Annotated in this window: 416 protein-coding genes, 5 tRNA genes, 1 pseudogene and 1 riboswitch (2 of these 423 cut by a window edge); of the genes and pseudogenes, 259 read left to right on the top strand and 163 right to left on the bottom strand. The window is 69.1% G+C overall.

Going from position 1 to position 452843, the window contains the following annotated elements; genetic code table 11:
- The 10 genes from MRBLMX7_RS06855 to rhaI all read right to left on the bottom strand — a co-directional run.
- Positions 1–1068, bottom strand: the 5' portion of a protein-coding gene (locus tag MRBLMX7_RS06855; RefSeq protein WP_363366947.1) for a Gfo/Idh/MocA family protein. The gene continues 27 nt to the left of window position 1, outside the view; only the first 1068 of its 1095 coding nucleotides appear in the window; the start codon lies at positions 1066–1068; its stop codon lies beyond the left edge, outside the window.
- A gap of 49 nt (positions 1069–1117) precedes the next feature.
- Positions 1118–2515 (bottom strand): rhamnulokinase, encoded by a 1398-nt coding sequence (locus MRBLMX7_RS06850; RefSeq protein WP_363366945.1) that lies wholly within the window; start codon positions 2513–2515, stop codon positions 1118–1120.
- Between the two features lie 103 nt (positions 2516–2618).
- Positions 2619–4655 carry a bifunctional aldolase/short-chain dehydrogenase gene (locus MRBLMX7_RS06845; protein WP_363366943.1) on the bottom strand — a complete coding sequence of 679 codons (2037 nt, stop codon included), beginning with the start codon at positions 4653–4655 and terminating at the stop codon, positions 2619–2621.
- Entirely contained in the window at positions 4652–5035 is a 384-nt protein-coding gene (locus MRBLMX7_RS06840) for an L-rhamnose mutarotase (protein ID WP_363366941.1), read from the bottom strand. The genes MRBLMX7_RS06845 and MRBLMX7_RS06840 overlap by 4 nt, the downstream gene beginning before the upstream one ends.
- Positions 5035–6480, bottom strand: coding sequence for an L-fucose/L-arabinose isomerase family protein (locus tag MRBLMX7_RS06835; RefSeq protein ID WP_363366939.1), 1446 nt, complete (start codon positions 6478–6480; stop codon positions 5035–5037). Before MRBLMX7_RS06835 ends, MRBLMX7_RS06840 begins: the two co-directional genes overlap by 1 nt.
- A 96-nt stretch (positions 6481–6576) precedes the next feature.
- Positions 6577–7632 (bottom strand): rhamnose ABC transporter substrate-binding protein, encoded by a 1056-nt coding sequence (rhaS, locus tag MRBLMX7_RS06830; RefSeq protein ID WP_363366937.1) that lies wholly within the window; start codon positions 7630–7632, stop codon positions 6577–6579.
- A 25-nt stretch (positions 7633–7657) separates the two neighbouring features.
- Positions 7658–8740: an ABC transporter permease gene (locus tag MRBLMX7_RS06825; protein ID WP_363366935.1), complete on the bottom strand. Its 1083-nt coding sequence runs from the start codon at positions 8738–8740 to the stop codon at positions 7658–7660.
- Positions 8733–9764 (bottom strand): ABC transporter permease, encoded by a 1032-nt coding sequence (locus MRBLMX7_RS06820; protein ID WP_363366933.1) that lies wholly within the window; start codon positions 9762–9764, stop codon positions 8733–8735. Before MRBLMX7_RS06820 ends, MRBLMX7_RS06825 begins: the two co-directional genes overlap by 8 nt.
- A complete protein-coding gene (locus MRBLMX7_RS06815) occupies positions 9761–11287 on the bottom strand; it encodes a sugar ABC transporter ATP-binding protein (RefSeq protein WP_363366932.1) in 1527 nt (508 codons plus the stop codon). The genes MRBLMX7_RS06820 and MRBLMX7_RS06815 overlap by 4 nt, the downstream gene beginning before the upstream one ends.
- A complete protein-coding gene (gene rhaI / locus MRBLMX7_RS06810) occupies positions 11284–12450 on the bottom strand; it encodes an L-rhamnose isomerase (protein ID WP_363366930.1) in 1167 nt (388 codons plus the stop codon). Before rhaI ends, MRBLMX7_RS06815 begins: the two co-directional genes overlap by 4 nt.
- Before the next feature lie 150 nt (positions 12451–12600).
- On the opposite strand from rhaI, the gene MRBLMX7_RS06805 reads away from it, so the two are divergent.
- From MRBLMX7_RS06805 to MRBLMX7_RS06765, 9 genes are all read left to right on the top strand, one after another.
- Positions 12601–13605: a LacI family DNA-binding transcriptional regulator gene (locus MRBLMX7_RS06805; protein WP_363366928.1), complete on the top strand. Its 1005-nt coding sequence runs from the start codon at positions 12601–12603 to the stop codon at positions 13603–13605.
- Between the two features lie 71 nt (positions 13606–13676).
- Positions 13677–13765 (top strand) — tRNA-Ser (locus MRBLMX7_RS06800).
- Between the two features lie 476 nt (positions 13766–14241).
- Positions 14242–15687, top strand: coding sequence for an APC family permease (locus tag MRBLMX7_RS06795; RefSeq protein ID WP_363366926.1), 1446 nt, complete (start codon positions 14242–14244; stop codon positions 15685–15687).
- A 39-nt stretch (positions 15688–15726) separates the two neighbouring features.
- Complete coding sequence (locus MRBLMX7_RS06790) at positions 15727–16485, top strand: DeoR/GlpR family DNA-binding transcription regulator (RefSeq protein WP_363366924.1); 759 nt, start codon at positions 15727–15729, stop codon at positions 16483–16485.
- A gap of 15 nt (positions 16486–16500) precedes the next feature.
- The gene (locus MRBLMX7_RS06785) at positions 16501–18012 is read left to right on the top strand and encodes a GMC family oxidoreductase (RefSeq protein WP_363366922.1); all 1512 of its coding nucleotides are present in this window, start codon (positions 16501–16503) and stop codon (positions 18010–18012) included.
- Positions 18009–19031 (top strand): SIS domain-containing protein, encoded by a 1023-nt coding sequence (locus MRBLMX7_RS06780; RefSeq protein ID WP_363366920.1) that lies wholly within the window; start codon positions 18009–18011, stop codon positions 19029–19031. The genes MRBLMX7_RS06785 and MRBLMX7_RS06780 overlap by 4 nt, the downstream gene beginning before the upstream one ends.
- Positions 19032–19038: 7 nt before the next feature.
- On the top strand, positions 19039–19965 hold the full coding sequence (locus MRBLMX7_RS06775; RefSeq protein WP_363366918.1) for an ROK family protein: 927 nt from the start codon (positions 19039–19041) through the stop codon (positions 19963–19965).
- A 73-nt stretch (positions 19966–20038) separates the two neighbouring features.
- Positions 20039–20383 (top strand): hypothetical protein, encoded by a 345-nt coding sequence (locus MRBLMX7_RS06770; RefSeq protein ID WP_363366916.1) that lies wholly within the window; start codon positions 20039–20041, stop codon positions 20381–20383.
- A 39-nt stretch (positions 20384–20422) separates the two neighbouring features.
- Positions 20423–21397, top strand: a complete 975-nt coding sequence (locus MRBLMX7_RS06765; protein WP_363366915.1) for an NAD-dependent epimerase/dehydratase family protein — start codon at positions 20423–20425, stop codon at positions 21395–21397.
- Between the two features lie 13 nt (positions 21398–21410).
- On the opposite strand, the gene MRBLMX7_RS06760 is transcribed toward MRBLMX7_RS06765, so the two are convergent.
- Positions 21411–21806, bottom strand: a complete 396-nt coding sequence (locus tag MRBLMX7_RS06760) for a VOC family protein (protein WP_050721899.1) — start codon at positions 21804–21806, stop codon at positions 21411–21413.
- A 170-nt stretch (positions 21807–21976) separates the two neighbouring features.
- Between MRBLMX7_RS06760 and MRBLMX7_RS06755 the strand changes: the two genes are divergently transcribed.
- Positions 21977–22801: a sugar phosphate isomerase/epimerase family protein gene (locus tag MRBLMX7_RS06755; RefSeq protein ID WP_363366912.1), complete on the top strand. Its 825-nt coding sequence runs from the start codon at positions 21977–21979 to the stop codon at positions 22799–22801.
- The gene (locus tag MRBLMX7_RS06750) at positions 22798–23922 is read left to right on the top strand and encodes a Gfo/Idh/MocA family protein (protein ID WP_363366910.1); all 1125 of its coding nucleotides are present in this window, start codon (positions 22798–22800) and stop codon (positions 23920–23922) included. Before MRBLMX7_RS06755 ends, MRBLMX7_RS06750 begins: the two co-directional genes overlap by 4 nt.
- A gap of 110 nt (positions 23923–24032) precedes the next feature.
- On the opposite strand, the gene MRBLMX7_RS06745 is transcribed toward MRBLMX7_RS06750, so the two are convergent.
- The 3 genes from MRBLMX7_RS06745 to MRBLMX7_RS06735 form a co-directional block, all read right to left on the bottom strand.
- On the bottom strand, positions 24033–24650 hold the full coding sequence (locus MRBLMX7_RS06745; RefSeq protein ID WP_050721896.1) for a TetR/AcrR family transcriptional regulator: 618 nt from the start codon (positions 24648–24650) through the stop codon (positions 24033–24035).
- A gap of 72 nt (positions 24651–24722) precedes the next feature.
- On the bottom strand, positions 24723–25658 hold the full coding sequence (locus MRBLMX7_RS06740) for an NAD(P)-dependent oxidoreductase (protein ID WP_363366908.1): 936 nt from the start codon (positions 25656–25658) through the stop codon (positions 24723–24725).
- Between the two features lie 160 nt (positions 25659–25818).
- Positions 25819–26790: a LacI family DNA-binding transcriptional regulator gene (locus tag MRBLMX7_RS06735; protein WP_363366906.1), complete on the bottom strand. Its 972-nt coding sequence runs from the start codon at positions 26788–26790 to the stop codon at positions 25819–25821.
- A 111-nt stretch (positions 26791–26901) separates the two neighbouring features.
- On the opposite strand from MRBLMX7_RS06735, the gene MRBLMX7_RS06730 reads away from it, so the two are divergent.
- From MRBLMX7_RS06730 to MRBLMX7_RS06720, 3 genes are read left to right on the top strand one after another with little or no spacing between them, the layout of a single operon-like run.
- Positions 26902–28032 carry a Gfo/Idh/MocA family protein gene (locus tag MRBLMX7_RS06730; RefSeq protein WP_363366904.1) on the top strand — a complete coding sequence of 377 codons (1131 nt, stop codon included), beginning with the start codon at positions 26902–26904 and terminating at the stop codon, positions 28030–28032.
- Entirely contained in the window at positions 28029–28769 is a 741-nt protein-coding gene (locus MRBLMX7_RS06725) for a cupin domain-containing protein (protein WP_363366902.1), read from the top strand. Before MRBLMX7_RS06730 ends, MRBLMX7_RS06725 begins: the two co-directional genes overlap by 4 nt.
- Positions 28766–29827, top strand: a complete 1062-nt coding sequence (locus MRBLMX7_RS06720) for a Gfo/Idh/MocA family protein (protein ID WP_363366900.1) — start codon at positions 28766–28768, stop codon at positions 29825–29827. Before MRBLMX7_RS06725 ends, MRBLMX7_RS06720 begins: the two co-directional genes overlap by 4 nt.
- A 124-nt stretch (positions 29828–29951) precedes the next feature.
- Here the strand turns inward: MRBLMX7_RS06720 and xylB are convergent, their stop codons facing one another.
- A complete protein-coding gene (gene xylB / locus MRBLMX7_RS06715) occupies positions 29952–31238 on the bottom strand; it encodes a xylulokinase (protein WP_363366898.1) in 1287 nt (428 codons plus the stop codon).
- A 5-nt stretch (positions 31239–31243) separates the two neighbouring features.
- Positions 31244–32431 (bottom strand): xylose isomerase, encoded by a 1188-nt coding sequence (xylA, locus tag MRBLMX7_RS06710; protein ID WP_363366896.1) that lies wholly within the window; start codon positions 32429–32431, stop codon positions 31244–31246.
- 86 nt (positions 32432–32517) lie between these two features.
- On the opposite strand from xylA, the gene MRBLMX7_RS06705 reads away from it, so the two are divergent.
- The 6 genes from MRBLMX7_RS06705 (at position 32518) to MRBLMX7_RS06680 (ending at position 37514) form a co-directional block, all read left to right on the top strand.
- A complete protein-coding gene (locus MRBLMX7_RS06705; RefSeq protein WP_363366894.1) occupies positions 32518–33687 on the top strand; it encodes an ROK family transcriptional regulator in 1170 nt (389 codons plus the stop codon).
- 80 nt (positions 33688–33767) lie between these two features.
- Positions 33768–34382: a VanZ family protein gene (locus tag MRBLMX7_RS06700; RefSeq protein WP_363366893.1), complete on the top strand. Its 615-nt coding sequence runs from the start codon at positions 33768–33770 to the stop codon at positions 34380–34382.
- Between the two features lie 71 nt (positions 34383–34453).
- Entirely contained in the window at positions 34454–35317 is an 864-nt protein-coding gene (locus MRBLMX7_RS06695; protein WP_363366891.1) for an AraC family transcriptional regulator, read from the top strand.
- Positions 35318–35364: 47 nt separating this feature from the next.
- On the top strand, positions 35365–35778 hold the full coding sequence (locus MRBLMX7_RS06690; RefSeq protein ID WP_363366889.1) for a hypothetical protein: 414 nt from the start codon (positions 35365–35367) through the stop codon (positions 35776–35778).
- 196 nt (positions 35779–35974) lie between these two features.
- A complete protein-coding gene (locus tag MRBLMX7_RS06685) occupies positions 35975–36607 on the top strand; it encodes a GyrI-like domain-containing protein (protein WP_363366886.1) in 633 nt (210 codons plus the stop codon).
- Between the two features lie 109 nt (positions 36608–36716).
- Positions 36717–37514 (top strand): DUF1206 domain-containing protein, encoded by a 798-nt coding sequence (locus tag MRBLMX7_RS06680; RefSeq protein WP_363366884.1) that lies wholly within the window; start codon positions 36717–36719, stop codon positions 37512–37514.
- 2 nt (positions 37515–37516) lie between these two features.
- On the opposite strand, the gene MRBLMX7_RS06675 is transcribed toward MRBLMX7_RS06680, so the two are convergent.
- Positions 37517–38164 (bottom strand): LysE family translocator, encoded by a 648-nt coding sequence (locus tag MRBLMX7_RS06675; RefSeq protein WP_363366882.1) that lies wholly within the window; start codon positions 38162–38164, stop codon positions 37517–37519.
- A gap of 55 nt (positions 38165–38219) precedes the next feature.
- Between MRBLMX7_RS06675 and MRBLMX7_RS06670 the strand changes: the two genes are divergently transcribed.
- The 9 genes from MRBLMX7_RS06670 to MRBLMX7_RS06630 all read left to right on the top strand — a co-directional run bounded on the left by MRBLMX7_RS06670 (position 38220) and on the right by MRBLMX7_RS06630 (position 46096).
- Positions 38220–39542 carry an aminotransferase class V-fold PLP-dependent enzyme gene (locus MRBLMX7_RS06670; RefSeq protein WP_363366880.1) on the top strand — a complete coding sequence of 441 codons (1323 nt, stop codon included), beginning with the start codon at positions 38220–38222 and terminating at the stop codon, positions 39540–39542.
- On the top strand, positions 39539–39973 hold the full coding sequence (sufU, locus tag MRBLMX7_RS06665; RefSeq protein WP_363366878.1) for a Fe-S cluster assembly sulfur transfer protein SufU: 435 nt from the start codon (positions 39539–39541) through the stop codon (positions 39971–39973). The genes MRBLMX7_RS06670 and sufU overlap by 4 nt, the downstream gene beginning before the upstream one ends.
- A gap of 25 nt (positions 39974–39998) precedes the next feature.
- Positions 39999–40937 carry a GNAT family N-acetyltransferase gene (locus tag MRBLMX7_RS06660; RefSeq protein ID WP_363366876.1) on the top strand — a complete coding sequence of 313 codons (939 nt, stop codon included), beginning with the start codon at positions 39999–40001 and terminating at the stop codon, positions 40935–40937.
- Between the two features lie 63 nt (positions 40938–41000).
- On the top strand, positions 41001–41642 hold the full coding sequence (locus tag MRBLMX7_RS06655; protein WP_363366874.1) for an NADPH-dependent F420 reductase: 642 nt from the start codon (positions 41001–41003) through the stop codon (positions 41640–41642).
- A gap of 109 nt (positions 41643–41751) precedes the next feature.
- Positions 41752–42369, top strand: a complete 618-nt coding sequence (locus MRBLMX7_RS06650) for a GntR family transcriptional regulator (protein ID WP_363366872.1) — start codon at positions 41752–41754, stop codon at positions 42367–42369.
- A gap of 63 nt (positions 42370–42432) precedes the next feature.
- Positions 42433–42642 carry a heavy-metal-associated domain-containing protein gene (locus MRBLMX7_RS06645; protein WP_363366870.1) on the top strand — a complete coding sequence of 70 codons (210 nt, stop codon included), beginning with the start codon at positions 42433–42435 and terminating at the stop codon, positions 42640–42642.
- A gap of 46 nt (positions 42643–42688) precedes the next feature.
- The gene (locus MRBLMX7_RS06640) at positions 42689–44875 is read left to right on the top strand and encodes a heavy metal translocating P-type ATPase (RefSeq protein ID WP_363370849.1); all 2187 of its coding nucleotides are present in this window, start codon (positions 42689–42691) and stop codon (positions 44873–44875) included.
- 101 nt (positions 44876–44976) lie between these two features.
- Complete coding sequence (locus MRBLMX7_RS06635; protein ID WP_363366868.1) at positions 44977–45222, top strand: hypothetical protein; 246 nt, start codon at positions 44977–44979, stop codon at positions 45220–45222.
- 7 nt (positions 45223–45229) lie between these two features.
- On the top strand, positions 45230–46096 hold the full coding sequence (locus MRBLMX7_RS06630) for a hypothetical protein (RefSeq protein WP_363366866.1): 867 nt from the start codon (positions 45230–45232) through the stop codon (positions 46094–46096).
- 27 nt (positions 46097–46123) lie between these two features.
- On the opposite strand, the gene MRBLMX7_RS06625 is transcribed toward MRBLMX7_RS06630, so the two are convergent.
- Complete coding sequence (locus MRBLMX7_RS06625; RefSeq protein WP_363366864.1) at positions 46124–46978, bottom strand: SDR family NAD(P)-dependent oxidoreductase; 855 nt, start codon at positions 46976–46978, stop codon at positions 46124–46126.
- 129 nt (positions 46979–47107) lie between these two features.
- On the opposite strand from MRBLMX7_RS06625, the gene MRBLMX7_RS06620 reads away from it, so the two are divergent.
- Together MRBLMX7_RS06620 and MRBLMX7_RS06615 are read left to right on the top strand one after the other, a co-directional pair.
- Positions 47108–47692 (top strand): asparagine synthase, encoded by a 585-nt coding sequence (locus MRBLMX7_RS06620; RefSeq protein ID WP_363366863.1) that lies wholly within the window; start codon positions 47108–47110, stop codon positions 47690–47692.
- A gap of 66 nt (positions 47693–47758) precedes the next feature.
- Positions 47759–47831: transfer RNA gene (locus MRBLMX7_RS06615), tRNA-Arg, on the top strand.
- 90 nt (positions 47832–47921) lie between these two features.
- Here the strand turns inward: MRBLMX7_RS06615 and MRBLMX7_RS06610 are convergent.
- On the bottom strand, positions 47922–48662 hold the full coding sequence (locus tag MRBLMX7_RS06610) for a response regulator (protein ID WP_363366862.1): 741 nt from the start codon (positions 48660–48662) through the stop codon (positions 47922–47924).
- Positions 48659–49927, bottom strand: a complete 1269-nt coding sequence (locus tag MRBLMX7_RS06605; RefSeq protein WP_363366860.1) for a sensor histidine kinase — start codon at positions 49925–49927, stop codon at positions 48659–48661. The genes MRBLMX7_RS06610 and MRBLMX7_RS06605 overlap by 4 nt, the downstream gene beginning before the upstream one ends.
- Positions 49928–50078: 151 nt before the next feature.
- Between MRBLMX7_RS06605 and MRBLMX7_RS06600 the strand changes: the two genes are divergently transcribed.
- From MRBLMX7_RS06600 to MRBLMX7_RS06590, 3 genes are read left to right on the top strand one after another with little or no spacing between them, the layout of a single operon-like run.
- Positions 50079–51074, top strand: coding sequence for a tripartite tricarboxylate transporter substrate binding protein (locus tag MRBLMX7_RS06600; protein WP_363366858.1), 996 nt, complete (start codon positions 50079–50081; stop codon positions 51072–51074).
- On the top strand, positions 51074–51685 hold the full coding sequence (locus MRBLMX7_RS06595) for a tripartite tricarboxylate transporter TctB family protein (RefSeq protein WP_363366856.1): 612 nt from the start codon (positions 51074–51076) through the stop codon (positions 51683–51685). Before MRBLMX7_RS06600 ends, MRBLMX7_RS06595 begins: the two co-directional genes overlap by 1 nt.
- A gap of 1 nt (position 51686) precedes the next feature.
- Positions 51687–53219, top strand: a complete 1533-nt coding sequence (locus tag MRBLMX7_RS06590) for a tripartite tricarboxylate transporter permease (protein WP_363366854.1) — start codon at positions 51687–51689, stop codon at positions 53217–53219.
- Between the two features lie 118 nt (positions 53220–53337).
- Here the strand turns inward: MRBLMX7_RS06590 and MRBLMX7_RS06585 are convergent, their stop codons facing one another.
- Positions 53338–54279, bottom strand: a complete 942-nt coding sequence (locus MRBLMX7_RS06585) for a LysR family transcriptional regulator (RefSeq protein WP_363366851.1) — start codon at positions 54277–54279, stop codon at positions 53338–53340.
- 99 nt (positions 54280–54378) lie between these two features.
- Here MRBLMX7_RS06585 and MRBLMX7_RS06580 point away from each other — a divergent pair, with 99 nt between their 5' ends.
- Together MRBLMX7_RS06580 and MRBLMX7_RS06575 are read left to right on the top strand one after the other, a co-directional pair.
- The gene (locus MRBLMX7_RS06580) at positions 54379–55398 is read left to right on the top strand and encodes a putative oxygenase MesX (RefSeq protein WP_363366849.1); all 1020 of its coding nucleotides are present in this window, start codon (positions 54379–54381) and stop codon (positions 55396–55398) included.
- A gap of 20 nt (positions 55399–55418) precedes the next feature.
- Positions 55419–56450, top strand: a complete 1032-nt coding sequence (locus tag MRBLMX7_RS06575) for a methionine synthase (protein WP_363366847.1) — start codon at positions 55419–55421, stop codon at positions 56448–56450.
- A gap of 52 nt (positions 56451–56502) precedes the next feature.
- Here MRBLMX7_RS06575 and MRBLMX7_RS06570 read toward each other — a convergent pair whose 3' ends face one another.
- Entirely contained in the window at positions 56503–57435 is a 933-nt protein-coding gene (locus MRBLMX7_RS06570) for a LysR family transcriptional regulator (protein WP_050721841.1), read from the bottom strand.
- A 72-nt stretch (positions 57436–57507) separates the two neighbouring features.
- On the opposite strand from MRBLMX7_RS06570, the gene MRBLMX7_RS06565 reads away from it, so the two are divergent.
- Entirely contained in the window at positions 57508–59238 is a 1731-nt protein-coding gene (locus MRBLMX7_RS06565) for an L-aspartate oxidase (protein ID WP_363366845.1), read from the top strand.
- Between the two features lie 102 nt (positions 59239–59340).
- Here MRBLMX7_RS06565 and MRBLMX7_RS06560 read toward each other — a convergent pair whose 3' ends face one another.
- A complete protein-coding gene (locus MRBLMX7_RS06560; RefSeq protein ID WP_363366843.1) occupies positions 59341–59691 on the bottom strand; it encodes a hypothetical protein in 351 nt (116 codons plus the stop codon).
- A 101-nt stretch (positions 59692–59792) separates the two neighbouring features.
- On the opposite strand from MRBLMX7_RS06560, the gene MRBLMX7_RS06555 reads away from it, so the two are divergent.
- The 4 genes from MRBLMX7_RS06555 to MRBLMX7_RS06540 are packed head-to-tail and all read left to right on the top strand — an operon-like array spanning position 59793 to position 63646.
- Entirely contained in the window at positions 59793–61289 is a 1497-nt protein-coding gene (locus MRBLMX7_RS06555) for an L-serine ammonia-lyase, iron-sulfur-dependent, subunit alpha (RefSeq protein WP_363366841.1), read from the top strand.
- A 45-nt stretch (positions 61290–61334) separates the two neighbouring features.
- Positions 61335–62090 carry an AAA family ATPase gene (locus tag MRBLMX7_RS06550; protein WP_050721837.1) on the top strand — a complete coding sequence of 252 codons (756 nt, stop codon included), beginning with the start codon at positions 61335–61337 and terminating at the stop codon, positions 62088–62090.
- 48 nt (positions 62091–62138) lie between these two features.
- A complete protein-coding gene (locus MRBLMX7_RS06545) occupies positions 62139–62915 on the top strand; it encodes an ABC transporter ATP-binding protein (RefSeq protein ID WP_363366838.1) in 777 nt (258 codons plus the stop codon).
- Positions 62912–63646: an ABC transporter permease gene (locus tag MRBLMX7_RS06540; RefSeq protein ID WP_363366836.1), complete on the top strand. Its 735-nt coding sequence runs from the start codon at positions 62912–62914 to the stop codon at positions 63644–63646. Before MRBLMX7_RS06545 ends, MRBLMX7_RS06540 begins: the two co-directional genes overlap by 4 nt.
- A 193-nt stretch (positions 63647–63839) precedes the next feature.
- Here the strand turns inward: MRBLMX7_RS06540 and hrpB are convergent, their stop codons facing one another.
- The 3 genes from hrpB to MRBLMX7_RS06525 form a co-directional block, all read right to left on the bottom strand.
- Positions 63840–66389 carry an ATP-dependent helicase HrpB gene (gene hrpB / locus MRBLMX7_RS06535; RefSeq protein ID WP_363366834.1) on the bottom strand — a complete coding sequence of 850 codons (2550 nt, stop codon included), beginning with the start codon at positions 66387–66389 and terminating at the stop codon, positions 63840–63842.
- A 201-nt stretch (positions 66390–66590) separates the two neighbouring features.
- The gene (locus MRBLMX7_RS06530; protein ID WP_050721833.1) at positions 66591–68189 is read right to left on the bottom strand and encodes an SPFH domain-containing protein; all 1599 of its coding nucleotides are present in this window, start codon (positions 68187–68189) and stop codon (positions 66591–66593) included.
- A gap of 285 nt (positions 68190–68474) precedes the next feature.
- Positions 68475–68903, bottom strand: coding sequence for a MarR family winged helix-turn-helix transcriptional regulator (locus tag MRBLMX7_RS06525; RefSeq protein WP_363366832.1), 429 nt, complete (start codon positions 68901–68903; stop codon positions 68475–68477).
- 448 nt (positions 68904–69351) lie between these two features.
- Between MRBLMX7_RS06525 and MRBLMX7_RS06520 the strand changes: the two genes are divergently transcribed.
- The 5 genes from MRBLMX7_RS06520 (at position 69352) to MRBLMX7_RS06500 (ending at position 74015) form a co-directional block, all read left to right on the top strand.
- The gene (locus MRBLMX7_RS06520; RefSeq protein ID WP_363366830.1) at positions 69352–70089 is read left to right on the top strand and encodes a TnsA-like heteromeric transposase endonuclease subunit; all 738 of its coding nucleotides are present in this window, start codon (positions 69352–69354) and stop codon (positions 70087–70089) included.
- Positions 70089–70571 (top strand): hypothetical protein, encoded by a 483-nt coding sequence (locus tag MRBLMX7_RS06515; protein WP_363366828.1) that lies wholly within the window; start codon positions 70089–70091, stop codon positions 70569–70571. Before MRBLMX7_RS06520 ends, MRBLMX7_RS06515 begins: the two co-directional genes overlap by 1 nt.
- Positions 70568–72094 carry a Mu transposase C-terminal domain-containing protein gene (locus tag MRBLMX7_RS06510; protein ID WP_363366826.1) on the top strand — a complete coding sequence of 509 codons (1527 nt, stop codon included), beginning with the start codon at positions 70568–70570 and terminating at the stop codon, positions 72092–72094. Before MRBLMX7_RS06515 ends, MRBLMX7_RS06510 begins: the two co-directional genes overlap by 4 nt.
- The gene (locus tag MRBLMX7_RS06505; protein ID WP_363366824.1) at positions 72091–73116 is read left to right on the top strand and encodes an ATP-binding protein; all 1026 of its coding nucleotides are present in this window, start codon (positions 72091–72093) and stop codon (positions 73114–73116) included. The genes MRBLMX7_RS06510 and MRBLMX7_RS06505 overlap by 4 nt, the downstream gene beginning before the upstream one ends.
- Positions 73117–73457: 341 nt before the next feature.
- Positions 73458–74015, top strand: a complete 558-nt coding sequence (locus MRBLMX7_RS06500; protein ID WP_363366822.1) for a hypothetical protein — start codon at positions 73458–73460, stop codon at positions 74013–74015.
- A gap of 1045 nt (positions 74016–75060) precedes the next feature.
- Here MRBLMX7_RS06500 and MRBLMX7_RS06495 read toward each other — a convergent pair.
- Positions 75061–75345, bottom strand: a complete 285-nt coding sequence (locus MRBLMX7_RS06495; protein WP_363366820.1) for a helix-turn-helix domain-containing protein — start codon at positions 75343–75345, stop codon at positions 75061–75063.
- 684 nt (positions 75346–76029) lie between these two features.
- On the opposite strand from MRBLMX7_RS06495, the gene MRBLMX7_RS06490 reads away from it, so the two are divergent.
- The 3 genes from MRBLMX7_RS06490 to MRBLMX7_RS06480 all read left to right on the top strand — a co-directional run bounded on the left by MRBLMX7_RS06490 (position 76030) and on the right by MRBLMX7_RS06480 (position 80124).
- Positions 76030–76413: a hypothetical protein gene (locus MRBLMX7_RS06490; RefSeq protein WP_363366818.1), complete on the top strand. Its 384-nt coding sequence runs from the start codon at positions 76030–76032 to the stop codon at positions 76411–76413.
- Between the two features lie 274 nt (positions 76414–76687).
- The gene (locus MRBLMX7_RS06485) at positions 76688–78139 is read left to right on the top strand and encodes an ATP-binding protein (RefSeq protein WP_363366816.1); all 1452 of its coding nucleotides are present in this window, start codon (positions 76688–76690) and stop codon (positions 78137–78139) included.
- On the top strand, positions 78136–80124 hold the full coding sequence (locus MRBLMX7_RS06480; RefSeq protein WP_363366814.1) for a Druantia anti-phage system protein DruA: 1989 nt from the start codon (positions 78136–78138) through the stop codon (positions 80122–80124). The genes MRBLMX7_RS06485 and MRBLMX7_RS06480 overlap by 4 nt, the downstream gene beginning before the upstream one ends.
- Here MRBLMX7_RS06480 and MRBLMX7_RS06475 read toward each other — a convergent pair.
- Genes MRBLMX7_RS06475 through MRBLMX7_RS06460 form a run of 4 tightly spaced genes read right to left on the bottom strand, consistent with a single transcriptional unit; the run spans position 80121 to position 90863 of the window.
- Positions 80121–81350: a RecB family exonuclease gene (locus MRBLMX7_RS06475; RefSeq protein WP_363366812.1), complete on the bottom strand. Its 1230-nt coding sequence runs from the start codon at positions 81348–81350 to the stop codon at positions 80121–80123. The two genes, MRBLMX7_RS06480 and MRBLMX7_RS06475, sit on opposite strands and share 4 nt — an antisense overlap.
- Positions 81347–86920 carry a DEAD/DEAH box helicase gene (locus MRBLMX7_RS06470; protein WP_363366810.1) on the bottom strand — a complete coding sequence of 1858 codons (5574 nt, stop codon included), beginning with the start codon at positions 86918–86920 and terminating at the stop codon, positions 81347–81349. The genes MRBLMX7_RS06475 and MRBLMX7_RS06470 overlap by 4 nt, the downstream gene beginning before the upstream one ends.
- Positions 86917–88005, bottom strand: coding sequence for a hypothetical protein (locus MRBLMX7_RS06465; RefSeq protein ID WP_363366808.1), 1089 nt, complete (start codon positions 88003–88005; stop codon positions 86917–86919). The genes MRBLMX7_RS06470 and MRBLMX7_RS06465 overlap by 4 nt, the downstream gene beginning before the upstream one ends.
- Positions 88005–90863, bottom strand: coding sequence for a hypothetical protein (locus MRBLMX7_RS06460; RefSeq protein ID WP_363366806.1), 2859 nt, complete (start codon positions 90861–90863; stop codon positions 88005–88007). Before MRBLMX7_RS06460 ends, MRBLMX7_RS06465 begins: the two co-directional genes overlap by 1 nt.
- Before the next feature lie 479 nt (positions 90864–91342).
- Here MRBLMX7_RS06460 and MRBLMX7_RS06455 point away from each other — a divergent pair, with 479 nt between their 5' ends.
- The 3 genes from MRBLMX7_RS06455 (at position 91343) to MRBLMX7_RS06445 (ending at position 94601) form a co-directional block, all read left to right on the top strand.
- A complete protein-coding gene (locus MRBLMX7_RS06455) occupies positions 91343–93247 on the top strand; it encodes a hypothetical protein (protein WP_363366805.1) in 1905 nt (634 codons plus the stop codon).
- 239 nt (positions 93248–93486) lie between these two features.
- The gene (locus tag MRBLMX7_RS06450) at positions 93487–93819 is read left to right on the top strand and encodes a hypothetical protein (RefSeq protein ID WP_363366803.1); all 333 of its coding nucleotides are present in this window, start codon (positions 93487–93489) and stop codon (positions 93817–93819) included.
- A 527-nt stretch (positions 93820–94346) separates the two neighbouring features.
- Positions 94347–94601, top strand: coding sequence for an ACT domain-containing protein (locus MRBLMX7_RS06445; protein ID WP_363366800.1), 255 nt, complete (start codon positions 94347–94349; stop codon positions 94599–94601).
- 61 nt (positions 94602–94662) lie between these two features.
- Here MRBLMX7_RS06445 and MRBLMX7_RS06440 read toward each other — a convergent pair whose 3' ends face one another.
- Both MRBLMX7_RS06440 and MRBLMX7_RS06435 read right to left on the bottom strand, forming a co-directional pair.
- Complete coding sequence (locus tag MRBLMX7_RS06440; protein ID WP_363366798.1) at positions 94663–95067, bottom strand: hypothetical protein; 405 nt, start codon at positions 95065–95067, stop codon at positions 94663–94665.
- Entirely contained in the window at positions 95064–95591 is a 528-nt protein-coding gene (locus MRBLMX7_RS06435; protein WP_363366796.1) for a hypothetical protein, read from the bottom strand. The genes MRBLMX7_RS06440 and MRBLMX7_RS06435 overlap by 4 nt, the downstream gene beginning before the upstream one ends.
- A gap of 71 nt (positions 95592–95662) precedes the next feature.
- Here MRBLMX7_RS06435 and MRBLMX7_RS06430 point away from each other — a divergent pair, with 71 nt between their 5' ends.
- A complete protein-coding gene (locus MRBLMX7_RS06430) occupies positions 95663–96355 on the top strand; it encodes a TetR/AcrR family transcriptional regulator (RefSeq protein WP_363366793.1) in 693 nt (230 codons plus the stop codon).
- Complete coding sequence (locus MRBLMX7_RS06425) at positions 96352–97146, top strand: CPBP family intramembrane glutamic endopeptidase (protein ID WP_363366791.1); 795 nt, start codon at positions 96352–96354, stop codon at positions 97144–97146. Before MRBLMX7_RS06430 ends, MRBLMX7_RS06425 begins: the two co-directional genes overlap by 4 nt.
- Here MRBLMX7_RS06425 and MRBLMX7_RS06420 read toward each other — a convergent pair.
- Genes MRBLMX7_RS06420 through MRBLMX7_RS06405 form a run of 4 tightly spaced genes read right to left on the bottom strand, consistent with a single transcriptional unit; the run spans position 97140 to position 102381 of the window.
- On the bottom strand, positions 97140–98876 hold the full coding sequence (locus tag MRBLMX7_RS06420; protein ID WP_363366789.1) for an ABC transporter ATP-binding protein: 1737 nt from the start codon (positions 98874–98876) through the stop codon (positions 97140–97142). The two genes, MRBLMX7_RS06425 and MRBLMX7_RS06420, sit on opposite strands and share 7 nt — an antisense overlap.
- Position 98877: 1 nt before the next feature.
- A complete protein-coding gene (locus tag MRBLMX7_RS06415) occupies positions 98878–99741 on the bottom strand; it encodes an ABC transporter permease (protein ID WP_363366786.1) in 864 nt (287 codons plus the stop codon).
- The gene (locus MRBLMX7_RS06410; protein WP_363366784.1) at positions 99738–100757 is read right to left on the bottom strand and encodes an ABC transporter permease; all 1020 of its coding nucleotides are present in this window, start codon (positions 100755–100757) and stop codon (positions 99738–99740) included. Before MRBLMX7_RS06410 ends, MRBLMX7_RS06415 begins: the two co-directional genes overlap by 4 nt.
- Positions 100735–102381, bottom strand: coding sequence for an ABC transporter substrate-binding protein (locus MRBLMX7_RS06405; RefSeq protein WP_363366782.1), 1647 nt, complete (start codon positions 102379–102381; stop codon positions 100735–100737). Before MRBLMX7_RS06405 ends, MRBLMX7_RS06410 begins: the two co-directional genes overlap by 23 nt.
- A gap of 199 nt (positions 102382–102580) precedes the next feature.
- Here MRBLMX7_RS06405 and MRBLMX7_RS06400 point away from each other — a divergent pair, with 199 nt between their 5' ends.
- On the top strand, positions 102581–103990 hold the full coding sequence (locus MRBLMX7_RS06400) for an LLM class flavin-dependent oxidoreductase (RefSeq protein ID WP_363366779.1): 1410 nt from the start codon (positions 102581–102583) through the stop codon (positions 103988–103990).
- Positions 103991–103997: 7 nt separating this feature from the next.
- Here the strand turns inward: MRBLMX7_RS06400 and MRBLMX7_RS06395 are convergent, their stop codons facing one another.
- The 4 genes from MRBLMX7_RS06395 to MRBLMX7_RS06380 all read right to left on the bottom strand — a co-directional run bounded on the left by MRBLMX7_RS06395 (position 103998) and on the right by MRBLMX7_RS06380 (position 108570).
- A complete protein-coding gene (locus MRBLMX7_RS06395; RefSeq protein ID WP_363366777.1) occupies positions 103998–104579 on the bottom strand; it encodes a hypothetical protein in 582 nt (193 codons plus the stop codon).
- Between the two features lie 63 nt (positions 104580–104642).
- A complete protein-coding gene (locus MRBLMX7_RS06390) occupies positions 104643–105866 on the bottom strand; it encodes an acyl-CoA dehydrogenase family protein (RefSeq protein ID WP_363366775.1) in 1224 nt (407 codons plus the stop codon).
- 11 nt (positions 105867–105877) lie between these two features.
- Positions 105878–107104, bottom strand: coding sequence for an acyl-CoA dehydrogenase family protein (locus MRBLMX7_RS06385; RefSeq protein WP_363366772.1), 1227 nt, complete (start codon positions 107102–107104; stop codon positions 105878–105880).
- On the bottom strand, positions 107101–108570 hold the full coding sequence (locus MRBLMX7_RS06380; protein ID WP_363366770.1) for an LLM class flavin-dependent oxidoreductase: 1470 nt from the start codon (positions 108568–108570) through the stop codon (positions 107101–107103). The genes MRBLMX7_RS06385 and MRBLMX7_RS06380 overlap by 4 nt, the downstream gene beginning before the upstream one ends.
- Positions 108571–108749: 179 nt before the next feature.
- Between MRBLMX7_RS06380 and MRBLMX7_RS06375 the strand changes: the two genes are divergently transcribed.
- From MRBLMX7_RS06375 to MRBLMX7_RS06365, 3 genes are read left to right on the top strand one after another with little or no spacing between them, the layout of a single operon-like run.
- On the top strand, positions 108750–110090 hold the full coding sequence (locus MRBLMX7_RS06375) for an ABC transporter substrate-binding protein (RefSeq protein WP_363366767.1): 1341 nt from the start codon (positions 108750–108752) through the stop codon (positions 110088–110090).
- On the top strand, positions 110083–111012 hold the full coding sequence (locus MRBLMX7_RS06370; protein ID WP_363366765.1) for a carbohydrate ABC transporter permease: 930 nt from the start codon (positions 110083–110085) through the stop codon (positions 111010–111012). Before MRBLMX7_RS06375 ends, MRBLMX7_RS06370 begins: the two co-directional genes overlap by 8 nt.
- Positions 111005–111823: a carbohydrate ABC transporter permease gene (locus tag MRBLMX7_RS06365; RefSeq protein WP_363366763.1), complete on the top strand. Its 819-nt coding sequence runs from the start codon at positions 111005–111007 to the stop codon at positions 111821–111823. Before MRBLMX7_RS06370 ends, MRBLMX7_RS06365 begins: the two co-directional genes overlap by 8 nt.
- A gap of 13 nt (positions 111824–111836) precedes the next feature.
- On the opposite strand, the gene MRBLMX7_RS06360 is transcribed toward MRBLMX7_RS06365, so the two are convergent.
- Together MRBLMX7_RS06360 and MRBLMX7_RS06355 are read right to left on the bottom strand one after the other, a co-directional pair.
- Positions 111837–112811: an acetylxylan esterase gene (locus tag MRBLMX7_RS06360; RefSeq protein WP_363366761.1), complete on the bottom strand. Its 975-nt coding sequence runs from the start codon at positions 112809–112811 to the stop codon at positions 111837–111839.
- A 34-nt stretch (positions 112812–112845) separates the two neighbouring features.
- Positions 112846–113859 carry a LacI family DNA-binding transcriptional regulator gene (locus tag MRBLMX7_RS06355; RefSeq protein WP_363366759.1) on the bottom strand — a complete coding sequence of 338 codons (1014 nt, stop codon included), beginning with the start codon at positions 113857–113859 and terminating at the stop codon, positions 112846–112848.
- A gap of 128 nt (positions 113860–113987) precedes the next feature.
- On the opposite strand from MRBLMX7_RS06355, the gene MRBLMX7_RS06350 reads away from it, so the two are divergent.
- The 6 genes from MRBLMX7_RS06350 (at position 113988) to MRBLMX7_RS06325 (ending at position 123027) form a co-directional block, all read left to right on the top strand.
- Positions 113988–115223 carry an amino acid ABC transporter substrate-binding protein gene (locus tag MRBLMX7_RS06350; RefSeq protein ID WP_363366757.1) on the top strand — a complete coding sequence of 412 codons (1236 nt, stop codon included), beginning with the start codon at positions 113988–113990 and terminating at the stop codon, positions 115221–115223.
- 10 nt (positions 115224–115233) lie between these two features.
- Positions 115234–116118 (top strand): branched-chain amino acid ABC transporter permease, encoded by an 885-nt coding sequence (locus MRBLMX7_RS06345; protein ID WP_050721801.1) that lies wholly within the window; start codon positions 115234–115236, stop codon positions 116116–116118.
- Positions 116102–117220, top strand: a complete 1119-nt coding sequence (locus MRBLMX7_RS06340) for a branched-chain amino acid ABC transporter permease (RefSeq protein ID WP_363366754.1) — start codon at positions 116102–116104, stop codon at positions 117218–117220. The genes MRBLMX7_RS06345 and MRBLMX7_RS06340 overlap by 17 nt, the downstream gene beginning before the upstream one ends.
- Positions 117217–117969, top strand: coding sequence for an ABC transporter ATP-binding protein (locus tag MRBLMX7_RS06335; RefSeq protein WP_363366752.1), 753 nt, complete (start codon positions 117217–117219; stop codon positions 117967–117969). Before MRBLMX7_RS06340 ends, MRBLMX7_RS06335 begins: the two co-directional genes overlap by 4 nt.
- The gene (locus MRBLMX7_RS06330; RefSeq protein ID WP_144876827.1) at positions 117959–118705 is read left to right on the top strand and encodes an ABC transporter ATP-binding protein; all 747 of its coding nucleotides are present in this window, start codon (positions 117959–117961) and stop codon (positions 118703–118705) included. The genes MRBLMX7_RS06335 and MRBLMX7_RS06330 overlap by 11 nt, the downstream gene beginning before the upstream one ends.
- Positions 118706–118914: 209 nt before the next feature.
- On the top strand, positions 118915–123027 hold the full coding sequence (locus MRBLMX7_RS06325; RefSeq protein WP_363366749.1) for a PQQ-dependent sugar dehydrogenase: 4113 nt from the start codon (positions 118915–118917) through the stop codon (positions 123025–123027).
- Between the two features lie 28 nt (positions 123028–123055).
- Here MRBLMX7_RS06325 and MRBLMX7_RS06320 read toward each other — a convergent pair whose 3' ends face one another.
- Complete coding sequence (locus MRBLMX7_RS06320; protein WP_363366747.1) at positions 123056–123943, bottom strand: CPBP family intramembrane glutamic endopeptidase; 888 nt, start codon at positions 123941–123943, stop codon at positions 123056–123058.
- A gap of 86 nt (positions 123944–124029) precedes the next feature.
- The gene (locus MRBLMX7_RS06315) at positions 124030–124974 is read right to left on the bottom strand and encodes an SDR family oxidoreductase (RefSeq protein WP_363366745.1); all 945 of its coding nucleotides are present in this window, start codon (positions 124972–124974) and stop codon (positions 124030–124032) included.
- Between the two features lie 122 nt (positions 124975–125096).
- Here MRBLMX7_RS06315 and MRBLMX7_RS06310 point away from each other — a divergent pair, with 122 nt between their 5' ends.
- Positions 125097–125939, top strand: a complete 843-nt coding sequence (locus MRBLMX7_RS06310) for a helix-turn-helix transcriptional regulator (RefSeq protein ID WP_363366743.1) — start codon at positions 125097–125099, stop codon at positions 125937–125939.
- 72 nt (positions 125940–126011) lie between these two features.
- Here the strand turns inward: MRBLMX7_RS06310 and MRBLMX7_RS06305 are convergent, their stop codons facing one another.
- Positions 126012–126545 (bottom strand): small multidrug efflux protein, encoded by a 534-nt coding sequence (locus MRBLMX7_RS06305; protein ID WP_363366741.1) that lies wholly within the window; start codon positions 126543–126545, stop codon positions 126012–126014.
- A 156-nt stretch (positions 126546–126701) separates the two neighbouring features.
- Between MRBLMX7_RS06305 and MRBLMX7_RS06300 the strand changes: the two genes are divergently transcribed.
- A complete protein-coding gene (locus MRBLMX7_RS06300; RefSeq protein WP_363366739.1) occupies positions 126702–127922 on the top strand; it encodes a sensor histidine kinase in 1221 nt (406 codons plus the stop codon).
- The gene (locus MRBLMX7_RS06295) at positions 127919–128521 is read left to right on the top strand and encodes a response regulator transcription factor (RefSeq protein WP_363366737.1); all 603 of its coding nucleotides are present in this window, start codon (positions 127919–127921) and stop codon (positions 128519–128521) included. The genes MRBLMX7_RS06300 and MRBLMX7_RS06295 overlap by 4 nt, the downstream gene beginning before the upstream one ends.
- Here MRBLMX7_RS06295 and MRBLMX7_RS06290 read toward each other — a convergent pair.
- The 3 genes from MRBLMX7_RS06290 to MRBLMX7_RS06280 are packed head-to-tail and all read right to left on the bottom strand — an operon-like array spanning position 128518 to position 129882.
- Positions 128518–129165 (bottom strand): cation diffusion facilitator family transporter, encoded by a 648-nt coding sequence (locus MRBLMX7_RS06290; RefSeq protein ID WP_363366735.1) that lies wholly within the window; start codon positions 129163–129165, stop codon positions 128518–128520. The genes MRBLMX7_RS06295 and MRBLMX7_RS06290 overlap by 4 nt on opposite strands.
- Entirely contained in the window at positions 129165–129506 is a 342-nt protein-coding gene (locus tag MRBLMX7_RS06285) for an ArsR/SmtB family transcription factor (RefSeq protein ID WP_363370845.1), read from the bottom strand. The genes MRBLMX7_RS06290 and MRBLMX7_RS06285 overlap by 1 nt, the downstream gene beginning before the upstream one ends.
- A gap of 55 nt (positions 129507–129561) precedes the next feature.
- Positions 129562–129882 carry a hypothetical protein gene (locus MRBLMX7_RS06280; RefSeq protein ID WP_363366733.1) on the bottom strand — a complete coding sequence of 107 codons (321 nt, stop codon included), beginning with the start codon at positions 129880–129882 and terminating at the stop codon, positions 129562–129564.
- 441 nt (positions 129883–130323) lie between these two features.
- Here MRBLMX7_RS06280 and MRBLMX7_RS06275 point away from each other — a divergent pair, with 441 nt between their 5' ends.
- Positions 130324–130800 (top strand): GNAT family N-acetyltransferase, encoded by a 477-nt coding sequence (locus MRBLMX7_RS06275; RefSeq protein ID WP_363366731.1) that lies wholly within the window; start codon positions 130324–130326, stop codon positions 130798–130800.
- A 6-nt stretch (positions 130801–130806) separates the two neighbouring features.
- Here MRBLMX7_RS06275 and treZ read toward each other — a convergent pair whose 3' ends face one another.
- From treZ to MRBLMX7_RS06255, 4 genes are read right to left on the bottom strand one after another with little or no spacing between them, the layout of a single operon-like run.
- Complete coding sequence (gene treZ, locus MRBLMX7_RS06270; protein WP_363366729.1) at positions 130807–132564, bottom strand: malto-oligosyltrehalose trehalohydrolase; 1758 nt, start codon at positions 132562–132564, stop codon at positions 130807–130809.
- The gene (gene treY / locus MRBLMX7_RS06265) at positions 132561–134909 is read right to left on the bottom strand and encodes a malto-oligosyltrehalose synthase (protein ID WP_363366727.1); all 2349 of its coding nucleotides are present in this window, start codon (positions 134907–134909) and stop codon (positions 132561–132563) included. The genes treZ and treY overlap by 4 nt, the downstream gene beginning before the upstream one ends.
- Positions 134906–137113, bottom strand: coding sequence for a glycogen debranching protein GlgX (glgX, locus tag MRBLMX7_RS06260; protein ID WP_363366725.1), 2208 nt, complete (start codon positions 137111–137113; stop codon positions 134906–134908). The genes treY and glgX overlap by 4 nt, the downstream gene beginning before the upstream one ends.
- Entirely contained in the window at positions 137110–137409 is a 300-nt protein-coding gene (locus MRBLMX7_RS06255; protein ID WP_363366723.1) for a hypothetical protein, read from the bottom strand. Before MRBLMX7_RS06255 ends, glgX begins: the two co-directional genes overlap by 4 nt.
- A 326-nt stretch (positions 137410–137735) precedes the next feature.
- Here MRBLMX7_RS06255 and erm point away from each other — a divergent pair, with 326 nt between their 5' ends.
- Both erm and thrC read left to right on the top strand, forming a co-directional pair.
- Entirely contained in the window at positions 137736–138509 is a 774-nt protein-coding gene (gene erm / locus MRBLMX7_RS06250) for a 23S ribosomal RNA methyltransferase Erm (protein ID WP_363366721.1), read from the top strand.
- Between the two features lie 61 nt (positions 138510–138570).
- On the top strand, positions 138571–139974 hold the full coding sequence (gene thrC, locus MRBLMX7_RS06245; protein ID WP_363366719.1) for a threonine synthase: 1404 nt from the start codon (positions 138571–138573) through the stop codon (positions 139972–139974).
- A gap of 22 nt (positions 139975–139996) precedes the next feature.
- On the opposite strand, the gene MRBLMX7_RS06240 is transcribed toward thrC, so the two are convergent.
- The 3 genes from MRBLMX7_RS06240 to MRBLMX7_RS06230 form a co-directional block, all read right to left on the bottom strand.
- Positions 139997–140407, bottom strand: a complete 411-nt coding sequence (locus MRBLMX7_RS06240) for a VOC family protein (protein WP_363366717.1) — start codon at positions 140405–140407, stop codon at positions 139997–139999.
- A gap of 95 nt (positions 140408–140502) precedes the next feature.
- Entirely contained in the window at positions 140503–140769 is a 267-nt protein-coding gene (locus tag MRBLMX7_RS06235; RefSeq protein ID WP_363366715.1) for a thioredoxin family protein, read from the bottom strand.
- Between the two features lie 53 nt (positions 140770–140822).
- Positions 140823–141836: an FUSC family protein gene (locus tag MRBLMX7_RS06230; protein ID WP_363366713.1), complete on the bottom strand. Its 1014-nt coding sequence runs from the start codon at positions 141834–141836 to the stop codon at positions 140823–140825.
- A gap of 51 nt (positions 141837–141887) precedes the next feature.
- Between MRBLMX7_RS06230 and MRBLMX7_RS06225 the strand changes: the two genes are divergently transcribed.
- Both MRBLMX7_RS06225 and MRBLMX7_RS06220 read left to right on the top strand, forming a co-directional pair.
- On the top strand, positions 141888–143219 hold the full coding sequence (locus tag MRBLMX7_RS06225) for a M20/M25/M40 family metallo-hydrolase (RefSeq protein ID WP_363366711.1): 1332 nt from the start codon (positions 141888–141890) through the stop codon (positions 143217–143219).
- Between the two features lie 57 nt (positions 143220–143276).
- Positions 143277–144731: an MFS transporter gene (locus MRBLMX7_RS06220; RefSeq protein WP_363366709.1), complete on the top strand. Its 1455-nt coding sequence runs from the start codon at positions 143277–143279 to the stop codon at positions 144729–144731.
- Between the two features lie 16 nt (positions 144732–144747).
- On the opposite strand, the gene MRBLMX7_RS06215 is transcribed toward MRBLMX7_RS06220, so the two are convergent.
- The 5 genes from MRBLMX7_RS06215 to MRBLMX7_RS06195 form a co-directional block, all read right to left on the bottom strand.
- A complete protein-coding gene (locus MRBLMX7_RS06215; RefSeq protein WP_363366707.1) occupies positions 144748–145068 on the bottom strand; it encodes a hypothetical protein in 321 nt (106 codons plus the stop codon).
- 151 nt (positions 145069–145219) lie between these two features.
- Positions 145220–146389 (bottom strand): RtcB family protein, encoded by a 1170-nt coding sequence (locus tag MRBLMX7_RS06210; RefSeq protein WP_363366704.1) that lies wholly within the window; start codon positions 146387–146389, stop codon positions 145220–145222.
- 295 nt (positions 146390–146684) lie between these two features.
- Positions 146685–146972, bottom strand: coding sequence for a hypothetical protein (locus tag MRBLMX7_RS06205; protein WP_363366702.1), 288 nt, complete (start codon positions 146970–146972; stop codon positions 146685–146687).
- A 127-nt stretch (positions 146973–147099) separates the two neighbouring features.
- Positions 147100–147501 (bottom strand): VOC family protein, encoded by a 402-nt coding sequence (locus MRBLMX7_RS06200; RefSeq protein WP_363366700.1) that lies wholly within the window; start codon positions 147499–147501, stop codon positions 147100–147102.
- A gap of 32 nt (positions 147502–147533) precedes the next feature.
- Positions 147534–148301 (bottom strand): siderophore-interacting protein, encoded by a 768-nt coding sequence (locus tag MRBLMX7_RS06195; protein WP_363366698.1) that lies wholly within the window; start codon positions 148299–148301, stop codon positions 147534–147536.
- 102 nt (positions 148302–148403) lie between these two features.
- Here MRBLMX7_RS06195 and MRBLMX7_RS06190 point away from each other — a divergent pair, with 102 nt between their 5' ends.
- From MRBLMX7_RS06190 to MRBLMX7_RS06175, 4 genes are all read left to right on the top strand, one after another.
- On the top strand, positions 148404–149402 hold the full coding sequence (locus tag MRBLMX7_RS06190; protein WP_363366697.1) for an ABC transporter substrate-binding protein: 999 nt from the start codon (positions 148404–148406) through the stop codon (positions 149400–149402).
- An 80-nt stretch (positions 149403–149482) separates the two neighbouring features.
- On the top strand, positions 149483–150529 hold the full coding sequence (locus tag MRBLMX7_RS06185; protein WP_414685088.1) for an ABC transporter permease: 1047 nt from the start codon (positions 149483–149485) through the stop codon (positions 150527–150529).
- Entirely contained in the window at positions 150519–151550 is a 1032-nt protein-coding gene (locus tag MRBLMX7_RS06180; RefSeq protein WP_363366694.1) for an iron chelate uptake ABC transporter family permease subunit, read from the top strand. The genes MRBLMX7_RS06185 and MRBLMX7_RS06180 overlap by 11 nt, the downstream gene beginning before the upstream one ends.
- Positions 151547–152302: an ABC transporter ATP-binding protein gene (locus tag MRBLMX7_RS06175; protein ID WP_363366692.1), complete on the top strand. Its 756-nt coding sequence runs from the start codon at positions 151547–151549 to the stop codon at positions 152300–152302. Before MRBLMX7_RS06180 ends, MRBLMX7_RS06175 begins: the two co-directional genes overlap by 4 nt.
- 31 nt (positions 152303–152333) lie before the next feature.
- On the opposite strand, the gene MRBLMX7_RS06170 is transcribed toward MRBLMX7_RS06175, so the two are convergent.
- Genes MRBLMX7_RS06170 through MRBLMX7_RS06160 form a run of 3 tightly spaced genes read right to left on the bottom strand, consistent with a single transcriptional unit; the run spans position 152334 to position 154275 of the window.
- Positions 152334–152531, bottom strand: coding sequence for a hypothetical protein (locus MRBLMX7_RS06170; RefSeq protein WP_050721772.1), 198 nt, complete (start codon positions 152529–152531; stop codon positions 152334–152336).
- 32 nt (positions 152532–152563) lie between these two features.
- Positions 152564–153520, bottom strand: coding sequence for a DNA-3-methyladenine glycosylase family protein (locus MRBLMX7_RS06165; protein WP_363366690.1), 957 nt, complete (start codon positions 153518–153520; stop codon positions 152564–152566).
- Positions 153521–153570: 50 nt separating this feature from the next.
- On the bottom strand, positions 153571–154275 hold the full coding sequence (locus MRBLMX7_RS06160) for a winged helix-turn-helix domain-containing protein (protein WP_363366688.1): 705 nt from the start codon (positions 154273–154275) through the stop codon (positions 153571–153573).
- A gap of 396 nt (positions 154276–154671) precedes the next feature.
- Between MRBLMX7_RS06160 and MRBLMX7_RS06155 the strand changes: the two genes are divergently transcribed.
- The 4 genes from MRBLMX7_RS06155 to MRBLMX7_RS06140 all read left to right on the top strand — a co-directional run bounded on the left by MRBLMX7_RS06155 (position 154672) and on the right by MRBLMX7_RS06140 (position 159850).
- Complete coding sequence (locus MRBLMX7_RS06155; protein ID WP_363370840.1) at positions 154672–154911, top strand: GNAT family N-acetyltransferase; 240 nt, start codon at positions 154672–154674, stop codon at positions 154909–154911.
- Between the two features lie 51 nt (positions 154912–154962).
- Entirely contained in the window at positions 154963–155424 is a 462-nt protein-coding gene (locus tag MRBLMX7_RS06150; protein ID WP_363366687.1) for a DIP1984 family protein, read from the top strand.
- 284 nt (positions 155425–155708) lie between these two features.
- Complete coding sequence (locus MRBLMX7_RS06145) at positions 155709–156863, top strand: exonuclease SbcCD subunit D (RefSeq protein WP_363366685.1); 1155 nt, start codon at positions 155709–155711, stop codon at positions 156861–156863.
- On the top strand, positions 156863–159850 hold the full coding sequence (locus MRBLMX7_RS06140) for an SMC family ATPase (protein ID WP_363366683.1): 2988 nt from the start codon (positions 156863–156865) through the stop codon (positions 159848–159850). Before MRBLMX7_RS06145 ends, MRBLMX7_RS06140 begins: the two co-directional genes overlap by 1 nt.
- A gap of 33 nt (positions 159851–159883) precedes the next feature.
- Here the strand turns inward: MRBLMX7_RS06140 and MRBLMX7_RS06135 are convergent, their stop codons facing one another.
- Positions 159884–160441 carry a nucleoside phosphorylase gene (locus tag MRBLMX7_RS06135; protein ID WP_363366681.1) on the bottom strand — a complete coding sequence of 186 codons (558 nt, stop codon included), beginning with the start codon at positions 160439–160441 and terminating at the stop codon, positions 159884–159886.
- Positions 160442–160522: 81 nt separating this feature from the next.
- Between MRBLMX7_RS06135 and nadE the strand changes: the two genes are divergently transcribed.
- The 3 genes from nadE (at position 160523) to MRBLMX7_RS06120 (ending at position 165710) form a co-directional block, all read left to right on the top strand.
- A complete protein-coding gene (gene nadE / locus MRBLMX7_RS06130; RefSeq protein WP_363366679.1) occupies positions 160523–161365 on the top strand; it encodes an ammonia-dependent NAD(+) synthetase in 843 nt (280 codons plus the stop codon).
- A 74-nt stretch (positions 161366–161439) separates the two neighbouring features.
- Positions 161440–164913 carry a TM0106 family RecB-like putative nuclease gene (locus tag MRBLMX7_RS06125; RefSeq protein WP_363366677.1) on the top strand — a complete coding sequence of 1158 codons (3474 nt, stop codon included), beginning with the start codon at positions 161440–161442 and terminating at the stop codon, positions 164911–164913.
- 23 nt (positions 164914–164936) lie between these two features.
- Positions 164937–165710, top strand: coding sequence for a hypothetical protein (locus MRBLMX7_RS06120; protein ID WP_363366675.1), 774 nt, complete (start codon positions 164937–164939; stop codon positions 165708–165710).
- A 45-nt stretch (positions 165711–165755) separates the two neighbouring features.
- Here MRBLMX7_RS06120 and upp read toward each other — a convergent pair whose 3' ends face one another.
- A complete protein-coding gene (gene upp, locus MRBLMX7_RS06115; protein ID WP_050721763.1) occupies positions 165756–166388 on the bottom strand; it encodes a uracil phosphoribosyltransferase in 633 nt (210 codons plus the stop codon).
- 74 nt (positions 166389–166462) lie between these two features.
- On the opposite strand from upp, the gene tadA reads away from it, so the two are divergent.
- Complete coding sequence (tadA, locus tag MRBLMX7_RS06110) at positions 166463–166918, top strand: tRNA adenosine(34) deaminase TadA (protein ID WP_050721762.1); 456 nt, start codon at positions 166463–166465, stop codon at positions 166916–166918.
- 30 nt (positions 166919–166948) lie between these two features.
- On the opposite strand, the gene MRBLMX7_RS06105 is transcribed toward tadA, so the two are convergent.
- Positions 166949–167920 carry a cation diffusion facilitator family transporter gene (locus MRBLMX7_RS06105; RefSeq protein WP_363366672.1) on the bottom strand — a complete coding sequence of 324 codons (972 nt, stop codon included), beginning with the start codon at positions 167918–167920 and terminating at the stop codon, positions 166949–166951.
- A 60-nt stretch (positions 167921–167980) separates the two neighbouring features.
- Here MRBLMX7_RS06105 and proC point away from each other — a divergent pair, with 60 nt between their 5' ends.
- Together proC and MRBLMX7_RS06095 are read left to right on the top strand one after the other, a co-directional pair.
- Complete coding sequence (gene proC / locus MRBLMX7_RS06100) at positions 167981–168817, top strand: pyrroline-5-carboxylate reductase (RefSeq protein ID WP_363366670.1); 837 nt, start codon at positions 167981–167983, stop codon at positions 168815–168817.
- A gap of 3 nt (positions 168818–168820) precedes the next feature.
- Positions 168821–169108, top strand: a complete 288-nt coding sequence (locus tag MRBLMX7_RS06095) for a DUF1905 domain-containing protein (RefSeq protein WP_363366668.1) — start codon at positions 168821–168823, stop codon at positions 169106–169108.
- Positions 169109–169133: 25 nt separating this feature from the next.
- Here the strand turns inward: MRBLMX7_RS06095 and MRBLMX7_RS06090 are convergent, their stop codons facing one another.
- A complete protein-coding gene (locus MRBLMX7_RS06090) occupies positions 169134–169805 on the bottom strand; it encodes a potassium channel family protein (RefSeq protein ID WP_050721759.1) in 672 nt (223 codons plus the stop codon).
- Complete coding sequence (locus MRBLMX7_RS06085) at positions 169798–171228, bottom strand: TrkH family potassium uptake protein (protein WP_050721758.1); 1431 nt, start codon at positions 171226–171228, stop codon at positions 169798–169800. Before MRBLMX7_RS06085 ends, MRBLMX7_RS06090 begins: the two co-directional genes overlap by 8 nt.
- 100 nt (positions 171229–171328) lie before the next feature.
- Here MRBLMX7_RS06085 and MRBLMX7_RS06080 point away from each other — a divergent pair, with 100 nt between their 5' ends.
- On the top strand, positions 171329–171745 hold the full coding sequence (locus tag MRBLMX7_RS06080) for an ArsR/SmtB family transcription factor (RefSeq protein WP_050722083.1): 417 nt from the start codon (positions 171329–171331) through the stop codon (positions 171743–171745).
- A gap of 192 nt (positions 171746–171937) precedes the next feature.
- Here MRBLMX7_RS06080 and MRBLMX7_RS06075 read toward each other — a convergent pair whose 3' ends face one another.
- Together MRBLMX7_RS06075 and MRBLMX7_RS06070 are read right to left on the bottom strand one after the other, a co-directional pair.
- Positions 171938–172750: an ABC transporter permease gene (locus MRBLMX7_RS06075; RefSeq protein WP_363366665.1), complete on the bottom strand. Its 813-nt coding sequence runs from the start codon at positions 172748–172750 to the stop codon at positions 171938–171940.
- Positions 172747–173643 carry an ATP-binding cassette domain-containing protein gene (locus MRBLMX7_RS06070; RefSeq protein ID WP_363366663.1) on the bottom strand — a complete coding sequence of 299 codons (897 nt, stop codon included), beginning with the start codon at positions 173641–173643 and terminating at the stop codon, positions 172747–172749. The genes MRBLMX7_RS06075 and MRBLMX7_RS06070 overlap by 4 nt, the downstream gene beginning before the upstream one ends.
- A gap of 116 nt (positions 173644–173759) precedes the next feature.
- Here MRBLMX7_RS06070 and MRBLMX7_RS06065 point away from each other — a divergent pair, with 116 nt between their 5' ends.
- The 9 genes from MRBLMX7_RS06065 (at position 173760) to MRBLMX7_RS06025 (ending at position 178690) form a co-directional block, all read left to right on the top strand.
- Positions 173760–174692, top strand: coding sequence for a TetR/AcrR family transcriptional regulator (locus tag MRBLMX7_RS06065; RefSeq protein WP_363366661.1), 933 nt, complete (start codon positions 173760–173762; stop codon positions 174690–174692).
- A gap of 95 nt (positions 174693–174787) precedes the next feature.
- A complete protein-coding gene (locus MRBLMX7_RS06060) occupies positions 174788–174979 on the top strand; it encodes a helix-turn-helix domain-containing protein (RefSeq protein ID WP_050721754.1) in 192 nt (63 codons plus the stop codon).
- Between the two features lie 137 nt (positions 174980–175116).
- Complete coding sequence (locus MRBLMX7_RS06055) at positions 175117–175215, top strand: 30S ribosomal protein bS22 (protein ID WP_003792170.1); 99 nt, start codon at positions 175117–175119, stop codon at positions 175213–175215.
- Between the two features lie 81 nt (positions 175216–175296).
- On the top strand, positions 175297–175599 hold the full coding sequence (locus MRBLMX7_RS06050; RefSeq protein WP_050721753.1) for a rhodanese-like domain-containing protein: 303 nt from the start codon (positions 175297–175299) through the stop codon (positions 175597–175599).
- On the top strand, positions 175596–175859 hold the full coding sequence (locus MRBLMX7_RS06045) for a glutaredoxin family protein (RefSeq protein ID WP_363366658.1): 264 nt from the start codon (positions 175596–175598) through the stop codon (positions 175857–175859). The genes MRBLMX7_RS06050 and MRBLMX7_RS06045 overlap by 4 nt, the downstream gene beginning before the upstream one ends.
- Complete coding sequence (locus MRBLMX7_RS06040) at positions 175856–176158, top strand: Dabb family protein (RefSeq protein ID WP_363366656.1); 303 nt, start codon at positions 175856–175858, stop codon at positions 176156–176158. The genes MRBLMX7_RS06045 and MRBLMX7_RS06040 overlap by 4 nt, the downstream gene beginning before the upstream one ends.
- 136 nt (positions 176159–176294) lie before the next feature.
- Positions 176295–177104 carry a basic amino acid ABC transporter substrate-binding protein gene (locus tag MRBLMX7_RS06035; RefSeq protein ID WP_363366654.1) on the top strand — a complete coding sequence of 270 codons (810 nt, stop codon included), beginning with the start codon at positions 176295–176297 and terminating at the stop codon, positions 177102–177104.
- Between the two features lie 36 nt (positions 177105–177140).
- On the top strand, positions 177141–177938 hold the full coding sequence (locus MRBLMX7_RS06030; protein WP_363366652.1) for an amino acid ABC transporter permease: 798 nt from the start codon (positions 177141–177143) through the stop codon (positions 177936–177938).
- Entirely contained in the window at positions 177935–178690 is a 756-nt protein-coding gene (locus tag MRBLMX7_RS06025; protein ID WP_363366650.1) for an amino acid ABC transporter ATP-binding protein, read from the top strand. The genes MRBLMX7_RS06030 and MRBLMX7_RS06025 overlap by 4 nt, the downstream gene beginning before the upstream one ends.
- Positions 178691–178796: 106 nt before the next feature.
- Here the strand turns inward: MRBLMX7_RS06025 and MRBLMX7_RS06020 are convergent, their stop codons facing one another.
- From MRBLMX7_RS06020 to MRBLMX7_RS05990, 7 genes and pseudogenes are all read right to left on the bottom strand, one after another.
- Positions 178797–178973, bottom strand: coding sequence for a YegP family protein (locus tag MRBLMX7_RS06020; protein WP_363366648.1), 177 nt, complete (start codon positions 178971–178973; stop codon positions 178797–178799).
- Between the two features lie 85 nt (positions 178974–179058).
- Positions 179059–179835: an STAS-like domain-containing protein gene (locus MRBLMX7_RS06015; protein ID WP_363370837.1), complete on the bottom strand. Its 777-nt coding sequence runs from the start codon at positions 179833–179835 to the stop codon at positions 179059–179061.
- Between the two features lie 96 nt (positions 179836–179931).
- Positions 179932–180090 (bottom strand): annotated as a pseudogene (locus MRBLMX7_RS06010) (MerR family DNA-binding transcriptional regulator); the annotation flags it as partial.
- Between the two features lie 127 nt (positions 180091–180217).
- Positions 180218–181297 (bottom strand): ABC transporter ATP-binding protein, encoded by a 1080-nt coding sequence (locus MRBLMX7_RS06005; RefSeq protein ID WP_363366646.1) that lies wholly within the window; start codon positions 181295–181297, stop codon positions 180218–180220.
- Positions 181294–182088 carry an ABC transporter permease gene (locus tag MRBLMX7_RS06000; RefSeq protein WP_363366644.1) on the bottom strand — a complete coding sequence of 265 codons (795 nt, stop codon included), beginning with the start codon at positions 182086–182088 and terminating at the stop codon, positions 181294–181296. The genes MRBLMX7_RS06005 and MRBLMX7_RS06000 overlap by 4 nt, the downstream gene beginning before the upstream one ends.
- Positions 182085–183035: an ABC transporter permease gene (locus tag MRBLMX7_RS05995; RefSeq protein WP_414685087.1), complete on the bottom strand. Its 951-nt coding sequence runs from the start codon at positions 183033–183035 to the stop codon at positions 182085–182087. Before MRBLMX7_RS05995 ends, MRBLMX7_RS06000 begins: the two co-directional genes overlap by 4 nt.
- Complete coding sequence (locus MRBLMX7_RS05990) at positions 183032–184174, bottom strand: ABC transporter substrate-binding protein (protein WP_363366642.1); 1143 nt, start codon at positions 184172–184174, stop codon at positions 183032–183034. Before MRBLMX7_RS05990 ends, MRBLMX7_RS05995 begins: the two co-directional genes overlap by 4 nt.
- A 217-nt stretch (positions 184175–184391) precedes the next feature.
- Between MRBLMX7_RS05990 and MRBLMX7_RS05985 the strand changes: the two genes are divergently transcribed.
- Positions 184392–185219, top strand: a complete 828-nt coding sequence (locus tag MRBLMX7_RS05985) for a sulfite exporter TauE/SafE family protein (RefSeq protein ID WP_363366640.1) — start codon at positions 184392–184394, stop codon at positions 185217–185219.
- Between the two features lie 47 nt (positions 185220–185266).
- On the opposite strand, the gene aspS is transcribed toward MRBLMX7_RS05985, so the two are convergent.
- Positions 185267–187048 (bottom strand): aspartate--tRNA ligase, encoded by a 1782-nt coding sequence (aspS, locus tag MRBLMX7_RS05980; RefSeq protein ID WP_363366638.1) that lies wholly within the window; start codon positions 187046–187048, stop codon positions 185267–185269.
- Between the two features lie 118 nt (positions 187049–187166).
- Here aspS and MRBLMX7_RS05975 point away from each other — a divergent pair, with 118 nt between their 5' ends.
- Positions 187167–187541, top strand: coding sequence for a DUF5684 domain-containing protein (locus tag MRBLMX7_RS05975; protein ID WP_363366636.1), 375 nt, complete (start codon positions 187167–187169; stop codon positions 187539–187541).
- A 1-nt stretch (position 187542) separates the two neighbouring features.
- On the top strand, positions 187543–188172 hold the full coding sequence (locus MRBLMX7_RS05970; RefSeq protein ID WP_363366634.1) for a histidine phosphatase family protein: 630 nt from the start codon (positions 187543–187545) through the stop codon (positions 188170–188172).
- 82 nt (positions 188173–188254) lie between these two features.
- Here MRBLMX7_RS05970 and MRBLMX7_RS05965 read toward each other — a convergent pair whose 3' ends face one another.
- Complete coding sequence (locus MRBLMX7_RS05965) at positions 188255–189160, bottom strand: NAD(P)/FAD-dependent oxidoreductase (protein WP_363366633.1); 906 nt, start codon at positions 189158–189160, stop codon at positions 188255–188257.
- Between the two features lie 54 nt (positions 189161–189214).
- Here MRBLMX7_RS05965 and MRBLMX7_RS05960 point away from each other — a divergent pair, with 54 nt between their 5' ends.
- The 5 genes from MRBLMX7_RS05960 to ccsB all read left to right on the top strand — a co-directional run bounded on the left by MRBLMX7_RS05960 (position 189215) and on the right by ccsB (position 193976).
- A complete protein-coding gene (locus MRBLMX7_RS05960) occupies positions 189215–189619 on the top strand; it encodes a MerR family transcriptional regulator (RefSeq protein ID WP_363366632.1) in 405 nt (134 codons plus the stop codon).
- Between the two features lie 61 nt (positions 189620–189680).
- Entirely contained in the window at positions 189681–190331 is a 651-nt protein-coding gene (locus MRBLMX7_RS05955; protein ID WP_363366631.1) for a TlpA family protein disulfide reductase, read from the top strand.
- Between the two features lie 16 nt (positions 190332–190347).
- Entirely contained in the window at positions 190348–191118 is a 771-nt protein-coding gene (locus MRBLMX7_RS05950; protein WP_363366630.1) for a cytochrome c biogenesis CcdA family protein, read from the top strand.
- Positions 191119–191146: 28 nt separating this feature from the next.
- Entirely contained in the window at positions 191147–192979 is a 1833-nt protein-coding gene (gene resB / locus MRBLMX7_RS05945; RefSeq protein ID WP_363366629.1) for a cytochrome c biogenesis protein ResB, read from the top strand.
- Between the two features lie 4 nt (positions 192980–192983).
- Positions 192984–193976 carry a c-type cytochrome biogenesis protein CcsB gene (gene ccsB, locus MRBLMX7_RS05940; protein ID WP_363366628.1) on the top strand — a complete coding sequence of 331 codons (993 nt, stop codon included), beginning with the start codon at positions 192984–192986 and terminating at the stop codon, positions 193974–193976.
- Between the two features lie 24 nt (positions 193977–194000).
- Here the strand turns inward: ccsB and MRBLMX7_RS05935 are convergent, their stop codons facing one another.
- The 3 genes from MRBLMX7_RS05935 to MRBLMX7_RS05925 form a co-directional block, all read right to left on the bottom strand.
- Positions 194001–194585, bottom strand: coding sequence for a 2'-5' RNA ligase family protein (locus MRBLMX7_RS05935; protein WP_363366627.1), 585 nt, complete (start codon positions 194583–194585; stop codon positions 194001–194003).
- A 168-nt stretch (positions 194586–194753) separates the two neighbouring features.
- Positions 194754–196637, bottom strand: a complete 1884-nt coding sequence (locus MRBLMX7_RS05930) for a YhgE/Pip family protein (RefSeq protein ID WP_363366626.1) — start codon at positions 196635–196637, stop codon at positions 194754–194756.
- Positions 196634–199474: an MMPL family transporter gene (locus MRBLMX7_RS05925; protein WP_363366625.1), complete on the bottom strand. Its 2841-nt coding sequence runs from the start codon at positions 199472–199474 to the stop codon at positions 196634–196636. The genes MRBLMX7_RS05930 and MRBLMX7_RS05925 overlap by 4 nt, the downstream gene beginning before the upstream one ends.
- Positions 199475–199599: 125 nt before the next feature.
- Between MRBLMX7_RS05925 and MRBLMX7_RS05920 the strand changes: the two genes are divergently transcribed.
- Positions 199600–200220: a TetR/AcrR family transcriptional regulator gene (locus MRBLMX7_RS05920; RefSeq protein ID WP_363366624.1), complete on the top strand. Its 621-nt coding sequence runs from the start codon at positions 199600–199602 to the stop codon at positions 200218–200220.
- A 36-nt stretch (positions 200221–200256) separates the two neighbouring features.
- Here the strand turns inward: MRBLMX7_RS05920 and MRBLMX7_RS05915 are convergent, their stop codons facing one another.
- Positions 200257–201234, bottom strand: a complete 978-nt coding sequence (locus tag MRBLMX7_RS05915) for an o-succinylbenzoate synthase (protein ID WP_363366623.1) — start codon at positions 201232–201234, stop codon at positions 200257–200259.
- A gap of 57 nt (positions 201235–201291) precedes the next feature.
- Positions 201292–202311, bottom strand: a complete 1020-nt coding sequence (locus MRBLMX7_RS05910; RefSeq protein ID WP_363366622.1) for a GNAT family N-acetyltransferase — start codon at positions 202309–202311, stop codon at positions 201292–201294.
- Between the two features lie 95 nt (positions 202312–202406).
- Here MRBLMX7_RS05910 and MRBLMX7_RS05905 point away from each other — a divergent pair, with 95 nt between their 5' ends.
- From MRBLMX7_RS05905 to MRBLMX7_RS05845, 13 genes are all read left to right on the top strand, one after another.
- Positions 202407–202739, top strand: coding sequence for a PadR family transcriptional regulator (locus MRBLMX7_RS05905; protein ID WP_363366621.1), 333 nt, complete (start codon positions 202407–202409; stop codon positions 202737–202739).
- A 1-nt stretch (position 202740) separates the two neighbouring features.
- Positions 202741–203733, top strand: coding sequence for a permease prefix domain 1-containing protein (locus MRBLMX7_RS05900; RefSeq protein ID WP_363366620.1), 993 nt, complete (start codon positions 202741–202743; stop codon positions 203731–203733).
- A gap of 45 nt (positions 203734–203778) precedes the next feature.
- Complete coding sequence (locus MRBLMX7_RS05895; protein WP_363366619.1) at positions 203779–204711, top strand: 1,4-dihydroxy-2-naphthoyl-CoA synthase; 933 nt, start codon at positions 203779–203781, stop codon at positions 204709–204711.
- Positions 204712–204745: 34 nt separating this feature from the next.
- Positions 204746–205900, top strand: coding sequence for an AMP-binding protein (locus MRBLMX7_RS05890; protein WP_363366618.1), 1155 nt, complete (start codon positions 204746–204748; stop codon positions 205898–205900).
- 47 nt (positions 205901–205947) lie between these two features.
- Positions 205948–207036 (top strand): AAA family ATPase, encoded by a 1089-nt coding sequence (locus MRBLMX7_RS05885; protein ID WP_363366617.1) that lies wholly within the window; start codon positions 205948–205950, stop codon positions 207034–207036.
- Between the two features lie 11 nt (positions 207037–207047).
- Positions 207048–207839, top strand: coding sequence for a class I SAM-dependent methyltransferase (locus tag MRBLMX7_RS05880; RefSeq protein WP_363366616.1), 792 nt, complete (start codon positions 207048–207050; stop codon positions 207837–207839).
- Between the two features lie 67 nt (positions 207840–207906).
- Positions 207907–209085, top strand: coding sequence for a histidine kinase (locus MRBLMX7_RS05875; protein WP_363366615.1), 1179 nt, complete (start codon positions 207907–207909; stop codon positions 209083–209085).
- Positions 209082–209717 (top strand): response regulator, encoded by a 636-nt coding sequence (locus MRBLMX7_RS05870; RefSeq protein WP_050721720.1) that lies wholly within the window; start codon positions 209082–209084, stop codon positions 209715–209717. The genes MRBLMX7_RS05875 and MRBLMX7_RS05870 overlap by 4 nt, the downstream gene beginning before the upstream one ends.
- 463 nt (positions 209718–210180) lie before the next feature.
- Complete coding sequence (locus MRBLMX7_RS05865) at positions 210181–211101, top strand: hypothetical protein (protein ID WP_363366614.1); 921 nt, start codon at positions 210181–210183, stop codon at positions 211099–211101.
- 171 nt (positions 211102–211272) lie between these two features.
- Entirely contained in the window at positions 211273–212034 is a 762-nt protein-coding gene (locus MRBLMX7_RS05860) for an ABC transporter ATP-binding protein (protein ID WP_363366613.1), read from the top strand.
- Entirely contained in the window at positions 212031–213503 is a 1473-nt protein-coding gene (locus MRBLMX7_RS05855) for an ABC transporter permease (protein ID WP_363366612.1), read from the top strand. The genes MRBLMX7_RS05860 and MRBLMX7_RS05855 overlap by 4 nt, the downstream gene beginning before the upstream one ends.
- Before the next feature lie 67 nt (positions 213504–213570).
- The gene (locus MRBLMX7_RS05850; RefSeq protein ID WP_363366611.1) at positions 213571–214227 is read left to right on the top strand and encodes a 2-phosphosulfolactate phosphatase; all 657 of its coding nucleotides are present in this window, start codon (positions 213571–213573) and stop codon (positions 214225–214227) included.
- A 63-nt stretch (positions 214228–214290) separates the two neighbouring features.
- Positions 214291–214794: a DUF3054 domain-containing protein gene (locus tag MRBLMX7_RS05845; RefSeq protein ID WP_363366610.1), complete on the top strand. Its 504-nt coding sequence runs from the start codon at positions 214291–214293 to the stop codon at positions 214792–214794.
- A gap of 11 nt (positions 214795–214805) precedes the next feature.
- On the opposite strand, the gene MRBLMX7_RS05840 is transcribed toward MRBLMX7_RS05845, so the two are convergent.
- The 4 genes from MRBLMX7_RS05840 to MRBLMX7_RS05825 form a co-directional block, all read right to left on the bottom strand.
- Positions 214806–215294 carry a SprT-like domain-containing protein gene (locus tag MRBLMX7_RS05840; RefSeq protein WP_050721716.1) on the bottom strand — a complete coding sequence of 163 codons (489 nt, stop codon included), beginning with the start codon at positions 215292–215294 and terminating at the stop codon, positions 214806–214808.
- Between the two features lie 56 nt (positions 215295–215350).
- The gene (locus tag MRBLMX7_RS05835; protein WP_363366609.1) at positions 215351–215878 is read right to left on the bottom strand and encodes a hypothetical protein; all 528 of its coding nucleotides are present in this window, start codon (positions 215876–215878) and stop codon (positions 215351–215353) included.
- A gap of 101 nt (positions 215879–215979) precedes the next feature.
- Positions 215980–216840, bottom strand: coding sequence for a spermidine synthase (locus MRBLMX7_RS05830; RefSeq protein WP_363366608.1), 861 nt, complete (start codon positions 216838–216840; stop codon positions 215980–215982).
- A 31-nt stretch (positions 216841–216871) separates the two neighbouring features.
- Positions 216872–218140, bottom strand: a complete 1269-nt coding sequence (locus MRBLMX7_RS05825; protein WP_363366607.1) for an LCP family protein — start codon at positions 218138–218140, stop codon at positions 216872–216874.
- Positions 218141–218295: 155 nt separating this feature from the next.
- Between MRBLMX7_RS05825 and MRBLMX7_RS05820 the strand changes: the two genes are divergently transcribed.
- The 6 genes from MRBLMX7_RS05820 to MRBLMX7_RS05795 all read left to right on the top strand — a co-directional run bounded on the left by MRBLMX7_RS05820 (position 218296) and on the right by MRBLMX7_RS05795 (position 224820).
- Complete coding sequence (locus MRBLMX7_RS05820; RefSeq protein WP_363366606.1) at positions 218296–219594, top strand: sugar ABC transporter substrate-binding protein; 1299 nt, start codon at positions 218296–218298, stop codon at positions 219592–219594.
- 22 nt (positions 219595–219616) lie between these two features.
- Positions 219617–220594 (top strand): carbohydrate ABC transporter permease, encoded by a 978-nt coding sequence (locus MRBLMX7_RS05815; RefSeq protein WP_050721711.1) that lies wholly within the window; start codon positions 219617–219619, stop codon positions 220592–220594.
- Positions 220591–221424, top strand: a complete 834-nt coding sequence (locus tag MRBLMX7_RS05810) for a carbohydrate ABC transporter permease (RefSeq protein ID WP_050721710.1) — start codon at positions 220591–220593, stop codon at positions 221422–221424. Before MRBLMX7_RS05815 ends, MRBLMX7_RS05810 begins: the two co-directional genes overlap by 4 nt.
- Positions 221421–222923, top strand: coding sequence for a glycoside hydrolase family 3 protein (locus tag MRBLMX7_RS05805; RefSeq protein ID WP_363366605.1), 1503 nt, complete (start codon positions 221421–221423; stop codon positions 222921–222923). The genes MRBLMX7_RS05810 and MRBLMX7_RS05805 overlap by 4 nt, the downstream gene beginning before the upstream one ends.
- 14 nt (positions 222924–222937) lie before the next feature.
- Positions 222938–223813: a MurR/RpiR family transcriptional regulator gene (locus MRBLMX7_RS05800; protein WP_363366604.1), complete on the top strand. Its 876-nt coding sequence runs from the start codon at positions 222938–222940 to the stop codon at positions 223811–223813.
- Positions 223814–223938: 125 nt separating this feature from the next.
- Complete coding sequence (locus tag MRBLMX7_RS05795) at positions 223939–224820, top strand: hypothetical protein (protein WP_363366603.1); 882 nt, start codon at positions 223939–223941, stop codon at positions 224818–224820.
- A 38-nt stretch (positions 224821–224858) separates the two neighbouring features.
- Here MRBLMX7_RS05795 and MRBLMX7_RS05790 read toward each other — a convergent pair whose 3' ends face one another.
- Positions 224859–225779, bottom strand: coding sequence for a sugar kinase (locus MRBLMX7_RS05790; protein ID WP_363366602.1), 921 nt, complete (start codon positions 225777–225779; stop codon positions 224859–224861).
- A 169-nt stretch (positions 225780–225948) separates the two neighbouring features.
- Here MRBLMX7_RS05790 and MRBLMX7_RS05785 point away from each other — a divergent pair, with 169 nt between their 5' ends.
- From MRBLMX7_RS05785 to rpoC, 6 genes are all read left to right on the top strand, one after another.
- The gene (locus tag MRBLMX7_RS05785; protein ID WP_363366601.1) at positions 225949–227622 is read left to right on the top strand and encodes an ABC transporter substrate-binding protein; all 1674 of its coding nucleotides are present in this window, start codon (positions 225949–225951) and stop codon (positions 227620–227622) included.
- Positions 227623–227745: 123 nt separating this feature from the next.
- Positions 227746–228750 (top strand): ABC transporter permease, encoded by a 1005-nt coding sequence (locus MRBLMX7_RS05780; protein ID WP_363366600.1) that lies wholly within the window; start codon positions 227746–227748, stop codon positions 228748–228750.
- A gap of 34 nt (positions 228751–228784) precedes the next feature.
- Positions 228785–229750, top strand: a complete 966-nt coding sequence (locus MRBLMX7_RS05775) for an ABC transporter permease (RefSeq protein ID WP_363366599.1) — start codon at positions 228785–228787, stop codon at positions 229748–229750.
- Positions 229751–229794: 44 nt separating this feature from the next.
- Positions 229795–231474 (top strand): ABC transporter ATP-binding protein, encoded by a 1680-nt coding sequence (locus MRBLMX7_RS05770; RefSeq protein WP_363366598.1) that lies wholly within the window; start codon positions 229795–229797, stop codon positions 231472–231474.
- 290 nt (positions 231475–231764) lie between these two features.
- On the top strand, positions 231765–235265 hold the full coding sequence (locus tag MRBLMX7_RS05765; protein ID WP_363366597.1) for a DNA-directed RNA polymerase subunit beta: 3501 nt from the start codon (positions 231765–231767) through the stop codon (positions 235263–235265).
- Between the two features lie 85 nt (positions 235266–235350).
- On the top strand, positions 235351–239226 hold the full coding sequence (gene rpoC, locus MRBLMX7_RS05760; protein WP_050721702.1) for a DNA-directed RNA polymerase subunit beta': 3876 nt from the start codon (positions 235351–235353) through the stop codon (positions 239224–239226).
- Positions 239227–239289: 63 nt separating this feature from the next.
- Here the strand turns inward: rpoC and MRBLMX7_RS05755 are convergent, their stop codons facing one another.
- Positions 239290–239874: a hypothetical protein gene (locus tag MRBLMX7_RS05755; RefSeq protein WP_363366596.1), complete on the bottom strand. Its 585-nt coding sequence runs from the start codon at positions 239872–239874 to the stop codon at positions 239290–239292.
- An 80-nt stretch (positions 239875–239954) separates the two neighbouring features.
- On the opposite strand from MRBLMX7_RS05755, the gene MRBLMX7_RS05750 reads away from it, so the two are divergent.
- The 5 genes from MRBLMX7_RS05750 to MRBLMX7_RS05730 all read left to right on the top strand — a co-directional run bounded on the left by MRBLMX7_RS05750 (position 239955) and on the right by MRBLMX7_RS05730 (position 243457).
- Positions 239955–240875, top strand: coding sequence for a carbohydrate kinase family protein (locus tag MRBLMX7_RS05750; protein WP_363366595.1), 921 nt, complete (start codon positions 239955–239957; stop codon positions 240873–240875).
- Positions 240876–240961: 86 nt separating this feature from the next.
- A tRNA-Tyr gene (locus MRBLMX7_RS05745) sits at positions 240962–241046 on the top strand.
- 856 nt (positions 241047–241902) lie between these two features.
- The gene (locus MRBLMX7_RS05740; RefSeq protein WP_363366594.1) at positions 241903–242277 is read left to right on the top strand and encodes a helix-turn-helix domain-containing protein; all 375 of its coding nucleotides are present in this window, start codon (positions 241903–241905) and stop codon (positions 242275–242277) included.
- A 176-nt stretch (positions 242278–242453) separates the two neighbouring features.
- Complete coding sequence (locus MRBLMX7_RS05735; RefSeq protein ID WP_363366593.1) at positions 242454–242966, top strand: RNA polymerase sigma factor; 513 nt, start codon at positions 242454–242456, stop codon at positions 242964–242966.
- Positions 242963–243457, top strand: a complete 495-nt coding sequence (locus tag MRBLMX7_RS05730; protein ID WP_363366592.1) for a hypothetical protein — start codon at positions 242963–242965, stop codon at positions 243455–243457. Before MRBLMX7_RS05735 ends, MRBLMX7_RS05730 begins: the two co-directional genes overlap by 4 nt.
- An 11-nt stretch (positions 243458–243468) precedes the next feature.
- On the opposite strand, the gene MRBLMX7_RS05725 is transcribed toward MRBLMX7_RS05730, so the two are convergent.
- Positions 243469–244038: a hypothetical protein gene (locus MRBLMX7_RS05725; protein WP_363366591.1), complete on the bottom strand. Its 570-nt coding sequence runs from the start codon at positions 244036–244038 to the stop codon at positions 243469–243471.
- Between the two features lie 616 nt (positions 244039–244654).
- On the opposite strand from MRBLMX7_RS05725, the gene MRBLMX7_RS05720 reads away from it, so the two are divergent.
- From MRBLMX7_RS05720 to MRBLMX7_RS05655, 14 genes are all read left to right on the top strand, one after another.
- Positions 244655–245047 (top strand): hypothetical protein, encoded by a 393-nt coding sequence (locus tag MRBLMX7_RS05720; RefSeq protein WP_363366590.1) that lies wholly within the window; start codon positions 244655–244657, stop codon positions 245045–245047.
- Positions 245048–245121: 74 nt separating this feature from the next.
- The gene (locus MRBLMX7_RS05715; RefSeq protein WP_363366589.1) at positions 245122–246099 is read left to right on the top strand and encodes a hypothetical protein; all 978 of its coding nucleotides are present in this window, start codon (positions 245122–245124) and stop codon (positions 246097–246099) included.
- Between the two features lie 6 nt (positions 246100–246105).
- On the top strand, positions 246106–247188 hold the full coding sequence (locus MRBLMX7_RS05710) for a hypothetical protein (RefSeq protein ID WP_363366588.1): 1083 nt from the start codon (positions 246106–246108) through the stop codon (positions 247186–247188).
- Positions 247185–247859 carry an ABC transporter ATP-binding protein gene (locus MRBLMX7_RS05705; protein WP_363366587.1) on the top strand — a complete coding sequence of 225 codons (675 nt, stop codon included), beginning with the start codon at positions 247185–247187 and terminating at the stop codon, positions 247857–247859. Before MRBLMX7_RS05710 ends, MRBLMX7_RS05705 begins: the two co-directional genes overlap by 4 nt.
- 74 nt (positions 247860–247933) lie before the next feature.
- Positions 247934–249040: an ABC transporter permease gene (locus MRBLMX7_RS05700; RefSeq protein WP_363366586.1), complete on the top strand. Its 1107-nt coding sequence runs from the start codon at positions 247934–247936 to the stop codon at positions 249038–249040.
- 268 nt (positions 249041–249308) lie between these two features.
- A complete protein-coding gene (locus MRBLMX7_RS05695; RefSeq protein ID WP_363366585.1) occupies positions 249309–249872 on the top strand; it encodes a hypothetical protein in 564 nt (187 codons plus the stop codon).
- Positions 249872–250144 carry a hypothetical protein gene (locus MRBLMX7_RS05690; RefSeq protein ID WP_363366584.1) on the top strand — a complete coding sequence of 91 codons (273 nt, stop codon included), beginning with the start codon at positions 249872–249874 and terminating at the stop codon, positions 250142–250144. The genes MRBLMX7_RS05695 and MRBLMX7_RS05690 overlap by 1 nt, the downstream gene beginning before the upstream one ends.
- 12 nt (positions 250145–250156) lie before the next feature.
- Positions 250157–250750: a hypothetical protein gene (locus MRBLMX7_RS05685; protein WP_363366583.1), complete on the top strand. Its 594-nt coding sequence runs from the start codon at positions 250157–250159 to the stop codon at positions 250748–250750.
- Between the two features lie 171 nt (positions 250751–250921).
- Positions 250922–251437 carry an Asp23/Gls24 family envelope stress response protein gene (locus tag MRBLMX7_RS05680; protein ID WP_363366582.1) on the top strand — a complete coding sequence of 172 codons (516 nt, stop codon included), beginning with the start codon at positions 250922–250924 and terminating at the stop codon, positions 251435–251437.
- Positions 251434–251622: a DUF2273 domain-containing protein gene (locus tag MRBLMX7_RS05675; protein WP_050721693.1), complete on the top strand. Its 189-nt coding sequence runs from the start codon at positions 251434–251436 to the stop codon at positions 251620–251622. Before MRBLMX7_RS05680 ends, MRBLMX7_RS05675 begins: the two co-directional genes overlap by 4 nt.
- Positions 251622–252017, top strand: a complete 396-nt coding sequence (locus MRBLMX7_RS05670; protein ID WP_363366581.1) for a hypothetical protein — start codon at positions 251622–251624, stop codon at positions 252015–252017. The genes MRBLMX7_RS05675 and MRBLMX7_RS05670 overlap by 1 nt, the downstream gene beginning before the upstream one ends.
- On the top strand, positions 252014–252598 hold the full coding sequence (locus MRBLMX7_RS05665; protein WP_363366580.1) for a DUF6286 domain-containing protein: 585 nt from the start codon (positions 252014–252016) through the stop codon (positions 252596–252598). Before MRBLMX7_RS05670 ends, MRBLMX7_RS05665 begins: the two co-directional genes overlap by 4 nt.
- Positions 252595–253209, top strand: a complete 615-nt coding sequence (locus MRBLMX7_RS05660) for a hypothetical protein (protein ID WP_363366579.1) — start codon at positions 252595–252597, stop codon at positions 253207–253209. The genes MRBLMX7_RS05665 and MRBLMX7_RS05660 overlap by 4 nt, the downstream gene beginning before the upstream one ends.
- A 113-nt stretch (positions 253210–253322) precedes the next feature.
- A complete protein-coding gene (locus tag MRBLMX7_RS05655) occupies positions 253323–253496 on the top strand; it encodes a CsbD family protein (RefSeq protein ID WP_082297419.1) in 174 nt (57 codons plus the stop codon).
- Between the two features lie 79 nt (positions 253497–253575).
- On the opposite strand, the gene MRBLMX7_RS05650 is transcribed toward MRBLMX7_RS05655, so the two are convergent.
- Positions 253576–254094, bottom strand: a complete 519-nt coding sequence (locus MRBLMX7_RS05650; protein WP_414685138.1) for a gluconokinase — start codon at positions 254092–254094, stop codon at positions 253576–253578.
- Positions 254095–254096: 2 nt separating this feature from the next.
- Positions 254097–255506, bottom strand: coding sequence for a GntP family permease (locus MRBLMX7_RS05645; RefSeq protein WP_363366578.1), 1410 nt, complete (start codon positions 255504–255506; stop codon positions 254097–254099).
- A gap of 136 nt (positions 255507–255642) precedes the next feature.
- On the opposite strand from MRBLMX7_RS05645, the gene MRBLMX7_RS05640 reads away from it, so the two are divergent.
- The 12 genes from MRBLMX7_RS05640 (at position 255643) to dinB (ending at position 266483) form a co-directional block, all read left to right on the top strand.
- On the top strand, positions 255643–256350 hold the full coding sequence (locus MRBLMX7_RS05640; RefSeq protein ID WP_363366577.1) for a FadR/GntR family transcriptional regulator: 708 nt from the start codon (positions 255643–255645) through the stop codon (positions 256348–256350).
- 81 nt (positions 256351–256431) lie between these two features.
- A complete protein-coding gene (locus MRBLMX7_RS05635; RefSeq protein ID WP_363366576.1) occupies positions 256432–257283 on the top strand; it encodes a bile acid:sodium symporter family protein in 852 nt (283 codons plus the stop codon).
- A gap of 52 nt (positions 257284–257335) precedes the next feature.
- Positions 257336–257770, top strand: coding sequence for a hypothetical protein (locus MRBLMX7_RS05630; protein WP_363366575.1), 435 nt, complete (start codon positions 257336–257338; stop codon positions 257768–257770).
- 40 nt (positions 257771–257810) lie between these two features.
- Complete coding sequence (locus MRBLMX7_RS05625; RefSeq protein ID WP_363366574.1) at positions 257811–258302, top strand: FBP domain-containing protein; 492 nt, start codon at positions 257811–257813, stop codon at positions 258300–258302.
- 46 nt (positions 258303–258348) lie between these two features.
- A complete protein-coding gene (locus tag MRBLMX7_RS05620) occupies positions 258349–259143 on the top strand; it encodes an enoyl-CoA hydratase/isomerase family protein (protein ID WP_363366573.1) in 795 nt (264 codons plus the stop codon).
- Between the two features lie 127 nt (positions 259144–259270).
- Positions 259271–260254, top strand: a complete 984-nt coding sequence (locus MRBLMX7_RS05615; RefSeq protein ID WP_363366572.1) for a hypothetical protein — start codon at positions 259271–259273, stop codon at positions 260252–260254.
- Positions 260251–261045 carry an inositol monophosphatase family protein gene (locus MRBLMX7_RS05610; protein ID WP_363366571.1) on the top strand — a complete coding sequence of 265 codons (795 nt, stop codon included), beginning with the start codon at positions 260251–260253 and terminating at the stop codon, positions 261043–261045. Before MRBLMX7_RS05615 ends, MRBLMX7_RS05610 begins: the two co-directional genes overlap by 4 nt.
- A gap of 93 nt (positions 261046–261138) precedes the next feature.
- Complete coding sequence (locus MRBLMX7_RS05605) at positions 261139–262539, top strand: M23 family metallopeptidase (RefSeq protein ID WP_363366570.1); 1401 nt, start codon at positions 261139–261141, stop codon at positions 262537–262539.
- A gap of 68 nt (positions 262540–262607) precedes the next feature.
- A tRNA-Thr gene (locus MRBLMX7_RS05600) sits at positions 262608–262679 on the top strand.
- A 34-nt stretch (positions 262680–262713) separates the two neighbouring features.
- Positions 262714–262787: transfer RNA gene (locus MRBLMX7_RS05595), tRNA-Met, on the top strand.
- Between the two features lie 262 nt (positions 262788–263049).
- Positions 263050–265170 carry an endonuclease/exonuclease/phosphatase family protein gene (locus tag MRBLMX7_RS05590; protein WP_363366569.1) on the top strand — a complete coding sequence of 707 codons (2121 nt, stop codon included), beginning with the start codon at positions 263050–263052 and terminating at the stop codon, positions 265168–265170.
- A gap of 113 nt (positions 265171–265283) precedes the next feature.
- Entirely contained in the window at positions 265284–266483 is a 1200-nt protein-coding gene (gene dinB, locus MRBLMX7_RS05585; protein WP_363366568.1) for a DNA polymerase IV, read from the top strand.
- A 32-nt stretch (positions 266484–266515) separates the two neighbouring features.
- Here the strand turns inward: dinB and MRBLMX7_RS05580 are convergent, their stop codons facing one another.
- Complete coding sequence (locus tag MRBLMX7_RS05580) at positions 266516–267001, bottom strand: MarR family winged helix-turn-helix transcriptional regulator (protein ID WP_363366567.1); 486 nt, start codon at positions 266999–267001, stop codon at positions 266516–266518.
- A 101-nt stretch (positions 267002–267102) separates the two neighbouring features.
- On the opposite strand from MRBLMX7_RS05580, the gene MRBLMX7_RS05575 reads away from it, so the two are divergent.
- Both MRBLMX7_RS05575 and MRBLMX7_RS05570 read left to right on the top strand, forming a co-directional pair.
- Positions 267103–267894, top strand: coding sequence for an SDR family NAD(P)-dependent oxidoreductase (locus tag MRBLMX7_RS05575; RefSeq protein WP_363366566.1), 792 nt, complete (start codon positions 267103–267105; stop codon positions 267892–267894).
- A 78-nt stretch (positions 267895–267972) separates the two neighbouring features.
- The gene (locus tag MRBLMX7_RS05570; RefSeq protein WP_363366565.1) at positions 267973–268146 is read left to right on the top strand and encodes a hypothetical protein; all 174 of its coding nucleotides are present in this window, start codon (positions 267973–267975) and stop codon (positions 268144–268146) included.
- A gap of 54 nt (positions 268147–268200) precedes the next feature.
- Here MRBLMX7_RS05570 and MRBLMX7_RS05565 read toward each other — a convergent pair whose 3' ends face one another.
- A complete protein-coding gene (locus MRBLMX7_RS05565) occupies positions 268201–269877 on the bottom strand; it encodes an MDR family MFS transporter (protein WP_363366564.1) in 1677 nt (558 codons plus the stop codon).
- A complete protein-coding gene (locus MRBLMX7_RS05560; protein WP_363366563.1) occupies positions 269878–270489 on the bottom strand; it encodes a TetR/AcrR family transcriptional regulator in 612 nt (203 codons plus the stop codon).
- 152 nt (positions 270490–270641) lie between these two features.
- On the opposite strand from MRBLMX7_RS05560, the gene MRBLMX7_RS05555 reads away from it, so the two are divergent.
- The 4 genes from MRBLMX7_RS05555 to MRBLMX7_RS05540 all read left to right on the top strand — a co-directional run bounded on the left by MRBLMX7_RS05555 (position 270642) and on the right by MRBLMX7_RS05540 (position 272743).
- Complete coding sequence (locus MRBLMX7_RS05555) at positions 270642–271088, top strand: Asp23/Gls24 family envelope stress response protein (RefSeq protein WP_363366562.1); 447 nt, start codon at positions 270642–270644, stop codon at positions 271086–271088.
- Positions 271089–271209: 121 nt separating this feature from the next.
- Entirely contained in the window at positions 271210–271776 is a 567-nt protein-coding gene (locus tag MRBLMX7_RS05550) for an RNA polymerase sigma factor (RefSeq protein WP_363366561.1), read from the top strand.
- A complete protein-coding gene (locus MRBLMX7_RS05545; RefSeq protein ID WP_363370830.1) occupies positions 271773–272393 on the top strand; it encodes an Asp23/Gls24 family envelope stress response protein in 621 nt (206 codons plus the stop codon). The genes MRBLMX7_RS05550 and MRBLMX7_RS05545 overlap by 4 nt, the downstream gene beginning before the upstream one ends.
- On the top strand, positions 272390–272743 hold the full coding sequence (locus MRBLMX7_RS05540) for a hypothetical protein (RefSeq protein WP_363366560.1): 354 nt from the start codon (positions 272390–272392) through the stop codon (positions 272741–272743). Before MRBLMX7_RS05545 ends, MRBLMX7_RS05540 begins: the two co-directional genes overlap by 4 nt.
- A gap of 84 nt (positions 272744–272827) precedes the next feature.
- Here MRBLMX7_RS05540 and MRBLMX7_RS05535 read toward each other — a convergent pair whose 3' ends face one another.
- The gene (locus tag MRBLMX7_RS05535) at positions 272828–273673 is read right to left on the bottom strand and encodes an SDR family oxidoreductase (protein ID WP_363366559.1); all 846 of its coding nucleotides are present in this window, start codon (positions 273671–273673) and stop codon (positions 272828–272830) included.
- A gap of 94 nt (positions 273674–273767) precedes the next feature.
- Between MRBLMX7_RS05535 and MRBLMX7_RS05530 the strand changes: the two genes are divergently transcribed.
- From MRBLMX7_RS05530 to glmM, 8 genes are all read left to right on the top strand, one after another.
- Positions 273768–274133 (top strand): winged helix-turn-helix transcriptional regulator, encoded by a 366-nt coding sequence (locus MRBLMX7_RS05530; RefSeq protein ID WP_363366558.1) that lies wholly within the window; start codon positions 273768–273770, stop codon positions 274131–274133.
- A gap of 99 nt (positions 274134–274232) precedes the next feature.
- Positions 274233–275774 (top strand): APC family permease, encoded by a 1542-nt coding sequence (locus tag MRBLMX7_RS05525; RefSeq protein WP_363366557.1) that lies wholly within the window; start codon positions 274233–274235, stop codon positions 275772–275774.
- Positions 275775–275795: 21 nt separating this feature from the next.
- Positions 275796–276644 carry a tRNA pseudouridine(38-40) synthase TruA gene (gene truA, locus MRBLMX7_RS05520; RefSeq protein ID WP_363366556.1) on the top strand — a complete coding sequence of 283 codons (849 nt, stop codon included), beginning with the start codon at positions 275796–275798 and terminating at the stop codon, positions 276642–276644.
- A 184-nt stretch (positions 276645–276828) separates the two neighbouring features.
- The gene (locus MRBLMX7_RS05515) at positions 276829–277719 is read left to right on the top strand and encodes a hypothetical protein (protein WP_363366555.1); all 891 of its coding nucleotides are present in this window, start codon (positions 276829–276831) and stop codon (positions 277717–277719) included.
- Positions 277720–277762: 43 nt separating this feature from the next.
- Positions 277763–278431, top strand: coding sequence for an endonuclease/exonuclease/phosphatase family protein (locus tag MRBLMX7_RS05510; RefSeq protein ID WP_363366554.1), 669 nt, complete (start codon positions 277763–277765; stop codon positions 278429–278431).
- A 205-nt stretch (positions 278432–278636) separates the two neighbouring features.
- On the top strand, positions 278637–279083 hold the full coding sequence (gene rplM, locus MRBLMX7_RS05505) for a 50S ribosomal protein L13 (RefSeq protein ID WP_050721665.1): 447 nt from the start codon (positions 278637–278639) through the stop codon (positions 279081–279083).
- 26 nt (positions 279084–279109) lie between these two features.
- Positions 279110–279595 carry a 30S ribosomal protein S9 gene (gene rpsI / locus MRBLMX7_RS05500; RefSeq protein ID WP_363366553.1) on the top strand — a complete coding sequence of 162 codons (486 nt, stop codon included), beginning with the start codon at positions 279110–279112 and terminating at the stop codon, positions 279593–279595.
- A gap of 14 nt (positions 279596–279609) precedes the next feature.
- Positions 279610–280968: a phosphoglucosamine mutase gene (gene glmM, locus MRBLMX7_RS05495; protein WP_363366552.1), complete on the top strand. Its 1359-nt coding sequence runs from the start codon at positions 279610–279612 to the stop codon at positions 280966–280968.
- Between the two features lie 48 nt (positions 280969–281016).
- Here glmM and MRBLMX7_RS05490 read toward each other — a convergent pair whose 3' ends face one another.
- A complete protein-coding gene (locus MRBLMX7_RS05490; RefSeq protein ID WP_050721662.1) occupies positions 281017–281952 on the bottom strand; it encodes a Ppx/GppA phosphatase family protein in 936 nt (311 codons plus the stop codon).
- Between MRBLMX7_RS05490 and coaA the strand changes: the two genes are divergently transcribed.
- From coaA to MRBLMX7_RS05435, 11 genes are all read left to right on the top strand, one after another.
- A complete protein-coding gene (gene coaA / locus MRBLMX7_RS05485; protein ID WP_363366551.1) occupies positions 281930–282934 on the top strand; it encodes a type I pantothenate kinase in 1005 nt (334 codons plus the stop codon). The genes MRBLMX7_RS05490 and coaA overlap by 23 nt on opposite strands.
- Before the next feature lie 77 nt (positions 282935–283011).
- Positions 283012–284859, top strand: a complete 1848-nt coding sequence (gene glmS, locus MRBLMX7_RS05480; protein WP_363366550.1) for a glutamine--fructose-6-phosphate transaminase (isomerizing) — start codon at positions 283012–283014, stop codon at positions 284857–284859.
- A 58-nt stretch (positions 284860–284917) separates the two neighbouring features.
- Positions 284918–285277 carry a holo-ACP synthase gene (locus MRBLMX7_RS05475; RefSeq protein WP_363366549.1) on the top strand — a complete coding sequence of 120 codons (360 nt, stop codon included), beginning with the start codon at positions 284918–284920 and terminating at the stop codon, positions 285275–285277.
- Positions 285274–286380 (top strand): alanine racemase, encoded by a 1107-nt coding sequence (gene alr / locus MRBLMX7_RS05470; protein WP_363366548.1) that lies wholly within the window; start codon positions 285274–285276, stop codon positions 286378–286380. The genes MRBLMX7_RS05475 and alr overlap by 4 nt, the downstream gene beginning before the upstream one ends.
- Positions 286377–286898: a tRNA (adenosine(37)-N6)-threonylcarbamoyltransferase complex ATPase subunit type 1 TsaE gene (tsaE, locus tag MRBLMX7_RS05465; protein ID WP_363366547.1), complete on the top strand. Its 522-nt coding sequence runs from the start codon at positions 286377–286379 to the stop codon at positions 286896–286898. The genes alr and tsaE overlap by 4 nt, the downstream gene beginning before the upstream one ends.
- A complete protein-coding gene (gene tsaB, locus MRBLMX7_RS05460; RefSeq protein WP_363366546.1) occupies positions 286895–287518 on the top strand; it encodes a tRNA (adenosine(37)-N6)-threonylcarbamoyltransferase complex dimerization subunit type 1 TsaB in 624 nt (207 codons plus the stop codon). The genes tsaE and tsaB overlap by 4 nt, the downstream gene beginning before the upstream one ends.
- The gene (gene rimI / locus MRBLMX7_RS05455; protein WP_363366545.1) at positions 287515–288006 is read left to right on the top strand and encodes a ribosomal protein S18-alanine N-acetyltransferase; all 492 of its coding nucleotides are present in this window, start codon (positions 287515–287517) and stop codon (positions 288004–288006) included. Before tsaB ends, rimI begins: the two co-directional genes overlap by 4 nt.
- Positions 288003–289073 (top strand): tRNA (adenosine(37)-N6)-threonylcarbamoyltransferase complex transferase subunit TsaD, encoded by a 1071-nt coding sequence (gene tsaD, locus MRBLMX7_RS05450; RefSeq protein WP_363366544.1) that lies wholly within the window; start codon positions 288003–288005, stop codon positions 289071–289073. The genes rimI and tsaD overlap by 4 nt, the downstream gene beginning before the upstream one ends.
- 176 nt (positions 289074–289249) lie before the next feature.
- Positions 289250–289585, top strand: coding sequence for a hypothetical protein (locus tag MRBLMX7_RS05445; RefSeq protein WP_363366543.1), 336 nt, complete (start codon positions 289250–289252; stop codon positions 289583–289585).
- A 3-nt stretch (positions 289586–289588) separates the two neighbouring features.
- Positions 289589–290626 (top strand): hypothetical protein, encoded by a 1038-nt coding sequence (locus tag MRBLMX7_RS05440; protein WP_363366542.1) that lies wholly within the window; start codon positions 289589–289591, stop codon positions 290624–290626.
- The gene (locus MRBLMX7_RS05435; RefSeq protein ID WP_363366541.1) at positions 290623–291834 is read left to right on the top strand and encodes a hypothetical protein; all 1212 of its coding nucleotides are present in this window, start codon (positions 290623–290625) and stop codon (positions 291832–291834) included. Before MRBLMX7_RS05440 ends, MRBLMX7_RS05435 begins: the two co-directional genes overlap by 4 nt.
- Positions 291835–291836: 2 nt before the next feature.
- Here the strand turns inward: MRBLMX7_RS05435 and MRBLMX7_RS05430 are convergent, their stop codons facing one another.
- A complete protein-coding gene (locus MRBLMX7_RS05430) occupies positions 291837–293042 on the bottom strand; it encodes a class I SAM-dependent methyltransferase (protein WP_363366540.1) in 1206 nt (401 codons plus the stop codon).
- Between the two features lie 157 nt (positions 293043–293199).
- Here MRBLMX7_RS05430 and groES point away from each other — a divergent pair, with 157 nt between their 5' ends.
- The 5 genes from groES to MRBLMX7_RS05405 all read left to right on the top strand — a co-directional run bounded on the left by groES (position 293200) and on the right by MRBLMX7_RS05405 (position 298742).
- The gene (groES, locus tag MRBLMX7_RS05425; protein WP_017203655.1) at positions 293200–293496 is read left to right on the top strand and encodes a co-chaperone GroES; all 297 of its coding nucleotides are present in this window, start codon (positions 293200–293202) and stop codon (positions 293494–293496) included.
- Between the two features lie 217 nt (positions 293497–293713).
- Positions 293714–294808, top strand: coding sequence for a hypothetical protein (locus MRBLMX7_RS05420; protein WP_363366539.1), 1095 nt, complete (start codon positions 293714–293716; stop codon positions 294806–294808).
- A gap of 81 nt (positions 294809–294889) precedes the next feature.
- Positions 294890–295129: a hypothetical protein gene (locus MRBLMX7_RS05415; RefSeq protein WP_363366538.1), complete on the top strand. Its 240-nt coding sequence runs from the start codon at positions 294890–294892 to the stop codon at positions 295127–295129.
- A 71-nt stretch (positions 295130–295200) separates the two neighbouring features.
- Positions 295201–297108, top strand: coding sequence for a dynamin family protein (locus MRBLMX7_RS05410; RefSeq protein WP_363366537.1), 1908 nt, complete (start codon positions 295201–295203; stop codon positions 297106–297108).
- Positions 297105–298742, top strand: a complete 1638-nt coding sequence (locus MRBLMX7_RS05405; protein ID WP_363366536.1) for a dynamin family protein — start codon at positions 297105–297107, stop codon at positions 298740–298742. Before MRBLMX7_RS05410 ends, MRBLMX7_RS05405 begins: the two co-directional genes overlap by 4 nt.
- A gap of 421 nt (positions 298743–299163) precedes the next feature.
- On the opposite strand, the gene MRBLMX7_RS05400 is transcribed toward MRBLMX7_RS05405, so the two are convergent.
- From MRBLMX7_RS05400 to MRBLMX7_RS05390, 3 genes are all read right to left on the bottom strand, one after another.
- The gene (locus MRBLMX7_RS05400; RefSeq protein ID WP_363366535.1) at positions 299164–299886 is read right to left on the bottom strand and encodes an IniB N-terminal domain-containing protein; all 723 of its coding nucleotides are present in this window, start codon (positions 299884–299886) and stop codon (positions 299164–299166) included.
- A gap of 119 nt (positions 299887–300005) precedes the next feature.
- Positions 300006–302597, bottom strand: a complete 2592-nt coding sequence (locus MRBLMX7_RS05395; RefSeq protein WP_363366534.1) for a LuxR C-terminal-related transcriptional regulator — start codon at positions 302595–302597, stop codon at positions 300006–300008.
- Between the two features lie 12 nt (positions 302598–302609).
- Positions 302610–304373 carry an Hsp70 family protein gene (locus MRBLMX7_RS05390; RefSeq protein WP_363366533.1) on the bottom strand — a complete coding sequence of 588 codons (1764 nt, stop codon included), beginning with the start codon at positions 304371–304373 and terminating at the stop codon, positions 302610–302612.
- A 199-nt stretch (positions 304374–304572) separates the two neighbouring features.
- Here MRBLMX7_RS05390 and rarD point away from each other — a divergent pair, with 199 nt between their 5' ends.
- Both rarD and MRBLMX7_RS05380 read left to right on the top strand, forming a co-directional pair.
- On the top strand, positions 304573–305502 hold the full coding sequence (gene rarD, locus MRBLMX7_RS05385) for an EamA family transporter RarD (protein WP_363370828.1): 930 nt from the start codon (positions 304573–304575) through the stop codon (positions 305500–305502).
- A 143-nt stretch (positions 305503–305645) separates the two neighbouring features.
- On the top strand, positions 305646–306905 hold the full coding sequence (locus MRBLMX7_RS05380) for an ABC transporter substrate-binding protein (RefSeq protein WP_363366532.1): 1260 nt from the start codon (positions 305646–305648) through the stop codon (positions 306903–306905).
- 146 nt (positions 306906–307051) lie between these two features.
- Here the strand turns inward: MRBLMX7_RS05380 and MRBLMX7_RS05375 are convergent, their stop codons facing one another.
- Genes MRBLMX7_RS05375 through MRBLMX7_RS05360 form a run of 4 tightly spaced genes read right to left on the bottom strand, consistent with a single transcriptional unit; the run spans position 307052 to position 311148 of the window.
- The gene (locus MRBLMX7_RS05375; RefSeq protein ID WP_363366531.1) at positions 307052–307822 is read right to left on the bottom strand and encodes an ABC transporter ATP-binding protein; all 771 of its coding nucleotides are present in this window, start codon (positions 307820–307822) and stop codon (positions 307052–307054) included.
- A complete protein-coding gene (locus MRBLMX7_RS05370; RefSeq protein ID WP_050722069.1) occupies positions 307819–308772 on the bottom strand; it encodes an ABC transporter ATP-binding protein in 954 nt (317 codons plus the stop codon). The genes MRBLMX7_RS05375 and MRBLMX7_RS05370 overlap by 4 nt, the downstream gene beginning before the upstream one ends.
- Before the next feature lie 46 nt (positions 308773–308818).
- Complete coding sequence (locus MRBLMX7_RS05365; protein WP_050721649.1) at positions 308819–309796, bottom strand: branched-chain amino acid ABC transporter permease; 978 nt, start codon at positions 309794–309796, stop codon at positions 308819–308821.
- Between the two features lie 2 nt (positions 309797–309798).
- A complete protein-coding gene (locus MRBLMX7_RS05360) occupies positions 309799–311148 on the bottom strand; it encodes a branched-chain amino acid ABC transporter permease (RefSeq protein ID WP_363366530.1) in 1350 nt (449 codons plus the stop codon).
- Positions 311149–311413: 265 nt separating this feature from the next.
- On the opposite strand from MRBLMX7_RS05360, the gene guaB reads away from it, so the two are divergent.
- From guaB to MRBLMX7_RS05295, 13 genes are all read left to right on the top strand, one after another.
- Positions 311414–312916 carry an IMP dehydrogenase gene (gene guaB, locus MRBLMX7_RS05355; protein WP_050721648.1) on the top strand — a complete coding sequence of 501 codons (1503 nt, stop codon included), beginning with the start codon at positions 311414–311416 and terminating at the stop codon, positions 312914–312916.
- A gap of 76 nt (positions 312917–312992) precedes the next feature.
- Positions 312993–313307 carry a DUF2277 domain-containing protein gene (locus tag MRBLMX7_RS05350; protein WP_363366529.1) on the top strand — a complete coding sequence of 105 codons (315 nt, stop codon included), beginning with the start codon at positions 312993–312995 and terminating at the stop codon, positions 313305–313307.
- A gap of 163 nt (positions 313308–313470) precedes the next feature.
- Positions 313471–314514 (top strand): response regulator, encoded by a 1044-nt coding sequence (locus MRBLMX7_RS05345; RefSeq protein ID WP_363366528.1) that lies wholly within the window; start codon positions 313471–313473, stop codon positions 314512–314514.
- On the top strand, positions 314514–315503 hold the full coding sequence (locus MRBLMX7_RS05340) for an ATP-grasp domain-containing protein (protein WP_363366527.1): 990 nt from the start codon (positions 314514–314516) through the stop codon (positions 315501–315503). The genes MRBLMX7_RS05345 and MRBLMX7_RS05340 overlap by 1 nt, the downstream gene beginning before the upstream one ends.
- Positions 315500–316207, top strand: coding sequence for a PHP domain-containing protein (locus tag MRBLMX7_RS05335; protein WP_363366526.1), 708 nt, complete (start codon positions 315500–315502; stop codon positions 316205–316207). Before MRBLMX7_RS05340 ends, MRBLMX7_RS05335 begins: the two co-directional genes overlap by 4 nt.
- A complete protein-coding gene (locus MRBLMX7_RS05330; protein WP_363366525.1) occupies positions 316207–317694 on the top strand; it encodes a glycosyltransferase family 2 protein in 1488 nt (495 codons plus the stop codon). Before MRBLMX7_RS05335 ends, MRBLMX7_RS05330 begins: the two co-directional genes overlap by 1 nt.
- Positions 317691–317834 (top strand): hypothetical protein, encoded by a 144-nt coding sequence (locus tag MRBLMX7_RS05325; protein WP_363366524.1) that lies wholly within the window; start codon positions 317691–317693, stop codon positions 317832–317834. The genes MRBLMX7_RS05330 and MRBLMX7_RS05325 overlap by 4 nt, the downstream gene beginning before the upstream one ends.
- The gene (locus MRBLMX7_RS05320; RefSeq protein WP_363366523.1) at positions 317831–318178 is read left to right on the top strand and encodes a response regulator transcription factor; all 348 of its coding nucleotides are present in this window, start codon (positions 317831–317833) and stop codon (positions 318176–318178) included. The genes MRBLMX7_RS05325 and MRBLMX7_RS05320 overlap by 4 nt, the downstream gene beginning before the upstream one ends.
- A complete protein-coding gene (locus MRBLMX7_RS05315) occupies positions 318175–319956 on the top strand; it encodes a sensor histidine kinase (protein WP_363366522.1) in 1782 nt (593 codons plus the stop codon). The genes MRBLMX7_RS05320 and MRBLMX7_RS05315 overlap by 4 nt, the downstream gene beginning before the upstream one ends.
- 66 nt (positions 319957–320022) lie before the next feature.
- On the top strand, positions 320023–321711 hold the full coding sequence (locus MRBLMX7_RS05310; protein ID WP_363366521.1) for an ABC-F family ATP-binding cassette domain-containing protein: 1689 nt from the start codon (positions 320023–320025) through the stop codon (positions 321709–321711).
- 66 nt (positions 321712–321777) lie between these two features.
- Positions 321778–322893: a GuaB3 family IMP dehydrogenase-related protein gene (locus tag MRBLMX7_RS05305; RefSeq protein ID WP_363370825.1), complete on the top strand. Its 1116-nt coding sequence runs from the start codon at positions 321778–321780 to the stop codon at positions 322891–322893.
- Positions 322894–322948: 55 nt separating this feature from the next.
- Entirely contained in the window at positions 322949–323707 is a 759-nt protein-coding gene (locus MRBLMX7_RS05300; RefSeq protein WP_363370822.1) for an SURF1 family protein, read from the top strand.
- Positions 323708–323943: 236 nt separating this feature from the next.
- Positions 323944–328587, top strand: a complete 4644-nt coding sequence (locus MRBLMX7_RS05295; protein WP_363366520.1) for an ExeM/NucH family extracellular endonuclease — start codon at positions 323944–323946, stop codon at positions 328585–328587.
- 109 nt (positions 328588–328696) lie between these two features.
- Here MRBLMX7_RS05295 and MRBLMX7_RS05290 read toward each other — a convergent pair whose 3' ends face one another.
- Positions 328697–329503 carry a DeoR/GlpR family DNA-binding transcription regulator gene (locus tag MRBLMX7_RS05290; protein WP_363366519.1) on the bottom strand — a complete coding sequence of 269 codons (807 nt, stop codon included), beginning with the start codon at positions 329501–329503 and terminating at the stop codon, positions 328697–328699.
- 226 nt (positions 329504–329729) lie between these two features.
- Between MRBLMX7_RS05290 and MRBLMX7_RS05285 the strand changes: the two genes are divergently transcribed.
- The 6 genes from MRBLMX7_RS05285 (at position 329730) to MRBLMX7_RS05260 (ending at position 336063) form a co-directional block, all read left to right on the top strand.
- Positions 329730–331025 (top strand): ABC transporter substrate-binding protein, encoded by a 1296-nt coding sequence (locus tag MRBLMX7_RS05285; protein ID WP_363366518.1) that lies wholly within the window; start codon positions 329730–329732, stop codon positions 331023–331025.
- 88 nt (positions 331026–331113) lie between these two features.
- Entirely contained in the window at positions 331114–332037 is a 924-nt protein-coding gene (locus MRBLMX7_RS05280) for a carbohydrate ABC transporter permease (RefSeq protein ID WP_050721634.1), read from the top strand.
- Between the two features lie 2 nt (positions 332038–332039).
- On the top strand, positions 332040–332903 hold the full coding sequence (locus tag MRBLMX7_RS05275; protein ID WP_050721633.1) for a carbohydrate ABC transporter permease: 864 nt from the start codon (positions 332040–332042) through the stop codon (positions 332901–332903).
- 46 nt (positions 332904–332949) lie between these two features.
- Complete coding sequence (locus tag MRBLMX7_RS05270; RefSeq protein WP_363366517.1) at positions 332950–333813, top strand: ketose-bisphosphate aldolase; 864 nt, start codon at positions 332950–332952, stop codon at positions 333811–333813.
- Between the two features lie 28 nt (positions 333814–333841).
- A complete protein-coding gene (locus MRBLMX7_RS05265; protein ID WP_363366516.1) occupies positions 333842–335089 on the top strand; it encodes an ADP-dependent glucokinase/phosphofructokinase in 1248 nt (415 codons plus the stop codon).
- Positions 335086–336063, top strand: a complete 978-nt coding sequence (locus MRBLMX7_RS05260; protein ID WP_363366515.1) for a carbohydrate kinase — start codon at positions 335086–335088, stop codon at positions 336061–336063. Before MRBLMX7_RS05265 ends, MRBLMX7_RS05260 begins: the two co-directional genes overlap by 4 nt.
- A gap of 9 nt (positions 336064–336072) precedes the next feature.
- On the opposite strand, the gene MRBLMX7_RS05255 is transcribed toward MRBLMX7_RS05260, so the two are convergent.
- On the bottom strand, positions 336073–336468 hold the full coding sequence (locus MRBLMX7_RS05255; protein ID WP_363366514.1) for a type II toxin-antitoxin system VapC family toxin: 396 nt from the start codon (positions 336466–336468) through the stop codon (positions 336073–336075).
- Complete coding sequence (locus MRBLMX7_RS05250) at positions 336465–336737, bottom strand: type II toxin-antitoxin system Phd/YefM family antitoxin (RefSeq protein ID WP_363366513.1); 273 nt, start codon at positions 336735–336737, stop codon at positions 336465–336467. The genes MRBLMX7_RS05255 and MRBLMX7_RS05250 overlap by 4 nt, the downstream gene beginning before the upstream one ends.
- A 90-nt stretch (positions 336738–336827) precedes the next feature.
- On the opposite strand from MRBLMX7_RS05250, the gene MRBLMX7_RS05245 reads away from it, so the two are divergent.
- The 5 genes from MRBLMX7_RS05245 to MRBLMX7_RS05225 all read left to right on the top strand — a co-directional run bounded on the left by MRBLMX7_RS05245 (position 336828) and on the right by MRBLMX7_RS05225 (position 341835).
- Entirely contained in the window at positions 336828–337340 is a 513-nt protein-coding gene (locus MRBLMX7_RS05245; RefSeq protein ID WP_050721628.1) for a DUF3817 domain-containing protein, read from the top strand.
- Positions 337337–338923, top strand: a complete 1587-nt coding sequence (gene guaA / locus MRBLMX7_RS05240) for a glutamine-hydrolyzing GMP synthase (protein WP_363366512.1) — start codon at positions 337337–337339, stop codon at positions 338921–338923. Before MRBLMX7_RS05245 ends, guaA begins: the two co-directional genes overlap by 4 nt.
- 140 nt (positions 338924–339063) lie before the next feature.
- Positions 339064–340002 carry an L-lactate dehydrogenase gene (locus tag MRBLMX7_RS05235; protein WP_363366511.1) on the top strand — a complete coding sequence of 313 codons (939 nt, stop codon included), beginning with the start codon at positions 339064–339066 and terminating at the stop codon, positions 340000–340002.
- Positions 340003–340115: 113 nt separating this feature from the next.
- Positions 340116–340541 (top strand): YciI family protein, encoded by a 426-nt coding sequence (locus MRBLMX7_RS05230; RefSeq protein ID WP_363366510.1) that lies wholly within the window; start codon positions 340116–340118, stop codon positions 340539–340541.
- A 1-nt stretch (position 340542) separates the two neighbouring features.
- A complete protein-coding gene (locus MRBLMX7_RS05225; protein ID WP_363366509.1) occupies positions 340543–341835 on the top strand; it encodes an RNA polymerase sigma factor in 1293 nt (430 codons plus the stop codon).
- Between the two features lie 60 nt (positions 341836–341895).
- Here the strand turns inward: MRBLMX7_RS05225 and MRBLMX7_RS05220 are convergent, their stop codons facing one another.
- Positions 341896–342168 carry a GlsB/YeaQ/YmgE family stress response membrane protein gene (locus tag MRBLMX7_RS05220; protein WP_050721623.1) on the bottom strand — a complete coding sequence of 91 codons (273 nt, stop codon included), beginning with the start codon at positions 342166–342168 and terminating at the stop codon, positions 341896–341898.
- A gap of 158 nt (positions 342169–342326) precedes the next feature.
- A complete protein-coding gene (locus tag MRBLMX7_RS05215; RefSeq protein WP_363366508.1) occupies positions 342327–343253 on the bottom strand; it encodes a Bax inhibitor-1/YccA family protein in 927 nt (308 codons plus the stop codon).
- Between the two features lie 87 nt (positions 343254–343340).
- Between MRBLMX7_RS05215 and MRBLMX7_RS05210 the strand changes: the two genes are divergently transcribed.
- The 5 genes from MRBLMX7_RS05210 (at position 343341) to ligD (ending at position 352437) form a co-directional block, all read left to right on the top strand.
- Complete coding sequence (locus MRBLMX7_RS05210) at positions 343341–344327, top strand: glycerophosphodiester phosphodiesterase family protein (RefSeq protein WP_363366507.1); 987 nt, start codon at positions 343341–343343, stop codon at positions 344325–344327.
- A gap of 131 nt (positions 344328–344458) precedes the next feature.
- Positions 344459–347554 (top strand): lamin tail domain-containing protein, encoded by a 3096-nt coding sequence (locus MRBLMX7_RS05205; RefSeq protein ID WP_363366506.1) that lies wholly within the window; start codon positions 344459–344461, stop codon positions 347552–347554.
- A gap of 98 nt (positions 347555–347652) precedes the next feature.
- Entirely contained in the window at positions 347653–350106 is a 2454-nt protein-coding gene (locus MRBLMX7_RS05200; RefSeq protein WP_363366505.1) for an ATP-dependent helicase, read from the top strand.
- A 26-nt stretch (positions 350107–350132) separates the two neighbouring features.
- On the top strand, positions 350133–351305 hold the full coding sequence (locus tag MRBLMX7_RS05195; RefSeq protein ID WP_363366504.1) for an SseB family protein: 1173 nt from the start codon (positions 350133–350135) through the stop codon (positions 351303–351305).
- Between the two features lie 64 nt (positions 351306–351369).
- On the top strand, positions 351370–352437 hold the full coding sequence (gene ligD, locus MRBLMX7_RS05190; protein ID WP_363366503.1) for a non-homologous end-joining DNA ligase: 1068 nt from the start codon (positions 351370–351372) through the stop codon (positions 352435–352437).
- A 105-nt stretch (positions 352438–352542) separates the two neighbouring features.
- Here the strand turns inward: ligD and MRBLMX7_RS05185 are convergent, their stop codons facing one another.
- Both MRBLMX7_RS05185 and MRBLMX7_RS05180 read right to left on the bottom strand, forming a co-directional pair.
- Complete coding sequence (locus MRBLMX7_RS05185) at positions 352543–353586, bottom strand: ATP-dependent DNA ligase (protein WP_363366502.1); 1044 nt, start codon at positions 353584–353586, stop codon at positions 352543–352545.
- A 16-nt stretch (positions 353587–353602) separates the two neighbouring features.
- The gene (locus tag MRBLMX7_RS05180; protein ID WP_363366501.1) at positions 353603–355075 is read right to left on the bottom strand and encodes a phytoene desaturase family protein; all 1473 of its coding nucleotides are present in this window, start codon (positions 355073–355075) and stop codon (positions 353603–353605) included.
- Positions 355076–355116: 41 nt separating this feature from the next.
- Between MRBLMX7_RS05180 and MRBLMX7_RS05175 the strand changes: the two genes are divergently transcribed.
- The gene (locus MRBLMX7_RS05175) at positions 355117–355602 is read left to right on the top strand and encodes a hypothetical protein (protein WP_363366500.1); all 486 of its coding nucleotides are present in this window, start codon (positions 355117–355119) and stop codon (positions 355600–355602) included.
- A gap of 33 nt (positions 355603–355635) precedes the next feature.
- Here MRBLMX7_RS05175 and MRBLMX7_RS05170 read toward each other — a convergent pair whose 3' ends face one another.
- Positions 355636–356871, bottom strand: a complete 1236-nt coding sequence (locus MRBLMX7_RS05170) for an acyl-CoA dehydrogenase family protein (protein WP_363366499.1) — start codon at positions 356869–356871, stop codon at positions 355636–355638.
- A gap of 95 nt (positions 356872–356966) precedes the next feature.
- Positions 356967–357629, bottom strand: a complete 663-nt coding sequence (locus MRBLMX7_RS05165; RefSeq protein WP_363366498.1) for a TetR/AcrR family transcriptional regulator — start codon at positions 357627–357629, stop codon at positions 356967–356969.
- Positions 357630–357771: 142 nt separating this feature from the next.
- Between MRBLMX7_RS05165 and sucC the strand changes: the two genes are divergently transcribed.
- Positions 357772–358938, top strand: coding sequence for an ADP-forming succinate--CoA ligase subunit beta (gene sucC / locus MRBLMX7_RS05160; protein ID WP_050721612.1), 1167 nt, complete (start codon positions 357772–357774; stop codon positions 358936–358938).
- Between the two features lie 18 nt (positions 358939–358956).
- Positions 358957–359859: a succinate--CoA ligase subunit alpha gene (gene sucD / locus MRBLMX7_RS05155; protein WP_363366497.1), complete on the top strand. Its 903-nt coding sequence runs from the start codon at positions 358957–358959 to the stop codon at positions 359857–359859.
- A gap of 170 nt (positions 359860–360029) precedes the next feature.
- Here sucD and MRBLMX7_RS05150 read toward each other — a convergent pair whose 3' ends face one another.
- Positions 360030–360431 (bottom strand): VOC family protein, encoded by a 402-nt coding sequence (locus tag MRBLMX7_RS05150; protein ID WP_363366496.1) that lies wholly within the window; start codon positions 360429–360431, stop codon positions 360030–360032.
- Positions 360432–360507: 76 nt separating this feature from the next.
- Here MRBLMX7_RS05150 and MRBLMX7_RS05145 point away from each other — a divergent pair, with 76 nt between their 5' ends.
- Positions 360508–361083: a TetR/AcrR family transcriptional regulator gene (locus MRBLMX7_RS05145; protein WP_363366495.1), complete on the top strand. Its 576-nt coding sequence runs from the start codon at positions 360508–360510 to the stop codon at positions 361081–361083.
- A gap of 83 nt (positions 361084–361166) precedes the next feature.
- Here MRBLMX7_RS05145 and MRBLMX7_RS05140 read toward each other — a convergent pair whose 3' ends face one another.
- Complete coding sequence (locus MRBLMX7_RS05140) at positions 361167–362624, bottom strand: NCS2 family permease (protein WP_363366494.1); 1458 nt, start codon at positions 362622–362624, stop codon at positions 361167–361169.
- Positions 362625–362716: 92 nt separating this feature from the next.
- Between MRBLMX7_RS05140 and MRBLMX7_RS05135 the strand changes: the two genes are divergently transcribed.
- From MRBLMX7_RS05135 to purH, 3 genes are read left to right on the top strand one after another with little or no spacing between them, the layout of a single operon-like run.
- Positions 362717–364090, top strand: coding sequence for a DUF6350 family protein (locus tag MRBLMX7_RS05135; protein ID WP_363366493.1), 1374 nt, complete (start codon positions 362717–362719; stop codon positions 364088–364090).
- A gap of 43 nt (positions 364091–364133) precedes the next feature.
- Entirely contained in the window at positions 364134–364712 is a 579-nt protein-coding gene (gene purN, locus MRBLMX7_RS05130; RefSeq protein WP_363366492.1) for a phosphoribosylglycinamide formyltransferase, read from the top strand.
- A 50-nt stretch (positions 364713–364762) separates the two neighbouring features.
- Entirely contained in the window at positions 364763–366370 is a 1608-nt protein-coding gene (gene purH / locus MRBLMX7_RS05125; protein WP_363366491.1) for a bifunctional phosphoribosylaminoimidazolecarboxamide formyltransferase/IMP cyclohydrolase, read from the top strand.
- A 57-nt stretch (positions 366371–366427) separates the two neighbouring features.
- Here purH and MRBLMX7_RS05120 read toward each other — a convergent pair whose 3' ends face one another.
- From MRBLMX7_RS05120 to MRBLMX7_RS05100, 5 genes are read right to left on the bottom strand one after another with little or no spacing between them, the layout of a single operon-like run.
- Positions 366428–367195 (bottom strand): SDR family oxidoreductase, encoded by a 768-nt coding sequence (locus MRBLMX7_RS05120; protein ID WP_363366490.1) that lies wholly within the window; start codon positions 367193–367195, stop codon positions 366428–366430.
- Between the two features lie 48 nt (positions 367196–367243).
- Entirely contained in the window at positions 367244–367942 is a 699-nt protein-coding gene (locus MRBLMX7_RS05115; RefSeq protein WP_363366489.1) for a triose-phosphate isomerase, read from the bottom strand.
- Complete coding sequence (locus tag MRBLMX7_RS05110) at positions 367939–368745, bottom strand: sugar phosphate isomerase/epimerase family protein (protein WP_363366488.1); 807 nt, start codon at positions 368743–368745, stop codon at positions 367939–367941. The genes MRBLMX7_RS05115 and MRBLMX7_RS05110 overlap by 4 nt, the downstream gene beginning before the upstream one ends.
- Positions 368746–368756: 11 nt before the next feature.
- The gene (locus MRBLMX7_RS05105) at positions 368757–370217 is read right to left on the bottom strand and encodes an FGGY-family carbohydrate kinase (RefSeq protein WP_363366487.1); all 1461 of its coding nucleotides are present in this window, start codon (positions 370215–370217) and stop codon (positions 368757–368759) included.
- A gap of 1 nt (position 370218) precedes the next feature.
- Positions 370219–370716 carry a YjbQ family protein gene (locus MRBLMX7_RS05100; RefSeq protein ID WP_050721601.1) on the bottom strand — a complete coding sequence of 166 codons (498 nt, stop codon included), beginning with the start codon at positions 370714–370716 and terminating at the stop codon, positions 370219–370221.
- 118 nt (positions 370717–370834) lie between these two features.
- Between MRBLMX7_RS05100 and MRBLMX7_RS05095 the strand changes: the two genes are divergently transcribed.
- From MRBLMX7_RS05095 to MRBLMX7_RS05065, 7 genes are all read left to right on the top strand, one after another.
- Positions 370835–371743 carry a LysR family transcriptional regulator gene (locus MRBLMX7_RS05095; protein ID WP_363366486.1) on the top strand — a complete coding sequence of 303 codons (909 nt, stop codon included), beginning with the start codon at positions 370835–370837 and terminating at the stop codon, positions 371741–371743.
- Between the two features lie 116 nt (positions 371744–371859).
- The gene (locus tag MRBLMX7_RS05090; protein WP_363366485.1) at positions 371860–373410 is read left to right on the top strand and encodes an APC family permease; all 1551 of its coding nucleotides are present in this window, start codon (positions 371860–371862) and stop codon (positions 373408–373410) included.
- A gap of 110 nt (positions 373411–373520) precedes the next feature.
- Positions 373521–375011 carry a DNA-3-methyladenine glycosylase 2 family protein gene (locus MRBLMX7_RS05085; RefSeq protein ID WP_363366484.1) on the top strand — a complete coding sequence of 497 codons (1491 nt, stop codon included), beginning with the start codon at positions 373521–373523 and terminating at the stop codon, positions 375009–375011.
- Complete coding sequence (locus MRBLMX7_RS05080) at positions 375008–375508, top strand: methylated-DNA--[protein]-cysteine S-methyltransferase (protein ID WP_363366483.1); 501 nt, start codon at positions 375008–375010, stop codon at positions 375506–375508. Before MRBLMX7_RS05085 ends, MRBLMX7_RS05080 begins: the two co-directional genes overlap by 4 nt.
- Positions 375509–375876: 368 nt before the next feature.
- Positions 375877–377808, top strand: a complete 1932-nt coding sequence (locus MRBLMX7_RS05075; protein ID WP_363366482.1) for an ABC transporter ATP-binding protein — start codon at positions 375877–375879, stop codon at positions 377806–377808.
- On the top strand, positions 377805–379619 hold the full coding sequence (locus tag MRBLMX7_RS05070; protein WP_363366481.1) for an ABC transporter ATP-binding protein: 1815 nt from the start codon (positions 377805–377807) through the stop codon (positions 379617–379619). Before MRBLMX7_RS05075 ends, MRBLMX7_RS05070 begins: the two co-directional genes overlap by 4 nt.
- Before the next feature lie 68 nt (positions 379620–379687).
- Entirely contained in the window at positions 379688–380488 is an 801-nt protein-coding gene (locus MRBLMX7_RS05065; protein ID WP_363366480.1) for a hypothetical protein, read from the top strand.
- A 74-nt stretch (positions 380489–380562) separates the two neighbouring features.
- Here the strand turns inward: MRBLMX7_RS05065 and yicI are convergent, their stop codons facing one another.
- The 6 genes from yicI to MRBLMX7_RS05035 all read right to left on the bottom strand — a co-directional run bounded on the left by yicI (position 380563) and on the right by MRBLMX7_RS05035 (position 387833).
- The gene (gene yicI / locus MRBLMX7_RS05060; RefSeq protein ID WP_363366479.1) at positions 380563–382794 is read right to left on the bottom strand and encodes an alpha-xylosidase; all 2232 of its coding nucleotides are present in this window, start codon (positions 382792–382794) and stop codon (positions 380563–380565) included.
- Complete coding sequence (locus tag MRBLMX7_RS05055) at positions 382794–383681, bottom strand: carbohydrate ABC transporter permease (RefSeq protein WP_082297475.1); 888 nt, start codon at positions 383679–383681, stop codon at positions 382794–382796. Before MRBLMX7_RS05055 ends, yicI begins: the two co-directional genes overlap by 1 nt.
- Complete coding sequence (locus MRBLMX7_RS05050; protein WP_363366478.1) at positions 383681–384658, bottom strand: carbohydrate ABC transporter permease; 978 nt, start codon at positions 384656–384658, stop codon at positions 383681–383683. The genes MRBLMX7_RS05055 and MRBLMX7_RS05050 overlap by 1 nt, the downstream gene beginning before the upstream one ends.
- Positions 384659–384711: 53 nt before the next feature.
- Positions 384712–386019 carry an ABC transporter substrate-binding protein gene (locus MRBLMX7_RS05045; RefSeq protein WP_363366477.1) on the bottom strand — a complete coding sequence of 436 codons (1308 nt, stop codon included), beginning with the start codon at positions 386017–386019 and terminating at the stop codon, positions 384712–384714.
- A gap of 127 nt (positions 386020–386146) precedes the next feature.
- Complete coding sequence (locus MRBLMX7_RS05040; RefSeq protein WP_363366476.1) at positions 386147–387160, bottom strand: LacI family DNA-binding transcriptional regulator; 1014 nt, start codon at positions 387158–387160, stop codon at positions 386147–386149.
- A gap of 214 nt (positions 387161–387374) precedes the next feature.
- The gene (locus tag MRBLMX7_RS05035; protein ID WP_050722065.1) at positions 387375–387833 is read right to left on the bottom strand and encodes a GNAT family N-acetyltransferase; all 459 of its coding nucleotides are present in this window, start codon (positions 387831–387833) and stop codon (positions 387375–387377) included.
- 122 nt (positions 387834–387955) lie between these two features.
- Here MRBLMX7_RS05035 and MRBLMX7_RS05030 point away from each other — a divergent pair, with 122 nt between their 5' ends.
- Positions 387956–390175 carry an NADP-dependent isocitrate dehydrogenase gene (locus MRBLMX7_RS05030; RefSeq protein ID WP_363366475.1) on the top strand — a complete coding sequence of 740 codons (2220 nt, stop codon included), beginning with the start codon at positions 387956–387958 and terminating at the stop codon, positions 390173–390175.
- Between the two features lie 87 nt (positions 390176–390262).
- Here MRBLMX7_RS05030 and MRBLMX7_RS05025 read toward each other — a convergent pair whose 3' ends face one another.
- A complete protein-coding gene (locus MRBLMX7_RS05025) occupies positions 390263–391735 on the bottom strand; it encodes a L,D-transpeptidase family protein (RefSeq protein WP_363366474.1) in 1473 nt (490 codons plus the stop codon).
- Positions 391736–391839: 104 nt separating this feature from the next.
- Positions 391840–392244 carry a RidA family protein gene (locus tag MRBLMX7_RS05020; RefSeq protein ID WP_363366473.1) on the bottom strand — a complete coding sequence of 135 codons (405 nt, stop codon included), beginning with the start codon at positions 392242–392244 and terminating at the stop codon, positions 391840–391842.
- 25 nt (positions 392245–392269) lie between these two features.
- Between MRBLMX7_RS05020 and MRBLMX7_RS05015 the strand changes: the two genes are divergently transcribed.
- From MRBLMX7_RS05015 to nagB, 5 genes are all read left to right on the top strand, one after another.
- A complete protein-coding gene (locus MRBLMX7_RS05015; protein ID WP_363366472.1) occupies positions 392270–393487 on the top strand; it encodes an alanine racemase in 1218 nt (405 codons plus the stop codon).
- Positions 393478–396711, top strand: a complete 3234-nt coding sequence (locus MRBLMX7_RS05010) for a family 20 glycosylhydrolase (RefSeq protein ID WP_363366471.1) — start codon at positions 393478–393480, stop codon at positions 396709–396711. Before MRBLMX7_RS05015 ends, MRBLMX7_RS05010 begins: the two co-directional genes overlap by 10 nt.
- 94 nt (positions 396712–396805) lie before the next feature.
- On the top strand, positions 396806–397993 hold the full coding sequence (locus tag MRBLMX7_RS05005) for an ROK family transcriptional regulator (RefSeq protein ID WP_363366470.1): 1188 nt from the start codon (positions 396806–396808) through the stop codon (positions 397991–397993).
- A gap of 40 nt (positions 397994–398033) precedes the next feature.
- A complete protein-coding gene (locus MRBLMX7_RS05000; RefSeq protein ID WP_363366469.1) occupies positions 398034–398999 on the top strand; it encodes an ROK family protein in 966 nt (321 codons plus the stop codon).
- Positions 398992–399771, top strand: coding sequence for a glucosamine-6-phosphate deaminase (gene nagB, locus MRBLMX7_RS04995; RefSeq protein WP_363366468.1), 780 nt, complete (start codon positions 398992–398994; stop codon positions 399769–399771). Before MRBLMX7_RS05000 ends, nagB begins: the two co-directional genes overlap by 8 nt.
- Positions 399772–399802: 31 nt before the next feature.
- Here the strand turns inward: nagB and MRBLMX7_RS04990 are convergent, their stop codons facing one another.
- The 6 genes from MRBLMX7_RS04990 to MRBLMX7_RS04965 all read right to left on the bottom strand — a co-directional run bounded on the left by MRBLMX7_RS04990 (position 399803) and on the right by MRBLMX7_RS04965 (position 407113).
- Entirely contained in the window at positions 399803–400207 is a 405-nt protein-coding gene (locus tag MRBLMX7_RS04990; protein ID WP_363366467.1) for an NUDIX hydrolase, read from the bottom strand.
- On the bottom strand, positions 400200–401564 hold the full coding sequence (locus MRBLMX7_RS04985) for an FAD-binding oxidoreductase (RefSeq protein WP_363366466.1): 1365 nt from the start codon (positions 401562–401564) through the stop codon (positions 400200–400202). The genes MRBLMX7_RS04990 and MRBLMX7_RS04985 overlap by 8 nt, the downstream gene beginning before the upstream one ends.
- The gene (locus MRBLMX7_RS04980) at positions 401561–401932 is read right to left on the bottom strand and encodes a YrdB family protein (RefSeq protein ID WP_363366465.1); all 372 of its coding nucleotides are present in this window, start codon (positions 401930–401932) and stop codon (positions 401561–401563) included. Before MRBLMX7_RS04980 ends, MRBLMX7_RS04985 begins: the two co-directional genes overlap by 4 nt.
- 31 nt (positions 401933–401963) lie before the next feature.
- Positions 401964–403958 carry a sigma-70 family RNA polymerase sigma factor gene (locus MRBLMX7_RS04975; RefSeq protein ID WP_363366464.1) on the bottom strand — a complete coding sequence of 665 codons (1995 nt, stop codon included), beginning with the start codon at positions 403956–403958 and terminating at the stop codon, positions 401964–401966.
- 477 nt (positions 403959–404435) lie between these two features.
- The gene (gene nagA, locus MRBLMX7_RS04970; RefSeq protein ID WP_363366463.1) at positions 404436–405602 is read right to left on the bottom strand and encodes an N-acetylglucosamine-6-phosphate deacetylase; all 1167 of its coding nucleotides are present in this window, start codon (positions 405600–405602) and stop codon (positions 404436–404438) included.
- Complete coding sequence (locus MRBLMX7_RS04965) at positions 405599–407113, bottom strand: beta-N-acetylhexosaminidase (protein WP_363366462.1); 1515 nt, start codon at positions 407111–407113, stop codon at positions 405599–405601. The genes nagA and MRBLMX7_RS04965 overlap by 4 nt, the downstream gene beginning before the upstream one ends.
- Positions 407114–407166: 53 nt before the next feature.
- Positions 407167–407251: riboswitch (ZMP/ZTP riboswitch) on the top strand.
- 38 nt (positions 407252–407289) lie between these two features.
- Here MRBLMX7_RS04965 and glyA point away from each other — a divergent pair.
- Positions 407290–408564: a serine hydroxymethyltransferase gene (gene glyA, locus MRBLMX7_RS04960; RefSeq protein WP_050721576.1), complete on the top strand. Its 1275-nt coding sequence runs from the start codon at positions 407290–407292 to the stop codon at positions 408562–408564.
- On the top strand, positions 408561–409439 hold the full coding sequence (locus MRBLMX7_RS04955) for a bifunctional methylenetetrahydrofolate dehydrogenase/methenyltetrahydrofolate cyclohydrolase (protein ID WP_363366461.1): 879 nt from the start codon (positions 408561–408563) through the stop codon (positions 409437–409439). The genes glyA and MRBLMX7_RS04955 overlap by 4 nt, the downstream gene beginning before the upstream one ends.
- A 60-nt stretch (positions 409440–409499) precedes the next feature.
- Here MRBLMX7_RS04955 and MRBLMX7_RS04950 read toward each other — a convergent pair whose 3' ends face one another.
- A complete protein-coding gene (locus tag MRBLMX7_RS04950; RefSeq protein WP_363366460.1) occupies positions 409500–410048 on the bottom strand; it encodes a phage holin family protein in 549 nt (182 codons plus the stop codon).
- 53 nt (positions 410049–410101) lie between these two features.
- Between MRBLMX7_RS04950 and MRBLMX7_RS04945 the strand changes: the two genes are divergently transcribed.
- The gene (locus tag MRBLMX7_RS04945) at positions 410102–410650 is read left to right on the top strand and encodes a hypothetical protein (RefSeq protein ID WP_363366459.1); all 549 of its coding nucleotides are present in this window, start codon (positions 410102–410104) and stop codon (positions 410648–410650) included.
- 22 nt (positions 410651–410672) lie between these two features.
- Here the strand turns inward: MRBLMX7_RS04945 and MRBLMX7_RS04940 are convergent, their stop codons facing one another.
- The 8 genes from MRBLMX7_RS04940 to MRBLMX7_RS04905 form a co-directional block, all read right to left on the bottom strand.
- The gene (locus tag MRBLMX7_RS04940; RefSeq protein ID WP_363366458.1) at positions 410673–411395 is read right to left on the bottom strand and encodes a DUF6882 domain-containing protein; all 723 of its coding nucleotides are present in this window, start codon (positions 411393–411395) and stop codon (positions 410673–410675) included.
- Positions 411396–411417: 22 nt separating this feature from the next.
- Entirely contained in the window at positions 411418–412668 is a 1251-nt protein-coding gene (locus MRBLMX7_RS04935; protein ID WP_363366457.1) for an MFS transporter, read from the bottom strand.
- 58 nt (positions 412669–412726) lie between these two features.
- Complete coding sequence (locus MRBLMX7_RS04930) at positions 412727–413530, bottom strand: HpcH/HpaI aldolase family protein (protein WP_363366456.1); 804 nt, start codon at positions 413528–413530, stop codon at positions 412727–412729.
- Positions 413515–414300, bottom strand: a complete 786-nt coding sequence (locus MRBLMX7_RS04925; protein WP_363366455.1) for a 2-keto-4-pentenoate hydratase — start codon at positions 414298–414300, stop codon at positions 413515–413517. The genes MRBLMX7_RS04930 and MRBLMX7_RS04925 overlap by 16 nt, the downstream gene beginning before the upstream one ends.
- Before the next feature lie 88 nt (positions 414301–414388).
- Entirely contained in the window at positions 414389–415525 is a 1137-nt protein-coding gene (gene hpaD / locus MRBLMX7_RS04920; protein ID WP_363366454.1) for a 3,4-dihydroxyphenylacetate 2,3-dioxygenase, read from the bottom strand.
- A gap of 27 nt (positions 415526–415552) precedes the next feature.
- A complete protein-coding gene (gene hpaE / locus MRBLMX7_RS04915) occupies positions 415553–417049 on the bottom strand; it encodes a 5-carboxymethyl-2-hydroxymuconate semialdehyde dehydrogenase (RefSeq protein ID WP_363366453.1) in 1497 nt (498 codons plus the stop codon).
- Complete coding sequence (locus tag MRBLMX7_RS04910; RefSeq protein ID WP_363366452.1) at positions 417046–417726, bottom strand: GntR family transcriptional regulator; 681 nt, start codon at positions 417724–417726, stop codon at positions 417046–417048. The genes hpaE and MRBLMX7_RS04910 overlap by 4 nt, the downstream gene beginning before the upstream one ends.
- Positions 417723–419156 carry a fumarylacetoacetate hydrolase family protein gene (locus tag MRBLMX7_RS04905; RefSeq protein ID WP_363370820.1) on the bottom strand — a complete coding sequence of 478 codons (1434 nt, stop codon included), beginning with the start codon at positions 419154–419156 and terminating at the stop codon, positions 417723–417725. The genes MRBLMX7_RS04910 and MRBLMX7_RS04905 overlap by 4 nt, the downstream gene beginning before the upstream one ends.
- Before the next feature lie 163 nt (positions 419157–419319).
- On the opposite strand from MRBLMX7_RS04905, the gene MRBLMX7_RS04900 reads away from it, so the two are divergent.
- From MRBLMX7_RS04900 to MRBLMX7_RS04890, 3 genes are all read left to right on the top strand, one after another.
- Positions 419320–420699 carry an MFS transporter gene (locus tag MRBLMX7_RS04900; protein WP_363366451.1) on the top strand — a complete coding sequence of 460 codons (1380 nt, stop codon included), beginning with the start codon at positions 419320–419322 and terminating at the stop codon, positions 420697–420699.
- A 5-nt stretch (positions 420700–420704) separates the two neighbouring features.
- Positions 420705–422570, top strand: coding sequence for an FAD-dependent monooxygenase (locus MRBLMX7_RS04895; protein ID WP_363370817.1), 1866 nt, complete (start codon positions 420705–420707; stop codon positions 422568–422570).
- Positions 422571–422811: 241 nt separating this feature from the next.
- A complete protein-coding gene (locus MRBLMX7_RS04890; RefSeq protein WP_050722061.1) occupies positions 422812–423192 on the top strand; it encodes a VOC family protein in 381 nt (126 codons plus the stop codon).
- A gap of 19 nt (positions 423193–423211) precedes the next feature.
- On the opposite strand, the gene MRBLMX7_RS04885 is transcribed toward MRBLMX7_RS04890, so the two are convergent.
- From MRBLMX7_RS04885 to MRBLMX7_RS04875, 3 genes are all read right to left on the bottom strand, one after another.
- Positions 423212–423646: an NUDIX domain-containing protein gene (locus MRBLMX7_RS04885; RefSeq protein ID WP_363366450.1), complete on the bottom strand. Its 435-nt coding sequence runs from the start codon at positions 423644–423646 to the stop codon at positions 423212–423214.
- 27 nt (positions 423647–423673) lie between these two features.
- On the bottom strand, positions 423674–424531 hold the full coding sequence (locus MRBLMX7_RS04880; protein WP_363366449.1) for a PhzF family phenazine biosynthesis protein: 858 nt from the start codon (positions 424529–424531) through the stop codon (positions 423674–423676).
- A 70-nt stretch (positions 424532–424601) separates the two neighbouring features.
- Positions 424602–426254 (bottom strand): thiamine pyrophosphate-binding protein, encoded by a 1653-nt coding sequence (locus tag MRBLMX7_RS04875; RefSeq protein WP_363366448.1) that lies wholly within the window; start codon positions 426252–426254, stop codon positions 424602–424604.
- Between the two features lie 194 nt (positions 426255–426448).
- On the opposite strand from MRBLMX7_RS04875, the gene MRBLMX7_RS04870 reads away from it, so the two are divergent.
- The 4 genes from MRBLMX7_RS04870 to MRBLMX7_RS04855 are packed head-to-tail and all read left to right on the top strand — an operon-like array spanning position 426449 to position 430451.
- A complete protein-coding gene (locus tag MRBLMX7_RS04870) occupies positions 426449–428140 on the top strand; it encodes a circularly permuted type 2 ATP-grasp protein (protein WP_363366447.1) in 1692 nt (563 codons plus the stop codon).
- Entirely contained in the window at positions 428134–429060 is a 927-nt protein-coding gene (locus MRBLMX7_RS04865; protein ID WP_363366446.1) for an alpha-E domain-containing protein, read from the top strand. The genes MRBLMX7_RS04870 and MRBLMX7_RS04865 overlap by 7 nt, the downstream gene beginning before the upstream one ends.
- Positions 429057–429902: a transglutaminase family protein gene (locus tag MRBLMX7_RS04860; RefSeq protein ID WP_363366445.1), complete on the top strand. Its 846-nt coding sequence runs from the start codon at positions 429057–429059 to the stop codon at positions 429900–429902. Before MRBLMX7_RS04865 ends, MRBLMX7_RS04860 begins: the two co-directional genes overlap by 4 nt.
- Before the next feature lie 39 nt (positions 429903–429941).
- A complete protein-coding gene (locus tag MRBLMX7_RS04855) occupies positions 429942–430451 on the top strand; it encodes a phosphoribosyltransferase (RefSeq protein WP_363366444.1) in 510 nt (169 codons plus the stop codon).
- A 99-nt stretch (positions 430452–430550) separates the two neighbouring features.
- On the opposite strand, the gene MRBLMX7_RS04850 is transcribed toward MRBLMX7_RS04855, so the two are convergent.
- The 8 genes from MRBLMX7_RS04850 to MRBLMX7_RS04815 all read right to left on the bottom strand — a co-directional run bounded on the left by MRBLMX7_RS04850 (position 430551) and on the right by MRBLMX7_RS04815 (position 437141).
- Positions 430551–432074, bottom strand: coding sequence for an ATP-dependent DNA ligase (locus tag MRBLMX7_RS04850; RefSeq protein WP_363366443.1), 1524 nt, complete (start codon positions 432072–432074; stop codon positions 430551–430553).
- 76 nt (positions 432075–432150) lie between these two features.
- The gene (locus MRBLMX7_RS04845) at positions 432151–432921 is read right to left on the bottom strand and encodes an enoyl-CoA hydratase/isomerase family protein (RefSeq protein WP_363366442.1); all 771 of its coding nucleotides are present in this window, start codon (positions 432919–432921) and stop codon (positions 432151–432153) included.
- 10 nt (positions 432922–432931) lie between these two features.
- Complete coding sequence (gene paaE / locus MRBLMX7_RS04840; RefSeq protein WP_363366441.1) at positions 432932–434029, bottom strand: 1,2-phenylacetyl-CoA epoxidase subunit PaaE; 1098 nt, start codon at positions 434027–434029, stop codon at positions 432932–432934.
- Positions 434029–434520: a 1,2-phenylacetyl-CoA epoxidase subunit PaaD gene (gene paaD / locus MRBLMX7_RS04835; protein WP_363366440.1), complete on the bottom strand. Its 492-nt coding sequence runs from the start codon at positions 434518–434520 to the stop codon at positions 434029–434031. The genes paaE and paaD overlap by 1 nt, the downstream gene beginning before the upstream one ends.
- Positions 434517–435344: a 1,2-phenylacetyl-CoA epoxidase subunit PaaC gene (paaC, locus tag MRBLMX7_RS04830; protein WP_363366439.1), complete on the bottom strand. Its 828-nt coding sequence runs from the start codon at positions 435342–435344 to the stop codon at positions 434517–434519. Before paaC ends, paaD begins: the two co-directional genes overlap by 4 nt.
- Positions 435341–435646, bottom strand: a complete 306-nt coding sequence (gene paaB / locus MRBLMX7_RS04825) for a 1,2-phenylacetyl-CoA epoxidase subunit PaaB (RefSeq protein WP_050721552.1) — start codon at positions 435644–435646, stop codon at positions 435341–435343. The genes paaC and paaB overlap by 4 nt, the downstream gene beginning before the upstream one ends.
- The gene (gene paaA, locus MRBLMX7_RS04820) at positions 435646–436623 is read right to left on the bottom strand and encodes a 1,2-phenylacetyl-CoA epoxidase subunit PaaA (RefSeq protein ID WP_363366438.1); all 978 of its coding nucleotides are present in this window, start codon (positions 436621–436623) and stop codon (positions 435646–435648) included. Before paaA ends, paaB begins: the two co-directional genes overlap by 1 nt.
- A gap of 98 nt (positions 436624–436721) precedes the next feature.
- A complete protein-coding gene (locus MRBLMX7_RS04815; RefSeq protein ID WP_363366437.1) occupies positions 436722–437141 on the bottom strand; it encodes a pilus assembly protein CpaE in 420 nt (139 codons plus the stop codon).
- Between the two features lie 63 nt (positions 437142–437204).
- Here MRBLMX7_RS04815 and MRBLMX7_RS04810 point away from each other — a divergent pair, with 63 nt between their 5' ends.
- Positions 437205–439301, top strand: a complete 2097-nt coding sequence (locus MRBLMX7_RS04810; RefSeq protein ID WP_363366436.1) for a RecQ family ATP-dependent DNA helicase — start codon at positions 437205–437207, stop codon at positions 439299–439301.
- 55 nt (positions 439302–439356) lie between these two features.
- Here the strand turns inward: MRBLMX7_RS04810 and MRBLMX7_RS04805 are convergent, their stop codons facing one another.
- Positions 439357–440124, bottom strand: a complete 768-nt coding sequence (locus MRBLMX7_RS04805) for an IclR family transcriptional regulator (protein ID WP_363366435.1) — start codon at positions 440122–440124, stop codon at positions 439357–439359.
- A 123-nt stretch (positions 440125–440247) separates the two neighbouring features.
- Between MRBLMX7_RS04805 and dhaK the strand changes: the two genes are divergently transcribed.
- From dhaK to MRBLMX7_RS04775, 6 genes are all read left to right on the top strand, one after another.
- Complete coding sequence (dhaK, locus tag MRBLMX7_RS04800) at positions 440248–441240, top strand: dihydroxyacetone kinase subunit DhaK (protein WP_363366434.1); 993 nt, start codon at positions 440248–440250, stop codon at positions 441238–441240.
- A 4-nt stretch (positions 441241–441244) separates the two neighbouring features.
- A complete protein-coding gene (gene dhaL, locus MRBLMX7_RS04795; protein WP_363366433.1) occupies positions 441245–441889 on the top strand; it encodes a dihydroxyacetone kinase subunit DhaL in 645 nt (214 codons plus the stop codon).
- Positions 441889–444360 (top strand): phosphoenolpyruvate--protein phosphotransferase, encoded by a 2472-nt coding sequence (ptsP, locus tag MRBLMX7_RS04790; RefSeq protein ID WP_363366432.1) that lies wholly within the window; start codon positions 441889–441891, stop codon positions 444358–444360. Before dhaL ends, ptsP begins: the two co-directional genes overlap by 1 nt.
- Before the next feature lie 84 nt (positions 444361–444444).
- On the top strand, positions 444445–444888 hold the full coding sequence (gene paaI / locus MRBLMX7_RS04785; protein ID WP_363366431.1) for a hydroxyphenylacetyl-CoA thioesterase PaaI: 444 nt from the start codon (positions 444445–444447) through the stop codon (positions 444886–444888).
- A 27-nt stretch (positions 444889–444915) separates the two neighbouring features.
- On the top strand, positions 444916–446241 hold the full coding sequence (paaK, locus tag MRBLMX7_RS04780; protein WP_363366430.1) for a phenylacetate--CoA ligase PaaK: 1326 nt from the start codon (positions 444916–444918) through the stop codon (positions 446239–446241).
- A 188-nt stretch (positions 446242–446429) separates the two neighbouring features.
- A complete protein-coding gene (locus MRBLMX7_RS04775; RefSeq protein WP_363366429.1) occupies positions 446430–447044 on the top strand; it encodes a TetR/AcrR family transcriptional regulator in 615 nt (204 codons plus the stop codon).
- A gap of 17 nt (positions 447045–447061) precedes the next feature.
- Here MRBLMX7_RS04775 and paaZ read toward each other — a convergent pair whose 3' ends face one another.
- The 5 genes from paaZ to MRBLMX7_RS04750 all read right to left on the bottom strand — a co-directional run.
- Entirely contained in the window at positions 447062–449146 is a 2085-nt protein-coding gene (gene paaZ / locus MRBLMX7_RS04770; RefSeq protein WP_363366428.1) for a phenylacetic acid degradation bifunctional protein PaaZ, read from the bottom strand.
- Positions 449143–450006: a 3-hydroxyacyl-CoA dehydrogenase family protein gene (locus MRBLMX7_RS04765; protein ID WP_363366427.1), complete on the bottom strand. Its 864-nt coding sequence runs from the start codon at positions 450004–450006 to the stop codon at positions 449143–449145. The genes paaZ and MRBLMX7_RS04765 overlap by 4 nt, the downstream gene beginning before the upstream one ends.
- The gene (locus MRBLMX7_RS04760; protein ID WP_363366426.1) at positions 450003–450788 is read right to left on the bottom strand and encodes an enoyl-CoA hydratase/isomerase family protein; all 786 of its coding nucleotides are present in this window, start codon (positions 450786–450788) and stop codon (positions 450003–450005) included. The genes MRBLMX7_RS04765 and MRBLMX7_RS04760 overlap by 4 nt, the downstream gene beginning before the upstream one ends.
- Positions 450788–451978, bottom strand: coding sequence for a thiolase family protein (locus MRBLMX7_RS04755; RefSeq protein ID WP_363366425.1), 1191 nt, complete (start codon positions 451976–451978; stop codon positions 450788–450790). Before MRBLMX7_RS04755 ends, MRBLMX7_RS04760 begins: the two co-directional genes overlap by 1 nt.
- A 99-nt stretch (positions 451979–452077) precedes the next feature.
- Positions 452078–452843: the 3' portion of an MFS transporter gene (locus MRBLMX7_RS04750; protein ID WP_363366424.1), read on the bottom strand. The gene runs 554 nt beyond the window's last position; only the last 766 of its 1320 coding nucleotides appear in the window; its start codon lies off the right edge, out of view; its stop codon occupies positions 452078–452080.

Here is a 452843-nt window from a genome sequence, read left to right as displayed (position 1 = left end):
GTCGAGCTCGCTGAAGAGTGCTCCCGTGCGCGCGGTGCGCTCGACCGTGTCCGCGATGCCGGTGACCGACACCGCGGCGTGCTCGCCGTCGACGCGCAGAAGGCGGGATGCCGGGATCAGCGTCGGCGGGGGAGCGGTGCGCACCGCTTCGAGCACCGTCATGAAAGCGCCGGAGTCGGCCAGCGGGGACGAGAGGGGGATTCGGCCTTCGCGGTGATCGAGCAGCTCCTCGAACAGGTCGATGCGCCCCGTCGAGACGGTCGTGCCGTCCGGACGCTCCAGTTCGTCGCGGGTGTACGAGAGCACGGCGGCACCGGCATCCGTGCGCACCTCGATCAGCGGATCGTGGTCGCGGTCCGCGGCGAGCGTGAAGGCCGCGGTGACACGGCGTCCGTCCCGGAGCGTGATCCGCACGGCTGAGGTGTCATCGGCCTCGATGTCGTTCGCCCGGTGCAGCTCGAGTTCGATGCGTGCCACATCGTCCGTGCGCCGTGCGCCCGCGATGCGCAGCGCCGTCGCGACCGCGTGCGACAGGGCGTTGGTGAGCACGCCGTCCACCACCGGGACGCCGTCGAGCGTGCGACGGCCGGCCCAGGGCGATCGGCGCCAGTAGGCGGCATCCCTGCGCCAGGCGCCCCAGGCGGCGACGGACTCCACCGTGCCCAGCGCGGCGATGTCGGCAAGTGCGTGCGAGCCGAGGCTCTGGAAGCCGACCTGGATCGCACGGCCGGTGCTCGCCTGCGCGTCGAGCAGTGTCGTGAACTGCGCCATGGACGCGACCGGCGGCTTCTCGAGGTAGACGTCGGCCCCGGCCTCCAGCGCGCGCAACGCGAGATCCAGATGGGTCCCTGTGGGAGTGGCGATCACCACGACGTCGGGGCGGAGGCCGGAGGAGAGCGCGTCGACGAGATCTCGGAATACATGGACGTCCGCACCGTAACCGTCGAGTGGGCCGCCGGAGGGGTCGACCAGGCCGACGAGGCGGACGCGAGCATTGAGCCGCTCGAGGTTTCGCAGATGCACCGCGCCGTACCCGCGGGCTCCGACGAGCAGCACGTCGGGGATCATGGACCCAGCATATCGGGTAAGCGTTTACCAGTTTGAGTGGCCGAGAGAGTCAGCGTGGGTCGAAGCGCACCGGCGCGTGAGTCTCTGCGACGAGCGCCCGCGCCTGCTCGAGGGTGGCCGGCACCGCACCGAGCGCACGCGCCTGCACGAGGATGTTGCCCAGCGCCGTCGCCTCGACGGGACCGGCAAGCACTGGCAGGCCCGTGCGATCCGCCGTGGCCTGGCACAGCAGCCGGTTCAGAGAGCCTCCGCCCACCAGGTGGACGGTGTCGATCTCGCGGCCGGTCAGCGTCGAGGCTGTGCGCACCGCCTCGGCGAACGCGGCGGCGATGGACTCGACGATCGATCGCACGAACGCCGCCCGCGATGCCGGAGCGGAGGTGCCGAGAAGGGCGGCGATCCGACCGGGCATGTCGCCCGGCGCCGCCAGCGAGGGGTCGTTCGCGTCGAACAGGGGCACCGCGTCCGTGACGGTTGCCGCGGCCGCCAGCAGGTCGGGGAGGATGATCGCCTCCGCATCCTCGATCTCCCAGGCGCGGACGGTCTCGCTGAGCAGCCACAGGCCGGTCACGTTGTGCAGGAAGCGGTAGCGTCCGTCGACGCCGAGCTCGTGCGTGAAGTTGGCGACGCGCGCGGCATCCGTCAGCACCGGCTCGGTCAACTCGACCCCGACCAGGCCCCAGGTGCCGCACGAGACGTACGCCGACGCCGGGGTCGACAGCGGCACGGCCACGACGGCCGAGGCCGTGTCGTGCGAACCCACGGCGACCACGGGCAGCGAGGCGCCGATGCGCGCGGCGAGCTCTGGCCGTAGCGTGCCGATCACGGTGCCGGGGTCGACGAGAGGCGGCAGCACGGACGTCGGAATGCCGAGGCGTTCGGCGAGCTCGGCATCCCAGTCACCGGAATCGACACCGAGCAGCCCCGTCGTCGAGGCGTTCGTCCGCTCCGCGGTCGTCACTCCCGTGAGCTGATATGCGATGAGGTCGGGAATCAGGAGCGCGGTATCGGCGTCAGCCAGTCGGCCGTCGACGCGGTACTGGTACAGGGTGTTGAACGGCAGGAACTGCAGACCGTTGCGCCGATACAGCTCCGCGAACGGAACGACGGCGTGCACCTCCTCGACGCCGCGCTCGGTACGTGCATCACGGTAGTGGAAGGGCTCGGCGAGCAGCGCGCCGTCACGCACGAGCCCGTAGTCCACGGCCCAGGAGTCGATGCCGATGCTCTCTATCCCCGGTTCGCGGTGCACGGCCTCGGCGAGTCCGGCGACGACGTGCTCGTAGAGCGCGTCGAAGTCCCAGTGCAGGCCGTCCTCGCGTTCGACCGGTCCGTTCGGGAACCGCGAGACGAGCTCCAGGTCCAGTCGCCCGTCACCGACGCGGCCGATCATGACCCGGCCGCTCGTCGCGCCGAGGTCGACGGCCGCGACCGCCCGGACGGTCACGCGGCGCCCTCGGCGCGTTTCGTCTCGTCGCTGCGCTCCTCGCTCAACGACCGGCTCCGGTCGTTGAGCGAGCGCAGCGAGACGAAACGCATGGCGCGGCCGGTCATCGGAGGAACGCCGCCGCGACGCCGGAGTCGACCGGGATGTGCAGGCCCGTGGTGCGGCTGAGCTCCGGTCCCGTGAGCACGAACACCGCGTCGGCGACGTTCTCGGGCACGACCTCGCGCTTGAGGATCGTCCGGTTTGCGTAGTACTGGCCCAGGTCCTCCTCCGCGACCCCGTACGTCGCGGCGCGGTTGGCGCCCCAGCCCGAGGCGAAGATGCCGGAGCCGCGCACGACGCCGTCGGGGTTGATGCCGTTGACGCGGATGCCGTACTCGCCGAGCTCGACCGCGAGCAGCCGCACCTGGTGGGCCTGATCGGCCTTGGTCGCGGAGTAGGCGATGTTGTTCGGTCCGGCGAAGACGGAGTTCTTCGACGAGATGTAGATGATGTCGCCGCCGAGCTTCTGATCGATCAGCACGCGTGCCGCGGCCTTCGACACGAGGAACGATCCCTTCGCCATGACGTCGTGCTGCAGGTCCCAGTCCTTCTCGGTGGTCTCCAGCAGCGGCTTGGACAGCGAGAGGCCGGCGTTGTTGACGACCAGGTCGACGCCGCCGAACGCGAGCACAGCCTCGTTCAGGGCGGCGTGCACGGCATCCGCGTCCGCCACGTTCGCAGCGACGCCGATCGCGACGTCGGAGCTGCCGAGCTCGGCGGCTGCCGACTGCGCCTTCTCGAGGTCGAGGTCGGCGACGACCACGCACGCACCCTCGGCCGCGAGACGCGTGGCGATGGCCTTGCCGATGCCGCTGGCGGCACCCGTGACGAACGCGATGCGCCCCTGATGGGACTTCGGCTTCGGCATCCGCTGCAGCTTGGCCTCCTCCAGCGCCCAGTACTCGATGCGGAACTTCTCGGCGTCGGAGATCGGGGAGTAGGTCGACAGCGCCTCCGCACCGCGCATGACGTTGATCGCGTTGACGTAGAACTCGCCCGCCACACGGGCGGTCTGCTTGTTCGCGCCGTAGGAGAACATCCCCACGCCCGGGACCAGCACGATCAGAGGGTCGGCACCGCGGATCGCCGGGGACTCGGTCGTCGCGTGCGCGTCATAGTACGCCTGGTACTCGGCTCGGTACTGGGCGTGCAGCTCGTGCAGGCGCGCGATCTGCTCTTCGACGGACGCCGTGGCCGGCAGGTCGAGGATGAGCGGCTTGACCTTGGTGCGCAGGAAGTGGTCGGGGCAGCTCGTGCCGAGCGCCGCGAGCTCGGGCGCGCGCTCGGAGGCGAGGAAGTCGAGCACGACGTCGGAGTCGGTGAAGTGGCCGACCATGGGCCTATCGGTCGAGGCGATTCCGCGGATCGTGCCGGCGAGGACGGCTGCACGCTCACCGCGGTCGGCCTCCGGGAGGGCTTCGAACCCGGCTCGAGCGCCACCGAACGGGTCGGCCTTCCCGTGCGCCGCGATGTACTCCGCCGCCGTGTCGATGATCCAGAGGGAGTTCGCCTCGGCTTCCTCGGAGGTGTCGCCCCACGCGGTGATGCCGTGACCGCCGAGGATGCAGCCGATCGCTGCGGGGTTCTGCGCCTTGATCTCGGCGATGTCCAGACCCAGCTGGAAGCCGGGGCGGCGCCACGGCACCCACAGCACCTTGTCGCCGAAGATCGCCGAGGTCAGCGCCTCGCCGTCGGCGGCGGTCGCGATAGCGATGCCGGAGTCGGGGTGCAGGTGGTCGACGTGCGCGGCATCCACGAGTCCGTGCATCGCAGTGTCGATCGACGGTGCGGACCCGCCCTTGCCGTGCAGGCAGTAGTCGAAGGCCGCGACCATCTCGTCCTCGCGGTCGAGGCCCGGGTACATGTCGACGAGTGCGCGCATGCGGTCGAGGCGCAGCACCGCAAGGCCCTTCTCGGTGAGGGTGCCCAGATCTCCGCCCGATCCCTTGACCCACAGCAGCTCGACCGGCTGTCCCGTGACGGGGTCGATCTCGGTGCCCTTCGCGGAGGTGTTCCCTCCCGCGTAGTTCGTGTTTTTCGGGTCGGCGCCCAGGCGGTTCGACCGCTCGATCAGTGCGGCGGCGGTGGGGTTCGTCATGAGGTCTCCCGGACGGAATCGGACGGCTGAGGCCGTGCAGCGTCTTCGGACGGCAGGGCCGCGAGCTGATCCTCCAGCCGGAACACCGACGTCAGGAACGACGGACCGGCTTCCGACCCGTCGTCCACGAAGAACGGCGCCATGTCAGCCTGCCAGCGGGTGTTGACGTCGGTCTCGTCCATCGCTGCGCGAGCACGGTCGGCGTCGTCCGCCTCGAAATAGCCGATCAGCAGACCGTCGGGGGCCAGGAACAGCGAGTAGTTCCGCCAGCCGGAGCTTTCGAGTGCGCGCAGCATCTCGGGCCACACGGCCGCGTGCCGCTCACGATACTCGGCGATGCGTTCGGGTCTGACCCGCAGCGTGAAGCAGACGCGGTCCATCACACCTCCCGGAAGTCGATGCCGAGCAGAGACGCCGCGGCACGGTAGTCCTCGACGCGCGCGCCGATCGAGAGCGACCAGTGGTGGCCGATGCCGGTGGCCGACCAGGCGTCCACCCACTCGCCGGGGTCGCGTCCGAAGTCCACGCGGCTCGTCGTGTTGCCGATCTCGAGCAGCGGACCGAGCACGACCGTGCCTGTGGACGCGACGAAGGACAGCGACCCGTCGCGGTCCTGCCCGAGCCCCAGCAGAGTCACCGGGCCGGGCTGGACGTCGAACTCGACCGACACGCCCCAGCCGCGCTTGCCGTGGTATACGCCCAGGCCTCGCAGCAGGGGATCCCGACTCGACACCGCGAGGTGGGCCGGACCGTCGTGACCCATCTCCACCACGCCGTCCTCGAAGTTGAGCGCTTGGATCTCGCAGAACGACCCGCCCGCACCGACGACCTGCGTGGCGAGCTGGGCCACGGTCGTGCGCAGCTCGTACTCGCCGGTGGCCGGGATGCCGCGAGCAGTGAGCAGCGATGCGCCGAGGATCATGCCGGCGCCGAGGCGCTCGTGCAGCTCGCCGCCCCAGCCGCGGTGGTAGTACGCGAGGGAATCGAGGTCGAAGTCCTCGACCAACCGGTCCAGACCGACCGACACCCGTGCGCCCCAGGCGAAGTCCTCGTCCTTGACGGAGTCGTCGAGGGTGAAGATCTCGCGGGCGAGGTCCATGCGCGCGTCGACCTCGGCATCGGTCACATCCTCCACGCGCACGCGGAGGTCGTCGAACTCGAGCACCTCGACGTGCGAGCCGAAGGTCGTCGGCAGCAGGGTGAGGTCGGTCGACACGTCCAGCATCCCCGGGTAGAGGTGACCCATCAGGCCGTGCCGGGCGTGCCGCAGCGCCGCCCGGATGTGCGCCGCGTTGACCCACCGCTCGATCCTGGTCCATGCGGATTCCTGACGCAGCCATCCCGAGACCGACCGGAACTCGATCCCCGCCCGCCGGAACACGTTGCCGACCTCGGGCACCGGGCACTGCCCGCAGTAGGCCAGCCACGCGCCGGTGTCGAACGAGGAGTGGTCCATCTTCTCGGTCGGCTGCAGGTCGATGACCAGGACGGGGGATCCCGCCCGCTGGGCGATCGGGAGCACCATCGAGGAGGTCAGATACGTCGTGAGGAAGAGGACGATGAGATCGCAGTCCGCGGTGCGCAGCGTCTCGCCCGCGGCGGCTCCCTCCTGCGCATCCGAGATGAATCCGACGTCCACGACATCCGCGTCCATCGCCTGGAACCTCTCGGACACGTACCGCGACGATTCCTGCAGCTGCGGCAGGAGTCCGGGGAACTGCGGCCAGTAGGTGCCCAGGCCACCGGCCACGAGGCCGATGCGGGGCTTGCGGCGCTGCTTCGCGGGCAGGAGGTCGGCGAGCGCCGAAGACGGGGACTGCGACATGGGTTCTTCTTTCATTCGAGCGCAGCGCGGAAGCGCCTGACGGATGCGCGGACAGGGCTGCTGCGGCCCTCGGCGGAGGGCCGCAGCAACAGTCGACTAGAAGTCGTAGTCGTCGATGTTGTCGGCGTTGAAGACCGTCGGCGGACCGACGATCACGACGCCGTCGGCGCCGACCTCGCGCTCGCCGAGATCTCCGGCCTCGAAGGTGTCACCCTCCGCGCCGGTGATGTCGCCGTCGGCGAGAGCCTTGCCGGCGAAGGCGGCGACGTATCCCAGCTGGGCCGGGTCCCACAGTGCGAACTCGGACACGGTCCCGTCCTTCACGAACGGACGCATCTCGTTCGGCAGGCCGAGCCCGGTCAGTGCGACCTTGCCCTTGTACTCCGAGGTCGAGAGGTACCGGGCAGTCGCCGCGATGCCGACGGTGGTCGGCGAGATGATGCCCTTGAGGTTCGGGTGCGCCTGCATCAGTCCCTGCGCCTCCTGGAACGACTTGGTGTCGTCGTCGTCTCCGTAGACCTTCGCGACGAGGGTGATGTCCGCGTAGTCCGGGTTCGACTCGAGCTCCTCCTCGATGTACTTGATCCACTCGTTCTGGTTCGTGGCGTTCGCGGTGGCCGAGAGGATCGCGATCTCGCCCGATCCGCCGATCTGCTCTGCGATGAGTTCCACCTGGATCAGCGCGACGTCCTTCGCGACGACCTGGCTGATGAAGAGGTCGCGGCAGTCGGGGTTCGTGTCCGAGTCGAACGCGACGATCTTCGCGCCACCGGTGCGCGCCTCCTCCAGTGCCGGGCACACGGCGTCGGGGTCGTTCGCGGCGATCACGATCACGTTCGTGCCCGCCTGCGTCTCGGCGTTGATGAAGGAGACCTGGCTCGACGCGCTCGCGTCGAGGGGGCCCACGACCTGGCTCTCGGCGAAGCCTGCGGCCTTCGCGCCATCCTCGCCGCCGCCGAGCACGACATCGGTGTACGGGTTGTTGAGCTGCTTCGGTATGAACGTGATCGTCTGCGCGCCGTCGGCGCCGGAGCCCCCGTCACCGCCGCCCGATGCGCCGGCGGCGCACCCGGTCGCGATGAGGGCGATGCCGGTGAGAGCTGCGATGCCCGAGAGACGACGTCGTCCGGAGCGGGTGCGGATCCACTGCATGTTTCTTCCTTTCCTGGGGCGCCCGCTACGAGGCGCGCACATGCCCCGTGCCGGCGGCGCGGGGAAGTTCTCGGCGCACGCGCCGGTCGTGACGCCAGGCGCTGAGGGCCTGGCCGATGCTCGGGGCGATCACGGAGGCGATCAGCAGCGAGCCGGTGACGATGATGAGGACGACCTCGGAGACGCGGCCGAGCCGTAGGGCGTAGTTGATGACTCCGATGAGCAGGACGCCGGCCACCACGCCGGGGATGGTGCCCCGGCCGCCGAAGATCGACACCCCGCCCAGCAGGACGGCGGCGATCACCGCGAGCTCGAGTCCGCTGGCGTTGTCGGAACGGGCGCTGGAGTACCGCAGCGTCCAGTAGATGCCCGCGAGCGCCGACACGGAACCCGTTCCGACGAAGAGCCAGAACTTCGCCTGGGAGACTTTGATGCCGACGAAACGCGCCGCCTCCTTGCTGAAGCCGATCGCGGGCAGCGCGCGACCGAACGGCGTGAGGTGCAAAAGGACCCCGAAGAACGCCACGACGAGGACCACGCCGATCATGACGGTGGGGATGCCGGTCGCGCCCAGCTTGGAGGTGAAGAACGCCGTCAGCTCGGCCGGGAAGTCCGCGACCGCGTTGTCGCCGATGACGACGAGAGCGAGCCCACGGAACAGCGCGAGGGTGCCGATCGTGACGGCGAGGGACGGCAGACCTGCGAACGCGACGAGTGCGCCGTTCACCGCGCCGGCGACCGCCCCGACCACGAGTCCGATCACGAGCACGAGCGCGATGTCGAAGCCCGCCTGCCAGAGCACGCCGATGACGGCGCTCGTGAGACCGGCGGTGCTCGCGACCGACAGGTCGATCTCGCCGGTGAGGATCACCAGGGTCATCGGCATGGCGATGAGCAGCACGGGGATGACGTCGAGCAGGAGGAACCCGGTCGTGACAGGGGAGGCGAAGCGGGGGATCGTGATCATCGCGACGATGATCACGGCAAGCAGCGCGTAGATCATCACGGCCGGACGCCCGAGCAGCAGGCGCTTCCATCCCGTGCGGCCGTGCGGCTCGGTCTCGAGCACGCCGGCGGCGATGACGGCGGTGGTGGTGGACTCAGACATCTCGGGCCTCACTCAGTCGGAGCTTGCGTGCGGTGCGGACGGCAGCGATGCGATCGACCAGGATCGCCGCGAGGATCAGGATGCCGACCACGGCCTGCTGCCAGAACTTGTCGACGCGCAGGGCGGTCAGGGCGCTCGTGATGGTCGTGAGCAGCACGGCGCCGATCGCGGCTCCGGCGACCGAGCCGCTGCCTCCGAAGATCGCCACCCCGCCGACCACCGCCGCGGCCACGACGTCGAGCTCCATGCCGGTGCCGGTCGTGGCGCCGACGGAGTTGAACCGGGCCGCGTAGAGCACTCCGGCGAGGCCGGCGAGAAGTCCGTTCACGACGAACGCCGTCATGACGCGTCGGGAGACCGGGATGCCGAAGACGCGCGCGGCCTCGGGGTCGGAGCCGATCGCGTAGAGGTCGCGACCGGAGCGGGCTCCCGAGAGGTAGATGCCCACGACGACCACGACGAGGAGTGCGAGCAGCGTGATGATCGGGAAGCCGAGCACCGTGTCGACGGCCAGGGCTCCGAACGCGTCGGGGCGGTCACCCGCGAAGTACTGCGTGCCTCCGGCCCAGGCGTTGTTGAGACCGCGATACACGTACAGGGTGCCGAGGGTGATGACCAGGGCCGGGACTCCCGCGACCGTGACGAGCAGGCCGTTGATCGCGCCGAGGACGGCTCCGAGCGCGAGTCCGGCGAGGAACACCACCGGGATCGGGATGCCGTCGACCTGAGCGAACAGGGTGCCGGTGAGGAAGGCCACGAGTCCCAGGATCGACCCGACCGACAGGTCGACGTTGCGGGTGAAGATCACCATGGCCTGACCGACCGCGAGGATGATCATGATGGTCGCGTTCAGCAGCAGGTCCTTCACACCCTGCGGGCTGAGGAACAGCGGGTTCGCCGCGTAGGTGACGAGGACGAGCACGACGAGCGCGGCGGCGACGGGTGTCTCACGGCGACGCAGGACGGCGCCGATCGGGGAGCGGCGCGCCGGGCGCATGTCGTCGCTGACGAGAGCGGTGGTCATTCGGCCATCTCCAGACCGTCTGCGGTCGCGGCATGCATGACCCGCTCGGGATTCGCGTCGGCCCGGGCGATCTCCGCCGTGATGCGTCCCTCGCGCATGACGACGACACGATCGGCCATGCCGAGTACTTCGGGGAGCTCCGACGAGATCATCAGGATCGCGATGCCGCGTCCCGCGAGCTCCGAGATGAGGCGGTGCACTTCGGCCTTGGTGCCGACATCGATGCCTCGGGTGGGTTCGTCGACGATGAGCAGCCGGGGGTCTGTCGCCAGCCATTTGGCGATCACGACCTTCTGCTGGTTGCCGCCCGACAACGTCGAGACCGCGAACTCCGGCGAGCCGGTCTTCACCTGCAGGCGCGACGACCACTCGTCGACGGCTCGGCGCTCCGCGCCCTGGTCGATGATGCCTGCACGGCTGAGCGCATGGCGGAGGGTGAGCGTGAGGTTGCGTCCGACCGAGAGATCCATCACGAGGCCCTGCTTGCGCCGATCCTCCGGGACGAATCCGATGCCGACGTCGATGGCGGCCTGCGGGTCGCCGGCGCGGAGCGGCTCGCCGTCCACGCGCACGGATCCGGAGTCGTAGGGGTCGATGCCGAACACGGCGCGCGCGACCTCCGTGCGTCCGGCTCCGACGAGCCCCGCGAGGGCGACGATCTCGCCCGCCCGCACCTGCAGGTCGATGCCGTGGAACACTCCGGCACGCGACAGGCCGGAGACGTCGAGGACGACGTCTCCGATCTGCGCCTCCTCCTTGGGGAAGAGCTGGTCGATGTCGCGTCCGACCATCTCGCGGACGATCTGCGCCACCGTGGCGTCGGCCGTCTCGTGGGTGCGGATGTAGCGGCCGTCGCGCATCACGGTGATGCGATCGGTGAGTGCGAAGATCTCGTCGAAGCGATGCGAGATGAAGAGGATGCCGGCTCCGTCGTCGCGCAGGGCTCGGGCCACGCCGAACAGGCGATCCACCTCCACGCCGGACAGTGCCGCAGTCGGCTCGTCCATGATGAGCACTCGGGCGTCGATCGAGATGGCCTTCGCGATCTCGATGAGCTGCTGATCGGCGATCGACAGTCCCTCGGCGGGGCGGTCCGGGTCGATCGAGACTCCGAGGCGGTCGAAGAGCTTGGTGGCCTCGAGGCGCATCGCCGAGCGGCTGATGAGTCCGAGGCGACCGCGCGGCTGGCGTCCGATGAAGATGTTCTCGGCGACGCTGAGGTCGGGGAACAAGGTCGGCTCCTGGTAGATCACCGAGATGCCCGCCGCCTTGCTGTCGGCGACGCTGCGGAACGAGACAGGCTCGCCGTCCACGAGGAACTCGCCTGCGTCGGGGTGGTGGAGCCCGGCGAGGATCTTCACGAGGGTCGACTTGCCGGCGCCGTTCTCGCCGACGAGGGCGTGGATCTCGCCCGGGAGCAGCTCGATGGTGCCGTCTGCCAGCGCCACGACGGGTCCGAACGTCTTGGCGGCGCCGCGCAGCGAGAGCAGTGCCCGGGGGTCGGGAGCGGATGCGGTGGTCATGCGCCCCACCCCGCCTGGACGCCGCCGACGCGCTCGGTGGCGATGCGTTGCTGATACCCCGAATCGGCGTATGCCTTCATGGGGTCGGCGGGGAGCCCGCGGCTCTCGCGCCATTCGGCGAGCGCGGGGCGAACGTCGCTGTAGAACGCGTCCATGAAGACGGCGTTGGCGGCGAGCACGTCCCCGGACTTCTGGGCGGCGGCCAGGGCGTCGCGGTCGACGAGCAGCGCACGCGCCGTCATCTCCTGCACGTTGAGCACCGAGCGGATCTGGCCGGGGATCTTGTCCTCGATGTTGTGGCACTGGTCGAGCATGAACGCCACGTCGGGGTTGTTCAGACCGCCGCCGCGCACGACCTCGAAGAGGATGCGGAACAGCTGGAAGGGGTCGGCGGCGCCCACGATCAGGTCGTCGTCGGCGTAGAAGCGCGAGTTGAAATCGAACGACCCGAGCTTTCCGAGGCGCAGCAGCTGCATCACGATGAATTCGATGTTCGTGCCGGGGGCGTGGTGGCCGGTGTCGAGGCACACCGATGCCTTGTCGCCGAGCGCCACCACCTGAGCGTAGGAGGTGCCCCAGTCGGGGACGTCGGTGTGGTAGAAAGCCGGCTCGAAGAACTTGTACTCCAGCACGAGGCGCTGGTCGTCGCCGAGGCGCGCGTAGATCTCCTGCAGAGACTCGTGGAGTCGATCCTGCCGACCGCGGAGGTCGGCCTGACCGGGGTAGTTCGATCCCTCCGCGAGCCAGATCTTGAGGTCGCGGCTGCCGGTCGCGTCCATGACGTCGATGCATGCGAGGTGATGGTCGATCGCCTTGCGACGGATCGCGGCATCCTCATGCGTGAGCGCGCCGAACTTGTAGTCGTCGTCCTGGAACGTGTTGGAGTTGATGGTGCCCAGAGCGACACCGAGGTCCTCGGCGTGCTTGCGCAGGTCGGCGAACGACTCGACGACGTCCCAGGGGATGTGCAGCGCGACCGTGGGCGCGAGGGCCGTGTACTTCTGAACCTGAGCGGCATCCGCGATCTTCTCCCACGGGTCGCGCGGGGTGCCGGGTGTGCCGAACACCTTGAAGCGCGTGCCGGAGTTGCCGAACGCCCAACTGGGGAGCTCGATGCCCTGTGCCTCGAGGGTGGCGAGGTGCGCGGAGGAGAGGGTTCTCATGAGGACGACCTTGTCTTCGTGGTGCCGCGTATGAATCGATTCAATACGCTCTGGAAACGAAAGTATGGGATGCATTGCGTGCTGTCAAGCGTTCGTTACACTCTGAGTTGAAGACGTGATGATTCGTTTCATCGGAGAGCGGGAGAGGTCATGGCGGTCAGCATCCGCGAGGTGGCCGAGAAGGCGGGAGTCTCGGTCGGCACGGTTTCGAACGTCCTCAATCGTCCCGAGAAGGTCGCGTCAGAGACCGTGGAGCGCGTGCAGGCGGTGATCGACCGTCTCGGCTTCGTACGCAATGACGCGGCGAGGCAGCTTCGGGCGGGTCGCAGCCGCACCATCGGCCTCGTCGTGCTCGACATCCGCAACCCGTTCTTCGCGGAGATCGCACGAGGGGCGGAGGAGCGTGCCGACGAACACGGGCTCGCCGTGCTCGTGGCGAACAGTGACGAGAAGGCGGAGCGAGAGGCGCGGCACCTCGATCTCTTCGAGGAGCAGCGTGTCGCCGGGGTGCTCGTGACACCGGTGGGCGATTCGGCGCCGCGGCTCGCGCGCATGCAGGAGCGGGGCACGCCCATCGTTCTCGTCGACCGGGAGTCCCAGGACGAGCGCTTCGCCTCGGTGGCCGTGGATGACATCGAGGGCGGGCGCATCGCCATGCAGCATCTCCTCGAGATCGGCCGCCGCCGGGTCGCATTCGTCGGGGGTCCGGTGGCGCTGCGGCAGGTATCGGATCGATTGCGCGGCGCGCAAACCGTCGCGGCGGATGCCGGGCTCGGCCTCGAGTTCATCGCGACCGGCGCGCTCACCGTCGACGAGGGGCGGCGCGCTGGTCGACAGATCCTGGAGCGCGACCCCGACCGGCGTCCCGATGCCGTCTTCGCGGCCAACGACCTGCTCGCGCTCGGCGTGCTGCAGAGCCTGGTCATGACGGGAGACGCGCGCGTTCCGCAGGACATCGCTCTGATCGGATACGACGACATCGACTTCGCAGCGGCTGCGGTCATCCCGCTGAGCTCCGTACGCCAGCCGGCTGCGCTCATCGGGTCGACCGCGGTGGACCTGCTGCTCGGCGGTACGTTCCGGACCGCGTCTGCGCCCGAGCGTGCGATCTTCCGGCCAGAACTGGTCGCCCGCGCCTCCACGCAGGGGGCATGACCCCGGTTCGTGCGTCCGCGTGGAATCCGTTACGATGGCTAGGTGCATCCGATCCTCGAGGTCAGATGCCTGGAGACGTCGCATAGTCCGGCCGAGTGCACCACCCTGCTAAGGTGGAGTCCCCTCACGGGGACCAGGGGTTCAAATCCCCTCGTCTCCGCAGAGAAAACCCCCGCCCAGGCGGGGGTTTCTTCGTTAACGGCCCTGGAAACAGCGATCCCCCTCACGGTTCGGGCCATGAGGGGGATGCGATATCTCGCTTCACTGTATGGGGGCGAGCGGACGCTGTCCTGATGCCGGATCCCCATCCCGCATCGCCGATCCCCAGAGCGGCCGGAAGCATTCGCTCCGTCGTTGGAGACGTCTCACCTTCGCATGCGTTCGCGTGCGGTTGCCAAGACTTTGTATCCGATCGCCAAGTTCGGAGCGTATCGAGGTTAAGACTTGTGTCCAAGTCCACTAACCAAAGGTCTATGCGCTGACTGCACCTTCGTTCAATCCGTCATGAAGGTGCGCGAGCGCGTTGTCCACCGCATGTTCGTAGGTAACATTTTGCTTGTCCGTATGAACAGATTGTGTGTACGTTAACGAGCATCACCTGTTCGCCCCCATCCAGGCAGTTCGAAGGAGAACCCGATGTCCGACCTCCACGCCGACGCGACCGCACGAGCCGCATCGCCGATGACGTCCACGCTGCGGACCGGATCGATCGGTCTCGGCGGGACTCTGATGCAGTCGATCGCTCAGATCTCGCCCACCCTCGGCATCTTCTACACGATCGCCTTCACGACCTCGCAGGCCGGTGGCAGCGCTCCGCTCACCTACCTCGCCGCATTCGCGCTGTGCCTGATGCTCGCGATCCCTCTCCGCGGACTCGCGCGTCATCTGCCCTCCGCCGGTGGGTTCTACACCTACGTCTCCAACGGCATCGGTCCGCGGGCCGGCTTCATGACGGGATGGCTCTACGCGGTCATGGTCACGATCGTCCCTGCGGCGCTCGCCTCCTTCACCGGGGCCATCCTGCAGGATGCTCTCAGCGCGAAGTACGGCATCGGTGTCCCCTGGTGGGTCTACGCGGTCGTCATCCTGGCTGTCTGCTTCGCCTGCGCCTACCGCGGCATCGTGATCTCCATCAAGTTCCTCGTCGTCATGACGATCTTCGAGATGCTCGTAGGACTCGCGCTCGCCGCGTGGGGCGTCGTGAACCCGGGGCCGGGCGGGGTGAGCTTCGAGGGCTTCAACCCGGCAGGCATCGAGAACGGCTCCGGCTTCTTCCTCGCCGTCGTGCTGTCGATCTTCGCCTTCACGGGATTCGAGAGCGCCGCGGCGGTGGGGGAGGAGTCCCGCGACCCTAAGAGGATCATCCCCAAGGCGATCATCGGCTCGCTCATCCTCATCGGCGTCTTCTACGTCGTGACGGCGTGGGGGCTGCAGATCGGCTGGGGAGTGGACGACCTCGAGGCCCTCGCCGGGTCGCCGACGGCTCCGGCCTTCGTGCTCGCCGACCGCGTCTTCGAGGGTGGGTCCCTGATCGTGCTCATCGCGCTCGTGAACTCCGGCCTGGGGGTGTGCATCGCGTGCACCACCAGCGCGACCCGCACCGTGTACGGGATGGCCAGGACCGGCGCGCTCCCGACCGTGCTCGCCACGGTGCAGCCGAAGCACCGCACACCGGTCGTCGCGGTCTATGTGCAGTCGGCGCTCGCCCTCCTCGTCTGCCTCGCGATCGGCATCCCGATCGGTCCGTACAACCTCTTCAACGTGTTCGGCACCACGGGGACGTTCGTGTACATCCCGATCTTCGTCCTCATGAACATCGCGGCGTACCGCTACTTCCGTCGCACGCGGCCCGAGGAGTTCAGCCCCTGGGCCTATATCGTCGCCCCCATCGTGTCCACGGCAGCGCTCGGGCTGATCGCCTTCTACAGCCTGGTGCCGCTGCCCGCCTTCCCGATCGTGCTCGCCCCATTCATCGCGCTCCTGTACGTCGGGATCGGGCTCGCCGTGCTCTTCGGACGCAATCTCCGACCAGGAAAGCGGGCGTGGATGGCGCAGGCGGGCGAGCTGCCTGATGTTGACTGATCTCGAGAAGTGTCACCGACCATCGAGAGGACCATCGACATGAACGCCGAGCAGAGACAACAGGAGATCCTGGCCCAACTCGCGGACCAGGGCGAAGTGAACGTCGCAGACCTCAGTGCGCGCTTCGGCGTCTCGGAGATGACGGCGCGCCGCGACATCATCCAGCTCGCCGCCGCGGGTCTGCTGATCCGAACGCACGGCGGAGCGGTCTCGGCGGCGAGCCGCAGCTTCGAGCCGCTGTTCGCACTGCGCAGCCGGACCAATGCGGAGGCGAAGCGGCTGATCGGGCAGGCCGTCGCCCGCGAGGTCATCGACGGCCAGACCATCGTGCTCGACGGCGGGTCGACGGGAGTCGCCATCGCGGAGGCCCTCGTCGGACGAAACCTCACGGTCTGCGCGCTGAACATCCGCGTGGCGGACATCCTGTCGGTCGACCACGCCACGCGGCTGATGATCCCCGGCGGCATGGTGCGCACCGGCGAGTCGAGTGTGATCGGCTCGGACGCGGAGGCGTCGCTGCGGCGCTATCGCTTCGACACGTACGTCATGACGGCGTCCGCGGTCGATGTCGGTGCGGGACTGACCGAATGGAACGTCGAGGATGCCGCAGTCAAACGCGCAGCGAAGGAGGTCTCGCGCCGCACCCTCGTGGCAGTGGACTCCTCCAAGTTCGGCCGCGAGGCGTTCGCCCTGATCTGCGGTCTCGACGAGATCGACCTCGTCGTCACGGACTCCTCCATCGCCACCACTCACAAGAACGAGCTCTCGGCCGCGGGGGCCGAGCTGCTCATCGCCTAGCCCCGCAGGAACGACATGGACACTTCTCACGCTTCTTCCGTTCTTCCCACATCCGTCGGCACCCTCGTGATCGGGGCCGGACCCGGCGGGTCAGCCTTCACCGCTGCGCTCGCCGCCGCCACGGACGAAACGATCCTCCTCATCGACGCAGGGCCGGATTACGGTCCGTTCGACGAGGGCAGGTGGCCGGCCGACATGCTCGATGCGCGCACCATCCCTCTGTCGCACGATTACGACCTGCGCACCCCCCGAACGTCCGGCGCCGGCACTCTCGACCTCCCCCGCGCGGCGATCGTCGGCGGCTGCTCCGCGCACAACGGGTGCACAGCATCCGTGAGCGCCCGTTACGACTACGACGAGTGGGCGGCTCAGGGAAACCCGGGGTGGGCGGCCCGCGAGGTCGAGCCACTGCTCGATGAGGTCCGGGATGCTTTCCGGGTGCGTCGCTACACGATGGACGAGCTGACTCCGCCGCAGCGTGCCTTCGTCGAGGCGGGACTCGCCGCAGGCATGCCGTTCGCCGACGACCTCGATGACATCGAGGCGGGGGAGGGTATCGGTCCGATGCCGGTGAACGTCGTCGACGGGGTGCGGTGGAACAGCGCGTTCGCCTTCCTCGACGAGGTGCGCGGTCGCCAGAACCTGACCATCCGCGGAGGTGCGCGCGCTCGTCGGCTCGTGTTCGACGGAAGCCGGGTGCAGGGAGCCGAGATCGAGATCGACGGACAGGTCGTGACCGTCCACGCGGCACGCGTCGTCGTCGCCGCCGGGGCGTACCACTCGCCGGCGATCCTGCTGCGGTCGGGCGTCGGACCTGCCGACGAGCTCACCGCCCTCGGCATCGACGTGGTCGCCGACGTGCCCGGCGTCGGCAAGCACCTCCTCGACCACGAATGCGTGCAGCTGGACTTCGCCGGCCGCCCTGGTCTCGTCGATGAACTCGCCGCTCGCGGGTGGAGCCCCGACGAGCAGACCATCGGCCGTGCCCGATCCAGTGTGTGCGACGGCGGACCCTACGACATCCACGTGTTCATGGTCGCCGGAGCGAACAGCGGACACCCGGGCCTGCCGCCGATCTCCCTCTACGGAGGCGCCATGCGCGCCCGGTCGGAAGGCACGGTCACTCTGGCGCCGGATCTCGATGTCGTGAACCCCGTGATCGATCACCGCTACGGCAGCGATCCCGACGGACACGATCGCACGGTTCTCGGTGAGGCGCTCGCTCTGCTCGAGCGCATGGTCCAGCAGCCTGTGCTCGCCGAGGTGCTCGGCCCGCGCGTCGGCGATTCCGATCCGCTCGACGACATCGTGAACTACTGCCACCCGGCGGGCACCTGCAAGATGGGCCCGCACTCCGACCCGCTCGCCGTCGTCGACAGCACCGGGAAGGTGCGCGACATCGACGGGCTCTACGTCGCCGACGCCTCGATCATGCCGTCGATCACGCGCGGGAACATCAATCTGCCGACCGCGATGATCGGCGCGAACGTCGCCCGACTCCTGCTTCGAGAGGACACGAACCGATGACCAGCACCTCACCGTTCGAGAGGAACATCAGCGAGCAGCCCGACGCTCTGCGCCGCCTCGCGGACGACAGGTCCGACGAGCGTCTCGCCGAGCTCGGCGAACGCTCGTGGGAGCGGATCGTCTTCACCGGCATGGGCAGCTCGCACACGGTCGGGCTTCCCGCGTGGCGGGCGCTCGCGCGACACGGGCGGGCCACCTGGAACGTCGACGCCGGACAGCTCCTCGACACACCGGAGCTCGTCACTCCGGACACGCTCGTGATCGCGACATCGCAGTCCGGGGCGAGCGCGGAGATCGTCGAGCTGCTCGATCGCGGAATCCGTGCCGGTGCGCTCATCGGCGTCGCCGCGAACGACGAGAGTCCGCTCGCCCGGTCCGCCGACCTCTACCTGCCGCTGCGCAGCGGTGACGAGGCCACGGTGAGCACCAAGAGCTACCTCAATTCGTTGGTCGTGCACCACCGGATCGCCGCCGCGTTCGGCGCGATCGACAGTGCCGCCGTCGAAGAGCAGATTCCGACCTCCGCCGACCGGATCGAGGCACTGATCGATCTCGACCTGATGCGGATCGCGCAGAATGCGCTGGCCGTCGATCGTCCGCGTCTCGCGACGATCGGGTGGGGGGATGCCGCGGCGACGGCGCTCTTCGCCGCGCTGATCGGCAAGGAGTCGTCGAAGGTCGCGATCGAGGGCTTCGTCGGCGGCGAGTTCCGGCACGGACCCTACGAATTGGCCGGCCCCGGGTTCACCGGCGTGTTCTTCGGAGCGTCCCGCGACGACGCCGACGGCCCGCTCGGCCGCATCGCCAGCGACCTCCTCGATTCGGGTGCCTCCGTCGTGCTGGTCGGCGACCTGCGCCTCGACGGGGCGACGACGGTCGACGTGCGCGCAGACGGATCCCTGGGCGCTCTCCTGGAGCAGTCCGTGGTGGCTCAGAGGATCGCGGTGGCGATCGCGCGCGAGAACGGCGTCGTGCCGGGGGCATTCGCCTACGGCAGCAAAGTCACGGCGACGCTGTGAGGCGATCATGAGCGACGATCTCCGGATCGGGATCGATCTCGGCGGAACCGGCACCAGGGTCGCGCTCGTGGCACCGGACGGGACCGTGGTCGACAGGGTGTCCTACGCGACGGCTACGGGGCGGGCGTTCGCCGTTCGGGGCCTGATCGACGCCGTTCGCGGCGTGATCGGCACGAGGCGCGTGGTGTCGATCGGCATCGGCGCGAGCGGACCGGTCGACCGCGCCGGCATCATCCGCAATCCGGCGACGCTCCCGGCGTTCACCGGTGTCGACCTGCGCGCGGTGCTGCGGGCGGAGTTCGACGTGCCGGTGGCGATCGACAACGATGCGGTCGCAGCCGCGGTCTACGAGTCGATCGTGGGGGCGGGGGCCGGAGCGGAGTCGCTGCTGGTGGTGACGCTCGGCACCGGTGTAGGTGTCGCCGCGCTCTCCGGAGGGCGGCCTGTCCGGGGCGCCGACGGAGAGCATCCCGAGGCCGGTCATCGCCTCGTCGATGCGGCGACCGCAACGTGCTACTGCGGACGGTCGTCGTGCTGGGAGCAGGCGGTGTCGCGCACGGCGCTGCAGAGCGCGGCCCAGGCGATGCAGCCCGAGGCCTCCGATCCGTCGACGGCGCTCGCGGATCTCGCGGCGAGAGCACGAGGGGGAGAGGGGCGAGCACTGTCGGTCTTCGAGGAGTTCGGGCGGCTGCTCGGCGCGGGGCTCGCCGATCTCCAGACCGTGTTCCGCGTCGATGCGATCGCGGTGGGCGGCAGCGCATCCCAGTTCGCCGATCTCATCGGGGAACCCGCGCGCCGCGAGTTCCGTCGTCTCGACTCGTACCGCTCACAGCCCGAGATCGCCTACTCCGACGCCGGGGAGCTCGGCGGTGCGGTGGGGGCCGCGCTGCTCGATCCGCGCTGGTGCGACGGCACCTCGGACGTGCGGCCCTGAGGGTGCTCACACACAGACCCGCATCGGCGCAAGGCCGTCCCGGCACAACCTGAGGCGATGCAATGCTGGCCTCATGAAGCTCGTGTCGTACGCAGGTCAGCAGCTGGTCACCACCGACGAAGTCGCCGACGCCCTCGTGGTGCTCGCTGCGGCGATCGCCAACGAGGGGGAGTCGGAGGCGCTGCAGATCCCGATCGTCGTCGACGGCAGGGCGGACACGGCGGAGCTCGTGGTGGGCCTCGGCAACGACGTGCTTGTCGGGCCGAGCGCCTCGGAGAATGCCGATCCCGACTTCAGCGAGCAGGCTGCGAAGATGCGCTCGCACCCGCGTTTCCCCCGCGGCGAGTCCACGGGGATCACCCCGTCGGACATCGACTGGGATGTCGAGGGGCTCGACGACTTCGACATCCGTCCCTGACGCGCCTCCCGCGTCTGAGCACGTCGATAGGGTCGCAGTATGTCTGCGACCAGTGTGCTGTTCATCGGAGGGACGGGGATCATCTCCTCGGCGGCGAGCGAGTTCGCCGCGCGACGCGGTATGGAGGTGACGATGCTCAACCGGGGGCGCTCACGTCGTGAGCCCGCGGACGGCATCGAAGTGCTCACGGCGGATGCGTCGGATGCGGATGCGGTCGACGCGGCGCTGGCCGGTCGCGAGTTCGACGTCGTGGTCGACATGATCGCCTTCACTCCCGCGCAGGTGCAGCGCGACATCGACCGGTTCGAGGGGCGCACGGGGCAGTACGTGTTCATCAGTTCGGCCTCGGCCTATCAGAAGCCCGTCGCGCACCTGCCGATCACGGAGTCCACGCCGCTGCGCAACCCGTTCTGGCAGTACTCGCGCGACAAGATCGCGTGCGAGGACCTCCTCACCGCCGCATACCGTGACCGCGGATTCCCGATGACCGTGGTGAGGCCGTCGCACACCTACGACAAGTGGACCATCCCGGCTTTCGGCGGGTGGACGGCGATCGACCGCATCCGCCGCGGCGAGGAGATCGTGGTCCACGGCGACGGCACCTCGCTGTGGACGCTGACGCACTCGAGCGACTTCGCCGTCGGGTTCGTCGGGCTCCTCGGCAATCCGCTGGCCTTCGGCGACACGTTTCAGATCACGAGCGACTTCGTCTACACCTGGAACGAGATCTACGGGATGCTGGGGCGCGCCGCCGGCGCCGAGCCGCGGATCCGATACGCCACGAGCGCGGCGATCGAGGAAGCGGTGCCCGAGCGTGCGGGGCAGCTGACAGGCGACATGGCGCACTCGGTGGTCTTCGACAACTCCAAGATCCGCCGACTCGTCCCCGACTTCGCGCCGACGGTCGGGCTGCACACCGCCGCGCGCGAGATCATCGACTGGCACGACACGCACCCCGAACTGCAGCGCGTCGATCCCGCGATGAACGCGCTGTTCGACGGGCTGACCGCGTAGCGGGGCTCGCCGCCTATACGGCGGCGAGCACCGCGAGGACGTTGCCCGCAGGGTCCCTGAACCAGGCGATGTCCGGCCCCCGACCCGGCTCGCCGTGTGAGATGCCTTTGGCGTCGGTGCCGAGCTGAGGGTCGTCGTAGATCTTCGTGACGACGCCGCGTGCGTTGAGCTCGTCGACCGCGGCCTCGACGTCGTCGACGGGGAAGTTGAGGATCGTGAAGCTCGCGGGCGTGTGATTCGGCTTGGCGTAGACGAGGATGGACCCGCCGTCGTTCAGCCGGATGTCGAGGAAGCCCATGGCGTTGGTGGTGACGTCCATGCCGAGGACGTCGCCGTAGAAGGCCCGGGCCGCATCGATGTCGTCGACGCTGAATCCACTGAATGCGTGTGTGCTCTGGAATGCCGTCATGGGTTCAGCATGCGCCTGTGGCCTTCGGCTGTCCACCCGTTCTCAGGGCGCGGGGGAATGCACCGGGAAAGTCCAGGGAAGTCATTACTTCCGCGTGGAGGTTTCTGCTAGTCTGACCGCGGGCAGAATGCACTGCCCGTCCCCTCGAAGGAAGACGAAGGAAGGTCACCGTGGCCCTGCCAGAAGCATCGGTCCAGCTGTACACGCTCGCGGCGGAGTTCTCCGCCGACATGGGAGGCTCGCTCGACAAGCTCGCCGCCATCGGCCTGCGCAACGTGGAGGCGTTCGACTTCGTCCGCCGTCCCGACGAGATCCGCGCGGCGCTCGACGCCTCGGGTCTCGCCTCGCCCACGGGCCACGCGCCCCTGCTGTCGGACGAGCTGTGGACCCCGGACGGCTCCATCCCCACCCCGGCCCCCGAGGTCGTGTTCGAGGCCGCCGCGAAGGTCGGCATGAAGACCGTCATCGACCCGTTCGTCGCACCCGAGCGCTGGTTCACGCTCGAGGGCGTCACCGACATCGCCGACCGCCTCAACGCGCTCGTCGAGACCGCAGCGGGCTTCGGCCTGGAGGTCGGTTACCACAACCACGCGCAGGAGTTCGTCGAGAGCTTCGACGGCGAGACCGCGTTCGAGCGCTTCGTGGCGCTGACCGACGAGCGCGTCGTCGTCGAGCTCGACCTGTACTGGGCTCTGGTCGGCGGCCAGGACGTGACGGCGCTCGTCTCGCGCCTCGGTGACCGCCTCGTGGCCGCGCACGTCAAGGACGGCGTCGCCCCCGCGAGCAACCCGTTCGCGCCCGGCGCGCCGGAGTTCGGCTCGGACAGCCTCGACCAGCGTCACGCCGGCACGGGCGACGTGCCCCTCGCGGACGCGCTGCGCGCGGCATCCGCTCTGAAGTACGCCATCATCGAGTACGACAACGCTCCCGGCGACGTCTTCGCGGACATCGCCGCGAGCTACTCGTTCCTCGTCGAGGGCGGTTTCGCCCGATGAGCGCGGTCGGCATCGGAATCATCGGCGTCGGCGTCATCAGTGACACCTATCTGCAGAACCTCTCGTCGTTCCCCGACACCGAGGTCCTCATCGTGGGCGACCTGCTGCTCGACCGCGCCCAGGCTCAGGCCGAGAAGTACGGTGTTCCCGCGTTCGGCTCGGCAGAGGACGTCCTCGCCCACCCGGGCGTCGACCTGATCGTGAACCTCACGATCCCGGCCGTGCACATCGAGGTCTCCCGTGCCGCGATCGCCGCAGGCAAGCACGTGTGGACCGAGAAGCCCCTCGGACTCGACCGCGCCGGCGCGGCGGAACTCCTCCGCGAGGCGGAGGCCGCTGGTCTGCGCGTCGGATCCGCTCCGGACACGCTGCTCGGCCCGGGCTTCCAGGCTGCACGTCGCGCGATCGAGAGCGGCGTCATCGGCCGCCCGCTGTTCGCGCAGACCATGTTCCAGACGCAGGGCCCCGACCTGTGGCACCCGAGCCCGGCGTTCCTCTTCGCCGAGGGCGCGGGTCCGCTGCTCGACATGGGCCCGTACTACTTCTCGGCTCTCGTGAGTCTGCTCGGACCCGTCGACCACGTCGCGGCCGTCGGCTCGAAGGCGCGTGAGGAACGGGAGATCCACACGGGTCCGAACGCGGGGACGACGTTCCCGGTCGAGGTCCCCTCGACGATCCAGATCGTCACGGCGTTCGAGGCCGGCGCGCAGGCGCAGAGCCTGCTGAGCTTCGACTCCGCGCTCGAGCGCCATGGCATCGTCGAGATCCACGGCACCGAAGGCACGATCGTCCTGCCCGACCCGAACGCGTTCGCCGGCCGGATCGCGTACGTCAAGCCGCTCGGGGTCATCCGCGACGGCATGTCGTTCGAGCAGGAGTGGATCGAGATCGAGCACGCCGATCTCGAGGTGGGCCGTGGTCTCGGCGCCCTCGACATGGTGCGCGCGATCGCCGAAGGACGCCCGCACGTGGCCTCCGGCGAGCTCGGCTTCCACGTGCTCGACATTCTGCTCTCGGCGCAGGAGTCGGCCGCGACCGGCGCCGCGGTGACCGTGGAGAGCACGGTCGCTCCGGTGCCGCTGCTGCCCGAGGGGTTCGACCCCTTCGCCGCGACGCTCTGACGAGCGCATCTCTCCGGTCCGCGGGCCCGTCGACGTCGAGTCGGCGGGCCCGCGGTCTGCGTGCGCCACGTCTGGGCGGGCGCACGCCCCGGATGCCGTCGGTGGGGCGCTCAGGCGGAGTCGCGACCGCCCGCGAGCAGATCGTCGAGGAGCTCGAGCGCGGCGCCGTGGTCGACGGAGGGGTCGAGGAGCCACTGGGTCTGGAGGCCGTCGGAGGCCGCGATGACGAGCGCCGACACGAGGTCGGCGTCGAGGTCGGCGCGCAGATCGCCCGTGGCCTGGAGTTCGCGCACCCGGTCGGCCATCTGCACACGGAGGCGCGAGAAGCGCTGCGTCGCGAACTCGTGGGCTGCCGAATGCCCTTCCTCGAGCGCTGAGGCGACGAGCGTCGAGTAGAGCTGCACGAGGCCGGGGATGTTCCGGTTCTCCTCGGCGGACACCCGCATCATCCGAGCCGGGCTCAATCCCGATGGCTCCGGGTGCTCGGTGTCGTTGCGACGCTCGGACTCGCGGTACACCGCGACGAGCAGCTCTTCGAGAGAGCCGAAGTAGTGCGTGAGGGCCGCGTGGGTGACACCGACCTCCTGCGCGATGGACCGCAGACTGGTGCGCTTCGACCCGCGCGTCGCGAAGACCTCGATCGCCTTGTCGAGGATCTCCTGACGACGGGCGATGCCCTTCGCGTAGCGCCCCGGACTGCGGGGTTCGTCGGCGGAGGGAGTGGTCATGCTCCGATGATAGCGAGGATCGGGAGCAAAAACCTCCGTTCGGAGGTTCTGTGGTGCGACCGCGACGTGGGCTCAGGGGCGCACCTGGTTGACGAGCTCATCGCCCGCGAGGAACCGTGCGACGTTGTCGTCGATCAGCGCGCTCGCGCCGACCGGACGGTTGCCCGCGACATGCGGCGTGATGAGGAGATTCGGAGCATCCCACAGCGGATCATCCGAGGGGAGCGGCTCGGCCTTCGCGACGTCGATCGCCGCAGAGCGCAGGCGCCCCGATCGGAGAGCGGCGATCAGCGCCGACTCGTCGACGGTAGCCCCGCGACCCACGTTGACGAACGCGGCACCGGGCTTCAGGGACTCGAACACGCCGGAGTCGAAGAGGTCGGTCGTCTCAGGAGTCGCGGGAAGCAGCGACACGAGCACGTCGGTCTCGGCGAGCACGGCCGTCGCGTCGGCATCCGCGTGCACGGGGAAGCCCGCTCGAGTGCCGGCGCTCCGGGCGATGCCGTGCACCTCGGCGCCGAGCAGCTGCAGTACGGGTGCGAGCGTCGCCGCAATCGACCCGAACCCCCAGATCGTGACTCGGGCGCCGGCGAGCGTGTAGTCGGAGCGCGTCGCCGAGGCGCTCTGCGCGACATTGAACTCCTCGTCCCAGCGGTGCTCGCCCTGGGCGTCGCGCAGCGCGTCGAGGCGGCGAACGGCCGCGAGGATCAGCGCGAGCGCGTGCTCGGCGACCGGGCCGTCGTGCAGCGAGCGTCCCGAGCAGATCCGCACGTCGTCGGGGAAGCCCGAGCGCAGCACGACATCGGCACCCGAGGCGAGAGCCTGCACGAGACGGAGGTCGGGCAGGTCGCGTGCCGCCTGCTCGAGCTGGGCGCCTGAGTTGTGCCAGACGACGAGCACCTCGGCGTCTCGGTGCTCGGCGGGGATCTCGGCGCGGACGTCGTAGACGACCACGTCCGCATCGCTCGTGAGCGCCAGATCGATGGTGTCGGGGATCAGGATCTTCATTTCGCCTCCGGACTCCACCGTATCGAGTGTGCGGCGCGGGCGTCTCGTCTCGCTGCGCTCGCTCAACGACCGAGGGAGTGCGCGGCAGCGCGGCGTTCGTCACTGTGACCGGTCGTTGAACGAGGAGCGGAGCGACGAGACGAAACGTGCCGATCGCCGATCAGGCCGTCGACTCGCGCCAGCGGATCGTGAACAGGTCGGTCGGCCGCGGGGGAGCATCGGTGCCGCGCACCGCTGCGATGAGACGATGCATCGCGTACGCGCCGAGACGCTCGCGATCCTGCGAGACGCTCGTGAGCGATGGCACCAGGAAGGCGCTCTGGTGCAGGTCGTCCCAACCGGTCACGGCGAGGTCCTCGGGCATGCGCCATCCGCGCAGCGTCGCGGCGCGGATGACCCCGGTGGCGATCACGTCGTTGCCGGCGATCACGGCGAGCGGAAGCGCATCGTCGGGCAGGGCCGCGACGGCATCCTCTCCGGCCTCCCCGCTCCACTCGCCGCCGATCACGCCCAGCGATTCGAGTCCCAGACGCTCCACGGTCTGCTGATAGGCCGCCTGACGGGCGCGTGCCGAGGGGAAGTCCTGCGGCCCTGCGACGTGCAGGAAGCGCCGACGCCCACGGGAGGCGAGATGCTCGATCAGGTCGACGAGGGGCCTGGCATCGGCGAACTCGCCGCTCATGTGCATCTCGTCGTCCATCTCGCCCGCGGCGAGCACGACGGTCGCACTGTCGTCGGAGACCAGCGGGAGGGGGCTGAACGACAGGATGCCCTCATATGCCCCGGCCTCGATGAGTTCGGCCAATCGCCCGTCGCGTTCGGCGGGGTCCTCGGGGAGGCTGACGACCTCGACCGCGTACCCCTCGTCGCGGGCGGCGGCGATCGCGCCCGACAGCAGGGTGAGTGGATGCATGGTCGCGATCGGCACGACCACGGCGAGACGTCCACTGCGCTGCGTGCGCATGGAGCGGGCCGCGAGGTTGGGGCGGTAGTTCAGCTCGGCCGCGGCCTGCAGCACCCTGTCCCGGGTGGCCTCCGAGATGCCGGGGCGCCCGGTGAGCACGAAGGACACGGTCGACTGCGACACCCCGGCGAGGTGCGCGACGTCGTGGCTCGTGGGGCGCTTGTCCATGGCATCCTCTCGATGGCCGGTGGTCGGGGTTGACGCACGAGGCGTTCTCCCCGATAGTAGCTACTACGTCTTAGTAATACGTAGTAATTCCCTCATCGAGGAGGCAGCGAGATGCTCAGGATCGGAATCATCGGCACGGGCGGCATCGCCGACGCGCACATCCGGGGGTACCTCGCGTTCCCCGAGGACTGCGAGATCGTCGCCCTCGCGGACGTGATCCCCGGCAAAGCAGCGCAGAAGGCGGAGGCCTTCGCGCTCGACGCCGTGCAGGCGTTCGACGACCCGCTCACCATGATCGCCGCCGGCGGCCTGGACATCGTCAGCATCGCGACTCCGCCCTCGACGCACGCCCCGCTGGCGATCGCGGCACTGGATGTCGGCATCCACGTGCTCGTCGAGAAGCCCATGGCGCCCTCGCTCGAGGAGTGCGACGCGATGCTCGCGGCGCAGCAGCGGTCCGGCCGGATGCTCTCGGTCGTGGCGCAGAACCGCTTCCGCGACGATCTCGCAACCCTGAAGGGCATCGTCGACTCCGGGCTCCTCGGCTCGATCTCGCACGTGCGCGTCGACTCCGCCTGGTGGCGCGGCCTGCCGTACTACGACCTGTGGTGGCGCGGGACGTGGGAGAAGGAGGGCGGTGGCTGCACGCTCAACCACGCCATCCATCACATCGACCTGCTGCTGTGGCTGCTCGGCAGCCCGAGCGAGATCACCGCGATGCTCGCGAACGCGCAGCACGACAACGCCGAGGTCGAGGATCTCTCGGTCGCGATCCTCCGCTACGAGCGCGGTCTCGCGCAGCTGACCAGCTCGGTCGTGCACCACGGCGAGGAACAGGCGATCGTGATCCAGGGGGCGAACGCGCGGGTGTCTCAGCCGTTCAGCGTCTCCGCCGAGCGATCCGCGCCCAGCGGCTTCCCTGCGGAGGGCGGTGACCCTGAGCTCGTCGCGCGGATCACGGCGCTCGTCGAGGACCGCGTTCCGCTTGCGCACCGGGGTCATGAGGGCCAGATCGGCGACCTGCTCACCGCGGTCCGCGACGGCCGCGAGCCCTCATCCACCGGACGGGACGGACGCAACGCGGTCGAGGTCGTCACGGCGATCTACAAGGCCGGATTCGAACGCGAGTTCGTGGCGTTGCCGATCCCGGCGTCCGATCCTTACTACCGGGCGGGCCAGCTCGTCGCGAACGCCCCGCACTTCTTCGAGAAGACGGCGACCGTGATGGAGGCGGCGTCGTGAGCGCATCGTCGTTCCCGGGCGGCACCTCGCTCTCGCATCTCGACATCTACACGGATGCGGCGCCCGACGGCATCTGCGGAGGAAGCCCCCACATGCATCTGGTGTCGACCGAGGCCTACGTCGTGGTGTCCGGTGAGGGTGCGCTCCAGACGATCGACGCCGCCGGCTTCCGCGAGACTGCTCTGTCGGCGGGATCGGTCGTGTGGTTCACCCCCGGAACGATCCACCGTGCCGTGAACCGCGGCGACCTCCAGGTCGTCGTGCTCATGAGCAATGCCGGACTGCCGGAGGCGGGGGATGCGGTCCTGACCTTCCCTGCCGATGTGGTCGCCGAACCCGAGAAGTACGCGGAGGTGGCCTCTCTAGGCCCGGAGGACGGCCGTGCGGCGCGCGCGACGCGGCGTCGCGACCTCGCCGTCGCGGGGTTCGAGAAGCTGCGGGATGCCGTGCAGCGCGGCGACCGCGCCCCGCTCGATGCGTTCCACGCGGCGGCGGGTGTGCTCGTGCGTGAGCGTGCGCGGGCCTGGGGCGACCTCGTGCGCGAGCGCCCGCTGGCCCAGGCGGAGCACTCGCTCGCGCTCGCCGACGCCGTGATGCGGGGATCGATCGCGCACCTCGCCGAGGCGCGGGTGCACGAGGCCGTGCCGTCGTCGGGGGAGCGGGCATTCGGGATGTGCGGACGGCTGCGCGCCTACGACGTCGCGGATCGCGACGCGACCGAGGGGAATGCACGATGAGCGCCGGCTTCGCCTTCGACCCGCTGCCCGAGCCCGTGGTCGGCCCCGGCGAGTTCGTGTTCGCCGCCGTCGGGCTCGACCACGGCCACATCCACGGGATGGTCGATCAGCTCATCGCCGCCGGCGCGACGCTGTCCCTCGTATGGGACGAGGATCCGCAGCGGCTCGCGGACTTCGTCGCGACGCATCCCGGCGCGGGGGCGGCATCGAGCGAGCGCGAGGTGCTCGAGGATCCTGAGGTGCGTCTGGTCGCGAGCGCGTCGATCGCCAGCCTCCGCGCTCCTCTCGGGGTACGGGTGCTGGAGGCCGGCAAGGACTTCTTCGCCGACAAACCCGCCATCACCTCCCTCGACGACCTCGCCGCGGCACGCGATGCCGTGGCGCGCACCGGGCGGAAGTTCGCGGTCTACTACGGGGAGCGCGTGCACTCCGAGGCCGCGATCCTCGCGGGGCAACTCGTGGCACAGGGCGCGATCGGCGAGGTGCTGCAGGTCGTGTCGTTCGGCCCGCACCGCATCGGGGAGAACCGTCCGGACTGGTTCTGGGATCCCGCGCAGTACGGCGGCATCCTGTGCGACATCGGCAGCCACAACTTCGAGCAGATGCTGTTCTACACCGGCGCGCGCTCCGGCGAGATCGTGAGCGCGACCGTGGCGAACTACGCCCACCCCGAGACGCCCGGGCTGCAGGACTTCGGCGACGCCCACGTCGTGCTCGACAACGGGAAGACCGGCTACGTGCGCGTCGACTGGTTCACGCCGGCCGGCATCGACGTCTTCGGCGACGGGCGCACCGTGCTGCTCGGGACCGACGGCTACATCGAGCTGCGCAAGTACATCGACATCACCACCGACAACGGCGGCGGACAGGTGCTGCTCGTGAACCAGGAAGGGCAGTATCGGTTCGACGCCAGGGGCAAGACGGGGTTCCCGTTCTTCGGTCAGCTGATCCGCGACTGCCTCGACCGTACCGAGAACGCCATGACCCAGGAGCACGCCTTCATGGCGGCGGAGCTCAGCATCCTCGCGCAGCGCGACGCGCGGGTGCTCGCCGGCTGACGGCATCCGCGTCGCGGCGCGTTTCGACTCGCTCCGCTCGCTCAACGACCAGGGGGATATACCCTCTCGGTCGTTGAGCGAGGAGCGCAGCGACGAGACGAAACGCGTCCGCGTCCCCAGAACGTCAGTCGAGGATCGCGGATGCCTGGCGCGCAGCGCCGAGCGCGACGTACTCACCGGGCTCGGGCACCTCGACGGGGAGGCCCAGCACCTCGGGGGCGATGCGTCGGACCGCCTCGGACTGCGCGCCGCCGCCGATGAGCAGGGCGCGGTCCAACGGGATGCCGAGCTCGCGGAAGGCGTCGAGTCCGGCGCCGAGCCCCCGCAGCATCCCCTCGACGGCCGCCCTCGCCAGGTTCTCGCGAGTCGTGGACGCCAGGGTCATGCCCGAGAGCGTCGCGGTCGCGTCGGGGAGGTTCGGGGTGCGCTCGCCCTCGAAGTAGGGCAGCAGCGTGAGTCCTGCGGCCCCCGACTCTGCGGTGAGCGCGAGTGCGCTGAACTCCTGGTGGGTGACGCCGAGCAGAGCTGCCGTGACGTCGACGACGCGCGCGGCGTTGAGTGTCGCGATGAGCGGCAGGAAGTGCCCGGAGGCGTCGGCGAAGCCCGCGACCGTGCCGGAGGCGTCGTGCACGGCATCCCGGCTCACGGCGAACACCGTGCCGGAGGTCCCGATCGACACGACGACGTCCCCCGGTTCGGCACCGAGCCCGAGCGCCGCGCCCGCGTTGTCACCGGCGCCCGCACCGACACGACGGCCCGCGGCATCCGTCACCCATTCGTCGGGCCCGAGCACGCGCGGCAGGACCGCGTCACGGCCGAGCGCCGCGACGAGGAGCTCCCGGTCGTACTCGCCGGTCCCTGGATTCCAGTAGCCGGTGCCCGAGGCATCCGACCGGTCGGTCACGAGCTCGTCGAGGACGGGGTTCTCGGGGCCGAAGCCTCGCAGACGCCAGGTCAGCCAATCGTGCGGCAGGGCGACGGCGGCGACGCGGGCGGCGTGCTCGGGCTCGTGGTCGCGCAGCCAGCGCAGCTTCGTGATCGTGAACGAGGCCACGGGGACGACGCCGGTGCGCGCCGACAGCTCCTCGGCGCCGAACTCTGCGATCAGGTCGGAGGCTGCGCCCGCCGATCGCGTGTCGTTCCACAGGAGCGCGTCGCGGATCACCCGGCCGGCGGAGTCGAGCGCGACCATGCCGTGCTGCTGGCCGCCGATCGCCCACGAGGCGATGTCGTCGAGCGACCCGGTCTCGGCGATCGCCGTCTCGAGGGCACGCCACCAGGACTCGGGGTCGACCGAGGTGCCGTCAGGGTGCATGCCACGACCGGAGCGCACGACCGCGCCGGTCGCGGTGTCGACGACGACCGCCTTGCAGGACTGGGTCGACGAGTCGACCCCGAGAACCAGGGGCATGTCGCTCAGCGTGCCCCGAGGAGGTGCTCGGTCGCAAGCTGCTGCAGGCGCACGAAGCCCGAGCCCTTGCCGCCGAAGTAGGCGCTCGGGTCGAAGTCCTCGTAGGCCGAGCGGTCGGCGAGGAAATCGTCGTACGTCTCGCCCGGCCCGAACGTCGGCGTCGAGAGCTCGTCGACACGCGCGGCGGCCAGCGCCTCCTGCACCTCGGGGTCGGCGCGGAACGCCGCCGCCCGCTCTTTGAGCAGCAGGTAGGTGCGCATGTTGGCCGCGGCCGACTCCCACACGCCGGTCTCGTCCTCGGTGCGGCTGGGCTTGTAGTCGAAGTGGCGGGGGCCGTCGTAGGCGGGGACACCGCCGGGGCCGCCGTTCTCCAGCAGGTCGACGAGCGAGAACGCGTTGTGCAGGTCGCCGTGACCGAACACGAGGTCCTGGTCGTACTTGATGCCGCGCTGGCCGTTGAGGTCGATGTGGAAGAGCTTGCCGTGGAACAGCGCCTGCGCGATGCCGGCGGTGAAGTTGAGCCCGGCCATCTGCTCGTGCCCGACCTCGGGGTTGACGCCCACCAGTTCGGGCCGCTCCAGCGAGTCGATGAACGCGATCGCGTGACCGAGGGTCGGGAGCAGGATGTCGCCGCGCGGCTCGTTGGGCTTGGGCTCGATCGCGAAGCGGATGTCGTAGCCCTTGTCGGTGACGTAGTCGCCGAGCAGGTTGACGCCCTCGCGGTAGCGCTCGAGCGCGGCGCGGACGTCCTTGGCGGAGTCGTACTCGGCACCCTCGCGACCTCCCCACATGACGAAGGTCTTCGCTCCCAGCTCGGCGCCGAGGTCGAGCTGACGGAAGACCTTGCGCAGCGCGTAGCGCCGCACGGCGCGGTCGTTGGAGGTGAAGCCGCCGTCCTTGAAGACCGGGGCGCTGAAGAGGTTCGTGGTGACCATGGGCACGACGATGCCGGTGTCGGCGAGCGCGCCCTTGAGCCGATCGATCTGCGTCTGGCGCTCGGCCTCGGTCGAACCGAACGCGAACAGGTCGTCGTCGTGGAAGGTCAGGCCGTAGGCGCCGAGCTCGGCGAGCTTCTCGACCGCGTGCACGACGTCGAGCGCGGGTCGGGTCGGTCCGCCGAACGGGTCGGTGCCGTTGTAGCCGATGGTCCAGAGACCGAAGGAGAACTTGTCGTCACGGGTGGGGGTGGTCATGGCCGCTCCTGCGCAGGTCATCGAATAAGTTGCGTGTCACAACATATCTCATGACAACGGCATCGTCCACCCCTTACAGTGAAGGGATGCCGTCACCGACGAGTCCCGCCACGGGCACCCGCCCGCACAACCTCGCGCGCCTCCTGAGACTCGTCCACGAACTCGGAGCGCAGTCACGGGCAGAGCTCACCGAGACGACCGGGCTGAACCGCTCCACCATCGCGGACCTCGTCGCCGAACTCGTGCGTCGCGGGCTCGTGGAGGAGAGCGTCCCCGACGTCGCCGGTCGCGTCGGCCGGCCCTCTCCCGTCGTGAGGCCCTCGGCCGGGGTCGTCGCGATCGCGGTCAACCCCGAGATCGACGCGACCGAGATCGCTGCGGTCGGCTTGGATCGCAGCATCCTCGTGCGGGAGCGCATCGCGCACGAGACGGTGCCGACGCCCGAGGACGTCGTGGCCGTCGTCGTCGATCGCATCTCCACCTGGAGCGCCGACGTGCTCGCGGGTGCCCGCATCGAGTCCGTGGGGATCGCCGTGCCGGGTCTGGTCCGCTCTGACGACGGGGTCGTCCGCAACGCCCCGCATCTGCACTGGAGCGACGTGCCGTTCGCCGAGCTCGTGCGCGAGGCGACCGGACTCCCTGTCTCCGTCGACAACGACGCGACCCTCGGCGCGATCGCCGAGCACCGCTACGGCGCAGGGCACGGCTTCGACGACGTCGTGTACCTCAACGGCGGCGCGTCCGGCATCGGCGGCGGGCTCATCATCCACGGCATCCCCGTCACCGGGGCGGGCGGCTACGCGGGGGAGTTCGGACAGAACCGTCCGCGCATCTCCGACGACGCGGACCGTCGCACGGGCGACGGCACGCTGGAGGCCGAGGTGAGCCGTCGGATGCTGCTGGACGTCGCCGACCTCGATCAGGCCGACGACGAGACGCTCGACGCCGCGCTCACGGCATCCGAGTCCGTCGCGGTGGAAGCCGAGGTGGCCCGCCAGGCTCGCGTCCTCGCGAGCGCGCTGGCCAACGCGGTGAACGTGCTGAATCCGTCGGTGGTCGTGTTGGGAGGGTTCCTCGCGACGCTCGCCGCCCTGCAGAGCGAGAGACTCGTGGATGACGTCGCCGCGCTGGCGATGTCGGAGAGCGCGGAAGGGTTCGAGATCCGTCCCGCGGCCCTCGGCCAGGATCGCCTGCTGATCGGCGCCGCCGAACTCGCTTTCGCCGATCTGCTCGCCGATCCAGGCTCGCGCGGCTGATCCGATCACGACAGCGACGTCCCGCGCAGGGGCGGCCGCCTATCGTCATGCCGGTGGTGAGCGAATGAAAGGATTGCGTGGTGAGCCCCGTCGACCTCGTCATCATCGCCGCGCTCGTATCCGGCGGCATCGCGCTCACCGCATGGCGACTCCGCATCGGTGGGAGATTCACCCCGTTGCGGCTGTTCAGCGGCGTCACCGCGACCGTCTACTTCGCAGCGCTGGTCTCCCTCACCTTCCTTCCCCTCAGCCTCGGTCCGTCCGAGTATGAGAAGCCGTGGTGGATCTGGATCAGCATCGTGCCGTTCCAGGACCTCGTCGACGACCCGATCGGGCTGACGCTCAACGTGGCGCTCTTCGTGCCACTCGGCGTTTTTGCGCCACTTCTCCTGCGCACATCGAGCTGGCTGCGGACAGCACTCGTCGGGCTTGTGGTGAGCGGCACGATCGAGGTCGTCCAGTTCATCGGCGACATCACCATCAGCCCCGGCCGCGTCGCGGACATCGATGACCTCATCACGAACGTTCTCGGAACGGTGGTGGGTTATATCCTCCTGCGAGTGGCGATGCTCGTCCCATCGCTCCGTCGGCTGGCAGATCTGGTCGCCTGGCCCTCACCGGGTGGAGCCGACCGGCTCGATGCGGAGTCACCGTCGATCCCGACATCGGGCTCGCGGTCGTCTTCGTCGACCTGATCGAATCGGGCACGGATGATCGGGCGCGGGGATACGCTCGAGCCGCACGATGGTGAGGAAAGGAGGACCTCATGATCGGAACGCTCAACGCCCTGGTCGACCAGGTCGAGGCGGCGGGCGGCGAGGAATCAGACCTCGCCGACTTCGCTCGATCGCACGGTACGAGCGAGTACCACCTGCGCCGGATGTTCTCGGCACTCGCGGGCATGCCGCTGTCGGAATACATCCGTAGGCGGCGTATGACGCTCGCGGGAGCCGAGCTGGCGGCCGGAACGACGAATCTGATCGACGTCGCCGTGCGACACGGCTACGGGTCCGTCGAGGCGTTCGGTCGCGCTTTCCGTGCCGTGCACGGAATCGCACCGGCGGACGCGCGCCGAGACGGGGGTCCTCTCCGCACACAACCCACGCTCCGGTTCCGCCTGAGCGTCGAAGGGAGAAGTCCGATGGACGTCACCATCACCACCGCACCCGAGCTCGTCCTCGTCGGTCACGCCGTCGAGGTGCCGCTCATCCACGAGGGCGTCAACCCGCACATCCAGCAGCACATCGCGGGCATCCCCGCCGAGGAGCATGCGCGCCTCAAGGCGCTCAGCGGCACCGAGCCGGGAGGCATCCTCGCCGTCACGGGTGACACACCGTCGGACGCGCCGGAAGGAACGATGCTCACCTATCTGCACGGAGTCTCCGTGCCGGCGGATGCCGAAGTGCCGGCCGACCTGGACGCGATGCGCGTCGATGCGGGCGCATGGGCGGTCTTCACCGCGAGCGGCCCGTTCCCCGAGACGCTGCAGACCCTCTGGGCGGCGACGGCGACCGAGTGGTTCCCGTCGAACCCGTGGCGCCTGCGGCCGGGGCCGTCGATCGTCCGCTACCTCGAGTTCACGGGCACGAGCGCCACCTGTGAGCTGTGGCTGGCGGTCGAACCGACGTGATCTCGGATGTCGGGCGGGAGCGAGCATGCGGCACGTAGGATCGCGGGATGAGAAGACGGGCAGCACTGATCGCGTCACTGCTGGCGGCATCTGTCCTGATGGCGGGATGCCGATCGATGCCGCCTTTGAGCGAGCCGGATCGCTCGGAGGTCGTGTCGGTACCCGGTGGCACGTGTGAGATCAGCTGGTGGCTCAGCCCCGCCGTCGACGACCCGCCGGCGGAGGCTGGCCGCATCGCAGCCGAGGCGCTCGACGAGGCCACGGTCAGCGATGCGCAGCGGGCGAGCTGGTTCCGGTTGTTGGGCGACGACCCCGACCTCGAGGCCGTGCCTGTCATTCGACTTCACGGGTCCGCCTACCTCGAGGCCGTCCGTGAAGACGTGCGATCGGCTCTCGACGACGCCGGCTATCCCGACACCGAACGAGTGATCGAGGTGTACTCGACTCTGTCCTGCGTGTAGAGAGCGCATGGTCCGTGATGAGAAGGGCGTCCGCCGGTAACGATCTTTTCGGTCGGCCTGATCGTCATCGATCTGCGGACACGCGACACTCGGAGAAACGATCCGCCGAGACCCCCTGCCGAAACCCGGATCCGGCCGGCACCCGTGCTGCGTGGCACCATGAGGAAACGATCCCAGCGAGCAGTGAGGTCCAGCCATGCCGATCGACCCGAAGAAGACGCTCGACGCGTATCAGGCGAAGCGCGGCGAGTTCCGCATCGTCGAAGTGCCGCCGCTGCAGTACCTCATGGTCGACGGCGCGGGCGATCCGAACACCGCGCCCGAGTACGCGGAGGCCGTGTCGGGGCTGTTCCCGCTCGCGTACACGCTGAAGTTCGCGGCGCGCGCGCAGCTCGGCATCGACACGGTCGTGATGCCTCTGGAAGGCTTGTGGCATGCGCCGGACATGGCGTCGTTCACCTCGCGGCGCGACAAGTCGGCGTGGCTGTGGACCATGATGATCCACGTTCCGGATCACATCACGCCGCGGATGTTCGCGGATGCCGTGGATGCGGTCGAGACGAAGTCCGCGAAGAAGAAGGAGCAGCCTCCCGCGGCTCTCCGCTCGGTGCGGCTCGAGACCCTCGACGAGGGGCTGTGCGTGCAGACGCTGCACATCGGTTCGTACGACGACGAGGCGCCGGTGCTCGCGGAGATGCATGAGAAGTTCATCCCCGACAACGGTCTGCGGATGACGGGGCGGCACCACGAGATCTACCTCGGCGACCCGCGTCGCTCAGCGCCCGAGAAGCTGCGCACGATCCTGCGCCAGCCCGTGGAGCGCGTCTGACCCGATCCGCTGATCCGGGCCCGATCCGCCGACGGGTACCCACGGTTCGTCAGCAGATCGGGACACGGTCGGCTGATCGGACCCGGACCGCCCGAGATATCCTGCTCGGATGACGACAGCGAAGTCCGCCGCGCACGAGGCTCGCGGATCCGATGCCTTCCGCCGGGTCGCCCGCGCAGGATTCGTGGTGGTCGGCCTGGTGCACATCATCATCGGCGCGATCGCGGTGTCGATCGCATCGGGCGCGGGTGGCGATGCAGACCAGGACGGCGCGATGGAGCAGATCCGCTCCACGCCCGTCGGCGGTCTCGTGCTGGCGGTCATCGCGGCCGCGCTCATCGCGCTCGCGGTGTGGAACATCGTCAGCGCCTTCGTCGCGTCCGGCGGCGAGGTGAAGAAGTGGGGGCAGCGCATCAAGCTGTTCGGCATCGCGATCGCCTACCTCGTGATCGCAGGGCTCGCGCTGATCTACGCGTTCGGCGGCCACGCCGAGTCCGAGACATCGTCGAAGACGCTGAGCGCCGTGCTGCTCTCCACCCCGGGCGGTGTGTTCCTGCTGATCGTGATCGGTCTCACGGTCGTCGGCGTGGGCATCGGCTTCCTCGTCAGCGGGGTGACGACCGGGTTCCGCAAGATGCTCGACCTTCCTTCGGGCGCGGGGCGTCCGCCGATCGTCGTCCTCGGTGTGGTCGGATACGTCGCGAAGGGCATCGCGGTGGCGGTCACCGGCATCCTGTTCGTGATCGCGGCGTGGACGGACGACCCTGACAAGTCCGGCGGTCTGGACGCTGCGTTGCGCAGCCTCGCCGATCTGCCGTTCGGCCGGGTGATCCTCTGGCTCGTCGGAGCGGGGCTCGCGGTCTACGGGGTCTTCTCGATCGTGCGCGCCCGCTACGCCCGCATGTGAGTTCAGGCCGTCGCGGGCTTCTCGCTCCACACGAGCAGGAATGCGCCGAGGGCGATCATGAGTCCGCCGCCGGTCGCCCCCATGGCCTCGATCCGGCGCGGTGAGCGGCCGAACCACTGGCGCGCCGCACTCGCGAGCAGCACCCAGATCGCGTCGCACGAGACGCCGATCGCCACCACGATCCCGCCCAGCACGAGCAGCTGCATGGGCACCGACCCGGCGTGCAGGTCGACGAACTGCGGCAGGATCGCGAGGAAGAACGCGATCGACTTCGGGTTCGTCACGCCGACGACGACACCCTCTCCGAGCAGGCGGGCACCCGAGCGCCGCGGCTGCGGCCCGGTCGCGACCGCCGCGGCATCCTTCCGATGACGGATCGCCTGGATGCCCAGGAACACGAGGTAGCCGGCACCGAGAACCTTCACGATCGTGAACAGCACGACGGACTGGGCGATCACCGTGCCGACGCCGAGAGCGACGCCGACCACGAGCACCAGCGAGCCGAGCGCGGTGCCGAGGATGCTGAGAAAGCCGCCGAGCCGGCCGAGGGCCATCGCGCGCCCGATCGTGAACAGCACCGTCGGGCCGGGGATCACGACCATGATGAACGCCGCGACGATGAAAGTCGCGAGAGTGTCGCCGCTGATCATGGTGCGAGCCTAGACCCGCGACCCGTCCTGCGACGCCAGATGAGAAGCTAGAAGGATGAGTCTTCTCCGCCCTGCCGACGCGATAGACCCGCTGACGGACGCCCCGCTGACGGATGCCGAGGTGCGGCGTCTCCGCGAGGACTTCCCGATCCTCCAGACCGAGGTGAACGGGCATCCGCTGTCGTACCTCGACTCCGGCGCCACCTCGCAGCGTCCGCTCGCGGTGCTCGACGCCGAACGCGAGTTCGCGAGCACCCTCAACGCCGCTGTGCACCGCGGTGCCCACACCCTCGCCGCCGAGGCCACCGAGGTGTTCGAGGAGGCACGGGCGACGGTCGCACGTTTCGTCGGCGCCGATGAGGATGAGATCGTCTGGACGTCGAACGCGACCGAGGCGATCAACCTCGTGGCCTATTCGATCTCGAACGCGTCGCTCGGGCGCGGGGGAGACGCCGCGGCGGGGCTGCGGATCGGGCCGGGCGACGAGATCGTCACGACCGAGATGGAGCACCACGCCAACCTCATCCCGTGGCAGGAGCTCGCCGCGCGCACCGGGGCGACGCTGCGCGTGATCCCGCTCGACGACCACGGCGCGCTGCGCCTCGACGTCGCCACCGAGATGATCGGCGAGCGCACCCGACTCGTCGCGTTCACCCACGTGTCGAACGTGCTGGGCGTCGTCAACCCGGTGGAGCAGCTTCTCGCGCTGGCGAGATCGGCAGGGGCGCTCGTGCTGCTCGACGCGTGCCAGTCGGCACCGCACCTGCCGCTCGACGTGCGCGCGCTCGATGTCGACTTCGCGGTGCTGTCCGGGCACAAGATGCTCGGTCCCTCGGGCATCGGCGCGCTGTACGGTCGGCGCGCGCTGCTCGAGGCGATGCCGCCTTTCCTCACCGGCGGCTCCATGATCACGACGGTCACGACGACCGAGGCCGAGTACCTTCCGCCGCCGCAGCGCTTCGAGGCGGGCACGCAGCGCGTGTCGCAGGCCGTCGCGCTCGCCGCAGCCATCGACTACCTCACCGCCGTGGGCATGCCGCGCATCGCGGCGCACGAGGCCGCCTTCGGGCGACGTCTGGTCGAGGGGCTGAGCGCGATCGACGGCGTGCAGGTGCTCGGATCCGGCATCGACCTGCCGCGCGTCGGGCTCGCGAGCTTCGACGTCGCCGGCATCCACTCGCATGATGTGGGGCAGTATCTCGACGATCTCGGCATCGCCGTGCGCGTGGGACACCACTGCGCGCAGCCGCTGCACCGTCGGCTGGGGATCACCTCGTCGACGAGGGCGAGCACGTACCTGTACACGACCGAGGCCGAGGTGGAGGCCGTGATCGACGGCGTCGCCGGAGCCATACGATTCTTCGGGAGGGGCGCATGAGCGACCTGCAGAACCTGTACCAGGAGCTCATCCTCGACCATTCGCGCACCCCGCACGGCTTCGGGCTCCGCGAGGAGATCGCCGCGCAGTCGCACCAGGTGAACCCGACGTGCGGCGACGAGGTCACCCTGCAGGTGCATCGCGCCGACGACGGCAGCGTCGAGGCGATCGCGTGGGAAGGACACGGCTGCGCGATCTCGCAGGCCTCCGCCTCGCTGCTCGCCGAGCTCGCCGAGGGGCTCACGGTCGAGGAGCTCGAGGTGCGGATCGCGGCCTTCCGCGAGGCGATGCGCTCGCGCGGCAAGATCGAGCCCGACGAGGAGCTGCTGGGAGACGCGGCGGCCCTGGGTGGCGTCTCGCGCTACGTCGCGCGCGTGAAGTGCGCGATGCTCGCGTGGGTCGCGGCGGAGGACGCGCTGCACAAGTCCTGAGCTGCACGGGGTGCAGGATGGAGACATGTCTGTGCAGCTGATCCCCCTGGACGAGAACCGCTTCGACACCTGGCTGATCGCGACGCGGGAGCGCCTCATCCGACTGCGGCAGGAGTCGCGGATGCTGCTCGGAGACGATGCGGTCGCGCACGCCGAGGCCTTCCTCACCGAGCTGCTGCCGTCGGGGTGGGACACCGAGACCTCGCTGATCCTCACGATCGTCGACGACGGTGTGGAGATCGGCACGGTCTGGCTCGCGGCGAACGACGGCATCCTGTTCGTCGTCGACCTCCTGTTCACGACCACTCCCGACGAGACCCAGCGCGACGGTCTGTTCGAGGCGCTGACGGCACTGGTGACCCGGCAGGGCGTGAAGCGTCTGTCCGTGGCGCTCTATGCGACGGATGCCGATGGGCACGCGTTCCTACAGGGGAGGGGGTTCGAGCTCGCCTCGATGCAGATGCTGCTCGAGCCGCTGCCCGTCCGTGACGCGGCCCCTCGCATCGAGCTGCGCCGCATGACGCCCGAACGGTTCGTCGCCTTCGCGGCGCACTCGGAGTCGGCGTTCGCGGACGACCTCGTGGCCTCGGGGCGCTATTCGGCGGAGGCGGCCGCGACCGAGTCGCACCGGCAGATGATGCTGGAGTTGCCAGAGGGCGTCGACTCGGCCGGTCAGCTTCTGTTCACGGCGCACGCGGACGACGAGGAGGTCGGCATCCTGTGGCTCGGCGAGCGCACGCGCGTCGGGCGACCGCACGCCTTCGTCCTCGACATCGAGGTGGCGGAGGCGCACCGTCGTCGGGGCCACGGTCGGGAGATCATGCTCGCCGCCGAGCAGGAGGCGCGGCGGATCGGCGCCGAGTCGATCGGTCTGCACGTGTTCGGGTTCAACGCCGGCGCGATCGCGATGTACGAGGGGCTGGGATACCGACGCGTGGAGCAGAGGTTCCTGCGCTCGGTGTGACTCTGCGTGACCGAGGACGCACGCCGAGGGGAATAGCCACGCGAGTCGGGTGTTGGCACCGTCATGAGCACTCTCGGAATCATCGGAGCAGGACACATCGGCAGCCAGGTCGCGCGCGTCGCGATAGCGAACGGGTACGACGTGGTGATCGCGAACTCACGCGGCCCGGAGACGCTCGCCGGCCTCGTGGCCGATCTCGGGCCGAACGCGCGTGCCGCGAGCGCGGCGGATGCGGCCGCAGCCGCCGACGTCGCCGTCGTGACGATCCCGCTCGGGCGCATCGACGACCTGCCTGTGGACGAGCTCGCCGGCAAGATCGTGCTCGACACGAACAACTACTACTTCGAGCGAGACGGGCGCATCCCCGAGCTCGACCGGGGCGAGACGACGACCTCGGAGCTGCTGCAGCGCACGCTGCCGACCTCGCGCGTCGTGAAGGCCTTCAACCACATCGGAGCCGCGGACATCACGACCACCGGGACTCCCGCGGGCACTCCGGATCGTCGTGCGCTCGCGACCGCGGGTGATGACGCCGAGGCGGTCGACTTCGTCACCCGCTTCTACGATGCCGCGGGGTTCGACACCGTGAACGTCGGGCCGCTCAGCGAGTCGTGGCGCGTCGAGCGGGATCGTCCTGCGTACGTCGTGCGTCAGAACGCGGACGAGTTGCGCGCCAACCTCGCGATCGCGAACCGCCTGCCCTGACCTCGTATCCTGGAGCACTGGGATACCAAACTTGTCGCTCGCCATATCGGGATGAGACAATCCCGTTATGGCGGAGGCGGGGGCTGCCGGCGAACTCGAGTCGGTGAGGGTGACGCGTATTCTGCGCGATGACATCGTGCTGGGGCGGCGCATGCCCGGCTCCCGGCTCGTCGAGCGCGACATCGCGGCCGAGCTCGACGTCTCGCGTCTTCCCGTGCGCGAGGCCATTCGCACGCTCGTCGCGGAGGGCGTCGTCGTCGCACGGCCGCGCACCTGGGCCGTGGTGCGCGAGTTCACCCGGCAGGAGCTGCAGGACTTCGGCGAGGTGCGCGAGGCCGTCGAGACGATGATCTTCGTGTTCGCCGCGCAGCGCCGCACAGCCGAGGGCGTCGCCCGGCTGCGCGCCGTCTACGAGCAGGAGTTCGCGGCGGCCGAAGCGGGCGACGTGGAGGCGGCGCGGATCGCCGCGACCCGGTTCCACGAGGTCGCGGCGCACCTCGCCGCGAACGACACGATCTTCGAGATGGTCAGCGTGTTCACGACGCGGCTGCGATGGCTGTTCGGCCAGCACGACGATCTCGTCGAGACGGCCGAGGAGCACCGCGTGATCCTCGAGGCGGTCGAGGCGCAGGATGCTGCCGCGCTGCGCGAGCTGATCCCTCAGCACACGATGAACTCCGTCGCGTCCGCCGCGCGTCGTCTCGGTGTGGATCCGGCCTCTCCCTGAGTCCGACCCTCTACATACCCCTAGGGGGTATGCTTGAGGGGTCCGCCGAAGAGAGGAACCGCCATGACCACCACCGCCTACACCGTGACCGGGATGACCTGCGGGCACTGCGAGGGCTCGGTGCGCAGCGAGGTCGCGAAGATCGACGGCGTCACCGCGATCGACGTGAGCGCCGCCTCCGGCGCGCTCGTCGTCACCTCCGACGTCGCCCTCGACGATACGGCCGTGCTGGCTGCGGTCGACGAGGCCGGCTACAGCGCGACGCGCGCCTGAGTCGACCGTGGCGAGCGGAGCGGTCTACGACCTCGAGATCGGTGGGATGACCTGCGCGTCCTGCGCAGCGCGCATCGAGAAGCGCCTCAACCGCATGGACGGCGTCTCGGCCTCGGTGAACTACGCGACCGAGAAGGCGCACATCGAGGTCTCTCCGGGCATCGCCGCCGACGACCTCATCTCCGAGGTCGTGCGCAGCGGCTACACCGCAGCCCTTCCGCGAGCCGTGGAATCAGACGCCCAGGATCCCGCCTACCGGATGCTGCGCCGACGCCTCTTCGTGGCGGTCGCGCTCGCCGTGCCGGTCATCCTCCTCGCCATGATCGAGCCCCTGCAGTTCCCCGGGTGGCAGTGGGCGTCGCTCGCACTCGCCACCCCGGTCGTCCTGTGGGCAGCCTGGCCGTTCCACCGTGCGGCCGTGATCAATGCGCGGCATCGCACCGTGACCATGGATACGCTGATCTCGGTCGGTGTCACAGCGGCCTACCTGTGGTCGCTGTACGCGCTGTTCTTCGGAACCGCGGGCATGTGGGGCATGACGCATCCGTTCCGCTTCACGATCGAACGCGGCGACGGCCTCGGCAGCATCTACCTGGAGGTCGCGGCGGGCGTCACCATGTTCCTGCTGCTCGGGCGATTCCTGGAGCAGCGCTCCAAGCGTCGAGCCGGCGCGGCGCTGCGCGCCCTCGGGGAGCTCGGAGCCAAGGACGTGTCGGTCGTACGCGAAGGCGTGGAGGAGCGGATGCCGCTCGCCCGCCTCGGGGTCGGTGACGTGTTCGCGGTGCGACCGGGGGAGAAGGTCGCGACCGACGGCATCGTGGTCGACGGTGTGTCCGCCGTGGACGCCTCGATGCTCACCGGGGAGTCAGTGCCCGTCGAGGTGCGAACCGGCGACGCGGTGACCGGTGCGACCGTCAACGTCGGGGGTCGACTGCTCGTCCGCGCCACTCGCGTCGGAGCGGACACGCAGCTCGCACGGATGGCGCAGCTCGTGGAGGAGGCGCAGTCCGGCAAAGCCGACGCGCAGCGACTCGCCGATCGGCTCTCCGCCGTGTTCGTCCCCATCGTCTTCGGCATCTCGGCGCTCACGCTCACGATCTGGCTGCTGAGCGGCGGAGGAGCTGCGGGGGCCTTCACGGCCGCGGTGGCCGTTCTCATCATCGCCTGCCCCTGTGCCCTCGGATTGGCGACTCCCATGGCGCTCCTGGTCGGCACCGGGCGCGGCGCACAGCTCGGCGTGCTCATCAAGGGACCCGAGGTGCTCGAGTCCACACGACGGGTCGACACGATCGTGCTCGACAAGACGGGCACCGTCACGACGGGGCGGATGACTCTCGCCGACGTGATCCCGGCGGACGGCGAGGACGAGGATGCCGTGCTGCGGTACGCCGCGGCGCTCGAGGACGCCTCCGAGCATCCGATCGCGCAGGCCGTGGTGCGCGGCGCGACCGAGCGGTTCGGCGCGATCCCGACCGTCACCGACTTCCGCAGCGAGCAGGGGCAGGGCGTGGCGGGCGTCGTCGACGGGCACACGGTCATCGTCGGCCGTCCGGCGTTCCTCGCCGACTGGGGGCTCGTGCTCGACGACCGGCTCGCCGCGGCGTTCACGGCGGCGGAGGCGCAGGCCCGTACCGCGGTGGCAGCCGCATGGGACGGCCGAGTCCGCGGCATCCTCGTGGTGGCCGATCGCGTCAAGCCGAGCAGTCCGGCGGCGATCGCCGCGCTGCGCGACCTGGGACTGTCCCCGGTGCTGCTCACGGGAGACAACGAGCGGGCGGCCATCGCGGTCGCCGCGGAGGTCGGCGTCGACCGCGTGCGGGCCGGAGTCCTTCCCGAGCAGAAGGCAGCCGAGATCGCCGCCCTGCAGAGTGACGGCGCGGTCGTCGCGATGGTCGGCGACGGAGTCAACGACGCTGCCGCGCTGGCGCAGTCCGACCTCGGCATCGCCATGGGGTCGGGGGCGGATGCCGCGATCGAGGCGTCCGAGCTCACCCTCGTGCGCGGCGACCTGTGGGGAGCGGTCGACGCGATCCGCCTCGCCCGTCACACGCTCGCGACCATCCGCGGCAACCTGTTCTGGGCTCTCGCGTACAACGTCGCCGCGATCCCGCTCGCGGCCCTCGGGCTTCTCAACCCGATGCTCGCCGGCGCGGCGATGGCGTTCTCCAGCGTGTTCGTCGTCCTGAACAGTCTCCGTCTGCGGCGGTTCCGGACGGCGGCGCCCTCGGCGTGACCCGGCGCCTCCGCCGGTATGAACTGGTAGCGACCCCGGCGCGTGGATATATTGGCCCTACGGAATCGTTCCGGACGCACGTTCATGTTCTGGGGAGCGATATGCGGGTCATCGCGGTGATCGCCGGAGGGCTTCTCGTGGTCGGCGGAGCCGTCCTCGTCGTGGTCGCCGACCAGCAGCGCGTCGACGCCGTCGCCGAGGCGAAGGCCGCCGTCATCCGTGCCCAGGAACGCCTCGACGAGGCGCAGGACCGCACCGAGCTCCTGGCCGCGCAGCTCACCGCCCTCCGCTCCACGATCGCCGAGCAAGACGCGCAGATCGCCGACGCGACCGGATTCCTGCCGTGAGAGCCGCATGGTGATCCGGCGGGTGCTCTCGGTCCTCGTCGTGGGCGCCGTGATGATGAGCGGCGGTCTGATCGCGCGCGCGGTCGCGCTCGACGAGGAGCGCGCCGACGTCATCGCCGAGCTTCAGGCCGTGACCCAGTCGACCGACCGCACGCAGATGCGCGCCGACCACCTCGCGGGGATGATCGAGATCGCCGAACGCGACACCGCCGACCGCGCGGCCGTGCTCGAGGTGCGTCCGGCCTTCCTCGACGAGATCGCCGCATTCGGCGCCGTGATCAACGGCGCGGGCGCCGCCGTGGACACCTCGACCCACAGGGCCGCGGCTGTCTCCGCCCAGCAGACCGTGCTCGCCGAGCACGACGACCCCGCCGTCGTGGTCGCCGCGACCGCGACTGTGCACGCCCTCACCGAGAAGGTCGGGGAGGAGGTCGCCACCTGGCAGGCGGCGCAGTCGGCGGGCCCGGGTGGGCCGCGGTGGTCGTCCAGCGGGCCGGAGGGCTACGCCCGCGTGCGCGCCGCGCTCGACACCGTCGGCGGGGCGGGGGTCGGACTCTACGAATCGGCCTCGTGCGCGGGCGGCACGGCTCCGGCCTGCGCCAACAGCAACGGCTACATCAAGTACCGCGCCGACATCGCAGGGTGGAGCACCGAGAGGCTGAACTGGGCGATGGCGCATGAGCTCGCCCACATCTACCAGTTCCAGGTGTGGGGCTCGCTGAACTCGGCGGACGCCTACCGGTCGCTGTTCGGCGGCGACCCGGAGTTCCTCGCGAACTGCATGGCTGTCGTCCGCGGCTACCCCGGGTCGGTGGGATGCGACACCGCGCAGCAGGCCTGGGCCTCCGGCATCTGGGTCGGCGCGGTGCGCTGAGGCGTCTCGACCTCGCTCCGTCGAGCGTCAGCCCGGTGGCGTCGTCGTGTCTATCGGTGTCGTCGTATCGATCGCCTCACGCAGGGGGCGGCGCATCACCCGCCAGTACGAAGAGGGGTCCAGCCTCACGAGCACGTCGATCAGGCGGGCCTCGCGGCCGACCATGGTCCGCGGGCGGCGACGCTCGGTGGCGCGGACGATCTGCGCCGCGGCATCCGTCGGGTCCGTGTGGTACATCCGCGCCTGCGCCGCTGCGGCCCGTGCCGCCACTGCGGGATCGATCGCCGCGGCGTAGCGTCCGTGCAGGATGATGCCGGTGCGCACGCCGGCGGGGTACACAGCGCCCACCGTCACAGAGGTGCCCTCGAGCTCGTGCCGGAGCGCCTCGGAGAAGCCGCGCACCGCGAACTTGCTGAGCGCATAGGGAATGCGTCCAGCCGGCGCGGCCAGCGCGTACACGCTCGCGAGATGGGTGATGTGCGCGGCAGGGGCGGTTCGCAGGGCGGGCAGCAGCGCCTTGGTGATCGACACCGTGCCCCAGAGGTTCACGTCGGTCAGCCAGCGCATCTCCTCCATCGTGAGCTGGTCGAGCGTGCCGAGCATCGAGGATCCCGCGCACGTGATGAGGGCGTTGATGCGCGGATGCGAACCCTCGACGTCGCGCGCCGTGGTCGACACCGCCTCGTCGTCGCGCAGATCCACGACGTGCGTGGTCACCGTCCCGCCGAGTCCGGCCGCGAGGTCTGCCAGCGCCTCCGCATTGTGGTCGAGCAGCGCGAGGTGCACGCCCCGCGGGGCGAGGAGCCGGGCGATCTCTGCGCCCATCCCGCTCGCCGCACCCGTGATCACGGTCGTGCTCCCGGTCAGCGCGAGACGCCTCATGCCTGCTCCTCCCGCCGCTGATCGGGAGCGGCGCCGATCCCCGGGCGGGTCCTCGCGACCCGCATCCGCTCCATTCTGTCCGACCGCTCGCGGGGGCGAAACCGGTACGCTCGAAGGGAGGAGGTTGCGGTGGGACGAACGGCTGAGGCCATCGCGGAAGGCGTCGCGATCGCGACCGCTGCCGCGCGCCTGGCGGTCAAGAACCACATCCTCATCGGAACGATCGCCGAGGGCGGGGTCTTCGACACGCAGAAGTACATGGACGATGCGCGCGAGGCGCTGCGAGCCATGGCGGAGGAGTCCGAGGAGGCGGAGGAGAACCTCACCGCGCTGCGCAAGCGAGCCAGGGGACGCCACTCCGATCCTTCGGGCACTCACGACTACCGCGACAGAGACGTGCGCAACCTCCGACGTCGGGCCAAGCAGTCGCACGGCGTCGCGACGCGCCTGCGCGAGATGATGCAGGACGACGCGGCGTTGACGACGATCGTCGAGGAGGCCCGCGAGGCAGCGTGGTCCGACGTGCGCCACAACCTCGACCGCCGTCTGCGCGTGGAGGGCATGCGTCCCGACCAGGATCCCGACTACGACCGGATGCGCGACGCGAGGATGCAGGCCCTCCGCCTCGTCGACCTGCAGGCGCTGTCCTCGCTGCAGCGCGCCAAGGCGAAGCGCACGAAGAAGCAGCAGAAAGTCGAGGAGCGGGCGTCCTGACCCGTCGATTCGCAATCGCCTGAGGACTGTTATAAGCTGTTCCACGGCCCGCTGAGCGGTCCAGGAGCGCCCGTAGCTCAATGGATAGAGCATCTGACTACGGATCAGAAGGTTAGGGGTTCGAGTCCCTTCGGGCGCACATCACCGGAAATCCCCGTCGCATCTGCGGCGGGGATTTCTGCATCCCCGTCGGTTCCCGCAACCGATCGTGCACTGGTGGGCGGTCGCGCTACGCGTCGGGTGCCGGGGCGAGGCGGTACAGGACCTGCGGCCGTCCGCGTTTGCCGTAGCGGTGCGCCAGGTCGATCACGCCCGTGGCCACGAGATGGTCGAGGTACCGGCGGGCGGTCGCGCGCGAGAGCGCACAGGTCGCCGCCACCTCGGAGGCCGACATCGAGGCGACCGGATCGAGGACGGCGACGACGCGGGCCATCGTGACCTCGGCGAGCCCCTTCGGCAGCCCCTCCGGCCGCTCCGCCGCCGTCGCAGAGGATCCCTTCGCGGCACGGTCGGTGAGGCGGATGCTGCCGGTGGCCAGCAGTCGATCGACCTCGCCCTGCGCGAGCGGACGTTCCTGCTCGTCGAGGTCGCGGATGCGGCGTCGTGCCTGATAGTCCTCCAGTCGCTGCTGCAGGACCTCCTGGGTGAAGGGCTTGATCAAGTACCCGACAACGTGCGCGGCGAGCGCCTGCCGCACCGTGACCTGGTCGCGGGAGGAGCTGATGACGAGGACGTCTAGTCCTTCCGCCGACCGGGCGCGGAGCCGGTGCAGCACCTCCACTCCGCTGATGTCCGGCAGCCGCATGTCGAGCAGGAGCAGATCGACGTCGTCCGTCACCTGCGCGAGCGCTGCGGCCCCCGTGCCCGCGGTGCCGACCAGGACGAAGCCGGGCGTCTCGGCGATGAACCGGCCGTGCAGAGCACGGGCGCCGGGATCGTCGTCGGCCACGAGAACGCGGATGCCGCTCACCGGGTCGCCTCCATCTCGAAGTCGAAGCGCGCCCCGCCGAGACCGGAACGCCCCACCTCGATCACGCCGCCGCGCGCCATCACCGTGCGACGGACGAGGTCGAGCCCGATCCCGCGTCCACCTCCCGCGTGATCCGACTTCGAGGAGTACCCGCGCGCGAACACCCGCTCGACGTCGGCGGGGTCGATGCCGGGGCCGTCGTCCTCCACCGAGCCGACCAGCGTCCGCCCGTGCTCCGCCAGTGAGCAGCGCACGCGATGGGCGCCCGCCTCTCCTGCATTGCGGCAGAGGTTCGCGAACACGAGCAGCACGCCTTCGTCGATCTCGATGTCGCGATCCATCTCGAGTTCGAGCCGTGCGCCGAGCACGGTGAGCTCCGTCTGCACCGCCTCGATCGCGGCGCTCGTCACGGGCGACCCTGCCGCTGCCGGGCGTGCGGAGGTGAGCACCGGCACGATGCCGTCGATGTACGCCAGCGCGTCGTCCGCGTCGCCGTGCGACACCATCCCGTGGATCACGTGCAGGCGTGTGCTGAACTCATGGGACTGCTCGCGCAGCGCAGAGGTGATGCGCCGCAGGTGCTCGTGCTCGGCCGCTTCCTCGTCGAGCCGGCGGAACCGCCGTTCGATCGCCGCGCCGACGGCGGAGCTCGCGAGCGTGCCGACGACGAGTGCGCCGATGATCCAGGGCAGGATGTCGCCGAGAGCCTCGTCGCGACGTGCCGCGAGGCTCGACTCCAGCACGCCGACGGCCACCATGCCGATGATTCGATCGCCATCGCCGTACACCGGGACCTTCGCGCGCAGCGAGCGGCCCGAGGGGCCCGTCTCGGTGCCGAGGAACTCCTCGCCAGCCAGCACCGTCGCGTTCGTGGTCGACACGCGAACTCCGCGTTCGGAGGCGTCCGGATGCGTGATCCGCACTCCCTCGTCGTCGGTGATCACGACGTAGTACACCCCCGCGGCCTGCCCGACGATGTCGGCGAGCGGCTGCAGCTCCTCGGTCGCGGCGGCGAGGTCGTCCGCGTCCGCCAGATCGTCCTCGTCACCGCTGTCCACCGAGGACTCCAGGGTGCGTCGCACCTCGGGGAGCACCGCGAGACTCGTGGCCACCTCGTGCACGCGATCGGCGGTGGATGCGCGGATGCTGCGCTCCTGCGCCGCGATCGCGACCCACGCCGTCGCTCCGACCGCCGCGAGCACGATGAGACTGGGCAGCACGAGCATCCCGAGGCGCGCGGCGCGGGCGCCACTGCTGCGTCTCATCTCGGCTGCCTCTCCGTCGCTGGATCGCCGCGCTCCGCTCTCCCATGAGCATCTATGAGCACAAAGCCGAGCGCACGCGACGTGCGCTCGGTCCCTTGCCATCCTAATAACCGTCTTGCGGCGACAACGGTGTCCGCATGAGGAGGCAATGATGACGACGGGTTCATCGGGTACGCGGGTTCTTCCGCGCGTCATAGGCGGCACAATCGCCGCCGCGGCGATAGGCATCGCCGCGTTCGGGTCCATCACGTCGGCTGCGGCGGGTCAGGACATCCACGCGTCGATGACGATCATCGCTCCGGCCGCGGCCGGCGGCGGATGGGACGGCGTGGCGCGCGAGCTCCAGCAGGCGCAGAAGGCGAACGGGCTCGTCAACAACGTCCAGGTCGTGAACATGCCCGGCGCCGGCGGCACGATCGCTCTCGGCAACGTCTCCGTTCTCGAGGGGCAGCCGAACAACCTCCTCGTCGGAGGCACGGGCCTCATGGCCGCGACGATCCAGTTCGGCTCCGCCGCCACGCTCGACGATGTGACGCCGCTCGCCGTGGTCGTCGAGGAGTACGACGTCATCGTCGTGCCCGCGGATTCGCCCTACGAGACGCTCGACGACCTCGTCGAGGCGTGGAAGGCCGACCCGAAGGGCGTCCCGTGGACCGGCGGCGGCTCGTTCGATCAGCTCGTCGTCACCGACCTCGCCCTCAGCGCGGGCATCGCCCCGCTCGACACGACGTACATCTCGTCCGACGGCGGAGGTGAGGCGATCCAGGCGCTCCTCAACGGCACGGCCCAGGCGGCGGCCGGCGGGTACCCCGACAACATCGATCAGATCGAGTCCGGCCGGCTGCGCGCGCTCGCCCTCGTCGCCGAGGAGTCGGTCGACGGCATCGACATCCCGACGGCGGCCGAGCAGGGGTACGATATATCGCTCACGAACTGGCGCATGCTCGCCGCCCCGGCAGGGCTCGAGGACGAGCAGGTCGACGGTCTGCGCGAGCTCATCGCCGACTCGATCGCGACCCCGGAGTGGAAGGACGCGATCGAGCGCTACCGCTGGACCGAGCGGGTCATCATGGGCGAGGAGCTCGACGCGTTCCTCGCGGACGAGCACACCCGCATCGAGCAGCTGTACGAAGAGATGGGGCTGTGATGTCATCGAACAATCCGACGGCGGTGTCGGCGGTCGTCGGGCAGCGCCTGGCGTTCGGCGCCGGTCCGGGCCGGGCTGCGGCCCTGCTCAAGAGCCTGACGATGCCCACGGTCCTGGTCGCGTTCGCGACCTACCTGCTGGTGGGGATCATCACCATGAAGGTGCCGGAGGGATCAGCGTTCCCCGGGCCGCAGTTCTTCCCGATGCTGATCACCGCGGGGCTCTACCTGTTCGCGACACTGCTCGTCGTGGGGGCGGTGCGCGAGCACCGCACAGAGCCCGACAGCGCGGCATCCGGCCCGGCGACGCCGACCGCTCCGGCATCCGCATCCGCTCCCGAGAAGCCGGCCGTGCCGCGCACGGTCCGCGTCGATGCGAGGTCGCTCGCCTGGGTCGTCGGCTCGTTCCTCGTCTTCGCGCTCGTGCTGAACATCCTCGGCTGGATCATCGCCGCAGGACTCCTGTTCTGGTGCATCGCCCGCGGCTTCGGCTCGACCCGCTGGCTGTTCAGCCTCGTGGTGGGACTCACCGTGAGCTCGCTCTCGTACATCGCGTTCGACATGGCGCTCGGCATGTCGCTGCCCTCGGGCATTCTCGGCTGGGGGTTCTGACATGGATGTGCTTCAGCTTCTCGCAGAGGGCTTCGCCGGCGCGCTGACCTGGCAGAACCTCGTCTGGGTTCTGATCGGATGCCTGCTCGGCACCGCAGTCGGCGTCATGCCGGGCCTCGGCTCCTCGATGGCGGTCGCCCTGCTGCTGCCCGTGACCTTCTCGCTCGAACCCACGGCCGCGTTCATCATGTTCGCGGGCGTCTACTTCGGTGGCCTGTTCGGCGACTCGACCATGGGCATCCTGATGAACACCCCTGGACAGGCGTCGGCCATCGCCTCGACCATCGAGGGTCACAAGATGGCCCGGAACGGACGAGCGGCGCAAGCCCTGGCCACCGCCGCGATCGGCGCCTTCATCGGCGGTTTCATCGGCTCGATCGTCGTGGTCTTCCTCGCCCCCGCTCTCGCCGACTTCTCGAGCAGGTTCGGACCGGCGGAGTTCTTCGCGCTCGCCGTGTTCGCCTTCGTGGCGACGTCGTCGGTCGTCACCGACAACGTCATCAAGGGCCTGACCTCACTGTTCCTGGGTCTCGGCATCGCTGTGATCGGCGTCGACGGCGTCTCGGGAGCCCCGCGCTTCACCATGGGCTCCCCGAACCTCTTCGACGGCGTCTCGCTGGTCACCGTGACCGTGGCGATTCTCGCGCTCGGCGAGGTCATCTACGTCGCGTGCCTGGAGCGGCACATGAAGGACAAGGCGCTCATCAAGCCGTCGGGACGGCCCTGGCTCACCCGCGGCGAATTCAAGGAAGCGGCTCCCGCCTGGTTCCGTGGAACGGCGATCGGCCTGCCGTTCGGCGTGGTGCCGGCGGGCGGCTCCGAGATCCCGACCTTCCTCGCGTACGGACTCGAGAAGCGTCTCGACGCGCGCCGGGCGCGCCCGAAGTTCGGCACCGGCGCGATCCGCGGTCTGGCCGCACCGGAGGCGGCCGGCAACTCGACCACGAGCATGGCGATGGGCGCGCTGCTCGCCCTGGGGCTGCCGATCTCCGCGACCGCGGCCATCATGCTCGCCGCTTTCCGTCAGTACGGGCTGCAGCCCGGTCCGCTGCTGTTCGAGCGGGCGCCCGAGCTCGTGTGGGCGCTGCTCGCGAGCTTCTTCATCGCGATTATCGTGCTGCTCATCCTGAACCTCCCGTTCGCGATGCTGTGGGCCAAGCTGCTGCTCATCCCTCGTCCCTACCTGTACGCGGGGATCACGATCTTCTGCGCGCTGGGCATCTATGCGACGAGCGGCTCGACGTTCGATCTGCTCATGCTGCTCGGCATCGGTCTGCTCGGATTCCTGATGCGGGCGCTCGACTACCCGCTCGCCCCGCTGATCATCGGCATGGTGCTCGGTCCGCTCGCCGAGACGAGCCTGCGCGATGCCGCGATGAGCGCGAACGGCGACTTCTCGGTGCTGGTGCAGGGGCCGATCTCGATCACGCTGTACGCGCTGCTCGCCGTCGTGCTGCTGCTCGCGGTCCGCGGACGCATCGTCGCCCGCGCCCAGGCCAAGGCCGAGGCGAAGAAGGAGACCGTCGACGCCTGACGCCTGGCGGGGGATTACCGCGGACGAAAGATGGGAAACGCATCGGAAGCCCCCGCTTCCGATGCGTTTCCCATCTTTCAGTGGCCGCGGACCGGGCGGGGCGGGCGGGTGGGGTGGGTCAGCCGAGGAGGGTGACGCCGAAGTCGGACACGACGGTGCGCAGCTCGACGAGGTAGCGCTGCGCCTGGTCGGTCAGGGGGATGGCGGAGTGGCCGATCCATCCGATCTCGATGCGCTCGTCGACGTCGAGCGGGATCGCGACGATCTCGGGGTCGAGATCGTCGCTGATGATGCCGGTGGAGATCGTGTAGCCGTCGAGGCCGATCATGAGGTTGAAGATGGTCGCGCGATCCGAGACGCGGATCTCCTGCGCGCTGGACAGGGTGGAGAGGATCTCCTCCGCGAAGTAGAACGAGTTGTTCGCGCCCTGGTCGAAGGTGAGGCGGGGGAGGCCGGCGAGGTCGTCGAGCGTGACGCGGTCGCGCGCGGCGAGCGGATTCTTGCGCGAGATGAAGATGTGCGGGTCCGCGAGGAACAGCGGGCGGAACGCGAGTCCCGAGTCGCGCAGCAGCTTGTCGATCACGCTGCGGTTGAAGTCGTTGCGGTACAGGATGCCGAGCTCGCTGCGCAGCGTCCGCACGTCCTCGATGATGTCCCACGTACGGGTCTCCCGCAGCGAGAACTCGTACTCCGCGGCGCCGCTGGACCTGACCATCCGCACGAACGCGTCGATCACGAACGAGTAGTGCTGCGCCGAGACGCCGAGCAGCCGCCGCGACGGCGGTCGGCCGAGATAGCGCTGTTCGAGCAGCTCGACCTGTTCGGTGACCTGGCGCGCGTACCCGAGGAACTCCGCGCCGTCTGCGGTGAGCGTGACGCCTCGGGCGGAGCGGAGGAGGAGCGTGCGTCCGGCGCGCGCTTCAAGATCCTTCATCGCGGCGGACATAGTCGGCTGCGACACGTAGAGCAGGTCGGCGGCCGCGCTGATCGATCCCTCCGCCGCGACCTCGACGAAGTAGTGGAGCTGCTGCAGCGTGATGCCGCTCGATGCGCGAGCCATAGGTAAAGACTATATCCGCGCATAGTCGAGGGTAGTTACCTGATATGACCCTAAGGCGCGCACGATGGAGACACCGACTTCCAGCAGATGGGCCCGCTCATGGCGAACGACTTCACGTTCCACATCACCACCACGCGCTTCGACGAGGACTACACGCCGTCCGAGGACTCGCGGATCACCACGAACTTCGCCAACCTCGCCCGCGGCGAGCATCGCCAGGACAACCTCCGCAACGCCCTGACCATGATCGACCGGCGATTCAACGACCTCGCACACTGGGACAACCCGACCCGAGATCGGTACACGCTCGAGCTCGAGATCATCTCGGCCGCCCTCGAGTTCGCCGACGGCAGCGACGACGAGCACTTCCCGCTGCTCGAGGTCCTCGACATCGGGATCGTCGACCAAGCGACCGGGCGTCGCCATCACGGCATCGTGGGGAACAACTTCTCGTCCTACGTGCGCGACTTCGACTTCAGCATCCTGCTGCCCGCAGCGACCGAGGCGGCGGGACGATTCACCGTCCCCGACGACTTCGGATCGCTGCACGGCAAGCTGTTTCGTCACTTCCTCGACTCGGCGGCGTACCGCGAGCGCTTCACGACCTCGCCCGTCATCTGCATCAGCGTCTCGACGAGCAAGGAGTACCGCCGCACCGAGAACCACCACCCGGTCCTCGGCGTCGAATACGTCCAGGACGACGACGGCTCCCTGACCGACGCCTACTTCGGGAAGATGGGGCTCACGGTGAGGTACTTCATGCCTCCGGGGAGCGTCGCACCGCTCGCCTTCTACTTCGAGGGCGACCTGCTGAACGACTACACGAACCTGCAGCTGGCCGGCACGATCGCGACGATGGAGACGTTCCAGAAGATCTACCGTCCGGAGATCTACAACGCCAACTCCGCGGCGGCGAGCGTGTACCGCCCTACACTCGACCAGCACGACTACTCGACGACCCGCATCGGCTACGACCGCGAAGAGCGCAGCCGCCTCGCCCTCGCGCAGGGCAGGCACACGGAGGAGCACTTCATCAAGCCGCACGGGGACCTGCTGGCTCGATGGGTCGCAGGCGACCCGGTCCGCCTCACGGCGTCGGCCCCGGTCGCGGCCGCGTGAGCGTCCGGACGGCGCAGGCCGTGAACACGCTCCTCCCCACGTCGATCGTCGGCAGCCTTCCCAAGCCCTCGTGGCTCGCGCAGCCCGAGACGCTCTGGTCGCCGTGGAAGCTCGAGGGCGAAGCGCTGACCGAGGGGCGGCAGGATGCTCTGCGCAGCGCCGTGCTGGAGCAGACGCGTCGCGGCATCGACGTCATCAGCGACGGCGAGCAGACCCGCCAGCACTTCGTGACGACGTTCATCGAGCACCTCAGCGGCGTCGACTTCGATCAGCGCGAGACCGTGCGGATCCGCGATCGGTACGACGCGAGCGTGCCGACCGTGGTCGGAGCGGTCAGCCGGGAGAAGCCGGTGTTCGTCGACGACGCGAAGTTCCTCCGCCAGCAGACCGATCGGCCGATCAAGTGGGCGCTGCCCGGGCCGATGACCATGATCGACACGCTGTCCGACCGGCATTACCGCAGCCGTGAGAAGCTCGCCTGGGAGTTCGCGACGATCCTCAACCAGGAGGCACGGGAGCTCGAGGCGGCGGGCGTCGACGTCATCCAGTTCGACGAACCCGCCTTCAACGTGTTCTTCGACGAGCTGAAGGACTGGGGTGTCGCGACGCTCGAGCGGGCGGCCGAGGGGCTCCGCGCCGAGACCGTCGTGCACATCTGCTACGGCTACGGCATCAAGGCGAACACCGACTGGAAGGCGACCCTGGGGCCGGAATGGCGTCAGTACGAGGAGTCGTTCCCGCTGCTGCAGAAGTCGATCATCGACACGGTGTCGCTGGAGCGCGCGCACTCGCACGTGCCGCTCGATCTCATCGAGCTCATCCGGGGCAAGAAGGTCATGCTCGGGGCCATCGACGTCGCGAGCGAGAAGATCGAGACGCCCGAGGAGGTGGCCGACGTCCTGCGCGACGCGCTGGAGTTCGTGGATGCCGACAAGCTCGTGCCGAGCACCAACTGCGGCATGGCGCCGCTGCCCCGCAGTGCAGCCCTTGCCAAGCTGAGCGCGCTCAGCGCGGGGGCGGCACTGCTGCGCGAGGAGCTCGCCGGGGCCTGAGGCGTCGGCCGTGCTCGCGCCCGGGCCGTTCCGCACCCGGCGCGAGATGCCGTCAGCCGAGCAGGCTCGTGATCGCGGGGTCGCGGCGGGCGACCTCCGCGGCCGTGGCGACGATGACGTCGCGCATCGCGGCGACCGCCGTGGCGGGGCTGACGTCTGCGCGGTGGGCGAGGCTCACGACGCGGGTCATGGTCGGGTGGGTCAGCCGCACCGACCGCAGCGCCGGCTGGTCGAGCAGCACCATCGCCGGCACCACCGCGACGCCCACGCCGCGTTCGACGAAGCGCAGGAGCGCGTCCATCTCGGCCCCCTCCAGCACGTGGTTCGGCGTGAGTCCTGCGGCGCGGAACGCGGCATCCGTGGCGGCGCGCAGCTCGTAGGTCTCGTCGAGCGCGATGAGCGGCAGGGTGGCGAGGTGCGCGAGGCCGATCGACGGTGTCACGGCGATCGGCGGGCGCGAGGCGGCCGAGACCACCACGAGCTCCTCTGTGAGCAGCGGCATGCGCGTGAGGCTGAAGCCTGAGGGCGGCGGGCCGTCGGACTCGGTGATGAGCGCGATGTCGACCGCTCCCACGCCGAGTTGGTCGACGAGGAGCCGCGATCCGCTCTCGATGAGGTGGAGGTCGACGCCCGGATGCGCGGCGTGGAACGTGCTCAGTGCTTCCGCGACGAGGCTCGTGCACAGCGTGGGCGGGGCGCCGAGGCGCACGCGTCCGCGACGGAGCCCCGCGAGCTCTCCCATCTCCTCGCGGATCGCCTCGGCCTCGGCGAGCATCCGCTGCGCGCGGGGGAGCATCGCCTCACCTGCGGCGGTGAGCGCGATGTGGCCGCGCGCACGATGGAACAGCTCGACGCCCACTTCGCGCTCGAGCGTGGAGATCTGCCGGCTCAGCGAGGGCTGCGCCAGGTGGAGGTGCTCGGACGCCCTCGTGAAGTGACCCAGTCGGGCGACCTCGACGAAGCTGCGGAGCTGCTCCAGGTTCATGCCCGCAGTCTATCGAAACCAGTGAAACTATGCATTGGACGCTATTAGGATGACCTAACTAGCGTGGATCCCATGAGTACACGCGAACGTCAGATCTCCACCACGGTCCTCGTCATCGGGACCGGCGGATCCGGCCTCCGGGCCGCGATCGAGGTCGCCGAGCACGGCATCGACGTCCTCGCCGTCGGCAAACGCCCCCGACAGGATGCCCACACCTCGCTCGCCGCCGGCGGCATCAACGCCGCACTCGGCACGATGGACGCCGAGGACAGCTGGCAGCAGCACGCCGCCGACACCATCAAGGAGAGCTACCTGCTCGCCAACCCGCACACGGTCGAGATCGTGACGCAGGGGGCCGAGCGCGGCATCCGCGATCTGGAGCGCTGGGGCATGGACTTCGCCCGCGAGGACGACGGCCGCATCTCGCAACGGTTCTTCGGCGCGCACACGTTCCGCCGCACGGCCTTCGCCGGCGACTACACGGGTCTGGAGATCCAGCGCACGCTCGTCGCGAAAGCCGATCAGCTCGAGGTCCCGATCCTCGACAACGTCTACATCACGCGCCTGCTGGTGCGCGACAACGTCGTGTTCGGCGCCTACGGCTTCGACCAGGCAGACGGCACGCGCTACCTGATCCACGCGGATGCCGTGATCCTCGCCGCGGGCGGACACAACCGCATCTGGCGACGCACCTCCTCGCGACGCGACGAGAACACCGGCGATTCCTTCCGGCTCGCGGTCGAGGCGGGCGCGCGGCTGCGCGATCCCGAGCTCGTACAGTTCCACCCCTCCGGGATCATCGAGCCCGAGAACGCGGCGGGCACCCTCATCTCCGAGGCGGCGCGCGGCGAGGGCGGCATCCTCCGCAACGCCCTCGGCGAGCGGTTCATGGACAAGTACGACCCCGAGCGCATGGAGCTCTCCACCCGCGATCGGGTCGCGCTCGCCGCATACACCGAGATCGCCGAGGGGCGCGGCACCGAGAACGGGGGCGTCTGGCTGGACGTGTCGCACCTGCCGCGCGAGACGATCATGACCCGGCTGCCGCGCGTCTACCAGACGATGATGGAGCTGCAGATGCTCGACATCACGACCGATCCGATCGAGATCGCGCCCACCGCGCACTACTCGATGGGCGGCGTGTGGGTGCGTCCCGACGACCACCAGACCGACGTCGACGGGCTCTACGCGATCGGCGAGGCATCGAGCGGGCTCCACGGAGCGAACCGGCTGGGCGGCAACTCGCTCATCGAGCTCCTCGTCTACGGACGCATCGTCGGCCAGGCGGCCATGGCCCATGCAGCGGGGCTCGACGCGCAGCGCCGGTCGGCGGATGCCGTGGCGCAGGCCCGCGCCGAGATCGACGACCTGCTCGCGGCCGACGGGCACGAGAACGTCCGCGCCCTGCAGCGCGCGATCCGCAACACCATGACGGAGCACGCGGGTGTCGTGCGCTCGGAGGACGGACTGCGGGCGGGACTCGCGGACCTCGACATGATCGAGGGGCGGCTGGAGGACATCGGCATCCACCCCGACATCGCCGGGTTCCAGGACCTCGCCCACGCGTTCGATCTCAAGGCCTCGGTCATCGCGGCGCGAGCGACCCTCGAGGCCGCGCTGGAGCGGCGCGAGACCCGCGGATGCCACAACCGCAGCGACTACCCCGACACCGACCCGACGCTGCGCGTGAATCTCGTGTGGAGCCCGAGCACCGGCGTGACCCGTGAGGAGATCCCACCCGTTCCGGAGGAGATCGCCGAACTCATGCGTGAGGTCGACACGACCGGCAAGCTCGTCGAGTAGTCACCCGAACCCGTTCCGGTCGCACTCCGTGCCGTCGCCGCGCCCTCGGAGCGGCACGACCTGCGACCGGAACGTGGGCGGCGAGGTGGGGTAGGAGCCGCCTCAGTCGCCCTGGTCCGTCTGCGGACCGTCGATGACCCCGATCCCGACCGCCTGATGGTCGGGCTCGGGGTCGTCGCGCTTCGGGGCCTTCGGCTCCTCTCCGGGCGCCTTCTCGGTGCTGGGCTCCTCGAGCTCCTCGGTGTCCGGCACCTCGGCGGGATCGGCGTCTTCGGGGGACTCCGCCTGCTCGGGGGTGTCGGCAGTGGATTCGGAGGCGTCGGCGTCGTCGGCGTCGTCGGTCTGGGGGGAGCTCGCGGTGACCTCGCCGGCGTCGCCGGAGGAGGGTGTCGGCGTGGGCGTCTGCGCTTCAGCCTCGGGGGCGGGCTGCTGGTCGGATGCGTCGTTCGACATGATGGTCCTCTCTCGTCGTCGAGCCCCCAGAATGCGCCCGGGGCGCGCCGCGGGGGAAGGGGCTTGACGACCGCATCCCGCCGACGACGTACGCTTGATGCGTGACAGCGTACGTCTCGGCCTTCGACCTCTTCTCCATCGGAGTGGGGCCGTCGAGCTCCCACACGGTCGGACCCATGCGGGCGGCCCTCGAGTTCGCGCGACGCCTCACCGTCACGGATGTGCTCGACCGCGTGGCCCGCGTGACCTGCACGCTGTACGGATCGCTCGGCGCGACCGGCATCGGCCACGGGACACCGGATGCCGTGGTCGCGGGGCTCCGCGGACTCGAGCCCGAGACCTGCGATCCTGCCGAGGTGCGCGCGGCCTGGACCGACTACCCCGCGGGCGCGCCGCTGCGGATCGACGGCAGCCACGACGTGCCGTTCGCGAAGGACGACATCGTGTTCGCGCCGCGCACCCGACTGCCCGGGCACCCCAACGCCATGACGATCACCGCGACGGATGCCGCGGGCGCGATCGTGGCTGAGGAGACCTACTACTCGGTCGGCGGGGGCTTCATCCGACGCGACGGCGAGGAGACGACGCTCGCGACTGCGGCGCTCCCGTACTCCTACGCCGATGCCGCCTCGCTGCTCGCGCTGTGCGACGAGCACGGCCTCTCGATCGCGGAGCTCGCGCGCCTCAACGAGACGGCGATGCGCTCGGAGGAGGACGTCGCCGCGGGACTCGACGCCATCTGGGACGCGATGTCCGGCTGCGTCGACGCGGGCCTGCACTCGGACGGCGTGCTGCCGGGCATCCTCAAGGTCAAGCGGCGCGCGAGCGTGATCCGCGGACAGCTCGAAGACGTCGAGGCCGACGGGCACCGCGAGCTCCCCGGCGAATGGCTCGGGGCCTTCGCGCTCGCCGTGAACGAGGAGAACGCCGCGGGCGGACGCGTCGTGACCGCTCCGACGAACGGTGCCGCCGGCATCCTCCCCGCCGTGGCGATGTACTGGTGGCGCTTCCTCGCAGACTCGGGCCTCGGAGCGGGCAACGCGGTCACGCCGTACGGAGAGCTGGTCGGCAGCGCGCTGCTCGGCTTCGGAGCGGAGGCCTCGCTCGTCGCGGTCGGCGCGATCGACGACCCCGATGCCGTCGCGGAGGCGAACCGCCGCCGCGGGATCCGGCGCTTCCTCCTCACGGCCACCGCGCTGGGTTCGCTGTTCAAGGCGAACGCGTCGATCTCGGGGGCGGAGGGCGGATGCCAGGCCGAGGTGGGCTCGGCGTGCGCCATGGCCGCGGGAGGACTGACCGCCGTGATGGGCGGCACCAACCGGCAGATCGAGAACGCCGCCGAGATCGCGATGGAGCACCACCTGGGACTCACCTGCGATCCGATCGGCGGTCTCGTGCAGATCCCGTGCATCGAGCGCAATGCCATCGCCGCGTCGACCGCGGTGGCAGCCGCACGGCTCGCGCTGCGCGGCGACGGCAGCCACTACGTCTCCCTGGATGCCGTCGTCGAGACCATGCGTCAGACCGGCCTGGACATGTCGACCAAGTACAAGGAGACCAGCGAGGGCGGTCTGGCGGTCAACGTCATCGAGTGCTGAGCGGTGACGTCGGCGGTTCGGGATAGCCTCCTCGGAGGAGGTGACATGGAGTCGATCTGGACGCCGGGGAGCAGGCGGAAGCGCGAGCAGCCCATCGTCTCGGTGCGCGCGGGCGCGGACGCACCGGAGCCCGGGCGACTCTGGCCCACGAGCATCCCGGCCGTCGCCCAGGTGCTGCGCGACGGAATCGATCTCGCGCCGGGCGTCACGTTCCTGGTGGGCGAGAACGGCAGCGGCAAGTCGACGATCGTCGAGGGGGTCGCGGGCGCGTACGGGCTGTCTCCCGAGGGCGGCTCGCGTCAGGCCATGCACAGCACACGGCCGACCGAATCCCCACTGGCGGGATGGCTGCGGTTGCAGCGGGGCATCGGCGCTAATCGGTGGGGGTTCTTCCTCCGCGCCGAGACCATGCACTCGTTCTACACGTATCTCGAGGACAACCCCTCGATGAGCGGGCCCGACGTACCGTTCCACGAGATGAGCCATGGCGAGTCGTTCCTCGCGCTGTTGGAGAGCCGCTTCGACGAGCCCGGCTTCTACTGCCTCGACGAGCCCGAGGCCGCGCTGTCGTTCCAGTCGACGCTCGCGCTGATCGCCGTGCTGCAGCGCATCGTCGACGAGGGTGGACAGGTGCTGTGCGCGACGCACTCGCCGGTGCTGGCTGCTCTGCCGGGCGCGAGGATCCTCGAGGTCGGCGACTGGGGCATCCGTCCGGCGGAATGGCAGGACCTCGAGCTCGTGAACCACTGGCGCTCCTTCCTGCAGGACCCGCCGCGGTATCTGCGGCACCTCCTGGACTGACCGCGCGTCCTGTTGACCGGACGGCGGCGGCGGGAGGATAGTCATCGCATGACGAGTGCGTCGGCGGTGGAGATCGCGGGCCTTCGAGTGCGGCGAGGCAGGACGACGGTGTTCGACGGCGTCGATCTCACGATCCCGCGCGGGCAGATCACGGGACTGCTCGGCCCCTCGGGGTGCGGCAAGACAACGCTCATGAGATCAATCGTCGGGGTGCAGCGCATCGCGGGCGGCACCGTGACCGTGCTGGGCGAGGCGGGCGGATCGCCGCGCCTGAGACATCGCGTGGCCTACGGCACGCAGGGCGCCGCGGTGTACGGAGACCTCACCGTGCGGCAGAATCTCGCCTACTTCGCCTCGGTGCTGGGCGCGCCGAAGGGCGACGTCGACCGGGTCGTCGACGAGGTCGGCCTCCGAGGCCAAGCAGGGCAGCTCGTCGACTCGCTGAGCGGCGGGCAGAAGACCCGCATCTCGCTCGCGGCGGCGCTGGTCGGATCCCCGGAGCTCATCGTCCTCGACGAGCCGACCGTGGGCCTCGACCCGGTGCTGCGGGTCGAACTGTGGGAGCTGTTCCGCGGGCTCGCCGAGCGCGGCGTGACCATGATCGTCTCGAGCCACGTCATGGACGAAGCGCTGCGCTGCGACCGCCTGCTGCTGATGCGTGCGGGAAGGATCATCGCCGACACCACCCCCACCGATCTCCTGCGCGACACGGGCACGACCGAGCCGGACGCCGCGTTCCTGGCGCTCATCGACCGCGACACGCGCGACCACGATGAGGCGGCACGATCCGAGACGCGGCGCACACGACGTGAGGCGGGACGATGAACGGTCGGCGGATGTTCGCGACGGCCGGCCGCGTGCTCGGTCAGCTGCGGCACGACCCGCGGTCGATCGCGCTGATGCTCGTGGCGCCCAGCCTGCTCGTCGGCCTGTTCGCGTGGCTGTTCAGCGACCAGGACGGGGTGTTCGACCGGTTCGGCGGCGCGATCCTCGCCCTGTTCCCGTTCATCGTGATGTTCCTCATCACATCGATCACGACACTGCGCGAGCGACGCTCGGGAACGCTCGAACGGCTCATGACGACTCCGCTCGGCAAGGCCGACTTCATCCTCGGGTATGCGCTCGCGTTCGGACTCATGGCTCTGCTGCAGGCGGTGATCACCGTGTCCTTCGCGGTCGGCGTCTGCGGCCTGACCGTCGACGGCGAGCTGTGGCAGCTCGGTCTCGTCGCGGTGGTCGACGCGCTCCTGGGCACGGCGCTCGGGCTGCTGGCGAGCGCGTTCGCGCAGACGGAGTTCCAGGCGGTGCAGTTCATGCCGCTGCTGGTGTTCCCGCAGATCATCCTCGGTGGGCTGTTCATGCCGCGCGACCAGATGCCCGATGTGCTGCACGCGATCTCGGACTGGCTGCCGCTCAGCTACGCGATCGACACCATCAACGCCGTGACCGCGGGAGACGACGGGTGGGACGTGTACCGCCCGCTGCTCGTGGTCGTCGCGTTCGGGGTGGGAGCGCTCGTGCTCGCCTCCCTCACACTGCGGCGACGCACGTCCTGACCGACCGGTCGACGGGCGCGCCCCTCCGGTCGTTGAGCGAGCGCAGCCCTCCGGTCGTTGAGCGAGCGCACCCCTCCGGTCGTTGAGCGTGCGCGCCCCTCCGGTCGTTGGGCGAGCGCGCCCCTCCGGTCGTTGGGCGAGCGCGCCCCTCCGGTCGTTGAGCGAGCGCAGCGAGACGAAACGACGTCTCTCCTCAGCGCCTGGCCCGGTTCTTGGTGTGCCGGGTCGGCGCGGCGGTCCACGGGTCCTCCGGCCAGGGATGCTTGGGGTAGCGGCCCCGCATCTCGGCGCGCACCTGCGCGTACGGCCCCGACCAGAACGAGGCGAGGTCGTCGGTGACCGCGAGCGGTCGTCCGGCGGGCGACAGCAGGTGGAACAGCACCGGGACCCGACCGTCGACCAGCCGCGGGGTCTTGGCCCATCCGAAGCACTCCTGCAGCTTGACCGCCACGACCGGACGGGCGGGGTCGTCGACGGCGGGGTAGTCGATGCGCACCCGCGATCCGCTCGGCACCTCGAGGCGCTCTGGTGCGAGTTCGTCGAGACGCGCGGCCTCGGGCCACGGCAGCAGACGCCGCAGCGCCGTCGTCAGATCGAGCTTCGCCGCCGGAGTGCCGGAGGCGAGGGCGTCGAGCTCCGGGGCGAGCCACGCGTCGAGAGACACCAGCAGGCCGGCATCCGACACATCCGGCCAGGGATCGCCGATCTCCCGCCGCAGCAGTTCGAGGCGGCGTCGCAGAGCCTCCGCGGAGTCCGACCACCGGAACACGTCGAGCCCTTCACGCCGCAGCGCCCGGCGCACGGCATCCCGTCCGTCCTCGGCTGAGGCGCGCACCGGCGCCGACGACCGCAGGATCGCGCCGATGCGGCGCTCGCGTCGGGCCTGCACGCGACCTCCGACGAACTCCGCCTCGACGCGATCCGTCATCAGATGGCTCGCGGCGCGCTCGATCAGCGCCTCGGTGACGACGGCGGCCGCGCGGACCACAGCGCCCGAGCCTGCGGCGACGCGACCGGATGCGCGGGCCACGTCGGCGACGGCGATCCACTCCGCCGCCGCGAGCGGACCACGCATTCCGGCGCGTGTCCCGGATGCAAGCAGGAACGTCGCGCCGTCAGGGGTGCGCTCCACTCGCCGCGCGATCCGCTCCGGGAAGGCCAGCGCGATCACGAGGCCCGTGCCGTCGAGGTCGGAGCGGATGCCGGGGGTCGCGTCGACCAGGCGCTCGAGTCTGTCCGCATCGGCACGCCAATGCCGTGCCTCGGGCGTGCGCCCGCCGCGGAGCGCGACCAGCGCCTGCGCTACGTCACCCTCCGCGATGCGCACGTCACCGCCCACGAGAGCGACGACCTCGGCCGCGAGACGAGCGCCGACGACCGGGCCGCCTTCACGGAGCGCGCGGGCGAGTCGCGGGTCGGCCGGGATGCGGGCGAGCGCGCGTCCCTCGGCGGTGGCTCTTCCGTCCTCGTCGATAGCCCCGAGGCCGCGCAGCGCGGTGAGCGCCTCGGCGAGGCTGTCGGACGGAAGGGGGTCGATCAAGCGCAGCCCGCCGCCGCCGGGCGCGCCCCAGCATGCGAGCAGGAGCGCCGCATCCGTGAGGTCGGTCACCGCGATCTCCGGGGCGGGTCGCGCGGGTGCCGCCGCATAGGTGCGCTCGTCGACGCAGCGGATCACGGTGCCCGGCCCTTGGCGCGTCGCACGACCCGCCCGCTGCACGCAGGAGGATCTCGGCGCGGCCGTCGTCACGAGTCCCGTCATCCCGCGTGCCGCGTCACGCTGCGGATGCCGCGATAGGCAGGAGTCCACGACCAGACGCACTCCCGGCACCGTCAGCGACGACTCGGCGAGCGCCGTCGTCACGATGATGCGCGGCGACTCGGTGGGGCGACGCCCGCGGATCACCGCGTCCTGTTCGGAGGCGGGAAGCTGGCCGTGCAGCTCGCGTACGTCGAACGATCCGTCGAGGTCGCGGATCCGTCGGGCGATCGCGTTCACCTCGTAGGCGCCCGGCGCGAAGACCAGCACATCGCCGCCGGCATCCTCGCGCACGAGGTCGCGGGCGGCGGCAGCCGCGGTGCGCGCGACATGGTCGAGGAACTCCCGCGTCACGCCGCGCTCGTCGAGACGGGGTCCGGGGCTCGGAGCCCAGCGCTCGGTGAGCGGGAACGCGGGGACGTCGTGGTCGACGATCGGAGCGGGGTCGGCGTCGGTGCCGATCACGACGGAGAGGCGCGAGGCATCGAGCGTCGCGGACATCGCCACGAGCACGAGGTCCTCTCGCATCTCCCGCACCTCCGACAGCAGCCCGATCAGGAGGTCGGTCTCGAGCGCGCGCTCATGCACCTCGTCGATGATGACGGCATCCACGCCGTCGAGGCCCGGGTCGTCGAGCATCCGCCGCAGCAGCACACCCGCCGTCACGAACTCGATCCGTGTCGCGGGGCCGGCGGCGCGCTCGCCGCGGACCGTGAACCCGACGCGGTCGCCGAGTGCGGTCCCGTCGAGCTGTGCGAGGCGTCGAGCGGCGGCACGTGCGGCCACGCGACGCGGTTGGGTGACGATCACGCGGCCGGTGGAGCGCGACGCGAGCAGCGGCGGCACGAGGGTCGTCTTTCCGGTGCCGGGAGGAGCGCTGACCACGAGCGAGGTGCTCGAGTCGAGTGCCGCCTCGACGTCGGGGAGGGACGCCGCGAACGACAGCCCGGCGCCGATCGCGGCGAGGTCGAAGGCGGCGGACATCATCTCTCCAGTGTGCCCGGTGAGCGCGCTGTGCTTTCACAACTCCGGAGAATCGGGGCCGGCCGAGCGCCTCGGCCCGGTACGGGGCGCCGATGCGGACGGATCTCCGGAGTTATGGCGGGGCAGGGCGGGGGAGAGACGGGAACGCGGAACAGCGGATGCCGCGACCCTCGAGGGGCCGCGGCATCCGCTGTTCCGTCGTGCTTACTCCGCCGCGGCTGCCGGCGGGGCGGGCGGCGGAGGCGTGGTCGGCTTCGGCTCGCGCTTCGCGGCGGGCGCGGACGCTGCGGCGACGCCCTCGCCGATCCCGCGGCCGACGGCCTGACCCTGGATGATCGACGCCAGGTCGAGTCCGGTCGCGGAGCTCACGCTGTCGAACACCGACTTGAGCGCCTTCGCGCTGTCGGCGCCGACGACGTTCGAGGCGCCGTCCTCGCCGGACCCGCCGATGATCGACACGCTGCCGATCGCGGCGTAGCCCTTGGCGAACTCGGCCATGATCGCCGGGAGCGTCTCGAGCACGCGCTGCGACAGGAACGCGTCCTGGTTGGACGCGATGGCCTTCGCCTCGGCCTCGACGGCGGCGGCTCGCGCCTCACCCTCGGCGCGGATCGCATCGGCCTCGGCGCTGGCACGCAGACGACGCGCCTCGGACTCGGCCTCGGCCTGGGCGCGCAGCGCGTCGGCCTCACCGGTCGCGCGGGCGATCGCGGCTGCGGCCTCACCGTCGGCCTTGGCCTTGTCTGCCTGGGCCTGCTGCTCGGCGATGCGGGTGCGGGCCTCGGCCTGCTTGACCTGCTCGATCGCGGCGGCCTCGGCGGCGCGCTCACGCGTGTAGAGCTCGGCCTGCGCGCGGGTCTCGGCTTCGTACCGCTGCGCGTCGGCGACGCGCTTGACGTCGGCGTCGAGCTGGGCCTGCTTGTTCTCGGCCTGCTGCTGCAGAACGGCCTGTTCGGCCTGGGCGCGGGCGAGCTGCTCGGCCTGCTCCGCCTCGGCGCGAGCCCGACCGATGCCGGCGTTCGCGTTGGCCGTGTTGGTGTCGAGGGCGGTCTGCTCGACCAGGTTCGCTTCCTGGTTGGCGATGTTCTTCTGGTTGATCGCACGGTCCGCGTTGGTCTGCGAGATCTCCGCGGACTGACGCTTCGCCTGGATCTCGGGGGCGCCGAGCGAGCCGATGTAGCCGACCTTGTCGGTGATGCCCTTGATCTGGAACGAGTCGAGGATGAGGCCCTGCTCGGCGAGCTCCTGCGAGACGTCGGCGGCGATCTGGTCGGAGAACTTCTTGCGCTCGCGCATGAGCTCCACGACCGACAGCGTCGCGACGATACCGCGCAGGGCGCCTTCGAGCTGCTCGGTGGTGAACTGCTCGATGGCCTTGTCCTGCGAGGCGAATCGCTCGGCGGCGCGGCGCACGAGGATCGGGTCGGAGCCGATCTTGACGATCGCGACGCCGTCGACGTTGAGCGTGACGCTGTCGAGCGACTGGGCCTCGGCGTTGAGCGACACCTGCCGCGAACGCAGCGAGATGATCTCGTGGCGCTGTGTGATCGGGTTGACGAGCGACTTCCCGTTCACGATGACCGTGACGGGCGATTCCGACATCTCGTCGCGGGTCGTGCCGTCGGCGCCGATGACGGCGCGCGCCACCTTCTGCTTGCGGCCCGAGATGACGAGCGCCTCGTCGGCGCGCGCGACCTTGATCCAGCTGCGTGCGAACAGCAGCAGGATGAGCAGGATGACGACGGCGGCGACGACCGCGATCCCGACGATGACGAGGATGCCGACGATTCCGGCGATCTCCATGGATTGACCTCCCTGGTTCCCCCCGAGGGGGTGGTCTGCGTTCCCGACGCGAGATGCCGGGACTCGGTTCCACCCTGCCAGAAACCGAGGGATGCCGTCGCGGGGAGAAATCCCCGGGGCGGGGCTCGGGCTCGGGGAGTGAGCATCCGCGCGTTCGGGCGCCGCACGTTTCGCAGGAGAACTCGCGATCCGCAGGATCGGATCGGAGGGATGCTCCTGCGGAACGTGCGAACTCCTTCGCAGCCGTTCGGCGTGGAAGGGCCGTGCGCCCCGCAGTGCTCTGCGTCAGCGGTTGCGGAGCTTCTGTGCCAGGTCGCGGAGGGTGCGCAGCTCGTCGTCGTCGAGGCGCGACATGCGCGAGGCGATCGACCGGCCGTGCACCGTGGCGACGCTGCGGAACGCCCGTGCCCCGGCATCCGTGGCGGTGATCAGCGCACCGCGACCGTCGTCGGGATCGGGGCACTTCGATACGAGGCCGCGCGTGACCATGCGGTCGACGAGGCGCGAGACGCTCGGCTGGCTGATGAGCATGTTCGAGGTGACGTCACGAAGACGCGCCGACATGTCGGGGGAGCGGGTCACGGTGAGGAGCACGTCGTACTCGGCCTGCCCGAGGTCGGAGTGGTCGAAGTCGGCGTTCATCTCGGTGAACAGCTCGTGCTGCGCGCGGAAGAGGCTCTCCCAGGCCTCGAGGGCGAGCTTGCGATCTGTCATGGGAAAAGAGTACGGCAACAGTAAGGGCCGGTCGGAGAGGCTCCCGACCGGCCCTTGTCCCTTGCACCAAGAGTTGTCCTGCAATCACATGAGGTGGATGCCACAGCAAACATTCACCGTGCGATCACTCTATAACGGCGAGGTAACGAATGCAACGGTTTGGTCACGGAAATTGTGCGGGGGTCGGCATTCATGTCCGATCTCACGAAAAGTGTCGGAGTCTCACGAGAACTGTCGGAGCGTCTCACGAAGGTACCGGAATCTCACGCGACGTGTCGGAAGCCGCGGCGTGTCGAGGAAGCGCGCTGGGCACCAGACGTACTCTGCTCGTGAGTAGATCCCCAGTCGGGTGATCTTTGTCAAGGCTCAGGACATAGGCCAGAACCGCTCCCCAGGAGAGAGGCTGACTGCCGAATAGGCCGTATCCGTCGATGTCGATTGGATCCCTATGGACCTGACCCTGCAGTGGCCGACCCCTCTCGCTCCCGGAGTAGGCGTGACGCGAGCGCGCGTCGAGTACCGTCTCGATGGCGTGCAACTGGAGCTCGACGCCGTCGATTGCGATCACGTCCCCTTCGAACGCGGCGATCCTGTTCGGGCTTTCCCTAGTTGGCGACTTAAACGGCATTACGACGGCTACCACTGGATGGGTGCGCTCGGCTTGTCGATCGGTTTTGAGTCTTTGACCGAGCGAGGCTGCCTCATCGAGTTGGACCGCACGCCGGGTGTTGTAGCAGTCGCGAGTCAGCCGATGTGGATTCGACGGGTCACTCCGGACGGCCTGCGCGAGCATTGCCCGGACTTTTTCGTGCGTCTGGACGACGGGACGGCCGTGCTGATGGACGTCAAACCTGCGGCTCGGATCGACGACGACGTCAGGGCGCAGTTCGACATGACTGGGCAGTTCGCCGCTGAGCGCGGATGGCGGTACGTCGTCTATGACGCCGAATCACAGATCCGAGAAGCGAACCTGCGATTCCTCGCGCCGTTCCGAGGCAGCGCGAGCACTGAGGAACTGCCGGGGCTGCCGGAGGACGGGTTGCCTTTGGCTGAGGCTGCTGCGTTGCTCGGCGTCGGATCCGAGGGATATGCGCGTTGCTACGCACACCTCTGGTCGGGGCTGCTCGAGACGGATCTCGAAGAGCCACTCAGCACCAAATCGATCGTGTGGGAAAGGAAAGCGTGATGCGTATTGCAGTCGGCGGGTCGCTCATGTGGCGTCAGCGTCAGTACACGGTTCTCTTCATCGAGAGGGACTCCGCGACGCTCCGAGACGATGACGGCGGCGAGGTCGAAGTCGCCGTAGACGAGCTCGGACGCGATGCAACGCCGATGCTCTCCGATACCTCAGCCCTTCGACGTCGACCGCTGCAAGTCGAGGACATCGAGCCAGGCATGGATCCCTGGCTTCAGGTATGCATCCGCATCGAGGGTTCACGCGACAAGGTCGGGGTCGGGAAGGCGGTCGAAACCGAGCGTCAATGGTTGGAGATGCGCCTAGGTAAGCCCGTCTCCACGCGCGCCGTAGAGCGCCGACTCAAGGAGTTCCGAGCCCGGGGGGGGCGACCAACGCAGGCAATCGTGCACCTCGCAAGAGCAAATGGGATCCGCGCCTCATCGAGGCCATCAACTTCGTCCTGGAAGGGAAGAGTCGCTCCTCGACCGTGAGCCAAACGACCGCGATCGAGCAGATCACGCGGCGCGTCCAACGTCTGCATGGCGATTCGGTGAAGCTGCCGAGTCGTGCGACGTTCTTCCGGCTTCTTGAAGCAGACGATCGTGGGCAATTCACTTTCGGATCGGCCAAGACTCGCGAGTCGCTGGCGCTGCAGCCCGACGGGAAGTTCAGCACCCGCACCGCACTACGCCCCGGTGAGCTTGTCGAGATGGACTCCACTCGGATAGATGTCATGTTGCGGATCGATGAAGAAACGGTCGGCCGACCCGAGCTGACGATTCTCATTGACGTGGCGACGCGGTCGATCCTCGCCGCGATGCTGCGCCCGGAGGGCACGAAGAGCGTCGATCTGGTGGCGGTTCTTGCACGTGCCCTGGTGCCATACGGCCGCCGCATGGAGGGCGCTCGCGAGACTAGGCAGTTGATCTCGACGGCATGGGCTGAAGACCAGCTGATCGGTCAGGAACGTTTCGAGCGACTGCGTCTCGCTCAGCCATACGTGTTCCCGGACACGATCACGACGGATCGTGGACGCAACTACTTGTCGCGTCATTTTCGGGCGGCATGCGAAGCGTTGAAGATCTCGCTGATCACCTCGGCGCCGCATACGCCGACGGACAAGCCGCACGTAGAGCGAGCCTTTGGGGCCATCAACTCAATGCTGCTGCAGCACGTGAAGGGATACGTCGGTCGTAGCGTCGAACATCGCGGCCGTGACGCGGACACGGCGTCTGCCGAACTACTGACCATCGCTCAGGCCCAGGAACTCATCGAGGACTGGATTGCGGTGGAGTGGCAGAACCGTCCGCATGACGGACTGCGCGACCCGCTGCATCCGCGCATCAAGTTGTCGCCGAACGAGATGTGTCGGGCGTTCCGTGCGTACGTGCCCGAGCTCCATGTACCGCTGACTCGAGATGACTACATCGCGCTGCTACCTGTCGCTCACCGAGTACTCAACCGATATGGCGTGCGCATCGACAATCGGATCTACAACTCCGAGCGGCTCAAAGGCCTGTGGAGGCGCAAGTCTCCTAACAAGGCGAAAAACGGTCGATGGCCGATCCGCGTGGACCCTTACAACCTGCACGTCGTCTGGCTCGAACGAGACGGCGAGTTCATTCCGCTGCGATGGACGGACAAGGTCCATGAACTCCCGCTGCTCGGTGATGTATGGCGGTATGCCCGCACTGAGTTCTCCACTGGTGTCGCCGATCTCGACGAGGAACGTCGGGAGCTTGCCATGGCGATCAAGGCTTTCGCCGGGCGAGGGAATCCAGCACCACGGAACACCAATCAGAAGGGAAGTGCGCGACAGCGTGCGCGGATGGCGGCGATCGCTGACGACCCGATGAACCTCACGAGCGTGAAGAGTCGCGAGGCCGAGGACGTGTCTACCGAGGCCGTCGAGTCAACCGTCAAAGGCGCGTCCGCCGACGAGTGGCCGAACACCGGCGGTTTCCCGTTCATTGGCGAGATGCTGGATGAGGTGCGGGGGAGACTCGACGAATGATCGAGATCACCACCAAGGAAGGTTGGCGCGAGCACGTTGACACCGTGTACGAACGGCCGGCGCCAATCACGTTGAAGGATCTTCGGGCCCTGAGCTTTGGAGACCGAGCGTTGTACAACCAGGCCCGCGCCCGGTACTCCCAAGCCGGCGCGTTTGTGCGGACGCCGCAGTTCCAGGTGTTTCAGAATGCCGTGCGTGATCGCGTCATGCTCAACACTTACCGGCGAGTTGGCAAGTTGGGCCTGATCCTTTCGGGGGAGCCAGGCCAGGGCAAGACCACCTCGCTCGTCGAAGTCGGTCGCGCGCACGAGCGCCGGCGGCGAGATACTGGCCATCCAGCAGCGGGGCCGGGCAAGATTCCGGTCGTCTACGTCGCGGTGCCGGCTCAGTGCTCCGCCAAAGCGCTGATGCACGAGTTCGCCCGATTCTTGGGCATTCCCGTTCTTGGCCGCATGACCTACGGCAATCTGCTGGACGCTGTGGCAAACGCGCTCCGCCGGTGCGCGACTGAACTCGTTCTGATCGACGACGTGCATCACCTTGACCTCAAGTACCGGCAGAACATCGAGGCATCGGACATGCTCAAGCAACTGTCGGAGCGATGCGGAGGCACCTTCGTCTATGCCGGAATCGCCGTCGAAGGTACCGGGCTTCTCGATGGTGAGCGGGGCGGTCAGATCGGGAAGAGATTCGAAGTGCACGTAGCTGTGCCGTTTCCACTGAACACAGCCGATGAGAAGGCTCGCTGGGGCGACCTACTTCTCGCGATGGAGAACTCGCTGTGTCTCGTCGAGCAACGCCCGGGGTCAATCCTTCCCGCGGCATTGTCGCTCCACTCGTTGACCGGCGGTGAGATCGGTCTGCTCAAGGATCTGCTGCAGTTTGCTGCTCTCAGGGCGATGGAGGACGAAACGGAGACGCTTGATCTGTCGGGGTTCGAGCGTGAACTTCGTCGTCGTCAGGCGGCCGCGACGATGTACGCCAAGCCGCGCCGATCGCGAACACCCGTGGGTTCGGCATGACCTTGCTGCGCGGGCTTCCGATCGCTGTTTGCATATACCCGGGTGAGACGCCAGTGAGCTACTGGACGCGGCTCTGCGCTGCCAACGCGATCGGCCAGAAGGACCTCTGGTTGGCGTTGCGCCACGACGACCCCGCACTTCCTATCCGGGTGACGCCGAGAAGCGCCCTCTGGCAGATTGAGGCCTTGGGTCGTCTCCCAGAAGGCACACTGCTCCGAGACTCAGGCGGTCGCGGTTGTGAACATGGAGGCGCAACGCGCCAAGTGGAATGTCCGAGTTGTCGCATGATCCCGGCCGCAGTAACGCTCTGCAGGCGGTGCTCAGCTGGCGAGCAGATCACCGTGGCGCGCATGCACGGTCCGGTCTGCGTGCGCCATCGCAGGTGGCACGGTGACGATCGCGACATCGGCCTATCGGGAAGGCCCAAACTGGTGGTTGCGCAACGTAGGCTGAACGGCTCTCTCAGCCTTCGCGGCGTGCCGTACAGATCGCCTGAAGTAGAGGCAGCCACGGAGTTGTTACAGCTGGGCAACGTTGAGGTTGAGCGCCCAGCGGACCCTCTGGATGACGAGATCGAGCTGTTTCCGCAACGGATCTCGCTGACGGCGGTGCTCACCGACGCACGTCTCGCAAACGTCCTGATGCCGCATGGCCTCGGCGGGTACGCGCTCGCAATGCTGTTCGATCGCCTTGTCGCCTCGCACGCTGTCGGGCGGCGGGCTGTCGAGGGCGTCCTCGACGGATTGAGGATTCAAGGACGCGAGCTCTGGAGCGGAACGTCCGCAGTTCCTGTGCAGGGTGGTTGCGTGCTGACGCCCTCCGCCAAGCGCATGCTCCCGAGGGTCAAGACGATTCGGGCGCGGGTGCTGCATCATAGGGTCGAATCGGGTCCAAGATAGTCGAGCTGGGTCCAAGGCAATTGTGCGAGCTCTTCCGTGCCGGGTGATCCCGCTACCCGGCGAGACACCAACAGGTTTTCTCGCCAGACTTGCGGCTGCCAACGCCATCGATGCGATGGCTCTCGCGAACTACATCCTGCGCGAGGCTGGCACGAGATCCATAGGCCCAACGAACCACCTTCTGATGTCGGCCGCGGAAAGTGCTGGTGCACTGCCCCCTGGACATTTCGCACACGACCGTGCTCGTTTCCGGATGTACAGGCGCTGCCACCACGTGGGGTGGAAGCTGCGGCGCTGTGCGAGATGCGACGTCGTTGACGAAGCCCGCTCCGCATGCTCGGTATGCAGCGAGGGAAACGCCACCGAGGTGTTCGGCAGAGGAGGCGGGTACTGCGTTCGGCATCGTCGATGGCACTTCCGTGGCGAAGACAAACTCATCGGCTCTCCAGAGGGATATCGCCGCGCTGAGCAGACGCTGTCGGGTCTCCTGTGGAGTCGTGGGGTGTCGATGCATACGGGCGAACTTGATCTCGCGACCCGCCTGATTCTGGACAGCTGGCAGGAGCCGCCGGAAGCAGAGCGACGCACTGCCGCATGCGTGTACGGGCCGGCTGTCGACTTGTTGGTGACTCTCACTGACGCGGACGTTGTTCTGGGGCTGACCGCCCTAGCTGAGAGGGATACTCGACAGATCGAAGGACTGATCGGACTCGTCGTCGGCGCTGGCGGAGGAAGCTGGACACCAGAGTTGGAAACGACGGCAGTTGCTGTGGTGAGGGTGCATCGCGCCGCAATGTGCACCGCGATCCAGATGCCGAGATCGAGTGGGGCGACGACATCGAAGGCGCCCTTCGAGAAGGGGATAGCGGAAGCGGCGTACCGGGAGAGGGCGGTACTCCTTCGCCATGTCACTCGCTCAGGCCCACGAGTGGACGTCGTGGAGCGAGTCGTGCGAGCGGCCCCCGCATCCCGCGTCGTATCCCAACGCATCATTCCTGGTTGGGCGGACAACGTCCCGTGGATGAAACACCTGGCGGGTAAGCGCTCAGCGATTTCGGAGATCGGGGGCGTCGTCGGGGACCAGGTCGACCAAAGCGACACCAAGCACCTGCGTGAGAGCGAGCAGGGTCCGCAACGTCGGGTTGGCGGGATGGCCCGGGCGTGACTCACCCTTCTCGTACTTCTGGTAGGTGTATCGGGTCAGCCCAGCGCGGTAGGCCACGTCTTCCTGGCTCAGATTCGCGTTGTCGCGAGCGGTGCGAAGGGAAGTCGCGAAACGCTGGGCGAACGAAGCCCATTCTGCTTCGATGTCATCGTTCCGCTGCCGCACCTATCAAGAGTCGAGACAGTCGCACCCGCACATGGCCTAATCCGTATGGCATAATTCGGGAGGCCATACGAAACAATCATCGACTCCGTCGGATCGCTCCGCTCTCCTCTGCACGTGTGCTGCCGATCCCGACATCGAGCGGTCGCGTCGCGGGAACGGCTCGCGTGTACGACCGTGAAGGCGATGGCTGAATGTCCGAGGCGTACCCGATCTGGTGGCGTGGAATCGCGACGCCTCCCCCTGCCGCGTGGGCCTACGTGTTTGAAGCGTTCACCGGAGAGGACACCGCCGGAGAATGGGCATTGGCGGCAGCGATCTTCATCGCGCAGACACGGCGGAGGACCGGAACCGGTCCGACGTTCGCGGAGTTGTTCAAGCACCTCCTGCCAGACACTGATGGGCTCCCTGCCCGGTTCCCCGAGGGGCTTGAACACATTGAGCGACGCCGCGCAATCGCCGGCTTCCGAGGGCACGTAACCGTCGAGTGGAGGCGACGCGGGATGCTGAGCTTCGACAAAGGTATGACTCGGAGTCTGCGCGTCGGAAGGGAGTTCCGGAGGCGCTCCCGTCAGCGCCAGCAAGACCTGGCGCGACAGAACACGCAAGTGACGGCGAGTAGGTGCGAGATGCCCGGGGCTGTTGGCTGGGATGTGGATGTCACGCGACCGGAGGCCGAGCTTAGCCATGACTGAGGTGTTCCCACCCGAGCTTCAGCGCATCATCGACCGGTTTGCGCCCGGCTGGCCGCCGGTCTTGGAAGTGGCTGCCGGGTGGCATCCGTTGCTTGTCGAACTCGATCAAACCCTCGCGCTGATCGCGCCCGCCTACATCGTGCAGCAGGTCAAGTCGAAGTTCGGATCGTTGAGTTTCCACGCTTCACCCTCCGAGGATCCGTACGAGTACGACGAGGAGTTTCACGAGGCGATACGGGCCGCCGAGTGGCGAAGCATCGAGACGTGCGAGGTATGCGGGGCGCCCGCGAAGCAGTATGTGATCCGGCTGTGGGTGAATACCCTCTGCGACAGGCACCTCTGGGGAGCCATTGACGCGGATCCCGGCCTCTCTTGACTTCGAGGCCGAGGGGGCCCGCAGATGTCGCGCGAACGCTTCGGCTGGCGGTCTCATGAACGAGTCTGCTGAACGGATGGGGATCCCGGCGAGATGGCGCTGAATGGCGGCTAAATCTGTGCGATACAGATCGAGCACGTTGCACACGTCGCAACCGCTGACGCGACTCTGGGATCGAGCCATGGTGTTGCGATTCTCGTGGGAATGCGCTCGCCCGAGGTGTGTGCGGCGAGCTACCCTAGACCTAGGACTTTCGCCAGCTTAGGGAGCCGAAATGGGCCGCAAACAGGGCAGCACAGTCGACTTGCTGGTGCCAGCCAACTTCATCCGCGCAATCCGCGAGTCGGGCTACGTCAGCCTTTCCACGGCGCTCGCGGAACTCGTTGACAACTCAATCCAAGCGAACGCCGCTGTCATCGACATCGCAATCGGTCGATCTGGACCAGATGCGCTGCCGTGGATCAGTGTTGAGGACGACGGTCGTGGCATGTCGGAAGAGGAACTAATCACCTGCCTGCGATTTGGTGGGTCATCTCGTTTCGACTCGCGTTCTTCGTTCGGGCGGTTCGGCATGGGGCTGCCCGCTGCGTCGCTAAGCCAGGCTCGACATATCGAGGTGGCAACCTGGCGACCGGGCACCCCGGCGCGCGCGGTTCACCTGGACGTTGATGCGGTGGCGCAGGGCGAAGGGGCATTCTTGTCGGCGGTTGACGGGCACGGAGGCGTCGCGCCATCTGGGTGCCGCGTCACGTGGAATGAGTGCGACCGGATCGAGTACCGACGTCTGGCGTGGCTAGAACGTGCGCTCCACCGAGACCTCGGCCGAATGTTTCGCAAGTTCCTTGATCGTGGCACGACCATGCGGATCAACGGACATGAGGTCGACCCGGTTGACCCGATGCTACTCAACACGACGGTTAGCGGTCACTCCGCTCGCCTCGCGTTTGACCCGCTGCGATACGAGATCCCCACCGCCACCGGTGAGACGAGTTGCGTCACTGTTACGTTCGCAATGCTCCCAGTTGCTCGTTGGCATCACCTCGACAACGCTACGAAGCGGCGGGTAGGAGTCGTCGGTCACGGCGGGGTTTCGATCCTGCGAGCGGGGCGAGAGATCGCCAGTGGGTGGTACCTCATGGGCGGCAAGCGGAAAGAGAACTACGACGACTGGTGGCGATGCGAGATTGAGTTCGATCCTGCACTTGATGAGGACTTCGGGATCACGATCAACAAGCAGGGTGTTCGCCCCTCAGCCGCCTTGCGAGAGGCACTAGAACCCGAGCTTGAATCGATCGCCCGCATCCTCAACGCTCGTGTTCGTCAGGCATTCGAGGAGGTAAAATTCGAGGCGGCCGTCCAAGGATCCTGCCGCATTGCGGGCGCGGCTGACGCCGAATTGCCGGTGATCCGCACCGCAGGGCGCGCGACCGGTGCTCTGAGCTACCGCCTGGGAGCTGACCAACTAACGGGAGAGTCGATGTTTGAATTGACGCTGAAGCAGCGCCGCATCGACGTCACCTTGAACACCGACCATCCCGCATTCAGCGCGCTCTACCGACCGCTCCAAGAACTGGGAGAGTCTGGTACCCCCGTGCGAATTGCCCTGGAACTCATGTTGCTTTCCTTCGCCCGATCAATTGCATCCATGGATGTCACTACGCGGGAGCGCCAGGAACTACTCCAGACCTGGGGTGCGACGTATGGGCGAATGCTGGCCAAGTCATGACCGCAGCAGATGATTCGGCGTTCCTCAACATCTCGCTCCCAACCGGCACGCCGAAAGCAGAGCGTGTTGCCTTCCTCCGGCTCTGTACAGCGCTGGCGACCGCCAGTCTCGATCCTGCTGACGCCATTGACCGCAACTTGTGGTTCGCCGAGGCTGGTTTGGGAGACCTGTACAACAAGCCGACCTTGGCGGCAGCCGCCAACACCCTCATCGACCTTGTAGAGCAAGGCTGGACTCTCTCAACCGCGTACAAGCATGGCCCACTCCTCGCTCCGCCGCCCTCGAACGCGGATCCGGTGGTTGAGAAGGCTCGAGTTCGTCGCCAGGAACACCTTCGCCGCGATCCTCAGCTCAGAAAGCCCAGCGTCCGTCGCTTCGTTGAGGGCATGGAGAAGCCCCGCGAGTTCAAGGGCAAACTGGTCACTGTCTTCAACTTGATGCGTGACGGTCGTGAACTCGCGGACTCATTAACGACGGCACCGGACCCCGGTTCGGTGATCCGCCCCTACATCCAGATCGTCGATGGAAGTAGGTGTGAGCGCACCGGCTATCTTCTGCACGATATCTGGCGGTACTTCCGGCACACGTGGTCGAATGCCTACTCCACGGTGCCCGGGCGCTCTATGCCAATCTTGATACGCGATGCGGCCACGCCACACCATGCGGTCATCGGGTTGGCAGCGATCTCCAGCCCGGTCGTTCAAATCGCTGAGCGCGACGAATGGATCGGCTGGGGCACCGACACGTTCCTTGAAGAGGTTCGTGAGGCTCCTTCTGATGAGATCGCGGCGTGGCTCGCTGGCAGAATCGACGCGCAGCTTGGGGAGATCTACCTTGAGGATCTTCTAGCCGACAACGTTCTTCAGCCGACCGACCTGCAGCACCCGACCAACGAGGCGATCGCCATGCTCCGGGCTGATGCCGAGCGTCACCGCCAGAAACACCATCGGACTCCACTCAGTGAAGTGCGGCAGATAGAACAGGATCCCTGGGTCCAGCGGGCCACCTCCCACCTGTTCCGCAGTAAGCGTGCAGCAATGCTGGCTGACACGCTAGAGGCCTCTCGTACCCTCCGGCCATTCTTCTCGCCCAAGCCGACAGCAGATGGTCTCCGCCAAGCGCTGAGTGACACCAAAGCGAAAGTGCAACTCCGCCGCTTGATTCGCCGAGCACGTGGCGAACGAGTCGGCACTGTGATTGCCGACCTAACCGTCTGCGGCGCTGTCGCTCCGTATAACGCTCTGGCCGCAGGCAAGTTGGTCGGCGCCCTGGCCGTATCCCCCAAGGTCATCGCTGCCTATCGCGCCAAATACTCCCGGCCGAGTGACATCGCTTCTTCGATGGCCGGTCGACCGATCGAACGCGAGTCGCGACTCTCCTTCATCAGCACCACCTCGCTATATGGCAGCGGCTCCAGCCAGTACAACCGGCTCCGTTGGCCGGCCGCCGTAATGGGGGGACCGAACGATAAGTGGATCAGCTTCACCGAACTCGGCCGATCCCGCTCCTTCGGAACGTCGCACTTCACCGACGAGACGGTCGATGCGTTGGTTCGGTTGTCCCGAGTCAAGGGCGCGATCGTCCGGGTCAACAGCGTGTTCGGCGAAGGTGTCAGCCCGCGTCTACGAAAGGTACGTCTCGGCTTGGCTGCCCTTGGGTGGCCGAGTAGCGAGTTGCTGAAGCATGGCCGGGAACGGATCGTCTACGGCATCAAGCTGGTTGAGAACCTCCGTGATTACTCGCTCGGGATTGATCCTGCTCCTGAGTACCTTTTGGATCCGGAGCAAGCGGATGAGACATCCGTTGGCGTTTGGTGGTTCGAACGGTGGGGGCAGCGACGGGCAGTCCAGCCCGCTGTGCTTGAGAGCATGCGTCGCCACCGGCTAGTTCGTCCGATCAGTCACGGAGCTCGCGTCCCCTTGCCGACCGATGAGGCCGATGCCACTCCCACGGAATCGATGCTCTTCGCCGCCGACAGTTCCTAAGCCGACTCGACCCGAAACGCCTCAGTCGCCACGGTCAGAGACCCGATTGGCCAGGGCACCTGCGGGTCGATATCACGACGCAGCCCCAGGAAACGGAAACGTTCTCCCGACGCGAACGGTGGCGTAGATGTGGTGGTACGCAGTAGTAGGTCAGGGTGGCCAGCGTCGTTTAGGAGCCACCAGCTGCGCTGGCCGTTCTGCTCGCCAATCACACCCTCGTAGTCGAAAAATTCCCCTTGCCCGACGTCGGAAAGTTTCGGAGCGACAGTGATCCAGTAACTGATGCAAAGGTGACGTACCGCGCAGTGCCGGCAGTTCTTCTGACTAGGCTTTGCGAGGGGGGCGCCTGAGGCAATCTCCCTGTCTGCATCGGCGATCTTGGTAGCGAGCTCATGGGACAGCGCGATCAGCTGCTCCGGACCCGGAACGTCGACAGTCACATCGTGGTCGCGGTAGGCCGCAGTGAGACTGGTGACGTCCCGTCTTCGCGGATTGACTTTGTCGTCTGCTCCCCAAAGCCAGGCGTAGAGCCGCAATTGGTCCACGTGGCCGTCAGACTCGCCGCCAGTCTTGTAGTCGATGATGTTGATCTGATCGCGTGAGAGCGTCAGCAAATCAACCCGCCCATACAGCCGCTGGCGCTCTGCGACCAGCTCAACCTCTGCGTGTGATCCCTCTCCGAGTTCGCGGCGCACAAACGCTCGCGGTTGGGCGTTGCCGGAGCCGGAGGTAGCACGCCGTGGACCGGGCACGAACCTCGTGCGACTGAGGTAGGTCTGTACCTGTGCCCGAGCATCGGCGACCTGGGCTTCTAAGTCGATTGCAATCCGGCGCTGGCGATCTTTGGACAGGCGCATATTGTGCTTCAGCGGAGCGAGCTGCCTAGCGAGCTCCCTCTCAACTACCGACGTGAATCCACCGAGATCGCGGATCACGTTGGCTGCTGATTCGGACTGCGGCGACTCCACGCCAGCTTCAGCCATCGCCTTGACTACAGTTTCCAAGACCCCGTGCACGATGTTGCCGAACAGCGCCGAAACCGATGGCAACGACGGGTAGCCCTTGTGGTCACCCAGATCCGGGTAGGTTGCTCGCTGCAGGCAGTACCGCAGCGGACAAGCCGTTGCTTCTTTCAGCGTCGAGTAACTCCAGCGGGCGGGCGGGGCTGCCAACATCGCTCGGCTGGAAGCGATGCCGGTGGCGAAGGTGCGCGGCGATTCCGTCAAAGCAGAATCTTCTCAACGGCAAGGCTGGCGTTCGGCAAGCTCCGCGAGATCTCGATGTCATCGACCAGTCGGACCGGAATAACCGCCTGGTTCTCCTTAGCATCGTTTAGCAAGTTATCGGAAGCTAAATGCGGCGTCAGCGGGCTGTGCACTCCGAAAATGAACCTCCGGTCGCCCTTCGTCGCCAGAATCGGCGCGGTCACTGTGCCAATGCCGGGGATACTGACCTCGACGTCCCGCTCGAACTCGACCCCTGAAATGCCGCGTCCCTTGAGGTCGCCGTAGAGCCGTCCGATTGACAACTCCAGTCGCGATTCGTCGAGCGTCGGGGCGGTGCCATACAGGAGGTACCGCAGCAAACCTGCCCCAACCTTGCGGTCTAGGAGTCCATGCTCGAAGCGGTTGCGGAAACTGCGGATGCATCGATAACACGACTGGTCGCAAGCGGCAGGGCAGTTCTCCAACCGCTTGAGGGTCTCCTCCAGAACCTGAATGCCTAGTTCCTCGACGCGACGGGTGAATCCCGCGCCACCAGCCAAGGTGTCGTAGAGGTAGATCTCAGCCTCCAGCCCAGCAGCTCCGCCTGGCGTGAGAGCCGGACGGAACTCCGCCTGGAGTTCGGTCGCCTCGATGTCGAGCAGTTGAGTCGCGGCGATGGTCATAGCCTCGGCGATAGTGCGAAGCGCCACCTGTGTCGACAAGAACTGCGGAGCCAAACGAACTGGCGAAGCCACCTCTAGCCGGACCAGTAGAACATCAGTAATGAAGTCCGTCCCGAGTGCCAGACCCCGCCACGCCGAGTTCCCAGAACAGTCCTGCTCGTTCGGGTCTGGGAATGGCTTCTTGTGCTGCCCCACTACCGTTCCTGTGGGGAGAGCGGTCGGCTCGATCTTGCCGCACTTGAAGCAGTAGGTGTAGCCCTCGTTGCCGGGACCGGTGTTGGTGACGATCAATGTCTCGCGGTGATAGGTCTGTCGGATTCGGTCGGTCACCTCATCCCAAGCCGACTCGTCATCTGGTCCTGGAGCGACCAGCTTGGCGCGAGTGGCGTAGCTACGGGCCGGGGCGTCATCAGGGCTAGTTCCCTCGGTCTCGTCGGCCGGGTGCGCGAATCCTGGCGGACGCATCCAGGCCATCGCCTCTCCAAACGAACCTTCGGTGCCGCAGGCTTCGCACTCGCGGATCTCACCAGGGTGCGCTTCCTCCTGGTCGTAATACTTGGCGTAGTGGCAGACTCGGCATTCGAAGTAGAGCTTGTGCTCTTGCCATGCCTTGTACCGCTCCGCTTTGACCGGCGAGTAGATCGCCCCGGAGTGCCACTCCTTGTTGTCAATCCACACGTCCTTGCCGGGGGCGTACTGGCTGAGGGCGACGGGAAGTCCCTGGCTAGGCGCGTAGCGGTAGGCAACTCGGAAGGGTTCGGAGCGGTCAACGTCGAAAACGTGAAAGCTTGCGACATCGGTCGGGAAGGCGTATCTCGGCAGCACGCCCTTGTAAAGCAGTCGGTCTAGCAGATTGGTCTGGCTTCGCATCGGACTGGGCTCCTCGGCTCCGTCCTCTGCCGGGCCTTCGGCTTCCGCTTCCTCAGCTTCGGGCATCGAGTCGCCGGCCTCTGGAGGGGGCAGCGTCCCTGCATCTGTCAGATCAAGAGCGCTGTCGATCGCAACCAACGTGTTCGAGACGATGCCATTCAGAACCTGCTGACGGCTTGCGGACGCAAGCTCTGAGGGCAACCAATCGTCGATATCCGCCCGGAGCGACGCCTCGTTCTGGTTGAGCCACTTTTCTAGGTCGGTTCGGTTGAGCAGCGAGGCGGTGCCCACAAACTCCGGCACTGTGCCAAGCACTTCGAAGAGCTGCGACTTCTGAGTATCGGGGTCGAAGGTGGGCAGCTTGTCCTGGTGGTATCGCTGCAATAGGTATGCGATGACATGCCGTTTGGCGATTTCGTCGTTGTCCATCGTTAGGACCGGGTCGACGACCTTGCCCCGGATCATCTCGGCCGGCTCGCGGAAGTAGTGGTCGTCATGTGTATCGGAGCTTCCGAACGCCACGACGGTTGCGACGGCATTGCCGCGGCGTCCGGCCCGACCAGCTCGCTGTTGGTAGTTCGCTCGGGACGGTGGCATGTTGCGAAGGGCAACCCCGGACAACGCACCGATGTCGATGCCGACCTCCATCGTCGTAGTGCAGGACAGTACGTCGATGGCTGCCCGCTCCTGGGCGCCAGCATTCGGCAATTCAATGTCAACGTCCTGGAACAGCAGCTCGTGCTCCTCCGCTTTGGAGAACACGGCCTCGGACTGGGCCGCGTTCAGCTGTGCGGTGTGCTCGGCCGCGATGATGCTCATTGGCGTTTCGGGGTTATCCCGCAGCGCGCGCACCGTGCTGGCTCGGTAATAGCCTTTACGGGCGCTAAACACCGGATCGCTGTCCGGGTCAATGACTTGCACCTGGTCATCACCACAGCTGACGCACTTGGACGATTCTGGGAACGGCCGCTGGGTGAAACGGCAGCGTTCGCAGTAGCCCCACTCGCCTTCGAGCTCCAGCGCGACTTTGCCGGCCAACAAGTAGTGCTTGTTGCCACCGGCCACCTCGCAGAACTGCTGCTGAAGAACGGGCAGCCACTCCTTGTTGAACTGCCTGACGAGGATCGACGAGTCAAGCCAACGCTCGAACGGCCGGAACTTGCCTGCGTGAGGTCGGACGCCTTCTTTCCTCCCCCGCCAGTCCATCGTCATGTTCGGAAACCAGATGCCGTAGCTGGGCGTGGCCCACTGAGCCAGCCAGACTCGGACTAGAGCGAGCTTTTTCTCATCGGTGTCGGCAATGCCTGGCAGATTCGTAAGATCCGCCAAGAGCCCCGCCCTGTCGGTCTCCCGCTCGCGAAGCGACGCCAAACCCAGCGCTGCTATGCCGTAGTAGCGGTCGATCAGCGTGGAGTAGATCGCCTTCATTAACGACTCGGGCGGGTATACCGCCAGCGACACCAGTTCCATCTGTGCCGCGATGTCGCCTGACAGCGCTCCGGCATCGATCAATCGACCGACGTCCCGTAGGACGGCCATCGACTCACCCTGGCGAAGCTCCGGCCTAAGCCGGACTTTGAGCTTCTTGGCACCGACCAGAGTCGCCAGCACCAACTGGTGCAGGCCGATCTGCTTGTCCATGCCGGGCAACCTGGCGATTTCGCCCCAACCGCGGATGACCAGTGGTCGGATAACGTCCCGCAAAGCGTAACTCTGCAAATTCGGAGCAAGTCGAGCCGCCACCTGGCGAGAGTCCGAAAATGCCAGCACTTTGCGTCCGCGAAGTGGTGCGAAGTCGCTGTAGGGGCTGGAAGGAGGTTGGACCTCAATCTGCCGAGCGATCAGGGCCTGGAAGGGCTGGTCGCCCTTTGTCTGGTGATCCTGGACCGAGGAACGCCCGAATCCAGCCAGCTTGCGACAAACTCCGCATGGCTTGAATTCGCCGCTGCCAGTGGTCTTGCTATCTCCGTCGTCCTCGTCGTCATCGTCGGTATCGACCACCTCGCCGTTCCGCTTGCCCGGCAGATAGACGCTTCGAGTGCGTGACCCGAGCTTGACCGGGTTGAGTCGCCCAGTGATGAGATCCAGATCGGCGATCTCTGCAGCTTGATCGGGGTCGGGTTCTTCGACCAAAAGATCGAGCGGTTGCAACTGCGGTACCGGACCTGTGGCGGTCTGGAAGCTATTGCCTGGTTCATGCCAAAGCGACTTCGGGCTGGCCGGGTCGTCTGTGTAGGCACGCAGGTAGGCCGACCCACAGTGCCTGCAGGTGTAGAGCTCGAACACCCGCGCCCCGCACTCACACGTCTCCCGCGGCTGTCCGTAGAGTCTCCCGACCGGTCCCGCGGTGTCGCGGTCGACAGCAGTGCAGTCGGCATCAGCGCAAGCCCACAGGCCGGGCAATCCTCGATAAAAGGCGTGAACGCGACAGGGCAGCAGACCAGCATCATCGGCGCTAAGTCTGGCTACACTGCCGAGTGCTACCAGCGCCGTGACGGCTCGATCTGCGGTCTCGCGATCGGCATCCGGGAAGATCTTGCCGCCGAGTTCACCGACGGGCTGGGCTTCCTGCATAGTCTCGTTGACCAGCAGACCCATCGGCTCGTAGTCCGACAACGCCCGGTGCAGCAGAACACCGACCCCGTCGTCCGGGCTGGCCGAGATGCAGCGGGCGTCTAGCAACTCCTGCACGGCCGCGACCCTTTCGGGTTCAGTATTGCCGTCGTAGAAGTCGTCGAGCGGTAGTCCTGCCAGGAGGCTCGCGTCTCTCATCGTCCCCGGTGCCGCCGTCGATCGCAGGTTCAGTTCTCCGGTGACGGTCCGGAACTCGGCGGGATCTTTGCCAGAAAGCTGCGCGGCGAAGGCACTGGCGTAGGCCTGATCGTTGAAGCTCGCGCTGGTGGCGATGACCTGGAGTCTGTCGGCCGGAACGCCCAGCCGGGCTCGAAATCGACGCAGGAGTAGAGCAACCTCGGCGCCAGCGGCACCGCGGTAGAGGTGTGCTTCGTCGACGATCAGCAGGAACTTCTCGTTCGGGTTGTCCGCCAACCACGCGCGGGTGGCGTCAAACACCGGTCGTTCCAGCGGACGCATCAGCATGTATTCGAGCATCGAATAGTTGGTGATCAGGACGTCCGGCGGGGCCGCGAGAACCTCATGCCGCGTGAGCAGCTCCGAATCTTCGGGCTGCACGATCGCTCGGACGAATTCACCAGAGCTGTTCTTCCACCGGCTTCCTTTGGTCCCGTACCAAGTGCGGAGATCTGGCTTGGCAGGCCACTTGCCGCGCTGTCTCAATTGACCAACCAGCTTGGACGCAGCTTCATGGTGACGAGCATTTGGATCGTCCTGACGGTTCAGCAGGTCGATGTAGAAGTCCTCGACTGACTTGAGGCGTGTCTGGTCGCGCTCCGTCTTGCGGACCCCCGGGTAGAGCGTGCGGCTGGTGTAGCGGGCGAAGCGAGCCGGACGTCCTGCCCAAGACTGGAACTGGTTGGTGACTCGATTGTCGCCCAGCAGCAGCCTGAGACGACCCAGTTGGTCGTTGACCAGCGCATTCATCGGATAGAGGACCAATGCCCTGACTGCTGGACGTGCAAAGGATTGCGGGCTGTTGGCCGCCTCCCGAGCCAGCTTCGCCAGCATTGGCAAAAGGAAGGACTCGGTCTTGCCCGAACCAGTGCCAGTGGTCACCGCCAGGCTCAAGCCATCTCGCATAGTCCATTCGAGTGCTTTGGCCTGATGTGTGTAGGGCGGGTCGTAGAGCAGTCGCGATCCGCCTACGTTGCTGGCTATCGACGCGAAGAGTTTCTGGGCGGACGGATCGAGCTCCAAGTCTGAGAAGCGCCGGCCGGTCTGGTAGCGAGGTGTGCTCTCGATAAACGGCGCTTGAGAGATGACGCCTTCCTGGTCGAGAATCTCGCGGCGCTGCTCGATGAGCGTCGGATGGCCGATGTGATAGGTCGCTTCGATGTATTCGCGAAGAGCGGACTGAATCTTGGTGATCGTCTCGGCGATGGTTGGTGCTTCTGCAGTCACTGGTTGTCCCCCTGGGTAGTCGTCATCCACAGAGTTCCGGTCACCACTGACTGGAGTTCTGCGAGTGCAGATGCCGGAATCCGGTACGAGAACAAGGCGCCGCGGGACCTATCCACGGAGATTCCGGCCAGTTCAAGGTACCGCTCTACCCAACTGGGCAGCGGCGAGAAGAAGTCGACGATGTACGCGGTAATCGGCGTCGTGCCTGGAATCGGCTGGACCCGATAGCCAAGCGGCGTGTGGCGGGCCGCGTCGATGGCCGCCTGCAAGCGCCAGGCGTCATCACGCGCAGGTGACGCAGCGTTGTCCAGTGGTAGGTCGAGCAACTTCTCCGGTGCCCCGTCGACCAGCCGAACAACGCACCAACGGTCGGCACCGTACGCCTGCGGGCGCCGCCCGACGTAGTCGCCGTTGTCTCCTGATGCCGGCGCGCGCCAGCGTCCCTTGTAGTAGGTCGGCCGAGATCCGGGGTTGATGATGGTCAGCCCGTCGACGAACCCCGCTGCCGGTGAGTTGGCGAGGCGCTGCCGGAACTGGTCGATGAAGTCTTGGGCCGCCACGATTGCGGGCTGGCCGATCCAGTGTTGAACACTGATCTTGTGCAGCCCGGCCGCCCGAAGTCTGTCTTCCGCGTCATCGCCGTCGAGCAAAACCGCCCGAATGTGAGCCTCCGCCTCGACGGCAACATCGGCCGGAACCAGCGCTGCTCCGTGCGGGCGAATGCCTGTCAGGAGAAAGCGGTTAGTTGACTTCGGCACAAAGCTTGGTGGCCCAAGGTACAGCAGGCGAATCTTGCGATCTGAAGTGGCATCGGCCATCTCCAGTAGGTCGCCTCCCGAGACCAATTGATCGATCAAGGCCATAAGGTCATCGCGGGTTGGCGGCTCAGGCAGCACCGGAGTCAACGCCTCGAGCACGGCATCCGTCAAGGCTCGCGGCGTCGTCGGGCATAGGAAGGATGCGGCACGTCGCACCGAAGCGGCAACCGCCTCCGGGTAGTCCAGGCCGAAGCACTCCTCGTCCAGGCCCAAGGCTCGGACCGAGATCATGGCGACCTCGTCTACGGTGCGTGTGGCGATACTCATCAGAACCCCCTAGCCGCTAGCTCGGCTTCACCCATTAGCCGGGTGCCGACGACGGCGAATCTGGCGGCACGCAGCAGCGCTGGTGAAGCGATGACTTGCTGCATCAGATAGCCTCGCTCGACTTCCTCCCAGGACAGCACTTGGCTGGGGCGCCCCGCAAGCGACAGAAGAAATCGCGGAGCCGAGTCATGCCCTATTACCCCATTGGCTCGCAATGACCCCTGGATGACCTCGTCAAATCCCGTCAAGAGCGAGGCCGGGTCTTGCCATGCGTAAAGGCTGCGTCCGATCTTCTTCGCCAGACGCGTATGATCATCGCTGTCTCCAACGAGAGCCTGCACCTCGTCGATCAGACCGAGGGGATCGTTCGAGTTGGCGAGTCTATTCTCAACGGCTGCCCACCGGTTTCCACACGCTAGAGAAACCAGCGCACGGGTGATGGCTTCGAGTACGGCGTCCCGATGGTGCTGGGCGAAAATGTCACCGGGCAGGTCGGCCTCTGCCCACCGCCGGTAGTGAAACACCAGTCGAAGGAGTTCCCCCGGAGTCCGCGGCCCGGTCGGGACGTTCGGCTTAACACGAATCCCCAGCAGGTCGTTCGGTCGTGTCGGGAGCAGGATGGTGGCGGAAGCGTCGATCCCCTCTCCACCTTTCGCGGTCAGGAGACCGCCAGTCGCCGGAGCAACTACGTCGGAGTTCGGGTCGAGTTCTTCGAGGGCCACCGGTGTTTCGAACCGGTACAAGAGCACCCGTGTGCCGGGGCTGTCGGTCCTATCGATGAGGTGGGCACGGGTCTGCTCTCGTTCCCGAAGTAGCTGCCACCGCAGGGGCTGGAAGCCGCGATCTGCCCGAAGTGTGGCTTGGCCGACCCCTGCGCGAGACACCGTCAGCTCCAGCGACTCGGCCTGATCGAAGTTCCCGGTGAAGCGGCTGTCGTTGCGGACTTTCTTGGCGACGCCGATCCAATCGGAGTCGACAAGCGGCAAGGTGATGGGATGCGAGATCTTGGATAGCTCCCGGCCGGCCTCACCTCGGAGCGATATGGCTAGGTCGACTCGCAGGCCATCAGGCCCCGCGATCGTGACCGCTCCAGGTGCCCAAATCTCGCTCATGTTCGGGCGGGCCGGCGATGCCAGCAACCGGATTCCCTCGCCGACCTCGGCAGCATCGCGGCGCACCTGGGGGTCGCGAATCGTCACCAGCAGCGATCCCTCGGCCAAGGTTTGCTGGGCGCCGCCGGTCAACGTGACGCGCAACTCGTGGTCGCCCACCGAGAGATCGTCCAGGGTTAAGTAGAGTTCGCTGCTGCCCTCGGGCCACTCAAGGTTGTATCGCTCGCCGTCCAGACTCAGAGCGCCGCCCGCCGGAACCTGCTCGGCGTGGATGCCGATCAGACCCGGCTCACCAGCAATCCACTCGACGGCTCCTTCACCGTCCCACGAACTTGCTACGATTCCGACTGGACGAATCGTCACGTTGGTGACCACACTCAGCCCTGCAGCTAGGAGGGCATCGGACTCTGCGGCAGTGAGTTGCTCGGGCACGACTAGTCGACTTGCCGCTGCCCCGGCTACGTCAAGCTTGATCGGATCCAGGCCAGGAGCGCCCTCACCTACCCAGCCCTCAGCGTGGACGAGGTAGTAGGTGTTGTCGGGGCGGACCACTTTGCTCTTGACCTCGACAGCCAGGCCAGGTGCCCGCCGCTTAAACAACCAGACCGGACCACGAGAGATTTCCACCTGGTCGCGAAGCAAGGCGTTGACATCGCTACTGCCGTCCTCAAGCTCGATGAACGATGTCTCGGGGTCGGGCCAATGAGTTAGCCGGACCTGCTGGCCTGGCGTCACGAGACGGCCACGAGCCAAGACGATGTCTTCGGCGCCTGCTACGCGCGCGCGTCGGGTACGCAGTTCGTCGTAGACGTGGGTCAGTCGGCGGCTCAAACTGCGGAGATCTGGCAACTGGGCGTATGCCCGCCAGCCCGTATCGCTACCCCGCAGGACGAGGCGCGGGTCTGTCGGGTTCGGTAGTCGGTCCCGCTGAGTGCCTGCTCCGGTGCGGGAGGCTCCAGGTTGAAATCCTTGGGCGCGGACTCGACTCGCAGCGTTTCGGGCTCCCTGCAACCAGAACTTGGACTGGCGCTCCTGCTCCAGCCCCTCAACCAGCCGCAGCAGCGTCGAGTGCAGCAGGTAAGGCGATTCTTCGTCCTCACCGGAGAGCAGCGCCGCCGCGACATGCCCGAGTAGTGACGTATTTGAGCAGAAGATGCGGAACCGCTCGGTGTAGCCCCAGGCGCGAGCTGACAACTGCTTGCCAAGGTCTTCCGGCTGCCGGAGCAGTTCGGTGGTCAAGCCCATGCGGAACTCGTAAAGCAGCTGAGCGAGGTGACGCTGCAGATACACCGGTAGAACGGCGTGCGTAATCGGCCAAGCGATGATCGGGAAGTTCTGTGCGAAGCCGCCGGTGGGGATAGCCCCACCGTAATCGGTGCCGAACCTCCGGAACATCGTCCGGATACGGTCCCGATCGCCGTGAACCGCCCAGCCCGGTGTGGCTTGCTCGAAGCTCGGCCAGAATTCGTTGCCCTCGTAGTCGTAGCCGGACTCTGCCGCGTAGACAACGAATGGCAGCCAGTTTTGCCGCCAGTACAGGGCGCTGAATCCGTGGGTGACCGCGAACCTCACGCTTGCGTTCAGCGCATCGATATCGGTCAGGGAAAGCCCGTGTTCGAGAGCGAACACAGGGGCTTCGGTGGAGAACACCTGCCTCCGCTGTTTCAACTCGCTGAAGTGAGCGTCGAGACGCGAGTGAAGAACCTCGAGCGCATCTAGAGAGTTCTGTGGCCTCAACTCGGTCATCGCGTCCCCCTCCGCCGTTGATCGGAACCATATCGTGGCGGTGCCGTTGGCACACAGTCTGGCGAAGGCCTCCGACAGTTACTCGTGCTCGACCCCGACAGAGCTATCAAGGTGTGACGCGGGTTGAGTCGGGCGTGCCAAATGATCAGGCGCCACCTCGTCATCCAACAGACCTGGCCCACGTCAATGAACTCGCCCATTTCCGCGTCGATCAGTTCCTGGTAGAGCGTGTCGGTCGCGACCCGGATCCGTCGGTGACATCGGTGAGTTTCAGTTTCCCGAGGAGCTCGAGGAGGGCAGACTGGTCTTGAGCCCATCGAGCTTTGTGTCCTTCTTGTGAGTGACTTTGATCGGTACTCACTGGCCATCGCACGATGGCTCCCTCACGTGCACGACACGAACAACCCTGCCGAGAACGACACCACCTCAGGGGGACGTCACCCTGAGGTTCAGCTACGCCCGAGAAGGAGGATCGCCGGATGATGATCGACTATCACGTGAGGGACGACTGGCCCGAGGGGGAAGCGGACTGGCTCAAATCGCTTGTTTCGTCACTCAGCCGTCAGGGCTACGTTCCGTTCACACTCCCGCTGACCGTCGCGACGCAGGAGATCCGAGATTGGGTGCAACTCGCGAGTGGTGAAGAAGCCTGGGTTCGGAAGGACAACCAGAACTCGCTGAAAGCGGACCTGGCGCAGTCGGTAGCCTCGCTCGGTCCGTCGCTGCGCACCGCACTTGCACGAGAGGTCGCTGCGTTGCAGACCCGCTTTGGAGTGCTCGCGGCGAGTGGAAAGGCCGTGCTGTCGCAGGGTCCAGGACTGCGCACGGACCAGCGCTGGGCCGACGTGGAAGGTGCCGCCGACAGCCTTCTCGCAGCCCTCGCGACGGACAGGGCAGTCGGCGCGTGTTGGGATGATTTGGTCGCCATCGCGAAGGACCGTGCTCTAGAGACTCTTGACTATCGGCTCGTCGCCGACCTGCTCTTCGATATGCTCGGACGGCGAGGTCAGTCAGCGGAGCGCGTCCTGCGTCACGCCGTCGACATGCTCGCGTACGGGCGGGAGCCGGAAGATCTCCCGTTCGAGGAGCGAGAGCTTGCGGTCGGATCTCGCGTATCGAAGGCTCGCGACCTCGTCGTCGCTCCCGAGACAATCGAGTCAGTTGCTGTCTGGCTTGGCTTCAAGGGCGGATTCGTTCCCGAGATCGGCGCGGGCAATGTTCAGTTCTACAACGCACCCTGGCATATCCCGAACTCCGCGCCCGGGCGCCCTGACTTCCCCCACAAGGCAGAACTGGCGAAGATCACGAAGCATGGCGGCATCTTCAAATGGCAAGAGCGGATAGGCGAAGACTATGACGTCGACTTCCTCGTCCGCGTCGACCTCGGACTCACCACGGCTGCGAACGCGTTCGAGCGAGCCGTCGAAGTAATCGACACGATCTTCGCTGTTGCGGTTCACGATTCCAACGGCATCCGTCCACACCTGGCCCAGTACGTGGTCGTGCAGTCTGGAGAGCCCACAACGCAAAGCTTCATGGTTTCACGGGCCGAACCCGGTTTCCCGGATGACCGCCATGGAGCGCAGCTCACCGTCGAAGGACTGGAGCGTCACGCGGCCAAGATCGCCGACGCGCTCGCGACGGACGACCTGCCACGGTTCCTCTCAGCAGCGATCGAGGCTCAGACCGCCGCCGACCTCCCGTTCAGCCGCGCCTTTGCCCTGCGTAAGCCTTCAGAGGCGGATCGCCGCGCGGTGGTTCCACTGGCGGATCGTGTTGTGCAACACGTCGCGGCCTATGCGGCGATGAAGCCTGGCGTACTCTTCGACCTGCTCGTCGAGAGGTGGGCCTATGCTCGCTGGGCCACCGCCGTCCAGAACGCCGTGCTGCGCTGCCTGCTCGGTGGCGGCCCGAATAGTAGACGCACCAGCGAGCTACTTGGCGAGTTCTACGCAAGCACGAGCCGGCGTCCCTGGATGCTCTTTGCCGCCGACCACGAACAGGAACTTCTCGACCTGTGCCGGGTCGAGCATGAGCGGGGCTGGATCACCCGTATGCTGCAGAGTCTCCGCGACATGAAGACCTATGAGGAAATCATCGCCGAGTTCCAGGAAGAGGGAGAGAACTTGGGGCAACGACGCACCCGTGTACGCAATTCGCTCGTGCATGGAAACCCAACGCAGTTTGCGGTCGTTGACTCTGTTCGAGAGTTCGCCGAGTTCCTCGGCAACACCGCACTCGGCACCGCGCTCGAGGCCTTCACCTCACAGGGAGACTTTCATGCCGTACTCGCCCAGACCAACGGCCTTCAGCAGGCTCTCGCAAACGGTCAGACGGCCGCCGACTACTGGCGCGGCCACGTAGCGGCTGGCACCGATGAGTGACCTAATCATCGATGCCGCCGACAAGCGCGACGCGGCAGGCCGTGCGTGACCGCTCGCGCTGCCCCGCGCTTGCGGCAAGTCGGCAGGGCATCCCGACCAGCCCAAGCAGTATCTCGCCACGGTCATTGAACCGTGCTCACGCAAGTTGCCGGTTGGATCGATCTCGATCTGGTTGAGGCGCCCCAACCGGAACTGGTGGGTCGGAATCTGCGTGCACGTTTTCTCGTTAGGCTCGCGAGATGTTGCCTTCCGTAGACCCAACGCCGATCCCGGTCCTCATCGTCAACGATCCTCCGGGCTGGTGGATCGAGGTCGGGCTGCCGACGTTCACGGCGATTTCGTCAACAATCGTTGCTCTCGTCGCCGTCGGCCTCACTTGGTATCTCGCCAACCGCGAGCGGAAACGGCAGAAGCAGGAGAAAGAGGAGAGCGACCATCGCAAAGCGCACGAGGCTCGCGCGACTGTGGGCGGCGCGGCCTTCGACTATCTCGAAGCGACGCGTCACAACTTCCGCGACTTCACGGCCTTCCAGTCGCTCGCGCGCGTCTTCGCCGCGACGGGTGTTGAGTAGGAGCCTCTGCTTCGTTGGCTGGCTGAAACATCCAAGACTCAACGTGAGGCGTACCAGGCCGCGCAGTCATGGTCGGATGAGCATGTTCCACCAGACCCGCGGGACTACGACAGCGAATGGGAACACGAGCAGGCCGCCGCGCCACTTCAGGCGTACGAGGTCGCCTATTACGCCGTAGTCGCGGAGATACACCAACGACTGCGCGATTGGATGCTGACCGGGGACATTGACTCCACGCCGGTCAAGTCGTTTGGCGACCACTTCGAGGATGGGTGAATCGAGTCGTCGCGCTTCGCGCTCATGCTTGAAACTGAGGATGTTGCGCCAGGTCTGATCGCAGCGCATCAATCCGTTACCGACAGGCTTCGTGAGACAAAGTGCGACCAATCCTGGTCATGAGATGCGCGGGATTACGGGGGTGCGCGCCTCACCTACCGCCAACTTCCGCGAGATCGGACAATTCACACCGCTATAGCGTGAGGGCCTCATCGAGTGGCGATGCAGGCGAGGGGCGTTCGATCGTCAGCGTGGTGGTCGACGGCGACAGCACGGTCGTCGACGCCGATTCCGACGGGGACTGGGTCGCCCTGTACACCGGCGGTACCGCACACGATCTCGAGACGACGGGCATGACTGTCGCCCTGATCGCTCCGCTGTCGGCTGCGGGCATCCCGATCTTCGTGACGTCGACTCTGTCGGCCGACCTCGTCCTGGTTCCCACGGAGTCCGTCGAGCGCGCGGAGACGGCGCTACGCACTGCGGGTCACATCGTCGAGCTCTGAGCACTCGACCCCTGCCCTCCCCTGTGCGGCGTGCCCGCTGACGTCCTCGGGTCGGGACCGCTCAGAAGAACAGCATCGCCTTGTAGGCGATGACCGATGAGATCACGCAGCCCACGAGGGTGAGCACGATCCCCGCGACGGGCACGATCCAGACCCGATCCCGGCGCTGGAAGACGACGGTCAGCACGAGACTGACCAGTTGGATGCCGGCGGCGGAGATCATGAACCCCTGGAAGTTCAGTCCGAGCAGGTCCCACTCGCAATCGGGTGAGCAGTGGGGCGTCGAGATGCCGAGGAAGCCCACCCAGAACACGGCCCCCATCGAGACCAGCAGCTGAAACCCCCATGTCGCGAGGCTGCCCCAGTACCTCTCGACAGGCTTCGGTCGAGATCGGAGCCCGACGGTGACGGCGACGCCGAGCGCGATCGCGGCGGCCAGCATCGTCCAGGCGAAGAGCTCGTTCATCTCCTGTCATCCGCCATCCGGTCGGCAGGATGCCGCCGCCGTCGCCGCGGCGGGAGCAGGTGCATCGTCGCAAGTGCCACGAGTCCGTACGAGGGAACGAAGATCCTGCCGTCCGGGAGATAGCCGTTCACCTCCGGGAACAGATCGTCGGCCGGGACATGGAGCGGGCGGGCGTCGCCCACGAAGTACGAGAGCACCAGCCCCGCCACGCCCACGAAGAGGGCGACGACAGGCCAGCCCCCGTGCCGCACCCACCACCGGCGGAGTGGAGGCGCGACGCGCAGGGGCAGCCCGAGCAGGAACGCGGTGATCGTGATCACGGCCGAGCCGAGCCCGAGGCTGACCGCCTGCATGCCCTCCGAGTACTGGTCGGAGGTCGAGATCCACTCCGCGGCCACGACGAACGTGATGAGGCCTGTGACGAATACCTGGAGCGGAAGCCAGCTCCACGCTCGGCGAGCGTCCGGCGAGGGGACCGGAAACGCCTCGTCCGCCGACGCCGGGGCGAGATGCGGGGATGCCATGGCCGAAGCGTATCGTCCGAGACGGGTCGCAGGGCGGGGATCCGAGGGCTCCGTTGTGGTACTGTCACTTTATGCCAGTAGCACAGCGGAGCCCGACAGACGATGAGCTGCGCCCCGACGTCGCCCCGGACCTCCGGCGTGATTCCGAGTCCGTGCTGCAGGTGTCGCGCGTCGCCGCCGAGCTGTTCTGGAGGGATGGTGTGGTTGCGACGCGAGGGGAGGACATCGCTGCGGTGGCCGGAATATCCGTGCGGACGCTGTGGCGCTACTTCCGGTCCAAGGAAGCGTGCATCGAACCGATCCTGACGAGTCTCGCGCGTCCGCTGGTCGACCTGGTCGCGGCGTGGCCCCTCGATCGCACTCTGGAGGAGCATCTCGCCGGAAGGCCGTCATCGGGACGCGTGACCTACACCGATGATCAGGAACGCGGGATGCGCATGGTCGTCCTCGGTCACTCGGAACCCGCGCTCCGCGTCTCCTGGCTGATGATCTGCGACCACTTCGAACGCAGCATGATCCCCGTGTTCGCGAGAAGGCTGCAGCTGCCGGATGACCATGTCGATGTGGCGCGGATCACGGCGGCCGTGGTGGGCGCCAACCGGGCGTTCAACGACTCGCTGGCGTCCGAGTACGCCCGCACCGGCATCCCGCCGCACGCACGCACGGTGGCGGAGACGCTGCGACTCTGCATCACCGAACCCTCAGGAAACCGACTGGGGCCGGCTGTGACACCGCCCGCCCCCGCAACGAAGGACGCACGATGACCGTCGACTCTCCCGGCACTCGGACCCGGCTCCCGAAGATCGGGCAGTTCCTCCTCGTCGTCGTCGGCTACCTCGTGATCGTGCAGGGGCTCACACTGCTGCTCGCGGATCCGGACTCGACAGGGGGGTCCATCGAATCGGTCGATGCGCTCCTCCGGGGTGTCATCGTTCCGGTCGCACTGGGGGCGGCGTTCGTCGTCGCGATCGTCGCGTGGGTCGGGGGCTGGACGCAGATCTTCGTCAGCGCGCGGCGTCTGCGCCGGTGGACGCTCGTGATCCCCGTGCTGCTGCTGCTCGGGATCATCGCGGTGACGAACTACGGGGGTCTCATGCAGGCGGGGCTGCTCCACGCTCTCGTGCTGCTCACCGCTGTGCTGCTGGTCGGGTTCGCGGAGGAACTCCTGTTCCGAGGTCTCGGTGTCGCGGCGTTCCAGTCGACAGGTCGCTCGGAGTTCGCGGTGGCCGGGTGGACCTCTCTCATCTTCGGCATCGCTCACGGGTCCAACGGCTTCATCACGGGCGACTTCGGCGCCGCGCTCCTGCAGGTCGTTCTGACGACCTTGACCGGAGCCGTCTTCTACCTCGTCCTGCGCACCACGGGCTCGCTCGTCGTCGGCATGGCAGCGCACGGGTTGTGGGACTTCGGCATCCTCTCCACTCAGATCGATCTGTCGAACACGTACGACATCGTGAACTTCGCCCCGGTGCTGATCATCGTCCTCCTGCTGATCGTGTTGACCTGGCGCAAGCGCCTGGCCCGCGCAGTGCAGGACGGACAGCGCGGCTACTGAGGTCGGAGCGCTCCGGGTTCCTCTCCATCCGCTCCCTCCAACCTCGGCAGCGACCGCAGCAGCTCCTGCGTGTACGGATGCTCGGGCGCGCGGAAGATCCGCTCGGCGTCGCCCTCCTCGACGACCACGCCGTCCTTCATGACGAGCACGCGGTCGCTGAGGTGGTGGATCACGCCGAGGTCGTGCGAGATGAAGAGGTAGCTGAGGCCGTATTCGTCCTGCAGGTCGACGAGCAGGTCGAGCACCTGCGCCTGCACCGACACATCGAGCGCCGACACGGCCTCGTCGAGCACGAGGATCTCGGGTGAGGTGGCGAGGGCACGCGCGATCGCGATGCGCTGCCGCTGACCTCCCGAGAGGCGCAGCGGGAAGCGCTCGCGCACGGATGCCGGCAGCGCGACCTGCGCGAGGAGATCGATGACCCGCTGCTCCCGCTCGCGCCGGGTCAGACCGGCATCCGCGGGGATCGCGTCGAGCAGGATCCGCTCGGTGTTCCATCGCGGGTCGAAGGAGCTCAGCGGGTCCTGGTAGACGACGCCGATGCGGCGACGCAGCGGACGTCGCTTCGCCTCGGAGACGCCCGACCAGGGCTGGTCCAGCAGCCGCACCTCGCCCTCGTCGGCGGTCTCGAGGGCAAGGGCGATGCGGGCGGTCGTGCTCTTGCCCGACCCCGATTCGCCGACGATCCCCACTGTCTCACCCCGGTGCAGCGTGAACGACACATGGTCGACCGCGGTGCTGTGGCGGCCGTCCGGTGCGACGAAGCGCTTCACGAGAACGCGGGCGTCGAGCACCGCTTCACCGCGCTGGCCCGCCGAGGTGCGTGCCACGTGCAGGTTCGGTACGGTGCGCTCCTGCGGAGCGAGGCGCTCGCCGCGGGTGTGACCGCTCGGCACGGCGTCGACCAGGCTCTGCGTGTACGGATGCTGAGGCGCGCGGAGCACCTGCGCTGCCGACCCCTGCTCGACGACCTCGCCGCCGCGCATCACGAGGATGTCGTCGGCGAGCTGCGCCACCACCGACAGGTCGTGGCTGATGAGGATGATCGACGAGCCGCGGACCTTCGCGTCCTCCAGCAGCGACAGCACCTGCGCCTGCACCGTGACGTCGAGCGCGGTCGTGGGCTCGTCGGCGATGATCACCTCGGGGTCGAGGGCGATCGCCGAGGCGATGAGAGCGCGCTGGCGCAGGCCGCCCGACAGTTCGCCCGGACGCTGCCGCGCGCGGAGCTCGGGCTGGGGCACGTCGACGCTCGCGAGCAGTTCGACCGCCTTGCGTCGTCGCGCGGTGCGGTCGCGCCACCCGTGCAGGCGCAGCGCCTCCTCGATCTCCTTCCCGACCGGTCGCAGCGGGTCGAGCGACACGAGCGCATCCTGCTGGATGAAGCCGATGCGCCGTCCGCGGATCCGGCGCCAGGAGCGGTCGGTCTGCGCCGTGAGGTCGACGCGGTCACCGAGATCCACACCACCGAGCGAGATCTCCTCGGCGTCCACGACCGCGCCCTGACCGGTCAGGCCCGCCAGCGTGCGCGCCGTGACGCTCTTGCCCGAACCGGATTCCCCCACGATCGCGACGCAGCGCCCGGCCGTCAGCTTGAACGACACATCGCGCACGACGCTGCGGGTCTCGCCGTCGCGCGCGAACCCGACGTTCAGGTTCCGCACGGTCAGGCGGCGCTCGCCGGTTGTGGCCGCCTGCGCAGACGGGATGGTGAGTTCTGCGATGCTCATGTCAACGGCCCTTCTCGAGACTGCTCTGGATGCTCTTGCCGATCGTGGTCGCGGTCAGCGCGAGCACGAGGATGACGAGGCCGGGGATGAAGGTCAGCCACGGCGCCTGCAGGATGTTGGTGCGGCCGGCATCCAGCAGCGCTCCCCACTCGGAGGAGGGCGGCGCGACGCCGAGGCCGAGGAACGAGAGCCCGGAGGCCCAGACGATCGACTGACCGATCGCCATCGTGAACACTGCGACGAGCGGACGGATCGCGTTCGGCAGCACATGGCGACCCAGGATGCGCCACCACCCGTGACCCAGCGCCCGCGCGGCCTCGACATAGCCGGCGTTCTTGGCCGACAGGATCTGTCCGCGCACCATCCGGGCATACCCCGGCGCGGTGCTGACACCGACGGCGACGACCTGCGTCCAGGGCGACGGCCCGAGGATCGAGACGAGCAGCAGCGCCAGCAGCAGATTCGGGAACGCGAACGCGACCTCGATCGCGCGGTTGACGATCGCCGCCGTGACGCGGTCTCCGAGAGCGGCGAGCGCGCCGAGCACGAGCGCCGCGACGAGGGCGATCCCGGCCGCGCCGATGCCGATCAGGAGCGATTCGCGGGTACCGTGCACGACCCGGCTGTAGAGATCGCGTCCCGCTTCGTCGGTGCCGAACCAGTGTGCGAAGGACGGCGCCCGCAGAGCGTCGGCGAAGCTCTGCGCCGTGGGACTGTGGGTGGCCAGCACACCCGGCGCGAACGCGGCGACCGCGAAGAGCACAGCCAGCACGATCGAGACGAGCAGCGACCAGCTCACCCGCAGACGACGACGAGGACGCGCTGAGCCGGAGGGGAGAGTCGGGGTGACGGGGGCGATGGTCATGACATCCTCAACCTCGGATCGATGAGCGTGTAGACGACGTCGACCAGGAGGTTGGCGACGACGTAGAGCACCGCGACGAGCACCACGATGCCGGTCACGACGGGGAGGTCCTGCGCGCCGACCGCGGCGACCAGTGTCTTGCCGATGCCGGGGCGCGAGTAGATCTGCTCGACGATCACGGCGCCCGAGACCGTCGCGCCCAGCGCCCACCCCGTGAGGGTGACGGCCGGGATCGACGCGTGACGCAGCACGTGACGCAGACGGATGCCGAGATCGCCCATGCCCCGCATCCGCGCGCTGAGCACGAAGGGCTGGTCGAGTGCGCGCTCGTACTCCGCTCGCACCGACTGACCCATGAATCCCGCGAGCGGGATCGCGAGCGTGAGAGCGGGCAGGATGATGCCGTTCACACCGCTGCCGCCCATCACGGGGAACCAACGCAGTGTGAGCGCGAAGACGAGGAGCAGCAGGATGCCGAGCCAGTACGGGGGCAGTGCGGCGGTCACCGTGTCGACGGCCGAGCCGATCGCTCGCACCTGGGGACCTCGGCCCGCGGTGAGCGTCACCCAGACGACCATCAGCACCCACGCGAGCAGGATGCCGGTCAGGGTGAGCACGAGGGTCGACCCGAGCTGCTCGCCGATCAGATCCCACACCGGTCGGAACTGCTGGTACGAGGTACCGAGGTCGCCACGCAGCAGCCCGCCGACGTACTGCAGGTACTGCACGAGGAGCGGATCGTCGAGCCCGTAGGCGTCGACGATCGGGGCGAGCTCGGCGGGGGTGCGCTCCTGAGCCTGCCCTGTGCGGATGTTGAGGATCGCGGTGGCGCGGTCCCCGGGCAGAGCGGTCTGGGCGAGGAAGGCGGCCGTGGCCGCGCCCCACAGCACCACGAGGGCCCCCACGATGCTCGACCCCACGCGGCGGAGGCGGCGGAGCGTGCGGCGCGGCGCCGCCGGCCGGCCGGAGTCGATCCGGTCGGCCGGCCGCGTCTCACTCGACGAAGTACGCGTCATAGAACGTCGGTCCTCCCTGTGCGTGCTCCTGCCAGACGTCGCGCAGTCGTGGGTTCACTCCCAGCGTGCTGAGCCGGTCATACAGCCCGAACGCGAGTGCGTGGTCGGCGATGTACTCCTGGGCCTGCCCGTACAGCGCGTTCTGCTTCTCGACATCCGACTCGGAGTTCGCAGCGAGGATGATGGCCTCGAGCTCCGGGTCGTCGTAGAACGCGCTGTTCGAGAAGTTCGGGTCGTCCTCGGTGCTGGGTCGCCAGTTGATGTAGAGGATGCCCGCGTTCACCGAGGTCCAGTACCCGGCCGAGATGTCGTACGCGTCGCGCCCGGCGTACTTGCCCGCCCAGGTCTCGGACGGCGGCACGGGGATGAGCTCCACCTTGAACCCCGTGGCCTTGGCCTGCTCCTGCACCGCCTGGAAGATCGATGCGCCGTCGGCGTTGATGATCGTGCCGGCGTTGTACGGGAACACCACGTCGAGCGTCTTGCCGTCCTTGACGCGGTAGCCGTCGTCGTCGCGCTCGGTCCATCCGGCCTCGTCGAGCAGGCGGTTGGCCTCGTCGGCGTCGTAGGCGTACCAGTCGGCGGCCTTCTCGCTGTACCCCGGCGTCGCCCTGCTCACGCCGCCGTTGCCCTCGAACGGGATCACGCCGTGGCCGATCGTGTCGACGATGCTCTCGCGGTCGAGGCTGTAGACGAACGCCTTCCTCAGATTCTCGTCGGAGAACGGCTCGCGGGTCGTGTTGAACGACACCTGCTGCGGGCGACCGGGCGTCACGTACTTGTGGAGCTCGTACTGCTCGCCCTCGAGCCCGTCCCACTCGATCGCGGGGATGTCGTAGATCGCGTCCGCCTCGCCGGAGCGGAGCGCCGAGACGCGGGTCACGCCATCGGCGACGAAGCGCCAATCGACCTTCTCGACGTACGCGGGGCCGGTGTGCTTCGCGTTCTCGGGCCACGACGTGTAGTCGTCGTTGCGCGTGAGGATCACGTTCTCGCCGCGGTTCCACTTCTCGACGACGAACGCGCCGGAGCCGATCGGCTGCTCGCAGTTCTCCTCCTCGGTGCGGGTCTCCAGCGCGTGCTGCGACTGGATGCCGAAGTACCCCTGCGTGAGGTTCTCGACGAAGCGCGCGTAGGGGCGTGAGAGGTGCACCGCGACGGTCACATCGTCGACCGCCTCGGCGGATTCGTAGTAGCCGCCGAGCCAGACTGCGGCGGTGCTGTTGCCGCCGGCGACCCAGTAGTCGAAGTTGTAGGCCACGGCCTCGGCATCCACCGGGGTCCCGTCCGTGAACTCGACGCCGTCCTTGAGGGTGAGGGTGTAGGTGAGGCCGTCGTCGCTCACGGCCCAGTCATCGGCGAGCCAGGGCACGACCTCGCCGTCCTCGGTCAGGGAGAACAGGCTGTCGAGGAACTGGTACGAGATGTAGGCCTGCTCGATCCACCCGCCGAAGAGGCACTGCGGCTCCTGCTGGTGGGCGTACACGATCGTGCCGCCGTCGACGCGCTCGGCATCGGCGGCGGGCTGGGCGACGGCGCCGCCGCTGCAGGCGGACAGCGCGAGGGCCGCGAGGGCCGCGACGGCGGTCGTCGTCAGCGCGCGACGGGTCCTGGATGCGTTCATGGGGCTCGGGTGCCTTTCGTCGGGAGGGATGATGCGATCATTCCGAGGCCCGCGGTCTGCCACACCCTGCGTGTCACGGGGAGCCGTGCGACGTCACACGACGTCATCCGGCCACATCGGACGTCATCGGATGCGGTCGCGCGGCGAACCCGCGGAAGGATCGGCGAGGGCGCACGTGCGCCGCGGAAGGAGCCCGACCATGACCGATCCGAAGCGCCTCATCCTCAACCTCTTCGAGATGAACTGCGTGAGCCACATCACGCACGGACTCTGGCGACTCCCCGGCAACCGCCGCACCGCGTTCACCGACATCGAGTACTGGACCGAGCTCGCGCGGCAGTTGGAGGCGGGCGGCTTCGACGCCGTGTTCCTGGCCGATGTGATCGGGGCCTACGACGTGTTCCGCGGGGGTCCCGAGACGGCGATCCGCGAGGGGCTGCAGATCCCCAGCAACGATCCGATGCTCGTCGTGCCGGCGATGGCGGCCGTGACGCAGCACCTCGGCTTCGGCATCACGTTCTCCACGACCTATGAGCCGCCGTTCTCGTTCGCGCGCCGCATGTCGACGCTCGACCACCTCACCAAGGGTCGTGTGGGTTGGAACATCGTCACCTCGTACCTGCCCAACGCCGCCCGCAACTTCGGTCTCGACGGCGAGGTCGACCACGACACCCGCTACGAGATCGCCGACGAGTACCTCGATGTCCTCTACAAGCTGTGGGAGGGATCGTGGGACGAGGACGCGATCGTCGAGGACCAGGAGGGCGGCGTGTACGCGGACCCCTCGAAGATCCGCTACATCGACCACCACGGGCCGCGGTACTCCGTCGCGGGCCCGCACCTGTCGTCGCCGTCGCGGCAGCGCACGCCCTTCCTGATCCAGGCCACGCAGTCGTCGCGCGGTATCGAGTTCGCCGGCCGTCACGCCGAGCTCATCTTCACCGGAGGGCGCTCGTTCGAGCAGGTGAGCGGCACGATCGCGAAGATCCGCGATGAGCTCGAGCGACAGGGACGCGCCCGAGACGACATCAAGTTCGTGGTCGGCGCGACGGTCATCGTCGCAGCGACCAGGGAGGAGGCCGAGGCCAAGCTCGCCGAGTACGACCGGTACGCGAGCATCGACGGAGTCCTCGCGCACGCGAGCCTGCCGTTCGACCCCACCGCTCACCCCGGGGACATCACGGTCGGTGACGCCCTGCGCCGGGAGGGGCGCGGCGACGACCTCGCGGCGGCGTTCCTTCCGCAGGAGCAGACGATCGCCGAGTTCCTCGCGACCTTCTCCGGGTTCCACCGCAAGCCGTTCATGGCCGTCGGATCGCCGACCGAGGTCGCCGACGAGATCGAGTCCTGGCTGGACGAGCACGACATCGACGGCATCAACCTCGTGCAGTACCACTCGCCGGACACGGCTCGCGACTTCATCGAGTACGCGGTGCCCGAGCTGCGCCGCCGCGGCCGCCTGCGCGAGGCCTACACGCCGGGGGAGACGCTGCGCGAGCGCGTGCACGGCGTCGGACCGCGCGTGGCCGACACGCACCCGGCCGCGCGCTTCCGCGGGGGGCAGGGACTCGACGAGGCGGCGATCCTCGAGGGGCGCGTGTCCGTGTGACGCGTGCTCAGCCCTCTGGGTAGGGGCTGACCCAGTCCGTGACGAGGTCGGCGTTCAGGGTGATCACGTCACCGGGCTGAAAGGCGTCGCCGCCCTTGTAGCCGTTGAGCATCCCCAGCATGCCGGCGTTGTAGATGCAGAAGCGCTCGCCGATTGCCATCTCCACGTCGCCGGGAGCGACCGTGTACGTCGCGATGCGGCCCTGCTCGTCGAACCCGACCGAGCCCTCGGCGTAATCACGCGGCCCGAGGTCGACGAGGTCGGCCCCGAGGTGCTCGGCATGCGGGGGCTCGTCGCCGTCGCTGCCGAGGAAGATGTAACCGGATTCGGGGCACCCCGGGAGAGCGTTCTTCGGGATGCTCGTACCGTGGCCCAGGTACTGGTAGCCGTCGCCGAGCTCCGCCATCATCGCGGCCTCCTCGTCCAGGGGCGGGCTCGCGCTGGGCGTCGGAGTCGGTGTCGCTCCCGTCTCCGCGGACGAGGTCGCATCCGACGCGACGGACGACGAGATCATCACGGCTGCGACGCCGATCGCCGCGATGACGGCGACGACGCCCACGCTCCACGCCGCAGTGGTCCCAGTCCTCATGCTCGACAGCATGACAGAGTCCGATCGCGTGTAGCGAGAGCGCGAACGCGCGTCGTCGCGCCGTCAGACCGGGGCCGGGGCACCCTCCTGCGCGTTCGCCGCACCGACCGCCCAGACGAAGTCCGGCGTTCTGCCGTTGACCGCGTGGTCGCCGAGCTGGCGCGCCTTGAAGATCCACGGGTTGTGCGAGGACACGGTGCGGGCGTTGCGCCAATGCCGGTCGAGGGCCGTTCCGGAGCGCACGGCGGACGCGCCGAGCGTGTCGAACAGGCGGGAGGCGGCGCGCGGCACGAGATCCGTCAGCACGATCTGGGCATGGGCTGAACGCAGCTCGGCGGCGACCACGGCATCCTGTGCCGACGGCGTGCCGAGGCTGTCGGCTGCATGCTGCACCTCGCGGGCGACATCGAGCACGAGGGCGCGAGCGGTCGCGGCGGTTGCGGTGAGCTCGCCGACGATCTGCAGCACCTGCGGGTCGTCGGCGACGCGGTCGGCGCTGCCGTGGCTGTACACCCGGGTGCGGGCGCGCACCTGGGCCGCGGTGTCGCGCTCGATCGCCGCGGCGATGCCGGCGAGCACCGACAGGAGCGTGAGCTGGTACACCGCGGTCTGGAAGGGGAACCGCGCCGTGAAGGGCTCGACGTCGTCCTCGTCGACCGAGGCATCGTCGAACACGGCCGTGCCGGTGCCGGTGAGTGGTTGGCCGAAGCCGTCCCAGTCGTCCGACACCGCCACGGCGTCCTGATCCCGGCGGATGAGCGCCGTCACGGTGGTGCCGTCGAGGTCGACCGTCGCGTCGATCCAGTCGGCGAAGATGCTGCCGGTCGTGTAGAACTTGCGACCGTCCACGCGCCAGGTGCCGTCGGGCCGGCGAGAGACGCGGGTGGAGTTCGTCCCGACGGCGGCGGCGCCGTTCTCCGACCACGCGTTGCCCACGAGCTCGCCGTCCGCGAGCCTCTGGAGCCAGAGTTCCCTTCGCGGTCCCGGAGGCGACGCGAGCACGTGCTCGACGTAGGCGATGTGCCCGCGGAAGATCTGCGGCAGGTTCGAGTCCGCGGCCGCGAGTTCGATCAGCAGCTCGGCGAACGAGGGCCAATCGAGCCCGTCGCCGCCGTGCTCCACCGGTAGCCGCAGCCGCCCGAACCCGGCGGTTCGCAGCGCCTCGACCTCGGCGAAGGGCAGCGTCCGGCTCTGCTCGCGCGCGACAGTGCCCTCGCCGATCTCGGCGAACAGCGGGCGCAGGCGCTCGCGCGCTACGGCCAGTCGGTCCTTCTGCGTGTCCGTCATGTCGCCGCCCCTCACGTGTACAGCGAGATCGGCTGCAGCTCGCCGTTCAGGGTCCAGGCGCCGACCTCGAGCTTCTTGTAGTCGACCGGGTCGTGCAGCGAGTGCGTGCGGACGTTGCGCCAGAACAGGTCCAGGCCGACGTCGGCCTTCGCCGAGCTCGATCCGGTGACCTCGAAGATCCGGTCGGCGACCTCGATGCCCACCTCGGTCGACACGACCTTGAGCTTCGCGATCTCGATCGCCAGTTCGCCGCGGCGCTCCGCGGTCAGTTGTCCGCCCTCGTCCACGACCTCGTCGAAGAGGCGCCCGGCGCGGTCGGCCAGGGCTTCGACGGCCGCGATGCGCGAGGCGAACTCGCCCACGACGCGCTGCACGAACGGGTCGTTGCGGTACGAGTCGGCCTGGCTGAGGAACCAGGCGCGCGGTCGGGCCCGCACGATGTCGAGACCGCGCGCGAGAGCGCCTTCCGCGATGCCGAGGTAGAGGTTGCCGAACGCGAGCTGGATCCCGGGGGTGATGAGCGTGGAGAACGGCTCGTCGCCGAGCTCGCCGAGCACGTCGCCGCGCTCGACCCGTACGTTCTCGAACCGGACGGATCCGCTCGCCGAGAGGCGCTGACCCAGAGCATCCCAGTCGCCGAGGTAGCGGATGCCGTCGCGGTCGTGGTCGAGCACGACGAGCTGCGCGGTGCCGTCGAGGTCGCCCCCGCGCACCGCGGCAGCGGCGAGCACGACGTCGCCCGCCGATGCCCCGGTCGAGAAGCGCTTGAGCCCGGTGAGCCGGTAGCCGTCGCCGTCGGCCGTGAGCTCGAGGTCGGGATCGGTCGGGTTCACGGAGTCGCCCCACACCCAACGGCCGTCGATCGTGCGCCGGTGCCAGTCGTCCTGCACCGCGGGGTCGGCCGCGAAGCCGATGTTGCCCGAGTTGATGTAGTGATACGCGAGCACCTGCGCGATCGAGGCGTCGGCGCGCGACAGGATGCGGATGACGAGGAACGCCGTCTCCCAGTGCGCGCCGCCCCCGCCGAACTCGGCCGGCTGCAGCAGGTTCACGAGACCCGCGTCGCGCAGCAGGTCGAGCTCGACCGTCGGGTCCTGGTTCGCGCGGTCGCGCTGCAGGGCGTCGCGGCCGAGCTCTTCGGCGACGCGTTCCGCGACGGCGCGCCAGTGCGCGCGCTCCGCCGCATCGGCGGTGCCGGTCCAGCGGCTGCGGGTCGTGGTGTCTGCGGCGACGCTCATCGGGCGCCCTCCTTCTCGGTGATGTCGTTCGTGATGTCGGTCGAGTCGTCGGTCAGCGGCCCGCCGAGGGTGCCGTCGAGGGCGCTGGGTCCGTCGGCGAAGGCTCCGCGATACCGGTGCGCGGGGTGCCAGTCGGCGATGACGGGGGATCCGTCGCCCGTCAGGCGTCCCCGCAGGGTTCCCTCGGGATACTCGTCCCACACGCGCCCGCGGCGTCGCAGCTCCGGGATCAGGTGCTCGACGACGTCCTCGAAGGATCCAGGGGTCACGACGTACGCGATGTTGAATCCGTCGACGCCTCCGACCTCCACCCAGCGCTCCAGTTCGTCGGCGACGGTCTGCGGGCTCCCGACGATCACGGGTCCGATGCCGCCGATGCCGACGTAGTGGGCGATGTCGCGCGGGGTCCACGCGCGCTCCGGGTCGGCCTTCGTGAAGATCGACAGCGCGGAGCGCGCGGCATCCGTGTCCACGTACTCGAGCGGCACGTCCGGGTCGAACTGCGACAGGTCGAGCCCCGACCAGCCGCCGTACAGCGCCAGAGCGCCCTCGAGCGATACGTAGCGGCGGTAGTCGTCGAGCTTCGACTGCGCCTCCTCGTCGGTCGCGGCGACCACGATCGTGACGAGCGTGAGGACCCGGACCGAGTCCCGCGGGCGGCCGAGCGCCTCGGCACGATCCCGGATGTCGTCGGTCAGCGGGCGCGTGAGCTCGGGACGCAGCCCGTTGATGAAGATCGCCTCCCCATGGGTCGCGGCGAACTGGCGTCCGCGGGGAGACGCCCCCGCCTGGAACATGACGGGGGTGCGCTGAGGACTCGGTTCGGCGAGGTGGATGCCCGGCACCCGGTAGTGCCGCCCCTCGTGGCCGATCGGGTGCACGCGCGACGGATCGGTGAAGATCCCGGATTCACGATCGCGCTGCACGGCGTCGTCATCCCACGACCCCTCCCACAGCTTGTACGTCACATCGAGGAACTCCTCGGCGATCTCGTACCGCTCGTCGTGCCCGATCTGAGTATCGAGGCCGAGGTTGCGGGCGGCGGAGTCCAGGTAGCTCGTGACGACGTTCCAGCCGACGCGGCCGCGCGTGAAGTGGTCGAGCGTCGAGAAGCGGCGGGCGAGTGCGTAGGGCTGCTCGTAGGTGGTCGCGACGGTCACCCCGAAGCCGAGGTGCTCGGTCGCGTGCGCCATCGCCGAGATCTGCACGACCGGGTCACCCAGGGGCACCTGCGCGGCGTCACCCAGCGCGGCGGCCGCCGAGTCGCGGTACACGTCGTAGGTGCCGAGCACATCGGCGATGAAGACCGCGTCGAAACGACCGCGCTCGAGCGTCGTCGCCAGATCGACCCAGTAGTCCAGGTCGTGGTACCGATCGGCCTGGTTGTCGGGGTGACGCCAGAGGCCGGGAGCCTGGTGCGTGACGCAGGTCATGTCGAAGGCGTTCAGGATGATGCGGCTGGGCACGGTGCTCCTCTGGCGGGTGGGGTAGAGGCGACCCTAGCGATTCGAGACCCGCGTCCGTCGGGTCGATGACGCACTCTGTCGCGGTGAGACGAACTGTTACGCGCGGCGCGCGCTCGACCGCATCCGACTCCTAGCGTGAGCGCCGATCCGCTTCCCGACCCGACTCCTGAGGAGCCCTCATGTCCCTTCTTCCGAGCCGCCGCGCACGCCGCCTCCTGCTCGGCGCCGCCGGCGTGACGGCCGCGACGATCGCCATCGCCGGCTGCGCGACGCAGGCCCCGCAGTCCGGAGCAACCGGCGACGACGGCGACTTCTCGGGGCAGACCCTCAACGCGCTGCTCATCACCTCGCACGAGGGAGCCGGCAACTGGCTCAAGGAGCACTTCGAGGAGGAGACCGGCGCCGAGGTGAACCTCACGATCGTCCCCTACGACGAGATCGGCTCCACGCTCGCGCTCGACCAGCAGTCCGGGGCGAACACCTTCGACGTCGCCGCACCCTGGTACGTCTCGATCGGCGACCTCGCGGAGGGCGGCTCGATCCAGGACCTCACCGACTGGATCGACGAGACGCCCTCGCTCGAGACCGACGACTTCATCCCGTCGATCAACGACCCCTACACGCTCGTGGGCGACCGACGTTACGGCCTGCCCTTCGACGGCGACACGCACGTGCTGTTCTACAACACCGAGATCCTCGAGCGGAACGGCATCACCGAGCCGCCTGCCACCTGGGACGAGTACCTCGAGGACGTGAAGACGATCACCGAGAACGAGGGCGACCAGGGCGTCTACGGCTCGGCCATCTTCGGCCAGAAGTCCCCGCTGATCCTCGGCGCCGCCTTCGCGAACCGCCTCGCCGGCTTCGGCGGGGAGTTCGTCGACGAGGACGGCCAGCCCACCATCAACTCGCCCGAAGCCGTCGCTGCGGCCCAGGCGCTCGTGGATGCCGTGCCCTACGCCTTCCCGACCCCGGCCGAGACGGACTTCGGCGTCGGCAACGGCGCCTGGTACGACGGCAAGGTCGGCTTCATCGAGAACTGGACCGACCTCGGCGTCGGCTCCGAGACGAACCCCGACTCCAAGGTCGCGGGCAAGTGGGGCGTGACCACCCTCCCGGTCGGCGGCGACAACACCGAGCCCAAGGCCTCGCTCGTGGCCGGCTTCACGTGGGTCATCGCCGCGAATACGCAGAAGACCGATCTGGCGAAGGCGTTCATCGAGTACGCCGCGTCGAGCGAGGTGAACTCCGAGCTCATCGTCGCCGACCCGCAGACCGGCATCGACCCGAACCGCGAGTCCTCGCTCGAGAGCGCGGCCTACGGCGAGACCTACCCCGACCTGCAGCGCGTCAACCGCACGACGCTGAGCGGCTCGCTCGCCTGGCCGACCGGCGAGAACGCCTCGCAGGCCGCGCAGATCCTCACCGACGAGCTTGCCAAGCTCATCGCGGGCGACGGCGGCACGGCTCAGGAGACGCTCGACCGCGTGCAGGCCGAGTGGGAAGACATCCTTGGCTGACACCCTCGCAGCGCGCGCGCTCACGCGTCCCGCCCGCCCGTCCGGCTCCGTGCCGCGACGGGCGGGTCGGCGCGCGTCCGCCACTGTGCGCGGATTCACGGTGCCGACGATCCTGTCGATCGTCGTTCTCGGCGCGTATCCGCTGCTGTTCATCATCGCGGCAGCCTTCACCGATTCGACGCTCGGCCGCCCCTTCCAGGAGTGGGTCGGCACGGCGAACCTCGAGACCGTGCTGGCCGACGGCGACGTCGTCGCGTCGTTCACCCGTACGGTGCTCTACGCCCTCGCCGTCGCCGTCGCCAGCACGGTGCTCGGCGTGGCCATCGCGGTGGCCCTCGAACGGGCGACGCGCTCCGGTGCGGTGGTCCGCACTCTGCTGCTCCTCCCGCTGATCACCCCGCCCGTCGTGGTCGGCACGCTGTGGAAGCTCGTTTTCAACCCGGGCGGCGGGCTGCTCGCGACGCTGATCCCCGGCATCTCCCTCGCGCCGCTGTCGACCACGGCGTGGGCGCTCCCTGCCATCGGACTCGCCGACGTGTGGCAGTGGACGCCGCTCATCGTGATCCTCGTCTACGCGGCGCTCCTGACGCAGGATCCGGCCGTGCGCGAGGCCGCGGCTCTCGACGGTGCGCACGGTGGTCGGCTGTTCCGTCACATCACCTGGCCCGCCATCGCGGGGACGGTCCTCGCCGCTTTCTTCATCCGCCTCGTGATCGCGCTCAAGGTGTTCGACCTCGTGGTCGTGATGACCTCGGGCGGGCCGGGCCAGGCCTCGACGACCACCACCTACCTCATCCAGCAGGTGGCGTTGAAGGAGTTCGACATCGGACGAGCATCCGCCATCACGCTGGTCTTCGCCGTCATCGTCACGGCGGTCACCCTGGTGGTCGCCGCCCTCGCCCGGAAGGCCCGTCATGAGTGAGCATCGAGTACGGCCGCGGCCGGTCGCGGGCACGGTGCTGCTCGTAGCACTCGCCGTCACCCTGGTCCCGCTCGCCTACCTGTTCTCGGTGTCGCTCATGGGGCGCGACGAGACGGTGGCCGGAGTGCTCTGGAGCGCGGATCCGCACTGGTCCAACTGGGCCGACGTCCTGGCGACCGACATCCCCCGGGCGATCCTCAACTCGGTCGCGGCCGCGATCGGCGGGTCCGTGCTCTCGCTCGCGCTCGCGGTGCCGGGCGCCTGGGCGATCGTGCGCCATCACGCGGGCGGACGCACCCTGGCCGCCACGCTCATGAGTCCCTGGCTGCTGCCGCCGATCGTCGCGGTGGTGCCCCTGCTCATCCTGCTGCGGGTGCTCGGCCTCAACAACACGCTGCTCGGGCTGACCCTCGTGTACGCGCTCGTCAACGTGCCCGTGGCGGTGTGGCTGCTGGAAGGGTTCGTGCGCCGACTCCCGGTCGAGATCGAGGAGGCGGCGCGCCTCGACGGCGCGGGATCCGTGCGGATGCTGTGGTCGGTCGTCGTGCCGCTGCTGCTGCCGAGCCTCGTGGCGATCGGGATCATCGTCGCGATCCTCAACTACAACGAGTTCCTGCTCGCGACCTTCCTCACGCAGAGCGTGGACTCGCAGACCTTCCCGGTCGCCCTGTCGCTGTTCTACGGCGACCGCACGCCGCACTTCGGCAAGATCGCCGCCGCGTCGTTCCTCGGCGTGGTGCCCGTGTTCGCTGCCGCGGTGTTCTTCCAGCGCTGGCTGGTCGGCGGGCTGACTGCCGGCGCGGTGCGCTGAGGGGCGACCGGCGTCAGGGGGTCCCGTCGACGTCCGCGAGGAATCGCGCCTGCCGCAGCCACTGCTCTCCCAGGCCGCCTTCGTGCTCGTTGAACGGGTAGTCGACGATCTCGGCCGTCCCGTTCCAGCTGTTCCTCGCGGCGTACACCGTCGAGGGCGGGCACGTCTGGTCGAGCAGCGCGACCGAGAACAGCGCGGGAGCGCTCGCGCGCTTCGCGAAGGTGACGCCGTCGAAGTAGGAGAGCGTCGTGAAGACCCGTTCGACCTGGTCGCGGTGAACCGAGAGGTACCGGACGATCTCCTGGTATGGGTCGCGTCCGGTCATGCCGACGGCCCGCTCGAAGTGGCACAGGAACGGCACGTCCGGCATCACCGCGACGAGACCTTCGGCGAGCCCCGCGACCGCGATGGCGATGCCGCCGCCCTGGCTCGTGCCCGTCACGGCGACGCGGTTCGCGTCGAGTCCGTCCATGCCGCGCACGGCGTCGACCGCGAGCACGCCGTCGGTGAAGACGCGGCGGTAGTAGTACTCCGCGGGATCGAGGATGCCTCGGGTCATGTAGCCGGCCGCCGACGGGCCGGTGCCGTGCGGGTCGGGGGTGCCGCCGCCGGTTCCCCAGCCCGATCCCTGACCCCGCGTGTCCATGACGAGATGCGCGTACCCGGATGAGGCCCACGCGATGTGCTCGTGGGGGAGGCCACGGCCGCCCCCGTAGCCGAGGTACTCGACGACGACAGGGAGCGGCTCCTCAGCCCCGGCCGGCCGTGTCAGCCAGGCGGAGATCGGGTCGCCGTCGTACCCCGAGAATGTGACGTCGAAGACCTCCACCGTGCGCAGCGGCGAGTCGACGCGACGCAGGCGCGACGGGGTGGCCTTCGCGCGGGCGGACGCGAGCGTCGTGGTCCAGAACTCGTCGAAGTCTGCGGGCTCGGCGACGTCGGGGCGGTAGACGCGCAGCTGTTCCGGGGCGAGGTCGAAGCGGGGCATGACAGCATCCTCCCAGAATTGGGGGAGCGCGCCGTCAGGTGAGGGGAGGCCCCGAGGAGTCGCGCACGATCAGCTCGTGCGTCGTCGTGATCGTCCGCGCCTCGTCGCTCGACGGACGGAGGATCAGGCTCACCGCATGCTGGCCCATCTCGAACATCGGGATGCGCGCGGTCGTGAGCGAGGGAGCCACGTCGCCCGCGACGGCGATGTCGTCGAATCCCACCACCGACAGGTCCTCCGGCACGCGGATGGCGTGCTGACGCAGCTCGCTGAGGATGCCGATGGCCATCGCGTCGTTGAGGCCGACGATCGCGGTGAGGCCTCGACCGAGCAGCTCCCGCGCCCCCGCCATCCCTCCCTCGCGTGTGAACGACTGCGAGACGATCGTCAGCTCCGCTCCCACGTCGGCGGTGCCCGCGCGGAGTCCGGCGATGCGGTCGGCGACGGTGTTGAGGTCGAGCGGCCCTGCGACGACGCCGATGCGTCGGTGGCCGAGTCCGGCGAGGTGCCGTCCGATCGAGGCTCCCGCGCCGTGGTTGTCGGGCAGCACGGCATCGACGGGCAGATGGTGCCGTCCGATCACCGCCGCCCGCCCGCCCGCGAGGGAGAAGTCGCTGAGCGCATCCGCCATCCGCTGCTCGTGCACGGGGTCGGAGTAGCCGGACCCGGCGATGATGATCGATCCGACCCGTTGTCGCCGGAGCGCCTGCACCTGGGCCAGCTCGCTCTCGGGCGTGCGGTCGGCCTGTGCGATCTGCACCGAGCGGTTCTCGAGCGAGGCGTTGCGGATGACCCCGCTGGCGATCTCGGAGAAGTAGGGGTCTCCGATCTCGTGCACGAGCAGTCCGATCGTGGGGACGAGCCCGCCGGCGAGTCCGCGCGCGTGGAGGTTGGGCTCGTATCCGAGCTCCTGCGCGATCCGGCGCACGTGCTCGGCGACGCTGGAGGAGATGCCCGAGCCCCCCGTCATCGCCCGGGACGCGCTCGCGAGCGAGACCCCTGCGGCCTGTGCGACGTCGACCAGGCGTGGCGTCCCTGTGTTCTTCACGAATACCTCCCCGCGGGAGAATAACCGACGCGGTGCGCGTTGAGGGTTGCCCTCGCCCGTGCATCCCAGTATATTGACGGAAGCGCTTACGAAAGCGCTTTCGCTACGATGACGTAGGAGACAATCGCATGACTGCACCCCGCCAAGGTCGACGGATCGCCGCAGCCGTCGGCACGGTCGCAATCGCATCGCTCGTCGTTTCGGGCTGTTCCGGAGCCGGAGGCCAGTCGGGCGGTGACGGCGCCGACGATCCCATCGTGATCGGGATCTCCCTCCCGCTCACCGGCGACTTCTCCGAACCGGGCAAGGGCGTCGAGCGCGGCTACGAGGCCTGGCGCGACATCGTCAACGAGAACGGCGGTCTGCTCGGCCGTCAGGTCGAGCTGAAGATCCTCGACGACCAGTCGAACGCCGACCGCGTCGTCTCCGACTACGAGTCCCTCATCGCGCAGGACGGCGTCGACCTCGTGTTCGGGCCGTTCTCCACGCGCCTCGTCGTCCCCTCGGCGCGAGTCGCGCAGGAGTACGGGATGCTCTTCGTCGAGCCGGCCGGCGCGGCAGAGGAGGTCTTCGAGCAGGGCTTCGACAACCTCTTCTACGCGGCCCCCGCGATCGCGAACGACCACTACAACAACCTCGCCGAGTATCTGCTGGCGCTCCCCGAGGACCAGCGGCCCGAGACGGCAGCTGTGGCCTCGATGGACGACCCCTTCGCGCAGGGCACCGCCTATGGTCTTCGCGACAAGCTGGAAGAGGCCGGCGTCGAGATCCTCGTCGACGAGGTGTACCCGCCGAACACGACCGACTTCTCGACCATCGCCGCCAAGATCGCGCAGTCGGATGCCGACATCGTGATCGGCGGCACGCAGTACCAGGATGCCGTGAACCTGATCATCGCGCTGCAGCAGCTGAACTATCAGCCCGAGCTCGCGGCGTTCTCCACCGCCCCCACCAACCCCGAGTTCGCCGCGGCGATCGGCGGGGCGACGGAGGGCATCCTCGCCCCGACCGGATACTCGCCCAAGTCGCAGTTCCCCAGCAACGTCGAGTTCGTCGAGAAGTACACCGAGATGCACGGCAACCCGCCGTCGGAGGACGAGGCGAACGCCTACACGACCGGCCAGGTCGTCGCCGCCGCGGTCGAGGCCGTCGGATGCGCCGAACAGGGCGAGTGCCAGCAGGAGCTGATCGACTGGCTGCGCGACAACGAGGTCGAGACCGTGGTCGGGCCTCTCAGCTGGGACGAGACCGGCAAGCCCACCGGCGCCCACCTGATCCAGCAGTGGGTCGGCGGCGAGATCCTCATCGTCCTCCCCGAGGACGTCAAGGAGACCGAGTTCGTCTTCCCGAAGCCGACGTGGTGATCCGTAGATCGTGAGCGGATCCCTCCTCCTCCAAAGCCTCATCCTCGGCATCCTGCTGGGCGGGCTCTACGCCCTTCTGGCCGCCGGGCTCACTCTCTACTTCGGCATCATGCGGGTGGTGATGATCGCGCACTCCGCGTTCCTCATCCTCGCGGCCTACCTCGCATGGTGGTTCAACCGGGAGACCGGCATCGACCCGCTCGTGTCGCTCGTCGTGACGGTGCCGCTGTTCTTCCTCACCGGCGTCGTGATGCAGCGGCTGCTCGTCTCGAGGCTCAAGCCGCTGACCCTGACCATGATGTCGGTGCTGCTCACCTTCGCGGTGGCGCTCATCATCGAAGGGGCGCTCGGCTTCTTCTTCACCGGAACCCAGCGGCGCATCCCGTTGCCGTACGCGAGTGCGAGCCTCGAGGTGTTCGGCGCGCAGGTGCCGGTGGTCAAGCTGATCGCCTTCGGTTTGGCGGCGGTCGCTCTCGCCGGTCTGTTCGTGCTGTTGAAGTACACGAAGTTCGGGCAGGCGCTGCGAGCCACGATCCAGCATCCGGAGGCGGCGCGCCTGGTCGGCATCAACACCGACCGCGTCGCGGGCTACGGATTCGGCCTCGGGCTCGCCACGGCAGCGATCGGCGGCACGGCGTTGTCGCTCGACGCCACGATCTACCCGTCGCTGCACTGGCACTGGATCGGCCCGCTCATGGCCATCATCGTCGTCGGCGGCCTGGGCAGCATCCCCGGTGCGGCCATCGCGGCCCTCGTGCTCGGCATCGCGCAGAGCCTGCTGCAGCTGCCGCTCGGGCCGACGTGGGCGCAGACCGTGTTCTACGTCGCGCTGTTCGCCACGCTCATGTTCCGCCCGCAGGGATTCTTCGGAGGTCGTCTTGCCCAGCGTTTCTAGCCGCGAACCGATCGCGACCGAGACGGTCGTCATCGCTCCGCCTGCGCCCGTCCGCCGCCCCGCGGCGAAGTGGGTGCGCATCGTCCTCCTCGTCGTCGGCGCAGCCCTCGTGCTGTCGTTCCCGACGATCGCCCCGAACCCCTACATCCTGTCGGCGGGCGTCGTCATCCTGAACTACGCCGTGCTGTCCACGGGGTGGAACTTCATGGGCGGATTCACCGGATACATCTCGCTCGGGCACGCGGCCTACTTCGGCCTCGGCGCGTACGGCACCGGGCTCCTCATCAAGTACCTCGCCCTGCCCGGCTTCGTGGCGTGGATTGTCGCGACGGTGCTCGTCGCGATCGTCGCCATCCCGATCGGCATCGCCGCGCTGCGGGTGCGAGGTGCGTCGTTCGTGATCGTCTCGATCGCGTTCGTGCTCATCATGCTGCTGGTGTTCCAGAGCTGGCGCGAGGTCACCGGCGGGTCCGAGGGACTCAACGTCCCCCGGCCCTTCCCCGGCATGCTCCGCCCGGAGCATCACCGCGTGTTCTTCTACCTGTTCGTCGCGGTGCTCGCCTTCGCCCTGCTCACGTGGTGGGTCATCGACCGGTCGAAGTTCGGCACGGCGCTGAAGTCGATCCGCGAGGACGAGGACAAGGCGCAGGCGCTCGGCGTCCCCACCACCCGCTACAAGCTGATCGCCTATATCCTTTCGGCGTTCTTCGTGGCGCTCGGCGGCGGCCTGTACGCACTGTGGTTCGGCGACCTCGACCCGATCTTCCAGTTCTCGATCCTGATCGGCTCGTACATGGTGCTCATGGCGCTGCTCGGCGGGGTGCGCAACCTGTTCGGCCCGCTGCTGGGTGCCGTGGTCGTCGGCATCGCGCTCGAGTACTTCAAGCTCGAGTTCGGCGACACGCAGTTCCACCTCATCGCCACCGGCATCCTGCTCGGCGTGGTCGTGCTCTTCATGCCGGACGGCGTGATCCCGGCGGTCGGCTCGCTCTTCCGGAGAAAGTCCGACGGGGCGTCGATCCGCGAGGTCACCGCGGCGCAGCTGCTGGAGCAGAACGAGAAGCGGACAGCGGATGCCGCGGGAAAGGAGACGTCAGCATGAACGCCGCCACCACCACGCTCGAGAGCCTGAGCACGGCCTCGATGACCAAGAGGTTCGGCGGCGTGACAGCCGTCGACGAGGCCTCCGTCAGCTTCCGCGAGGGCATGGTCAACGGCCTGATCGGACCGAACGGATCGGGCAAGACGACCTTCTTCAACTGCGTCACAGGCATGATCAAGCCCGATTCCGGCGAGGTCCGCTACCGGGGCGAGGCGATCACCCGCAAGTCGCCCGATCGCATCGCCCGGGCGGGGATCGGACGCAGCTTCCAGCTGTGCCGTGTCTTCCCTCGGATGACCGTGATGGAGAACCTGCTGGTCGCGGTGCGAAGCACCAGCATCCGCCAGCAGCTGCGGTCGGCGCACGATCCGGACGAGCTGGAACGGGCACGCGGATGGCTGCGCCGCGTCGGCATCGACCACCTCGAGCACGCCGAGGCCCGCAACCTCAGCTACGGCCAGCAGAAGCTCCTCGAGCTTGCGGGCGTGCTGATGGGCGAGCCCGACACGATCATGCTCGACGAGCCGGCCGGTGGCGTGAACCCGGCGCTCATCGGCCGCATCGCCACACTCGTCCGCGAGCTCAACGACGAGGGCAAGACCTTCATCATCGTCGAGCACAACATGGAGATGGTCATGAGCCTGTGCGATCACGTCGTGGTGTTCGACCGCGGTCGTCCGATCGCCGAGGGCACGCCCGAGATCATCCAGCAAGACCCGCGCGTCCTGGAGGCCTACCTTGGAGTCTGAAGCGAAGAACCTGCTCGAACTGCGCGACATCGAGGCGGGATACGGCCGCGCCGCGCTCGTGCTGCGCGGGCTCACCGTCGAAGTCCCTCCGGGATCGGTCGTCTGCCTGGTCGGCCCCAACGGCGCCGGCAAGTCGACCGTGCTGAAGGTCGCGAGCGGCATGCTCAAGCCGCGATCGGGACGCATCTCGGTCGACGGCCGCGACATCACCGGCGACGGACCCCAGTCGATGCTGCGCAACGGGTTGGCGCATGTGCTGCAGGGGCACAGTGTGTTCCGTGAGATGACGGTCGGCGAGAACGTCATGCTCGGCGCGTTCACCCTCAAGGATCAGGCAGTCATCCAGGAGCGTGTCGAGTTCGTGCAGAACCTCTTCCCGATCGTGGGGGAGCGGTGGAAGCAGCTCGCCGGCCTCCTCTCCGGCGGGCAGCAGAAGCAGGTCGAGTTCGCGCGCTCGCTCATGGTCAGTCCGAAGGTCGTGCTGCTGGACGAGCCGTCGATGGGACTCGATCCGAAGACCACGGAGAAGGTGTTCGAGCAGGTCGTCAGGATGCGGGATGCCGGCACCGCCGTGCTGCTCGTCGAGCAGAACGCCCGCCGCGCTCTGGAGACCGCCGACATCGGCTGCGTGCTCGACCTCGGTCGCGTGCACATCTCGGGACCGGCCTCCGAACTCCTGGCCGACCCCACGCTCGCCGCGCTCTACCTCGGGGGCAAGCCCGCCGCCAATCACTAGGCCGTCACCCAGACCGGGCGGTCCCCCCGCTCGCCACCGATCGTCCGCTCCGCTGCAGTGCCGCCCCGGAGCGAGGCAGCAGTCACCCCGGCACGACACCACACGACGACGACGTTGAGAGGTCTCTGATGCAGGAACGAAGCATGCGGTCGACGAGCACGAGCGGGCGGATGGATGGTACTCCGCCGTCTCACCGCGGGCGCAGACGGATGGCGGCCGGAGCGGTTGCGGCGGTCATGGCCGGTGGGCTGCTCGCGGCATCCCCAGCCGCCGCTGCCGAGCCGTTCACCGAGCTGATCGACTTCGAGGACTACCAGCGCACGGCGCTCAACGGGCAGGACGGGTGGGTCGCCTCCGCGGCCCCGCAGGTCGTCGCCGACCCGCTGAACGGCAACAACCAGGTCGTCGAGTCGGTCGGCGGAGGACAGCAGGCCTACCGTGAGATCCCGGCGATCGCCGAGGGCGACACGGGCACGCTGTTCTTCCGGTTCCTGCGCACGGGCAGCGTCGACACCTCGTTCGGTCTCACCGACGTCGACGCGCCGAACGACTACACCCACAGCCGTGCCTACGTGAACAACCAGAACGACGACGTGCTGCGAGTGCGCGACGGCGGGGCGTTCCAGCCTGCCGGCGTGTGGTCGCGCGACGCCTGGCAGTGCGTGTGGATCGTCGCCGACAATGCGAACGACCAGGTCGCCGTATACAGCCAGGGCGGGCCCTACGAGGAGATCACCCGGTTGCCCGAGGGAACGCAGGAGCAGTTCGGGTTCCGTCAGGCGGTCGACGGATCGCTCGACCGCTTCTTCTGGAAGAACGGCTCATCGAGCGCCGGCCGCCTGCTGCTCGACGACGTCGCCGTCGACACGAGCCGTGAGAACCTCGCGATCGCCACCGGCAACGAGGGCGACTGCGCGCCGGGGGAGACGCCGGCCCAGCCGTTGCTGAACCCGCTGCCCGACCCCGAGCTCGCCGCGCTCGGCATCGAGGTCACCGAACTGGCACAGCTGCCGGAGTCGCAGACGACACCCGCCACGCAGGACCCGCGCCTCGTGCGGCACAACCGCATCACACACCTCGACGAGGTGCCGGACGAGTCGGGCCGCCTGATGGTGCCCGACAACAACGCGATCCTGTACCTCGTCGACAAGGGATCCGGCGAGTACGTGCCCTACCTGAACGTGCGGGATCAGTTCCTCGACAACTTCCACAACAGCGCGGGGCTCGGCACCGGACTCGGGGCAGCGGAGTTCCACCCGGACTTCGCCGAGAACGGCCTGTTCTACACCGTGCACACCGAGGGCGGCACGGCGCTGACCGAGGACGCCCCCGACTTCCCGGCCTACGGCAACACGCAGTTCCACAGCGTCATCACGGAGTGGAAGGCCTCCGATCCGTCTGCGGCGACCTTCGAGGGCACGCACCGCGAGGTCATGCGCATCCCCTTCGGCGGCCGCGTGCACACCGTGCAGCAGATCGCGTTCAACCCGACCGCCGAGCCCGACAGTGTCGAGCACGGCATCCTGTACATCCTCGTCGGAGACGGCGGCAACGGCGTCGGCAACGGCAACCCGCAGGACCTCGCGACGCCGCAGGGCAAGGTCCTGCGCATCGACCCGACCGGATCCGACAGCGCGAACGGCGAGTACGGTGTTCCCGCCGACAACCCCTTCGTCGGCCAGGCCGGCGCCCTGCCCGAGATCTACGCGCTGGGCCTCCGCGACCCGCATCGGATCAGCTGGGACCCCGAGGGCGATCACACCATGTACCTCGCTCACATCGGCGAGTGGCAGGTCGAGTCGATCTACGCGGTCGAGCCCGGTGACAACTTCGGCTGGTCGGTGCGGGAGGGATCGTTCCTCGCCGAGAACCGGCAGATCTTCCCGCTCCCGGCCGACGACGCGCAGTACGGCTTCACCTACCCGGTGGCGGCCTACGACCACAACCGCGACCCCGGTCAGACCGGGGACGCGGGCGTGGCCGTGAACGGCGGATTCGTCTATCGCGGCGACATCGCCGAGCTGCAGGGGCGCTACCTCTTCACCGATCTCGTGCGCGGCTGGGTGCTGTCGACCGAGGCCGACGAGATGGTGCGCAACGACGGCGACATCGACGATCTGGCGACGATCGAGCAGCTGCGGGTCTTCGCCGACGGCGTCGAGACGACGTTCCAGGATCTCGTCGGCGACACACGCGTCGACCTGCGGTTCGGTTCGGATGCCGACGGCGAGCTGTACCTCGTGTCGAAGGCCAACGGCAAGATCTGGAAGGTCACCGGTGCGCGCGACGTGAGTGCCCCGGCATCCCCGTTCGTCCTCTCCGAGCTCGCTCCGCACCTCGTGACCCACCACGACTTCGATCACCCGGACGTCGCGAACGCGACGGTCGAGGTCGATCAGGGACGTTCGGGCACCGACATCTCACTCATCAACGGCGGTGTCGAGATGCGTGTCGCCGACAGCGCCTACCCCGGTGCGGGCAAGGCGCTGCAGACGCAGCAGATGAATCCGCGCACCGCGTCGAACGACGACTGGAAGGCCGGGGTCTACGACTCCTCGGGCGTCGACTCGCTGTCGGCCTTCGCCGGGGCCGAGCAGGCCTCGGTCATGGGGTGGTTCAAGCCGACCGGCGACCACCCGGCGCCGAACTCGGGCACGGCGAACCCGGATGACGTCTACAACGCGATCGGACTCGCCGGCGTGCTCACGGGCACGTCCGACGGGCACGCCGTGCGAGCGCTGCTCGAGGTCATCACGGTCGACGGCGAACTCAAGCTCGTCGCCCTCGGTCGCCGCGTCGACGGGGGAGGGTCGTGGACCTTCGCGGCCGACCTGCCGTGGGACGAGATCCTGAAGAAGGGGCAGTGGGTGCACCTCGCCGCGACCTTCGACTTCGCCGCGGGCGAGATGAAGCTCTTCATGAACGGCGAGGAGCTCGCCGGACGCTACACGGCGGCGAACCCGTGGGGCGAGGGCGCGACGTCCGACACCGCGCCCGCCGGCATCAAGATCGGCGGCAGCTTCCCGCAGAACACGAGGGAGGCGAACCCGTTCCACGGACGCATGGACGACGTGATGCTGCTCGACACCGTGCCCACGGCCGAGCAGATCGCCGCGCAGTACGCGCTGTACGGTGCGGCCCCGAGCGAGCCGCCCGCGCCTGCCCCGTGCACGCCGGACGGCGAGGTCGTCACCGACGTCATGGATGCCGCGAACTGGGCGCCGCGGACTCCCGCGAAGTGGGAGTTCCCGGGCGACGAGATCGTGCTGACCGAACCGGGGACCGACCCCGGTGACGGCATCCGCCGTCCCTTCGAGTACGCCGTGTTGACCGAGGGGGAGGAGCTCGGGACGTTCGACCTCTCGGCCCAGGTGCGGCTCGACGAGAAGGCCTCGGTCAACAACCGCGACGTGATCCTCGTCTTCGGCTGGCAGTCCGACACGGAGTACTACTACGCGCACCTGTCGAAGGACAACACGATCTACCCCCACAACGGCATCTTCAAGGTCGACGGGGCTGACCGTGTGCGCATCGACGATCAGTGGGACGGCACGATCGGCGCCCCGCCCGCCGTCACGGACGAGGAGTGGCACGACGTGCGGCTGATCCGCTGCGCCGACACCGGCCAGGTGGCCGTGTACCTCGACGGTCTGTCCGCGCCTCTGATGACCGCGACCGACACGACGTTCCCCTCCGGACGAGTCGGCTTCGGCTCCTTCGACAATTTCGGACGCCTGCGGGATCTGACGGTCACGGCAGCCGCCGTCGACGAGGTCGCTCCCCGGGTCACGGTCAAGAGCGAGACCGGGGCGACCGTCGGACGCGACGGCGTGTACAGCAGGGTCTCCTTCAAGCTGTACGACGAAGGCAAGGTCGACCGGCTCACGCTGAACGGAGTGGAGAAGGATCTCTCGGATGCCGCCTGGTCCGACCTCAACGGGGTCGTGCCCGGTGCGTTCGGGGCGGTGGAGGGGGCGAACACCCTCGTGGTGTCTGACCTCGCCGGCAACACCACGACCGTGGCCTTCACGCTCGACGTCACCCCGCCGACCGTCACTGTCAAGGGCGGATCAGCACAGACCGTGGGTGGCGGCGGTGTCTACAGCAAGGTGTCCTTCAAGCTCCACGATCCGGGCAAGGTGGACCTCGTCGTGCTGAACGGCGTCGTGAAGAACCTCACGGATGCCGTCTGGTCAGATCTCAACGACGTCGTCATCGGGTCGATGGGCGCGGTGGCGGGGGACAACACCCTGGTGGTGAGGGACGTCGCGGGGAACGCGACGACCGTGCGCTTCGCGCTGGTGGACCAGCCGACGGGCTGAGACGCCTCCCGGGGGAGGGCCCGGCGTCTCAGCGAGGCGTCGGCCCCTCCGCTACTGTCCGTCCCGCGCGGCGAGCTCGCCGGGACTCGCGCACGAGCAGCACGATGGTCGCGGGCACAGAGAGGAGCATGAGGATCTGACCGGCGAGCGCGAGCGCGTTCACGAGCTCGAACCAGTCGGATTCGACGCTGGCCTGCGCCCCGACCTGGAGGAGGTTGTTCCCGAAGTGGACGGCAATCGCCAGCCAGATCCCGCCTGCGCGGCGCGCGAGGTAGCACGCGGTGCCGAGGAAGAACGTGTAGAGAACCTGGAACAGGGTGGATCCCACCTCGGCTCCGGAGAAGATGTTCAGCAGGTGCATGAGCGCGAAGCCCGACGTCGTCAGAAGCCACACCGACCACTCCGGGAAGCGCGAACCGCGCAGACCCACGACCGCCACGCCTCGCCAGCCGAACTCCTCCACCGTGGCGACGGCGAGCATGGCGACGGTCTGCATCGCCATCAGCGCCAGGCTCGGGTCGGGGTTCGCGAGGAACCCGACCCCCGCACCACCGAGGAGGACGAACGCGGTGAGCGCCGGGATCACCGCGAGGGCGATCGGGCGGAGAGGGCTCGGCTCGACCTGGATCAGCCGCCACCAACCGAGCACGGTGAACAGCGCGGCGAAAGCGATGAGCTGGAAGGCGGACTGCCCGAACAGGAAGTCCGCGCCGCCGCCCACCGACTGGAAGAGGGCGCCGATGTCGACGCTCTCCGGCGCCGAGCCTCCGAACAGCGGGGCGAGGCGATCGACGCCGGGGGCGAGGAGCCAGACCACGAGGATCACGCCGGCGATCCAGGCGACGGGCTCGAGGCGGGGTGCGAGGGGCGCGGCGGGAGCGGTGCTGATCGGACGGAGGGCGGGAAGATGCGTCATGGGGTTCCTCGGGGTGGAGGCGACGGGGGACGATCCGTCAGCGTAGTGAGTGGGTGTTCACTCGAACCGGGCCCTGATGGTGAACATCACGCGCGTGGATACTCCACGCCCGTGAGCCGCTCCGAGAGCGTCCAGATGCGTCGAGCATCGTCCTCGCTCCGCAGCCGCGAGTACAGCGTCTGCTCGGCGGGAGCGCCGCCGAGGTGGGCCGGTCCGCTCGGTCCGTAGAACGCTCCGCCTCGCGCGTCGGGAGACACGGCGGCGTAGAGCGCAGGCAGCGCGGCGGACTCCGGAGTCCCCAGCAGGATGCCGCGCGCCGACAGCCAGCGGATCAGACGCACGTCGACACCGTCCTTCGCGCGGCCGAGCTCGGGGCGGGCGGCGAGCAGACTGGTCGGAGCGACGCCGGGGTGCGCGAGATTGCTGGTGATGCCCCAGTGCCCCAGCCGACTGCGTCGATCCAGTTCGAGGCCGTACAGGCCGAACGCGATCTTCGAGTGGCTGTACGCGCGTCCGCCGCGATACGAGCGCTCCCAGTTCGGGTCGTCCCAGTTGATCGCCCCCTGGTTCGCGGAGACGCTCACCTGCGACGTCACCCGCCCCCGGCCCTCGCGCAGCAGTGGCAGCAGGTGCCCGACGAGAGCGAAGTGGCCCAGGTGGTTGGTGCCGAACTGCAGCTCGAAGTCGTCGGCCGTGGTCTGTCGCTCCGGAGGCGTCATGACGCCGGCATTGCCCACCAGCACGTGGATCGGTGCCCCGTCGGCGCGCATCGCCGCGCCGAAGGAAGCGACCGACTCCAGCGACGACAGGTCCATGGGCAGCGTGCGGACGACGGCGTCGGGTGCCTCCGCGCGGATCGCTCGCACCGCGGCATCCCCCTTCGCCGGGTTGCGCACGGGCAGGACCACCTCGGCTCCCGCTCGTGCCAGTCGGGTCGCGATGCGCAGGCCGATCCCGTCGCTGCCGCCGGTCACGACGGCGCGTCGTCCGGTCTGAGTCGGGATGGTGATGTCGATGGTCCGTCGTGCCATGGTGTGCTCCTCGGTGTCGACCTCCACTCTCGCGAACGTCCGAATCCGTATCCAGGACATGACGATCAGTGGATGCCGGCACCGCACCGTGTGAGGATCGATCAGACGAACGAGGGGGACACATGCCGATCGACAGGGACGCACTCGCCGAGTTCCTGCGTCACCGCCGTGAGGTGCTGCAGCCCGAGGACGTGGGGATGCCGCGCGGTGCACGCCGCCGCACGGCCGGACTGCGCCGGGAGGAGGTCGCGGCGCTCAGCCACATGTCGCCGGACTATCTGGCGCGGCTGGAGCGCGGAAGCGGGCCTCAGCCGTCCGAGCAGATGCTCTCCTCGATCGCCCAGGGCCTGCACCTGACGATCGACGAGCGCGATCATCTGTTCCGTCTCGCGGGTCACCGGCCGCCGCAGACCGGAGCGGGGACCGAGCACATCAGCCCCGGCATGCTGCGCATCCTCGACCGACTCGAGGACACACCGGCGGAGATCGTGACGGAGCTGGGGGAGACTCTGCGCCAGACCCCGCTCGGCGTCGCACTGACCGGTGACACGGCCGGGCTCACCGGCCCGGAGCGCAGTCTCGGGTTCCGCTGGTTCACGGATCCGCGCACGCGAGCGCTGTACCACCCCGACGACCACGACTTCCTCGTGCGGCTCTGGGCCTCGGGACTCCGCGAGCTCGTCTCGCTGCGCGGTCCGCAGTCGCGGGCGGCCGAGTACAGCCGGCTGCTCATCGAGCGCAGCGCGGAGTTCCATGCCGCCTGGGAGCGCCAGGAGGTCGGCATCCGTCCTCGGGAGAGCAAACGGTTCGTGCACCCGGATCTCGGCGGGATGGACCTCGCCTGTCAGACTCTCGTCGACCCGGTGTCGTCGCAACTGCTGCTCGTGTACACGGCCGTGCCGGGGACCGAGAGCCACGAGAAGCTCCAGCTGCTGTCGACGCTCGCACCGCGTACGGCAGGCTGACGACGGTCGCCGTCCGTGCCGCCGAGACCATGTCCCGACGGCACGAACGGCGAGGGACGCGCAGGGCGCGTGTCAGCGGATGACCGATACCGCGCCGGTGATGATCAGCGTGATCGCCGTCGTCCACAGGACGATCGCGGCGGCCTGCCAGATCAGCACGCGGCCCTTGCCGATGCCGGAGGCGGCGAGCATGGTCGCGGTGAAGTGCGTCGGCAGGAGCAGCGGGCCGAGCAGGCTCACGCCGGGCACGCCGTAGCGCTCGAACGCGCGCTGGAACTTCGCGCGGCGGGCGGTGCCGCGATCCGACTCGGCGGGGGCCTCGTCGATCGTCGCGCCGCCGGCGGCCACGGATTCGCGCGACCGCGACCGGGTCACGATGGCCTTGCGGGCTCCCGCGCCGGCGATCACGAGGATCGCGACGCACAGGAAGTTGCCCGCCATGGCGGCGATCGCTGCGACCACCGGGTGGATGCCGCCGATGATGCCGATCGCGGCCGCGCCCTCGCCCTCGATGAAGGGGATGGCGCCGGCCAGTGCGACGATGAGCGGCTGCACGAGCTCGGGGACCTGCGCGACGAGGTTCTGGAACGTCTCGACGAGGTTCATGGTGATGTCTCCTGACGGGTGGGGGAGCGGACTCTCCGCCCCGATGTCCTCAGTCCATCGCGGATGCCGTGCTCGCGGCAGTGTCGGGGCGTCATCGGTTCCCGGGTGCTTCGCCCGTCGCACCCGTGACAAGTGTCACGCCCCTATCGTGGGGGAATGAGCAGTCCCTCCCTGGCCGTCGACCGGTTCGGCGATCCTCCGCCCGGTGCCCGTCAGCTCGCGCGGGGCATCACCGCGACCTGGTGGTACACGCTCACGGCGATCGTGTTCCTCGAGCTGTTCCTCGTGCTGATCTGGGCGCTGCGGGTGTTCGTCGTCCCGGGCGACGTCGTCGCTCCGCTCGTGGTCGGCGCCGGTGGCCTCGTGTGGTGGCTGTCGACGATCCTGCTCCTCGCCGCCTACCGCCGAGAGGTCGACGGCGAACCCGTCGCGGCGTGGATGCGGATCGTGCCGTTCGTGCTCGCCGTCGCGTTCGGCGTCTCCTCCGGTGTCGTGGCGGACAGCTGGCTGCTGGGCGTCATGCCGGTCGCGCAGTCCCTCGTGCTGCTGCACTGGCCGCGGGGCGTGCGGCGGCGGATCGTCCTCTTCGTGACCTTCCTGCTCCTGGTGCTCGCCTTCGTCGACGGCATGCGCGGCACGGTCGACGGCGGCGTGCCGGAGTGGCTGCCGTCTCTCTACGCCGTGACGATCCCGGCGATGTCGGTCAGCTCGCTGTGGTGGTGGGACGTGCTCGTGACGCTCGACCGTGCGCGGGCCTCGGAATCACGGCTCGCGGTGACGCAGGAGCGACTGCGGCTCGCCACCGACGTGCACGACTTGCAGGGGCATCACCTTCAGGTCATCGCGCTGCAGCTCGAGCTCGCCGAGCGGCTCATGGAGCGGGACCCGGATGCCGGTCTCGTGCAGCTGCGGGCAGCGCGCGCGAGCGTCGACGAGGCGCGCCAGGGTACCCGCGACCTGGCTACGCGGTTCCGGTCCGTGCCGCTCGGCGACGAGGTCGCGAACGCCCGCGACCTGCTGAGCGCGGCGGGCATCCGCGTCGAGGCGGACATCGCGCAGGATGCCGGTGAGGCACCCGCATCCGCATTGGGTCCCGTGATCCGCGAGACCACGACGAACGTGCTGCGCCATGGCGGAGGCGCCCGTGCACGGCTGTCTCTGCGGCGGGATGCCGGCGGGTGGCGCTACGAGGTGTCGAACGACGTCGACCCGAGAACCGAGCGCGTGGCCGTGGGGTCGGGGCTCGACGGCGTCCGGCGCCGCATCGCGGAGGCCGGCGGCACGATCGTTGTGCGGGACGAGGGGGAGGACTTCACGGTGATCGTGAGGGTGCCGGAGGGGGACACCGCCGCAGAGCGAGGGGAGGTCGGTCGATGATCCGAGTGCTGCTCGCCGACGACGAGGGGATGATCCGCTCCGCGCTGGCCGCGCTGCTGCGCCTCGAGGGCGACATCGAGGTCGTCGCGGAGTGCGAGGACGGCGAGCAGGCGGTGGCCGAGGCGCTGCGCATCGCGCCGGACGTGTGCCTGCTCGACCTGGAGATGCCGGGCCTCGACGGCGTCGAGGTGGCGGAGCGTCTGAGCAGGGCGATCGTGACCCGCTGCGTGGTCGTGACGCGTCACGCGCGGCCCGGCGTGCTGCGGCGCGCGCTCGCCTCCGGTGTCTCGGGCTTCCTTCCCAAGTCGAGGGGCGCCGACGAGGTGGCCGATGTGATCCGCCGTGTCGCGGCCGGGGGCCGCTACGTGGATCCCGAGATCGCGGCCGACGCGCTGAGTGATGAGCGCTCACCCCTCACCGATCGCGAGCTCGACGTGCTGCGGGCCGGGCGCCGCGGCGAGACGACGGGGCAGATCGCCCGCACGCTTTCTCTCGCGCCTGGCACGGTGCGCAACCACATCTCGGCGGTGCTGGCGAAGCTGTCGGTCACGACGCGGCAGCAGGCTGTGCTGCTCGCCGAGGAGCGCGGCTGGATCTAGTGGTCGTGCTCGTCCTCGAGGATCATGCCGACCGACGTGGCGCAGGCATCTCCCTTCCATGCCTCGAGGCCCTCGCGCACCGCGAACACGGCGATGACCAGGCCGGCGACCGCGTCGGCCCACCACCACCCGAACACGCTGTTCAGCAGCAGCCCGATCAGCACGGCGGCTGACAGGTACGTGCAGATCAGGGTCTGCTTCGAGTCCGCGACGGCGGTGGCCGATCCGATCTCGGTCCCGGCGCGCCTCTCGGCGAAGGACAGGAACGGCATCACGACCACGCTGATCGCGGTGAGCACGATGCCGACCGTGCTGTGCTCCGGGTGCTCGCCGCCGAGCAGCGAGAGCACGGACGACGCCGTGACGTATGCCGCGAGCGAGAAGAACGCGACCGCGATGACCCGCAGCGTGGGCTTCTCCCAGCGCTCGGGGTCGCGCCGGGTGAACTGCCAGGCGACGGCGGCCGCTGACAGCACCTCGATGGTCGAGTCCAGGCCGAAGCCGATCAGAGCGGCGGACGAGGCGACGGATCCGGCCGCGAGCGCGATCACGGCCTCGATGACGTTGTAGCCGATCGTGATCGCGACGATGAGGCGGATGCGCCGGTGCAGTGTCGCACGGCGGGTGTCGGTGAGTGCGGTCATCAGCAGGTGCATCCCTCGCCGTCGCAGCAGTCCGGCTCGACCACGAGCACGACCCGCAGGAGCTCGTCGAGCGCGGGGGCGAGGTGAGGGTCGGCCAGTTCGTAGCGGCTGCGGCGACCATCGGCGACGCTCGTCACGAGGCCGCATCCGCGCAGGCACGCGAGGTGGTTCGACAGCGCCTGTCGACTGACGTCGAGTTCATCGGCGAGGTCGGAGGGGTAGGCGGGGGCGGTGCGCAGGGCGAGCAAGATCGCGGCGCGCGTCGCGTCGGAGAGTGCGTGCCCGAGGCGTGCGACCGCGGCGGTATGCGAGAGGGATGCCGAGAGAGTCACGCTCTCGATAGTACATCGAACAGTGAATTCAAGTAGTCCTGAATCGACGACGACAGGGCGAGCCTCAGGACTCCCCGCTCGTCGACGACTCCTCCGGATGGGCGATGAAGACGGGGAAGTGCGGAAGGATGCGACCGAAGTGGTCCGTGGCGACCGAGCTCCCCGGCGCCTCGAGCTGTCGCCGCTCGTCCCACGCGTGCGCCCCGTCGACGAAGATCGTCGCGTCGCCGAGCGTCGTGATCACGCGGAACGGCGGGTGGGGCTGCGGGGCGGGCTCGGCGGGCTCCCGGGCGCGCACCGCCTCGGCCTTCGCGTCTTCGCCGAGCGCTTCGAGGAACTGGGCTTCGAGGTCGAGGCTCGCTCGTACGAGTTCGTCCGGAGTCACTTCTTCCCACCTCCACGGGTGCTCCTCGATCGCGGCCGATTGTACGCCGCGAGGGTGTGAGCGGCCAGGGCTTGGTCTTCGCGGCTCAACCACTCCGATCCGGCCAGCGATCGGAGTAGAGCCAGACCGAACTCCACGCGTCGATCGAGACCTGTGTCGATCGAGTCGAGAGCCTCGCGGAAGCGGGCCAGAGCGTGGTCTCGCGCAGACGTCCTTTCGGCTGCAGCCGTGACGGCACCATCGAACGGCCACCACGTCAATCCGAAGACGTAGAGCTGTTCCGTTCCCCAGTGCCCCACGATGGTCAGGATAGTCGCGTCTTCTGCGGACGAGAGCGGTTTCCCGTGCTGTATATCGGGTCTGCGGAGTGCAAGGGACTCGCGCATGCAACACCCTCGAAACGCGGTGTCGATACCGTGCGAGTGAAGAAGAGGAGGACCGATGGTCGTGACGATCCACAGGGTCGACTGGGGACACCCGGATGCCGAGCGGCTGCGTGCCGCGCAGCGGGCCGAACTCGACGCCCGTTACGGCAGCGACGATCACGAGCCCGGCATCATCCCCTCCGGCGACGACGTGCCCGTGTTCCTCATCGCGCGCGGCGCTGACGGCGACGCGATCGTGTGCGGCGGGCTCCGGCCGCTCGACGAACCCGTACTCGGAGACGCCGTCGCGGAGATCAAGCGCATGTACGCCGCTCCCGAGGCACGGGGCACGGGCGCGGCGACTGCGCTGTTGCGAGGGCTGGAAGACGAGGCGCGTGCGCTCGGCATCCGTCGTCTCGTGCTCGAGACCGGCACGGCTCAACCCGATGCGGTGCGTTTCTACACGCGAGAGGGGTACGCGCCGATCCCGCTCTACGGGCACTATGTCGGCAGCGACCTGTCTCTGTGCTTCGCGAAAGACCTCACGGGCTGACGGGTCTCACAGTGGCGGGCCGACGATCGCCGCCGACTCGGGCGCGAGCGTGATCCGGTGGTCTTGCATCCGCGCCCCGGAGGTCTCCAGCAGGACGGCGTCACCGGGGCGCACCTCGAAGTCGATGTCGCCCGCCGTGAGGTTCACGAGCACCGCCACCGCGCCTCTGTCGATGCGGAACGCGCGCGTGTTCGGCGCGGCATCCGAGTGCTCGACGGTCGCAAGGGTGTGAGTCATATCGGGGTCGGTGAGCTCCGCCCGTTCGCGGCGCAGTGCCGTCAGGCGCCGGTACAGCGACAGGAGGTCGGCATGCTCCGGTCGATCGATCTCCTCCCACCGCAGGTGCGAGCGTTCGTACGTCGCCGGATCCTGCGGGTCGGGAACCTGCGAGGGATCCCAGCCCATCCTCGCGAACTCGGCGATGCGGCCCTCCGCGGTCGCGCGGCCGAGCTCCGGCTCCAGATGCGAGGTGAAGAACTGCCACGGTGTCGACGCGCCCCACTCCTCGCCCATGAAGAGCATCGGCGTGCCCGGCGCGGTGAGGGTCAGGACCGCCGCCACCGCCAGCCGACCGGGCGAGAGGGTCGCCGAGAGGCGGTCGCCCGCGGCGCGGTTGCCGATCTGGTCGTGGTCCTGCGCGAAGGTGACGAGCCGCCAGGCCGGGACCGCCGCAGGGATCGGCGAACCGTGTTCGCGCTCACGGAACGACGAGTATGTGCCGTCGTGGAAGAACCCGCTCTGCGACACCTTCACGAGCGCGTCGGGATCGGCGAAGTCCTCGTAGTAGCCCGCGGTCTCGCCCGTCAGAGCGACGTGCACGGCGTGATGCCAGTCGTCCGACCACTGCGCGGTGAGCCCGTAGCCGCCGGCCTCGCGCGGGAGGATCAGCGTCGGATCGTTCAGGTCCGACTCGGCGATCAGGGTCAGCGGGCGGCCGAGGTGCGCCGACAGCGCATCGACGCGCTCCGACAGCTCGCGCAGCAGGTGCGTCGGGCTCGCATCGTGCAGGGCGTGCACGGCATCCAGTCGCAGCCCGTCGACGTGGTAGTCGTGCAACCACATCAGGGCGTTGTCGATGATGTACTCACGGACCTCGTGCTCGTCGAGGTTCACCGACGCGCCCCACGTGTTGCTCCGACCGTCGCGCAGGTACGGTCCGAACTCGGGCAGGTAGTTGCCGCTCGGGCCGAGGTGGTTGTAGACCACATCCTGGATCACGGCCAGGCCCCGATCGTGGGCGGCCTCGACGAACCGCTGATAAGCGGCCGGGCCCCCGTACCCCTCGTGCACGGCATACCAGAGCACCCCGTCGTAGCCCCAGTTCCACTTGCCGTTGTAGCCGTTGACCGGCAGCAGCTCGACGTGCGTGACCCCGAGGTCTGCGAGATGGTCGAGCCGACCGATCAGCGCATCCAGGGTGCCCTCGGGAGTGAAGGTGCCGACGTGCAGCTCGTAGATCACCGCCCCCGCGAGCTGACGGCCGGTCCACGACCGGTCGTCCCACTCGAAGAGTCCCGTGTCGAACACGGCCGAGGGACCGTGCACCCCGGCCGGCTGACGCAGCGAGCGGGGATCCGGGCGCAGTTCGTCGCTCTCGCCCAGGAGGAAGCCGTAGCGCTCGCCCTCCGGCAGATCCAGCGCCGCGACCCACCAGCCGGGCCGGCGGTCGTCGCGATCGAGGTCGTGCTCGCCGATCACCGCACCGCCCGGTGTCAGTCGACGCAGGCGGACCCGTTCGGCTCGCGGAGCCCAGACGCCGATCATCGCTCGTCCACCAGCAGCGCCACCGGGTAGGTGTCCAGCAGCTCGTCCAGCCGTACCGGCCCCGGCGCGATCCGACGACCGGTGAGGACGTCGGTCGCGGGCAGGTCGTGGCGCAGCAGCACCGTGTCTCCCCATCCGCCGCGCTTCTCGAGAGCGACCGGCAGACGCGTCGCGACCGCGAGCGCGCCACCGCGGTCCATCGCGACCACATGATCGGATGCCGCGCCGGCGGCGACCCCCGCCCGGTACCGCTCGAACAGCTCCGGGTGGTCGCGGCGCAGGCGCAGCGTGCGGGACGTCACGAGCATCTTCGCCAGGCCGGAGTCGTCGATCGGCGGCAGCGCGCCACGCGCCACGTCGGCGTCGAGACGGCGCAGCATCCGCACCCTCTCTCCGAAGTCCACGGGTCTGCGATTGTCGGGGTCCACGAGCGAGTGGTCCCACAGCTCGGTGCCCTGGTAGACGTCCGGCACGCCCGGCGCCGCGAGCTGCAGCAGTTTCGCGGCGAGCGAGTTGCTGCGCCCGTAGCCGACGATCTCCTCGACGAAGCCGTCGAGGATTCGGCTGGCCGCGCCGTTCGCCGCCTCGGCGATCGCGACGACCCCCTTCTCGAACTCCTCGTCGGGATGCTGCCAGGTGGTGCCCTCGGCCGCCTCTCTGGCCGCCTTCAGACCGTATTGCTGCAGCCGTTCGGTCGAGATCGGCCACGCGCCGACCGCGGCCTGCCACAGCAGGGCGTCGAGCGGACCGTGCCCGGTCGACGCGATCGTCCGCAGCTCGGTCAGCACCTCTCCCCAGCGTTCGGGCACCTCGGCGAGCACGGAGAGACGTGCCCGGACGTCCTCGGAGCGCTTGGTGTCGTGCGTCGACAGGGTCGTCATCGAGTGCGGCCATGACGCGAGTCGAGCCCGCTGCGCCTCGTGGAAGTCGGCGACCGACAGCGAGGCGATCGATGGATCCGCGCCGACCTCGGTGAGCGTGCCCAAGCGGGTGAAGCGGTAGAACGCGGTGTCCTCGACGCCCTTGGCCATCACGGCGCCGCTGACCTGCGGGAAGCGCTCCGCGACCTCGAGCGTCGTGTCGAGAAGCAGTGGGGTCAGTTCGCCGATCGCCTCCGCGAGGTCGGGCCGGCGGAGAGCGGCGGCGTCGATGGCCCCCTGCAGGTGCTCGCGCCCCGCCGGCAGGTAGGAGCGGTAGACGGGGAAGGCGGCGATGATCTCCGCGAGTGCGTACTTCGCAGCGACCACACCGCGCGGCAGCGAGCGGACGAGGCGATGGATCTCCGACTGCAGGATGCTCTCGGCGACCATCCGCTTCGTCGAGACCGTCAGATCGTGCCACGCCTCCAGAGCAGGCAGATCGGACTCGCGCCGCAGACGTGCGTCGAGGTCGTCGAGTCGCGCGACGCCCGCGCCGTCGACCAGCACGCGGTCGATCTCCGCGAGGGCGTCGTACCCGGTCGTGCCGTCGGTGCGCCACCACGACGGCAGCTCCTCGCCGGGTTCCAGGATCTTCTCGACCAGCGTGTACGCAGCGCCCGTCGCATCCGCGAGGTCCTCGAGGTAGCCGGCCGGGTCGACGAGACCGTCGGGGTGGTCGACGCGCAGGCCGTCGGTGAGACCCTCGGTGATCCACCGGACGATCTCCCGATGCGACTCCTCGAACACGTCGGGGAGTTCCACCCGGATGCCGGCGAGCTCCGGCACCGCGAAGAACCGGCGGTAGTTGAGCTCGGCGTTCTGGTCCTCCCAGAACCGCAGCTCGTAGTGCTGTGCGTCGAGCAGCGCGGGCAGGTCGTCGGCGAGGGCGCCGGAGCCGGGCGCGAGGGGGAGCACGTGCTCGAAGTACCGCAGGACACCGTCGGGCGCGTCCTCGGCCGGGGCGGTGTCGACGACGATGTCGCCGGCCGACAGCACCTCCGGCAGGGTCGAGCCGAGGATCGGGAGTCGGACGCGCCCATCTCCCAGCCGACGATCCACATCGAACGCGACCGCGTGCCGTGATGCGCGACCGAGACGCAGCATGTCCCACCACCACGGATTGTCGCGAGGGCTCCCGACGCCGACATGGTTGGGCACGATGTCGACGAGGATGCCGAGACCGGCCGTGCGAGCCGCGGCGGCGAACCGGTCGAGTCCTTCCCTCCCACCCCGCGACTCGTCGATCCTCGAGTGGTCGACGACGTCGTACCCGTGGTCGGAGCCGGGTGTCGCAGCCAGCAGCGGCGAGAGATACGCCCACGACGCCCCGAGCGCAGCCAGGTACGGCGTGGTCGCCGCCGCGTCGTCGAGCGTGAAGCCGGATCGGATCTGAAGGCGGTAGGTCGAGAGCGGCCGACGGGTCACCGACGGACCTCCGGAGAGGGCGCGGGAGCGGGCTCCGAGCGCTCTGTCTGCATCCGCAGGGAGGCATCGACCGACACGTCGGTCGGCTCCTCCGTCTCGGCCGCCTCGCGCAGGACGAGGAGCGACGTCGGTTCGAGCGTGATCGCGGCTCCGGCGGCGAGGGCGTGCTCGCCCGCGCGTTCGCCGTAGGTGTCCACCACGATGTCCCACGCCGCGCCGTGCCGCGCGTCCGGGAGCACCCCGTCGACGGCATCCGTCCCGCTGTGGAAGTAGACCAGGAAGTTCTGGTCCGTCACGGCCTGGCCGCGGCGATCCTTCTCGCGGATGCCCTGCCCGTTGAGGAAGACGCCGACCGCGAGTCCGAAGCCGTTGTCCCAGTCCTCGGGTTCCATGCGGCGGCCGTCGGGCCGCAGCCACACCACGTCGGGCACGCGCTCGCCGTCCTCGGAGCGCACGGGGCGACCGTCGAAGAAGCGACTGCGACGGAACGTGGGGTGGTTGCGGCGCAGCTTGGCGACCGCCGCGGTGAACTCGACGAGCGGCAGGTCGGCCGACTCCCAGTCCACCCACGTGATCTCGTTGTCCTGCGCGTAGCCGTTGTTGTTGCCGTGCTGCGTGCGGCCCAGCTCGTCGCCGTGGGCGATCATCGGCACGCCCTGCGAGAGCAGCAGCGTGGCGAGGAAGTTGCGCTGCTGGCGAGCGCGCAATCGATTGATGCCCTCGTCGTCGGTGGGGCCTTCGACGCCGTTGTTCGCGGAGCGGTTGTGCGATTCGCCGTCGTTGTTGTCCTCTCCGTTGGCCTCGTTGTGCTTCTCGTCATAGGAGACGAGGTCGCGCAGAGTGAAGCCGTCGTGAGCGGTGACGAAGTTGATCGACGCCACGGGGCGACGCCCGGAATGCTCGTACAGGTCTGCGGAGCCCGTCAACCGCGAGGCGAACTCGCCGAGGGCCTGGGGCTCCCCGCGCCAGAAGTCGCGCACGGTGTCGCGGTACTTGCCGTTCCACTCCGTCCACTGCGGCGGGAAGTTGCCGACCTGGTAGCCGCCGGGGCCCACGTCCCACGGCTCCGCGATGAGCTTGACCTGCGAGACCACCGGGTCCTGCTGCACGAGCTCGAAGAACGCGGCGAGCCGGTCGACGTCGTAGAACTCCCGCGCCAGAGTCGATGCCAGGTCGAAGCGGAAGCCGTCGACGTGCATCTCCGTCACCCAGTAGCGCAGCGAGTCCATGATGAGCTGCAAGGAGTGCGGGTTGCCGGCGTTGAGGCTGTTGCCTGTACCTGTGTAGTCGGTGTAGAAGCGGCGGTCCTCCTCGAGTCGGTAGTAGGCCTCGTTGTCGATGCCGCGCATCGAGAGCGTCGGCCCGAGGTGGTTCCCCTCCGCGGTGTGGTTGTAGACGACGTCGAGGATGACCTCGATGCCCGCCGCGTGCAGCGCCCGCACCATGGCCTTGAACTCCTGCACCTGCTCGCCGTGCTGGCCGCTCGAGGAGTACTCGTTGTGCGGAGCGAGGAACGCCAGGGTGTTGTATCCCCAGTAGTTCGACAGCCCCTTCTCCTCGAGCGTCGAGTCGTGCACGAACTGGTGCACGGGCATGAGCTCGATCGCTGTGACGCCGAGATGCACGAGGTGGTCGATGACCGCCGGGTGCGCGATCCCCGCGTAGGTTCCGCGCAGCTCCTCGGGGATGTCCGGATGCTGCTGCGTCAGACCCTTGACGTGCGCCTCGTAGATGATGCTCTGCGCGTAGGGGATCTTGGGCAGCCGGTCTCCCGCCCACTCGAAGAACGGGTTGATGACCACGCCCTTCACCATGGCAGCGGCCGAATCCTCGTCGTTGCGCGAGTCCGGCTCGCCGAAGTCGTACCCGAACAGCGACTGCCCCCAGTCGAGCCGACCCGCGACCGCCTTCGCGTAGGGGTCGAGCACGAGCTTGTTGGGGTTGAAGCGTCGTCCCTGAGCGGGGTCGTGAGGCCCGTGGACACGGTAGCCGTAGAGCTGACCGGGCTGGACGGTGGGCAGGTAGCCGTGCCACACGAAGGCGTCGACCTCGTCGAGCGGGATCCGTTCCTCCGTGCCGTCGTCGTCGAACAGACACAGCTCCACGCGCTCGGCGCCCTCACTGAACAGCGCGAAGTTCGTCCCCTGCCCGTCGAACGTCGCACCGAGAGGGTAGGGCGACCCGGGCCAGATCTCGCGGCTCACAGAGCGCGCCGAGTCGACGCGGCGCGGTGCAGGACGATCCGCACCGCGTCGTGGAAGTCGTGCACCTGCGCGACCTCTTCCGCCATCGAGTAGGCCATGCCGACGTAGCAGACGAACACCGGGGCGATGTGCTCGACGTACCCGACGGGCCCGTCGTGCAGGACGACGTACCGGTCGATGTCCACGCGCTCGAAGAGAGCCTCGGGAGCCGGCGCCGGGGCAGCGGCATCCTGGAGGATGTCTTCATGAGCGCCGGTGCTCTGTTCGTCATGTGCGGTGGGGATGTGCGCAGTCATGATGTCTCCCGATTCTTCTGTTGTGGGCTTCACCCTAGATGCGGATCCGCCGCTATGGAATCCCCATTGCCTCGGACGCGTTCAGGCGCTAGGGAGTGTGATCGACACCGGTAGGCGGGTAGGCTGGGTGCATGATAGACAGCGCGCCCGCCGTGATGGGGCGCACCCTCGTGTTCCGCGACCGCCGCGCCTGACGGCGCGCTCGCTCTTCCGCACGCTTCCGCGCGCCGTCCTCCGAGATGTCATCGCACCTCGGGACGGGCCTCTTCGACGCGTCTCCGCGTCCCCCGTCGGGGTGCTCCGAATCCTCACTCCGGAGCGCACTCATGCCTCGCTCGCACCATGGCGGCCGCCACGAACTCGGCCAGAACTTCCTCATCCACCGACCGACGATCGACCGGATCGTCTCCCTCGTCGACCGCACCTCGGGGTCGATCCTCGAACTCGGCGCCGGCGACGGCGCACTCACCCGGGCACTCGCCCGCCTGGACCGTCGGCTCACGGCGCTCGAGATCGACGAACATCGCGCCCGACGCCTGGGCGCGGCGCTTCCTCGCGTCGACGTGCGCGCTGCCGATGCGCTCCGACATCCACTCGACGCCGACGTGATCGTCGGCAACATCCCCTTCCACGTCACGACGCCGCTCCTCCGGCATCTGCTGTCGGCCCACGGGTGGACGCACGCCGTGCTGCTGACGCAGTGGGAGGTCGCGCGCAAGCGCGCCGGCGTCGGCGGCAGCACGATGATGACCGCGCAGGTCGCACCGTGGTTCGCGGTCGAGCTGAGCGGGCGCGTTCCGGCGTGGGCCTTCAGCCCGCAGCCGAGCGTCGACGGCGGTCTGCTGTCGATCACGCGACGACCTGCCCCACTCGTGCCGGCCACGGACCGGCGCGCCTACGAATCGTTCGTCCGGGCGGTGTTCGGCGCCCGGGGCGGGAACCTGCCGTCGATGCTCGCGTCCGCCACCCGCACGGGCACCTCGCGCGCACGGGCGGCCCTCGGTGAGGCGGGCGCATCGGCGCGGCGTCTGCCGCGGGATCTCCGCCCGGAGGAGTGGGCCGGTCTGTGGCGGCGGCTCGGACGGGGAGCACGCTCGTGAAACCACACTGCGCACACCTGCGAGAATGGAGACCCCGCCGATTCCGATCCGAGGAGCCCCCGTGCAGTACATCTCCACCCGAGGCGGCATGCAGCCGCTGCCGTACTGCGAGACGCTGCTCGAGGGCCTCGCTCCCGACGGCGGTCTGGCGGTGCCCGAGGTCATGCCGACCGTCGACGGCGAGACGCTCGAGCGGTGGCGCGCGCTCACCTACCCGCAGCTCGCGACCGAGGTGCTGGGGCTGTTCGCGACCGACATCCCGCGCGAGGACCTCGCCCGGATGACCGCGGCCGCCTACGAGCCGTTCCCCGGTGCGGTCGTGCCGCTTCGCGAGCTCGACGGCGGTCTCACGCTGGTCGGCCTGTCCGAAGGGCCGACGCTCGCGTTCAAGGACATGGCGATGCAGTTCCTCGGCCAGGTGGTCGAGTACGCGCTGGAGCGCAAGGGATCGGTGCTCAACATCCTGGGAGCGACGTCCGGCGACACCGGATCGGCGGCCGAGCACGCGCTGCGCGGCAAGGACCGCATCTCGGTCTTCATGCTCTCGCCGCAGGGACGCATGAGCACCTTCCAGCGGGCCCAGATGTTCTCGCTCGACGACGAGAACATCCACAACATCGCGGTCGACGGGGTGTTCGACGACTGCCAGAACCTCGTCAAGAAGCTCGCGGGCGACCTCGACTTCAAGCGCACGCAGCACCTCGGTGCGGTCAACTCGATCAATCTGGCGCGCATCACGGCGCAGGTCGTGTACTACTTCTGGGCCTGGCTCCGGGCGACGGATGCGGGTGGCTGGACCGAGGTGTCGTTCACGGTGCCCTCGGGCAACTTCGGGAACATCCTGTCCGGCTTCTTCGCCAAGGAGATGGGGCTGCCGATCCGCCGGCTCGTGCTCGCCGCGAACGAGAACAACGTCCTCGACGAGTTCTTCCGCACCGGCGTTTACCGGCCGCGCAGTGCCGCACAGACGCTCGCCACCTCGAGCCCGTCCATGGACATCTCCAAGGCCTCCAACCTCGAGCGCTTCATCTTCGAGCTGGTGGGCCGCGACGCCGCACGGGTCGTGCAGGTGTGGAGCGATCTCGACACCCAGGGTTACTTCGACTTCACCGCGGACCTCGCCCGCTTCGTCGACGAGTTCGGCATCGTGAGCGGCACGTCCACGCACGCCGACCGCCTCGCGACGATCCGCTCGGTATACGAGACCTCGGGTGAGGTGATCGACCCGCACACCGCCGACGGCGTCAAGGTCGCCCGCGAATACCTCGAGCCGGGCGTGCCGATGCTGGTGCTCGAGACCGCCAAGCCCGAGAAGTTCGCCGAGACGATCCACGAGGCGATCGGCGTCGAGCTCGACTACGCCGCCGACCTGCGCGAGATGCTCGATGCTCCGCAGCACGTCACGGAGATGGCCGACGACGAGGCGGCGCTGCGCGCGTTCATCGAGGAGCACGCCCTGCGCTGAGCGCGGTGACGCGTGCGTCCGATCACTCGGGGTCGCCGTGCAGCATCCAGGCGATGCCGAAGCGGTCGACCAGCATGCCGAAGGTGCCGCCCCACGGCGGGGTGTCCAGTGGCATCGTGACGGTCGCGCCGTCGGCGAGCGCATCCCAGACCTCCTGCGTGCGCGCCTGCGTGTTGCCGCTCAGCGACACCGAGACCCCGGCCGGCGCTTCGTACGGCATCCCGTCCGGTGTGTCAGAGGCCATGAGGACGAGGCCGTCCGGTGTGGTCAGTTGCGCGTGCATGACCAGGTCGGCCTGATCGGGACTCTGCACCATGTCGGGGAACTCGCCGAAGACGTTGATCTCGAGATCGCCGCCCAGGACCCCCTGGTAGAACTCCATCGCCTGCCGCGCGTCCGTGCGGAAGGAGAGATAAGGATTGAGGTTCGCCATGTCATGCCCCCGAGAGATGTGATGCTGAGCGCCGCCCGCCCCGTCGCGATCATTGTGCGCCGGGGCTCCGACATCCCACAAGAGGTTCCGCGAGGTCAGGCGGGCAGAGCGCGCACGGCCGCTGTGAGCACCTGCGGCACTGTCGGCACGCCCTCCGCACGGAACACCTCGGCACCCGCGATATCGCGGACGATCACGGTGGGGGTGAAGCGGATGCCGAGGGCCTCGGCGGCATCCGGATCCGCCGCGACGTCGATCTCGGTGATCCGCGCATCCGGGAGGTAGCGCGCCGCGTCGCGCAGCACCGACCGCGTCCGCGCGCACGCTCCGCAGAACGACGACGAGATCAGCGTCAGCTCCATGCGATCCTCCTGCTGAGCACAACCGGCCGTGCGGTCGCCGTGTTCCCGCTACCTCAGCGTGCTGCAGGCCCGCGCGGGTGGAGGAGGCCGGATGCCGCGCCGAGCGCCGCGCCGACCACGGTGTCCACGATCCTCTCGAACGCGACGTTGAGGGCGCCGATCTCGCCGGTCGCCGCCCCCGTGAGCAGGAGCACGAGCGGGGTGATGAACACGAGCGCGAGAGCGTAATGCCGCACGACGACGAGCTCGATCGTGAACTGCAGCGCTCCGAGGAGCAGCGCCAGCCACAGCCCGGCCGGATGCAGGAGCGCGAGCAGCGCATACGCTCCGGCGCCGACGATAGTGCCGAGCATGCGGTGCAGTCCGCGCTCGAAGGCCGCACGCCGCGCGGCGGCGACGCCGATCACCGCCACGGCCGAGCCCACGATCCAGTACGTGCGCGTCGGGTCGATCACGAGGCCGAGCAGCACTCCGAGCACCGCGACGATCGCGACGCGCAGGAGCAGCATCCGTGCGTCGGGGTCCAGCGTCGGACCGGGGAAGAGCTCGGCGAACGGCCGCGCACGACGGGCGCGCACCCGGGGCAGCACCAGCGGAGCGGCGGCGACCACGAGCGAGAAGCCGCATCCGGCCGCGAGCGCTGCGAGATAGACGGCAGGGACGATCGGCGAGCTAGCGACGACATGTGCGGAGAGGCCGAACACGAGCACGAAGAACAGCGGTCCCGGAGGCCCGAGGCGGAAGCCGAAGCACAGCGCGGCGCTGACGACCGCCACGAGCACGACACCGATCCCTACGGTCCACGGCCACGGTGTCGCGGCAGCGGCCACGCCGAGGGCCGCGGCCGCGATCAGGCCCGCGGCGACGAACGGGAGGATGCGGATGCGGTCGACGGCCGGCGCCGATCCCGCGAACAGCACCGTGAACGCTCCGGAGGCGGCGATGTAGCCGAGAGGTGCCTGCCCGAGCAGCGTCATCACCGCGATCGGCACCGCGATGCCGAGGGCCGCCTGCGTCGCCACGGGCCACCGCGGACCGCGAGATGGGGACAGCGCGAACAGGCTCACCCCTCGATTCTCTCGCGTCGCAGCCGACGCGCCCGACGATACGATGGCCGCGTGACCGAACCCCGCCCCGGCATCGCCGACCGACTCTCGAGGATGATCCGGCTGCCGACGGTGTCCGCCGAGCTGGCGGAGTGGGGCACCGGCCCCTTCGAGGACTTCGTCGCGCTGATCGCCGAACTCTATCCTCGCGTGCACGCCGAACTCGAACTCGAGAGGCACACGGACTTCGGGCTGCTGTTCCGCTGGCGGGGACGAGCCGGCGCCGACGCACCCCTCGTGCTCATGGCGCACTACGACGTCGTACCGGTCGACGAGAGCGACGACTGGACGCATCCGCCGTTCGCGGGCGTCATCGCCGACGGCATCGTCTACGGACGAGGCGCTCTCGACGACAAGGGACCGCTCATCGTGGTGCTCGAGGCCGTCGAGAACCTCCTCGCCGACGGATTCGTGCCGGCGCGCGACGTGTACCTGTCGTTCGGCGGCAACGAGGAGACCTACGGCCGTGCGGCCCAGGAGATCGCCCGGGTGCTGCGTGAACGCGGCATCGTGCCGTGGCTCGTCGTCGACGAGGGCGGAGCCGTGGTCGACGCGCCACTGCCGTTCGTGCCCGGCCGCGCGGCCATGATCGGCGTGGGGGAGAAGGGCGTCATGACGCTCACTCTGACCGCACGCGGCGACGGCGGCCACGCCTCGGCGCCCCCGGCCCTGACGGCGGTCCGCCGCGTGGCCCGTGCGGTCGATCGCCTGGGACCGACCACGTTCTCCCCGCGGCCATCGAAGGCGATCGCCCGGATGCTGACCACGCTCGCGGCCCGTACGCCCGGCCCCGCCCGTCACCTGCTGCGCGTGCTCGGCGCGGCACCGTGGCTCACGGGACAGGTGTTCGCACTGCTCGGCGGCGAACCCGCGGCGCTCGTGCGCACGACGGTCGCGCCGACCATGCAATCGGGCGGAACCGCCGCTAACGTGCTGCCCTCGCAGGCGTCGGCCACCGTCAATCTGCGCATCGCGCTGGGGGAGACCACGCAGCAGACCGTTCTGCGCGTGCGTCGTCGCATCCGCGATCCGCTCGTGACGGTCTCCGTGGTCGAGGCCAGCGCGCCGTCTCCCGAGTCGGCGGTCGACAACGAGCAGTTCGCCCTCCTCACCGACGCGCTCGCCGTATCGCATCCCGATGTCCCTGCGGTTCCCTACGTGATGATGGCCGCGACCGACTCGCGGCATTTCCACCGGTTCTCGCCCGCCGTGTACCGCTTCGCGCCGCTCGACATGTCCAACGCGCAGCGGGCGTCGATCCACGGCGTCGACGAGAACGTGGAGATCGCCGCACTCGAGCGTGGAGAGCGGTTCCATCGCGCGCTCCTCGAACGGCTAAGGTGATCTCACCCCGTCCGGGTGCCGTCGCCTCCGGATCCGTCCTTCCATAGAGGAGCCGCGATGACGCGCACCCGAACACTGGGCACTCTGGCTGCGGTCGTCGGCTTCCTCGCCTTCGTCGAGTTCACGAGTGGTGTGCTGCAGGGGTACTACACGCCGATGCTCAGCGACATCGCGCGGCATCTCGGCATCCACGACGCCGACGTCAACTGGCTCGAAGGCACGCAGCTCATGCTGTCGGCGCTCGTGGTCCCCGCGTTCGCGAAACTCGGCGACATGGTCGGACACAAGCGGATGCTGCTGATCTCGACCGCTCTCACCGCGGCGGCCGCCCTCGTGCTGCCGTTCACCGACTCGTTCGGCGTGTTCCTGGCGGCGTGGACGCTCATGGGGTTCTACGTCGTCTGGCTTCCGCTGGAGATCGCCCTCATCTGGTCGCGGTCACGTCGCATGGAGGGTCGAGCCACGATCACCGCAAAGGCCGCCGGGCTGCTCGTCGCGGCGCTCGAGGCAGGGGCGATCATCGGTGCGCTGGCCGGTGGAGCGCTCATCGACGCATTACCCCTCACGAGCGTGCTGCTCATCCCTGCTGTGCTGATCGTCGTCTGCTTCTTCGTGATCCTGTTCGGCGTGAAGGAATCGCCCGAGCCGACCGGCGGGGTCTTCGATACGGTCGGCGTGGTCCTGATCTCGCTGGCCCTCATCTGCTTCACGGGTGGACTCAGCCTGCTGCGTCTCGAGGGCGGCCTGGTGAACCCCTGGTCATGGGCGGTCGTCGTGCTCGGCATCCTGCTCGTGATCCCGTTCGTGCTGTGGGAGCTCCGCTGCGACGACCCGCTGATCGACGTGCGCATGTTCCGCTCGCCCGCGCTCGGACCGGTGTTCCTCACCGCGGGTCTGTTCGGCGTCAGCGTGCTGGGCGCGCAGGCGCCGCTGTCCACCTTCGCCCGCACCGATCCCGGTGTCTACGGCTACGGTCTCGGCACCACCGGCTTCGCGACGTCGCTCATCATCGGCATCTACCTCATCGCGATGATCGCGGGAGCTCTGCTGTTCCCCGTGATCGCCCGCACTCTCACCCCGCGTCTGACGCTCATGGGTGCGTCGCTGCTCGTCGGGGTCGGATTCCTGCTGTTCCTGCCGTTCCATGCGACGTATCTGCAGGTGATCCTGAACATGGTGGTGGTGGGTCTCGGGTCCGGAGCGCTGGTCGCGGCCCTTCCCGCTGCCGCGGCGTCGGCGGCGCCTGCCACTCAGACCGGCGTCGCCACGGGCCTCACGAACTCGGTCAAGACCGTGGGCGGCGCGATCGCGTCGTGCGTGTTCGGGATCGCGCTGCTGAATGGAGCGGCCGGAGCTGTGGAAGGGACGGCGGGCTCCTTCGCAGGGTATGTCACGGTGTGGGTGGTCTGCGGCGTCACCGCCCTGATCGCGGCCGTCCTTCTCGTCTTCGTCCCGAAGACGGCGTTCACCGACCGGACGGATGCCGAGGCGGCTGTAGAGCCGGTGCTCTGACCTCGCGGGCCGCGCGTCACTCGCGGTCGAGGCCGAAGGTGCGCTTCACGAGCGCCTGCACATCGCGGTCGAGGCCGTCGATGCGCGCGCTCATCGCGTCGATGCGGCTGTTCACGACGTCGAACTTGCTGTCCACGGCGTCGAAACGACTGTTCACGGCATCGAATCGGGCGGTGGTCTCGGCGCGCAGGCCGCTGATCTCCGCCACCATCTCGCCGCGGAGTCCACCGATCTCGGTGCGCAGGATCCGCACGAACAGCGTCGAGACGGCGCCGAGCATGCTGAACAGAAGCGTGCTCACGACGCCGATCACCGTCCAGGTCTGCGCATCGTTCATGAACCCCATCCTCCGATCGTCGCACCGATGCAGGGAGTCTGCCACGGTCGCGCGACAACGGATTCCGGGATTCCACGAAGAGTGCAGAACCCGCGACGGGATCGAGATGTGCAGGAGGGGTGGGCGACCGTCGTCATCCACCCCCCCCCGCTCAGTCGCCCTTCACGTTGACGAGCTGCCGCAGCGTGTGCCGCACCCTGACGAGGCTCGCGGCATCCGCCATCACCTGGTCGATCGGCTTGTACGCCTGCGGGATCTCGTCGATGAAGGCGTCCGTGTCACGGAACTCGATGCCCGACATCGCCGCCCGCAGCTGCTCGTGCGAGAAGGTGCGCCGCGCCGCCGACCGGGAGTACTCCCGCCCCGCGCCGTGCGGCGAGGAGTTCAGCGACTGCGGATCGCCGAGTCCCTCCACCACGTACGACGCAGTGCCCATCGACCCGGGGATGAGGCCCGGCCGACCGGCATCCGCCTGGATCGCTCCCTTGCGGGACACCCACACCTGCTTTCCGTAGTGCTTCTCGGACTCGGTGAAGTTGTGGTGGCAGTTGATCCGCTCCTGCTCGTCGACCGGAACCCCGAGGAACTCCGACACCTGCCGGATGACGCGGTCCATCATCTCCTCGCGGTTCAGCAGCGCGAAGCGCTGAGCCCACCGCAGTTCCCGGATGTACCGGGTGAACTCCGGCGTGCCCTCGACGAGGTAAGCCAGGTCGGGGTCAGGCAGCTCGATCCACCACTGCTTCGCGAGCCGCTGCGCGACCGTGATGTGGTGCCCTGCGATCCGGTTTCCCACGCCACGCGATCCCGAGTGCAGGAACAGCCACACCCGGTCGAGCTCGTCCACCGACACCTCGATGAAGTGGTTGCCCGAGCCGAGCGTGCCGAGCTGCAGTCGCCAGTTCCCGGCGTAGGTCGCGGGGTCGAAGCCGTTCTTCTCAGCGAGCTGCTCGAGCTCGGCGATCCTCGGCTCGGCCGTCGCGACGATCTTGCGGTTGTAGCGGCCCGCGGACAGCGGGATGGCGCGCTCGATCTGCTCACGGAGCTCGGCGAGGTCGCGGCCGTCGAGGTCGCCCCTCGTGAACGCGGTGCGGACGGCGATCATGCCGCAGCCGATGTCGACGCCCACGGCGGCCGGGATGATCGCGCCGAGCGTCGGGTTGACCGATCCGACCGTCGCCCCCTTTCCGAGGTGCGCGTCCGGCATCAGCGCCAGGTGCGGGTGGATGAACGGCATGCGGGCCGTGGTGTGCGCCTGATCGAGCGTCTTCTCGTCGATCAGCGATGCCCACGACAGCAGCCGTGCGGAGAGCCTCTCCATGATTCCTTTCCTTGTGATGGTGTCCAGTCACAGGTCAGGGGTCTCCCACACGGAAAACGCCCCGGACCTGACGGTGCGGGGCGTTGCGAGAGCGGATGCTGTCACACGACGCGCGCCGGAGGGTACGACTCGTAGCGGTCATCGTGCTTCTGCTGAAACATCGACACCGCTGCGATGGGAAGATTCCGCAGGGCGGTCATCCGTCGTCTCCTCGGCTGGCGTGCTGCGCCGATCGGCACAGCTTTGCCACAGTAGGGCACGACACGCCCGGGCGTCAAGGAAGTGCCCGGAGTCTTCACTCGCGGTCGAGGCCGAAGGTGCGCTTCACGAGCGCCTGCACGTCGCGGTCGAGGCCGTCGATGCGCGCGCTCATCGCGTCGATGCGGCTGTGCACGACGTCGAACTTGCTGTTGACGGCGTCGAACTTGCTGTCGACGGCGTCGAAGCGCGCATTCATCTCGCCACGGAGTCCACCGATCTCGGTGCGCAGGATGCGGACGAACAGCGTCGAGACGACGCCGAGCATGCTGAACAGAAGCGTCGAGACGACGCCGATCACCGTCCAGGTCTGCGCATCGTTCATGAACCCCATCCTCCGATCGTCGCACCGATGCAGGGAGTCTGCCACGGTCGCGCGACAACGGATTCCGGGATTCCACGAAGAGTGCAGAACCCGGGACGGAGACGAGATGTGCAGGACGAGTCGCAGGTCAGCTCTCGCGCGGCGGGTTGTACATGAACTCGACACGGATGCCGTCGGCGTCCTCCACGAACGAGGCGTAGTACCGGTCGGAGTAGCGCGGGTACTCCTTCGGTTCCCGGACGACGTTCCACCCGGCATCCGTCGCGACCGTGTGCAGGCGGTCGACGTCGGCGCGCGAGTCCATCGCGAAGGCGATGTGCTGCCAGCCGATGCGGCCGTGCCGGTGCGGTGCGGACTCCTCATCCCAGGTGTAGAGGATGATCTCGGTCTCCTCGCCGTTGTTCCACGAGATCGAGTGGTCGTCCTCTCCGCCGCTCACGTAGCCGAGCGCGGTGAGGACCGGATGGAACTGGTTCCTGCCGCGCTCGAGGTCGTCGACGGTGATGCCCAGGTGATCGAGAAGCGCCATGCGCCCAGTCTGTCAGCAGAGTCCGTGGGGCGTCAGTGCGGTGCGTGATACTCGGCTTCGCCGCGCTTCCAGTAGCCCTTCACGACGGCCTTCGCAGAAGCCACGCCCCAGCGCTCGAGCAGAGCGCGCCCGGGCTTCACCACGGACTGCTCGGCGGCGATGAAGACGAAGGGATCGGCGCCCACGACCTCGTCGTCGCGGAGGTCGTCGAGGAACGCGATGAGGGCGGAGCCGGAGGGGGCATCCCCGCGATGCAGCCACTCGACGTCGACCGGGACATCGATGTCGATCTCCCGCCTCGGCGATACGGTCTCGATCACGATGCGGGCCGGTGTTCCCGAGGGGATGAGGGCGGCGAAGCGCCGGATCGCGGGAATCGCGGTCTCGTCGCCGACGAGGAGCCAGGATCCGGGCTCTCCGGTGATGACGGCCGAGCCGCGCGGTCCGCCCACACCGATCGACGAGCCGAGCGGGGCGGTCGCCGCCCAGCGCGCCGCGATCCCGGCGTCGCCGTGCACGGCGAACTCGACGTCGAGCCAGTCCTCGCCCCATGCGAGCGGCGTGTACTCGCGGCTCGGAGCCTCGCGCATCTCCTCGACGGAGCCGACGGGGCCCGCGGGGAAGAACAGCCGCATGTGATCGTCGGCCCCCGGAGAGGTGAAGCCGGCGAGGTCGGAGCCGACCAGTCGCACGCGCACATAGTCGGGTGCGAGCCATTCGCGAGCCGAGAGGGCCACCGTGCGGAACCGAAGATCGAGCCCTCGACGCTCGATCGTGAACCCGTCCTGAATATTGCTCATTTAAGTAAGGCTAACCTATGTTGGAGGGGACTTAGCCATACCTAAGTCCGTTTCTCTCGCGCCGATCGAGCGCGATCCATACCGCAGAACAGGAGTCCCTCCATGTCCGTGCCCAGAATCCTCGTCGCCACCAGCATCGGTCTCGTCGGCATCCTCGCCCTCGGCGGGTGCGCCGCCACCTCGGAGTCCGCGGAAGCGGAGAAGCCCGCAGCTTCGGAGGACTATTACCCCGTGACGGTGACCGACATGGCCGGCAACGAGGTGACGATCGAGAGCGCCGACAGCGTCGCCGTCACAGACAACCGCTTCTTCCAGCTCGCCGCGGACTGGGACCTCCCCGTCACCGTCGCTCCGCTCGACCTGTTCAGCCCCGAGAACCCGCTCAAGGACTCGTCCGACATCCTCAACATCGGCCTGCACACCGAGCCGGACTTCGAGCAGATCGTCGCCGCCGACCCCGATCTCGTGATCAACGGCTACCGGTTCAGCAGCGAGGAGAACGCGCAGGGCGTGAAGGATGCCGCGCCCGACGCGGCCTTCCTCGACATGACCGGCCCGGAGGACCAGAGCGCTGACGAGTTCGTCGTCGAGAGCATCACCCTGATGGGCGAGGTGTTCAACCGCAAGGACGAGGCCGAGGCGCTGGTGGACGAGTTCCACGCGGCCCTCGACGACGCGAAGAACGCCTACGACTCCGAGAAGACCGTGATGGGCCTGGTCACCTCGGGCGGAGAGATCAACTACTCCAACCCCACCGACGGCCGCGGCGCGAGCATCTTCTTCGATCTGGTGGGCATGACCCCGGCGCTCAACGCCGCGGGATCGTCCGATCACACCGGCGACAACGTCTCGCTGGAGGCCCTCGCGCAGGCGAACGCCGACTACCTCCTGGTGCTCGACCGCGACGCGGCCGTATCCGAGGAGGGGCAGACCGTGGTCCCCGCCCTCGAGCTCATCACCGGCTCGGCCGCTCTCGCGAACGTCCCCGCGGTGCAGAACGAGGCCATCGCGGTGATGCCCGCCGACTACTACCTGACCGAGGACGTGTTCGCGTACATCGCGGTCCTGAACGGCCTCACCGAGCTGTTCGAGTCCGCGTGACCCGCTGACGCCCACCGCGCCGCTGCCCGTCCTCCTCGGACTCGGCAGCGGCGCCCGTCCATGTCCGTCCGGAGAGAGCTGTGACCTCGACGATCCCCGCCGAACCGCCCCCACGGCGCATCACGAACACCGACGCCCTCGCAGGTGCGCCGACGCGTCGCCCTCGGTCCCGATGGTCGCGCACCTGGCCTTTGCTGATCGCCGTCGTGCTGACGCTCGGGCTGATCACCGTGTCGCTCCTCACGGGCGTCGCCGACATCACCGCCCCCGACGGGGAGGGACGCGAGTTCCTCTGGATCACCCGGGTACCGCGCACAGCGTCGCTCGTGCTGGCGGGCGCGAGCATGGCCATGGCCGGGCTCGTGATGCAGCTCATGACCCAGAATCGCTTCGTCGAGCCGACCACCGTCGGCACGACGGAGTGGGCCGGGCTGGGGTTGCTCGTCACCTACATCCTGCTGCCGGCATCCGGGGTCGTGGAGAAGATGGCGATCGCGATCGTCTTCGCGTTCGCCGGGACCCTCGTGTTCTTCGCGTTCCTGCGGAGGGTCACGCTGAAGTCCTCACTGATCGTCCCGATCGTCGGCATCATGTTCGGTGCCGTCGTCAGCGCCGTCTCGACCTTCCTCGCCCTGCGCTTCAACCTCCTGCAGGTGATCGGCGGATGGTTCATGGGGCGCTTCACGGGCATCGAGATCGGGCGCTATGAACCGCTCTGGATCGTGCTCGGCGTCTCGATCGTGGTGGTGATCGCCGCGGATCGCTTCACGGTCGCCGGTCTGGGCAGGGACATCGCGACGAACGTCGGGCTCCACTACGAGCGGGTCGTGCTGCTCGGCGTCGGGCTCGTGGCGATGACCACCGGCGTCGTCACGGTGATCATCGGCGCGCTGCCGTTCCTGGGGCTCATCGTCCCGAACCTCGTCGCGATGGTGCGCGGAGACGACCTGCGCTCGAACCTCCCATGGGTCTTCCTCACCGGCATCTGGATCGTGACGATCTGCGACCTCATCGGGCGGACGATCATCATGCCGTTCGAGGTGCCCATCTCCCTGGTGCTGGGTGTCGTCGGCTCGGCCGTGTTCATCGTGATGCTCCTGCGAACGAGGAGGACACGTGTCCGCTGACCTCGGCATCCCGTCTCCGGTGAGGAGCGCCGGCTCCTTCGCGGACCCCGCGCACCGCCGCCGGTACCGACTTGTGCTGGTCGGGCTGATCGTCGGAGCCCTCGTCATCACCGCACTTCTGCTGTGCTGGGACAACCCCTACGTCCCGTTCAGCGAGCGATGGATGCGGATCTCCCGCATGCGCGTCTCGGGCGTGCTCGTGATCGCGGTCGTCACGTTCTGCCAGGCCTTCGCGACGGTCGCGTTCCAGACCGCGACGAACAATCGCATCATCACGCCCTCGATCATGGGCTTCGAATCGCTGTACGTGCTCATCCAGACGTCGATCGTGTTCTTCTTCGGGGTCGCCGGGCTCTCGGGGTTCGATCCGTTCACGCGTTTCCTGCTGCAGTCGGCACTCATGGTGATCTTCGCCGTGCTGCTCTACTCCTGGCTGCTCTCCGGGCGCTTCGGCAACCTGCATGTCATGCTGCTGATCGGCATCATCCTCGGCACCGGCATGGGCGCCCTGTCGACGTTCCTGCAGCAGATACTCGACCCGAACGAGTTCGACGTGCTCGCCGCGCGCCTGTTCGGCAGCATCACGAACGCGAACACCGACTTCCTGTGGTTCGTGATCCCCGTGTGCGCCGCCGCCGGGGGAGCGATCTGGATGCTGTCGAGACGCCTCGACCTCATCGCGCTCGGCAGGGACGTCAGCACGAACCTCGGCCTGAATCACAAGCGCCAGGTGATGCTCATGCTGACGCTGGTCGCGATCCTCTCGGCGATGAGCACGTCGCTGTTCGGTCCGATGACGTTCCTCGGCTTCCTCGTCGCCACGCTCGCCTATTCGATCGTCGACACCTACGACCACCGACTGCTGCTGCCCGTGGCCTGGTTGCTCGGGTATGTCGCGCTCGGCCTCGCCTACGTGCTCCTCAAGCACGTGTTCACCCTCGCGAGCGCCGTCACGATCATCGTCGAACTGATCGGCGGGCTCGTCTTCCTCTTCGTCATCCTCCGAAAGGGGCGACTGTGATCCGCATCCGCGATCTCGTCCACCGGTACAGCAGCGACACCGCGATCGGCCCCATCTCGCTCGACCTTCCGGCGGGAGGCGTCGTGGCGCTCATCGGACCGAACGGAGCCGGCAAATCGACCCTGCTGACGATGGTCGGGCGACTCCTCGCCCCCGATGAGGGAACCGTCGAGATCGCGGGTCTCGATGTGCATCGAGCCCCGTCGAAGCAGGTTGCCAGGATCGTCTCGATCCTGCGACAGGAGAACCACTTCGTGACGCGGCTCACGGTGCGCCAGCTCGTCGGCTTCGGCCGCTATCCGCACTCCGGCGGGCGGCTCACACAGGTCGACGAGGACAGGATCTCCGAGGCGATCGATTTCCTCGGGCTCACCGACCTCGAACAGCGCTTCATCGACGAGCTGTCCGGCGGGCAGCGGCAACGTGCGTACGTCGCGATGGTGCTCGCGCAGGACACCGAGTTCGTGCTGCTCGACGAGCCGCTGAACAACCTCGACATGAAGCATGCCGTGCAGATGATGAAGCACCTCCGCCGGGCTGCCGAGGAGCTCGGTCGGACGATCGTGATCGTGCTGCACGACATCAACTTCGCGGGGCACTACGCCGACCGCATCTGCGCCATGAAGGACGGCGAGGTCGTCGAGTTCGGAACGCCGGCCGAGATCATGACCGACGACGTTCTCACCCGGGTGTTCGACACCCCGGTGCGAGTGGTCGACGGCCCGTCAGGACCTCTGGCCGTGTACTACTGACGACGTCGCCTCCCGCACGCTCCGCGCCGGCTCAGAGTTCGATGCCGTGGTCCTCGTCGTTGACGCCGGCGTTGCGGCCGCGGCGCGACTCGTATCCGAGGAACCAGCCGAGCCACACGATCGCCGCGAGGAGGAGGCCCAGCCACACGTTCTGGAAGACGAGGCCGATGACGATCCCGGCGACGAGCAGACCGAGCGTGACAGACAGGCGGAGTGCGGTGCGGGACATGCGTACAGCCTAGAGGTCGGCCGGTCCCGGGGTCAGTGGCGACGGTGGTCGGCCGGCGTGAGACGGGGACCGCGACGCGGCTCGCTGACACCGCTCGCATAGATGAGTCGGATGACCCGCTGCCGGTGCCCGGCCCAGGGAGCGAGGAGCTGCAGCATCCCCTCGTCGTCCGTGCGATGTCCGGTGAGTGCATGACCGACCTCGTGCGCCAGGTGGTAGTCGCCCACGCTCACCGCATCGGGGTCGCCGAGGGCACGGATCCTGGTCTCGGCCGAAGTCCAGGGGCCGATGCCGGGGAGGCTCGTGAGGACGCGGTCGCGGTCGTCGCCGGACGTGGCCGCGAGCAGGGCGCGAGAGACGCGCGCGCCTCGCTCGGCCACCCGCACGATCGTCTTCGACTGGGGTGGCTGGACACCCGCGCGATGCCACTCCCAGGAGGGGATGAGGCGCCACTCGTCCGCCGTCGGCGCCGTGTACAGGGGCCGCGGTGTCGGCCCGGGAGCCCGCCGGCCGTGCTTCGTGACGAGGAGCCGCCACGCTCGGAAGGCCTCGAGTCCCGTGACCTTCTGCTCGAGGATCGCGCACGCGAGGGCGTCGAAGACCTCGCCCGTGCGCGCGAGGCGCAGACCGGGTGTGCGGCGGGCGACCTCGGCGATCAGAGGGTGCGAGGACGGGTCGAATCCGGTGGCGTCGTCTTCGGCGCCGCAGAGCGCGGGGACCAGGTCGAGGGCTTCGGCGGCGCCATCTCCCCACGCACTCACGAGGACCTCGGAACCGACGGAGCGCAGAGCGACCGTCGCGGGACCGAGCCCGGTGCGCACGGTGCGCCAGATGACGGGACCGTCGAACATCATGGTCGGATCGCCGGGGCCTCGGCGCAGCATCCCGACCGTGCGGCGCAGATCGAGGGGATGCGGCGGACGGTACACGGACTCGACGCGCGCGTGCGCGGACGCCTGCGTGGCGGCGGCATCCTGCGCGAGAGTCATGCGCCCACCCTACGCGGCGCTTCTGACACTCCGGTCGGAGCGCCCGAGGATCAGAAGCGGTCGGGGGAGGGCGTGCCGTGGCCGTAGCGGATCACGACGTCTGCGTGACGGTCGAAGCGGTAGCCGATGCCGCGGACGGTGCGGACGATGTCCTCATAACGGCCGAGCTTGGCGCGGAGTCGACGCACGTGGACGTCGATCGTGCGCTCGCCCGGCGTCTCGTCGTCCTGAGCCTGCCACAGCGCCGACACGAGCTCGCTGCGCTCGATCGTGCGGCCCTCGCGGAGCACGAGGTACTGCAGCAGCTCGAACTCCTTGTAGGTGAATGCGGCGGACTCGCCGTCGATGAGGACGCGCTTGCGGGAGATGTCGACGACGACGCCGCCGTCCTCGTCGACGGTCTCCTCCTGGGCTGCGGCCTTGGTGCGGGCGATCGCGCCGGGCTCCTGCAGGGCGAGGCGGACCACGTCGAGGTCGCGGCCGCCGGAGCCGTGAGGGGCGAGCGCGACGGTCGCGTGCGTCTCAGCGCCGGGTGCGAGTTCGGCGAGCGTGCGACGCAGAGCGTCGACGAGCAGCGGCAGGCTGACCCCGGCCTCGGCGGCCTTGATCTCGTCGAGGCCGACGTAGAGGGCGAAGCCGCGCGGAGAGCGGACGGCGGGAAGATCGGCGGCGAGCGGGGCGGCGGCGGTCGGCGCGGGAGCGGTGCGGACGGCGGCGGTGGTGGAGGGACGCTCGAGAAGGGCGGTGTTCGACATGATGATGAAGTCCTCAGGACGTGAGCCGAAGAGGCTCGGATGCGTTGCATGAATGACCGGGCGAGCCGGAGAAGCGAGCAAGGGTGGATGCTCGGTGACCCGGACCTCGCAGATCGCGAAAGATCAGGTCAGGCGGAGTGGCTGTTCGTTCAGCGACACATTCGGCAACACATGCCAACGCGACCGGGCATCATCATCCCGGCAGTCCCGTTCGCCTCCTGGGCGGACAAAGGGCTTGCGTTGGTAGTCATGGGGGGAATTATTACCGAAGAAGTCCGGGCGTGTCAAAACCGCGACCTCCCGCGAGCGCGGGCGTAACGTGGAGGAGTGACTTCCTCGACCCTCGCATCCGGATTCCTCCTGACCGACGAGAAGGACGCGTCGCGGTACACGCTGATGCGCGACGGGCAGCTCGTGAGCGTGCTCGACTACCGCGACGACGGTCGCACCATCGCCCTCACCCGCGCCTTCACGATCCCGACTTTCCGGGGCCACGGCTATGCGGGCATCGTCGTGGAAGGGGCGGTCGCCGACATCGAGTCACGCGGTGACCGCAAGGTCGACGCGGTGTGCTGGTACGTCGCCGACTGGTTCTCCGCGCACCCCGATCACGCCGCGCTGCTGCGCTCCCGGTGACCGGGCGGCATGTGACGCCGTGTTACGTCGTGACCCTGCGAGGATGAGCGCATGAGACTCGCAGAGGCGCTCACCGCCAGAGCCGACCTGCAGCGCCGCATCGAGCAGTTGCGTGCCCGCATCACCGCCAACGCGCGGTACCAGGAGGGCGAGGAGCCCGCGGAGGACGCCTCCGCGCTGCTGGTCGAGGCCGAGGAGGCTCTTGAGGCTCTGCGCGTCCTGATAGGACGGATCAACGCCACCAACGCGCGCCTCGACCTCGGCGTCGACGGCACCATGACGGATGCCCTCGCCGCACGCGACGTGCTGCGGTGGAAGCATTCCGTGCTCGCGGATGCCGCGGCCGCGGCATCCGGCACCGCGGGGTTCCGGCAGATGCGCAGCGAGCTGCGTCAACTGTCTGCGCTGCCGGTGGCGCCGCTGCGGGTCAGAGCCGACGAGACCGCGCGCGAGCTGCGAGAGCTCGACAACAGGATCCAACAGGCCAACTGGACGCACGATCTGGAGGAGTAGAGCGGAAGTCGGTAGTCAGGACGGGGCGGGCACACCCCCAGCCGGAGGGGCAAGTCCGGCACCTGTGGGGCGGAGGGCAGCCCGCGAATCGCATCGCGCAGCCCCGCACGCCGCACACGTGATCGCGCACAGCGCACCACGCATCACCGCGTGTCGACCGTTCTGACGAGGGCGGGTCAGGGGATCTTCCGCTCCGGGGCCGGGCTGTCCGTCGACGGCCGTTCTCTCACGCCTCGACGGCACGCCTCGGACCGAATGTCGGTGGTCGTTCGTACCGTGTGGGTATGAGGATCCTGCACACCTCCGACTGGCACATCGGTCGCACGTTCCATGGCAGCTCGACCATGGACGCGCTGGCCGCGGTGCTCGACGCGCTCACGGCGCAGGTGCGGGAGCACGCGGTCGACGTCGTCATCGTCGCGGGAGACGTGTTCGACTCCGCGACCCCTGCGGGAGCCGCGTACACGCTGCTGAGCGATGCGCTCGTCTCGCTGCACGACGCCGGGGCGCGCGTCGTCGTGACGAGCGGCAATCACGACTCGGCTGCACGACTCGGGTTCCAGGCGCGGCTGCTGCGCGACGGCATACACGTGCTGACCGATCCGCTCGCGATCGGCGATCCGGTGACGATCGACGACGAGCACGGGCCCGTGCGGTTCTACGGTGTTCCCTACCTCGAGCCGGCGATCGTGCGCCAGCACTGGAACGATGTCGAGATGCGCACGCAAGCGCAGACACTCGCCCACGCGATGGACCTGGTGCGCGCGGGGATGACCGAGAACCCGGGGCGCTCGATCGCGATCGCACACTGCTTCGCCGCGGGCGTCGACGCCACGGTGGGCCTCGAGCGCGAGGTCCGTCAGGGCGGACTCGATGTCGTGCCGCTCGCCGTCTTCGACGGCCCCGACTACGTCGCGCTCGGTCACATCCACGGTCGTCAGCGGGTGAGCGAGCGCGTGCGATACTCGGGTGCGCCCCTGCACTACAGCTTCGGGGAGCAGGACAAGCCCCGCGGGTCCTGGCTCGTCGACCTCGACGCCGACGGACTCGCGGATGTGCGCTGGCTGGAGCTCCCGGTGCCGCGCCGCCTCGTCACCCTCACCGGCACGCTCGACGAGATCCTCTCCGCCGAGAACGTCGCCGCGCATGCGGACGACTGGGTGTGCGCGGTGTACACCGACGCGCTCGCGCAGACCGAGCCGATGCGCCGACTGCGTGAGAGCTATCCGTACTGCGCGATGGTGCAGCACCGGCCCGACGTCGCGGAGGAGACCGTCGAACGCTCCTACGCCGACCGTCTGCGCGGCACGGTCACCGACACCGAGCGCATCGAGGCGTTCCTCGAGCACGTGCGCTCGGGTCACGGGCCGACGGAGCGCGAGAGGGAGCTGATCCGCGAGGTGCTCGACGACCGCGTGCGCGCGGATGCGCTGATCTGATGCAACTCCATCGCCTCGAGGTCGAAGGCTTCGGCCCTTTCCGTGCCCGTCAGAGCGTCGATTTCGACGCCTTCGCGGATGACGGCATCTTCCTGATCGCGGGTCGGACGGGGGCCGGCAAGTCCAGCATCCTCGACGCTGTCTGCTTCGGTCTGTACGGCGGTGTGCCACGCTACGACGGTGGGGACAAGCGTCTGCGCAGCGATCACTGCGAGCCGGACGACATCACCGAGGTCGTGGTCGAGTTCAGCACCCCGGCCGGCCGCTACCGCGTGCGGCGCTCACCCGAGTACGAGCGCCCCAAACGCCGCGGTGGCGGCATGACGACCCAGGCCTCCGCCGTGCAGCTGGACACCATGGTCGCAGGCGAATGGGTGGGACTCGCCGCCAAGGAGCGCGAGGCCGCGTATGAGCTCGATGAGATCCTGCAGCTCAGCCGCGAGCAGTTCCTGCAGGTGATCCTCCTGGCGCAGAACCGGTTCTCCGAGTTCCTGCTGGCAGGGAGCCGCGATCGTCAGGCGCTCTTACGCCGGCTCTTCGGCACCGAGCGCTTCGAAGACGTGCAGGCACGCTTCGAGGAGCGACGCCGTGCGGCTGAGGAGGAACTCCGTGCAGGCCTCGCCGCTGTCTCAGCGCGACTCGACGAGGCGGAGCGTCTCGTCGTCGCGCTCGCCGCGCCCGTGCCGGAGCAGGAGGCTGCTCTGAGCATCGAGCCGCAGGACGCCCCTCGCACGACGGAAGAACGCCTCAAGGATCTCGACCGTGCCCGTGCGCGCGCGGACTATCGAGCCGAACGTCTCGCCGCCGAGAAGGTCGAGGCCGAGGAGCGATCGTCGCAGGCCGACGCCGCGCTCGCCGCAGCGAAGGAGGAGCAGCGGGACCAGCAGGAGCGTGACCGTGCACGGCTGGCGCTCGCGACGCTCGACGCGGAGGAGCCCGCGATCGCGGCAGCGAGGGAGGAACTCGCGCAGGCGCGGCTGGCGGAGAGCCTGCGGGCGACCATCGCGTCCGCCTCCCGTGCGTCTGCGGCGACGGTCGCGGCGCGTGATGCGGAGGCCGAGGCGCGGCGCAGCTGGGAATCGCTCGACGTCGACACGGACGATCTCGACGAATGGATCGCCGAGCGCACCCGCGAGTCGGGCGTGTGGCGGCGCGCTGAAGAGCTCGAGCGCGCGCTTCCGGCTGTGGAGGCCGAGCTCGCGGGGGCAGGTGACGCCGTGTCGGCGGCGACGACGCGACTCGCGACGATCGACGCGGAGCGCGACGGCCTGCCCGCCCGCCAGGATCAGCTGAGCCGCGAAGTCGACGACGAGCGTCTCACCGCCGGTCGAGTGGAGGCGCGGGCGACGGAGGCCGCCGCAGCGACGGCGAGACTCGCGGCCGCCGTCGAGGTCGCCGGCCTCGAGAGCGCCGAGCGGTCAGCCGAGCGCGCTCTCGTCGAGATGAGCGCGACACTGACGTCACGCCAGAGCGAACTCACCGCACTGCGGAAGCGCCGTCTCGAGGGATTCGCGGGCGAGCTCGCGTCGGAGCTGCAGGACGGTGCTGCCTGTCCCGTCTGCGGCGCGCACGAGCACCCGGCGCCCGCCGTGCATGCGGATCCCGTGTCCGCCGAAGACGTCGCCGAGGCCGAGGCTCGCCGCGACGCCGCCGCAGCGGAGGAACGAGATGCGAGCGAGCGGCTCGGCGCAGTGCGGTCCGATCTGATCGCCGCGCGCACCCGTGCCGACGGACGCGACGTCGACGCGGCCACGAGCGAACAGGAACGGAGCGCACGGGAGTACGAGCTGGCGGCCGCCGCCGTCGAACGCGTCCGCGTGCTCGAGTCGAGCCTCGACGACCTGCAGGCCCGGGCGAACGTTCTGCAGACCGAGCGCGATTCGGCGACCGCCGCGCTCGCGGAGGTCAGAGAAGCACAGGGCCTCCTCGCCCAGCGCGCGACCGAGGCGAGAGCCGTGGTCGCCGAGGCGCGCGGGACGCACTCCTCGGTCGCCGAGCGACTCGCACGTTCCGACGGCGAGGTCGCCGCGGCCAGGACGCTCCTCGACGCGAGCGCCGAGCTCGTGCGCCGGCTCGACGCGGCCACCGCGGCCGACGCGGAGCTGGCGGCCGCTCTCGACGACTCGCCCTTCCCGGATGCTGCGGCCGCCGACCATGCTCTGCGATCTCCTGCAGCACAGGAGGCGCTTGACGGGCGCATCGCCCAGCACGCGGTGCAGCGCGAGAAGGAACGCGCGATCCTGCTGCCCCTCGAGCTGCGGACGCTGCCGGAGGAGCCGATCGACCTCGGTCCCGCCGAAACGCGATCCGCCGAGGCCCGCGCTCGCTGGACCGAAGCCGTCACCGCGGCCGAACGTGCCGCGGGCGCGGCCGAGAGACTGAGCGGTCTCCTCGCGGACGCGCGAAGCGCATACGAGCGATCGGCCGAAGGTGCGGCGGACTTCGACGTACTGCGCGGACTCGCGGATGCCATCGCGGGGCGCGGAGCGAACACGCGCAAGATGACGCTCGAGACCTTCGTGCTCGCGGCCGAGCTCGAAGAGATCGTCGACGCTGCGAACCGACGCCTCAGCGACATGTCCACCGGACGCTACCAGTTGCGCCACTCCGACGCGCTCGCCGCCCGCGGCGCCGCCTCGGGGCTCGGCATCGTGGTGTTCGACGCCTACACGGGGCAGACGCGACCGGCGCAGTCGTTGTCGGGAGGAGAGACGTTCCTCAGCTCGCTCGCCCTGGCGCTCGGACTCGCCGAGGTCGTCACGGCGAGAGCCGGCGGCATCCGACTGGACACGCTGTTCATCGACGAGGGATTCGGATCACTGGATGGCGACACGCTCGACGTCGCCATGCGCACTCTCGACGAACTCCGTCAGGGCGGACGCACGGTCGGCGTGATCAGCCACGTCGAGGCGATGCAGGAGCAGATCCCCGCGCAGCTGGCGGTACGGGCGACCCCTCAGGGGCCGAGCGTGATCGAGACGCGCTGACTCGGCCGGCTCCCGGCCGGCGGGTGCCGGTCCTCAGACGCCGTACTCCTGGCGGATGGTCTCGCGCAACATCTCGCTGCAGCGGGCGATGGCCGCCCGGAAGTCGACCAGAGCGCCGTCCTCCGCTCGATCCGAGATCGCGCGGAAAGCGCGGATCGGCACGCCGAACTGCTGGGCGACCCAGATGTAGGAATACGTCTCCATGTCGACGAGGCCCGCGCCGGACGGGCGGATGACCGCGGTGATGCCGGCGTCGCCGACGAAGCTGTCGCCGGTCGCGATCAGCACGCCCTCGCGCCCGGTCGACACGCGCGCGGGCAGCGACACGTGCTGTCCGGGCACGCCGTCGAGGTCGAACACGTCGTGCTGCAGTGCGCTTCCGATCTCGTGCACGACCGCGTCGAGCTCGGGGTCGATGCCGCCGGCCGTGCCGACCACCACGACCTCCTCGTAGTCCTTCGCAGCGAGCGCTCGCGTGAGCGCGTAGGTGGCCTGCATCTTGCCCTCGCCGGTGACGAGGCGATCGAACCCGTCGAGGTCGTCGGGGAAGGCCTGGAGTTCGGATGCCATGGCGGCGACGAGAAGTCTCACCCGTCCATCCTCCCACCCCGCGCAGGGATGGCGTGGCGCGCGCTCGACGTCACGCCGATGTAACACTGGGGGAGGATACTGATGGCGAGTAGACCGGAGGATCACGTGTCCCTGCAGAATCAGATCTCTGAAGCGCTCGGTGTGAAGCCCGAGATCGACGCCGCCGCCGAGGTGGAGCGCCGTGTGCAGTTCCTCGTCGACTACCTGCGAACGACCGGCGCGAGGGGCTTCGTGCTGGGCATCTCGGGCGGCCAGGACTCCACGCTCGCCGGGCGCCTCGCCCAGCTGGCTGTCGAGCAGGTCCGCGCAGAGGGCGGGGAGGCCACGTTCCTCGCGGTACGTCTGCCCTACCGGGTGCAGCACGACGCCGCGGATGCCGAGCAGGCGCTCGCGTTCATCGCCCCGGATTCCTCCGTCGAGGTGAACATCCAGAACGGTGTCGACGGCGTCGAGGAGGACATCGAGTTCGCGGTCACGAGCGACATCAGCGACTTCAACCGCGGCAACATCAAGGCACGCGTGCGCATGGTCACGCAGTATGCGCTCGCGGGGCACGATGGCAAGCTCGTGATCGGCACCGATCATGCGGCCGAGGCTGTGACCGGCTTCTACACGAAGTTCGGCGACGGCGCAGCCGACATCCTGCCGCTTTCGGGACTCAGCAAGCGGCAGGGACGCGCACTGCTCCTCCACCTCGAGGCGCCGGAGCGGCTCGCGTTCAAGGTGCCCACGGCCGACCTGCTCGACGGACAGCCGGGACGTGCGGACGAGGACGAGCTCGGCCTCACCTACGAGCAGATCGACGACTTCCTGGAGGGGCGCCCGGTCGACCCCGACGTGGCGGGTCGCATCGAGTCGCGGTACCTCGCGACCCAGCACAAGCGCAACCTCCCCGTGACCCCCGACGACACCTGGTGGCGCTGACACACCACGCCTGATCCGACGCCCGTGTCGGATGCCGCGGCTAGGGTCGAAGCATCCGAGGGAACGGGAGAATCGTGCGGATCGACACCCAGGCGCAGCGCGTCATCTGGAGCGCCAGCGACCTCAAGGCGGCCGCCGAGTGCGAGTTCGCCTGGTGCCGGGCGATCGATGCCAAGCTCGGTCGGGTGCCCGCGGTCGAGGAGCCGGAGGACGCGACTCTCGCCCGCGCCGCACGCCTCGGCGACGTGCACGAGCAGAACGTGCTCGATCGCTACATCGAGGAGTTCGGCGACGCCGCCGTGCACCGCGTCGAGAAGGTGTCGTCGGTGGATGCCGAGGCGCTCGCCGCCGCGGTCGACGAGACCGTCCGCGCCCTCGCCTCCGACGCCAGGATCCTGTTCCAGGCCGCATTCTCGACCGAGGAGTTTGTCGGATTCGCCGACTTCCTCGCACGCGAGGACGACGGCCGCTGGCGGGTGCAGGACTCGAAGCTCGCCCGCACGGCACGCGTCACCGCGCTCATGCAGCTCGCGGCATACGTCGACCAGCTCGACCGGCTCGGCGTCCCGCGATCCGACGAGGTCGACCTGATCCTCGGCGACGGCAGCCTCAGCACGCACCGCGTCGACGACCTGCTCCCGCTGTTCCGCGTGCGTCGCGCACGGCTTCGGGCGCTGATCGCCGATCGTCGCATCGACGACCCGAGCTCCGACGCGGCACTCGCCTGGGGGGACGACCGCGGTGACCTCGAGGTCGTCGCCTGCGGGCGCTGTGCCACGTGCGAGGAGCAGGTCGTCGCCCACCGGGACCTCCTCATGGTCGCGCGGATGCGACCGGTGCAGCGCGCGCGTCTCCGCGGTGCCGGCATCCAGACGATCGACGCCCTCGCCGAAGCTGTGAGCCCGCCCGAGGGCATGAACGCCGACACCTTCGAGACTCTGCGTTCCCAGGCGCGGCTGCAGCTGCGCGCAGAGGAGGACTACACTCCCACGTACGACGTGCACTACGCCGCCGCCATCCACACGCTGCCTGTGCCGAGCCGCGGCGACATCTTCTTCGACTTCGAAGGCGACCCGCTGTACACCGAACCGGCGCCCGCGGGGCAGGCGCAGTGGGGCCTCGACTACCTGTTCGGCTGGGTCGACAACGACGATCAGTACTCGGCCCTGTGGGCGCACGACTTCTCGGCCGAGCGAGCGGCGTTCGAACGCTTCCTCGATTTCGTCGCGGTGCGCCGGTCCGCGCATCCCGGCCTGCACATCTACCACTACGCGCCCTATGAGACCTCTCATCTCGTGGCGATGGCTGCGCGGTACGGGGTGCGCGAGGGCGAGGTGGATCGGTTGCTCCGCGAGGGGGTCTTCGTCGACCTGTATCCGCTCGTGCTGCGGACGGTGCGTGTGGGATCGCGGTCGTACTCCATCAAGAAGCTCGAGCCGCTGTACATGGGTGAGGAGGTGCGCACGAGCGATGTGCAGAAGGGCGACGACTCGATCGTGCAGTACGTCGCCGCACGCGAACTCGCTGCGGCCGGAGAACAGGACGAGGCGGATGCGGTGCTCGCCGACCTCGCGGACTACAACCGCTACGACTGCGTGTCGACGCGGCGGCTGCGCGACTGGCTCATCGAGATCGCCCGCCGCGAGGGCGTGTACCCAGCGCCTCCGGACGAGCCGGACGAGGTCATCTACGAGCCGTCCCCGCGTTCGGTGGCCCTCCTGGCCGACGCCGAGCGGGAGGTGGCCGAGGGCGGTGACGGCGAGCTGTTCCGCATCGCCGCCGCCGCGATCGACTACTTCCCGCGCGAGGCGAAGAGCTTCTGGGTCTCGCACTTCCAGCGGCTGCGCGAACCTGTGACGATGTGGGACACCACCCGCGACGTCGTGCGCGTGGAGCGTGCCACCTCCACCGTCGTGCGCGACTGGAGCATGCCCGAGGGGCGTCGGGTGCTGTCGCGCGACGTCGAGATCCGCGGAGAGGTCTCGCCCGGGACGACGCTGGGCGAGGGCGTGCAGCCTTTCGCCCTGTACGAGGTTCCTGCGCCGTTCGACACCGAGGTGCCGTCGCGGGCCGTGCACGTGCCGCACACCGTGACCGTCGCCGGCGTGCTCGACGACGGCTACCTGATCACCGAGACCGCCGTGCAGGGCCAGACATGGGAGGAGTTGCCACTTGCGCTCACTCCTGCAGCGCCACCGCGGGTCGTGTCGCTGCAGGGAGCGATCGACGAGTGGGCCGACACGGTGCACGACGCGGCCCCCGGCCATCCGCGGGATGCGGCGACCGATATCCTCCGTCGGATCCCGCCTCGCACGCTGTCGGGTGATCCGCTGCCCGGGGAGGGCGGTGACACGATCTCGGCGATCGTGCGCGCCGTCCGCGACCTCGACCGCAGCTATCTCGCGGTACAGGGGCCTCCGGGCACGGGCAAGACCTACACCGGGTCACGGGTCATCGCGCGGCTCGTCAACGAGCACGGCTTCCGGGTGGGCGTCGTGGCGCAGTCCCACGCGATCATCGAGCACCTTCTCGAGCGCGTGGTCGCCGACGGGGTGCCCGCCGCGCAGGTCGCGAAGGCTCCGAAAAACCCGTCGTCGGAGCCGTCCTACACGGTGATCCCGAAGAACGGGATGGCGCCCTTCCTCCGCGAGAACGAGGGTCGGGGCGTCGTCGTCGGCGGCACCGCGTGGGATTTCAGCAACACGGCGCGCGTGGACCGGGCGGGGCTCGATCTCCTCGTCGTCGACGAGGCGGGGCAGTTCTCCCTCGCCTCCACCATCGCGGTGGCCGCAGGGGCGCAGCGTCTGCTGCTGCTCGGAGATCCGCAGCAGCTTCCGCAGGTGAGTCAGGGCGCGCATCCAGAACCCGTCGACACCTCCGCGCTGGGTTGGGTGATGGACGGAGACGCCGTGGTGCGTCCCGAGTACGGGTACTTCCTCGAGAAGTCCTGGCGGATGCATCCGGCCGTCGCCTCCTCGGTGTCGGCGCTGTCGTACGCGGGCCGTCTCACGTCGGCGCCCGGGGCCGAGAAGCGCTCTCTGGAGGGCATCGATCCCGGTCTCCACGTCGTCCCGCTCCGGCATCGGGGCAATGCGACGCAATCGGCAGAGGAGGCTCAGGAGGTCGTCGCCCTCGTGCGCGATCTCCTCGGCCGCCGGTTCACGGACAACGACCCCGACGCGACGACGCGTCCGCTGGGACAGGCCGACATCATCGTCGTGACGCCGTACAACGCGCAGCGTCAGCTCGTGCTCGACGCCCTCGCGCGCGCCGGGTTCCCCGACGTCCCCGTGGGGACGGTGGACAACTTCCAGGGCAAGGAGGCTGTGGTCTCGATCACCTCCCTCGCCGCGTCCAGCGGGCGCGACGCTCCCCGCGGCCCCGAGTTCCTGCTCATGCAGAACCGTCTCAACGTGGCGATCTCCCGGGCCCAGGTCGCCGCCTACCTGATCCACTCGCCGGCGCTGCTCGACGACCTGCCGCGCACACCCGAGGGCGTCGCGCGACTGAGCGCCTTCGCCCGACTCGTGGGGGCGGCCGCGGAGTGATCGACGGAGGACGCATGTCGGGGATGGCGCATACGCGGGACGAGATCCTCCGCGCGGCGGCGGACTGGGCGTGGACGCCGCGGGATGCCGAACGGGAGCAGAGCCACCTGCGGCTCGTGCACTACCCCGAGCGTCTGGGTGGCGGAGTGAGAGGCTCGCAGGTCGCGTCGTCGCTCGCCGCCGCCGACGTGCTCGACCACGCACTGCGGCAGACCCGCACGTGGGGCGCCGCGACGCTCACGTTCTGGACGAATCCCGCTGACTCGCCCGACCTCGAGGACGAGCTCCGGCGGCGCGGTGCCGAACACGTCGACACGGTCACGATCTTCGCGCGCGCGGTCGCGGAGCCGCCCATCGCAGTGCCGGACGGCATCACCGCCGAGATCGTGCGCACGGTGCCGCAGGTGCGTGAGATGGATGCCGTCAACGTGCCGGTCTGGGAGCAGCAGCCGCTCGACGCGGACGGCCTGCGCATCGAGCACGAGGAGATCGAATCAGCGCTCGCCGTGGGGGAGGGGGTGCGAGTGCTCGCCCGCATCGACGGTCGCGCCGTGAGTACCGGAGGCTGCACGATTGTCGACGGATTCACGCGCTTGTGGGGTGCCGCGACTCTCGCCTCAGCCCGGGGACGCGGCGCCTATCGCGCAGTGCTGGCGGAGAGGCTGCGGGCGAGTGCGGAGCTCGGAGCGCGAACCGCGCTCGTCAAGGGCCGTGTCTCCACGTCGGCGCCGATACTGCGGCGGCGGGCGGGATTCACGCAGTACGGCGAAGAACGCGCCTACCGGATCTCGGTCTGACCGACCGCAGAGCGTTGCTCACGCGGACCGGCGCGCCCAGAACGGTCAGACCGTGCCGTACAGGCGGTCTCCGGCGTCGCCGAGACCGGGCACGATGTACCCCTTCTCGTTGAGGCGCTCGTCCAGGGCTCCCAGCACGAGCGTGACGTCGCGGTCTCCGACCATCGCCTCGATCGCGGCGACACCCTCGGGCGTGCCGAGCAGGCAGATCGCCGTGACGTCCTTCGCCCCACGGTCGAAGAGGAACTGGATCGCGGCGGCGAGGGAGCCACCGGTCGCGAGCATCGGGTCGATCGCGAAGCACTGGCGATCGCTGAGGTCCTCGGGAAGGCGCTCGGCGTACGTCGTGGGCTCGAAGGTCTCCTCGTCGCGGACCATGCCGAGGAATCCGACCTCCGCGGTCGGAAGCAGCTTCACGAGGCCCTCGAGCATGCCGAGGCCGGCCCGCAGGATGGGGACGACGATGGGCCGCGGCTCCGAGATCTTCACGCCCATGGTCGTGGTCACCGGGGTCGTGATCTCGATCGGGCTGACCTTGACGTTGCGCGTCGCCTCGTACGCGAGCAGCGTCACGAGCTCCTCGGTCAGCTGCCGGAAGACAGGCGACGGTGTGCGGTGGTCGCGCAGCACGGAGAGCTTGTGGGTGACGAGGGGGTGGTCGGCGACGTGAACACGCATGGATACAGGCTAATGCGCCGCACGCCCACGCACGACATCGGAAGCGCGGACACGGGCTGTCGTAGGCTCGACGCATGACCGCCGCCGACCGCTCCGCCATGCGTCGCGCGCTCGAACTCGCGGCCGAGGCTGCGGGGGCGGACGAGATCCCGGTCGGCGCCGTCGTCCTCGACGCGCAGGGGAGCATCGTCGCGGAGGGCCGTAACACCCGCGAGGAGACGCACGATCCGACGGGTCACGCCGAGGTCGAGGCGCTGCGCCGAGCCGCGGCATCCCTCGGCTCCTGGAACCTCGACGGACACACCCTCGTCGTGACCCTCGAGCCCTGCGTCATGTGCGCGGGCGCGATCCTGCAGGCGCGCATCCGGCGCGTGGTGTTCGGGGCGTGGGACGACAAGGCGGGCGCTGCCGGCTCGATGTACGACGTCCTCCGGGACCGCCGCCTGCCGTATCGGGCCGAGGTCGTCGGCGGGGTCGAGGCCGAGGCCGCGACGGCGCTGCTCCGGGCGTTCTTCGAGCAGCGCCGCTGACCGGCATCCGCTCGACAGACGGCGTCGGGCTCAGTCCGAGGACTTGAGCACGAAGACGTCGGTCGACGGCTCGGGGTCGATCGCGGGGCGGTACACGTCCGGCTCGATGTAGATCACGCGCGCGATCGGCAGCGCCTCGCGGATGCGGGCCTCGATCGCGTTGATGTCGTCGGCCGCCTCCCGCAGGGGCTTGTCGGCGTTGAGCGCGATCTTCGCCGCGACCATGAGCTCGTCGGGTCCCAGGTAGAGGGTCTTCATGTGGATGATCTTCTCGATCTCGTCCCCCGCGGTGATCGCGTCGACGATGCGGTCGTGGTCGGCGGCGGTCGCCCCCTCGCCTACGAGCAGGCTCTTGGTCTCGACGCCGAGCGTGATCGCGATGATCACGAGCAGGATGCCGATCATGAGCGTGCCGAGCGCGTCGAACACCGGGTTCCCGGTGATGATCGTCAGGCCGACGCCGAGCAGGGCGAAGGTCAGGCCGGTGAGAGCTCCGACGTCCTCGAGCAGCACGACCGGAAGCTCGGGAGCCTTGGCTCGCCGCACGAACGACACCCAAGACTGGCCCTTGTCCCGCACGAGGTTGCTCTCCTTGACGGCGGTGCGGAGCGAGAAGGACTCGAGCCCGATCGCGATCACCAGCACGACGACCGGCAGCCACCACCAGGTCTTGTCGAGCTCGTGCGGGTCGGTCAGCTTCTCGATGCCCTCGTAGATCGCGAACAGACCACCGAGGGAGAACAGGATGATCGACACGACGAACGCGTACACGTAGCGCTCGCGACCGTAGCCGAAGGGGTGCGCCCGGTCGGCCTCGCGGCGTGACTTGCGGCCGCCGAGCATGAGGAGCAGCTGGTTGCCGGAGTCGGCGACCGAATGGATCGCCTCGGCGAGCATCGACGCGGATCCCGACAGCGCCCACGCGAGGAACTTCGCCAGGGCGATCCCGAGATTGGCCAGGAACGCCGCGATGATCGCCTTGCTGCCGCCTGATGCACTCATGGGTCGAGTCTAGGACGGGCTCTGCGGGGAACCGGGGTGCGCCCGCCGTAGGATGACGACATGGCTGACTCTCTCCCCGCCCTCGCGTTCCTCGGTGCCGGTTCGATGGGAGGCGCGATCCTCCGCGGAGTCGTGGCATCCGGCATCCCCGCCGACGCGATCACCGCGACGAACCGCACGTCCGAGAAGGCCGAGGCGCTCGCGGAACTCGACGGTGTGACGACCATCGCGCTGTCCGAGCGGCCGGACGGCAACCTCGACGCCGCTCGCGACGCGCGCATCGTGCTCGTCGGCGTCAAGCCCGCCATGGTCCCCGACCTGCTTCGCGAGATCGCGCCGGTCCTCGCGAAGGACGCGATCGTCGTGAGCCTCGCCGCCGGAGTCACTCTCGCGACCTTCGCGGAGGCACTCGGGGACGACGCCCGTGTCGTGCGTTCCATGCCGAACACCCCCTCGACGATCCGCAAGGGCGTCACCGGGCTCGCCGCGGGTGCAGCGGCGACTGCGGAGGACCTCGCCCTCGTCCGCAGCCTGTTCGAGACCGTCGGCGTCGTGATCGAGGTTCCGGAGTCGCAGATCGACGCCCTGTCGACGATCTCGGGGTCCGGCCCCGCCTACGTCTTCCTGCTGATAGAGGAGTGGACGAAGGTCGGTGTCTCGCTCGGCTTCAGCGAGGCGGATGCACGCGTCATGGCGGAGCAGACCTTCATCGGATCGACGGCGCTGCTGGAGGCCTCGGGGGAGACGCCCGCGGAGATGCGGCGCCGCGTGACCAGCCCCAAGGGCACGACGGAGCGGGCGATCGCCGTGCTGCAGGACGCGCACCTGGCCGACACGTTCGCGGAGGCCTCGGCCGCCGCCCTCGCTCGCAACAGGGAACTCGCGGCGGGGAAGTGACGCATGCGGCTGAGCTTCTCCGGTGAGATCTGGTACTGGCGCGGCCCCGCGCCGTTCCACTTCGTCACCGTGCCGTCCGTCGAGAGCGAGACGATCGGCGAGGTCGCGAGCGTCGTCACCTACGGGTGGGGCATGATTCCGGCATCAGTGACGATCGGCGCCACGACCGTGACGACAGCGCTCTGGCCCAAGGACGGCGGGTACATCGTCCCGATCAAGAAGGTGCTGCAGGATCGAGAGGGCATCGGCATCGACGACGTGGTCGAGATCGTGCTCGACATCGACGCCTGAGTCCAGCGCCGCCGTCGCGGCATGCTCAGCGGTCGAGTGAGGCGAACCGCTCGATGTCGCTGTTCGTGCCCGAGACGATGATGAGGTCGTGGTTCGTCACGATCGTGTTGGCCTCGGCGTACCGGAACGGCTTGCCCGGGCTCTTCACGCCGACGACCGTCACCTTGTACTTGCTCCGCACACCGGATTCGTTGAGTCCCACGCCGCGGATGAACTTCGGCGGATACATCTTCGCCAGTACGAAGTCGTCGTCGAAGCGGATGAAGTCGAGCATCCGGCCGGACACCAGGTGCGCGACGCGCTCCCCAGCTTCGCGTTCCGGGTAGATCACGTGGTTGGCGCCGACGCGGGCGAGGATCTTGCCGTGCGACTGGGAGACCGCCTTGGCCCAGATCTGCGGCACCTTGAGGTCGACGAGGTTGGCGGTGATCAGCACGGAGGCCTCGATCGAGGATCCGACCGCGACGACCGCGACCTGGAAGTCCTGCGCGCCGATCTGGCGCAGCGCGTCGATGTTCTTCGCGTCGGCCTGCACCGTGTGCGTGACGCGGTCGGACCACTTCTGCACGAGCTCGAGGTTGTCGTCGATCGCGAGGACCTCGCGGTCGAGGCGGTCGAGCTCGCCGGCGCACGCGGCACCGAACCGGCCGAGACCGATGACGAGGACGGGAGCGTCGCCCCGGAGGACTTCAACCAACGATCGGCCTTTCCACGGGCAGTGAGTAGTACTGCGTTCGCGATGTCGCCGCGACTGCCGCGGCGAGAGTCACTGTACCAACGCGCCCCATGAAGATGGTGGCCGCGAGCACGTACGCCCCGGCATCCGGGAGCTCAGCGGTCAACCCCGACGACAGACCCACGGTGGCGAAGGCGGAGATCACGTCGAACAGGACGTGGCTGATGTCGTCCTTCGTGATCTGCGCGATGATGATCGTCGACAGCGCCACGATCGTGGCGCCCCACGCGACGACGCTGAGGGCGACGCGCTGCACGTCGCTGGGGATGCGGCGGCCGAACGCCTCGACCGACTGACGTCCCTTTGCCTCGGACCACACGGCGATCGCGAGCACCGCCAGGGTCGTGACCTTGATGCCGCCTGCGGTCGACGCCGAGCCGCCGCCCACGAACATGAGCATGCTCGCCGCGAGCAAGGAGGAGCCGTTCATGTCGTCGATCTCGATGACGCTGAAGCCGCCGGACCGTGTCATGGCCGAGAGGAAGAACGCCTGGAAGGTCGTGTCGGCGGCGTCCATCGACCCGAAGGTCTTCGGATTGTCGTACTCGAGGATCAGGAACACCGCGGCGCCGATCACGAACAACAGCACGGTCGTGACGAGCGTGAGCTTGGTGTGCAGCGACCACTTCTTCACATGCCACACGTGCTTCGCGAGCGTGTAGATCACGGGGAAGCCGATGCTGCCGAGGAAGACGCCCACCATGAGCAGTCCGAGCACGAGATAGTCGTCGGCGAAGACCGCGACCCCGCCCGCGTTGGGGGCGAAGCCCGTATTGGTGAAGGCCATGGCCGCGAAGTACGGCGCCTCCCACAGGGCGGCGATCGGGTTGACTCCGGCCATGACGAGCGCGGGGTAGAGGAGCACGGCCAGGGCGCCTTCGATGATGAGCGCCGACACCGCGACCGTCGTCAGCAGCTGGCCGACCTCGCCCAGGCGCACGGTCTGGCTCTCGTTGACGACGCCGCCGTGCGCGCGCAGCGGGTTGGTGTCGCCCGCGGCCATCAGCTTCGCCCGCAGGCCCAGGCGCTTGGAGATCAGCATGCCCATGAGGGAGGCCAGTGTGAGCACGCCCAGTGCGCCGATGTTGACGCCGATGAAGATCAGCACGTGCCCGAAGGGCGACCAGTACGTCGCCATGTCGACGGTCGAGAGCCCCGTCACGCAGATCGTCGACACGGCCGTGAACAGCGCGTCGGCGAGCGGGGTGACCGTGTGGCTCGCCGAGGAGATCGGGAGCGACAGCAGCACGGTGAAGACGAGGATGAGGAGCGCGAAGATCACGATCGCGAACCGCGAGGGCGAGGAGGTGATGATGTGCTTGCCCCAGGAGGCCGCGCCCTCGAGGCGCTGACGGGGAGACGACGCCGAAACGATGCCCGACATCACGTCCCCCTTCGATCCTCGACCCGCTCCGGGGCCGTTCGGCGCCGTTCGCCGAGCCTTCGTCATGGTACTCCGTGCGGGGGACGACTACCCTGAACTCATGACCGACATCTTCGACGTGATCGCGGACGGCACGAGGCGCGACATCCTCCAGCTCCTCCTGCGTCGCACCGCGGACGGCGAAGCCGGCACGAGCGTGAGCCAGATCGTGGCCGACCTGGGCATCAGCCAGCCGACCGTGTCGAAGCATCTCAAGGTGCTGCGCGAGGCCGAGCTGGTGAGCGTGCGCGAAGACGGTCAGCGGCGCTTCTACAGCCTGGCGGTCGCGCCGCTCGAGGTCGTGGACGATTGGCTGGTTCCGTTCCTCGTCGACGCCTACGGCGATGCGGCGCCCGACATCGACTACCCGGGTCAGCCGCTGCCGGATGGAGCGGCGCACGCCGCGGAGGTCGTCGGCCGGGCCGCGGCATCCGCCGGTCATTTCGTGACCACAGCCCTCAAGCGCTTCGGCGGCTGACCTCTGCACGCACATCGCCCCCGACGACGTGGGGGCGTTGTCGTCGGGGGCGATCGCGCGGGCCCCAGACCCGCGGCGACTCGAACGGTGCCGTGTCGAGTCGTCCTTCGACCGTGGCAGACGAGCCTGAGCGGATCCGGCGCGGACGCTATGTCCCGGCTGAATCCGAGGGCGCGCTCCGCTCCTGACGCGTCAGCGGCGCGCGGCCTTGCGTCGGAACAGCCAGGACCCCCAGGCCACCGCGATCACGAGGATCACGAGGCACCAGCCGACTGCCCACCACGGCTGCGCCTCCAGGGGCGTGCCGGTCAGCAGACCGCGGATCGTGTCGACGATCGGTGTGATCGGCTGATGCGCAGCGACCGGCTGCAGCCAGCCGGGCATGCTCGCGACCGGCACGAAGGCGCTCGACAGGTAGGGGAGGAAGAGCAGGATGAATCCGTACCCGTTCGCACCCTCGGGGCTGCCGGCCGCGAGTCCGATCGCGGCGAAGAGGTAGGTGATCGCGAGGATGTACAGCGCGATCAGGCCGGCGAGGGCGATCCATCCGCCGAGCGTCGCCTCGGGGCGGAACCCGACGAGCACTCCCACTCCGATGACGATCGCGGTCGCGACGAGGTTGCGCACGAGGCTCGCGACGACATGACCCGTGAGCACGGCGCTGGCACGGATCGGCATGGTCCGGAAGCGGTCGATGATGCCGTTCTGCATGTCGCTCGCGACGTACAGCGCTGTGGACGACGCCCCGAAGCCCGCGCAGGTGAGGATGATCCCGGGCACGACGTAGTCGACGTAGCCGCCGGACGGGTCGATCGCCCCGCCGAAGACCCACGTGAACACGAGCATCAGCATGACGGGCAGCAGGATCGCCATGAGCAGCGATTCGCCGTCGCGCAGCGAGCGGCGCAGGCTGCGACCGACGAAGACGGATTCGGCGGTGAATCCGCGCAGGCGCGGGCGGGCGGCGACGGCGGACGACGCGGATGCCGTGAGCGTGACGTTCATGCGTTCTCCTTGAGGGGTGTCGTGTCGGTGACGGCGAGGAAGACGTCGTCGAGGGTGGGACGCCGCAGGGTCACGATCGAGCCCTCGCGCTCGTGCTCGTGCTCGTGCTCGACGAGTCGGTCGAGCGCTCGCCGCAGGCCCGCGATGCTGCCGTCCGTGGGGATCTCGCGCAGGAGCTCGCCGCGGGCGTCGTGCAGCTCGACGGTGTCCCCGCCGATCCGCGACTTCAATGCGGCGGGGGTGCCGATCGCGGCGATGCGTCCGTCGTGCAGCACGGCGATGCGGTCGGCGAGCTGGTCGGCCTCTTCGAGGTACTGCGTCGTGAGGAACACGGTCGTCCCGGAAGCGGCGAGCGAGCGGATGATGTCCCACAGGTCGCGACGGCTGCGGGTGTCGAGGCCCGTGGTGGGCTCGTCGAGGAAGAGCACCTCGGGGTCGACGACGAAGCTCAGTGCCAGGTCGAGGCGTCGACGCATACCGCCCGAATAGGTCCGGACCGGCCGATCCGCGGCATCCGCCAGGTCGAAGCGGGCGAGGAGATCGGTGGTCCGCCGTCTCGCGGCTGAGCGATGGAGCCCGGCGAGACGCGCGAACATCACGACGTTCTCGATCGCGGTGAGGGCGTCGTCGACGGCGGCCGATTGTCCGGTCAGGCTGATGCGTCGCTGCACCTCGACGCGCTGCGTGCGGGTGTCGAACCCGGCGACCGCTGCGGTGCCGGAGTCGGCGTCGAGCAGGGTGGTGAGGATGTTGATCGTGGTCGTCTTGCCGGCGCCGTTCGGACCGAGCAGCGCGAACACCTCGCCGCGCTCGACCGTGATGTCGAGCCCCGACACGACCGCCTTCCGTCCGAAGCTCTTGTGCAGGCCGCGTACCTCGACTGCTGGGGTCATCGGCTCGTTCCTTTCCCTACGTCGATCGTGTATGCGACGTAAACTGTGTATGAGCAACGCAAGTGTGTATGACCATAACACACTGTTTACGCGATATACAGACGTAGGATGAGGAGATGGTCGAGAACGAGCCGCCGGAGCTGCCGCGAGGGATCGCGCTCGCATGGGGTGTCGCCGCGAATCCGCAACGCGGGCCCAAGCGCGAGATGAGCGTGGAGAGGATCGTCGAGGCGGCGGTCGATCTCGCGGATGCCGACGGCATCGGCGCGGTCTCGATGGCCGCCGTCGCCTCCGCACTCGGATTCACGCCGATGTCGCTGTATCGCTACGTGAGCGCGAAGGACGACCTCCTTCTGCTCATGCAGGAGCATGCGACGGGTGTTCCTCCGGAGGCCACGCGCGCTCTCGAAGGGTGGCGGGAGACGCTCCTCGCGCTGTACGCGGAGCAGGTGCTGCTGTATCAGCGGCATCCCTGGATGCTGTCGCTGCCGATCACCGGGTCGCCGATCACTCCGAACAGCTCGGCATGGCTGGATGCCTCCCTGTCCGCACTGGAGGGCACTCCCCTCACGGTGGACGAGCGCATGGCCGTGGCGCTCGCGGTCACGGGATCGGCGCGCTGGTGCGGCATCGTGCAGGCCGGATACACCGAGCAGTCGCGGGGGAGCGGGCTGTCGCCCGATCAGGTCGCCGTGCGCGAGGCCGAGCTGTACGACCGCGTGATCACCGCCGAGGAGTTCCCCGCACTCCGCCTGGCGATCGACGACGGCGTCTTCACGTCGCCCGCTGACCCGTTCCGGTTCGCGATGGAGCGCGTGCTCGACGGCGTCTCCGCGTACATGGACGCGCTCGATCGTGGCGCGCCGCACGAACGGGCGACGGACTGGATCGCGGTCGATCCGGCGGAGTTCGCGGGGGATCGGCGGGTCAAGGACGCGCAGAAGGCGGTCCGGGAGGCGGAGAAGGCGCTCCGAGATGCGCGCAAAGCCGAGCGCCAGGCGCTGCGAGACGCTGGCGAGCGACGCGCGCGCGCTCAGCGGTCCTCCTGATCGCGCAGTCGTTCCCCGATCACACGAGTCACACGGGTTTACACGCGTCCCAGCCAGCACATAGAGTGTGCACATCGTAGAAAGGGGTACGTGGGATGCCCGAGGTTCCTGATGTCCGGTTCCTGACGGTGGCCGAGGTCGCCGAGTTGATGCGCGTGTCCAAGATGACCGTGTATCGGATGGTGCACGCTGGGGAGCTGCCAGCCATCCGCTTCGGACGGAGTTTCCGTGTGCCGGAGTCCGCTGTCACGGACGCGCTGCAGCGACCGATCTCCGACGTGGGGTGACACCGTTCCGCGCGGTCCGCGTCGAGGTGACAGGACGGGCCGTTCGGTTTGCTAGACTGATCCGAGGCATTTTTCCGTGCCCGTACCCGGGTGTCCGTCACCGTGCGACGCCCAGCCCCTGACTTAGTGAGGTTTCCGTGGGTTCTGTCATCAAGAAGCGCCGCAAGCGCATGGCGAAGAAGAAGCACCGCAAGCTGCTTCGTAAGACTCGCCACCAGCGCCGCAACAAGAAGTAAGCGGCCAGACACTGAGCGCCTGTCTCCGGACGGGCGCTTCGTGTCTCTGCCCCGGTCGTCCCCGTCGTCGAGGAGCTTTCCATGAAGTCGATCACCGTCACCGAACTCGCAGAGCGGTCGAGCACGCCGCTCATCGACGTCCGTGAGGCGCACGAGTTCGCCGCGGGGCACGTCCCCGGCGCTGTGAACATCCCGATGTCCGAGATCGGCAATCGCCTGGAGGAGCTCCCGGCGGAGTCGTTCGACGTCATCTGCCAGGCCGGGGGACGCTCGGCACGCGTCGTCGAGGCCCTCGAAGCCCGCGGCTACGACGCCACGAACGTCGAGGGCGGCACGGGCGAGTGGATCGCGCAGGGACGCGACGTCGAGGTGCCGTCGGCGTGACCACGCTGACGCTGATCGGCAAGCCCGACTGCCATCTGTGCGACGTCGCCTCCGAGATCGTCGACGCCGTCGTCGCCGAACTTCCGGATGCTGCGGCCGAACGCATCGAGATCGTCGAGGCATCGATCGCCGAAGACCCGGCGCTCTACGAGCTGTGGTGGGAGAAGATCCCCGTCATCTTGATCGACGGCGAGTTGCACGCGCACTGGCGCGTCTCGCCCGATCGGCTGCGTCAGGCCCTCGAGGAGGCTGTGCGATGAGCATCCGTCATGTCGTGTCTTGGAAGATCGCCGCGGAGGATCCGGCCGTCCGCGCCGAGCAGGCTGCCGAGGTCGCGCGCCGACTGAACGCGCTCGACGGCGTCGTGCCGCAGATCCAGTCGATCTGGGCCGGCGCGAATGACGCGTACCCCGACGCGAACTGGGATGTGACGCTGGTCGCAGACTTCGCGTCGATCGACGAGTTGGAGCAGTACCAGGTGCACCCGGCCCACGAGGAGGTCGTCGCGTACGTGCGATCCGTCGTGTCCGGCCGTGTGGCCGTCGACGTCGAGATCTGACCAGGGCACGTCACTCTTCGCAACACAAATGTAACCGGCCGAGGCCCGTCCTCGTTCTGTGCGGCCGGGTCGCGCGTGTTTAGATGTTCTCCTACCCGTCCGTGGGCGCCAGGCCCTCGTCCCCTCAGGAGCTGACATGCAGCGTCGCAACATCATCGCCGGGATCGCCCTCGCGGCGACCGCCACCCTCGCCCTCGCGGGCTGCGCGGGCGGCAGCGGCGGCTCTGGCGGCGGCGACGGCGCGGCGGACGACCCCTACGGCCTCGTCGAGGCAGGTAAGCTGACGGTCTGCTCCGACATCCCCTACCCGCCGTTCGAGTTCGAAGGCGACGACGGGGAGTACACAGGGTTCGACATCGACTTGCTCGACGCCATCGCGAAGAAGCTCGACCTCGAGCTTTCCGTGCAGGACGTGGGCTTCGACGCGCTGCAGTCGGGCACGACTCTCGCGGCGGGCCAGTGCGACATCGGCGCGTCGGCGATGACGATCACGGACGAGCGCAAAGCCAACATCGACTTCTCCGACCCGTACTACGACTCGCTGCAGTCGCTGCTCGTCCGCACCGACTCGGGCATCGAGTCGATCGACGACCTGAGCGGCAAGAACGTCGGCGTGCAGCAGGGCACGACGGGCGAAGCCTACGCGAACGCCAACGCGACCGGCGCCCAGATCGTGCAGTACCCCTCCGACGGTGAACTGTGGCCCGCCATGCAGGCCGGCCAGATCGATGCGATCCTGCAGGACCAGCCGGTGAACCTCGAGCACGAGAAGGCCGACAGCGCTTACAAGATCGTCGAGGAGTACAACACCGACGAGTCCTACGGCTTCGCCTTCGCGAAGGGCGAGAAGGCCGAGCTGCTGGATGCGGTCAACGGTGCTCTCACCGAGCTGCGCGACAGCGGCGACTACCAGAAGATCTACGACACCTACTTCACCGCGAACTGATCCGAGAGTAGGCAAGGGATCGGGAGGACCTTGACAATGGCGTTGAGGCGCACCACCAAGAGCAAGATCTATCGGTACACCGTCTACGTCTTGCTGATCGCGATCGCCGTCTGGGCCGCGGTCAGCACGGACTGGGCGCGGATCGGTCAGCTCTTCTTCAACCCCGAGGTCGCGGTGAAGATGCTTCCGGGCATCTTCACCACGGCCCTCGTGAACACGCTGTGGTTCACGGCCGTCGCGTTCCTCGGAGGGCTGCTGCTCGGAGTGCTCCTCGCGCTGATGAAGCTGTCGGAGATCGGGCCGTTCCGCTGGATCGCGACCGCATGGATCGAGCTGTTCCGCGGGCTTCCCGCGATCCTCACGATCTTCGCGATCGCGTTCATCCTGCCGATCGCGCTCGGTGTGCCGGGTACGCGGCTCGGCGGACCGGTCGTCCTCGGACTCATCGGTCTCATCCTCGTCGCCTCGGCGTACATGGCGGAGACGATCCGCGCCGGCATCCAGGCCGTCCCGAAGGGGCAGACCGAGGCCGCCCGCTCGCTCGGCATGTCGCCCATGAAGACGACGTTCTGGATCGTGGTGCCGCAGGGCTTCCGCATCATCATCCCGCCGCTGACCAACGAGTTCGTGCTGCTGCTGAAGGACACCTCGCTGCTCTTCGTCGCCGGCACGTTCATCTGGTCGAAGGAGCTCACGAACTTCGCCCGTGACGCGGCGACCCAGAACGCGAACGGAACGCCGCTCATCATGGCGGCGATCCTCTACCTGGTCGTGACGATCCCGCTCACGCGCTTCAGCGCGTGGCTGGAGCGTCGGATGGGACGGGCACGATGACCACCGATCTGATCGACGTCCACGCCCCCGCGATCGACGTGCAGGGGCTCGTCAAGTCCTTCGGCGACAACGAGGTGCTCAAAGGCATCGACCTGACCGTCACCGGCGGCGAGGTCGTCTGCGTGATCGGGCCCTCGGGCTCCGGCAAGTCGACTCTCCTGCGCTCGGTGAACCTGCTCGAGGAGCCCACTGACGGCAAGATCTTCATCGAGGGCATCGACATCACCGATCCCGACGTCGATATCGACCGCGTGCGCACCCGCATCGGCATGGTGTTCCAGAGTTTCAACCTCTTCCCGCACCTGAGCGTGCTCGACAACCTCACGATCGCCCAGCGACGCGTGAAGAAGCGCAACAAGGCCGAGTCCGAGCGCATCGCGCACGAGATGCTCGGACGGGTCGGGCTGGCGGAGAAGGCCGGTGCATTCCCCGGTCACCTGTCGGGCGGGCAGCAGCAGCGCGTGGCGATCGCGCGGGCGCTGTGCATGAACCCGGACATGATGCTGTTCGACGAGCCGACCTCGGCCCTCGACCCCGAGCTCGTCGGCGAGGTCCTTCAGGTCATGCGATCGCTCGCGGACGAGGGCATGACGATGCTCGTCGTCACGCACGAGATGGGCTTCGCCCGGGAGGTCGGCTCGCGTCTGATCTTCATGGACGGCGGGCACATCGTTGAAGAGGGCGACCCGCGTGAGGTGCTCGCGAATCCGCAGCATCCGCGTACCCAGGACTTCCTCGCGCGCGTGCTCTGAGCCTCGACGTGGCGTCGCATCCGCCGACGCCCCTGAGCAGTGACGACGCCCCTGCCTGCTGACGTCAGCAGGCAGGGGCGTCGGCGCTCAGGCGGGGCGTCGGGTGTCAGACCTCGACGACCTCCGCGTCGGGCGCGTTGCGACGTACGGAGTCGATGCCGCTCAAGGCTCCGGACTTCGAGGTGTAGCTCTCGCTCGTCGCGATGACCTCGCCGTTGCCCGCCTTGAGACGGAACCGGTGCCCGCCGGAGCGGTCGGTGTACAACTCGAATTTGCCTGCCATTGCGCGTCCTCTCTCTCGGGTCGAGGGATCGGCGCCCCTCGCGATCACGGTATCCCGGAGTATCGGCCTCGCGGAAGAGTTGCCTTCACGATCCCGCGCGCAGACCCCGCCTGACCATGAACGAGACGGCCTCGTTCATGTTCATCGGGTGCAGGGTGATCCCCGGATGCTGTGAGGGCCAGACCCGGAGGAGTTCGTCGACGAACCCCTGCCCCACGTCTTGCACGCCGGCGAAGTCGATGTCGATGTCGGTGAATCCCGTCATGTCCGTGAGCAGGCGCCGAGCTTCCGAACGGGAGACGAACGTGAGCCCGGTCCCGAACAGCTCGACGCGCGGTCGACTCCGGGAGAACGTCAAGTCCTCGTCTGTGAACTCCTCGAACACTTCGCGCAGTGAACGTGCGAGGGGCACGTCGATCTCGGCCTCCACGAGTGTGCCGCTCTGCACTTCTCCCACCCCGAGCGCGTAGTCGTCGCGGCGGTTGTCCACGGTCAGTCGAATGCCGTTCGCCGACAGTCGGAACACGGAGACCGCTTTGGATGTGAAGAAGATGCCTTCGCCGGTATGGCGCTCGGGCCAGGTCGTTCGTTTGCCCTTCGTGAGCTCCGCCGCCGCCTGGAGCTCGTTCTCGAGTCCGATCCCCGTGCGCAGGCGAGCGAACACCCCGATCCCGTCGTCGCTGATCGAGAAGGCCAACAGCGTCGACCGCACCCACACGCGGATGTCGATCCGCGAGCCCTCACTGTGGTCGATCGCGTTGTTCAGCATCTCGGTGAACGCGTAGTTCATGAGTCTGGTCGTGTCAGAGGCTTCGAGCCCGAGGACGGCGTCGAGCTGGGACCAGACGACGGACTCGTCCAACCCCTCCCGCTCGAACGACCCGCTCCAATCCACCGGGTCGTCGATAAGGGAGCGGGCGATCGATGGGGTGTCTCGCGGACCTGCGACGAGATCAGACGTGGCGAATCGGCGGTGACCGCCGGGCGTCCGTGTCGACGGAAACGCCCCGCTGTCCGCAAGGCGCCGGAGCGTTTTCTCGGGGATGCCGAGGCGCGCGGCTGCTTCACCGATCCCGACGGTTTCAGGATAGGAATCTCTGGCGGAATCTGCCCGCATGGGAAGATTTTACGACAAAACTACTTGTCAAATCTACCCGCATGGGCAGATTCGGGAGATTCAGGCGTGTCGAACCTTCCCGGAAGGGGAGATTCAGCCGTGGTCGAACCTCCCCTTCCGGGTAGGTTCAGCCGCGGGGATGCACCGCCACAGGCTCCGGCGACACGGCGATGCGCACACGGTCGCCGAAGGCGGGGTGGATGCCGGGAGAGTGCTGCAGGCGCACGAGCTCTCCCGACTCGGTGCGCACGAGCGTGCGGCGCATGCTGCCGAGGAACGTGCTCTCCTGCACGAGCGCGTCGGTCGCGGCATCCGCCTCCGAGGCGAAGTGCACGTTCTCGGGGCGCAGGAACACGTCGACCGGGCCGTCGGCCGGAGCCTGCAGGGGCAGACGCTGACCCCACAGGACGACGTGGTCGCCCTCGGCGACGCCGGAGACGACGCTGGACAGGCCGACGAACGCCGCGACCCCGGCGGTCGACGGCGTCGTGTACAGCTCCTCGGGCGTGCCGATCTGCTCGATGGTCCCGGCGTTCATGACGGCGATCCGGTCGGACACCGCGAGCGCCTCCTCCTGGTCGTGTGTCACGAACACCGTGGTGATGCCGAGACGCAGCTGGATGCGGCGGATCTCGTCGCGCAGCTGCACGCGCACCTTCGCGTCGAGCGCAGACAGCGGCTCGTCGAGAAGCAGCACCTTGGGCTCGGTGACCAGAGCGCGGGCGAGCGCCACGCGCTGCTGCTGACCTCCCGAGAGCTGATGGGGGAAGCGGTCGGCGAAGTCACCCAGCCCGACCAGGGCGAGGGCGTCGAGCGCCCGCTTGGTCGCCTCCGCCTTGCCGACACCGCGGCGACGCAGACCGAACGCGGTGTTGTCCACCACGCGCAGGTGCGGGAACAGCGAGTACGACTGGAAGACCATGCCGATGTCGCGCCTGTTCGTGGGGACGCGCGACACGTCGCCGCCGTCGAGGAGCACGGCACCGCTGTCGAGCCCCTCGAGCCCCGCCAGCACGCGGAGCAGAGTCGTCTTGCCGCAGCCGGAGGGACCGAGCAGCGACACGAACTCGCCCGGGGCGATGTCGAGGTCGACGCCGTGCAGCACCGTGTTGCTGCCGTAGCTCTTCACGATGCTCTGCAGCTGGACGCGGGTGCCCTCGCCGGCCTCGGCGAGCAGGATGTTGTCGGCGGTCTGGGGGAGGGTCATGAGCGGGCCTTTCCGGTGCCGCGCGCGACGCGGCCGATGAGGAGGAGCAGGACGAAGACGAACGCCAGCGCCAGCAGCGTGAAGATCGCCGGGGCGTAGGGGTCCTGCTTCTGCACGACGACCATGGCCGTCTGGAACACCTGGCGGTTGAGGAGCGAGGCGATCGTGTACTCGCCCAGCACCACCGCGATCGAGATGAGGGATGCCGCGAGCAGCCCCTGACGGAGGTTCGGGGCCAGCACCTTGAGCACGACAGTCGGCCAGCCGGCACCGAGCGAGCGGGCGGCCTCAGCCAGCGTGCGCAGGTCGGCGGCGTCGATCGACGCCTGGATCGACCGGTACGCGAACGGCAGCACGGTGATGCCGTACGCGAACGCGAGCGTCCACGTGCCGGTGCCGAGCGAACGACCGATCTGCAGATAGATCGGCGCGAGCCCGACCACGAGCACGATCGCGGGGATCGAGATCGGCAGAAGTACCGCGAACTCGAACGCGGGCTTGAGCCTGCCGAAACGGAGGTTGACCAGGATCATGGTCGGCGCGAGCAGGAGCAGCACGATCGCGACGGTCACGACCGCGAGGATCAGCGAGTTCCCGAGGCCCATCCAGATCGGACGGATCGCCGCGGACCTCTCGGGATCGAACAGAGCCGCCCAGCGCTCGAAGCCGAGCGTGCCGTCGGTCTGACGCAGCGTATACAGGAAAGTCGAGATCAGCGGGATCGCGAAGAAGGCTCCGACGAGGATGCCGATGATCCAGCGCGTCGCGGCGGAGGGAGCGAGACGGTTCACGACTGCCACCTCGCAGCCCGGCGCTGAATGAGGGAGTAGAGGGCCATGACGACTCCGACGATGACGATCATGCCGAGCGCGAGCGCTCCGGCGAGGTTCTCGCGACCGAGCACCGTCTCGCTGGTCAGCGAAGTGCGGATCTGCAGCGGTACGATCTGCGATCCCTGGCTCGCGAGCGCGGCGGCGGTCGCATAGGACGAGAAGGCGTTCGCGAACAGCAGCAGCAGGCTCGCGAGGAACGACGGCGCCAGCACCGGGATGCCGATGCGCAGCCAGAAGCTGGACCGTGTGCCGCCCAGGGTGAGGTTCGCCTCGGCCCACTGCGGCTTCAGCGCGGCGAGCGCCGGCATGAACGTGATGACCATGAGCGGGATCTGGAAGTAGATGTACGGGAGGATCAGGCCGGGCAGCTCGTAGAGCCACGTGCCGTTCTCGTAGATGTTGATCCCGAACGTGTCCTGCAGGAAGAGCTTCAGGATCCCCTGGATGCCGATCGTCGCGATGAACGCGAAGGCGAGCATGACGCCGCCGAACTGCGCGAGCACGCCGGCCGCGGCATCCACCGTCGAGCGCACGGCGCCCTCGGGGTTCATGCCGAGCAGGGCGTAGCAGACGAGGGCGCCGACGATCGCGCCGACCACGGCCGTCAGGAGCGACAGCCATGCCGAGTTGGCGAACGTCGTGAGCACCACGGGGTCGCCGAGGGCCGACACGTTCGTCCAGGTGAAGTCGCCGTCCTTCGTGAAGAACCCGGAGCCGATGGCGAGGACGGTCGGCACGGCGAGGAACAGCAGCACGTAGGCGGCGAAGGGGACGAGTCCCAGCCAGGCCGCGGACGGCGCCGAGCGCGGGGCCCGCGACGACGTCGCAGGCCCCGCGCTGTGCGGAGCGGAGGGGACGGGGGCGGATGCCGAAGCATCCGCCCCCGCTGCGATGGCAGTGGTCACTGGACCGCCGCTGCCCACTTCTCACCGAGCAGCGTGCCGGCGTTCGTGGACTGCTCCTCGGTCGGGACGACCGTCTCGGCCGGGACCTCGGGCAGGGCTGCGGCCAGGTCGGCGTCGATCGTGCCGGCCTCGGTCATGGCGTCCATGCGCGCCGGGCGGGCTCCGCCGGCGAGCCAGAGGTTCTGCACCCCGTCGCTGTAGAGGAACTCCTGCCACAGACGGGCAGCGGCCGGGTGCGGCGCGTCGACGTTCACGGCCTGGTTGTAGTAGCCGGCGTAACCGGTGCCGTCGAACACGACGACCTTCCAGTCCTTGTTGTCGGCGACGTGCGTGGCGTTCAGGTAGTCCCAGTCGAACACGACCGGCGTCTCGCCGCTCGCGATGGTCGCGGTGGTCACGTCGACCTTGAGGAGGTTGCCGGCCTTCTGGAGCTCGGAGAAGAAGTCGACGCCCGGCTGGTAGTCGTCGAGCGTGCCGTCGGACTGGACCGTCGCGAGGCCCACGGCCGCGAAAGCCGCACCTGCCTGCGTCGGGTCGCCGTTGATCGCGACGGCGCCCTTGTAGTCGGCGCCCAGGAGATCCTGCAGCGACTCGGGGGCCGGGAACTTCGAGGAGTCGTAGCCGATCGACATGTACCCGCCGTAGTCGCCGACGAAGAGTCCGGTGGACTCCTTGAGCGCGTCGGGGATGTCGTCCCACGTCTGGACCTTGTAGGGCGCGAAGTGGTCGGTGTTCTGCAGCGCGACCGTCAGGCCGAGGTCGAACACGTCGGGAGCGGTGTCGAGGCCCTTGTTGGTCTCGGCGGCCTGGATCTCCTCGGCGCTCGAGACGTCGGGCGACGCCTCGTTGACCGTGATCTCCGGGTACTTCTCCATGAACAGGTCGATGATCTGTCCGTAGTTCGCCCAGTCGCGGGGCAGGGCGATGACGTTGAGCTGGCCCTCGGCCTTGGCGGCGGCCTCGAGGTCGGCGAACGTGCCGAAGTCCTCGACGGAGGTCGCGGTCGCGGCGTCGACGGAGCCCTCGCCGGAGCCGGACGATGCGTCGGCCGCACCGGAGCAGGCGGTCAGGGCGAGGGCGGCCGTGGTGACCAGGGCGATGCCGGCGCCGATGCGCGCGCGGCGGATGATGCGAGACATGGGTGTCCTCTCGGTGTCCGGCACAGCATGCCGGTATTCGGGTTGCGAGAGGAAACTACGGCTCCGAAGTTGCCGATCGTGCGGGGGTGGGTGAACGGTCGGTGTCCGGATCGTGGCCGGATCGGATCGCAGGGGCGCGTCACCAGGACAGCTGTGCGCAGGGATGCAGGATGCGCGGCGTCGCGGTCGGAGCCCTGCAGTCTGACATCCTGGAGGGATGGACATCGGCAGTGTGCTCGGGCTCGAGCAACTCACCTGGGGCACGCTGATCCTCGTGGTCGTCGCGGCCTTCGCCGCAGGCTGGATCGACGCTGTCGTCGGCGGGGGAGGGCTCCTGCAGCTGCCCGCGTTGCTGCTGATCCCCGGGATCTCGCCGATCCAGGCCCTGGCGACGAACAAGCTCGCCTCGGTGTTCGGCACGGCCACGAGCAGTGTGACGTATTACCGACGGGCGAAACCCGACATCCGCACGGCGTTGCCCATGGCGGCGATCGCGCTCGTAGGATCCTTCGGCGGCGCGGCCGTCGCGACGGTGCTGCCCGCCGCCGCCTTCAAGCCCATCATCGTCGTGGCGCTGCTCGCGGTCGCGCTGTTCACGGCGTTCCGCCCGCAGATGGGCGCCGCGACGAAGCTGCGGTTCTCCGGCCACAAGCACTACATCACCGCCGGGATCGCCGGCCTCGTGATCGGCTTCTACGACGGCCTGATCGGGCCGGGGACGGGCACGTTCCTCGTGATCTGGCTCGTCGCGCTGCTGGGCTACGACTTCCTGCAGGCGAGCGCCAAGGCCAAGATCGTCAACCTCGCCACGAACGCCGGGGCGCTGCTGCTGTTCATCCCGCACGGCGCCGTGCTGTGGCTGCTCGGCGGCATCCTCGCGGTCGCGAACGTCGCAGGCAGCTACCTCGGGTCGCGCATGGCGATCTCGCGCGGGGCGACGTTCATCCGCGTGGTGTTCTTGCTCGTGGTGGTCGCGCTCATCGCGAAGCTCGGCGTCGACGTGTGGAACGAGAACATCGTCCCCGGACTCGCCGCGCTCCGCTGACACGAGAAGAGGCCCCCACCGCGGGTGAGGGCCTCTTCGTCTTGAGGTCAGGCCTCGTCGTCCTCGGGTTCGAAGTCCACGCCGGCCTCGGCGCGCTGCGCGGCCGTGATGGGCGCGGGAGCCGCGGTCAGCGGGTCGAAGCCGTTGCCGGACTTCGGGAACGCGATGACCTCGCGGATCGACTCGGTCTTCGACAGGTGCTGCAGCACGCGGTCCATGCCGAGCGCGATCCCGCCGTGCGGCGGGGCGCCGAACTTGAACGCCTCGAGCAGGAAGCCGAACTGCTCCTCGGCCACCTCGTCGCTGATGCCCATGACCTCGAAGACGCGCTTCTGGATGTCTTCGCGGTGGATGCGGATCGAGCCGCCACCGAGCTCCGAGCCGTTGCACACGATGTCGTACGCGTAGGCGAGGGCGGAGCCGGGGTCGGTGTCGAACGTCGCCTCGAACTCGGGCTTCGGTCCGGTGAACGCGTGGTGCACGGCCGTCCACGCGCCCGCGCCGACCGCGACGTCGCCCGAGGCGACAGCATCCGCCGCCGGCTCGAACATCGGGGCGTCGACGACCCAGGTGAACGCGAACTCGTCCGGGTTCAGGTAGCCGAGGCGACGGCCGATCTCGACGCGCGCGGCGCCGAGCAGCGCGCGGCTCTCCTTGGCCGAACCTGCGGCGAAGAACACGCAGTCTCCGGCCTCCGCGCCGACGAGCTCGGCGAGACCGGCCTGCTCGGCCTCGGACAGGTTCTTGGCCGCGGGGCCGCCGAGCGTGCCGTCCTCGTTGAACAGGACGTAGGCGAGACCGCGTGCGCCGCGCTGCTTGGCCCAGTCCTGCCAGGCGTCGAGCTGCTTGCGGGGCTGGCTCGCGCCGCCGGGCATGCGCACCGCACCGACGTACTCGGCCTGGAAGACCCGGAAGGGCGTCTCCGCGAAGTACTCGGTCGCCTCGACGAGCTCGAGGCCGAAGCGCAGGTCGGGCTTGTCGGAGCCGTACTTGGCCATCGCCTCGGCGTAGGTCATGCGCGGCAGCGGGGTCTGCACCTCGACGCCGATCGTCTTCCACATCGCGACGACGAGGCGCTCCATGAGCGCGATGACGTCCTCCTGGTCGACGAAGCTCATCTCGATGTCGAGCTGCGTGAACTCCGGCTGACGGTCGGCGCGGAAGTCCTCGTCGCGGTAGCAGCGGGCGATCTGGAAGTACTTCTCCACGCCGCCGACCATGAGCAGCTGCTTGAACAGCTGCGGCGACTGGGGGAGCGCGTACCAGCTGCCCGGGTGCAGGCGCGCGGGCACGACGAAGTCGCGGGCGCCCTCGGGGGTCGACCGCGTGAGAGTCGGCGTCTCGACCTCGGTGAAGTCCTCGGTGTGCAGCACGTCACGGATCGACTTGTACACGTCGGAGCGCAGTCGGAGAGCGGATGCCGCCTGCGGGCGACGCAGGTCGAGGTAGCGGTACTTGAGGCGCGCCTCCTCGCCGACGGTCTCGGTCTCGGCGAGCGCGGTCGACACCTGAAACGGCAGGGGAGCGGACTCGTTGAGCACGACGACCTCGGACGCGATGAGCTCGATCTCGCCCGTGGGCAGGTTCGGGTTCGCGTTGCCCTCGGGGCGACGCGAGACCTCGCCCGTGACCTGCAGCACGAACTCGTTGCGCAGCGGGTGGGCGATCTCCTCGTCGCGGATCACGACCTGGGCGATGCCCGATGCGTCCCGCAGATCGATGAACGCGACTCCTCCATGATCACGGCGGCGATCCACCCACCCCGTGAGGGTGACGGTCTGGCCGATGTGCTCGGCTCGCAGGGAGCCGGCGGAGTGAGTGCGAAGCACGGAGGATTCCTCCTGATCTGGGAAATGGTGAACCCGCCCATTCTACGGGGGCGCGCGGCGGGAGCCCGGCCGGTGGCATATCGGTCAGTATGATCGGCATCGACGAAAGGGCGCTCCCATGGACTCCAACGGCATCTCCGACCTCTACGCCTCGATCTTCTCGGGCACCACCGGGCTCATCGCCCTCGTCTTCTACGTTCTCGTCGTGATCGGGCTCTGGAAGGTCTTCACGAAGGCCGGGTACCCCGGCATCCTCGCGATCATCCCGATCGTGAACGTCGTCTTCCTCGTGAAGATCGCCGGGATGTCGGGCTGGTGGGCGCTGCTCTACCTGATCCCGGTCGTCGGCTGGATCCTCGGGATCGTGGTGGCGATCAAACTCGGCGAACGGTTCGGCAAGGGCGGCGTCTTCTCGTTCTTCCTGCTGTTCCTCTTCCCGTACATCGGCTACCTGATCCTCGGCTTCGGCGAGTCGCGGTACAGCAAGGTCTGAGATGCCGGCGTCGCGACTGCACCTCGTCCGCCACGGAGAGGTGCACAACCCGGCGCGGGTGCTGTACGGGCGGCTGCCGGACTACCACCTGAGCCGTGCCGGTCGCGCGATGGCCGCGGCCGCCGCGGATCACGTCGCGGAGCTCGATCGCCCGGTGGCCGCGCTGTACGCCTCACCGCTCGAACGCACGCAGGAATCGGCGGGGCCCTTCACCGAGCGCTTCGGTCTCGTGCCGGAGCTGGATCTGCGGCTGATCGAGCCGACGAACGTGTTCGAGGGCACGCAGATGAAGCGGTCGCTGATGAACCCCCTCAACTGGTGGCACCTGCGGCAGCCCTCGCTGCCGAGTTGGGGCGAGCCGTACACGTCGATCGCGGAGCGGATGCTCGGGATCATGGGTGAGGCGTGGGATGCCGTGGACGGCGGTGACGTCGTCATGGTGTCGCACCAGGCGCCGATCTGGATCACGCACCTGCGGGTGGCCGGTCTGCCGCTGCGGCACGACCCCCGTACCCGTCGTTGCGCGCTGTCGAGCGTGACGTCGTTCGAGCGCGTCGGCGACGTGTGGCGCGAGGTCGCCTACGCCGAACCGGCCGCGACCGGGGGCGCAGTCGACGTCGGCGCGGTCTGACTCCCACTCTCACCCGACCGTCTATTTCTGCCGAACGGCACAGATAGACCCTCCATTCGTGTCGTTCGGCAGAAATAGACGGTCAGTGGTCGGCGGCGATCAGGGACTGGATGACGCCGACGGCGGCGAGCTGCCCGGTTGTCGCGGCCATCATCACCGCGGCCATCGGTCCGGGCAGAGACGCCCGGTGCGCGAGGTCGCCCGCCGCGTAGACGCCGGGGACGCTCGTGCGACCGAAGTCGTCGATCTCGATCGCGCCGGACTCGAGCATCGCGAGGCCGAGCTGCTCGGCGAACGGCGCACGCTGACGCATCGTGCCGGAGGCGACGAAGATCCCGGCGACCTCGTGCTCGGCATCCGCGGTGCGCACGATCACGTCGTCACCGACGCGACCGACCGAGTCCACGGCGGTACCGCTGACTCGTGCGCCACGGGTCTCGAGCGCGGCGACCTCCTCGTCCGTGTAGGACTCGCCCACGGGCACGACCGTGATCTCGCCGACGATGCGTCCGAGCAGGGAGATCAGGTGCCCCGCTCTGGCGGCTCCTCCGAGGATCGCGATCGGCTTTCCGGCATGTTCGTGGCCGTCGCAGAACGGACACGAGAAGGCCTTGAGGCCCCAGAGCTCTGCAAGTCCCTCGACCGGCGGGAGGTCGTCGGCGATGCCCGTCGCGAGGATCACGGTGCGGGCGGATGCCGAGGCGCCACCCGGGAGCGACACGACGAAGTCGCCCTCGACCCCGCCGAGCGCCTGCACCGCGACGTCACGGATCTCGACGTCGGCGTACGCGGCGAGCTGCCCTCGGGCCGTGGCCCGGAACTCGGCGGGCGGCGTGCCGTCGTTCGCGATGACGTTGTGCATGTGCTGCACGGTGCCGTTGCGGTACTGGCCGGAGTCGAGCAGCAGGGTCGACCGGTGCATCCGGCCCAGCGTCAGGGCCGCCTGGAGTCCGGCGGGTCCGCCGCCGATCACGATCGCGTCATACATGGGATGTCCTCTCGGGGAGTTGCGTTCCCGACCAGTGTGTGACTTCATGTTGACATGAAGTCAAACGCCGAGCATCCGTGGTCCGTCGGCGAGGTCGCCGAGCGCTTCGATCTCCCCACCAACGTGCTGCGCCACTGGGAGTCCGTGGGGCTGCTCGATCCGCCGCGCGACAGCGCGGGACGGCGTCGCTACGGCGAGGACGAGGTCGTGCGCATCGCCGTGATCCAGCGCAGCAAGGCCGCGGGTATGACCCTCGATCAGATCGCCGTGCTGCTCGATGACAGCGCCCGGGGTCGGCATGAGGTGCTGCAGCAGCACCTCGACGACATCGATCGGCGCATGGAGGAGATGCGGCGCTCGCGCGAGATGACCGAGCACGCGATGGGATGCCGTGCGCACGACATCGCGACCTGCCCGCGGTTCCGTGCGGGTGTGGACGATGTGCTCGCGCGGTTCTGAGGAGCGCCCACCCGGCCCCTGTCCGGCCTACGCATAGGATCCCGCGCGTAAACTGGGAATCGTGCCACTCGCCTCGACGGACAGTCCGATCCGCAGCGGCCGCCCCTCCCGCATCCGGCGCTCTCGCCGTGCGGTCGGTGCCGCGCTCGCCGCGGTGCTCGCCATCGGCTTGAGCGCCTGCGCGCCCGATGCGGTCAGCGACTCCTTCCTCAGCGGCGACAACACCGGCTACGTGGCGGCCGACGGAGCCATCGTCGAGATCCCGGTCGCCGAGCGCGGCGAGCCCGTCGTGTTCGGCGGTGTCACCGAGGACGGCGAGGACTTCGACAGCGCCGACATCGCCGGCAAGGTCACGGTCGTGAACTTCTGGTACGCCGGCTGCGCCCCCTGCCGTCTCGAGGCGAAGGACCTCGAGACCGTGTGGCAGGAGCAGGGCGGAGACGACGTCGCTTTCGTCGGCATCAACACGCGCGACCAGCCCGACACCGCCAAGGCGTTCTCCGCCGAGTTCGGCATCACGTATCCGAGCCTGATCGACGTCGACACCGCGGAGGCGAAGCTCGCATTCGCGTCGGCCGTGCCGATCCAGGCGACGCCCACCACGCTCGTGCTCGACAAGCAGGGCCGCGTCGCCGCGAAGATCATCGGCCCGATCGACGGCACCTCCATCCTCTCGACGCTCGTCAAGGACGCGCTGGCGGAGGACTCGTGAGTCCGGCGGGGACGCCGTGAACCCCGAAGCCATCATCTGGTCCGGCGCGCTGTGGCTCGCGGTACCCGTCGCGATGCTCGCGGGTCTCGTCTCGTTCCTGTCGCCCTGCGTGCTCCCGCTCGTGCCCGGCTACCTCGGATTCCTCGGGGGCGCGGTGACCCCGCGCGGTGGGTCCGGGACGGCGGATGCTGCCGGGCCGACGACCCCCGGTCGGGGGCGCCTCGTGCTGGGAGTCCTGCTCTTCATCCTCGGCTTCAGCATTGTGTTCGTCGCGATCACCGCGCTCGGCGGCGTCGCGAACGTGTTCCTGATCCAGTGGGGTGAGCTGATCACCCGGATCCTCGGCGCCGTGATCATCCTCATGGGACTCGTGTTCCTCGGTCTCTTCGGCTTCGCGCAGCGCGAGCTCCGCTTCCACGTCGACTCGAAGTACGGCGTCATCGGCGCTCCGCTCCTCGGCATCGCCCTCGGCATCGGGTGGGCGCCGTGCCTCGGCCCCACGCTGACCGCGATCTTCGCCCTGTCGTTCAACGCCGGCGACCCTGTACGTGCCGGATTCCTCGGCCTCGCGTACTCGCTGGGCCTCGGCATCCCGTTCCTGCTTGTCGCGCTCGGCTTCGGGTGGGCGACGAAAGCGATCGGGTTCCTCCGCCGTCACATCCGCATCGTCAACATCATCGGCGGCGTGCTGCTGATCCTGCTGGGCGTGCTGATGGTGACCGGCCTGTGGACCGACATCATGTCTCGACTGACGGCGGTGATGGGCAGTGTCTTCCTCCCGCTCTGATCAGAAGCCGACGCACCGGAAGGACTCCGTGAGCACCAAAGACGACCGGTCCAGCGACCCGCTCCGCCCGTCCGACCACGTCGACGGCAGCGATGACTCGATCACCCAGCCGCGCCTCGGGTTCGTGGGCTGGTTGCGCTGGGGCTGGCGTCAGCTGACCTCGATGCGCACCGCGCTGATCCTGCTGCTGGTGCTGGCGATCGCGGCGATCCCCGGCTCGATCTTCCCGCAGCGCATGGCCGATCCGAACGGCGTCACGCAGTGGCAGCGCGACAACCCCGACCTCTTCCCGGTGCTCGACGGCCTGAAGATGTTCGACGTGTACCTGTCGCCGTGGTTCTCGGCGATCTACCTGCTGCTGTTCACGTCGCTCGTGGGCTGCGTGATCCCGCGCATCAAGCACCACGCGAAGGCGCTCCGTGCTCGGCCGCCCCGCACCCCGGCCCGGCTGAAGCGCCTCGCGGACTTCCGCGCGGTCCAGCGCACCTCGACGGATGCCGCGGCAGACGCCGCCGCGACGATCGATGTCGCCCAGAAGCAGCTCAAGGCCCTGGGCTATCGCGTCGAGCGCTACGACGACAAGCGGTCGTCGTCGGTCTCCGCAGAGCGCGGCTACTGGCGCGAGACGGGCAACCTGCTGTTCCACCTCGCCCTCGTGGGTGTGCTCATCACGATCGGCGTCGGCGGCGGGTTCGCGTACACCGGGCAGCGCGTGCTCGTCGAAGGGGAGACCTTCGCGAACACGCTGCTCGACTACGACTCCATGAACCGCGGACGGTTCGTCGGCGACGGCGCCCTCGCCCCGTACTCGATGCGCCTCGACAGCTTCGACGTGAGCTATCAGCCGTTCGGAGAGCCGGGCTCCGGCCAGGCCGGGAACTTCTCGGCGAACGTCACCGTGCAGGAGAACGGCGAGGAGCGCACGGGCGCCGTCAAGGTCAACGAACCGCTCGCGGTCGCCGACGACAACGTCTTCCTGCTCGGCAACGGTTACGCCCCGACGATCACCGTGCGGGATGCCGACGGCGACGTCGTCTTCACGAACAGCACCCCGTTCCTGCCGCAGGACAACAACATGACCTCGCTGGGCGTCATCAAGATCCCGGACGGGCTCGCGGAGCAGATCGGCCTCGTCGGCTTCTTCTACCCGACCACCGGTGTGCTCGACACCGGCGCGTTCTTCTCGGCGTACCCGGATCTCACCAACCCGACCCTCACGCTCGACGTGTACTCGGGCGACCTCGGCATCGACGACGGCGTGCCGCGCTCCGTGTACGTGCTCGACACCGACGGGATGACCAAGGTCACCGGCCGCGGCACCGATCTGGAGTCGATCGAACTCGCGCCGGGCGAGACCGCCGACCTCCCGAACGGCCTCGGCACCGTCACGTTCGAGGATGAGTCGCCGGACGGCGCGACCGACGCCTCGCAGTCGGTCAAGCGCTTCGCCTCGCTGCAGATCCACCGTGACGCCTCGGGCCCGTGGGTGCTCGGCTTCGCCCTGCTCGCCCTCGGCGGCCTCATGCTCGCGCTGTTCGTGCCGCGGCGGCGCGTGTGGGTCAAGGCCACGCCGGGCGACGGCGCGGTCGCGCTCGAGTACGCCGGTCTGGCTCGCGGTGAGGACCCGACGCTCGCGCTCGCGGTCGACGACCTCGTCGCCGGACACGCGCGCCTGCTCGACGCGGCCGGCGTCACGGCCGCGGTTCCCGAGACGGACGACGACGACGCGGAGGGCGTTTCGTCTCGCTCCGCTCGCTCAACGAACGGATCTGAGGGTGCGGAGGGCGTTTCGTCCGACTCCAGCCGCTCGACGACCGGGGCGGACGACGCCCCCGCATCCGACACCCCGAAAGTAGACTGACATCATGTTCGAACTCGAAGTGATCTCGCCCGTCCTGCTGTGGACGGCGATCGCGATCTACGCGGCGGCCTTCGTGGCCTACGCCTTCGACCTCGCGCGCCGATCGCAGCTCACGGCCGATGCCGCGAGTGTGCGGGAGTTCGAGCTCGTCGGTGCCGGCGCGGGAGGCGCCTCAGCCACGGGTACCGCGAAGGCCGAGTCGACGGCATCCGGCTCGGGCAGCGCTCCGCGGCGCTTCGTGATGGCTCGTATCGGCACATCGCTCACGATCCTCGCCTTCGTGTTCCACCTCGCGGCGACCCTGACCCGTGGCTTCGCGGCCGGTCGCGTCCCGTGGGCGAACCTGTACGAGTTCGCGATGACCGGCACGCTGCTGATCGTGGCGGTGTTCCTGGCCGTGCTCATCAAGCTCGATCTGCGCTTCCTCGGCACGTTCATCACTGGTCTCGTGGTGATCCTGCTCGGCCTCGCGGCGACGAACTTCTACGTCGAGGTCTCGCCGCTCATGGACCCGCTCAAGAGCGTGTGGCTCGTGATCCACGTCTTCGTGGCCTCGCTGGGCACGGCGTTCTTCGCGCTGGCCTTCTCGCTGTCGGTCATCCAGCTCATGCAGGCGCGGCGCGAGCGGCTGATCGCCGAGGGCGCGGAGAAGACCGGACCCGGGTTCCTGCGCACGTTCCCCGGCGCGGACCGCCTCGAGAGCATGGCCTACCGGTTCACGATCATCGGCTTCATCCTCTGGACGTTCACGCTCATCGCCGGGTCGATCTGGGCGTACTACGCGTGGAGCCGCTTCTGGGGCTTCGACGTCAAGGAGACCTGGACGTTCGTGATCTGGGTGCTGTACGCCGGGTACATCCACGCCAGGGCCACACGCGGCTGGCGGGGCAACCCCTCGGCATGGCTGTCGATCGTGGGCTTCTCGGCCGTCATCTTCAACTTCACGATCGTGAACGTCTTCTTCAAGGGTCTGCACGCCTACTCCGGCCTGAGCTGAGCCGCCCGGTCGGGTGCTGGCTCGTCAGCCGCTCAGGGGGATGACCTCGGAGTGCTCGACACCGCCGTCGTACCAGACGAGCTCGGCCTCGGAGATGATCTCCGACGGACGGTCGGCCAGATCCCGGACGGATGCTCGGGCGAGATCGTCCCACTCCGCGGTCGGCAGGGTCTTGCCGTAGGCAACCGACAGATGGAAGGTCCAGTCCTCGAGGCTCAGCTCGCCGAGGCGGCGGAAGTCCGTGCGGTCTAGGGCCTCGGTGAGGGTCGAGTACGCCGACACGAGAGAGGCGCTGCGCGCGAGGCGCAGGATCACGATCTGCCACGGCGTCGGGAACTGGTCGACCGCGTCGACTATGATCTCGATCGGGGCTTGCTGCGCCGCCCAGCCGCGGATCAGCGCGCGGAGCTCGTCCCGCCCCTCGGGTTCGTAGAAGCCCCGGAGCGTCACGTGCCCGGTGTGCGGGTGCGGGATGCGGGAGCGCTGAAGAGCCGCATCCTGCTCGGTCTCGTACAGCTCGGCGACGGCCCCGGTGGGGCGCAGCACCAGGTACTGCTGCCCGTCGAGGGAGGCGAGCTGCTCGGGGGTGTCCATGAACGGTCGGCGCATGCCCCCGATCGTACGGACCCGCACCGGCATCCGGTCGTCATGAAGCGCGTCGTGGGCGTCACACGCGAGCACGGCTTCGGATCTCAGACAGGACACGCCGCACTTCGGAGGGGAGATGCGGCGTGTCGGGACCCAGTTCCGACGTCGTGCCCGGGTCGGGAGCGGCGGTCAGGCCGTGGCGAGGGCCGCCTTGGCAGACGTCGTGCGCCGCAGGGCGACGGCCACGGTCGTCACGACGAGCGACAGCACTCCCCACACCACCAGGGCAGCGGCCGCTCCGCCGCTCGCCGAGATGAGGCCCGAGAACGCGGATGCCGTCGGCAGCGCCGCACCGAGATCGGCGAGCCACCCGGGCACGGTGGACACGAGTCCCGTCGCGATCGCGAGCACGCCGACCAGAGCGCTGATCCACCGTCCGATGCCTCCGAACACGGCGACGAGCGCCTGATTCACGGCGGCGAACGCGACGCCCGCGAGCACAGCCATGCCGGCGAACGCCCACCACGTGCCGGCGTCGTACCCCGCGACGATCTGCACGATGAGCGACACGAGCACACCCTGTGCGGCGCCGATCACGGCGGCCGGGGCGAAGGAGCGCAGCGCCAGCCCCGCGGAGGAGCGTCGCGAGGTGAGGGTGCGGGTCGTGTGCGCGCGCAGCACGAGGAACGACGCCATCGCGCCGAACCACAGGACCACCGCGGTGAGCAGCGGGATCGCGGTCGGTCCGAAGATCGTGGTCCCCGAGCCCTTCGCGGCGACCGGATCGGCGATCACCGACGCGAGCGAGGTCGACTCGTCATCGCTGAACGAGGGGAGCGAGTCGGATGCCGTGGCCAGGCCGCCCGCGAGGTCGCTCGTTCCGGTCGCCAGGGAGTCGAGTCCCGTGGTGAGCTCGGTCGCACCGGTCGCCAGGTCGGTCGCGCCGGACGAGAGCTGCGTCGCGCCGGAGGCGAGTGAGCGCGCACCGGAAGCGGACTGCACGAGGCCCTGATCGGCGAGCTGCGTGAGGCCGCCCGCGAGCTGCGTCGTGCCGGCCCCGGCTTGCGAGAGCTGGCCCGCGATCGTCGCGGTGGCCTGGGTGTTGACCTGCGTCAATCCGGCGGAGGTGCCTTCAGCGCCTGACGCAAGCGCCGCGAGGGTGTTGCAGTATTGCGCGCCGAGAACCAGCGGGTCGCACTGGGTGGCGAGCGCGCGTACGCCTGTGGCGACGTCTGCGGCGCCGGCACTCAGCTCCGTCGGGATGATCCCCTGCGCCTGCAGCTGCTGCGCGCCGGCCGTCAGTCCCTGCCCGATCGTGCTCGCGCCGCCCGCGGCCTCGCGGGTCTTCGCGGTGAGCGTGTCGAGTCCCGAGGCGAGCGAGGAGGCTCCGGTGCTGAGCTGCGTCGCCCCCGACGCCAGTTGCGTGGCGCCGTCGGGGATCGCGGCGGCGCCGGTGGCGGCATCCCGCGCACCGGAGGCGAGCTGTGCGGCTCCGTCGGCCGCCTCGCCGATCTGGTCGCCGATGGTCGTGAACCCGACGAGCACGTTCTTCATGGTCGCCTCCGACAGCATGGTGCCGGTGCTGGAGGCCGCGACGTCGGCGATCTGGCTCGTGATGAGGTCGTCTGCGACGAGGCCGTCCTCGGGCGTCGTGACGCGGATCGTCGCCTGCTCTGCCTCGCCTCCGCCGTCGGAGATCGCCTGCCCTGCGGAGGTCGCGGCTGCGGAGAAGTCCTCCGGAATGGTGACGACGGCCTGGTACGAGCCGTCGGCGAGGCCGTCCGCCGCATCCTCCTCGTTCGAGATCACCCAGGTGAGGTTGGAGTCCAGGTCGTCGGAGCCGTCGACCAGGCCGGCCGCGAGCTGCCGGCCGAGGGGCGTGAGCTGTCCGTCGATCGTGACGGGCTCGTCGAGGTTGACGATCGCCGCGGTCATCGAGTCGAGCCGATCCGTGGGGTTCTGCAGCGCGGCGACGAGGATGCCGCCGACCGCAGCGGGGAGCAGCAGGATGCCGAGGATCGTCAGCCAGGTGATCGGCTTGCGGGAGCGGGCGCGCTCGATGGGGAGGGTCATGCGTTCACCTCGGTCGTGTGGGTGGCTTCGGACGCGGGTTCGTGCCGACGCCCCTGTTCATCATCCGCGCCCCTGCCTGTTGACGTGACTGAGCCGGGGCGTCGACGCTCAGTGGGGGCGTCGATGTCGAGAAGGTCAGGAGAGGGGTGGCCGGCGGCGGTCAGGAGGTCGAGCGCGGACTGCGGGGAGACGGCGGTCACGACGAGCGCGGTCGACGGGTCGGCGTCGCGCAGGCGCGCGGCGAGCTGATCGCGCTCGGCGCGGCTCAGACGGTCGACGGCGTCGATCACGACGACCGCGGGACGGCCGCGCAGGGCCTCGGAGAGCTCGGATGCGGCAGCCGTGCCGTCCGCGACCAGCACGGTGCCGACGTGGGCACGCACCCAGGCGGCGCGACCGGGGAGCAGATGCCCGGCGACGCGGAGGCGTCCGTCGTCGGGGGTCGCACGCCCGGCGATCGCCAGAGCGAGCACGCGCAGGGCCCCGGACGACGATCCGCTGAGCACCGCCGCGCCGCGCGCGGGGACCCGCAGGTGCACGTGCTCCACACCGGCATCCGCGATCGAGAGGTCGTCGGCGGCGACGACCGAGTCGTCGCCCGGCCACTCGGCGAGGTGGCGCTCGCGCTCGACAGCCTCACCCTCGATGTCGACGCTCGGCAGGATCCTCTCGAGCCAGCCGGGGATCTGCCAGGCGCGTTCGCCGAGGATCGCCATGAGCGCGGGGATCAGCGTCATGCGCACCAGGAACGCGTCGATCGCGATGCCGGCGGCGAGTCCGAGCGCGATGGGCTTGAGCGAGGAATCGCCCTCGGGCACGAACGCGACGAACACCGCGAACATGATGAGCCCGGCTGCCGTCACGACCTTCGCCGAGCCCGTGAACCCGCTGCGCACGGCGCGCAGCGCGGCGGCGCGGCGGGTCGGTCGATCGGTGCTCTTGGCATCGGGGTCGTGCACGTAGTCCTCGCGCATGCGCGAGACGAGGAACACCTGGTAGTCCATCGCGAGCCCGAACAGCACGCCCATGAGGATGATCGGCATGAAGCTGATGATCGGTCCGACCTTGGCGACGTGCAGCAGGTCGGCGAACCAGCCCCATTCGAACACGGCGCCCACGATGCCGAATCCCGCGACGATCGACAGCAGGTAGCCGGCGGCGGCCGTGATCGGCACCCACAGCGAGCGGAACACGATCGTGAGCAGGATGAGCGACAGGCCGATCACGAAGATGCCGAAGGGAAGCAGGGCGTGGCCGAGCTGGTCGGAGATGTCGATGCCCACGGCGGTGAACCCGGTGACCTTGAGGTCGATGCCGTACTCGTCGAGCCACTCGTCATGGTGGGAACGCAGCTCGCGCACGAGGTCGGCGGTCGCGGGGTCGTCGGGGGCCGTCTCGGGGATGATCTGCACGATGCCGGTGTCGGCGGTCTCGTTCGGCGTGGAGAGCGCGACCTCCTTGACGCCGTCGATGGTCGCGACCTCGTCGCCCAGGTCCTGCATGAGGGTGAGCGGGTCGGTGGACGTGACGATCGTGCCGGTGAGGATCAGCGGGCCGTTGAATCCGGCACCGAACTCCTCCGCCACGAGGTCGTAGCTCTGGCGCGCTTCGTTGTCCTTCGGCAGCACACCCGCGTTCGGCAGCGCGAGGTTGAGGCTCAGTGCCGGGATCGCGACGATGCCGAGGCCGATCACGACCGCCAGCGACACCAGGATCGGGCGCTTCGTGACCCCGGTGACCCAACGGTCGCTGAAGCCGCGGCGGGGCGCCGGTGCCGGAGCATCCTTCTTCGGCTTCCGCTCACGGCGGGGTCGTCCGACGACCCGTCCCTTCATGAAGCCGAGCAGCGCGGGGGTGAGTGTCACGGCGATCGCGACGGCGACCGCGACGGCGGCGGACGCGGCGATGCCCATGGTGGTGAGGAACGGGATGCCGGCGAAGCCGAGGCCGATCAGCGCGATGAGCACCGTGACTCCGGCGAACACGACCGCGGAGCCGGCGGTGCCGACCGCGCGGGCCGTGGACTCCTCGGGGTCGACACCGTCTCGCACCTGATCCTGATGTCTCGCCATGATGAACAGCGCGTAGTCGATGCCGACGGCGAGACCGAGCATGAGGGCGAGCAGCGGGGTCGTGGACGAGACGGTCGCGAACGCGGTCGCTGCGAAGATCCCCGCCATCGAGATGCCGACGCCGAGCACGGCCGTGAGCAGGGGGAGACCCGCCACGACGAAGGAGCGGAACGTCACGATCAGCACGAGCAGCGCGATGAGGAGTCCGACCGCCTCGGTGAGGGTCACGCCGGGGATCGAGGTCGCGAACAGCTCGCCTCCGAGCGCGGTCTGCGATCCTTCCGGCAGCTCCTCCGCGAGATCGGCGACCACCGCGCGCAGATCGTCCTGGGTCTCGGCGGACACGTCAGTCGACTGCCCGTCGAACTGCAGACGGATGATGCCGGCCGTATCGTCGTCGTTGATCATGCCGCTGACGTTCTCGTCGTACGGCGAGGTGGCCGACAGCACGGAGTCGTCGAGGTCGGCGAGTCTAGCGACGGCATCCTCGATGTCCTGGCGGTACGGGTCATCGGCGATCGAGTCGCCGTCGGCGGCCACGACGATGATCTGCGCACTGGTGCCGCTCACCTGGGGGAAGGACCGGTTCAGCTGCTCCAGGCCGGCCTGCGACTCAGTGCCGGGGATCGAGAACGAGTTGTCCGTGCCCGCGCCGAGCACGAGCGCACCGGCCCCGGCGAGGCCGAGGGTGAGCAGCCAGGAGACGAGGACTCGCCAGGGGTGCCGGTAGGACCAGCGGCCGAGCGACGACAGGAGAGTGGACACGGGGCTCCTCCGAGAATGCGGGCTGGATACACGAGTGTATCCAATACATATCTGTATCGTAGGGTGATCCACCCGCCGGATCCTGTGTGCAGGGTGTGAGAATGAATGGTCCAGAGGAGGAAACGATGACGTCGCCCGCGACCCGCAGCCGAGAGAACACCCGCGCGAGACTGCTCGACGCCGCAGCCCAGGTGTTCGCCGAAGTCGGTCTCGACGGAGCTTCGGTCGAGGCCGTGTGCGAGCGCGCCGGCTTCACCCGAGGCGCGTTCTACTCGAACTTCGAATCCAAGGACGAGCTGTTCCTCATGCTCGCCGGCAGTGTCGCCGAGCAGCGCGTGGGCGCCGTGCGCGACCGCGTCGACGAGATCGCCGCCGACGGCGGGCTCGCCGAGGACTGCGACCCGATCGAACTCGTGCAGCAGATCATGGATGCCGGGAGCGACGACCGCCTGAACGTCATGCTGATGAGCGAGATCCGCATCCGTGCGCTGCGGGATCCGCAGTTCGGCGCCGCCTATCTCGCGCAGGAGCGCGAGATGGTGTCGAGCATCGCGAAGATCGTCTCCGACATCGTCGAGGCGAGCACGCTCGAACTCCGCATCCCGGCTGAGGCGGCCGCGCGCATGCTCATGATCATCTGGGAGGGCATGACCGTGCGCGGGGCGATGGCCGGCCGCGATGCGGCGCAGCTCCGCCACTCCGGCAGCGAGGAGCTCGGGCGACTCGTGCAGCTGCTTCTCGTCTGAGCGGCGTCGCCCGAGCGGCAGAGCGTGCGACGCGTCTCAGCGCGCCGCGAGCACGGCGTGGCAACGGCCGAGACGCTCCAGCCACCAGCCGCGACGGTCGGGCGCAGCGGCGAGGCGGTCGAGCGCACTAGCATCCGGCACCGCCCGTGCGGCCGCGATCGCCCCGTCGACCGGACGGCGATCCGCCACGTCGTCGAGGAACAGGGATGCCGTGCCGAGGCCGCAGTCGAAATCCAGCGCAGGCAGCGCCGCAGCCAGTGCCGCCCCCTGTGAGAGCCCGATCGCGGTGTCGAGCGCGCTGGACACGACCACGGGGAGGCCGGCGGCTGTGACGATCTGCAGGGCGTGAGTGACGCCGCCGAGCGGCTGCGCCTTGATGACGAGGAGGTCGGCGGCCTTCGCGCGGGCGACCGCGAGCGGGTCGTCGGACTTGCGCACGCTCTCGTCGGCGGCGATCGGGATGCCCATGTACTTCACGCGGGTACGCAGCTCGGCGAGCTCCTCGACCGACGCGCACGGCTGCTCGACGTACTCGAGGTCGAACTCCGCGAGCGCGTGCACGGCGTGCTCGGCCTCGTCGACGTTCCACAGCCCGTTCGCGTCGACGCGGATGCGCCCCTCCGGGCCCATCGCCTCACGCACCGCGCGCACGCGGGCGACGTCGTCCGCGAGCGAGTGGCCGGGCTCCGCGACCTTGACCTTCGCCGTCCGGCATCCTGCGAACCGCGCGAGCACCTCGGCCACGCGGGCGGCTTCCACGGCGGGTACCGTCGCGTTGACCCGGACCTGGTCCCGCACGGGCGCGGGCTGCGGGCGCCACGCGAAGTCGATGGCGGCGGCGAGCCAGCTCGACGCTTCCGCATCCTCGTATTCGAGGAAAGGAGAGAACTCGGCCCACCCCTCCGGTCCTTCGAACAGCAGCGCCTCGCGGTGGTCGACCCCGCGGAAGCGCGTGTGCATCGGGAGCGAGACGACCCTGGCCGAGTCGAGCAGGTCTGCGAGCGGCGGGAGCATGTGCCCATTCTGCTCCGCTCCGGCGGTGCACAGGGGAGGTGCGCTCGTGCGTCGGGATCAGCCGAGTCGCTTCTGCAGTTCGCCGAGGCGTTCGACGGGGCGGAATCCGAGCAGCGTGTTCACGGCGAGCATGTGCTCGTTCGACTCCGCGTTGTGCGTGTACACGGCTCCGACCTCGGGCGCCGTGCGGCTCAGCATGCGGAGGTTGGCGATCTTCACGGCGAGCCCGAGGCGGTGACCGCGGTCCCGTGATCGCACGAGCGTGCCCCACTGGTAGGCGTTGCCGTCGTCGGTCGACACGACGAGCTGCGAGTAGGCGGCGGCGGAGCCGTCGGGTGCCACCGCGATCGTGCCGACGGAGATGCGGCGCTGGCGCTCGATCAGGTCGTCGCTCTCGCGGATGCTGTCGACGTCGGGTGTCTGAGGGTCGATGTCCTTGTCGCCGGTCGGTGCCTCGGTCTCGAGCGAGGCGTCGAGGATCGCCCACTGCTCGATCAGATCGTCGGGCACGCGGCCGATCCAGGACCTCAGGTCGTACCTGCTGCTCGACGCCGCAGTCGTGCGCTCGTGCGCGCGGAGCACGTCTTCATCGAGGGGCAGGTCGAGGCGGCTCATGACATCGCCGAGGGCGAGGGCGTAGCCGTGGCGGCGGGCGAACTCCCGGCCGGGTGAGCCTGCGCCGTCGGGTCCGAGAGCGTGCGGCCACGAGGCCGAACCCTGGACTGTCGTGCGTCCCGCGCTGGACGCCTCGTTCTCGAGCAGCGCGAGCGCGCGGGAGCCGATGCCGCGTCGCCGGCACTCCGGCGGCACGCTCAGGCCGAGATGGGCGACGTGGGTGTTGTGCTTGAGGGGCAGTGCGAGGCTGGCCGACCCGACGACGGCATCGTCATCGTGGATCAGATACGCGCGCCGGTCGACGACCTCGGAGTGCTGTTGGAGTTCGCTGCGCGACTCCTCGCGCGTCCACACGATCGCGTCGTGACCGCGATCGGCTCGCTCGGCGGCCGCGTAGGCGTCCCACCAGGCGTCGACGGCCGCATCGTCGAAAGGGTCGATGAGTCGGAGGTCGAGGAGCATCCCTCCACGCTATCGAGGCGGCCGTCGACTGTGACGCACCTCATCCATACATGTGTCGTTGACAATGGTGTGTGACGCACAGTAATGTGACGAGCATGAACGAGACGCTCGACACGCACCTGCAGGAACTGCGCCGCGGCACCGTGGTGCTGGCCTGCCTGCAGCTGCTGCGCACCGCGGACTACGGCTATGCGCTGCTCGAACAGCTCGAGGCGCGCGGCTTCGCGACCGACGCCAACACGCTGTACCCGCTCCTGCGACGTCTCGAGAAGCAGGAGTACCTCACGAGCGAGTGGAACACCGACGAGGCACGGCCCCGCAAGTTCTACCGCACATCGGAGGCCGGCATCCGGCTCGCCGACACCCTCACCGACGAATGGCGCGCCCTCACCACCGCCATCGCCTCCCTCACCTCCGAGGAGAACTGACATGCCCAGCACCGCAACCCTCACCGAGCGCTACATCGACGCGACCGTGCGCAGCCTGCGTCCGGAGGCGCAGGACGACGTGCGCGCCGAGCTCGAAGCATCCATCGCGGATGCCGTCGAAGCCCGACTCGAGCAGGGCGAGAGCCCGGATGCCGCCGAGCGTGCGGTGCTCACCGAGCTCGGCGACCCCGGGGCGCTCGCCGCAGGGTACGCCGACCGGCCGCTCTACCTGATCGGGCCGCGGTACTACCTCACCTGGTGGCGGCTGCTGAAGCTGCTGCTGATGATCGTGCCGGTCTGCGTGCTCGCCGCGGTCGCCCTCGGACAGACGATCTCGGCCGCACCCGTGGGCGAGATCATCTCGACCGCCGTGGTGGCGACGGGTGGCACGATCCTGCACCTCTGCTTCTGGACCACGCTCGTCTTCGTGATCCTCGAGCGCGCCGGTGCCGACACCGGTGTGAAGTGGGACGTCGATCAGCTCCCCGAGGCGCGCGAGAAGGGGGTGGGGCGATCCGAGCTGATCGCGTCGCTCGTCTTCCTCGGCATCACCGTCGGCGCGCTGCTGTGGGACCGATTTCGCGGATTCGTGCAGGTCGAGGGTGACGCACTTCCGATCCTCAACCCGCAGCTGTGGCCCTGGGGCATTCTGACGCTGGGGCTGCTCATCGTCGCCGAGGCCGTCTTCGCGGTCGTCCTGTATCGCAGGCGCGGCTGGACTGCCGGGCTCGCCGTCGTCAACACGGTTCTGGCGGTCGCCTTCCTCGCGTGGACGGTGATCCTGCTGCTGCGCGGCGAGCTCGTGAACCCCGAGTTCCTCTCGCACTTCGTCGCGGCGGGCGGCGAGGGCTTCGCCGCCGGTGACGCGGAGGCCGCGGACGAAGGAGGGATCTTCCGGATCCTCGCCGTGATCCTCGGATTCGGCGTCGCGCTGGGCGTCGGGTGGGACATCGTGGACGGGTGGATCAAGACGGCGCGGGCCCGTCGTGGCTGATCCGCGCATCCCGTCGGCGATCTCGACAGGAATAGGCTGGATGCCGTGACCAGCGCATTCGTCTCCGACCTGTTCGACCCCGACGAGTGGACTCTCGCGCCCGGCGCCGAGGACTACACCGACATCACAGCGCACGTCACGCACGACGGCGGCGTCGCGCGTATCGCGTTCGACCGACCCGAGGTGCGCAACGCGTTCCGCCCGCACACGGTCGACGAGCTGTACCGGGCACTGGACATCGCCCGCCAGGACCCGCGCATCGGGGCCGTGCTGCTCACCGGCAACGGGCCGAGTCCCAAGGACGGCGGCTGGGCGTTCTGCTCCGGCGGCGACCAGCGCATCCGCGGACGCGACGGCTACAAGTACTCCGACGCTGAGGATTCGGTCGTTGAGCGAGCGGAGCGAGACGAAACGCGCGCACGCGCCGGACGCCTCCACATCCTCGAGGTGCAGCGACTGATCCGCTTCATGCCCAAGGTCGTGGTCGCGGTCGTCCCCGGCTGGGCGGCAGGAGGAGGGCACTCGCTGCACGTGGTGTGCGACCTCACGATCGCCTCGGCGGAGGAGGCGCGGTTCAAGCAGACGGATGCCGACGTCGGCAGCTTCGACGCGGGCTACGGCTCGGCGTACATGGCGAGGCAGACCGGGCAGAAGTTCGCGCGGGAGGTGTTCTTCCTCGCGGAGGAGTACTCGGCGCAGCGCGCGTATGAAGCCGGCGCCGTGAACCGCGTCGTGCCGCATACCGAGCTCGAGCGCGAGGCGCTGGCGATGGCGCGGACCGTGCTCACGAAGTCGCCGACGGCGATCCGCATGCTGAAGTTCGCGTTCAACGCGGTCGACGACGGGCTCGTCGGCCAGCAGGTGTTCGCGGGGGAGGCGACACGCCTCGCCTACGGCACGGATGAGGCCGTGGAGGGCCGCGACTCCTTCCTCGAGAAGCGCGACCCCGACTGGTCGTCGTTCCCCTGGCACTACTGAGCTCTCACGGGATCGGGCAGAGGACGGGGCAGATATGGTCGGACTGATCTCGATGGATGCGGAGGATCCGGCGCGGATGCGAGACGCCCTCGCCCGGGCCCTCGACGGCGGACAGGCCCTGGGCTTCGGCATGATCGGCGACGCGCCGGACTGGGTCCCGAGGGGCACCGCCGTCGTGATCGCGACCTCGGGGTCCAGCGGGGTCCCCAAACGGGTGGCCCTGAGCGGGGAGGCGCTGCGCGCGAGCGCCGAAGCCACGGCGCAGCGCATCGGTTCCGGGCGCTGGCTGCTCGCGCTTCCCGGCGGGTACGTCGCGGGGCTGCAGGTCGTGGTCCGTTCGATCCTCGCCGGCACGGAGCCGGTCGCGCTCGATGGCAGGTTCTCACCGCAGACCTTCGCGGAGGCGACGCTGTCGATGCTGCGGCCCGCGCCGGGCGACGGCATCCCCGAGCTCTACACGTCCCTCGTGCCGGCGCAGCTGTCGACGCTGCTCGATGCGGCAGCCGACGCCCCCGTCCGCGCGGCGCTCCGCGCCTACCGGGCGATCCTGGTGGGCGGTCAAGCGCTGCCGGAGCCACTGCGCGAGCGAGCGGCCGACCTCGGCGTGCGCCTCGTGCGCACCTACGGATCGACCGAGACGAGCGGCGGATGCGTGTACGACGGCGTGCCGCTCGAGTCGGTGGCGGTGCGGGCGGTGGACGGCGAGCTGCGCATCGCCGGCCCCATGCTCGCGGACGGCTACCTCGGCGACGGCGACCTCACGGCGCGGAACTTCACGCACGACGAGCACGGCATCCGCTGGTACCGCACGGGCGACCTCGGGCTCGTCGACGACGGGGTGGTGCGCGTGCACGGCCGCGCCGACAACGTGATCGTGTCGGGCGGGATCAACGTCTCGCTCGACCGGGTCGAGCGGATAGTGCGCCGCATCCCCGGTCTCAGCGGTGCCGTCGTGGTGGGCGTCGACGATGCGCGCTGGGGTGAGGCCTCGGTGATCGTCGCCGCGCGCGGCGAGGCCCTGCGTCGCAGCGAGTCGGATCAGCTCGTGCAGGCCCGCGAGGCCGTGGCCGAGGAGCTCGGCAAGCCTGCGCGCCCCGCCCGGATGGTGCTCGTCGACGTGCTCGACGTCCTCACCTCGGGCAAGCCCGACCGGGAGGCGATCCGTCGGGCGGTGGCCGACCTGCGCTGAGCGCACGGACTCGCCCGTCCCGAGCACGCACCACCTAGGCTCGTCGCGTGGAGATCCTGCGATTGGCCGGCGGCCCCGGTGTCGGCAAGAGCGCCGTGGCCTGGAAGGTCGCGCAGCGCCTGCGCGACGACGGTGTCCGCATCGGATACGTCGACATCGACCAGGTGGGAATGTGCTATCCCGCACCGAACGACGATCCGGACCGATGGGCTCTCAAAGAACGGGCGCTGGAGCGGATCGCGCGAGGACACGAGTCCGCGGGGGCGCAGGTGCTCGTGGTGTCGGGCGTCGCGGAGACCCGTATCCCGCCGCCGCGACACGGGCATCCGGTGACGTCGATCTGGCTGGATGCCTCGGAGCCCGTGCGTCGCGTTCGGCTGACCGCCCGGGATTGGACGGAGCAGCAGGTGCGGCAGGCGCTGACGGCCGGCACTGCGGAGTCCGCCCACGCGCATCCGGAGTGGATCCGGCTGCCCACCGACGACCTCGTGACCGAGGAGGTCGCCGACCGGGTGCTCGACACTCTGCGGCTCTCGGACGTCCCGGCTCCCGAGCCCGATCGCCGGGAGACCGCCGCCTCCCGCGCACGCGGGATCGTGCTCTGGATCACCGGCCCGCGCCTGGCCGGCGCGTCGACCGTCGGCTGGCGGATCGTCTCCGATCGCTGGGCCGCCGGCGTCAGAACCGGATTCGCGGATGCCGCGCAGCTGGCGTTCGCACCCGATGCGCGCGGTGCGGCGGTCGCCGGGGTGGTCGCGCTGCACGAGGTCTTCGCCGACGTCGGGGCGGAGCACCTCGTGGTCGTCGCCCCGGACACCATCGCGCCGGACGACGTCGTCGCCGCCTTCCCTCACGCCGATGTGGTCATCGTCCGGCTCGAGGCCGACGAGCGTTCGCGGCGTGCGCGGGCCGACGAACGCCGCGCGGGGCGAGGCCCGATCCTCGCTGGTGACGACGTGGCCGGAGCAACCGACGCGGAGATCGAGGCGCTGATCGCCGCGCAGGGGTCCCGGTCGGATGTGCCGGGTGTGCTCGTCGTCGACAACTCCGGACTCGACGCGACCGCCGCGACCCGCGCCGTACGGGCGGCGCTCGCCGCAGACGATCGCCCGGATCGCCGCCGACCGCGTTCCTGACACACTGGAGCATGGCCACCTACACGCACGGACACCACGAGTCCGTCCTCCGCTCCCACAGCGTCCGTGACATCGCGAACTCCGCCGCGTACCTTCGTCCCCACCTGCACGCCGACACGCGACTCCTCGACGTCGGCGCCGGACCCGGCAGCATCACGGTCGACTTCGCCGGCGTCGTCGCGCACGTGACGGCGACCGAGATGGACGATGCCGCCCTGTCGCTCTCGCGTGAGCGTGCGGCGGGCCTCGGCCTCGCGAATCTCGACTTCTCGATCGAGGACGTGCACGCGCTGAGCTTCGCCGACGATTCCTTCGATGTCGTGCACGCGCACCAGGTGCTGCAGCACGTCGGCGATCCCGTGCAGGCGCTGCGTGAGATGCGTCGCGTCACGGTACCCGGCGGGGTGGTCGCGGCACGCGATGCGGATTACGCGGGGTTCCACTGGTTCCCGGTGCTTCCCGAACTCGATGCGTGGCTCGACCTCTACCGCCGCGCCGCACGGGCCAACGGCGGCGAACCCGACGCGGGGCGCCGCCTGCTGTCGTGGGCGCGCGCCGCGGGCTTCGAGGACGTCACGGCGACAGCATCCTCCTGGTGCTACGCCACGCCCGAGGACCGTTCCTGGTGGGGAGGTATGTGGGCCGACCGCATCCTCGAGTCCGCATTGGCCCGCCAGCTGCTCGACGGCGACATGGCGTCTCGGGCCGATCTGCGGGCGATCAGCGACGCCTGGCGGACCTGGGCCGACGACGGCGACGGATGGTTCCTCGTGCCCCACGGCGAGATCATCGCCAGGGCGTGACCGCCGCCCCACCGGATACATCCCCAGACGGATGCGGGTCGAGGTCGACGCCGCGTAGCGTGGGGGAGTGATCCGCCCGCTCTCGCGCACCGCGCTCGTCCTCGACATCGTCGGGGCGTCGCTGCTCTTCATCGTGTTCACCCCGATGTCGATCGCGTTCTACGGACCGGGCGCGGGCGGCGGCGACACCTCCGGGGCGTCCGCTGCGGCCGTCGTGATCGCGAGCCTGCTCATGTTCGGCGGCGTCGCGATCGGTCGGCTGTCGCCGGGGCTGGCGCTGATCGCCGCCTGGGTCGGCGCGGTGCTGCAGATGCTCGCGGGATTCGGGCCGCTGCCCATCGACATCGCGATCCTGATGGTGCTCTACGCGACGGCCGCGTGGGGGACGAGGACCGTGCTGTGGTGGGGCTTCGGCTCGGCCATCGTCGGCGGCTTCGTCGCGGCGATCTACATGGTCATCGTGAACGGCGTCGCGTTCGGCACCGGAAGCGGCTGGGACAAGATCACCGCGGGCACGCTGTTGCTCGTCCTGTCGCTGCTCGCGCTCGGGTTCGCGTGGGTGTGCGGACTGCTGTGGCGCGTCATCCTGCGGTCCCGGCGCACCCGTGCGGCGCAGCTGCAGGCGGAGTCCCTCGCGGCGGAGGAACAGGAGCGAGTGCGGATCGCGCGCGACATGCACGACATCGTCGCGCATTCGCTCGCGGTCGTGATCGCCCAGGCCGACGGCGCGCGCTACGCCGCCGCCGCGAAGCCCGAGATGGCGACCGAGGCGCTCGGCACGATCGCGCAGACCGCCCGCGGGGCGCTGAGCGACGTGCGGCTGCTGCTCACGCAGCTGCGGCATCGTCAGGGCGACGGCCCGCAGCCGACGCTCGCCGACCTCGAGGCGCTGTTCGCGCAGGTGCGACAGGCAGGCATCGAACCGCGCATCACGATCGATCCGACGCCACCCGGCGAACCGCCGGGCGCGATCCAGCTCGTGGTCTACCGCATCCTGCAGGAGGCCCTCACGAACGCCATCCGGCACGGCGACGGATCGGTCGACGTGCATCTCGCCTGGCTGGCGGATCGCGTCGACATCCACGTGCACAACACCGTCGCGCGCGAGATCACGCCGTCGATCGGCGGGCACGGGGTCATCGGCATGCGCGAACGGGCTCAGCTCGTGGGCGGTAGCCTTCAGGCGGAGCGTCAAGGCCCGCAGTTCGTCGTGCGGGCCTCGCTCCCGATCGGGGAGGTCGCATGATCAGGGTGGCACTCGTGGACGACCAGGCGCTGTTCCGCGCCGGGATCCGCATGCTCATCGCGTCGCAGCCCGACCTCGATGTGGTCGGCGAGGCCGGCGACGGACGCGAGGCGATCGACCTCGTGCGCGCCGTGCGGCCGGACGTCGTGCTGATGGACATCCGGATGCCGGTCATGGACGGGCTCACCGCGACCGCCGAGATCCTCGCGCAGCCGGATCCGCCGCGCATCGTGATGCTCACGACTTTCGACCTCGACGAGGCCGCCGCCCGAGCGATCCGGCAGGGGGCGAGCGGCTTCCTGCTCAAGGACGCGGATCCCGAGTTCCTCCTTGCAGCCATCCGCACCGTGCACTCCGGGTCGAGCGTGATCGCCGCCTCCGCCACTCGCGAGCTCTTCGAGCACTTCGCCGAGGCGCCGAAGCCCGTTCCCGCGCAGTTCTCGGCGCTCACCGACCGGGAGCAGGAGATCTTCGCCCTCGCCGCCCGAGGGTTGTCGAACTCCGAAATCGCGGCCCGGGAGTATCTCAGCGAGGCGACCGTGAAGACGCACATCAGCCGCATCCTCACCAAGCTGTCGCTGCGCGACCGGGTGCAGCTCGTGGTGTTCGCGTTCGAGCACGGCCTCGCCTGACCGCTGACATCGACTCGCTGACGAGTTGTCTGCGCCGGACGTCGTTCTTCGCATGAGAGCCACGGTGGCGCTGCTTCTCTCGACTCCGAAAGAATCTCTTTCTCGCAATTCGCTCCGAACGGCATTCGTTGTACACGTGTATTGATATACCAGAATTCATTTGTCGTCGGTGGGCGAGAAAAGTAGGTCTATTTCGGGGATTTCGCTGACGAGCGCACCCGTGTCCCCCATTCGGGGGACAGATCTCACGCGCGGCTTCGCATAACCTCCCCCTGCCCCGTTCGAGGGCATAGACAGGAAGTCGCTGGCGTCCCTAATCAACGTTTGCGGCGTCTCTTCATAATGATGATGACGCTGAGCACTGCCAGGAAGATAAGGGTGAGCCAGAGGATTTCCACGTCTCGACTTTACGCAATGGAGGAGAATGACGATGAATAGATCTCTCAGGGTGGCGTTGGGGATCATGACCGCGCTCGGTGTGTTGATGGGCACGAGTACCCTGGCCTGTGCTGACGACGAAATCTCAGAGACGTTGGAAGAGATCATCGCGGGCGCCCCGGAGGCGACCGAGGCGATCGAGAACCCCGAACCTTCAGGTAGTTCGTCAGTCTCGATCGCCAGCGAGACCGACGGAACGATCCGCTTCTCTCAGGACGATGGATCCTCGATGTCTCTCGTTTTGCCTGATAACGCGGAGTTCGCTGACGACCTGGCCGAAGAACTCGGCGAGACGACCATGATCACCAGCCAGTACATGACCACCGATCGCGGCGCTCCGGACTCCCAAGCCGCGGCGTCCGCGCGCGCGGTGCTCGTGATTCCTAACGCGGACGCTCCGTCGAGCTACGACTTCGAGGTTCAAGTCCCGGATGGAACGGTGGCGGAGCACCATGTCGACGGCAGCATCACGTTGCATCGACCGGTCGCTATCCTGCAGGACGGCGTGCAAGCCTCGGCCGTGATCGCCACCTTCGATGCGCCCTGGGCGGTGGACGCGAATGGCGTGAACATTCCGACCTCGTACAGCTTTGACGGCCGGACGCTCACGCAGACGATCGATCTCAGTGCGGTCACGGCTTTTCCCGTGGTCGCCGATCCGAAGGTGGACTGGATGGGTTACTTCGTGAGACTCACATATTCGAAGGCGGAAACACGGAATATGCGCGATCAAGGCATCATCGTCGGCGCCATCGTCGGCGCCGGTGCGACGATCTCCCTTGCGGCCGGGCCCGCTGCTCCCGCGATCATCGCCGCGGTTTACGCAGCAAGCGCTGTGGCCGTCGGCGTCATCGCGACAACTGCGTCCAACGCCGTGAGCGACGGAAAATGCCTTCAGCTCGATATTCCCTCGATGTTTCCATCGATTGTGAAATGCCGAAAGTGATCCTGTGATGGATTCCTGTCCCGGTCCGTTCTGGTCGGTCCGGGCAGGAATCCTTTTCCTCTGATCGAGAGGTGACCGATCTCCTGGCATCTCGGGATCATCCTCCAGATGTAGGCGGATGCGCCGCTCGGGCGACGCGCCGAGGGGTGCCCCGGAAATAGCGTCGGTGACATGGAGATCACGACCACCGACCTCGGGCTCGCCGCCCGCGTCCAGGACCTCACGAAGACCTACGGCTCGGGCGAGGGCACGGTCCACGCGCTCGACGACATCAGCGTCGGCATCCGTCGTGGGCAGTTCACCGCGATCATGGGCCCTTCCGGTTCCGGCAAATCCACCCTCATGCACATCATGGCCGGGCTCGACACGCCGACCGGGGGCCGCGCCTGGATCGGCGACACCGAGATCACCGGCCTCGGAGACCTCGACCTCACCATCCTGCGTCGGCGCCGGGTCGGCTTCATCTTCCAGGCGTTCAACCTGGTGCCCACGCTCACAGCCCTCGGCAACATCATGCTGCCGTTCGAGCTCGACGGCCGGCGACCCAGCGCGCTCGAGAAGGCGCGGATCGACGGACTGATCGACACCCTCGGCCTCGGTGCCCGTCTGCAGCACCGCCCGCACCAGCTGTCGGGCGGTCAGCAGCAGCGCGTCGCGATCGCCCGTGCACTCGCCACCGCGCCGGACCTCGTTTTCGCCGACGAACCCACCGGCAACCTCGATTCGAAGACCGGCCGCGAGGTGCTGCAGCTGCTCGCCGCCGCGAGCCGCGAGCACGGCCAGTCGATCGCGATGGTCACGCACGATGCGATCGCGGCGAGCCACGCCGACCGGGTGCTGTTCCTCGGCGACGGCCGCATCGTCGCCGACCACCCGCGGCAGACCGCCGAGGAGATCTCGGCGTACATGCTCGCCGCGGAGGTGGCGGCATGAGCGCCGTCGCCGCACCGCTCACGCGCACGATCGTGCCGGAGAGCGCGGCGACCGCTCCGCGTCTGGCCTGGCTGCGCGATCGGGGGATGGGCGCCAGCCTCCTCGTCGCGGCGCTGTCGGCCGCTTTCGGCGTCGTGCTGGTCGAGACCACCGCCTTCCTCGGCGCCGTGCTGCAGGCCGATCCGTTCATCGGCGACAGCGAGACGCTCGCGGTCGTCGTCGGACTCCTCTCGGTGCTGCTCACCGCCGTCGCGATGTACGTCGCGGCGATCGTCACGGCCAACACGTTCTCGACCATCATCGCGGGGCGGACCAGGCAGATCGCGCTGATGCGCCTGATCGGGGCGACCGCGCGGTCGCAGCGTGCGGAGGTGGGACGTCAGGGTCTCGTGGTCGGCGTGATCGGCGCCGCGCTCGGGCTTCTCGTCGGCGTCGGCATCGCGGCGATCGGCGTGCAGATCGGATCCTCCCTGATCGCGAACGTGCGGGGGGACTTCACGCTCGCGCAGCCGTTCGTGCTGCTGCCCGCCGTCGGGGTGGCCCTCACGACGTGGGCTGCCGCATGGGCGGGGTCGCGCCGCGTTCTCACGGTCACCCCGCTGCAGGCGATCGGGGGCTCGGTGGAGCGCACTCATGACGAGGTATCGCGCGCCGGCCGACACATCGGGGCGTGGGTGCTGCTCGTGACCGGAGCGCTGCTGCTCGCCGCCGGCGTGGTCGTCGGGCTGCTGCACCCGATCGGCGTCGCCGTCGCTTTCGTGGGCGGCCTGCTCTCGTTCACCGGCCTCGCCCTCGGCTCGGTGCTGTTCATGCCCCCGGTGCTGCGGCTCGTGGGGCGGATGTTCGGCTCGAGCGCCACCGCGAAGCTCGCGGCCGAGAACGCCCTGCGCTACCCCGAGCGGTCCTCGCGCATGGCGATCGGCGTGGTCATGGGCGTGACGCTCGTGACGATGTTCGCCGTGGCGCTCGAGTCGGTCAAGCAGATGCTGATCGGTCAGTCCGAGGGGTCGATCCCCGACGAGTTCTTCGCACCCTTCGACGCCTTCGCCGGGGTCATGATGGTGCTCGTGGCCGTGTCGGCTGTGATCGCCGCCGTGGGGCTCGTGAACCTCCTGACGATCGGGGTCGTGCAGCGTCGTCGTGAGCTGGGGCTGCTGCGGTCGATCGGTCTGTCGAACGCGCAGGTCCGTCGCATGGTGCTGCTGGAAGCGACCCACATCACGGTGGCGGCGACGCTCACCGGTCTGGTCCTCGGAGTCGTGTACGGGTGGATCGCGGCGCAGTCGCTGCTGGGTTCGACGCCCACGCTGCCCGACTTCGAGCCGGCGGGACTCGTCGCCCCGCATGTGCCGTGGCTGCCCGTGGTCATCATCGTCGTGGCGACCGCAGTGCTCACGCTCGTCGCTGCGGCGACGCCGACGCGGCTGGCGACGCGGGTCGCGCCCGTCGAGGCCCTGGCCGCGGACTGACCGTCATCTTTCGACACCCTCGCCTTCTCCGGAGGGCGGGGGTGTCGTCGCGCCCTAGGCTGGACGAATGCCGACGCCCTTCGACCAGTCCACGTATCAGGTGCGCCTCGACTGGGGGACGGACGGGCTCGCTCGTCTGGCTCCGGCCGACATCGTCGTGGTGATCGACGTGCTGCGGTTCTCCTCGACCGTCGCGGATGCCGTCGCAGCCGGCGCATCGGTCGCCCTCGGCGGGGCTCTGGGCTGGTCGCGCAACGGCGCCGCCGTGGCTGCCGCCGCCGGCGACGCGATCGTGCTCGTGGGCGGGATCCGCAACGCGACCGCCGTCGCGACGGCGATCACGACCCTGCAGGAGCGCCGCCAGGCCCGCACCTCGGTCGCGGTCATAGCGGCGGGCGAGGCCGACGCCGACGGCGTGCTGCGTTTCGCGGTCGAGGACCACCTCGGGGCCGGCGCGGTGATCGACGCCCTCACGAGCCGTGGCATCGACCACACAGCTCCCGACGCCGCGGTCGCGGCCGAGGGGTTCCGCGCGCTGCGCCGTGCTCTGCGTCACATGATCAGCGCCAGCGGGTCCGCGCGCGAGATCGCCGAGGGGGTGCCGGCGACCGACCGCATGTCCGAGGCCGGGGTCACGCCGACCACGGCGGCCGCGGCGGCGGAGATCGACGCGCTCGACGTCGTCCCGGTGCTGCGTGACGGGGAGTTCGTCGCGTTCGACTGAGGCGTCGGCCCCGTTCGGGTGAGTCCTGCGCGTGAAGTCGCAGGCGCATCGTAGGGTCGGGACATGAGGTACGTCCCCGCGGTCATACTCGACGCCGTCTTCGTGCTCATCTTCGCGGTCATCGGCCGCGCCTCGCATCAGGAGGACCCCGGCGGCTTCCTCGTCACCGCCTGGCCGTTCCTCGTCGCTCTGCTGCTCGGGCACCTCGTGGCGGCGCTGCTGCCCGCGCGTCCGCGCCGACCGTGGTCGCTGCTGTGGGGTGTCGTGGTGTGGGTCGTGACGGTCGTGGGCGGCACCCTGCTCCGCCTCGTGTCGGGCGACACCGCGCAGATCGCCTTCGTGATCGTCGCGACGATCACGCTGGGTGTGCTGCTCGTGGGATGGCGGGCGGTCGCCGCGTTCCTCCGCAGACGTGCCGCGCGCGGCGGGGGCGCTGATCACGCGCGTACCTCAGCGGAACCGGCCGAAGACGACCCGATCGTCGATCCGATGATCGCGGACGCAGACGCTCACGAACGTCCCGAGACGACGCATCCCGACTCCGACGGGACCGATCGTCGCCCCTGACGCCGGGCGGGTCAGCGAGACATCTGCGCGGCGAGTCGCACGTCGGCGCCGATCTCGCGCCGGGTCCAGGTGAACACGTAGCGGGCGTCGAAGCTCCGTGAGCATCGAGCGCAGGAGGTGGCCCTCGTCGGACGACGGTGCCGATAGGTCACGTGCCCGGCCGGGCAGCTGCCGACCCAGGGTGCGAGCTCGACCGCGGTCTCGCCGTGATGCGTCGTGCCGCCGACGTAGCCGAGATCGCGCGCCACGCGCTTCCACGTCGGGCCGTGCGCGGCGGCGTGACCGGCCAGCGCGTGCGCGACCTCGTGCAGCAGCACCTGATGGATCTCGTCGTCGTCGAACCGCGCGGCCAGGTACCGCGACACCGTGATGCGCTTCTTGGAGTAGTCGCACTGCCCCGCACGTCTCTTCGCATGGTCGAAGCCGAACGACCAGGTGTCGTCGAGGTGCATCGCGATGAGTGCCTCGCCCCAGACGCGCACTCGTTCCAGTTCCGCCATGCGCTCAGGCTAAGCCATGCCGCCGACATCGCGGGGCAGGGTCGACCCGGATGATCTCAGCCTGCGAGGAGCTCCGAGGAGCGTCGGCGCTCCGCCGCCTCGATCGCGAGAAGGACGGTCTCCAGTTCGCGGTCGTCCGCTCCGGCCTCCCGGCGCAGGAACAGGGACTGCTTGAAGCTCTCGCGTGCCGTGTCGTAGTCACCCGCCTCGTAGGCGTTCCGGCCGTGGTGGTGGTGTGCGAACGCGGCGATCGACACCCACCGCTGCCCTTCGGCCTCGGATGCGCAGGTCGCGAGCTCCTGCTCGGCGGCAGCGTACGCCCCGCGGTTCTGCAGCACCGTGGCGTGCAGCACGCGCGCGCGGATGACGTCTTTGCGGGTACCGGCCATGCGGGCCTGACGCACGGTGTCGTCGGCGAGCGCGAGCGCCTCGTCGAGGCGGTTCAGCACCTTGAGGAGGAAGACCCTCTCCAGCAGGGCGGGGAGGCTGCGCTGGCTCTCGATCTCCGCGAGCCGCGCCGCGCATTCCTCGAGATCGACCAGTTCGCGAAGACTGTCCTGGTCGTATCCTCGGATGACACTCATTGCTCTCCTTCCGCAGCATCCCCAGACCAGTGTGCCTTCCGAGGCCGCGAACGCCGGGGCGGCACGCCCCGGACGCGCGCATCCGGATCAGGTCGCGCGGATCAGCGCAGGAAGAGGGAGGCGTCGGGACGCGGCGAGGCGACGGCGTCCGCATCGGTCACGACGCGTGCCCCCTGGATGAAGGCTGCGACCTCGGCTCCCTGCGCGATCTTCGCGGGATGCGGTCCTGCGGCGAGCATCCGCGGGAGCCATTCCGTGGGCAGCGGTGAGGCGGAGGCGGCGATCACGAGGTTGCCGAAGCGACGGCCCTTGAGCACCTGGGTGTCGGCGAGCACGCCGATCTCGGGGAGCACTTCGGCGATCGTCGCGACCTGACGCCGCGCGAACGCGAGTCCCGGTCCGTCGGCGACGTTCACGAGGAGCACGCCGGCGGGGGCGAGCAGAGCACGCAGCTCGCGGTAGAACTCGACGCTGGTGAGATGCGCGGGGGTCTGCGCCCCGGAGTAGACGTCGGACACGACGAGATCGCTGCTGCCCTGGAGCGCGGCGGGCAGGCGTCCGACTCCCTCGCGGGCGTCTCCGATGCGCACGCGGATCGCTGCCCCGCGGGGGAGCGGCAGGTGCTCGCGTACGAGCGCGGCGAGCGGCGCTTCGAGCTCGATGACCTGCTGGCGCGAACCGGGGCGAGTGGCCTCGACGTAGCGGGGGATCGTGAGCGCGCCGGCGCCGAGGTGCACGGCGGTGAGGGGGCCGTCGGGAAGCTGATCGATCACGGCGCCCATCCGCACGATGTACTCGAAGTGCAGGTGCGTGGGGTCGTCGAGGTCGACGTGCGACTGCGGGGTGTCGTCGACGATCAGCTCGAAGCCGTTCGTGAAGTCTGAGGGGACGATGCGCGCGAGGCCGCCGTGGTCGAGCCGTGCCTGCGGGTGCTCCGTATCCCGTGCGCGAGTCCTGCCCATGCTCCGAGACTACGCGCTCGGAGGCGGGCGATCAGCGGGACTGGTTGCCGACCGAGCAGGTCTCCTGGTCGACGCTCTGCCCCGAGATCTCGGGCGGGAGGGTGGCGCGCGGGGCCGCCGTGGCGTCGGGCGTCGCGGCCGCGTCGTCGGGTGCGGGGTCGGGTGCGGGGTCGGGCGTCGAGAGCTCGACGCTGTCGTTCGTCGCCACGTCGCCGGACAGCGAGATCGGCTCGCCCGCCGCGAGCGCCGCCCACAGCGGTTCTGCCGCTGACTCGTCGGGCACGACCTTGATCCCCGGGTTGTCCGGGTCGTCGAGGTTGGGGTACTGCACGAACACGAAGTCGGAGAATCGCACGTCCTTGAGCGCGAGCGCGAGCTGGCTCAGGGTCAGCGGGTTGCTCAGTGACTCGCTGGGGACGATGTTGTCGGCGACCGTGTTCGCGAGCCGCAGCACCGTCGAGGGGTCGCTCAGGGTCTCGGCGCTGAGGATCTTCTTCGCCAGCCGTGACATGTACTGCTGCTGATTCGAGATGCGCGCGAGGTCGCTCTCGTCCCCCACGCCGTGGCGGGTGCGGATGAACGCGAGGGCGTCGGCGCCCGACACCGTGTGCGTGCCGACGGGCAAATTTATGCCGGCCTGCGAGTCGCGGATGCCGTCTCCGGCGACGCACACCTCGACTCCGCCGATCGCGTCGGTGATCTCGATCACGCCGTCGAAGCTGATCTTGGCGGCGAACTCGATCGGGATGTCGCTAAGCCCCGTGACGGTCTTCGCGACGCAGGAGACGCCCGCGTGTTCGAACACCGAGTTGAGCGGCGCCTTCGACATCGACGACGCCGTCGAGCCGTCGTCCTTCGTGCACTCCGGCACCTCGACCATGAGATCGCGCGGGAAGGACACCACGGTGACGTTGCGCGGTGCCGCCGAGACGTGCACGAGGAGGTTGACGTCGTTGCGCACGCCGCCGTCCTGATCCTCGCAGCGCTCTCCGAGCAGCTGCGTCGTGATCTCGCCGCATTCGTCGGTTCCGACAACGAGGATGCTGAACGCCTTGTCGTCGGGGTAGGCGCCGAGCGAGGGAGGGGCGACCTCGGCGGAGTCCTCCAGAGCGACCGCGCCTTCGCCGACGCGATTCAGCAGGTCGCTCGCGACGAACCCGGCGACCGCGACGGCGGATACCACCAGCACGCTGAGAGAGATCCCCAGGATCTTGAGGAAGGATGAGAAGGCTGTGGGTGTCGGGAGAGTCGCGTGACGCGCGACCGTGGACCGTCTCGGATCGTCGAGGGCGCCTGACATGCCGCAGAGCCTACCCGGGAACCCTGACGACGCCTGATGTTACGGCTGCGTGACGTTTCTGAGAATAACTTGCAGGAAATTTGTTAGTCGTGAATACTTTTTCCTACGTGGTAGGCACCCCGATGCCGCCAGGACGTTCAAAGAGGAGATCCCTGATGCACAAGCGCATCCTTCCGGTCGTGGCGCTCGGCGCCGTGGCCACCCTGGGCCTGGCGGCCTGCGCCGGCGGAAGCACCGGCGGCGACAACGGCGGAGCAGTCGACGGCGAAGGCCAGGAGCTCACCGTCTGGATCATGAAGGGCACCAACCCCGACTCCAGCGCCTTCTACGACGAGGTCTCGAAGGCCTTCGAGGACGAGACCGGCGCGACGGTCAAGATCGAGGAGATCCAGTGGGCCGACGCCCACGACCGGTTCGTCACCTCGATCGCCGGCGGCACGACCCCCGACGTCGCCGAGACCGGCACCACCTGGACCGCCGAGTTCGCCGACGCCGGCGCGCTCGAGCCGCTCGACTCCTATGTCGACGCCGAGAAGGGACTGCGCGACGACCTCGTCGAGGGTCTCGCGGTCGCAGGCACCTACGAGGACGAGCTCTACGGCATGCCGTGGTACGCCGGTGTCCGTTCGATCGTCTACCGCACCGACGTGTTCGAGGAGCTCGGCCTCGAGGCCCCGAAGACGTGGGACGACATCGTCGCAGCGGGCGACGCCATCAAGGCGGCCAAGCCCGACATGCTGCCGTTCCCGGTCCCGGGCGACGCCGAGTTCCAGGTCTACCCCTGGGTCTGGGGCGCGGGCGGCGAGGTCGCCACGCAGAAGGGCGGCGAGTGGACCAGCGAGCTCGACAGCGCGGAGTCGCAGGCCGGCATCGAGTTCTACACCGGTCTCGCGACCGAGCACGGCTTCTCCTCCGCGGGTGCGACCACCTGGAAGGAGACCGACCTGCGTGACGCGTTCACCCAGGGCAACGTCGCCATGATGCTCTCGGGCTCGTGGACCCCGAAGGCGCTGATCGAGGCGAACCCCGACCTCGAGGGCAAGATCGGCGCGGCCGTGATCCCCGGTGAGGACGGCGGCATCGCCCCGTCCGTGCTGGGCGGCTCGCACCTGTCGGTGTTCAACACCACGAAGAACGCCGACCTCGCATGGAAGTTCGTCCAGCTCATGACCACGGGCGAGTTCGCCGAGAAGTGGGCGAACGAGACCGGATACTTCCCGGGCGTCCAGTCGGCTATGGAAGAGGCCCTCGCTTCGACCGACCCGCTGGTCGCGCCGTTCGCGGAGCAGATGGTCGAGGGCGGCGCATCCGTGCCGGTCACCCCGAACTTCGGAGCCGTCCAGGCCAAGAAGACGACCAACGCCATGATCCAGGCCATCCTCAGCGGGCAGAAGGACGTCGCGACCGCGACGAAGGACGCCGCCGTGGAGATGACCGACCTCCTCAACCAGTAAGACAGTTAGGCAATATCACCTCATGTCGATGGTGCAAGCGCCACTGCCGGCCACGAAGGCGGAGTCCACCTCCGCCTCCGTGGCCGGCGGCCGGCCGAAGAAGCGGGGCCTCTCGCTGATCACGGCCCGCCCCTGGCTCCTCCTCGCTCCCGGGCTGATCATCCTCGCGGTGCTCATGCTCTGGCCGCTCGTCCAGGTGGTCATCTACTCCCTGCAGGACTACGGTCTGCGCGAGATCAACACGGGGGAGAGCAACTGGATCGGCCTCGAGAACTACGCCGAGGCGCTCACCAACCCGACCCTCTGGACGGTGGTGCTGCCGAACACCGTCGGCTTCGCCGCCGTCGCCGTGTTCGTCACCGTGGCCGTCGGCACGCTCGTCGCGCTGCTGCTCGCTCGCCTCGGCCCGGTGTGGCGCACCATCGTCTCCAGCTGCATCATGGTCGCGTGGGCGATGCCCGCCGTGACCGGCACGTACGTCTGGACCTTCATCTTCGATGCCGACCGTGGCATCTTCAACACCGTGCTCAAGGACCTCGGTCTGATGGACGGCTCGGTCAACTGGTTCACGAACCAGTGGTCGTTCTACGCGATCGTCCTGCTCAACGTCGTGCACCACGGCTTCCCGTTCGTGGCGATCACGGTGCTCGCCGGACTCCTGGGCGTCTCCAAGGAGATGCTCGAGGCGGCTGCCCTCGACGGAGCAGGTGCGTGGACGCGGTTCTGGAAGATCATCTTCCCGACCCTCAAGCCCGTGTTCTCGGTCGTCATCATCCTGTCGACCATCTGGGACTTCAAGGTGTTCGCGCAGGTCTATCTGATGCCGGGCGGCAGCGGCGGCAACCGCCAGGTGCTCAACCTCGGCGTGTGGTCCTACGTGGAGTCCTTCGGACAGAATCGCTACGGCTTCGGTGCGGCGCTCGCCGTGCTGCTCACGCTCGTGCTGATCGGCATCACGATCGTCTACATCCGCTCCCTCATGAAGGAGGACGAGCTGTGAACCCGCGCCCCAGGCTCCGTTCGCGCATCGGCGTCGGGATCGGCGTCGCCGCCGTCCTGCTCTTCACGCTGTTCCCCGTCTACTGGATGGTCTCCAGCGCCTTCGACAAGAAGGCGTCGTCGGGTGGGCAGTCGCTGCTCCCCCAGGAGTTCACCTTCGACAACTTCGCCTTCGTGCTCACCGAGGGCGGGTTCGGCACCTTCCTCCGGAACTCGGCGATCGTGGCGCTCGTCACGGTCCTCGTGAGCGCCCTGGTCTGCCTGCTCGCGGCCGTGGCCGTCGCGCGGTTCAAGTTCAAGTTCCGCACCACGATCCTCATGATGATCCTCGTGGTGCAGATGGTGCCGCTCGAGGCCCTCGTGATCCCGCTGTTCCTCCAGGTCAAGACGCTCGGGCTGCTCAACAGCATCCTGGGACTCATGGTCGTGTACGTGGCGCTGTCGCTCGCCTTCGGCATCTGGATGCTGCGCGGTTTCGTCGCGGCCGTGCCGGTGGAGCTCGAGGAGGCGGCGTACATCGACGGCGCGAGCTGGTGGCGCATGTTCCGGTCGATCCTGTTGCCGCTCGTGATGCCGGGTCTCGTCGCTACCAGCATCTTCAGCTTCATCACCGCCTGGAACGAGTTCATCTTCGCGATGACGATCCTCGGCGCGCAGACCGACCAGTACACGGTCTCGATCGGGCTCAAGTCGTTCTTCGGCCTGTACGCGAACGACTGGGGCAGCATCATGGCCGCGTCGACGATCATCACCCTCCCGGTCATGATCTTCTTCGTGATCGTGCAGCGCCGTCTCTCGGCCGGCATGGTGGCGGGAGCGGTCAAGGGATGAGCGACGACCTCGAGAGGCTCGCGAACCGAGTGCTGTGGCCCGGCTTCTTCGGCACCGAGGCGCCGGAGTGGCTGCTCGCCGAGCTCCGTGACGGACTCGCCGGGGTCGTGTACTTCGGGCAGAACATCGGGGAGGGGCTGTCGGCGCTCAGCGACGCGATCCTGGAAGCGAACCCGGACGCCCTGATCGGCATCGATGAGGAGGGCGGCAGCGTCACGCGGCTCGAGTCCGCGACGGGCTCGACCCTTCCCGGCGCCGCCCAGCTCGGACAGCTCGACGATCTCGCGGCCACACGCGCGACCGGCGCCGAGCTCGCACGGCGCGTGGCCGCGATCGGCGGCAACGTCGTGCTCGGACCCGTGGCGGACGTCAACACCGATCCGCGGAACCCGGTGATCGGGGTGCGCTCGTTCGGCAGCGAGGAGTCGCTCGTCTCGCGGCATGCCGTCGCAGAGGTCGAAGGCATCCAGCGCGGAGGGGTCGCGGCGTGCGTCAAGCACTTCCCCGGCCACGGCGACACGCACCTCGACTCGCACCACTCGCTGCCCGAGATCACCCTCGACCTCGAGGAGTTCGAGCGCGTGCACCTCGCGCCGTTCCGCGCCGCGATCGACGCGGGAGTGGACTCGATCATGACCGCCCACATCGTCGTCCCCGCGTGGGGCGAGGCGCCCGCCACGCTCAACCCGCGGGTGCTCGGGATGCTGCGCGAATGGGGCTTCGACGGCGTCGTCATCACGGACGCGCTCGACATGGCGGCGATCCGCGAGACCGTCGGCATCGGCGGGGGAGCGGCGCTCGCTCTCGCGGCCGGCGCCGACCTGCTGTGCATCGGCAATCCCACGAACCCCGGGGAGGCCGCGCTGGCCGACCAGGACGAGCGCGACTTCCGGGCGGCCCGCGACGGCATCGTCGCGGCGCTCCGCGACGGATCGCTCCCGCGCGAGCGCGTCGAGGAGGCCGCCGGTCGCGTGACGGCTCTCGCCGCGAAGCTGCGCACGCGCGGTGCCGGGGCCGTCGAGGCCCCGCCGTTCGACGCACGTGCCGTGGTCGGCGCTGCCGTCACGGGCGCGGTCGCAGACGCCGTCGCTCTCGCCGTGGTGGACGCCCGCCGCCGATCGTCTCTCGCCGTCGACAGCGCCTCTTCCTTCGTGGCGGAGGCGCTCGCGCAGGGTGACCACCGGCAGCGTCTCGACGTCGCCCGCGCCTCGATCGAGGAGCAGGACGCCGCGCTCGACGCCGCGGTCGCGGCTGACGGCCTGACCGTGATCCTCGTCGATCGTCCGGAGGCGGATGCCGCGCAGCGCGACCTCGTCCAGAGGGCGGCTCAACGAGATCCGAATGCGGTCGTCGTGAACGTCGGGCTGGCCCCGGAGCACGAGCTGCCGCTGCCGGTCGTCCAGGTCGGAGCGGCCAGCCGGATCGGCGCCGAGATCGCCGGGGAGCGCCTGCGCGGAGCATCCTTCCCCTCACGGGTGAGCGCAGGTCGGGTCGACTGAGGCAGGATGGCACCGTGGACGCTGACGTTCTCGCGCTGGTGCGCCGATCGATCCCCCGCCTGACTGCCGCCGAGGCACGGGTCGCGGAGACGATCCTCGGCGACCCCACGCTCGTCGTCGACCTCGCCATCAACGACCTCGCCCGGCTGTGCAACACGTCGCTGTCGACCGTCGCGCGCTTCGCGCAGTCGCTTGGTTTCAGCGGCTATCGCGAGCTGCGCGTCGCGGTGGCCCGCACCGTGACGCTCGCGCAGGCGCAGCAGGCCCGTTTCAGTCTCGACACGACCGCGATCGACCCCGAGGACGAGCCACCGGCCATCGCGGCCAAGCTCGCGGCGCAGGAGATCGACGCGATCGAGAAGACCGCGCTCGGTCTCGATGCCGCGGCGCTCGACCGGGTCGCCCGAGCGGTGGTCGCCGCCCGGCACGTCGACGTCTTCGGGCAGGCCGCGTCCTCGCTCACGGCGCAGGACCTGCAGCAGAAGCTGTCGCGCATCGGATGCTCGGTCGCACACTCCGCAGATCCGCACCTCGCCCTCACCGCGGCGTCGCTGCGGACACGGGAGGATGTGGCGATCGCCTTCTCCCACGGCGGAGAGACCCAGGAGGTGGTGCGCGCGGTGGAGGTCGCCCGCGACGCCGGTGCGCTGACCGTGGCCGTGACGAGCGTCCCGGACTCGTCGCTCGCCCTCGCCGCCGACGTCGTGCTGTTGACCTACGCGCAGGAGTCGCCGTTCCGGATGGCGGCGATGTCGAGCAGGATCGCGCAGCTCGCGCTCGTCGACATCCTCTTCGTCCGGGTGGTGCAGTTGCGCGGCGAGCCCGTCGCGATCCCGCTGCAGCTCACGCACGAGGCGGCCGCGACGAGACGTCGCGCCCCGCGCCGCTGACGTCGGACCGCGCCGCGGGCACCGCTCCACTCCCTCACGCGCGTAACGGCACCCCCGGTGCCTTCCCATGCCCCCGGTCCGATGTACGATCCTCGACAGGAGGCGGCACGGACGAGCGGGGAGCGATGGAGCACGACGCGCAGGGCGCGCACTCGCGCGTCGACTTCGCCGAGGCGCTGCGTGCCGCCATCAGCCGGCGAGGGCTGTCCTTGCGCGCGATCCGCCAGAGATTGCAGGAGCGCGGGTACGACATCAGCGTCGCCAGCCTGTCGCTGTGGCAGAACGGGGTCCGCACGCCGAGGACGGATGTCGCCTGGGAGATCGTCCCCGAGCTCGAGGACATCCTGGGTGTGGCGTCCGGAGAGCTCGTCGGCACGCTTCGACCCCGCGTGCGGGTTGCGGAGGATCGCAATGCGACGTTCGCGGAGCTGAGCGGCGAGGACCTCGGTGGGTTGGCAGATGAGGAGGCGGTCAGAGACCTCTCCGAGAGGTCGGGGTCGATAGTCGTCTCGTTGGACGCCCGCGGGCGGATCCGAGGCACCGTCAACCGCACGCTCTGGCAGGCGAGAGTGGATGAGGCGCAGCGCGTCACCGTGTTCTTCGGCATCGATCCCTCGGAGTCGCGGCCACCTCGGGTGCGGGGGACGATCGGATGCGAGCTGACCGATGTCGTGGCGGATATGGACGCGCGTCTGATGAGGGCGACCCTCCGGCTGGACTCCCCGATCCCGAAGGGAGCGCTCGCGCTGACCGAGCGCGAGTCCTTCGATCGTCAGTACGACGGAGACGACCGGGCCTCGGGATTCACCGTCGTCGCGCCGCGGCGTCAGGCCGAAGTGGGGCTCGCCGTCATCTTCGACCCGGCCTGCGTCCCCAGGCGCTGCACCGCTTTCATCTCGTCGGCAGCGTCGTCCCGCTCGCATCCCCTGGTGCTGAACGGATCGACAGCGTCGCACGTCGAGTTCGACTTCGGACCCGGGAGCATCTCGATCGACTGGGAGTGGTGACGCGCGATCTCCCGGGGCGCCTCGTCGGTGCAGGTGCGTCAGTCGATGTGGTCGCGGGTGCTCGTCAACGCCCGCGTTGCGATGCGGTGCGCTCGTGCGAGGCTTCCGCTCAACGACAGACCGGTGAGCACTCCGGCGAGGAATCCTGCGGCGAACGCGTCTCCCGCGCCGATCGTCTCGACCACGGGGACGTCGAGGGCGTCGCTCTGCTGACGTTCGTCGCCGTCGAAGGCCACAGCACCCTGCGGATCGGTCACGAGCAGGAAACGCGGCTCGGGGAGCAGCGCGCGCAGCGCGTCCGGGTCGTCGGTCCCGAACACGGCGTCGGCGTCGGGGCGGGTGCAGAACACGACGTCGGCGCGGTGCGCGTATCCGGCGACGATCGCGCGCCCCTCCTCCTCGCGGCCGCGCCACAGTGTCGGGCGCCAGTTGACGTCGAGGCTCCGGATCCGTGCGGGCGCGTCCTCGGCGAACAGCGCGTCCTGCGCTGCCCGCGCGGAGTCCGACAGTGCAGGGGTGATCCCCGAGGTGTGCACCAGGGCGGCCTCGGCGAGCAGGGCGGATGCCGCGGGCGCGGCGAGCGTGTCGGGCGAGAGGCCGGCTGCGGCCGAACCGGCGCGGTAGTAGTGCATCATGCCGTCGATCGAGCCGTCGGGCTGCGTCGACAGCTCCTTGACGTACAACCCGGTCGGCGCGTGCGGATCGACCTCCACCGCACTCGCGTCGACGTCGAGTCGGTGCAGCTCCGCAGTGAGGAACCGCCCGAAGCCGTCGTCGCCCACTCGCGACACGACGGCGCTGCGCACACCGGCGGCGGCGAGAGCGATCGCGGTGTTCCATTCGGCTCCGGCGAGCGAGCGATGGAACGTGCGATTGTCCTCGAGCGGGGCGGCGGTGGCGGGGATGAGCGAGATCAGACCCTCGCCGACGCACACGGCGAGGGGAGACGTGTCGGGCACGATCTGGACACTACCGGATCGCCGTGCGGCCGGGGAGTCGATACCGGATTGCAACATGCCGGTGTTTGGCATCTGTGGATCGCCTGGGTACGTTCGTAGGAATCACCGTGAGCCGGGGTGAAAGCACCCCGATCGCGCAAAGAAGCGCCCCACAGGGAAGGTCATACACATGCACCACTCGATCACGCGTCGGCGAGGTCTCGCCGTCGTCACCGGAGCTGCGCTGGCCGCGCTGGTCCTGTCAGCCTGTGTCGCCAGCGAACGCGGAGACGACGACGGCGGAGCATCCGGAGACGTCGACGGCACCTTCGTGTTCGCAGCGTCGTCGGATCCTGCGAGCCTCGACCCCGCCTTCGCTCAGGACGGCGAGACCTTCCGCGTCTCCCGCCAGATCTTCGAGGGACTGGTCGGCACCGAGCCCGGCACGGCGGACCCCGCGCCGCTGCTCGCCGAGGAGTGGGAGTCGTCCGAGGACGGCATGAGCCACACCTTCACGCTCAAGCAGGACGTGACCTTCCACGACGGCACCCCGTTCAACGCCGAAGCCGTGTGCGCGAACTTCGACCGCTGGTACAACTGGACCGGTCTCGCTGCATCCGAGGCTCTGGGCTACTACTACAACAAGCTCTTCAAGGGCTACGCGTCCGACCCCGCGAACGCGGTCTACAAGTCGTGCACCCCGGACGGCGACTACTCCGTCACGATCGACCTGAACAAGCCGTTCGCCGGCTTCGTCGCCTCTCTGTCGCTGCCCGCCTTCGGCATGCAGAGCCCGTCAGCGATGGCCGAGTTCGGCGCCGACGACGTCAGCGGCACCGCCGAGGCGCCCGTGCTCTCGGAGTACGCGATGGGCCACCCGGTCGGCACCGGCCCCTACCAGTTCGAGGAGTGGGCGCCGGGCGAGCAGGTCACGCTCACGGCCTACGGCGACTACTGGGGCGGGGCCGGACAGATCGACGAGATCATCTTCCGCACGATCGACGACCCGACGGCCCGTCGCCAGGCGCTCGAGTCCGGCTCGATCGACGGTTACGACCTCGTCGGCCCCGCCGACACCAAGGCGCTCGAGGACGACGGCTTCACGATGGTGTCGCGTCCGCCGTTCACGGTTCTCTACCTGGCGTTCAACCAGGCGCTCCCGGAGCTTCAGGACCCCAAGGTCCGTGAGGCGCTCTCGTACGCGATCGACAAGGACGCCCTGATCAGCCAGGTCCTGCCCGAGGGCACGGAGAAGGCGATCGAGTTCGTGCCCGACACGGTCAACGGCTACAACCCCGACGTCACGACGTACGACTACGACCCCGAGAAGGCCAAGGCGCTGCTCGCGGAGGCCGGCTACACCGAGGCCAACCCGCTGGCGCTGGACTTCAACTATCCGGTCAACGTCTCGCGTCCGTACATGCCGGACCCCGAGCAGATCTTCACCGTGCTGTCCTCGCAGCTGTCCGAGGTCGGCGTGCAGACGACGCCGGTGTCGCAGGAGTGGGGCGAGTACCTCGACCGCATCACGGGTACGCCGGACCACGGCATCCACCTTCTCGGCTGGACCGGTGACTACAACGACACCGACAACTTCGTCGGCGTGTTCTTCGGTCAGCAGAGCGCGGAGTGGGGCTTCGACAACCCCGAGCTGTTCCAGAAGCTGACGGAGGCGCGCGGCGTCCCGAGCCTCGAGGACCAGACGGCGCTGTACGAGGACATCAACGAGATGGTCGCGGAGTTCATCCCCGGCGTCCCGCTCGCGCACCCGGCACCGACCCTCGCGTTCGACCCGCGGGTGAAGAGCTACCCGGCCAGCCCGGTGAACGACGAAGTCTTCACGGACATCGTCCTCACCAAGTGATGCGCTGACGCCAACAGGTCGTTGAGCGAGGAGCGAAGCGACGAGACGAAACGCAGGGACCCTTGCGGAACCTGCGTTTCGTCTCGCTCCGCTCGCTCAACGACCACCGGTTAGGAGACCTCTTTGCTGCGCACCATCGGCAGGCGACTGCTGTTCCTCATTCCCACCCTCGTCGGTCTCAGCATCCTGCTGTTCGCCTGGGTCAGGGCCCTTCCCGGCGGTCCGGCCGTCGCCCTCCTCGGGGAGAAGGCGACCCCCGAGGCCGTCGCCCGGATCAACGAGCTCTACGGCTTCGACCGGCCGATCCTCGAGCAGTACTTCGTCTGGGTCGGACGTCTCCTCCAAGGGGACTTCGGCACCTCGATCCAGACGAACCGTCCCGTCGTGGAGGAGTTCTTCCGACGCTTCCCGGCGACGATGGAGCTCAGCGTCATGGCTCTCATCTTCGCGGTCGGCGTCGGCATCCCCCTCGGATACTGGGCTGCTCGACGTCACGGCAAGTTCACCGACCACGCCTCCGTGGTCCTGAGTCTCATCGGCATCACCATCCCGGTGTTCTTCCTCGCGTTCATCCTCAAGTACGTGTTCGCGGTGCAGCTCGGGTGGCTGCCCTCGGACGGACGGCAGAATCCGCGCATCGACGCCACGCACGTCACCGGGTTCTACGTGTGGGACGGCATCATCACCGGGGAGTTCGACGCCTCGTGGGATGCCATCCTGCACCTGATCCTGCCGGCGCTCGCGCTCGGCACGATCCCGCTCGCGATCATCGTGCGCATCACCAGGGCCAGCGTGCTCGAGGTGCAGAACGCGGACTACGTGCGCACGGGCAGGGCGAAGGGCGTCGGTGCGACCACGCTGCGCAACAGGTTCATCCTGCGCAACGCGATGCTGCCGGTCGTCACGACCATCGGTCTGCAGACCGGTCTGCTGATCTCCGGCGCGGTGCTCACCGAGACCGTGTTCGCGTTCCCCGGCATCGGCTCGTTCCTCGCGAGGGCCATCTTCACGCGGGACTTCCCGGTGCTCCAGGGGTTCATCATCTTCATCGCGATCGCGTACGCGCTCATCAACCTGGCGGTCGATGTGTCGTACAGCCTGATCGATCCGAGAGTGCGGGTGCAGTGATGGCCGCTCTCGTCTATCTGAAGGAGGCGACGTCATGAGCGTCTCGCTCCCCCCGGCACAGGGTCCGTCCGCGGCAGGCGGCGAGATCGTCGACACGGTCGCGGTCGCGCAGGCCGGTCTGAAAGAGGGACCAGGCGGATTCTGGCGGGACGTGTTCCGCCGGCTGCGTCGCAACCCGACCGCGTGGATCGGCGCGGCGATCGTGTTCGCCTTCCTGCTGGTCGCGGTGCTCGCGCCGATCCTGGCGCCGTACCCCGAGACCGCGCTCCCCGGCGCGAAGTCCATCACGCCGACGTACATCCCCGGGCCGGGAGATCTGCCGGAGTTCCCGCTCGGTCTCGACCGCTTCGGCGGCGACGTGCTGTCGAAGCTGATCTGGGGCGCACAGGCGTCCCTACTCGTCGGCGTCATCTCCACCGCACTCGGGCTCGTCGGCGGCATGCTGCTCGGGCTCGTCGCCGGCACCTTCGGCGGCTGGGTCGACACGATCATCATGCGCGTGGTCGACATCATCCTGTCGGTGCCGAACCTGCTACTGGCGGTTTCCATCGCGGCGATCCTCGGCCAGACCCCGTTCGCGGTGATGATCGCGATCGGTGCCTCGCAGGTGCCGATCTTCGCCCGTCTGCTGCGTGCGTCGATGCTGCAGCAGCGATCGAGCGACTACGTTCTCTCGGCGCAGACCCTCGGCCTCGGACGTGGTCGCATCACGATGTCGCACGTGCTGCCGAACGCGATCGGACCGGTCATCGTGCAGGGCACCCTGACCCTCGCGACCGCCGTGATCGACGCCGCCGCGCTGTCGTTCCTGGGACTCGGCGGCGGGCGCCCCGAGACCGCGGAATGGGGGCGCATGCTGACCTACGCGCAGAACGAGCTGTCGATCGCGCCGTGGCTGGCGTTCTTCCCCGGCATCTGCATCGCGGTCACCGCGCTCGGCTTCACGCTGTTCGGCGAGGCTCTGCGCGAGGCCATGGATCCCCGGACGAGGGCGCGATGATGCGCGACACGGGGCAGACCTTTAACGACACGAAGGAGAATCGGATGCCGGGCGCACCCCTGCTGTCCGTCGAAGGACTCGCGGTCGACTTCAGCACCATGGACGGCGTGGTCCACGCGGTGGAGGGCGTCGACCTGGAGATCGCGGAGGGCGAGACGGTCGCGATCGTCGGCGAGTCCGGTTCGGGCAAGTCGACCACGGCGATGGCGATCATCGGCCTGCTCGCCGGGGGCGGCCGCGTCGCCGCCGGGAGCATCCGCCTGGACGGCCGGGAGATCGCTCACGCTCCCGAGAACGAGCTGCGTGCGATCCGCGGTCGCGACATCGGCCTGGTCCCGCAGGACCCGATGTCGAACCTCAATCCGGTCGCGAAGATCGGCACGCAGGTCGCCGAGACACTGCTCGCCCACGGACTCGCCACCCGGCAGAACGTGGGGGAGAAGGTGGTCGAGGCGCTCACCGCGGCCGGTCTGCCCGATCCCGAGCGGCGCGCGAAGCAGTACCCGCACGAGTTCTCCGGCGGCATGCGTCAGCGGGCGCTCATCGCGATCGGCCTGGCGTGCAAGCCGCGACTGCTGATCGCGGACGAGCCGACCAGCGCTCTCGACGTCACGGTGCAGCAGACGATCCTCGATCAGATCGGCGCCATGACCCGTGAGCTCGGCACCGCGGTGCTGCTCATCACCCACGACCTCGGCCTCGCGGCGGAACGCGCGGAGCGCGTGGTCGTGATGCACCGCGGCAGGGTCGTGGAGCAGGGGCCTGCGCGGCAGATCCTCGAGGCTCCGCAGCATCCGTACACGCAGTCGCTCGTGAAGGCGGCGCCCTCGGTCGCGGCCGCGCGGCTGCGGCCGGAGGCGTTCCAGGTCGAGGAGCCGTCGGAGGTCGACCGGTCGTCGAGCGAGGAGCGCAGCGACGAGACGACACGCGGCCGCGCCGACAACATCGTCGAGATCGAGAACCTCACGAAGGTGTACCCGGTGCGGGGACAGAAGGAGGACTTCGTCGCGGTGAACGACGTGTCCCTCGCGATCCCTCGCGGGGAGACCGTCGCGATCGTGGGCGAGTCCGGCTCGGGCAAGACGACGACGGCGCGGATGCTGTTGAAGATCATCGAGCCCACGAGCGGCCTCATCCGCTTCGAGGGCAAGGACGTCTCGTCGCTGAGCCGAGCGGAGACGAAGGACTTCCGCCAGCGCGTCCAGCCGATCTTCCAGGATCCCTACTCGAGCCTGAATCCGATGTTCACGATCGAGAGGCTGATCTCCGAGCCCTTGGAGTTCTATCGGCGGGGGAGCGGAGCGGATCGCCGCAAGCGCGTCCGTCAGCTGCTGGACGACGTGGCGCTGCCGCAGTCGATGCTGCGTCGCTACCCGTCCGAGCTCTCCGGCGGTCAGCGCCAGCGCGTGGCGATCGCCCGCGCCCTCGCGCTCTCGCCCGACCTGATCGTCTGCGACGAACCCGTGTCGGCGCTCGACGTGCTCGTGCAGGATCAGATCCTCACGCTGCTGGGCGACCTGCAGCGCGAGTACGGGCTCAGTTACCTGTTCATCTCGCACGACCTCGCGGTGGTGCGACTGATCAGCGACTACGTGTGCGTGATGAAGGACGGCTCTCTCGTCGAAGCGGCCTCCTCGGAGGAGATCTTCACCAACCCGCGCGACCCGTACACGCGTCGCCTCCTCGCCTCGATCCCGGGGAACGAGCTGAACATCGCGTCCTGACCTCCCAAGCCCCGCTATTTCTGCCGAACGGCAGAGACGAACCCTCTGTTTGCGTCGTTCAGCAGAAATAGACGGGTGGGGACGGGTGGGGAGCGGGCTTTTACCGCAGCATCCGAAATTGGTCAAGGACTGCGCTTGCCATGTCGCACAATCGCGTCTATAGTTGGTAGTTGCGCTCGCTTCTCCGTGCCCTCATATGGTGGTCGGCATCTCGTTGAGCATTCGAGCGCGCACTCCACCTGACGACAAAGGAATCGAGAAGCCCTGCGGGGCTCACGGAGGTTATTCCCTTGGCTGCTGCTCGCAACGCATCCACATCCACCACCACCAAGAACGGACGCGGAGCATCCCGCCTCTCGTTCGCCAAGATCTCCGACACGCTGACGGTCCCCGACCTTCTCGCCCTGCAGACCGAGTCCTTCGGTTGGCTCGTCGGCAACGACGCCTGGAAGGCGCGTGTCGAGGAGGCCAAGCAGGCCGGTCGCACCGACGTCAACGAGGTCTCCGGCCTCGGCGAGATCTTCGAGGAGATCTCCCCGATCGAGGACCTCGGCGAGACGATGCAGCTCTCGTTCACGAACCCCTACCTCGAGCCCGAGAAGTACTCGATCGAGGAGTGCAAGGAGCGCGGCAAGACGTACGCCGCCCCTCTGTACGTCGAGGCCGAGTTCATGAACCACCTCACCGGTGAGATCAAGACTCAGACGGTCTTCATGGGCGACTTCCCGCTCCAGACCGACAAGGGCACGTTCATCATCAACGGCTCCGAGCGCGTCGTCGTGTCGCAGCTCGTCCGGTCGCCCGGCGTCTATTTCGACAAGACCCCCGACAAGACGTCCGACAAGGACATCGTGTCGGCCCGCGTCATCCCGAGCCGTGGTGCATGGCTCGAGTTCGAGATCGACAAGCGCGACCAGGTCGGCGTCCGCATCGACCGCAAGCGCAAGCAGTCCGTCACCGTGTTCCTCAAGGCGCTCGGCATGACGAGCGAGGAGATCCTCACGGAGTTCGCCGGCTTCCCCTCGATCGAGGAGACCCTGGCCAAGGACACCATCGTCACGAAGGAAGATGCGCTCCGCGACATCTACCGCAAGCTGCGTCCGGGCGAGCAGGTGGCCGCCGAGGCCGCCCGCGCGCTGCTCGACAACTTCTACTTCAACCCGAAGCGCTACGACCTCGCCAAGGTCGGCCGGTACAAGATCAACCACAAGCTGGGCCTCGACTCGCCGCTGTCGGACTCGGTGCTCACCGTCGCCGACATCGTCGCGACGATCAAGTACCTGGTGCGCATCCACGCCGGCGTCGAGACCTTCGACGGCGTCCGCTCGGGCAAGCAGGCCGAGATCCGCATCGCGACCGACGACATCGACAACTTCGGCAACCGTCGCATCCGCGCGGTGGGCGAGCTGATCCAGAACCAGGTCCGCACCGGTCTCTCCCGCATGGAGCGCGTCGTCCGCGAGCGCATGACCACGCAGGACATCGAGGCGATCACGCCGCAGACCCTGATCAACGTGCGCCCCGTCGTCGCCGCGATCAAGGAGTTCTTCGGAACGTCGCAGCTGTCGCAGTTCATGGACCAGAACAACCCGCTCGCGGGTCTGACCAACAAGCGCCGCCTCTCGGCTCTCGGCCCCGGTGGTCTGAGCCGCGACCGTGCCGGCGTCGAGGTCCGTGACGTCCACCCCTCGCACTACGGCCGCATGTGCCCGATCGAGACCCCTGAAGGCCCGAACATCGGTCTGATCGGTGCTCTCGCGACCTTCGCGCGCATCAACTCCTTCGGTTTCATCGAGACCCCGTACCGCAAGGTCGAGGGTGGCGTCGTCACCGAGCACATCGACTACCTCACGGCATCCGAGGAGGTCGACTTCAACATCGCGCAGGCGAACGCGCCGCTCGATGCGAAGGGCCGCTTCACGGAGAGCCACGTCCTCGCGCGCCCCAAGGGCGGCAGCGGCGAGGTGGACCTCTTCCTGCCCGAGGAGATCGGCTACATCGACGTCTCGCCGCGCCAGATGGTGTCGGTCGCGACCTCGCTCGTGCCGTTCCTCGAGCACGACGACGCGCAGCGCGCGCTCATGGGCGCCAACATGCAGCGTCAGGCCGTGCCGCTGCTGCGCAGCGACTCGCCGCTCGTCGGAACCGGTATGGAGGGCTACACCGCCATCGACGCCGGTGACGTGCTCACCGCCGAGAAGGCCGGTGTCGTCTCCGAGGTCTCCGCGGACCGCGTCATCGTCATGCTCGACGAGGGCGGCACGCAGGAGTACCACCTGCGCAAGTTCGACCGCTCCAACCAGGGCACGTCGTACAACCAGAAGGTCGTCGTCAGCGCCGGTGAGCGCGTCGAGGTCGGAGAGGTCATCGCCGATGGCCCCGCCACCGAGAACGGCGAGCTGGCACTCGGGAAGAACCTTCTCGTCGCGTTCATGACGTGGGAGGGCTACAACTTCGAGGACGCCATCATCCTCAGCCAGGACCTGGTGAAGGACGACACCCTCTCCTCGATCCACATCGAGGAGTACGAGGTCGACGCCCGCGACACGAAGCTCGGCAAGGAGGAGATCACGCGTGACCTCCCCAACGTCAGCCCGGAGCTCCTGAAGGACCTCGACGAGCGCGGCATCATCCGCATCGGTGCCGAGGTCCGCCCCGGCGACATCCTCGTCGGCAAGGTCACGCCGAAGGGCGAGACCGAGCTGTCGGCCGAGGAGCGCCTGCTCCGCGCGATCTTCAACGAGAAGAGCCGCGAGGTCCGTGACACCTCCCTGAAGGTGCCTCACGGCGAGCAGGGCACGATCATCGCGGTCAAGGAGTTCAACGCCGAGGACGGCGACGACGAGCTCGGCTCCGGCGTGAACCGCCGCGTCGTGGTCTACATCGCCCAGAAGCGCAAGATCACCGAGGGCGACAAGCTCGCCGGCCGCCACGGCAACAAGGGTGTCATCGCGAAGATCCTCCCGATCGAGGACATGCCGTTCCTCGCGGACGGCACCCCGGTCGACATCGTGCTCAACCCGCTCGGCATCCCGGGTCGAATGAACTTCGGCCAGGTCCTCGAGACCCACCTCGGGTGGATCGCGAAGCAGGGCTGGAAGGTCGAGGGCACCCCGGAGTGGGCGGCTCGTCTGCCCGAGCAGGCCTTCGAGGCCGCGCCCGGCACCAAGGTCGCGACCCCGGTGTTCGACGGTGCGAGCGAGGAGGAGATCTCCGGTCTCCTCGACGCCACGACCCCGACCCGTGACGGCGTGCGCCTGATCGACTCGAGCGGCAAGACGCAGCTGTTCGACGGCCGCTCCGGCGAGCCGTTCCCGGCGCCGATCTCCGTGGGCTACATGTACATCCTGAAGCTCCACCACCTGGTCGACGACAAGATCCACGCGCGTTCCACCGGTCCGTACTCGATGATCACCCAGCAGCCGCTCGGTGGTAAGGCGCAGTTCGGTGGCCAGCGCTTCGGTGAGATGGAGGTGTGGGCCCTCGAGGCCTACGGTGCGGCATACGCGCTCCAGGAGCTCCTCACGATCAAGTCCGACGACATCCTCGGCCGCGTCAAGGTGTACGAGGCGATCGTCAAGGGCGAGAACATCCAGGAGCCCGGCATCCCCGAGTCCTTCAAGGTGCTCATGAAGGAGATGCAGTCCCTCTGCCTGAACGTCGAGGTCCTCTCGGCCGACGGCACGGCTGTCAACCTGCGCGACACCGACGACGAGGCCTTCCGCGCAGCGGAGGAGCTCGGAATCAACATCTCCAGCCGCTTCGAGGCCGCCTCGATCGACGAGATCTAAACGCCTCGACGGGCTCAGCGCCGCACATCGCCGCTGAGCCCGCCGAAGCCCGATTTCTCAACAGAATTCCGACACAGGAGAACTAGTGCTCGAGTCCACCACTTTCGACGAGCTTCGCATCGGCCTGGCGACCGCAGACCACATCCGCGCGTGGTCCTACGGCGAGGTCAAGAAGCCCGAAACCATCAACTACCGCACCCTCAAGCCGGAGAAGGACGGTCTCTTCGGAGAGCAGATCTTCGGCCCGTCCCGCGACTGGGAGTGCGCCTGCGGCAAGTACAAGCGCGTCCGCTTCAAGGGCATCGTCTGCGAGCGCTGCGGCGTCGAGGTCACCAAGTCCTCGGTCCGTCGTGAGCGCATGGGTCACATCGAGCTCGCCGCTCCCGTCACCCACATCTGGTACTTCAAGGGCGTGCCCTCGCGCCTCGGCTACCTGCTCGACATGGCTCCGAAGGACCTCGAGAAGGTCATCTACTTCGCCGCCTACATGGTCATCTCGGTCGACGAGGAAGCTCGTCACCGCGACCTCGGCACGCAGGAGAACAACATCCGTCTCGAGCTGAAGACGCTCGGCGACCGCCGCGACTCGAAGATCGCGGAGCGCCTGGCGAAGCTGGAGGAGGAGCTCGCCGCTCTCGAGGCGGAGGGTGCCAAGGCCGACGCCAAGAAGAAGGTCAAGGACGCCGCCGAGAAGGAGATGTCGCTCATCCGCAAGGGTGCCGACGAGGCGATCGCCAAGCTCGAGCGCGTGTGGGAGGACTTCCGCACGCTCGAGGTCGGCGCGCTGCGCCCCGAGGACGACGTCTTCCACGAGCTGCAGGACCGCTTCGGTCAGTACTTCGAGGCCTACATGGGCGCCGAGTCGATCCAGCGCCGCCTCGCGGCGTTCGACCTGGCCGCCGAGGCCGAGAGCCTGCACCTGCAGATCTCGGAGGGCAAGGGCCAGCGCAAGATCCGTGCGATCAAGCGCCTCAAGGTCGTCAACTCGTTCCTGGAGACCGGCATGAGCCCGGCCGCCATGGTCCTCGACGTCGTGCCGGTGATCCCGCCGGAGCTGCGCCCGATGGTGCAGCTCGACGGTGGCCGCTTCGCGACCTCCGACCTCAACGACCTCTACCGTCGCGTGATCAACCGCAACAACCGTCTTCGTCGTCTGATCGACCTCGGCGCCCCCGAGATCATCGTCAACAACGAGAAGCGGATGCTGCAGGAGGCCGTCGACGCCCTGTTCGACAACGGCCGTCGCGGTCGTCCCGTCACGGGTACCGGCAACCGCGCCCTGAAGTCCCTCAGCGACATGCTGAAGGGAAAGCAGGGTCGTTTCCGCCAGAACCTGCTCGGTAAGCGCGTCGACTACTCGGGCCGTTCGGTCATCATCGTCGGCCCGCAGCTGAAGCTGCACCAGTGCGGTCTGCCCAAGCAGATGGCACTGGAGCTGTTCAAGCCGTTCGTCATCAAGCGCCTGATCGACCTGGGTCACTCGCAGAACATCAAGGCCGCCAAGCGCGCCGTCGAGCGCACGCGTCCCGAGGTCTGGGACGTGCTCGAGGAGATCATCCGCGAGCGCCCCGTGCTGCTGAACCGTGCGCCCACGCTGCACCGTCTCGGCATCCAGGCGTTCGAGCCGCAGCTCGTCGAGGGCAAGGCCATCCAGCTGCACCCGCTCGTCTGCGCGGCGTTCAACGCCGACTTCGACGGTGACCAGATGGCCGTGCACCTGCCGCTGTCGGTCGAGGCCCAGGCCGAGGCCCGCGTGCTGATGCTCGCGTCGAACAACATCCTGAAGCCGTCCGACGGCCGTCCGGTCACCCTGCCCTCGCAGGACATGATCATCGGTCTGCACCACCTGACCACGGTCAAGGAGGGCGCTGCCGGTGAGGGTCGTGCGTTCGGCTCGGTGGGCGAGGCGATCCTGGCGAAGGACGAGGGCACCCTCGACCTGCAGGCCAAGGTCCGCATCCGCATCCCGGGTCTGACGTTCCTCGAGGGCGAAGCTCCCGAGGGCTACGAGCGTCACGGCCTCGTCGACGCCTCGCTGGGTCAGGCCATCTTCAACGACGCGCTGCCGAAGGGCTACCCCTTCGTCCGCGAGGTCGCCGACAAGGGCAAGCTGTCGCAGATCGTCAACAAGCTGGCCGAGGAGTACCCCAAGGTCGAGACGGCTGCGTCGCTGGACCGCATCAAGGACGCCGGTTTCTACTGGGCCACGCGCTCGGGTGTGACCGTCGCCCTGAGCGACATCCTCACCCCGCCGAACAAGGCGGAGATCGTCGCCGGCTACGAGAAGCAGGCCGCGAAGGTCCAGTCCCAGTACGAGAAGGGCCTCACGACCGACGCCGAGCGTCGTCAGGAGCTCATCAAGATCTGGACCGAGGCGACCGACGAGGTGCAGGCCGCGATGAAGGCGCACTTCCCGCAGGACAACACCATCAACCGCATGGTGTCCTCGGGCGCCCGTGGTAACTGGCTGCAGATCCGCAACATCGCGGGTATGCGGGGCCTGGTGAACAACCCCAAGGGTGAGATCATCCCGCGTCCGATCATCTCCTCGTACCGCGAGGGTCTGTCGGTGGCGGAGTACTTCATCGCGACGCACGGTACCCGTAAGGGTCTCGCCGACACCGCTCTGCGTACTGCCGACTCGGGTTACCTGACCCGTCGTCTGGTGGACGTCTCGCAGGACGTCATCATCCGCGAAGAGGACTGCGGCACGTCGAAGGGCCTCGAGCTCCCGATCGCCGCTCCGAACTCGCAGGGCGAGCTCGTGCGCGACGCGAACGTCGAGAACTCGGTGTTCGCCCGTACGCTGGCGTCCGACGTGGTCGACAGCAAGGGCGAGGTCCTCGCCGCTGCGGGTGACGACGTGGGCGACGTGCTCATCGACAAGCTGGTCGAGGCGGGTGTCGAGACCATCAAGGTGCGCTCGGTCCTGACCTGCGACTCCGCCGTCGGTGTCTGCGCGCAGTGCTACGGCCGTTCGCTCGCGACCGGCAAGACCGTCGACATCGGCGAGGCCGTCGGCATCATCGCGGCCCAGTCGATCGGTGAGCCCGGTACCCAGCTGACGATGCGTACGTTCCACACCGGTGGTTCGGCATCGGCGGACGACATCACGCAGGGTCTGCCCCGTGTGCAGGAGCTCTTCGAGGCTCGTACCCCCAAGGGTGCGTCGCCGATCGCCGAGGCCGACGGCCGCATCACGATCGACGAGACCGACAAGGCTAAGAAGGTCATCCTGACGCCCGACAACGGCGACGAGCCCGTCGTCTACCCGGTGCTGAAGCGTGCGACGCTCCTCGTCGAGGACGGCCAGCACGTCACGGTCGGTCAGCCTCTGCAGGTCGGCACGCTCGACCCCAAGGAGGTCATGCGCGTCATGGGTGCCCGCGAGGTGCAGCGGTACCTCGTCGGCGGTGTCCAGGGCGTCTACCGCTCGCAGGGTGTGCCGATCCACGACAAGCACATCGAGGTCATCGTCCGTCAGATGCTCCGCAAGGTCACCGTCGTCGATCACGCCGACACGACCCTGCTGCCGGGTGAGATGGTCGACCTCAAGCGCTACCAGTCGATCAACCGCGAGGCCGTGGCCGAGGGCAAGCGCCCCGCGTCGGGCCGTCCGGAGCTGATGGGTATCACGAAGGCGTCGCTCGCGACGGAGTCGTGGCTGTCGGCCGCTTCCTTCCAGGAGACGACCCGCGTGCTCACACAGGCCGCCATGGAGGGCAAGCGCGACCCGCTGGTCGGCCTCAAGGAGAACGTCATCATCGGAAAGCTCATCCCTGCCGGAACGGGACTCTCGAAGTACCGCGACGTCACGGTGGAGGCGACCGAGGAGGCCAAGAGCGAGCGCTACCCGAACCGGATCTTCGCATCCGACGGGGCGTACGCCGACGGCGACTTCGGCTACGTCGACTTCGACGCGTTCTCGACGGACGACATCACGCCGGGCACGTACAACTGATCACGTGCTGAGTGAGTGAGAAGGCCCCGGGCATCTGCCCGGGGCCTTCTTCCTGTCCGGTGATCAGTCGAACAGGTGCGCGACGATGCTGGCGGTGTAGCCAGTCGGAGCGAGGTTCGAGTAGCGCGTGTCGATGAGCACGTCGTCGCGATAGAAGAGCGTGCGACCGTCGGTGACGGGGTACTGCGGGTTCTGGAACGTCTTCTCGCAGCGGGTGCCGCCGTCGGGGGTGAAGCACGTGAAGCCCTCGTTCGCGACCAGGGCGTTGAGCATGTCGAGGGCCGGGCCGCGATCCTCGTGGGAGATGGTGGTCACGAGGTTGGTCGTGTCGGCGCGCGGGTCGCCCCAGATGCAGGTGAGCGTGCCGTCGTCGCCTACGCCCGATGGGCCGAACGCGGCGTCGTTGAGGGGGATGCCGTCGAGCTGGGCGAGCACGTCGTCGGAGAGGATCGCGCGGCAGTCGGTGGGCAGTGCGATGTGCGAAGTCGTCGGAGTGGGCGTGGGGGAGGGGGAGCCCTCCGGCGTCGAGGTCGCCGAGGGCTCGGGTGAGGCGGACGGCTTGTCGGCATCCGCGCCGGCCGATCCGCATCCTGCGAGCACGGCGGTGAGCAGGAGGGCTGCTGTTGCGGCGGCGAGTCGACCGTACATGGCCCCACCGTACCCGCCCCCGTCGCCGCGGACCGTCATTCGCGGCGTATCGCGCTCGTCGGGCCGGTAGTCTCGGCTGAATGAGCACTGATTCCCCCGCAGCGGTCGTCATCGGCGACGCCCTCATCGACGAGATCCGGGACGACGCCGGCGTGCGCGAGCTGGTCGGCGGCGCGGCCCTCAACGTCGCCGTCGGGCTCCGTCGTCTCGGCGTCGACACCGCGCTCATCGCGATGGTCGGCGACGACGAGGCGGGCGCGCACATCCGCGAGTACCTCGTCGATCACGGGGTGCGTCTGATCGAGACGCCGGCTCCGCGCGGGTCGTCCCGCGCCATCGTGCAGCGCGGATCCGACGGCGAGCCCGTGTATCTCTTCAACGAGGCGGCGCAGCGGCGCAGCATCCGGTACTCCGAGGAGGCGCGGGCAGCGATCGCCGACGCATCCCTGGTCGCGATCAGCTGCTTCCCCTTCGATGTGCCGGCCGAGGTCGACGCCCTCGCGGATGCCGTGGGCGGCGCGCGCCTCGCGATCGACCCGAACCCGCGGTCGGGCATGCTGAGCGACCGCGCCGAGTTCGTGCGCGGATTCGAGCGCCTCGTTGCCAACACGGCGATCGTGAAGGTCGGGGCGGATGACGCGGCCCTGCTCTATGACGGAGACCTCGACGCCCTGAGGGAGCGGCTGCGCGGGCTCGGCGTGCGCGCTGTGCTCGCGACCGCGGGCGCGGATGGCGCGATCCTCGAGACGGATGCCGGCACGGTACGCGCGCCGATCTCGACGCTGCCCGGCCGCGTCGTCGACACGGTCGGCGCGGGGGATGCGACCCTCGCCGCAGTCTCGGCGGGGCTGGTCGACGGCACCCCTGGGGCAGTCGAGGGCTGGCAGGAACTGTTGGATCGGGCGATGGACGTCGCGGCGGCGACCGTCCGCGCCGAGGGCGGTCTGCTGCGGACGCCGGAGTCGCTGCGCGAGTCCGAGAGGGGCGTGCACGGCAGCTGAGCCCTCGATTTCTCCCGCCCGCCGCGGGCAGGTATGATTGTGACTCGTGCCCCCGGTTGGCTGAAGAAGTCGGACGGGCGCGCATTGGCGAGTTACCCAAGCGGCCAAAGGGATCTGACTGTAAATCAGACTGCACTGCATTCGGGGGTTCGAATCCCTCACTCGCCACCAACGGGATGTTCGCGGATCTAAGCACTCCACGTTCGCGTATCTCAGATCCGGCAGAAGCCGCTAGGAGACAGGCGGCTTCTGCCGTCCCAGACCGATGCGAGCGGCCCCTCCCCTACTTGAGCCGCCTAGGCGGCGCCCGTTGACGAAGTGCATGATGCTCCCGGCCGACGGGCCCAGTGGCTCTTCGAGGCGTGCCTCTAGCGGCGTGCAGTGCGAAGGTGATGGGCGCCAAGACCTCCGAACGACATATCGGACTGAGGCGATCAGGAACGGGCGGCGCCCCATGCCGAGGATCTGATTCCAATCGTTCAGGATGTGCCCGGCGAACCAGCCGGCGTTGGGCTGAGGGATTGGATGGCGATGTCCACTCGGTCAATGGCGTCAGAGCGCGATAGGCGCGTAGGCCAGCGCGCTCCCACAGTTCTGTCCCAATCTCGGCATCAGCCGACTGCGCATGCGGCTTCTCCACTGGCGCGGGTGTGCGCCGAACGCCGTCCTCTTCGCAGGAGTCGTCTACTACACCTTCGAAGACATCGCCGCTTGGCACCGCCGCTTCGCCTGACCGTCATGGTTGTATGTGACGACCACCAGCTACGCGGGCGTCTGCTGCAAATGGCAGTAGTGGCTCTGAAGCTGTCTCAGATCCTGCATGACTGCGTCCGTTGTGCGACCTGTCGTGCTCGCGAGGTGCGCGATCTAAGTCACACGTTCATTTGATCTGTATGCTCGCACCGGCTGATGCGAGCCCCGTCCTCCAACGGCGAGATGTCGCTGCGGGTGACGCGTTCTGGTTTCGCTACTGGTGTCAACCTCAGCGGTTCGGGAACCCGATGCCGTCATCCGGACATTACGTGGCATGAGGACCACCGAATTCGACTCGCTACGTGATCGTTGCCTCGCGCTCATCGAACACCACTATCGAGATCGACATGTCGGCCCGGCGTGGTTGGCACGCGAACTATTCGTCTCCCGCCGGCAGTTGGACCGGGCGTTCGCTGGCGGCCCGAGCGTCGCCGAAGCCCTTGCGCGACGCCGTGTGAGGCAGGTCATCGCGTTCGCGGCACACAGTCCGACCGTTCCGATGTCCGACATCGCTCGGAGCTGCGGATACGGGACGTACGAGACGTTCCGCGCGCAGTGTCATAAGTACTTGCGCTGCAGCCCCCGGCACGCTCGAGACGTGCATGCGATGGCTCGGCGCGCGGCGAGGGATCAAGCGCTGGCTGCGTAGCCTCGGCGCGGTGACCCACTCAAGTACAGACATTTAGACTCGTAGGGGAAAGTCCTGACAGTTCGGTCGGGCAGGATCTACGAGGTGTAGCTGTGCCGGAGTTTCGAGAGTCGAGACCGCCAGACGATGGTGACCTCCTCTTCCGGTTGTCGCGGGGCGATGAGCCGGCGTACCGCATGCTGCACGACCGGCATCAGGCGCCGGTGTTTCGACTGTCGCTCGTACTGATGCGGACATCATGGGATGCCGAAGAGGTTGCGGCGACCGCGTTCTTCGAACTGTGGCGCAAGCGGGACAAGGTCCGGGTCGTTGATGGGTCGGTTCTCCCGTGGTTGCTGGCCACCACGTCGTACGCCGCGAAGAACAGCCTGCGCTCCCGGAGGCGATACCAGCGGCTTCTGAGTCGGATTCCGCGCGATGACAACGTTCCCGACCATGCCGACGAGGTCGGCCGTGCCATGGATGCCCTGAAGATCTCTCAGAGCGTGCGCGAGGCCTTACTTGAACTGAACCCTCGAGACTCCAGCGTCGTGGTCCTCTGCGTCGTTCACGAGCTGTCGACCGCCGAAGCGGCGGTCGTTCTCGGGATCCCGGAAGGTACCGTAAAGTCGCGACTGTCGCGTGTGAAAGCCCGGCTTCGTGGAGCGCTCGATGGGTATGCTCCCAGATCAGAGGAGGCGAAAGCATGACGGAACAGTCCGGAGGCATGCCGCACCGCCGTGAGGTGCAGGACCTCCTCATCGCGCAGATGCGACGGGAGCTCACTCGCCCGAAGTGGTGGAAGACCATTTGGGGCCGCCTGTCCATCGCTGGTGGTGTGCTCGTTGTCGCCGGTGCCGGCGTGGCTGGCGTCGTGCTCCTCGAACAACGGCCGGTGAGCGACACCAGCATTGTGTACTGCCTCGAAGGGCCTTGGCGGAATTCCGACGGGACGCTGTCTGGCGCGGCGGCTAGTGTCGCCACGCCAGACGGTGTCGTGTCCATTGTGGATGCCGAGGCGATGTGCGTTCAGATGTGGGAGTCTGGCGCTTTCGCCGACAACGACCAGATGTCAGCAACGAACGCGCCAGGGGTCGCTCCCTCAGAGTTCACGACGTGTGTCACGGACCAGGGGGAAGCCGCGGTCGTGCCGGGCCGCATCGAATGCTCGACGCTTCAGCTGCACCCGTTTAAGTCCTGATTGGGCGACGCTCATCCGAAGGTGCCCACCGGTCGGTAGACCACGGACGAGGTCTTGCCCGCCAGAACGCCGAGCGATCCGCAGTACGGGGTGCACGTCACCTTCGTCCCTGTGTAGTTCGTTCCGTCGTACTGGGAAGACCAGCAGCTGTTGAAGCCTTCGGCTGAGCGGACGTTGTTGTTCCATCCGGAGCCGAGGCTCGGGAATCCGAACGTGACACCGGTGCACCCGCTGCCGGATCCCCAGTGGATGAGGACCGTGCCTGTGCGGTTGGCGCCCGTCCAGATCTTGCCGACCATGATGGCCGCTGCCGCCGACGCCGCTCGGGCACTGGCGCCAGCCGGATAGAGCTGCTCATAGTCTCCAGGAGCGCCATCCTCGATGAACCGCTCAGCTTCGTCCACGGAGTCGAAGCAGGACATGACGGTGGGGATATCGCTGGGGGCGGGCTCTCCGTCGGGGACGGCAACCCCGCCGACCGTGCAGGCGGACGGCGTTGGCGCCGCAAGCGCGGGCGTCGGAACGGTCAATGAGAGAACTGCGATGAGTGCCGCGGACGCAGCAAACAGTCGTCGGGACAAGGGAAGCTCCTCCGGTAGGGGGTTGGATTCGCTTCGGTATGTCCAATCCCGATTTCGGAGTTCCGCCGTGCTGCCTCTGAGACGAGCGGGATGCCCGTGATTACGCGGAATCGGAGAGTGAGGCTGGCGCGATGTCTGGATTCGTCACTCTCATCGGGCGCACCCAAGGTGAGCGGGCTCGCCAGGGCCCGAAGTTGACGTGATGGTGCGTCGCACGAGTGCAGGTGAAAACGGTTCAACCGTCACGCTGGCCGTTGTCAGAGTCGGCTCACTGTGGTCCGCAGCGTTCGGGGAGGTTGCTCTGAGCGAGGCTTGTACGGCCGGGCTCCCGCGGAATTCTCGTTCAACAAACGAGGGGTTCCATTGCCTCGACGCTCACCGCTGTTGGACGCACCCTGATTGTCGGTGCGGCAGTCGAAGTGGACATGACCCAAACTCCAGAAATCTGGACAAGCTCCCGCACGCCTTGGCCACGACGACCGCGCAATGGCGGCAGTTGGTGTGGCTGTCCACCAAATGACCGACAGACACGGGCCGCGTCTTTCTCCACACTCACAGGCAAACGAGGCGAATCTGGTCAATACTGATCCGGACCTCGTAGCCATGAGGAGAAGAAATGAAGTTGAGCACGAAGAAGCGCTTGGCGAAATTCGCCGCAGCGACCGCCGTCTCCGCGGCCCTGATCGTCGCGCCGTCAGTCGCGGCGATGGCAGACGCGACCGCGACGTACACGACCGGTGGCCAGGCGCGCGCGACCGCGTACTGGAACGCGTCCTCGGACACGATGTCCAGCACCGACCGCTACAACGACGGTTGGGGTTCGCGCACCGCATACAACCTCCGTGGCAACACGACCAACCAGTACGTCGACAACACCAAGGGCGCCGGCACGACGGAGTCCCGCACCCTGTGGGTGCTGCCGGGCTGGGAGTTCCGCGTTCAGGCGTGCTCCATCAACAACGGCACGCAGCTCGGCTGCTCCGCCTGGTCAGGCTTCTCGGGAGTCTGACCTCCGCGTGAGACCGGGCACTCGCTCCCGGTCTCACGTCCCCCACCATCTCGAGAACAGGATCGCCCTCACTCATGAAACGCCTCGCGCCGACAATGTCTCTGCTGGCCCTCGCCGCCCTCGTCGTCACAGGATGCTCGAGCGCATCAGCCGAGGAAGGCTGGACGACTCCTGAGGTGCCCACGGACCTCTCGGCGTCGCAGGCGCTTGCCGCGCTGCCGTTCGACTCGTTCGGCATGGGGAGTTCTGAGCGCGAGCAGCTGCAGCAGGGCACAGCGACGCTCTTGAACCGCTGCCTCGCGGACTTCGGGTTCTCGGTGACCTTCAGCGGGGACTACATCCAGCAGGCGAGTGAGGATCCGAACGTCCCGATCATCTACCAGTGGGGAGGGCGCCTCGGGACCTTGCCCCGGGATCAGGCTGAGGAATACGGCTACGCGGCTCCGCCAGGAGGCGAATGGTCCAACGGTGCGGGCATCTACTTGGCCAGTGCGGAGAACCTGAATCCTGTCATGCCGAACGACCCGACCGAGGCCGCTCAGCTGTCGGCGGTGATGTACGGCCCGGAGCAAGGAATGATCCTGGGAGAAGGGGGCGATGACCAAGCCCTAGACCCCGAGCTCATTCCGACGGACAGCGCTGGCAACGCCCCATCCGAGAAGGGCTGCTACGGCGTGGTGGAAGGAGAAATCGGGGTGCCGTTCGTGGATCTCCGCGATCTGACGTCCGACGTGTACGGCCTCACGTTCGCCCACGACGCCGTGAAAGACAAAGCGGACGCCTGGTCGGCGTGCATGAAGGACGCAGGCTTCGACTACGCACGGTTCGAGGCGGCGCCGACCGCGAACTCCGGGGCAATCACCGCCGAGACCATCGCTGTGGCTCTGGCAGATGTCGATTGCACCAACGACACACGCTGGCCCGACACGTTCTACTACGTGCTCGCTGACTATGAACAGCAGGCCATCGACAAGCAGCCCGAGAGGTTCCAGTCCGCACTGGACGCGGAGCGAGAGCGGCTCGACGCCGTGAACCGGCTCCTGGGCGAGTAGGCGGCGATGAGCGAACAGCGGATGACCCCCACACGCCGCGTCGGTGTCTGGATCCTCGTAACGGCACTGGTCTCGGCAGGCATCGGGGGCGCGGCGGGCTTCTTCGTGCGCTCGCCGGCACAGATTGCCGCGGATGCTGCACCACCTAAGAACAGCGAGTTGACCATCGCCGTTGAGGAAGGCAGCATCACTGATCCGCTTCTGCTGCCCGGTGTTGTCTCCCTCGGTCATGTGACCAACCTGTCCCCGGCCGGAGGCGGTGTGGTCACCGGACTGCCTGTGGCCGTCGGGGCGCAGTTCACCGCAGGCACCGTGATCGCCGAGGTGAACGACAGGCCCGTCATCTACCTGCAAGGGGCCATTCCGCTGCTGCGGGACCTGCGCCCCGGAGACAAGGGCGAGGACGTCCGCCGTCTGCAAGAAGGGCTCCGTCCGTGGCTCAACGGCGAACCAGACGGCACCTGGGGCACAGGCACGACGAATGCCGTGCGCGCCGTCTACAAAGCTGCGGGGTATGCGGCCCCGGCAGAGACCACCGCTCTCCAGTCGGAGCTTGTGTTCGGCGCGGCGGCCACCGCGACCGTCCTCAGCATCGCGTCCCCGCTCGGAGGTGCAGTGGAGAGTCCGCTGATTCGAGCCACCACGTCCGATCCGACAGTGACGGCAGAGGTCACGGACGCGACCTCCCAATTGCTCCATGTTGGCGACCGCGTGTCCATCGCAGGGAGTGCCATCGGCGGTCCACAGGAAGGCGCAGTCACGGCAGTCGGAGGGTTGGTCACCGGAGAGGACGGAGTCAGTCGCGCGACTGTTGTCATCCAACCGGACGCTGCCCTGTCAGCCAGGGCAATCGACGGGAAAGTGGAGATCACTGTTCTCACCGGCGCCGACGCGGAGGTCGGCCTTGTCGTGCCTCTCTCCGCGATCCGCTCCAGCGCGACCGGGGGGACCTATGTGCTGCTCAGAGAGGGAACTGATACCCGCCGCGTCACGGTCACGATCGATGACACCGGAAGCGGCCAGGCGCGAGTGAGCGCGGGTGAAGGGGAGCTCGCTGTGGGTGACCTGGTCGTTTTGGGCGTCCAATGACCGCCGTGGTCGAACTGCGTGATGTCTCACGGGTGTATCCCGGACCACCCGAAGTGCATGCGCTGGCCGCCTCCTCCGTCTCCATCGAGGAAGGCGACTTCGTCACCATCGTTGGACCGTCGGGTTCCGGGAAGTCGACGCTCCTGAACATCCTCGGGCTCCTCGACAAACCATCCGCCGGAACCTACTCACTGAGAGGGCACGATGTCACGCAACTGACGGAGAACGAGCGGGCGCGAGTGCGGGGCGAGGAGATCGGCTTCGTCTTTCAGTCGTTTCACCTGCTCGAGCAGCGCACGTGCCTCGAGAACGTCATGCTCAGCGACCTCTACAGCGGGACCACGGAACGTGAGTCACGTGCCCGGGCGCACGAGGCGCTGCAAGCCGTCGGACTGGGCGCATTCGACCGACGGTTGCCCACCGAGCTCTCCGGCGGACAGCAGCAACGAGTGGCCATTGCGCGGGCGCTCGCATCCGATCCCGCCGTTCTGCTGTGCGACGAACCGACCGGGAACCTTGACAGTACGACCGCGTCGGCTGTTCTCTCCCTCTTCGACGACCTCAACGCCGCTGGTCGCACGGTCGTGCTCATCACTCACGACGCTCAGGTCGCACGGCACGGCAACCGAACGCTGCGCATGCTCGACGGCACCTTGAGCGAGGGACCATGAGTGGCCGTCCCGTTCGCCGGCGACTCCTCAACGAGGCGATGGCAGGAGTCGTCCAGCAATCATCTCGCTCCGGCATGACGATCCTCGGGATCGCCATCGGCGTCGCGTCCTTCGTTGCTGTCCTCGGTGTCACCGCCAGCGCCAACGGCCAGATCAGCGACGAGTTCCTGAAAGTCGAAGCCACGCAGATCACGGTGACGCCGCGCATCGGAGGATCGGTGTCTGAACCGCTTTTCGTCGACGATGCCGATTCCCGCGTGAGTCAGATCGACGGGGTCACCGCAGCCGGGAGATGGTGGAACGTTCCTGGAGTCACCATCAGTGTGAACCCGCCGTCCATTGACCCTGGCTCATCTCAACCGCCACTCCTGGCGGTGACGCCGGGTTACTTCGACCTTGTGGGCGCTGAGGTCTCCAGCGGCCGCACATTCGACGCGTTCCACGAGAACCAACCTGTCGCCGTCATCGGGGAAAAGCTGGCCGGCGACCTTGGCATTGACACCGTCGCGGACCAGCCCGTGGTTGTGCTGAACAACCTTCGCTTCACGGTCATCGGTGTCGTTGACGACACCACTGGGTCGAGCGCGGCGCTGACAAGCGTCATCATTCCCGCGGGGTTCGCTCGCAGCAACTTCGATGCCCCAGGTCAGAGGGAGACGATGGTCGTCGCCACCGAAGTCGGAGCCTCGAAGGCCGTCGCCGAGCAGCTCCCCCTGGCGCTGAACCCGGCGGAACTCACCGCGTATCAGATCGTCCCGCCACCGAAACCGACGGTCGTGAAAGACCGGGTGAACAGCTCCACGCAGGCGCTCTTCTTCGCACTCGCCGGCATCTGCGTACTGGTCAGTGGCGTCGGCATCGCCAATGTCTCCTTGCTCGGTGTTATCGCCCGCACTCGAGAGATCGCCCTGCGACGCTCTCTCGGCGCGCTGCCTCGACACATCGCCCAGCAGTTCTTGGGTGAGTCCGCTGTCCGTGGACTCCTTGGCGGGCTTCTTGGAACGGCCCTGGCCATGGCGTCGGTGACGATCATCGCATTGAGTCAGCAGTGGACTGCCGTCATCGAGCCGTGGTCGCTGGTCGCCGGTCCTGTGATGGGTGTTGCGATTGGGTCCATCGCGGGCCTTTATCCCGCGATCCGTGCCACGAGGATCGAACCGGTCGAAGCATTCCGTCAGTGAACGATGGAAGGCTTGCGTCGAAGGTTCGAGCGCGGTTCGACAAGGAAATCCCGTGGTGGGGGACTTCGGTCTCGATGGCGATGACCGACACCGCGTGAGGAAGGCGCTGGAGGCGCGGCCAGACGCGATGGGGCCGGTGCGTTCTTCGCTGAGAGCTCAGTCCCGCGTATATAGTCGCCCCGACGCGGGCGCCTATTGACGCGGTGCTGAACTCATTGGATGAGACGACAATCCGTACGTGGAACGAGGACCAGATCACCTGGTTCAGGTGGGCGCGCACCAGGCTGACATCCGCGAAGGCGTGACGATCTTGTCGGCATCCACGGCGAATCAGTACGCTGATGAGACCAACGGGGCCGGTGTCTTCACCACGTCGTTCGTCGACGCGCTGAACGGTGCAGCGTCGAACCTCGTAGGGGACGTCACGCCCGGAAGCGTGTATGCGCACGTGGATCAGTCGCTGAGCAATTGGCAGCAGCGGCCAGTGTTTAAGACGAATGTGAAGTCGTTCGTGTCGCTCCGAAAAGCGACCCCGCCTATCTCGCTGGCTCAACTTCATCAGCTGACCGAGATCTTCCCGGACCCGAACGCTCACCTGCCACTTGACCCGGCCTTCGAGCCGGAGCGCTGCGGGGATACGGACCCCTCGATTCCTGCCCCCGATCCCACGAAGACGGCTGTATTCGCCACACTCCAGAGCTACGTGAAGGTCAACCTCGTCCGACCTGTCGATGCGCCTCACATGTATCACGCGGCGATGGAAAGTAAGGCATGCGAGTTGACCGTCTTGGGGGAGCACTACTGGCGTCTCGTCAACGAGAGGCTAATCTGATGGCGAACGATCTCGAGTCTCTGTTCACGAACCCCCGTACCATTCACGTCGTAGCTGAGGTTGTTCACGAGCAGTGGGCGCATTGGCAGCGCTATCTGCATGGTGAGTGCGAACGTTTGCCAGACGGCTCGCTGATCATGCCCGCCGACCTTGTCGCGCGCTGGGAACGGCAGATCGCGACACCCTTCGCAGAACTCCCTTCGCGAGAGCAGGACAGCGACCGTGAACTAGCCGAGCGCTACATTCGGGCACTTCGCCATATCGCTTCCTAAGGCGGCGAGTCCATGGTCACGGCTCTGGGCGTGGCTACGGCCCTTTTGCCGGCGCAGTGGGTCGCCACCATCCTGCTCATGAACGACGAGCAAGCCACCGTGCTCGACGCTCTCGACGCTCGCGTTGCGCTCATAGTCGCCGTCGCCGTCGCCGTCGCCGTCGCAGCCGCGTCCGCTTTAGTGCCGGTGGTCGCGACCGCACTTCATCCCGCCTGCGAGCCTGGCGGTCTACCGTGCCGTGGCCGGGCGGCCCGACCACGACCGGCGGAACTGATCGGTTCGGCGCTCCTGGCTCTTTCCCGCGCTACTCAGGCGATGAGTGATGGCGATCCCGCTCCGAAGCCGCTACCCGGTGAGACGGTGTCGTCGTCGCGGCGTCGTCGGGTCATCTTGTGGGCGTTGCTTCCGGTGCTCACGGTCGGGTGCGGCGTCGCGGCCTATCTCCTCGCCGGATGGGACGCGGTCGTCGGTGTGGCACTCACGATCGCCTTCATCGCACTCCTCTACATCCTCCCTGAGCTGGGTCGGATCGGACGAACACTGCGCGCGTTGCCCGACGACAACGACCAGGCACCGTCCGATTCCCGCGCAGAAGAAGACCGCTGACCGTTTCGTACGACCGTCCGCACCGGCGCCGCGAGGACGACGCCAGAACTTCCCCGAACTTCTTTGTGACGAATCCCGCACCTCACCCGTCTTATCTATGAGCGACACAGACACACGCTCCCGGCCGGCCCTCTGGGAACCTGCCGGCCGTCGATACAGATAGGACTCGTCATGGCAACGCAGGACCAGAAGAACAGCACCAGCCCCGCCGAGAAGGAGCTGGCCGACACCACCGCAGCGGCGAAGCCCGCCGGACGCGTCGACCGCGCCTCGTCGTTCTCGACCTCGCGGGTCCCGTCCGACGTGAACGCCGCGGGCACCACGACGATCGCCGATGGCGTCGTCGCGAAGGTCGCCGGCATCGCGGCCCGTGAGATCCCCGGCGTGTACGCGCTCGGTGGCGGCGGAGCCCGTGCCTTCGGTGCGATCCGCGACGTGATCAACGCGACCGACCTCGCGCAGGGTGTGAAGGTCGAGGTCGGGGAGACCCAGGCCGCCGCCGACATCACCATCGTCGTCGAGTACCCGGCTCCCATCCAGGAGGTCGCGAACAGCGTCCGCGCCGCCGTCGCCGGTGCGATCACGCGTCTCGTCGGCCTCGAGGTCGTCGAGGTCAACGTCGAGGTCAACGACGTGCACGTGCCCGGCGACGACAGCTCCGACAACGAGGAGTCGCGCGTCTCATGAGCCCCACGACCACCGGCGCCCTGATCGGTGCCCTCCTGGCGCTCGCCGCCCTGGCCTTCGGCTTCTGGGGATTCCTCCTCGTCGCCGTGCTCGCCGGGATCGGAGCGCTCGTGGGTCGCATCGCCTCGGGCAAGCTCGACGTCCGCAGCCTCGCCGACGTCTTCACGGGGCGGCGAACCTCCTGATGACCGTCGACCAGAACGTCATCGCCGGTGGCGGCCCCTCGGGGCACGCCACCGGCGGGGAGGCCCTTCCCGGCCGCGTCACCGTGCGGGAACGCGTCTATCGCACCGTCGTGGAGCAGACCTCCGCGTCGCTGATCGGCGTCTCCCGCAGTGACGTGAAGGCCGACGTGATCGAGCGTGGTGCAGGGATCGCCCTCCGCATCTCCAGCCCGCTCCCCGTCCCCGATCTCGACGACACCGTCGCGATCTCCCACACCACCCCCGTCCTCGATCGCGCCAAGGAGCTGCAGGAGCAGCTGCAGCACCGCCTCACCGGCATCCTCGGCCGCGATGTGAGCCGTATCGCGCTGACCATCACCGGCGCGACCATTCCCGAAAGGAGACGAGTGCGATGACCAGCCCGGCACTGCGTCGCGTCGTCCGACGCGAGACCCACTCACCGCGCACCGTCGCGATGTTCATCGCGGTCATCCTCCTGATCCTCGCCTTGGCCTACATCGGACTCGAGATCGTGCTGAGCCTGCTGGCGCAGCCCGCTCTCCTGCTCGGCCCGGCCGCGGCGGCGGGCTGGCTCGTCCGACTGCCCACCGCGCAGCCCATCGGCCTCGTCATCGCCGGCAGCGTCGTGCTCGCCGTCATCGGCCTCGTCTTCCTCTGGCTGGCCGTGACTCCCGGAAGGCTCTCCCGCCACACGATCGACGCCGGCGACCGCGCCGTCGTGATCGACAACGGTGTGATCGCGAGCGCCCTCGCTCAGCACCTCGCCGAGGAGACGGGACTCGCCCGCGAGGACATCACCGTCGGGGTCGGACATCGCAGCGTCGACGTCACCGTGCGGCCGGGAGTCGGCATCCCCGTCGACAAGGCTGCGGTGCAGTCGGCCGCCGAAGCCGAGATCGAGACCTACCGTCTCACCCGCAGCGTCCGCACCCGCGTGCGCATCGAACGCCCGACTCAGGAGGATGACGAGCTGTGAACAACACGAATCGCGCCCTGAACCGCATCCTGCTGTTCATCATCGGTCTCCTGTTCCTGGCGCTGGGCGCCGTGGGCATCACGGTCATGAGTTGGCCGACGGCCGGCCAGATCTGGAGCGAGGCCGGAAGGAACTCCGAGTCCTGGCTCGACCAGGCGATCGCCGCGACGACCGTCGCCGGGAGCAGCGTCTCCGGGATCGCGATCGGCGCTGTGGCGGCGATCATCGTCGTGATCGTCCTCTTGGTCCTCGCGCTCACGAGCGTCGCCGGGCGTCGGTCGAAGACCGCTCTGCGCTCCAGCGGATCGCAGAACCCGCTCGGGCGGGTGACGGTCACCGAGTCGTTCGTGTCGGATGCGGTCAAGAACTCGCTCGCTGGTCGAGACGAGATCCTCTCGACCAGCGTCACGGCGAACGACATCCACCGCGAGCCGGTGCTGCACGTCGCGGTCACCCCGCGGCAGAACACCGACCCGCGTGACCTGGTCGACCACCTCGACCGGCTGCTGACGAACCTGGCGACCCTCACGGGCCGCGAGACGGCGACATACGTGTCGATCCACACCGGGCTCCGCGCGCGGCTCGCACACGACCAGCGCCGCCTCTCCTGATCGTCGGGCGACGTACACAGACTTATCGTCGGTTCCTCGCAGGCCGTCGATAGGACGGCGAGAGAACATCTCGCCGACAGGATCCACCATCCATCACCACGAAGGGACATCTCATGGGACTCGACGACAAGATCAAGAACGCCGCTCAGGACCTCGCCGGCAAGGCGAAGGAGACCGTCGGCAAGGTGACCGACAACGAGAAGCTCGAGGCCGAGGGCAAAGCCGACCAGGCCAAGGCCAGCGTCAAGAAGGCGGGCGAGAACGTCAAGGACGCCTTCAACGGCTGAGCGTCGATCGACGAGAGGGGCGGGGCTGCATTCGCGGCCCCGTCCCTCTCGCATGCCCGCACACCTGCGGGACGGCTACTCAGTAGTCGGCGTGCAACCGGAGCCGTGTCGCGATCTCCGCGGTCTGCTCCTGGGGCGTGGCGTCGATCGCGACCTCGATGGCCTTCTCGTCGGCATCCAAGGGCTGGAGGGTCGCGAACTGCGAGTCGAGCAGCGCCGTGGGCATGAAGTGGCCCTGGCGTCGCATCATCCGCTCGAGGATGAGCTCGCGGTCGCCCGCGAAATGCACGAACGTGACGGCCTCGCGGCGGAGCACGTCGCGGTAGCTGCGCTTGAGCGCCGAGCAGGTGATGATGCCGGGCTCTCCCGCGGCGATCCGCTCGTCGATCCACTCCGCGATGCGGTCGAGCCACGGCCAGCGATCCTCGTCGTCGAGAGGGGTCCCGGAGGCCATCTTCTTGACGTTCGCCTCGGGATGCAGATCGTCGCCCTCTTCGAACGTCCACCCCAGGCGTCCTGCGAGCATCGCGGCGACCGTGGACTTTCCGGTGCCGGCGACGCCCATGAAGACGAGGACGGGAGCCTGTGCAGCCATCATGGTCACACCACCAGGCTCAGGAGCAGGGTGCCGGCGAGGCCGGTGACCGAGATGAGGCACTCGAGCACGGTCCACGACTTCAGCGTCTGCGGGATGCTGAGACCGAAGTACTCCTTGATGAGCCAGAACCCGGCGTCGTTCACGTGCGACAGGAACACCGAGCCCGAGCCGATCGCCAGCACGAGGAGCGCGACCATGGGGGAGTCGAGGGTCTCGGTCAGAGGCTGCAGGATGCCGGCGGCGGTGATGGTCGCGACGGTCGCGGACCCCGTGGCGATGCGGATCACGACCGCGACCAGCCACGCCAGCACCAGCACCGAGACGGACGATCCCGACACGAACTCGGCGATCACGCCGCCGATGCCGGTGTCGACCAGCACCTGCTTGAATCCTCCGCCGGCGCCGACGATCAGCAGAATGCCGGCGATCGGGCCGAGCGACGACCCGACGATGTCGTTGATGCGCTGACGGTCGAATCCGGCTCCGTGTCCGAGGATGAAGAACCCGGCGATCACCGCGATCAGAAGGGCGATGACGGGGGTGCCGAGGAAGTCGAGGGCCAGCTTCCACGGGGCGTCGGAGCCGGCAGCGCCGATGTCGGCGATCGCCTTCGCGAGCATGAGGAACACGGGGAGCAGGATGCTGAACAGCGTGGCGCCGAACGAGGGGCGGCGCGTCGTCTCCTCGCCGGAATCCTCCGCGGTGACGAACAGGTCGGGGACGGGGACGTCGACCCAGCGGGCCGCGAACCGCGCGAACAGCGGCCCGGAGATGATGACGGCGGGGATCGCGACGATCACACCGAACGCGAGGGTGAGACCGAGGTTCGCGCCGAGCGCGCCGATGGCCGCGAGCGGGCCGGGGTGCGGGGGCACGAGACCGTGCATCGCCGAGAGGCCGGCGAGCGTGGGGATCGCGATGCGCATGAGCGACTGGCCCGAGCGTCGTGCGACGAGGATGATCACGGGCACGAGCAGCACGAGGCCGACCTCGAAGAACATCGGCAGGCCGATCACGGCGCCGATCAGACCCATGACCCACGGGAGGGAGCGGGCGCTCGCCCTCGACACGAGCGTGTCGACGATGCGGTCGGCGCCGCCGGAGTCCGCGAGGAGCTTGCCGTAGATCGCGCCGAGCGCGATGAGGATGCCCACGCCGCCCATGGTCGAGCCGAAGCCGGTCGAGAAGCTCGTGACCGAGGCGCCGATGTCCATGCCGGCGATCGCGCCGGTCGCGAGCGCGCCGACCGTGAGCGACAGGAACGGGTGCAGTTTGACCCAGGTGATGAGCACGATGATGATCGCGATGCCGATGACGGCGGCGGCGATGAGCTGGGCTGCGGGCTGGGTGGGCGCAGCGGCCTCGCCGGCGGCTGCCGCGAGCGTGCTGGTTGTCGGGATGAGCGATGCCATGAGCTTCCTTGATCCGGGCGATGAAACGGCCTTATGTCGTACATAATAAGCACGCGCGCCGTGACATGTGCAACATATCTGCAGGAGTCAGTGGACAGGCTCGTCCTGATCGGGTCACCAGCGGCATACTCGTCATATGAGTGCTCCTCGGATCGGCAGCCCCGTCCACGATTCCCTCGTGGACGAACTCGGGCGCGCGATCGTCGACGGCGTGCATGCCCCGGGATCGCGGATGCTCACGGTCGAGATCGCCGAACAGCGAGGGGTGTCCCGATCCGCCGCACGCGAGGCGGTGCGGGTGCTGGAGTCCTTCGGGCTCGTGTGGGTGCGGCGCAAGTCGGGCGTGGAGGTGCGTCCTCGCGGCGACTGGAACGTCTATGCCCCCGAGGTGATCGCCTGGCGGCTCGACGGCCCGGGTCGCGACGAGCAGCTCCGCGAGCTCAGCCAACTGCGGGCGGCGATCGAGCCCCTCGCAGCACGGCTCGCCGCCGACCACGCGACCGCAGCGCAGAAGGTCGACCTCGTATCGCTCGTGGTCGAGATGGGGCAGGAGGACCATGAGGCGGATCGCGAGCGGTACCTTGCGGCCGACGTGCACTTCCACCGGCTCCTGCTCGAGGCCTCGGGCAACTCGATGCTCGCGGCGCTCGGGGACACCGTCGAAGCTGTGCTGCGCGGCCGCACGCTCCACGACCTGATGCCGCACGTCGCGAACCAGAGCGCCGTCCAATGGCACCGCGACGTCGCCTTCGCGGTCGCGAGCGGGGAGGCCGAAGCGGCCGCCGCCGCGATGCGCGACATCGTCTCCGAGGCGGACGAGGCCATGCAGCGCGCCGCCGACTGATACCGCGCCGTCGGAGGACGGTCGGCGGATGCGTGACACCGAGGTCCTGCATCCGCCACACTGAGTGCCATGGGATCAGCGTTGACCACCATCGGACTGCCCGTCGCACTGGGCATCATCATGCTGGGACTCGGACTCAGCCTCACCCTCGCCGACTTCGCGCGCGTGCTCAGGCAGCCGAAGGCGGTGCTGATCGCCCTGCTGTGCCAGCTCGTGCTCCTGCCGGCGATCTGCTTCGGGCTCGTGCTCCTGTTCCAGCTGCCGCCCGTGCTCGGGGTCGGCATGATGATGCTCGCCGCATCGCCGGGCGGGACCACGGCCAACCTCTACAGCCACCTGTTCCGCGGCGACATCGCGCTCAACATCTCGCTGACGGCAGTGAACTCGGTGATCGCGGTCATCACCCTGCCCATCATCACGAACCTCGCGATCGCCTACTTCCAGCCCTTCGACGACCAGCTCGGACTCCAGTGGTCCAAAGCGCTCGAGGTGTTCGCGATCGTGCTGCTGCCCGTCGCCGTCGGCATGATCATCCGGCGGCTCTGGCCGCGCTTCGCCTCCGGCATGGACCGGCCCGTGCGCATCGCCTCCGTCGTGATCCTCGTCGTCGTGATCGCCGGCGCGGTCGCCTCGAACTGGGCGCTGCTCGTCGACAACTTCGCCCGGCTCGCGCTCATCACCGTGCTGTTCTGCCTCATCAGTCTCACGATCGGGTTCCTGGTGCCGCGACTGCTCCGCGTCGGGCGGCGGCAGGCGATCGCGACCTCGTTCGAGATCGGCATCCACAACGCCACCGTCGCCATCGTGATCGCGCAGTCCGTGCTCGGCTCCGTCGAGTTGAGCCTCCCCGCCGCCGTCTACGGAGTGCTGATGTTCTTCATCGCGTTCGGCTTCGGGTTCCTGATCCGCGAGCGCCCGGCGTCGGAGACCTGAGATCGCATCGGCGCGTCGCGTAATGAAGTGCCGCGGAGCGCGTCTCATAGGTATGACGACGATCAGCACGCAGGACGGCACGGTGAGCGGCGATGCAGAGGGTGCGCCCCTCCTCCAGCGGCGCGCCGTGCTCGATCTCAGCATCGACGAGGAGCTCGTGCGGGGCGACCGTCGGGGTCTCGACCTCTGCGCCCGCCAGCGCGCGATCCTCGCGATGATCGTCGAGCACGAGCTGCGTGGCGGGGAGCCGCTGACCGAGACGGCCGTCATCGACGCCACCCGGGCACGAGGCCCGTTCGCCGCTGCACGGCAGCGACCTCGGATCGATGCGCTGGCGACGATCCGCCTTTTGCGGCGTGACGGCGACGAGGTCCGCGCGACCGTGGCCGGCATCGCGGCGATCGTCCGTCCGTCGCTGCTCGATCGACCGCATCCGCCGCGCGCCCTGTTGCGCACCCTGCGGCGGGCCGAGCTCCTGCCCGCCTAGGCCGGGCCGCCTCTGTCCTCGACCTGCCTAGACTGGGCGGATGCGAGCGCTCACCGAGGCAGAGGTCCGTGCGTCCTTCGTCAACGCGGATGCCGACGAGATGCGGGTCATGGAGATGCCGCACGACTTCATGCTGATCGACTGGGACTACCTCGACTTCTTCTCGTGGCGCGACCCCAGCGCGGGACGCCGCGGCTACATCCTCGTCCAGCACGACGGCGGCGTCGCCGGGATCGTGCTGCGTTCCACGGATCCCGGGCGAGCGCGATCCGGCCTGTGCAACATCTGCCACACGATGCAGCCGGGCAACCAGGTCTCGCTGTTCGCCGCGCGGCGGACGGGGGATGCCGGAGCACGAGGCGACTCCGTCGGCACCTACATCTGCGCCGACCTGTCGTGCCACGAGAACGTGCGGCTCGCGCATCCGCTGGCGCCGAACGAGGTGCGGGCGGCAGGTCAGGTCGACTTCCGCCTCGACGGCACGCGCCGCCGCATGGAGGCGTTCGCCGCTCGCGTGTGGAGCGCGTCCTGATCGCGATTACCCTGGGGGCATACGTCCTGTGCTCGAAGGAGAAGCCATGAGCGATGTCATCCTGTTCACCGTCGACGAGGGGCTGGCGAGGCTCACGCTGAACCGTCCGGAACGGTTGAACGCCTTCAACGCCGAGCTGGCGCACGCATGGCGCGACGCCACGGTGGAGGCCACCACGAGGGATGACGTGCGCGCCGTGCTGATCGACGCCGCCGGTCCCGCGTTCTGCGCCGGCGGCGACGTGATCGAGATGGCGACGACCGGTGGCTCCGCGACGGACATCGCGGCGCTCGCCGAGGTCATCAACACCGGCATCCGCGCCCTCACCGAGTCCTCGATGCCGGTCGTCGTGGCGGCTCACGGCACGACGGCGGGTGGCGGACTCGGCATCCTGCTGAGCAGCGACTACGCCGTCATCGGCGCGCGCTCGAAGCTCGGCAGCCTGTACGCGAACATCGGCCTGACCCCCGATCTTTCGGTGTCGGCGCAGCTCGCCCGCGCAGTCGGTCAGCGGCGTGCGCTCCAGCTCGTGCTGCAGGATCGCCTGCTCACGTCCGAGGAGGCGGTCGACTGGGGCCTCGCGGCCGAGGCGGTCGCCGGTGAGGATGCTGCGGCCGAGGCGGTGCTCGTCCGTCAGCGTGCGGAGGAGATCGCCCGGTTCTGGCTCGACGGCGCCGCCGCGGCATACGGTCACGCCAAGCGACTCGTGCGCTCGCAGCCCGAGCGCACGTTCGCGGAGCAGCTCACCGAGGAGGCGCGATCCATCGGGGCGGCCATGGCCACGCCGGACGCGCAGGCGCGCATCGCCGCCTTCGCGTCGTCCAGTCGCGGGTCGCGCTGACCCCTCCTCCACATCGCGGCCAGGACGGCGATCCATCCCGGATGCCGGAGGGATCGCGGTTCGGCACGGCGGTTCGGGCGGCCTCCGTGCAAGGATGAACGCAACGCCGCTCAACGAGAGGAACGCGATGTCCCAGCCGGAGATCGCCCAGCAGCCGCCGCAGCTGGTCGAGAAGAAGAACATGTCACTCCTCATCAGAGGAGCGATCTGGATCGCGATCGGCGCTCTCATCGCAGCCGCCCTCGTGTGCGTCGTCTGGGTGCTGATCGGCGACCAGGACGGTCTGATCGGCCGTGCCTTCCTCACGATCCTCCTGCTCGCGGCGTTCGCGGGCATCGCGATCCTCGAGGCGGGACTCGCGCCCAACCGTCCGGACTGGCTCGCGCTGGCGAGCATGGTCAGTTGGATCGTCGCGCTGCTGGTCGGGGCGGTGAAGATCTGGCTTCCCGAGGATGGCATGTTCTTCACGGGAGCGGAGCGGTTCTTCCAGCTGCTCCTCGTGGTCGGCATCCTGCAGCTGGCTCTGTTGCACGTCCGCCTGTTCACCCCCGCCGCCGAACGACACCGCACGACGTTCACCCGGGTCATCTACATTGTCACGTTGGTGTTCCTCGCCGGACTCGTCGGGATGCTGGTGTTCTTCCTCACGTTCCCGCACACGTTCGACTACAGCGAGCTGTACTGGCGCATCGTGGTGGCGCTCACGATCCTCGCGGCGGTCGGGACCACCCTCATCCCGCTGCTGAACGCGCTGTTCGCCCCCAAGAAGCCCGCTGCGGTGGCCCAGGGCATCGCGACCGCTCCCGCCTGGCCGACGTACGCCGACGGCGTGACACCGCTGCCCGCTCTTCCCGACGGGTCGCCGGACTGGAACGCCTACTACACGGGCCAGCCGTCGGCGCTGACTCCCGCGCACCCGCAGCTCGCGGCCCCGGCCCCGGCGCCGCAGCCGTTCCCCGTGGCTCCGTACCCGCAGGCCGGTGCGTCTCCGACGCCGCCGCCTCCCGTGCCGCCGGCTCCTGCCGCCCCGACGAGCTCGCCCCCGTCCACGCCTCCGGCGCCCGAAGGCCCGGGGACGTATCCGCCGGCCCCGCCCCTCCCGCCGCAGTGAGCGTCGAGTCCGACCTGCGCGACCTCGCGGTCGAGATCGCGCGGGAAGCCGGAGAGCTCGCGCGCGTCCGCCGCGCCGAGGGCGTGCACCTGGCCGCGACGAAGTCGTCGATCGCCGACATCGTGACCGACGCGGATCGCGAGGTCGAGGCGCTCATCAGGGCCCGACTGCGCGCAGCCCGACCCGACGACGGCTTCCTCGGGGAGGAGTCCGCGCCGGACGACGGTTCGACAGGGGTCACCTGGGTCGTCGACCCGATCGACGGCACCGTGAATTACGCCTACGGCATCCCCTCCTATGCCGTCAGCATCGCCGCAGTGCGCGGGAGCGTCGTGCCGGGGGAGTGGGAGGCGCTCGCCGGCGTCGTGTACGCCCCCGCCAGCGGCGAGACGTTTCACGCGGCGCGCGGCGATGGGGCGTTCCTGGGCGAGGTCCGGCTCTCGGTGACGACCGAGACTCCGGCGGGCGCGCTCTTGGCGACCGGATTCGGCTACGACCCGTCGACGCATGACGGCGACCTCGCGACCGTGCGGCGGGTGATGACGATGGCGCGCGACCTCCGCCGTGCCGGTTCTGCCGCGCTCGACCTCGCGTTCGTCGCCGCGGGACGTCTCGACGGCTACTTCGAGCGCGGTCTCAAACCCTGGGACCTCGCCGCCGGTGCGTTGCTCGTCGCAGAGGCGGGCGGACAGGTGTCCCTGATCGATCGCTCGTCGACCAGACCGTTGCTCATCGCGGGTGGCATCCAGGTTCACGACCGGCTCCGGGGTATCGTGGAGGACGAATCGTGAGCGATTCATGGCATTCCCAGCCTCTGCAGGCTAGTGTTTATCCGATCGTTACTTTCATCGGCCCGAACGGTGGAAGTCCTCTACGCCCCCCGCGTGACGTCTGACCCGAGAGAATTCGTTTTGCCCTTCGAGAACCCCCAGGCTGCCTCTGCGCCCACGCGCCGGTCCAGCCGACTCCGCACCGCGCCCGCCGAGGCGCCCGCGGCAGAGGCGCAGGCAGCCGACTCCGAAGACACGACCCCCGTCTCCGCAGCCCCGCTTTCGCGCCGTGCCGCCCGCCAGCGACTCAGCACCGCCGAGGTCTTCGTCGCCGCGACGGCCGTCGCCGCAGCCGTCGGTGCGACTGAATCCGCCGAATCAGTCGAGGACATCGACACTTCCGAGTCCGGCGCGACCGAGTCCGGCGCGTCCGAGTCCACCGGTTCGGTCGAGGACATCGAGACTTCCGACACCGTCGTAGCAGAGCAGGTCGACACGGCCGCCGCTGAGGCCATCGCCGCCGAGACCGTCGCCGCTGCTGAGCCCGTCGAGACCCACACGGCGCCCGAGCCGGATGCGATCCCCGAGCCCGAGGCCCTGCCCGAGGCCGAGCCGACCTCCTCCTCGAGCACCGACGCCTTCGCGGCCGCCTCCCGCACGTTCCGCGCAGTCTCGTCCGAGACCGGCCCGACGCCGACCGGCTCCGCGTCCGACGAGGCTGCGGACGAGCCCGTCGCAGAGCAGGTGCCGACCGCCGCCGCGCACGTCGCCCGTCGCCGTCCGTCGGTCCGCAAGATCTTCGCCGCAGGCGCGACCGTCGGCGTCATGAGCCTCGCCGGTCTCCTGGCGGTCGGCATGACGCTTCCCGCCGAAGCGGTCGCCGCTGTCCAGGGCACGGCCTCGCTCTCGTCCACTTCGCTCGTCGCCTCCGGGGCTGCGGCCGCAGAGGGCAAGGACGAGATCCAGGCCTTCGTGACCTCGTCCGACGTGCAGAACGAGTCGCTCGCGCGTTCCGACAGCTTCTCGACCATGTCGCTCGTGGAGGTCGCCTCGGAGGAGGGCATCAACTACTCCAACGAGGTCTTCACCAACGACCCCGAGGCTGCGATCCAGTGGCCCTTCAAGGTCGGCGTGGGCATGAGCTCCGGCTACGGCATGCGCTGGGGACGTCTGCACGAGGGCATCGACTTCGTGCCGGGCGAGGGCGCGCCGATCCAGGCGATCGCCGACGGCGTCGTGCGCATCGCGACAGAGCAGGGCGGCGCCTACGGCGTGACCGTCTACATCGACCACGTGATCGACGGCCAGGTCATCACGAGCCACTACTCGCACATGCAGTACGGCTCGCTGCAGGTCAAGGCCGGGCAGACGGTGAAGGTCGGAGACGTCGTCGGTCACACCGGCAACACGGGCCGCTCCTACGGCGCCCACCTGCACTTCGAGATCATCATCAACGGGTCGACCATCGACCCGCTCCCGTGGCTGCGGGAGAACGCGGGGCGGTACTCGTACTGACCCCCTCGATTTCATGAGGACGCCATGGTGATGGTATTCTCGTGTGGTTGCCCCGCGAGGGGCAGCACGCCCCGATAGCTCAGTGGCAGAGCACTTCCATGGTAAGGAAGGGGTCGTCAGTTCAATCCTGACTCGGGGCTCGCAACATCCGCAGAAACGTCGCGGATGCGGTGCGGCAGGGTAGCTCAGTTGGTGAGAGCGCACGACTCATAATCGTGAGGTCGCGGGTTCAAGCCCCGCTCCTGCTACAGAACGAAGCCCCGGATTCTCCGGGGCTTTCTGCATTCCCGGGGGACCGCGCCCAGACCCTCTCCCGTGAGCCGATCTGGACAGCTGTGCAGAGAGGGCGCCCTGAACGGTCGCGATCCGCTGCGCGGCCCCCATCTCGTCAAACCGCGTTCACCCATCGGCCACCTTGCGGCGGTTCTGTCGCGTGCAGAGGGTCATCCGAGCTCTCGAAGACGCGATCCCGAGGGTCGCGTCGTCATCCTCAGGAAGGAACACGCAGACATGTCTTCGTCCCCTGCCCCCGGGACACGCCGACGCCGGCGCAGCGCCCTGCTCACGGCGGCCATCGCCGTGGGAGCGCTCTTCGCATCCCCGCTGTTGCTCGCCGCGCCGGCATCCGCGGCGGTCCCCTCCCAGATCACGCTCGCGAGCGCCGAGGTCGGCGTCGGTGACGCGCTCACGGTCGACTTCGCCACCGATCGCCCGAGCACCAAGAACTGGGTGGCGATCTACCCCGCCTCGAAGCCCGAGCCCTGCGACGCCTGCGGCATGGCCTGGGCCTACGCGCCGGGAACATCGGGCACGATCCAGCTCCCCACCACGGACCGCGGCGGCAACGACCTCCCGGCCGGCTCCTACCGGGTCGAATACCTCTACAACGACGGATACACGCGCGTGAGCGAACCCGCCACCTTCACGATCGCCGGGCAGCCCTACGAAGGCCCCGAGGTCGACCCCACGAAGCCCATCAGCCTCTCGGTCATGCAGCTCAACCTGTGGGGCAAGAGCACGGATGCCGTCATGCTCGATGAGATCGGGGCCGACCTGATCTTCGTGGAGGAGGCGCAGAACGGCGCCGCCGCGATCGCCCGCGACCTCGGCTTCGACGTCCACTCGACAGGAGGCAGCGCCGCGGTCATCTCGCGCTACCCGATCGTGGATGCGGGCGTCGTCACGGTCGCTGGCACACAGGGCGGCTGGATGAAGGCGATCGTGCAGGTCGGCGACACCCAGATCGCGGCCTACGGCGGCCATCTCGAGTACCGGTATTACGCCACGTACCTTCCGCGCGGCTACGCGGGCGACGTGCTCGCCCCCGGATTCCCGACCGAGTGGCGCGGATGGAACAAGCTGAGCGCCCCGGTCACCGATGTGGAGCAGATCCTCGCCGCCAACGACGCCTCGGGTCGGCCCGCCTCCGCATCCGCACTGGCCGCTGACATGGCCGTCGAGCGCGCCGCGGGCCGCCTCACCATGATGGGCGCCGACATGAACGAGCCGTCCGCGCTGGACTGGACTCCCGAGACCGCCGACCTCTACGACCACAACGGCGTCGTGGCCCCGTGGCAGACCACGGCCATCCTCCGTGACGCGGGTCTCGTCGACGCCTACCGTGCGAAGTACCCCGACCCCGTGACCCACCCGGGGTTCACCTGGCCGGCCGATACCCCGAACGTCAGCGTCTCGCAGCTCGCGTGGGCGCCCGAGGCCGACGAGCGCGACCGCATCGACTACATCTTCTTCGCTCCGGACGACCGGCTCGCCCTCGAGAGCGCGCGGATCGTCGGACCGAAGGGCGACATCGTCCGCGGAGCCCGGGCACTTCCCGTGTCAGACGAGGAGATCTTCACGCCTCAGACGCTGTGGACCAGCGACCACAAGGGACTCCAGGCCGAGTTCGTCGTGTGCGGGGAAGCATGCCAGGCGGCGGTCGAGCCCGGTGATCTCGTCGTCGGCACGCCTTCGGTCACGGGTACGGCCGAGGTCGGAGCGACCGTCACGGCGAACCCGGGCGCATGGACCGAGGGCACGGCATTCGCGTTCCAGTGGCTCATCGACGGTGAGCCGGTCGAAGGTGCGACCTCCGCGTCGTTCACGATCCCGGCGAACACCGAGGGGCAGCGACTCTCGGTGCGCGTGCGCGGCTCGCTCGACGGATCCGCCCCGGCCGAGGCCACCAGCGCGCCGGTGACCGTGGCGGCCGCGGGTGAAGAGCTCGGAGCCGAGGAGCCGACCGTCGCGATCGGCGCGCAGAGCGTCGTCGCGGGCGGCACGCTGAAGGTCAGTGGCAGTGGTTTCGCCGCCGGTGCCGCGCTGCGGATCGAGCTGCACTCCACGCCCGTCGCGTTGGGCTCGGTGACGACGTCCGCCGCCGGCGAGTTCGCGACGACCGTGACGATCCCCGCGGCGATCCCGGCGGGGGCGCACACGCTGGTCGTGATCCTGCCCGACGGCACGCAGCTGCGCTCCGCTGTAACCGTGACCGCGGCGCAGGGTGGTGCCTCGGCCGGCGAGCTCGCGCAGACGGGCGGCGTGCTGTTCGGCGCGGCCCTGTGGGCGGCTCTCGCTGCGCTCGTCGCCGGAGGGATCCTGATGATCCGCCGTCGCGCGCAGCAGCAGTAACGCCTCCCCGCACGAAGACACGCGTGGCCGCCCCGGTCGTCTCGGGGCGGCCACTCCTGTGTCGGTGGTCCGTGCGACGATTCGTCGCGATCGGATCTCGGACGGGAGGCGTCATGCGCGAGGAGGCGACCGTGCTGCATGCCGATCTCGACGCGTTCTACGCCTCGGTCGAGCAGCGTGATGCCCCGGAGCTGCGCGGCCGTCCGGTCATCGTCGGCGGGGGAGTCGTTCTCGCGGCGAGCTATGAGGCGAAGGCCCGCGGCGTCCGCACCGCGATGGGCGGACGGCAGGCGCGAGACCTCTGCCCGGATGCCGTGGTCGTGCCGCCCCGTATGGAGGTGTACTCCCAGGCGAGCAAGGAGGTGTTCGCGATCTTCCGCGACACGACGCCGCTCGTCGAGGGCATCTCGATCGACGAGGCGTTCCTCGAGGTCGGTGGTCTGCGACGCATCGCCGGGCCGCCCGAGCAGATCGCGGCACGACTGCGGGAGCGTGTGCGGGTCGAAGTCGGACTCGCGATCTCGGTGGGCGTCGCGCGCACGAAGTTCCTCGCCAAGGTCGCCAGCGCCGTGAGCAAGCCCGACGGACTGCTCGTGGTCGAGCCCTCCCACGAGCAGGCGTTCCTGCTGCCGCTGCCCATCGAGCGCCTGTGGGGCGTCGGGGCCAAGACCGCGGAGAAGCTGCACGGCCTCGGCATCCGCACGGTGGGTGAGCTGGCCGACCTCGAAGCGGCCACAGCCGAGCGTCTGCTCGGGCGCGCGGCCGGAGCGCATCTGCACGCCCTGGCTCGGCTGCGCGACCCGCGTCCGGTCGACACCGCTCGCCGCCGCAGCTCGATCGGATCGCAGCGCGCCCTCGGCACGAGGCCGCGCACGCCCGACGAACTGGACGTCATCCTCACGCAGATCCTCGACGGGCTCTCCCGACGGCTCCGCGACCGCGACCGGGTCTGCCGCACGGTCGTGCTGCGGTTGCGCTTCGGCGACTTCGCGAAGGCGACGCGATCGCGCTCGCTGCGCACACCGACTGCTCGCACGTCGGTTCTGCTCGCCTTGGCCCGCGGTCTGCTCGCTGCCGCACTCGTCGAGATCGCGGATCGGGGCATCACCCTGATCGGCGTCTCCCTGTCGCAGTTGAGCAGCGCCGCGGACGCGCCGACCGAGCTCGACTTCGACGACGAGGAGGGCGGAGAGCGCCTCGACACCGTGCTGGACGCCGTGCGGCAGAGGTTCGGCGCGGCGTCCGTCTCGCGTGGGACGCTCCTGGGGCGCGACCCCGGATGGTCGACGCCGCTGCTGCCGGAGCACGAGTGAGGTCGGAGCACGAGTGACGGCGGCGCACGAGATCAGGGGCGCGGCGGACTCCAGGGCTCGCCGGGCCCCACCGCCGTGGCGATGCGTCGGCTGATCACGCCCAGTTGTCGCGCCTGCGCGGCCGTGAGGGTGTCGAAGACCAGCTCGCGCACGAGCGCCTGATGGCCCGGGGTGGAGGCGGCGACCTGATCGTGGCCGGCGGGGGTGAGGATGCCGAGGGTGAAGCGCCCGTCGTCGGGGTCGATCTCGCGACGCACCCACCCGCGGGTCTCCAGGCGGGTGATCGCGCGCGAGAGTCGCGACAGTGTGCAGCTGGCGTAGGCGGCGATGACGCTCAGGCGCAGGGTGCGCTCGGGGGCGAGGTCGAGGGCCTGCAGGATGCCCTGCTCGAAGTGCGTGAGGCCGCTGTCGCGCTGCAGCTGCGCGTCGAGAGCGGAGGGAAGGCGTTCGAGGAGCGAGGCGACGGATGCCCAGATCTCGAGCTCGTCCGGCGTGAGGCCGTGGTCCATGGCGGGCATGGCTCCAGCCTAACTGACTTGCGCGAGCAAGTCATTGAGCGTAGCCTCACTTGCTCAAGCAAGTGATGTCGACGTGCGATACGTCGAAGACGGGAGTGGACATGGACCTCGGACTCCAGGGGAGGACGGCCTTCGTCAGCGGATCGACCCAGGGGATCGGGTACGCCGTGGCGTCGGCGCTCGCGGCAGAAGGCGCCAGCGTGACGCTCAACGGGCGAGACCCGGCGCGGGTCGACGACGCGGTGTCGCGGCTGCGGCAGGCGCACGCGGGTTCCGAGGTGTCGGGGATCGCTGCGGACTTCGCCCGCGCTGATGAGGTCGACCGCCTCGTGGATGCTCTCGGTGACACCGACATCCTCGTGAACAACGTCGGGCTGTTCGGCCTGGCCGAGTTCGCGCAGATCGGCGACGAGGAGTGGATGCGCTACTTCGAGGTCAACGTCCTGAGCGGCGTCCGACTCTCCCGTCATGCTCTGCCGGGCATGATCGAGCGTGGCTGGGGACGAGTGGTGTTCGTCAGCAGCGAGTCAGGCGTCAACGTGCCGCGCGACATGATCCACTACGGCACGACCAAGGCGGCGATGATGGCGCTCGGCAACGGGCTCGCGAAGCTCACGCGCGGCACCGCCGTGACCGTGAACACCGTGCTCGGCGGCCCGACCTACTCGGAAGGGGTCGCCGAGAGCGTCGCGGCGGTCGCCGCGGCGCAGTCGATGTCCGACGAGGCGATGCGCGACGCGATCATCGGCCAGAACGCGACGACCCTCATCGAGCGGTTCCTCGAGCCGTCGGAGATCGCGAATCTCGTGACCTACCTCGCGAGCCCGCGGGCCTCGGCGACCAACGGCGCGACTCTCCGCGCCGACGGGGGAGTGCTCACCGGCATCCTCTGACCGGACTGTCAAGGGGATCGTCGGTCGGCGACGGCCGTCCGACGATGGTCGTCCTGCACACCGACGATGGGAGCGATCATGTCAGACCCGCAGATGCCCGACGGCGACGCCGGAATCGACGCGACGGGAGTCGACGCGGACTTCGTGACGAACGACGCCGCCCCGGATCCCGATGAGGCCACCCCGGGTCCGGAGCAGACCACGGTCGACGAGGGAGACGAGGAGGACGTGGATCTCTCCGATCTGCCCTGAACGGGGCTTCTCGAGCGGGTCCGGCCCTGGGAGGACGGACCCGCTCGCCGCGTGTCAGCGGTACTCGGTGCGGGCAGCGGAGTTCGATCCGGTGGAATCGGCGTCCGGTTCACTTTCCGATCCCGTAACCTGGCCGCCGCGCAGCTCCGCCTCGAGCCGCTCGGCCTCCTCGCCGCTGATCGCCTCGCCGCGGGCGACGAGCCCGGCAGTGTCCGAGAGCGGGATCTGCTTCAGGAACAGCGACAGCAGCAGCGCGACCGCGATGAACGGCACGAGGTACCAGAACACCGGAGCGAGCGCATCCGCATAGGCGGTGACGATGCCGTCGCGCACCTCATCCGGCAGGGTGCCGAGCGTGGCCGGATCGATCGTCGACGCGGCCTGTGAGGCGTCGTCGGGCGAGGCGCCGGCGCCCGTGAACACCCCCAGCAGGTTCTCGGTCAGGCGAGTCGTGAAGATCGTGCCGAACACTGCGGTGCCGAGCGAGGCGCCGACCTCGCGGAAGTAGTTGTTCGTGCTGGTCGCGGTGCCGATCTCGCCCGCCGGCACGGCGTTCTGCACGACCAGGACCACGACCTGCATGATGAGGCCCAGGCCCGCACCGAAGAAGAACAGGAACACGCAGATCAGCCAGATCGGCGTGGCGGCCGAGAGGGTCGTGAACGCGACCATGGAGAGTCCGGTGATGATGGTGCCGAGGATCGGGTAGACCTTGTACTTCCCGGTCTTGGAGATCGCGATCCCCGAGAAGATCGATGTGCCCATGAGGCCCACCATCATCGGGATCATGAGGAGGCCGGATGCCGCGGCCGATGTGCCGGAGGACATCTGCAGGAATGTGGGGACGAAGCCGATCGCGGCGAACATGCCGATGCCGAGCACGAGGCCGATCGCCGTGGCGTTGATGAAGATCGGGTTGCGGAACAGGCTGAGCGGGATGATCGGGTCCTGCACCCGCGCCTCCGTGATCACGAAGGCGGTGGCGGCGACCACGAGTCCGGCGCCCCAGGCCCAGGTGGCGAGCGAGTCCCACCCGAACTCGGCGTCGCCGCCGAAGTCGGTGAAGAAGATCAGGCAGGTGGTGGCGATCGAGAGGAAGATCACGCCGAACACGTCGATCGGCTTCTCGGCCTTCTTGCTCGGCAGCTTCAGCGCGACGAGCGCGATGATGAACGCGGCGATCCCCACCGGGATGTTGATGTAGAACGCCCACTGCCACGTCATGTGGTCGACGAAGAAGCCGCCGAGCAGCGGGCCTGCCACGGCCGAGAGGCCGAACACGGCGCCGAGCGGACCCATGTACTTGCCACGTTCCTTGGCGGGCACGATGTCGGCGATGATCGCCTGCGACAGGATCATGAGTCCGCCGCCGCCGAGGCCCTGGAGCGCGCGGAACACCACGAAGGTCCAGAAGTCGGTCGCGAACGCGCAGCCGACCGAGGCGAGCGTGAACAGCGCGATCGCGACGAGGAACAGGTTCCGGCGGCCGAGCACGTCGCCGAACTTGCCGTAGATCGGCATGACGATCGTGGTCGCGAGGAGATAGGCCGTGGTGATCCACACCTGGTGGTCGACGCCGCCGAGCTGCCCGACGATGGTCGGCATGGCGGTCGACACGATGGTCTGGTCGAGGCTCGAGAGCAGCATCCCCGCGATGAGGGCGCTGAAGATGATCCAGATGCGGCGCTTCGTGAGGAGGAAGGGCGCATCCTTCGTGGCGGTGGCGGACATTCAGTCGGCTTTCTGGGTGGGGGTGAACAGGGCGCGTGTGGCCTCGAGACGGTGCAGCACGAGGTCGCCGAAGGCGTCGGCGGAGTGGTGGTTCAGGAGCTGGTCCATGCTCAGTCGCATGAGGGCGCCGACCGTGTACACGAGGACCTCGGCGCGGATCTCGCCGTCCGCGTCGTCGCCGATGCGGCGCAGGATGAGGTCGCGGTCACGTCGTTCGTTCTTCGCGAGCTGTTCGAAGGCCGCTTTGATGAGCTTGGGCTCCTGCTCGATCACGGCGAGGAGGGCTCGGGCGTCGTCGATCGGATTGAAGAGCTCGAATCGGGCGATCGTGAGAGCGACGAAGTCGTCGAGGAGGTCGCCGGTTCCGGTCTCGAACACGTGCTCGAGCTCTTCCTGCCGCGGCTCGGTGGCGGCGAATCCGAAGACCGCGTTCTCCTTGCTCTCGAAGTAGTTGAAGAAGGTACGGCGGGACACTCCGACCTCGGAGCACAGCTCCTCGATCGTGAAGCCCGCGAACCCCTGCTCGGACGTCAGCCGTCGGGCGGTGTCGGTGAGGGCGCGGGAGGTCTCCCGCTTACGCTGCTCCCGCAGTGAATCTGCACTGTCGCTCATGAAGTGCAAGTTTGCACTCTGCACCTTGGAGTGCACTGTGAGAGAACTTTTCGACGAATCTGTGACGAATCGTTCGTAGCATCCGTCTTAGAGGTGTGTCGCCCATCCGGCGACCACTCCGCATGGAGTCCCCACAGACGAAGGAGCACATCATGGCGAACGCGAACACCGGAACCCGGCCCGAGGTCTCCACGGGGGCAGGCCCCGTATCGACCGGCGCGACCATCATCGAAGACGGCGTCGTCGCCAAGATCGCCGGCATCGCGGCCCGCGAGGTCCCGGGCGTGCACGCGCTGGGCGGGGGAGCCGCACGCGCTGTCGGGGCGATCCGGGACGCCCTCAACTCCACCGACCTGACCCAGGGCGTGCGCGTCGAGGTCGGCGAGACCCAGGTGGCCGTCGACGTCACGATCGTGGCCGAGTACCCGGCCTCCCTCCAGAAGGTCGCCGACGACGTCCGCGCCGCGATCTCCCTCGCCATGAGCGAGTTCGTCGGCAAGGCCGCGGTCGAGGTCAACGTGACGATCAACGACGTCCACATCCCGGCCGACGATGCCGAGACCGAGGTCGAGGTCGTGTCGGAGGCGCGGGTCGACTGATCCGCGACGACGACATGACCGTATCGGAGCCGATGACGACCGTCCGGATCGGACTGCATGCCCCATCCGCTGACGGCGTCGCTCCGAATCTCTCAGGACAGCGGGAAAGGGGAATCGCCAGGTGGTCGGGGAGAGATTTCGCTCGGCTCTCGAGCAGGCGGACGATCGGATCGTCGCCGGACGGGCGATGGACGGTGACGTCGGCGCCTTCGCGGTACTCGTCCGGCGGTACACGCCGATGATGCGCGCGTACACGCAGCGGATGCTGAACGCCTCCGCCGATGTCGACGACATCGTGCAGGAGACTTTCGTCACCGCGTGGCAGCGGTTCTCGGAGCTCGATGATCCCGCGAGGGTCAAGAGCTGGTTGATGCGGATCGTGAGTCGCAAGGCCATCGACCGGATCCGTGCTCTGCGCCCGACAGTCGACGTCGATGAGATGGAGCAGGCCGCGCCGACGAAGGACTCGCCCGCGCGAGTGGCCGAGGCCCGAGCGGGGATCGCAGCACTCGGTGCCGCGCTTCAGGAGCTTCCCGCCGCCCAGCGCGAGTGCTGGGTGCTCCGCGAGATGGGCGGCTACTCGTATGACGAGATCGCCGAGGAGCTCGACATCTCGGTGTCGACCGCAAGAGGGCTGCTCGCGAGAGCGAGGAAGTTCATGATCGTACGGATGGAGGCGTGGCGATGACCGAGAACGGCACCCCCGATACGGGTCGGCTGGGCTTCGAGCCGGGCGATCTCGACGGCCACACCATCGACGAGCTGACCGACTATCTCGAGGCGGGACGCCTCCCGATCGACCCGTCGATCGAAGGGTCGGCGGGATGCCAGCTCGCGCTGGACGCGCTCGAGCGCCTGCACGGTCTCGGCGGCGAGCTCATCGACGCCGACGCCGCGGAGATGCCTGAGGTCGACGACAGCTGGGTCGACCGCATCCTCAGCGGGATCGCGCTGGATGCCCGCGCGGGGCGTCGCATCCCGTTCGGCGAACCCGACGACTCCGTCGACCTCGGGATCACCGAGGGCGCCGTGCGCGGGCTCATCCGATCGGCGGAGAACGCCGTCGCCGGGATCCTCGTCGGGCACGCGGCTCTCGACGGCGACGTCACGGTCCCCGGTGCGCCGGTGCGGATCGTGATCGACGTCAACGTGTTCTACGGCACCTCCATCCCGGATGCCGTCGAAGGCCTTCGCGCGGAGGTTGCCGATCGTCTGCATCGGCACACCGACCTCGTCGTCGCCGGGATCGACGTGCGAGTGAGGGACGTGCAGAGAGTCAGTCGTCGGACGGAGGAGACGCCATGAGCATGACGGTGCCCGAAGGGATCGCCGCACGGATCCAGGCGGTGGTGCTCGCGACCCCCGGAGTCCGGAACGTCTATCGTGCAGGATCTCTGGTGTCGAATCTGGTCGGGGAAGGGGCCATCGCGCTCGGTGTGGTCGGCGCGAACGAGTCGCTCGTCGCCGTGACCCTCGCCGGGGACGGAGCGCGGGTCGAGGCGTCGCTGGGGATCGAGTACTCCGTGCGCGCGATCGACGTCCTCGACGCGGTGCGCACGGCGATCACCGAGGCGCTCGCCGCGGAGGCCGTGGAGGCCGCATCCATCGTCCTGACCATCGCCTACGTGCACCCGCGCGAGGCGACCGCGCCCTGAGCGGACGCCGGTCTCCGGCGATGCGACGGCCGACGGGCACCGACCCCGATCGGAGCCGATGCCCGTCGGCATCCGTTCTCCGGATCAGGCGACGGCGCGCAGTCCGTCGAGGAGCGGGGTGGTCGGACGACCGATGAGGCGCGCGAGTGTGCCGTCCGTCTCGGCGAGCGCGCCGCCCGCGATCCCGGCGTCCAGGGCCGCGACGAATCCGGCGGTGCCCTCGTCGAGGCCCGCTGCCTGGAGGGCCGCGAGCTGCTCGTCGACCGCGAGACGGCGGTACTCGACCTCACGCCCCGAGATCTCGGCGATCGCCGCGGCGAGATCCTCGTAGGTCCAGGCGACGTCGCCGCCCAGCTCGTACGTCCGGCCGATGTGGCCGTCCTCCGTGAGCACGACGGCCGCGGCCTCAGCGAAGTCCTTGCGGCTGGCCGAGGCGACGCGGCCGTCGCCCGCGCCGGCGGCGAGCACGCCGGTCTCGGCCGCCCGTGCGACGTCGGCGGCGTAGTTCTCGGTGTACCAGTTGTTGCGGAGGATCACGGCGGGCAGGCCAGACGCGGCGATGGCTTCCTCGGTCGCCTTGTGCTCGGGTGCCAGCACCAGGTCGCTCGTCGTCGCCTTCGGGGCGCTCGTGTAGACGAACTTCGAGACGCCGGCCGCCGTCGCCGCGTCGATCACGGCCGCGTGCTGCGCGGTGCGCTGCCCGACCTCGGACCCGGAGATCAAGAGAACGGTGTCGATGCCCTCGAGAGCTGACGTGATGGAGGCGGGGTCGGTGTAGTCCAGGCGGGCCACGCGGACGCCGAGGTCCTCTGCCTTCGCGACATCGCGAGCACCCGCCACGATCGACTGCGCGTCGACGCCGCGCTCGAGGAGACTCTGGATGACGAGGCGTCCGAGCTGGCCGGTCGCGCCGGTGACGAGGATGGTCATGGGGTGTCCTTTCGTTGGTGACATCCCGCACAACCACGTGTCGGTGTTCGAACATTCCGAACCGGCGGTACCCACTTTGAAGTAAGGTACATACGTGACGGTGAGTTTTGCGCAGATAAAGGAATCCACGCCGCAGATCTTCGAACCCGGATGCGGCACGCGCGTGATCCTCGATCACGTCATGAGCAAGTGGGGCGTGCTCGTCCTGTCGAGCCTCTCCGACGGCACGCGGCGCTGGGGGGAGCTGCGACGCGAGGTCGGGGGCATCAGCGAGAAGATGCTGGCCTCGACCCTCCGCACGCTCGCCGACGACGGACTCGTGCATCGGGAGTCCTTCCCGACGGTGCCGCCGCACGTCGAGTACAGCCTCACCCCCCTCGGCCGCGATCTGATGGAGCGGATGCTGCCGCTGGTGAAGTGGGTCGCGGATCATGCGGACGGGATGCTGGGTCGCGAGTGATCCGACGGAATCCGTCGATGACACCCCTCTTGGATTGCGAAATCCATCGGTCGAAGAAAACGATTGACGCGAGATGCGTGGAAGTCGTATCTTCTGAGCATGGCAGCAACGACGCCCATCCACCTGGAACGACCTGACGGCAAGGGCCTCGCGAGCGGCTCACTGGGACTGTGGGGATCGACCGTGATCGGTCTCGCCTCCACCGCCCCGGTGTATTCGCTCGTGGCGACCCTCGGCTTCGTCGTGCTCGCCGTGGGCGCTCAGGCGCCGATCGCGTTCATCATCGCGTTCATCCCGATGCTCCTGATCGCCTTCGCCTACCGCGAGCTGAACAACGCCGTGCCCGACTGCGGCACGACCTTCACCTGGGGTACCAAGGCCTTCGGGCCCTGGGTCGGCTGGATGGGCGGCTGGGGCGTCGCGGTCGCGGGCATGGTCGTGCTCGCCAACCTCGCGCAGATCGCCTCGGTCTACTTCTGGTCGCTGATCGGCTTCGACCTCGAGAACAACGACTGGCGCATCATCCTCGTCGCCGTGTTCTTCATCGCCGCGATGACCTGGGTCAGCTGGCGCGGCGTCGAGATCGGCGAGCGCATCCAGAACATCCTGCTCGGCATCCAGTACCTGGCCCTCGCGATCTTCGTCGTCGCGGCGCTCTGGCAGTTCTTCGGAGGCACGGCTCCGAACCCGACGCCGTTCGACATCGCATGGTTGAACCCTTTCGCCTTCACCGACTACTCCGGGTTCATCGAGGCGATCCTGCTCGCGCTGTTCATCTACTGGGGCTGGGACACGTGCCTCGCCCTCAACGAGGAGACCAAGGACCCCAAGCGCATCCCGGGACGCGCGGCCCTGCTCACCACCGTCATCCTGCTGTTCACCTACGTCGCGGTCACGATCGCCGCGATGATGTACGCCGGCCTCGGCGAGAGCGGCACCGGGCTCGGCAACGAGGCCAACGCCGACGACTTCTTCCTCGCCATCAAGGACGGACTGCTCGGCCCGTTCGGATGGGTGCTGGTCGTGTCGGTCATCATCTCCGCGATCTCCTCCACCCAGACGACGATCCTGCCGACCGCACGCGGAACGCTCGCGATGGGCGTGTACCGGGCTCTGCCCGCGAAGTTCAAGGATGTGCACCCCACGTACAAGACGCCCTCGTTCTCCACGATCGTCATGGGAGTCGTCGCCTCGGCCTACTACGTCGGCATGACGCTCATCAGCGACAACATCCTGCAGGACTCGATCCTCTCGCTCGGACTCGCGATCGCGTTCTACTACGCGATCACCGGATTCGCCTGCGTCTGGTACTTCCGGAAGGATCTGACCCGATCGGCTCGGGACTTCTTCTTCAAGGGCCTGTTCCCGCTGCTCGGGGGTCTCATGCTCACCTACGCGTTCGTGCAGTCGGCGATCGACATGTGGGACGTCGACTACGGGTACACGGTGCTGTTCGGCATCGGCGGCACGTTCGTGATCGGCATCGGCTCGCTCGCGTTCGGTCTGGTGCTCATGTTCCTCTGGTACCTCTTCCCGCGCTCGAAGAGGTTCTTCCGCGGTGAGAGCCTCAACCGCGACACCGAGGTCATGGTGCCCGACGACCCCGCCGGTGCGATCCGCTCGATCGACGGCGGCGTCTGACCGCACCCGTAGGCTGGAGTCGTGCGCATCCGGCTCGACATCGCCTACGACGGCACCCACTTCCGCGGGTGGGCGAGGCAGCCCTCCCTCCGCACGGTACAGGGCACGCTCGAGTCGGCGCTCGCACGCATCGTCGGCTCCGAGGTGCAGTTCGTCGTCGCCGGACGCACGGATGCGGGGGTGCACGCCGAGGGGCAGGTGGCGCACGTCGATCTGGACGACGGGCAATGGCGGCGTATCGAATCCCGCCACGGACGCGCCGCCCAGGATCCCGCAGGGTCGATCGCCGGGCGCATGCGCGGTGTGCTCGGCGCCTACCCGGACGTCACCGTCACGCGCACGACGATCGCGCCCGAGGGATTCGACGCTCGCTTCTCGGCCGTGTGGCGCCGTTACCGCTACCGCCTCGCCGACGCGACATCGGGTTACGATCCGCTGCGCCGGCTCGACACGACGACGCATCGCGGCATCCTCGACGCCGACGCCATGGACGCCGCGGCACGGACGCTCATCGGCCTGCACGACTTCGCCGCGTACTGCAAGCCGCGCGAGGAGGCGACGACCATCCGCACTCTGCTCGACTATCGATGGAGCCGGGATGCGGAGGGCGTGCTGGTGGCCGAGGTCAAAGCCGATGCCTTCTGCCACAGCATGGTGCGCGCCCTGGTCGGAGCGTGCGCGGCCGTGGGGGAGGGCCGCCTCGGCGTCGACGACCTCGTGGTGCTGCGCGATGCCCTCACCCGCACGAGCGAGTTCAAGGTGCTCGCCGCGCGCGGTCTGACCCTCACCGAGGTCGGCTATCCCGCGGACGACCTCCTGTCGACACGCGCCGCGCAGACCCGGGCTCGAAGGGACTCCTCGGCCGGCTGACGACAGGCGGTCCCACCGCGGCCGTCCGCTACCCCTAGCGGACGACCGCGGCCGAGGGAGGCGTGCCGGTGGCGTCTGCGATCCGCGCCGGCACGACGAGGGCTCGCGGAACGAGGGGTAAGCGCCGCGGAACCGTACACTGAACCTACTCGGGGCTTCTTCACACGACGACGAGGGAACTGTGATGGACCGGATGGACGAGCCGAGCGGTGCGTTCGCGGTGGCGTTCCGCGCGGCGATCGCCGAGCGGGGCATCACCCTCGCGCGCTTGCGCAGCCTTCTCGTGGACGACGGGAACCCGGTGTCGACCGCCACTCTCAGCTACTGGCGCTCGGGTGATCGTCAGCCGGAGGGGCCTCAGTCGCTGAGCGTCGTGGAGGGCATCGAGGATCGACTGGGACTCGACCGCGGCCACCTCACGAGTCTCCTCGGACCGTCGCCGCGACTGGGACCCGTCGCCCCGCCGCGACTGCCGTTCGACGAGGAGCGAGAGCATCGCGAGACCGAGGAGACCCTCGCCGCCCTGCACGCGGCACCCCAGGATTCCCTCCGCGACCTGTCGACGCACCTCACGGTCACTGTCGGGACGGACGGCGCGGTCGAGCGCATCGTGATGCGTTCGCTCGTGCAGGCGACGCGGGGCACGATCTCCGAGCTGCCGCTGATCGACGTCGCGCCGACGGAGACCGACGTCATGTCCGTGATCTCGGATGTCGTCGGCGGCCGGATCGTGCGCGAGTACCTGCATCCGGGACGCCTGCTGTCGGGCGTCGTGATCGCGCTCGACCATCCCATCGTGACCGGCGCCACGACGCTGTTCGAGTTCTCCGAGTCGTTCCCGCCCGGGTATCCCGTGCGGAAGTACGCCTGGCACGCGACCTCGCGCGCGGCACGGGAGACGGTGATCTGGGTGCGTTTCCCGCCGGAGGCGGTGCCGACCTGGTGCGAGGAGTACCTCGAGACCGAGGAGGAGTACGTCTCCACGATGCGGGCCGTGCGCGGAGGCACGGTCCACGTCGCGCGACACGGCTTCGGACCCGGCGTCCTCGGGGTGCGCTGGGGGTATGACGGCTGATCCGGAGCCTCATCACAGCACCGGGGGGTAGCGTGGGATCGCTATGAAGGTCATCTCGTACAACCTGCAGAAGCACCGTGCCGCGGGGGAGCTCGCGGCACTCGTCGCCGAGCACGATCCCGACCTGCTGTGCCTCCAGGAGTGCGACGTGCTGGATCTCCCCGAGAGGATCGGGGATCTCGCTATCGCCGACGCGACGCAGGGCAACCGACTGGGACTCGCGATGTTCTATCGCGAGAGCGAGTTCCACCTCCAGGCGATCCGCACGATCGAACTCAAGAAGTCGCTGCACGATCGGATCGCCAAACCCGCCCACGAACGGGTCCTCGGGGCACGGCTGCGCGACATCGATGCGGGACGCGAGTTCATCGCCGCGTCGTTCCATGCCGCGCCGCTGACGGCTCTGAACTCGCTGCGCCGTCACCAGATCCGCGCCGCGCTCACCGAACTCGCGACGTTGGGGGAGGGGCTGCCGCAGCTCATGGTCGGCGACTACAATTACCCGGTCTTCAAGGAGAACCTCGGGCATGCGGTGCGAGAGCACGGCTACGCGCTCACGCTGAGTGACGATCACACCTACACGCGGTACCGGGTCTTCCGCGGGCACTACGACTTCGCGACCTCCGCGGGTTTCGAGATCGAGCGGGTCACGACGCTGCCGCAGAGGTCGAGCGATCACCGGCCGATCCTGGTGACCGCGCGGCTCGACTGACCAGCGGCACTCGGCGCCCTCGCCGCCCCGGTTTGGGGGATCGCGCGGGATGACGTAAGCTGTCTCTTTGGTACTCGACTGCCGGGTGCCGCGAACGTGAGCCCTCCACTGGCGTGTTCCCCGAAGCTCTGGTCACAGACCACAGGGAACCACCCCGGAGTGGGATTCACGAACCTCTCCGTTCGAACAAGAAAGCAGCACTATCGTGACGCGCACTTTCACTCCCAAGGCTGGCGAAGTCCAGCGCGACTGGGTCGTCATCGACGCCACCGACGTCGTTCTCGGCCGTCTGGCCTCGCACGCCGCAGCTCTCCTGCGAGGCAAGCACAAGCCGACCTTCGCCAACCACATCGACTCCGGTGACTTCGTCATCATCGTGAACGCCGACAAGGTCGCGCTCACGGGGCAGAAGCTCCAGAAGAAGATGGCCTACCGTCACTCCGGCTACCCGGGTGGTCTCAAGGCCGTCAACTACGCCGAGCTCCTCGAGAAGAACCCGGTCCGCGCTGTGGAGAAGGCCATCCGTGGCATGCTTCCCAAGAACAGCCTCGGCCGTCAGCAGCTGTCGAAGCTCAAGGTGTACACGGGTGGCGAGCACCCCCACGCCGCGCAGCAGCCCCAGCCGTACACCCTCGACCAGGTCGCCCAGTAAGCGCCGTACAGACTAAGGACATACTCGTGGCTGACATCCAGGACTCCACCGAAAACCTCCAGAACTTCTCGACCTCGACCCCCGAGACCGACGCTGTCGACGCGGCTCCCCGCCCCGTGCTCAGCGTTCCGGGTGCCGCTGTCGGCCGTCGCAAGCAGGCCATCGCCCGCGTGCGTCTCGTTCCCGGCTCGGGCACGATCACGGTCAACGGCCGTTCGATCGAGGACTACTTCCCGAACAAGCTGCACCAGCAGCTGATCAACGACCCGTTCACGGTGCTCAACCTCGCGGGCGGCTACGACGTCATCGCGCGCATCTCCGGCGGCGGCCCTTCGGGTCAGGCCGGCGCGCTGCGTCTCGGCATCGCCCGTGCCCTCAACGGCATCGACGCGGAGAACAACCGTCCGACCCTGAAGAAGGCCGGCTTCCTGTCGCGCGACGCTCGCGTCAAGGAGCGCAAGAAGGCCGGACTCAAGAAGGCCCGTAAGGCGCCTCAGTACTCCAAGCGTTAAGGTCCACCGGTCCGATGCCGATCTTTGGCACGGACGGCGTGCGAGGGCTTGCCAACGGCATCCTCACCGCCGACCTGGCGCTCACCCTGGCCCAGGCGACTGCTGTCGTCCTGGGCCAGGGCCGTACCGCGGAGGCCCGCATCGCCGAAGGCAAGCGCCTCACCGCGGTGGTGGCCCGAGACCCCCGTGTCTCCGGGCACTTCCTCGAGGCCGCTGTCGCCGCGGGCCTCGCGTCCTCGGGAGTCGACGTGCTCGAGGCGGGTGTCATCCCGACCCCCGCTCTCGCGTTCCTCGTGGCCGACCGTGACGCCGACTTCGGTGTCATGATCTCCGCATCGCACAACGCGGCGCCCGACAACGGCATCAAGATCTTCGCCCGAGGCGGCGTCAAGCTCCCCGACATCGTCGAGGAGCGCATCGAGGCCGCGATGGCGGGCGAGAAGCTGCGCCCGACCGGCGCAGGCGTCGGTCGCATCATCCGGTTCTCGGATGCCGAGGACCGCTACGTCGTGCACCTGCTCGGGTCGCTGCCGAATCGCCTCAACGGCATCAAGGTCGTGCTCGACTGCGCCCACGGTGCGGCGTCCGGCGTGTCCCCCGAGACCTTCCGCGACGCGGGCGCCGAGGTGACGGTGATCGGCGCCGACCCCGACGGCTGGAACATCAACGACGGCGTCGGCTCCACGCACCTCGACAACCTCGCAGAGGCCGTGGTGCGCCTCGGCGCCGACATCGGCATCGCGCACGACGGCGACGCGGACCGCTGCCTCGCGGTCGATGCGCAGGGCAACGTGATCGACGGCGATCAGATCATGGCGATCCTGGCGGTGTCGATGAAGGAGCGCGGACGCCTCACCGACGACACGCTCGTCGCGACCGTCATGAGCAACCTCGGCCTGCACGTCGCCATGCGTGAGCACGGCATCACGGTTCGTCAGACCGCTGTCGGCGACCGCTACGTGCTCGAAGACATGAACCAGGGCGGTTACGCCCTGGGCGGCGAGCAGTCCGGGCACGTCATCATGAGCGAGTTCGCCACGACCGGCGACGGCCTCCTCACCGGACTCCACCTGGTCGCGGAGATGGCGCGACAGCAGAAGTCGATCGCGGAGCTCGCGGCGGTCATGACCGTCTACCCGCAGGTGCTGATCAATGTGCGCGGCGTCGACAAGGACGCGGTGTACGGCGACGAGGACGTGCAGGCAGCGGTGCGCTCCGTCGAGGCCGAACTCGGCGACACCGGTCGCGTGCTTCTGCGCAAGTCCGGCACAGAACCGCTCGTCCGCGTGATGGTCGAAGCAGCGGATGCCGCCTCGGCGCAGTCCTACGCCGAGCGTCTCTCCGACGTCGTGCGCGAGAGCCTCGCGCTCTGACGCGTCACGACGCGGAGCGATGCTCTGACGGTGCGTCGAGCGGCCGGGTCAGCCCCGCTGGCCCAGCTGCTCGATGTACCGCAGCAGCACACCCTCACGCAGCGCCCAGGGTGACACCTCGAGCTCGTCGACCTTCAGCGCGCTCATCGCCGCATGCAGCGACACCGCGGCGGCGACGATCTGGAACGTGCGGTCGGCCGTGATGCCGGGCAGCTCCTGGCGGGCGGACGCGGGAAGGCGGGCGAGTCGCGGGATCCACGAGCCGAGAGCGGCGCGGGGCAGCAGCATCCGCTCGGATCCCGACCAGCCCGGAACCGGGTAGCCCACGAGTCGCGCGAGCGAGCGGATCGCCTTGGAGGATCCGACGACGTGATCGGGGCGCGGCAGCGCCTCGAAGCGCGGCAGGACGGTGCCGATCGTCTGCTGAGCATGCGTGCGGAGGCGTTCCACGTCGTCCTCGCCCGGCGGATCGTGCGGAAGGAACTGCACGGTCATGCGTCCTGCGCCAAGTGGGACGGATGCGGCGGCATCGGGCAGCTCCTCACCGCCCGCCGCGATCTCCAGTGAGCCGCCCCCGATGTCCAGCAGCAGGATCTGCCCCGCCGACCAGCCGAACCACCGGCGCACCGCGAGGAACGTCAGCTCGGCCTCGGTCTCTCCGTCGAGGACCTGCAGCGGCTGGCCGAGTGCCGCCTCGATGCGGGCGATGACCTCGGCGCCGTTGCGCGCGTCGCGCACGGCGCTCGTCGCGGTCGCGAGGAGCTCGTCGACGTGTTCCGCCTCTGCGACCTGGCGTGCACGGCTGACCGCGGCCTCGAGTGCGCAGACTCCGTCCTCCGAGATGGACCCGTCGTCCGTGAGATAGCGCATGAGGCGCAGCACGGTGCGGTCGCTCGTGGTCGCGAGCGGGCGTCCTCCCGCACGCACATCCGCGGCGAGCATGTGGACGGTGTTGGAACCGATGTCGAGGACTCCCAGGCGCACGGAACGAGACTATCGGCAGCGCCGATACGATGGTGCGGTGACCACCGTCGACCCCGCGCCCCCGCTGTCTCCGTATCGGGAGATCGGGCGCGCCGAGTGGGCGAGGCTCGCAGCGGGACTCGACCAGCCGCTCACCGAGACGGAGGTCGTCGAGCTGCGCGGCATCGGCGATCGACTCGACCTCACCGAGGTGCGAGAGGTGTATCTGCCGCTGAGCCGTCTCCTGAGCCTGTACGCGACGGCGACCAAGCGCCTCGGCGCGGCCACGAGCGACTTCCTTCAGGAGGACGACTCGACGACGCCGTTCGTGGTCGGCGTCGCCGGCTCCGTGGCCGTGGGGAAGTCGACGATCGCGCGGCTCCTGCGTGAGCTCATGGCGCGCTGGCCCGGCACCCCACGGGTCGAACTCGTGACGACCGATGGCTTCCTGTATCCGAACGCCGAGCTCGAACGTCGCGGTCTCATGGAACGCAAGGGATTCCCCGAGTCCTACGACCGTCGCGCATTGATCGAGTTCCTCACCGAGGTCAAGAGCGGCGCGGCGGAGGTGCGCGCGCCGTTCTACTCGCACATGCGCTACGACATCGTGCCCGATGCGCACGTCGTGGTACGTCGACCCGACGTCGTGATCGTCGAAGGCCTCAACGTGCTGCAGCCGCCGCCGGCGCCGAACGACGTCGCGGTGAGCGATCTGTTCGACTTCTCGATCTTCGTGGACGCCGACACCTCGCACATCGAGAAGTGGTACGTCGACCGGTTCCTGGCGCTCCGGCAGGGGGCGTTCTCGAACCCGTCGTCGTACTTCAACGTCTTCGCGCACCTCACGGACGACGAGGCGATCACGACGGCTCTGGGGTATTGGAACGAGATCAACATGCCGAACCTCATCGAGAATGTGATGCCCACCAAGCATCGTGCCCGACTCGTGCTGAACAAGGGCGCCGACCACAACGTCGAGAGCGTCCTGCTGCGCAAGCTCTGAGCAGGCGGCACCAGCCTCCGGTGAGGCGAGGATTTCGTTCGGAACCTTCGCAAAATGCGGCGCTTACTCTTGGACCTATGTGTGGAATCGTCGGTTACGTGGGCCCGCGGCCCAGCCAGGACATCCTGCTCGCCGGTCTCGCCCGTCTCGAGTACCGCGGCTACGACTCCGCGGGTGTCGCCGTCATCGACGGAGAAGGCTCGCTCGGGATGCGCAAGAAGGCCGGGAAGTTGTCGGCCCTGCGCGACTCGCTCGCCGACGCGGCACTCGCCGACGGCAACACGGGCATCGGTCACACTCGCTGGGCGACCCACGGCGGCCCCACCGATGTCAACGCGCACCCGCATCTCGCCGACGACGATCGCCTCGCGCTGATCCACAACGGCATCATCGAGAACTTCGCCTCGCTCCGCGGCGAGCTGGCTGCCTCAGGCGTCGCCTTCCGCAGCGAGACCGACACCGAGGTCGCCGCCGCCCTGCTCGGCCGCGAGTACCGCAGCAACGGCGGAGACCTCCAGCTCGCGTTCCGCAGTGTCGTGAACCGCCTCGAGGGCGCCTTCACGCTGCTCGCGATGCATCAGGACCACCCGGGCCTCGTGGTCGGCGCACGCCGCAACTCGCCGCTCGTGATCGGGCTCGGGGAGGGCGAGAACTTCCTCGGCTCCGATGTCGCCGCATTCGTCGAGCACACCCGCAAGGCGCTCGCGATCGGGCAGGACCAGATCGTCTCGATCACGCCGGACGCGGTCACCGTCACCGACTTCGCCGGCACCCCGGTCGAGGCCGAGCCCTTCGACATCTCCTGGGATGCCGCGGCGGCGGAGAAGGGCGGATGGCCGAGCTTCATGGCCAAGGAGGTCGCTGAGCAGCCCGAGGCGGTCGCGAACACGATCCGCGGCCGCATCCAGGGCGATCAGGTGATCATCCCCGAACTCGACGGTCTCGATGAGCTCTTCACCGGTATCAACCGCGTCATCATCACCGCGTGTGGCACGGCGTCCTATGCCGCGCTTGTCGGCAAGTACGCGATCGAGCAGTGGGCGCGCGTGCCCGTCGATGTCGAACTCGCGCATGAGTTCCGCTACCGCGACCCGGTGATCGGCGACGACACCCTGGTCGTGTCCATCAGCCAGTCGGGCGAGACCATGGACACTCTCATGGCTGTCAAGTACGCGCGCGAGCGCGGCGCACGCACGCTGTCGATCTGCAACACGCAGGGTGCGACGATCCCGCGCGAGTCCGACGCCGTGGTCTACACGCACGCCGGCCCCGAGGTCGCCGTCGCGTCGACCAAGGCGTTCTCCGCCCAGATCACCGCACTCCTGCTCCTCGGCCTGCACATGGGGCGCGTGCGCGGCACCGTGCAGGACGCGGCGACCGATGTCGAGGAGCTCACGAGCCTGCCAGACAAAGTGGCCAAGGTGCTCGAGACCGAGCAGGAGCATGTCTCGCAATTGGCCAGTTGGATGGCGGACACCCGCTCCGTCCTCTTCCTGGGCCGTCACGTGGGCTACCCCATCGCACTCGAGGGTGCGCTCAAGCTCAAGGAGATCTCGTACATCCATGCGGAGGGCTTCGCAGCGGGTGAGCTGAAGCACGGACCGATCGCGTTGATCGAGCCCGGGCAGCCGGTGTTCGTGCTCGTGCCCTCGCCGCGCCACTCGGCGCTCGTGCACTCGAAGGTCGTCTCCAATATCCAGGAGATCCGCGCTCGCGGAGCGCGGGTGATCGTCGTGGCCGAAGAAGGAGACGCCGCGGTGCTCCCGTTCGCCGACGAGGTCATCCGCATCCCCCTGGCGGGCGCGATGTTCGAGCCGTTGCTGGGCGTGGTCCCGCTGCAGGTCTTCGCCATGGCCCTCGCCACGGCCAAGGGCCTCGACGTCGACCAGCCGCGCAACCTCGCGAAGTCCGTCACCGTCGAGTAGAGGCCGTGGTACGCCGGATCCGGGAGGGATGCCGGGGCGGCGCGACTAGGCTGAACAGGTGATCATCGGGACCGGCATCGACCTCGTCGACATCCCGCGGTTCGAGCGGACCCTCGAGCGCACGCCGCGACTGCGCGAACGCCTGTTCGCCCCCGCGGAGCGCGCGCTGCGGCTTCCCTCTCTGGCAGCGCGCTTCGCGGCCAAGGAGGCGCTCATCAAGACCCTCGGCGGCTCGGACGGCGTGCACTGGACCGAGATCGAGATCGCCTCCGAGCCCTCCGGACGCCCGCACTTCGTCCTGTCGGGCACGACCGCCGAGGCGGTCGCCGAGCGCGGGATCAGCCGCCTGCACCTGACCCTCACCCACGACGCCGGCTTCGCGGCCGCGTTCGTCGTCGCGGAAGGAGACCCCCTGTGACCGTTCCGTTCCGCGAAGCGCGCATCGACCTCGACGCGATCAGCGACAACGTCCGGCACTTCCGCCGGCTCACGGGCGTCGAGGTCATCGCGGTGGTCAAGGCCAACGCCTACGGCCACGGGGCGGCCGCCTCCGCCGTCGCCGCCCTCGCCGGTGGGGCGACGCGTCTCGGAGTAGCCGAGATCCCCGAGGCGCTCGATCTGCGGCGCCAGGGGATCACGGCGCCGATCATGGCGTGGTTGCATGCGCCGGGGGAGCGCTTCGAGCAGGCGGCCGAGCACGGGATCGAGCTCGGCATCTCGTCGTTCGACCAGCTCGAGGCCGCCGCAGCCGCGGCATCCGTCGACCGCCCGGTGGGCGTTCACCTCAAGTTCGAGACGGGGCTGTCGCGCAACGGCATCGCGCCGGCGGACTGGCGCCGCGTGCTCGCGGAGGCGGCACGGCTCGAGCGCATCGGTCGGCTGCGCATCATCGGACTGTTCAGCCACCTCTCGAACACCTCGCCGCAGGACGACCGTGACGCTCTCGCCCGCTTCGAGGATGCCGTCGCCGCGGCCGCGTCCTTCGGCATCCGCCCCGAGCTCCGCCACATCGCGGCGACCGCCGCAGCCATCGACCTGCCGGAGATGCGTCTCGATGCCGTCCGCATCGGCGTCGGCATCTACGGACTCTCGCCGTTCGAGGACCGTTCCTCCGCCGAGCTGGGACTCCGCCCCGCGATGACCCTGCGGGGTGCGGTCGCCGCGGTGCGTCGCGTTCCCGCAGGCTCGGGTGTCTCGTACGGCTACGATCACAGGGCTCCGCACGACACGACGCTGGTCCTCGTTCCGCTCGGATACGCCGACGGTGTGCCGCGTCACGGCTCCGGTCGCCTCCCCGTCTCGATCAACGGTCGTCGCTACACGAACGTCGGCCGCATCGCGATGGACCAGTTCGTGGTGGATGTCGGCGACGCCGCGGTGTCGATCGGCGACGAGGTGATCCTGTTCGGCGACCCGACGCTCGGCGTCCCCTCGGCGGCGGAGTGGGCGAACGCGGCGTCGACCATCAACTACGAGATCGTCACGCGCATCGGCGCGCGGGTTGCTCGGCGGTCGGCATGACGGTCGATCCGGCGTTCTTCGGGCGGCACGAGATCGCCACGTCGGATGCGATGGAGCAGCTGGGGTTTCGCATCGGCGAGCAGCTCGTCGCCGGTGATCTGCTGATCCTCACCGGCCCGCTGGGCGCCGGGAAGACCACCTTCACGCGGGGCCTCGCCGAAGGCCTGGGTGTTCGGGGACCCGTGCAGAGCCCGACGTTCGTGATCGCCCGCACCCACCCCTCGCTGGTGGGGCGCGCACCGCTCGTGCACGTCGATGCCTACCGATTGGGCTCCGGCGCGGAGCTGGAGGACCTCGACCTCGACCTGGACCGTTCGGTCGTCGTGATCGAGTGGGGGAGGGGCATGGCCGAGGAGCTCGCCGAGTCCTGGTGGGACGTCGAGCTCGAGCGTCCGGTCGGCGTCGACCACGACATCGATCCGTCCGAGCTGGATGCCGATGCTCCCCGCCATGTGACGATCGAGCGTGGGCGGCGCGCAGCGCCCGTCGATCCGGCGCCGACTACCCTGGAGGGGTGATCCTCGCCGTCGATACCTCCCTGGGCACTGCCGTCGCGATCGTCGCGGACGACGGAGCCCTCCGCGCCGAGGCCTCGACCGACGATCCGATGGGTCATGCCGAGGTGATCGGCGACCTGTTGCGCGACGTCGTCGACGGAGCGGATGGCGACACCGTGACGCACGTCGTCGCAGGGATGGGCCCCGGTCCGTTCACGGGCCTCCGGATCGGCATCGCCGCGGCTCGCACCTTCGCCCTGGGGCGCGGCATCCCGGTCGTCCCTGTGCCGAGCCACCTCGCCGCGGCCCTCACCGCGATCGACGAGGACGGCGTCTACGGCCGCTTCGCGATCGTCACGGACGCGCGCCGACGTGAGGTCGCCGTGACCGTGTTCGACGGCGTCGACGAGGTGGGCATCCCGCATGTGGTCGCCGAGACTGTGCTCGTGCCGCGTGCCGGGCTCGACGATGCGCTCTCGGGCACGAGGGGGATCGAGGTGTCCACGCTCTCGGCCGCCGACCTCGCTCGCGTCGGCGCCCGTGCCATCGCGGCCGGACGCACGCTCGCCGGTGAGGAGCCCCTGTACCTGCGGCACCCCGACGTGTCGGTACCCGGTGCGCCGAAGAAGGTCGGACTGTGACTCTGCGCGCGGCGACCCCGGACGACCTCGATGCCATCATGACGATAGAGCGTCGCTCGTTCCCGACCGACGCGTGGAGTGCGCAGGCCATGGCGCTCGAGCTGGGCAGCCCGCACGGTCGATATCTCGTGGACGAGCACGAGGGGAGTGTGATCGGCTACGGCGGGGTGCGTGCGCTCGAAGGCTCAGGTGACGCCGACATCCAGACCATCGCGTTCGACGCGGAGCACCGGGGCGCCGGCCGCGGACGGGCTCTGCTGCGGGCGTTGCTCGAGACAGCGGCGGAGCGCGGTGCACGCGAGGTGTTCCTCGAGGTCCGTGCGGACAACCCCGGGGCGGAGGGTCTCTACCGCTCGGAGGGATTCGAGGAGATCGGACGACGCCCCCGGTACTACCAGCCCGACGACGTGGACGCGATCGTGATGCGGCTCGTGCTGCAGCATCGGCGCGGTGCGACCACGGATGCCGCGAAGGAGGCGACTGCATGACCGAGCCTCTGGTGCTGGGCATCGAGACGAGCTGCGACGAGACGGGCATCGGAATCGTGCGCGGCCGGACGCTGCTGTCGAACACGATCGCGTCGAGCATGGACGAGCACGCCCGATATGGGGGCGTGGTTCCGGAGGTCGCTGCGCGTGCGCACCTCGAAGCGCTGCAGCCGTCGATCGACGCGGCGCTGACCGAGGCCGGTGTGCGCCTCGACGACCTCGACGCGGTGGCCGTGACGAGCGGGCCCGGCCTCGCAGGCGCACTCATGGTGGGCGTGGGTGCCGCCAAAGGATTGGCCGTCGCGCTCGACAAGCCCCTGTACGCCGTCAACCACCTCGTGGGGCACATCGCCGCCGACATCCTCACGCCGGACTCCGAGCCGCTCGAGTACCCGACCGTCGCGCTGCTGGTGTCGGGCGGTCACACCTCTCTCTTGCACGTGCGCGACCTCACGACGGACGTCGAGATGCTCGGCGAGACCATGGATGACGCGGCGGGCGAGGCCTTCGACAAGGTCGCTCGTCTGCTGTCGCTGCCGTACCCCGGGGGACCGGAGGTCGACCGGGCGGCGCTCGACGGCGATCCCGCGGCGATCCGCTTCCCGCGCGGCCTGTCCCGTGCCTCCGACATGGCAAAGCACCGGTACGACTTCTCGTTCTCCGGGCTCAAGACAGCGGTCGCGCGATGGGTCGAGCGCTGCGAGGCTGACGGGGTCGAGGTGCCGGTAGCGGACGTCGCGGCGAGCTTCCGCGAAGCGGTCGTCGACGTGCTCGTGACGAAGGCGCTCGCCGCGTGCGCGGATCTGGGTGTGCCTCGGCTGCTGCTCGGCGGCGGTGTGATCGCGAACCGCCGGCTGCGGGAGGTCGCGCTCGCTCGGGCGGAGGCCGCCGGCGTCACCGTGCGGATTCCACCGCTGTCACTGTGCACCGACAACGGGGCCATGATCGCGGCGCTGGCCGCAGAGCTGATCTCCTCGGGCAGGCGGCCGTCGACCCTCGCATTCGGCGCGGACTCGACCCTGCCTGTGACCGAGATCCAGGTCGGCGAGAACGCGGCGGTGGTGTGATGAGCGACGGCGCGCGCCCCGAAAACGGTCTCGAATCGGCTGCGGATGCTGCGCGTGGACCCAGCCGATCGCACACCAGCATCGATCGGCCGAGCGGCGAGGTGGAGCGACCCGCAGGTTCCGCGCGCCTGCCCGGAGCCCGGCGTGACGGGTACACCAGGCTCCCCACCGGGCCAGTGAGCGTCGAACCGGTGGTCGTGAGCGGCCCCGACGCGGACGCGACCCCGCGTGAGGCGGGATGGGTGCCCTCGACCGCACCCGTCACTCTCGACGAGACCCGGCTCGCGCCGTGGGCGCTGATGGCGGCGATCGTGGCCCTCGCGGCGTCGTTCTTCGTGGGATGGGGGATCCCCATCGCCGTGGTGGCGGTGATCGCGGCCATCATGTCGTTGCGCCGGCCCGTCGAGAGCCGCAGCATCGCCCGCTGGGCCCTCGTCCTGGGCCTGTGCGCGACGGTCTACAGCCTCGCCTGGCTGGTGTGGGCCGGGATGCAGTTCGAGAGGCTCGGCTGAGCGATGCCGGCTGCCGAGGACGTCCGGGAGCTCCGCGCACTGCAGGCCAAGGCCTACGGGCGCCAAGGGCGGCTCACGGATGCCGAGGCGCAGCGTCTGCGCGAGCTCGATGGGGCGGCGGCTGCGCCGTCGCCTGCAGCATCCGCTCCCGAACCGGTTTTCGTCGCCGACTTACGGCTTCCGCTCGAGGATCACGCAGCGGACGCTCGCACGACGAGCGGCATCGCCTCGGAGGACGCTGCGCGGCCGGCGTCTGCTCGAGGTGTGCTGAGTCGCTTCGGCCTGCTCGTGGGAATCGTCGTCGTGTGCGTCGCGCTCGGCGTGCTGCTCGGATGGGCGATGTTCGGCGACGGACGTGCCGCGACCGTGCAGCTGTCGGCCGAGCAGCAGGAATCGCAGAGTCAGCTGGTCGCGTCGGGGACCTTCGACCAGGGTTCGGTCCGGGCGGTCACGACCGAGCGCGACGTGGTCGTCTGGTACGCGACGAAGGACGAGGGCTCCATCGTGTGCATGGTGTTGGGCGACGGGGCGTCCACGGTTCCCTCGTGCACATCGCGGGAGCAGGCGCTCGCGGGCGGTCTCCGCAGCTCGATCGTGGTCGCAGACGGTGAGGACGACGTGGAGTACGAGGTCGGCGCACAGCTGTATCTCACGCGTGACGGCGACCCGGCCGTGGTCTCGTACGGATACATAGCGTCGTCGCAGACGTCGAACATGTTCGCCAGCCGCGAGCAGGCCGCCGTGGCCGCGTCGCTCACCGATGCGGGATTCGACGGTCGTTCCGTGGCAGTCGTCGGCTACGACGACGGGGTGCCGTTGTGGGTGGGGCTCGACAAGGAGACTCAGCGGAGGTGTCTCGTCTACGACGGATCGCAGCCGGAGCTCGAGATGGTCTGTCAGGATCCGTGGTTCATGACCGGCGATGACGAGTCGCTCGTGCTCGAGCACGTCGGAGACGACGGCACGATGACGCGGTACGAGTACACCTCCGCCTTTGCGCAGGAGTACCTCACGATCACGCGAGAAGGAGCCGGCCGATGAGTCCTGATGACGCCGCCGAGCTCCGCGCACTGCAGGGCAAGGCCTACGGACGCGATGGCCGGCTGACCGATCAGGAGGCCCGGCGCCTGGCCGACCTCGAGTCCGCCAGGAGCATGCCGTCCGGCCGCCCGGACCTCGGCGAGACCGTCGAGCCCGACGCGACGGACGGGCGGGTGGCGCAGGACGAGCCTTCGACGGAGACACCCGTTCCTCGAGTCGTCGACACGCCCCGGGAGCCGACGGGCGGGCGTCCGTCCTCTGAGCCGTCGGGCGGGCGTCCGTCCTCTGAGCCGTCGGCGGATCCGGCAGCCTCGTGGAGACGCGTCGTGCAGACGCATCTCCGGGTCGTGATCTCGGCATCCCTCGCGCTCCTCCTGGTCGGCGTCGCCGCCGGGTGGGCCCTCTTCGGTCGCGGCTCGGACGCCGCCGCGCTCAGCCCGGGGCAGCAGGAGCGGCGCGTCGAGCTGCAGGCCGGTGACGACTACGACGACGGAAGCGTGCGTCTCATCGCCGAAGACGATGACACGGTCGTCTGGTACGCGACCCGCCGAGACGGCGAGCTCGCCTGCGTCGTGCTCGACGTCGGCGAGGCCTCCCAGGACCAGTGCGCTCGCGCCGACGCCGAGGGCGGCGAGCCGCTGAACGTGTCTCTCTCGGTCCCGGTCTCTGATCCCGACGACCCCGCTGAGGAGTACGGTACGTCGATCTCGGCCACCGTCGGTTTCACGACCTCCGGCGAGCCGCTGGCATGGATCTACCGCTGGGAGATCAACGACACGATGCTCGGTCAGTTCGACGGCGCGGAGCGCGAGCGTGCTGAGGCGCTGGTCGCCGACGGGTACCTGCCCGGGCTGTCGATCGTCGGATACTTCCACGACGAGCCGGTCTGGCTGGCGGAGCGGCCTGCGGACGGCACGCAGAGCGGCGGTTTCGTGCAGTGCATGGTCGTGGATGCGGCGAGCGAGGCCACGGCATGCCAGGTGTCCGACGACCGGAACGGCGGCCTTCGCGCATTCAGCCTCGAGACGGCGGACGACGGCACCACCGTGCTGTGGACGCTGAGGATCCGGTTCACCGGGTGGGGCAGTCCGTACCTGACGATCGAGCAGGGCGACCCCGCCGACATCGGCATCTCGTACATCGAACTCGGCGGCGAGCATCAGGATCCGATCCTCGTCGAGGTGCCGACGTCGGAGTCGGGCGGCTGAGCTCAGTCGGCCGCGGTCACCCGGTCGGCGAGGATCGCGCGTCTCTGGTCGCCGATGCGCGTGAGGAAGAGCGTCGCCGAGGCGTCGCCGCGCAGCGTGAGCTTCTTGCGGAACGCCGCAGGATCGATGTCCATGCCGCGCTTCTTGATCTCGAGAGCGCCGATGTCGTGGGCTTTCAGCACGGCGCTGATCGCCTTCGGGTTCGCGGGCATGGTCTCGCGCACTCGGAACGACTGCACGAACGGACTCGTGAGGGCGGCATCCGAGGTCAGGTAGGCGATGCGCTCGTCGAGCATGCCCGCCTGGAGGCTGCGGGCCACGTCGCCGATCAGGCGCGCGCGGATCACCGCGCCGTCCGGCTCGTGGAGGAAGGCTCCGAGATCGCGGGCGGGTTCGTCCTCGGCATCCGCCCCCGCAGTCAGCTCGTGCGAGCGGTCTCCGCGGATCACGAGGGCCGCCCGGCGCACGCCCTCGCGTGCCAGCGGGCCGGTCCACAGCACGAGTTCGACCACGCTGCCGTCGGCGCTCACCCACTGCGCCTCGGCCTCGACGGGAAGGGCGTCGCGATCGTGACCCGGACCGAGCTTGATCCCGGTCGGCTGACGGGAGGCCACGTTGAACGCCCAGTCGAGAGGCGGGGAGTAGTCGTCGGAGGAAACGCGTCGCGTCTCGCCGTGGCCGGAGGTCCGTCGTGCGGGGTCCAGCCATATCGCCTGATCGTCGGCCGGAGCGGGCACGTGGTCCTGGGCGATCCCATGCTGCACCTGTGCGGCGTCTCCGAACGGTGCGAGGTTGTACGCGGCGATGGCCGCCGTGACCTCGTCTGCATCCACACCCTGCACCTCGAGTCCTGCACCGGCGAAGGCGAGGGCGTCGCCGCCGATCCCGCATCCGAGGTCGGCGATCCGCGTGATCCCCGCACGACGCATACGCTGCGCGTGCCGCGCGGCCACGCCGAGGCGGGTGGCCTGCTCGAGTCCTGACCGCGTGAACAGCATCCGTGCCGCGAAGTCGCCGAACTTGGCCGCCGCCTTGGAGCGGAGGTGAGCCTGGCCGACGACGGCCGAGACGAGATCGGGAGCGTGGCCGGCCGCGCGGAGCCGGGACACGGAGCGCGCGACGTCGGCGACACCGTCCACGGGTCCGAGTGCATCCAGCAGATCGAGTCCCTCGGGGGTGAGCAGGGCGCGCAGCTCGGTCATCTCCACCACCTCAGTGTAGGTGCGGGGTTCCGACGTGCTCCTGCGGCCGGCTGGCACTCGCATTGCATGAGTGCCAGCCGACGCCGTAGACTGCTGTTAGCACTCTCGGGTTGAGAGTGCGAACGAGTCTTTCGTGTCAGCGTCAAGAAAGAAGAGGTAGACCGTGTCGGTTTCCATCAAGCCGCTCGAGGACCGCATCGTCATCAAGCAGGTCGAGGCCGAGCAGACCACCGCGAGTGGCCTGGTCATCCCCGACACCGCCAAGGAGAAGCCCCAGGAGGGCGAGGTCGTGGCGGTCGGCCCCGGTCGCATCGATGACAACGGCAACCGCGTCCCGCTCGACGTCGCCGTCGGCGACCGCGTGCTCTACAGCAAGTACGGCGGCACCGAGGTGAAGTTCGGCGCGGACGAGTTCCTCGTCCTCTCCGCTCGCGACGTCCTCGCGGTCGTCGTCCGCTGAGACCACGTCCTCGGAAGGGCCCGGATGCATCACGCATCCGGGCCCTTTCCGTATCGTGAGTCAGGTCCTGGCCGATCCCCTATCCGAACACGCGAACACCCTGTCGACCCCCTATCGAGTCCTCTGCAAGCGCAGGGTCCCCTCCCGATGCCCATCGCGCTCTTCGCGCGCAGACTCGTAGCACTTGCCACTCGGCACTCACGAACAGGGGAACATCATGGCTGTGCAGGACAACGACAACATGCTCGGTGCTCAGTGGAATCTGGGCCTCGACAACGTCGCGAACGGGAACTCGGACAACTCCGACAACTCGTGGACGGACAACTCGGACGACTCGGATAACTCCGACAACTCCGACAACTCCGACAACTCGTGGACGGACAACTCGGACAATTCGGACAATTCGGACAATTCGGACAACTCCGACAACTCGGACAACTCGACGACGGACAACTCCGACAACTCGGACAACTCCGATAACTCGACGACGGACAACTCCGACAACTCCGATAACTCGGATAACTCGGATAACTCGGACAACTCGGACAACTCCGATAACTCGGACAACTCGGACAACTCCGACAACTCGATCAACGACTCGTTCCAGGACAACTCGGTGAACGATTCGGGCAACACGACGCTGAACGACCACTCGATCAGCATCGGCACGCGCCAGTTCAACTCGGGTCTCAACGACGTGACCATCGGCGGGGGCGGCGCAGGTGTCGGCGGTGCGGGCAACTTCACGATCGACGCACGGACGACGTTGAGCGACCAGTCGGTGAACCAGAACATCTCCACCTCCGCCGGGGCGGCGTCGGCCGGCGCGACGGGACTGGCCGGGTTGGGCTACGGGACGCCCTCGGGTGGCGGTGACGTCAACCAGACGTTCGCCAACACGAACATCACCGCCTCCGGAGACGGAGCAGTGGCGGCGGGCAACGACGGCACGCTCACGCACATCGACACCGACATCACGATGGGCGACGTGTCGATCGGCAACGAGTCGTACACGGACTCGTTCAACCAGGACTTCTCGGAGAACTGGTCGATCAACGACTCGTTCCAGGACAACTCGATGACGGACAACTCCGATAACTCCACGACCGACAACTCGGACAACTCGATGACGGACAACTCCTGGTCCGTGAACGACTCGTTCCAGGACAACTCGATGTTCGACGACTCGGAGACATGGACGGCGACGGACTCCTTCCAGGACAACTCGATGACCGACGGATCGCTCGACGTCGACGTCTCGGACGTCACGGTCGTCAACCCGTCCGGGGACCTGAACGACATCGCGTTCTGACCCCTCTTGCCCGGCTGCCTCTGGTAGGCAGCCGGGCACACCAGTACACTGCGAAGCACCCGACACGGAGGTCGTGAGGACATGAGGCACGACGCACCGATGGAGCCGGAACCGCCGGCCGAACCGGCGGACTTCGAAGCGGGAATCTGGACGGACTCGGCATTGGATGGCGACCTCACGGGGTCGAACATGTTCACCGCCGAGATCGAGAACGTGATCTCCTCCGACTGGGAGATGGACCCCGACGTCATCTGGGGAGATGACCCGGGTGCCACACACGACGTCGACGGGGGATCACCGGGGGCGGACTTCGCCGTCTGACTCCGATCACTGGGGACGCGCGAGGGTGGTGCACCACCCTCCGCGGGGGACGTAGGACACGAGGGGGCGTGGTGGGGGACACATCCGGCGCTGAGGAGAGCGGGGTCGTCGACGCGGTGCGCGATGTCGCGAGGATCGCCGCGTCCTCCGGACGCGCCGACCTCGCCGCCCGTCTGGACCAGACACGCAGGCGCCTTCAGGACCCCGGCATCCGGGTCGTGGTCGTCGGAGAGTTCAAACAGGGCAAGAGCAAGCTCATCAACGCCCTCGTGAATGCGCCCGCCTGCACGGTCGACGACGATGTCGCCACCACGGTCCCGACCATCGTGGGGTACGCGGCGGAGCCGTCCGTCTGGGTCCTGGAGCATGACGAGGGTTCATCGACGCCGTCCGGCGAGGACGTGGTGACTCGGCGCGAGATCGCGCTGGACGAGCTCTCCGAGTACATCTCCGTGAACGGGAACCCCGATAACGAGCGCGGCATCCTGTCGGCAGAGGTGTTGCTGCCGAGGGAGATCCTCAAGGGCGGACTGCAACTGGTCGACTCACCGGGCGTCGGCGGATTCGAATCGGCCAACGCCTTGACGACCCTGGCGGCGATCGCCTCCGCCCACGCCGTCCTCATGGTGTCGGACGCCTCGCAGGAGTACACGGCGCCGGAGGTGCAGTTCCTGCGGCACGCCATGCGCATCTCGCCGAACGTCGCCGCGGTCCTCGCCAAGACCGACCTCTATCCCGAGTGGCGAGAGGTCGAGGAGATCGACCGCCGTCATCTGCGGGACATCGGCGATGTCCCCGTGTTCGCCGTCTCGAGCGATCTGCGGCTGCTGGCGGCCGAGACCCAGGACCGGATCCTGAACGACGAATCGGGATTCCCCGGTCTGGTGGCGCATCTGCGACGGGAGGTGCTCGGACGAGCCGAGCTCATCCACCACCGTGGTGCGGTCCACGACCTGCTGTCTGTCGTCGACCAGCTCTCCGTCTCCTTGCGTACGGAGATGAGCGCCCTCCTGAACCCCGAGGACACGCCACGCATGATCGCAGAGCTCGAGGAGGCCAAAGAGCGCGCAGACGAGTTCCGGGGGCGCTCCGCGCGGTGGCAGGTCATGCTGACCGACGGCATCGCCGATCTCGTCGCCGACATGGAGCACGACCTCCGCGATCGCCTTCGCCGTGTGATGCGGGAGGCGGAGAAGTCCATCGACGAGGGAGACCCCGGACCCATCTGGGATCAGATCGCGGAGTGGCTCGACCAGCGAGTGGCGGCAGCGGTCGCGGAGACCTTCGTGTGGACGGACGAGAGGTCGACCTGGCTGTCCGAGGAGGTCGCCGACCTGTTCAGCAAGGGCGAGGCGGAGCTGCCCACGATCGAGGTGGGGGACACCCGGGGCGTGCTCGACGCGGTCGACGAGATCTCGGGGATCGACTCGGGACAGCTCAGCGCAGGGGAGAAGATCTACATCGGAGTCCGCGGCTCGTACGGCGGCGTCCTCATGGTCGGTCTCGTCACGGGACTCATCGGGATGTCCCTGATCAATCCGCTGTCTCTGCTCGCGGGAGTGCTCGTGGGCAGACGCGCGTATCGCGAGGACATGAGCGCGCGCCTCGGGCGACGCCAGCAGGAGGCGAAGGCGATAGTCCGTCGGCACATCGACGAGGTCATCTTCCAGGTCGGCAAGCAGCTCAAGGACCGGCTGCGCCTGGTGCAGCGCACCGCGCGCGATCACTTCGGAGCGATGGCGGAGGAGCTGCATCGCTCGCTGTCGGAGGCGCTGAACGCCGCCAAGCTCGCAGCGACCGCCTACACCTCGAATCGGGACGCGCGCGTGCGCGCCCTGCAGACCAGGATCGACCAGCTCGAGGAGATGCGCAGCAGGATCCCCCCGCTGGAACTCGATCCCGCAGCGGCGATCGAGTCCGCTGCCTCGCCTGCGCGCGCGCTCGCGGAGGCGTCCGGAACCGGTCGGGTGGACGGATGACGGTCACCGGGATGGGCGAGATCGTGGGGGATCTCCTGACGACGACGCGTTCGGTCTATGCAAAGGATGCCGCCGCCCTGCGTGCGATCGACGAGCTCGACGCGCGTCTGCGTGAACCTCTGCGACTGGCTCTCGCCGGCATGGTGAAGGCTGGGAAGTCGACGCTGCTGAACGCGATCCTGGGTGAGCAGATCGCTCCCACCGACACGGGCGAGTGCACCAGGGTCGTGACCTGGTACCACTACTCCGCGACGCCGACGATCACCCTGCATCCGCGGTCCGGCCCACCGCGACGCATGCCCATCCATCGGGAACGGGGGAGGCTGGTGCTCGACCTCGACGGCCTCTCGTCAGAACAGGTCGAATGGATCGATGTCGGATGGCCGCTGCAGTCGCTGACCGCGGTGACGCTGATCGACACCCCGGGCATCGAGTCGCTGTCGGAGGACACGGCCTCCCGCGCCGCGCGGTTCCTCACCCCCGAGGAGACGCCGCCCGAGGCCGACGCCGTCGTCTACCTGCTCCGTCATCTGCACGGCTCCGACGTCAAGTTCCTGCGGGCGTTCCAGGACGCCTCGAGGGAGCACGTGCGCACGGTCTGCGCGGTCGGCGTGCTCTCGCGCTCCGACGAGGTCGGCTCCGGCCGCATCGACTCGCTCCTGTCGGCGCGCAAGATCGCCCGGCGCTTCCAGCTGGACGCGGATCTGGCGTCGCTCACGCTCGGTGTCGTACCGGTCGCGGGGCTGCTCGCGGAAGGCGCCCGCACGCTGCGGGAGAGCGAGTACATCGCGTTCCGCGAGCTGGCGGGTCTCGAACGCGCCGATCGCGAACGGCTGCTCGTGTCGGCGGACCGCTTCGTCCGGGACTCGGAGGTCACGGGGCTCAGCACCACGGTGCGCCGTGATCTGCTCGGCCGGTTCGGCATCTTCGGGGTGCGCATGGCCGTCACGGTGATCCGCGGCGGAGCGAGGAGCTCCTCGGAGCTCGCCGCGGAGCTCATCGCGCAGAGCGGTCTCGTCGAGATCCAGGATCTCGTCGCCACTCAGCTCCAGTCGCGGGCCGAGACGCTCAAGGCCCGGGGAATCGTCCTTCAGATCGAGAGGCTGCTGCGGGAGCATCCGCTCGACGACGAGACCGCCGTGCGCGCCGGGATCGAACGCTTCCGTCTGGCCGCCCACGGTCTGCGCGAGCTTGAGCTCCTCGCAGACGCGGCCTCGCAGCGCCTGCCGCTCGACGATGCGGACGCGCAGGAAGCCGCGCGGATCGCCGGTGGGGAGGGGACGGACGCGCATGTGCGCCTCGGCGTGTTTGCGGGCTCCGACGTCGACCTGCTCGATGCGGCGGTGCGTGAGAGAATCGCGTACTGGCGTCGCCTCGCGGCGTCTCCGCTCGCCGGCACGCGCGAGCGGTCCGTGGCGGCAGTGGTGGTTCGCACTCTGGAGGGCGTCGCGTCAGAGGTCGGCGTGGGCGCCGCCTTGCGGCCGACTCCGGCGCACGTCGACGCGTCGGGCCGACCAGGACATGGCCCTGGGCAGGATGCTGCAGAGCAGCGCGAGGAGGACGAGCGCCGCCTGCGCCATGATCACCGTGTGAACCTGCGGACCGTGTTCGCCCAGCGCAACCCATTCCGGTGACAGCGCGACCAGGGCGAGCTGCACCGCGAAGGTCGCGAACTGCCACCACCGGACCTGCGGCCGTCGTGCGACGAACGAGACGAGGAGCGTGATCTGCGTCAACAGCACCGCGACCAGTGTGCCGAACACGATCCAGAAGATGATGTCCGCCCCGGCCGCGTAGGTCTCGTCGCTGCGTCCTGCGGTCACGGAGCGGGCGACCTCTTCGATGAGCGGGAGCAGCTCGCTGCGCAGGATGAACAGGTAGATCGCGGCGAAGGCGCCGGCGGCGAAGCTCACGATCCAGAAGAACTGCGTGAGACGCACCTCGAACGGCGGGGTGAGCCGGACCAGCACGGGAGCCCCGTCGCCTCCCGAGGTCGACGGGCGTGCGGGGGCTCCCCGAGTCTGATCGGGGTCGCGGTCGGTCACGGCGCTGATCTCACTCCTCCTCGATCGGCTCGTCGACGACCGGCTGCTCCGCTGCCGCGGCGCTCGCCGCATCGGCGTCGTAAGAATCTGTCTCCGCGGTCATGTCGGCCTCCAGCACGTCAGCCGGTTCCGCGACATCGGCGGGCACGACGGGCGCGGCCGGCTCGAGGGGCGCAGTCGGCTCGACCGGCGCGGGCGGCGCGTCGACCGGGGGCGCTCCGGTTCCGTTGAAGCTGCCCTCCGTGGTCTCATTGCCGATGGCGATGTCACCGATCGTGACGTCGAGGTCGCTGTCGACGATGGTGCCGTCGTGGCCGGCCGCGACGGAGCCGTCGCCCGACGCGATGATGGCCTCCTGGTCGAAGATCTGCGTGACGTCTCCACCGCCTGTCCAGATGCTCTGGTTGACCGAGTTGTCGACGATCGTGGAGCGCGCGTCGATCGTCGTCGTCGAGAACTGCTGCACCATGCGGATGATCTCCCGCGTGACCTCGGTGTCGCCCTCTGTGCGTGGTGGCACCGGGTTCGGCTGCGTCCGGGCCACGATGTCCGGCCGGTCGACGATGACGGGTCGCACCGCAGCCAGGTCCCGCATGCAGGCGGTCTCGAGGTTCTGGTCCGCGAGTCCGCCGGCGGGGTCGGCGGCGAACTCGGCTGCCGCATCGGGATCCCGGAGGAGCGTGAGGATGAAGGCGAGCAGCGCGTCGGCTATCGCCTCGATCGGTGTCGTCATGAGCAGTTCCCCCTTGCCGATCTGACCGGATGGTGTGGATCCCGTCGGCGGAGTGTCCGTCGGCGTCCCCGGATCCTGTTTCGGAGCGTATTCCCTTCCTCTCGCACGGGCATCGGGGATCACCCCGATGCCCGGAGGGGGAGGGAGGGGGGTGCGGCCGAGCGGTCGTCGAGGATCAGCTGACGAAGCTTGGCGATGACGTCCGACCGGGACGTCGCTCCCAGCCGATGCCGGATGTGGGCGATGTGATGCTCGGCGGTGCGGGGCGAGATGAAGATCGCCTCGCCGATCTCGGCATACGTCTTGCCCTGCAGGACGAGTCGTGCGACCTCGAGCTCTCGCTCGCTCAGCAGCTCTTCGGGTACCGGTCCGCTCGTGTCGCCGGCGGGCGCGGGCTCGGTCGTCCGGCGCTGTCCGTCGGTCGGGTGCAGTTCGCGAGCGCACGCGAGGAGCCGGGCGGCGACCTTCCGGTCATCGGCGCGGCCGGCTCCGTGGCCCGCGAGGCGGGCGCCGTCCCATCTCAGCCCCACCGCGGCGAGTCCTTCGGCCGCCTCCTCGACGGCGGGGGCGTCGACATGGCCGGCGAGCACCGAGGTCCAGATCCGCCCGGCCCTGGCCATCGCCGCGGCGACAGGGCTGTCGGCGGATGCCGAGACCAAAGCCTTCGCGTGCGGCGCGACGACTCCGGGGTCGCCGAGCAGGATGCCCTGTTGCACGCCCGCCCAGCGCACGTGCGTGCTCCACAGGGGCGGATCGCCCAGATCGGCGACGATGTCGAGTGCCTCCGCGAGGTGCCGGCGGGTCTGGTCCGTCTCACCCATGCGGGCCGCCGCGCCGAGGTATTCGGTGAGCGGGTGCAGGAGGTACAGGTCGGTGTCGACGTGCAGCAGTGCTGTGCGCGCTCGACGCCACGCCGATCCCAGTCCGGAGGCGTCATCGTAGCGCCGCGCGATGGCGAGTTCGACGGCTCCGGCGAGGAAGGCATCGCGTGCGGAGAGGCGCGGCATGATTCCGTGCGCGGCGTCGAGCGCCTCCCGCGCGTCGATCGGGCGCGCGCGCTGCACGGCGATCCATGCCCGCCAGAGCAGCAGCCGCGGTCGTGCCCACAGCCCGCCGTGCCCGCCGTCGATCGCGTCGTCGATGATAGCCCGTGCGGTGCGTGGGAGCCCCAGATCGAGGGCCACGGCTGTGGCGATGACGGCCGGCAGCTCGGGGAGCGGTCCGGCGCTCTGCGAGCTCGTGTACATCTCCGCTGCCCGGACGAGGTCTGCCAGGGCGCTCTCGGACGCATCGCTGATCGAGGCCGACAGGCCTCGTCGCAGCAGGTCGGCGGAGATGTCCGCTGTGGACGGGAGGCGGTCACGAGCGGCTCCGTCGTCGGCCCCGCGCTCGGAGCGACTCGCGAGAGAGAAGCGGGAGCCGATCCCGAAGGAAGCGATCGTCGCGCCCATCGAACCGATCCCGTCCGCGCCGACGCCGGAGTCCGCGGACGCACGGTGGACGGCGTCGGCGTGCCGCATCATTCCTCGCGCCGCCCATACGCCTACGGCGAGATCCACGAGCCGCCGCTCGTCGGCCGAGTGCGGGAGGGCGTCGACGACGGCGATCGCGCTGTCGATGTCGCCGGCTGCCCAGTGGGCCTCCGCCAGCCCGAGGAGGGCGGTCTCGGGTTCCGCTCCGTCGAGGACGCGCCGGTACAGCGCGACCGCGCGGTCGGGATGACTGTCGCGCAGGCTGTCCGCGTACTGGATCACCGCGTCGCGCACGGTGTCGTCGGCGGCCGGGGTGAGCATCCCCTCGAGCACTGGGTCGTCGGGCGAGGATCGCAGCATCTCGGCGGTGGCGGCCGCACCGAGCTCGGCGACCCTCGCGGCGGGGAGCGTCGACCGCACCGCGCGCCGGATGAGGGGGAGCACGTCGCCGTTCCGCAGGAGGAGACCGGCGGCCTGGCCCGCCCGGATCTCCTCCTCGGTCAACGGGTCGCGGGGCGCTTTCGCGCCAGGCGGGATGACCGACACTCGCGTGATCGCGCCTCGCAGCGGTTCATCGGTCTCGTCGAGGCGATGCGCGACGCGCGCGTCGAGCGCCCTGGCGAGCTCGGAGTGCTGCGCGTCGTCGTCGCAGCCGTCCCGGTCATGCTCTGCAAGCGCCGCCGCCACGAGCCAGGTGACGCCTGCGGTGATCTCGAGGATGTGCTGACGGCACGAGGCGGGGAACCCGCGTCCTGTCGCGCTCAGGTGGCGCTCCATGTCGGCGGGACCGATGTCTCCGAGCAGCACCGCCGGGAGGCTCGCGGCGAGCGACCGCGTGATCGCGCGGGTCGCGATCGTCGTCGGCCACGGGCGCAGCGCGACGATCAGCGATGCGTCCGGATCGGCGGCACGGGCTCGCACCAGGGCCAGTTGCTCGTCGTCGCATGCCTGGAGGTCGTCGACGAGCAGCACGGTGTCGGGCGGAACCCGCTCGATGTCGACGTCGGCCGAGCCCGCGACCTGAACCCGGCGCCCGTCTCGCATCAGTTGCGCGCGCACACGATGCAGAGTTGCGGTCTTGCCCGCTCCTGCAGCGCCCACCAGCACCGCACGCGCCAGCGAGTCCTGCTCCGTCAGGGAGTCGAGCATCGGGCGCAGGCGCTTCTCCCACAGCGTCGGCGGCATCGTCCACGTTGGTCCGTCCGGCACGTGCACGGGAGTGCGCTCGTGGATGCTCATGGGGTGCGCCCCTCAGAGTCCCGGGTCCGTGGGGTCCGTCGCCGGAGCAACGGGCTGGTCGGCCGGCGGCTGGTCGACAGGAGGACCCTCGGCGGGCGGTTCCTCTGCGGGCGGCGGATCCGCCGGAGGCTGCTCGACGGCGGGAGGATCGACCGAGGGCTGCACGACGGTCGGCGGAGTCACCGGCTGCGGCGTCGACACCGGGCCGAGCGGTGCGCCTCCGGAGGGAGCCGTCCTCGAAGGATCCGTCGACGGCGCGATCTGCGCGGGGGGAACCGGGCGCCCGGTATCGGGGATCGGGTCTCTGGTGGCGCGCCGTGCCGCCGGAGGGTCGGCGTCCGGCTCGGCAGCGGGCGGCAGCGCCTCGATCGGCACGACGACCGGTTCCACCTCCGCCGCGTCGGCGTCGTCTCCAAGGGGGAGCGTGAGCAGAGCGGTGAGTCCGAATACGCCTTGCCCGGTCGCGGCGCGGAGGCCGTCGGCCGTGGCGCTCTGCGACTCGGCGGAGGGGGAGAGCCCTGCGGCGAAGGCCGTGGCGGCGGCGCCGGCAGTGACGACCAGGGCCGCAGCGGCGACCGAGAGCGCTACGGCCGTCCGACGCGGCAGGCCGAGCGGTCGCAGCCGACGTGAGTCGTCCGTCTCGAGCGCGACGGCGCGGCCCGCGGCATCCGGAGGCGGTTCCTGCTGCAGCCGCGCCGCGAGCTCGAGGATGCCACGACGAGCAGCTCCGAGAGCCGCCGTGCCGTCGGCGGCGACGAGCGGTCTGTCGAAACGCTCGGACAGCACCTGGGCGATCAGCGGAATGTGCGAGGAGCCGCCCGCGAGCAGGATCGCCGAGATGCGGTCCGGTGTGCGGCCTGAGCCGGCGATCGCCCGTTCGAGCGCGCGCAGCGCGTCGTCGAGAGCGGGCTCGATCATGGCCTCGAACTCGGAGCGCGTGAGGCGCACGGTCGCTTCGCCGGCCGCGAGAGGGATGGTGATGGTCGCCTCTGCGTCGGTCGACAGAGCGTGCTTCGCCGCGGTGCAGGAGGCGCGCATCCGGGTGAGGGCCGAGAGGGAGCCGGGATCGTCGGTCGATAGGGAGCCCTCGGCTCTCGCGGCGGCCAGCGCGTGGGCGAAGACGGCGTCGTCGAACGAGGATCCGCCCTGGTCCGCCAGCGCGACGGACGCTCCGAGCGGGCCGAACCCTCCTCCGGCGGTCTTGCGCACGACCGTCGCCTCGAAGGAGGTGGCGCCCAGATCGAACACCGCGATCGCGTCGCCGGGTTCGAGCGGCTGCAGCTCGTCGTGCATCAGGGTGATCGCCTCCGCCGCGGACACGAAGTGGACGTCGGTGATCCCGCGCTCGATCAGGGCGACGCGGAGGACGTCTCTGCGGTACTCCGTCCAGGCCGACGGGTGTGAGATGACGAGGGATGCCGGGCCGCGGCCCTCTCGTCTTCCGACCGTGTCGGTCGCCCACGCCACGAGAGCCGCGGTCAGATCCGCCGACGTGGCCGTGCGGCCGTCCGCCATCAGGGGGACCTCGTCGCCGATACCGGATGTGAATCCGCGGAAGGTGCGATCGGGTGCCGTGCCCTCGGCGTCGTCGGCTGCCGCTCCGAACAGCAGGGCACCGTCGTCGGTCACGGCGGCCAGGACCGCGACGCCCTCGCTCTCCTGCCCCAGTGCGCAGGTGCTGGCTGTGATCTCTCCGCTCGGCGCGAGACGGGCAGTCGCCGCCACGATGCGGCTCGTCCCCAGTTCCAGCGCGAGCACGTACTCGAACTCGCTCATCGGTTTCCGTCTACCATCCCCAGTAGGTGTCGGACACGCTCACTATAAGACGTTCGTCGTGTGAACGGTAGGGGGTCTCTGCGGTCGGCACGCGGATGCGGCATCCCGCCATTCCGCAAGCGAATCCTGCCAACGTCCACGCCGGTGCGGGCGCTCGGGACGGCACCGCGGCGCACGGGACTAGGGTTGTGCGGTGACCCTGACGAGCCCCACCACCCGCACCGCCCAGACCGCGGGGGTCGTATACGCGGGCGGCGCGTATCTGCTCTGGGGCGTGCTGCCCCTGTACTTCCTGCTGCTGACCCCCACCGGGCCCTGGGAGGTCGTCGCGTGGCGCGTGCTGCTGTCCCTCGTGTTCTGCGTGATCCTGCTCACCGTGATGCGTGGGTGGGCGGCGCTCGGCGTCATCGTCCGCCAGCCGCGTCTGCTGGGCTGGACGGCGCTCGCCGGCCTGCTGATCTACGTGAACTGGCAGGTGTTCCTCATCGGGACGCTGACCGGCCACGTGCTGGAGACCAGCCTCGGATACTTCATCAACCCGATCACCACCGTCCTCCTCGGCGTGTTCGTGCTGAAGGAGCGGATCCGCCGCCTCCAGTGGGCCGCGATCGGGATCGCCGCCGTCGCGGTGGTCGTGATCGTCGTGCTGTACGGCTCGTTCCCGTGGATCGCGCTCTCGCTCACCGCCTCCTTCGGCCTCTACGGACTCATCAAGAAGAAGATCGGCCCCGCGGTCGACGCCGTGAGCGGGCTCACGCTCGAGTCGTTCTGGCTGGTGCCCATCGCGATCGTGCAGCTCGTGCTCGTGGCGACCACTCCGGAAGGCCTCACGGTGGGGGCCAACGGTCCGTGGCATGTCGCGCTGCTGGCGTTCGCGGGCGTGGCGACCGCCGTGCCGCTGCTGCTGTTCGCCGCGGGTGCGCGCCGCATCGACCTCACCGTGATCGGGATGATCCAGTTCATCACCCCCGTCATGCAGTTCGTGATCGGCGCCGTCGTGCTCGGCGAGCCGATGCCCCTCGAGCGGTGGATCGGCTTCATCCTCGTCTGGGTCGCGATCGCGGTCTTCGTGACCGATCTGCTGCTGACCGCGCGTCGTGGACGCCGCGCGGTCGTCGCGGCTCTGTGATCAGCGCTTCCGAGGCATGAGCACCTCGTGCGGATCGTTAACGCACCGAAATGTAGACGACTCCTGATCGAGACCTTCTGGACCTAATGTGTAGAGCATCCGACCGCGGGTGATATCCGCGGCCAGTCACGCAAGGGAGCATCATGACCGTATTCACGCGCTCGCGCAGCGCCAAGATCATCGCCGGTATCGCGCTCGTCAGCGCGTCGGCGCTGGTCGTCTCGGGCTGCAGCAGCACGCCCTCCGACGAGGGTTCGGGCGGCGGGGACAAGCCCGCAGCGGACCTCACCCTCAAGCTCGGCTCGCTGCTGCCCCAGACCGGCTCGCTGGCCTTCCTCGGCCCGCCCATGGAGTCCGGCGTGGGGCTCGCGGTCCAGGAGATCAACGACGCCAAGGCCGGCATCACCATCGACCTCACCGCCGAGGACGAGGGCGACACCGACACCAAGGCGTACGAGACCTCGATCACCAAGCTCCAGGGTGCGGGCGTCTCCGCGATCGTCGGAGCCGCAGCGTCGGGTGTCTCCAAGCTCATCCTGGACGGCAACGTCAGCGCCGGCATCCTGCAGATCTCCGCCTCGAACACCTCGCCGGACTTCACGGCCTGGGACGACGACGGCCTGTACTTCCGCACGGCTCCGAGCGACCTGCTCCAGGGCGAGGTCCTCGGCAACCTGATCGCCGAGGACGGCGCCAAGACGCTCGGCATCATCTACCAGAACGACGCCTACGGCACCGGCCTCGACGCCGCCATCAAGGAGACGTTCGAAGGCACCGGCGGCCAGGTCGTCGCGGAGGCGTCCTTCAACGTCGGCGACGCGCAGTTCGACGCGCAGGTCGAGACGATCAAGGCGCAGAACCCCGACGCCGTCGCGATCGTGTCGTTCGACCAGTTCAAGACGATCGCGCCGCTGCTGGTGAACGCCGGCATCTCGGCCGACAAGTTCTACATGGTCGACGGCAACCTGTCCGACTACGGCTCCGAGATCCCCGTGTCGCTTGAGGGCGCACAGGGCACGAAGGCCGGCCCCGCGCTCGAGGACGACTTCACCGACCGTCTCCAGACGTACTGGACCGGTGAGGGCAACCCCGAGGTCAAGGACTTCACGTACGCGGCCGAGGCCTACGACGCCGTCGTGCTCGTGGCGCTGGCGTCGCTGGCGGCGGGTTCCACCGACGGCAAGGACATCGCGGCCAAGATGCAGGAGATCTCGGGCGGCTCGGGCGACGGTGAGAAGTGCACCACGTTCGCGGACTGCGCCAAGATCATCAACGACGGCGGCACGGCCGACTACGACGGCTACTCCGGCGAGGTCACGTTCGACGAGGCGGGCGACCCCCAGGGCGCCACGATCGGCATCTACAAGTACAACGCCGAGAACACCATCGAGCGCACCAACTGATCGCCTCAGCACACGCTGACTGATCGCGCGAAGGCCCCGGATGCAGCATCCGGGGCCTTCGTCATGCGACCGGTGCCACGTTCCCGGGCACGACAGAGGGGCGGATGCCGCAGCATCCGCCCCTCTGCCGTGTCCGACGAAGCCGCTCAGGCGGCGTCGGTTCCCAGCGTGCCGAGGTACAGGCCGATGACCTTCGGGTCGTTCAGCAGGTCGCGTCCGGTGCCCTCGTACGCGTCCTTGCCCTGGTCGAGGACGTAGCCGCGATCGCAGATCTGCAGGCACCGACGCGCGTTCTGCTCGACCATGATCGTCGTCACGCCCGCCTTGTTGATGTCGGAGACGCGGATGAACGCGTCATCTTGACGCACGGGGGACAGGCCCGCGGAGGGCTCATCGAGCAGCAGCACGGACGGGTCCATCATCAGGGCCCGCGACATCGCCACCATCTGGCGTTCACCGCCCGACAGCGATCCCGCGCGCTGCTTGAGGCGCTTGCCGAGCTCGGCGAAGATGCTCGTCACGAACTCCAGCCGCTCGGCGTACGCCTTGGGATTCTGGTACAGCCCCATCTGCAGGTTCTCCTCGATCGAGAGGGAGGGGAACACATTGTTGGTCTGCGGCACGAAGGCGACTCCGCGCTTCACGAGCTTGTCGGCCTTCAGGTTGACGATGCTCTCGCCGTTGAGCGTGATCTCGCCGGAGCGCACGTTCACCAGGCCGAAGATCGACTTGAGCAGCGTGGACTTGCCGGCGCCGTTCGGGCCGATGATGCCGATCAGCTCTCCCTGACGGGCCACGAGGTTCGCGCCGTTGAGGATGTTCACGCCGGGCAGGTACCCCGCGTGCACGTCCGTCAACTCGACCACGACGTCGTCGTGCGCCGTCGCTGCGGCGTTTCCGGATGTCGTGTCGCTCATGAGCGTCCCTCCTCGTTCTCCTCGGCGGTCAGCTCGGCGTCGGCCTCCGCCTCGATCTGCTCCCGCAGCTTGACGGCCGCGGTGTCGGCGAGCACGGGGATGCGTCCCGTGACCGCGCCGAGGTCGACGTCCTGATGTGCACCGAGGTACGCATCCACGACGGCCGGATCCTCCATGACCTCCTCAGGCGGACCCTCGGCGACGACCTTGCCCTCGGCCATCACGACGACCCAGTCGGCGATGTGACGCACCATGTGCATGTCGTGCTCGACGAACAGGACGGTCATGCCCTGCTCCTTCAGGTCGAGGATGTGGTCGAGCAGCGACTGCGTCAGCGCCGGGTTCACCCCCGCCATGGGCTCGTCGAGCATGACCAGCGTCGGATCGCTCATGAGCGCCCTCGCCATCTCGAGCAGCTTGCGCTGGCCGCCCGAGAGCGCTGCGGCGAAGTCCTTCTCCTTGGCGTCGAGCTTGAACCGCGTGAGGAGCTCGCGAGCCTTGACCTCGATCTCCTGATCCTGCTTCCGCCACAGGAACGGGAAGAGGCTCGACCAGAAGCCCTCGCCGCGCTGATTGGGCGCGCCGAGCTTCATGTTCTCCAGCACTGTGAGCAGCGACAGCGACTTCGTGAGCTGGAACGTGCGCACCTGGCCCATGCGCGCCACCTTGAACGACGGCACGCCGGACAGGTTCTTGCCGTCGAACGACCAGGTGCCGCTGTTGGGCTTGTCGAAACCGCACAGCAGGTTGAACAGCGTCGTCTTGCCGGCGCCGTTCGGCCCGATCAGCGCCGTGATGGCACCGCGGGGGATCTCGACGTGATCCACGTCCACGGCAGTGAGGCCGCCGAAGCGCCGCTGCACGGCATCCACGACGAGGATCGGATCGACCTTGGCGACGCCGGGGGCCGCAGGGCCCTTCGTGAGTCCCGTGGTCTTCGGGCGGCGGATGCTCCCGGTCGACGGCGCCGCGGCGGAGTCTTCTTCGGGGGTCAGTTCACTTGACAAAGGTCATCTCCCTCTTGTCTCCGAGGATGCCCTGCGGGCGGAAGATCACGAGCAGCATGAGCGCGATGCCGACGAAGATGAAGACGAGCGTCGAGGCCTGGCTGTCGGACATGGGCAGGAGATCGGCTTTCGCCAACGCGGGGAGCAGGTTCGCGAGGAACGCGAACACGACCCAGAAGAGGATCGCGCCGAGCGTCGGTCCGAACACCGTGGCCGCACCGCCGAGCAGCAGCACGGTCCACAGGAAGAACGTCAGCGAGGTCGTGTAGCTGCCGGGGACCACGGCGGAGGGGAGGACGAACACTATGCCGCCCGCCGCCCCGATGATGCCGCCGACCACGAGCGCCTGCATCTTGTACGCGAAGACGTTCTTGCCGAGCGAGCGCACGGCGTCCTCGTCCTCGCGGATGCCCTTGAGGACGCGTCCCCACGGGCTGCGCATGAGAGCCCAGACGACGAACACGGCGAGGGCGAGCACGATCACGCCGAACACGCGGTTCCACAGGTCGTTCGCGGTGTACGTCCACGGGCCGAAGCCGTAGGTGCCGGGCGGGAACGGATTCGCGTCGCGGAAGCCGCCGTTGTACTGCGCGAGGCCGTCGGCCGAGTTCGTGAACTCGTCGAACACCTGCGTCGTGAAGAGCAGCCGCACGATCTCGCCGGCCGCGATGGTGGCGATCGCGAGGTAGTCGGCTCGCAGCCTCAGGGTCGGGATGCCGAGCAGCACCGCGAACAGCGCTCCGCCGCAGAGCCCGATGAGCATGCCGACCCACCAGGGGAGCCCGAACGAGAGCACGGAGATCGCGTAGCCGTAGCCGCCGACCGCCATGAACGCCGCCATGCCGAAGTTCAGCAGGCCCGCATAGCCGAAGTGCACCGCGAGGCCGGTCGCCGCGAGCGCATACGCGATCGTGACCGGGCTGAAGAGGTAGACCGCGGTGTTGGAGAAGATGCTTCCGAAGTCCATCGTCAGCCCAACCTTTCCTTGCGTCCGAGCAGACCCTGCGGCCGCACCAGGAGGATGACGATGAGGATGACCAGTGCGCTCGCGTACTTGAGGTCGGACGGGATCCACAGGGTCGAGAGCTCGACCGCCATCCCGACGATGATCGAGCCGACCAGAGCGCCGAACGCGGTGCCGAGACCGCCGAGCGTGATGGCCGCGAAGATCAGCAGCAGCATCTGCATGCCCATGTCCCACTTCACCCCGGGGCGGAAGTACGCCCACAGGATGCCGGAGATCGCGGCGAGCACACCCGCCAGGATCCACACGATGCGGATGACCTTGTCGACGTCGATGCCGGAGGCCGCCGCGAGCTGCGGGTTGTCGGAGATGGCCCTGGTCGCCTTGCCGACACGGGTGCGGGTCAGGAACCAGGCGACGCCGAGGATCACGACGATGCTGACGCCCATCGCGATCATGTCGATGTAGGACAGCGAGATCGGACCGAACTGGATCGGCGTGGGGCTCGCACCGGGGAGCTGCCTCGTGCCACCGCCGATGAAGTACTGGAACAGGTAGCGCAGCGCGAGCGAGAGTCCGATGCTGACGATCATCAGCTGGACCACGCCCAGCCCTCGTCGTCGGAGTGGGCGCCACAGGCCCGCATCCATGGCCCAGCCGAACAGCCCGCCGCCGATCACGGCCGCGGCGATGCCGAGCCAGAGGGGCAGGTGCCAGAAGCTCGTGGTGACGAGGGCGACGAGACCGCCCCACGTCACCATCTCGGCGTGCGCGAAGTTCGACAGGCGCGTGGTGCCGTAGATGAGCGCGGCTCCCATCGATGCGAGAGCGAGCAGCAGACCGAAGTTGAGTCCGCCGACGAGTCGCGACATGAGCTGGTCGATGAAGGACGACGTCACCCGCTCGCCCTCGCCGAGGAACAGGTTCATGATCTTCGTGCCGGTGAGGCCGAACTCGACCTCGAACGACGCCGTCGTCCCGGAGATCGGCTGCGTGCCCTCGGGGAGCTGTGCCGCATCGACGATCACCCCGTCGGGCAGGGTGTCCTCGTCGACGGTGAGCGTGTACTTCTCCTTCTCGGGGACGTACAGTCGCCACTTGCCTTCGGCGTCGGTCTCGGTCTCGCCTTCGAAGCCCTTGCCCTCGATCGTCATGACGACGCCCTCGATCGGCTGATCCTCGAACGTGATCACACCGCCGAAGTAGAAGTCGGTGATCTCCTGCCCGTCGTCGGTCTCCTCGGCGGCGGCGGAGGCGGGTGGCTGCAACCACAGGAATGCAAGGGCGAGCAGCGTCGCGAGAAGGGTGATGCCCCATCGCGTTCCGCGCCGAGTCGCCGAGATCGTCGGACTCACAGAACCTCCCAGTCCAGTACACAGACCAAGACAGGGTGTTCATCGGCCTTGATGTACGACGGTATGAGCGTAATGTGTCGGCTCTGTTTCAACCAAGGCACGATCTGCTCACGGCGGCCACGATCTGATCACGAAGTCGCACACCCGAGTCGAGAACTCCACGCCGCAGGGGGTCATCGATCCGCGTCACACCGGGAATTTCCTCAGCCCTGCGCCGCTTAGAATTGATATACGCACCCACCACGCGCCCGCAGGAGGAGAATCCATGGATCAGCACGACCCCTTCGGTTTCGTCGGACTCACGTACGACGATGTGCTGCTCCTCCCGGGGCACACCGACGTCATCCCGAGCGAGGCCGACACCTCGTCGCGGATCACTCGCCGGATCTCGGTCGCGACTCCTCTGCTCTCGAGCGCCATGGACACCGTGACCGAGTCGCGCATGGCGATCGCGATGGCGCGTGAGGGCGGCATCGGCATCCTGCACCGCAACCTCTCGATCGCCGACCAGGCCGCGCACGTCGACCGCGTCAAGCGCAGCGAGTCGGGCATGATCACCGACCCCATCACGACCACGCCGGACGCCACGGTCGAGGAGGTCGACGCGCTCTGCGCCAAGTACCGCATCTCCGGTCTGCCCGTGGTCGACCCGGACGGCCGTCTCGTCGGCATCGTCACGAACCGCGACATGCGGTTCGTCTCGGGGTTCGAGCGCCAGACGACGTTCGTGAAGGACGTCATGACCAGTGAGGGTCTCGTCACCGCCCGGGTCGGTGTCGCAGCGGGCGAGGTCATCTCGCTGTTCGCGAAGCACCGCGTCGAGAAGCTGCCGCTCATCGACGACGAGGGCAAGCTGGCGGGCCTCATCACGATCAAGGACTTCGACAAGAGCGAGAAGTACCCTCTCGCCACCAAGGACGACCAGGGGCGCCTGCGCGTGGGCGCGGCCATCGGCTTCTTCGGCGACGCGTGGGAGCGTGCCGAGGCGCTGCGCGACGCGGGCGTCGACGTGCTCGTCGTCGACACCGCCAACGGCCAGTCGCAGGGCGTGATCGACCTCGTGAAGCGACTCAAGGCCGATGAGAGCTTCGCGCACATCGACGTGATCGGCGGCAACGTCGCCACGCGCGAGGGCGCTCAGGCGCTCGTCGACGCGGGCGTGGACGCCGTCAAGGTCGGCGTGGGCCCCGGCTCGATCTGCACGACCCGCGTGGTCGCCGGTGTCGGCGTGCCCCAGGTCACCGCCGTGTACGAGGCGTCGCTCGCGGCGCGTCCCGCCGGCATCCCGGTCATCGCCGACGGCGGCCTGCAGTACTCCGGCGACATCGCCAAGGCTCTCGTCGCGGGTGCGGATGCCGTCATGCTCGGTTCGCTGCTCGCCGGCACCGACGAGTCGCCGGGCGAGATCGTCTTCCAGTCGGGCAAGCAGTTCAAGCAGTACCGGGGCATGGGCTCGCTCGGCGCGATGCAGACGCGCGGCAAGCAGACGTCCTACTCGAAGGACCGCTACTTCCAGGCGGATGTGCCCAGCGACGACAAGCTGATCCCGGAGGGCATCGAGGGCCAGGTCCCGTACCGCGGGCCGGTCTCGGCCGTCGCCTACCAGCTCGTGGGCGGCCTGCGTCAGTCGATGTTCTACGTCGGCGCACGCACGATCGAGGAGCTCAAGACGCGGGGTCGCTTCGTGCGCATCACGGCGGCGGGTCTCAAGGAGTCGCACCCGCACGACGTGCAGATCGTGGTCGAGGCGCCGAATTACAAGCGCTGAGATCGGACGGAGGGGACGGATGCCGCGCGCGTCCGTCCCCTTCCGCATGTCGTGGGTGCGGCGTAGCGTGCCGGGTATGTGCCGCAACATCGTGCCTCTGAACAACCTCGAGCCCGCCGCGACGGACGAGGAATGCCACGACGCCGCGCTGCAGTTCGTGCGGAAGATCGCGGGCACGACCTCGCCCTCCCGTGCGAACCAGGAGACGTTCGACCTCGCGGTCGAGGAGATCGCCCGCGCGACGAGGGCGCTGATCGACGGCCTGGTGACCGCGGCACCGCGGAAGAACCGGGAGGACGAGGCCCACAAACGTCGAGCGCGGTCGGCCGAGCGCTACGAGGCGATCCGGGTGTACCAGCAGGAGAAGAGGGCGGCGCGCGCGGGGTCCTGATCCGCGTGTGGAAATCTGGAGGATCTCCACGCACGTCTCAGCCGCTGATATGCCAGTATTTAGCAAGACCCGCTCGACATCCCTCGAGCTCCGGGGAGGGAGGACCTCCGGAGTTCGGCGCCGCACCCATCGGCACGGGATATCCCCATCGAGAGCTGCTGCCATGACCGACGCCGCACCCCGCGTCCTCGTCGTCGACGACGATCCCGATGTCGCCCTGCTCGTGAAGACCGTGCTCCAACGACGCGCGGGCTGCGAGGTCGTGACCGCGGGTGACGGACGATCCGCCGCCGAGCGACTCGAGTCTTTCGCTGCCGACGTCGTCGTGACCGACATCGAGATGCCCGGTCTCGACGGGTTGGAGCTTCTCGCCGAGCTGCGTCGCCGCGATCCGCTGGTGCCCGTGATCGTCATGACGGCCCACGTGTCGGTCGAGTACGCGGTGTCGGCGCTCCGCGCTCAGGCCGACGAGTTCCTCACCAAGCCGCTCGACAATGCGCGCCTCATCGAGGCCGTGACGCGCCTCGCCGCCGAGGGGCGGGCACGCCGCGAATCGGGGCGCCCGAAGCAGACCGTGCTCGCGATCGGCGCCCACCCCGATGACGTCGAGATCGGCGTCGGCGGCATCCTCGCGGCCCATGCGCGTGCGGGCGATTCGATCACGATCCTCACTCTGTCCCGCGGCGCCCGCGGTGGCGACGCCGACAGCCGACAGCACGAATCCCTCGCGTCCGCCGAGCGGCTCGGTGCGCGTCTGTTCCTCAAGGACCTCGTCGACACCGAGATCTCCGGGGGAGGCGCGACCGTGCGCCTGATCGAGGAGGTCGTCGCCGAGGTCCAGCCCACGGTCGTGTACACCCACTCCGACCACGACCGCCATCAGGATCACCGCGCCGCGAACGAGGCCACCCTGGTCGCGACCCGCCGCGTCGGCACGGTGGCCTGCTATCAGAGCCCGTCCGCGACCATCGACTTCCGTCCGACGCGCTTCGTGCGCATCGACGACTACCTCGGCGAGAAGCTCCAGCTGTTGGCCTGCTTCGCCTCGCAGACCGCGACGCGCGACTACCTCGACCCCGACTTCGTGACCGCAACCGCGCGCTACTGGTCGCGGTTCGGGGGAGGGGCCGCGGTCGAGCCGCTCGAGGTCGTGCGGGAAACCGCCGAGTTCGTCGGTGCCCAGGAACTCACGAAGTTGGAGCGCTGATGACTGCACGCGTACTCGTGACCGGTGCGGGTGGTCCGGCGGGAGTCGCGGTGATCCGCTCGCTCCTGCGCCGACCCGAGCTCACGGTCTTCGCCGCCGACATGGACGGGTGGGCGAGCGGCATCTACCTCGTCCCGCCGGCGCAGCGACGCCTGGTGCCTCCGGGGCGCGACGTCGACTTCGTGCCGGCGATCGCGCGCATGGTGGCCGAGGATGCGCTCGACCTCGTGATCTCGACCGTCGACGTCGAGCTCGTCGCGCTCGCCGGACGACGGGAGGAGCTGGCGCCCGCCGTGCTCGCGGCCCCGTCGGAGGACACCCTGACCACCGCCCTCGACAAGCTCCTGCTCGCCGAGCGCTGCGCCGCGACCGGCCGCAGCCCGCGGACGCTCCTCGCCGGGCCGGATGCGCTCGCCGTCGACTGGGACTTCCCCGTGTTCGCCAAGCCCCGTCAGGGCGCCGGCAGTCGCGGCATCCGGCTGGTTCCCGACCGAACGGCGCTGGAGGCGCTGCCGGTCGACGAGGGGCTGATCGTCCAGGAGTTCCTCCCGGGCGAGGAGTACTCGGTCGACGTGATCGCCGACGCCGCCGGCCACGTCGTGGCGGCGGTCCCTCGCACGCGTGCGCGGGTCGATTCCGGCGTCGCGATCGCCGGTCGGACGGTGCACGACCCCGAGCTCATCGAGACGGCGTCGGCCATCGCCGAGGCGATCGGCCTGGTCGGCGTCGCGAACGTGCAGCTCCGGCGCGACCGCGCGGGGCGCGCGATGCTGCTCGAGGTCAATCCGCGCTTCCCGGGAGCGCTCCCGCTCACGATCGCCGCCGGCGTCGACATCCCCTCGCTCGTCGCCGACCTCTTCCTCGGCGCCGAATTGCCCGCCGCGATCCCGTTCCGTGAGATCGCTTCCGTGCGGTTCCTCGAGGACGTCATCGTCGAGGTCGACGAGGTGCTCGTCTCCGCGCACGCCGGCCACCAGGAGGAGCTGTGAGCCATCCCGCGCTGCGCGGCGACCACCACGTGCACTCCACGTTCTCGGACGACGCCGTCGCCACGCTCGAGGAGAACGTCGCCGCCGCCGAGCAGCGGGGTCTCCAGACGCTTCGCCTCGTCGACCACGTGCGACGCGACACCACCTGGGTGCCTGAATACCTCACCGCTGTCCGCGCACTGCGCGTGCCGGAGGGGCTGACCGTGCTGACCGGAGTCGAGGCCAAGATCCTCGACGTCGCGGGCACCCTCGACATCCCCGACCTCCCGTCGGGCATCGACCGCATCCTGATCGCCGACCACCAGTTCCCCGGCGACGACGGTCCCCTGGGACCGACAGCCGTCCGCGAGCGGATAGCCGCGGGCTGGGCGTCATCCGACGTGCTCGACCAGCTGGTCTCCGCCCTGGTCGCGGCCATGAACCGGCATCCGGGCAACCAGCTCGCGCACTGCTTCTCGATCCTCCCCAAGATCGGTCTCTCCGAAGACGACCTCGGTGCCGAGCGCATCGACTCCTGGGCGCGCGCGGCCGTCGCCACCGATACCCATGTCGAGGTCAACGAGAAGTGGGGATGCCCCGGTCGGCCCCTGCTCGACGCGCTGCGCGACGCGGGTGCGGTGATCGTCGCCTCCACCGACAGCCACGAGGCGGCCGACGTCGGCCGCTATGAGCGCGTCGCCGCACTGCTGAACGAGGACGTCTGATGCCCGAACTCACCTGGCTCGAGACGGTGGTGGTCGTCGTCCTGCTGCTCTGCGTGCTGGTCGGCACGCTGCCCGTGGTCAACACGGGACTGCAGTTCCTCGCGCTGCCGCTGCACGCCTTCCGCAACCACTACGACAAGGCCGCGCCGTACCACCCGCGGATCGCGGTGCTGATCCCGGCCTGGAACGAGGGCCGCGTGATCGGGCCCGCGATCGAGAGGCTGCTGCAGCTCGAATACCCCGCAGACCGCCTGCGGGTCTTCGTGATCGACGACGCCTCCACCGACGACACCCCCGACGTGGTCGCCTCGAAGGCCGCAGCGCACCCGGGCCGGGTCGTGCACCTGCGACGCGAGCAGGGCGGTCAGGGCAAGGCGCACACGCTCAACCACGGTCTCGACATCGTGCTCGCGGACGAGTGGACCGAGTCCGTGCTCATCATGGACGCGGACGTGATCTTCGCGCGCGACTCGCTGCGCAAGCTCAGCCGGCACCTCGCCGACGAGAAGGTCGGGGCCGTCACGGCGTACATCGCCGAGGGCAGTCGGGATCGCAACTACCTCACCCGCTTCATCGCCATCGAGTACGTGATCGGGCAGTTGTCGGCACGCCGCACGCAGAACGTGGGCGGGGCCATCGCGTGCCTCGCGGGCGGCGCGCAACTGCACTCCCGCGCGAACCTGGAGGCGATCGGAGGGCGGATCCCCACGGGCACGCTCGCCGAGGACACCATGACCACGTTCGAAGGCCAGCTCCACGGACGGCGCATGGTGTTCGAGCCGCACGCGGTGGTGCTGGCGGAGGAGCCCCGCACGATCGACGCGCTGTGGAAGCAGCGCCTGCGCTGGGCGCGCGGCAACGTGCAGCTCACCTCGATCTACAAGCGGCTCTGGTTCCGTCCGAGCACGGAGCACAACCTCGGCAGCTTCGCGTTCGGCCTGGCCTGGTTCACGATCCTGCTGCTGCCGGCGTTCATGCTCCTCGCAGCGGCGGGGCTGCTCGCGCTCCTCGTCCTGCACAGCGACATCGCCGAGTTCGTCTTCCGCTTCATGTGGATCGCCGCCGCCTGCATCTACATCTTCTCCATGCTGTACTCGGTGCAGCTGGATCCGCGGATCGGGCGGCAGTCCTGGCGCGAGGCGATCATGTTCCCCGGGCTCGGCGCGCTGATCCTCATGGCGTTCGCCCTGTTCCCCTGGCTGTTCGAGAGCACGCTGCGTGCCCTCGGCCTCCCCGTGACCGATCACAGCCTGCTGATCTGGGCCGTGGTCTTCTACCTGTGGGGTCCGATCTCGATGCTCGGCATCTGGCTCGCGCGCGCTGTGGAGCCGCTCCCTGGCGGACGCTTCTTCGCGGGACTCCTACTGTACGTGTGCGGCTACGGCTCGCTGCTGTGCGCGATCACCGTGGACTCCTACATCAAGGAGTGGCGCCGCGCGGACGCCGCCTGGATCAAGACCGAGAAGATCGGACGGGTCGACTCATGACCGATGCATCCCCGCAGAACACCGAAGAGGCCGAGATCCTCGCCGACGCCCGACGTGAGAAGAGGTTGATCCCGCAGGCGCTGCTGTCGCTCGCCGTCGTGATCGTGATCGTCGTCGCGCGAGAGCTGCTGCTCCGATGAGCATGCGGCCGCTGGCGCTCGTGGTCGAGGACAGCGCGGATCAGATCACGCTGCTCACCCGGCACCTGGAACGGGAGGGGTTCGAGGTGTTCGCGGCCGTGACCACCGAGACCGCGGTGGCGGCGTTCGACGACATATCGCCGACGGTCGCGGTGATCGACCTGCTGCTTCCCGGCATCAGCGGCGAGGAATGCGTGCGCCTCGTGCGGCGCCGATTCCCGGACTGCTTCGTGATCGTCAGCTCCGTCCTGGACACGGCCGAGTACCCGGACGCGGACGCCGCGCTCCCCAAGCCGACCAGGGGCGCCGAACTGCGCACCCTGCTCCGGGGCGTCGCGCGATGAACGCCACGCCGCTGCGCCGGGCCGAGATCGGCTGGTACGCGATCTTCACCAACCCCAGCCCCCTGATCAAGCAGGCGCCGACCGCGATCGCCGCGGCTCTCGCGGTGACTGCGACCTGGGTGATCGCCGATCTGCCCTTCACGAACGCCGACGCCGCCCTCGCCGGCGTGTCGCTCGTGCTGTTCGCCACGTTGCAGGCGGGATTCCTGACGGCGCGGCGCGTGTACGACGGGTGGATCGTGCTCATGATCCCGATGATCGACATCATCGGCCTCGGGCTCTTCCGTGCGGGCACCGGCGGCGCCACGTCGGTGTTCACGTCGCTCGTCCTGCTCCCTGTGGTGTGGATCGCGGCGGCTCCCGGCATCCGCTACGTCTTCGCCGTCGGGGCGCTCACCTCGATCGCCCTCCTCATGCCGTACCTCACCGAGCCGCCGGACACCTCCGTCGAGCTGTTGCGCGGTGTCATCGGCCCCCTCGTGTTCTCCGCATTGGCGGCCGTCGTGAACGAGCTGTCGCGTCAGCAGCGCGTCCGTGCGGAGCAGGCCGAGCGGCTGGTCGCCGATCGCACGTCGGCCCTGGCGGAGAACGTGGCGATGGTGGCGCAGCTCACCGAAAAGGAACGCGAGTACCGTCTGCTCCTCGATTCGTTCCAGAGCCTGTGGGCCTCCATCACGGTGCAGGCCGTGATCGCCGTGGATCGCGAGGGGACCATCACGGAATGGAACCCGGGGTCGGAGCGCCTGCTCGGGCTGTCGGTCCGCGAGGCACTCGACGACATCAGGATCGACCGCTTCTTCTCCGTGTCGGCGCTCTCGCAGCTCGTCGGCGATGCGCCGTGCGCGTCCGCGGACGCCGATCTGCCCTCCGGCATCCGCGCGCTGTTCGCCCGGGCCGACGCCGAGCGCACGGTGGAGGGCGACATCGAGGTCACGACCGCTGGCGGCACGGTCGTCCCCGCACGCGTGACCGTCAGCCCGCGGAAGGATGCCGACGGTGAGACGCGCGGCTACCTGCTCGTGCTCACGGACGAGACCAGGGCGGTCGAGGTGGCGCGCATGAAGGACGAGTTCGTCGGCATGATCTCGCACGAGCTGCGCACGCCCCTCAGCGCGATCATCGGGTTCCTCGATCTTCTGCAGAACGACCCCGCGCAGCCTCTGACCGAGGAGCAGCAGGACTTCGTCGGCATCATCGAGCGCAACGCGCAACGGTTGCTCACGCTCGTGGGAGACCTGCTCTTCACAGCCCAGGTCGAATCGGGGCGGTTCCCGCTCGAGCGTCAGGACGTCGACCTCGGCGAGCTCGTGCGGAGTGCGGTCGCCTCCTCGGGGCCGCATGCGCAGCGCGAGAGCATCGACCTCGTGGCCGAGGTCCCCGAGACCCCCGTGCGCATGGCCGCGGACCCGGGCCGGATCGGTCAGGCGCTCGACAACCTGCTCTCGAACGCGATCAAGTTCACACCGTCCGGGGGACGCGTCACGGCGGCGGTGCGTGCGCACGACGGCGGCATCGAGCTCTCGGTGCGGGACACGGGCCTCGGCATCCCGGAGGACGAGCAGGGGATGCTGTTCACCCGCTTCTTCCGCGCCTCGACCGCGACCCGCAACGCGGTGCCCGGGGTCGGCCTCGGGCTGACGATCACCCGGGCGATCGTGCTCGCGCACGGCGGCACCATGGACGTCACGAGCAAGGAGGGCGTGGGCACCGAGTTCCGGATGTTCCTGCCGACCGCCCCGCGCACGGAGGCTCTGCAGGCGGTCTCGGCCGGACGGTGACCGTCGCTGCGTCGGAGTCCTGATAGCCTGGTCGGCTCGCCATGCGGGCGGAAGGACGGCCACGCGGTGGGATACATCGATGTCACAGGGGTCTCGCTGACCCTTCCCGACGGCAGACCGCTGCTCGACGAGGCGACGTTCCGCGTCGGCTCCGGGTCCACGAGCGCGCTCATCGGCCCCAACGGCGCCGGCAAGACCACGCTGCTGCGCATCATCCGCGGCGATCTGGCAGCGGATGCCGGGGTCGTGACGATAGACGGCGGGCTCGGAGCCATGGATCAGTTCGTCGGGCACGGCGAGGCCGGCCAGACGGTGCACGAACTGCTCGTGCGCGTGGCGCCCGCGCGGATCCGGCAGGCGGCCGAGGCGCTCGATGCGGCGGAGAACGCCCTGATCGACCGGGACGAGCACGACACCCAGATGGCGTACGCCACGGCGATCGCCGAGTACGCGGACGCCGGCGGGTACGAGCACGAGACGGTGTGGGATCAGTGCACGGTCGCGGCGCTCGGCGTGCCCTTCGAACGCGCCCGCTACCGCGAGCTCACCTCGCTGTCGGGCGGGGAGCAGAAGCGGCTCGCGCTCGAGGCCCTGCTGAGGGGGCCCGACGAGGTGCTCCTGCTCGACGAGCCGGACAACTACCTCGACGTGCCGACCAAGCGCTGGCTCGAGGAGCAGCTGCGGCAGACGCCGAAGACCGTGCTCCTCGTCTCCCACGACCGGGAGCTGCTGGCCAGGGCCGCCGACCGCCTGGTGACGCTCGAACCGGGTGGGGCCGGTTCCACCGCCTGGGTGCACGGCGGCGGCTTCGCCACCTACCACCAGGCGCGGAGCGACCGCATGGACCGGCTCGACGAGTTGCGGCGACGCTGGGATGAGCAGCACGAGAAGCTGCTCGTGCTCGTCGCCACCCTCAAGGTCAAGGCCTCGGCGAACGACGGCTTCGCCTCGCGCTATCAGGCCGCCCAGACGCGCCTGCGCCGTTTCGAGGACGCCGGGCCGCCGCAGGAGCGTCCGCCCGCGCAGGACTTCGACATGAGGCTGCGCGGAGCGCGCACGGGCAAGCGCGCGGTCGTCGCCGAACGGCTGGAGCTCACGGGCCTCATGCGTCCGTTCGATGCGGAGGTCTGGTACGGGGACCGTGTCGCCGTGCTCGGCTCGAACGGCTCGGGCAAGTCGCATTTCCTTCGGCTGCTCGCCCGCGGCGGCACCGACCCCGACCCCAGTCTGGGACATGTGACCTCGACGGGGGAGCAGCTGCACCCCGTCGCGCACACGGGGGCAGCAGTGCTCGGCGCGCGGGTCGTTCCCGGCCTGTTCGCGCAGACGCACGCGCATCCGGAGTTCGTGGGGCGCACGCTGTTGGAGATCCTGCATCGCGGCGACGAACGCCGCGCGGGAATGCCGCGGGATGCCGCGAGCTCGGCCCTCGATCGCTACGGCCTCGTGCGCCAGGCGCAGCAGACCTTCGAGTCGCTCTCGGGCGGGCAGCAGGCACGGTTCCAGGTGCTGCTGCTCGAGCTCTCGGGAGCCACACTGCTGCTGCTCGACGAGCCGACCGACAACCTCGATCTCGAATCGGCGGAGGCCCTGGAAGACGCGTTGGCGCGGTTCGACGGCACGGTGCTCGCGGTGACGCACGACCGCTGGTTCGCGCGCGGCTTCGACAGGTTCCTGGTGTTCGGCGCGGACGGCGAGGTCTACGAGTCGGACGAGCCGGTCTGGGACGAGAGGCGGGTGCAACGTGCGCGCTGAGACCTCCCTCGGGCGTGCCCGCCCGTCGGCCCCCGCGTGCGCTCCCGGTAGGCTGGAGGGGTGACCATGGAGATCGAGCTCGGCCGAGGCAAGCGCGCACGTCGCGCATACACGTTCGACGACATCGCGGTGGTGCCGTCACGGCGCACCCGCAACCCGGAGGACGTGTCGACCGCGTGGACGATCGACGCCTTCGGCTTCGACATCCCGGTGCTCGGCGCACCCATGGACTCGGTCGTGAGCCCGCAGACCGCGATCATGCTCGGTCAGCTGGGCGGCCTCGGAGTGCTCGACCTCGAAGGGCTCTGGACCCGCTATGAGGACCCGGAGCCCCTGCTCGCGGAGATCGCAGGTCTGGATGCCGACGGAGCGACCGTGCGCATGCAGCAGCTGTACTCCGAGCCGATCAAGGCCGAGCTCATCACCCGTCGTCTCGCCGAGATCCGCGACGCCGGGGTGACGGTCGCTGGGTCGCTCACCCCGCAGCGCACGCAGGAGTTCTACGACACGGTCGCCGCGGCCGGCGTCGACCTGTTCGTGATCCGCGGCACCACCGTGTCGGCCGAGCATGTCTCGAGCGTCGACGAGCCCCTGAACCTGAAGAAGTTCATCTACGACCTCGACGTGCCGGTGATCGTCGGCGGTGCCGCCACCTACACCGCGGCCCTGCACCTGATGCGCACCGGCGCAGCCGGTGTGCTCGTGGGCTTCGGCGGCGGGGCGGCCTCGACGACCCGTGCGACGCTCGGCATCCACGCGCCGATGGCGACGGCCGTGTCCGACGTCGCGGCCGCGCGCCGCGACTACCTCGACGAGTCGGGTGGGCGTTACGTGCACGTCATCGCGGACGGCGGGGTCGGCACGTCCGGCGACATCGTGAAGGCTCTGGCCATGGGTGCGGATGCCGTCATGCTCGGCGTCGCGCTCGCCCGCGCGACCGATGCGCCTGGACGCGGCTTCCACTGGGGCCCCGAGGCGCACCACCCGAAGCTCCCGCGCGGTCGCCGCGTCGAGGTCGGCGGGATCGGCACGCTCGAGGAGATCCTCTACGGCCCCGCGCCCGTCGCCGACGGCACCGCGAACCTGATCGGCGCGCTGCGCAAGTCGATGGCCACCACCGGGTACTCCGACCTCAAGGAGTTCCAGCGGGTCGAGGTCGTGCTCGCCCCCTACGAGGCCTGAGTCCCGCACCACCGTGTCGTCCCCCGCTCTGTTCCCGCCGACCCTGCGCGAGGTCATGCTCCGCGGTCGCTGGATCGGGATGCTCGTGCTGTGCCTGGTCGTCGCCGGTGTGTTCGCCTGGCTCGGCCAGTGGCAGCTCGAGCGTGCCATCGACACCGATCCGCCTCCCGCGGGTGTGACCGAGCAGGTGCGTCCCCTGACCGAGGTCGTCGAACCGGGGGAGTACCTCCCGGAGCCGCTCGTCGGACAGCGCGTCGAGACCTCGGGGTCGTGGGTCCCCGAGGACTTCCTCGTCGTCTCCAGCCGTTTCAACGACGACGTCGAGGGCTTCTGGGTCACCGGACAGCTGCGGGTGGCCGATCGCACGTCCATCGCCGTCGCGCTCGGATGGACGGCCGATCGCACGGTCGCGGATGCCGCCGTCGCGGAACTCGAGGCGCAGGCCGACGGATCGACGGTCGAGGTCACCGGCAGGATCATCTCGGATGAGGGCCCGAGCGTCCCGCCGAGGGACGACCCGCAGCGCATGGACAGGATGTCGCCCGCCGCTCTGCTGAGCCACTGGCACGACACCGCCGACCTGGACGTGTACCGCCCGTACCTGGCTTCCACTTCGGCCTCGGCCGGCCTCATCGACATCTCCTCGCCGGCCCCGGAGGAGCAGTCACCCGTCAACTGGCTCAACGTGTTCTACGCGGTCGAGTGGGCGATCTTCGCCGGCTTCGCCTTCTACCTCTGGTACCGACTCGCGAAGGATGCCTGGGAGCGCGAGGTCGAGGAGTTCGAGGACGCCGCGGCCGCGGCATCCGACTGAGCCTCGACGCGCATCCGCGCATCGGCGTCCGCGCATCTGAGCGTCGACCGCTCCGGTCTTCCACCTTCGTCAGGGGTGCACTCGGGCCGTTCGGTTAGCGCTGGGTGACCAATGAGAAAACTCCGTTGATGATGTCGGAGGCGCTCCTTAGGCTCGCATCATGTGCGCCGGCTGTGAATGCGCGCTGTAGTGGCTCCATGAGAGCCGTCGCCAGAGGAAACCGAGGAGACAGAGATATGCCCGCTTTCGATGCCGCGAACCGCGAGGTTCCCGGGGCCGACCGCAGAAGCCGGAGGCGTCTCGGCGTCCTCGCCGGCACGTGCGTCGCCGCCCTGGGAGCCGGAGCCCTGATCGCCGCACCCGCGTCCGCCGACGTCACCGGGACGGGGGTCGTCATCAACGAGGCGTACCTGTCCGGTGGCAGCGCAGGGGCCGCGTTCACGAACAAGTTCGTCGAGCTCTACAACCCGACGGATGCCGCGATCGCCCTCGACGGCCTGTCGCTGCAGTACCGCTCGGCGACCGGCACGGGCAACTCCAACGGCGTCGCGCCGCTGAGCGGCAGCATCCCCGCCGGCGGGTACTACCTGGTGCAGGGCGGCAGCAACGGTGCGAACGGTGCCGCGCTGCCGACGCCGGACGCGACCGGGAACCTGAACCCGAGCGGCACCACGGGCACCCTCGCCCTCGTGAACGGCACCGCGGCCGTGACCCTCACGCCCGGCTCCGTCACCGGCGTCGACGGCGTGATCGACGTGCTCGGCTACGGCACCTCCAACACATTCGAGACCAAGGCGGCCACCGCGCCGTCCGGGAACACGGATGTCAAGTCGCTCAACCGCACGAACGGCGTCGACACCGACGACAACAGCGTCGACTTCACCCTCTCGGCCACCATCACCCCGCAGAACTCGGGGGGATCGGCGCCCGAGGAGCCCGAGGAGCCGGAGGAGCCCGGCACCGACCCGCAGAAGGTCTCTATCGCCGAGGTCCAGGGCACGACCGACGTCTCGCCGCTCAACGGCCAGACCGTCACCGTCGAGGGCGTCGTCACGGCGGACTACCGCACCGGCGGCTACAAGGGCATCGTGATCCAGACACAGGGCTCGGGCGGTGAGACCGACGCGACCCCGGGCGCCTCCGACGGCGTGTTCGTGTTCCTCAACGCGCTCGCCCCGACGCTCGCGATCGGAGACCTCGTCTCGGTGACCGGCTCGGTCAGCGAGTACTTCGGTCAGACGCAGATCAACCCCGCCTCGCTCGCGGGCGTCTCCGTCGTGCAGGCCGGCGTCGGCCTGCCGGCGGTCACCCCGCTGCCCGACACCGTGGTCGGCTCCGACCGGGAGCAGTACGAGAGCATGCTCGTCGCCCCCTCCGGCACCTACCGTGTCGCGTCCAGCCACCAGCTGTACAACTTCGGCACGCTGTGGCTGAACGCCGGAGACGACCTCAACGTCAAGAGCACCGAGACCGCGCGTCCCGGTGCCGAGGCGACGGCGATCGCCGCCGCGAACCGGGCGAACCGCCTGCTGCTCGACGACGGCTGGTCCATCCAGGTCACGAACAACGGGCACCCGAACGACCAGCCGTACTTCACGAAGGATCTCGTGGTCCGGAACGGTGACACGGTCGACTTCCGCGACAACGGCTACGTGCTGTCCTACGGCTTCGACGACTGGCGCCTGCAGCCGGTCGTTCCGATCGACAGCACCTCGCCGGACGCCGCGAAGGTCGGCTTCGAGGCGACCAACCCGCGGGTCGAGACGGCCCCCGAGGTGGGCGGCGACGTCCAGGTCGCGTCGTTCAACGTCTTCAACTACTTCACGACGCTGAAGAGCCAGAACTCCAATGCCCGCGGCGCGGCGAACGCCGCTCAGTTCGCGATCCAGAAGTCGAAGATCGTCGCGGCGATCAACGGACTCGACGCCGAGATCGTCTCGCTCATGGAGATCGAGAACTCGATCAAGCTCGGCGGCACGCTCGACTCCGCGCTCGCCGATCTCGTCGACGGGCTCAACGAGGCGGCAGGCGACGACGTGTGGGACTACGTGCGCACCCCGGACGCTCTGGACGATGCGGCGACGACCGACTTCATCACGAGCGCGATCATCTACAAGAAGGACGACGTGAAGACGGTCGGCGACAGCCTGACCGTCACCGACGAGAGCGTGTGGGGCAACGCCCGCGAGCCGATCGCGCAGGCGTTCGACATCGACGGCCGCACCGTCACGGTCGTCGCGAACCACTTCAAGTCGAAGTCGGCTCCCGAGGGCGGCGGCGCCGAGCCCGCCGACGGTCAGGGCTTCTTCAACGCCGATCGCGTCGCCCAGGCGAACTCGCTCAAGGGCTTCACCGCGACGATCGAGGAGGAGACCGGCAGCAGTGACATCCTGCTGATCGGCGACTTCAACGCCTACGCGAAGGAAGACCCGATCGATGTCTTCACCAGCGCGGGCTGGAGCGACGTCGCCCCGGAGAAGGCCCCGGGTCAGCACACGTACACGTTCGACGGCGAGCTCGGCTCGCTCGATCACGTGCTCGCGTCGCCGTCCCTCACCGCCTCGATCACGGGTGCGGGCGTCTGGAGCATCAACTCGCCCGAGTGGAGCGACCGCGGCTACGCGTTCGGTGCCACCGAGGCGGGGACGCCGTTCCGCTCCAGCGACCACGATCCGATCGTGGTCGGCGTCTCCTCGGAGATCCCGCCCGTCAGCATCGACGTCGTCACGATGAACGACTTCCACGGACGCATCGAGGCCGACGGGGCCGCAGCCGGTGCCGCGGTCGTGGCGGGAGCCGTCCAGCAGTTCCGCTCCGAGAACCCGAACACGATCTTCGCCGGTGTCGGCGACCTGATCGGCGCCTCGACGTTCACCTCGTTCATCAACGACGACAACCCCACGATCGACGCGCTCAACGCGGCCGGTCTCGACGTGAGCGCCGCCGGCAACCACGAGTTCGACCAGGGCTGGGAGGATCTGCGCGACCGTGTGCAGGACCGCGCGGACTGGGAGTACATCTCGTCGAACGTGTTCCTCACCGAGACGGGCGAGCCCGCTCTCGCCCCCGCCTGGGTCAAGGAGCTCGACGGCGTCAAGGTCGGCTTCATCGGTGCCGTCACGGAGGACCTCGACTCGCTGGTCTCGCCGGAGGGCATCGCCGATCTCGAGGTGCGGAGCATCGCGGACTCGGTCAACGCCGTGGCCGAGGACCTCAAGGACGGCGACCCGTCCAACGGCGAGGCGGATGTGATCATCCTCCTCGTGCACGAGGGCGCGGCGAGCGTCGAGCTGTCGAGCATCACACCCGACTCGCCCCTGGGCGAGGTCGTCTACGGCGTCGACGACGACGTGAACGCGATCGTCTCCGCTCACACGCACCTGGCCTACAACCACGTTATCGACGGACGTCCGGTCATCTCGGCCGGGCAGTACGGCGAGAACCTGGGCCTGATGAACATCCAGGTCGACCCGAAGACGAAGGACCTGATCTCGATCACCAACGAGATCAAGCCCCTCACCGCGAACGGTCAGGCACTGTACCCGGCCGTGCCGGAGGTCGCCGACATCGTCGCCAAGGCGAAGGCCGAGGCCGACGTGCTCGGTGCCGTCAAGGTGGGCGACATCACCGCCGACTTCAACCGTGCTCGCCAGAGCAACGGCTCGGAGAACCGGGGTGGAGAGTCCACGATCGGCAACTTCGTCGCGGACGTGCAGAAGTGGTCCACGGGCGCGGACATCGCGATCATGAACCCCGGCGGCATCCGCGCCAACCTCACGTACGCCTCGTCGAACGCGAACGACCCCGCGGGCAACGTCACCTATCGCGAGGCGGCGACGGTCCAGCCGTTCGCCAACACGCTGGTGACGCTCACCCTGACGGGAGCGCAGCTGAAGGGCGTGCTCGAGGAGCAGTGGCAGCCCACAGGGGCGGCTCGTCCGTTCCTCAAGCTCGGTCTGTCGGAGGGTCTCGTGTACACGTACGACCCGGCGGCGGCGCAGGGCTCGCGCATCACCTCGATCACGCTGAACGGCGCGCCGATCGACGCGTCCGCGAACTACACGGTCGCGGCGAACTCGTTCCTCGCCGCGGGTGGAGACAACTTCTTCACCTTCCGCGAGGGCACGGGCAAGCGCGACACCGGAAAGATCGACCTGCAGTCGATGGTGGACTGGTTCGACGCGAACAAGACCGCGACCCCCGACCTCGCTCAGCGCGCGGTGGGCGTCACGGTCAGCGCGCCGGACGCCGACGGGTACTCGGCCGGCGATCAGGTCACGGTCGCGCTGTCCTCGCTGGCGTTCAGCGCCGGCGAGGCGGCACCGGGCGAGGTGACGCTCTCGCTGGGCGGCACGCAGCTCGCGGCGGGCGCTGTCGACCCCACCATCGTCGACACGACCGACGAGGCCGGGCGAGCGTCGCTGACGTTCACGGTCCCGTCCGGGGTGTCGGGCGACCAGCCCCTCACGGTGACGGTGCCCTCGACCGGCACCACGGTGCAGGTGCCCTTCACGATCACGGAGGAGGAGCCCGAGGAGTTCGCGGGCACCATCACGGTCGACAAGAAGGTGACCGCCGGCAAGAAGCTCCGTGTCACGGGCGCGGACTTCGAGCCGGGGGAGACCCTCACGATCACCCTCGAGCCGAAGAAGGGCACGCCGGTGCAGGTCGGAACGGTCCAGGTCAAGGCCGACGGCACCTTCTCCACCTCGGTGACAGTTCCGAAGAACGCCAAGGCGGGGAAGTACACGGTCGCGGTCGCGCAAGCCGACGGCGATGCCGCGACGGCGACCGTCACCGTCAACCGGGCGGGCGGCCTCGGAGGCCTCATCGGGGATCTCCTCGACTGGCTCTGGGACCTGATCTCCGGGTGGTTCTGATCCGGTAGCAGGATGACGCAGGCGGAGGCCGTCGGGAGCGATCCCGACGGCCTCCGTCGTGCGGGTGGCACGTGTGAGTTCTCGCGACAGGTCGCGCCGCCTCGCCCGGTCAGGGCGTGAGGACCTCGACCTCGGCCTGAGCGAGCGCCGCGGCGATGCGCGGCTCGGGCGGAGCATCCGTGATGAGGTAGTCGGCCCGTTCCAGCAGCGCGATCTGTGCGAAGAACCGTCGCCCCAGCTTGGTGGAGTCGGCGAGGATCGCGGTGCGCTCGGCCCTCTCGATCATCTCGGACATCATCGCCGCGTCACCGAGATTCGATGTGGAGTACCCCGCCTCGTCGACCGCGCCGACCGCGATCAGGGCGAGGTCGCACCGGATGTCGACCTCGGGGCCGCCCGCGGTCATGGTGAACGCGACCGGGCCGGTGGTCGCCTGGGTGATGGAGCGCACGGCACCGCCGAACACATACAGGTCGCGGAACACCGTCGGGGAGAGCTCTCCCGGGATGCGCAGGTTGTTGGTCGCGATGGTGAGGTCGTGGTGGTTGCGGAGGGCTCGGGCCACGGCCAGTGTCGTCGTCCCCGCGTTGAGCATGATGACGGAGCCGTCGTCGACGAGTCCGGCGGCGACGCGCGCTATCCGCTCCTTCTCCTCGGTCTGCACGCGCATGCGCACGTCGAGCGCCTTGTCCTTTAGCGCTCCGCTCGCGGCGCTGACGGCGCCGCCGTGCGTGCGGACGAGCACTCCCTCGCGGTCGAGCTGGTCGAGGTCCCGCCGGATCGTGTCGATCGAGACTGCGAAATGCTCGGCGAGGTCGCCGACCGTGACCTGGCCTGTCTGCTCGACGTACGCCGCGAGGTCGGCCTTCCGGCCGGCGGGGAGGCGCCGCTTGGTGGAGGATCCGGATGCGTCCATGCAGACATCTCTAGCACACACCGAGGTAAAACCCGCATAGTCCAGCAGAAAACAGCATCCATTATCGACGACTATCTCCATCGAGTAGCGAAAATCGCGCGATATCGACCAGATAACGGCCGGAGAAATGTCTTGCGTCCCCGCAAACCTCGGCATAACATTGCTCAAAACCGCATGAACAAGCATTGAAGCGCGTGATGCGGCACGATCTCGAAGAGGAGAAGTGATGATCACAGTGGGACGTGGGCGACGCACTCTGAAGCTCGCCGGCGCAGCGACAGCAGCACTGACGGTCCTGGCCGTAGCGGGATGCGCATCCGGCGACAGCGGAGACGGCGGCGCCGAGGGCGGCGACGTCACGATCGAGTTCGCGCAGTGGTGGGAGCCCGAGCTCCCCGACGGCGAGTTCCGCGCACTGATCGACAAGTTCGAAGAGGCGAACCCCGGCATCACGGTGGACCTCGTCAGCGGACCCTACGCGTCCACCAAGGAGCAGCTGTTCGCGGGCGCCGCGTCCGGCACCATGCCGGACGTCGTGGGCCTCGACGGCGCGTGGGTCAACGACTTCGCCTCGCAGGGCGTCATCGCCGACCTGACGGAACTGATGAAGGAGAACGACTACGACGACAGCGAGCTGGCCAGCCAGATCCAGGTCGATGGCAGCACCTACATGATCCCGGTCGTGAACTTCGTCTACCCGATGTTCACGAACGATACCCTGCTCGCCGACGCGGGCGTCGCGGCTCCGCCGACCACGCGCACCGAGTTCGCGGATGCCGCGAGCAAGGTCACCGCTCTCGGCGGGGACGTCTCCGGCTGGGTCCTTCCGCTCTCGCTCGAAGCGCCGAACGGTGTGCAGAACGACGTCATGTCGTGGGTCTGGGCCTCCGGCGGCTCGATGCTGAAGGACGGCCAGCCCGACCTCACGAACGCCGACGTGACCTCGGCGATCGACTACATCGGCGGCCTGTGGGACGACGGAGTGATCGCTTCCGGCTCGTTCACGATGAAGGAGCAGGACAAGGTCGAGGAGTTCACGAACGGCCGCGTCGGCATGATGATCGACTCCCTCGCGCACATCAACCTGATCCGCGAGTCGAACCCCGACCTGAAGTTCTCGATCTCCGCGATTCCCGCCGAGGACGGGTACGACGGCGAGCGGGGCATCCCGTACGCGTCGTGGGGCATCGGCGTCGCCGAGAACTCCGAGCACAAGGACGCGGCCTTCAAGCTGGTCGAGTTCCTCATGAGCCAGGAGACCAACTCCGAGCTGTCGACCATGGCGAAGGCGTTCCCCGGCAACTCCGAGTCCGTGCCCGACTTCGTGAACGACGACGAGCTCTTCAAGAAGGCGTTCGAGATCTACCAGGCCGGCTACCCGGCCAACGAGTTCACGGGGCTGCCCGTCGCGGAGGACCTCATGCGTCAGCTCGGCGAGCAGCTGCAGTCCGCGTTCGACGGCCAGCAGTCGATCGACGATGCGCTGAAGGCGGCACAGGAGTCCTGGCTGAAGGAGTTCTGATCCTCCGCCCGACTCCCGCATGAACGGGGTGCCGCGTCGTGAACCCGATGCGACGCGGCACCCGACCAACCAAGGAGCACCGGTTCCCATGAGCCTGAAACTGTCCGACGACACCGAGGTGATCGTCACGGGCGTCGCCCCCTCGCGGCGCCGCCGGCAGCTGCGCAAGACCACCGAGTCGTACGCGTTCCTGTCGCCCACGGTCATCCTGCTGTTCGTGCTGATGATCGTCCCGATCGTCATGGTGATCGGATACTCGTTCCAGGACAACGTGATCCTGAACAAGTCCCCCGAGTTCGTCGGGGTGGCCAACTACGTCGAGATCCTGTCGGACCCGGGCTTCTGGAAGGCCACCGGGAACACGATCCTCTTCACGGTGACGAGCGTCGCAGCGCACCTGGTGCTGGGTCTCGCCTTCGCGATGATGCTCAACAGCCCACTGCTCGGACGGTTCTCGCGCTCGATCTTCCGCGCGCTGTACGTGCTCCCGTGGCTGTTCACGGTCGCGGTGATCGCCGTGCTGTGGCGCATGCTGCTCGCCCCCAACGGGGTCGTCAACTTCTTGCTCAACACCGACATCGAGTGGCTGGCATCGCCGCAGCTCGCGCTCGGCACGATCATCTTCATCAACATCTGGGCGGGCTACCCGTTCTTCATGGTCAGCCTGCTCGCCGGCCTCCAGGGAGTGCCGGCAGACCTCCACGAGGCGGCCCGCGTCGACGGCGCGAACGCCGTGCAGCGCTTCTGGAACGTCACGATCCCGCAGCTGCGCCCCATCATCATCAGCCTGGTGCTGCTCGACCTGATCTGGACCTCGCAGCAGTTCGCGCTGATCTGGATGACCACGGGCGGTGGCCCGATCGACGTCACCGAGGTGCTCAGCACCTTCACCTACAAGCTCGCGTTCGCCAAGTACGACTTCTCGCTCGCTGCGACCTCTGCGGTGCTCGTGCTGCTGATGTCGATGGTGCTCGCCGTGTTCTACGTCCGCCACCAGAAAGCGAGGGACTGATCATGGCTCTCACCGTCGACTCCCGGCGTCGCGCCGCGCGCTCCACCCTGGTCGCCAAGTCCGGACTGATCCTCGCGCTGATCCTCGGCGCCGTGTTCGCGGCCGGTCCCGTGCTCTGGATGCTGTCGAGCTCGTTCAAGTCGAACACGCAGATCTTCGAGCTCCCGCCGCGCCTCATCACCGACACGTTCTCGTTCGACGCGTACGTCGCGATCTTCACGAACCCCGAGACGATGCGGTTCTTCCTGAACAGTTACGTCGTCGCGGGTTCCGTGACGATCCTCACGCTGCTCGTCGCGATCCAGGCGGCCTACGCCTTCAGCCGCTTCGAGTTCCGCGGCAAGCGCATCCTCAACGTCGTGATCGTGAGCGTGCAGGCGGTGCCGCCGATCACGCTGCTGATCCCGTACTTCGGGCTGATGGTCGCGCTGGGGCTGTACAACTCGTACCTCGGCCTCATCCTCACCTACATGGTGTTCACGCTGCCGTACGCGATCATCATGATGACCGGCTACTTCAACACGCTCCCGAAGGAGCTCGACGAGGCCGTGCGCGTCGACGGCGCCGGGTCCATGACGGCCCTCTGGCGCATCCTCGTGCCGATCTCGGTGCCGGGCATCGTCTCGGTCGGCATCTACACGTTCATGATCGCGTGGAACGAGTACCTGTTCGCGCTCACGCTGACGCGCTCGATCGACATGCGCACTGTACCTATCGGCATCCAGCTGCTCATGGGTCAGCACTCGTACGACTGGAACCAGATCATGGCGATGAGCGTGCTCGGCTCGATCCCCGTGCTCATCCTCTTCCTCTTCTTCCAGAGGTACTTCATCAGCGGTCTCACGGCGGGGTCCGTGAAGAGCTGACACCGTCCGCCCTCGACTTCACACCATCACGAAACAGGAGAAACACGTGCTCTACACCGGCAAATCCATCCTCGACGTCGCCAACGAGAACAACTTCGCCATCCCCGCATTCAACATCAGCGACTGGGCGATGTTCAACGGCGTCATCGACATCAGCGAGGAGCTGGACGCCCCCGTCATCATCGCCATCCACCCCGACGAGGTCTCGCACATCACGACCGATCTCATCGCCGCGATGCATTCGCGTGCGCACCGCGCCAGCGTCCCCGTCGCGATCCACTGGGACCACGGCGGCACCTACGAGCAGATCATCCAGGCGATCAAGGCGGGCTTCACCTCGGTCATGATCGACGCCTCGCTGCTGCCGTTCGACGAGAACGTCGCACTGACGCGCAAGGTCGTCGAGGCCGCGCACGCAGTGGGCATCCAGGTCGAGGGCGAGCTCGGGACGATCGGGGCGAACGACAGCTACGGCGAGTCGGGCGCGGCCGAGATCATCTACACGAACCCGGACGACGCGGTGCGCTTCGTGCAGGAGACCGGCGTGGACAGCCTCGCGATCGCGATCGGCACCTCGCACGGCCTGTACCCGAGCGACAAGAACCCGGAGCTGCGTCACGATCTGCTGGAGCAGATCAAGGCGGCGGTGGGGATTCCGCTCGTGCTGCACGGCGGCTCGTCGAACCCCGACTCGGAGCTGAGCCGCGCGGTCGAGCTGGGAGTGAACAAGATCAACATCTCGAGCGACATCAAGGTCTCGTACCACAACCGCATGCGCGAGGTCCTCGGCACCGATGAGCGTCTGCGCGAGCCGAACGCCATCCAGCCCGAGCCGATCGCTGCGATGAAGGTCACGGCGGCCGAGAAGATCCGGCTGTTCGGCGCCGACGGCAAGGCGTCGCTGTACTGAGCGGCGGACTCGGAGGATGATCGGCGGCGTGGACAGGAAACTCGTGCTCGGACTCGGCGGCACCGTCGACTACGAGCTGACGTGGGACTCGGCGGTCCTCGACAGGCTTGCGCACCTGCACGGGGTGCGGCGACACGAGCTCACGACCACGTCGCCGATCGTCGACGAGCGGTCGCTGCTCGTCGCGATCGTCGCGTTCCTCGCCTCGGGGTCCGGCGGAGAGCGCTTCGTCGTCTCGTCGGAGGTCGTCGAAGGGTTCGCGGCGCATTTCGAGCGGACCGTCACCCTGGGAGGGACGGGCGTGCGGGCCGGACTCGTGCTGGATGCCCTCGGGATCCCCAGCACGCAGCACCTGGTGAGCATCGACGACACGGTGCGGCGGTTGCTGCCCCCGGCTCTCTCGTACGTGTGCTCGGCGACGGAGGACACGCTCGACCCGCATCTCATCGTGCAATACCCTGTGGGTGCGCGGGTGCGGCTGATCGACGGGGATGTGCTGTCGCCCGCCGCCAACCGGCTGATCTTCGCGAACGACCCGCCGAACCGGGCGATGCTCCTGGCCTCCGGTCTCGGCGACGAGCTCGCGCAGGCCACGGCGTTCCTGGTTTCGGGGTTCAACACGATGCAGGACCACGACCTGCTCGAGCAGCGTCTCCGCACGCTGCACGAGGCGATGCGTCGGCTCCCCGACGACGCGCTGGTCTACTACGAGGACGCGGGTTTCTACTCGCGTCCGTTCGCGGAGACCGTTCGGCAGCGGATGCTGGAGCGGATCGACGTGTACGGCATGAACGAGGACGAGCTGCAGGAGTACCTCGGACGCGCTGTGAACCTGCTCGACCCGGCGGACGTGATCCGCGCACTGGAGGACGCCAGGGCGATCATCCCGGCAGCGGCGCTCGTCGTGCACACCCGCTACTGGGCGATCGCCGTCGGACCGGATGCCGCGCAGCACGGCACCGCGCTGGAGAGCGCCGTGAGGGTCGCCGCGACGCGGTACCGGGTGGGCGACCGACTCACGGCCTCGGACGTCGCCGAGACGGCGTCGATGCCCCGTCACCCGGGCGGTGAGGCCGTCGTCGCGGCCGTCGAGGGAGCGATCGACGGCGCGACGGGGATCGCCGCGTTCGCGCTCGACGTCGCGATGCCGACCACGATCGGCCTCGGCGACACGTTCGTGGGAGGGTTCCTCGCCGGTGCCACCCACCCCGAGGCCGTCCGATCGGATGCCGCCAGTCAGCGATCGGATGCCGCCAGACAGAAGGAGTCCGCATGAGGCCGCTGGCCCTGCCGTCGAACCGTCCACCCGAGCGCTTCTACCGCGGAGGTTCGCGCATCAGCGCCTTCCGGGGGGAGCTGCGGGACGCCCCTCGTGAGCCGGAGGACTGGATCGGATCGGTCACCACGGTCAGTGGCGACCCCGCGCTCGGACTCACGCATCTGCCCGATGGGACGCTGCTGCGCGACGCGGTCGCCGCGGACCCGGTCGCGTGGCTCGGCGCCGACCACGTCGATCGCTGGGGCGACGACACGCGGCTCCTCGTGAAGCTGCTCGACGCGGGGCAGCGGCTGCCGGTTCATGCGCATCCGCACGACGACTTCGCGGCGACTCATCTCGGTCGCGCGCACGGCAAGGCCGAGGCCTGGTACATCCTGCAGGGCGGAACCGTGCACGTGGGCCTGCGGGCGGACGTCGACGCGGCTGTACTCGCGGCGCTAGTGGAAAGCCAGGACGTCGCGGCGCTCCTGGGACTGCTGCACGAGATCGAGGTCGTCCCCGGTGACGTGGTGTGGGTCCCGCCGGGGGAGCTGCACGCGATCGGCGCCGGCATCCTCCTGCTCGAGCTGCAGCAGCCCGAAGACCTCTCGATCCTGCTCGAATGGCAGGACTTCGCGATCGACGGCCCCGCGCTCGGGCACCTCGGTCTCGGCTTCGACCTCGCGCTCGCCGCGGTGAACACGAGCGGCCGCTCCGTGGAGGACATGCGCGAACTCGTGCGCGCTGCCCCGGCATCCGGTTCGGCGTTCCCGCCCGCCGCCGACGGGTACTTCCGGCTCGAGCGGCTCCCGGTCGACGGCGATGCCGTTGTGGATGCCGGATTCGCGATCGTCGTGGTGAGCCGGGGAGAGCTCGTACTGGGGGAGGAGCAGGTGTCGGCGGGCATGACGTTGCTCGTGCCGCATGCGGCCGGCCCCCTCGCGGCGAGCGGCGCCGGCGAACTCCTCGTGGCCCGTCCGCCCGCGCCCTGACGATCCGTATCAGGCCCAGTCGGCGCAGGTGACCTCGGGGAAGTCCCGGATGCGCTGGTCAGCCGTCACGAGGATCAGTCCGTCGATCTGCGCCTGAGCCACCAGCATCCGATCGAAGGGGTCGCGATGCTCCCAATCGATTTCGCCTGCGGTTCTCATGTGAACGCCGGACAGGGGGAGCTCCTCCGCGAGCAGGGAGCGCAGGAGTGCGGTCCAGCGGGCGAGCACCTGTCCGCCGTGCTCGAGGCGACCGAGCCGGACCTTCTGCGAGATCTCGTAGCCGGTGGCCGCCGAGACGAATAAGGCCTCGGCCTCGACGAGGGAGTCGCGCAGGGCGCGGGGAACACGCTCGGGGTCGGTCGCGAGCCACAGAACGACGTGCGTGTCGAGGAGGTAGGCGCTCACCGGTCGTGCTCGCTCAGTGGATCCGCGGGGTGACCGTCTTCCCATTCCGCGAGTTCCGCCGAGCTCATGTCCTCGAGCAGGTGCTCGGCGCCGATCGGCGGGATCTCGGGGAGCAGCGGACTGTCGAGTCGCCGCCGGGGCGGCGATGCCGCGGTGATGCGCGCGATCGGGGTTCCGGCTCGGGCGATCACGATCTCCTCGCCGGTCTCGACGCGCCGGAGCAACTCGGAGAGCCGGGTTTTCGCATCCTGCACGTTCACGATGGTCATCCCATCACTCTATAGCTGGTCTGGTCACCTTGACCAGACCAGCTCTTCACCGCCTCAAGAGACTTCGGCGGCGCCGACTAGACTGAGGACATGCCCGAACCGAAAGTCGCCAGCTTTCCGGCGATCCGCGGTGCGCTGAAGTTCTACCAGATCGCGTCGATCATCACAGGAGTCATGCTGCTCCTGCTGCTGACCGAGATGGTGCTGAAGTACACGCCGATCCACCTCGAACTCTTCATGGGCGGCTCCGGCGGGCCGCTCTGGTTCGCAGGAGTCCTCGCCGGGCCGGACTGCCAGTGGTGGTCGCTCTTCGCCCCCATGACGAACTCCTGCGAGATGACCTCGCTCGGCGACGGGTTCAACCTCTCGCTGTTCATCCTCGTCGCGCACGGCTGGTTCTACGTCGTCTACCTGTTTGCCTGCTTCCGCATGTGGAGCCTGATGCGGTGGCCGTTCCCGCGCTTCATTCTGCTCGCCCTCGGCGGCGTCATCCCGCTGCTGTCGTTCTTCATGGAGGCCATCGTGGCTCGTGAAGTCAAGACCTATCTCGCCACACGGGAGGCCGCAGAGGCCTCCACTCCCGCCCCGGAAGGTGCCCGTTGACCGAACAGTCCGAGACCCAGCAGCGCCCCGCCCTCGTGGTCGACTTCGGCGCGCAGTACGCGCAGCTGATCGCCCGTCGCGTGCGCGAGGCCGGCGTCTACAGCGAGATCGTGCCGCACACGGCCACGGCCGCGGAGATCGCCGAGAAGAACCCCGTCGCGATCATCCTGTCGGGCGGACCGTCATCGGTCTACGAGGAGGGCGCTCCGCGCCTCGACCCCGCGGTGTTCGAGCTCGGCGTCCCGACCCTCGGCATCTGCTACGGCTTCCAGTACATGGCGCAGACGCTCGGCGGCGAGGTCGCGAACACGGGCCTGCGTGAGTACGGCGCGACGGATGCCGTCGTCTCGGGTGATGGCGGAACACTGCTCGGCGGTCAGCCGGCCGAGCAGAACGTGTGGATGAGCCACGGCGACCAGGTCGCGACGGCGCCCGCGGGCTTCGAGGTGCTCGCGACGACGAACGCCACCAAGGTCGCCGCCTTCGCAGATGAGCAGCGTCGCTTCTACGGCGTGCAGTGGCACCCCGAGGTCAAGCACTCGGACCACGGCCAGCGCGTGCTCGAGAACTTCCTGCACAAGGGCGCAGGTCTCGCGTCCGACTGGAACAGCGACAACGTGATCGCCGAGCAGGTCGAGCGCATCCGCGAGCAGGTCGGTGACGCGCGCGTCATCTCCGCTCTGTCGGGCGGAGTCGACTCCGCCGTCTCGACGGCCCTCGTGCACAAGGCGATCGGCGACCAGCTGACCGCCGTCTTCGTCGACCACGGCCTTCTCCGCAAGGGCGAGCGCGAGCAGGTCGAGAAGGACTACGTCGAGTCCACGGGCGTTCGTCTCATCACGGTCGACGCCGCCGACACGTTCCTCGGTCACCTCGAGGGGGTCACCGATCCCGAGGAGAAGCGCAAGATCATCGGCCGCGAGTTCATCCGCGCGTTCGAGAAGGTGCAGCTCGACCTCGTCGCCGAGGCCAAGGCCGACGGCGGAGCGCCGGTGAAGTTCCTCGTGCAGGGGACGCTGTACCCCGACGTCGTCGAGTCCGGCGGCGGTGCGGGCACCGCGAACATCAAGTCGCACCACAACGTGGGCGGTCTCCCCGACGACCTCGACTTCGAGCTCATCGAGCCGCTGCGCGCCCTCTTCAAGGACGAGGTGCGCGCGATCGGCCGCGAGCTCGGCATCCCCGAGGCGATCGTCGGCCGCCAGCCGTTCCCGGGGCCCGGCCTCGGCATCCGCATCATCGGCGAGGTCACGAAGGACCGGCTGGAGATCCTGCGCGAAGCCGATGCGATCGCGCGCGAGGAACTCACGAAGGCGGGGCTCGATCAGGAGATCTGGCAGTGCCCCGTCGTGCTGCTCGCCGACGTCCGCTCGGTCGGAGTTCAGGGCGACGGCCGCACCTACGGCCACCCGATCGTGCTGCGTCCTGTCTCGAGCGAGGACGCCATGACCGCCGATTGGACGCGTCTGCCGTACGACGTCCTGTCGAAGATCTCGAACCGCATCACCAACAGCGTCCGCGACGTCAACCGCGTCGTGCTGGACGTGACCTCCAAGCCGCCGGGGACCATCGAGTGGGAGTGACGGAGGAGCTCCCGCTCGACTGATGAGCGCTGGTGGCACTCGACCGCGCCAGCGGGCGAGTGGGAGTGAGTCGCTGAAAGGGCGCGGATCATCCGATCCGCGCCCTTTCGCGTACCCGCCGGAGTCGGCAGGATGGCCTCATGACCTCAGCGCGAACGAAGCTCACGGTGATCGGTGCAGGAAGCGTGGGGGTGAGCGTGGCCTACGCCGCGCTCATCCGCGGGAGTGCGGCCGAGGTCGCCCTCTACGACATCGCGACGGCGAAGGTGGATGCCGAGGTGCTCGACCTCGCACACGGCACGCAGTTCACCGCGGGGTCGGTGAGCGGCGGCTCCGACCTGTCGGTGGTCGAGGGGAGCGACGTCGTGGTCGTCACGGCCGGCGCCAAACAGCAGCCGGGGCAGACGCGCATGGAGCTGGCAAGCACGAACGCCCGATTGCTGGAGCGCCTGCTGCCGCAGCTGGTCGAACGCGCCCCCGAAGCCGTCTTCCTCATCGTCACGAACCCCGCCGACGTCATGACGGTCGTCGCGCAGCGGGTCACCGGACTCCCGCCGCACCGTGTGTTCGGCTCAGGAACGGTCCTCGACACCTCGCGTCTGCGGTGGCGCCTGGCGCACCGTGCACAGGTGAGCACCGCGAGCGTGCACGCGGACATCGTGGGGGAACACGGCGACACCGAGTTCCCCCTGTGGTCGAACGCGACGATCGGATCGGTGCCGATCCTCGACTGGCCCGCTGATGAGCCGTTCACGGCCGGAGAGCTCGACCGGATCGCGGTCGAGGTGCGGGATGCCGCCTACGCCGTGATCCAGGGCAAGGGCGCGACGAATCTCGCGATCGGTGTGAGCTGCGCGCGCATCGCCGAGGCGGTGCTGCGCGACGAACGCGCGGTGCTCCCGGTCGCGACCGTGCTGGCTGGCGAGTACGGCCTCCGTGGGGTGGCTCTGTCGGTGCCGTCGGTGGTGGGTGCCGCGGGCGCGATGCCACTCGGGGAGACGCCCATGAACGCGCATGAACTCGCGCTGCTGAGGGCCTCCGCCGATGCGATCCGCACGGCCGTGGACGCCCTCGACTGAGCTCTCGAGAAAGAATCTCGAAAAAGTTCAGCGCGATGTCGATCCGCGTCGTTCCCGTTCGACGTCTTCAATGAGAGGGTCGATTCACGGCCCCACCGAACAGGAGAAACATCATGAAGTACATGCTGATCATGCGCGCGACCGACGAGGCCGTCGAGGCGTACAAGGACATGCCGTTCGAGCAGGTCATCGAGGCGATGGGGAAGTACAACGAGTCGATGATCAAGGCCGGCGTGCTCGCGGCGGGCGAGGGCCTGACGGATGCCGCCGAGGGCTTCGTCGTCGACTTCAGCGCCGAGACCCCGCTCATCACCGACGGCCCCTACGGCGAGACCAAGGAGCTGTTCAACGGCTTCTGGATCCTCGAGGTCTCGAGCCGTGAGGAGGCCGCCGAGTGGGCGAGCCGCGCACCGCTCACCGCGGGCAACTTCCTCGAGGTGCGCCGCGTGACGGACATGTCCGACTTCCCGGCCGACAACGAATGGATCCAGAAGGAAGAGGGCTGGCGCGAGGAGCAGGCGCAGCGCGCCCAGCAGTGAGATGACCGACTCACCCGACCGCGAGACGGCGCGTTCCGCCCCCGACGGGGGAGCGGCGGAGCGCGCCGTCGCCGCCGTGTGGCGTATCGAGTCGGCGAAGATCGTCGCGACGCTCACCCGCATGGTGGGCGACTTCGGACTCGCGGAGGACCTCGCGCAGGAGGCGCTTCTCGACGCCCTGCGCCAGTGGCCCGAGGAGGGCGTCCCGCGCAACGGTGCGGCCTGGCTCACCGCGGTGGCGAAGCGCAAGGCCGTCGACGGCTGGCGACGACGGGAACGCCTGGACGACCGGATCGCCGTGATCGCGCACGACCTCGAGCGCGGGCAGGACGAGGCGGCTGACGCGCTGCCCTGGGACCCGGATGCCGTCGACGACGACGTGCTGCGCCTGATCTTCATCTCGTGCCACCCCGTGCTGTCGCGAGAGGCGCAGGTCGCGCTCACGCTGCGCGTCGTCGGTGGTCTGTCGAGCGAGGAGATCGCCCGGGCGTTCCTCGTGCCGACGGCCACGGTGCAGCAGCGCATAGTCCGGGCGAAGAAGACGCTCGCCGCCGCGCACGTGCCCTTCAAGATGCCGCCGCGCGAGGAGCACGCGGAGCGTTTGGGGGCGATCCTCGGAGTCCTGTACCTGATCTTCAACGAGGGCCATGCGGCGTCCAGCGGGAGCGATTGGATGCGCCCCGAGCTCGGCGTCGAGGCGATCCGGCTCACGCGAGTGCTTGCGGCCCTCATGCCGACCGAGCGCGACGTGCACAGCCTGTTGGCGCTCATGGAGCTCACCGCGGCGCGGTTCCCTGCCAGGGTCGATGCGAACGGCGATCCCGTGCTGCTCGCCGATCAGGATCGGCGGCGCTGGGATCGTGGCCGCATCGCGCGGGGCAGAGCGGCCCTTGCGACGGCCGATGCGCGGGGCACGGGGCGTGGCGCCTATGGACTGCAGGCCGCGATCGCAGAGTGCCACGCGGTCGCACCCTCGGTGGAGGAGACCGACTGGGACCGCATCGTGCTGCTGTACGAGGCGCTGGGTCGCCTCTCGCCTTCGCCCGTGGTGGAACTGAACAGGGCGGCTGCCGTGGCGATGGCCACGCGTCCGGCATCCGCTCTCCGCATCATCGATCAGCTCTCTGCCTCGGGCGCGCTGCGCGGCTACCACCTGCTGCCGGCGACGCGGGGTGAGCTGCTGCTGCGGTTGGGGCGGGTCGACGAGGCGCGTAGCGAGTTCGCGACCGCTGCGTCGCTGGCCGGAAACGACCGGGAGCGCGCATTGCTGGACGCCAAGGCCGCTGGCCTCTGAACAGGAGGAAGCCCCCTCGGCGATGCGCCGAGGGGGCTTCTCTGCTGTGTTGCGCCGAGGTCAGGCGCGCGACTTGCTGCCGCGCCCCACGATCAGGCCGTAGATCAGCAGGACGATGATCGAACCGCCGATCGCGAGCAGCCAGGTGCCCAGGTCCCAGAACTCCGTGAGCGGACGGTTGAGGATCAGACTGCCGAGCCAGCCGCCGAGCAGAGCGCCGACGACGCCGAGCAGCAGGGTCACGAACCAGCCGCCGCCCTGCTTGCCGGGGAGGATCAGCTTGGCGATGGCCCCGGCGATGAGGCCGAGAAGAAGAAAGCCGAGAAAACTCATGGTCAGCTCCTATAAATCGGGAGCCCCGGGGTGCCGGGGCTTCTTGCCGTCCATTGTGCTCTCCCAGCGTTCTTTCAGCCAACCCCTTGCGACAAGCCCTCCGTGTATGGCAAAAGCCCGCCTCCCCGAAGGGAGGCGGGCTTCATCGAGGGGTGCGGTCAGTTGTTGCCGCGGACGATCGCGATGATGCGCAGGATCTCGACGTAGAGCCAGACGACCGTGACCATGATGCCGAAGGCACCGAGCCAGCCGTACTTGCGGGGAGCGCCGTTGCGGACGCCCTGCTGGATCTGGTCGAAGTCGAGCACGAGCGAGTACGCCGCCATGATGACGACGAGGACGCCGATGATGAGTCCGAGCGGGATGCCGAAGATCTCAGCGCTGTACAGGCCGAATGCCTGGCCCTGGGGGAGCACACCCGTCCACATGAGGATGAGGTTGAGTACGGAGAAGACGAGGTAGCCGACCATGGCGATCATGAAGATCTTGGTGGCCTTCTTGGAGGCGCGGATCTTGCCGCTCGCGAACAGGGCGAGCGTCACGCCGACGACCGACACGGTCGCGAGCGTCGCCTGCATGACGATGCCGGGCCACAGGACCTCGAAGAAGGCCGAGATGCCACCGATGAACAGACCCTCGAACGCGGCGTAGGCGAAGATCAGCGCGGGGCGGACCTTCTTGCGCGACGTGAAGGTGATGACCATCGCGAGCACGAAGCCACCGAGTGCTCCGACGATCCAGGGCAGCATGTTCGGCTGGAAGCGGTCGTACGGGTTCAACTCGGGGGCGGCGACGCCGCCGAGTGTGAAGACCCAGCCGATGGCCGCGGTGACGAGGAGGATGCCGAACAGGCCGGCCGTCTTCCAGACCGTGTCCTCGACCGACATGCGGTCGGTCTCGAGAGCGCCGGCCGGGGGAGCGGCGTACATGCCCTCCAGCTGGGCGTTAGCGGCGGCATCCATCGTGCCGTGCTGGAACGAGGCGGCCTGTGCACCCTGAGCGCCCTGCGGCGCCCCGGGGTAGGTCGCGACGTTACGCGGATCCTGCTGCTGGAACGCCGGATTGTTGAAAGCGAAGTTGCTCATGGTGGGCCTCACTCCAAAGGGGTTGTAGGTCGCTTTCCTCCACGATACCCGTACGGGCGTGTCGCGCGGGTGTCTTACGCTGTGAGCGTGCCAAGGAAATCCCCCCTCGTCATCGGGCACCGCGGTGCGCCCGGCTACCGTCCGGAGCACACGCGCTCCTCGTACGAGCTCGCTCTCGCGATGGGGGTGGATGCCGTCGAACCCGACGTCGTGGCGACGAAGGACGGCGTGCTCGTCGTCCGCCACGAGAACGAGATCTCCGGCACGACCGACGTCGCCACGCGATTCGAGTTCGCGGACCGCAAGACGACCAAGCGCGTGGACGGTCAGGCGCTGACCGGCTGGTTTACCGAGGACTTCACGTGGGAGGAGCTGTCGACCCTGCGCAGCCGAGAGCGCCTGCCCGAAGTGCGTCTGTCGAGCGCGAGCTTCGACGGCGGGCAGGGCATCCTCCGGCTGATCGACGCGCTCGACATCGTGCGCGAGGCCTCCGCCGAGCACGGACGCGAGCTCGGCGTCGTGCTCGAGGTCAAGCACGCGACCTACTTCGAGAGCATCGGACTCCCGCTCGCGCCGCTCATCGAGCGCGACCTGCGCGCGTCCGGCTGGGCAGCCGGCGAGCTGCCGCTCGTGATCGAGTCGTTCGAGTCGACCGTGCTCGGGCAGCTCCGCGAACGCGGGATCTCCGCCTCGTACATCTACCTGATCGAGGCGGGCGGCCGCCCCTACGATCTGTTCGCCGCCCACGGCACTCGGGCGCGGACATACAGGGCGACGGTCGAGCCGAAGGGTCTGGACGACCTCGTCGGATCGGTCGACGGCATCAGCGTCGACAAGAAGATGCTCCTGGCGCGGGGCAACACGATCGTCACGGACGCGCACGCGCGGGGCCTGAAGGTCTTCACGTGGACGTGCCGACCAGAGAACCGCTTCCTCGCGAAAGAGTTCCGCGGTGCCGGTGGTGCGGAGGCCTACGGCGACTACGAGGCCGAGTGGGGTGTGATCGCCCGCGCCGGCGTCGACGGCGTCTTCGTCGACCACCCCGACCTGGGCGTCGCGTTCTTCCGAGGCTGAGCGTCGGATTCGCCGGGCGATCGGGCGAACGGCCACGGCGCGTTCACCCGCCGTCCACTCTCACGTCCCCGCGCGGCCATGCGCGATCGGTGGTCTGAGGGCACACCCGTCTGCATCCCCTCAGGAGATCCATGTCCCGCCTGCGTTCTGCGGCGGCGGTCACGGCGGTGTGCGCCCTCAGCGCCGCCGCACTGCTCGCCGTGCCCCTCTCAGCCACCGGAGCCGAATCCGGCATCCGCATCAACGAGGTCGAGTCCGACGGGGGAGCCCCCGGCGACTGGATCGAGTTCCTCAACACATCCGTGGACGCGGTCGATCTCAGCGGCTTCGTCGTGAAGGACGACAAGGACGACAGCTCGTACGTCTTCCCCGAGGGGACGATCGTGCAGCCCGGCGCCTACCTCGTGATCGACCAGCTCGACGGCGACACCGGCGCCGGTCAGTTCGACTTCGGCCTCGGCAAGGACGACCAGGTGCGCCTGTTCGACACGAACGGCGCGATCATCGATGAGACCAGCTGGACCGGTCACGCCGTCGCGACCTGGGGTGCGCGCGACGTCGACGGCGCCGTCGAATGGGCCGCGACCGCGGAGTCGACCAGAGGCGCGGCGAACGTCTTCCCCTCGAACGAGCCCGTCAGCGGGTCGATCGTCATCAACGAGGTGGACTCGCAGCCCGCCGACTGGGTCGAGTTCTACAACCCGGGCGACGAGCCCCTCGACATCTCGGGCTACGAGATCCGCGACAACTCCGACGACCACCGCTGGCGGTTCCTCGCCGGCACGTCGATCGCGCCCGGCCAGTTCCTCGTCGTGGACGAGTCGTCCATCGGCCTGGTCGGCGGCGTCGAGGCGCCGTTCCGGGAGCCGATCGGGATCGGCAGCGCCGACCGCATCCGTCTCTATGACGCCACGGGCACGATGATCGACGACACGCTGCCGTGGGCCGGCCACGCCGCTATCGACGGCGACTTCGCCGCCGCCACCCTCGCACGCTGCCCCGACGGCCAGGGTGTCTTCGCCCTCGCCCACGCGACGCCGGGAGCGGCGAACTCCTGCGTCGTCCCCGACGTCGTGATCAACGAGATCGAGTCCAACGGCGACGACACCGACTGGATCGAGGTACTCAACGCCGGCACCACGCCCATCGATATGACCGGCTGGAGCGTGATGGACGACGACCCGGTCGGTCACGCCGACGAGACGACTCCGCTGCCCGCGGGCACGGTCCTCCAACCAGGCGCGTACTTCGTGTTCGATCAGCACGTGAACTTCGTCTTCGGCCTGGGCGGCGGCGACACCGTGACGCTGCGCGATGCGAACGGCAACACGGTCGACCAGCATGTCTACGCCGCGCATGCGGCCGGCGTGCTGGCCCGCTGCCCCGACGGCACCGGCGACTTCCTCGACATCGCGACGTCCACCAAGGGCCTGCGCAACGCGTGCGGCAACCCGGTGCGCATCAACGAGGTCGAGTCCGATGGCGGGACGCCCGGCGACTGGGTCGAGCTCGTGAATCCGACGGATGCCGTGCTCGACGTCTCGGGCATCGTCGTGAAGGACGATGACGACACGCACGTGTACACGATCCCTGAGGGCTCCGCGATCGCCGCGGGCGGCTACCTCGTGATCGAGGGCGCCGACCTCGGCTTCGGACTCGGCGGGGGCGACGCGGTGCGCGTGTTCGACGGCGACCTGCTCGTCGACTCCACGGCGTGGGGCGAGGGGCACGCAGCGACCACGTGGGGTCGCTGCCCCGACACGACGGGCGTCTTCGCCGTGACGGAGAAGTCGACGAAGGGCGAGCCCAACGTGTGCGCCGGCGAGACCCCGGTGTCGGTGTGGCCCGGCTCCGCCGAGGTGCGCGTGCTCGACTCGGCTCCGACCTTCCTGGAGGACAGCTCGGGTCTCGACGTGCAGGAGACCGCCGAGGGGACGTTCCTCTGGGCCGTCGACAACGGCGAGGGTCGTATCTGGAAGGTCGAGGCGCACGCCGACGGCTCGTTCTCGACGATCACGGGCTGGGAAGCGGGCAAGCGCGTCCGCTTCCAGATGGACGCGGCGAACCCGTCCGCAGCAGGGCCTGACACCGAGGGCATCACGGTCGACGGCGACGGCTTCGTGTACGTCGCCTCCGAGCGCGACAACAGCGCCAAGGGCGTGAACCTCAACACCGTGCTGAAGGTCGATCCCGAGGCGGCGGCAGGCGACCTGGTCGCCCAGCGGGAGTGGGACCTCACCTCGCTGCTGCCCGCTGTCGGCGCGAACCTCGGCATGGAGGCCGTGCAGTGGGTGCCGGACTCGGCGCTCGACGGCAGGCTGTTCGACAAGAACACCGGTGCCGCCTACGACTCCGCGGATTACACGGGACACGGCGACGGCCTGTTCTTCGTCGCCGTCGAGGACAATGGCCACGTCTACGCGTTCGCGCTCGGCGCCGACGGCTCGGCGACGCTCGTGTCGGAGATCGCGCCCGGTCTCGCGGGCGTCATGGCGCTCGACTACGACAGCGTGCTCGGCGTGCTGTGGGCCGTGTGCGACGACGGCTGCCAGGGACGCTCGGCCCAGATCACCCTGAACGGCACCGACGAGCCCGGGATCGCGCACTTCGCTCGCCCCGCCGGGATGCCCGACATCAACAACGAGGGTTTTGCCACGGCGCCGGCCTCGCTTGCGGTGGACGGCCAGCGCCCGGTGTGGTGGTTCGCCGACGGCTACGCCAGCGAGGCGCTGCGCACCGGGACGCTTCCCACGACCACGGGCGGTAACCCGGGAGGCGAGAACCCCGGGACGGGTCCCGGGACGGGCCCCGGTCCGACGCCGCCGCTGCCCGGCTCGGCTCTGACGGACGACAACCGCAACGGCGTGACCGTGAACCCGAGCGTCGCGGGTCGCGGCGATCGCGTCACGGTCTCCCTCGGCGCCGACCGCGCCGGGGAGGGCATCGCCGTCTGGATGTACTCCGACCCGGTGCTGCTCGCGAGCGGCACAGCCTCGGCCGCCGGGACGTTCACGGTCACCATCCCGATGGATGCGCCGCTCGGTGCGCACCGGATCGCGATCTACACCGCATCCGGCGAGCTCGTGGGCTGGGCGGACATCCGCATCACGGCGGGCGGCGTGCTCGCCGCGACGGGCGCCGAGATGCCGGTGGTCGGCATCCTGCTCGCGATCGCGCTGCTGGTGGCGGGTGCTGCCGCCGTGCGCCGTCGCTACCAGTCCGCCTAGGTCGCGCGACACGGGATGGGCGGGGCGCATAGGCGTCCCGCCCATCCCGTCCCCGCCGAGCCGCCGGTGTCGGTGCCGCCGCCTAGACTCTTAAGGTCATGACAGAAGCCCCGCTCATCGTCCCCGGATCCGTCGGCCCGCGCTCCTCGGGAGCCGAGGGCCAGGACGACCTCCTGGCCGGCCTCAACCCCCAGCAGCTCGAGGCCGTGACCTATCGCGGTCCTGCTCTGCTCATCGTCGCGGGCGCGGGGTCGGGCAAGACCAGTGTGCTCACGCGGCGCATCGCCTCGCTGCTCCGCTCGCGCGAGGCGTGGCCGAGTCAGATCCTCGCGATCACCTTCACGAACAAGGCCGCGGGCGAGATGCGCGAACGCGTCGAGGGGATCATCGGCGACGCGGCGCGCGGCATGTGGATCTCGACCTTCCACTCGGCGTGCGTGCGGATCCTCCGCCGCGAGGCCCAGCAGTTCGGGTTCACGAAGTCGTTCACGATCTACGACTCGGGAGACTCGCGTGCACTCATCAAGCGCCTCGTCAAGGAGCACGAGGCCGACGCCTACGGTCTGACGCCCGCATCCGTGCAGGGCCGCATCTCCAAGCTCAAGAACGAGCTGTCGGATGCCGAGGCCTACGCGCGCCAGGCGAACATGAGCGACCCCGCCGAGCGGATCTTCGTGGAGCTGTTCACCGACTACCAGCGACAGCTGCAGAAGGCGAACGCCTTCGACTTCGACGACCTGATCGGGCAGACGGTCTACCTGTTCCGGGCGTTCCCGCAGGTCGCCGACACGTACCGCCGCCGCTTCCGGCACATCCTCGTCGACGAGTACCAGGACACGAACCATGCGCAGTACGCCCTGATCCACGAGCTCACGCGACCGGTCTCCGGCGATGCGCCCGACCCGTATGCCTCGAACGGCATGATGATCTTCGAACCGGAGACGACACCGGAGCTCGAGGGTGCCTCGCTTACGGTCGTCGGCGACTCCGACCAGTCCATCTACGCGTTCCGCGGCGCGGACATCCGCAACATCAGCGAGTTCGAGCGCGACTTCCCGGGAGCGCGCGTCGTTCTCCTGGAGCAGAACTACCGTTCGACGCAGAACATCCTGTCGGCGGCGAACTCCGTGATCGGCAACAACTTCGACCGCAAGGACAAGAAGCTCTGGAGCGACAAGGGCGACGGCGACAAGATCATCGGCTTCACGGGGTACTCGCAGCACGACGAGGCCCAGTTCGTCGCCGACGAGGTCGAGGCGCTGAGGCGCGCAGGAATGCCCTACGCCGAGATGGCCGTGTTCTACCGCACGAACTCGCAGTCCCGTGCACTGGAGGAGATCTTCATCCGCTCCGCCGTGCCGTACAAGATCATGGGCGGCACGAAGTTCTACGAGCGTGCCGAGATCAAGGACGCACTGGCCTACCTGGTCGCGGTCGCGAACCCCGCCGACGAGATGGCGGTCCGCCGCATCCTCAACAAGCCTCGTCGCGGCATCGGCGACGTCACCGAGACCGCGATCGCCCGGTTCGCAGAGGACCATGACATCACCTTTCGGCAGGCTCTCTCGGTACCGGGACAGCTCGGCGTCGGTCCGAAGATCCAGGCGGGGATCGCGCAGCTCGACGCGACCCTGGCAGAGGCCACCGAGATCATGCTGCCCGCGTCCGGCGAGGTCCCCCCTCCCACCTCTGTCGCCGACGGTCTCAGCGTGCTGCTGTCGAAGAGCGGCTACCTGGACGCGCTCCGCGCGAGCCGCGACCCCCAGGACGAGGCGCGTGTCGAGAACCTCGACGAGTTCGTCGCCGTCGCGCGCGATTTCGCACGCAACAACCCGGAGGGCACGATCGTCGACTTCCTCACGGAGGTCGCTCTGGTGTCGGATGCCGACGACCTCGACGACGAGTCCGGCACGGTGTCGCTCATGACGATGCACACGGCCAAGGGGCTCGAGTACGACGCGGTGTTCGTGACCGGCGTCGAGGAGGACCTCATCCCGCATCGGATCTCGGCGGGGGAGCCCGGCGGACCGCAGGAGGAGCGCCGGCTGTTCTACGTCGGCATCACCCGTGCGCGCAAGCGCCTGCACCTGTCGCTCGCGATGACCCGCGCGCAGTTCGGCGAGGTCTCGGTCGCGATGCCCAGTCGCTTCCTGCAGGAGATCCCGGCAGGACTCATCGACTGGCGCCAGTCGCCGGGGGACGTGAACTCCCGCGGCGGTATGCAGTCCCGCGCGTTGAACGCTCGCCGGGCGGGAGGCTTCGGAGGGAACGGCTCGAACGACCGCTTCGGCGTCAAGCCGCTGCCCGGCCGCGATTCCCTGAAGCCGCTGTCGACCGCGATGGACAAGTTCCCGAACCGCGTGACCGCGAAGATGCGCGACAACGGCGATCTCGAGCTGGCCGCCGGCGATCGCATCCGGCACGCCGACTTCGGCGAGGGGCGGGTCGACGCGGTCACGGGCGAGGGTGCCAAGCGCATCGCGCACGTGCGGTTCGACTCCGCCGGGCAGAAGAAGCTGTTGATCAAGGTCGCGCCGATCGAGAAGATCTAGAGGATCCGCGGGTTAGGGTGATTGATATGGCCCTGTTCTCCCGCCGCAAGAAGTCCGCTGACGACGTCGTCGCCGACCGGAACGAGACGGACGCGACCGGATCCGCCGAGGCATCGGCCGAGTCCGAAGTCCCCGCGGAGTCGCCTGAGGCTGCCGGGACGTCCGAAGCCGTCGAGCCGGTCGAGGCCGCCCCGGCCATCGGTATCTCGGTGCAGGCGTTCCGGGGGGTCGGCGCGCAGGCGGGCCCCGCGGTCTCGCTCCCGGCGGACGAGCCCGCCACCTCCACCGGCACGTTCGGCGTCTCCGGCGCCCCCGCGGCCCCCGTATCGACCGCCCCGGTCGTCGAGGCGGCGCCCGAGCGGCGTCTCCCGCTCGCGTCCCCGCTGCCGCCCGAGCAGACCGAGACCGTCGCGGGAATGAAGGACAACGTGCTGCTCCGCGAGGCCCTCGCGGAGATCGAACAGGGTGCCTCGAACGAGCAGCTCCTCGGTGTGCTTCGCCAGGCCCTGCAGGGCCACCTCTACATCCGCGTGAACGGCGATGCGCGTGCGCAGATCAGCGAGGGCAAGCCGCTCTCGGTCGCTGTCGTCCGCGACGGTGAGCGTCAGTTCATGCTCGCGTTCAGCTCGGCCGCGGCCGTCCGCGACTCCGTGCAGCTCGAGAAGGATCCGACCGCGACCTCGGCGGTCGCTCAACCGGTGACCTCAGTGCTGCAGCAGGTCGTCGTCGGCGACTTCGCCGGGCTGATCGTCGACAACGCCTCGGCCCCGCACCGCGTGGTCTTCCCGACCGAGCTGCTCGAGAAGACCCTGGAGCAGGCCGACGTGGAGATGACGGTCAAGTCGATCCTCGCGACGCCCCGCTCGCAGGACACCGCGGTCAGGGTGGGCGAGGCGCTCGCGAGCAAGCGCATGTGGGTGGCGGTGAACGAGGGTGCGGGCACGGGGCAGCCGGGCATCGCCGAGGCGCAGACCACGGACGGTCGGCGCTTCCTGCAGCTGTTCTCGCATCCCCTCGAGGTCATCGCCCTGGGTCGTGGCGACCGCCCGCTGCCGTTCGATCCCGAGCAGCTCGCCAAGCTCCTGTCGAGTCACTCGGAGATGGCCGGCGTGATCATCGATTCCGCCGGTCCGACACTCGTCGTCGAGCGTGAGGCGCTCGCCCCGGTGCTCGTGCTCGCTGTCGATCTCGGCGACTGAGAGCCCCCACCCCGCGCGCGCTGCGGGGCTACCGTGGGTCGCACCTGACCCCTAGGGTCGGAGCATGGCCTCCGAACGCGTGACCCTGACCGTCACCGACTCCGATGGCGACCGCGAGGTCGTGCTGTCGAGTCCGAACAAGCTGGTGTGGCCCGACGCCGGCATCACCAAGGCCGAGCTCGCGGAGTACTTCCAGATCGTGAGCGGGCCGTTCCTCGCGGCCAACGGCAACCGCCCTGTGTCGCTGGAGCGCTTCCGCGACGGTGTCGGCTCGGCAGGATCACGTCCGGACGGCTTCTTCTCCAAGAACCCGCCCAAGGGCACCCCCGAGTTCGTGGATGCCGTGACCGTGACGTACAACAGCGGGCGACGGCATCCGCAGATCGTGCTGAACCGTCCGAGCGCGATCGTCTGGGCTGCGCAGATGAACACGATCGTCTTCCACCCCTGGGCGTCTCTCGCGACCGATCCCGACAACCCCGTCGAGCTCCGCATCGACCTCGACCCGCAGCCGGGCACCACCTTCGCGGATGCCGTGACGGCGGCGCACACGCTGCGCGAGGTGCTCCGTGAGGCGGGACTCGAGGCTTTCGCGAAGACGAGCGGCAATCGCGGACTGCATGTGTTCGCGCCGATCCTCCCGGAGCACGAGTTCCTCGACGTGCGGCACGCGGTGATCGCCGCGGGTCGTGAGCTGGAGCGCCGGATGCCCGAGCAGGTGACGATGAACTGGTGGAAGGAGGAGCGCGGCGAGCGCATCTTCATCGACTTCAACCAGGCGAACCGCGACCGCACGATGGCGGGTGCGTACAGCCCGCGCGCGCTCCCGCGTGCCACGGTCTCGACTCCCGTGCACTGGGAGGAGCTCGACGGCCTCGACCCGGCGGCGTTCACGGTGCGCAGCATCCCCGCGCGGCTGGAGGACGTCGGCGACCCGTGGGCGGACATGCAGGCGAACCCGGGTCGCATCGACACGCTGCTGGACTGGTGGGAGCGCGATGTCGCCGACGGCCTGGGCGAGCTGTCCTTCCCGCCGGAGTTCCCGAAGATGCCGGGGGAGCCCCCGCGCGTGCAGCCGAGTAAAAAGGTCGCGGCGCATTGGGACGAGAACGGCGACCCCGTCGACGCCTGATCCCCACCCCGACCCGTCTATTTCTGCAATATGGCGCAAACGCCTCGTCTACTTGTGCCATATGGCAGAAACAGACGGGCGGTGTGACGGGCGCGGCGGGGCGGATCAGCCGATCACATCGGCGAGGTCGTAGCCCGCGACAGTCTCGAGCTGCTCATACGTGCACGAGCGCGCCTCGCGATCGTGCCGCCAGCGCTCGAACTGCACCGTGTGCCGGAACCGTGAGCCCTCCAGCTGGTCATAGCGCACTTCGAGCACGAGTTCGGGACGCAAGCGCACGAACGACACGTCCTTCGCGCCGCTGAAGCGCGAGCGCTCGCTCTCGCCCTTCACCGCCTCGCCATCGTCGTCGCGTTCGACGAGAGGGGCCAACTCGTCGACGAGCTCCTGACGGCGCTTGTCGGTCCACGCGGCCACGCCTCCGACCTGTCGCAGCACGCCGTCGGCGTCGTAGAGGCCGACGAGCAGCGACCCCACACCGGACCCGGACTTGTGGATGCGGTAGCCGAGCGCCACGACGTCGGCGGTGCGCGCGTGCTTGACCTTCACGAGCGTGCGCTTGCCCGGGGCGTAGGGCTGGTCGAGGGGCTTGGCGACGACGCCGTCGAGCCCCGCCCCCTCGAATTCCGAGAGCCAGCGCACCGCGGCGTCGCGATCTCGGGTGGTCCGGGTGATGTGCAGCGGATGATCCACGCCGGAGAGGAGCTCCTCGAGTCGGGCGCGGCGCTCCGAGAACGGCGTCTCGCGGAGGTCTTCGTCGCCCTCGGCGAGCAGATCGAACGCGATGAACATCGCCGGCGTCTCCTCCGAGAGCTTCGCGACACGGGAGGCGGCCGGGTGGATGCGCTGGCTGAGCGCCTCCCAGTCGAGCCGCTGCGCCCCCGGCGCCCCGGTCGCGACCACGATCTCGCCGTCGAGCAGGCACGGCCCTGGCAGCAGCCGGGGGATCGCCTCGACGAGTTCCGGGAAGTAGCGGGTCAGCGGCTTCGCGCCGCGCGAACCGATCTCCACGGTCTCGCCGTCCCACGCGACCAGCCCGCGGAACCCGTCCCACTTCGGCTCGAACAGCAGGCCTCCCGGCGTCTTCGTGGGATCGGGGACCGATGCCGCGGCCTTGGCCAGCATGGGGGAGGGGATCTCATAGCGCATGACCCCATCCTGGCCGTCAGAGTGCGGCGGCAGAAGGGGGATCGAACAGCTCGTCGAGAGTGACGCGTTCCCCGGCGTCACGGAGGGCGGTGCGGGCCGCGTGCCAGCCCGCCATGCCGTTCACCCCTGGGCCCGGTGGCGTCGACGCGGAGGCGAGGTACACGCCGCGCATCGGTGTGCGCCATGGCGCGGTGCTCAGGACGGGCCGTCGGATCGCCTGCGGGAGCGTTAACGCGCCGCCGAGGATGTCGCCGCCGATCTCGGCGGGGTTGATCGCCTCGCGCGACGAGGCGGGCACGGCGTGGTGCGCGAGGACGCGGTCGCGGAACCCCGGGGCGAAGCGCTCGACCTGGCGAGCGACGAGCTCGGTCGGGTCGAGGTCCGAGTTCGCGGGCACATGGATGTACGCCCACAGCACGGCCTTGCCCTCAGGGGCGCGGCTCGGGTCGAACACGGACGGCTGGACCGTGAGGACGTACGGACGCTCGCTGACGCGGCCGCGGGCGACCGCGTTCTCGCTGGCGGCCACCTCGGCCCTGGTGCCGCCCACGTGCACGGTGGGTGCCTGAGCGACATCGGCGTTCGTCCACGGCACCGGGCCGTCGAGGGCGAAGTCGACCTTCGCGGCGGCCGCGCCGTAGCGGTAGCGCTGGATCGCGCGGGCATAGCGGTTCGGGATGTCCGGGTGGGTGAGCAGCAGACGCGGCGAGGTGTTCAGCATCAGCAGATCGCCGGCGTCCGGGTCGCCCCAGTCGAGATCGCCGAGGTCGGTGACGTGGTGCCCGGTCTCGACGGATCCACCGTGCGCTTCGACGTCCGAGACCAGGGCGTCGGCGATGCGCTGCGCGCCTCCGCGAGGGTACATCCAGCCCCCGGCGTGCCCCTGCGCGGCGAGCAGCAGGCCCGCGGCGGAGGCGGCGAGCGACGGCATCCGCGCGGGAGCGTGGGCGAGGACGCCCGAGATCAAGCCCGCGGCCTCCTCTGTGCGGAACGCCCGCTTCGCGAGGGGCGTGCCCTGATCCAGCATCCGCAGCGCGAAGCGCGCCGCGATGACGGGGTCGCGGGGCACTCGCAGCATCTGGTTGCCGGTGAAGTCGACGACGCCCTCGATGTGGCGGCTCAACGGGCGCAGCAGTGCCAGCCACGCCTTCCGGTCGGCGCCGAGCCCTGCGGCGGTCTTCTCGATGTCGCGCCAGGCGACGCCGGCGCGTCCGTCGTCGAGGGGATGCGCGTAGGAGATGTCGGGGACGATCCAGTCGACGCGGTCTGCGAGCCCGAACGCCTGGAAGAACGGCGAGGCGAGGGCCGCGGGGTGCACGGCCGAGCACACGTCGTGGAGGAACCCCGGCAGGGTGCTCTCGAGGCTGCGAACGCCGCCGCCGATCGTGTCGGCGGCTTCGAGCACGCGCACCTCGTACCCGGCTCTCGCGAGGGCGACCGCCGCCGCGAGGCCGTTCGGGCCGGATCCGATGATCGTCGCGCGAACCATGCGGCCAGTCTTCCACGTCGGGTCGTGAGATCCTTGAAGGGATGAACGAAGTCCAGGGCCCGACCCCCACCGGAACCTCCCGTCCGTACCGCTCCCTGCGTGAGGCGCTCCGTGCGCACCGCATCGCCGAAGAGAACCACGAGTTCATCACGGCGATCACGGATGCCGTCGGAATCTCCTCCTACATCGACCGCGGTCGGTACATCGAGGCGATCCGTCGCGGCCCCGGCGCGAGTCTCCACATCGGCAAGACCTACACGAACGGCTTCGCCGAGGACGAGATCGTCGTGGTGGGCTCCGCGCCCCTGCGTCTCCGCGCGAGCGAGGGCCGCGCGCCGTACTTCTATGTAACGCACCCGAGCGAGTTCCGCCCGATCGCACCCGTCAAGGCCAAGCGCGCATCGACGCCGCGGGCGGCGGCAGCCCCGCGCGTCGCGGCGGCGCCGAAGCCCGTCGAGCGCGACTACGGCGTGTGCGACGTCTGCTTCATGGTCAAGACACCCGCCGGCGGCTGCGGCTGCGACTGACGGACATCTGTCGCCGCACGCGTCCGGCCGCACTCAGACGAACGCGCTCATCCCGGTGATGTCCCGGCCGAGCAGGAGCGCCTGCACGCTCTCGGTGCCCTCGTAGGTGTGGATTGCCTCGATGTCGGCCATGTGCTGCATCACGCCGTTCTCGAGCAGGATGCCGTTGCCGCCGAGCAGGTCTCGGGCGATGCCCGCGACGCGCCGCGCGGCGCGGGTGTTGTGGAACTTCGCGAGCGAGGCCTGGGTGGGGCGCAGCTCGCCAGCGCTCTCGAGGTCGGCCAGGCGGCGGCAGTACAGCTGCATGGCCGTCAGGTCCTCGAGCATGTGCGTGAGGCGTTCCTGCACCATCTGGAACTTCGCGAGGGGCTTGCCGAACTGCACGCGCTGCGTCGCGTAGGCGAGGGCGGCCTCGTAGCAGGCGGTGGCGTGGCCCAGCGCCGACCAGGCGACGCCCGAGCGGGTGGCGTACAGCACGGTCGACGCATCCTTGAAGCTCTTCGTCCCCGGCAGCACGGCGTCGAGCGGCACGCGGACGTCGTCGAGGCGGATGTGCGCCTGGTGGATCGCGCGCAGCGAGGCCTTGCCGGGGATCACAGTGCCGGTGTAGCCGGCGGTCTCCTGCTCGACGAGGAAGCACCGCACCGCGCCGTGCTCGGCGGCGGACTCGTCGTCGACGCGCGCCCACACGAACGTGATGCCTCCGGAGGCGCCGTTGCCGATCCACTTCTTCGCCCCGCGGAGCACCCACTCCTCACCGTCGCGGCGGGCCACGGTCTCGAGCGAGACGGAGTCGGAGCCGTGGTCGGGTTCGGTGAGCGCGAACGAACCCAGGACCGATCCGTCGGCGAGCCCGGTGAGCCAGCGCTCCTGCTGCGCCGGAGAGCCGAAGAGTGCGAGTGTGCGCAGCGCGAGGCCGCCCTGCACGGCCAGAACCGTGCCCAGTGACCCGTCGCCGCGGGAGATCTCCATGTTGACCAGGCCGGCGGCGAGAGGGGAGAGGCGCGTGAGGGAGGGATGCTCGATCCCGTCCACCACGAGGTCCATCTCGCCCATTCGTCGCGCCGCGTCGAGCGGGTACTCCGCGCGGTCCCAGGCCGCGGCCATCTGCGGGCCGACCTCGTCGATGTACGCCTTGGCGCGGTCCCAGGCCTCGCGGTCGGCGGCGGGGATGTCGGCGAAGACGGCGTAGTAGTCGCTGTCCTGGCGTCCGGTGACGTCGTATGACGACACGCTCTCGCCGGGGATCGGGGCAGCTGCGGTGCTCATGAGGACTCCTTCGTGGACCTCAGTATCGTACTCCCCGAAACTCGGTTTCACGACGAGGGGTGCGAAGGATCGCACGACCGCCGGTACCGGGCTGCTCAGTCGAGCTGCGAGCGCAGCCGTCGCGTGATCTCGGCGATCGGCATCGACCGCGGGAACACCGCGACGACGACGTCGTCCGGCGCGCCCGTCTCGGCCTCCGCGGGGACCCCGTAGCGACGACGCACATCGGCCAGCGCGGTCTGCAGCGTCGCGAGCGGCACCTTCTTGCGCCCCCGCAGCAGCTGCCGCAGCACGTGGTTGTGCACCGCCGTGACAAGGGCGGCGAAGCCGACGGCATCCAGCGGATCCACACCCGGCAGCGCGCTGCGCAGGTACTCGTCGAACAGGCGCTCGTAGCGGAACACCGTGATGATCTCGCGTTCCCGCAGCACCGGCACCTGCCGGACCACCTGATAGCGCCGGCGCGCGAGCTCGGGATCGTGCGCGAAATGGGCGAACACAGACTCGGATGCCGCGCACACCGCGCCCCACGGGTCGTCGTGCCCCTCGGCGAGGAACTCGCGCAGCTGGTCGAGCATGACCTCGTGGTCGGCGAAGACCACGTCCTCCTTGCCGCCGAACTGGCGGAAGAACGTCGACCGGGAGACGCCGGCGGCCTTGGCGATCTGCTCGACCGAGGTCTGGTCGAAGCCCTGCGTCTGGAACAGCTCGAGAGCGGCGGCGACGACGGCGTCGCGCGAATCGGTGAAGTCTCGCATAGCGAAAGCCTAGAACCTCGACGGCCTCGCGCCAGGGGTTGCGACGCTCCGAGACGTCCAGGCCGAGGTAGTAGGCTGGGGGACTGGTCGATGTCTCGACATCGAGAGAATTACCAGACAGCAGCCCAGTGAAGGAACCACAGTGGATCTGTACGAGTACCAGGCACGAGACGTTTTCGAGAAGTACGGAGTGCCGGTCCTCGCCGGCATCGTCGCGGACACCCCCGAAGAGGTGAGGGCGGCGGCCGAGAAGATCGGCGGCGTCGTCGTCGTCAAGGCTCAGGTGAAGACCGGTGGCCGCGGCAAGGCCGGCGGCGTCAAGGTCGCCAAGACCCCCGACGAGGCGTACGAGGCCGCGAAGGCCATCCTCGGCCTCGACATCAAGGGCCACGTCGTCAAGCGCGTCATGGTCGCGCAGGGTGCGCGCATCGCCGAGGAGTTCTACTTCTCCGTGCTGCTCGACCGCGCCAACCGCTCCTACCTGAGCCTGTGCTCGGTCGAGGGCGGCATGGAGATCGAGGAGCTCGCCGTCGAGCGTCCCGAGGCGCTCGCGCGCGTCGAGGTCAACCCGCTCACCGGCATCGACAAGGAGAAGGCGGTCGAGATCGCTCGCGCCGCGAAGTTCCCGGAGGACCTCGTCGAGAAGGTCTCCGACGTGTTCGTGAAGCTGTTCGACGTCTACAAGGGCGAGGACGCGACGCTCGTCGAGGTCAACCCGCTCGTCCGCACCGAGGAGGGCGACATCATCGCCCTCGACGGCAAGGTCACGCTCGACGACAACGCCTCGGAGATCCGCCACCCGGAGCACGAGGAGCTCGAGGACAAGGACGCCGCCGATCCGCTCGAAGCCAAGGCCAAGAAGTCTGGTCTCAACTACGTCAAGCTCGACGGCGAGGTCGGCATCATCGGCAACGGCGCGGGTCTCGTCATGTCGACGCTCGACGTCGTCGCGTACGCCGGTGAGAACCACAACGGGGTCAAGCCCGCGAACTTCCTCGACATCGGCGGCGGCGCCTCGGCGGAGGTCATGGCCAACGGCCTCGACGTCATCCTCGGCGACCCGCAGGTCAAGAGCGTGTTCGTGAACGTCTTCGGCGGCATCACGGCGTGCGACGCCGTCGCCAACGGCATCAAGGGCGCCCTCGAGACCCTCGGCTCCGCGGCTTCCAAGCCGCTCGTCGTGCGCCTCGACGGCAACCGCGTCGAGGAGGGACGCGCGATCCTCGCGGAGTACGCGCACCCGCTCGTGACCCTGGCCGCCACCATGGACGAGGGCGCCGACAAGGCCGCCGAGCTCGCCAACGCCTGAGACTGAAGGACGAGAAGAATGTCGATCTACCTCAACAAGGACTCCAAGGTCATCGTCCAGGGCATCACCGGCGGTGAGGGCACCAAGCACACCGCGCTGATGCTCAAGGCCGGTACCCAGGTCGTCGGCGGCGTCAACGCCCGCAAGGCCGGCACGACGGTCTCCCACACCGACAAGGACGGCAACGCCGTCGAGCTCCCCGTCTTCGGCTCGGTCGCCGAGGCCATGAAGGAGACCGGCGCCGACGTGTCGATCGCCTTCGTGCCGGGTGCGTTCACCAAGGACGCGATGATCGAGGCCATCGACGCCGAGATCCCGCTGCTCGTCGTGATCACCGAGGGCGTGCCCGTCGGCGACTCGGCCGAGGCCTGGGCCTACGCGCAGAGCAAGGGGAACAAGACCCGCATCATCGGGCCGAACTGCCCCGGCATCATCACGCCCGGCGAGGCGCTCGTGGGCATCACGCCGGCGAACATCACCGGCAAGGGCCCGATCGGTCTCGTGTCGAAGTCGGGCACCCTGACCTACCAGATGATGTTCGAGCTGCGCGACCTCGGCTTCTCGACCGCCATCGGCATCGGCGGTGACCCGGTCATCGGCACCACGCACATCGACGCGCTCGCCGCGTTCGAGGCCGACCCCGAGACCAAGGCGATCGTCATGATCGGCGAGATCGGCGGCGACGCCGAGGAGCGTGCGGCCGACTACATCAAGGCGCACGTCACGAAGCCGGTCGTCGGCTACGTCGCGGGCTTCACGGCGCCCGAGGGCAAGACCATGGGCCACGCCGGCGCCATCGTGTCGGGCTCCGCCGGCACCGCGCAGGCCAAGAAGGAGGCCCTGGAGGCCGCCGGCGTCAAGGTCGGCAAGACGCCGTCCGAGACCGCCGCCCTGATGCGCGAGATCATCGAGTCGCTCTGACGCGCTAAGCTGTACGAGAAGGCCCCGGGCTCCACCCCGGGGCCTTTCTCATGCCCGGTGGCCGCGCGCGCCCCATCACGGATTCGCCGGTCGACAGGAATCTCGGGCGCTCTCGGCCAGCGATGCGCGGTTCGTGTCTTCTGAGAGTTCTCGCACTGAGACGGATGCTGTCAGGCGAACGCAGCGGCGAACTCGGGGGATGGCTCGATCTCCTCGATCACGTCGATGAGCACGCCGCCCGGAGCCTCGACGATGAAGTGCCGCTGCCCGAAGGACTCGTCGCACAGCGGCAGGAGTTCGCGGAGCCCGTGACCTCGGACCAGACGCGCGTACTCGGCGGTGGCATCCGTCACCTCGACGTTGAGAAGCAGTCCCCGCACGGTTTCACGGAAGCCCTCGGGAATCGTCTCGTGCCGACGGTCGAGGATCGCCAGCTCGCCGCCCTCGAACCGCAGACTGATGTACCAGTCCGCCTCGAACGTGGTCTCGAAGCCCAGCTCCTCGCGATAGAAACGCGCCGACTCCTCGACATCGTCGACCATCAGGACCGGGTAGAAGCTCGTGATCTCCATGACCTCTCCTTTACATACAACATGTTTGTATAGCTGCGTGACTAGAATACATACAAGTCGCACGTAAAGGAACTCCATGCCTCGCGCTTCCGCCTCCGACGCCGCCCTCACCGCCGCTCGCATCCTCGGCGCTGCCACCGAGCACTTCGCCGACCGGGGGTTCGCCATCTCATCCGTCGACGCCATCGCGCGTGCGGCCGATGTCACCCGCGGCGCGGTCTATCACCACTACACGTCGAAAGCCGGACTGTTCGCGGCCGTAGCGCAGGTGCAGCAGCAGGCCGTGGCGGAGGCGATCGTCGCCGCCACGGGTGACACGAACGACACCCGCGCCGCACTGCGCCAGGGGAGTCATGCGTTCCTCGACGCGATCACCCGGGGTCCGGCTGCGCGGGTGCTCTTGGTCGACGGTCCAGCCGTGCTCAGCTGGGAGGACTGGCGTCGGCTCGACGGCGCAGGGCCCGCGCGGGAGCTGAGACAAGGCCTTGCAGAGCTCGGGCTCGCTCCCGCATTGCTCGACCCTCTCACCGCCGCGCTGTCCGGTGCGATGAACGAGCTGGCTGTCTGGCTCAGCGGACGAACGGACGACGAGGATGCACGCGTGCGCGGGCACGAGGCGCTCGACCGGCTTCTCGACGCGGTCACAGGCTGACGCAGATCACGCAGAACGACACGAACTCCGGACGTCCTCGGTGGAGGCGTCCGAAGTTCGTGTCGATCTGCGAGGTGCGCGGGTCAGACCCCGACGCCGAACAGCGCCTCGATCGGGCCCCGTGCGAAGAAGATCACGAAGCCGGCGGCGACGACCCACAGCAACGGGCTGATGCGCTTCGCCTTGCCGGACACCGCCTGGATCAGCACCCAGCTGACGAAGCCCGCCCCGATGCCGTTGGCGATCGAGTAGGTGAGCGGCATGACCGTGACGGTGAGGAACACCGGCAGCAGCACGCCGAAGTCCGTCAGATCGATGTACTTGATCTGCGCCATCATCATCGCGCCGACGATCACGAGCGCAGCGGCGGCGATCTCGGTCGGCACGATCGAGGTCAGCGGCGTGAGGAACATCGCGAGCAGGAACAACGCGCCCGTGACGACGTTCGCGAAGCCCGTGCGCGCGCCCTCGCCGATGCCTGCGCCGGACTCGATGAACACGGTGCTCGACGACGACGACGTGCCACCGCCGATGATCGCGCCGACGCCCTCCACGACGAGCGCGGACTTGATGCGCGGGAAGTCGCCCTTCTCATCGGCGAGCTCGGCCTCCTTCGCGAGGCCCGTCATGGTTCCCATGGCGTCGAAGAAGTTCGAGAACACGAGGGTGAAGACGATCATCACGATCGCGACGAGGCTGACCTTGCTGAGATCGAAGCCGAAGTCCACGGCGCCGACGAGGCTGAGGTCGGGCAGGCTGAAAGGCACACCGGAGAGCGCCGGGACCGTGAGGCCCCAGCCGCCGGCGTTGCCGTCGGCGGCAGCGCCGAGGTGCCAGATCGCCTCGACGATGACCGCGAGGACGGTGCCGGACACGAGTCCGATCAGCAGGCCGCCCTTGACCTTGCGGGCCACGAGGATGCCGGTGATGATCAGCGTGACGATGAAGAGCACGGTCGGAACCGTGGCGACGGACCCGCCGACGCCGAGCCCGACGGGCGGCGATGCGGCCAGGGTCGCCGTAACGAAGCCGGAGTTCACGAAGCCGATGAACGCGATGAACAGTCCGATGCCGACGGTGATGGCGATCTTGAGCTGGAAAGGCACGGCGTCGAAGATCATCTTGCGCAGGCCGGTGACGGCGAGCAGCACGATCACGACACCGTTGATCATCACGAGGGCCATCGCCTCGGGCCACGTCACCTGGCCGACCACCGAGAACGCGACGAATGCGTTGATGCCGAGGCCGGCCGCGAAGCCGAACGGCAGGCGCGTGATGACGCCGAACAGGATCGTCATGACGCCGGCGGTCAGCGCCGTGGCGGCGCCGACCGCGCTGAAGTCGAGAGAATTGCCGTCGACGTCGGCCGATCCGGACAGGATGATCGGGTTGAGGATCACGATGTAGGCCATCGTGACGAACGTCACCAGACCCCCTCGGACCTCGGTGCCGATCGTGGATCCGCGTTTGCTGATCTCGAAGAAGCGATCCAGGGCGTTCGCCGGTTCGGTGGAACGCGTGGGGGACGGGGCAGTTGACATCGGGAAACCTCCGTGGGAGACGATATCGTGTCGGCCGTCCCGCGCGCGCCCGCGGGTGCGGACCGGGTTCTCGTCGTAGTCTCGAAAGCGCTATGCAACGCCTCCTCGTCGCGATCCTCGCCGCCGTCGACGCCGCCATCGCGGCCGCGGTCGGCCTCGCCGTGCTGCTGGCGCCGCTGACGCTGCTGTGGACCTTCGCCTTCGGCGGCGCCGCCGACTGGGGCGCGCTCTGGCCGCTCACGGGGACGCTGTGGCAGTTCGGCCATGGGGCTCCGCTGAGCATCGATCTGTCGACCGAGATCGTCCGATCGGTCGGCATCGCGCCGGAGGCCGCGGCGTTCACCCTCTCGGTGACCCCGCTCGCGCTGCTCGTCTTCACCCTGCTGTTCGCCGCGCGCTCCGGAACGCGTGCGGCGCGCGCGGGCGCCTGGCCGCTCGGCGTCGGCGCGGGGACGGCCACGATGCTCGTGATCGCGGCCGCCGTCGCTCTCACCGCTCGCATCGACGCCGCCCACACGCCGCTCGCGCTGGCGATCCTGCTGCCGCCGGCCGTCTATCTGCTCGGCGCGGTCGCCGGAGCCGTGCGCACGGTGTGGGAGGACGGCGACGGCGGCCTGATCGACCGCGTGCACGACATCGTGGACTCCTGGGGCGACTGGGGTCCGGTGCCGGCGGCGGCGGTGCGGGGCACGGCGATCGCGGTCACCGCGGTCACGGCCATCGGAGCTCTCGCCGTCGCCCTCATGACGCTCCTGCGCGGGGGAGACGTCGTCGCCCTGTTCCAGGCTTCGCGGGTCGACGCGCTCGGCGCGACCGTGCTCACGCTCGGCCAGCTCGCGTTCCTCCCCACCGTGATCGTGTGGGCGGTGTCGTGGCTCGCGGGGCCCGGCTTCGCCGTCGGGGCGGCCACCGCTGTGTCGCCCGCAGGCACGCAGCTCGGCGTGGTCCCCGGCATCCCGCTGTTCGGACTGCTTCCCGAGAACACGTCGATCTGGATGCTGATCGTGATCCTCCTGCCGATCGGCGCCGGTGCGTTCGCGGGATGGGCTGTGCGCTCGCGCCTCGTGTGGGAGGGCACTCCGCTCGGCACAGGCCCTCGGCTCGCGATCGCCGCGGGCATCGGCGTCCTCACGGCGGGAGTCGCCGCCATCGCCGCGGTGCTCGCCTCGGGCTCGAGCGGTCCGGGTCGTCTCGCCGAGACCGGCCCCGCACCGCTCGCCTTCGCCCTCGCCCTGGGCGCCGAGGTGCTCGTCGGCGCTGCGATCCTGCTCCTGTCTCCGCGGCACCGTGACGAGCTCGCAGAAGAGCGCACGGATCGATGGCGGGCCGAGATGGCCGCATCCGCCCCGGCGTTCGACGATCGACTCGACCGTCCCGACTTCGAGACCTCGCCGCTCGGCACGACGGTGCAGAGCGACGAGGGGTTCCGGCTCCCGCGCCGCGACCCCGCGGATCCGATCGACTGACACGAGGTCGGAGGCCTCGGCAGGCCCCGGGTAGACTGGGCGCGTGCTCACGGTCGCCGTTCTCATCTCGGGCACCGGCTCGAATCTTCGCGCCCTCCTCGAGGCCGCTCGTCACCCCGATTTCCCCGCCCGGATCGTGGTGGTCGGAGCCGACCGTCAGGCCGACGGTCTGGCTCACGCCGAGGAGTTCGGCATCCCGAGCTTCACGGTTCCCTGGCACGAGCACGAGAACCGCGAGTCCTGGGGCGAGGAGCTCGGGCGACAGCTCGCCGTGTGGAACGCCGACCTCGTAGTGCTGAGCGGTCTCATGCGTCTGCTGCCGGCCTCGCTCGTGGCGGCCCACTCACCGCGCCTCATCAACACCCACCCGGCCTACCTGCCGGAGTTCCCGGGCGCGCACGGCGTCCGCGACGCGCTCGCGGCGGGCGTCTCCGAGACCGGTGCGAGCGTCATCGTCGTCGACGACGGCGTCGACACCGGGCCGATCCTCGCTCAGGAGCGCGTGCCGATCCTCGACGGCGACACCGAGCACAGCCTGCACGAGCGCATCAAGCCCGTCGAGCGCCGCCTCCTCATCGACGTGGTGCGCCGCATCGCCACCGGCGAGCTGTCCCTGACCTGACCGTTTCCCTCTTCCATCCACGCACGTCTCTCGCTCGAAGGAGTCCTTCCATGGCCGGCCCCCGCCACGACCACTCGCTCTACCGCGACCGCGACACCGTCCGGATCCGCCGTGCGCTCGTCTCCGTGAGCGACAAGACCGGCCTCCTCGAGCTCGCCGGGGCCCTCGCTGCTGCCGGTGTCGAGATCGTCTCGACGGGGTCGACCGCGGCCACCATCCGCGAGGCCGGTCACGAGGTGACCGACGTCGCCACCGTGACCGGAATGGCGGAGATGCTCGACGGTCGCGTGAAGACGCTGCACCCCAAGGTGCACGGAGCGGTGCTCGCCGATCTGCGTCTCGAAGACCACGAGCGTCAGCTGGCCGAGCTCGGCATCGAGCCCTTCGAGCTCGTGGTCGTCAACCTGTACCCCTTCGTCGAGACCGTCGCCTCCGGAGCCGAGGGCGACGACGTCGTCGAGCAGATCGACATCGGCGGGCCCGCGATGGTGCGCGCGGCCGCCAAGAACCACGCGAACGTCGCGATCGTCGTCTCGCCGCAGTCCTACCCCGGCATCATCAGCGCGATCGAGGCCGGAGGCACGGCCCTGTCCCAGCGTCGTGAGCTCGCGGCCCGCGCCTTCGCGCACACCGCCGCCTACGACACCGCCGTGGCCTCCTGGTTCGCGGAGGGCACGCTCAGCGACGGCGAGGACCTCCCGGCGCACCTCACGATCCAGGCCGAGCGCCTCGCGACCCTGCGCTACGGCGAGAACTCGCACCAGCGCGGCGCGATCTACACGCGTGCGGGCGGTCACGGCATCGCCCAGGCCACGCAGCTGCAGGGCAAGGAGATGTCGTACAACAACTACGTGGACGCGGATGCCGCGCTGCGCGCCGCGTACGACATGGTGAAGCCGGCCGTCGCGATCATCAAGCACGCCAACCCCTGCGGCATCGCGACGACCGCGCCCAATGCCCTCGACCCGATCGCGAGCGCACACTTGCGCGCCCACGAGTGCGATCCGGTCTCGGCGTACGGCGGCGTGATCGCCGCGAACGGCACCGTGACCCTGAAGATGGCCGAGAACCTCAAGGACATCTTCACCGAGGTCATCGTCGCGCCGTCGTTCGAGCCCGCCGCGCTCGAGGTCTTCAAGGCCAAGAAGAACCTGCGTCTGCTGCAGCTGCCCGCCGACTGGCAGCAGGAGCGGATGGACGTGCGCCTCGTCTCGGGGGGACTCCTGCTGCAGGACGCCGACCGCTTCCCCGACGACATCGGCTCGGTCGCGAAGAACTGGGAGCTCGTCTCCGGCGAGCGTCCGAGCGACGAGGAGATGGAGAACCTCATCTTCGCGTGGAAGGCCTGCCGCGCCGTGAAGTCGAACGCGATCGTGCTCGCGAAGGACAACGCGACGGTCGGCGTCGGCATGGGTCAGGTCAACCGGGTCGACTCGTGCCGTCTGGCCGTCGAGCGCGCCGGCGATCGCGCGGCCGGGTCGGTCGCGGCATCCGATGCCTTCTTCCCCTTCGCCGACGGCCCTCAGGTGCTCCTCGATGCCGGAATCACGGCGATCGTGCAGCCGGGTGGATCGGTCCGCGACGAGGAGGTCGTCGATGCCGCGCGCAAGGCCGGCGTGACGATGTTCTTCACGGGCGAGCGCCACTTCTTCCACTGACCGCCTCCGTGCACGCGAACGGCGCCGGATCCGAGGGATCCGGCGCCGTTCCCGTCTTCAGACCGCGGTGTAGCCGCCGTCGATCACGATCTGCTGCGCCGTGAGGTAGCTCGATGCATCGGACGCGAGGAAGATCACGAGGCCGGTGAGGTCTTCCGGGGTCGCCATGCGGCCCTGCGGGATGCGGGCGACCCAGTCGGCCTCGAGCTCGGGCTCCCGCTCGAGGATCTCCTTCGTGAGGTCGGTGAGCACGTAGCCGGGCGCGATCGAGTTGACGCGGATGTCGGAGGCGGCCCACTCCACCGCGAGCGATTTCGCGAGGTGCGCGACCGCGGCCTTGGACGAGTTGTACGACGCGGCCCACTGCGGCACGTTGACGATCTCGCCCGACATCGACGAGATGAGCACGGCGCTGCCCGGCACGCCGGCGCGCAGCAGCCCGCGTCCGAACGCCTGCGCCGAGAAGAACGTGCCGGTGAGGTTCACGTCGATGACCTTGCGCCAGTTGCGCGCCGACACCTCGATCGAGTCCTCGTTGATCTCGATGCCCGCCGCCGTGAGCAGCACCTGCGGCACGCCCAGCTCGGCAGCGATATCCTCGAAGACCGCGTCGGTCGCCTCCTGATCGGTGACGTCGAGACGCCGTCCGATCGCCCGCACGCCGAAGTCACGCGCGATCGCCGCCGCCGATTCCTCGACGACGTCGAGCAGGTCGAGCAGGGCGATGTCCGCCCCTTCGGCGGCCAGCGACCGCGCGACCGCGAGTCCGATGCCTCGTGCGCCGCCGGTGATGACGGCGGTCCTGCCCTTCAGGCTGGTGTCCATGATGATGCTCCTTGTCTGGTGTTGCTGAGTCGATGGTCGATGAGTGGTTCAGGGGGTGCGGGTCGCATCCCAGCCGGCTCGTGCCGCGCTGATGAACTCCGCGGCAGCGGCCGCGGGGTCCGCCGACGAGAGGATGCCGCTCGTCGAGCCGGTCGCATCGGCGCCGGCCGTCATGATCTGCTCGGCGATCTCCGGAGTGGATACCCCGCCCGCGTGCATGGCCAGCACGCCGGGAGCGGCCTCGTGGATCGCACGCGTCGACGGCGCGATCCAGTCGCGGTCACCCGTGCCTTGTGCGCCGATCAGCGACGGCGGCTCGAAGAGCACGGCGGAGGGGCGCAGTCCCGCGAAGCGTCGCGCGTCGGCATCCGTCGCCGCGCACACGATGGTCGCGAGGCCGACCTCGCCGGCGCGCTGCAGAGCGACGGTGAGAGACGTGTCGTCGAGTGGGTCGGCGTCGTGGTTGAGCATGACTCCGACGGCTCCGGCATCCTCCAGCGCCTCCGCCGTCACACGGTTCATGGACGGACCGAGCGGCTCGGCGTCCATCCCCTGCGCGAAGACGAGCACGCCGCTGTCGAGCGCCGCGATCGGCGCGACCATCGCGGTCGGCACGGTGAGGACGACGGCGATGCCGTGCTCGCGACCTGCGTCTCCCGCGGCGACGGCCAGTCGTTCGAGCTCGCGGCGGCGCAGCAGGTTCTTGGGTCCGATCTCGAAGAACGGCGCGGTCAGCACCGCGTTCACGAGCCGATCAGCTCACGGAGGAACGCGGCCGTCCGGGGCAGCGTCACGGCGGGGTCTCCGTTCGTCGAGCACTCCAGGTTCAGCGCGCCCGTGTAGCCGACGTCGTGGAGGGCGTCGACGATGCCGCGCCAGTCGAGGTGGCCGTCGCCGGGCAGCAGACGGTTGCTGTCGCCGAGGTGCACGTGGGCGATGCGGTCGCCGGCGTCGCGCAGGGCCTGCGCGGGGTCGGCCTCCTCGATCGACATGTGGAACAGGTCCGGCAGCAGGCCGGCGTTCGGGTGATCCACCGCCTCGATGATGCGCAGGTTGTCGGAGACGCGGTTGAGGTAGCCGCTCTCGTAGCGGTTGATCGGCTCGAGCAGCACGCGCGCGTCCGTGCCGGCGACGAGGTCGAGCATCTCGCTGTAGAAGTCCACGAAGGCCAGGGTCTGCGCATCCGTGAGCTGTCGGTGCACGTCGAAGAGGGGCAGCGGGTCCTGCGCGCCGTACTCGAATTCGATCTCCATGACCGCACCGATCTCGGCGCACACGTCGGCGGACTCGCGGTACAGGGCCCGGCAGCGCTCGCGCAGCTCGGCATCCTCCGACATGGCCTTGCCGTAGACGTCGTCGAGCAGCACGAACTCGACCGGGCGGATGCCGGTGCGAGCCTCGAGGTCGACGAGCTCGCGGCGAACGGTCGTGTCCCAGGCGTCGCGCGGCTGGAACACGGCGATGCTGTCGTAGCCCCAGTCGCGGAGCAGCGCGGCCTTCTCAGTGAGTGTGCTCCCCGGCACCATCGGGGAGGAGCAGCAGAGGTTCATGGTTCTTTCCTTCATCGGTTGGTGGCGTAGAGACGGTGGAGGGCGCTGGCGAAACGGTCGTATCGCCCGGCCCGGTCGAGTACGGCGGACGCACGCGGTCGATAGGTCGTCGAGGGGGGAGCGTTGAGCGCCGCGACATCGTCGAGCGAGTCGATCCGGCCGGCGGCACGCAGCGCGAGGGCCGCCGCGCCCCGGCACGTCGCCTCGAGCTCGTCGGGAACGATGACCTCGAGGCCGCACACGTCGGCCTTCAGCTGGGTGAGGTGGGCGGATGCGGCGCCGCCTCCGGTCGACACCACCTCGCGTGCCGCGGGGTCGAGGTACTCGACGTTCCGCCGCACGAGGTGCGCGATGCCCTCCTCGACGGCGTAGGCGAGATCGATGCGGTCGTGCGACAGATCGAGATCCACGAACGCGCCCTTCGCGTGGGGGAGGAAGTCGGGCGGACTGATGCCCGTCAGATACGGCAGGAACAGGGGAGGATCGGCGAGCACGCGATCGGCGAGCGCTGCTTCGAGGTCGGCGTACGGCATCCCTCCGAGTCCCTGCGTACGGAACCATTCGAGTGCGATGCCGCCCGTGTCGGAGGCGTTGAAGAGCACGGTGTCGCCCTCGGAGAGGCCCGCGTGGAACGAGACCCGGCGGTCGGGGTCGAACCGCCACTCGCGCTGCAGCGCGGAGACGGACAGCACGGTCCCGGCGGACTCGCTCACGCTGCCCTCGACGTAGGATCCGGTGCCGGCCATCGCGCAGAAGTGGTCCAGGGCGCCGATGTTCACGCGGTAGCCCGCGGCCGGCGGGAGCAGGGCGACGACCTCGTCGGTCACGGGACCCACGTCGGTGCCCGCCGGCACCACCTCGGGGAGCATGGCGGGCGAGAGGCCGCAGTGCTCGACCATCTCCGACCAGTAGCGTCCCGCTCGCACGTCCCACAGGTACGTGAACCCGCGGGTGGTGACCTCGCCGATCGGCGTGCCGACGAGACGGCGTACGAGGTCGTCCTTGATCATCGAGACCGCACGCGTGCGGTCCAGGGTCTCGGGTTCGTGTGCGAGCAGCCAGCGGAGCTTCGCCGCCGGCCACGTCGACGACGCGGTCGGTTCGCCGGTGACGGCGAAGGCCTCGTCGATGCCGAAGTGCTGCTCCAGCTCCGCGGCCTCGGCCGTCGCGCGATCGTCGAGCCAGGACATCGCCGGCCGCACCGCATCGCCCCGGGCATCGGTCAGGACCAGCGACTCCGCCTGGCCGGTGAGGGCGATCACGGCATCCTGCCTGCTCGTGTCGACCTCGCGGGCGCAGCGGCCGACGAGGTCGATCACGGTTGCGAAGATCCGACCAGGATCGAACTCGACGCGCACGCCCTCACGGTCGTACTCGACGGATGCCGCGGCCGTCGCGAGCCGACGCAGCTCCTCGTCGTACAGCACGACCTTGAGATTGGTGGTGCCGAGATCGACCGCGTAGATCAGCACGTCAGTCCCCGAGGAGCTGGAAGTGCACCGTGCGGGTGCGGGTCCTGACGGAATCGAGGTCGCCGAAGTAGATGCGTCCGAATTCGCCGAGCACGAGCTCGCCGTCGACGATCGGCATGGTCTCGGAGCGCCCGAGGATCGACGACAGGATGTGGCCGTCCGTGTTCAGGCCCCACTCCGGCAGCTCGTCCCGCAGCTCGCCGGCGTTGCGGATGTGGATCGGACCGGGGTGCAGGTACTGCCCCTCGTGCCGCGTGGGCGGAGCGATCTTCGCGAGGACGTTCAGCGTGTCCTGGAGGAGCAGCTGGGTGCCGTAGTACGTCGTGTCCTCGGACTCCTCCTGCAGCAGGACGCAGCACGAGGTGTGCGCGGAGTAGGCCACCGCGATCCCGTCACGTACTCCGGAGGAGCGGACGAACTCCAGCATCCGTTCGGTGACGTCGAAGAACTCCTGACGTGCGGGGGTCTCGATCGTGAACGAGAGGTGGTGGGCGGTCATGGGGTGCTCCTGTCTCGACCGTGCTGATGTCCGCATCAGTCTGGGTCGGGGGAGCGGTCGTGCGGAAAGACCGAACGGCGATGGTCACATAACCTGCACCTATCAATAGGATGTCGACATGCGATCGCTGCCCGACGTGAACCTGCGTTCCCTGCGCTATTTCGCGGTGCTGGGCGAGGAGCTCAACTACCGTCGGGCGGCCGAGCGCCTGTTCATCAGCCAGCCGGCCCTGTCGGCCGCGATCCAGAGCCTCGAGCGGATCATCGGCGACCGTCTCTTCGATCGCGACACCCGCTCCGTGACGTTGACGGCGACGGGGCGGGAGTGGCTGCCGCACGTGAAGACGGCGCTCGCCGGGGTGGATGCCGCGCTCGAGGCGGTCGTCTCGCTCATCGATCACGCGCACGTGCGCCTCGGGTACCTGATCGGCACCGGGGCCGACCTGCTCTTCGAGCTCCTCGACGGGGTCGAGCAGGCGCTGCCCGGCGTCACGATCGAGACCGTGGAGTTCGACTTCTCGGATCCCACGGCGGGTCTCGCCTCGGGGCAGACCGACATCGCGCTGCTCCGCCCTCCCGTGGACGTGCCCGACATCGCGATGGCCGTCGTAGCGGAGGAGACCTGGGTCGCATGCCTTCCCCGCACGCACCGCCTCGCCGACCGCGAGCAGCTCCGCATCGACGAGCTGCTCGACGAGCCGATCATCGTGGCGCCCAAGTCGGCGGGCCAGTGGCGCGACTACTGGTTCGCGGCGGACGCCCGAGGGGGTCGCCCTCCGGAGATCGCGGCGGAGGCGGCGACCTACGAGGCCGAGGTGACGCTCGTCGCGCGCGGAGTGGGGATCAGCTTCACGACCTCGTCGATGGTGCGCCTCTACGATCGTCCGGGGTTGCGCTTCGTGCCGATCGTCGACCGTCCGACCAGCTACACCGCCATCGCCTGGCGCCCCGACCGCTTCACCACACCGGGGCGGCGACTCGTCGAGCACATGCTCGGCAACGCCCCGACGGGTGATCAGGCGGACTGATCGACGGAGGTTGTCGGCACATAGAAGCTTCGACCTTCCGCCGTGCCCGGCGTGCTCGCTTCACTGGGCTGAAGCGAGAGGTCACCCGACCCTCAGCAAGGACGCTAGGAGCTCCCATGGTCGATTCCCGAACCCCGAAGGACCCATCGGTCGCGTCGTTGACACCGCCGCCACGACGGCAGGACGAAGACGAGGACGCGCGTCTCGCCGAGTTCGGCTACGCGCAGAAGCTCGACCGTTCGGTGGGCCGGATCGCCTCGTTCGCGATCGGATTCTCGACGATCAGCGCGACGACCGCGGTCTTCACCGGTTTCTCGGCCGGGTATCTCAACGCGGGTGCGCCGTTCATCTGGACGCTGTTCCTCGCCATCCCCGTCTTCCTCATCTGGACCCTGATCGCGGCGGACGTGGCGGGAAAGATCCCCCTCGCGGGATACGCCTATCAGTGGACGAGTCGGCTCAACGGCTCCACGTTCGGGTGGTTCACGGGATTCTGCGCCCTGATCGGCTGGATCAGCGGCATGACCAGCCTCGGCTACATCTTCGCCGGATACCTCGGGAGCGTGTTCGGGTGGGAGCTCGAGCAGCGCGAGCAGATCCTCATCGCCGTGGCCGTCGTGATCGTGTGCGTGCTGATCAACGCGTACAAGGTGCGCCTGGCCACCTTCATCAACAACATCGGCGTCGGCCTGGAGCTCGTCGTCACGGTCGTCGTGACGCTCGTCATCGCCCTCGTGCTCATCTTCGCTCCCGAGAACGCCCAGCCGTTCTCCTCCCTCTTCGTGGGAGACAGCCCCGACGACGCGGTGCCGTACATGGTGGCGTGGTTCACGGCCGCTCTCGGACCCTTCTTCGGCCTGGTCGGGGTGGAGGCCGTCGCCGACGTCGCGGAGGAGACCAAGGACGCGCGCCGGGTCATCCCGCGGACCATGTTCTACGCGTTCGCGGTGTCGTGCGTGATCGAGTTCGCGATGTACCTCGTCTACGTGCTGGCGGTGAAGGACGCGGATGCCGTGATCGGGTCCAGCGCCCCGATCGAGGAGATCATCAGCCAGCAGCTCGGCCCGGTGGTGGCCCGCATCGTGATCGCGATCGCTCTCACGAACATCCTGGTCTGCCTGCTGTCCAACGTGCTCGTCGGCACGCGGCTGCTGTATTCGCTGTCGCGGGACAACATGATGCCGTTCTCGCGTGCGCTGCGGCACGTGGCCCCGAAGCGCAAGACCCCGTCGACGTCCGTCGTCACGCTCGGCGTGGTGTCCGTGCTCCTGCTGCTCTCGGCGCTCGTGAGCCCGCAGGCGTTCAACTACTTCCTCGGCATCGCGACGCTGGCGTTCTTCACGACCTATCTGCTGCAGACCATCGGACTGCTCATCGCGGCGGTGCGGGGACGGATGCCCGCTCCCGAGAAGGGCGCCTTCGACCTCGGGCGTGCGCGGATCCCGCTGCTCGTCGTGGGAGTCGTCGTCTTTCTCGGAGTCGACCTGGCCCTGGTCTTCCTGCCGCCGTTCGCGGGCAACGCCTACGTGTTCGCGGGGATCATGGCTCTCGCGCTGGTGTGGTGGCTGCTGGTTCTCCGGCGTCGCCTGCGCGAGGGGGAGGCGGGGCCGCGCTACGCCCAGGATCACCCGGATGAGGAGATCCGCGCCGTCGCCGACGTCGCGTGAGAGACTCCTGAGCCGAGACCCCCGCCCCTTCGGCGGGGGTCTCGACCCGTCTCCACAGCCGTGTCCGATTTCCGCCAGCCGGTGTCGGTGGGTCGTGACAGAGTGGGGGCATGAGCTTCCCCGTGATCGACTTCGACGAGCGATATCGCGCCATCAGCGCGCGCGACACGCGCTTCGACGGGCAGTTCGTCACGGCCGTGCGCTCGACACGGATCTACTGCCGCCCCAGCTGCCCCGCGCGCACGCCGAAGCCCGAGAACGTGACGTTCTATCCGACCAGCGCGGCCGCGCACGAGGCGGGCTACCGCGCATGCAAGCGCTGCCTTCCCGAGGCCGCTCCGGGATCCCCCGCGTGGGATCAGCGCAGCGACGTCGCAGCCAGGGCGATGCGCCTCATCGCCTCCGGCGTCGTCGAGCGCGAGGGCGTCTCCGGGCTCGCGACGCACCTCGGATACTCGACGCGGCATCTCACCCGGCTGCTGTCGGCCGAGCTCGGTGCAGGGCCGCTGGCGCTCGCCCGCGCACACCGCGCGCACACCGCGCGCATGCTGCTCGTCGGCACGGACCTCGCGATCTCCGACGTCGCGTTCTCCGCCGGCTTCGCGAGCATCCGGCAGTGCAACGACACGATCCGCGAGGTCTTCGGGCTGACACCGGGCGAGCTGCGCGCACGCCGTCGGCTGCCCACGCCTGCGACGCCGGGGGCGATCGACCTCGTGCTGCCCTATCGCGGTCCGCTCGACGCCTCCGGGATCTTCCAATGGATGTCGGCACGTGCGGTCCCCGGCGTCGAGGAGGCCACTGCCACGTCGTTCGCGCGGCACCTGCGGATGGCAGGCGGCCCGGCATGGTTCGAGGTGAATCAGGATGCGGGGGAGCGCCTGCACCTGCGCGCCCGGGTGACACAGCTCGGCGACCTCGCGCCGCTCGTCTCGACGGTGCGCCGTATCTTCGACCTCGACGCCGATCCGCTCGCGATCGATCACGCACTCAGCGCGCATCCGGAGCTCGTGCCGCTCGTGGCGCGCACGCCGGGCATCCGAGTCCCCGGCGCCGCCGATCCGCATGAGATGCTGATCCGCGCGATGGTCGGTCAGCAGATCACCGTCGTCGCGGCGCGGACAGCACTCACCGCCCTCACGGATGCTCTCGGCGAGCGCATCGACGGCGGGCTTCTCTTCCCGACCATGGCCGCGATCGCCGAGCGCGGCAGTGACGTTTTGCGCGGCCCCGCAGCCCGGATCCGTGCGATCGTCGGAGCGGCGGGCGCCCTGGCCGACGGCTCGCTGCGCCTGACCGTCGGGGACGACGGCGCCGAGCAGCGCGCCGCCCTCCTCGCCATGCCGGGGATCGGCCCGTGGACGGCCGACTACGTGCGCATGCGGGTTCTCGGCGATCCCGACGTCCTGCTGCCGGGTGACGTCGCGCTGCGCGCCGGAGCGGCAGCCTCCGGGCTGCCGGGCGATCCCGCGCCCCTCACCGCCTGGGCCGAACGGGTCGCGCCCTGGCGCAGCTACCTCAGCGCCCACCTCTGGCGTGCCGCTCCGGTGCGCCAGGCTCGCCACACGACTTCCCCCCTCGCCTCGAAGGAGACATCATGACCGCTCTGATCCAGACCATCGACACCCCGGACGGGCCCTTCACGATACTCGTCGACGAGCAGCAGCGCGTGCTGTCCTCCGGATGGACGGCCGATCCGCTCGCGATCCTCGGGCGTCTCGGCGCAGCTCACCGCCCCGACCATGTCGAGGCAGGGGAGACGGACGCCGCGCTCGCCGCACTCGCGTACTACGACGGAGACCTCGCCGCGATCGACGGCGTGGCGGTGAAGCAGACAGGGACGGCGCTGCAGCACACCGGCTGGGCGGCGCTGCGGGAGATCGCCCCGGGCGACCCGCTCACGTACACGTCGTTCGCGGGCCGCCTCGACAACCCGCGAGCCGTTCGCGCGGCGGCATCGATCTGCGCACGCAACGCTCCGGCGCTCTTCGTGCCGTGCCACCGGGTGCTGCGGTCCGACGGCTCGCTCGGCGGCTTCGCCTGGGGTCTCGACGTCAAGGAGCGCCTGCTGGCGCGGGAGGCGAGGGCCCGGAGCTGAGGTCACCGCGAAGATTCGGCAACGAGGGCCGAATCGGGACTGAGGGACTGATCGGGAATGACGCTTGCGTTCAGCCTGTTCACAGGAATAGGCTGGTGGGCTGTCGCGCCGACCGGACGACACCGCCGAGCCCTGAGGAGGACACCATGACATCGATCGCCGCCGCGCAGATCGCCGCTCTCGGCTCGACCCCGGCGCGCCCGCTCCGTTAGAGCACGCGCGCCGCGAAGCCCTCGCCGCGCGAGAGCCCACGCCCGTTCGGGCACCGGCCGTGCGCCCTATCGCCTCGGATGCCGGACTCGAGAGAGTCCACGTGACCATCCGACCCCGTCAGCAACCGCTTTCCATACGAAACTCGTCTGAGAGACATGTCTTCCTCGCCTTCATCGTCGAACAGCTCCCCGTCCTCCTCCCTCTCCACTCCCGCCGCGCTCTGGCGCCTCAAGCCCTTTGTGAAGCCGGTCATCTGGCGTCTCGCGGGCGGTGCGCTGAGCGCGCTCGCCGCCGCCGTCATCGCGTTGATGATCCCCATCGTCCTCGAGCAGATCATCCGCGGCCCTGTTCAGTCCGGCGCCGTCGACGCGATCGTCTGGGGCGCCCTCGCCGTGTTCGGCCTCGCCCTGGGCGAGGCCCTCATGGTGTGGCTGCGCCGCCAGTTCGTGCTCAACCCTTCCACCCAGGTCGAGTACAAGATGCGCACCGAGCTCTACTCGCGCCTGCAGACCCTGCCGGTGTCGTTCCACGACCGCTGGCAGTCCGGGCAGCTCCTCAGCCGCATGATGCAGGACATCGGACTCATCCGGCGCTGGCTCGCGTTCGGCCTCGTGCTGCTCGTCGTGAACGTGCTCACGATCGTGATCGGCGCGGTGCTGCTGTTCCGCTGGCACTGGCTGCTCGGCACGATCTTCATCGTCACGGCGATCCCGCTGTGGATCCGCGGGTACCTGTTCGAGAAGCGCTACGGCGCGCTCACACGCCGCAGCCAGGATCAGGCCGGCGACCTGGCGACCAGCGTCGAGGAGAGCGTCCACGGCATCCGCGTGCTGAAGGCCTTCGGGCGGGGCACGCACGCGCTGAGCCGCTTCAGCCGTCAGGCCGAGACTCTTCGTGAGACCGAGATGAGCAAGGCCGGCGCGATCGCGTCGATCTGGTTCTGGCTCGACCTCATGCCGCAGATCGCCTTCGGCCTCAGCCTGATGTCGGGCATCTGGCTCATCTCGCAGGGGGCGATCGAGCTCCCCGAGCTGTTCGCCTTCTTCGCGATGGCCACCGTGTTGCGCTGGCCCATCGAGTCGATCGGCTTCCTCTTCTCGTTCATGCTCGACGCGCGCACCGCGACCGACCGCGTGTTCGACATCTTCTCCGAGACGAACACGATCACGGATCCCGAGAACCCCGTGCACATCGACGATCCGCGCGGCGAGCTCGCTTTCGAGGGAGCGCACTTCCGCTACCAGGACGCCGGCGCGCACGAGCGCGACCTGCTCGACGGGATCGACCTCGTGCTGCGACCGGGGGAGACCATGGCGCTCGTGGGCCTGACCGGAAGCGGCAAGACCACGCTCACCACCCTCCCCACTCGGCTGTACGACGTGACCGGCGGGCGCGTGACGCTCGACGGCGTGGACGTGCGCGACCTGCCGCTGGCGGAGCTGCGTCAGCACATCGCCATGGCCTTCGAGGACGCGACGCTGTTCTCGGCATCCGTGCGCGAGAACGTGCTGCTCGGCCGCGCCGACCTCGACGTGCACAGCGAGGAGGCGGAGCGCGTGCTCCGCGAGGCGCTCGACGTGGCCCAGGCCGCGTTCGTCGACTCGCTGCCCGACGGCGTCGAGACGATCATCGGCGAGGAGGGACTCAGCCTGTCGGGCGGACAGCGACAGCGACTCGCCCTTGCGCGCGCCGTCGCCGCCAAGCCCAGGGTCCTGGTCCTCGACGACCCGCTGTCGGCGCTCGACGTCGACACCGAAGCGCTCGTCGAAGAGGCCCTGCGCCACGTGCTCGCCGACACGACGGCGATGATCGTCGCGCACCGTCCGTCGACGGTCGCGCTGGCCGATCGCGTCGCGCTGCTCGAAGCCGGTCGAGTGACGGCCGTGGGCACGCACAGCGAGCTCTTGAAGTTCAGCAGGCACTACCGGCACGTGATCTCGAGCCTCGAGGCCGAGGAGGCGGCGCGCACCGGCGCGATCCCCGTCATCCGCGACGAGCAGGACGAGATCGAGGATGCCGTGCGCGAAGGCATCCGCGAAGAGGCCGCCGACGAAGACATCACCATCGAGAAGGAGGTGCAGCGATGAGCTCCGCCATCACCGGAACCCAGGACGAGGACCGCTCCCAGTACACGCGCGAGGAGAGCCGCGCGATCCGGCGGCGTTCGCTGCGCCTTCTCGGTTCGCTCGTCCGGCCGCTGAAGCCGCAGATCGTGCTCGCCGCGGTCGTGCTCGTGATCTCCACGGCGCTCCAGGTCTCGGGACCGATCCTCATCAGCATCGGTCTCGACCGGGCGCTGCCCGCCGTCCTCGAGCGCGCGGACTGGATGCCGACGTTCATGATCGGCGGGATCTACCTGCTCGCGGGTGCTGTCGCCGCGACCATGATCGCCTGGTACGTGATCATCGCCGCGAAGCTGACCCAGGCGATCCTGCTCGACCTGCGCAAGCGGATCTTCCTGCACACGCAGCGGCTGAGCCTGGAGTTCCACGAGTCCTACACGTCTGGTCGGATCATCTCCCGCCAGACGAGCGACCTGGACTCGATCCGAGAGCTCCTCGACGGCGGACTCAACGAGCTCGTGTCCGGTGTGCTGTTCGGCCTGTTCACGTTCATCGCCTTGTGCGTGTGGGACTGGCAGTCCGGGCTGATCCTCGCGATCGGCGGCGTCCCGCTGTTCTTCCTGATGCGCTGGTTCTACTCTCGATCGCAGCTCGTGTACCGCGAGTCGCGGGTCATCAGCGCCAAGGTCATCGTGCAGTTCGTGGAGACCATGACGGGGATGCGCGCGGTCAAGGCGTTCCGCAAGGAGCCCCGCAACGACGCGTCCTTCCAGGAGATCGCGGGCGAGTACCGGGACGTCAACCGACGCTCGATGCTGCTGTTCGGCACGTTCGAGCCCGGGCTCATGGGCGTCGCTGCGCTCGTGCTCGGCATCGTCGTGCTGTGGGGCGGCATCCGCGTCTCGACCGACGCCCTGACCGTGGGCGTGCTGCTGTCGGCTGTGCTGTATGTGCGGAACTTCTTCGCTCCGATGCAGGAGATCGCGATGTTCCTGAACTCGTACCAGTCGGCCACGGCCGCGCTCGAGAAGGTCTCGGGCGTCCTCGAGGAGGTCCCGACGGTTCCGGACCCCGAGAAGCCGGTCGACCTGTGGGAGTCGCGCGGTCACGTGCGCTTCGACGAGGTGACCTTCGGTTACAACGGCGAGAAGACGATCCTCCCGAACTTCTCGCTCGACATCCCGGCGGGGCAGACGATCGCGCTGGTGGGCACCACCGGTGCGGGCAAGTCGACGCTCGCGAAGCTCATCTCGCGCTTCTACGACCCCTCGCTCGGCACGGTGACGCTCGACGGCGTCGATCTCCGCGACCTGCACCCGAAGGACCTCCGCCGCGCGATCGTCATGGTCACGCAGGAGGCGTACCTGTTCAGCGGGACCGTGGCCGACAACATCGCCCTCGGCAAGCCGGACGCCTCGCTCGAAGAGATCCGGGCGGCGGCGCGGGCGGTCGGCGCGGATGCGTTCATCGAAGCACTGCCCGACGGCTACGGCACCGACGTCAACAAGCGCGGCGGTCGGGTGTCGGCAGGTCAGCGGCAGCTGATCTCGTTCGCGCGGGCGTTCCTGGCAGACCCCGCGGTACTGATCCTCGACGAGGCGACCGCCTCGCTCGACATCCCGTCCGAGCGGCTCATCCAGGAGGCTCTGCAGACGCTGCTCAAGGACCGCACGGCGATCATCATCGCGCACCGTCTGTCGACGGTCGCGATCGCGGATCGCGTGCTCGTCATGGAGCACGGGCGGATCATCGAAGACGACAGCCCCGAGGCGCTGATCGGCGGCACGGGCAAGTTCGCGCAGCTGCACGCCGCGTGGCAGGAGACTCTCGTCTAGGGCGGCCCGTACGACCCGTGGGATGCGCCTCGGAGGCGCTTCCCACGGGCACTGGGTAGCATCGGAACATGGACCCGCTGCTGCTCGTCGCCGAGTGGTGGTGGATCGCGCCCGTGGCCGCGGGCGGGGTCGCAGCGGGGACGATCACGATGCGGAGGCGCAGCATGAAGAGCGGCCGACGACTCGCCTACGACGCGGCACGGCACGAACTCCGGCAGGCGCAGCAGCTCGCGGCGGAACGCCGCATGGCGGCGAAGCTCGCACGCGCCGACTACGCGCGCATCGCCGCAGAACGCAGCGCGCGACGTGCGACGCCCGACCAGGTCGCGGGCGCGAAGCGGATGTTGCGCGACAAGGAGATGCTCGCCAAGGCGGCCGTCGCCGACGTCCGTGCCAAGCAGGTGCGGGTGAGCGCCGCGCGGGCGGCGATCCCCGCGGCATCCGCTCCTCGTCCGCTGGAGCGTCTGCAGGCCGAGCACGACGCGATCACGGCGCGGTGGATGCGGTACGAGACCGATGCCGCCCTGCAGATCGCCTACCCCGCGATGACCGACGTGAAGCAGCCGGCCACCGCGGCGTATCTGCGGGCCGCCGGGCTCGCGGTCGACGCGCGCTACGCGGCGTCCGCCAACGCCGCGCCGGCGGAGTTCGGGGTCTACCGTGACGCCGTGGCCGAGCTGGAGCGGGCCTTCGAGGCAGCAGAGCACGCCGCACGAGTGCAGGCCGGCGAGGCCCCGGCGACGTCCACGTGGCAGGACGCCGCACAGGACATGCTCAGCCGCTCCGCTGAGGCGATCGACAAGGCCGCCGGGGCTGCGGCGTCGGCGCTCGCCGCGTGGACCGAGCGCAAGCGCCCGAAGAACGACTGACGCTCCCGCCCGACCAGTCCCGCCCGATCAGTCCCGGCCCACCAGCACCGGCCCACGCCCCGGCGCCCCCGCGTTCAGGCCGTCACCACGGAGAGGTCGACGTCGTAGGTACGGGCCGCGCCGTCGGGGGTCGTGACGGTCACGGACGCGGCGCCCGTGCCACCGGGGAACACGCGGATGCGGAGCCCCTCGTGGTAGTCGTAGTCCGGTCGGTCGGTGCGCGCGCCCCACGGGAGCACCCCGCCGGGGCGCACGTACAGCGGCAGCGAGTCGAAGCCGTGCGTCTCACGGCGCCATCCGCCGCCGGTGACGGTCTCGCCCGTGAGCAGCGACGTCCACTCCCCGGCGGGCAGGTAGAACTCGACGGACCCGTCGGCCGTGAATACCGGCGCGACGAGCAGGTCGCCGCCGAGCATGTACTGCCGGTCGAGGTAGCCCGTCGCGGGATCGTCGGGGAACTCCAGCGCCATCGGCCGCATGAGCGGGATGCCGGTGCGGGCCGCGTCTAGCCCCTGCTGGTACAGATACGGCATGAGCTGCATCTTGAGGTGCGTGAAACGGCGGGTGACGTCGACGGCCTGCTCGTCGAACGCCCATGGCACGCGGTACGAGCTCGATCCGTGGAAGCGCGAGTGCGAGCCCAGCAGGCCGAACGCCGTCCATCGTTTGAACACTCCGGCGTCGGGGGTGCCCTCGAAGCCGCCGATGTCGTGGCTCCAGAACGCGAAGCCGCTGAGCGCGAGCGAGAGGCCCCCGCGCAGGGTCTCGGCCATCGACGCGTAGGTCGAGGTCGAGTCGCCGCCCCAGTGCACCGGCATGCTCTGCCCGCCGGCCGTGGCCGACCGCGCGAACAGCACGGCGTCGCCGGCGCCCCGCGCCTCTGTCAGCACGTCGTGCACGGCACGGTTGTAGAGGTCGGTGTACAGGTTGTGCATCCGCGCGGGGTCGGAGCCGTCGGCCCACACCACCTCGGTGGGGATGCGTTCGCCGAAGTCGGTCTTGAAGCAGTCGACGCCCTGCGCGACGAGCCGACGCAGGTGCGCCTGGTACCAGGCGGTCGCGTCAGGGTTCGTGAAGTCGACCAGGCCCATGCCGGCCTGCCACAGGTCCCACTGCCACACGGAGCCGTCGGGCCGACGCACCAGGAAGCCCTGGTCCGCGGCCTCGCGGAACAGCGGGGAGCGCTGACCGATGTACGGATTGATCCACACGCAGACGCGCAGATCCTTGTCGTGCAGGCGCGACAGCATCCCCTCGGGGTCGGGGAAGGTGCGCGGATCCCACTCGAAGTCGCACCAGTTGAACTCGCGCATCCAGAAGCAGTCGAAGTGGAACACCGACACCGGCAGCTCCCTCGCCGCCATCTCGTCGATGAAGGAGTTCACGGTCTGCTCGTCGTAATCGGTCGTGAAGCTCGTCGACAGCCACAGGCCGTACGACCACGCGGGAACGACCGGCGGACGCCCGGTCAGCGCCGTGTAGCGCGACAGCACCTCCTTGGGCGTGGGGCCCGCGATCACGAAGTACTCGAGCGCCTCGCCCGTCACGGAGAACTGCACGCGCTCGACGGCCTCCGAGCCGATCTCGTAGGAGACGTGGCCCGGGTCGTTCACGAGCACGCCGTAGCCGCGGTTCGAGAGGTGGAAGGGGATGCTCTTGTACGCCTGCTCGCTCGAGGTGCCGCCGTCCGCGTTCCAGATGTCGACGGACTGCCCGTTCTTGACCAGGGGACCGAAGCGCTCGCCGAGGCCGTAGACGAGTTCGCCCACACCGAGGTCGAGCTGCTCGTGCACGAACGTCGTCGCGTGCGCGGAGGAGCCGCCCTGCCGCGCGTTGTCGACGATGCCCGCGTCGACCTGCGCGTCGGGAGCAAGCCGCACGTAGCCCTGCGCCTTGTGGCCGCTGCCGGTCACGCGACGTCCGTCGACCTCGAACGAGAGGTCCCAGGGGCTCCCGGGCGCGATGCGAGCGGTCAGGCCCCCGGCATCCAGCGATCCTCCCGCCTCCGTCAGAGCGACCCGAGCCGAACCCGATCCCGCGCCGGGGAGAGCGAACCCGCCGTGCCATCGCGCGCCCTCATGATGCGCGACGCGCACCCGGATCACGCCCTCGGCGGGGGACGAGAGCGTCGTGGTCAGCACCGGGCGGTTGAGGGTGTCCCCGCGCTTGGAGATGACCATGGTCGGCGCGGTCACGACGATGCCCGGTCCGTCGGCGGTGGAGGTCTCGGCGATGTCGTAGGCCTCCTGCGCGTACAGCGCCGTGACGCCCGGACGCAGCTGCCAGAACCCATCGGTGAACTTCATTACTTGACTGCTCCTGCCGTGATGCCGCGTGTCAGCGTGCGCTGGAAGATGAGGAAGAAGATGAGCGTGGGGATGATGCCCAGCAGCGCGGACGCGCTCGTGGTGGTGACGTCCATCAGACGGTCGCCCTGCAACACGCTGATCGCGACGGGGACCGTCTGGTTGGCGTTGGAGGCGAGGAACGTGAGCGGGATGAGGAACTCGTTCCACGTCCAGATGAAGAAGAAGATGAGCAGCACCGACAGCGTCGGACGGCTGATCGGGAAGACCACGCGCCACAGGATCTGCCAGCGGCTCGCGCCGTCGAGCGAGGCGGCCTCGAGCACCTCCTTGGGGAAGGTGCCGTACACCGACGACAGCAGGTAGGTGCCGAATGCCGCCTGGATCACCGTGAACACGATGATGACCGACCACACGTTGTCGTACAGACCGACCGATTTGAACATGTAGTACAGCGGGTAGAGCAGGGCCTCCTGGGGCAGGAGGTTCGCGAGCAGGAAGAGCAGCACGATCCACGAGCGGCCCCGCACGCGGCCGATGCCGATCGCGAAGGCGTTGAGCATCGAGATCACGACCGCGAGCACGGCGACGACGCCCGAGATGAAGATCGAGTTCCAGACCTTCTCGGGGAAATTCACGCGCTCCCAGAATTTGACGATCCCGCCGAAGTCGAGGGTCTCGGGAAAGGCGAGGGGCCCGGAGGTCGCGTAGTCGACGGGAGACTTGAACGAGTTCACCAGCACGAGGTAGAACGGGGCGATCACGAGGATCGCGCCGATCACGACGAGCGCGAGCAGGAGCCAATCGACGGGACGCTTCTTGGTCATGCCGCCGCGGGTGCGGGTCTTCGCGGGCTTGCCGGTGACGATGGCAGTGGTGGCGTGCATCACAGACCCGCCCTTTCCTTGCGCTCGAGCGAGTTCTGGACCCGGATGAAGATGATCGACACGATGACCACGACGATCGTGAGGACTGTGGCGATCGTGGCGCCGTACCCGACGTTGCGCTTCGTGAAGAACTCCTGGTACGCGTAGTACGCGGGGACGAGCGTGGAGCCTGCCGGCCCGCCGCGCGTGATGATGTACACCGGCCCGAAGACCTTGAGGGCGGCGATCGTGCAGGTGAGCGTGACGACGAAGATCTCGGGACGGATGATACTCATCGTGATGGCGGAGAACCGCTGGAACCAGTTGGCGCCGTCGAGTTCCGCGGCTTCGTAGAGCTCCGGGTCCACGCGCTGGAGGGCGGCCATGAAGACCACGACGGGATAGCCGAGCTGCACCCAGACCATCACGACCATGAGGACGATCAGCGCGGAGGGCATCTGCCCGAGCCAGTCGTAGGCCGGGATGCCGAAGGCGCCGAGGATCTGGTTGAGCGCGCCGTCGCCGCCGGGGCGCACGATCCATCCGATCACGATGCCGGCGACCGCGATCGGGAGGATCTGCGGCAGGTAGTAGGTGGCCCGCAGGAAGCTGCCGACCTTGCCGCCGAACTTGCGTCCGACCACGTCGAACAGCAGGGCGGCGACGATGAGGCCGACGATCGTCGGGACGACCACCATGGCGATGATCATCCACACCGAGTTCGTGAACGAGGTCCAGAAGTCGCTGTCGGTGAGGATCTTCTGCCAGTTCTCGAGACCGATGAACTCCGGGGCGCGCACGCCCTTCCACTTCGTGAAGGTCAGATACACGTTCCAGATCAGCGGGACGATGACGACGACGAGCAGAAGCGCGAAGCCGGGCAGGAGGTACATCCAGTAGGCGCCGGTGCCTCCGCGTCGCTGCGGGATCGACGGCTCTTCCGGCGGGAGCGTGGTGCGGCCCGATCTCGTGCGGGTTTCACGCGTGGCGAGTGACATGTTCTTCTCCAGGGGGATGCGGGGGCGACGTGGACGCCGCCCCCGCGGGTGGATCAACGGAATTCCGCCGTGCCCTCGTCGTACTGCTCGCCGAGGTTCTCGTCGGTGGTCTTCGCATCCTGGGCGCCGGTGATCAGACCCTGCAGCTCCTGCACGATCACGTCGTAGAAGCCGGGAGCGGGCCAGTCCGGGTAGAACGAGAGTCCGTCGGCGTCGAGCACGCCGTTGAACGTCTCGATGAGCGCGGCGCTCTTCTCGTCCGTGATGTCGGCGGTGTCGGCGGCCACGGGCAGTCCGCCGTTGTTGCCGATGATCGCCTGGATCTCGGGGCGCATCGTGATGTCGATGAACTGGTAGGCGAGCTCCTTGTTCGCGGCGTTCTCGGGCACGACCCACAGGTTGCCGGAGGAGCCGAGCGACAGGTCGGCTCCCGGGAAGGCGTTCATGGTCCAGTCGAAGCCGGTCGCCTCGGCGACGAAGCGGCCGAACCACCACGAGCCCGAGACGAAGATCGGCGAGGTGCCGTTGATGAACGAGACTCCCGCGTCCTCGGCCTTGACGGAGGAGACGTCGGAGGCGATGTAGCCCTTGTCGACGTACTCCTTGAGCGTCTCGGTCGCGGAGCTGATCTCCGGTCCCTGCCAGTCGACCTCGCCGTCGTACAGCTGGTAGGCGTCGACGAAGCTGCGGTCGCCCTCCAGCAGCGCGAGCTGGTACCAGAGCTGGCCCAGCGGGTACTCGGCGCCGGCCTCGGCGAGCGGCGTGACGCCCTGCGCCACGAACGCGTCGAGCACGTCGACGAACTCCTCGTAGGTGGTCGGGATCTCGAGGCCGGCCGCGGTGAACGCATCCTGGTTGTAGTACACGCCGACGAACTCGCCGTAGTTCGGGATGCCGAACCACGTGTCCCCGCCCATCACACCGTCTTCGGAGTACTTGGCGGTGGTCTGCAGCGAGGGTGCGAGCTTCTCGTCCCACCCGTACTCGTCGACCGCGTCGGAGATGTCGGCGATCAGCCCGGTCGAGGCGAGGAAGCCGGCGGTCGCGTTGCCCTTGTTGAACTCCATGAGGTCGGGAGCGGCGTCCGTGTCGAGCACCTGGCTCGCGGTCTTCTGGATCTGCTCGAACGACTTCTCCTCGAACTCGACGGTCGCACCCGTCTCCTCCTCGAAGATCTCGATGGCCTCGGCCCACGCCTTGCCCATCGCGCTGTCGGCGCCCTCGTAGTGCCAGAGCTTCAGCGTCTGGCCGTCGCCGCCCTCGTCTCCGGAGCCGGCGGTGCAGCCGCTGAGGGCGATGCCTGCCGCCGTCAGCGTGGCCAGTGCGGCCAACGTCTTCGTCCTGCGGATGTTGCGTGCCATCGTCGGCACTCCTTTCTCGGTGGCCCTCGGGCCGGGACACTTCTCTGGGTCGTGTTCAGTTGTGGTCATCGACACCTTCGTCGAAGCGTTTCGACAAAGGCGACGAGAGAGCGCGGTCGTCGCCCGGTCATTCCCGAGCGCGGACGAGGGAGCCGGCGACGCGGTACTCCGGGGGAATCAGATGGATACGGGGAGCGGGCCGAGGTGACTCGAGCTGCGCGACCGCGAGGTCGACCGCCAGTTCGCACGATCGCTGCGGCACGAGCGGGATCGTGTCGATCGGCGAGGGCGGCGTCGTCGTGTCGAACGAGGCCGCGGCGGAGACGACCGAGACGTCGACGCCGATGCGCAGCCCTCGGGTGTCGAGTGTCTCGAGCAGGGCCTCATGCACATCGCCCACCGCGTGCACGATGAATGCGCGGTCCCCTCGGTCGAGCGCTGCCTCGACCGCCGCACGTACAGCGCCGACGTCGGTCGTGGTGGCACCGGTGGTGACGGTCGTGAGCGTCAGGCCGCGGAGCTCGCTCCTCTCAGCGACACCCTGCAGCAGTCGCCGCGGGAAGTTCGACTTGGCGTACGAGACCTCGGTCTGGCCGAGGAGTGTGAGAGACGTGTGCCCGGCATCCGCGATCCGGTCCACGGCGAGTCCGCCGGCGGCCTCGAAGTCGAGGTCCACGCAGGTGAGGCCCTCGGGGTCGTTCGGGATGCCGATGAACACCGTGGGCGTGCCCACGGAGCGGGCGATGTCGGCGCGCTCGTCGTCGGGAGCCACGTCGAGCACGAGGATCGCGTCGGCGAGCCTGCTGGCGGCGACGCGGTTCATGCCGTCCGAGGTCTGCTCGTCGGTGAGGAGCAGGATGTCGTAGCCGCGGCGCCGGGCGGCGACGGCCGTCGCGAGCACGAAGGCCATGTGGGTGGGGGCGTGGGTGTCGGCGCGCAGCGGCTCGGTGAGCGCGAAGATGTGCGTGCGTCGTCCCGCCAGCATCCGTGCTCCGGCGTCGGGCTCGTAGCCGAGTGTCCGTGCGGCGTCCTCGATGCGCAGTCGGGTCTTCTCGGACACCGGGCGCTTGCCGCTCAGCGCGTAGGAGACCGTGCTGATCGACACGCCGGCGGCGCTGGCCACCTCATGGATCGTCGTCATCGGGACTCCGTCGTCACTCGTTCGGGGAAATCGTCGAAGCGCTTCGCCAGCGCCTCGAAAGCGATGATAGGCAGGTTCGGGCCCCGGGCGCAAGACTTTTGTGGTGACTCGCAACAAATTCGTGACCCACCCGCCTGGGAGCGCTCCCGCAGTCGTCACGGAAAGGGCGACGAGACCTCGATGGGGGAGGGGATTCGAGGCCCCGCCGCCGGCCCTAGGACGTGACGCGGATCTCGGCGATGACCTCGGAGTACTCGGTCTCGCCGACCGGCGTGAAGCCGACGCGGAGGAAGAAGGCCTCGGGGCCGTCCTCACCCGCCTCGTAGATGACGTTGACGTGGTCGACGCCGCGGGCGCGGGCCTCCTCGAGAAGGCTCTCGACCGCGAAGCGGCCGACGCCCTTGCCTTGACCCTCGGCATCGACGTTGACACGCCACAGCACCGAGCGGAAGTGCTCCTCGGGTGCCTCGGAGTCGAAGTTGGCGCTCACGAAGCCGACGACCTGATCGCCGTCGAGCACGACGCGCTGCCACGAGGTCTGGGGGTTGATCACGGTCGCGGCGATGCCGTAGGACACCGGAGCGAGGAACTGCTCCTGCCCGGGCTTGAGCGACAGGTTGTTCACGGCGACGATCGTCGCAGCGGAGAGTTCGACCATGCGCAGTTCGGACATGATCACAGGCTAACCCCTCGGGGCGCTCCGCACCCAGGATCAGGACGATTTCTCAGGCCGACGAGACCCTCAGGTATCTTGGTATCGAGACAATTCTGCCCTCGTGAACGGAGAACCTCCCGGTGACCGACGACGCCATCATCTACACCTACACCGACGAGGCTCCGGCTCTCGCCACGGCTTCCTTCCTCCCGATCATCCAGGCCTTCACCGGTCAGGCGGGTATCGAGGTCGAGACCCGTGACATCTCGCTCGCCGGACGCATCCTCGCGGCGTTCCCGCAGAAGCTCGCCCCGGAGCAGCAGGTGGGCGACGCGCTCGCCGAGCTCGGCGGACTCGCCACGCTGCCCGAGGCCAACATCATCAAGCTGCCGAACATCTCGGCATCCATCCCGCAGCTCAAGGGCGCGATCGCCGAGCTGCAGGCGCAGGGCTACGACATCCCGGACTTCCCGGACGAGCCCTCGTCGCTCGAGGAGAAGGACGTCCGCGCGCGCTACGACCGCATCAAGGGCTCGGCTGTGAACCCCGTGCTGCGCGAGGGCAACAGCGACCGCCGCGCCCCTCTCGCGGTGAAGAACTACGCCAAGAAGCACCCGCACCGCAACAAGCCCTTCGCCGAGGGATCGAAGACGCGCGTCGCGACTCTCGGTCACGACGACTTCAAGCACAACGAGCGCTCCTGGGTCGCCGCCCACGACGACGTCCTGAGCTTCCGCCACACGGCGGCCGACGGCACCGTCACCGTCCTGAAGGAGGGCCTCAAGGTCCTGCCGCGCGAGATCATCGACGCGACCTTCCTGTCGGCCGCGCACCTCGATGCGTTCCTCGCCGAGACGCTCGCGACCGCCAAGGCCGACGACGTGCTGTACTCCGTGCACCTCAAGGCGACGATGATGAAGGTCAGCGACCCGATCATCTTCGGACACGTCGTGAAGGCGTTCTTCCGCGACGTGTTCGCCCAGTACGGCGACCAGCTCGCCGCGGCCGGGCTCAACGCGAACGACGGTCTCGGATCGATCCTCGCGGGGCTGGAGGGCATCGCGGGCGGCGACGAGATCGCAGCCGCGTTCGCCAAGGCCATCGCCGAGGGGCCGCGCCTCTCGTACGTGAACTCCGACAAGGGCATCACCAACCTGCACGTCCCGAGCGACGTGATCGTGGACGCCTCGATGCCGGCGCTCGTCCGCAACGGCGGCAAGCTCTGGGGCAAGGACGGGGGCGAGGCCGACACGCTCGCCGTGATCCCGGACTCCTCGTACGCGAGCGTCTACCAGGCCGTGATCGACGACGTCATCGCGAACGGACCACTGGACCCCGCGACGATCGGCACGGTCCCCAACGTGGGTCTCATGGCGCAGGCCGCCGAAGAGTACGGCAGCCACGACAAGACCTTCGAGATCGCGGCGGCCGGCACTGTGCAGGTCCTCGACAGCGAGGGCACGGTGCTCATCGAGCACCAGGTCGGCGCCGGCGACATCTGGCGTGCGACGCAGACCAAGCACATCCCGGTGATGGACTGGGTCAAGCTCGCGGTCACGCGCGCCCGCGCGACCGGTGTGCCCGCCGTGTTCTGGCTCGACGCCAACCGCTCGCACGACGCGCAGATCATCGCCAAGGTGCATCAGGGTCTCGCGACGCTCGACACGACGGGTCTGACGATCACGATCCTCGCGCCCGAGGAAGCCACGCGCTACACGCTCGCGCGGATGCGTCACGGCCTCGACACCATCTCGGTCACGGGCAACGTGCTGCGCGACTACCTCACCGACCTGTTCCCGATCCTCGAGGTCGGCACGAGCGCCAAGATGCTGTCGATCGTGCCGCTCCTCGCCGGCGGTGGCCTGTTCGAGACAGGTGCCGGAGGCTCCGCTCCGAAGCACGTCCAGCAGCTGGTCGAGCAGAACTACCTGCGCTGGGACTCGCTGGGCGAGTTCTTCGCGCTGGCCGCCTCGCTCGAGCACTTCGCCGACCGGACGGGCAACGAGAAGGCGCGCGTGCTCGCCGAGACGCTGGACGCCGCCACGGGCACCTTCCTCGAGGAGGACCGCTCACCCGGACGCGCGCTGGGAACCATCGACAACCGCGGCAGTCACTTCTACCTAGGCTTGTACTGGGCGCAGGAGCTCGCGAAGCAGACGAAGGATGCCGAGCTCGCGGCCGCTTTCGCGCCCGTCGCGGCGACTCTCGCCGAGAACGAGGAGAAGATCGTCTCCGAGCTGAACGCGGTGCAGGGCGCCTCGGTCGAGATAGGCGGCTACTACCGTCCGGACGACGCGCTGGTCGCCGCGGTCATGCGCCCTTCCGCGACGCTGAACGGGATCGTCGACGCCCTGAGCTGAGGCACGGGGGATGCACGAAGGGCCGGATGCGAACGCATCCGGCCCTTCGTCATTTTCGCGGTGCCCGAGGGCGACGCGGAGATCGACTCAGTTGTGCACCGAGACCTCGAGGCCCACGGGCGCCCACTCGTACACGAACTTCGCGACGTCGATGGGCATGTTGACGCAGCCGTGGCTCATCCGGTTGCCGAAGTTGCTGTGCCAGTACGTGCCGTGGAAGGCCTCGTCGCCGTTGAAGTACGTCACCCAGGGGACGTTCGGCGTCTCGGTGATCGACCCGTCGGGCTCGCGACTCTTCATGGTCTGCATCCGCACGTGCGCGTAGACCTTGAAGTTGCCGGTGTCGGTGGGCGTCGCGGCCTTGCCGGAGGAGATCTTCCAGGAGCGCACGACAGCGCCGTTCTCGAGCAGGGTCGCGGTTTGCGAACTGAGGTTCACATCGATCGTGCGGAGCACGTTGACGGACTGGAACGGCGTCTCCGTCACGCTGATCGGGAACACGGCCTCGCCCGCCTCGAGCTTCTCGACCACGTCGGAGGCGAGGTTCGAGGTGTCGCCGATCGTGCGCCCGTTGATCCCGGCCGTCTCGGTGCGCAGGACCTTCCCCGCGGAGTCGACGATCGTGGTCGCGTTCACTGGCGCGATGTTCACGGCGGCAGGGAGGGCGTCGATGGTCGCCTGGACAGCGGTCTGGTCGGCCTCGATGCGGAGCGTGCCGTCGTCGTCGACCACGGTGAACCATGTGGATGCTGTCGCGGCGTCGACGGGGACGGTGCGCTCCTCGCCGATGTAGAAACCGATGGTGCCCATCATCGTGTTGAGCTCGGTGGCGAAGGCCGTGGCGTCGTCGTCGCTCACAGCCGCAGTGGCCTCGGCCGGACCGCCCGGGAACTCGAGGCGCTTGCCGCCGTCGGCGATGGTCTCGGTGAAGGCCGTGGAGAGGGCGTCGAGGTCGACGCCCGTTCCCGTCACGGACGGCGTGATGACGAACGTGCCGGTCGCTGCGTCGAAGACGACGCCGGCATCCACCGGGTCGTCGAAGCTGGTCGGCACGGCGTCGCGGAGCGCGGAGTCAGCGGTGGCGGTGTCGAAGGTGATGTCACCGGCGACGGGCTCGCCCATCCACGAACCGAGGTTCCACATCGGGTGCGTGGCGAACGCTTGGTCCGCGAGTGCCGTGGCGTCGACCGACGCGCCGAGCTCGGAGCCGGTGAGGACGATGTCGTCGCCGACCCCGGTCAGCACGACCTCGGTCTCGGCCACGTGCGCGCTGATCGCGTCGGCAGCGGCTCCGGGAGTGAGCCACCCGACCGGGATGCCCGCCACCGTGGTGCCGGGGGCGATCAGGATCATGGATGCGGCGCCGGCGCCGATCGCGACGGCACCTGCGCCGAGCCCGATCCAGAGCGCGAGGCGCTTCTTCTTGGGTGCGGGCTCGATGGGGGCCCAGGCGAGCGGCTGGTCGCCGCCGGAGTCCTGGCCGTCGAGGGCGGTGTCCGCCTCGGTCAGCTTCTCGGTCTTCGCATCCTGCGCTGAGATCAGATCGGTCACGAACTTCACCCCCCGGTTCTCACGTGGCCTTATCACATCCCATGGTACGTGATGGCAGGTAACGGGGAGGCAACGGTCAGGAAGAGCCGATAGTGGCCGTGTCGGGCCGTCGCTCAGTCGACGATGGCGATGCCGTCGATCTCGACGAGCATCTCCTCGCGCGGCAGCCCGGTGAAAACGGTGGTGCGGGAGGGGAGGACGCCGCTCGTCGTGTGCGCGGTCACGAAGGCGCCGTAGGCGTCGTTCATGATCGGGAAGTCCTCGCGCTTGGTGAGGTAGACGCGCAGCATCACGACGTCGTCGAAGGTCGCGCCGGAGGCCTCGACGATCGCCTTGACGTTCTCGAGCGTGCGCGTGGTCTGCGCCGCGACGTCGCCGGAGAACAGGTACTCGTTCGTCGCCGGGTCGACCGGGCCCTGACCCGAGACCTGCACGAACGGACCCTTGCGCACACCCTGCGAGAAGGTGTGGGCGGGAGCGGGGGCGGCGTCGGTGGAGATGCGGGTCTTCGAAGTCATGCATCCAGCCTAGTAGCCTTGTTAGATGCCTCTACAAATTCCGGATCCCGCACTCGGCTCGTGGACGAAGGGGTTCCCGGCGCACGCGGCGGGACTCGCGCTCTCGGAGGTCGGCGGCGCAGGGCTGCGTCTCTCGGAACTCGTCACCCCGGTGCTGACCGTGCACGAGGCAGCGCTCGCCCACAACGAGGCGACCGTGTTCGGCTGGGCCCGGGATCAGGGCGTGCTGCTCGCTCCGCACGGCAAGACGACCATGGCGCCCGCCCTGTGGCAGCGCCTCCTCGACGCGGGCGCCTGGGGCATCTCGGTCGCGACGCCGTGGCAGGCGGAGGTCGCTGTGCACGCCGGCGTCCCGACCGTGCTGATCGCGAACGCGGTGACCGATCGAGCGGCGGCCTCGCACCTCGGCGACCTGCTCGCCGCCGACGACGGGCTGCGCATCCTCTGCTGGGCGGACTCGGTGGCCACCGTCGAGATCCTCGCCGCAGGGCTCGCTGAGGCACCACGGCCGCTCGACGTGCTGGTCGAGCTCGGCGGCACAGGTGGACGCACGGGAGCGCGCACGATCGAGGAGGGGGAGCGGATCGCCGCGGCGATCACGGCAGCGCCGGGTCTGCGTCTCGCCGGTGTGGCCGGCTACGAGGGGCCGTTCGGCCCGGACCGCAGCGATGCCTCGGTCGCGGCCGTCGACGCCTACCTCGAGACGCTCGTCGCGCTGCACGCGCGTCTCGCCTACCCCGAGGGACTCCGGCCCGTGCTGAGCGCGGGCGGCAGCTCGTTCCCCGACCGCGCCGCCGCCGTTCTCGCACCGCACGGCGGAGACGCGGACGTCGTTCTCCGCTCCGGTGCGTTCCAGATCCACGACGACGGCTTCTACACCCGCATGTCGCCCTTCGGTCCTCTGACCGGAACGGAGCCGTTGCGCTCGGCGATGCACGCCTGGAGCCGCGTGGTGTCGCAGCCGGAGCCCGGCCTGGCGCTGCTCGACGCCGGCCGTCGCGATGTGCCGTTCGACATCGACCTCCCGACGCCGCAGTCGGTGGCCGGGACGATCACCGCCCTCAACGACCAGCACGCGTTCCTCCGCCTCGATCCCGCGGCCTCCGTCGCGCCGGGAGACGTCGTGCGGCTCGGGCTCTCCCACCCCTGCACCGCGTTCGACAAGTGGCGCGTGGTGGCGATCATCGATGACCCGGATGCCGCCGACCCGCGCGTGATCGGGGCGGTGGCGACGTGCTTCTGAGCACAGAGAAGCCCGTGCGGGTCTACCGTGACGCCACGGTCGTCGACGGCACGGGTGGCGCACGCTTCACCGCCGACGTGTTCCTCGAGGGTGCGCGAGTGGTCGCCGTCGTCCGCCCCGGTGAGACCGCGCCCGAGCTCCCCGAGACCGCGGTCGAGGTCGACGCGAACGGCCTGGTCCTCGCTCCCGGCTTCATCGACATGCACGCGCACAGCGAACTCGCGGTGCTCGACGGCGCCGCGCACACGGCCAAGATCCGCCAGGGTGTCACGACCGAGGTCGTGGGTCAGGACGGGCTCGGCTACGCCCCGCTCGACGACCGCGCCGCGGCCGTGATCCCGGCCCAGATCGCGGGATGGAACGGACCTGCTGCATCTGTCCCGTGGCGGAGCATGGACGACCTCCTGTGCGCATTCGACGAGTCCGCCGTCGCGAACACCGCCGTCCTGGTGCCGCAGGGCAACCTCCGCATGATCGCCGTCGGTCACGAGAACCGCCGCGCGACGGCCGAGGAGATCGACGCGATGTGCGCTCTGCTCGGCGAAGCCCTCGACGAGGGGGCCTTCGGCATGTCGAGCGGCCTCACGTACACGCCGGGCATGTACGCCGACACCGCGGAGCTCGAGGCGCTGTGCCGTGTCGTGGCGGAGCGGGGCGGCTACTGGTCGCCGCACACGCGGAGCTACGGCGGCGCAGCGCTCGAGGCCTATCGCGAGGCGCTCGACATCGGCCGTCGCACCGGATGCCCGATCCACCTCACGCACGCGACCATGAACTTCGCTCCCAACCGTGGACGCGCGGCGGAGCTCCTCGCGCTCGTCGACGAGGCGCTCGCCGATGGCGTCGAGGTGACGCTCGACACCTACCCGTACCTGCCGGGCGCCACGACCCTCGCCGCCCTGCTGCCGAGTCGTCTCGCCGAGACCGGCGACCTGCTCGGCACGATAGCGGCGCTGGACGGTGACGGGCGCGAGGCCGTGCGGGTCGAACTCGAGGAGATCGGGTGCGACGGCTTCCACGGCGAGCGCGCCGACTGGTCGGCCATCCAGATCGCGGGAACCGGAGATCCGGCACTCGGCGACCTCGTGGGGCGGACGGTCGCCGAGATCGCCGAGGCCTCCGGGCAGCGCGCGGTCGACGTCGTCCTTGACACGATCCTGCAGGATGCCGGGGCGACCGGCATCCTGATGCACATCGGCGACGAGGGCAACGTGCGGGAGATCATGCGTCACCCGAGCCACAGCGGGGGAAGCGACGGCATCCTCATCGGGGCCCGCCCGCACCCGCGCGGTCGCGGGACGTTCCCTCGCTATCTCGGACATTATGTGCGCGAGCTCGGCGTGCTGACCCTCGAAGAGGCCGTGCGGCATCTGTCGGGGACGCCCGCCGCGAGGCTCGGATTCGATCGCGGAGACGCGCCGCGCGGTGTGATCCGCGAGGGCGCGACCGCCGATCTGGTGCTCTTCGATCCGGAGACCGTCGCCGCCGGTGCGACGTTCGAGGAACCGCATGAGGCGCCGGTGGGGATCGTCGAGGTGCTGGTCGGAGGCACGCCGGTGGTCGTGGCCGGCGAGGCCACGGGGGAGACTCCCGGTCGAGCGCTGCGCATGAATCCGGCCGCCCACCGTGCGACGGTTCCGCTCGCGCAGTCCGAGATCGACCCCGCCGCGGAGCCGTTCCTCTGGACCGCGACCACGCCCGTCGACGCCCCCGACGCGCTCGTCGCGAGCGCGCGTCGGCTCGGCGCACCGCAGGCGGAGACCGCCGGCCCCGCGATCACGCTCCGCGTCGACGCGTCCCTCGCCGACGCGGACTTCGCCGAGGATCGGATCGCGGCGGAGGCGTTCCGCATCGTCGTGACGTCCGAGGGCATCGCGGTCGACGGAGCCTCGCCGGCCGGGGTCTTCCGCGGCGTGACCGTCCTGCGACAGCTGCGGGAGCCGGGGGCGCAGCGCTCCCGCATCCCCGCCGGGATCTGGACCGGCGCGCCCGCCTACGGCTGGCGCGGCACCATGCTCGATGTCGCGCGCCATTTCCGTCCCGTGGAGGATCTGCGGCGGCTGGTCGACCTGCTCGCGGACCACCACCTGAACGTCCTGCACCTGCACCTCACCGACGACCAGGGCTGGCGCTTCGAGGTGCCCCGCTACCCGCGACTCGTCGAGGTCGGTGCACGGCGGGAGTCGACGCAGCGCGGTCACGGCCCGCTCGCGACGGTCGAGCCCGGGGTCCACGAGGGGCACTACACGCAGACCGAGCTGCGCGACCTCGTCGCGTACGCCGCGGAGCGCTTCGTCACGGTCGTGCCCGAGGTCGAGCTGCCCGGTCACATCCAGGCGGGCCTCGCGGCGTACCCCGAGCTCGGCAACGTCGACGTCGGCGACCCCGTGACCGCTCCGTGGGAGAGGTTCGGCGTCAACCCGCGCACGCTCGCGCCGACCGAGGCGTCGCTGGCGTTCGGCCGTGCGGCGATCGACGCGCTGTGCGACGTGTTCGACTCGCCGTGGATCGGGATCGGCGGCGACGAGGTGCCGGTCAGGGAGTGGGCGCAGAGCGAGGCGGCGGGGGAGCGGATGCGCGAACTCGGCCTCGCGTCGCCGCATGACGTGCAGCCGTGGTTCACGGCGCACTTCGTGGAGCACGTCCGATCGCGCGGCCGCACGGCGCTCGCCTGGGACGAGGTCCTCGAGGGGGACGTCCCCGACGGGGTGGAGATCCTCGCCTGGCGCGGTCCGGTGGCGATGCGGGAGGCGCTGCGGCGCGGCATCCCGGTGATCGCGTGTCCCGACCTCGAGGTGTACCTCGACTACCCGCAGTCGGAGTCGGCCGAGGAGCCGATCCGGGTGGGCCCGCCGCTGCCGATCGAGCACGTGTACACCCTGCGCGTCGAGGACGGAGCCCGCGGGGGCCAGGCGAACGTGTGGACCGAGCATCTGCCGACCCGCGACAGGGTGGATTTCGCGATGTTCCCGCGTCTGGCTGCGGTGGCGGAGCGGCTGTGGGAGGGAGGCGAGCCTCGTCCGTTCGAGGACTTCGGACGCCGGCTGCCGACGCATCTCCGTCGCCTCGCCGGCGGCGGTGTGCGGTATCGTCCTCTCGACGGTCCGACGCCGGCTCAACGGCGTCCCGGAGTGCCGGGGAAGCCACTCACGCGGGAGGCCCGGGAGCAGATCGTCGAGGGACTCGTGGCCCGTCTGGTGGAGAGGGCGGAGAGGCTCGACTGATCGTCGAAATCGTACTGTAACGTTTCGATAACCCTCCCGGCGACCGGCGGGGCAGGGGTTGCACAATTTTTGTTCGTAAGGTCTACTAACAAACATGTCCGTATCGGATGAAACGCGTCCGTCGATGACGTCGGAGCACGTCGGCGCGAGCGCGCACGCCTTCGGGCCGGCGCGGCACCTCCGCTCCCGCACCAAGGTGCTCCCCGAGCACGCGCGGGGGCACAACCGCGCCCTCGTCCTGCAGACCCTGTACCACTCGGGGGCGATGAGTCGCGCCGACCTCTCCCGCGAGACCGGGCTGACCCGCGTCACGATCTCCGACCTCGTCGCGGAGTTCATCGCCGACGGCATCGTCGTCGAGATGGGCGTCCGGGAGACCGTCGGACCGGGCAAGCCGCCGATCCTCATCGACATCGACCGCCTGGGCCACCAGATCGTCGGCATCGACCTCTCGGGCCCGCAGGCGTTCGTCGGAGCCCTGTTGAGCCTCGACGGCGACGTGATCGAACGACGCGAGGTCGAGCGTCCCGAAGGAGCCGACGGAGACGCAGCCTACGCGGCGCTCCTCGCTCTCGCCCGCGCTCTGTCGGACGCGGCGACGCAGCCCGTGCTCGGTGTGGGCATCGGCACGCCCGGCGTGGTCCGGCCCGACGGAGTCGTGCTCAGCTCGCCCAACCTCGGCTGGTCGAATCTGCCGCTCGAGGCCAAGCTCGGCGTCGACCTGGACCTCCCCGTGCTCGTGCGGAACGACGCGAACGCGGCCGTGCTGGCCGAGTACACGTTCGGCGAGGCCAAGGCGGACTTCATGCTCATCAAGATCGGTCGAGGCGTCGGCGCCGGACTGATCACGGGAAGCCAGCCCCTGCTCGGCAGCCGGTTCGCCGCCGGAGAGATCGGTCACGTCGTGGTCGGCACCGACGGCGGCCCGCGGTGCGCGTGCGGCAAGGACGGCTGCCTCGAAGCGTGGCTGAACGAGTCGCGCTTGCGGCCGGCGATCGAGGCAGCGCCCTCGTCGCGAGACGACATCCTGCGCGACGCCGGCACCCGCATGGCCATCGCGATCGCCCCGATCGTCGCGGCGCTCGACCTCTCGGAGGTCGTTCTGTCAGGTCCGGGCGACCTGCTCGACGGCACCCTCGTCGACGCCGCGGTCGAGACGCTGCACGCCCGCACGCTCGAGGGCGTGTTCGAAGACGTCGTGATCCGCCGCACGCTGCAGGACGACATCGTGCTGCGCGGCGCTGCCGTGATGGTGCTCTCCAGCCAGCTGGGCGTCTCGTGAGACGCGCAGCCGAAGGCGCCGCAGACAGGAGCTCCACCCGATGACGCGCGCCATCGTGGCCGACCCGGCGGGTCGGCGGATTCGAGTGGGCCTGGACGTCGGCGGGACGAAGATCGACGCCGTCGCGGTGAGCGGGACCGGCGACATCCTCGCACGCCTTCGCCGGCCCACCGGCTGGGGAGAGGATGCCGTGGTCGAGAGCGTCGTCGACGCCGTGACCGCCCTCGCGGCGGAGGCCGGTGCCGACCTCTTCGCGATCGACTCGGTCGGCATCGGTATCCCCGGTCTCGTCGACGCGGCTACCGGACGCGTTCTGCACGCCGTGAACCTCGGCGTCGAATCGCTCGACCTGTCCGATCGTGTCGGCGCCCGACTGGGCGTTGCGGTGCGCGTCGAGAACGACGTCAAGGCAGCTGCTCTGGGCGCAGCGGCGCTGCGCGGCGTCGAGGGATCGATGGCCTACCTGAATCTCGGCACCGGCGTCGCGGCCGGGATCGTCGTCGACGGCGAGATCTGGCGCGGCTCCCGCGGCACGGCCGGCGAGGTCGGGCATCTCTCGGTCGACCCGGCCGGACGCCTCTGCGGCTGCGGGCAGCGCGGCTGCATCGAGACCTTCTGCGGCGGGGGAGCCCTCGCCCGCGCATGGGACCGCCCGGGTTCCCTGCCCGTGCGCGACATCCTCGACGCCGCGGATGCCGGTGACGAGCGCGCGCTCGCGCTGCGCGCCGACCTCTTCCACGGAGCGGCCGCGGCGGTGCGCGCCCTCGTGCTCTCGGCCGACGTCGAACGCGTCATCATCGGCGGAGGCCTCACCGCGCTCGGCGCGCGTCTCGAGGACGGTGTCCGCGCGACCCTGCACGCGGGTGCCGAGGCCTCGGCCTTCATGAGGTCGCTGCACCTCGACGATAGGATCGAGCTGCTTCCGACCGGCTCGCCCGCCGCCGCCTTCGGCGCCGCACTGGTCGGCGCCGCCACCCCCACCAAGGAGATCGTCACTCATGGCTGAAGTCGTCATCGTCGAGAACGCCGCCGCGGCGGGCTCACTGGTCGCCGCCGAGATCGTCGAACTGATCGACGGGCGTCCCGATGCGGTGCTCGGACTCGCCACGGGATCGACGCCGCTGCCGGTGTACCAGGCTCTGCGGACGCAGCTCGCGGGCCGTGACGTCTCGCAGGTGCGCGGCTTCGCTCTCGACGAGTACGTGGGCCTCGACCCCGCACACCCCGAGAGCTACCGTTCGGTCATCACGCGCGAGGTCGTCGAGCCGCTCGGACTCGATCCGCGCCGCATCCATGTGCCGAACGGCGCCGAGGCCACGATCCAGCACGCGGGAGACGACTACGAGAAGGCGATCGACGCCGCGGGTGGCGTCGATCTGCAGATCCTCGGCATCGGCACCGACGGGCACATCGGCTTCAACGAGCCCGGGTCCTCGTTCGCGTCGCGCACGCGAGTCAAGACCCTCACGGAGCAGACGCGCGAGGACAACGCCCGCTTCTTCGACTCGATCGACGAGGTGCCGCGTCACTGCATCACGCAGGGCCTCGGCACGATCCTGCGTGCGCGCCACCTCGTGCTCCTCGCGTTCGGCGAGGGCAAGGCGCAGGCCGTCGCCGACGCCGTCGAGGGTCCGCTGTCGGCGATCCTGCCGGGCTCCGCCGTCCAGCTGCACCCGCACGCCACGATCGTGGTGGACGAGGCGGCGGCGTCGCGCCTGAAGCTCGCCGACTACTACCGCTACACGTTCGCCAACAAGCCGTCCTGGCAGGGCATCTGACCCGATCCGTCCGGGTTCCGTCGAGCTGCGCTCAGCTCTCGCGTGCCCAGGCCAGCGGGAGCAGATGCTCGACGCTGAGCGGTGCGAGCGGCAGCGTCTCGGCATCCGCTCGCGTGATCCAGCGGAGCTCCGCGAGCTCTGCCTGCACCGCGACGTCGGCGTGCGCGATCGACACCGAGAACGCGTCGGCGACGACCCGGTGACCCGGTTCGTTCGCCGCATCCGACACGAACCGCCCCAGCGACCGCAGATCGCTCTCGACGAGCACCAGCCCGAGCTCCTCGTGCAGTTCGCGGATGAGGGTCTGCGCCGGCGTCTCCCCGGCCTCCGGCTTGCCGCCCGGCTGCATGAACCTCGTCGTGCCCTGCTTGCGCACGACGAGCACGCGTCCGTCGGCGTCGACGATGATCGCCGCGCTGACGTGGATGTCAGGCATCCGCGGCGAACACCTTTCCGGGGTTGAGGATCCCGAGGGGATCGAACACGCGGGTGATCTGGCGCTGCAGCTCCCACTGGTCGTCGCCCAGCTCGTCCGCCAGCCAGCGGCTCTTGAGCGTGCCGATCCCGTGCTCGCCGGTCAGCGTGCCGCCCAGGGCGATAGCCGCCCGGAAGAGCTCGTCCGCGGCCGCCCAGACGTGAGCGGGCGGCTCGGCACCCTCGAAGATGAAGTTCGGATGCAGGTTGCCGTCGCCCGCATGCGCGACGGTCGGGATGGTCATGTCGAAGGCCTTCTCGATGCGCGCGATCTCGTCGAACATCGCGGGCATCGCGCTGCGCGGCACCGAGACGTCCTCGATCAGAGTGGTGCCGAGGGCGGCCATGGCGGGGTGCATCGCGCGGCGGACGGCCAGCAGCCGCTCGCCCTCCTCGCGATCGGAGGAGACGAGGGTGGCGCCGCCGTGCGCCGTGAGGATCTCGGCGATCACCGCCGCCTCGGCCACCGCGGCGGGTCCGTCGGTCTGGATCGTCAGCTGCGCGCTTCCCGCGGCGGGAGCAGGGAGCTTGAGCATGGTCGCGACGGCCGCGAGGCTCGCGGCGTCCATGAGCTCCATGATCGCGGGCTGGGTGCCGGAGGCCGTCACCGCAGCGGAGGCCGCGGCGGCGGAGCGCACGTCCGGGAAGGTCGCAGTGATCGTGCAGGTCGTGCCCTCCACCAGGCGGCGAAGCTTGAGCGTGGCGCCGACGACGACGCCGAGAGTGCCCTCCGAGCCGATCACGAGCGAGGTGAGGTCGAGCCCGGTCACGCCCTTGACGCTGCGGTGGCCGAGGTGCAGGAGCCGGCCGTCGGCGAGCACGAGGTCGACCCCGAGCACGGCGTCGCGCACTACGCCGTACTTCGCGCAGAGCAGGCCGCCGGCCCCGGTCGCGATGTTGCCGCCCACCGTGGAGATGGCGCGGCTCGCGGGATCCGGAGCCCACCACAGGCCGTGCTCGGCCAGAGCGTCGTTGAGGTCGGCGTTCAAGATGCCGGGTTCGACCACAGCGAGGAGATCGTCGGCGCGCACCTCGCGGATCGCGGTCATGCGACGCGTGGACAGCACGATCTCGCCCTCGCCGCCGTTCGCCGCCCCGGCGAGACCCGTCCCGGCGCCGCGGACCACGACGGGTGTGCGGATCTCGGTCGCGATGCGCATGACCGTCTGGACGTGCTCCACGGTCTCGGCGTGCACGACGGCGAGAGGCCTGCCGGGCGCCGCGTGGCCGGACTGATCGGCGCGCGCGCTCTCGAGAGAATCGGGGTCGGTGTCCACGAGCACGCCGAGGGCCGAGGTCAGCAGGTCGAGCGCGGTCATGCGATGCGCCGCCGACCGCTCACCACGCCGGCGCCGACCGCCACGATCGCGAAGGCCACGCCGATGATCGGCTGATCCATGAGCCACCAGGCGATCGTCACGCCCACGTAGATGAGGAGCTCGACCGCGGCGCGCAGGAACGGATGCAGGCGGAGCACGGGCCGAGGGGAGAGGAACAGCGCCCAGAGGAGGATCACGATCACGGGCGCGCCGATGCCGAGCACGATGTTCCAGGGCAGCGGCCAGGTCGCGAAACCCCAGAGGGCGAGGGTGCCGACGGCGATCACCAGCACGATGGAGCGGACGATGTCGAGAGCCGTGATGGTCGGGCGCTGCACGCCGGGTACGGGGGAGGGATCCTCGGGCATGGGATCCAGTCTATTCGCGGCGGGACGGCTCTCAGCGCGGTGCCGTGGTGGCGGCGTCCAGGGTCTCGGTCGTCGCGACGACGGCCGCGGCCGCCGGCGCTGCCGCGGGATCCGGTGCCGGTGCGGGCTCGGGTGCCGGTGCGGGCTCGGGTGCCGGTGCGGGCTCGGGTGCCGGCGCGGACTCGGGTGCCGGTGCGGGCTCCGCGGTCGACGGTGCGACCGGCGCCGTCGCGACGACATCGGCGGGAGCCTCCTGGGCGGGAGTCTCCTGGGCGGGAGTCTCCTGGGCGGGAGCGCCGCCCGGCGTCAACAGGCACAGCGGGCCGGGGTCGAGGACGGAGAGATCCTGCAGTGTCGTCGTGGTCGACGCTCCCACCTGGTCGCCCGAGACGTAGAAGAACTCCACCGCGGCGTTCTGGCACAGCTGCTGCAGCGTCGGTCGCAGGGTGATGTTGCCGTAGCCGATGCTCGGATCGGCGTCGGATGCCGACAGCACCGTCCCGCCTGCGATGCCGGAGCGTCCCGCGATGCGTGCGGCGACCGTGGAGTCCGCGACGCCGGAGACGGGGACGACGTACTCGGTCGTGATGAGGTCGTCGCCGCCGATGATGAGCCAGGCCTCGGCGGCCGAGAACGAGGGCGTCCCCGCCGGGAGACCGGGCTCCGTCCCGGGGCCGGGTTCGGTTCCCGGTTCGGTTCCCGGATCGGTGGGATCTGTCGGCTCGACCGGAGGCGCAGGCGTCACGGGGGCAGTGTAGGCCGGGGCCGTGATCGCGGGCGCCTCGTTCTCGGCGGGCTCGGGCGCCACGGGCGTTTCAGCCGGGGGCGTCACCGGCGTCGGCTCGGGCTCAGGGGTCACGGTCGTGACGGGCTTGTCGGCCGACATCGACGCGTCGGGGCCCACATCGGAGCTGATCGATGAGTCGCTGTCCCCGGCGCTCGGCAGGGATGCGGCGGGGTTGGCTCCCGCGAGCCCGGGGAGGATGGTCGCAGCTGCGACCACGCCTGCCACCACGATCGCAGCGGAGCCGACGCCGACGAGCGCCCCGACGCCGCTGAACACGCCGCCGGTCGCTCCTGCACCGCCACCGGCACCACCTGCACCGCCACCGGCGCCACCCGCACCACCCGTGCCGCCCGCACCGCCGGCGGCGGACGCGCTACCGGCCAGGACGGCACCCTGTGTGACGCTCGACGGCATGGCGGCGAGGGCGACGATGGGCGCTCCGCCGCCCTGCAGCGTGGCGAGGTAGCCGGCGGATCCGCCGACGCCGAGCACGAGGGGCAGCAGCACGAGGGCGAGGCGCTTCGACACGTCCTTCGCCTCGGCGGCGACGATCATACAGCGGGCGCAGTCCTCGATGTGCGTCTCGAGACGCTTGTGGTCGCGCGTGCTGAGGTTGCCTCGCGAGTACGCGCCGAGGTGCTCGATGGTCCACTGGCAGTCCGAACCGGGTTCGGCGCTGCGGAGGTGGGCCTGGATCCAGGCCTCTCGCAGACCCTCGCGAGCGCGGAAGGCGAGCTGCGAGACGGCGCCTGCCTTCATGCCGAGGAGGGCGCCGGTCTCGGCGGGCTTCATCTGCTCGATCTCGGTGTACCAGAGCACCTCCTGCCAGCGGGAGGGGAGGCTGCGGAACGCCTGCGCCGTGAGGCTGCGGTCCAGGGCCTCGTTCGCGGCCTGCTCGGTGCTGTCGGGGTCGGCGACGGTGTCGAGCTCGTCGATCGCGGATTCGCGGCGGGAGCGTCCCCAGGCCGCGGCGGTGTTGCGGATGCTGGTGAAGAGATAGGCGCGGAAGGAGCCGTTGGGTCCGCCGCCCTTGATGATCGCCTGATAGATGCGCGTGTACGACTCCTGGACGAGGTCGTCCGGGTCGATCGACGAGGTGATGGAACGTGCGACCGACATGCCCGAGGGGTAGTGCCGTCTCCAGAGTTCGCCGAAGGCTGCGGCGTCGCCCGAGCGGGTCCGCAGAACGAGATCGGCGTCCGCGATCGCTTCGTCGTTCGAGGTGCTGTCGTGTCTCATGTCATCCATCTGTCATGGGGAGCGGATGCGTCCCCACATGAAGAGACGCGTGAGACCGTCCTTCATCACGCGCCTTCACCATTCTCTCTCCGATCTCCCAGCGACGCCACCCCGATCTGCAACTCCATCGAATCGAGTTATCGCAGAGAAACCCCTGGTCAGGGTGAATCTGTCGAGAGCGAGGAAAAAGATCTCGAAGAATTTCTGAGAAGTCGCGTAATGAATCGGGAACGCCTTCGTCTCATCCCATAGAGACAGCCATGGGAGTCCACCGGGGGGCGGACGACCAGGCGCTGGTGCCGAGGGGCATGAGCACCGGTGAATGGCGGGTCGGGCGCCTCGGGGGAGGAGTTCCCGGCCCGCCGGCTCTGAGCAGGGGGCATAGTGCGGGGGTCGCCATTCTGGGGAACGGCGGCCCCCCACCCGTAGGGAGAAGGACCGGAGAGCACGCAGCTGCGCGTCGCCGCGCGGGTCGGGTCAGGGGCGCCCGCCCACCCACACGCGCGCGACGCGCAGCTCAGCATCCAGCAGCACGGCATCCGCCACCGAGCCGGGCGCGAGTCCGCCCAACCGGGCGCCGACTCCCACCGCCTCAGCCGGTGTGGTCGTGAGGGCGCGCACGGCCTCGGTCAGGGGGACCCCTGCTGCGACGGCGCGCCGGAGCGCTACGTCCTGCGTGAGCGTCGAGCCCGCGATCGAACCGGTGTCGTCGGCTCGGGCCACACCCTCGCGGACGGTCACGCTCACGGCGCCCAGGTCGTAGTGCCCGTCCGCGCTGCCGGCGGCAGCCATGGCGTCGGTGATGAGCGCGACGCGTCCCGGTGCGGTGTCGAACAGGAGCTTCACGACGTGCGGGTCGAGGTGCACGTCGTCGGCGATGCCCTCGAGCACCACGCGACGATCGGCTGCGGCGGCGAGCACCGGCCCCGGCGCGCGGTGATGGATCCCGGGCATCGCGTTGAAGGCGTGCGTGAGGATCGAGGCGCCCGCGTCGAACGCGGCCACCGCCATCGCGGCGTCCGCATCGGTGTGCCCGACCGCGGCGGCGGCTCCCGCCTCCACGATCAGCCGGATCGCCTCGAGCCCTCCGGGGAGCTCCGGGGCGATCGTGACCTGGCGCACGGTGCCGCGCCCTGCCGCGAGCAGCTGCGAGACGTCCTCGGCATGCGGGGCGCGCAGCAGGCTCGGCTCATGGGCGCCGTGGTGCCCCGGGTCGAGGAAGGGGCCTTCGAGGTGCGAGCCGAGGATGTCGGCATCCGTCCTCATGAGGTCCGCGATCTCCGCGACGCGCCGTGCGAGGTCGTCGAGCGATGCGGTCACGAGCGACACGACCGCCCTGGTCGTGCCGTGCGCGCGGTGCAGGGCGCGCGCCGTCCGGATCGCCTCCACGCCGTCGTCGAAGGATGCGCCCGCGCCGCCGTGCCCGTGGATGTCGATGAACCCGGGGGTGAGGAGCGCACCGGGTCCCGCCGTCGCAGCCGCGTCGACCACGCGGTCGGCGTGCTGCCACGAGGGTCCCGTGCCGCTCGCGACGATCGCGCCGTCCTCGGCGCGCACCCAGGCGTCCTCCGTCACCCGTCCGGCGTCGACCAGCCGGGCGGAGTGGATGACGAGCGACCCCGATGCGGTCTGGTCGACCGTCATTCCGCGACCCAGGGGATCTCGGGCGTGGGGTGGAAGTTCACTCCGCGCGCACGCCACCCCGGTGCGAGAGCCGCGAGCCGCTCACGGAACGACTCCCAGGTGCGCCCCGGGGCCTCTTCCGGCGACCAGGCCACCTCCGCGAGCGCGGCGGCGCGAGGGAACACGAGCTGCTCGACGTCGGCGTAGGTGCGGGTGGTCTCGCTCCACAGCGGGGCCTCGACGCCGAGGATCGCCTCGGCCGGGACGTCGAGCACGTCGGTCGGCTCCCACGAGTACGCGCGCTGCACATCGATCACGGCGGCCCAGGTGAGTCCGAGCGGGAACTCGGGCGTGTACTTCATGTCGAGGTAGGCGGCATCCGCGGCCGACATGATGAGCGCGCCGCCGCGGGCGACGAAGTGCTCTGCCTCCTCCGCGTGCGTGCCCTCGGGGGTCGTCTTGCCCCAGTACTGCCCGATCGTGCCCTCGGCGATGCCCTCCGCCGAACCCATCTCGTGCCACGCGACGGGGATCTTGCCCGCCTCGACGACGATCGCGGTCGCCCTCTCGGCGAACAGGTCGAAGTCGGCCTGCGGGGTGCCGAGCGACTCGTCGCCGCCGATGTGGGTGTAGGGGCCGGGGGTCAGCTCGGCGAGCTCGCGGACCACGTCGCGCACGAAGTCGTAGGTGCGCTCCTCGTGGATCCGGACGCTGGAGTGCCCGACGCCCCAGCCCAGGTACGGCTCGCCCTTGACGGGGAGCGGCTGTCCGAGCTCCTCCGCCTGCGACACCAGCCCGTCGTTCAGCACGGGCTCCTCGACGAGCTCGGGGTAGGCGACGCCGATCGCGTGCGTGTGGCCCGGCAGGTCGATCTCGGGGATCACGATCATGTGGTGCGCTGCGGCGTAGGCGACGATCTCGCGGTAGTCGTCCTGGGTGTAGAAGCCGCCACGGTCGCCGTCGGCGGCCGACGCCGAGGACAGCTCGGTGAGCTTCGGCCAGGAATCGATGTGGAGGCGCCAGCCCTGGTCGTCGCTGAGGTGCAGGTGCAGGTGGTTGAACTTGAGGGTGCTCGTCTCGTCGATGAAGCGCTTGACCTCGGCGACGTCGAAGAAGTGGCGCGTGACGTCGAGCATGACGCCGCGGCGGGGGAAGCGCGGCGCGTCGACGATCTCGACGCGGGGCAGGCTCCACGCCCCGGCGTCTTCGCTCAGCAGCTGCAGCAGTGTCTGCACACCGTAGAACAGGCCTGCCTCGTCGCCGCCGACGATCTGCAGGCTCTCCCCGATCGAGAGCCGATATCCCTCGGCGGGAGCGGCGCCGGACTCCACGCGCAGGGTGATCGCCCCGGGCTCAGCGGCATCGGTGGTGGTGAGGCGGATGCCGGTGCGCTGCGCCACGGCATCCATCAGCTGGATTGCCGCGGGGGAGTCGCCGATGACTCGCATGCTCTCGGTGACCGGCACCCGGCCCTCGCCGAGGATGGCGGAGGCGGGGAGGGGGACCAGAGGGAGTGGGAGAGGTAGGACCATGAACAAAACCTATCCCGAGAGCCGGTCGGCACACCAGGGAAATCCCGCTATGCTCGAACCGTCGCGACTGGCGTCTGGGTGGACTACCACCGGGGAGCGACTGACCACGGACTTCGACCGCGCGCCTGGGCCGATAGGAACACCCTTCGATTCCGTTGTCAGAGGAGCATGTCACCATGACCGACCGTTACTTCAACGCCCCGCTCGCCGAGGTCGACCCCGAGATCGCCGAGGTCCTCGACCGTGAGCTGAAGCGTCAGCAGACCTTCCTCGAGATGATCGCCTCCGAGAACTTCGTGCCCGTCTCCGTGCTGCAGTCGCAGGGCTCCGTCCTGACGAACAAGTACGCCGAGGGCTACCCCGGTCGCCGCTACTACGGCGGCTGCGAGGAGGTCGACGTCGCGGAGGAGCTCGCCATCCAGCGCGCCAAGGATCTCTTCGGCGCCGAGTTCGCCAACGTGCAGCCGCACTCCGGCGCCTCCGCGAACGCCGCCGTGCTGCACGCGATCGCCCGCCCCGGCGACACCCTCCTCGGGCTGTCGCTCGACCAGGGCGGACACCTGACGCACGGCATGAAGATCAACTTCTCCGGCCGGCTCTACGACATCGTCGCCTACGGCGTGAACCCCGAGACCTCGGTCATCGACATGGACGAGGTGCGCCGCCTCGCTCTCGAGCACAAGCCGAAGGTCATCATCGCGGGCTGGTCGGCGTACCCGCGCACTCTCGACTTCGAGGCGTTCCGCGCGATCGCCGACGAGGTGGGCGCGCTGCTCTGGGTCGACATGGCCCACTTCGCCGGACTCGTCGCCGCGGGCCTGCACCCCAACCCCGTGCCGCACGCGCACGTCGTGTCGTCGACCGTGCACAAGACCATCGGCGGCCCCCGTTCGGGCTTCATCCTCACGAACGACGCCGACATCGCCAAGAAGATCAACACCGCGGTCTTCCCGGGTCAGCAGGGCGGCCCGCTCATGCACGTGATCGCCGCCAAGGCGACCGCGTTCAAGCTCGCCGGCACCCCGGAGTTCGCCGAGCGCCAGGAGCGCGTGCTGCGCGGTGCGTCCATCCTCGCCGAGCGCCTCTCGCAGCAGGACGTGAAGGACGCCGGCATCGGCGTGCGCTCGGGCGGCACCGACGTTCACCTGGTGCTCGTCGACCTGCGCGACGCCGAGATCGACGGCAAGCAGGCCGAGGACCTGCTGCACGACATTCACATCACCGTGAACCGCAACGCCGTCCCGAACGACCCGCGCCCGCCGATGGTCACCTCGGGTCTGCGCATCGGCACCCCGGCCCTCGCGACCCGCGGATTCGGTGACGCCGAGTTCACCGAGGTCGCCGACGTGATCGCGCTCGCGCTGATCCCCGGCGCCGACGTCGAGGCCCTGCGCGCCCGCGTGGACGCGCTCGCCGCGGCCTTCCCGCTCTACCCGGACCTGCAGCAGTGACCGCGGTCGTCCTCGACGGCAAGGCGGCGTCAGCCGAGATCAAGGCCGAGCTCACCGAGCGCGTCGCCGCGCTGAAGGCGAAGGGTATCGTGCCCGGTATCGCGACCGTGCTGGTGGGCGCCGACCCGGCATCGCAGCTCTACGTCGGCATGAAGCACCGGCAGTCCGAGGCGATCGGGATGAACTCGATCCAGCGCGAGCTGCCGGCCGACGCCTCGCAGGCCGACGTCGAGGCGCTGATCGACGAGCTCAACGCCGACGACAGCTGCCACGGCTACATCGTGCAGCTCCCGCTGCCGAAACACATCGACACCGATGCGATCCTCGAGCGGATCGACCCGGCGAAGGATGCCGACGGCCTGCACCCCACCAACCTGGGGCGTCTCGTGCTGAACGTGAACAGCCCGATCCACACCCCGCTGCCGTGCACGCCGCGCGGTGTGATCGAGCTGCTGCTGCGAAACGACTACGACCTGAAGGGCAAGCACGTGGTGGTCGTCGGCCGCGGCGTGACGATCGGTCGCTCGATCGGCCTGCTGCTCACGCGGCGGGACCTGAACGCGACGGTCACCCTCATGCACACGGGCACGGTCGACATGCCGCGCTACCTGCGCGAGGCCGACGTGATCGTGGCCGCGGCGGGCGTCAAGCACCTCATCCGAGCCGAGGACGTGAAGCCCGGTGCGGCCGTGCTCGATGTGGGCGTGACGCGGGAGAGCGACCCCGAGACGGGCAAGAGCCTGGTCTTCGGCGACGTGCACCCCGATGTGGCCGAGGTCGCGGGATGGGTGTCGCCCAACCCCGGCGGCGTGGGCCCCATGACGGTCGCGCTGCTCATGACCAACGTGGTCGAGGCCGCCGAGCGCCTGGCCTGACGCCGATGCCGGACGGGTCGGCCGAGCGGCTGACCTGACGACATTGCGGGACGGGTCGGCTCAGCCGAGCTCGTCCAGCATGCGGCGCTGCTCGGGGGTGAGCCCGTCGTTCAGCTCGTCGCGGGCTTCTGCGGTCGAACGCGACTCCGGACGCGCGGGAGTCTCAGGCGCACGCTGTCCGGAGATCTTCGACTGGGCCAGATCGTAGATCTCGCCGGCCTTGGCGCGCATCCGGTCGTCGACCCTGTCGTAGATCACCCAGCCGAGCAGGAGGAACAGAGGCGGGAGCACATAGCTCCAGAAGCCCGAGGCGCGGACGCCGCTGAGCCAGACGACGGCGACCCAGATGATCAGCTCGACCAGGTAGACGAGCACGTACTGCACGACCTTCTCGCCCGCCTTCGTGCGGTCGGCTGCCGACTTCGCGGCGGCGCGGCGGAACAGGGACGTCAGGAGCGGCTTGAGGAACAGCGACGCGAGCGTGAGGATGACCGAGGCCCACAGGGCGTTGAATCCGACGGAGACCCCGGGCGACAGCCAGCCGATCAGCAGCAGGACGACGACGTTGAACACGTAGAGCGCGGCGAACCGGACGATTCCGTTCTTCATGCGCCCAGACTCCCACACCCGTGCGGTCCGCACGACCCCGGTAGTCTCCGGACATGCGCATCGTCGTATCGGGCACTCACGCCAGCGGGAAGAGCACCCTGATCGCGGACTTCCGCCTGCGGCATCCGGAGTTCGCCCTGCTTCCCGACCCGTTCGAGCTCCTGGACGAGGCGGGCGATGCCCCGAGCGGCGCCCTCTTCGGAGCGCAGCTGCGGATCTCCGCCGACCGCCTTCGCGACGAGACCACCGGGGACGTGATCGCCGAGCGCGGTCCGGTCGACTTCCTGGCCTACCTACTGGCCGTCGACGATCTGGGCGGCCACGGGCTCGGGCGGGAGGCGCTCGCTCACGCGATCTCTCTCACTCGGTCGGCGATGTCGCGCGTCGATCTCCTCGTCGTGCTGCCGCTCTCGGCGCGCGACGCGATTCCGGTGGGCGCGGACGAGCATCTCGAGTTGCGATGGGCGATGAACGAGCGGCTGCTCGACCTCATCGAGGACCCGGACGTCGTGGGCGACAGCATCGTCGTCGCCGAGGTGTCGGGGCCACCGGACGTCCGGCTCGCGCGACTCCTCGATGCGGTGGAGAGCGAGCGCGGCTGAGCGATCGTCCGGTCGAGTCCGGTCAGCCCTGCGGCTGCAGGCTGCTCTCGATGTTCGCGATGCGGGCCTGGTCGTCGAAGCGGAAGGTCGCGGAGCCGCTCGCGTCGCTGACGGTGGCGCCCGAGAACGATTCGTCGGTCCAGGTGAGGTTCCAGCCGGCGAGGCGCGCGGCGTCCCAGACCGAGGTGCGGGCATCCGGCAGGGCGAGCGTGGAGAGCACGCGGGGGAGCACGATCGCGGCATCCGCCACGGTGAGGGGCGCGAGCGGCAGATCGAGCAGGAACACCGCGACCGTGCCGCCGCCGACCGGTGCGACGTAGTACGGAGCCCGGCCCGTGAGTTCGACGGCCACGGCGCCGACCGTGTGCGCGGCGGCGGTGATCCAGGCGTCGTCGCCCGCGGCGTCGGCGGGGAAGGGGAGCTCAGGCTCGCTCAGCTCGCGGATGCCGTGCTCGGCACCGTAGTCGCGCAGCTGCGCCGCAAGCCCGGTGGGGTCGCCCTGGGGATGAGCCCATGCCCAGAGCAGGGACCGGGGCCCCGGGGCGATCGTCGCGACGAGGTGCGCCCGACCGACGAGCTGACGGGACGGGTCGTCGTTCGCCGTGAAGACGAGCGTGCCTGCGCCCATGTCGGCGTCCCAGTGGTTGTCGCCGAGCGTCTCCAGCTCGCGCGCGAGGGAGTCCTGGCGGAGAGCGGTGAACAGTGCGGCACGGTCGGCGAGGGGCTGGAGCGCGGCGAAGGTCATGCCCACAGTCTCGCCCCGATTGCTATGAATCCGCCAACTCCCCGTGCCTGACTCCCAGCGCCGCGGCGGGGCGCCCCATGCGCCAGACGCTCGGCACCAGGAGGGTCACGACCGCGACGCTCGCGTAGACGATGCCCGAGGTCACCAGCACGGTCACGACGTCGGCGTGCGTGACGAGCCAGCCGTACACGAGGGTGCCGATGGGCAGGATGACGTAGCTGCCGAGCATGTCGTAGCTGTACACGCGCGAGAGCTTGTCGCCGGGGACGTTCTCCATCATGGCCACGTTCCAGCCGGTGCTGAACACCTCCGTCCCCGCCCCGGCGAGGAACGCGGCGATCGCGAGCAGCACCACGGCGGGGTGGACGCCGAGAACGGTGAGCGGGATCGCGAACGTCGCCATGCCGATCATCCCGTAGCGCAACGGCCGCTTCAGCGGGAACCACAGGAGCACGAGCGTCATCAGCAGCACGCCCAGGCCCTCGGCGCTCACGACCCATCCCCAGCCCGCGACTCCGAGTCGCTCGTCGTTCTTCGCGATGTACGGGCCGATCACGCCCCAGGCGCCGATGTGGATGCCGTTCATGATCATGAAGGCCACCACGATCGTCCACAGCCAGGTGCGGCTCGCGAACTCCCGCCATCCGACCCGGAGGTCGTGGAACAGGGAGGTGCCTCCGCCGTGCGCAGGCGGAGGCAGGCGGACCATCGCGAGGACGGGGATCGCGACGGCCCAGGCGACGGCCTGCGCGACCATGACCCAGGCGGGGCCGGCGGTCGCGACGACGATGCCGGCGATGACCGGTCCGCCGATCACGGTCGCGGAGCGCACGAACGACAGCATGGCGTTGGCCTGCTGCAGATGCTCGGGCGTGGTCAGCTGCGGGATGACGCCCTGCATCGCGGGGAGCACGAACGCGGTCGATGCGCCGTTGAGCACGGACAGCAGGGCGAGCAGGGGGACGGTCGCCGTGCCCGAGAACAGCAGCGCGGCCATGGTGCCGATGCTGATGATGTCGATCACGTAGCAGGACTGGATGATGAGAGCACGCGGCAGGCGGTCGGCCACGACGCCGCCGAACAGCAGGAACACGATGTTGCTGAGCGTGAAGGCGGCGAGCACGAACGACAGGGACTGCGGGTCGTTGTCGATCTCGAGCACAGCGAACGCCAGCGCGATCGACGACATCGACCCGGTGATCATGGTGATCGCGCGCGCGAGGAAGAACCAGCGGAACCCGCGGTCCTGCATCGCGGCGAGAGCGCGGATCATCGCGCGGACTCACTCGTGTGCATCAGGCCATCCTGCCACCGGCCACCCCGCGCCGGGGTCAGTAGCTCGCGCGCCCCGAACCCTCGGATGCCGGGAGGAAGCGCGCAGCGAGCGCCTCGGAGGCCCGCGCCAGCAATGCCACGTCCGCACCCACCGCGACGAAGTCGGTGCCGCCGGCGATGTACGCGTCGGCGGCGGCCGGGTCGAACGCGTTCACACCGACCGCCGTGCCCTCCGCGCGCACCGCGGCGAACACGCTCTCGACCGCCGCGACCACGTCGGGATGCGTCTGCTGACCGAGCAGCCCCATCGAGGCCGACAGGTCGGACGGGCCGACGAAGACGGCATCCACTCCGTCGACGGCCGCGATCTCGGATGCCGCCGCGACGCCGGCAGTCGTCTCGATCTGCACCGTGAGGGAGGTGTGGCGGGCGGAGTCGCGGAGGTACCCGTCGACGCGATTCCACCGCGCGCTGCGTGCGAGCGCGCTGCCGACGCCCCGCACGCCCTCGGGCGGATACCGGGTGGCGGCGACCGCGGCACGGGCCTCGTCGGCCGACGACACCATCGGGACGATGATGTTCTGCGCGCCCAGGTCGAGGACCTGCTTGATCGCGACGGCGTCGTTCGCGGCAACCCGCACGACCGGGGTGATCGGGTAGGCGGCGACGACCTGCAGCTGCACCAGGGTCGACTCGAGCGTGTTGGCGGAGTGCTCCATGTCGATCAGCAGCCAGTCGAGACCGGAACCTGCCGCCACCTCGGTCACGAGCGGACTGCCCGAGCAGGCCCACATGCCGACGAGCGGGCGATCGGATGCCGCGAGAGCCTCGCGGAAGGACGGGGTCAGACGAAGCGGCATGTGATGGTTCCCATCGGTCCGTAGTCGCACAGCACCTCGTCGCCGCGCGACACCCACATCGGGCGTGTGAACGATCCTGCCAGGATGATCTCCCCGGCCTCCAGGCGCGCGCCGTGCTGGTGGAACTTGTTCGCGAGCCAGGCGACGCCCGTCGCGGGGTGCCCGAGGACTCCGGCGGCGACGCCGGTCTCCTCGATCTCGCCGTTGCGCGACAGCACTCCGGGCACCCAGCGCAGGTCGATCTCATCGGGCCGTCGACGCTCGGCGCCGAGCACCATCGCGCCGTACGCCGCGTTGTCGCTGATCGTGTCGACGATCGTGCGGCCCTCCAGCTCGATGTGGGAATTCAGGACCTCGAGAGCGGGCACGGCGTAGTCGATCGCGGCGAGGGCGTCGTCGAGCGTGCAGTCCGGGCCTTCGAGCGGATGCGCGAGCACGAACGCGAGCTCGACCTCGATGCGCACGTTGGAGAAGTGGGCGTGCGGGATCTCGGACCCGGACTCGTACACGGTGTCGTCGAACATGACGCCGTAGTCGGGCTCGGTGATGCCGGTGGCCTGCTGCATGGCCTTCGATGTCAGCCCGATCTTGCGGCCGACGAGGCGACGCCCGGCCGCGATCTGCGCGTCGCGCCAGACGCCCTGGATGGCGTACGAGTCCTCGACCGTGGCGTCGGGGTAGCGCGCCGTGATGCGCGGGATCACGCCGTGCGTGCGGTCGGCCTCGGCCAGTTCCGCGGCGATCTGCGCGATGTCGTCGTGCGAGAGCATCCGTTCCTCCTCCTTCAGGACCGTCTATTTCTGCCGGATGGCAGAAATTGACCCTCTATTCGCGCCATACGGCAGAAATAGACGGGGGTTAGAGCTGGTTGCCGAGCTTCTTCTCGCCGTCCTCGGCGCGCGTGTACGAGAAGCCGTCGGCGCCGATCGTGACCGCCATCTCGGAGCTGTCGGTGCGAGCGACGACGGGCTGCGGATTCCCGTCGAGGTCGAGCACGAGCGAGGCGTCGGTGTACCAGGACGGAACGACCGGGTTGCCCCACCAGTCGCGACGCTGGTTGTCGTGCACATCCCAGGTGATGACCGGGTTGTCGGGGTCGCCGGTGTAGTAGTCCTGCGTGTAGACCTCGACGCGATGCCCGTCGGGGTCGCGCAGGTAGAGGTAGAACGCGTTGCTCACCCCATGGCGGCCGGGGCCGCGTTCGATCGCGTCGCTGCGTCGCAGCGCACCGAGCTTGTCGCAGATCGCGAGGATGTTGTGCTTCTCGTGCGTCGCGAAGCACACGTGGTGCATGCGCGGTCCGTCGCCGCCGGTCATGGCGGTGTCGTGCACGGTGGGCTTGCGGCGCATCCAGGCCGCGTACACGGTGCCCTCATCGTCCTGGATGTCCTCCGTGACGCGGAACCCGAGGTCCTGCATGAACTTCACCGCGCGCGGCACGTCGGGGGTGACCTGGTTGAAGTGGTCGAGGCGCACGAGTTCGCCGGGGATGTGCAGGTCGTAGCGCCACGACATCCGCTCGACGTGATCGCTCTGGTGGAAGAACTCGATCGGGAAGCCGAGCGGGTCGACGACGCGCACCGAGTCTCCGACGCCCTTCACGAAACCGTCGGGGTTGCGGCGCACGTCGCAGCCGAGCTCGGTGTAGAACGCGACGGCGCGGTCGAGGTCGGCGGGCTCGCGCACCCGGTACGAGAACGCCGCGACGGCGGCGACCGGTCCCTTGCGGAGCACGAGGTTGTGGTGGATGAACTCCTCGGTCGAGCGGAGGTAGATCGCCTCGTCGTCCTCCTCGGTCACGTAGAGCCCGAGGACGTCGACGTAGAACACCCGTGAGGCGGCGAGGTCGGTGACGACGAGCTCCATGTAGGCGCAGCGCAGCACGTCGGGCGGGGTGCCCTGTGGCGTCGCGATGGGGTTCTCGGTACGGATCGGCGCCTCCTGGCTCACGTAGTAGCCGGCGGAGGTGAGCGTCATCTCGTGACGGTCGGTCATGTCAGCGTCCTTGCTGTGATTCTCGGGTCAGTTCTTGCCGAAGGTGGGGTTGTGCGCGCCGCCGAGCGTGATGTGCACGCTCTGCTGGTCGGTGTAGAAGTCGATCGAGCGGTAGCCGCCCTCGTGGCCGAGGCCCGATGCCTTCACGCCACCGAACGGGGTCCGCAGATCGCGCACGTTGTTGCTGTTGAGCCACACCATGCCGGCCTCGACCGCCTGCGCGAAGTTGTGCGCGCGCTTCAGGTCGTTGGTCCAGATGTACGCTGCGAGACCGTACTTCGTGTTGTTCGCGAGGGCGAGCGCCTCCTCGTCGGAGTCGAACGGCGTGATCGCGACGACCGGACCGAAGATCTCCTCCTGGAAGATGCGCGCATCGGGGGAGACGTCGGCGAACACGGTTGGAGCCACGAAGTTGCCCTCCTCGAACCCCTCGGGACGACCACCGCCGGCGACGAGACGCCCCTCGCTCTTGCCGATCTCGACGTACGACATCACCTTCTCGTAGTGCTCGGGATGCACGAGCGCACCGACCTCGGTCGCCGGGTCGTGTGGGTACCCGACCTTGACGCGCTGCGCCTGGGCCGCGTAGCGCTCGACGAACTCGTCGTAGATCGACCGCTCGACGATGATGCGGGACCCGGCGGTGCAGCGCTCGCCGTTGAGCGAGAACACCCCGAAGATGGTGGCGTCCACTGCCGCCTCGATGTCGGCGTCGGCGAACACGACGGCGGGCGACTTGCCGCCGAGCTCCATCGACAGGCCCTTGAGGTAGGGCGCGGCGTTGCCGAAGATGATCTGCCCCGTGCGGCTCTCGCCGGTGAACGAGATGAGCGGGACGTCCGGATGCTTCACGAGGGCGTCGCCGGCATCCTCACCGAGTCCGTTGACGAGGTTGAACACGCCCTGCGGCAGCCCTGCCTCCTCGAAGATCCCGGCCCATAGCGAGGCGGACAGCGGCGTGAACTCGGCGGGCTTGAGCACGACGGTATTGCCGGTCGCGAGCGCGGGGCCCAGCTTCCAGGACTCGAGCATGAACGGCGTGTTCCACGGGGTGATGAGCCCCGCGACGCCGATCGGCTTGCGGTTGACGTAGTTCATCTGCTTGCCGGGCACCTTGAAGGCGTCGTCGGACTGCGCCACGATCAGGTCGGCGAAGAAGCGGAAGTTCTCGGCCGCACGCCGCGCCTGGCCGAGGGCCTGCGTGATCGGCAGTCCGGAGTCGTACGACTCCAGCTCGGCGAGTCGGGCGTCGCGGGACTCCACGATGTCGGCGATGCGGTGCAGCACCCGCGAGCGCTCACGCGGAAGCATGCGCGGCCACGGGCCCTCGTCGAACGCGCGCTTCGCTGCGGCGACCGCGAGGTCGATGTCGGCCTTCTTGCCCGCCGAGGCCGTGGTGTAGGTCTCGTTCGTGACCGGGTCGAGCACGTCGAACGTGTCACCGTCGACCGAGTCGACGAAGGCGCCGTCGATGTAGTGCCTGATGTGGTCGGGCAGGTCTGCGGGGATGCGGGAGTCGGTCATGAGAGCCCTCCTGTCGTGTGGGTGCGGGTGTGGAGCGCGTCGAGGAAGGCATCCCTCGTGCGCCAACGGTGATCGCGGGCCGCCAGCTCGATCTCGAGCGGGTCGGCGCCGATGCGGATGAGCTCGACGATCTGCGAGTGCTCCTCGACCGAGTGCCGTGCGCGGCCGGGCACCGATGCGAACGTCGAATCGCGGATGCCGGACAGCCGCGACCATCCGCGGTGCACGAGGTCGAGCAGGTGCGGGTTGGGGCACGGTTCGAACAGCACGGAGTGGAACTGCCGGTTGAGCTCGGTGAACGCGTGGGCGTCGAGGTGATCGAGCATCCGCGCCATGCGGTCGTTGATGCGCGTGGCCTCGTCGAGCGCGGCCTCGTCGAGCAGAGGAGCGGAGAGCGCGGTCGCCGAGCCCTCGACGATCCCGAGCGTCTGCATGGTGTGGGCGTACTCGCTCTCGTCGACCAGCGTCACACGAGCGCCGACGTTGCGCTCGAAGGTCACGAGCCCCTCGGCCTCGAGGCGTCGGATGGCCTCGCGCACGGGCACGACGCTCATCTGCAGGTCCTCGGCGATGGAGCCGAGCACGAGGCGGTAGCCGGGGCTGAACATGTGACCGGTGATGCGCGAGCGGATCCACTCGTACGCGACCTCCGACTTGCTCGTCGCGGTCGTGCTCATGAGCGTGCCTCGTAGCGTGCGCGCCACTCGGCGTTCATGGGGAAGAGCCCCTCGACCGGGTGACCTGCGGCGACCTGCTCGGCCACCCAGGTGTCCTCGTCCTCCTGTGCGAGCGCGGCGTCTGCGACTTCCGCGGCGAGGGACGGCGGGATGACGATGACGCCGTCGGAGTCGCCCACGACGATATCGCCCGGTTGCACCGTGGCACCGCCGCACGCGATCGTGACGTCGACCTCCCACGGCACGTGGCGGCGACCGAGCACGGACGGGTGCGCGCCCTGCGAGAAGACGGGGAAACCGAGCGCGGCGACCGCCTCGTAGTCGCGAACGCCCCCGTCGGTGACGACGCCTGCGGCGCCGAGCGTCTGCGCACGCAGCGCCATGACGTCTCCCAGGGTGCCGCTCGAGGCATCGCCCCGGGCCTCGATCACGATGACCTCGCCCTCGCCGACCGTGTCGAACGCGCGCTTCTGGGCGTTGTATCCGCCGCCGTGCGACGCGAACAGGTCTTCACGGAACGGCACGAAGCGCAGGGTCTTGGCGGTGCCGACGACCTTCGCGCCGGCGATGTTCGCGGAGACGCCGTCGACGAAGCATCCGTGGTGCCCGCGCTTGCGCAGCTGCGCCGACAGGCCGGCGGTCGGCGCCTCGAGCAGCTTCGCGCGGAGGTCGGGTGAGAGGGTCGGCGCCGGTGCCGGCAGTCCGGCTTCCTCGCGCGACCCCCAGGCCTCGGTGCGCTGGAGGTCGTCGACCGAGGGAAGCGATCCGATCTCCGGATCGAAGGGCACGTCGCCCTGCGTCACGGTGGTCACGAGGCGCCCGGAGGTCGGTGCGCCGGGCGCGTCCGGCGCATCCACCTCGATCTCGACGACGTCGCCGGGCACGATCACCGAGGAGCCGGCGGGCGTGCCCGTGAGGATCACGTCGCCGGTCTCGAGCGTGAAGTGCTGCGACAGGTCGGCCACGAGCTGCGCGAGGGGGAAGATCAGTCCGGCGGTGGTGTCGTCCTGCCGGAGTTCTCCGTTGACCCAGGCGCGCACCCGCAGTGCGGCGGGATCCACCGTGCGGGCATCGATCAGGTCGGGTCCGAGCGGCGTGTAGCCGTCGCCGCCCTTGGAGCGGACGTTGGAGCCCTTGTCGTTCGCGCGGAGATCGTAGAGGCCGAGATCGTTCGCGGCCGTGACGGCGGCGACGTGATCCCACGCGTCCTCGAGCGCCACTCGCCGCGCGGGAGCGCCGATCACGAGGGCGATCTCGCCCTCGAAGGCGAGGAGCTCGGTGCCGGCCGGGCGCTCGACGGTTCCGCCGGAGACGCCGACCGAGCTCGCCGGCTTGAAGAAGTAGGAGGGGGCGGCGGGTCGGCGTCCGCGCTGATCGGCCCGGGAGGCGTAGCTCAGGTGGATCGCGATGATCTTTCCGGGGCGGGACATGGATGCCGTCACGGGGGCGCCTCCTCGCGCATCGTCACGACGCCGTGTTGCGTCGTATCCGAAATCGTATATCATCGAGATCAGCCCGGCAACCCGCTCGCTCCGTTCGTTCGGACCACGCAGGAATGCCGTGACAGTGCCGTCACCATCAAAGGAGATACCCATGAGCGGGCAGCCACAGGGCGGGTTCACACCCACCGGCACCATCGCCTCCGCGACCGATCGCCGTCGCGTCGTGTTCGCCACCGTCGTCGGGACCACCGTCGAGTGGTACGACTTCTTCATCTACGCCACGGCCGTCGGCCTGGTGTTCGGCCAGCTGTTCTTCGAGCCGCTCGGTGCCAACAGCGCCCTGATCGCCTTCGCGACCGTCGGCGTGAGCTTCCTGTTCCGCCCGCTCGGTGCCTTCCTCGCCGGTCACTACGGCGACAAGCTCGGTCGCAAGACCGTGCTCATGTGGACACTGATCCTCATGGGCGCCGCGACCGCTCTGATCGGGATCCTCCCCACCTATCAGGCGATCGGGATCACCGCGCCGGTGCTGCTCGTGCTGCTCCGCATCATCCAGGGCATCTCCGCCGGCGGCGAGTGGGGCGGCGCTGTGCTGATGGCCGTCGAGCACGCGCCGCGCACCAAGCGCGGCATCTTCGGAGCCTCCCCGCAGATCGGCGTGCCGCTCGGGCTCCTGCTGGCGTCCGGCGTGATGGCGCTCATGACGGCGATCGCGCCCGGCGACCAGTTCCTGTCCTGGGGCTGGCGCGTGCCCTTCCTGCTCAGCGTCGTGCTGATCCTCGTCGGCTACTACGTCCGACGCCGGGTGGAGGAGAGCCCGGTGTTCGCCGAGCTCGCGGAGCGCAAGGAGCGCGCCAGGATGCCGATCGTGCAGCTGTTCAAGAAGCATCTGCTGCTCGTGATCATCGCCGCGTTCGTGTTCGCCGGCAACAACGCCGTCGGCTACATGACCACGGGCGGATACATCCAGGGCTACGCCACCAACCCCGAAGGCCCGATCGGACTCGAGCGCGGACCCGTGCTGTGGGCGGTCGCCGGCTCCGCCGTCACCTGGTTGCTCACCACGCTGCTCGCCGGCTGGGTCTCCGATCGCATCGGACGCCGCACGACCTACATCATCGGCTGGGTCCTGCAGCTCGTGGGGGTGTTCACGCTTTTCCCGCTCGTCAACACGGGCGAGATCGGACTCCTGTTCGCGGGACTCGCGATCCTCACGATCGGCCTCGGGTTCACGTACGGGCCGCAGGCGGCGCTGTACACCGAGCTCTTCCCGGCCAGCATCCGCTTCTCGGGCGTCTCGATCTCCTACGCGATCGGCGCGATCGCGGGGGGTGCGTTCGCTCCGACCATCGCGACCGCGATCGTGCAGGCGACCGGCTCGACGCAGGCGGTCACCTGGTACCTTGCCGGGATGACCGTGCTCGGCCTCATCGCCACGCTGCTGCTGCGCGACCGCTCCGGCATCCCGCTCGGACCGGACCACGAGGAGGAGCAGTCGATGAGCCCCGTCCACGGCATGGCGAGGGCGTGATCCCGGTGCAGTTCCACCACCACGGCTACGTGTCGGGCGACCCGCGGGTGCTCCCCGCACAGGTCGCCGACAGACCGGCCGACCTCCCCGACGAGGTCGACGTGCTCATCGTCGGCTCGGGCCCCGCGGGCATGCTGCTCGCCGCGCAGATGTCCCAGTACCCGGGGGTGACGACCCGCATCATCGAGAAGCGCGACGGGCGTCTCGTGCTCGGCCAGGCCGACGGCATCCAGCCCCGCAGCGTCGAGACCTTCCAGGCCTTCGGGTTCGCGGAGCGCATCGTCGCCGAGGCGTACAACATCGGCTGGATGAACTTCTGGGGCCCGAACCCCGAGAAGCCGGACGAGATCATCCGCACCTCGCGCACCGCCGACTACGCGTACGACATCTGCGAGTTCCCGCACCTGATCGTGAACCAGGCGCGCGTGCTCGACTACTTCGCGGAGGCCGCAGCGCACGGACCCGCGCGCATCGCGCCCGACTACGGCGTCGAGTTCACCGGGCTCACGGTGCACGACGAGGGCGAGTACCCGGTCGAGGTCGGCGTGCGGTACACCGCGGGGGAGCGCGCGGGGCACGAGCGCACCATCCGCGCGAAGTACGTCGCCGGATGCGACGGCGCGCGCAGCGGGGTGCGACAGGCGATCGGCCGCACCCACGTCGGTGCGAGCGCCGCGCATGCCTGGGGTGTCATGGACGTGCTCGTGAACACCGACTTCCCGGACTGGCGCACCAAGTGCGCGATCAACTCGGAGGCCGGCAACATCCTGCACATCCCGCGCGAGGGCGGCTACCTCAGCCGCATGTACATCGACCTCGGCGAGGTCGCCGCCGACGACGACCATCGCGTGCGACAGACCCCGATCGAGGAGGTCATCCGCAAGGCGAACGCGATCCTGCACCCGTACTCGATCGACGTGAAGCAAGTGGCCTGGCACAGTGTCTACGAAGTCGGCCACCGCGTCACCGACGGCTTCGACGACGTGGTCGACGGCTCCGGCCGCACGCCGCGGGTGTTCCTCACGGGTGACGCCTGCCACACGCACAGCGCCAAGGCCGGACAGGGCATGAACGTGTCGATGCAGGACGGCTTCAACCTCGGGTGGAAGCTCGGCTCGGTGCTCACCGGTCGAGCACCTGAGGCGCTGCTCGCGACATACGGGGCCGAGCGGCGCCCGGTCGCCCAGCAGCTCATCGACTTCGACCGGGAATGGTCGACGCTCATGGCGCGCAAGCCCTCGGAGATCACGGACCCCGGCGAGCTCGCGACCTACTACCTCGCGACCGCGGAGTTCCCCTCGGGGTTCATGACGCAGTACACGCCGTCGATGATCACGGGGACGGCCTTGCACCAGGGCCTCGCGGTGGGATTCCCGATCGGCAAGCGCTTCAAGTCTGCGGAGGTCGTGCGCGTCGGAGACGGCAACGTCGTGCACCTCGGGCACCATGCGCGTGCCGACGGTCGGTGGAGGGTGTACGCGTTCGGCGACCGCGACGGCTCGGCGCTCGCTGCGTGGGCTGCGGCTGCGGAGGGCGTGTTCGAGCGCTTCACTCCGGTGGATGCTGACGCGGATGCCGTGTTCGATGTGAAAGCCGTGTACCAGCAGCCGTACGAGGAGCTGGAGGTCACGACGGCCCCGGCGCTGTTCCAGCCGAGGACGGGGCCCCTCGGGCTGACCGATTGGGAGAAGGTGTACGCGGCCGGTCCGTCGAAGTGGACCGAGACCGACATCTTCGCGGCTCGCGAGCTGTCGCGGGACGGGGTCGTGGTCGTGGTGCGGCCCGACCAGTACGTCGCGGCGGTGCTGCCGCTGGACGCGGTCGACGCGCTCGAGGAGTTCTTCGCAGGGGCTCTGCTGCCGGCGCGCTGACTGGCGGTGGCGTGTGTGATGCCGGCGATGGCACGCGCGTTCTGCAGGAGATCACACGATTCGCAGGGTCATACCCGTGGTTCGGTCCTGCGAATCGCACGATCTCCGTCGTTCCGCGCGGGGCTCGCACCAGCATCCCGATATATCGCCGGTGCATGCGGCCGATCCCTGGTGGGATGTCGGTGGCCCGGCGTACCGTGAGTCGCGTGCGGGCGCCGACGCCCGCCGGGAGGGTGTGACCATGTCCTGGAAGATCGAGCTCATCTTCGTGCCGGTGAGCGATGTCGACCGCTCGAAGGAGTTCTACACGAAGATCGGCTTCAACCCCGACCACGATCAGGTGCCCTACGAGGGGCTGCGCTTCGTGCAGATGACGCCACCGGGTTCCGCGTGCTCGATCGCGTTCGGCACCGGTCTCGACATCCCGCTCGAACCCGGCCAGCAGAAGACGATCCAGGTCGTCGTGCCCAACGCCGAGGAGGCGAAGGCCCAGCTCACCGCGCAGGGCGTGGAAGCGCGAGGCGTCGAGGACCTCGGGTGGGGCCGCTTCGTGTGGTTCGACGACCCCGACGGCAACACCTGGACGCTGCAGGAGCTTCCGGACTACAGCGCGCAGGCCTGAGACCCGGGCACGCTGCTCGTCATCGCGACACAAGGGCGAGCAGCGACTCCGGGGCGCCCGCGGGGAACAACACACGGGTGCCCGAGGCGATGTCGGTGATCGGCACCCAGCGCACCGGACTGCCTTGATCGAGGATCTCGAGCACGGCGTCGAGCGGCACTGCGTCCAGTGCGGTGCTGGTGACTGCGAAGACGTGAGCGATCTCGTGGCCCGGCTCACCCTTGTACGTGAAGATGTTCTCGAACACCCCGAGAGGCTCGGCGCTGTCGAGCACGACGCCCAACTCCTCCATGTACTCGCGGTTCAACGCCTCGACAGCGGTCTCTCCGAACTCGATGCCGCCGCCGATCGCCCGGAGGAAGTGGAGGTCGCGGGAGCCGTCGTATCCTTCGAGCGCGAGGACGTGGCCATCTTTCACGGGCAGGCCGACGGCGATGTTGCGAATGGCAGGCATCCCGGCAGGATACGTGAACCACGGATCTCAGTCGATGGGGACGGCGCCGCCGGAGACCTCGATCCCGCCGGACTCAGGGATCGAAACCGTGAGGAGGCTCGGGCGGCGGACATGCGCTCCCTGATGGATGCGGATCGTCCGACCCCCGTAGCCGTGCTCGCGCAGATACGCGCCTGTCGACGCGGCAGCAGAGCCCGTCGCCGGGTCCTCCGTGATGCGACCGACCGGGAAGAGGTTGCGCGCATCGATGTCCGAGCCGTCGCCCGGAATGTGCAGCACGGTCACCGTGCCCAGCCATCCCTGTTCGCGCATCAGGGCGGCGACCTCGGCGGGAGCGAAGCGGAACTGGTCGAACAGCCCGCGATTCGCGAGCACCACGATCGGATGCCGATTGCCGGCGAACGCCACGGCGGCGGGGAACCGCGGGTCGAGGTCGGAGCGTGCCACGCCCAGCAGGGCGAGCAGCCGGTCGAGCACCGCGTCGTCGATCGCATGCACCTCGGGCTCGACGCTCGTGAACGAGACCGCGACCTCGCCGTCCACGGAGACCGTCGAGCGCAGCATCACGGGCCCCGCGTTGGTGTCGAACACGACCTCGCCGGGTCCGTCCCGCTCGGCGAGGGCCACAGCGGTCGCCACGGTCGCGTGACCGCAGAAGGGCACCTCCGCGGTCGGCGACCAGTACCGCACGCGGTAGCGCGCCCCGGGAGCATCCGCTGCCCGTCCCCCGACGAAGGCGGTCTCCGAGTAGCCGACCTCGGCGGCGATCTCCTGCATCCGCGCCTCCGAGAGGCTGCCGCCGTCGAGCACCACGCCCGCGGGGTTGCCTCCGTCGGGAGCGGCGGCGAAGGCGCTGTAACGCAGGACGACGGGGGAGACGGTCATGACGCGAGCCTAGCGAGGAGGCGGCGAGCCACTGCGCGGAAGTGGCCCGATCGTCGACTGCCAGCGCCGCTCACGAATTCACGCGGATGATCTCCTGCTGGTACGGGGCGATCACGTCGCCCGAGATGCGGAGGTCGAGAAGCAGGAAGCGCCGCGTCGCGGGGTCCTCCTGCGACCAGGCGGCGACCCGGTCGAGGTCGCCGAGCGTGCGCACGACCACGCCCTCTGCGCCGACCGCGGCGCCGAACGCCGCGAAGTCGACCTCGGGGATGCGCATGGGACCCTCGGCGAGGCCTTTGAGCCCGTAGAGGTTTACCTCGGCGCCGTAGGCGGCGTCGTTCCAGATCACGGCGATGCCGCGACCCGCCGCGGCGCGCACCGCGGATTCGAGATCCGCGATCGCCATGAGCCCGCCCCCGTCGCCCGAGGTCAGCACGATCGTGGAGTCCCGACGGGCGAGGGCCGCGCCGACGACGCTCGGCCACCCCTGGCCGATCGACTGGAACGCGGTGCCGACCATCATCATGCGGTCGGGGGCGGCGACCGGCCAGTACATGTTCGCCCAGCCGATGAAGTGGCCGCCGTCCGACACCACGACGCGGTCCGCGGGCAGCAGCTCGCCCAGGCGGCGTGCGGCGGACCGGGGGTCGAGACGCCCGTCCGGGGCGAGATCGTCACCGGGTGCGTACGCCCGCGCCGCCACCACGTCGACCGCCTCCCGCCACGGGCTGACGCTCTCTCCGCGGTCACGCAGCCGCGTCACGATCTCCTCTGCCGCCACCCGGGCATCCGCGCGCACGAAGCCGCCCACGTTCGGGTGCGTCGCCGCCGGGGCGATGTCGATCTGGAACACCCGGGTGCCGGGGGCGAACAATTCCCCGAAGCGCATCGTGAACTGGTTGAGCGAAGCGCCGAACACCACGGCGACGTCTGCTGTGCGCACGAGCTCCATGGCGCCGTCGGCGCCGAAGCCGCCCGTCACGCCGAGGTCGTACTCTGCGGCGGGGAACACCCCGCGGCCGAGCGCCGACGAGGCGGTCAGCGCGCCCGTGAGGTCGGCCAGCTCGCCGAGCGCGGGGCCTGCACCGGCGAGCCAGGCGCCGCGGCCGGCGAGGAGGAAGGGCCGCTCGGCACTGCGGAGAGCCGTAGCGACCTCGTCGAGCATGCCCTCGGCGAACTCGTCGCGCGGCGCGAGGGGAGCGGGCAGGCGCGGTGCCGGCGCCTCGGCGACGTCACCGGCGTCGAGTGACGCGACGTCGTAGGGGATCGCCAAGACCACGGGCACGCGGTAGGTCAGGGCGTGTTCGATCGCGATCACGGTCGTCGCCGCGGCATCCGCACGCCCGACCGTGTAGGTGCGGGCGCCGACGGCCGAGGCGAGCGCGATCTGGTCGACGTCCCAGGGGCGCGGACCCGAGGTGGGCTCGTCGCCCACCACGAGCACGAGGGGCACGTGCGCCTGCACGGCTTCGGCGAGGGCCGTGAGGGTGTTCGTGAAGCCCGCGCCGTAGGTGGACGTGCCGGCGGCGATGCGTCCCGAGGCGCGGAAGTGCGCATCCGCGGCGACCACTGCGCCCTGCTCGTGGCGGACGGCGGTGAACACGGCATCCGTCTGCGTCTCGATCGCGTCGAGGAAGTAGGCGTTGCCGTTGCCCATCACGCCGAAGACGGCGTCGATGTGCTGGGCGAGGGTGAGGGCGACGTGCGCGGACACGGTGGGCATGCGGGTGCCTTTCGAGACAGGGACGGAGGAGGAGTTCCGTATGTGTCTCGCCGCCGCGTCGTCGTGGGGCTTCGTGCCTCTTTTTCAAGCACCGGCCGATATGCCGGACAGGTCGATCCTATCGCTGTCGGTTCGTCGCCGGGCCGACTCCCGTGTGTAACATCGCGGAAACCGGGGCAGGGAAACATGCCCACATGGAGTCGCTGTTCAACGGATATGGAGCGCGTCGAACGCCGGGGGCCCCGGCGGCCTGGGACGAGATGTTCCCCGCCGATGCGATGTCCGGGTCGGGTGGGGTGCGCGCACCGTACAAGGACATGTATCCGGCGCTCGCCGGGATGGACGACGCCGAGCTGCGTGCCCGCACGGATGCTCTGGCGAGCTCGTACCTCGCGCAGGGCGTGACCTTCGACTTCGCGGGCGAGGAGCGGCCGTTCCCGCTGGACGTCGTACCGCGGGTCATCGCCGCGGACGACTGGAGGTACGTCGAGTCCGGTGTGAAGCAACGGGTGCGCGCGCTGGAGGCCTTCCTCGCCGATGTCTACGGCCCGCAGCACGCCGTGAAGGACGGCGTCATCCCCGCGTCGCTCATCAGCTCCTCCTCGCATTTCCATCGGCAGGCGGCGGGGATCGTCGGCGCGAACGGAGTGCGCATCCACGTCGCGGGCATCGACCTGATACGGGACGAGGCGGGTGCCTGGCGCGTGCTCGAAGACAACGTGCGCGTGCCGAGCGGTGTGAGCTATGTGCTCGCGAACCGGCGGGTCATGGCACAGACGCTGCCCGAGCTGTTCACGAGCCTCCGCGTGCGGCCCGTGGTCGACTATCCCGGGCGCCTGCTGCAGGCGCTCCGCGCCGCGGCCCCCGAGGGTGCCGACGACCCGACGGTCGTCGTCCTCACCCCCGGCGTGCACAACTCGGCCTACTACGAGCACACCTTGCTCGCCCGAATGATGGGGGTCGAGCTCGTGGAGGGCCGCGACTTGTTCTGCTCGGGCGGACGGGTGTGGATGCACACCACGGCGGGTCCGACCCGCGTCGACGTCATCTACCGACGGGTCGACGACGAGTTCCTCGACCCCCAGCAGTTCCGGCCGGACTCGGTCCTCGGGGCGCCAGGGCTGATGCTCGCAGCCCGGCTCGGCACGGTCACGATCGCGAACGCGGTGGGCAACGGCGTGGCGGACGACAAGCTCGTCTACACCTACGTGCCGGAGCTCATCCGGTACTACCTCGGGGAGGACCCGATCCTCCCGAACGTCGACACGTGGCGGCTCGAGGAACCGGATGCGCTCGCGGAGGTGCTCGACCGTCTCGACGAGCTGGTCGTGAAGCCCGTGGACGGCTCGGGCGGCAAGGGCCTGGTCGTGGGCCCCGCGGCGTCGCGGGCCACCTTGGACGCGCTGCGGGCACAGCTGCGCGCGGATCCGCGCGGATGGATCGCGCAGCCCGTCGTGCAGCTGTCGACGATCCCGACGCTCGTGGACGACGGATTCCGCCCGCGGCACGTCGACCTGCGTCCGTTCGCCGTGAACGACGGGGACGACGTCTGGGTGCTGCCCGGCGGGCTGACGCGCGTGGCGCTCCCGGAGGGGCAGCTCGTGGTGAACTCCAGCCAGGGCGGCGGATCGAAGGACACCTGGGTGCTCGATCCGTCGCTGCTCACGGGTCCGCTGGCGGCCGTGGTCGGCGAGGCGGATCCCGCGGCAGACGAGGTCTCGCTCGCGACCGGCGCGATCGGAATCGTGAGTCCGGCGCGGGAGGACTCGCATCCGCCGTTCCTGTCGTCGCCGCAGGACGAGGACCTGGACCTGCGGAACCACCAGCAGCAACAACAGCAACAGCAGCAGCAGTCGGTGCACGGCGACGGAGGTGACGCATGTTGAGTCGCATCGCGGAGGCCCTGTTCTGGATCGGCCGATACGTCGAGCGGGCCGACGGCACCGCCCGCATCCTTGACGTCCATCTGCAGCTTCTGCTCGAGGATCCCTGGGTCGACGAAGACACCGCGTGCCGCGCGCTGCTCGCCGTGATGGGCACGACAGCGGACGCGGACGCCGTGCTGAGTCGCGACGACGTCGTGCGGCTGCTCGCGCTGGATCGCGACAACCCGGCATCGATCGCCCACTCGATCGCCGCCGCGAGGGAGAACGCCCGTCGTGCGCGGGAGATCATCTCCACCGACCTGTGGGAGACCTTGAACGAGTCGAATGCCGCCATGCCGCGGCGCATCGCCTCGCAACGCACGCACCCGTTCTTCCGGTGGGTGCGCGACCGCTCCGCGCTCGTGTTCGGTGTGGTGGACTCCTCGACGAGCCGGGACGAGGCGTGGCACTTCTTCGTGCTGGGGCGCTCTATCGAGAGGGCGGACATGACGGCGCGACTGCTCGCGACCCGATCGCTGACGGACGCCGGGGGACCGAGTTGGACGACGCTGCTGCGCAGTTGCGGTGCCTACGAGGCCCACCTCCGCAGCCATCGGGCGATCCCGACCGCCGCCTCGGCCGTCGAGTTCCTGCTGATCGGCCGCCGGTTCCCGCGATCGGTGCTGGCCAGCATCCTGCAGGCGGAGGAGTCCCTTCGCGGAATCGACCCCGCCGGGGCGTCGGGCGTGCCCGACCCCGCACACCGAGTGCTCGGCCGGTTGCGGTCGGAGCTCGAATACCGTCCCATCGACGACACGGTGCGCACCCTGTCGGAGAGCATGGAGGAGGTCCAGGTGGGGATGTCGCTCGCGAGCGACGCGATCAAGGAGCGGTACTTCCCGTCGATCGCGATGCCGGTGTGGATCGGAGAGGCGCTGTGAGCCGCCTGCGCATCGTGCACCGCACGGGCTTCCGCTACGCGGACCCCGCGACCGCGTCGTACAACGAGGCGCGCATGCTGCCGCGATCCCGGGACGGGCAGTTCGTGTTGCAGGCCGCGCTCGAGATCTCGCCGACCGCCACGCAGCATTCCTACCCGGACTACTGGGGCACGCGTGTGTCCACGTTCGAAGTGCTCACTCCGCATCGGATGCTCACTGTCACCGCGACCAGCGTGGTCGATGTGCGCCCAACGCAGCCGGACGGACCGCCGATCGGCTGGGACGAGCTCGCCGCCCGCATCCCGCTCTCCCTGGAGCTGGCCGAGTGCGTGGTGCAGACTCCGGCCACGGATGCCGACGAGGAGATGGTCGGGATCGCTCAGCGGATCATCGCGGATGACGCAGACATCGACGAGATCGCCCTCCGCATCTGCCGGGAGGTCGGCGAGGCGATGGAGTACCGCAGCGGGGTGACAGGGGTCGGGTCCACGGCCCGAGATGCGTGGCCGACGCGATCGGGCGTCTGCCAGGACATCGCCCACGTCACGCTCGGGATGCTCCGGGCGGCGGGGATCCCCGCCCGCTATGTGTCCGGGTACCTGCATCCAGACCCGACGGCGGCGCTGGGGCAGCCGGTCACCGGTGAGTCTCACGCCTGGGTCGAGTGGTACTCGGGGGCGTGGCACGGGTACGACCCCACCAACCTCGTCGAGATCGGCGAGTCCCACGTGTACATCGGGCATGGCCGCGACTACTCGGACGTCGCGCCGTTGCGCGGGGTGTACGCCGGCCCGAGCGCTTCGGAGCTCTTCGTCACGGTCGAGGTGACGCGTCTCGAATGAGCGGCGCGAGCTGCACACGACAGCTGGGAGAATGAGTCGGTGACGGATGCTTCGATCGAGCGCGAGACGCTCACCTGGGACGGTTTCGGTTCTGCGACGCGGGACCTCGCGCGCGCGATCCTAGAGAGCGGCTTCGAGCCGGAGGTCGTGGTGGCGATCGCCCGCGGCGGACTGCTGCCGGCCGGCGCGATCGCGTACGGCCTCGGCGCGAAGAACTGCGGTGCGATCAACGTCGAGTTCTACACGGGCATCGGCACGGTGCTCGACGCCCCCGAGGTGCTGCCGCCCGAGCTCGACATGGCGTACCTGGACGGTCGTCGTGTGCTGCTCGTGGATGACGTCGCGGACTCCGGGCGCACCCTCGCCCTGGCGGTGCAGCTGCTCACGGACAAGGGCGCCGACGTGCGCTCGGTCACGATCTACACCAAACCGTCGACGATCATCCAGCCGGATTACGCCTGGAAGGACACGGACCTCTGGATCGACTTCCCGTGGTCGTTCCAGGGAACCGTCCGTGAGGAGGACCAGGGGCTGCCGCCCACAGCCTGACCTGTGATTCTCCGGCCCGCGTTTCCCGAGCGGCAGCGCCAGGGGCTGCCGCCCACAGCCTGAGGCGATCGATCCGCCTTCCACCCGTGCAGCACGGGGTCACCCACGCAACAGCGCCCGCAGTGCCTGGATCGTGTCGGCGTCGGACGGTTGCTTGTCGGGCCGGTAGCCCTTGACGCGGGCGAACCGCAGGGCGATCCCCCCGGGGTAGCGGGGCGAGCGCTGCACGCCGTCGATCGCGATCTCGACCACGAACGCGGGCTCGAGAAACACGGTGCTCTGCGTACGGCGCGACTCGACCGCGGGGAACTGTTCGGTCTGCCAGCGCAACAGGTCGTCGGTGAGTCCCTTGAACGTCTTGCCGACCATCACGAGACCGCCGGGTTCGCCGAAATCCCCGTCGGGGTCGCGTGCGCCGAGGTGCAGATTCGACAGCCATCCCTGCCGACGCCCGGACCCCCACTCGGCGGCGAGCACGACGAGATCGTAGGTGAGCACGGGTTTGACCTTGATCCACGATTTCCCCCGGCGACCCGCCGTATACGTCGAGTCGATGCCCTTCACCAGCACACCCTCGTGTCCTGCCGCCAGGGCCTCGCGCGAAAGCCGCTCCGCCTCGTCGGCATCGTCCGTCACGACTCCTGGCATCCGCCACTCGTGCGCGATGCGTTCGAGCTCGTCCAATCTCGCGGAGAGGGGTTCGTCGATCAGGTCGCGTCCGTCGACGTGCAGGACGTCGAAGAACCAGGGCCGCAGCGCGAGGTCGCGGCTCGCGTCGGCGCCGAAGCGCGACATGGTCTCCTGGAAGGGTCGCGGTCCGCCGTCCTCGTCGAGCGCGAGAGTCTCGCCGTCGAGGATCACGTCGCGCACCGGGAGTGCTCGGACGATCTCGACGATCTCGGGCACACGGTGCGTGATGTCGGCGAGGCTGCGCGTGTAGACGCCCACCTCGTCGCCGCGACGGTGCACCTGGATGCGGGCGCCGTCGAGCTTGTACTCGACCGACGCGCGGCCGGTCGCCTCGAGCGCTGCCGTCGGAGTCGCGGCGGTCCCGGCGAGCATCGGCAGGACGGGCCTCCCCACCGCGAGACCGATCGCGTCGAGCTCTTCCTCGGTGCCGGTCAGCGCCACCACGGCCGTCTCGCCGAGGTCCCCGGACAGCATCGCGGCGCGACGCACGATCGGGGCCGGTCGTGCGGAGGCCTTCGCGATCGCGTCGAGCAGCACTCCGGCGAGGGCGCCCGTGCGCAGCTCGCCGAGCATCGACCGGGACAGGAAGTCCCACTCCTGCGCGGTCGACCGCGCGGCGAGATCGGTGAGGATGTCGGTGCGCGCGGTGGCTGATCCCGAACCCGAGGATGCCGCGAGCGCGTCGAGCGCGCCATCGACCGCCCCGATCGACAGCTCGGGATCCTCGACGTGCGTGACCTGCAGCGCCGACAGCCCGCGCCACCCGACGCCGAGCTTGCCCTGCCGTGGCGCCGCGAGCAGGAGGCCGACGAGAGCCGGCAGCTCCCCGGCATCCGCTGTCGACATCAGGGAGGCCAGCGCGTCGATCTTCGCGAGTCGGGAGGAGGTGGCGGTCACCGTCTCGGCGGTGGCGACCGCGTCAGCGAGCTTCATGGATGCAGTCTGGCCCGAACCTCTGACATCCGGCCAGCCCCTTGCGGCGCACGAACGATTCAGGGCTCCCGGAGGCTCAGCGCCCTCGGAACTCCGGACGGCGCTTCTCCTGGAAGGCCGAGAAGCCCTCGCGGTAGTCGTCCGTGTCGCACAGCGCGGCCTGCGCCGTGTTCTCGGCCGCGACCGATTCCCAGAGCGTCAGGCGCTCGTCGCGGATGCGGGCGACGAGATGCTTGCTCGCGAGGAACGCCGCCGTGGCTCCGCGGGCAGCGGCGGACGCGGCATCCGCTGTCGCCTGCACGACCTCGTCGTCGGGGAAGACGCGCGAGAAGAGCCCGGCGGCCACGGCCTCCGCGCCGCTCATGAGGCGCCCCGTGTAGATGAGATCGAGGGCGCGGTGCGGTCCGAGTCGATCGACGAAGTACGAGTGCCCGCCCGAATCGAGCGTCGCGCCGAGGGCCGCGAACGGGGATCCGATCTTGGCCGATTCGGCGACGTAGACGACATCCGTCGCGATGAGCAGTCCCAGGCCGACGCCCAGGCACGCGCCGTGCGCGACCGCGAACGTCGGGGCGGGGAAACGCGCCATCCGCTGAAGCAGCGGCGTCACGAGTCCGCCGAGGTAGCCCGTGACGTCGTCGTCGCGCGGGTCGACGCCGGAGATGTCGCGGCCGGCGCAGAACGCACGGCCCTCGCCCCGCAGCACCAGTGCGCGCACTCCGGCGGCATCGGCCTCGTCGTAGGCCCGCCCGAGCTCGTGCAGCGCCTGTTCGTCGAGGGCGTTGAGCTTCGCGGGGGCGTTCAGCGCCACGGTGGCGACGTCGTCGGCGATCGTGAGATCGATCATCGGGTGCTCCTCACACGTCGTAGTCGACCACGAGCCGGTCGCTCGTCGGATGGGACTGGCACGTCAAGACATAGCCGCGTTCGAGCTCGTCGGGCTCCAGAGCATAGTTCTCGGTCATCGTCACACTGCCCTCGATCACGCGCGCCCGGCACGTGCCGCACACGCCGCCTGCGCATGCGAACGGCGCGTCGGGACGCACGCGCAGCGCCGCGTTCAGCACCGACTCGTGTGCGTCGACCGGGCTCTCGACCGTCGAGGAGACACCGTCGAGGTTCACCTCGATCCGCCAGGTGCGCTCACCCGCGCGCACCTGGACGGGGCGGGCGGCGCGTACAGGCTCGTCACCGGTCGTGAAGAGCTCGAAGCGGATGTGCTCGCGCCCGACGCGGACCTCGGCGAGCACCTCGCGGCACAGGTCGACGAGGGCGAGCGGGCCGCACAGGAACCACTCGTCGACGTCGGCCGGATCGATCAGCATCCGCAGGATCGTCCGCAGCTTCTCCTCGTCGAGGCGGCCCGACAGCACGGGCGCCGTGCGCTGCTCGCGCGACAGCACATGATGCAGCGTGAGTCGGGTCGGGTAGCGGTCCTTGAGATCGGCGAGGTCCTCGAGGAACATCACGTCGAGCGTCGAGCGGTTCGTGTACAGCAGAGTGAACCGCGCGGTCTCCGACTGCGACAGCACGGTGTGCGCGAGGGCCATGAGCGGGGTGATCCCGGAACCGGCCGCGATCCCGACGACGTGACGACGGTCGAGGTCGGGCAGCGCGGAGGTGAACGTGCCCTGGGGACTCATCACGTCGATCTCGAAGCCGGGCTGCAGACCCGTCTGCGCCCAGGTGGAGAACAGTCCGCCCTCGTCGCGTTTGACGGCGACGCTCAGGCGGGTGTCCTGTCCGTCCGCGCGCTTCTCGGGAGCGCGGCACAGCGAGTACGAGCGGCGCACCTCGACGCCGTCGAGCGTGGTGCGCAGGGCCACGTACTGCCCGGGGAGGTGATCGTAGTCGTCGGCGAGTGCCGCGGGCACCGTGAAGGTGACCTCGACCGCGTCGTCGGTGAGCGGTCGCACGCCCTCAACGGCGAGAGTGTGGAAGCGGGCGCGGGCCATCAGTGCACCTTGAAGTGGTCGAAGGGTTCGAGGCAGGCGCGGCATTCGTACAGCGCCTTGCAGGACGTTGAGCCGAAGCGCGAGACCTCGCGGGTGTCGAGCGATCCGCACTGCGGGCAGCGCACGCTCAGCGCGAGGCGGATGGGGCCGGATCCCACGGCGGCGCGGCCGGTCGGCGGGGCGATGCCGAAGCGCTCGAGCTTCTGCTTTCCGGCATCCGACATCCAGTCCGTGGTCCATGCGGGGGAGAGGACGAGCGAGACGTCGACGGGGGAGTAGCCGGCGGCCGTGAGGGCGAGCACGACGTCGTCGCGGATCGTGTCCATGGCGGGGCAGCCGCTGTACGTGGGAGTGATGTCGACGTGCACGGCCGAACCGTTCACGCGTACGGAGCGAAGGACGCCGAGGTCCTCGATCGTGAGAACCGGCACCTCAGGGTCGGGGACCGCCGCGGCGATGCCCCACGCTTCCCTGTCGACCGCCCGGCTCACCACGTCGCCCCCGGATGCCGTCGCGCGAGCACCTGCATCTCGGCCAGCACATGGCCGAGCGGCGTCGCGTGCGCCCCGCGGCGTCCGCCCGCTGACGAGGCGCTGACCTCGGGGACCGTGAGGTCGGCCTCGGCTAAAACGGTCTCGATCACGGCGTCGAAGCCCTGCCTCAGCGAGGACGGTCGCGCGGCGGCGTTACCCAGCCGCTCGGTCAGCGGCTCGTCACGGAACAGTTCGTCCACGTAGGACCATACGTCGCCGAGCGCGCGGATCATGCGCTCGCGGGACTCCTCCGTGCCGCCGGCAAGACGGAGCACCCACTGCACGGCGTGGTCGCGGTGGTAGTCGACCTCCTTGCGCGCCTTCTCGGCGATCGCCGCGAGCGTCTCGTCACTGCTCGCGCGCAGCGCGTCGTAGAGCTCCAGCATGTACGTCGAGGCGATCAGCTGCCGGGCGATGGTCTGCGCGAAGTCGCCGTTGGGCTGCTCGACCAGCCAGGAGCTGCGGAACTCCGGCTCATCTCGGAAGTAGGCCAGGTCGTCCTCGCTGCGGCCGTCGTACGAGCCCGCATAGCGGAGGAAGGACCGCGCGTGCCCGAGCAGGTCGAGCGCGATGTTGCCGAGCGCGACGTCCTCCTCGAGCTCGGGAGCCCGCGAGATCCATCCGCCCAGCTGCTGCGACAGGATGAGCGCGTCGTCGCCGAGCCAGAGGGCGTACTCCGCGATGTCGGCCGATCCTGCGACGGTCGAGCCGCCCGCGAGCTCGGCGCTCAGCGAGAGCTCGTCGACCGACACGTCGCCGTGGAGATCTTGTTCCCCGCTCACAGGTGCGGTACGCCTTCGGAAGCCGTGTAGTACACGGCGTGGCGGTAGTTCTTGCCCGCGGGACTCTCGAAGTACGCGCCCTTCGCGTCGGGGTCGCTGGTCGTGATGGCCTCGGCGGGAACCGCCCAGATCGACACGCCCTCGCCGCGACGCGTGTACAGGTCGCGGCCGTTGCGGATCGCCATGTCGGCATCCGGGGCGTGCAGCGAACCGACGTGCACGTGACTCAGTCCGCGGTTCGCGCGCACGAAGATCTCCCACAGCGGCCACGGCTCGCGCTCGTCGGCACCGGGCGTCGCCATCACGCCACCGCCTTCGCGCCGACCCGCTGCTTGCGGGCGTACTCGGCCGCCGCCTCGCGCACCCAGGCGCCTTCCTCGTGCGCCGTGCGGCGGCGCTCGAGGCGCTCGGCGTTGCACGGCCCGTTGCCGCGGAGCACCTGGAAGAACTCGTCCCAGTCGATCTCGCCGATGTCGTACTGCCCGGCGTCCTCGTTCCAGCGGAGGTCGGGGTCGGGCAGCGTGACGCCGAGGATCTCGGCCTGGGGCACGAGCATCGACACGAAGCGCTGACGGAGGTCGTCGTTGGAGAATCGTTTGATCTTCCACTTCATGGACTGCGCGGAGTTCGGGGACTGGTCGTCGGGCGGGCCGAACATCGCGAGGCTGGGCCAGTACCAGCGGTCCACGGCGTCCTGCGCCATCCGCCGCTGCTCGTCCGTGCCCTGCATGAGGGTGAGAAGGATCTCGAAGCCCTGACGCTGATGGAAGGACTCCTCCTTGCACACGCGCACCATGGCGCGGCCGTAGGGGCCGTAGGAGGCGCGGCACAGCGGCACCTGGTTGCAGATCGCCGCCCCGTCGACGAGCCAGCCGATCGCGCCCATGTCGGCCCAGGTCGGGGTGGGGTAGTTGAAGATCGAGGAGTACTTGGCCGTGCCCGTGATGAGCTGGTCCATCATCTCGTCGCGCGTGATGCCGAGGGTCTGGGCGGCGGAGTAGAGGTAGAGACCGTGGCCTGCTTCGTCCTGCACCTTGGCCATCAGGATCGCCTTGCGCTTGAGGCTGGGCGCACGCGTGATCCAGTTGCCCTCGGGCTGCATGCCGATGATCTCGGAGTGGGCGTGCTGCGAGATCTGACGGATGAGCGTCTTGCGGTAGGCGTCGGGCATCCAATCGCGCGGCTCGATGCGCTGCTCGTTCGCGATGAGCTCGTCGAACAGCCGCTCCTCCTCGGTGGGCGCGGCTCCTGCGAGAGACAGGTCTGCGGGTGCGGTCATCATCGACTCCTCACGGAGCGGCAATCTTTACTGACCGCTCGTTAGGTAATTCTGACACGGAGGGATGCGGCATGCAAGACGCGTGCGGCAGCCGCGCGTCAGCGAGAGCGGGAGACCAGCTCGAGGAGCGCGCGGCCGTAGGCCTCGGAGGGATCGGGATGCTCGAAGCGGATCGTCTCGCCGGCTATGCCGATCTCGACCACGAAGGCGTCCTCGAGTCGCGTGAGGGAGCGGAACGTGCCGCGCAGCAGCTCACGCAGCTGGTCCTCGCGGGGGAGCCACACCGCGTCGGCGAGAGTCACGGCGTCGAGCGCCCACTCGGTCGTGCCGTTGAACGCGAGGTCGGTGCCCGAGGGGGTCTGACGCGCCTCGATCGTCATGGCGCTCACCGTGAACACATCAGCCTCGGCTTCGAGCTCGATCTCCTCGGGGAGATCGAGCTGGAAGCGGTCGCCCTCGGCCGGACGCCACTGCAGACCGGCGTCGCGCAGGGCGGTGGCGAGCTCACGGGTGATCACGCGTCCACGCTACCTGTGGATCGTCGGGGCGGGGATGTCGGGGGTCTGGGGCAGAGTGGAGGCATGACTTCCACTCGTGACGCCGCCCTCTCCGCGCTGCGGGAGCTGGTCGGGCGTCCGGACGTCGCTTTCCACGACGGGCAGTACGAGGCGATCGAGGCGCTGGTCGAGGGGCGCCGGCGCGCGCTGGTGGTCCAGCGCACCGGGTGGGGCAAGTCTGCGGTGTACTTCGTCGCGACACTGCTGCTCCGCCGGCACGGAGCCGGCCCCACCGTGCTCGTGTCGCCCCTGCTCGCCCTGATGCGCGACCAGATCGCGGCGGCCGAGCGCGCCGGGGTGCGCGCCGTCGCGATCAACTCGACCAACGCGCACGAATGGTCGGACGTGCTCGCGCAGCTCGATCGCGACGAGGTCGACGTGCTGCTCGTGTCGCCGGAGCGGCTCAACAACCCCGCGTTCCGCGAGGAGCAGCTGCCTGCCCTGGTGCGGAGGATCGGGATGCTCGTGGTCGACGAGGCTCACTGCATCAGCGACTGGGGGCATGACTTCCGACCCGACTACCGCCGACTGCGCGACCTGATCGGCGAGATGCCCGCGGACGTGCCGGTGCTCGCGACGACCGCGACCGCGAACAGTCGGGTGGTGGCCGACGTGGCCGAGCAGCTGGGGGTCGGCGGCAGCGGTGCTCCCGATGTGCTGACGATCCGCGGGCCGCTCGCCCGCACCTCCCTGCGCCTCGGCGTGCTGCGTCTGCGCGACTCGGCCAGCCGTCTCGCATGGCTGCTCAGCCACCTCGACGACCTGCCGGGTTCGGGCATCATCTACACGCTCACGGTCTCCGCGGCCGTCGACACCGCCCGACTGCTGCGCGAGCACAGCCACGACGTGCGGGCGTACACGGGGCAGACGGATGCCGATGAGCGGGCGGAGTCCGAGGGGATGCTCAAGCGCAACGAGGTCAAGGCGCTCGTGGCGACGAGCGCGCTGGGGATGGGATTCGACAAACCCGACCTCGGGTTCGTCGTGCACCTCGGGGCGCCGTCCTCGCCGGTCGCCTACTACCAGCAGGTCGGCCGTGCCGGTCGAGCGAGCGAGAACGCTGATGTGCTGCTGCTGCCCGGAGTCGAGGACCGCGACATCTGGCACTACTTCGCGACGGCCTCGATGCCCGACCAGGAACGGGCGGAACGCGTGATCGCCGCGCTGGGGGACGCGCCGATCTCCACGCCGGCGCTGGAGGCGATGGTCGACATCCGCCGCACGCCCCTCGAGCTTCTGCTCAAGGTGCTCGACGTCGACGGTGCGGTGCGCCGCGTGCAGGGCGGCTGGGTGGCGACGGGGCAGCCGTGGGTCTACGACGCCGAGCGCTACGAGCGCATCGCCGCCGAGCGTCGGGCCGAGCAGCAGCACATGCTCGACTACGAGCAGACCGCCGGATGCCGCATGGAGTTCCTGCAGCGCACGCTCGACGACGACACGGCGGTGCCGTGCGGGCGCTGCGACAACTGCGCCGGTGTCTGGTTTCCGCAGGAGGTCGGCGCGGACGCGAGCGCTCGGGCCGGGGAGTCCCTCGACCGGGTGGGCGTGCCGATCGAGGCGCGTCGGGCGTGGCCGACCGGTGCCGACCGTCTCGACGTGCCGGTCAAGGGGCGCATCCCGGCCGAGGAGCAGGCGGGGGAGGGCCGGGCGCTGGCCCGGTTGACCGACCTCGGCTGGGGAGGCACTCTGCGGGGGATCTTCGCGGCCGGCGCGGCGGACGACCCCGTCTCGCCCGAGCTCCTCGGTGCGTGCGTGCGAGTGCTCGCGGGGTGGGACTGGGCGGAGCGCCCGGTCGCCGTGATCGCGATGCCGTCGCGGTCGCGTCCGGTGCTCGTCGACTCGCTGGCCCGCGGCATCGCCGAGATCGGACGCCTGCCGTACCTCGGTGCGCTCGCGCCCGTGAACGGCGGTCCGAGCGGCCAGCCCGGCGGCAACAGCGTGTTCCGCCTCGCGGGACTGTGGGACCGGTTCTCGGCCGACGGCATCGACGTGCCTCCCGGCCCCGTGCTGCTGGTCGACGACCTGGCCGACAGTCGCTGGACCCTCACGGTCGCTGCGCGCACGCTCCGCCGCGCCGGGGCGACCGGGGTGCTGCCGTTCGCCCTCGCGCTGCGCGGCTGAGAAGAGCCTCGCGCTGCGCGGCTGAGAGGAGCCCCGCACCTACGCGGATCTCCTGTCAGTCCTCGGCCAGTGCGGGCGCAGGCGGCCAGCTGCTCGCGCCGAGCTCGCGGGAGATGTTCCGTGCGGTCTCGCGCAGCGCGTCGAGCGCCGCGTCGGTCGCGGGTGCCTGCGATGTGGGCATCACCACGGCGACCGCTGCGACGATCTCGTTCGAGGCGTCCGCGACGGGGGCTGCGACCGAGGACTCGCCGAGCACGGCCTCATCGACCTCGGCGGCGCTCGCACGGTCGAGGATGGCCGGGAGCTCGAGCGTGAGCCGCGCGACGTCCGTGATGGTGTCGCCCGTGAGGCTGCGCAGCGGCTGCTCGAACACGGTGCGCTGGAACCCCGCGTCGTAGGCGAGGAGCACCTTGCCCATCGCGGAGGCGTGCGCGGGGATGGCGACGCCGGTCTCGAGCATCTGCCGGCTGTCGTCGGGGCGGAGGTCGTGGTGGATCACGAGCACCTCGTGGAAGTGCGGGGCGCCGAGGCGGACGGGGAGGTTCGTGCGACGCGCGAGCTCTTGCGTCCAGCGCATGGCGCGCGCGCGGACGTCGAGCGTGTCGAGGTAGACGTTGCTGAGGCGCAGCAGGGTCGGGCCGAGCATGTAGCGCTGCCCGCCGCGCTCTTTCGCGACGAGGCCGTGCTCGCGCAGCGACTTCACGATGCCGTGCACGGTGGACGGTGGCAGCGCGAGCGCCGCGGCGAGGTCGGTGATGCCGAGATGACGGGCGCCCTGCAGCAGTTCGAGCACCTTCGCGGCGCGATCGATCGCCTGGATCATCGGGGTCTCCTTTCGCCTGAGTCTCCCTTGACAAGACGGCAGACCACGAGCATATTCGACATTGACGAATATCTTTCCGATTTCTTCGGAGAGCCGCGCGGCCGAGATCAAGGGAGATCCACCATGAAGAAGCTCATCAACGCTCCGCAAGACGTGCTCGTCGAATCGCTGAGAGGGGTGGCCCTCGCGCATCCCGAACTCGCGGTCGACCTCGAGACGCATGTGATCACGCGCGCGACGCCCAAGGCGCAGGGCAAGGTCGCGGTCGTCTCCGGCGGCGGATCCGGCCACGAGCCGCTGCACGGCGGATTCGTCGGCGAGGGGATGCTCGACGCCGCCGTCGCCGGGGAGATCTTCACCTCGCCCACACCCGACCGGGTGCAGGCCGCGACCAAGGCTGTCGACCGCGGCGCCGGGGTGCTCCACATCGTGAAGAACTACACGGGCGATGTGCTGAACTTCGAGATGGCCGCCGAGCTCGCCTCGATGGAGGGCATCGAGGTGGGGACGGTCGTGGTCGACGACGACGTCGCCGTGCAGGACTCGCTCTACACCGCCGGACGACGCGGCGTCGGACTCACCGTGCTGCTGGAGAAGATCGTCGGCGCCGCGGCGGAGGAGGGACAGGACCTGGCGTCGGTGGTCGCGCTCGCGCAGCGCGTGAACGGCCAGGGGCGGTCGATGGGCATGGCCCTCACGAGCTGCACGGTCCCGGCTGCGGGCAAGCCCACGTTCGACCTGCCCGAGGACCAGATGGAGATCGGCATCGGCATCCACGGCGAGCCCGGACGCCACCGCGAGCCCCTCGCCCCGGCATCCGAGATCGCGCGTCAGCTCGTCGAGCCCATCGTGGCGGACCTCGACCGCAAGGGTCCCGCGATCGTGATGGTCAACGGCATGGGGGCGACGCCGCAGATCGAGCTGTACCTGATGTACGCCGAAGTCGCGGCGCTCCTCGAGAAGGCGGGCGTGCAGATCGTCCGCAACCTCGTCGGCAACTACATCACCTCGCTCGACATGGCCGGATGCTCGGTCACGGTGCTCGCGGCCGACGACGAGATCCTGCGCCTGTGGGATGCTCCGGTCAGCACTCCCGGCCTGCGATGGGGGGTGTGAGCCGATGACGGACAGGATCGGCACCGCCGCACTCGTCGACTGGGTCGCCCGCTATCGTGACGTCGTCACCGAGAAGCGCGACTGGCTCACGGAGCTGGACTCCGCGATCGGCGACGCCGATCACGGTGGGAACATGTCCCGCGGCATGGCCGCCGTGGTCGACAAGCTCGGCGCGGATGCACCCGGGACGGTCGACGACCTGCTCAAGGGCGTCGGAATGACGCTCGTCAGCTCAGTGGGAGGGGCGAGCGGACCGCTGTACGGCACGCTCTTCCTGCGGATGGGCATGACGGCGGGTCCCGTGACCGAGCTCGACGCCGCCGGTCTCGCGGGGGCGTTGCGCGCGGGCCTCGAGGGCATCGTCGCTCGGGGAAAGGCCGAGGCCGGCGACAAGACGATGTTCGACGCGATGGCGCCCGCGGTCGACGCGATGGACGCGGCGATCGCCCGGGGAGCGGGTCTCGCCGATGCGAGCAGAGCCGCGGCGACCGCGGCGGCGCTGGGCCGGGATGCCACGCTGCCGCTCGTCGCCCGCAAGGGGCGCGCCAGCTATCTGGGAGAGCGCAGCGCGGGTCACCTCGACCCCGGCGCGGCCTCGGTCACGCTGCTGTTCGAGTCGCTGGCCGACACGATCGCCGGCTCGTCCTGATGATCGGCATCGTCGCCGTCTCCCACAGTGCGAGGCTCGGGGAGGCGGCGCTCGAACTCGCCCTCCAGATGGTTCCCGGAGGAGCGGCGCAGGTGCGCGTCGCGGCCGGGGCGGGGACGGATGCCGACGGCGTGGCCGTCCTCGGCACCGACGCGGTCGCCGTCGCTGCCGCGATCGACGAGCTCGCCGTGGACTGCGAGGGCGTGCTCGTGCTCATGGACCTCGGCTCTGCGGTGCTGAGCGCCGAACTCGCCCTCGACCTGCGCAGCAGTGAGGTGCCGGTCCGGCTCGCTCCCGCGCCGTTCGTCGAGGGACTCCTGTCGGCCGTGGTGTCGGCGGCCGGGGGAGCAGGGCTCGACGCGGTCGCGCTGGAGGCCGCAGGAGCACTCGCGGCGAAGGCGGGCCAGCTGAGCGAGGCGGAACCGGCTCCGGAGGTGGCACAGAGCGCGCCCGACCCGGACGCCCTCACCCGCACGGTCCGGGTCCGCAATCCGCTGGGCATTCACGCGCGTCCTGCGGCGCTCATCGCGGAAGCCGCGGCGGGGACGGACGTGCGCCTGCGGCGCCTCCCCGACGGCCCTGATGCGTCGGCCGCGAGCCTGTCGCGCCTGCTCGTGCTCGGTGCGCGGCAGGGCGACGAACTGGAGCTGTCGGCGAGCGGCTCCGACGCCGTCGCGGTCCTCGACCGCCTCAGCGCTCTGTTCGACGAAGGGTTCGGTGAGGGCACGGAGCCGGCATCCGTCCGTTCCGTGCCGATCACGGAGCCCATCACGGATGCGAGCGATCACGCCGCTGCTCTGCCGACGATCCCCCTCGCCGCAGGTGCGCTGCTGCGCGGTCGGGGAGTGAGCGCGGGTGCGGCCGCGGCGCCGGTCGTCCGTGTCGCGCCTGCGCTCACCGAGCCCGACCCCGCCGAGCGGATCGCGCCGGAGGAGCGGGACGCCGAGGTCTCGGCGATCGAATGGGCCTCTGTCGCCGTCGCCGATCAACTCCGTCGACGCACCGAGGCCGCGACGGGTGAGGCGAGGGCGATCCTCGACGCGTCCCGACTGCTGGCCTCCGACCCCGAGCTCGTCTCTGACGCGACCGCACTGGTGCGCGCGAAGGGGCTGAGCGGCACCAGGGCCGTGTGGGAGGTCGGCGCCGCGCACGCCGCGAGACTCTCGGCGCTCGGCGGTCGCATGGCCGAAAGGGTGGCCGACGTCCTCGACGTCCGCGACCGGATCATCGCCGAACTCCTCGAGGTGGAGATGCCGGGGGTGCCCGAGCGCGATGAGCCGTTCGTCCTCGTGGCGCGTGACCTCGCTCCCGCCGACACGGCGGCGCTCGAGGGAGGGCAGTGCGTGGCGCTCGTGACGGAGGACGGGGGACCGACCTCGCACACGGCGATCATCGCGCGTGCGCTGGGGCTCCCGGCCGTCGTGGGCGTCGAGGGCGCGGGGCGGATCCCCGCGGGAGCGACGGTGCTCGTGGACGGCGATCGCGGCACCGTGCAGCTGGAGCCGTCGCCCGCGGCCGTCGAGAGGGTGCGAGCGGGATCCGAGGTCGTCGCGTTCGACGGTGCCGGGCTGCTCGCCGACAGCCACGCCGTTCCGCTGCTCGCCAACGTGGGTGGGACGACCGATGCCGAGACGGCAGCCGCTGCGGGGGCCGAGGGGGTCGGGCTGTTCCGCACCGAGTTCTGCTTCCTCGATCGCGTCGACGCACCTGACATCGCCGAACAGGTGGCCGCCTACCGCGCCGTGCTCGCGCCTTTCACGGGGCGCCGGGTGGTGGTGCGCACTCTCGACGCGGGAAGCGATAAGCCGTTGCCCTTCACGCACCCCGAGCCCGAGGAGAACCCGGCGCTCGGCGTCCGGGGGCTTCGCCTCGCCCGACGCGCTCCGCAGCTGCTCGAAGACCAGCTGCGCGCAGTCGCCGAGGCCGCGGAGGCAGAGTCTGCGCGCGTCGAGGTCATGGCGCCGATGGTGGCGACGATCGAGGAGGCGCGGGCGTTCGTCGAGCGCTGCCACGCAGCGGGGCTGACCCGCGCCGGCATCATGGTCGAGACGCCGTCCGCGGCGCTCCTCGCCTCCGAGCTGTTCGACGTCGTCGACTTCGTCAGTATCGGCACGAACGACCTGGCCCAGTACACGATGGCCGCGGACCGCCTGCTCGGCGCGCTCGGAGATCTCAACGATCCGTGGCAGCCTGCCGTCCTGCGTCTCATCGGCGCGGTGGGCGACGCGGGCCGTGCCAGCGGGAAGCCGGTCGGGGTGTGCGGCGAGGCTGCGGGCGACCCGGCGTTCGCGCCCGTGCTCGTGGGATTGGGGGTGAGCTCGCTCTCGATGACGCCGCGCGCCCTCGGGCGGGTGGGAGCCGCGTTGCGCCGCGTGACGACGGAGCAGTGCCATCGGGCGGCCGACGCTGCACGGTCGGTGTCCTCGGCGGAGGAGGCGCGGGAGGCGGCGCGCGCCGTGGTCGACGCATGATCCCTCTTTACTAACCGATCGTTCAGTTAGTATGGTCGGGTCGGATGCCGCAGCGCGGCGTCTCACGCGACGAGGAGGTCGACGATGACGGATGCGACGACGGGTACGACGACCCGGACGACGGCGACGAGCGTCCCACCCAACCGGGCCATGATGCAGCGCGATCGCGCGTCGGCATCCCTCGGCCTCCGGGTGGAGCGCGACGACCCCGGCCACGCCGTCGTCTCGATGCGCGTGCGCGACGACATGACCAACGGCTTCGCCATCACGCACGGCGGCTTCGTCTTCGCGCTCGCGGACACGGCCTTCGCGATCGCCTGCAACGAGGACGACCGCGTCACGGTCGCCGCCGGCGCCGACATCTCGTTCCTCAAGCCGACGGTGTCGGGTCAGACCCTGACCGCGACCGCCGTGCGCCGCTCCCGATCGGGGCGCTCCGGCATCTACGACGTGACGGTGGTGGACGAGCAGGGCGACACGGTCGCCGAGTTCCGCGGCCGGTCACGCACCACCTCCCAGACGTTCTGATCAGACCCCGGAGCACTCATGTCGACGATGACCGATCACTCCACCTCCCGCACTGCCGTCCGCGCTCCCGCCCTCGACGCGCTCGACGCCGAGGAACGGCTGACTCGCGCCGAGCTGGAGGAGCTGCAACTCCAGCGCCTGCAGCAGACCGTGCGCCACGCCTACGCGAACGTGCCGCTCTACACCCGCAAGTTCGATGAGGCGGGCGTGCACCCCGACGACATCCGCGTCCTCGCCGATATCGAGCGGCTGCCGTTCACGACCAAGGCGGACCTGCGCGAGACCTACCCGTTCGGCATGTTCGCGGTGCCGATGAGCGATGTCGCCCGCATCCATGCGTCGAGCGGCACGACCGGGCGCCCGACGGTCGTCGGCTACACGCGCGGCGACCTCGACCGCTGGGGCGCTCTGGTCGCACGCTCGCTGCGCGCTGCCGGCATCCGCGCCGGGATGAAGGTGCACAACGCCTACGGCTACGGGCTGTTCACGGGCGGCCTCGGCGCGCACGCCGGCATCGAGGCGCTCGGCGCGACCGTGATCCCCGTGTCGGGTGGGCAGACCGCGCGGCAGGTGCAGCTGATCCGCGACTTCGAACCCGACGCGATCCTCTGCACACCCAGCTACCTGCTCACGATCGCGGACGCGATGGTGGCCCAGGGCATCGACCCGCGGTCCACCTCGCTCAAGGTCGCGGTGCTGGGCGCCGAGCCGTGGACGAACGAGATGCGGCGCGAACTCGAACAGCGGATGGGCATCGACGCGCTCGACATCTACGGGCTCAGCGAGGTCATGGGGCCAGGGGTCGGCAGCGAGTGCCTCGAGGGCAAGGACGGGCCGCACATCTGGGAGGACCACTTCCTCCCCGAGGTCATCGACGCCGAGTCCGGCACCGCGCTGCCCGACGGCGAGCTGGGCGAACTCGTGTTCACCTCGCTCACGAAGGAGGCCTTCCCGGTCATCCGCTACCGCACTCGCGATCTCACTCGCCTGCTGCCCGGTACGGCCCGCCCCGCGATGCGGCGCATGGAGAAGGTCACCGGCCGCAACGACGACATGATCATCGTGCGCGGTGTGAACCTCTTCCCCACGCAGATCGAGGAGCTCGTGCTCGGCATCGAGCAGCTCACCCCGCATTTCATCCTCGAGCTCACGAAGGAGGGGCGGATGGATGCGCTGACGGTGCGCATCGAGCGGCATCCGGATCTGTCGGTGGAGACCTGTCAGGCCGCCGCCGAGGTGCTCGCGCAGCGCATCAAGGTGTTCGTCGGCTCGACCGTCGCCGTGCGACTGGAAGAGCCCGGGGTCCTGCCGCGCAGCGAGGGGAAGTACAAGCGCGTGTACGACCTGCGGTGAGTGATGGGCGGAGAGCCGGGCGCGCTGCCGCGCAGCGAGGGCAAGTACAAGCGCGTCTACGACCTGCGGTGAGTGATGGGCGGAGAGCCGGGGGCCCTGCCGCGGAGCGAAGGCAAGTACAAGCGGGTCTACGACCTGCGCTGACTCCTGCAGAGTCGCGGGACCGAACGGTGCGAGACTGAGGCGTGATGTCCGAGATGCAGAGCGCGCGACGTGGTCGCCCGGGGTACGACCAGCAGGGGATCCTCGCCGTCGCGATCGCGGCGTTCAACGAGCACGGCTACGACGCCACGTCGATCGGCATGCTCGCCGAGCGTCTGGGGCTGTCGAAGTCGGCGATCTACCACCACTTCGGGTCGAAGGAGGAGATGCTCGACCTCGCGCTCGATGCCGCGCTCAGCGGGCTCGAGGCCGTGGTCGACGATCCCTCGCCTGCGGGCGATAGCGCGACGGCGAGCGCGGCGGACCGTCTCGAGCACGTCCTGCGCGGTGCCGTGCACGTACTGGTGGATCAGCTGCCCGCCGTCACCCTGCTGCTGCGGGTGCGCGGGAACACCGAGGTGGAGCGCACCGCGCTCGCACGACGACGCACGTTCGATCGTCGGATCACGGCACTGGTCTCAGCCGCGCAGGAGGAGGGCGCCCTCCGTGAGGACATCGACGCGAGCGTCGCAGCGCGTCTCACGTTCGGCATGATCAACTCGCTCGTCGAGTGGTACCGGCCCGGCGGGCGCGAGGGCGCGGACCGCCTCGCGGACGACGTCGTCGCGATCGCGCTCGACGGGCTGCGCCGGAGGCCGTAGCCCCCGGCGCGCGGCTCTCACGCCGCCGTCTCCAGCTCCTTCGCGACGAGCGTGAGCACGTCGTACGTCGCGACGATCTCGTCATCCTGGTTCTTCAGCACCGCATCCCACCGCACCTCGCCGTATTCGTCTGTCTCGCGCGGGGTGATCTGTTTGGCGGTGAGCTCCACGCGGATCTCGTCGCCCGGGGACACCGGGGTCACGAACCGCAGGTTCTCGAGACCGGAGTTCGCGAGGACGGGTCCGGGCGCGGGGTCGACGAACAGCCCGGCGGCCCACGACACGAGCAGGTACCCGTGCGCGACGCGACCGGGGAAGAACGGGTTCGCGGCGGCGGAGGCCTCGTCCATGTGGGCGTAGAAGGTGTCGCCGGTGAACGCCGCGAACGTCTCGATGTCGTCGAGCGTCACGGTGCGCGATCCGCTGGCGACCTGGTCGCCGATCCGCAGCTCGGCGAGCGACTTGCGGAAGGGGTGCACGCCGTCGGCATCCGCGAACGGACGTGCCGCCGCTCCCTGGTGCCAGACGCCGGTGAGTGCCGTCATCATGGCCGGCGAGCCCTGCACGGCGGTGCGCTGCATGTGGTGGAGCACGGCCCGGATGCCGCCGAGCTCCTCGCCGCCGCCGGCGCGGCCCGGACCTCCGTGCACGAGGTTCGGCAGGGGCGAGCCGTGACCGGTCGAGCTGCGTGCGTCGTCGCGGTCGAGGAACAGCACGCGCCCGTTGTAGGCCGCGATGCCCGCCGCGAGTGCCACCGCGACATCGGGGTCGTGCGTCGCGACGCTGGTCACGAGCGATCCGCCACCGCGTGCGACCAGGGCGCTCGCCTCGTCGAGGGTCCGGTAACCGACGATGCTCGACACGGGCCCGAAGGCCTCGATCTCGTTCACGGCCGGACGCTGCGGGTCGTCGAAGCGCAGGAGCATGGGCGAGACGAACGCGCCGTCGGCCGCCGCGCCGTCACTGCCGTCGGCGCGGCGCACCACAGGGGAGTCCGTCGAGCCGATCACGAGCTCGCCCCCGCCGGCGCGCAGCCGCTCGACCTGGCGCAGCACCTCGTCGCGCTGCTCGGTCGAGGCGAGCGGCCCCATGGTCACGCCCTCCGCGCGTGGGTCGCCGACGACCACCCGCTCCGACAGTCGTGCGCGTACCGCGTCGATCACGTCGTCGACGAGCCCGTCCGGCACGATCGCCCGCCGGATCGCGGTGCACTTCTGTCCGGCCTTGCTGGTCATCTCGGCGACGAGCTGACGCACGTAGGCGTCGAACTCGGGAGTGCCTCTCCCGGCATCCGTACCGAGGATCGAGGCGTTGATCGAGTCGGTCTCGCTGGTGAAGCGCACCCCGCCGGTCTGCACGGAGTCGTGCGCCCGGAGGCGTTCAGCCGTCGATGCGGACCCCGTGAAGGCGACGAGGTCGCCGAGGCGCAGTTCGTCGAACAGCGTTGGCACGCTGCCGGACACGAGCTGCAGCGAGCCCTCGGGGAGCAGCCCGGACTCGACCATGATGCGCACCATCGCCTCGGCGAGGTAGCCGGTCGGCGTCGCCGGCTTGACGATCGTGGGCACGCCCGCGAGGAACGCGGGGGCGAACTTCTCGAGCGAGCCCCACACGGGGAAGTTGAAGGCGTTGATCTGCACGGCCGCTCCGCGCAGGCGCGTGTAGATGTGGCGGCCGATGAACGAGCCGTCGCGCGAGAGGTTCTCGACCGGGCCGTCGACGTAGACCTTCGCGTTCGGCAGCTCGCGGCGGCCTTTGCCGGAGTACGCGAAGAGCACGCCGATGCCGCCGTCGATGTCGACCCAGGAGTCCTGCGACGTCGCGCCGGTGCGACTGGAGATCTCGTACAGCTCCGACTTGCGCTCCGTCAGGACGAGGGCGAGCTGCTTGAGCAGGACGGCACGCTGGTGGAATGTCAGCTCGCCGAGGGCGTCCTGGCCGGTGCTCCGCGCGTAGTCGAGGGCGGCGCCCAGGTCGAGCCCCTCCGTCGAGACGTGTGCGACGACCTCGCCGGTCGAGGCGTCGCGCACCTCGGTCGTCCGCGCTCCATCGGCGGGCGTCCACCAGGATCCCTGCACGTAGCTGGGGAGGATCTCTGTCATCTCTCGTCCTTCCATTCGTAGAAGCCGCGGCCGGTCTTGCGCCCCAGGTGGCCTTCGGCCACGAGTCGCCGCAGCAGGGCGGGCGGTGCGAAGCGCTCGCCGAGCTGCGCCTCGAGGTACTCCGCGATGCCGAGTCGCACGTCGAGCCCGACGATGTCGGTGAGTCGCAGCGGCCCGATCGGATGCTTGTACCCCAGGGTCATCGCCGCGTCGATGTCCTCGGCGGAGGCTACGCCCTCCTCGACCATGCGGATGGCCTCGAGGCCGAGCGCGACGCCGAGACGCGAGGACGCGAAGCCCGGGGCGTCCGCGACGACGACGGGCGTCTTGCCGAGCGCCTGTACCCAGGCTCTGGCGGACTCGATGAGCGGGGGAGCGGTGGCGGCGCCGCGCACGATCTCCACGAGGGCCGAGGCGGGCACGGGGTTGAAGAAATGCATCCCCAGGAAGCGCGCGGGCTGCGCGAGCGTCGCGGCGAGCTCGTCGATCGAGATAGACGACGTGTTGGAGGCGATCGCGGCGTCTGCGGCGACGTGCTCCTCGATCCCGGTCAGCGCCTCGACCTTGAGCGCGAGATCCTCGGGCACGGCCTCGACCACCAGGGCGCACGTGGCGAAGGCGGCGCGGTCGGTGGAGGAGATGAAGCGCGCGCGATAGGCGTCCGCGGGCTCGAGAGCCGTGGCACGAGCGATCGAGGCGTCGATCGAGCCGAGCACCCGGGTCGACGCCGCGCTCGCCGCATCCTGGTCGCGTTCGACCACCGTCACGCGCGACCCCGCCAGCAGGAAGGCGTGCGCGATTCCGGCGCCCATGCGTCCGCCGCCGAGTACGCCGACGTGGGCGGGCGCTGTCGTGCTCATCGTTCTCCCTTCTCCGACCCGGCTCGGTCGTTTGACCCAACTCTGCGCTCGAGGAACTCGGTCATCCGGCGGAACTTCTCGGGGTTCTCGAACAGCGTGGCCTGCGCGTCGAGATCGACGGCGGGATGATCGGCGCGCGGTGCGCGGAACACGCGCTTGGTGGCGATCGTCGCGGCGCGGTCATTGCGCGCGATGCGGTCGGCGATCGCGTGCGCCGCCGGCAGCAGGTCGGCCGTGTCGTGCACCGACGACACCAGTCCGATGCGCAGCGCCTCCTCGGCCTTCACGCTGCGGCCCGTCAGGAGGAGTTCCGCCGCCCGGGCGTCGCCCACGATCTCCTTGAGCCGCCAGCTCGCGCCGGCCGCCGCGAGGATGCCGAGGCCGGTCTCGGGGTTGCCGATCACGAGGTCCGGCGTGCCGATCCGGATGTCCGCGGCGTAGGCGAGCTCCGCGCCGCCACCGAGGGCGTAGCCGTCGATCGCCGCGATGACGGGCATGGGGAGCTCGGCGATCCGCACGAACGCGTGCGCGTTGATGCCGCGCAGGGCGTCGGCGGCACGGCGTTCCCGCAGCTCTGCGATGTCGGCACCGGCGGCGAACACTCCGCCTGCGCCGGCGAGGATGAGGGTGCGCGGCTCGTGTTCGAGCTCCTCGCAGAGCGCATGCAGGGCATCGATCATGGCCTGGTCGATCGCATTGCGCTTGGCCGGTCGGTCGAGCGTCGCGACCACGTGTCCGTCCGCCCGTTCGACGATCAGGGGGCTGCCCTGGGCGCCGCCCATCACACCCGCTCCAGGATCACGGCCGCGCCCTGGCCGACGCCCACGCACATGGTCGCCAGGCCGTAGTGTGCGTCCTCGCGCTCCATCCGCCCCATCAGGGTCACGAGCAGTCGCGAGCCCGACGACCCGAGCGGGTGCCCGAGGGCGATCGCTCCACCGTCGGCGTTCACGATCGACTCGTCGAGTCCGAGGCGTCGGATGCAGGCGATCGACTGGGTCGCGAAAGCCTCGTTCAGCTCGACCGCGCCGATGTCGTCGAGGGTCAGCCCGGAACGTCGCAACGCCTTCTCGGTCGCCGGGACAGGGCCGAGACCCATGATCTCCGGGGCGAGGCCCGCGCTGGTGCCGACGACGATCCGTGCCCGCGGCACGAGGCCGTAGCGCTCGACCGCCTCGGCGCTCGCGACGACGACGGCCGAGGCCCCGTCGTTGAGGGCGCTCGAGTTCCCGGCGGTGACCACGCTGCCCCCGGCCACGACGGGACGCAGTCGGGCAAGGCCCTCGAGCGTCGTCTCGGGGCGCGGTCCCTCGTCGGCGAGCACGATGCCGTCGCCCACGGGCACGCCCACGATCTCGGGAGCGAACCTCCCCGCGGCGATCGCGGCGGCCGCGCGCTGCTGGGAGCGCAGCGCGAAGGCATCCGCCTCCTCGCGACCGATCCCGTCGAGCCGGGCGACCTCTTCGGCGGTCTCGGGCATCGTGAACGTGGCCTTGTCTCGGGCGAGGAGCCGCGGGTTCGGGAAGCGCCAGCCGATCGAGGTGTCGAACGCCGCGCCGGGCTTGCTCCAGGCCTTCTCGGGCTTGGCCTGCACCCAGGGGGCGCGTGTCATCGACTCGACGCCGCCGGCGACGATCAGGTCGGCGTCGCCGGCGCGGATGGCCTGCGCGGCCATCGTGACCGCCGACATCCCGGAGGCGCAGAGTCGGTTCACGGTGACGCCGGGAACGGTGTCAGAGAGGCCGGCCAGCAGCACGGCCATCCGCGCGACGTTGCGGTTGTCCTCGCCCGCCTGATTGGCGGCTCCGAGGATCACCTCGTCGATCTCCGCGGATGCCGGGTCGATGCCCGAGCGGCGCACGGCCTCGCCGACGGCGACCGCGGCCAGATCATCGGGGCGGACGGCGGCGAGTGCTCCGCCGTAGCGGCCCACGGGCGTGCGCGCGCCACCGACGAGGTAGGCCTCTGCCATGCGGATCTCCTGACTTCGTCGTCTCGACGGGGACCGTTCCCGATCGATCGTCCTATTTACTGACCGATCGTATGGTAATTATGGCACGTCCGTCCGTCGTCATGCGAGAAGGTCGATGCCCTTGGTCTCCTTGACGAACGACACGGCTATCAGCGAGACGACCGAGGCGATCGCGATGTACACGCCGATCGTCCAGGCGGCCTGGAACTGGTTCAGGAGAGCCTCCGCGATCATCGGGGCGAACGCACCGCCCAGGATGGCGCCGAGCGCGTAGCCGATCGAGACGCCCGAGTACCTCACGTTCGCGGGGAACATCTCGGCGTACAGTGCCGCCTGCGGACCGTAGGAGAGACCCAGTGCGAACGTCATCACGAACAGCGCGACGAAGTACCAGACGATGTTCGCGGTGTCGATGAGGAACCACATCGGCACTGCCCACAGCGCGAGGGCGACGTACCCGATCTGGAACGTGCGCACGCGGCCGAGACGGTCGGACAGATGACCGCCCCACAGTGTGAAGATCAGCCAGCCGAAGGAGGCGAGCGTGGTCGCCAGCAGCACGGGAGGGCGCTCCATTCCGAGGGCGGTGACGGCGTAGGTCGCGAAGAACGCGATCAGCAGGTAGCCGGCCGCATTGTTGGCGATGAAGATCAGCGCCGTGAGGACGACCTGCTTCGTGTTCTTGCGGAACAGCTGGCCGAGGGGCGCGGAGGCCTCCTTGCGTCGACGTTGCAGCTCCTCGAAGATCGGGCTCTCGTCGACGGCGCGACGGATCAGGTAGCCGACGCCGATCAGCACTATCGACAGCAGGAACGGGATGCGCCAGCCCCACTCGAGGAAGGCCTCGGGCGACATGGAGGTCGTG

It is taken from the genome of Microbacterium sp. LMX7-1.2, from assembly GCF_040675935.1.
Classification (GTDB): Bacteria; Actinomycetota; Actinomycetes; order Actinomycetales; family Microbacteriaceae; genus Microbacterium.
The sequence above is the reverse complement of the archived record's forward strand: the minus strand, read 5'-3'. Positions and strand labels throughout refer to the sequence as shown.

Bases quoted from the DNA above. Each gene is read 5' to 3' on its own strand.
- MRBLMX7_RS06845 (WP_363366943.1), bottom strand. From the start codon at position 4,655: ATGACGAACCCCACCGCCGCCGCACTGATCGAGCGGTCGAACCGCCTG.
- MRBLMX7_RS06840 (WP_363366941.1), bottom strand. From the start codon at position 5,035: ATGGACCGCGTCTGCTTCACGCTGCGGGTCAGACCCGAACGCATCGCC.
- MRBLMX7_RS06835 (WP_363366939.1), bottom strand. From the start codon at position 6,480: ATGTCGCAGTCCCCGTCTTCGGCGCTCGCCGACCTCCTGCCCGCGAAG.
- rhaS (WP_363366937.1), bottom strand. From the start codon at position 7,632: ATGCAGTGGATCCGCACCCGCTCCGGACGACGTCGTCTCTCGGGCATC.
- MRBLMX7_RS06825 (WP_363366935.1), bottom strand. From the start codon at position 8,740: ATGTCTGAGTCCACCACCACCGCCGTCATCGCCGCCGGCGTGCTCGAG.
- MRBLMX7_RS06820 (WP_363366933.1), bottom strand. From the start codon at position 9,764: ATGACCACCGCTCTCGTCAGCGACGACATGCGCCCGGCGCGCCGCTCC.
- MRBLMX7_RS06815 (WP_363366932.1), bottom strand. From the start codon at position 11,287: ATGACCACCGCATCCGCTCCCGACCCCCGGGCACTGCTCTCGCTGCGC.
- rhaI (WP_363366930.1), bottom strand. From the start codon at position 12,450: ATGAGAACCCTCTCCTCCGCGCACCTCGCCACCCTCGAGGCACAGGGC.
- MRBLMX7_RS06805 (WP_363366928.1), top strand. From the start codon at position 12,601: ATGGCGGTCAGCATCCGCGAGGTGGCCGAGAAGGCGGGAGTCTCGGTC.
- MRBLMX7_RS06795 (WP_363366926.1), top strand. From the start codon at position 14,242: ATGTCCGACCTCCACGCCGACGCGACCGCACGAGCCGCATCGCCGATG.
- MRBLMX7_RS06790 (WP_363366924.1), top strand. From the start codon at position 15,727: ATGAACGCCGAGCAGAGACAACAGGAGATCCTGGCCCAACTCGCGGAC.
- MRBLMX7_RS06785 (WP_363366922.1), top strand. From the start codon at position 16,501: ATGGACACTTCTCACGCTTCTTCCGTTCTTCCCACATCCGTCGGCACC.
- MRBLMX7_RS06780 (WP_363366920.1), top strand. From the start codon at position 18,009: ATGACCAGCACCTCACCGTTCGAGAGGAACATCAGCGAGCAGCCCGAC.
- MRBLMX7_RS06775 (WP_363366918.1), top strand. From the start codon at position 19,039: ATGAGCGACGATCTCCGGATCGGGATCGATCTCGGCGGAACCGGCACC.
- MRBLMX7_RS06770 (WP_363366916.1), top strand. From the start codon at position 20,039: ATGAAGCTCGTGTCGTACGCAGGTCAGCAGCTGGTCACCACCGACGAA.
- MRBLMX7_RS06765 (WP_363366915.1), top strand. From the start codon at position 20,423: ATGTCTGCGACCAGTGTGCTGTTCATCGGAGGGACGGGGATCATCTCC.
- MRBLMX7_RS06760 (WP_050721899.1), bottom strand. From the start codon at position 21,806: ATGACGGCATTCCAGAGCACACACGCATTCAGTGGATTCAGCGTCGAC.
- MRBLMX7_RS06750 (WP_363366910.1), top strand. From the start codon at position 22,798: ATGAGCGCGGTCGGCATCGGAATCATCGGCGTCGGCGTCATCAGTGAC.
- MRBLMX7_RS06745 (WP_050721896.1), bottom strand. From the start codon at position 24,650: ATGACCACTCCCTCCGCCGACGAACCCCGCAGTCCGGGGCGCTACGCG.
- MRBLMX7_RS06740 (WP_363366908.1), bottom strand. From the start codon at position 25,658: ATGAAGATCCTGATCCCCGACACCATCGATCTGGCGCTCACGAGCGAT.
- MRBLMX7_RS06735 (WP_363366906.1), bottom strand. From the start codon at position 26,790: ATGGACAAGCGCCCCACGAGCCACGACGTCGCGCACCTCGCCGGGGTG.
- MRBLMX7_RS06730 (WP_363366904.1), top strand. From the start codon at position 26,902: ATGCTCAGGATCGGAATCATCGGCACGGGCGGCATCGCCGACGCGCAC.
- MRBLMX7_RS06720 (WP_363366900.1), top strand. From the start codon at position 28,766: ATGAGCGCCGGCTTCGCCTTCGACCCGCTGCCCGAGCCCGTGGTCGGC.
- xylB (WP_363366898.1), bottom strand. From the start codon at position 31,238: ATGCCCCTGGTTCTCGGGGTCGACTCGTCGACCCAGTCCTGCAAGGCG.
- xylA (WP_363366896.1), bottom strand. From the start codon at position 32,431: ATGACCACCCCCACCCGTGACGACAAGTTCTCCTTCGGTCTCTGGACC.
- MRBLMX7_RS06705 (WP_363366894.1), top strand. From the start codon at position 32,518: ATGCCGTCACCGACGAGTCCCGCCACGGGCACCCGCCCGCACAACCTC.
- MRBLMX7_RS06695 (WP_363366891.1), top strand. From the start codon at position 34,454: ATGATCGGAACGCTCAACGCCCTGGTCGACCAGGTCGAGGCGGCGGGC.
- MRBLMX7_RS06690 (WP_363366889.1), top strand. From the start codon at position 35,365: ATGAGAAGACGGGCAGCACTGATCGCGTCACTGCTGGCGGCATCTGTC.
- MRBLMX7_RS06685 (WP_363366886.1), top strand. From the start codon at position 35,975: ATGCCGATCGACCCGAAGAAGACGCTCGACGCGTATCAGGCGAAGCGC.
- MRBLMX7_RS06680 (WP_363366884.1), top strand. From the start codon at position 36,717: ATGACGACAGCGAAGTCCGCCGCGCACGAGGCTCGCGGATCCGATGCC.
- MRBLMX7_RS06675 (WP_363366882.1), bottom strand. From the start codon at position 38,164: ATGATCAGCGGCGACACTCTCGCGACTTTCATCGTCGCGGCGTTCATC.
- MRBLMX7_RS06670 (WP_363366880.1), top strand. From the start codon at position 38,220: ATGAGTCTTCTCCGCCCTGCCGACGCGATAGACCCGCTGACGGACGCC.
- sufU (WP_363366878.1), top strand. From the start codon at position 39,539: ATGAGCGACCTGCAGAACCTGTACCAGGAGCTCATCCTCGACCATTCG.
- MRBLMX7_RS06660 (WP_363366876.1), top strand. From the start codon at position 39,999: ATGTCTGTGCAGCTGATCCCCCTGGACGAGAACCGCTTCGACACCTGG.
- MRBLMX7_RS06655 (WP_363366874.1), top strand. From the start codon at position 41,001: ATGAGCACTCTCGGAATCATCGGAGCAGGACACATCGGCAGCCAGGTC.
- MRBLMX7_RS06645 (WP_363366870.1), top strand. From the start codon at position 42,433: ATGACCACCACCGCCTACACCGTGACCGGGATGACCTGCGGGCACTGC.
- MRBLMX7_RS06640 (WP_363370849.1), top strand. From the start codon at position 42,689: ATGACCTGCGCGTCCTGCGCAGCGCGCATCGAGAAGCGCCTCAACCGC.
- MRBLMX7_RS06635 (WP_363366868.1), top strand. From the start codon at position 44,977: ATGCGGGTCATCGCGGTGATCGCCGGAGGGCTTCTCGTGGTCGGCGGA.
- MRBLMX7_RS06630 (WP_363366866.1), top strand. From the start codon at position 45,230: ATGGTGATCCGGCGGGTGCTCTCGGTCCTCGTCGTGGGCGCCGTGATG.
- MRBLMX7_RS06625 (WP_363366864.1), bottom strand. From the start codon at position 46,978: ATGAGGCGTCTCGCGCTGACCGGGAGCACGACCGTGATCACGGGTGCG.
- MRBLMX7_RS06605 (WP_363366860.1), bottom strand. From the start codon at position 49,927: ATGAGACGCAGCAGTGGCGCCCGCGCCGCGCGCCTCGGGATGCTCGTG.
- MRBLMX7_RS06600 (WP_363366858.1), top strand. From the start codon at position 50,079: ATGACGACGGGTTCATCGGGTACGCGGGTTCTTCCGCGCGTCATAGGC.
- MRBLMX7_RS06595 (WP_363366856.1), top strand. From the start codon at position 51,074: ATGTCATCGAACAATCCGACGGCGGTGTCGGCGGTCGTCGGGCAGCGC.
- MRBLMX7_RS06590 (WP_363366854.1), top strand. From the start codon at position 51,687: ATGGATGTGCTTCAGCTTCTCGCAGAGGGCTTCGCCGGCGCGCTGACC.
- MRBLMX7_RS06585 (WP_363366851.1), bottom strand. From the start codon at position 54,279: ATGGCTCGCGCATCGAGCGGCATCACGCTGCAGCAGCTCCACTACTTC.
- MRBLMX7_RS06580 (WP_363366849.1), top strand. From the start codon at position 54,379: ATGGCGAACGACTTCACGTTCCACATCACCACCACGCGCTTCGACGAG.
- MRBLMX7_RS06570 (WP_050721841.1), bottom strand. From the start codon at position 57,435: ATGAACCTGGAGCAGCTCCGCAGCTTCGTCGAGGTCGCCCGACTGGGT.
- MRBLMX7_RS06565 (WP_363366845.1), top strand. From the start codon at position 57,508: ATGAGTACACGCGAACGTCAGATCTCCACCACGGTCCTCGTCATCGGG.
- MRBLMX7_RS06560 (WP_363366843.1), bottom strand. From the start codon at position 59,691: ATGTCGAACGACGCATCCGACCAGCAGCCCGCCCCCGAGGCTGAAGCG.
- MRBLMX7_RS06550 (WP_050721837.1), top strand. From the start codon at position 61,335: ATGGAGTCGATCTGGACGCCGGGGAGCAGGCGGAAGCGCGAGCAGCCC.
- MRBLMX7_RS06545 (WP_363366838.1), top strand. From the start codon at position 62,139: ATGACGAGTGCGTCGGCGGTGGAGATCGCGGGCCTTCGAGTGCGGCGA.
- MRBLMX7_RS06540 (WP_363366836.1), top strand. From the start codon at position 62,912: ATGAACGGTCGGCGGATGTTCGCGACGGCCGGCCGCGTGCTCGGTCAG.
- hrpB (WP_363366834.1), bottom strand. From the start codon at position 66,389: ATGATGTCCGCCGCCTTCGACCTCGCCGCGATCGGCGCCGGGCTGTCG.
- MRBLMX7_RS06530 (WP_050721833.1), bottom strand. From the start codon at position 68,189: ATGGAGATCGCCGGAATCGTCGGCATCCTCGTCATCGTCGGGATCGCG.
- MRBLMX7_RS06525 (WP_363366832.1), bottom strand. From the start codon at position 68,903: ATGACAGATCGCAAGCTCGCCCTCGAGGCCTGGGAGAGCCTCTTCCGC.
- MRBLMX7_RS06520 (WP_363366830.1), top strand. From the start codon at position 69,352: ATGGACCTGACCCTGCAGTGGCCGACCCCTCTCGCTCCCGGAGTAGGC.
- MRBLMX7_RS06515 (WP_363366828.1), top strand. From the start codon at position 70,089: ATGCGTATTGCAGTCGGCGGGTCGCTCATGTGGCGTCAGCGTCAGTAC.
- MRBLMX7_RS06505 (WP_363366824.1), top strand. From the start codon at position 72,091: ATGATCGAGATCACCACCAAGGAAGGTTGGCGCGAGCACGTTGACACC.
- MRBLMX7_RS06490 (WP_363366818.1), top strand. From the start codon at position 76,030: ATGACTGAGGTGTTCCCACCCGAGCTTCAGCGCATCATCGACCGGTTT.
- MRBLMX7_RS06485 (WP_363366816.1), top strand. From the start codon at position 76,688: ATGGGCCGCAAACAGGGCAGCACAGTCGACTTGCTGGTGCCAGCCAAC.
- MRBLMX7_RS06480 (WP_363366814.1), top strand. From the start codon at position 78,136: ATGACCGCAGCAGATGATTCGGCGTTCCTCAACATCTCGCTCCCAACC.
- MRBLMX7_RS06465 (WP_363366808.1), bottom strand. From the start codon at position 88,005: ATGAGTATCGCCACACGCACCGTAGACGAGGTCGCCATGATCTCGGTC.
- MRBLMX7_RS06460 (WP_363366806.1), bottom strand. From the start codon at position 90,863: ATGACCGAGTTGAGGCCACAGAACTCTCTAGATGCGCTCGAGGTTCTT.
- MRBLMX7_RS06455 (WP_363366805.1), top strand. From the start codon at position 91,343: ATGATGATCGACTATCACGTGAGGGACGACTGGCCCGAGGGGGAAGCG.
- MRBLMX7_RS06450 (WP_363366803.1), top strand. From the start codon at position 93,487: ATGTTGCCTTCCGTAGACCCAACGCCGATCCCGGTCCTCATCGTCAAC.
- MRBLMX7_RS06440 (WP_363366798.1), bottom strand. From the start codon at position 95,067: ATGAACGAGCTCTTCGCCTGGACGATGCTGGCCGCCGCGATCGCGCTC.
- MRBLMX7_RS06435 (WP_363366796.1), bottom strand. From the start codon at position 95,591: ATGGCATCCCCGCATCTCGCCCCGGCGTCGGCGGACGAGGCGTTTCCG.
- MRBLMX7_RS06430 (WP_363366793.1), top strand. From the start codon at position 95,663: ATGCCAGTAGCACAGCGGAGCCCGACAGACGATGAGCTGCGCCCCGAC.
- MRBLMX7_RS06425 (WP_363366791.1), top strand. From the start codon at position 96,352: ATGACCGTCGACTCTCCCGGCACTCGGACCCGGCTCCCGAAGATCGGG.
- MRBLMX7_RS06420 (WP_363366789.1), bottom strand. From the start codon at position 98,876: ATGAGCATCGCAGAACTCACCATCCCGTCTGCGCAGGCGGCCACAACC.
- MRBLMX7_RS06415 (WP_363366786.1), bottom strand. From the start codon at position 99,741: ATGACCATCGCCCCCGTCACCCCGACTCTCCCCTCCGGCTCAGCGCGT.
- MRBLMX7_RS06410 (WP_363366784.1), bottom strand. From the start codon at position 100,757: ATGACGCGTACTTCGTCGAGTGAGACGCGGCCGGCCGACCGGATCGAC.
- MRBLMX7_RS06405 (WP_363366782.1), bottom strand. From the start codon at position 102,381: ATGAACGCATCCAGGACCCGTCGCGCGCTGACGACGACCGCCGTCGCG.
- MRBLMX7_RS06400 (WP_363366779.1), top strand. From the start codon at position 102,581: ATGACCGATCCGAAGCGCCTCATCCTCAACCTCTTCGAGATGAACTGC.
- MRBLMX7_RS06395 (WP_363366777.1), bottom strand. From the start codon at position 104,579: ATGAGGACTGGGACCACTGCGGCGTGGAGCGTGGGCGTCGTCGCCGTC.
- MRBLMX7_RS06390 (WP_363366775.1), bottom strand. From the start codon at position 105,866: ATGACGGACACGCAGAAGGACCGACTGGCCGTAGCGCGCGAGCGCCTG.
- MRBLMX7_RS06385 (WP_363366772.1), bottom strand. From the start codon at position 107,104: ATGAGCGTCGCCGCAGACACCACGACCCGCAGCCGCTGGACCGGCACC.
- MRBLMX7_RS06375 (WP_363366767.1), top strand. From the start codon at position 108,750: ATGTCCCTTCTTCCGAGCCGCCGCGCACGCCGCCTCCTGCTCGGCGCC.
- MRBLMX7_RS06365 (WP_363366763.1), top strand. From the start codon at position 111,005: ATGAGTGAGCATCGAGTACGGCCGCGGCCGGTCGCGGGCACGGTGCTG.
- MRBLMX7_RS06360 (WP_363366761.1), bottom strand. From the start codon at position 112,811: ATGCCCCGCTTCGACCTCGCCCCGGAACAGCTGCGCGTCTACCGCCCC.
- MRBLMX7_RS06350 (WP_363366757.1), top strand. From the start codon at position 113,988: ATGACTGCACCCCGCCAAGGTCGACGGATCGCCGCAGCCGTCGGCACG.
- MRBLMX7_RS06335 (WP_363366752.1), top strand. From the start codon at position 117,217: ATGAACGCCGCCACCACCACGCTCGAGAGCCTGAGCACGGCCTCGATG.
- MRBLMX7_RS06325 (WP_363366749.1), top strand. From the start codon at position 118,915: ATGGCGGCCGGAGCGGTTGCGGCGGTCATGGCCGGTGGGCTGCTCGCG.
- MRBLMX7_RS06320 (WP_363366747.1), bottom strand. From the start codon at position 123,943: ATGACGCATCTTCCCGCCCTCCGTCCGATCAGCACCGCTCCCGCCGCG.
- MRBLMX7_RS06315 (WP_363366745.1), bottom strand. From the start codon at position 124,974: ATGGCACGACGGACCATCGACATCACCATCCCGACTCAGACCGGACGA.
- MRBLMX7_RS06310 (WP_363366743.1), top strand. From the start codon at position 125,097: ATGCCGATCGACAGGGACGCACTCGCCGAGTTCCTGCGTCACCGCCGT.
- MRBLMX7_RS06305 (WP_363366741.1), bottom strand. From the start codon at position 126,545: ATGAACCTCGTCGAGACGTTCCAGAACCTCGTCGCGCAGGTCCCCGAG.
- MRBLMX7_RS06300 (WP_363366739.1), top strand. From the start codon at position 126,702: ATGAGCAGTCCCTCCCTGGCCGTCGACCGGTTCGGCGATCCTCCGCCC.
- MRBLMX7_RS06295 (WP_363366737.1), top strand. From the start codon at position 127,919: ATGATCCGAGTGCTGCTCGCCGACGACGAGGGGATGATCCGCTCCGCG.
- MRBLMX7_RS06290 (WP_363366735.1), bottom strand. From the start codon at position 129,165: ATGACCGCACTCACCGACACCCGCCGTGCGACACTGCACCGGCGCATC.
- MRBLMX7_RS06275 (WP_363366731.1), top strand. From the start codon at position 130,324: ATGGTCGTGACGATCCACAGGGTCGACTGGGGACACCCGGATGCCGAG.
- treZ (WP_363366729.1), bottom strand. From the start codon at position 132,564: ATGATCGGCGTCTGGGCTCCGCGAGCCGAACGGGTCCGCCTGCGTCGA.
- MRBLMX7_RS06255 (WP_363366723.1), bottom strand. From the start codon at position 137,409: ATGACTGCGCACATCCCCACCGCACATGACGAACAGAGCACCGGCGCT.
- erm (WP_363366721.1), top strand. From the start codon at position 137,736: ATGCCTCGCTCGCACCATGGCGGCCGCCACGAACTCGGCCAGAACTTC.
- MRBLMX7_RS06240 (WP_363366717.1), bottom strand. From the start codon at position 140,407: ATGGCGAACCTCAATCCTTATCTCTCCTTCCGCACGGACGCGCGGCAG.
- MRBLMX7_RS06235 (WP_363366715.1), bottom strand. From the start codon at position 140,769: ATGGAGCTGACGCTGATCTCGTCGTCGTTCTGCGGAGCGTGCGCGCGG.
- MRBLMX7_RS06220 (WP_363366709.1), top strand. From the start codon at position 143,277: ATGACGCGCACCCGAACACTGGGCACTCTGGCTGCGGTCGTCGGCTTC.
- MRBLMX7_RS06215 (WP_363366707.1), bottom strand. From the start codon at position 145,068: ATGAACGATGCGCAGACCTGGACGGTGATCGGCGTCGTGAGCACGCTT.
- MRBLMX7_RS06210 (WP_363366704.1), bottom strand. From the start codon at position 146,389: ATGGAGAGGCTCTCCGCACGGCTGCTGTCGTGGGCATCGCTGATCGAC.
- MRBLMX7_RS06205 (WP_363366702.1), bottom strand. From the start codon at position 146,972: ATGAACGATGCGCAGACCTGGACGGTGATCGGCGTCGTCTCGACGCTT.
- MRBLMX7_RS06200 (WP_363366700.1), bottom strand. From the start codon at position 147,501: ATGGCGCTTCTCGATCACCTGGGCATCACCGTCGACGACCTCGAGCGC.
- MRBLMX7_RS06195 (WP_363366698.1), bottom strand. From the start codon at position 148,301: ATGAGCAATATTCAGGACGGGTTCACGATCGAGCGTCGAGGGCTCGAT.
- MRBLMX7_RS06190 (WP_363366697.1), top strand. From the start codon at position 148,404: ATGTCCGTGCCCAGAATCCTCGTCGCCACCAGCATCGGTCTCGTCGGC.
- MRBLMX7_RS06170 (WP_050721772.1), bottom strand. From the start codon at position 152,531: ATGTCCCGCACCGCACTCCGCCTGTCTGTCACGCTCGGTCTGCTCGTC.
- MRBLMX7_RS06165 (WP_363366690.1), bottom strand. From the start codon at position 153,520: ATGACTCTCGCGCAGGATGCCGCCGCCACGCAGGCGTCCGCGCACGCG.
- MRBLMX7_RS06160 (WP_363366688.1), bottom strand. From the start codon at position 154,275: ATGTCGAACACCGCCCTTCTCGAGCGTCCCTCCACCACCGCCGCCGTC.
- MRBLMX7_RS06155 (WP_363370840.1), top strand. From the start codon at position 154,672: ATGCGCGACGGGCAGCTCGTGAGCGTGCTCGACTACCGCGACGACGGT.
- MRBLMX7_RS06150 (WP_363366687.1), top strand. From the start codon at position 154,963: ATGAGACTCGCAGAGGCGCTCACCGCCAGAGCCGACCTGCAGCGCCGC.
- MRBLMX7_RS06145 (WP_363366685.1), top strand. From the start codon at position 155,709: ATGAGGATCCTGCACACCTCCGACTGGCACATCGGTCGCACGTTCCAT.
- MRBLMX7_RS06140 (WP_363366683.1), top strand. From the start codon at position 156,863: ATGCAACTCCATCGCCTCGAGGTCGAAGGCTTCGGCCCTTTCCGTGCC.
- nadE (WP_363366679.1), top strand. From the start codon at position 160,523: ATGGCGAGTAGACCGGAGGATCACGTGTCCCTGCAGAATCAGATCTCT.
- MRBLMX7_RS06120 (WP_363366675.1), top strand. From the start codon at position 164,937: ATGGCGCATACGCGGGACGAGATCCTCCGCGCGGCGGCGGACTGGGCG.
- upp (WP_050721763.1), bottom strand. From the start codon at position 166,388: ATGCGTGTTCACGTCGCCGACCACCCCCTCGTCACCCACAAGCTCTCC.
- tadA (WP_050721762.1), top strand. From the start codon at position 166,463: ATGACCGCCGCCGACCGCTCCGCCATGCGTCGCGCGCTCGAACTCGCG.
- MRBLMX7_RS06105 (WP_363366672.1), bottom strand. From the start codon at position 167,920: ATGAGTGCATCAGGCGGCAGCAAGGCGATCATCGCGGCGTTCCTGGCC.
- proC (WP_363366670.1), top strand. From the start codon at position 167,981: ATGGCTGACTCTCTCCCCGCCCTCGCGTTCCTCGGTGCCGGTTCGATG.
- MRBLMX7_RS06095 (WP_363366668.1), top strand. From the start codon at position 168,821: ATGCGGCTGAGCTTCTCCGGTGAGATCTGGTACTGGCGCGGCCCCGCG.
- MRBLMX7_RS06085 (WP_050721758.1), bottom strand. From the start codon at position 171,228: ATGTCGGGCATCGTTTCGGCGTCGTCTCCCCGTCAGCGCCTCGAGGGC.
- MRBLMX7_RS06080 (WP_050722083.1), top strand. From the start codon at position 171,329: ATGACCGACATCTTCGACGTGATCGCGGACGGCACGAGGCGCGACATC.
- MRBLMX7_RS06075 (WP_363366665.1), bottom strand. From the start codon at position 172,750: ATGAACGTCACGCTCACGGCATCCGCGTCGTCCGCCGTCGCCGCCCGC.
- MRBLMX7_RS06070 (WP_363366663.1), bottom strand. From the start codon at position 173,643: ATGACCCCAGCAGTCGAGGTACGCGGCCTGCACAAGAGCTTCGGACGG.
- MRBLMX7_RS06065 (WP_363366661.1), top strand. From the start codon at position 173,760: ATGGTCGAGAACGAGCCGCCGGAGCTGCCGCGAGGGATCGCGCTCGCA.
- MRBLMX7_RS06060 (WP_050721754.1), top strand. From the start codon at position 174,788: ATGCCCGAGGTTCCTGATGTCCGGTTCCTGACGGTGGCCGAGGTCGCC.
- MRBLMX7_RS06050 (WP_050721753.1), top strand. From the start codon at position 175,297: ATGAAGTCGATCACCGTCACCGAACTCGCAGAGCGGTCGAGCACGCCG.
- MRBLMX7_RS06040 (WP_363366656.1), top strand. From the start codon at position 175,856: ATGAGCATCCGTCATGTCGTGTCTTGGAAGATCGCCGCGGAGGATCCG.
- MRBLMX7_RS06035 (WP_363366654.1), top strand. From the start codon at position 176,295: ATGCAGCGTCGCAACATCATCGCCGGGATCGCCCTCGCGGCGACCGCC.
- MRBLMX7_RS06030 (WP_363366652.1), top strand. From the start codon at position 177,141: ATGGCGTTGAGGCGCACCACCAAGAGCAAGATCTATCGGTACACCGTC.
- MRBLMX7_RS06025 (WP_363366650.1), top strand. From the start codon at position 177,935: ATGACCACCGATCTGATCGACGTCCACGCCCCCGCGATCGACGTGCAG.
- MRBLMX7_RS06020 (WP_363366648.1), bottom strand. From the start codon at position 178,973: ATGGCAGGCAAATTCGAGTTGTACACCGACCGCTCCGGCGGGCACCGG.
- MRBLMX7_RS06005 (WP_363366646.1), bottom strand. From the start codon at position 181,297: ATGACCCTCCCCCAGACCGCCGACAACATCCTGCTCGCCGAGGCCGGC.
- MRBLMX7_RS05990 (WP_363366642.1), bottom strand. From the start codon at position 184,174: ATGTCTCGCATCATCCGCCGCGCGCGCATCGGCGCCGGCATCGCCCTG.
- MRBLMX7_RS05985 (WP_363366640.1), top strand. From the start codon at position 184,392: ATGGACATCGGCAGTGTGCTCGGGCTCGAGCAACTCACCTGGGGCACG.
- MRBLMX7_RS05975 (WP_363366636.1), top strand. From the start codon at position 187,167: ATGGACTCCAACGGCATCTCCGACCTCTACGCCTCGATCTTCTCGGGC.
- MRBLMX7_RS05970 (WP_363366634.1), top strand. From the start codon at position 187,543: ATGCCGGCGTCGCGACTGCACCTCGTCCGCCACGGAGAGGTGCACAAC.
- MRBLMX7_RS05965 (WP_363366633.1), bottom strand. From the start codon at position 189,160: ATGTATGACGCGATCGTGATCGGCGGCGGACCCGCCGGACTCCAGGCG.
- MRBLMX7_RS05960 (WP_363366632.1), top strand. From the start codon at position 189,215: ATGAAGTCAAACGCCGAGCATCCGTGGTCCGTCGGCGAGGTCGCCGAG.
- ccsB (WP_363366628.1), top strand. From the start codon at position 192,984: ATGTTCGAACTCGAAGTGATCTCGCCCGTCCTGCTGTGGACGGCGATC.
- MRBLMX7_RS05935 (WP_363366627.1), bottom strand. From the start codon at position 194,585: ATGCGCCGACCGTTCATGGACACCCCCGAGCAGCTCGCCTCCCTCGAC.
- MRBLMX7_RS05930 (WP_363366626.1), bottom strand. From the start codon at position 196,637: ATGACCCTCCCCATCGAGCGCGCCCGCTCCCGCAAGCCGATCACCTGG.
- MRBLMX7_RS05920 (WP_363366624.1), top strand. From the start codon at position 199,600: ATGACGTCGCCCGCGACCCGCAGCCGAGAGAACACCCGCGCGAGACTG.
- MRBLMX7_RS05915 (WP_363366623.1), bottom strand. From the start codon at position 201,234: ATGCTCCCGCCGCTCGCAGACCTGCTCGACTCGGCCAGGGTCGTCTCG.
- MRBLMX7_RS05910 (WP_363366622.1), bottom strand. From the start codon at position 202,311: ATGCTCCTCGACCTCCGACTCATCGACCCTTTCGACGATGCGGCCGTC.
- MRBLMX7_RS05905 (WP_363366621.1), top strand. From the start codon at position 202,407: ATGAACGAGACGCTCGACACGCACCTGCAGGAACTGCGCCGCGGCACC.
- MRBLMX7_RS05900 (WP_363366620.1), top strand. From the start codon at position 202,741: ATGCCCAGCACCGCAACCCTCACCGAGCGCTACATCGACGCGACCGTG.
- MRBLMX7_RS05890 (WP_363366618.1), top strand. From the start codon at position 204,746: ATGGTCGGACTGATCTCGATGGATGCGGAGGATCCGGCGCGGATGCGA.
- MRBLMX7_RS05880 (WP_363366616.1), top strand. From the start codon at position 207,048: ATGGCCACCTACACGCACGGACACCACGAGTCCGTCCTCCGCTCCCAC.
- MRBLMX7_RS05870 (WP_050721720.1), top strand. From the start codon at position 209,082: ATGATCAGGGTGGCACTCGTGGACGACCAGGCGCTGTTCCGCGCCGGG.
- MRBLMX7_RS05865 (WP_363366614.1), top strand. From the start codon at position 210,181: ATGACCGCGCTCGGTGTGTTGATGGGCACGAGTACCCTGGCCTGTGCT.
- MRBLMX7_RS05860 (WP_363366613.1), top strand. From the start codon at position 211,273: ATGGAGATCACGACCACCGACCTCGGGCTCGCCGCCCGCGTCCAGGAC.
- MRBLMX7_RS05855 (WP_363366612.1), top strand. From the start codon at position 212,031: ATGAGCGCCGTCGCCGCACCGCTCACGCGCACGATCGTGCCGGAGAGC.
- MRBLMX7_RS05850 (WP_363366611.1), top strand. From the start codon at position 213,571: ATGCCGACGCCCTTCGACCAGTCCACGTATCAGGTGCGCCTCGACTGG.
- MRBLMX7_RS05845 (WP_363366610.1), top strand. From the start codon at position 214,291: ATGAGGTACGTCCCCGCGGTCATACTCGACGCCGTCTTCGTGCTCATC.
- MRBLMX7_RS05840 (WP_050721716.1), bottom strand. From the start codon at position 215,294: ATGGCGGAACTGGAACGAGTGCGCGTCTGGGGCGAGGCACTCATCGCG.
- MRBLMX7_RS05835 (WP_363366609.1), bottom strand. From the start codon at position 215,878: ATGAGTGTCATCCGAGGATACGACCAGGACAGTCTTCGCGAACTGGTC.
- MRBLMX7_RS05830 (WP_363366608.1), bottom strand. From the start codon at position 216,840: ATGGGCAGGACTCGCGCACGGGATACGGAGCACCCGCAGGCACGGCTC.
- MRBLMX7_RS05825 (WP_363366607.1), bottom strand. From the start codon at position 218,140: ATGTCAGGCGCCCTCGACGATCCGAGACGGTCCACGGTCGCGCGTCAC.
- MRBLMX7_RS05820 (WP_363366606.1), top strand. From the start codon at position 218,296: ATGCACAAGCGCATCCTTCCGGTCGTGGCGCTCGGCGCCGTGGCCACC.
- MRBLMX7_RS05815 (WP_050721711.1), top strand. From the start codon at position 219,617: ATGTCGATGGTGCAAGCGCCACTGCCGGCCACGAAGGCGGAGTCCACC.
- MRBLMX7_RS05805 (WP_363366605.1), top strand. From the start codon at position 221,421: ATGAGCGACGACCTCGAGAGGCTCGCGAACCGAGTGCTGTGGCCCGGC.
- MRBLMX7_RS05795 (WP_363366603.1), top strand. From the start codon at position 223,939: ATGGAGCACGACGCGCAGGGCGCGCACTCGCGCGTCGACTTCGCCGAG.
- MRBLMX7_RS05785 (WP_363366601.1), top strand. From the start codon at position 225,949: ATGCACCACTCGATCACGCGTCGGCGAGGTCTCGCCGTCGTCACCGGA.
- MRBLMX7_RS05775 (WP_363366599.1), top strand. From the start codon at position 228,785: ATGAGCGTCTCGCTCCCCCCGGCACAGGGTCCGTCCGCGGCAGGCGGC.
- MRBLMX7_RS05770 (WP_363366598.1), top strand. From the start codon at position 229,795: ATGCCGGGCGCACCCCTGCTGTCCGTCGAAGGACTCGCGGTCGACTTC.
- MRBLMX7_RS05755 (WP_363366596.1), bottom strand. From the start codon at position 239,874: ATGTACGGTCGACTCGCCGCCGCAACAGCAGCCCTCCTGCTCACCGCC.
- MRBLMX7_RS05750 (WP_363366595.1), top strand. From the start codon at position 239,955: ATGAGCACTGATTCCCCCGCAGCGGTCGTCATCGGCGACGCCCTCATC.
- MRBLMX7_RS05740 (WP_363366594.1), top strand. From the start codon at position 241,903: ATGAGGACCACCGAATTCGACTCGCTACGTGATCGTTGCCTCGCGCTC.
- MRBLMX7_RS05735 (WP_363366593.1), top strand. From the start codon at position 242,454: ATGCTGCACGACCGGCATCAGGCGCCGGTGTTTCGACTGTCGCTCGTA.
- MRBLMX7_RS05730 (WP_363366592.1), top strand. From the start codon at position 242,963: ATGACGGAACAGTCCGGAGGCATGCCGCACCGCCGTGAGGTGCAGGAC.
- MRBLMX7_RS05720 (WP_363366590.1), top strand. From the start codon at position 244,655: ATGAAGTTGAGCACGAAGAAGCGCTTGGCGAAATTCGCCGCAGCGACC.
- MRBLMX7_RS05715 (WP_363366589.1), top strand. From the start codon at position 245,122: ATGAAACGCCTCGCGCCGACAATGTCTCTGCTGGCCCTCGCCGCCCTC.
- MRBLMX7_RS05710 (WP_363366588.1), top strand. From the start codon at position 246,106: ATGAGCGAACAGCGGATGACCCCCACACGCCGCGTCGGTGTCTGGATC.
- MRBLMX7_RS05705 (WP_363366587.1), top strand. From the start codon at position 247,185: ATGACCGCCGTGGTCGAACTGCGTGATGTCTCACGGGTGTATCCCGGA.
- MRBLMX7_RS05700 (WP_363366586.1), top strand. From the start codon at position 247,934: ATGACGATCCTCGGGATCGCCATCGGCGTCGCGTCCTTCGTTGCTGTC.
- MRBLMX7_RS05690 (WP_363366584.1), top strand. From the start codon at position 249,872: ATGGCGAACGATCTCGAGTCTCTGTTCACGAACCCCCGTACCATTCAC.
- MRBLMX7_RS05685 (WP_363366583.1), top strand. From the start codon at position 250,157: ATGGTCACGGCTCTGGGCGTGGCTACGGCCCTTTTGCCGGCGCAGTGG.
- MRBLMX7_RS05680 (WP_363366582.1), top strand. From the start codon at position 250,922: ATGGCAACGCAGGACCAGAAGAACAGCACCAGCCCCGCCGAGAAGGAG.
- MRBLMX7_RS05675 (WP_050721693.1), top strand. From the start codon at position 251,434: ATGAGCCCCACGACCACCGGCGCCCTGATCGGTGCCCTCCTGGCGCTC.
- MRBLMX7_RS05670 (WP_363366581.1), top strand. From the start codon at position 251,622: ATGACCGTCGACCAGAACGTCATCGCCGGTGGCGGCCCCTCGGGGCAC.
- MRBLMX7_RS05665 (WP_363366580.1), top strand. From the start codon at position 252,014: ATGACCAGCCCGGCACTGCGTCGCGTCGTCCGACGCGAGACCCACTCA.
- MRBLMX7_RS05655 (WP_082297419.1), top strand. From the start codon at position 253,323: ATGGGACTCGACGACAAGATCAAGAACGCCGCTCAGGACCTCGCCGGC.
- MRBLMX7_RS05650 (WP_414685138.1), bottom strand. From the start codon at position 254,094: ATGATGGCTGCACAGGCTCCCGTCCTCGTCTTCATGGGCGTCGCCGGC.
- MRBLMX7_RS05645 (WP_363366578.1), bottom strand. From the start codon at position 255,506: ATGGCATCGCTCATCCCGACAACCAGCACGCTCGCGGCAGCCGCCGGC.
- MRBLMX7_RS05640 (WP_363366577.1), top strand. From the start codon at position 255,643: ATGAGTGCTCCTCGGATCGGCAGCCCCGTCCACGATTCCCTCGTGGAC.
- MRBLMX7_RS05630 (WP_363366575.1), top strand. From the start codon at position 257,336: ATGACGACGATCAGCACGCAGGACGGCACGGTGAGCGGCGATGCAGAG.
- MRBLMX7_RS05625 (WP_363366574.1), top strand. From the start codon at position 257,811: ATGCGAGCGCTCACCGAGGCAGAGGTCCGTGCGTCCTTCGTCAACGCG.
- MRBLMX7_RS05620 (WP_363366573.1), top strand. From the start codon at position 258,349: ATGAGCGATGTCATCCTGTTCACCGTCGACGAGGGGCTGGCGAGGCTC.
- MRBLMX7_RS05615 (WP_363366572.1), top strand. From the start codon at position 259,271: ATGTCCCAGCCGGAGATCGCCCAGCAGCCGCCGCAGCTGGTCGAGAAG.
- MRBLMX7_RS05590 (WP_363366569.1), top strand. From the start codon at position 263,050: ATGTCTTCGTCCCCTGCCCCCGGGACACGCCGACGCCGGCGCAGCGCC.
- dinB (WP_363366568.1), top strand. From the start codon at position 265,284: ATGCGCGAGGAGGCGACCGTGCTGCATGCCGATCTCGACGCGTTCTAC.
- MRBLMX7_RS05580 (WP_363366567.1), bottom strand. From the start codon at position 267,001: ATGCCCGCCATGGACCACGGCCTCACGCCGGACGAGCTCGAGATCTGG.
- MRBLMX7_RS05575 (WP_363366566.1), top strand. From the start codon at position 267,103: ATGGACCTCGGACTCCAGGGGAGGACGGCCTTCGTCAGCGGATCGACC.
- MRBLMX7_RS05570 (WP_363366565.1), top strand. From the start codon at position 267,973: ATGTCAGACCCGCAGATGCCCGACGGCGACGCCGGAATCGACGCGACG.
- MRBLMX7_RS05565 (WP_363366564.1), bottom strand. From the start codon at position 269,877: ATGTCCGCCACCGCCACGAAGGATGCGCCCTTCCTCCTCACGAAGCGC.
- MRBLMX7_RS05560 (WP_363366563.1), bottom strand. From the start codon at position 270,489: ATGAGCGACAGTGCAGATTCACTGCGGGAGCAGCGTAAGCGGGAGACC.
- MRBLMX7_RS05555 (WP_363366562.1), top strand. From the start codon at position 270,642: ATGGCGAACGCGAACACCGGAACCCGGCCCGAGGTCTCCACGGGGGCA.
- MRBLMX7_RS05545 (WP_363370830.1), top strand. From the start codon at position 271,773: ATGACCGAGAACGGCACCCCCGATACGGGTCGGCTGGGCTTCGAGCCG.
- MRBLMX7_RS05540 (WP_363366560.1), top strand. From the start codon at position 272,390: ATGAGCATGACGGTGCCCGAAGGGATCGCCGCACGGATCCAGGCGGTG.
- MRBLMX7_RS05535 (WP_363366559.1), bottom strand. From the start codon at position 273,673: ATGACCATCCTCGTCACCGGCGCGACCGGCCAGCTCGGACGCCTCGTC.
- MRBLMX7_RS05525 (WP_363366557.1), top strand. From the start codon at position 274,233: ATGGCAGCAACGACGCCCATCCACCTGGAACGACCTGACGGCAAGGGC.
- MRBLMX7_RS05515 (WP_363366555.1), top strand. From the start codon at position 276,829: ATGGACCGGATGGACGAGCCGAGCGGTGCGTTCGCGGTGGCGTTCCGC.
- MRBLMX7_RS05510 (WP_363366554.1), top strand. From the start codon at position 277,763: ATGAAGGTCATCTCGTACAACCTGCAGAAGCACCGTGCCGCGGGGGAG.
- glmM (WP_363366552.1), top strand. From the start codon at position 279,610: ATGCCGATCTTTGGCACGGACGGCGTGCGAGGGCTTGCCAACGGCATC.
- coaA (WP_363366551.1), top strand. From the start codon at position 281,930: ATGTCGAGGACTCCCAGGCGCACGGAACGAGACTATCGGCAGCGCCGA.
- glmS (WP_363366550.1), top strand. From the start codon at position 283,012: ATGTGTGGAATCGTCGGTTACGTGGGCCCGCGGCCCAGCCAGGACATC.
- tsaE (WP_363366547.1), top strand. From the start codon at position 286,377: ATGACGGTCGATCCGGCGTTCTTCGGGCGGCACGAGATCGCCACGTCG.
- tsaD (WP_363366544.1), top strand. From the start codon at position 288,003: ATGACCGAGCCTCTGGTGCTGGGCATCGAGACGAGCTGCGACGAGACG.
- MRBLMX7_RS05440 (WP_363366542.1), top strand. From the start codon at position 289,589: ATGCCGGCTGCCGAGGACGTCCGGGAGCTCCGCGCACTGCAGGCCAAG.
- MRBLMX7_RS05435 (WP_363366541.1), top strand. From the start codon at position 290,623: ATGAGTCCTGATGACGCCGCCGAGCTCCGCGCACTGCAGGGCAAGGCC.
- MRBLMX7_RS05420 (WP_363366539.1), top strand. From the start codon at position 293,714: ATGGCTGTGCAGGACAACGACAACATGCTCGGTGCTCAGTGGAATCTG.
- MRBLMX7_RS05415 (WP_363366538.1), top strand. From the start codon at position 294,890: ATGAGGCACGACGCACCGATGGAGCCGGAACCGCCGGCCGAACCGGCG.
- MRBLMX7_RS05405 (WP_363366536.1), top strand. From the start codon at position 297,105: ATGACGGTCACCGGGATGGGCGAGATCGTGGGGGATCTCCTGACGACG.
- MRBLMX7_RS05400 (WP_363366535.1), bottom strand. From the start codon at position 299,886: ATGACGACACCGATCGAGGCGATAGCCGACGCGCTGCTCGCCTTCATC.
- MRBLMX7_RS05395 (WP_363366534.1), bottom strand. From the start codon at position 302,597: ATGAGCATCCACGAGCGCACTCCCGTGCACGTGCCGGACGGACCAACG.
- MRBLMX7_RS05390 (WP_363366533.1), bottom strand. From the start codon at position 304,373: ATGAGCGAGTTCGAGTACGTGCTCGCGCTGGAACTGGGGACGAGCCGC.
- MRBLMX7_RS05380 (WP_363366532.1), top strand. From the start codon at position 305,646: ATGACCGTATTCACGCGCTCGCGCAGCGCCAAGATCATCGCCGGTATC.
- MRBLMX7_RS05375 (WP_363366531.1), bottom strand. From the start codon at position 307,822: ATGAGCGACACGACATCCGGAAACGCCGCAGCGACGGCGCACGACGAC.
- MRBLMX7_RS05365 (WP_050721649.1), bottom strand. From the start codon at position 309,796: ATGGACTTCGGAAGCATCTTCTCCAACACCGCGGTCTACCTCTTCAGC.
- guaB (WP_050721648.1), top strand. From the start codon at position 311,414: ATGGATCAGCACGACCCCTTCGGTTTCGTCGGACTCACGTACGACGAT.
- MRBLMX7_RS05350 (WP_363366529.1), top strand. From the start codon at position 312,993: ATGTGCCGCAACATCGTGCCTCTGAACAACCTCGAGCCCGCCGCGACG.
- MRBLMX7_RS05345 (WP_363366528.1), top strand. From the start codon at position 313,471: ATGACCGACGCCGCACCCCGCGTCCTCGTCGTCGACGACGATCCCGAT.
- MRBLMX7_RS05340 (WP_363366527.1), top strand. From the start codon at position 314,514: ATGACTGCACGCGTACTCGTGACCGGTGCGGGTGGTCCGGCGGGAGTC.
- MRBLMX7_RS05330 (WP_363366525.1), top strand. From the start codon at position 316,207: ATGCCCGAACTCACCTGGCTCGAGACGGTGGTGGTCGTCGTCCTGCTG.
- MRBLMX7_RS05325 (WP_363366524.1), top strand. From the start codon at position 317,691: ATGACCGATGCATCCCCGCAGAACACCGAAGAGGCCGAGATCCTCGCC.
- MRBLMX7_RS05320 (WP_363366523.1), top strand. From the start codon at position 317,831: ATGAGCATGCGGCCGCTGGCGCTCGTGGTCGAGGACAGCGCGGATCAG.
- MRBLMX7_RS05315 (WP_363366522.1), top strand. From the start codon at position 318,175: ATGAACGCCACGCCGCTGCGCCGGGCCGAGATCGGCTGGTACGCGATC.
- MRBLMX7_RS05305 (WP_363370825.1), top strand. From the start codon at position 321,778: ATGGAGATCGAGCTCGGCCGAGGCAAGCGCGCACGTCGCGCATACACG.
- MRBLMX7_RS05300 (WP_363370822.1), top strand. From the start codon at position 322,949: ATGCTCCGCGGTCGCTGGATCGGGATGCTCGTGCTGTGCCTGGTCGTC.
- MRBLMX7_RS05295 (WP_363366520.1), top strand. From the start codon at position 323,944: ATGCCCGCTTTCGATGCCGCGAACCGCGAGGTTCCCGGGGCCGACCGC.
- MRBLMX7_RS05290 (WP_363366519.1), bottom strand. From the start codon at position 329,503: ATGGACGCATCCGGATCCTCCACCAAGCGGCGCCTCCCCGCCGGCCGG.
- MRBLMX7_RS05285 (WP_363366518.1), top strand. From the start codon at position 329,730: ATGATCACAGTGGGACGTGGGCGACGCACTCTGAAGCTCGCCGGCGCA.
- MRBLMX7_RS05280 (WP_050721634.1), top strand. From the start codon at position 331,114: ATGAGCCTGAAACTGTCCGACGACACCGAGGTGATCGTCACGGGCGTC.
- MRBLMX7_RS05275 (WP_050721633.1), top strand. From the start codon at position 332,040: ATGGCTCTCACCGTCGACTCCCGGCGTCGCGCCGCGCGCTCCACCCTG.
- MRBLMX7_RS05260 (WP_363366515.1), top strand. From the start codon at position 335,086: ATGAGGCCGCTGGCCCTGCCGTCGAACCGTCCACCCGAGCGCTTCTAC.
- MRBLMX7_RS05250 (WP_363366513.1), bottom strand. From the start codon at position 336,737: ATGACCATCGTGAACGTGCAGGATGCGAAAACCCGGCTCTCCGAGTTG.
- MRBLMX7_RS05245 (WP_050721628.1), top strand. From the start codon at position 336,828: ATGCCCGAACCGAAAGTCGCCAGCTTTCCGGCGATCCGCGGTGCGCTG.
- MRBLMX7_RS05235 (WP_363366511.1), top strand. From the start codon at position 339,064: ATGACCTCAGCGCGAACGAAGCTCACGGTGATCGGTGCAGGAAGCGTG.
- MRBLMX7_RS05230 (WP_363366510.1), top strand. From the start codon at position 340,116: ATGAAGTACATGCTGATCATGCGCGCGACCGACGAGGCCGTCGAGGCG.
- MRBLMX7_RS05225 (WP_363366509.1), top strand. From the start codon at position 340,543: ATGACCGACTCACCCGACCGCGAGACGGCGCGTTCCGCCCCCGACGGG.
- MRBLMX7_RS05220 (WP_050721623.1), bottom strand. From the start codon at position 342,168: ATGAGTTTTCTCGGCTTTCTTCTTCTCGGCCTCATCGCCGGGGCCATC.
- MRBLMX7_RS05215 (WP_363366508.1), bottom strand. From the start codon at position 343,253: ATGAGCAACTTCGCTTTCAACAATCCGGCGTTCCAGCAGCAGGATCCG.
- MRBLMX7_RS05205 (WP_363366506.1), top strand. From the start codon at position 344,459: ATGTCCCGCCTGCGTTCTGCGGCGGCGGTCACGGCGGTGTGCGCCCTC.
- MRBLMX7_RS05200 (WP_363366505.1), top strand. From the start codon at position 347,653: ATGACAGAAGCCCCGCTCATCGTCCCCGGATCCGTCGGCCCGCGCTCC.
- MRBLMX7_RS05195 (WP_363366504.1), top strand. From the start codon at position 350,133: ATGGCCCTGTTCTCCCGCCGCAAGAAGTCCGCTGACGACGTCGTCGCC.
- ligD (WP_363366503.1), top strand. From the start codon at position 351,370: ATGGCCTCCGAACGCGTGACCCTGACCGTCACCGACTCCGATGGCGAC.
- MRBLMX7_RS05185 (WP_363366502.1), bottom strand. From the start codon at position 353,586: ATGCGCTATGAGATCCCCTCCCCCATGCTGGCCAAGGCCGCGGCATCG.
- MRBLMX7_RS05180 (WP_363366501.1), bottom strand. From the start codon at position 355,075: ATGGTTCGCGCGACGATCATCGGATCCGGCCCGAACGGCCTCGCGGCG.
- MRBLMX7_RS05175 (WP_363366500.1), top strand. From the start codon at position 355,117: ATGAACGAAGTCCAGGGCCCGACCCCCACCGGAACCTCCCGTCCGTAC.
- MRBLMX7_RS05170 (WP_363366499.1), bottom strand. From the start codon at position 356,871: ATGAGCACCGCAGCTGCCCCGATCCCCGGCGAGAGCGTGTCGTCATAC.
- MRBLMX7_RS05165 (WP_363366498.1), bottom strand. From the start codon at position 357,629: ATGCGAGACTTCACCGATTCGCGCGACGCCGTCGTCGCCGCCGCTCTC.
- sucD (WP_363366497.1), top strand. From the start codon at position 358,957: ATGTCGATCTACCTCAACAAGGACTCCAAGGTCATCGTCCAGGGCATC.
- MRBLMX7_RS05150 (WP_363366496.1), bottom strand. From the start codon at position 360,431: ATGGAGATCACGAGCTTCTACCCGGTCCTGATGGTCGACGATGTCGAG.
- MRBLMX7_RS05145 (WP_363366495.1), top strand. From the start codon at position 360,508: ATGCCTCGCGCTTCCGCCTCCGACGCCGCCCTCACCGCCGCTCGCATC.
- MRBLMX7_RS05140 (WP_363366494.1), bottom strand. From the start codon at position 362,624: ATGTCAACTGCCCCGTCCCCCACGCGTTCCACCGAACCGGCGAACGCC.
- MRBLMX7_RS05135 (WP_363366493.1), top strand. From the start codon at position 362,717: ATGCAACGCCTCCTCGTCGCGATCCTCGCCGCCGTCGACGCCGCCATC.
- purH (WP_363366491.1), top strand. From the start codon at position 364,763: ATGGCCGGCCCCCGCCACGACCACTCGCTCTACCGCGACCGCGACACC.
- MRBLMX7_RS05120 (WP_363366490.1), bottom strand. From the start codon at position 367,195: ATGGACACCAGCCTGAAGGGCAGGACCGCCGTCATCACCGGCGGCGCA.
- MRBLMX7_RS05110 (WP_363366488.1), bottom strand. From the start codon at position 368,745: ATGAACCTCTGCTGCTCCTCCCCGATGGTGCCGGGGAGCACACTCACT.
- MRBLMX7_RS05100 (WP_050721601.1), bottom strand. From the start codon at position 370,716: ATGACCGCCCACCACCTCTCGTTCACGATCGAGACCCCCGCACGTCAG.
- MRBLMX7_RS05095 (WP_363366486.1), top strand. From the start codon at position 370,835: ATGCGATCGCTGCCCGACGTGAACCTGCGTTCCCTGCGCTATTTCGCG.
- MRBLMX7_RS05090 (WP_363366485.1), top strand. From the start codon at position 371,860: ATGGTCGATTCCCGAACCCCGAAGGACCCATCGGTCGCGTCGTTGACA.
- MRBLMX7_RS05085 (WP_363366484.1), top strand. From the start codon at position 373,521: ATGAGCTTCCCCGTGATCGACTTCGACGAGCGATATCGCGCCATCAGC.
- MRBLMX7_RS05080 (WP_363366483.1), top strand. From the start codon at position 375,008: ATGACCGCTCTGATCCAGACCATCGACACCCCGGACGGGCCCTTCACG.
- MRBLMX7_RS05075 (WP_363366482.1), top strand. From the start codon at position 375,877: ATGTCTTCCTCGCCTTCATCGTCGAACAGCTCCCCGTCCTCCTCCCTC.
- MRBLMX7_RS05070 (WP_363366481.1), top strand. From the start codon at position 377,805: ATGAGCTCCGCCATCACCGGAACCCAGGACGAGGACCGCTCCCAGTAC.
- MRBLMX7_RS05065 (WP_363366480.1), top strand. From the start codon at position 379,688: ATGGACCCGCTGCTGCTCGTCGCCGAGTGGTGGTGGATCGCGCCCGTG.
- yicI (WP_363366479.1), bottom strand. From the start codon at position 382,794: ATGAAGTTCACCGATGGGTTCTGGCAGCTGCGTCCGGGCGTCACGGCG.
- MRBLMX7_RS05055 (WP_082297475.1), bottom strand. From the start codon at position 383,681: ATGCACGCCACCACTGCCATCGTCACCGGCAAGCCCGCGAAGACCCGC.
- MRBLMX7_RS05050 (WP_363366478.1), bottom strand. From the start codon at position 384,658: ATGTCACTCGCCACGCGTGAAACCCGCACGAGATCGGGCCGCACCACG.
- MRBLMX7_RS05045 (WP_363366477.1), bottom strand. From the start codon at position 386,019: ATGGCACGCAACATCCGCAGGACGAAGACGTTGGCCGCACTGGCCACG.
- MRBLMX7_RS05040 (WP_363366476.1), bottom strand. From the start codon at position 387,160: ATGACGACGATCCATGAGGTGGCCAGCGCCGCCGGCGTGTCGATCAGC.
- MRBLMX7_RS05035 (WP_050722065.1), bottom strand. From the start codon at position 387,833: ATGTCCGAACTGCGCATGGTCGAACTCTCCGCTGCGACGATCGTCGCC.
- MRBLMX7_RS05020 (WP_363366473.1), bottom strand. From the start codon at position 392,244: ATGACTTCGAAGACCCGCATCTCCACCGACGCCGCCCCCGCTCCCGCC.
- MRBLMX7_RS05015 (WP_363366472.1), top strand. From the start codon at position 392,270: ATGCCTCTACAAATTCCGGATCCCGCACTCGGCTCGTGGACGAAGGGG.
- MRBLMX7_RS05005 (WP_363366470.1), top strand. From the start codon at position 396,806: ATGTCCGTATCGGATGAAACGCGTCCGTCGATGACGTCGGAGCACGTC.
- MRBLMX7_RS05000 (WP_363366469.1), top strand. From the start codon at position 398,034: ATGACGCGCGCCATCGTGGCCGACCCGGCGGGTCGGCGGATTCGAGTG.
- nagB (WP_363366468.1), top strand. From the start codon at position 398,992: ATGGCTGAAGTCGTCATCGTCGAGAACGCCGCCGCGGCGGGCTCACTG.
- MRBLMX7_RS04990 (WP_363366467.1), bottom strand. From the start codon at position 400,207: ATGCCTGACATCCACGTCAGCGCGGCGATCATCGTCGACGCCGACGGA.
- MRBLMX7_RS04985 (WP_363366466.1), bottom strand. From the start codon at position 401,564: ATGACCGCGCTCGACCTGCTGACCTCGGCCCTCGGCGTGCTCGTGGAC.
- MRBLMX7_RS04980 (WP_363366465.1), bottom strand. From the start codon at position 401,932: ATGCCCGAGGATCCCTCCCCCGTACCCGGCGTGCAGCGCCCGACCATC.
- MRBLMX7_RS04975 (WP_363366464.1), bottom strand. From the start codon at position 403,958: ATGAGACACGACAGCACCTCGAACGACGAAGCGATCGCGGACGCCGAT.
- nagA (WP_363366463.1), bottom strand. From the start codon at position 405,602: ATGACGGTCGACCAGACCGCATCGGGGTCGCTCGTCATCCACTCCGCC.
- MRBLMX7_RS04965 (WP_363366462.1), bottom strand. From the start codon at position 407,113: ATGGTCCTACCTCTCCCACTCCCTCTGGTCCCCCTCCCCGCCTCCGCC.
- glyA (WP_050721576.1), top strand. From the start codon at position 407,290: ATGACCGACCGTTACTTCAACGCCCCGCTCGCCGAGGTCGACCCCGAG.
- MRBLMX7_RS04950 (WP_363366460.1), bottom strand. From the start codon at position 410,048: ATGAAGAACGGAATCGTCCGGTTCGCCGCGCTCTACGTGTTCAACGTC.
- MRBLMX7_RS04945 (WP_363366459.1), top strand. From the start codon at position 410,102: ATGCGCATCGTCGTATCGGGCACTCACGCCAGCGGGAAGAGCACCCTG.
- MRBLMX7_RS04940 (WP_363366458.1), bottom strand. From the start codon at position 411,395: ATGACCTTCGCCGCGCTCCAGCCCCTCGCCGACCGTGCCGCACTGTTC.
- MRBLMX7_RS04935 (WP_363366457.1), bottom strand. From the start codon at position 412,668: ATGATCCGCGCTCTCGCCGCGATGCAGGACCGCGGGTTCCGCTGGTTC.
- MRBLMX7_RS04930 (WP_363366456.1), bottom strand. From the start codon at position 413,530: ATGCCGCTTCGTCTGACCCCGTCCTTCCGCGAGGCTCTCGCGGCATCC.
- MRBLMX7_RS04925 (WP_363366455.1), bottom strand. From the start codon at position 414,300: ATGCTCTCGCACGACGACATCGCGCAGATCGCCGCGGAACTGGCCGAG.
- hpaD (WP_363366454.1), bottom strand. From the start codon at position 415,525: ATGACCGACCGTCACGAGATGACGCTCACCTCCGCCGGCTACTACGTG.
- hpaE (WP_363366453.1), bottom strand. From the start codon at position 417,049: ATGACCGACTCCCGCATCCCCGCAGACCTGCCCGACCACATCAGGCAC.
- MRBLMX7_RS04910 (WP_363366452.1), bottom strand. From the start codon at position 417,726: ATGAGCACGACCGCGACGAGCAAGTCGGAGGTCGCGTACGAGTGGATC.
- MRBLMX7_RS04905 (WP_363370820.1), bottom strand. From the start codon at position 419,156: ATGTCCCGCCCCGGAAAGATCATCGCGATCCACCTGAGCTACGCCTCC.
- MRBLMX7_RS04900 (WP_363366451.1), top strand. From the start codon at position 419,320: ATGAGCGGGCAGCCACAGGGCGGGTTCACACCCACCGGCACCATCGCC.
- MRBLMX7_RS04890 (WP_050722061.1), top strand. From the start codon at position 422,812: ATGTCCTGGAAGATCGAGCTCATCTTCGTGCCGGTGAGCGATGTCGAC.
- MRBLMX7_RS04885 (WP_363366450.1), bottom strand. From the start codon at position 423,646: ATGCCTGCCATTCGCAACATCGCCGTCGGCCTGCCCGTGAAAGATGGC.
- MRBLMX7_RS04880 (WP_363366449.1), bottom strand. From the start codon at position 424,531: ATGACCGTCTCCCCCGTCGTCCTGCGTTACAGCGCCTTCGCCGCCGCT.
- MRBLMX7_RS04875 (WP_363366448.1), bottom strand. From the start codon at position 426,254: ATGCCCACCGTGTCCGCGCACGTCGCCCTCACCCTCGCCCAGCACATC.
- MRBLMX7_RS04870 (WP_363366447.1), top strand. From the start codon at position 426,449: ATGGAGTCGCTGTTCAACGGATATGGAGCGCGTCGAACGCCGGGGGCC.
- MRBLMX7_RS04865 (WP_363366446.1), top strand. From the start codon at position 428,134: ATGTTGAGTCGCATCGCGGAGGCCCTGTTCTGGATCGGCCGATACGTC.
- MRBLMX7_RS04850 (WP_363366443.1), bottom strand. From the start codon at position 432,074: ATGAAGCTCGCTGACGCGGTCGCCACCGCCGAGACGGTGACCGCCACC.
- MRBLMX7_RS04845 (WP_363366442.1), bottom strand. From the start codon at position 432,921: ATGATCGATCTCACGATCGCCGACGACGTCGCCACCGTGGCGCTGAAC.
- paaE (WP_363366441.1), bottom strand. From the start codon at position 434,029: ATGGCCCGCGCCCGCTTCCACACTCTCGCCGTTGAGGGCGTGCGACCG.
- paaB (WP_050721552.1), bottom strand. From the start codon at position 435,646: ATGGCGACGCCCGGTGCCGACGAGCGCGAGCCGTGGCCGCTGTGGGAG.
- paaA (WP_363366438.1), bottom strand. From the start codon at position 436,623: ATGACCGCACCCGCAGACCTGTCTCTCGCAGGAGCCGCGCCCACCGAG.
- MRBLMX7_RS04810 (WP_363366436.1), top strand. From the start codon at position 437,205: ATGACTTCCACTCGTGACGCCGCCCTCTCCGCGCTGCGGGAGCTGGTC.
- MRBLMX7_RS04805 (WP_363366435.1), bottom strand. From the start codon at position 440,124: ATGATCCAGGCGATCGATCGCGCCGCGAAGGTGCTCGAACTGCTGCAG.
- dhaK (WP_363366434.1), top strand. From the start codon at position 440,248: ATGAAGAAGCTCATCAACGCTCCGCAAGACGTGCTCGTCGAATCGCTG.
- dhaL (WP_363366433.1), top strand. From the start codon at position 441,245: ATGACGGACAGGATCGGCACCGCCGCACTCGTCGACTGGGTCGCCCGC.
- ptsP (WP_363366432.1), top strand. From the start codon at position 441,889: ATGATCGGCATCGTCGCCGTCTCCCACAGTGCGAGGCTCGGGGAGGCG.
- paaI (WP_363366431.1), top strand. From the start codon at position 444,445: ATGACGGATGCGACGACGGGTACGACGACCCGGACGACGGCGACGAGC.
- paaK (WP_363366430.1), top strand. From the start codon at position 444,916: ATGACCGATCACTCCACCTCCCGCACTGCCGTCCGCGCTCCCGCCCTC.
- MRBLMX7_RS04775 (WP_363366429.1), top strand. From the start codon at position 446,430: ATGTCCGAGATGCAGAGCGCGCGACGTGGTCGCCCGGGGTACGACCAG.
- paaZ (WP_363366428.1), bottom strand. From the start codon at position 449,146: ATGACAGAGATCCTCCCCAGCTACGTGCAGGGATCCTGGTGGACGCCC.
- MRBLMX7_RS04765 (WP_363366427.1), bottom strand. From the start codon at position 450,006: ATGAGCACGACAGCGCCCGCCCACGTCGGCGTACTCGGCGGCGGACGC.
- MRBLMX7_RS04760 (WP_363366426.1), bottom strand. From the start codon at position 450,788: ATGGGCGGCGCCCAGGGCAGCCCCCTGATCGTCGAACGGGCGGACGGA.
- MRBLMX7_RS04755 (WP_363366425.1), bottom strand. From the start codon at position 451,978: ATGGCAGAGGCCTACCTCGTCGGTGGCGCGCGCACGCCCGTGGGCCGC.